409 protein-coding genes, 4 tRNA genes, 1 pseudogene and 1 riboswitch (2 of these 415 running past the window's edge) are annotated in these 459588 nt (G+C 71.1%); of the genes and pseudogenes, 145 read left to right on the top strand and 269 right to left on the bottom strand.

Translation table 11 applies throughout. The annotated features are described in order from the left end of the window. The 4 genes in view from LR269_RS07785 to LR269_RS07770 are tightly spaced (at most 3 nt apart) and all read left to right on the top strand, a layout consistent with a single transcriptional unit that may run on beyond the window. Positions 1-1635, top strand: partial view of an FtsX-like permease family protein gene (locus LR269_RS07785; RefSeq protein WP_231430172.1) — the 3' portion only. It extends 1383 nt beyond the left edge of the window; the window shows 1635 of its 3018 coding nt (coding positions 1384-3018); the start codon falls outside the window, past its left edge; its stop codon occupies positions 1633-1635. Next, the gene (locus tag LR269_RS07780; RefSeq protein WP_231430171.1) at positions 1632-4382 is read left to right on the top strand and encodes an FtsX-like permease family protein; all 2751 of its coding nucleotides are present in this window, start codon (positions 1632-1634) and stop codon (positions 4380-4382) included. Before LR269_RS07785 ends, LR269_RS07780 begins: the two co-directional genes overlap by 4 nt. Before the next feature lie 3 nt (positions 4383-4385). Beyond that, the gene (locus LR269_RS07775) at positions 4386-5477 is read left to right on the top strand and encodes an ABC transporter ATP-binding protein (RefSeq protein ID WP_231430170.1); all 1092 of its coding nucleotides are present in this window, start codon (positions 4386-4388) and stop codon (positions 5475-5477) included. Continuing rightward, a complete protein-coding gene (locus tag LR269_RS07770; protein WP_231430169.1) occupies positions 5474-6169 on the top strand; it encodes an ABC transporter ATP-binding protein in 696 nt (231 codons plus the stop codon). The genes LR269_RS07775 and LR269_RS07770 overlap by 4 nt, the downstream gene beginning before the upstream one ends. 31 nt (positions 6170-6200) lie before the next feature. Here LR269_RS07770 and ddaH read toward each other — a convergent pair whose 3' ends face one another. The 7 genes from ddaH to LR269_RS07735 all read right to left on the bottom strand — a co-directional run bounded on the left by ddaH (position 6201) and on the right by LR269_RS07735 (position 14582). Continuing rightward, a complete protein-coding gene (ddaH, locus tag LR269_RS18910; protein ID WP_304504447.1) occupies positions 6201-7469 on the bottom strand; it encodes a dimethylargininase in 1269 nt (422 codons plus the stop codon). Between the two features lie 173 nt (positions 7470-7642). After that, positions 7643-8734: a Glu/Leu/Phe/Val dehydrogenase family protein gene (locus LR269_RS07760; protein ID WP_231430168.1), complete on the bottom strand. Its 1092-nt coding sequence runs from the start codon at positions 8732-8734 to the stop codon at positions 7643-7645. A 147-nt stretch (positions 8735-8881) separates the two neighbouring features. Further along, on the bottom strand, positions 8882-10492 hold the full coding sequence (purH, locus tag LR269_RS07755) for a bifunctional phosphoribosylaminoimidazolecarboxamide formyltransferase/IMP cyclohydrolase (protein ID WP_231430167.1): 1611 nt from the start codon (positions 10490-10492) through the stop codon (positions 8882-8884). Further along, positions 10489-11082 carry a phosphoribosylglycinamide formyltransferase gene (gene purN / locus LR269_RS07750; RefSeq protein ID WP_231430166.1) on the bottom strand — a complete coding sequence of 198 codons (594 nt, stop codon included), beginning with the start codon at positions 11080-11082 and terminating at the stop codon, positions 10489-10491. The genes purH and purN overlap by 4 nt, the downstream gene beginning before the upstream one ends. 9 nt (positions 11083-11091) lie before the next feature. Further along, positions 11092-12354, bottom strand: a complete 1263-nt coding sequence (locus LR269_RS07745; protein ID WP_231430165.1) for a DUF6350 family protein — start codon at positions 12352-12354, stop codon at positions 11092-11094. 123 nt (positions 12355-12477) lie between these two features. Continuing rightward, on the bottom strand, positions 12478-13989 hold the full coding sequence (locus LR269_RS07740) for a hypothetical protein (RefSeq protein ID WP_231430164.1): 1512 nt from the start codon (positions 13987-13989) through the stop codon (positions 12478-12480). Between the two features lie 50 nt (positions 13990-14039). Further along, positions 14040-14582, bottom strand: a complete 543-nt coding sequence (locus LR269_RS07735; RefSeq protein WP_231430163.1) for a hypothetical protein — start codon at positions 14580-14582, stop codon at positions 14040-14042. Between the two features lie 287 nt (positions 14583-14869). Here LR269_RS07735 and LR269_RS07730 point away from each other — a divergent pair, with 287 nt between their 5' ends. After that, positions 14870-16882 carry a collagen binding domain-containing protein gene (locus LR269_RS07730; RefSeq protein ID WP_231430162.1) on the top strand — a complete coding sequence of 671 codons (2013 nt, stop codon included), beginning with the start codon at positions 14870-14872 and terminating at the stop codon, positions 16880-16882. A gap of 137 nt (positions 16883-17019) precedes the next feature. On the opposite strand, the gene sucD is transcribed toward LR269_RS07730, so the two are convergent. Together sucD and sucC are read right to left on the bottom strand one after the other, a co-directional pair. Then, positions 17020-17928 (bottom strand): succinate--CoA ligase subunit alpha, encoded by a 909-nt coding sequence (gene sucD, locus LR269_RS07725; protein ID WP_231430161.1) that lies wholly within the window; start codon positions 17926-17928, stop codon positions 17020-17022. Positions 17929-17943: 15 nt separating this feature from the next. Next, positions 17944-19107, bottom strand: a complete 1164-nt coding sequence (gene sucC, locus LR269_RS07720; protein ID WP_231430160.1) for an ADP-forming succinate--CoA ligase subunit beta — start codon at positions 19105-19107, stop codon at positions 17944-17946. A gap of 219 nt (positions 19108-19326) precedes the next feature. Between sucC and LR269_RS07715 the strand changes: the two genes are divergently transcribed. Both LR269_RS07715 and LR269_RS07710 read left to right on the top strand, forming a co-directional pair. Further along, entirely contained in the window at positions 19327-20190 is an 864-nt protein-coding gene (locus tag LR269_RS07715; RefSeq protein WP_231430159.1) for a DUF72 domain-containing protein, read from the top strand. 52 nt (positions 20191-20242) lie between these two features. Continuing rightward, positions 20243-20965, top strand: coding sequence for a VIT family protein (locus LR269_RS07710; protein ID WP_231430158.1), 723 nt, complete (start codon positions 20243-20245; stop codon positions 20963-20965). Between the two features lie 87 nt (positions 20966-21052). On the opposite strand, the gene LR269_RS07705 is transcribed toward LR269_RS07710, so the two are convergent. From LR269_RS07705 to LR269_RS07675, 7 genes are all read right to left on the bottom strand, one after another. Next, positions 21053-21856, bottom strand: a complete 804-nt coding sequence (locus tag LR269_RS07705) for an FAD:protein FMN transferase (protein WP_231430157.1) — start codon at positions 21854-21856, stop codon at positions 21053-21055. 5 nt (positions 21857-21861) lie between these two features. Next, on the bottom strand, positions 21862-22416 hold the full coding sequence (locus LR269_RS07700; RefSeq protein WP_231430156.1) for an FMN-binding protein: 555 nt from the start codon (positions 22414-22416) through the stop codon (positions 21862-21864). Next, on the bottom strand, positions 22413-23828 hold the full coding sequence (locus LR269_RS07695; protein ID WP_231430155.1) for a ferric reductase-like transmembrane domain-containing protein: 1416 nt from the start codon (positions 23826-23828) through the stop codon (positions 22413-22415). Before LR269_RS07695 ends, LR269_RS07700 begins: the two co-directional genes overlap by 4 nt. Before the next feature lie 82 nt (positions 23829-23910). Beyond that, entirely contained in the window at positions 23911-25017 is a 1107-nt protein-coding gene (locus LR269_RS07690) for an FUSC family protein (protein ID WP_231430154.1), read from the bottom strand. After that, the gene (locus tag LR269_RS07685) at positions 25014-25583 is read right to left on the bottom strand and encodes an NUDIX domain-containing protein (RefSeq protein WP_231430153.1); all 570 of its coding nucleotides are present in this window, start codon (positions 25581-25583) and stop codon (positions 25014-25016) included. The genes LR269_RS07690 and LR269_RS07685 overlap by 4 nt, the downstream gene beginning before the upstream one ends. An 11-nt stretch (positions 25584-25594) precedes the next feature. Next, positions 25595-28099 (bottom strand): ATP-dependent helicase, encoded by a 2505-nt coding sequence (locus LR269_RS07680; RefSeq protein ID WP_231430152.1) that lies wholly within the window; start codon positions 28097-28099, stop codon positions 25595-25597. Between the two features lie 152 nt (positions 28100-28251). After that, positions 28252-29307 carry a glycerophosphodiester phosphodiesterase family protein gene (locus tag LR269_RS07675; protein ID WP_231430151.1) on the bottom strand — a complete coding sequence of 352 codons (1056 nt, stop codon included), beginning with the start codon at positions 29305-29307 and terminating at the stop codon, positions 28252-28254. Between the two features lie 157 nt (positions 29308-29464). Between LR269_RS07675 and LR269_RS07670 the strand changes: the two genes are divergently transcribed. From LR269_RS07670 to LR269_RS07660, 3 genes are all read left to right on the top strand, one after another. Then, complete coding sequence (locus LR269_RS07670; protein WP_231430150.1) at positions 29465-30268, top strand: Bax inhibitor-1/YccA family protein; 804 nt, start codon at positions 29465-29467, stop codon at positions 30266-30268. 206 nt (positions 30269-30474) lie between these two features. After that, complete coding sequence (locus LR269_RS07665; protein WP_231430149.1) at positions 30475-31230, top strand: alpha/beta hydrolase; 756 nt, start codon at positions 30475-30477, stop codon at positions 31228-31230. Further along, on the top strand, positions 31223-32260 hold the full coding sequence (locus LR269_RS07660) for an IS481 family transposase (RefSeq protein ID WP_231430148.1): 1038 nt from the start codon (positions 31223-31225) through the stop codon (positions 32258-32260). Before LR269_RS07665 ends, LR269_RS07660 begins: the two co-directional genes overlap by 8 nt. Before the next feature lie 84 nt (positions 32261-32344). Here the strand turns inward: LR269_RS07660 and LR269_RS07655 are convergent, their stop codons facing one another. From LR269_RS07655 to LR269_RS07640, 4 genes are all read right to left on the bottom strand, one after another. Further along, positions 32345-33292 (bottom strand): L-lactate dehydrogenase, encoded by a 948-nt coding sequence (locus tag LR269_RS07655; RefSeq protein WP_231430147.1) that lies wholly within the window; start codon positions 33290-33292, stop codon positions 32345-32347. Positions 33293-33392: 100 nt separating this feature from the next. Then, positions 33393-34976, bottom strand: coding sequence for a glutamine-hydrolyzing GMP synthase (guaA, locus tag LR269_RS07650; protein WP_231430146.1), 1584 nt, complete (start codon positions 34974-34976; stop codon positions 33393-33395). Next, a complete protein-coding gene (locus LR269_RS07645) occupies positions 34973-35497 on the bottom strand; it encodes a DUF3817 domain-containing protein (protein ID WP_231430145.1) in 525 nt (174 codons plus the stop codon). The genes guaA and LR269_RS07645 overlap by 4 nt, the downstream gene beginning before the upstream one ends. 9 nt (positions 35498-35506) lie before the next feature. Next, positions 35507-36103, bottom strand: a complete 597-nt coding sequence (locus tag LR269_RS07640) for a TetR/AcrR family transcriptional regulator (protein ID WP_231430144.1) — start codon at positions 36101-36103, stop codon at positions 35507-35509. 90 nt (positions 36104-36193) lie between these two features. Here LR269_RS07640 and LR269_RS07635 point away from each other — a divergent pair, with 90 nt between their 5' ends. Continuing rightward, positions 36194-36598 carry a VOC family protein gene (locus LR269_RS07635; protein WP_231430143.1) on the top strand — a complete coding sequence of 135 codons (405 nt, stop codon included), beginning with the start codon at positions 36194-36196 and terminating at the stop codon, positions 36596-36598. A 24-nt stretch (positions 36599-36622) separates the two neighbouring features. Here LR269_RS07635 and LR269_RS07630 read toward each other — a convergent pair whose 3' ends face one another. The 5 genes from LR269_RS07630 to LR269_RS07610 all read right to left on the bottom strand — a co-directional run bounded on the left by LR269_RS07630 (position 36623) and on the right by LR269_RS07610 (position 42030). Next, positions 36623-37462, bottom strand: coding sequence for an SURF1 family cytochrome oxidase biogenesis protein (locus tag LR269_RS07630; RefSeq protein ID WP_231430142.1), 840 nt, complete (start codon positions 37460-37462; stop codon positions 36623-36625). A gap of 97 nt (positions 37463-37559) precedes the next feature. Then, complete coding sequence (locus tag LR269_RS07625; protein ID WP_231430141.1) at positions 37560-39290, bottom strand: glycerol-3-phosphate dehydrogenase/oxidase; 1731 nt, start codon at positions 39288-39290, stop codon at positions 37560-37562. A gap of 295 nt (positions 39291-39585) precedes the next feature. Then, positions 39586-40710: a GuaB3 family IMP dehydrogenase-related protein gene (locus LR269_RS07620; protein ID WP_231430140.1), complete on the bottom strand. Its 1125-nt coding sequence runs from the start codon at positions 40708-40710 to the stop codon at positions 39586-39588. Positions 40711-40780: 70 nt separating this feature from the next. Next, positions 40781-41299: a hypothetical protein gene (locus LR269_RS07615; protein ID WP_231430139.1), complete on the bottom strand. Its 519-nt coding sequence runs from the start codon at positions 41297-41299 to the stop codon at positions 40781-40783. Positions 41300-41460: 161 nt separating this feature from the next. After that, on the bottom strand, positions 41461-42030 hold the full coding sequence (locus tag LR269_RS07610; RefSeq protein WP_231430138.1) for a TetR/AcrR family transcriptional regulator: 570 nt from the start codon (positions 42028-42030) through the stop codon (positions 41461-41463). 92 nt (positions 42031-42122) lie between these two features. Here LR269_RS07610 and LR269_RS07605 point away from each other — a divergent pair, with 92 nt between their 5' ends. Further along, positions 42123-42671 carry a DoxX family protein gene (locus LR269_RS07605; RefSeq protein ID WP_231430137.1) on the top strand — a complete coding sequence of 183 codons (549 nt, stop codon included), beginning with the start codon at positions 42123-42125 and terminating at the stop codon, positions 42669-42671. A gap of 22 nt (positions 42672-42693) precedes the next feature. Here the strand turns inward: LR269_RS07605 and LR269_RS07600 are convergent, their stop codons facing one another. Then, positions 42694-44394, bottom strand: coding sequence for an ABC-F family ATP-binding cassette domain-containing protein (locus LR269_RS07600; RefSeq protein ID WP_231430136.1), 1701 nt, complete (start codon positions 44392-44394; stop codon positions 42694-42696). A gap of 145 nt (positions 44395-44539) precedes the next feature. On the opposite strand from LR269_RS07600, the gene LR269_RS07595 reads away from it, so the two are divergent. Next, complete coding sequence (locus LR269_RS07595) at positions 44540-45706, top strand: MalY/PatB family protein (RefSeq protein ID WP_231430135.1); 1167 nt, start codon at positions 44540-44542, stop codon at positions 45704-45706. Further along, positions 45703-46224: a GNAT family N-acetyltransferase gene (locus tag LR269_RS07590; protein WP_231430134.1), complete on the top strand. Its 522-nt coding sequence runs from the start codon at positions 45703-45705 to the stop codon at positions 46222-46224. The genes LR269_RS07595 and LR269_RS07590 overlap by 4 nt, the downstream gene beginning before the upstream one ends. Here LR269_RS07590 and guaB read toward each other — a convergent pair. Next, positions 46212-47714 (bottom strand): IMP dehydrogenase, encoded by a 1503-nt coding sequence (guaB, locus tag LR269_RS07585; RefSeq protein WP_231430133.1) that lies wholly within the window; start codon positions 47712-47714, stop codon positions 46212-46214. The two genes, LR269_RS07590 and guaB, sit on opposite strands and share 13 nt — an antisense overlap. 236 nt (positions 47715-47950) lie before the next feature. Here guaB and LR269_RS07580 point away from each other — a divergent pair, with 236 nt between their 5' ends. The 4 genes from LR269_RS07580 to LR269_RS07565 are packed head-to-tail and all read left to right on the top strand — an operon-like array spanning position 47951 to position 51928. After that, on the top strand, positions 47951-49270 hold the full coding sequence (locus LR269_RS07580; protein ID WP_374201099.1) for a branched-chain amino acid ABC transporter permease: 1320 nt from the start codon (positions 47951-47953) through the stop codon (positions 49268-49270). A 13-nt stretch (positions 49271-49283) separates the two neighbouring features. After that, a complete protein-coding gene (locus LR269_RS07575) occupies positions 49284-50264 on the top strand; it encodes a branched-chain amino acid ABC transporter permease (protein ID WP_231432278.1) in 981 nt (326 codons plus the stop codon). 4 nt (positions 50265-50268) lie between these two features. Next, on the top strand, positions 50269-51168 hold the full coding sequence (locus LR269_RS07570; protein ID WP_231432277.1) for an ABC transporter ATP-binding protein: 900 nt from the start codon (positions 50269-50271) through the stop codon (positions 51166-51168). Next, on the top strand, positions 51155-51928 hold the full coding sequence (locus tag LR269_RS07565) for an ABC transporter ATP-binding protein (RefSeq protein ID WP_231430131.1): 774 nt from the start codon (positions 51155-51157) through the stop codon (positions 51926-51928). The genes LR269_RS07570 and LR269_RS07565 overlap by 14 nt, the downstream gene beginning before the upstream one ends. A 390-nt stretch (positions 51929-52318) precedes the next feature. Here the strand turns inward: LR269_RS07565 and LR269_RS07560 are convergent, their stop codons facing one another. The 3 genes from LR269_RS07560 to groES form a co-directional block, all read right to left on the bottom strand. Then, on the bottom strand, positions 52319-53617 hold the full coding sequence (locus LR269_RS07560) for an ABC transporter substrate-binding protein (protein ID WP_231430130.1): 1299 nt from the start codon (positions 53615-53617) through the stop codon (positions 52319-52321). A gap of 245 nt (positions 53618-53862) precedes the next feature. Next, entirely contained in the window at positions 53863-54801 is a 939-nt protein-coding gene (gene rarD / locus LR269_RS07555) for an EamA family transporter RarD (protein ID WP_231430129.1), read from the bottom strand. A 118-nt stretch (positions 54802-54919) separates the two neighbouring features. Continuing rightward, positions 54920-55216 carry a co-chaperone GroES gene (groES, locus tag LR269_RS07550; RefSeq protein ID WP_022889766.1) on the bottom strand — a complete coding sequence of 99 codons (297 nt, stop codon included), beginning with the start codon at positions 55214-55216 and terminating at the stop codon, positions 54920-54922. A 192-nt stretch (positions 55217-55408) separates the two neighbouring features. On the opposite strand from groES, the gene LR269_RS07545 reads away from it, so the two are divergent. Further along, positions 55409-56608 (top strand): SAM-dependent methyltransferase, encoded by a 1200-nt coding sequence (locus LR269_RS07545; RefSeq protein WP_231430128.1) that lies wholly within the window; start codon positions 55409-55411, stop codon positions 56606-56608. A gap of 46 nt (positions 56609-56654) precedes the next feature. Here LR269_RS07545 and LR269_RS07540 read toward each other — a convergent pair whose 3' ends face one another. The 10 genes from LR269_RS07540 to glmS all read right to left on the bottom strand — a co-directional run bounded on the left by LR269_RS07540 (position 56655) and on the right by glmS (position 64954). Further along, on the bottom strand, positions 56655-57431 hold the full coding sequence (locus LR269_RS07540; RefSeq protein ID WP_231430127.1) for a DUF4190 domain-containing protein: 777 nt from the start codon (positions 57429-57431) through the stop codon (positions 56655-56657). An 8-nt stretch (positions 57432-57439) separates the two neighbouring features. Further along, the gene (locus tag LR269_RS07535; RefSeq protein WP_231430126.1) at positions 57440-58147 is read right to left on the bottom strand and encodes a DUF4190 domain-containing protein; all 708 of its coding nucleotides are present in this window, start codon (positions 58145-58147) and stop codon (positions 57440-57442) included. Between the two features lie 34 nt (positions 58148-58181). Continuing rightward, positions 58182-58598 (bottom strand): DUF4190 domain-containing protein, encoded by a 417-nt coding sequence (locus tag LR269_RS18905; protein WP_231430125.1) that lies wholly within the window; start codon positions 58596-58598, stop codon positions 58182-58184. Between the two features lie 137 nt (positions 58599-58735). Then, positions 58736-59791 carry a tRNA (adenosine(37)-N6)-threonylcarbamoyltransferase complex transferase subunit TsaD gene (gene tsaD, locus LR269_RS07525; protein WP_231430124.1) on the bottom strand — a complete coding sequence of 352 codons (1056 nt, stop codon included), beginning with the start codon at positions 59789-59791 and terminating at the stop codon, positions 58736-58738. Beyond that, positions 59788-60375 carry a GNAT family N-acetyltransferase gene (locus LR269_RS07520; RefSeq protein WP_231430123.1) on the bottom strand — a complete coding sequence of 196 codons (588 nt, stop codon included), beginning with the start codon at positions 60373-60375 and terminating at the stop codon, positions 59788-59790. The genes tsaD and LR269_RS07520 overlap by 4 nt, the downstream gene beginning before the upstream one ends. Before the next feature lie 8 nt (positions 60376-60383). Continuing rightward, positions 60384-61019 carry a tRNA (adenosine(37)-N6)-threonylcarbamoyltransferase complex dimerization subunit type 1 TsaB gene (gene tsaB / locus LR269_RS07515; RefSeq protein ID WP_231430122.1) on the bottom strand — a complete coding sequence of 212 codons (636 nt, stop codon included), beginning with the start codon at positions 61017-61019 and terminating at the stop codon, positions 60384-60386. Between the two features lie 9 nt (positions 61020-61028). Continuing rightward, complete coding sequence (gene tsaE / locus LR269_RS07510) at positions 61029-61484, bottom strand: tRNA (adenosine(37)-N6)-threonylcarbamoyltransferase complex ATPase subunit type 1 TsaE (protein ID WP_231432276.1); 456 nt, start codon at positions 61482-61484, stop codon at positions 61029-61031. A gap of 32 nt (positions 61485-61516) precedes the next feature. Then, positions 61517-62725, bottom strand: a complete 1209-nt coding sequence (gene alr, locus LR269_RS07505) for an alanine racemase (protein ID WP_231430121.1) — start codon at positions 62723-62725, stop codon at positions 61517-61519. Next, positions 62722-63084: a holo-ACP synthase gene (locus tag LR269_RS07500; RefSeq protein ID WP_231430120.1), complete on the bottom strand. Its 363-nt coding sequence runs from the start codon at positions 63082-63084 to the stop codon at positions 62722-62724. Before LR269_RS07500 ends, alr begins: the two co-directional genes overlap by 4 nt. A 19-nt stretch (positions 63085-63103) precedes the next feature. Then, positions 63104-64954, bottom strand: coding sequence for a glutamine--fructose-6-phosphate transaminase (isomerizing) (glmS, locus tag LR269_RS07495; RefSeq protein WP_231430119.1), 1851 nt, complete (start codon positions 64952-64954; stop codon positions 63104-63106). Positions 64955-65041: 87 nt separating this feature from the next. Between glmS and coaA the strand changes: the two genes are divergently transcribed. Continuing rightward, entirely contained in the window at positions 65042-65998 is a 957-nt protein-coding gene (gene coaA / locus LR269_RS07490) for a type I pantothenate kinase (protein ID WP_231430118.1), read from the top strand. 63 nt (positions 65999-66061) lie between these two features. Here the strand turns inward: coaA and glmM are convergent, their stop codons facing one another. From glmM to rpsJ, 35 genes are all read right to left on the bottom strand, one after another. Further along, on the bottom strand, positions 66062-67423 hold the full coding sequence (glmM, locus tag LR269_RS07485; RefSeq protein WP_231430117.1) for a phosphoglucosamine mutase: 1362 nt from the start codon (positions 67421-67423) through the stop codon (positions 66062-66064). A 21-nt stretch (positions 67424-67444) separates the two neighbouring features. Continuing rightward, positions 67445-67930: a 30S ribosomal protein S9 gene (gene rpsI, locus LR269_RS07480; RefSeq protein WP_231430116.1), complete on the bottom strand. Its 486-nt coding sequence runs from the start codon at positions 67928-67930 to the stop codon at positions 67445-67447. A gap of 44 nt (positions 67931-67974) precedes the next feature. Beyond that, the gene (gene rplM / locus LR269_RS07475) at positions 67975-68421 is read right to left on the bottom strand and encodes a 50S ribosomal protein L13 (protein ID WP_231430115.1); all 447 of its coding nucleotides are present in this window, start codon (positions 68419-68421) and stop codon (positions 67975-67977) included. A 171-nt stretch (positions 68422-68592) separates the two neighbouring features. After that, positions 68593-69489: a tRNA pseudouridine(38-40) synthase TruA gene (truA, locus tag LR269_RS07470; RefSeq protein WP_231432275.1), complete on the bottom strand. Its 897-nt coding sequence runs from the start codon at positions 69487-69489 to the stop codon at positions 68593-68595. Between the two features lie 147 nt (positions 69490-69636). Beyond that, positions 69637-70935, bottom strand: coding sequence for an acyltransferase (locus LR269_RS07465; protein ID WP_231430114.1), 1299 nt, complete (start codon positions 70933-70935; stop codon positions 69637-69639). 149 nt (positions 70936-71084) lie between these two features. Continuing rightward, positions 71085-71639 (bottom strand): 50S ribosomal protein L17, encoded by a 555-nt coding sequence (gene rplQ / locus LR269_RS07460; RefSeq protein ID WP_231430113.1) that lies wholly within the window; start codon positions 71637-71639, stop codon positions 71085-71087. Between the two features lie 46 nt (positions 71640-71685). Continuing rightward, positions 71686-72672, bottom strand: a complete 987-nt coding sequence (locus tag LR269_RS07455; protein WP_204395444.1) for a DNA-directed RNA polymerase subunit alpha — start codon at positions 72670-72672, stop codon at positions 71686-71688. 129 nt (positions 72673-72801) lie between these two features. Then, the gene (gene rpsK, locus LR269_RS07450; RefSeq protein ID WP_022889749.1) at positions 72802-73200 is read right to left on the bottom strand and encodes a 30S ribosomal protein S11; all 399 of its coding nucleotides are present in this window, start codon (positions 73198-73200) and stop codon (positions 72802-72804) included. 32 nt (positions 73201-73232) lie between these two features. Beyond that, entirely contained in the window at positions 73233-73613 is a 381-nt protein-coding gene (rpsM, locus tag LR269_RS07445; RefSeq protein WP_231430112.1) for a 30S ribosomal protein S13, read from the bottom strand. A gap of 163 nt (positions 73614-73776) precedes the next feature. After that, positions 73777-73890, bottom strand: a complete 114-nt coding sequence (gene rpmJ / locus LR269_RS07440; RefSeq protein ID WP_056734976.1) for a 50S ribosomal protein L36 — start codon at positions 73888-73890, stop codon at positions 73777-73779. A gap of 68 nt (positions 73891-73958) precedes the next feature. Further along, the gene (gene infA / locus LR269_RS07435) at positions 73959-74180 is read right to left on the bottom strand and encodes a translation initiation factor IF-1 (RefSeq protein WP_011186713.1); all 222 of its coding nucleotides are present in this window, start codon (positions 74178-74180) and stop codon (positions 73959-73961) included. Between the two features lie 225 nt (positions 74181-74405). After that, positions 74406-76067, bottom strand: coding sequence for a phosphoenolpyruvate--protein phosphotransferase (gene ptsP, locus LR269_RS07430; protein ID WP_231430111.1), 1662 nt, complete (start codon positions 76065-76067; stop codon positions 74406-74408). 89 nt (positions 76068-76156) lie between these two features. Continuing rightward, positions 76157-76984, bottom strand: coding sequence for a type I methionyl aminopeptidase (gene map / locus LR269_RS07425; RefSeq protein WP_308191628.1), 828 nt, complete (start codon positions 76982-76984; stop codon positions 76157-76159). A gap of 5 nt (positions 76985-76989) precedes the next feature. Next, complete coding sequence (locus LR269_RS07420; protein ID WP_231430110.1) at positions 76990-77628, bottom strand: adenylate kinase; 639 nt, start codon at positions 77626-77628, stop codon at positions 76990-76992. Continuing rightward, a complete protein-coding gene (gene secY, locus LR269_RS07415) occupies positions 77625-78950 on the bottom strand; it encodes a preprotein translocase subunit SecY (RefSeq protein WP_231430109.1) in 1326 nt (441 codons plus the stop codon). Before secY ends, LR269_RS07420 begins: the two co-directional genes overlap by 4 nt. Before the next feature lie 132 nt (positions 78951-79082). Further along, the gene (gene rplO / locus LR269_RS07410; protein WP_231430108.1) at positions 79083-79748 is read right to left on the bottom strand and encodes a 50S ribosomal protein L15; all 666 of its coding nucleotides are present in this window, start codon (positions 79746-79748) and stop codon (positions 79083-79085) included. Beyond that, a complete protein-coding gene (gene rpmD / locus LR269_RS07405; protein WP_022889741.1) occupies positions 79748-79933 on the bottom strand; it encodes a 50S ribosomal protein L30 in 186 nt (61 codons plus the stop codon). Before rpmD ends, rplO begins: the two co-directional genes overlap by 1 nt. Beyond that, positions 79933-80616 carry a 30S ribosomal protein S5 gene (gene rpsE / locus LR269_RS07400; RefSeq protein WP_374201161.1) on the bottom strand — a complete coding sequence of 228 codons (684 nt, stop codon included), beginning with the start codon at positions 80614-80616 and terminating at the stop codon, positions 79933-79935. Before rpsE ends, rpmD begins: the two co-directional genes overlap by 1 nt. A gap of 14 nt (positions 80617-80630) precedes the next feature. Beyond that, positions 80631-80990, bottom strand: a complete 360-nt coding sequence (gene rplR / locus LR269_RS07395) for a 50S ribosomal protein L18 (RefSeq protein WP_231430107.1) — start codon at positions 80988-80990, stop codon at positions 80631-80633. 2 nt (positions 80991-80992) lie between these two features. Further along, positions 80993-81529 (bottom strand): 50S ribosomal protein L6, encoded by a 537-nt coding sequence (rplF, locus tag LR269_RS07390; protein WP_231430106.1) that lies wholly within the window; start codon positions 81527-81529, stop codon positions 80993-80995. Between the two features lie 6 nt (positions 81530-81535). Next, entirely contained in the window at positions 81536-81934 is a 399-nt protein-coding gene (rpsH, locus tag LR269_RS07385) for a 30S ribosomal protein S8 (RefSeq protein WP_231430105.1), read from the bottom strand. A 171-nt stretch (positions 81935-82105) separates the two neighbouring features. Beyond that, a complete protein-coding gene (gene rplE / locus LR269_RS07380; protein ID WP_231430104.1) occupies positions 82106-82690 on the bottom strand; it encodes a 50S ribosomal protein L5 in 585 nt (194 codons plus the stop codon). Beyond that, the gene (gene rplX / locus LR269_RS07375; protein ID WP_231430103.1) at positions 82690-83049 is read right to left on the bottom strand and encodes a 50S ribosomal protein L24; all 360 of its coding nucleotides are present in this window, start codon (positions 83047-83049) and stop codon (positions 82690-82692) included. The genes rplE and rplX overlap by 1 nt, the downstream gene beginning before the upstream one ends. Positions 83050-83052: 3 nt before the next feature. Further along, positions 83053-83421, bottom strand: coding sequence for a 50S ribosomal protein L14 (rplN, locus tag LR269_RS07370; protein WP_156999952.1), 369 nt, complete (start codon positions 83419-83421; stop codon positions 83053-83055). Between the two features lie 33 nt (positions 83422-83454). Then, entirely contained in the window at positions 83455-83769 is a 315-nt protein-coding gene (rpsQ, locus tag LR269_RS07365; protein WP_231430102.1) for a 30S ribosomal protein S17, read from the bottom strand. A gap of 1 nt (position 83770) precedes the next feature. After that, entirely contained in the window at positions 83771-84097 is a 327-nt protein-coding gene (gene rpmC, locus LR269_RS07360; protein WP_231430101.1) for a 50S ribosomal protein L29, read from the bottom strand. After that, positions 84097-84516, bottom strand: a complete 420-nt coding sequence (rplP, locus tag LR269_RS07355; RefSeq protein WP_022889731.1) for a 50S ribosomal protein L16 — start codon at positions 84514-84516, stop codon at positions 84097-84099. Before rplP ends, rpmC begins: the two co-directional genes overlap by 1 nt. A 2-nt stretch (positions 84517-84518) precedes the next feature. After that, positions 84519-85271 (bottom strand): 30S ribosomal protein S3, encoded by a 753-nt coding sequence (gene rpsC / locus LR269_RS07350; protein ID WP_231430100.1) that lies wholly within the window; start codon positions 85269-85271, stop codon positions 84519-84521. Then, the gene (gene rplV / locus LR269_RS07345; RefSeq protein WP_092668524.1) at positions 85271-85636 is read right to left on the bottom strand and encodes a 50S ribosomal protein L22; all 366 of its coding nucleotides are present in this window, start codon (positions 85634-85636) and stop codon (positions 85271-85273) included. The genes rpsC and rplV overlap by 1 nt, the downstream gene beginning before the upstream one ends. A 25-nt stretch (positions 85637-85661) precedes the next feature. Beyond that, positions 85662-85943, bottom strand: coding sequence for a 30S ribosomal protein S19 (rpsS, locus tag LR269_RS07340; RefSeq protein ID WP_231430099.1), 282 nt, complete (start codon positions 85941-85943; stop codon positions 85662-85664). A 12-nt stretch (positions 85944-85955) separates the two neighbouring features. Next, positions 85956-86795, bottom strand: a complete 840-nt coding sequence (rplB, locus tag LR269_RS07335) for a 50S ribosomal protein L2 (RefSeq protein ID WP_231430098.1) — start codon at positions 86793-86795, stop codon at positions 85956-85958. 17 nt (positions 86796-86812) lie between these two features. Then, positions 86813-87115, bottom strand: coding sequence for a 50S ribosomal protein L23 (gene rplW, locus LR269_RS07330; RefSeq protein ID WP_231430097.1), 303 nt, complete (start codon positions 87113-87115; stop codon positions 86813-86815). Next, positions 87112-87771 (bottom strand): 50S ribosomal protein L4, encoded by a 660-nt coding sequence (rplD, locus tag LR269_RS07325; RefSeq protein ID WP_231430096.1) that lies wholly within the window; start codon positions 87769-87771, stop codon positions 87112-87114. The genes rplW and rplD overlap by 4 nt, the downstream gene beginning before the upstream one ends. A 3-nt stretch (positions 87772-87774) precedes the next feature. Further along, a complete protein-coding gene (gene rplC, locus LR269_RS07320; protein ID WP_231430095.1) occupies positions 87775-88434 on the bottom strand; it encodes a 50S ribosomal protein L3 in 660 nt (219 codons plus the stop codon). Positions 88435-88442: 8 nt separating this feature from the next. Next, positions 88443-88751 carry a 30S ribosomal protein S10 gene (gene rpsJ / locus LR269_RS07315; RefSeq protein WP_017201594.1) on the bottom strand — a complete coding sequence of 103 codons (309 nt, stop codon included), beginning with the start codon at positions 88749-88751 and terminating at the stop codon, positions 88443-88445. Positions 88752-89273: 522 nt separating this feature from the next. Here rpsJ and LR269_RS07310 point away from each other — a divergent pair. Then, positions 89274-89732 (top strand): OsmC family protein, encoded by a 459-nt coding sequence (locus LR269_RS07310; RefSeq protein WP_231430094.1) that lies wholly within the window; start codon positions 89274-89276, stop codon positions 89730-89732. A 9-nt stretch (positions 89733-89741) separates the two neighbouring features. Here the strand turns inward: LR269_RS07310 and LR269_RS07305 are convergent, their stop codons facing one another. The 8 genes from LR269_RS07305 to LR269_RS07270 form a co-directional block, all read right to left on the bottom strand. After that, entirely contained in the window at positions 89742-90947 is a 1206-nt protein-coding gene (locus LR269_RS07305; RefSeq protein WP_231430093.1) for an acyltransferase, read from the bottom strand. A gap of 135 nt (positions 90948-91082) precedes the next feature. After that, positions 91083-92276: an elongation factor Tu gene (gene tuf, locus LR269_RS07300; RefSeq protein WP_231430092.1), complete on the bottom strand. Its 1194-nt coding sequence runs from the start codon at positions 92274-92276 to the stop codon at positions 91083-91085. A 136-nt stretch (positions 92277-92412) separates the two neighbouring features. Further along, the gene (fusA, locus tag LR269_RS07295) at positions 92413-94527 is read right to left on the bottom strand and encodes an elongation factor G (RefSeq protein ID WP_275505458.1); all 2115 of its coding nucleotides are present in this window, start codon (positions 94525-94527) and stop codon (positions 92413-92415) included. 84 nt (positions 94528-94611) lie between these two features. Then, on the bottom strand, positions 94612-95082 hold the full coding sequence (gene rpsG, locus LR269_RS07290; protein WP_136708465.1) for a 30S ribosomal protein S7: 471 nt from the start codon (positions 95080-95082) through the stop codon (positions 94612-94614). Continuing rightward, positions 95082-95456 carry a 30S ribosomal protein S12 gene (gene rpsL, locus LR269_RS07285; protein ID WP_022893888.1) on the bottom strand — a complete coding sequence of 125 codons (375 nt, stop codon included), beginning with the start codon at positions 95454-95456 and terminating at the stop codon, positions 95082-95084. The genes rpsG and rpsL overlap by 1 nt, the downstream gene beginning before the upstream one ends. 256 nt (positions 95457-95712) lie before the next feature. Further along, a complete protein-coding gene (locus tag LR269_RS07280; protein ID WP_231430091.1) occupies positions 95713-96360 on the bottom strand; it encodes a spermidine/putrescine ABC transporter substrate-binding protein in 648 nt (215 codons plus the stop codon). A gap of 74 nt (positions 96361-96434) precedes the next feature. Then, the gene (locus LR269_RS07275; protein ID WP_231430090.1) at positions 96435-96923 is read right to left on the bottom strand and encodes a DUF6121 family protein; all 489 of its coding nucleotides are present in this window, start codon (positions 96921-96923) and stop codon (positions 96435-96437) included. Positions 96924-96982: 59 nt separating this feature from the next. Next, positions 96983-97540 (bottom strand): hypothetical protein, encoded by a 558-nt coding sequence (locus LR269_RS07270; RefSeq protein ID WP_231430089.1) that lies wholly within the window; start codon positions 97538-97540, stop codon positions 96983-96985. 140 nt (positions 97541-97680) lie between these two features. On the opposite strand from LR269_RS07270, the gene LR269_RS07265 reads away from it, so the two are divergent. Then, positions 97681-98322 (top strand): TNT domain-containing protein, encoded by a 642-nt coding sequence (locus LR269_RS07265; protein ID WP_231430088.1) that lies wholly within the window; start codon positions 97681-97683, stop codon positions 98320-98322. Between the two features lie 238 nt (positions 98323-98560). On the opposite strand, the gene LR269_RS07260 is transcribed toward LR269_RS07265, so the two are convergent. From LR269_RS07260 to LR269_RS07220, 8 genes are all read right to left on the bottom strand, one after another. After that, positions 98561-99070, bottom strand: a complete 510-nt coding sequence (locus LR269_RS07260; protein WP_231430087.1) for an Imm61 family immunity protein — start codon at positions 99068-99070, stop codon at positions 98561-98563. 9 nt (positions 99071-99079) lie between these two features. Next, positions 99080-99646, bottom strand: a complete 567-nt coding sequence (locus LR269_RS07255) for a T6SS immunity protein Tdi1 domain-containing protein (protein ID WP_231430086.1) — start codon at positions 99644-99646, stop codon at positions 99080-99082. Positions 99647-99791: 145 nt separating this feature from the next. Continuing rightward, a complete protein-coding gene (locus tag LR269_RS07250) occupies positions 99792-100148 on the bottom strand; it encodes a hypothetical protein (RefSeq protein WP_231430085.1) in 357 nt (118 codons plus the stop codon). Between the two features lie 104 nt (positions 100149-100252). Next, complete coding sequence (locus LR269_RS07245; RefSeq protein WP_231430084.1) at positions 100253-100531, bottom strand: hypothetical protein; 279 nt, start codon at positions 100529-100531, stop codon at positions 100253-100255. Beyond that, positions 100528-106584, bottom strand: a complete 6057-nt coding sequence (locus tag LR269_RS18900; RefSeq protein ID WP_304504446.1) for a glycohydrolase toxin TNT-related protein — start codon at positions 106582-106584, stop codon at positions 100528-100530. Before LR269_RS18900 ends, LR269_RS07245 begins: the two co-directional genes overlap by 4 nt. 96 nt (positions 106585-106680) lie before the next feature. Further along, the gene (locus tag LR269_RS07230) at positions 106681-106989 is read right to left on the bottom strand and encodes a hypothetical protein (protein ID WP_231430083.1); all 309 of its coding nucleotides are present in this window, start codon (positions 106987-106989) and stop codon (positions 106681-106683) included. Next, positions 106982-107641 (bottom strand): WXG100 family type VII secretion target, encoded by a 660-nt coding sequence (locus tag LR269_RS07225; RefSeq protein ID WP_231430082.1) that lies wholly within the window; start codon positions 107639-107641, stop codon positions 106982-106984. Before LR269_RS07225 ends, LR269_RS07230 begins: the two co-directional genes overlap by 8 nt. 64 nt (positions 107642-107705) lie before the next feature. Then, positions 107706-107999, bottom strand: a complete 294-nt coding sequence (locus LR269_RS07220) for a WXG100 family type VII secretion target (RefSeq protein ID WP_231430081.1) — start codon at positions 107997-107999, stop codon at positions 107706-107708. A gap of 225 nt (positions 108000-108224) precedes the next feature. Between LR269_RS07220 and LR269_RS07215 the strand changes: the two genes are divergently transcribed. Both LR269_RS07215 and LR269_RS07210 read left to right on the top strand, forming a co-directional pair. Then, positions 108225-108956, top strand: coding sequence for a hypothetical protein (locus LR269_RS07215; RefSeq protein WP_231430080.1), 732 nt, complete (start codon positions 108225-108227; stop codon positions 108954-108956). Beyond that, positions 108953-109588, top strand: coding sequence for a hypothetical protein (locus LR269_RS07210; protein ID WP_231430079.1), 636 nt, complete (start codon positions 108953-108955; stop codon positions 109586-109588). The genes LR269_RS07215 and LR269_RS07210 overlap by 4 nt, the downstream gene beginning before the upstream one ends. A 123-nt stretch (positions 109589-109711) precedes the next feature. On the opposite strand, the gene LR269_RS19005 is transcribed toward LR269_RS07210, so the two are convergent. The 3 genes from LR269_RS19005 to LR269_RS07195 all read right to left on the bottom strand — a co-directional run bounded on the left by LR269_RS19005 (position 109712) and on the right by LR269_RS07195 (position 115894). Continuing rightward, positions 109712-110317, bottom strand: a complete 606-nt coding sequence (locus LR269_RS19005; RefSeq protein WP_231430078.1) for an FHA domain-containing protein — start codon at positions 110315-110317, stop codon at positions 109712-109714. Positions 110318-110433: 116 nt separating this feature from the next. Continuing rightward, entirely contained in the window at positions 110434-114762 is a 4329-nt protein-coding gene (locus LR269_RS07200; protein WP_231430077.1) for an FtsK/SpoIIIE domain-containing protein, read from the bottom strand. A 16-nt stretch (positions 114763-114778) separates the two neighbouring features. After that, complete coding sequence (locus LR269_RS07195; RefSeq protein ID WP_231430076.1) at positions 114779-115894, bottom strand: hypothetical protein; 1116 nt, start codon at positions 115892-115894, stop codon at positions 114779-114781. Positions 115895-115999: 105 nt separating this feature from the next. Here LR269_RS07195 and LR269_RS07190 point away from each other — a divergent pair, with 105 nt between their 5' ends. Then, the gene (locus LR269_RS07190) at positions 116000-116647 is read left to right on the top strand and encodes a hypothetical protein (RefSeq protein ID WP_231430075.1); all 648 of its coding nucleotides are present in this window, start codon (positions 116000-116002) and stop codon (positions 116645-116647) included. Beyond that, entirely contained in the window at positions 116647-117411 is a 765-nt protein-coding gene (locus LR269_RS07185; RefSeq protein WP_231430074.1) for a hypothetical protein, read from the top strand. The genes LR269_RS07190 and LR269_RS07185 overlap by 1 nt, the downstream gene beginning before the upstream one ends. Positions 117412-117426: 15 nt before the next feature. On the opposite strand, the gene LR269_RS07180 is transcribed toward LR269_RS07185, so the two are convergent. The 8 genes from LR269_RS07180 to LR269_RS07145 all read right to left on the bottom strand — a co-directional run bounded on the left by LR269_RS07180 (position 117427) and on the right by LR269_RS07145 (position 131507). After that, on the bottom strand, positions 117427-117765 hold the full coding sequence (locus LR269_RS07180) for a hypothetical protein (protein WP_231430073.1): 339 nt from the start codon (positions 117763-117765) through the stop codon (positions 117427-117429). Continuing rightward, positions 117765-118625: a T6SS immunity protein Tdi1 domain-containing protein gene (locus LR269_RS07175; protein ID WP_231430072.1), complete on the bottom strand. Its 861-nt coding sequence runs from the start codon at positions 118623-118625 to the stop codon at positions 117765-117767. Before LR269_RS07175 ends, LR269_RS07180 begins: the two co-directional genes overlap by 1 nt. A 212-nt stretch (positions 118626-118837) precedes the next feature. Beyond that, positions 118838-119986 (bottom strand): hypothetical protein, encoded by a 1149-nt coding sequence (locus tag LR269_RS07170; RefSeq protein WP_231430071.1) that lies wholly within the window; start codon positions 119984-119986, stop codon positions 118838-118840. A 201-nt stretch (positions 119987-120187) separates the two neighbouring features. Continuing rightward, entirely contained in the window at positions 120188-124084 is a 3897-nt protein-coding gene (rpoC, locus tag LR269_RS07165; RefSeq protein ID WP_231430070.1) for a DNA-directed RNA polymerase subunit beta', read from the bottom strand. Between the two features lie 41 nt (positions 124085-124125). Then, the gene (gene rpoB, locus LR269_RS07160; protein WP_231430069.1) at positions 124126-127617 is read right to left on the bottom strand and encodes a DNA-directed RNA polymerase subunit beta; all 3492 of its coding nucleotides are present in this window, start codon (positions 127615-127617) and stop codon (positions 124126-124128) included. 298 nt (positions 127618-127915) lie between these two features. Continuing rightward, positions 127916-130588: an Ig-like domain-containing protein gene (locus tag LR269_RS07155; RefSeq protein ID WP_231430068.1), complete on the bottom strand. Its 2673-nt coding sequence runs from the start codon at positions 130586-130588 to the stop codon at positions 127916-127918. 135 nt (positions 130589-130723) lie between these two features. Then, positions 130724-131128 carry a hypothetical protein gene (locus LR269_RS07150; protein WP_231430067.1) on the bottom strand — a complete coding sequence of 135 codons (405 nt, stop codon included), beginning with the start codon at positions 131126-131128 and terminating at the stop codon, positions 130724-130726. 1 nt (position 131129) lies between these two features. Then, entirely contained in the window at positions 131130-131507 is a 378-nt protein-coding gene (locus LR269_RS07145) for a hypothetical protein (protein ID WP_231430066.1), read from the bottom strand. Between the two features lie 230 nt (positions 131508-131737). On the opposite strand from LR269_RS07145, the gene LR269_RS07140 reads away from it, so the two are divergent. Continuing rightward, complete coding sequence (locus tag LR269_RS07140) at positions 131738-134410, top strand: LuxR family transcriptional regulator (protein ID WP_231430065.1); 2673 nt, start codon at positions 131738-131740, stop codon at positions 134408-134410. A 38-nt stretch (positions 134411-134448) separates the two neighbouring features. Here the strand turns inward: LR269_RS07140 and LR269_RS07135 are convergent, their stop codons facing one another. Next, positions 134449-134805 (bottom strand): group 1 truncated hemoglobin, encoded by a 357-nt coding sequence (locus LR269_RS07135; protein WP_231430064.1) that lies wholly within the window; start codon positions 134803-134805, stop codon positions 134449-134451. A gap of 102 nt (positions 134806-134907) precedes the next feature. Between LR269_RS07135 and LR269_RS07130 the strand changes: the two genes are divergently transcribed. Beyond that, entirely contained in the window at positions 134908-135675 is a 768-nt protein-coding gene (locus LR269_RS07130) for a spermidine synthase (protein ID WP_231430063.1), read from the top strand. 46 nt (positions 135676-135721) lie between these two features. Next, positions 135722-136591, top strand: a complete 870-nt coding sequence (locus LR269_RS07125) for a spermidine synthase (protein WP_231430062.1) — start codon at positions 135722-135724, stop codon at positions 136589-136591. Between the two features lie 14 nt (positions 136592-136605). On the opposite strand, the gene LR269_RS07120 is transcribed toward LR269_RS07125, so the two are convergent. The 4 genes from LR269_RS07120 to LR269_RS07105 form a co-directional block, all read right to left on the bottom strand. Then, positions 136606-138252, bottom strand: coding sequence for a glycoside hydrolase family 10 protein (locus tag LR269_RS07120; RefSeq protein ID WP_231430061.1), 1647 nt, complete (start codon positions 138250-138252; stop codon positions 136606-136608). 80 nt (positions 138253-138332) lie between these two features. After that, positions 138333-139196 (bottom strand): biotin-dependent carboxyltransferase family protein, encoded by an 864-nt coding sequence (locus tag LR269_RS07115; protein ID WP_231430060.1) that lies wholly within the window; start codon positions 139194-139196, stop codon positions 138333-138335. After that, complete coding sequence (locus tag LR269_RS07110) at positions 139196-139831, bottom strand: allophanate hydrolase subunit 1 (RefSeq protein ID WP_231430059.1); 636 nt, start codon at positions 139829-139831, stop codon at positions 139196-139198. Before LR269_RS07110 ends, LR269_RS07115 begins: the two co-directional genes overlap by 1 nt. Then, on the bottom strand, positions 139828-140589 hold the full coding sequence (locus LR269_RS07105; RefSeq protein WP_231430058.1) for a LamB/YcsF family protein: 762 nt from the start codon (positions 140587-140589) through the stop codon (positions 139828-139830). Before LR269_RS07105 ends, LR269_RS07110 begins: the two co-directional genes overlap by 4 nt. Positions 140590-140640: 51 nt before the next feature. Between LR269_RS07105 and LR269_RS07100 the strand changes: the two genes are divergently transcribed. The 3 genes from LR269_RS07100 (at position 140641) to LR269_RS19000 (ending at position 143143) form a co-directional block, all read left to right on the top strand. Next, positions 140641-141819, top strand: a complete 1179-nt coding sequence (locus LR269_RS07100; protein WP_231430057.1) for a sorbosone dehydrogenase family protein — start codon at positions 140641-140643, stop codon at positions 141817-141819. 84 nt (positions 141820-141903) lie between these two features. After that, positions 141904-142401, top strand: coding sequence for a SprT-like domain-containing protein (locus LR269_RS07095; protein WP_231430056.1), 498 nt, complete (start codon positions 141904-141906; stop codon positions 142399-142401). Positions 142402-142450: 49 nt separating this feature from the next. Then, positions 142451-143143: an ABATE domain-containing protein gene (locus tag LR269_RS19000; protein ID WP_231430055.1), complete on the top strand. Its 693-nt coding sequence runs from the start codon at positions 142451-142453 to the stop codon at positions 143141-143143. Between the two features lie 129 nt (positions 143144-143272). Here the strand turns inward: LR269_RS19000 and LR269_RS07085 are convergent, their stop codons facing one another. From LR269_RS07085 to LR269_RS07075, 3 genes are read right to left on the bottom strand one after another with little or no spacing between them, the layout of a single operon-like run. Next, entirely contained in the window at positions 143273-146314 is a 3042-nt protein-coding gene (locus LR269_RS07085; RefSeq protein WP_231430054.1) for a hypothetical protein, read from the bottom strand. A 9-nt stretch (positions 146315-146323) separates the two neighbouring features. Then, entirely contained in the window at positions 146324-147094 is a 771-nt protein-coding gene (locus LR269_RS07080) for a 2-phosphosulfolactate phosphatase (RefSeq protein WP_231430053.1), read from the bottom strand. A 9-nt stretch (positions 147095-147103) separates the two neighbouring features. Further along, on the bottom strand, positions 147104-148354 hold the full coding sequence (locus tag LR269_RS07075; protein WP_231430052.1) for a hypothetical protein: 1251 nt from the start codon (positions 148352-148354) through the stop codon (positions 147104-147106). Between the two features lie 105 nt (positions 148355-148459). Here LR269_RS07075 and LR269_RS07070 point away from each other — a divergent pair, with 105 nt between their 5' ends. The 4 genes from LR269_RS07070 (at position 148460) to LR269_RS07055 (ending at position 152468) form a co-directional block, all read left to right on the top strand. Further along, positions 148460-149008, top strand: coding sequence for a hypothetical protein (locus LR269_RS07070; protein ID WP_231430051.1), 549 nt, complete (start codon positions 148460-148462; stop codon positions 149006-149008). Further along, positions 149005-149634, top strand: coding sequence for a DUF1684 domain-containing protein (locus tag LR269_RS07065; RefSeq protein WP_231430050.1), 630 nt, complete (start codon positions 149005-149007; stop codon positions 149632-149634). The genes LR269_RS07070 and LR269_RS07065 overlap by 4 nt, the downstream gene beginning before the upstream one ends. Before the next feature lie 260 nt (positions 149635-149894). Then, positions 149895-151445 (top strand): DEAD/DEAH box helicase, encoded by a 1551-nt coding sequence (locus LR269_RS07060; protein WP_231430049.1) that lies wholly within the window; start codon positions 149895-149897, stop codon positions 151443-151445. 432 nt (positions 151446-151877) lie between these two features. After that, a complete protein-coding gene (locus tag LR269_RS07055; RefSeq protein ID WP_231430048.1) occupies positions 151878-152468 on the top strand; it encodes a hypothetical protein in 591 nt (196 codons plus the stop codon). Between the two features lie 6 nt (positions 152469-152474). On the opposite strand, the gene LR269_RS07050 is transcribed toward LR269_RS07055, so the two are convergent. Together LR269_RS07050 and LR269_RS07045 are read right to left on the bottom strand one after the other, a co-directional pair. Continuing rightward, positions 152475-152975, bottom strand: coding sequence for a hypothetical protein (locus LR269_RS07050; protein WP_231430047.1), 501 nt, complete (start codon positions 152973-152975; stop codon positions 152475-152477). Continuing rightward, positions 152972-153613 carry an RNA polymerase sigma factor gene (locus LR269_RS07045; RefSeq protein WP_231430046.1) on the bottom strand — a complete coding sequence of 214 codons (642 nt, stop codon included), beginning with the start codon at positions 153611-153613 and terminating at the stop codon, positions 152972-152974. Before LR269_RS07045 ends, LR269_RS07050 begins: the two co-directional genes overlap by 4 nt. Positions 153614-153779: 166 nt before the next feature. Here LR269_RS07045 and LR269_RS07040 point away from each other — a divergent pair, with 166 nt between their 5' ends. Next, entirely contained in the window at positions 153780-154283 is a 504-nt protein-coding gene (locus tag LR269_RS07040) for a GNAT family N-acetyltransferase (RefSeq protein WP_231430045.1), read from the top strand. A 63-nt stretch (positions 154284-154346) separates the two neighbouring features. Next, positions 154347-155312, top strand: a complete 966-nt coding sequence (locus LR269_RS07035; RefSeq protein WP_231430044.1) for a nucleoside hydrolase — start codon at positions 154347-154349, stop codon at positions 155310-155312. 27 nt (positions 155313-155339) lie between these two features. Here LR269_RS07035 and LR269_RS07030 read toward each other — a convergent pair whose 3' ends face one another. The 3 genes from LR269_RS07030 to LR269_RS07020 all read right to left on the bottom strand — a co-directional run bounded on the left by LR269_RS07030 (position 155340) and on the right by LR269_RS07020 (position 158000). After that, entirely contained in the window at positions 155340-155921 is a 582-nt protein-coding gene (locus LR269_RS07030) for an NUDIX hydrolase family protein (protein WP_231430043.1), read from the bottom strand. Between the two features lie 65 nt (positions 155922-155986). Then, the gene (locus LR269_RS07025; protein ID WP_231430042.1) at positions 155987-156547 is read right to left on the bottom strand and encodes a gluconokinase; all 561 of its coding nucleotides are present in this window, start codon (positions 156545-156547) and stop codon (positions 155987-155989) included. A gap of 16 nt (positions 156548-156563) precedes the next feature. Next, positions 156564-158000, bottom strand: a complete 1437-nt coding sequence (locus LR269_RS07020; RefSeq protein ID WP_231430041.1) for a GntP family permease — start codon at positions 157998-158000, stop codon at positions 156564-156566. A gap of 126 nt (positions 158001-158126) precedes the next feature. On the opposite strand from LR269_RS07020, the gene LR269_RS07015 reads away from it, so the two are divergent. Together LR269_RS07015 and LR269_RS07010 are read left to right on the top strand one after the other, a co-directional pair. Next, complete coding sequence (locus tag LR269_RS07015) at positions 158127-158885, top strand: FadR/GntR family transcriptional regulator (protein ID WP_231430040.1); 759 nt, start codon at positions 158127-158129, stop codon at positions 158883-158885. After that, a complete protein-coding gene (locus LR269_RS07010; RefSeq protein WP_231430039.1) occupies positions 158882-159529 on the top strand; it encodes an alpha/beta hydrolase in 648 nt (215 codons plus the stop codon). Before LR269_RS07015 ends, LR269_RS07010 begins: the two co-directional genes overlap by 4 nt. 1 nt (position 159530) lies before the next feature. Here LR269_RS07010 and LR269_RS07005 read toward each other — a convergent pair whose 3' ends face one another. Then, positions 159531-159899 (bottom strand): DUF5997 family protein, encoded by a 369-nt coding sequence (locus LR269_RS07005; protein ID WP_231432269.1) that lies wholly within the window; start codon positions 159897-159899, stop codon positions 159531-159533. Between the two features lie 152 nt (positions 159900-160051). Between LR269_RS07005 and LR269_RS07000 the strand changes: the two genes are divergently transcribed. Continuing rightward, the gene (locus tag LR269_RS07000) at positions 160052-160762 is read left to right on the top strand and encodes a LysR family substrate-binding domain-containing protein (protein WP_231430038.1); all 711 of its coding nucleotides are present in this window, start codon (positions 160052-160054) and stop codon (positions 160760-160762) included. Continuing rightward, on the top strand, positions 160759-161502 hold the full coding sequence (locus tag LR269_RS06995) for a glutamine amidotransferase (RefSeq protein ID WP_231430037.1): 744 nt from the start codon (positions 160759-160761) through the stop codon (positions 161500-161502). The genes LR269_RS07000 and LR269_RS06995 overlap by 4 nt, the downstream gene beginning before the upstream one ends. A gap of 88 nt (positions 161503-161590) precedes the next feature. On the opposite strand, the gene LR269_RS06990 is transcribed toward LR269_RS06995, so the two are convergent. From LR269_RS06990 to LR269_RS06980, 3 genes are all read right to left on the bottom strand, one after another. Next, positions 161591-161863 carry a GlsB/YeaQ/YmgE family stress response membrane protein gene (locus tag LR269_RS06990; RefSeq protein WP_231430036.1) on the bottom strand — a complete coding sequence of 91 codons (273 nt, stop codon included), beginning with the start codon at positions 161861-161863 and terminating at the stop codon, positions 161591-161593. Between the two features lie 95 nt (positions 161864-161958). After that, the gene (locus LR269_RS06985) at positions 161959-162741 is read right to left on the bottom strand and encodes a membrane protein insertase YidC (protein ID WP_231430035.1); all 783 of its coding nucleotides are present in this window, start codon (positions 162739-162741) and stop codon (positions 161959-161961) included. A gap of 194 nt (positions 162742-162935) precedes the next feature. Further along, complete coding sequence (locus LR269_RS06980) at positions 162936-163229, bottom strand: DUF6412 domain-containing protein (RefSeq protein ID WP_231430034.1); 294 nt, start codon at positions 163227-163229, stop codon at positions 162936-162938. A gap of 120 nt (positions 163230-163349) precedes the next feature. Here LR269_RS06980 and LR269_RS06975 point away from each other — a divergent pair, with 120 nt between their 5' ends. Then, positions 163350-164408, top strand: a complete 1059-nt coding sequence (locus LR269_RS06975; RefSeq protein ID WP_231432268.1) for a DNA polymerase IV — start codon at positions 163350-163352, stop codon at positions 164406-164408. 21 nt (positions 164409-164429) lie between these two features. Here the strand turns inward: LR269_RS06975 and LR269_RS06970 are convergent, their stop codons facing one another. The 3 genes from LR269_RS06970 to LR269_RS06960 form a co-directional block, all read right to left on the bottom strand. After that, positions 164430-164978 carry a GNAT family N-acetyltransferase gene (locus tag LR269_RS06970; protein WP_231430033.1) on the bottom strand — a complete coding sequence of 183 codons (549 nt, stop codon included), beginning with the start codon at positions 164976-164978 and terminating at the stop codon, positions 164430-164432. A gap of 69 nt (positions 164979-165047) precedes the next feature. Continuing rightward, positions 165048-165138 (bottom strand) — tRNA-Ser (locus LR269_RS06965). Between the two features lie 48 nt (positions 165139-165186). Continuing rightward, a complete protein-coding gene (locus LR269_RS06960) occupies positions 165187-166410 on the bottom strand; it encodes an NAD(P)-binding domain-containing protein (RefSeq protein ID WP_231430032.1) in 1224 nt (407 codons plus the stop codon). Positions 166411-166585: 175 nt separating this feature from the next. Here LR269_RS06960 and radA point away from each other — a divergent pair, with 175 nt between their 5' ends. After that, positions 166586-167950, top strand: a complete 1365-nt coding sequence (gene radA, locus LR269_RS06955) for a DNA repair protein RadA (RefSeq protein WP_231430031.1) — start codon at positions 166586-166588, stop codon at positions 167948-167950. Between the two features lie 319 nt (positions 167951-168269). Here the strand turns inward: radA and LR269_RS06950 are convergent, their stop codons facing one another. From LR269_RS06950 to LR269_RS06935, 4 genes are all read right to left on the bottom strand, one after another. Next, positions 168270-168677, bottom strand: a complete 408-nt coding sequence (locus tag LR269_RS06950; protein WP_231430030.1) for a dehydrogenase — start codon at positions 168675-168677, stop codon at positions 168270-168272. Between the two features lie 238 nt (positions 168678-168915). Next, a complete protein-coding gene (locus tag LR269_RS06945) occupies positions 168916-169560 on the bottom strand; it encodes a hypothetical protein (RefSeq protein WP_231430029.1) in 645 nt (214 codons plus the stop codon). 77 nt (positions 169561-169637) lie between these two features. After that, on the bottom strand, positions 169638-170144 hold the full coding sequence (locus tag LR269_RS06940) for an amino-acid N-acetyltransferase (protein ID WP_231430028.1): 507 nt from the start codon (positions 170142-170144) through the stop codon (positions 169638-169640). Between the two features lie 97 nt (positions 170145-170241). Continuing rightward, on the bottom strand, positions 170242-172770 hold the full coding sequence (locus tag LR269_RS06935) for an ATP-dependent Clp protease ATP-binding subunit (protein WP_231430027.1): 2529 nt from the start codon (positions 172768-172770) through the stop codon (positions 170242-170244). A 180-nt stretch (positions 172771-172950) separates the two neighbouring features. Between LR269_RS06935 and LR269_RS06930 the strand changes: the two genes are divergently transcribed. Together LR269_RS06930 and LR269_RS06925 are read left to right on the top strand one after the other, a co-directional pair. Next, a complete protein-coding gene (locus tag LR269_RS06930; RefSeq protein WP_231430026.1) occupies positions 172951-173565 on the top strand; it encodes a hypothetical protein in 615 nt (204 codons plus the stop codon). After that, on the top strand, positions 173565-173798 hold the full coding sequence (locus LR269_RS06925) for a helix-turn-helix transcriptional regulator (RefSeq protein WP_231430025.1): 234 nt from the start codon (positions 173565-173567) through the stop codon (positions 173796-173798). Before LR269_RS06930 ends, LR269_RS06925 begins: the two co-directional genes overlap by 1 nt. 67 nt (positions 173799-173865) lie before the next feature. Here the strand turns inward: LR269_RS06925 and LR269_RS06920 are convergent, their stop codons facing one another. Next, complete coding sequence (locus tag LR269_RS06920) at positions 173866-177237, bottom strand: LPXTG cell wall anchor domain-containing protein (RefSeq protein WP_231430024.1); 3372 nt, start codon at positions 177235-177237, stop codon at positions 173866-173868. A gap of 174 nt (positions 177238-177411) precedes the next feature. After that, positions 177412-177864: a hypothetical protein gene (locus tag LR269_RS06915; protein WP_231430023.1), complete on the bottom strand. Its 453-nt coding sequence runs from the start codon at positions 177862-177864 to the stop codon at positions 177412-177414. A gap of 76 nt (positions 177865-177940) precedes the next feature. Here LR269_RS06915 and LR269_RS06910 point away from each other — a divergent pair, with 76 nt between their 5' ends. After that, positions 177941-178990 (top strand): pirin family protein, encoded by a 1050-nt coding sequence (locus LR269_RS06910; RefSeq protein WP_231430022.1) that lies wholly within the window; start codon positions 177941-177943, stop codon positions 178988-178990. A 60-nt stretch (positions 178991-179050) separates the two neighbouring features. Here LR269_RS06910 and cls (LR269_RS06905) read toward each other — a convergent pair whose 3' ends face one another. The 3 genes from cls (LR269_RS06905) to LR269_RS06895 form a co-directional block, all read right to left on the bottom strand. Further along, entirely contained in the window at positions 179051-180523 is a 1473-nt protein-coding gene (gene cls / locus LR269_RS06905; RefSeq protein ID WP_231430021.1) for a cardiolipin synthase, read from the bottom strand. A gap of 4 nt (positions 180524-180527) precedes the next feature. Beyond that, entirely contained in the window at positions 180528-180704 is a 177-nt protein-coding gene (locus tag LR269_RS06900) for a hypothetical protein (RefSeq protein WP_231430020.1), read from the bottom strand. A gap of 61 nt (positions 180705-180765) precedes the next feature. After that, positions 180766-181464, bottom strand: a complete 699-nt coding sequence (locus tag LR269_RS06895; protein ID WP_231430019.1) for a DUF1684 domain-containing protein — start codon at positions 181462-181464, stop codon at positions 180766-180768. 91 nt (positions 181465-181555) lie between these two features. Between LR269_RS06895 and LR269_RS06890 the strand changes: the two genes are divergently transcribed. The 5 genes from LR269_RS06890 to LR269_RS06870 are packed head-to-tail and all read left to right on the top strand — an operon-like array spanning position 181556 to position 188742. After that, positions 181556-184207, top strand: a complete 2652-nt coding sequence (locus LR269_RS06890) for an ABC transporter substrate-binding protein (RefSeq protein WP_231430018.1) — start codon at positions 181556-181558, stop codon at positions 184205-184207. Then, positions 184204-185196, top strand: coding sequence for an ABC transporter permease (locus LR269_RS06885; RefSeq protein WP_231430017.1), 993 nt, complete (start codon positions 184204-184206; stop codon positions 185194-185196). The genes LR269_RS06890 and LR269_RS06885 overlap by 4 nt, the downstream gene beginning before the upstream one ends. Then, entirely contained in the window at positions 185193-186050 is an 858-nt protein-coding gene (locus LR269_RS06880; protein ID WP_231430016.1) for an ABC transporter permease, read from the top strand. Before LR269_RS06885 ends, LR269_RS06880 begins: the two co-directional genes overlap by 4 nt. Next, positions 186047-187639 (top strand): ABC transporter ATP-binding protein, encoded by a 1593-nt coding sequence (locus LR269_RS06875; protein ID WP_231430015.1) that lies wholly within the window; start codon positions 186047-186049, stop codon positions 187637-187639. Before LR269_RS06880 ends, LR269_RS06875 begins: the two co-directional genes overlap by 4 nt. After that, positions 187636-188742: a peptidase C39 family protein gene (locus LR269_RS06870; protein ID WP_231430014.1), complete on the top strand. Its 1107-nt coding sequence runs from the start codon at positions 187636-187638 to the stop codon at positions 188740-188742. Before LR269_RS06875 ends, LR269_RS06870 begins: the two co-directional genes overlap by 4 nt. A 57-nt stretch (positions 188743-188799) precedes the next feature. Here LR269_RS06870 and LR269_RS06865 read toward each other — a convergent pair whose 3' ends face one another. The 16 genes from LR269_RS06865 to tilS form a co-directional block, all read right to left on the bottom strand. After that, positions 188800-188949 carry a hypothetical protein gene (locus tag LR269_RS06865; RefSeq protein WP_231430013.1) on the bottom strand — a complete coding sequence of 50 codons (150 nt, stop codon included), beginning with the start codon at positions 188947-188949 and terminating at the stop codon, positions 188800-188802. A gap of 35 nt (positions 188950-188984) precedes the next feature. Continuing rightward, positions 188985-190502, bottom strand: a complete 1518-nt coding sequence (gene lysS / locus LR269_RS06860) for a lysine--tRNA ligase (RefSeq protein WP_231430012.1) — start codon at positions 190500-190502, stop codon at positions 188985-188987. An 86-nt stretch (positions 190503-190588) separates the two neighbouring features. Continuing rightward, positions 190589-191464, bottom strand: coding sequence for a pantoate--beta-alanine ligase (gene panC, locus LR269_RS06855; RefSeq protein ID WP_308191625.1), 876 nt, complete (start codon positions 191462-191464; stop codon positions 190589-190591). Then, a complete protein-coding gene (locus tag LR269_RS06850; RefSeq protein ID WP_231430011.1) occupies positions 191461-192213 on the bottom strand; it encodes a Rossmann-like and DUF2520 domain-containing protein in 753 nt (250 codons plus the stop codon). The genes panC and LR269_RS06850 overlap by 4 nt, the downstream gene beginning before the upstream one ends. Continuing rightward, positions 192203-193990 carry a PH domain-containing protein gene (locus LR269_RS06845; RefSeq protein WP_231430010.1) on the bottom strand — a complete coding sequence of 596 codons (1788 nt, stop codon included), beginning with the start codon at positions 193988-193990 and terminating at the stop codon, positions 192203-192205. The genes LR269_RS06850 and LR269_RS06845 overlap by 11 nt, the downstream gene beginning before the upstream one ends. Further along, positions 193987-194478, bottom strand: a complete 492-nt coding sequence (locus LR269_RS06840; protein WP_231430009.1) for a PH domain-containing protein — start codon at positions 194476-194478, stop codon at positions 193987-193989. Before LR269_RS06840 ends, LR269_RS06845 begins: the two co-directional genes overlap by 4 nt. Continuing rightward, complete coding sequence (locus LR269_RS06835) at positions 194471-194944, bottom strand: DUF3180 domain-containing protein (protein ID WP_231430008.1); 474 nt, start codon at positions 194942-194944, stop codon at positions 194471-194473. Before LR269_RS06835 ends, LR269_RS06840 begins: the two co-directional genes overlap by 8 nt. After that, positions 194941-195426 (bottom strand): 2-amino-4-hydroxy-6-hydroxymethyldihydropteridine diphosphokinase, encoded by a 486-nt coding sequence (gene folK, locus LR269_RS06830; protein ID WP_231430007.1) that lies wholly within the window; start codon positions 195424-195426, stop codon positions 194941-194943. The genes LR269_RS06835 and folK overlap by 4 nt, the downstream gene beginning before the upstream one ends. After that, a complete protein-coding gene (folB, locus tag LR269_RS06825) occupies positions 195423-195803 on the bottom strand; it encodes a dihydroneopterin aldolase (RefSeq protein ID WP_231430006.1) in 381 nt (126 codons plus the stop codon). Before folB ends, folK begins: the two co-directional genes overlap by 4 nt. Then, complete coding sequence (gene folP, locus LR269_RS06820) at positions 195796-196644, bottom strand: dihydropteroate synthase (RefSeq protein WP_231430005.1); 849 nt, start codon at positions 196642-196644, stop codon at positions 195796-195798. Before folP ends, folB begins: the two co-directional genes overlap by 8 nt. Further along, on the bottom strand, positions 196637-197230 hold the full coding sequence (gene folE / locus LR269_RS06815; protein WP_231430004.1) for a GTP cyclohydrolase I: 594 nt from the start codon (positions 197228-197230) through the stop codon (positions 196637-196639). Before folE ends, folP begins: the two co-directional genes overlap by 8 nt. A gap of 21 nt (positions 197231-197251) precedes the next feature. Then, a complete protein-coding gene (ftsH, locus tag LR269_RS06810; RefSeq protein WP_231430003.1) occupies positions 197252-199270 on the bottom strand; it encodes an ATP-dependent zinc metalloprotease FtsH in 2019 nt (672 codons plus the stop codon). A 65-nt stretch (positions 199271-199335) separates the two neighbouring features. Further along, complete coding sequence (locus LR269_RS06805) at positions 199336-200052, bottom strand: DUF2652 domain-containing protein (RefSeq protein WP_231430002.1); 717 nt, start codon at positions 200050-200052, stop codon at positions 199336-199338. 31 nt (positions 200053-200083) lie between these two features. Further along, complete coding sequence (locus LR269_RS06800; RefSeq protein WP_231430001.1) at positions 200084-201787, bottom strand: MFS transporter; 1704 nt, start codon at positions 201785-201787, stop codon at positions 200084-200086. A 41-nt stretch (positions 201788-201828) separates the two neighbouring features. Continuing rightward, positions 201829-202380 carry a hypoxanthine phosphoribosyltransferase gene (gene hpt, locus LR269_RS06795; RefSeq protein WP_231430000.1) on the bottom strand — a complete coding sequence of 184 codons (552 nt, stop codon included), beginning with the start codon at positions 202378-202380 and terminating at the stop codon, positions 201829-201831. 23 nt (positions 202381-202403) lie between these two features. Then, entirely contained in the window at positions 202404-203483 is a 1080-nt protein-coding gene (gene tilS / locus LR269_RS06790) for a tRNA lysidine(34) synthetase TilS (protein WP_231429999.1), read from the bottom strand. 82 nt (positions 203484-203565) lie between these two features. Between tilS and ppa the strand changes: the two genes are divergently transcribed. After that, the gene (gene ppa, locus LR269_RS06785; RefSeq protein ID WP_231429998.1) at positions 203566-204051 is read left to right on the top strand and encodes an inorganic diphosphatase; all 486 of its coding nucleotides are present in this window, start codon (positions 203566-203568) and stop codon (positions 204049-204051) included. A 110-nt stretch (positions 204052-204161) separates the two neighbouring features. Here the strand turns inward: ppa and LR269_RS06780 are convergent, their stop codons facing one another. Further along, positions 204162-205487 carry an NlpC/P60 family protein gene (locus LR269_RS06780; protein ID WP_231429997.1) on the bottom strand — a complete coding sequence of 442 codons (1326 nt, stop codon included), beginning with the start codon at positions 205485-205487 and terminating at the stop codon, positions 204162-204164. Then, a complete protein-coding gene (locus tag LR269_RS06775) occupies positions 205480-206727 on the bottom strand; it encodes a M23 family metallopeptidase (protein ID WP_231429996.1) in 1248 nt (415 codons plus the stop codon). Before LR269_RS06775 ends, LR269_RS06780 begins: the two co-directional genes overlap by 8 nt. A gap of 299 nt (positions 206728-207026) precedes the next feature. Between LR269_RS06775 and LR269_RS06770 the strand changes: the two genes are divergently transcribed. The 3 genes from LR269_RS06770 (at position 207027) to LR269_RS06760 (ending at position 207371) form a co-directional block, all read left to right on the top strand. Continuing rightward, positions 207027-207099, top strand: a tRNA-Glu gene (locus LR269_RS06770). 52 nt (positions 207100-207151) lie between these two features. Then, positions 207152-207225: transfer RNA gene (locus LR269_RS06765), tRNA-Asp, on the top strand. A gap of 70 nt (positions 207226-207295) precedes the next feature. Beyond that, positions 207296-207371: transfer RNA gene (locus LR269_RS06760), tRNA-Phe, on the top strand. A gap of 34 nt (positions 207372-207405) precedes the next feature. Here LR269_RS06760 and LR269_RS06755 read toward each other — a convergent pair. Both LR269_RS06755 and LR269_RS06750 read right to left on the bottom strand, forming a co-directional pair. Beyond that, complete coding sequence (locus LR269_RS06755) at positions 207406-208635, bottom strand: site-specific integrase (RefSeq protein WP_231429995.1); 1230 nt, start codon at positions 208633-208635, stop codon at positions 207406-207408. Next, complete coding sequence (locus tag LR269_RS06750; RefSeq protein WP_231429994.1) at positions 208635-208832, bottom strand: hypothetical protein; 198 nt, start codon at positions 208830-208832, stop codon at positions 208635-208637. The genes LR269_RS06755 and LR269_RS06750 overlap by 1 nt, the downstream gene beginning before the upstream one ends. A gap of 140 nt (positions 208833-208972) precedes the next feature. On the opposite strand from LR269_RS06750, the gene LR269_RS06745 reads away from it, so the two are divergent. Beyond that, the gene (locus LR269_RS06745; RefSeq protein ID WP_231429993.1) at positions 208973-209662 is read left to right on the top strand and encodes a hypothetical protein; all 690 of its coding nucleotides are present in this window, start codon (positions 208973-208975) and stop codon (positions 209660-209662) included. Positions 209663-209945: 283 nt separating this feature from the next. Here the strand turns inward: LR269_RS06745 and LR269_RS18995 are convergent, their stop codons facing one another. Together LR269_RS18995 and LR269_RS06735 are read right to left on the bottom strand one after the other, a co-directional pair. Next, positions 209946-211739: an AIPR family protein gene (locus tag LR269_RS18995; protein WP_231429992.1), complete on the bottom strand. Its 1794-nt coding sequence runs from the start codon at positions 211737-211739 to the stop codon at positions 209946-209948. Positions 211740-211997: 258 nt separating this feature from the next. Continuing rightward, positions 211998-214022, bottom strand: coding sequence for a reverse transcriptase domain-containing protein (locus LR269_RS06735; protein ID WP_231429991.1), 2025 nt, complete (start codon positions 214020-214022; stop codon positions 211998-212000). A 319-nt stretch (positions 214023-214341) separates the two neighbouring features. Here LR269_RS06735 and LR269_RS06730 point away from each other — a divergent pair, with 319 nt between their 5' ends. Together LR269_RS06730 and mobF are read left to right on the top strand one after the other, a co-directional pair. Continuing rightward, the gene (locus LR269_RS06730; RefSeq protein ID WP_231429990.1) at positions 214342-215370 is read left to right on the top strand and encodes a hypothetical protein; all 1029 of its coding nucleotides are present in this window, start codon (positions 214342-214344) and stop codon (positions 215368-215370) included. 234 nt (positions 215371-215604) lie between these two features. Continuing rightward, positions 215605-218304, top strand: a complete 2700-nt coding sequence (gene mobF, locus LR269_RS06725) for a MobF family relaxase (protein ID WP_231429989.1) — start codon at positions 215605-215607, stop codon at positions 218302-218304. An 87-nt stretch (positions 218305-218391) separates the two neighbouring features. On the opposite strand, the gene LR269_RS06720 is transcribed toward mobF, so the two are convergent. From LR269_RS06720 to LR269_RS06705, 4 genes are all read right to left on the bottom strand, one after another. Further along, complete coding sequence (locus LR269_RS06720; RefSeq protein ID WP_231432265.1) at positions 218392-221733, bottom strand: type I restriction endonuclease subunit R; 3342 nt, start codon at positions 221731-221733, stop codon at positions 218392-218394. Beyond that, entirely contained in the window at positions 221733-222980 is a 1248-nt protein-coding gene (locus tag LR269_RS06715) for a restriction endonuclease subunit S (RefSeq protein WP_231429988.1), read from the bottom strand. The genes LR269_RS06720 and LR269_RS06715 overlap by 1 nt, the downstream gene beginning before the upstream one ends. Further along, a complete protein-coding gene (locus LR269_RS06710; protein ID WP_231429987.1) occupies positions 222977-224527 on the bottom strand; it encodes a class I SAM-dependent DNA methyltransferase in 1551 nt (516 codons plus the stop codon). Before LR269_RS06710 ends, LR269_RS06715 begins: the two co-directional genes overlap by 4 nt. 332 nt (positions 224528-224859) lie before the next feature. Beyond that, positions 224860-225234 (bottom strand): nuclear transport factor 2 family protein, encoded by a 375-nt coding sequence (locus tag LR269_RS06705; RefSeq protein ID WP_231429986.1) that lies wholly within the window; start codon positions 225232-225234, stop codon positions 224860-224862. Positions 225235-225310: 76 nt separating this feature from the next. Here LR269_RS06705 and LR269_RS06700 point away from each other — a divergent pair, with 76 nt between their 5' ends. Then, positions 225311-225556 (top strand): hypothetical protein, encoded by a 246-nt coding sequence (locus tag LR269_RS06700; protein WP_231429985.1) that lies wholly within the window; start codon positions 225311-225313, stop codon positions 225554-225556. Between the two features lie 41 nt (positions 225557-225597). On the opposite strand, the gene cls (LR269_RS06695) is transcribed toward LR269_RS06700, so the two are convergent. The 5 genes from cls (LR269_RS06695) to LR269_RS06675 form a co-directional block, all read right to left on the bottom strand. Further along, entirely contained in the window at positions 225598-227070 is a 1473-nt protein-coding gene (gene cls / locus LR269_RS06695) for a cardiolipin synthase (protein WP_374201095.1), read from the bottom strand. 104 nt (positions 227071-227174) lie between these two features. Next, the gene (locus LR269_RS06690) at positions 227175-227936 is read right to left on the bottom strand and encodes a phosphotransferase (protein WP_231429984.1); all 762 of its coding nucleotides are present in this window, start codon (positions 227934-227936) and stop codon (positions 227175-227177) included. Positions 227937-227956: 20 nt separating this feature from the next. After that, entirely contained in the window at positions 227957-228835 is an 879-nt protein-coding gene (locus LR269_RS06685; protein ID WP_231429983.1) for a hypothetical protein, read from the bottom strand. Next, the gene (locus LR269_RS06680) at positions 228835-229608 is read right to left on the bottom strand and encodes a hypothetical protein (protein WP_231429982.1); all 774 of its coding nucleotides are present in this window, start codon (positions 229606-229608) and stop codon (positions 228835-228837) included. The genes LR269_RS06685 and LR269_RS06680 overlap by 1 nt, the downstream gene beginning before the upstream one ends. 32 nt (positions 229609-229640) lie before the next feature. Then, positions 229641-230657 (bottom strand): PHP domain-containing protein, encoded by a 1017-nt coding sequence (locus LR269_RS06675; protein WP_231429981.1) that lies wholly within the window; start codon positions 230655-230657, stop codon positions 229641-229643. Between the two features lie 107 nt (positions 230658-230764). Here LR269_RS06675 and LR269_RS06670 point away from each other — a divergent pair, with 107 nt between their 5' ends. Next, on the top strand, positions 230765-232210 hold the full coding sequence (locus LR269_RS06670; protein WP_231429980.1) for an MFS transporter: 1446 nt from the start codon (positions 230765-230767) through the stop codon (positions 232208-232210). Between the two features lie 61 nt (positions 232211-232271). On the opposite strand, the gene LR269_RS06665 is transcribed toward LR269_RS06670, so the two are convergent. From LR269_RS06665 to LR269_RS06655, 3 genes are all read right to left on the bottom strand, one after another. Further along, entirely contained in the window at positions 232272-232472 is a 201-nt protein-coding gene (locus LR269_RS06665) for a hypothetical protein (RefSeq protein WP_231429979.1), read from the bottom strand. 78 nt (positions 232473-232550) lie between these two features. Continuing rightward, on the bottom strand, positions 232551-233276 hold the full coding sequence (locus LR269_RS06660; protein WP_231429978.1) for a DUF2510 domain-containing protein: 726 nt from the start codon (positions 233274-233276) through the stop codon (positions 232551-232553). A 54-nt stretch (positions 233277-233330) separates the two neighbouring features. Beyond that, the gene (locus tag LR269_RS06655; protein ID WP_231429977.1) at positions 233331-234374 is read right to left on the bottom strand and encodes a zinc-dependent alcohol dehydrogenase family protein; all 1044 of its coding nucleotides are present in this window, start codon (positions 234372-234374) and stop codon (positions 233331-233333) included. A 169-nt stretch (positions 234375-234543) separates the two neighbouring features. Here LR269_RS06655 and LR269_RS06650 point away from each other — a divergent pair, with 169 nt between their 5' ends. Next, a complete protein-coding gene (locus tag LR269_RS06650) occupies positions 234544-235536 on the top strand; it encodes an EamA family transporter (protein WP_231429976.1) in 993 nt (330 codons plus the stop codon). A 189-nt stretch (positions 235537-235725) separates the two neighbouring features. Here the strand turns inward: LR269_RS06650 and LR269_RS06640 are convergent, their stop codons facing one another. The 3 genes from LR269_RS06640 to pip form a co-directional block, all read right to left on the bottom strand. Further along, positions 235726-235950 (bottom strand): hypothetical protein, encoded by a 225-nt coding sequence (locus LR269_RS06640; RefSeq protein ID WP_231429975.1) that lies wholly within the window; start codon positions 235948-235950, stop codon positions 235726-235728. Between the two features lie 91 nt (positions 235951-236041). Then, entirely contained in the window at positions 236042-236929 is an 888-nt protein-coding gene (locus LR269_RS06635; protein WP_231429974.1) for a neutral zinc metallopeptidase, read from the bottom strand. Between the two features lie 9 nt (positions 236930-236938). Further along, entirely contained in the window at positions 236939-237961 is a 1023-nt protein-coding gene (gene pip / locus LR269_RS06630) for a prolyl aminopeptidase (protein ID WP_231429973.1), read from the bottom strand. 116 nt (positions 237962-238077) lie between these two features. On the opposite strand from pip, the gene LR269_RS06625 reads away from it, so the two are divergent. From LR269_RS06625 to LR269_RS06615, 3 genes are all read left to right on the top strand, one after another. Continuing rightward, positions 238078-239088: a malate dehydrogenase gene (locus LR269_RS06625; protein ID WP_231429972.1), complete on the top strand. Its 1011-nt coding sequence runs from the start codon at positions 238078-238080 to the stop codon at positions 239086-239088. Between the two features lie 73 nt (positions 239089-239161). Beyond that, complete coding sequence (locus tag LR269_RS06620) at positions 239162-239500, top strand: SHOCT domain-containing protein (RefSeq protein WP_231429971.1); 339 nt, start codon at positions 239162-239164, stop codon at positions 239498-239500. Between the two features lie 87 nt (positions 239501-239587). Beyond that, positions 239588-239770 carry an HPP family protein gene (locus tag LR269_RS06615; protein ID WP_231429970.1) on the top strand — a complete coding sequence of 61 codons (183 nt, stop codon included), beginning with the start codon at positions 239588-239590 and terminating at the stop codon, positions 239768-239770. A 46-nt stretch (positions 239771-239816) separates the two neighbouring features. On the opposite strand, the gene LR269_RS06610 is transcribed toward LR269_RS06615, so the two are convergent. The 6 genes from LR269_RS06610 to LR269_RS06585 form a co-directional block, all read right to left on the bottom strand. Further along, positions 239817-240581 (bottom strand): TetR/AcrR family transcriptional regulator, encoded by a 765-nt coding sequence (locus LR269_RS06610; protein ID WP_231429969.1) that lies wholly within the window; start codon positions 240579-240581, stop codon positions 239817-239819. 78 nt (positions 240582-240659) lie between these two features. Next, a complete protein-coding gene (locus tag LR269_RS06605) occupies positions 240660-241451 on the bottom strand; it encodes an alpha/beta hydrolase (RefSeq protein ID WP_231429968.1) in 792 nt (263 codons plus the stop codon). 97 nt (positions 241452-241548) lie between these two features. Next, positions 241549-243657, bottom strand: a complete 2109-nt coding sequence (locus LR269_RS06600; RefSeq protein ID WP_231429967.1) for an acyl-CoA dehydrogenase — start codon at positions 243655-243657, stop codon at positions 241549-241551. A 262-nt stretch (positions 243658-243919) separates the two neighbouring features. Then, on the bottom strand, positions 243920-244318 hold the full coding sequence (locus LR269_RS06595) for a hypothetical protein (protein WP_231429966.1): 399 nt from the start codon (positions 244316-244318) through the stop codon (positions 243920-243922). A 150-nt stretch (positions 244319-244468) separates the two neighbouring features. Then, positions 244469-246370 (bottom strand): glycoside hydrolase family 3 N-terminal domain-containing protein, encoded by a 1902-nt coding sequence (locus LR269_RS06590; protein WP_231429965.1) that lies wholly within the window; start codon positions 246368-246370, stop codon positions 244469-244471. Between the two features lie 135 nt (positions 246371-246505). Further along, positions 246506-247354: a histidine phosphatase family protein gene (locus LR269_RS06585; RefSeq protein ID WP_231429964.1), complete on the bottom strand. Its 849-nt coding sequence runs from the start codon at positions 247352-247354 to the stop codon at positions 246506-246508. Positions 247355-247475: 121 nt separating this feature from the next. Here LR269_RS06585 and LR269_RS18990 point away from each other — a divergent pair, with 121 nt between their 5' ends. Next, positions 247476-248894, top strand: coding sequence for a TetR/AcrR family transcriptional regulator (locus tag LR269_RS18990; protein WP_231429963.1), 1419 nt, complete (start codon positions 247476-247478; stop codon positions 248892-248894). A 58-nt stretch (positions 248895-248952) separates the two neighbouring features. Here LR269_RS18990 and recQ read toward each other — a convergent pair whose 3' ends face one another. Then, positions 248953-251028 carry a DNA helicase RecQ gene (gene recQ / locus LR269_RS06575; protein WP_231429962.1) on the bottom strand — a complete coding sequence of 692 codons (2076 nt, stop codon included), beginning with the start codon at positions 251026-251028 and terminating at the stop codon, positions 248953-248955. 166 nt (positions 251029-251194) lie between these two features. Beyond that, entirely contained in the window at positions 251195-255466 is a 4272-nt protein-coding gene (locus LR269_RS06570; protein ID WP_231432263.1) for an ExeM/NucH family extracellular endonuclease, read from the bottom strand. 267 nt (positions 255467-255733) lie between these two features. Between LR269_RS06570 and LR269_RS06565 the strand changes: the two genes are divergently transcribed. Continuing rightward, positions 255734-256627, top strand: coding sequence for a DMT family transporter (locus LR269_RS06565; protein ID WP_231429961.1), 894 nt, complete (start codon positions 255734-255736; stop codon positions 256625-256627). Between the two features lie 147 nt (positions 256628-256774). On the opposite strand, the gene LR269_RS06560 is transcribed toward LR269_RS06565, so the two are convergent. Then, complete coding sequence (locus tag LR269_RS06560; protein WP_231429960.1) at positions 256775-259393, bottom strand: RNA helicase; 2619 nt, start codon at positions 259391-259393, stop codon at positions 256775-256777. Between the two features lie 196 nt (positions 259394-259589). On the opposite strand from LR269_RS06560, the gene LR269_RS06555 reads away from it, so the two are divergent. After that, positions 259590-263108: an OmpL47-type beta-barrel domain-containing protein gene (locus tag LR269_RS06555; RefSeq protein WP_231429959.1), complete on the top strand. Its 3519-nt coding sequence runs from the start codon at positions 259590-259592 to the stop codon at positions 263106-263108. 196 nt (positions 263109-263304) lie between these two features. Here LR269_RS06555 and LR269_RS06550 read toward each other — a convergent pair whose 3' ends face one another. Next, positions 263305-263913 (bottom strand): TetR/AcrR family transcriptional regulator, encoded by a 609-nt coding sequence (locus tag LR269_RS06550; protein WP_231429958.1) that lies wholly within the window; start codon positions 263911-263913, stop codon positions 263305-263307. 96 nt (positions 263914-264009) lie between these two features. On the opposite strand from LR269_RS06550, the gene LR269_RS06545 reads away from it, so the two are divergent. After that, a complete protein-coding gene (locus LR269_RS06545) occupies positions 264010-264315 on the top strand; it encodes a hypothetical protein (protein ID WP_231429957.1) in 306 nt (101 codons plus the stop codon). Between the two features lies 1 nt (position 264316). Here the strand turns inward: LR269_RS06545 and LR269_RS06540 are convergent, their stop codons facing one another. Beyond that, positions 264317-265051 carry a DUF1353 domain-containing protein gene (locus tag LR269_RS06540; RefSeq protein WP_231429956.1) on the bottom strand — a complete coding sequence of 245 codons (735 nt, stop codon included), beginning with the start codon at positions 265049-265051 and terminating at the stop codon, positions 264317-264319. A 43-nt stretch (positions 265052-265094) separates the two neighbouring features. Beyond that, entirely contained in the window at positions 265095-266021 is a 927-nt protein-coding gene (locus LR269_RS06535) for an AEC family transporter (RefSeq protein WP_231429955.1), read from the bottom strand. 141 nt (positions 266022-266162) lie between these two features. On the opposite strand from LR269_RS06535, the gene LR269_RS06530 reads away from it, so the two are divergent. From LR269_RS06530 to LR269_RS06520, 3 genes are all read left to right on the top strand, one after another. Continuing rightward, complete coding sequence (locus LR269_RS06530; RefSeq protein WP_231429954.1) at positions 266163-268571, top strand: phosphoketolase; 2409 nt, start codon at positions 266163-266165, stop codon at positions 268569-268571. A 68-nt stretch (positions 268572-268639) separates the two neighbouring features. Next, positions 268640-269899: a sugar MFS transporter gene (locus LR269_RS06525; RefSeq protein WP_231429953.1), complete on the top strand. Its 1260-nt coding sequence runs from the start codon at positions 268640-268642 to the stop codon at positions 269897-269899. Positions 269900-269996: 97 nt separating this feature from the next. Next, a complete protein-coding gene (locus LR269_RS06520) occupies positions 269997-270614 on the top strand; it encodes a GyrI-like domain-containing protein (RefSeq protein WP_231429952.1) in 618 nt (205 codons plus the stop codon). Positions 270615-270736: 122 nt separating this feature from the next. Here LR269_RS06520 and LR269_RS06515 read toward each other — a convergent pair whose 3' ends face one another. From LR269_RS06515 to LR269_RS06505, 3 genes are read right to left on the bottom strand one after another with little or no spacing between them, the layout of a single operon-like run. Then, on the bottom strand, positions 270737-271177 hold the full coding sequence (locus tag LR269_RS06515) for a VOC family protein (protein ID WP_231429951.1): 441 nt from the start codon (positions 271175-271177) through the stop codon (positions 270737-270739). 43 nt (positions 271178-271220) lie between these two features. Further along, entirely contained in the window at positions 271221-271691 is a 471-nt protein-coding gene (locus tag LR269_RS06510) for an SRPBCC family protein (RefSeq protein WP_231429950.1), read from the bottom strand. Beyond that, positions 271688-272116 (bottom strand): helix-turn-helix transcriptional regulator, encoded by a 429-nt coding sequence (locus tag LR269_RS06505; RefSeq protein ID WP_231429949.1) that lies wholly within the window; start codon positions 272114-272116, stop codon positions 271688-271690. The genes LR269_RS06510 and LR269_RS06505 overlap by 4 nt, the downstream gene beginning before the upstream one ends. Before the next feature lie 213 nt (positions 272117-272329). On the opposite strand from LR269_RS06505, the gene LR269_RS06500 reads away from it, so the two are divergent. Beyond that, positions 272330-272755 (top strand): VOC family protein, encoded by a 426-nt coding sequence (locus tag LR269_RS06500; protein WP_231429948.1) that lies wholly within the window; start codon positions 272330-272332, stop codon positions 272753-272755. Positions 272756-272843: 88 nt separating this feature from the next. Here the strand turns inward: LR269_RS06500 and LR269_RS06495 are convergent, their stop codons facing one another. After that, entirely contained in the window at positions 272844-273296 is a 453-nt protein-coding gene (locus LR269_RS06495) for a MarR family winged helix-turn-helix transcriptional regulator (RefSeq protein ID WP_231429947.1), read from the bottom strand. A 120-nt stretch (positions 273297-273416) separates the two neighbouring features. Here LR269_RS06495 and LR269_RS06490 point away from each other — a divergent pair, with 120 nt between their 5' ends. Both LR269_RS06490 and LR269_RS06485 read left to right on the top strand, forming a co-directional pair. Then, a complete protein-coding gene (locus LR269_RS06490) occupies positions 273417-274652 on the top strand; it encodes an MFS transporter (protein ID WP_231429946.1) in 1236 nt (411 codons plus the stop codon). A 35-nt stretch (positions 274653-274687) separates the two neighbouring features. Next, a complete protein-coding gene (locus tag LR269_RS06485) occupies positions 274688-275521 on the top strand; it encodes an aldo/keto reductase (protein ID WP_231429945.1) in 834 nt (277 codons plus the stop codon). A gap of 75 nt (positions 275522-275596) precedes the next feature. Here the strand turns inward: LR269_RS06485 and LR269_RS06480 are convergent, their stop codons facing one another. From LR269_RS06480 to LR269_RS06465, 4 genes are all read right to left on the bottom strand, one after another. Next, complete coding sequence (locus tag LR269_RS06480) at positions 275597-275923, bottom strand: zf-TFIIB domain-containing protein (protein WP_231429944.1); 327 nt, start codon at positions 275921-275923, stop codon at positions 275597-275599. A 209-nt stretch (positions 275924-276132) separates the two neighbouring features. Further along, positions 276133-276339 (bottom strand): cold-shock protein, encoded by a 207-nt coding sequence (locus LR269_RS06475; protein ID WP_159602901.1) that lies wholly within the window; start codon positions 276337-276339, stop codon positions 276133-276135. 107 nt (positions 276340-276446) lie between these two features. Beyond that, on the bottom strand, positions 276447-277541 hold the full coding sequence (locus tag LR269_RS06470; protein WP_374201160.1) for a fatty acid desaturase: 1095 nt from the start codon (positions 277539-277541) through the stop codon (positions 276447-276449). Positions 277542-277753: 212 nt separating this feature from the next. After that, positions 277754-277957: a cold-shock protein gene (locus LR269_RS06465; RefSeq protein ID WP_231429943.1), complete on the bottom strand. Its 204-nt coding sequence runs from the start codon at positions 277955-277957 to the stop codon at positions 277754-277756. 373 nt (positions 277958-278330) lie between these two features. On the opposite strand from LR269_RS06465, the gene LR269_RS06460 reads away from it, so the two are divergent. The 3 genes from LR269_RS06460 (at position 278331) to LR269_RS06450 (ending at position 280756) form a co-directional block, all read left to right on the top strand. Beyond that, entirely contained in the window at positions 278331-278903 is a 573-nt protein-coding gene (locus LR269_RS06460; protein ID WP_231429942.1) for a VanZ family protein, read from the top strand. Positions 278904-279010: 107 nt separating this feature from the next. Next, the gene (locus LR269_RS06455) at positions 279011-279562 is read left to right on the top strand and encodes a DUF2510 domain-containing protein (protein WP_231429941.1); all 552 of its coding nucleotides are present in this window, start codon (positions 279011-279013) and stop codon (positions 279560-279562) included. Between the two features lie 75 nt (positions 279563-279637). After that, on the top strand, positions 279638-280756 hold the full coding sequence (locus LR269_RS06450) for a YbdK family carboxylate-amine ligase (protein WP_231429940.1): 1119 nt from the start codon (positions 279638-279640) through the stop codon (positions 280754-280756). 138 nt (positions 280757-280894) lie between these two features. On the opposite strand, the gene LR269_RS06445 is transcribed toward LR269_RS06450, so the two are convergent. From LR269_RS06445 to LR269_RS06415, 7 genes are all read right to left on the bottom strand, one after another. After that, positions 280895-281779: a MurR/RpiR family transcriptional regulator gene (locus tag LR269_RS06445; protein ID WP_231429939.1), complete on the bottom strand. Its 885-nt coding sequence runs from the start codon at positions 281777-281779 to the stop codon at positions 280895-280897. Positions 281780-281855: 76 nt separating this feature from the next. Further along, on the bottom strand, positions 281856-282812 hold the full coding sequence (gene murQ, locus LR269_RS06440; protein WP_231429938.1) for an N-acetylmuramic acid 6-phosphate etherase: 957 nt from the start codon (positions 282810-282812) through the stop codon (positions 281856-281858). Then, positions 282809-284188 carry an anhydro-N-acetylmuramic acid kinase gene (locus tag LR269_RS06435; protein ID WP_231429937.1) on the bottom strand — a complete coding sequence of 460 codons (1380 nt, stop codon included), beginning with the start codon at positions 284186-284188 and terminating at the stop codon, positions 282809-282811. The genes murQ and LR269_RS06435 overlap by 4 nt, the downstream gene beginning before the upstream one ends. Beyond that, the gene (locus LR269_RS06430; RefSeq protein WP_231429936.1) at positions 284185-285666 is read right to left on the bottom strand and encodes a glycoside hydrolase family 3 N-terminal domain-containing protein; all 1482 of its coding nucleotides are present in this window, start codon (positions 285664-285666) and stop codon (positions 284185-284187) included. Before LR269_RS06430 ends, LR269_RS06435 begins: the two co-directional genes overlap by 4 nt. A gap of 41 nt (positions 285667-285707) precedes the next feature. Next, positions 285708-286499, bottom strand: coding sequence for a carbohydrate ABC transporter permease (locus tag LR269_RS06425; protein ID WP_231432261.1), 792 nt, complete (start codon positions 286497-286499; stop codon positions 285708-285710). A 128-nt stretch (positions 286500-286627) separates the two neighbouring features. Continuing rightward, complete coding sequence (locus tag LR269_RS06420) at positions 286628-287596, bottom strand: carbohydrate ABC transporter permease (protein ID WP_231429935.1); 969 nt, start codon at positions 287594-287596, stop codon at positions 286628-286630. 5 nt (positions 287597-287601) lie between these two features. Further along, complete coding sequence (locus LR269_RS06415; protein ID WP_231429934.1) at positions 287602-288900, bottom strand: sugar ABC transporter substrate-binding protein; 1299 nt, start codon at positions 288898-288900, stop codon at positions 287602-287604. Positions 288901-289084: 184 nt separating this feature from the next. Here LR269_RS06415 and LR269_RS06410 point away from each other — a divergent pair, with 184 nt between their 5' ends. Further along, positions 289085-290086, top strand: a complete 1002-nt coding sequence (locus tag LR269_RS06410) for a BadF/BadG/BcrA/BcrD ATPase family protein (protein ID WP_231432260.1) — start codon at positions 289085-289087, stop codon at positions 290084-290086. Positions 290087-290405: 319 nt separating this feature from the next. Here the strand turns inward: LR269_RS06410 and LR269_RS06405 are convergent, their stop codons facing one another. Next, positions 290406-290843: a PKD domain-containing protein gene (locus tag LR269_RS06405; protein ID WP_231429933.1), complete on the bottom strand. Its 438-nt coding sequence runs from the start codon at positions 290841-290843 to the stop codon at positions 290406-290408. Between the two features lie 434 nt (positions 290844-291277). Then, positions 291278-291850 carry a hypothetical protein gene (locus LR269_RS06400; RefSeq protein WP_231429932.1) on the bottom strand — a complete coding sequence of 191 codons (573 nt, stop codon included), beginning with the start codon at positions 291848-291850 and terminating at the stop codon, positions 291278-291280. Between the two features lie 172 nt (positions 291851-292022). On the opposite strand from LR269_RS06400, the gene LR269_RS06395 reads away from it, so the two are divergent. Beyond that, positions 292023-292601 (top strand): dihydrofolate reductase family protein, encoded by a 579-nt coding sequence (locus LR269_RS06395; protein ID WP_231429931.1) that lies wholly within the window; start codon positions 292023-292025, stop codon positions 292599-292601. Positions 292602-292686: 85 nt separating this feature from the next. Here the strand turns inward: LR269_RS06395 and LR269_RS06390 are convergent, their stop codons facing one another. Next, a complete protein-coding gene (locus LR269_RS06390) occupies positions 292687-294420 on the bottom strand; it encodes an acyl-CoA dehydrogenase family protein (protein ID WP_231429930.1) in 1734 nt (577 codons plus the stop codon). A 288-nt stretch (positions 294421-294708) separates the two neighbouring features. Here LR269_RS06390 and LR269_RS06385 point away from each other — a divergent pair, with 288 nt between their 5' ends. The 4 genes from LR269_RS06385 (at position 294709) to LR269_RS06370 (ending at position 303290) form a co-directional block, all read left to right on the top strand. Continuing rightward, positions 294709-296442, top strand: a complete 1734-nt coding sequence (locus LR269_RS06385) for an ABC transporter ATP-binding protein (protein ID WP_231429929.1) — start codon at positions 294709-294711, stop codon at positions 296440-296442. Beyond that, positions 296439-298526, top strand: a complete 2088-nt coding sequence (locus tag LR269_RS06380) for an ABC transporter ATP-binding protein (protein ID WP_231429928.1) — start codon at positions 296439-296441, stop codon at positions 298524-298526. The genes LR269_RS06385 and LR269_RS06380 overlap by 4 nt, the downstream gene beginning before the upstream one ends. A gap of 91 nt (positions 298527-298617) precedes the next feature. After that, positions 298618-299961: a nitrate/nitrite transporter gene (locus LR269_RS06375; RefSeq protein ID WP_231429927.1), complete on the top strand. Its 1344-nt coding sequence runs from the start codon at positions 298618-298620 to the stop codon at positions 299959-299961. A 221-nt stretch (positions 299962-300182) separates the two neighbouring features. Beyond that, a complete protein-coding gene (locus tag LR269_RS06370; protein WP_231429926.1) occupies positions 300183-303290 on the top strand; it encodes a M14 family metallopeptidase in 3108 nt (1035 codons plus the stop codon). Between the two features lie 135 nt (positions 303291-303425). Here the strand turns inward: LR269_RS06370 and LR269_RS06365 are convergent, their stop codons facing one another. The 3 genes from LR269_RS06365 to LR269_RS06355 all read right to left on the bottom strand — a co-directional run bounded on the left by LR269_RS06365 (position 303426) and on the right by LR269_RS06355 (position 305482). Further along, complete coding sequence (locus LR269_RS06365; protein WP_231429925.1) at positions 303426-304286, bottom strand: 3-hydroxyacyl-CoA dehydrogenase; 861 nt, start codon at positions 304284-304286, stop codon at positions 303426-303428. 45 nt (positions 304287-304331) lie between these two features. Continuing rightward, positions 304332-304805, bottom strand: coding sequence for a MarR family winged helix-turn-helix transcriptional regulator (locus tag LR269_RS06360; protein ID WP_231429924.1), 474 nt, complete (start codon positions 304803-304805; stop codon positions 304332-304334). 164 nt (positions 304806-304969) lie between these two features. Beyond that, the gene (locus LR269_RS06355; protein WP_231429923.1) at positions 304970-305482 is read right to left on the bottom strand and encodes a methylated-DNA--[protein]-cysteine S-methyltransferase; all 513 of its coding nucleotides are present in this window, start codon (positions 305480-305482) and stop codon (positions 304970-304972) included. Positions 305483-305617: 135 nt separating this feature from the next. Between LR269_RS06355 and LR269_RS06350 the strand changes: the two genes are divergently transcribed. Further along, on the top strand, positions 305618-305932 hold the full coding sequence (locus tag LR269_RS06350; protein ID WP_231429922.1) for a DUF1905 domain-containing protein: 315 nt from the start codon (positions 305618-305620) through the stop codon (positions 305930-305932). Positions 305933-305948: 16 nt separating this feature from the next. Here LR269_RS06350 and LR269_RS06345 read toward each other — a convergent pair whose 3' ends face one another. Continuing rightward, entirely contained in the window at positions 305949-306866 is a 918-nt protein-coding gene (locus LR269_RS06345) for an LLM class F420-dependent oxidoreductase (protein ID WP_231429921.1), read from the bottom strand. A 186-nt stretch (positions 306867-307052) separates the two neighbouring features. Here LR269_RS06345 and LR269_RS06340 point away from each other — a divergent pair, with 186 nt between their 5' ends. Beyond that, on the top strand, positions 307053-308024 hold the full coding sequence (locus LR269_RS06340; protein ID WP_231429920.1) for a patatin-like phospholipase family protein: 972 nt from the start codon (positions 307053-307055) through the stop codon (positions 308022-308024). Positions 308025-308118: 94 nt separating this feature from the next. Here the strand turns inward: LR269_RS06340 and LR269_RS06335 are convergent, their stop codons facing one another. The 9 genes from LR269_RS06335 to LR269_RS06295 all read right to left on the bottom strand — a co-directional run bounded on the left by LR269_RS06335 (position 308119) and on the right by LR269_RS06295 (position 319237). Continuing rightward, positions 308119-311439, bottom strand: coding sequence for a glycoside hydrolase family 38 C-terminal domain-containing protein (locus LR269_RS06335; RefSeq protein ID WP_231429919.1), 3321 nt, complete (start codon positions 311437-311439; stop codon positions 308119-308121). A 12-nt stretch (positions 311440-311451) separates the two neighbouring features. Next, on the bottom strand, positions 311452-312288 hold the full coding sequence (locus tag LR269_RS06330; protein ID WP_231429918.1) for a carbohydrate ABC transporter permease: 837 nt from the start codon (positions 312286-312288) through the stop codon (positions 311452-311454). Continuing rightward, positions 312285-313244: a carbohydrate ABC transporter permease gene (locus LR269_RS06325; protein ID WP_374201091.1), complete on the bottom strand. Its 960-nt coding sequence runs from the start codon at positions 313242-313244 to the stop codon at positions 312285-312287. The genes LR269_RS06330 and LR269_RS06325 overlap by 4 nt, the downstream gene beginning before the upstream one ends. A 4-nt stretch (positions 313245-313248) precedes the next feature. Continuing rightward, complete coding sequence (locus tag LR269_RS06320; RefSeq protein ID WP_231429917.1) at positions 313249-314601, bottom strand: extracellular solute-binding protein; 1353 nt, start codon at positions 314599-314601, stop codon at positions 313249-313251. Between the two features lie 328 nt (positions 314602-314929). Then, on the bottom strand, positions 314930-316129 hold the full coding sequence (locus LR269_RS06315) for an ROK family protein (RefSeq protein ID WP_231429916.1): 1200 nt from the start codon (positions 316127-316129) through the stop codon (positions 314930-314932). A 301-nt stretch (positions 316130-316430) separates the two neighbouring features. After that, entirely contained in the window at positions 316431-316796 is a 366-nt protein-coding gene (locus LR269_RS06310) for a hypothetical protein (RefSeq protein WP_231429915.1), read from the bottom strand. A 3-nt stretch (positions 316797-316799) separates the two neighbouring features. Beyond that, a complete protein-coding gene (locus LR269_RS06305; protein WP_231432256.1) occupies positions 316800-317474 on the bottom strand; it encodes a DUF5684 domain-containing protein in 675 nt (224 codons plus the stop codon). A 5-nt stretch (positions 317475-317479) separates the two neighbouring features. Next, entirely contained in the window at positions 317480-318277 is a 798-nt protein-coding gene (locus tag LR269_RS06300) for a hypothetical protein (RefSeq protein ID WP_231429914.1), read from the bottom strand. A 198-nt stretch (positions 318278-318475) separates the two neighbouring features. Next, positions 318476-319237: an NADPH-dependent F420 reductase gene (locus tag LR269_RS06295; RefSeq protein WP_231429913.1), complete on the bottom strand. Its 762-nt coding sequence runs from the start codon at positions 319235-319237 to the stop codon at positions 318476-318478. On the opposite strand from LR269_RS06295, the gene glsA reads away from it, so the two are divergent. Further along, positions 319236-320477, top strand: coding sequence for a glutaminase A (gene glsA, locus LR269_RS06290; protein WP_231429912.1), 1242 nt, complete (start codon positions 319236-319238; stop codon positions 320475-320477). The two genes, LR269_RS06295 and glsA, sit on opposite strands and share 2 nt — an antisense overlap. 316 nt (positions 320478-320793) lie before the next feature. On the opposite strand, the gene LR269_RS06285 is transcribed toward glsA, so the two are convergent. Next, complete coding sequence (locus tag LR269_RS06285; RefSeq protein ID WP_231429911.1) at positions 320794-321561, bottom strand: G5 domain-containing protein; 768 nt, start codon at positions 321559-321561, stop codon at positions 320794-320796. Between the two features lie 369 nt (positions 321562-321930). Between LR269_RS06285 and LR269_RS06280 the strand changes: the two genes are divergently transcribed. Continuing rightward, positions 321931-322374: a nitroreductase family deazaflavin-dependent oxidoreductase gene (locus tag LR269_RS06280; protein WP_231429910.1), complete on the top strand. Its 444-nt coding sequence runs from the start codon at positions 321931-321933 to the stop codon at positions 322372-322374. A gap of 49 nt (positions 322375-322423) precedes the next feature. On the opposite strand, the gene LR269_RS06275 is transcribed toward LR269_RS06280, so the two are convergent. Next, complete coding sequence (locus LR269_RS06275) at positions 322424-322609, bottom strand: hypothetical protein (RefSeq protein ID WP_231429909.1); 186 nt, start codon at positions 322607-322609, stop codon at positions 322424-322426. Between the two features lie 256 nt (positions 322610-322865). On the opposite strand from LR269_RS06275, the gene LR269_RS06270 reads away from it, so the two are divergent. The 3 genes from LR269_RS06270 to LR269_RS06260 all read left to right on the top strand — a co-directional run bounded on the left by LR269_RS06270 (position 322866) and on the right by LR269_RS06260 (position 324888). Beyond that, on the top strand, positions 322866-323135 hold the full coding sequence (locus LR269_RS06270) for a DUF1876 domain-containing protein (RefSeq protein WP_231429908.1): 270 nt from the start codon (positions 322866-322868) through the stop codon (positions 323133-323135). Positions 323136-323191: 56 nt separating this feature from the next. Next, entirely contained in the window at positions 323192-323995 is an 804-nt protein-coding gene (locus LR269_RS06265) for a hypothetical protein (RefSeq protein ID WP_231429907.1), read from the top strand. Positions 323996-324123: 128 nt separating this feature from the next. Further along, complete coding sequence (locus LR269_RS06260; RefSeq protein ID WP_231429906.1) at positions 324124-324888, top strand: DUF4328 domain-containing protein; 765 nt, start codon at positions 324124-324126, stop codon at positions 324886-324888. 47 nt (positions 324889-324935) lie between these two features. Here LR269_RS06260 and LR269_RS06255 read toward each other — a convergent pair whose 3' ends face one another. The 3 genes from LR269_RS06255 to LR269_RS06245 are packed head-to-tail and all read right to left on the bottom strand — an operon-like array spanning position 324936 to position 327605. After that, entirely contained in the window at positions 324936-325640 is a 705-nt protein-coding gene (locus LR269_RS06255) for a discoidin domain-containing protein (RefSeq protein WP_231429905.1), read from the bottom strand. Positions 325641-325695: 55 nt separating this feature from the next. Then, positions 325696-326286, bottom strand: a complete 591-nt coding sequence (locus LR269_RS06250; protein WP_231432254.1) for a DNA-binding response regulator — start codon at positions 326284-326286, stop codon at positions 325696-325698. Between the two features lie 53 nt (positions 326287-326339). After that, entirely contained in the window at positions 326340-327605 is a 1266-nt protein-coding gene (locus LR269_RS06245) for a sensor histidine kinase (RefSeq protein WP_231429904.1), read from the bottom strand. Between the two features lie 249 nt (positions 327606-327854). Here LR269_RS06245 and LR269_RS06240 point away from each other — a divergent pair, with 249 nt between their 5' ends. Continuing rightward, positions 327855-328313, top strand: a complete 459-nt coding sequence (locus tag LR269_RS06240) for a hypothetical protein (RefSeq protein WP_308191622.1) — start codon at positions 327855-327857, stop codon at positions 328311-328313. Between the two features lie 75 nt (positions 328314-328388). Further along, a complete protein-coding gene (locus LR269_RS18985) occupies positions 328389-329261 on the top strand; it encodes a restriction endonuclease (RefSeq protein WP_231429902.1) in 873 nt (290 codons plus the stop codon). 144 nt (positions 329262-329405) lie between these two features. Here the strand turns inward: LR269_RS18985 and LR269_RS06230 are convergent, their stop codons facing one another. The 5 genes from LR269_RS06230 to LR269_RS06210 all read right to left on the bottom strand — a co-directional run bounded on the left by LR269_RS06230 (position 329406) and on the right by LR269_RS06210 (position 336214). Then, positions 329406-332315: a DUF3427 domain-containing protein gene (locus tag LR269_RS06230; RefSeq protein ID WP_231429901.1), complete on the bottom strand. Its 2910-nt coding sequence runs from the start codon at positions 332313-332315 to the stop codon at positions 329406-329408. A gap of 6 nt (positions 332316-332321) precedes the next feature. Continuing rightward, positions 332322-332720 (bottom strand): (deoxy)nucleoside triphosphate pyrophosphohydrolase, encoded by a 399-nt coding sequence (locus tag LR269_RS06225; protein ID WP_231429900.1) that lies wholly within the window; start codon positions 332718-332720, stop codon positions 332322-332324. 87 nt (positions 332721-332807) lie between these two features. Next, complete coding sequence (locus LR269_RS06220) at positions 332808-334436, bottom strand: DNA/RNA helicase domain-containing protein (RefSeq protein ID WP_308191621.1); 1629 nt, start codon at positions 334434-334436, stop codon at positions 332808-332810. A gap of 79 nt (positions 334437-334515) precedes the next feature. Next, positions 334516-334818 (bottom strand): nucleotide pyrophosphohydrolase, encoded by a 303-nt coding sequence (locus LR269_RS06215; protein ID WP_231432252.1) that lies wholly within the window; start codon positions 334816-334818, stop codon positions 334516-334518. Between the two features lie 97 nt (positions 334819-334915). After that, positions 334916-336214 (bottom strand): FAD-binding oxidoreductase, encoded by a 1299-nt coding sequence (locus LR269_RS06210; RefSeq protein ID WP_231429899.1) that lies wholly within the window; start codon positions 336212-336214, stop codon positions 334916-334918. A gap of 127 nt (positions 336215-336341) precedes the next feature. Between LR269_RS06210 and LR269_RS06205 the strand changes: the two genes are divergently transcribed. Then, on the top strand, positions 336342-337082 hold the full coding sequence (locus LR269_RS06205) for a hypothetical protein (protein ID WP_231429898.1): 741 nt from the start codon (positions 336342-336344) through the stop codon (positions 337080-337082). Here the strand turns inward: LR269_RS06205 and LR269_RS06200 are convergent. After that, complete coding sequence (locus LR269_RS06200; protein WP_231429897.1) at positions 337079-338014, bottom strand: DMT family transporter; 936 nt, start codon at positions 338012-338014, stop codon at positions 337079-337081. The two genes, LR269_RS06205 and LR269_RS06200, sit on opposite strands and share 4 nt — an antisense overlap. Before the next feature lie 205 nt (positions 338015-338219). Between LR269_RS06200 and LR269_RS06195 the strand changes: the two genes are divergently transcribed. Beyond that, positions 338220-339035 (top strand): nuclease-related domain-containing protein, encoded by an 816-nt coding sequence (locus tag LR269_RS06195; protein ID WP_231429896.1) that lies wholly within the window; start codon positions 338220-338222, stop codon positions 339033-339035. A gap of 57 nt (positions 339036-339092) precedes the next feature. Here the strand turns inward: LR269_RS06195 and LR269_RS06190 are convergent, their stop codons facing one another. From LR269_RS06190 to trxA, 3 genes are all read right to left on the bottom strand, one after another. Beyond that, complete coding sequence (locus LR269_RS06190) at positions 339093-340442, bottom strand: hypothetical protein (protein ID WP_231429895.1); 1350 nt, start codon at positions 340440-340442, stop codon at positions 339093-339095. A 105-nt stretch (positions 340443-340547) separates the two neighbouring features. Further along, positions 340548-340823 (bottom strand): DUF2892 domain-containing protein, encoded by a 276-nt coding sequence (locus LR269_RS18750; protein ID WP_255679849.1) that lies wholly within the window; start codon positions 340821-340823, stop codon positions 340548-340550. Continuing rightward, the gene (trxA, locus tag LR269_RS06180; protein ID WP_231429893.1) at positions 340820-341188 is read right to left on the bottom strand and encodes a thioredoxin; all 369 of its coding nucleotides are present in this window, start codon (positions 341186-341188) and stop codon (positions 340820-340822) included. Before trxA ends, LR269_RS18750 begins: the two co-directional genes overlap by 4 nt. 44 nt (positions 341189-341232) lie before the next feature. Here trxA and LR269_RS06175 point away from each other — a divergent pair, with 44 nt between their 5' ends. The 4 genes from LR269_RS06175 to LR269_RS06160 all read left to right on the top strand — a co-directional run bounded on the left by LR269_RS06175 (position 341233) and on the right by LR269_RS06160 (position 344130). After that, a complete protein-coding gene (locus LR269_RS06175) occupies positions 341233-341592 on the top strand; it encodes a rhodanese-like domain-containing protein (protein WP_231429892.1) in 360 nt (119 codons plus the stop codon). A 106-nt stretch (positions 341593-341698) separates the two neighbouring features. Beyond that, positions 341699-341989 carry a metal-sensitive transcriptional regulator gene (locus LR269_RS06170; RefSeq protein WP_231429891.1) on the top strand — a complete coding sequence of 97 codons (291 nt, stop codon included), beginning with the start codon at positions 341699-341701 and terminating at the stop codon, positions 341987-341989. Between the two features lie 88 nt (positions 341990-342077). Further along, entirely contained in the window at positions 342078-343736 is a 1659-nt protein-coding gene (locus tag LR269_RS06165) for an FAD-dependent oxidoreductase (protein ID WP_231429890.1), read from the top strand. A gap of 232 nt (positions 343737-343968) precedes the next feature. Beyond that, on the top strand, positions 343969-344130 hold the full coding sequence (locus tag LR269_RS06160) for a hypothetical protein (RefSeq protein ID WP_231429889.1): 162 nt from the start codon (positions 343969-343971) through the stop codon (positions 344128-344130). 24 nt (positions 344131-344154) lie between these two features. On the opposite strand, the gene LR269_RS06155 is transcribed toward LR269_RS06160, so the two are convergent. Then, complete coding sequence (locus LR269_RS06155; RefSeq protein WP_231429888.1) at positions 344155-345339, bottom strand: hypothetical protein; 1185 nt, start codon at positions 345337-345339, stop codon at positions 344155-344157. Positions 345340-345590: 251 nt separating this feature from the next. On the opposite strand from LR269_RS06155, the gene LR269_RS06150 reads away from it, so the two are divergent. Beyond that, positions 345591-345938, top strand: coding sequence for a hypothetical protein (locus LR269_RS06150; protein WP_231429887.1), 348 nt, complete (start codon positions 345591-345593; stop codon positions 345936-345938). A gap of 29 nt (positions 345939-345967) precedes the next feature. Here LR269_RS06150 and LR269_RS06145 read toward each other — a convergent pair whose 3' ends face one another. From LR269_RS06145 to LR269_RS06120, 6 genes are all read right to left on the bottom strand, one after another. After that, positions 345968-346435 (bottom strand): pyridoxamine 5'-phosphate oxidase family protein, encoded by a 468-nt coding sequence (locus LR269_RS06145; RefSeq protein WP_231429886.1) that lies wholly within the window; start codon positions 346433-346435, stop codon positions 345968-345970. A gap of 141 nt (positions 346436-346576) precedes the next feature. Continuing rightward, complete coding sequence (locus LR269_RS06140) at positions 346577-347887, bottom strand: MFS transporter (protein ID WP_231429885.1); 1311 nt, start codon at positions 347885-347887, stop codon at positions 346577-346579. A 221-nt stretch (positions 347888-348108) separates the two neighbouring features. Continuing rightward, positions 348109-355989 (bottom strand): SdrD B-like domain-containing protein, encoded by a 7881-nt coding sequence (locus LR269_RS06135; protein WP_231429884.1) that lies wholly within the window; start codon positions 355987-355989, stop codon positions 348109-348111. 331 nt (positions 355990-356320) lie between these two features. Continuing rightward, positions 356321-357487 (bottom strand): RtcB family protein, encoded by a 1167-nt coding sequence (locus LR269_RS06130; protein WP_231429883.1) that lies wholly within the window; start codon positions 357485-357487, stop codon positions 356321-356323. 369 nt (positions 357488-357856) lie between these two features. After that, entirely contained in the window at positions 357857-358639 is a 783-nt protein-coding gene (locus LR269_RS06125; protein ID WP_231429882.1) for an HAD-IIB family hydrolase, read from the bottom strand. A gap of 11 nt (positions 358640-358650) precedes the next feature. Beyond that, positions 358651-359763: a LacI family DNA-binding transcriptional regulator gene (locus LR269_RS06120; RefSeq protein WP_231429881.1), complete on the bottom strand. Its 1113-nt coding sequence runs from the start codon at positions 359761-359763 to the stop codon at positions 358651-358653. Positions 359764-359975: 212 nt separating this feature from the next. Between LR269_RS06120 and LR269_RS06115 the strand changes: the two genes are divergently transcribed. The 3 genes from LR269_RS06115 to LR269_RS06105 all read left to right on the top strand — a co-directional run bounded on the left by LR269_RS06115 (position 359976) and on the right by LR269_RS06105 (position 362905). After that, the gene (locus LR269_RS06115; protein ID WP_231429880.1) at positions 359976-360917 is read left to right on the top strand and encodes a carbohydrate ABC transporter permease; all 942 of its coding nucleotides are present in this window, start codon (positions 359976-359978) and stop codon (positions 360915-360917) included. Then, positions 360914-361786: a carbohydrate ABC transporter permease gene (locus LR269_RS06110; protein WP_231429879.1), complete on the top strand. Its 873-nt coding sequence runs from the start codon at positions 360914-360916 to the stop codon at positions 361784-361786. The genes LR269_RS06115 and LR269_RS06110 overlap by 4 nt, the downstream gene beginning before the upstream one ends. Before the next feature lie 102 nt (positions 361787-361888). Next, a complete protein-coding gene (locus LR269_RS06105) occupies positions 361889-362905 on the top strand; it encodes a glycosidase (protein ID WP_231429878.1) in 1017 nt (338 codons plus the stop codon). A 181-nt stretch (positions 362906-363086) separates the two neighbouring features. Here the strand turns inward: LR269_RS06105 and LR269_RS06100 are convergent, their stop codons facing one another. Next, on the bottom strand, positions 363087-366902 hold the full coding sequence (locus LR269_RS06100) for a polysaccharide lyase family 8 super-sandwich domain-containing protein (RefSeq protein ID WP_231429877.1): 3816 nt from the start codon (positions 366900-366902) through the stop codon (positions 363087-363089). A gap of 126 nt (positions 366903-367028) precedes the next feature. Further along, positions 367029-368324 carry a sugar ABC transporter substrate-binding protein gene (locus tag LR269_RS06095; protein WP_231429876.1) on the bottom strand — a complete coding sequence of 432 codons (1296 nt, stop codon included), beginning with the start codon at positions 368322-368324 and terminating at the stop codon, positions 367029-367031. A gap of 430 nt (positions 368325-368754) precedes the next feature. Here LR269_RS06095 and LR269_RS06090 point away from each other — a divergent pair, with 430 nt between their 5' ends. Both LR269_RS06090 and LR269_RS06085 read left to right on the top strand, forming a co-directional pair. Further along, positions 368755-371211 (top strand): glycoside hydrolase family 5 protein, encoded by a 2457-nt coding sequence (locus LR269_RS06090; RefSeq protein WP_231429875.1) that lies wholly within the window; start codon positions 368755-368757, stop codon positions 371209-371211. Positions 371212-371228: 17 nt separating this feature from the next. Then, a complete protein-coding gene (locus LR269_RS06085) occupies positions 371229-371714 on the top strand; it encodes a GNAT family N-acetyltransferase (protein WP_231429874.1) in 486 nt (161 codons plus the stop codon). Positions 371715-371779: 65 nt separating this feature from the next. On the opposite strand, the gene LR269_RS06080 is transcribed toward LR269_RS06085, so the two are convergent. The 5 genes from LR269_RS06080 to LR269_RS06060 all read right to left on the bottom strand — a co-directional run bounded on the left by LR269_RS06080 (position 371780) and on the right by LR269_RS06060 (position 377720). Continuing rightward, the gene (locus LR269_RS06080; protein WP_231429873.1) at positions 371780-373633 is read right to left on the bottom strand and encodes a hypothetical protein; all 1854 of its coding nucleotides are present in this window, start codon (positions 373631-373633) and stop codon (positions 371780-371782) included. A 165-nt stretch (positions 373634-373798) separates the two neighbouring features. Next, the gene (locus LR269_RS06075) at positions 373799-374218 is read right to left on the bottom strand and encodes a VOC family protein (RefSeq protein ID WP_231429872.1); all 420 of its coding nucleotides are present in this window, start codon (positions 374216-374218) and stop codon (positions 373799-373801) included. 435 nt (positions 374219-374653) lie between these two features. Beyond that, a complete protein-coding gene (locus tag LR269_RS06070; protein ID WP_231429871.1) occupies positions 374654-375754 on the bottom strand; it encodes a LacI family DNA-binding transcriptional regulator in 1101 nt (366 codons plus the stop codon). A 28-nt stretch (positions 375755-375782) separates the two neighbouring features. After that, positions 375783-376667, bottom strand: a complete 885-nt coding sequence (locus tag LR269_RS06065) for a PfkB family carbohydrate kinase (protein ID WP_231429870.1) — start codon at positions 376665-376667, stop codon at positions 375783-375785. 51 nt (positions 376668-376718) lie between these two features. Continuing rightward, entirely contained in the window at positions 376719-377720 is a 1002-nt protein-coding gene (locus tag LR269_RS06060; protein WP_231429869.1) for an SIS domain-containing protein, read from the bottom strand. Between the two features lie 287 nt (positions 377721-378007). Between LR269_RS06060 and LR269_RS06055 the strand changes: the two genes are divergently transcribed. The 4 genes from LR269_RS06055 to LR269_RS06040 are packed head-to-tail and all read left to right on the top strand — an operon-like array spanning position 378008 to position 382104. Next, the gene (locus LR269_RS06055; RefSeq protein ID WP_231429868.1) at positions 378008-379327 is read left to right on the top strand and encodes an ABC transporter substrate-binding protein; all 1320 of its coding nucleotides are present in this window, start codon (positions 378008-378010) and stop codon (positions 379325-379327) included. Further along, positions 379296-380300, top strand: coding sequence for a carbohydrate ABC transporter permease (locus tag LR269_RS06050; RefSeq protein WP_231429867.1), 1005 nt, complete (start codon positions 379296-379298; stop codon positions 380298-380300). The genes LR269_RS06055 and LR269_RS06050 overlap by 32 nt, the downstream gene beginning before the upstream one ends. Next, positions 380300-381133 carry a carbohydrate ABC transporter permease gene (locus LR269_RS06045; RefSeq protein WP_231429866.1) on the top strand — a complete coding sequence of 278 codons (834 nt, stop codon included), beginning with the start codon at positions 380300-380302 and terminating at the stop codon, positions 381131-381133. Before LR269_RS06050 ends, LR269_RS06045 begins: the two co-directional genes overlap by 1 nt. Further along, positions 381130-382104, top strand: coding sequence for a TIM barrel protein (locus LR269_RS06040; RefSeq protein WP_231429865.1), 975 nt, complete (start codon positions 381130-381132; stop codon positions 382102-382104). The genes LR269_RS06045 and LR269_RS06040 overlap by 4 nt, the downstream gene beginning before the upstream one ends. A gap of 510 nt (positions 382105-382614) precedes the next feature. Here LR269_RS06040 and LR269_RS06035 read toward each other — a convergent pair. The 5 genes and pseudogenes from LR269_RS06035 to LR269_RS06015 form a co-directional block, all read right to left on the bottom strand. After that, positions 382615-383790, bottom strand: coding sequence for an FAD-binding oxidoreductase (locus LR269_RS06035; protein ID WP_231429864.1), 1176 nt, complete (start codon positions 383788-383790; stop codon positions 382615-382617). Between the two features lie 84 nt (positions 383791-383874). Beyond that, positions 383875-384951: a Gfo/Idh/MocA family oxidoreductase gene (locus tag LR269_RS06030; RefSeq protein WP_231429863.1), complete on the bottom strand. Its 1077-nt coding sequence runs from the start codon at positions 384949-384951 to the stop codon at positions 383875-383877. Continuing rightward, positions 384951-385721, bottom strand: a complete 771-nt coding sequence (locus tag LR269_RS06025; RefSeq protein ID WP_231429862.1) for an amino acid ABC transporter ATP-binding protein — start codon at positions 385719-385721, stop codon at positions 384951-384953. The genes LR269_RS06030 and LR269_RS06025 overlap by 1 nt, the downstream gene beginning before the upstream one ends. After that, positions 385718-386506: an amino acid ABC transporter permease gene (locus LR269_RS06020; RefSeq protein ID WP_231429861.1), complete on the bottom strand. Its 789-nt coding sequence runs from the start codon at positions 386504-386506 to the stop codon at positions 385718-385720. The genes LR269_RS06025 and LR269_RS06020 overlap by 4 nt, the downstream gene beginning before the upstream one ends. 84 nt (positions 386507-386590) lie before the next feature. After that, positions 386591-387450 (bottom strand): annotated as a pseudogene (locus tag LR269_RS06015) (ABC transporter substrate-binding protein). Between the two features lie 228 nt (positions 387451-387678). Here LR269_RS06015 and LR269_RS06010 point away from each other — a divergent pair. Both LR269_RS06010 and LR269_RS06005 read left to right on the top strand, forming a co-directional pair. Next, positions 387679-388746, top strand: a complete 1068-nt coding sequence (locus LR269_RS06010) for a LacI family DNA-binding transcriptional regulator (protein ID WP_231429860.1) — start codon at positions 387679-387681, stop codon at positions 388744-388746. 152 nt (positions 388747-388898) lie between these two features. After that, positions 388899-389579 carry a DUF305 domain-containing protein gene (locus LR269_RS06005; protein ID WP_231429859.1) on the top strand — a complete coding sequence of 227 codons (681 nt, stop codon included), beginning with the start codon at positions 388899-388901 and terminating at the stop codon, positions 389577-389579. A 90-nt stretch (positions 389580-389669) separates the two neighbouring features. Here the strand turns inward: LR269_RS06005 and LR269_RS06000 are convergent, their stop codons facing one another. Continuing rightward, a complete protein-coding gene (locus LR269_RS06000; protein ID WP_231429858.1) occupies positions 389670-391472 on the bottom strand; it encodes an LVIVD repeat-containing protein in 1803 nt (600 codons plus the stop codon). Positions 391473-391682: 210 nt separating this feature from the next. Here LR269_RS06000 and LR269_RS05995 point away from each other — a divergent pair, with 210 nt between their 5' ends. The 4 genes from LR269_RS05995 to LR269_RS05985 all read left to right on the top strand — a co-directional run bounded on the left by LR269_RS05995 (position 391683) and on the right by LR269_RS05985 (position 396146). Further along, on the top strand, positions 391683-392795 hold the full coding sequence (locus LR269_RS05995) for an epoxide hydrolase family protein (RefSeq protein ID WP_231429857.1): 1113 nt from the start codon (positions 391683-391685) through the stop codon (positions 392793-392795). Positions 392796-392953: 158 nt separating this feature from the next. Continuing rightward, positions 392954-393070: riboswitch (TPP riboswitch) on the top strand. Further along, positions 393062-393985, top strand: a complete 924-nt coding sequence (gene thiM / locus LR269_RS05990; RefSeq protein ID WP_231429856.1) for a hydroxyethylthiazole kinase — start codon at positions 393062-393064, stop codon at positions 393983-393985. (Overlaps the previous riboswitch by 9 nt.) Then, positions 393982-394644, top strand: a complete 663-nt coding sequence (thiE, locus tag LR269_RS18980) for a thiamine phosphate synthase (RefSeq protein WP_308191617.1) — start codon at positions 393982-393984, stop codon at positions 394642-394644. Before thiM ends, thiE begins: the two co-directional genes overlap by 4 nt. Beyond that, the gene (locus LR269_RS05985; protein ID WP_308191616.1) at positions 394641-396146 is read left to right on the top strand and encodes a bifunctional hydroxymethylpyrimidine kinase/phosphomethylpyrimidine kinase; all 1506 of its coding nucleotides are present in this window, start codon (positions 394641-394643) and stop codon (positions 396144-396146) included. Before thiE ends, LR269_RS05985 begins: the two co-directional genes overlap by 4 nt. Before the next feature lie 78 nt (positions 396147-396224). Here LR269_RS05985 and LR269_RS05980 read toward each other — a convergent pair whose 3' ends face one another. Beyond that, positions 396225-396593: a helix-turn-helix domain-containing protein gene (locus LR269_RS05980; protein ID WP_231429855.1), complete on the bottom strand. Its 369-nt coding sequence runs from the start codon at positions 396591-396593 to the stop codon at positions 396225-396227. A gap of 98 nt (positions 396594-396691) precedes the next feature. Here LR269_RS05980 and LR269_RS05975 point away from each other — a divergent pair, with 98 nt between their 5' ends. Continuing rightward, positions 396692-397552: an SDR family oxidoreductase gene (locus LR269_RS05975; RefSeq protein ID WP_231429854.1), complete on the top strand. Its 861-nt coding sequence runs from the start codon at positions 396692-396694 to the stop codon at positions 397550-397552. A 3-nt stretch (positions 397553-397555) separates the two neighbouring features. Here the strand turns inward: LR269_RS05975 and LR269_RS05970 are convergent, their stop codons facing one another. Further along, complete coding sequence (locus LR269_RS05970; protein ID WP_231429853.1) at positions 397556-398128, bottom strand: dihydrofolate reductase family protein; 573 nt, start codon at positions 398126-398128, stop codon at positions 397556-397558. A 148-nt stretch (positions 398129-398276) separates the two neighbouring features. Between LR269_RS05970 and LR269_RS05965 the strand changes: the two genes are divergently transcribed. From LR269_RS05965 to LR269_RS05955, 3 genes are all read left to right on the top strand, one after another. After that, positions 398277-398837 (top strand): hypothetical protein, encoded by a 561-nt coding sequence (locus tag LR269_RS05965; RefSeq protein ID WP_231429852.1) that lies wholly within the window; start codon positions 398277-398279, stop codon positions 398835-398837. Between the two features lie 101 nt (positions 398838-398938). Further along, complete coding sequence (locus LR269_RS05960; RefSeq protein ID WP_231429851.1) at positions 398939-400954, top strand: ATP-binding cassette domain-containing protein; 2016 nt, start codon at positions 398939-398941, stop codon at positions 400952-400954. Then, a complete protein-coding gene (locus LR269_RS05955) occupies positions 400951-401745 on the top strand; it encodes an ECF transporter S component (RefSeq protein ID WP_231429850.1) in 795 nt (264 codons plus the stop codon). The genes LR269_RS05960 and LR269_RS05955 overlap by 4 nt, the downstream gene beginning before the upstream one ends. Positions 401746-402022: 277 nt before the next feature. Here LR269_RS05955 and metH read toward each other — a convergent pair whose 3' ends face one another. Together metH and LR269_RS05945 are read right to left on the bottom strand one after the other, a co-directional pair. Next, positions 402023-405694, bottom strand: coding sequence for a methionine synthase (gene metH, locus LR269_RS05950; RefSeq protein WP_231429849.1), 3672 nt, complete (start codon positions 405692-405694; stop codon positions 402023-402025). Between the two features lie 290 nt (positions 405695-405984). Further along, on the bottom strand, positions 405985-407460 hold the full coding sequence (locus tag LR269_RS05945; protein ID WP_231429848.1) for a cellulase family glycosylhydrolase: 1476 nt from the start codon (positions 407458-407460) through the stop codon (positions 405985-405987). 274 nt (positions 407461-407734) lie between these two features. On the opposite strand from LR269_RS05945, the gene LR269_RS05940 reads away from it, so the two are divergent. After that, positions 407735-410023 (top strand): immune inhibitor A domain-containing protein, encoded by a 2289-nt coding sequence (locus tag LR269_RS05940; protein WP_231429847.1) that lies wholly within the window; start codon positions 407735-407737, stop codon positions 410021-410023. Between the two features lie 166 nt (positions 410024-410189). Then, positions 410190-411230 carry a DUF389 domain-containing protein gene (locus tag LR269_RS05935; RefSeq protein WP_231429846.1) on the top strand — a complete coding sequence of 347 codons (1041 nt, stop codon included), beginning with the start codon at positions 410190-410192 and terminating at the stop codon, positions 411228-411230. 68 nt (positions 411231-411298) lie between these two features. Here LR269_RS05935 and LR269_RS05930 read toward each other — a convergent pair whose 3' ends face one another. The 3 genes from LR269_RS05930 to gap form a co-directional block, all read right to left on the bottom strand. After that, positions 411299-412129, bottom strand: a complete 831-nt coding sequence (locus LR269_RS05930) for an alpha/beta fold hydrolase (RefSeq protein WP_231429845.1) — start codon at positions 412127-412129, stop codon at positions 411299-411301. Between the two features lie 44 nt (positions 412130-412173). Next, positions 412174-412377: a hypothetical protein gene (locus LR269_RS05925; RefSeq protein ID WP_231429844.1), complete on the bottom strand. Its 204-nt coding sequence runs from the start codon at positions 412375-412377 to the stop codon at positions 412174-412176. 186 nt (positions 412378-412563) lie between these two features. Beyond that, entirely contained in the window at positions 412564-413565 is a 1002-nt protein-coding gene (gap, locus tag LR269_RS05920) for a type I glyceraldehyde-3-phosphate dehydrogenase (RefSeq protein ID WP_231429843.1), read from the bottom strand. 133 nt (positions 413566-413698) lie between these two features. Here gap and LR269_RS05915 point away from each other — a divergent pair, with 133 nt between their 5' ends. Next, positions 413699-414235, top strand: coding sequence for a GNAT family N-acetyltransferase (locus tag LR269_RS05915; RefSeq protein WP_231429842.1), 537 nt, complete (start codon positions 413699-413701; stop codon positions 414233-414235). Positions 414236-414244: 9 nt separating this feature from the next. Here the strand turns inward: LR269_RS05915 and LR269_RS05910 are convergent, their stop codons facing one another. Beyond that, positions 414245-415198, bottom strand: coding sequence for a GlxA family transcriptional regulator (locus tag LR269_RS05910; protein WP_231429841.1), 954 nt, complete (start codon positions 415196-415198; stop codon positions 414245-414247). 140 nt (positions 415199-415338) lie between these two features. Here LR269_RS05910 and LR269_RS05905 point away from each other — a divergent pair, with 140 nt between their 5' ends. Beyond that, complete coding sequence (locus tag LR269_RS05905) at positions 415339-416307, top strand: hypothetical protein (RefSeq protein WP_231429840.1); 969 nt, start codon at positions 415339-415341, stop codon at positions 416305-416307. Positions 416308-416332: 25 nt separating this feature from the next. Here LR269_RS05905 and LR269_RS05900 read toward each other — a convergent pair whose 3' ends face one another. After that, on the bottom strand, positions 416333-417532 hold the full coding sequence (locus LR269_RS05900) for a fumarylacetoacetate hydrolase family protein (RefSeq protein WP_231429839.1): 1200 nt from the start codon (positions 417530-417532) through the stop codon (positions 416333-416335). Positions 417533-417591: 59 nt separating this feature from the next. Between LR269_RS05900 and LR269_RS05895 the strand changes: the two genes are divergently transcribed. Further along, positions 417592-418002, top strand: a complete 411-nt coding sequence (locus tag LR269_RS05895) for a hypothetical protein (protein WP_231429838.1) — start codon at positions 417592-417594, stop codon at positions 418000-418002. A gap of 73 nt (positions 418003-418075) precedes the next feature. Here the strand turns inward: LR269_RS05895 and LR269_RS05890 are convergent, their stop codons facing one another. Further along, on the bottom strand, positions 418076-419014 hold the full coding sequence (locus tag LR269_RS05890; protein ID WP_231429837.1) for a 5'-3' exonuclease: 939 nt from the start codon (positions 419012-419014) through the stop codon (positions 418076-418078). A 78-nt stretch (positions 419015-419092) separates the two neighbouring features. Here LR269_RS05890 and LR269_RS05885 point away from each other — a divergent pair, with 78 nt between their 5' ends. After that, positions 419093-420121, top strand: coding sequence for an aromatic acid exporter family protein (locus LR269_RS05885; RefSeq protein ID WP_231429836.1), 1029 nt, complete (start codon positions 419093-419095; stop codon positions 420119-420121). A gap of 1 nt (position 420122) precedes the next feature. Here LR269_RS05885 and LR269_RS05880 read toward each other — a convergent pair whose 3' ends face one another. After that, positions 420123-420458, bottom strand: a complete 336-nt coding sequence (locus LR269_RS05880) for a multidrug efflux SMR transporter (RefSeq protein WP_231429835.1) — start codon at positions 420456-420458, stop codon at positions 420123-420125. 69 nt (positions 420459-420527) lie between these two features. Between LR269_RS05880 and LR269_RS05875 the strand changes: the two genes are divergently transcribed. The 3 genes from LR269_RS05875 to LR269_RS05865 all read left to right on the top strand — a co-directional run bounded on the left by LR269_RS05875 (position 420528) and on the right by LR269_RS05865 (position 426696). Continuing rightward, the gene (locus LR269_RS05875) at positions 420528-423194 is read left to right on the top strand and encodes a LuxR family transcriptional regulator (RefSeq protein WP_231429834.1); all 2667 of its coding nucleotides are present in this window, start codon (positions 420528-420530) and stop codon (positions 423192-423194) included. Positions 423195-423362: 168 nt separating this feature from the next. Further along, a complete protein-coding gene (locus tag LR269_RS05870; RefSeq protein WP_231429833.1) occupies positions 423363-423641 on the top strand; it encodes a helix-turn-helix transcriptional regulator in 279 nt (92 codons plus the stop codon). Positions 423642-423768: 127 nt separating this feature from the next. Then, complete coding sequence (locus LR269_RS05865) at positions 423769-426696, top strand: aminotransferase class III-fold pyridoxal phosphate-dependent enzyme (RefSeq protein ID WP_231429832.1); 2928 nt, start codon at positions 423769-423771, stop codon at positions 426694-426696. Positions 426697-426769: 73 nt separating this feature from the next. Here the strand turns inward: LR269_RS05865 and LR269_RS05860 are convergent, their stop codons facing one another. Beyond that, a complete protein-coding gene (locus tag LR269_RS05860) occupies positions 426770-426988 on the bottom strand; it encodes a hypothetical protein (RefSeq protein ID WP_231429831.1) in 219 nt (72 codons plus the stop codon). Positions 426989-427089: 101 nt separating this feature from the next. Between LR269_RS05860 and LR269_RS05855 the strand changes: the two genes are divergently transcribed. From LR269_RS05855 to LR269_RS05840, 4 genes are all read left to right on the top strand, one after another. Then, the gene (locus LR269_RS05855) at positions 427090-428226 is read left to right on the top strand and encodes a DUF2207 domain-containing protein (protein WP_231429830.1); all 1137 of its coding nucleotides are present in this window, start codon (positions 427090-427092) and stop codon (positions 428224-428226) included. Beyond that, positions 428223-428930 carry an alpha/beta family hydrolase gene (locus LR269_RS05850; protein WP_231429829.1) on the top strand — a complete coding sequence of 236 codons (708 nt, stop codon included), beginning with the start codon at positions 428223-428225 and terminating at the stop codon, positions 428928-428930. The genes LR269_RS05855 and LR269_RS05850 overlap by 4 nt, the downstream gene beginning before the upstream one ends. A 115-nt stretch (positions 428931-429045) precedes the next feature. Then, a complete protein-coding gene (locus tag LR269_RS05845; RefSeq protein ID WP_231429828.1) occupies positions 429046-430776 on the top strand; it encodes a molybdopterin-dependent oxidoreductase in 1731 nt (576 codons plus the stop codon). A 407-nt stretch (positions 430777-431183) separates the two neighbouring features. Further along, complete coding sequence (locus LR269_RS05840) at positions 431184-431744, top strand: hypothetical protein (protein ID WP_231429827.1); 561 nt, start codon at positions 431184-431186, stop codon at positions 431742-431744. Here the strand turns inward: LR269_RS05840 and LR269_RS05835 are convergent. Next, the gene (locus LR269_RS05835; protein WP_231429826.1) at positions 431741-433468 is read right to left on the bottom strand and encodes an amidase; all 1728 of its coding nucleotides are present in this window, start codon (positions 433466-433468) and stop codon (positions 431741-431743) included. The two genes, LR269_RS05840 and LR269_RS05835, sit on opposite strands and share 4 nt — an antisense overlap. Then, entirely contained in the window at positions 433465-434499 is a 1035-nt protein-coding gene (locus tag LR269_RS05830) for an agmatine/peptidylarginine deiminase (protein ID WP_231429825.1), read from the bottom strand. Before LR269_RS05830 ends, LR269_RS05835 begins: the two co-directional genes overlap by 4 nt. Positions 434500-434621: 122 nt before the next feature. On the opposite strand from LR269_RS05830, the gene LR269_RS05825 reads away from it, so the two are divergent. After that, entirely contained in the window at positions 434622-435263 is a 642-nt protein-coding gene (locus tag LR269_RS05825) for a TetR/AcrR family transcriptional regulator (RefSeq protein WP_231429824.1), read from the top strand. A gap of 73 nt (positions 435264-435336) precedes the next feature. Here LR269_RS05825 and LR269_RS05820 read toward each other — a convergent pair whose 3' ends face one another. Then, positions 435337-435732 carry an MmcQ/YjbR family DNA-binding protein gene (locus LR269_RS05820; protein ID WP_231429823.1) on the bottom strand — a complete coding sequence of 132 codons (396 nt, stop codon included), beginning with the start codon at positions 435730-435732 and terminating at the stop codon, positions 435337-435339. 124 nt (positions 435733-435856) lie between these two features. Here LR269_RS05820 and LR269_RS05815 point away from each other — a divergent pair, with 124 nt between their 5' ends. Beyond that, positions 435857-439537: a bifunctional RecB family nuclease/DEAD/DEAH box helicase gene (locus LR269_RS05815; protein WP_231429822.1), complete on the top strand. Its 3681-nt coding sequence runs from the start codon at positions 435857-435859 to the stop codon at positions 439535-439537. A gap of 33 nt (positions 439538-439570) precedes the next feature. Here the strand turns inward: LR269_RS05815 and LR269_RS05810 are convergent, their stop codons facing one another. After that, a complete protein-coding gene (locus tag LR269_RS05810) occupies positions 439571-440029 on the bottom strand; it encodes a PPOX class F420-dependent oxidoreductase (RefSeq protein WP_231429821.1) in 459 nt (152 codons plus the stop codon). Positions 440030-440192: 163 nt separating this feature from the next. Here LR269_RS05810 and LR269_RS05805 point away from each other — a divergent pair, with 163 nt between their 5' ends. Both LR269_RS05805 and LR269_RS05800 read left to right on the top strand, forming a co-directional pair. Beyond that, complete coding sequence (locus tag LR269_RS05805; protein ID WP_255680185.1) at positions 440193-440426, top strand: glutaredoxin domain-containing protein; 234 nt, start codon at positions 440193-440195, stop codon at positions 440424-440426. A 147-nt stretch (positions 440427-440573) separates the two neighbouring features. Beyond that, the gene (locus LR269_RS05800; protein ID WP_231429819.1) at positions 440574-441104 is read left to right on the top strand and encodes a hypothetical protein; all 531 of its coding nucleotides are present in this window, start codon (positions 440574-440576) and stop codon (positions 441102-441104) included. A gap of 93 nt (positions 441105-441197) precedes the next feature. Here LR269_RS05800 and LR269_RS05795 read toward each other — a convergent pair whose 3' ends face one another. After that, entirely contained in the window at positions 441198-442202 is a 1005-nt protein-coding gene (locus LR269_RS05795; RefSeq protein ID WP_231429818.1) for an LLM class F420-dependent oxidoreductase, read from the bottom strand. Positions 442203-442296: 94 nt separating this feature from the next. Here LR269_RS05795 and LR269_RS05790 point away from each other — a divergent pair, with 94 nt between their 5' ends. Beyond that, positions 442297-442641 (top strand): hypothetical protein, encoded by a 345-nt coding sequence (locus LR269_RS05790; RefSeq protein ID WP_231429817.1) that lies wholly within the window; start codon positions 442297-442299, stop codon positions 442639-442641. A 78-nt stretch (positions 442642-442719) separates the two neighbouring features. Here LR269_RS05790 and LR269_RS05785 read toward each other — a convergent pair whose 3' ends face one another. Both LR269_RS05785 and LR269_RS05780 read right to left on the bottom strand, forming a co-directional pair. Then, positions 442720-443922, bottom strand: coding sequence for a hypothetical protein (locus tag LR269_RS05785; RefSeq protein ID WP_231429816.1), 1203 nt, complete (start codon positions 443920-443922; stop codon positions 442720-442722). A 119-nt stretch (positions 443923-444041) separates the two neighbouring features. Next, positions 444042-445511 carry an FAD-binding oxidoreductase gene (locus LR269_RS05780; protein ID WP_231429815.1) on the bottom strand — a complete coding sequence of 490 codons (1470 nt, stop codon included), beginning with the start codon at positions 445509-445511 and terminating at the stop codon, positions 444042-444044. Positions 445512-445765: 254 nt separating this feature from the next. On the opposite strand from LR269_RS05780, the gene LR269_RS05775 reads away from it, so the two are divergent. Next, the gene (locus tag LR269_RS05775; protein ID WP_231429814.1) at positions 445766-446818 is read left to right on the top strand and encodes an LLM class flavin-dependent oxidoreductase; all 1053 of its coding nucleotides are present in this window, start codon (positions 445766-445768) and stop codon (positions 446816-446818) included. A gap of 23 nt (positions 446819-446841) precedes the next feature. Here the strand turns inward: LR269_RS05775 and LR269_RS05770 are convergent, their stop codons facing one another. Next, positions 446842-447258, bottom strand: a complete 417-nt coding sequence (locus LR269_RS05770) for a transferase (RefSeq protein ID WP_231429813.1) — start codon at positions 447256-447258, stop codon at positions 446842-446844. Between the two features lie 132 nt (positions 447259-447390). Between LR269_RS05770 and LR269_RS05765 the strand changes: the two genes are divergently transcribed. Then, positions 447391-449160, top strand: coding sequence for an ABC transporter ATP-binding protein (locus LR269_RS05765; RefSeq protein ID WP_231429812.1), 1770 nt, complete (start codon positions 447391-447393; stop codon positions 449158-449160). Then, positions 449157-450011 (top strand): energy-coupling factor transporter transmembrane component T, encoded by an 855-nt coding sequence (locus LR269_RS05760; protein WP_231429811.1) that lies wholly within the window; start codon positions 449157-449159, stop codon positions 450009-450011. The genes LR269_RS05765 and LR269_RS05760 overlap by 4 nt, the downstream gene beginning before the upstream one ends. Positions 450012-450192: 181 nt before the next feature. Here LR269_RS05760 and LR269_RS05755 read toward each other — a convergent pair whose 3' ends face one another. Continuing rightward, positions 450193-451164 carry an FKBP-type peptidyl-prolyl cis-trans isomerase gene (locus LR269_RS05755; protein ID WP_231429810.1) on the bottom strand — a complete coding sequence of 324 codons (972 nt, stop codon included), beginning with the start codon at positions 451162-451164 and terminating at the stop codon, positions 450193-450195. 117 nt (positions 451165-451281) lie between these two features. Here LR269_RS05755 and LR269_RS05750 point away from each other — a divergent pair, with 117 nt between their 5' ends. Next, positions 451282-452094: a class I SAM-dependent methyltransferase gene (locus LR269_RS05750; protein WP_231429809.1), complete on the top strand. Its 813-nt coding sequence runs from the start codon at positions 451282-451284 to the stop codon at positions 452092-452094. Between the two features lie 34 nt (positions 452095-452128). Here LR269_RS05750 and LR269_RS05745 read toward each other — a convergent pair whose 3' ends face one another. Together LR269_RS05745 and LR269_RS05740 are read right to left on the bottom strand one after the other, a co-directional pair. Further along, complete coding sequence (locus LR269_RS05745) at positions 452129-452998, bottom strand: sulfurtransferase (RefSeq protein WP_231429808.1); 870 nt, start codon at positions 452996-452998, stop codon at positions 452129-452131. Between the two features lie 89 nt (positions 452999-453087). Beyond that, the gene (locus LR269_RS05740; protein WP_231429807.1) at positions 453088-454065 is read right to left on the bottom strand and encodes an SMP-30/gluconolactonase/LRE family protein; all 978 of its coding nucleotides are present in this window, start codon (positions 454063-454065) and stop codon (positions 453088-453090) included. 162 nt (positions 454066-454227) lie between these two features. On the opposite strand from LR269_RS05740, the gene LR269_RS05735 reads away from it, so the two are divergent. Continuing rightward, positions 454228-455448: a sensor histidine kinase gene (locus tag LR269_RS05735; protein WP_231429806.1), complete on the top strand. Its 1221-nt coding sequence runs from the start codon at positions 454228-454230 to the stop codon at positions 455446-455448. Further along, entirely contained in the window at positions 455445-456107 is a 663-nt protein-coding gene (locus tag LR269_RS05730; RefSeq protein WP_275505276.1) for a response regulator transcription factor, read from the top strand. The genes LR269_RS05735 and LR269_RS05730 overlap by 4 nt, the downstream gene beginning before the upstream one ends. A 145-nt stretch (positions 456108-456252) precedes the next feature. Here LR269_RS05730 and LR269_RS05725 read toward each other — a convergent pair whose 3' ends face one another. Further along, a complete protein-coding gene (locus tag LR269_RS05725; RefSeq protein ID WP_231429805.1) occupies positions 456253-456954 on the bottom strand; it encodes an alpha/beta fold hydrolase in 702 nt (233 codons plus the stop codon). On the opposite strand from LR269_RS05725, the gene LR269_RS05720 reads away from it, so the two are divergent. Together LR269_RS05720 and LR269_RS05715 are read left to right on the top strand one after the other, a co-directional pair. After that, positions 456913-457764 (top strand): GntR family transcriptional regulator, encoded by an 852-nt coding sequence (locus tag LR269_RS05720; protein WP_231429804.1) that lies wholly within the window; start codon positions 456913-456915, stop codon positions 457762-457764. The two genes, LR269_RS05725 and LR269_RS05720, sit on opposite strands and share 42 nt — an antisense overlap. Before the next feature lie 100 nt (positions 457765-457864). Continuing rightward, positions 457865-459588 carry the 5' portion of a Na+/H+ antiporter subunit A gene (locus tag LR269_RS05715; RefSeq protein WP_231429803.1) on the top strand. The gene runs 1237 nt beyond the window's last position, so 1724 of the gene's 2961 nt are visible here — the first part of the coding sequence; it begins with the start codon at positions 457865-457867; its stop codon lies beyond the right edge, outside the window.

The following is a 459588-nucleotide window of genomic DNA, read 5'->3' as shown; positions in this document are numbered from 1 at the left end:
CTCGCGCTCGTCGCACTCGGTCTCTCCCGCCCGATCGGCACCGTCCTCGAGCGCGTCGCCGCGGCAGCGCCCGCCCTCGTGCCCGCCCTGCCGATGCGACAGCTCGCGCGGCGCAGCTCGCTGTTCGCGTCGGCGTCGCTCGTCGCGATGCTCGCGATCGGGGGGCTCACGCTCGCGGCCGCCTTCGCCGGGGCCTGGCAGTCGGTCGACGCGAAGGCCGCGGCGCTCGCGAACGGCGCCGAGGTGCGGGTCGCGCTTCCCGGCCGCGACACGGTGCAGGCGCCCGACCCGCTCGCCTTCGCCGATCCCTTCGGCGAGCTGCCCGGCGTCACCGTCGACGCACCCGTGTTCCGCGGCGAGGTGCGCCTCGGGTCCGATCCGGCGACGCTCGTGGCAGCACCGGCCACCGGCCTCGACGGCGCCGCCCCGGGGACCGGGCTCGCCGCCGCATCGGCAGCGCTCGCCGAATCGGCGGCCGGTGCAGGCGTCCCCCTTCCCGAGGGTGCGGCGACGCTCGAGGTCGAGGTCGGCGTCCGCGCCCCGGCCGGAACGCCCGGCGAGGTCGCGGTGAACGTCTGGCTTCTCTCCGAGGGAGGAGCCGCCTCGCCCGTCCAAGCCGGCGAGGTCGCCATCACCGACGGCGGCGGCACGGTCGAGATCGAACTGCCGGATGCCGCGGGCATCCGCCTGCTCGGCCTGCAGGCCGCGCTCGTCGACGCCCCCGGCGCGCGCGAGGTGCGGGTCTCGTTCGATGGCCTCGGCCTCGACGGCGAGGCGCCCTCGACCGCGCTCGCGGGCGCCTTCGACGCCGTCGAGCTGTCGGCGACGACGCCCACCGCTCGGGCCGCACTGCCGGGCGATCGCGGGCGGCTGCCCGTCGTCATCGGCGCGGCGCTCGCCGCTCGCGTGAACGCCGAGGTCGGCGACCCGTTCGACTTCCGCACGATCGCGGGCGGGGTCGAGGTCGAGGCGGTCGTCGCGGGCGTCGTGCCCGCCGTGCCGACCGCGGGATCGACCTCGTTGCTCGCCGACCTCGGCGCCCTCGAACGCGTCGCCTTCGACGCAGGCAGCGGAGTTCCGCAGTTCGGGGAGCGCTGGCTCGCGGCATCCGACCCCGGCCGGACGGCCGAGCAGATCGGACGCGACCAGAGCGTCGCGAGCGTCGCCACGACCCGCGGCGACGTCTCGTCGGCGGCCCTCATCGGCCCCGCGGTCGCCGCGCTCTGGACGGGGGCCGCCGGCGCCCTGCTCTTCGCCCTCATCGCGCTCGTCGCCCTCACGAGCGCCCTGTCGACCAGTCGGTTCGGTGAGGTCGTCGTGCTGCGCGTGCTCGGCGTCGCGCCGCGCGTGCAGGCGCGAGCCAGGTTCTCGGAGCTCGCCGCGACCGTCGGCGGCGCGATCGTCGTCGGCGCGGTCGTCGGTGCCGTGACCGCCTGGTTCACGGCACGCGAGCTCGCGAGGGCGACGATCGCCGATGCACCGTCGTCGTTGCATGCGCCGTTCGCCCTCGACTGGTGGCCCTGGCTCGCCGGCACGGTCGGATTCATGCTGCTCGCGGCGCTCGCCGCCGGCCTCGCCGCGCGCGGAGTCCGGCGGACGGCGTCGCAGCCCGGGCTTCGCGAGGAGGAGCGATGAGCGCGCGCCATCATTCGCGACTGACGCCGGCCGGGCTGCTGCGCCGGCAGTTCTTCGCGGCACCGGTCGCCTCGATCATGCTCGTGCTGCTCGTCGCCGGCGGCGCGTTCCTCGCGACGGCCGTGCCCCGTGCCGTCGCGGCGCAGCACACGGCGGCGCTCGACGAGCACCTGGCCGAGTTCCCGGCGCGCGAGCTCGACGTGTCGTCGCCGAACCGGGCGACGCTGCCCGACCTCGGCCCGTCGTCTGGCGGCACCACGCTGCCCGACGACATCGACGCGGTGTGGGGCGGGCAGGAGGAGGCGCTGCTCGGCATCCGCGAGCAGATGCCCGCGGAGCTGCACCGCGTGACCGACGACCCGCTCGCGACCGTCGTCGCCGGGCCGAACCGCGCCCTGCCCGACGGCGCCGGGCCGGGGTCGACCGACTACGAGCTGTACCTCGGCTTCGACCCGCGGATCGCCGAGCACGTCGAGCTCACGAGCGGCGAGTGGCCGACGGTGCTCGGGCCTTCCGCCACCGCGGAACCGCTCGAGTTCGTGGCCACCGAGTCGTTCGCACATGAGATGGACTGGGCGATCGGCGAGGTGCGCTCGATCCCGGTCGGCACCGACGAGCAGCCGGTCGAGCTCGTCGGCACGTTCGACGCGATCGACCCCGACGACGGATTCTGGACCCACCTGCCCGTGCCGCTCGAGCCCTCGGTCGCCTTCACCCCCGACGGCACCCTCCGCATCACGGGCCTCGGCCTCACGCACCCGAACTCGTGGCAGGCGCTCGAGCAGGCCCAGTTGCCGTCGACGCTCGAGCTCTGGTACCCGGTCGCGACCGACCGCATCCGCGCCGACCGATCGGCGGAACTCCGCACCGACCTCGACGAGTTCATGAGCGTCGCCTACCCGGTCGGGCCGGGCGACTTCCAGTACTACTTCTCGACCGTCGGCGTCGTCGGATTCTCGAGCGGCCTCGGCGACGCCCTCGCCGACGCGGCGATCGCCGCCGGCGCGAGCGACGCGGTGCTCGCGACCGTCGCCTCGGGGCCGATCGGCGTCATGGTCGCGGTGCTCGTGCTCGGCGCGCGGGTCGTGTTCGAGCGTCGACGCACCGGCCTCGAGCTCGCCGCCGCGCGCGGCGCGTCGAACGGGCAGCTCCAGGGCATCCTCGCCATCGAGGGCGTCATGATCGGCGTGCCGGCCGCCGTGGCGGGCGCCGTCGCGGGCACCCTCGCCGTCCCGGCCGAGGGCGGGACGTTCGGATGGTTCGTCGCCGCGCTGTTCGCCGTGACCCCGACGGCGCTGCTCATCGCGTCGGCTCCCTCCCTGAGCCCGCTGCGACGCGCCCGTGCCGACTTCGCTCCGCGCGGCGGCGGGCGGCTCCGCTGGATCCTCGAGGCCCTCGTCGCCGTCATCGCCGTAGCGGCGGTCGTCCTGCTCCTGCGCCGGGGCCTCGCAACGCAGTCCGCCGAGATCGGCGTCGACCCCCTGCTCGCCGCCGTGCCGCTGCTGCTCGCCGTGCTCGCGTGCCTCATCGTGCTGCGCCTCTACCCCTATCCGCTCGCTGCGATCGTGCGGGCGGCCGCGAAAGCCCGGGGTCTCGTCGCGTTCCTCGGCTCGGCGCGCGCGCTCCGCGACCCGTCGGCGGGCGTCGTACCCGTGCTGACCGTCGTGGTCGGCGTCTCGATCGCGATGTTCTCGGCCGTCCTCCTCGGCACGGTGCAGACCGGGGTCGACCGCGCCGCGGACGCGAGGGTCGGTGCCGACGCGGCGATCGTGGGCGGTCCGTTCACGCTCGAGCAGCAGGCGGCGTTCGCAGAGGTGCCGGGCGTCGAGGCCACTGCACCCGTCTATTCGACCTCGTCGATCCAGGTCGGCATCGACGGGCGGCTCCGGTCGACGACGCTCATCGTCGTCGACTCCGATGAGATGCGCGAGGTGCAGGCCGGCCGCACGGGTGCGACCCCGCTGCCCGAGAGGCTGGCGAAGACCGGCGGCGAGGCCGTTCCCGTCGTCGTCTCGCAGGTCATCGCCGATTCGATCGAGGGCGCCGACGACGTCGAGCTCGACCGCAAGCCGTGGGAGGTGCTCGAGGTCGTCGACGGACGCACCGCCTACTGGCCGCGGACGAGCTGGGTGCTCATGGACAAGGCGAACGCCGACGGCTTCGCGAGCACGTTCGTCCCCGAGCGCGTGCTCGTTCGCTTCGAACCCGGCGCCGACACCGCGGAGGTGACGGCCGGGCTCGCCGAGATCGCGGGCGCCGATTCGACCGTCACGACGCCCGGCATGGTGCGTTCGGAGCTCGGTGCCACGGCCACGACGCAGGGACTCGTCGTGTCGCTGGTCGGTGCGATCGTGCTCTCGTCGCTGCTCACCGCCCTCGCGATCGTGCTCACCCTCGTCGTCGGACGGCCCGCGCGGGAGCGACTGCTGCCGCTCGTCGCGACGCTGGGCCTGCGTCGCCGCGGGGAGCGGGCGCTCGTGGCCTGGGAGATCGGGCCGGTCGTCACCGCGGCACTCGTCGCGGGCGCCGCCCTGGGAGCGGCGCTGCCGTTCATCGTGCTCCAGGGCATCGACCTCAGACCGTTCACGGGCGAAGACCAGCAGCCCGTCGTCGTGTTCGACCCGTGGCTGGTCAGCGCCGTGCTCGTGGGCGCGGTGATCGTCACGGGCGTCGCCGTGCTGCTCGCCGCTCGCATGGGCGGCGAGCAGAGCGCGGCCCGCGCGATGCGCAAGGAAGAGGAGGGCTGAACCATGGCCGAGACATCCGGCGTCGAGAGCGGGGTCGCCGATCGCGCCCCGGCCGGCGCGACGACCCCGCGCGCCGCGTCACCGGGCGAGCCGCACATCCTGTGCGCCGACCTCGTGCGCATCTTCACCGCGGACGGCGTCGAGGTGCAGGCCCTGCAGGGGCTCAACCTGCGGGTCGACGCCGGCGAGATGGTCGCCGTCGTCGGCGCCTCGGGATCAGGCAAGTCGACCCTGCTGACGATCCTCTCCGGCCTCGACACCGCCACGGCCGGTGTCGCCCGGGTCGCGGGGCACGACCTGCTCACGATGGGCTCGCGCGAGCGCGTCGCGTACCGCCGCCGCACCGTCGGCTTCGTCTGGCAGCAGACCTCGCGCAACCTCCTCCCCTACCTCACCGCGGCCGAGAACGTCGCACTCGCGATGAACGTCGCCCGCACGCGCCGAGGTGCCGCGCGGGCGCGCCGCGTCGACGAGCTGCTCGAGCTGCTCGAGGTCGGCGCCGAGCGCGACCGGCGGCCCGGCGAACTCTCCGGCGGACAGCAGCAGCGCGTCGCGATCGCCGTGGCCCTCGCGAACGACCCGCTCGTGCTCCTGGCCGATGAACCGACCGGCGAACTCGACGAGGGCATGTCGTCGGCCGTGCTCGAGGCCATGCGCGGGGTCAACGACGAGCTCGGCGTCACGACGCTCATCGTCACCCACGACCCCGCCGTGTCAGGCCACGTCCGCCGCACCGTGCAGATCCGCGACGGCCGCACCTCGACCGAGGTGCTGCGTTCGACCCGCGTCGACGAGCACGGCGAGGAGCAGCACGTGGCCGAGGAGTTCGCGGTGCTCGACCGCGTCGGCCGCCTGCAGCTGCCGCACGACTTCATGCAGAGCCTCGAACTGCGCGACCGCGTCAGGCTCGCCCTCGAGAGCGATCACGTGGGCGTCTGGCCGGGGCACGAGCGACCGGCGGATGCCGCGGCGCCGAGCCCGAACGATGCGGATCCGCCCGCGACGGGGGGCGAGGAGACGACGGCTCCGCCACGCCACGGGCGGCACACCGCCGACGACGGCGCGAGCGCCGAGACATCCGAGGAGGAACGATGACCACCCTGCGCGCCGAATCGGTCAGCCGCATCTTCGAAGGCCGGGGCGGTGGCGTGCACGCCGTCGACGGCGTCTCGCTCGAGGTCGCGCCGGGCGAACTCGTGGTCGTCACGGGCCGTTCGGGCGCCGGCAAGACGACGCTGCTCAACCTGCTCGGCGGGCTCGACCGGCCGACCTCGGGCCGCGTGCTGCTCGGCGACGACGACCTGTCGAAGCTCGGCGAAGACGGGCTCGCCGCGGTGCGCCGCGATCGCGTCGGCTACGTGTTCCAGTCGTTCGGGCTCATCCCCGTGCTGTCGGCGGCCGAGAACGTCGAGGTGCCGTTGCGCCTGCAGCGCACCGATCCCGCCGACCGCGCCCGCCGCGTCGCCGAGGCCCTCGACCTCGTCGGGCTCGGAGCGCACGCCGCGCAGCGTCCGTACGAGCTCTCGGGCGGGCAGCAGCAGCGCGTCGGCATCGCCCGCGCGCTCGCCGCGCGCCCGCAGGTGCTCCTCGCCGACGAGCCGACGGGCCAGCTCGACAGCGGCACGGCGGCGACCGTGATGGACCTGATCGGCGAGCTCGTGCACGCACGGGGCGTCGCCGCCGTCGTCACCACCCACGACGCGGCGCTCGTGCGCCGGGCCGATCGAGTGATCGAACTGCACGACGGGCGGACGCGCGAGCCCGAGACGGCGACCGCAGCCGGATGACCCCGCGCCCGACGCCGCAGCGGTGGCGGAGTCAGCGCACCCGCACCGACAGGCAGGTGACGCATCCCTCGAGCTTCTCGAACTCCGAGATGTCGACCGTGACCACCCGGTAACCGAGGCCGGCGAGCATCGCCGCGGTGCGCGGTGCCGAAGCGGACATGAGCAGCGACGTCTCCGACAGCTCGACCACGGCGACGCCCTGCGGCTCGGGCACGGGCAGGAACCGGTCGAACACCGTGGCGGCGTCGAGCAGGGCGGGGTCGCCGATGACCGTGCCGTCGGGCAGTGCGGTCGCGGCGCTCTTCAGATGGAGGGCCTTCGTCATCGGCACGCCGACGACGCGATATCCGTGCGGGGCGAGCAGTTCGCGCAGCTGCCGGACGCCCTCTCCGTTCGTGCGGGCCGACGCCCCGACGTACACCACGTCGCCGACCTTCAGCACGTCGCCGCCGTCGAGGGTGCCCGGCTCCTCGATGCGGCGGACGGTCACCCCCGCGATCGAGCGCACCGCCCGTTCGACGCCGTCGATCTCGCCCCGTCGCGACTCGGCGCCGGGCCGGGTGAGCACCGCGAGGTCGCCGAACATGACGACGGCGTCCTCGACGAAGACGGAGTCGGCCATCTCGGGCGCGGCGTCGACCTCGACCGTCTCCCACCCCTCGGCGACGAGCGCGGCGCAGTAGTTGTCCCACTGCTCGTCGGCGCGCGCCTGGTCGACGGGGCGGCGTTCGAGGTGGGTGAGCTCGGCCTCGTCGAGGTTCGAGGCGGGGATGCGCACGAGCGCGAGGCGCCGGGGCGCCCGCTCGCGGCGGTGGTCGATGATGCCCCGCATGATGCGCGGCGCGAGGAACACCTCGCCGAGCACGACCGCGATCACGAAGATCAGGTTGAGGCTCACGAGCGAGCCGATCACGAAGAGCACCGCGGGACCGTACAGCGGTCGCGCCGCGACCACGATCATGACGCTCGTCGCGATGAGCGCGGCGAGGCAGGCCGACGTGAACCCGGTGATGAGCGCGAGGAACCAGGCTCGGGTGGCGCCGAGGCCGTTCGCGATCGAGAGCAGCGCCCACGCGAAGAACGCGGCGAGGGCGAAGTGCCCGAACACCTGCTGGAAGACGGCGGGCGACTGGCCGTTGCCGATGAAGAAGGCCAGCGCCGCGACGCTCATCGCGACGACGGCCACGACCGCCGCCGACACGAGCACCGCCGCCACCCGACGCCCCCGGCCCGCCGCGGGCGCGTACCTCGCCGACGGTCGTGCGGGCGCGGTCGAAGACGGTGAGGCGGGGGACGTCATGGAGACGAGCCTACTGGCCGGTCGGACGGCCCGGTGCCCGGCGGCGCGCTCGGCACGGCGCCGTCAGGTGCATCGGATGCCCCGGCGCGTCGGTCGATGCTCGGCCACCCCGAACGGCTCCGGCCGGAGGGCGCTCGTGCGCCCTCCGGCCGGATCGGTTCGGTCGGTGCGGCTCAGCGCCCGGCGTCGAGGCGTGCGCGGGCGAGGCGCTCGGCGGCGTCGAGCGTCGTCGTACCGGTCGCGACGGCGTCCTGCAGCACGGCGGCGACCACGTCGCCGATGCCCGCGATGCGCGCGTCGAGCGCGGCCTGGTCGGCACCGGGCTGGCCGGCCACGTCGAGGTAGATCACGCCGCCGGCGTTGACGACGAAGTCGGGCGCCCAGACGATGCCGCGGGCACGCAGGAGCTCGGCCACGTCGCGCGAGGCGAGCTGGTTGTTCGCGGCGCCGACGACGGCCGCGACCCGCAGCTCGTCGACGACCTCGGGCGTGAGCACGCCGCCGAGCCCGCACGGCACGAAGACGTCGGCCTCGACCCGGTGGGCGTCGGCCGGCTCCACCCAGGTCGCGCCGAGCTCGTCGGCGAGCGCGCGCTTCGACTCCGCGACATCCGTCACGGTCAGCCGTGCGCCCGCGGCGGCGAGGCTGCGCGCGAGGCGACCGCCGACCTGGCCGAGACCCGAGATCACGAAGTGGCGACCTGCGGCGTCGGTCGAGCCGAACACGTGGCCGAGCGTCGCGAGGATCGAGGCGTGCACGCCCGCGGCGGTCGCGTCGGCGGGCTCGCCCACGCCGCCCTGCTCGGGCGGGAGTCCGCAGACATGCTCGGTGCGCTCGTGCACGACGGCCATGAGCTCGGCGCTCGTGCCGACGTCTTCGGCGGTCATGTACGCGCCGCCGAGCGACTCGACCGCGTCGCCGAGGTCGAGCATCGCGTCACGCCGCTGCGCCTCGTCGAGCACGACGCCCGACGGGACGACGACGACCGACTTGCCGCCGCCGCGCATGAGGCCGGCGGCCGCGTTCTTCATGGTCATGGCCTGCGAGAGTCGCAGCGCGTCGGCGAGGCCGTCGGTCCAGTGCCCGTAGTTCCAGACGCGGGCTCCGCCGAGCGCCTGGCCGAGCCGGGTCGAATGCACGGCGACGATGACGGTGAGACCGGAGCGGGGACCGCGGGTGATGAGCACCCGCTCGTGGTCGGGAGCGTCGCTCGGCAGGGTGGCGCTGACCTCGGCGGCTCGCGCGGGGGCGTGGGTGATCGACATCGATCGTTCTCCTCGAATCATCCGCTTCGTGGGCGGAACCTGGCCCGCGCGTGGTCTGCGCAGGGTCGATTCAAGGGTACCTCCGGGCAGATGCCGCAGGGCGCATGGTCGCGGGCGACGACGACCGGCCGTCGCGCGCGGCCGCGCTCAGTGGAAGAAGTGCCGCTCCCCCGTGAAGTACATCGTGACGCCCGCCGCCTTCGCCGCCGCGACGACCTCGTCGTCTCGCACCGAGCCGCCGGGCTGCACGACCGCCTTCACGCCGCCGTCGATGAGGATCTGCAGGCCGTCGGCGAACGGGAAGAACGCGTCGGATGCCGCGACCGAACCGGCCGCACGGTCGCCGGCCCGCTCGACGGCGAGCTTGCACGAGTCGACCCGGTTGACCTGCCCCATGCCGACGCCGACCGAGGCGCCGCCGGAGGCGAGCAGGATCGCGTTCGACTTCACCGCGCGGCACGCGCGCCACGCGAACTCGAGGTCGGCGAGGGTCGCCTCGTCGGCGGCCTCGCCCGCGGCGAGCGTCCACTCCGACGCAGGTGCGAAGTGACGGTCGGCCTGCTGCAGCAGCATGCCGCCCGAGACCTGCTTGAGCTCGACCGCCGTCGGCACGAATCCCTCGGGCAGGGTCAGCAGGCGGATGTTCTTCTTCTGCGTGAGCAGCTCGACCGCCTCGGCCTCGAAGGCGGGGGCGACGAGCACCTCGGTGAAGATGCCCGAGACGGTCTCGGCCATCTCGCGCGTGACGGTGCGGTTCGCCGCGATCACCCCGCCGAACGCCGACACGGGGTCGCACTCGTGGGCGCGGCGGTGCGCGTCGGCGATGGCGTCGACGGCGCCGGGCAGGGCGACCGCGATGCCGCACGGGTTGGCGTGCTTGATGATCGCGACCGCGGGCTCGTCGAAGTCGAACGCGGCCCGCACCGCGGCATCCGCGTCGACGTAGTTGTTGTAGCTCATCTCCTTGCCGTGCAGCTGCACGGCCTGGGCGATGCCGGGGCGGCCGCCCTGCGAGGCGTAGATCGCCGCCTTCTGGTGCGAGTTCTCGCCGTAGCGGAGGTCGGCGTCCTTCGTCCAGGTGCCGCCGACCCAGGCGGGGAACGGCGACTCCTCCGCCGGCTGGTCGGGTGCGACGACGCTGCCGATCCAGCTCGCGACCGCGACGTCGTACGAGGCCGTGTGCCGGAACGCCTCACGGGCGAGCTCGCGGCGCTGCGCGAGCGTCGTGCCGCCCGCGGCGACCGCGGCGGCGAGCTCGTCGTAGCGGTCGGGCGAGACGACGACGGCGACGTTCGCGTGGTTCTTCGCCGAGGCGCGCACCATCGCGGGCCCGCCGATGTCGATCTGCTCGACGACGGCGTCGGGCTCGGCGCCCGAGGCGACGGTCTCGACGAACGGGTAGAGGTTCACGACGACGAGCTCGAACGGCGCGATGCCGAGGCCGGCGAGCTCCCGCTCGTGGTGCTCGAGGCGCAGATCGGCCAGGAGACCCGAGTGCACGGCCGGGTGCAGGGTGCGCACACGCCCGTCGAGGTGCTCGGGGTAGCCCGTGACCTCGGCGATCTGCGTGACCGGAAGTCCGGCGTCGGCGATCGCCTTCGAGGTGCCGCCGGTCGAGACGATCTCGACGCCCGCACCGACGAGCGCGGTCGCGAGCTCGACGAGCCCGCGCTTGTCGCTCACGGCGACGAGCGCCCGGCGCACGGGCACGAGGTCGCGTTCGCGGTAGAGGCTGGGGTCGATGGCGTGGCCGCTCATGATCGTGCGAGGTCCTTCAGGTCGAGGTGCGAATTGGCGATGTCGAGCACGGCCTGGATGAGCAGGCGGCGCTCGACGGGCTTGATGCGGTCGTGGAGGCTCGACTCGGTGTCGCCCGGCAGCACCGGGATGCGCTCCTGCGCGATGATCGGGCCGCCGTCGACGGAGTTGTCGACGACGATGAGGCTCGCCCCGGTCTGCGAGACGCCCGCGGCGAGTGCGTCGCGCACGCCGTGCGCGCCCGGGAACTCGGGCAGGTACGCGGGATGGGTGTTGATGAGCTGCGGCGAGAACGCGTCGACGACCGCGGGCGGCACGAGTCGCATGAGGCCCGAGAGCACGACGAGATCGGGCTCCCAGCGCCGCACCTCTTCGATGAGCGCGTCGCCCCAGGCGTCGCGGTCGGGGTAGGCCGTGAAGGGCACCGTGAAGGTCGGTACGCCGAAGTCCTCGCCGAGCACGAGACCGGATGCCTCGCGGTCGGCGCCGATCGCGACGACGCGCGCCGGGAACTCGGCGTCTTCGGCGGCTTCGAGCAGGGCCTTGAGGTTCGACCCTCCACCTGAGATCAGGACGACGAGCTTGAGCACTCCTCGAGCCTACCGGCCGAGATCGGGGCGTGACGTCTCGGCGGCGGCGGCGAGGCCCGTGCGCTGCTGCACGCGAGCGGCGACGCCGCCCACGATCGCCCCGGTGCCGACGGTCGCCGCGGTGACGAGCGCGACGGCCCACGCATCGGGGCCGACGACCGCGAGCCGACCGGGCCCGATCGCGCCGCCCGACCACCAGGCGAGCAGCCCGAGCACGATCGCGGCGACGAAAGCGGCGCCGGCTCCGACGGCCGCGGGGCGCCACCACGGGTCGTGCTCGTCGACGGGCGACCCGGCGCGCAGCACGAACCACGCTCCGACGAACCCGAGCACGACGGGCACGAGAAGCCACAGCACGCCCGACGCGGGCGCATCGCCCGGCAGCGCGCCGAGCAGCGGGATGCCGGGGATCTGCCCGAGCACCGTGCCCCCGGGGGCGACCGTCGTGCCCGTCCCGATCGCGAAGCCGGGCCCCAGCAGCCACGACGCGACCCAGATCACGAAGTTCGGCAGGAATGCCAACTCGGTGACCAGGAGCAGGAGTCCGCCGTCGACGCCGGCGCCGAGCGCCTGGGCGAGCCCTGCGATCGTCGCGTAGTCGGCCGCGATGAGCACCGCAACCACGACCCCGGCGACGGCGAGCACGCCGAACGCGGCACCCGCGCCGATGCGGGTCGCCTGACGCACCGAGGCGACGAGGGCGGGCGAGAGGTCGTCGAGGCGGGCGCGCACCCAGCCGCCGGCGAGGTCGCCGGCACCGGCCTCGCGCAGCGTCTCGAGGCCGGCCCCGAGCACCACGCCGATCGCCATCACGAACGCCGGCAGCAGGAGCGCCTGCCAGAACGGCACCGCTGCCGAACCCGTGCTCGCGGAGAGGCCGAGCACGCCGCCGGCGGCCGCGTAGACGACGACCGCGGCGACCGAGCCCGTGATCGAGTGCCCGCCTGCGGCGGAGCGGCGACCGATTCGGCGGCCCGCGACGACGGTCAGCAGAGCGAACCCGAGCAGCGCGATCGTGATGGGGAACGGGTCGCCCGCACCCGGCAGCGCGATGCGCGCGGCCGTGAGTTCATCGAGCTGCACGACCACGTCGACGCCGTGACCGAGCAGCCAGCCGTCGGCGGCGGCGCGGAAGAAGGACGAGACGTCGACCGCCAGCCCGAAATGCACGGCCCACACGACGAGCAGCGGCACGAGCGCGACGCCGAGCCCGATGAGCGCGGCAACGGCGGCTTCGAGGGCGGCGAGCAGGGCGATCGTCGTGCGTCTCATGACGCCGTCGAGCCTACAGGCGTGCGGATGGTTCGACCGACGGCGCCGCGGCGAGGTTTATCACCCGCGCGGGGACGTCGATCGCCCGCGCAGGGACGTCGATCGCCCGCGCGGGGACGTCGATCACCCGCGCAGGGACGTGTCGAGCGGTTCCGTCTCCTGCCGGTCGACGTCGAGCACCGCGGTGTCGGCATCGCCGTCGACGTCGCCCGACGGTTCGCCGCCGCCGGTGCTGCTGCCGGTGCTCGCCGTCGCCGCCAGGGCGTCCGCCTCGATCTCGTCGGCCGGCCGCCGCAGGAGCTCGACGAGCAGCACGGCGATGAGCGCGACGACGATCGTGCCCCAGACCGACCCGGTCGTGACCGGACGGTTGAACATGAGCACGGCGGCCGCGATGAGCGCGATCGCACCGTAGGCGAAGCCGCGCCCGCGGTCGAGCGCGATGCCGAAGGCACCCGTCGTGATGCCGTGCGCGGCCGCCGTGCGCCGGAGTGCGGAGAAGCCCGAACCCGCGAGCGAGCGAGCGGCGCGCGCCGGCCGCCATGGGCCGGCGAACCACGCGATGATCATGACGAGGATGCCGAGGACCAGGGCAGCCGCAGCCGTCGACGACATCGCCTCGGTCACGTAGCCGTAGATCGCGGTCGCGGCGCCGGCCGGGATCAGGCTCGGACTCACGAGCCCGAGGAAGACGATCTGGCCGACCGCGAAGCCCGCGGCGAGCAGTCCCATGGCGAGTGCGAACCCACCTGCCGTCCAGAAGAGGGCGGCCGAGCGCCGCTTGGCGACGAAGACACCGGCGACGATGAAGCCGAACGCGACCCAGGGCAGCCACGTGCCGACGGCGACGGCGAGCGAGTAGACCGTGCGCACGAAGACGAAGGCGTCGGCCTGTGCGATCGCGATGCTCTTGTCGATGACCGGGATCTGCTCGGCGAAGCCGACCCCGTTCTCGACGAGCCGGTCCTTCACGGCCTCGATGATCGGCCCCAGCTGCACCGACAGGGTGCCGTCGCCGCCGATCTCGAGCGCGGCGTTCGGATCGCCCTGCATGGCGGCCACGAACTGCTTGTGGGAGACGCGCAGTGCGTTCGCCCAGATGTCGGCGAACGCGTCGCTCGTCACGACCCGGTCGACGACGCCGGAGACGAGCGACTGGAGGCCCTGCGTGGCCGGCCCTTCGAGCAGGCCGAGCGCCTGCTGGGCCTTCGGGGGCAGGTCGAGCGAGCGGATGCCGTCGAACACGTCGGAGGTGAGCTGCGGGATGTCGACCTGCTGTTCGATCGCCGCCGTCACCTCGTCGGCGACGAAGCTCTGCACGGCAGGGTCGTCGGCCAGCGGAGCGAAGGTCGCGACGAACTGGTCGGTGTCGACGAGCTCGGCCCTTGCCCAGCCGGTCACCACCGCGACCGGCGCGAGCAACAGGCCGATGACGACGAGCACGATCGCCCCGGCCGTACGGCCGCGGCCGCGCTTCGCACGCGGAACGGCGGCCGGCTCGAGCGCCGTGCCCGCCCCCTCCGACTCGGCTGCGGCCGCCGCCTCGGCGGCCTCGGCCGCGTCGCGAAGCCGTGCGTTCTCGCCCTCGAGTTCTGCGATCCGAGCCTGCAGCTCGGCGTTCGTCATCTTCGGCATCGTGCCCCCTTTGGCACGACGATATCGGTTCGCGGGCCGCGAACACACCGTCAGTGGACGACGGCCTTCAAGAAGATCATGACGAGCCCGAACGCCGCGGTGCCGAACGCGCCGAGCAGCTGCAGGTGCAGGGGCGCGCCCCGACGACGGTAGGCGACGAATCCGAGCACTGCGAGCACGACGACGCCCGCCCACAGGGCGATCCAGATGGTCAGGGCGTCGGGCACGACCTCCAGCGCCCCGAGCAGCAGGATGGCCGAGGGGATGAGCGCCGAGAACAGCAGGCCGAGCGAGCGTCGGAACGCCTCGGAGAACGCCTGCCTGAGGCCCATCACCCCCTCGACTGCGAGGCCGTGGCGGGCCACGGTGCCGGCGTAGACGTGCGCGGCCCAGAAGACGATCACCGTGACGATCACCGTCCAGAACACCTGCCACGAGCTCGACCCGTGCGAGCCCGCGACGACGATCATGCCCGAGACCAGCAGCACTCCGTAGACGGACTCCTCGGTCACGAACGCGGTGCGCACGAGGCTCTCCCGTGGTTGTCCCGCCTGCGACGCCCCGGCCGAGGCATCCCGGTTCTCCATGCTCATTCCGCCACTCTCTCACAGGGTGCGCGGTACCCCCTGTTCTGGGTTCATGAGTAATGCTCGATTACTCTGTCATATCGCCACGGGCCGGTGTACCGTCTCAGATGAGCCCTGAGACTCCCCCTCGGGTCCGATGATTCCCGCCGTCGATTACCCGCGACGACGGGCCCGACGACTCTCACCCGCACGCCCTGCCACGCCCGCGCACAGCCGCCTCGCAACCCATCGCCCCGCGGAGGACCGTCCGGTCCGCCCGGACCGGACGACGCTGCGCGAACCCGGAGGCGACGATGCCACTGCGCAACCAACCCGAGATCTGTCCCACCCCACCCGTGCGCCGGCGACGTCGGCGCTCCCCGCTGATCGCCGTGGCCGCCGTCGGCGGGCTCGTGCTCGCCGGCCTCGCGATTTCGCCGGCCTATGCGAGCCACGTCCCGTTCGGCACGAGCTCCTTCGAGATCGACACCAACGCGAACCTGGTCGTCGACCACGCCGGCAACCTCGACTGGGCGACCGTCACCGAGGTCCGCAAGCCCGACAAGGCGAGCGGCTCGGGCGACGACTCGTTCGGCCAGGGGTCGAAGGAGGACACCCCGGTGCCCACGGTCGTGAGCGGCAGCATTCCGCCGAACAAGAGCGATCTCAAGAACTTCGGCCTCTACCTCGAGACGAAGGGCGACGGGCACCAGTACCTGCACCTCTTCTGGCACCGCGTCCAGGATCCGACCGGCACGACGAACATGGACTTCGAGTTCAACAAGTCGAAGGTCCTCTCTGCCAACGGGGTGACGCCCGTGCGCACCTCCGGAGACCTGCTGATCCAGTACGACCTCTCGAACGGCGGCACGAACCCGCAGCTGTCCGTCTCGTCGTGGGTCACCACCGGAGCCGGCTCGCAGTGCGAGGCGAGCAATTCGGTGCCCTGCTGGGGGAAGCGGACCAACTTCACCGCGCTCGGACTCGCGACCGGCTCGATCAACACGACCGCCATCACCGCCGGCAACGCCGACGGTCTCGGCGCGATCTCGGCTCGGACGTTCGGCGAGGCGACGGTGGACTTCACCGCGCTCGCGAGCACGCTCGACCAGTGCGAGACGTTCGGCAGCGCGTACCTGAAGAGCCGGTCCTCCGACTCGTTCTCGGCCGCGATGAAGGACTTCATCGCCCCGATCGAGACCGGGTTCCCGACCTGCGGCGGCGTCATCATCCGCAAGGTCACCGATCCGAGTCCCTCGACCGAGGACTTCAGCTACACGAAGGACTTCTCGAGCGATCCGGCGGGGACCACGTTCACGCTCAGCGACGGAGAGTCGGCGTCCTTCTCGAAGGTGCCCATCAACACGACCGGGCATGTGAGCGAGTCCGCCCTGCCTCCGGGCTGGGACTTCGACAAGATCGACTGCACGGCGAGTTCCGACGGCTCGAACGTCTCCACCAACGGGACGACGATCACCTTCAGCCTCGATACCGCGGCGGACACGGTCGACTGCACGTACTACAACAAGGCGCGCGGATCGATCACGGTCGAGAAGGTCACCGACAGCGGCCAGGGGGCGTTCGAGTTCACATCGGGCACGCTCACTTCGCCGTTCACGCTGACGACGACCGGCGCCGGTGATGCGGGCAAGGACTCGGAGCAGTTCACGAACCTCGTTCCCGGACCGTACGACGTGGCTGAGACGGTTCCCGCCAACTGGCACCTGGTCAGCGCGAGCTGCACCGGTGACGATGACGGAACCGACCCGGCGACGATCGTGCTCGACCCCGGCGAGGACGTGGTCTGCACCTTCCACAACGACCGCAACGTCGGCGCGATCCTGATCGAGAAGACGCACAAGCACGCGGCCGACGGCCCCGGCGATCACCCCGAGTCGGGCGTCGAGTTCACGGTCACGGGCGGCGGGCTCGTCGACCCGATCGTGGTCGAGACGGGCAGCGACGGCACCGTGTGCGTACCCGGCCTGCTCGTGAGCGCCTTCGCCGGCACCTACACCGTCACCGAGACGGTGCCCGCGGGCGAGAAGGTCACGAGTGACAACCCGCAGTACGCCGCGGTCGCGACGAGCGAGGACGACTGCTCCGATGTCGGTGCGGCTGCCACGGTCTCGTTCACGAACATGCCGCTGACGAACATCACGGTGAGCGTCGACTCGCAGGTCGACGGCGGTACGGCCTCGACGATCGAGTGCGGCGCGAGTGCCGACGACCCGGATGCGTCGACCGGCGCGAACGGCGACGGCTCGTTCAGCATGAACGACCTCGAGCCGGGCACCTACGTGTGCACGGTCGTCGTCGACCCGTGATCGGAGGCAATGTAACCGAAATGAGGTAACCGACCCGGCGGGTGCGTCCCCCCGATTCGCCCCGCCGAACGCAGAACCCCGCAGACCATCGGTCTGCGGGGTTCTGTCGATCCGGCCGGGATGCCTCGGCGTCGGCCCTACGCGCCCAGCGCGGCGTAGACCTCGCGGAGGAGCTGCGCCGTCTCGCTCGGGGTCTTGCCGACCTTGACGCCGGCGGCCTCGAGGGCCTCCTTCTTCGCCTGCGCGGTGCCCGCCGAGCCCGAGACGATCGCGCCGGCGTGGCCCATCGTCTTGCCCTCGGGCGCGGTGAAGCCCGCGACGTAGCCGACGACCGGCTTCGTGACGTTCGCCTTGATGAAGTCGGCCGCGCGCTCTTCGGCGTCGCCGCCGATCTCGCCGATCATGACGATCGCCTTGGTCTCGGGGTCGGCCTCGAACGCGGCGAGCGCGTCGATGTGCGTCGTGCCGATGATGGGGTCGCCACCGATGCCGATCGCGGTCGAGAAGCCGAGGTCGCGCAGCTCGTACATCATCTGGTACGTGAGCGTGCCCGACTTCGACACGAGGCCGATCGGGCCCTTGCCGGTGATGTTCGCCGGGGTGATGCCGACGAGCGACTCACCGGGGCTGATGATGCCGGGGCAGTTCGGCCCGATGATGCGGGTCGTGCCGCCCTTCTCCTTGGCGTAGGCCCAGAACTCGGCCGAGTCCTGCACGGGCACGCCCTCGGTGATGATGACGAGCAGGGGGATCTCGGCGTCGATCGCCTCGACGACGGCGTCCTTCGTGAAGGCCGGAGGCACGAACGCGATCGAGACGTCGGCGCCGGTGGAGGCCATGGCCTCGGCCACGGTGGCGAAGACGGGGAGCTCGACGGCGTTGCCGGAGGCATCCGTGTGCAGCACCGTGGTGCCGGCCTTGCGAGCGTTCACGCCGCCGACCACCTGGGTGCCGGCCGCGAGCATGCGCGCGGTGTGCTTCGAGCCCTCGCCGCCGGTGATGCCCTGGACGATGACCTTGGAGTCCTTGTTGAGGAAGATCGTCATTTCTCTGTGAGTCCCTTACGCGTTCGCCAGCTCGGCGGCCTTGTCGGCGCCCTGGTCCATGTTCTCGGCGAGCGTCACCAGCGGGTGCGCGGCCTCTTCGAGGATGCGGCGGCCCTCGACGACGTTGTTGCCGTCGAGGCGCACGACGAGCGGCTTGTTCGCGGCCGAGCCGAGCTCGGCGAGCGCGCCGACGATGCCCTTGGCGACCTGGTCGCACGCGGTGATGCCGCCGAAGACGTTGACGAACACGCTCTTGACCTGCGGGTCGCCGAGGATGATGCCGAGGCCGTTGGCCATGACCTCGGCCGAGGCGCCGCCGCCGATGTCGAGGAAGTTCGCGGGCTTGACGTTGCCGTGGTTCTCACCGGCGTAGGCGACGACGTCGAGCGTCGACATGACGAGGCCCGCGCCGTTGCCGATGATGCCGACCTCGCCGTCGAGCTTGACGTAGTTGAGGTCGAGGGCCTTCGCGGCGGCCTCGAGCGGGTCGGCCGCGGCCTTGTCCTCGAGGAGGGCGTGGTTCGCGTGACGGAACTCGGCGTTCTCGTCGAGCGAGACCTTGCCGTCGAGGGCGATGACGTTGCCGTCTTCGTCGAGGATGAGCGGGTTGACCTCGACGAGCGTCGCATCCTCGCCCGTGTAGACCTCGTAGAGCTTCACGAAGACGTCGGCGACCTTGTCGACGAGCTCGGCCGGGAAGTTCGCGGCGACCGCGATCTCCTTCGCCTTCTCGAGCGTCACGCCCGCGATCGGGTCGACCTCGATGCGCGCGAGCGCCTCGGGCTTCTCGACGGCGAGCTGCTCGATCTCCATGCCGCCCTCGACGCTCGTGAGCGAGAGGTAGGAGCGGTTGGCGCGGTCGAGCAGCACCGAGAAGTAGAACTCCTGCGCGATGCGGGCGCCGCCGGCGACCATGACGCGCTTGACGACGTGGCCCTTGATGTCGAGGCCGAGGATGGCCTTGGCCGCCTCGTACGCCTCGTCGGGGTTCTTCGCGACCTTGACGCCGCCGGCCTTGCCGCGGCCGCCCGTCTTCACCTGGGCCTTGACCACGACGACGCCGCCGAGCTTCTCGGCCGCCGCACGCACCTCGTCGGGGGTGTCGGCGACGATGCCCGGGAGCACCGGGACCCCGTACTGCTCGAACAGGTCTCTGGCCTGGTACTCGTAAAGATCCACGCTCTACTTCCAATCGGTCCGCACGCGCGATCGCGCACAGGGGCTGGTGGGTTTCGGCCCGGAGGGCGACGAAAAACATCTCGACGTCAAGACAAGTGGGCCGACTACCATGCTACTCCCCGCCTCGGCGGGCCGAGAATCGGGCGGGATGCCTCGGTGTCTCGGTGTCCGGACGGCAACCCCCTTGGCGGCGCGGGCGCGCTTCGCGAGACTGGCGGGGTGGCGCGCGGCGGCGGTGGAACGCGGCATCCGGAGGTGCGGATCGGCATCTCGGGATGGGTGTACCCGCGCTGGCGCCGGGAGTTCTACCCGGCCGGACTCCGGCAGGCCGACGAGCTCGCGTATGCCGCCGACCGCATGTCGGCGATCGAGCTCAACGGCTCGTTCTACGCGCTGCAGCGGCCGCCGAGCTGGGCGCGCTGGCGCGACACCGTTCCCGACGGTTTCGTGTTCGCCGTCAAGGGGCCGCGGTTCATCACGCACATCAAGCGACTGCACGAGTCGGACGCACCGCTCGCGAACTTCTTCGCCTCGGGTGTGCTCGACCTCGGCGCGAAGCTCGGTCCGATCCTCTGGCAACTGCCGCCGACCCTTCCCTACGACCGCGGACTGCTCGAGCGGTTCCTCGGCTCGCTGCCTGCGACGCGGTCGGCGGCGTCGCGCCTCGCCGCCCGGCAGGACGACCGGATGCGCGGCCGGGCCTCCTACCGCGCCGGCGAGGAGGCGCCGCTCCGGCACGCGGTCGAGGTGCGCCATCCGTCGTTCGAAGCGGCCGGCGACGAATGGGCCGACCTGCTCGCCGCGCACCGCGTGGCGAGCGTCGTCGCGGACACGGCCGGCCGGTACCCGCGGATCGATCGCGTCACTGCCGACTTCGCGTACGCCCGGCTGCACGGCGAGGAGGAGCTCTACGCCTCCGGCTACGACGACGAGGCGCTCGACCGCTGGGCCGACTGGGCGCGCACGCAGCTCGACGCCGGCCGCGACGCGTACCTCTTCTTCGACAACGACGTGAAGGTCCGCGCCCCCTTCGACGCGATGGCGCTCATCGCGCGGCTTCCCCGACCCGGCGCACCGGGGTGAGGCGAGCCTCGCCACGCTGGCGGCGCCGGGCGACCGCTGCAAGACTGCCGACATGACGGATGCCTCGATCGAACCCGCGCACGGCGACGACCCGCACGACCCGAAGGTGCACGAGAAGCTCAACTGGCTGCGCGCGGGCGTGCTCGGCGCGAACGACGGCATCATCTCGGTCGCCGCGCTCGTCGTCGGCGTCGCAGCCGCAACGACCGACCTCGGCGCGATCCTCGTCGCAGGCATCGCGTCGGTCGTCGCGGGAGCCATCTCGATGGGCCTCGGCGAGTACGTCTCGGTGTCGACCCAGCGCGACACCGAGCACGCGCTCATCGCGAAGGAGACCCGCGAGCTCGCCGAGATGCCCGAGCAGGAGCTCGCCGAACTCGTCGGCATCTATCGCGCCAAGGGCCTTTCGGAGGAGACCGCCGACCGGGTGGCCCGCGAGCTCACCGCGCACGATGCGCTCGCGGCCCATCTCGAGGCGGAGCTGCACATCTCGGCCGACGACGTCGTGAACCCGTGGCACGCCGCCGGGGCGTCGGCCCTGTCGTTCCTCGTGGGCGCGGTGCTGCCGATGCTCGCGATCCTGCTGCCGCCGCCCGAGTGGCGCATCGCGACGACGTTCGTCGCGGTCGTGGTGGCGCTCGCGATCACCGGCTGGCTCTCGGCCTGGATCGGCGGTGCCCCGCGCGGCAAGGCGGTGCTGCGGGTCGTCATCGGCGGGGCGCTCGCGCTCGTGGTGACGTGGGTCATCGGCGGGCTGCTCGGCGGCGTGGTCTGACGCCCGGCTCGCCCAGTGAAGCCCGACGAACCGCTCTCACGGGAGCTGCGGCCGGCGCTGCCCTGATACCCGGGCCTTCCGGCCCGTTCAGTCGGCCCGCGCCTCGCCGGCCCGCGGCCATCCTGGCGTCGCACGCAGTTCGCGCCCATGCCCCACGACGAGCACGTCGACGTCGAATCGCTCGGCGAGCTCGTCGAGGGCGGCGTACCCGCCCGCGACGATCGCGGTGGCGAGCACGTCGGCGGTCACGAGGTCGGCTGCGGCGACGCTCACCTGCACGAACGGGGTGTGCTCGAGCCCCGCGGTCGTCCAGATGTGATCGCCGCGCTCGGCGCTGCCCGAGGTCGCGAGCGCGCGGCGTCGCGCCCCGTCGAGGTCGAATCCGGCGAGCAGGCGGCTGCGGTCGTGCGGGTCGGCGACGCCGACCCGCACCGTCGACCCCTCGGCGATGAGGATGTCGCCACCCGCGTCGAGCGCCCAGCCCGTGCGGCCCGCGGCGTCGAGGGCGTCGCCCGCGTCTTCGACGGCGAGCGCCTTCACGATGCCGTCGAGGTCGATGACGCCGTCGGCCCGGTGAGGCGTGAAGCACCCGTCGGTGCGGGCGCGCCACGCGAGCGCCCGCGCGTACACCGCACGGAGTTCTGCGCTCGCCTCGGGCAGCGCGAGCTCGCCGCGCGCGACCCGGCTCAGCTCGGAGCCCGCCTCGTAGCGGCTGAACCGGCGCTCCCAGCGGGCGAAGATGTCGGCGACCAGGCCGAGCGCCCCCTGGTCGTCGAGCGGCGGTGACGCAGACGCATCGCGGTCGCCGACGGCTGAGGTTCCCGGCCGCACGCTGACGACCGTGCCCATCGCGGCGAACGCCCCCGGCGGCAGCTTCATCGTGGGCGGCACGGTCGTCATCCTGGGAAACCCGCCGCGTCGAGCGCCGACTGCAACGACTGCAGGTAGGCGGCACTCGTGTAGGTCGCACCGCTCACGAGCGAGACCGATGCCGATTGCGCCTGCAGCACCTCGGAGCGCAGCACCGGCTCGGCGCGATTGCTGATCTGCACGCTGCGGCCGTCGTGGTCGGTGAGCTGCAGCGCCGTCACGTCGGAGATCGCCCCGCCCGCGATCGTGACCTGCACCTGCACTTCGCCGAAGCGGGTCGAGACGGTCGGGCCCTCAAAGGTGCCGTCGACGGTGGTCGCGACTGCGCCGGTGCCGCCCGCATCCGTGCCGCCGGTCCCGGAGGTCGTGCCCTTCGGCGTCAGGGCGTTGAAGTCGACGGAACCCGATCCCGAGCCCGAGCTTCCACCGGTTCCGTCGTCGGCCGAGCCCGCGGACGCGTTCGTCACCGTCGGCGTGCCGGTCGCGGTCAGACCGTCGGTCGCCACCTCGCCGAGCTGCCAGCCACCGAGGATCGCGGCGGCCGACGCCGCCGAGGCCAGGAGGACCGCGCGTCGTCTCACCAGTCGAACCTCTCGTGATGGATCTGCTCGGGTGCGAGGCCCACCGCACGTGCCTCGGCGATCAGCTGCTCGGCCCAGCCGCGCGGGCCGCAGACGTAGAGGTCACTGTCGGCGACCGCCGGAACGAGCGCGGCGAGGCCGAGCCCCTCGCGCTCGGCAGCATCCGGCAGCCAGCCGCGGCCGCGCGGCCCGGGAACGGTGAGGAGCGTGGCGCCGCGCGACCGGCAGAGGTCGGCGACCTCGTCGAGCAGCCAGCCGTCGCCGGGTGCGGTGGTACGAAGCACGACCGTCGCCTCCCCCGGCCGGAACGTCGCCTGCTCGAGGAGCGAACGGATGGGCGTGACCCCGATGCCCGCCCCGACGAGGGCGATGCGGTCACGGGTGCGCGCGGCCTCGCTGAAGATGCCGTACGGCCCCTCGAGGGCGACAAGGGTGCCGGGCGCGATGCGGGCGAGCGACGACGAGCCGTCCCCGAGCGCCCTGACGGTGATCCTCAGCCGGTCGCTGTGCGGCACGGCCGAGAGCGAGTACGGGTGCGCCTGCCACCACTGGCCCCCGGCGAGGAAGCGCCAGATGAAGAACTGCCCGCCCGAGGCCGCGAGCGTCTCGAGCCGACGCCCCCGCATCGTGATCGAGAACACCCCGTCGATCGGGCGGCCGACGGGCACGACCGACTCGACGACGAGCCGGTGCCGCATCGACGTCGCGATCGGCACCACGACCCGGAACACGACGATCGCGGCGAAGCTGCCCACGGCGAAGACGAGCCAGTACCAGCGCTGCCAACCGCCCTCGACGAAGAGTCCACCGACGCTGAACTGGTGCGGCAGCGCAGCCAGCACGGCGGCGTACGACAGCAGGTGCACGAGCTGCCAGACCTCGTAGCGCAGGCGCCGGCGCACTGTGACGAGCGAAGTGACGACGACCACGACGAACAGCGCGAAACCGAGCATCGCGAGCGGGAGGTCGGGCAGGTTCCAGATCGTCACGACCTCCGCGACGACGTCGATGCCGTCGGCGGCGGTGTATCCCGCGACGAGCAGCATGCCGTGGGCGACCAGCAGGTACAGCACGGGCTTGCCGAGCCGGCCGTGCAGCGCCATCGCGGCGTCGTGCCCGACCGCGCGCTCGATGAGCGGTACCCGCGCCGCGAGCAGCAGCATCACGAGCACGAGGTCGGTCGCGACGAGCCCGGCGATGATGCCGAGCGAGGTGAGCGCCGCACCCGGATCAGCGAAGCGGGTCGCCCCGCCGTCGGCGAGGAACAGTGCGATCGCGACGGCGACCGACGCCACCGCGAGCGCCTGCAGCACGTCGACGCGCCACAGTCGCCTCGTGCCCCGCGCGGCGCGGTCCACGAGTCGGCGCGAGGGCCGCTCGAGGTGCCGGGCGTCATGCACGAGGAATGCCATGGCCATATCGTGCGCCGCCGAGCTATCGCGGGGCGGTGAGTTCGCTATGCGCGGGCTGGGAGGTCGAGCACGCGGATCCCGGTCATCCGCTCGGCGGACCGTGCGGGCCGACGCTCGGCGTCGCGGTCGTCGGCGGCGGCATCGGCACCGCCTCGACGAACCGGCGGGCCGCGAGCACCGCGATGACGCCGACGGCGGCGCCGAGCAGCGTCTCGACGACGCGATCGCCGATGAGGGTCGCGACCGGCACGGGCGAAGCGAGGTGGGCGACCGTCAGCGCCATCGGGGTGACGAACACGAGCGCGGTGCCGTAGTGGCGGGTGACGAGCACCTCCGCCCCGAACTGGCACACCGCCACGACGGCGACCAGCACCCAGACCGACGGCTCCGGCCACAGCACGAGCGCCGTCACCGCGACGCCCGCGATCGTGCCGAGCACGCGGTGCACCGCGCGGGAGATCGTGTGCGCGGCCCGGGCGGGCGGGATGACCGCGATCGCGCTCACCACGGCCCAGTACGGGTGGCCGAGTCCGAGCGCGGCGGCGATGCCGCCCGCGGCGAGCGCGGCGAGCGCGTTCTGCGCGACGTTGAGCCACAGCCTGGGGTCGGCGTATCCGCGCAGGCGGGTCGGCGTGCGACGTGGCAGAGGTTTGAAGGCGCGGCGGGCACGATCGCCGGCGAGCCGGCGCAGCAGCCAGCCCGACATCGCGAGCAGCCACGCGAAACCGGCCGCGGCCCATGCCACGCCCCATCGCTGCCAGCCCGTTCCGTCGTCGACGGGCTGGGCCGCGCACACGAGCAGGCCGAACACCGCGAAGAGCGGCGTCGAGGGCGTCACACCGAGCAGGTTGAAGCCGACGATCACCGTGCCGACGACGAGCACGAGGGCACCGGCCTGTGCGGCGGGCTGCGCACCCGAGGCCGCGAGCAGGATGCCGAGCCCGGTCGCGATGAGCTGCGCGGCTGCCGCCGCGGTCACCGTGCGCAACCGGATGCCGTACGGTTCGCTTCGGCCGAAGATGGCGACCATGCCGCCGAACGCCGCGTACGACGCCCAGTCGATGCGGCCGACCGCGACGAGGATGGCGAGCGGCACCGCCGCGGCGACGGCGGCGCGCAATGCCACTTCGAGGTCGAGCGCGCGTGCCGAACGCCACCACCTTGAGAGGGTCGCGAGCACTCGACTCACGCCAGGCGGCCGAGCTCGAGCGCCGCGAAGCCCAGCGCGGCGATGGTCTCGCCGTCGGCGATCTCGCCCTCGCGCACCATGCGCATGACCTCGGGCCACGGCACCGCCCGCACGCCGGTGATGCCCTCCTCGAGCCGCGTCGCGTGCGAGGCCTGGGGGACGCTGCCGTCGTCGGAAGCGCGGGAGCGGCGCAGCCCCGTGGCGAGGAACACGTGCTCGACGGCGCGGGCGATGCCGTTGAGCGCGGTCATGCGACCGATCTCACGCCACTCGACTGCCTCGTACCCGGTCTCCTCCGCGAGTTCTCGTCGCGCAGCGACGAGCGGGTCTTCGCCGTCGGTGCCGCCGGCCGGCACCTCGACGCTCGTGCCGACGGTGTGGCGGTCGACCGTGACGAGCAGCACCTCGTCGGCGTCGGTGACGGCGACGACGAACGCCGCCGGGTGCGCCAGCTCGACGACGCCGTAGATGCCGGCCTCGCCGTCGGGCCGGACGACCTCGTCTTCGACCACCCGGATCCACCGGTTCTCGTAGACGGTGCGCGACGAACGGGTCGGCCAGGACATGCGGGCGGGCCTCAGAGCTTCTCGATCGGCGCGATCTTGATGAGCAGCTTCTTCTGACCCGCGCGGTCGAACGAGACGTGCGCGATCTTCTTCGTGCCCTCGCCCGTGACCTGGGTCACCTTGCCCTCGCCGAAGTCGGCGTGGCGGATGCGGTCGCCCGCCTCGAGGGTCAGGTCGCCGTTGTCGCGAACCGTGCCGGTGACCTTGTTCGCCCACTCGGCCTTCGGCTTGGCCGAGCGTGTGACGCTGAACCGCTCGAGATCGCGATCACGAGTGCCCCAGGCGCCGCCGTCGCGACGTGCGTTGAGTGCGCGCGGCTGGGTTCCGCCCCGGCTCGTGGCCATGCCCGGCGACTGCCGCCAGTCGATGAGCCCCTCGGGGATCTCCTGCAGGTAGCGGCTCGGCATCGCCACGGCGACCTCGCCGAACTGCGCCCGGCTCATCGCGAGCGAGAGGTAGAGGCGCTTGCGCGCCCGCGTGATGCCGACGTAGAACAGGCGTCGCTCTTCGGCAGGACCGCCCGGCTCGGAGGCCGACATCTGGTGCGGCAGCAGTCCCTCTTCGATGCCGGTGAGGAACACCGCGTGGTACTCGAGCCCCTTCGCAGTGTGCAGCGTCATGAGCGAGACCGTGCCCGAGGCGTCGTCGAGCTCGTCGGCCGCGGCGACGAGCGACACCTGCGTGAGGAAGTCGACGAGCGTCGCCCCCGGGTTCTCGCGGTCGAAGTCACGGGTCTGCGCCACGAGCTCTTCGACGTTCTCGGCGCGCGTCTCGTCTTGCGGGTCGCGGCTGTTGCGGAGGGCCTCGAGCAGGCCGGACCGCTCCATGAGGAAGACGAGCACGTCGGAGACCTTGGTGCCGGAGACGCCCGTCGCGGCCCCGGCCGAGGCGCCCGCGGTCGGGTCGCCCTCGGCGTCGGTCGACCCGCCGGGCGCGGCGAGCATGGCCGCCGCCTCGTCGAGCACGTCGGCGAGCGCGAGGATCGCGCCCGTCACCTTCGGCCCGAGCCCGAGGCCGCCGGCCGCGCGCATCGCCTCGCGGAAGCTCACCTCGTTCTGCTCGGCGAAGGTCGCGATCGCGGTCTCGGTGGCCGGGCCGATGCCCCGCTTCGGCGTGTTGAGGATGCGCCGCAGCGCGAGCTCGTCGAGCGGGTTGGCGACCGAGATGAGGTAGGCCATCGCGTCTTTGATCTCGGCGCGCTCGTAGAACTTGGTGCCGCCGACGACCCGGTACGGCAGCGCCGACCGCACGAAGATCTCCTCCAGCGCACGCGTCTGCGCGTTGGTGCGGTAGAACACGGCGATGTCGCGGTAGGCGATGCCGTCACGGTGCAGCGCCTCGATCTCGTCGGCGACGAACTGCGCCTCGTCGTGCGCGGTGTAGCCCGTGTACCCGACGATCTGGTCGCCGTCTCCGTCGGCCGTCCAGAGTTTCTTGTCTTTGCGGTCGAAGTTGTTCGAGATGACCGCGTTCGCCGCCGACAGGATGTTCTGCGTCGACCGGTAGTTCTGCTCGAGCAGCACGACCCGAGCGCCCGGGAAGTCGCGCTCGAACTCGACGATGTTGCGGATGTCGGCGCCGCGGAACGCGTAGATCGACTGGTCGGAGTCGCCGACGACGGTCAGGCTCGCGCCCGGGATCGACCCCGAGGCATCCACGAGGCCCCGCACCAGGATGCCGTGCTCGTCGAGCTCGCGCACGACGGCCGGCTCGATCGGCCGCGTCAGCTCGCGGATCAGTGCGTACTGCGCGTGGTTCGTGTCTTGGTACTCGTCGACGAGGATGTGCCGGAACCGGCGCTGGTACAGCGCGGCCACCTTCGGGAAGGCACGGAAGAGATACACGGTCTCGGCGATCAGGTCGTCGAAATCGAGGGCGGATGCCTCGCGCAGGCGCCGCGTGTACTGACGGAAGATCTCGAGGAACATGGCCTCTTGCGGGTCGTTCATGTTCGCGTTCCGCGCGTGCGTCTCGACGTCGGCGAGCTCGTTCTTGAGCTTCGAGATCTTCGCCTGCGCGCTCGCGGGCGTGAAGCCCATCGTGTCGGCGTCGAGCTGCTTGATGATGCGCTTGAGGATCGTGCGCTGGTCGGCCGAGTCGTAGATCGTGAACGTCGACGAGAGGCCGAGCGACTGGGCCTCGCGGCGCAGGATGCGCACGCACGCCGAGTGGAACGTCGAGATCCACATGCCCGATGCGCTGTCGCCGAGCAGCGCCTGCACGCGCTCGCGCATCTCGGCTGCGGCCTTGTTCGTGAAGGTGATCGCGAGGATCTGACTCGGCCACGCCTCGCGCGTCTCGATGAGGTGCGCGATGCGGTGGGTGAGCACGCGGGTCTTGCCCGACCCCGCTCCGGCGACGATGAGCAGGGCCGGTCCGCGGTACTCGACGGCCTCTTTCTGCTGCGGGTTGAGCCCGTCGGTGAGGCGGGAACCGGGGCCGGATGCGTCGGCGGAACGTGCGGGCGGCGCCTCGCGCCAGCCGGCCGGGTCGTCGGGGTCGAGGATCAGCGTCATGTCGCCTTCAAGTCTAGGCGCGGCCCCCGACATGAGGTTCGCCGTCGGGAAGCGGCGCCCGTCTCGAAACCACGCCGCCCGTCGGTCGGGCAGGCGCGAAGCGCCGTATCGAGACCATGCCGCGGACGTGGTCTCGGTACGCTCCTTCGTCGCTACTCGACCGGCCTCACGAAGTTCGCGCGCGCCTCGACGCCCAGATCTGGGTGGTCGACGAAGATGCCGTCGACCCCGGTCGCGAGCACGTCGGCGAACTCGGTCGCCCAGTCGCCGTAACCGGCTCGAGTGGAACCCTTCCGGTTCGCCGGTACGAGGAATCGGTTCTCGGGTCGCAGCGTCCACGTGTAGACCTCGAGCCCCGCCGCATGGGCCGCGACGACGAGCGCCGCCCCGCGCAGGGGCGGCGCCGAGGCATCCTTCGCGCGCTTCGGCGGCGCGCCCACCAGGCGGCCCTTGCCGACGCTCACGCCGTCGAACCGGCCGGCGAGCCCGCGCAGGCCGTCGGCGGTGAGGAACGCGTCGTAGCGTGGGGCATGCCGGCCCTGTGCGAGCACGAGGTCCCATGGGCTGCCGGTGTTCTCGATGAGCGCGACCCGCTTGCCCCGGACGCCTCGGGCCGCGAGCCGCTCGAGCAGGGTCGGCTCGAACGCCTCCATGATGAGCCGTTCGTCGCCCCTCCCCCAGCCCGCGGCCTCGAGCTCGGCCGCGAAGAGCTCGTCGAGCGGCAACCCGAGCGCGGCGAAGTGGGCGGCGTGCTTGAACTCGGCGACCATGCGGATGAGACGGCGCTGCTCGTCGGCGGCGGTGTCGATCAGGCCGAACAGGTCGCGCAGCCTGATGACCGGGTACCGCCCGTCGAAGCTCGCGCTCGCGGGACGCAGCGAGCCGAGCCGTTCGCGGGCGCGCAGCGTGGCGAGCTCGGCCCACGTGAAGTCCTCCGTGAACCAGCCGGTGAGCGGGGCGCCGTCGACCTCGCGCGTCGTGCGCCGGCCCGCGAACTCGGGCCTCGACGCGACATCCGTGGTGCCCGAGATCTCGTTCTCGTGGCGCAGCACGAGCACGCCGTCGCGGGTCGACACGATGTCGGGCTCGACCGCGTCGGCGCCGAGCGCGAATGCGAGCTCGTAGGCCGAACGGGTGTGCTCCGGCCGGTAGCCCGGCGCACCGCGGTGCCCGATGACGAGGGGGCGCCCGGCCAGGTCGTGCTGCATCTGCCCAGCGTAGCCAGCGGCCGTGCGCGCGGCCCGGAATTCCGCGGGAACTCTCGGCGTTGTCTCGAACAACTCGGGTAGGTTTGTTAACCGGCGCGGATGCCGCATCCGGTCGCCGATCCCCCGCATCCGACGACAGCCGAAAGCAGAGGAACCCATGGCTCTCGACAACCCCGCATTCTCGCGGAACTCCGCCTTCTCGCAGCAGGGAGCCGTGGCCGCATCGCAGGACATCTCGGCCCAGCAGCTGCAGGAGATGTACAACCAGCCCGCGACGCCGCCCGCCGGCGAGACGATGACGGTCGAGTCGACGCTCGCGAAGTCGGTCGCCGGCTTCGGCCTGCTGCTCGTCGGTGCAGCGATCGGCTGGCTCACCGTCGAGAGTGTGCCGTTCCTCTGGATCGGCGCCGGCATCGTCGGCTTCGTGCTCGCGATGGTCAACGTCTTCAAGCGCGAGCCGTCGGCCGCGCTGATTCTCGCGTACGCGGGCGTTCAGGGCGTCTTCGTCGGCGGCATCTCGGCCTGGTACGAGATGATGTACGGCGGCGGCATCGTGGCTCAGGCCGTCATCGCAACGCTCGTCGTGTTCGGCGTGACGCTCGCGCTGTTCGCCTCCGGCAAGATCCGGGCGTCGAAGCGTGCGACGAAGGTGTTCCTCATCGCGATGGTGGGCTACCTCGTGTTCTCGCTCGTCACCTGGGGCCTCCAGCTCTTCGGCGTGGTGGGCGACGTGCGCTCCATGCCGAGCCCCATCTTCGGTATCGAGTGGGGCCTCATCATCGGCGTGCTCGTCGTGATCATGGCGGCCTACTCGCTCGTGCTCGACTTCGACTTCATCCAGCAGGGCGTGCGCAACCGCGCTCCGAAGAAGTACGAGTGGACCGGCGTCTTCGGCATCATGGTCACCGTCATCTGGCTCTACCTCGAGATCCTGCGCATGCTCGCGATCGCGCGCGACTAGGTGTTGTTGGCCATGAGGTTGTTGACGTCTGACCTATGCGCTCTCGCGAGCTCAGCTGGACGCTGATACGCTGTGGCTTCCGTGCAGGATTTGAGGAGGTGGTACCCGTGAACGAATTGACGTTGGTGCTCCTCTGGGGAGTCACGGTCGGGCGATAGGTCGTCTGGGAGCGCCGCATATTTGCTGCATTCCCGAAAGGCACGACCATGCACTTCACTTCTCAACAAATTCTCAACGAGGGCATCACCGAGCGTGAGTTCACTCTCGGTGATTTTTCCGGCATTTTGTGGACGCCGGCAGTCGCTTCCTCGTCCACGCCTGTTCCACTCATCCTGATGGGCCAGCCTGGCGGGTTTGGAATCCGACGGATGTATCCCCGTCTGGTTACACGGGCACTCAGCGCCGCTGCGCAAGGCTTCGCTGCGGTCTCCATAGAGATGCCTGGGGCGGGCAAACGCACCCCGCTACCCGGCGTGGAGCAGGCTCGAGCGGACCTTATCCGTGCAATCTCCGCTGGCGACCGGCCCGGAGCGGACGTTATCGACCGGCTGATCCTTCCGCTCGTCGATCAGGCGGTGCCAGAGTGGCAGATCACTCTCGACGAGGTCCTCGACCGCCCTGAGATCGGCGAGAAGGTCGGATTCTCGGGCGGAGTCATAGCGATGGGCACACGCCTCGCCGCCATCGACTCACGAATCGCGGCAGCCGGACTTTTCGCTGGTAGTTACGTGCCAGGCGTAACGATGGAAGAGGCGCGCCAGGTCACCATTCCGCTGCACGTTCTCCTCCAGTGGGATGACGAGGGGAATGACCGGGGAATGGCTCTCGATCTCTTCGACGCCTTCGCATCTACCGAGAAGACGCTCTACGCCAACATGGGCGGCCACACAGGCGTCCCGCAATTCGCGGGCGAGGATGCCGCCCGCTTCTTCGCCCGGCATCTCGGCTCAGCCGTTGACTGAGAGAGCGCCGGTTCCGCGGAGCCGCAAGTCGAGCACCCACGCGAACGCTCCACTGACAGTTGAGGGACGCCATCGGCTTGTCGAACGCTGCCGATGTCGCCCGATCGCTCACGTTGCCCGCGAGATGGGGATCTCGCGGGCAACCGCGTCCAAGTGGGTTAATCGATACCGGCAGTTCGGCGCGGTCGGACTTCTCGACCGGTCATCCGCTCCCGACCGGAAGCCCACTGCGACTAGAGGCGACGTGGTGACTCGGATCGAAAGAATGCGCCGTGAAGACAAGTGGTCGGCATCTCGAATCGCTTTCGAACTCCAACGAGAACAGATCCACATCAGCCGGCGCACCGTGACGCGCCTCCTCGGGCAACTCGGACTGAATCGTCGACGCTTTATTGACCCGAGCGGAGAGAGCAACCGTGAACCGCAGAAGATCGTGGCACGACATCCCGGTCACATGGTCCATATCGACGTGAAGAAGGTCGGCCGAATCCCCGACGGCGGAGGCTGGCGCGCTCACGGACGAGGTAGCCCGGAAGCGAAGGCGGTCGATCGTGCCAAGAAGGGTGCACGCACTGGCTATACCTACCTGCACTCCGCGATCGACGGGCACACCCGCCTGGCCTACACCGAAGCACTCCCTGACGAGAGGGCCACAACTGCTGTCGCGTTCCTGAACCGAGCCCGCGCCTGGTTCGCTGCGCACGGCATCGTGAAGATCGAACGAATCGTCACTGACAACGGAGCTTGCTATAGGTCTCACGCGTTCGCCGAAGCCATGCGGGAAAGTCAACACCGGCGAACCAAGCCCTATACCCCCAAGCACAATGGCAAGGTCGAGCGCTACAACCGCATCCTCGGTGAGGAATTGCTTTATGCCCAGGCGTGGCGCTCAGAGCAAGAACGATTCAACGCCGTCATGGCGTGGAACGCCCACTACAACTACCACCGCCCCCACGGTGCGCACAACGGGCTACCGCCAGCATCCGCGACACACCTGCGCGTCAACAACGTCCTGGCCTCCTACAACTAGGCTCCTCGCCGGTCGAGTGGGCGCGCAGCGCCGTATCGAGACCCGAACGGCCGCCCTCGGGCGGCCGTTCGGCGTTTCCGGCGCTCAGTACCCGAAGGCCGACGCGGCAGCTCGGATCGCCTCGGCGGATGCCGCGAGCTGCGCCCGCTCGCGATCGGAGAACGGGGTGCCGACGATCGGGCGCGCGCCCTCCCCGTCGACGACGCTCGGCAGCGACAACGCGACCCCCTCGAGCTCGGGGATCTCCGGACCGTGCACCGTGCTCACCGGCAGCACGGCGTGCTCGTCGCGCAGCACGGCCTCGACGATGCGGGCACCGGTCAGCCCGATGGCGTAGTTCGTCGCCCCCTTGCCGCGGATCACCGTGTAGGCGGCATCGCGCACCTCCCGCGCGATGCCGTCGAGCTCCTCGGCGGTGAACCGTCGAACGCCCTCCCAGTCGAGGATCGGGACCGGACCGATGCGCGCCTCCGACCACAGCGGGAACTCGGTGTCGCCGTGCTCGCCGACGATGTTGGCGTGCACGCTCGACGTCGACACGCCCGCCCGCTCGGCGAGCCGCCAGCGCAGTCGCGAGGTGTCGAGCACCGTGCCCGATCCGAACACGCGCTCGACAGGGAGCCCGGTGATGCGCTGCGCCGCGACCGTGAGCACGTCGACCGGGTTCGTCACGAGCACGACGACGGCGTCCGGCGCCCGCTCGAGGAGGGCGGGCAGCAGCCGCTCGAGAATGCCGACGTTCGTCGCGGCGAGATCCATGCGGCTCTGGCCCGGAGCCTGTTTCGCCCCGGCGGTGACGACGATGACGTGCGATCCCTCGACGACGGACACGTCGGCACCGCCCGTGACCCGTGCCCGGGTGAACTGGGTACCGTGCGCGAGGTCGAGCACCTCGGCCTCGACCTTCTCGGCGGCGATGTCGTAGAGCACGATTTCGGCTGCCGAATCCCTGATGAGCGCGGCGTAGGCGAGGCTCGATCCGACCGCCCCCGCGCCGACGACGGTGAGCTTGCTGTTCTCGACGACTCCCATGCGGCCAGTCTGCCGCACTCCCCGTGAACGCCGAAGGGCGCCGGCCACACGGCCGGCGCCCTTCGCGCACCCCGTCGCAGCACGACGGGGACGGGAGCGATCACTCCCACTCGATGGTCCCCGGCGGCTTCGAGGTGACGTCGAGCACGACGCGGTTGACCTCGCGCACCTCGTTGGTGATGCGGTTCGAGATGCGAGCGAGCACGTCGTAGGGCAGTCGGGTCCAGTCGGCGGTCATCGCATCCTCCGACGAGACCGGGCGCAGCACGATCGGGTGGCCGTAGGTGCGGCCGTCGCCCTGCACGCCGACCGAGCGGACGTCGGCGAGCAGCACGACCGGGCACTGCCAGATCTCGCCGTCGAGACCGGCCTTCGTGAGCTCTTCGCGGGCGATCGCGTCGGCGTCGCGCAGCAGCTCGAGCCGGTCGCGGGTGACCTCGCCGACGATGCGGATGCCGAGGCCGGGGCCGGGGAACGGCTGGCGGCCGACGATCGCCTCGGGAAGCCCGAGTTCGCGGCCGATCGCGCGCACCTCGTCTTTGAAGAGGGTGCGCAGCGGTTCGACGAGCTCGAACTGCAGGTCTTCGGGGAGGCCGCCGACGTTGTGGTGGCTCTTGATGTTCGCGGTGCCCGAGCCGCCGCCCGACTCGACGACGTCTGGATACAGCGTGCCCTGCACGAGGAACTTGATCGGCTTGCCGTCGGCGGCGGCCTCGGCGATGAGGTCGCGCTCGGCGGCCTCGAACGCGCGGATGAACTCGCGACCGATGATCTTGCGCTTCTCCTCGGGGTCGGTGACCCCGGCGAGCGCGTCGAGGAAGGTCGCTTCGGCGTCGATCGTGACGAGGCGCACGCCCGTGGCGGCGACGTAGTCGTTCTGCACCTGCTCGCGCTCGCCCTTGCGCAGCAGCCCGTGGTCGACGAAGACCGCGGTCAGCTGGTCGCCGACGGCGCGCTGCACGAGTGCGGTCGACACGGCCGAGTCGACGCCGCCCGAGAGCGCCGAGATGACGCGGGCGTCGCCGACCTGCTCGCGGATGCGGGCGACCTGCTCGGCGATGACGTTGCCCGAGTTCCACTCGGCGGGGATGCCGGCGGCGCGGTGCAGGAAGTTCTCGATGATGCCCTGGCCGAACGGCGAGTGCTTCACCTCGGGGTGCCACTGCACGCCGTAGAGCTTGCGCTCGTCGTTCGCGAATGCGGCGACCGGGGTCGACTCGGTCGAGGCGAGCACTTCGAAGCCCTCGGGCGCGCGGGCGACCGAGTCGCCGTGGCTCATCCACACGGTCTGCGCGGCCGGCTGGTCGACGAGGAGCGCGTTGCCCGAGGCATCCGTCACCGTCGCGGCGGTCGCGCCGTACTCGCGGGCGCCGGTCTCGGCGACCTCGCCGCCGAAGTGCCGCGCCATCACCTGGAAGCCGTAGCAGATGCCGAGGGTGGGCACGCCGAGCTCGAGGATCGTCTCGTCGAGCTGAGGGGCGCCCTGCTCGTACACCGAGCTGGGTCCGCCCGAGAGCACGATGCCGATCGGGTTCTTGGCGCGCACCTCGTCGGCCGAGATCGTGTGCGGCACGATCTCGGAATAGACGGATGCCTCGCGCACGCGCCGCGCGATCAGCTGCGCGTACTGCGCGCCGAAGTCGACGACGAGAACGGGCCGCTGCTCGGTCTGCTGGTCGGTCACTGCTGGGCCTCCACGGAGTCGGGGGTGGGGTCGGATGCCTCGGGGCTGGTGCCGCCCGCCGCGCCGGCGTCGTCGCCGGCCGCGGCGTCGGCTTCGCGCCGGTCGAGGTACGCACGCACCTCGCGCCCGATACGCGCCTCGAGGAAGAACGAGAGGAACGGGATGACGCCGCCGAGGGCGATGACGATGAACCGCGTGAACGGCCAGCGCATCAGGCTCCACAGCCTGAAGTCGCTGAACAGGTAGACGACGTAGAACCAGCCGTGCGCGATGAGGATGCCGGTCGAGAGGTTCACGCCCTGCCCGGTCGACTCGAGCCCCGAGGCCGTCTCGAGCACGGGCTCGAGCGAGAGCACGCCGTTCGGGCCGAACGCGAAGAGCTCGTAGTGCCAGACGTACTTCACGAGCATCTCGGCGCAGAGCAGCAGCAGCATGACGCCCGTGATGACCGAGGCCACCTGGTAGAACTTCAGCGCCCCGCGAATGCGCGGCAGATCGGCGAGTTTGGGCTCGAGGGGCATGAACATAGTCTACGTGGCGTCGGCTGGGCGCAGGCTCAGCACGAACCGGCGCAGCATGGCGACCGCGTCGTCGATGCCGCGGGCCGGGTCGGGCGCGGCCGCGTTCGCGATCGCGACCTCGTTGAGCGCCCCCGAGAGCATCGTCGCGACCGTGTCGAGCGACAGGTCGTCGATGACGCCCGCCTCGGCGAGTTCGGCGACGCCCTCGTCGAGCAGGCGCACGCTCGACTCGAGGTCGCCCTCGCGCCATTCGCCCCAGCCGAGCACGGCCGGCCCCTCGATGAGCAGGATGCGCCGCACCTCGGGCGCGAGGCTCGCCTCGAGGAATGCGCGGCAGCCGGCGAGGAAGTCGTCGAGCACGTCGTCGTGACCGGTGGCCGCCTGCTCGACGGCCCGGGCGACGCCGAGTTGCGCATGCTCGACCACCGCCTGGAAGAGGCCGCGCTTGCTGCCGAAGTGGTGGTAGAGCGCCCCGCGAGTGAGGCCCGCCTCGGCCATCAGGTCTTCGAGGGCCACCCCCGCGTAGCCGTCGACGGCGAATCGGGCGGTCGCGAGGCGCACGATCTCGCTGCGCGTGCGGTCGCGCTGCTCGGCCTTCGTCGCCACGTCGCCTCCCGGTTGACATGCACACTGTACGTCACCCATCATTACACATACATACAGTCTGTATGCATCTTTCGATCGTCAGGGGAACCCATGCTGCACAGCTCCTATCCCGTGCTCTGCTCCGCGGATGTCGCGGCGAGCGCCCGCTTCTACCGCGATCACTTCGGCTTCGAGAACGCCTTCGAGTCAGGCTGGTACGTGAGCCTCCGACACCCCGGCTCAGGACACGAGCTCGCGCTGCTCGACCCCGCGCACGAGTCGGTCCCCGCCGGCTACGGCGTGACGGCCCGCGGCGTGCTCGTCAACCTCGAGGTCGACGACGTCGACGCGGTCGCGGCCCGGCTCGAGGCATCCGGCGTGCCGATCGTGCAGGAGCTGCGCAGCGAGCCGTTCGGCCAGCGGCACGTGATCGTGCGCGACCCCGGCGGCGTGCTCGTCGACGTCATCACCGAGATCGAGCCGTCGCCCGAGTTCGCGGCGGCGTTCGGGGCGTGAGCGGCCGCGCTTCCCGACGGACGATCAGTCGTCGCCGGGCGCCCCCGCGGCCGACGCAGGTGCCGAGGTCGCGTCCGCGGCGGCCTCCGCCTCGTCGCGCTCGCGCTCGACGGCGTCGCGCACGAGCCGGTACCAGAGGTAGATCGCAAAGCCCGCGAACACGACCCACTCGACCGCGTAGAACACGTTGAGCCAGTTGAGCTCGGTGGTCTGCTCGGGCGGAGGCGACGAGATCGCGTCGAGTCCCGCGACGGGGTCGGAGGCCGTGACGTAGCCGAAGTAGACGGGCCGGTCGTCGTAGTCGGCCCACAGGTTGATGAGCTGCGCGACCGCGACGGTGTTCATCGCGAACGGGTCGTCGTCGGTGTCGGGCGGCACCGGCGCCTCGGTCGGCAGGAACCGGCCGACGACGCTCACCCGCGTGCTGCCGTCGAGCCCGGCCTCGAACTCGTCGAGCGCGGCTCGCACGGTCGGCTCGTCGGCCGCCCAGCCCAGCGCGATGGGGAGGCCTCCGGCCGGCGCCTCCGCGACCTCGAGGTGGGCGACCGCCCAGTACCCCAGGACGCCGTCGTTCAGGCGCCCCTCGACGATCACCGTGTCGCCCGGCACGTAGGTGCCGGTGACCTCGACGCGCTGCGCGGTGACCGCCTGCCGCGTCGGCGAGTCGGGCTCGGCGATGCCGTCGAAGGGCATCACCTGCTCGGTCGGCCGTTCGATGACGACCGCCTGCTCGACGGCCCGCTCGATCTGCCACTGGCCGAGCAGGGCGAACCCTGCGGCGACGGCGAGCGCGGCGACGAGCGCGGCGATCCAGCGCGGGCGCAGCATCATGCGCACGACGGCGCGGCGTGAGTCGGCGGACACGATGGACAAGCCTACCGGCGCGCGGCTGGGAGGTCGTTCGGCCAGCGGCCGGTCGAGTCGGCGCGCAGCGCCGTGTCGAGACCACCGGCCTCCCTGTTCAGTCCACCTTCACGATGTCGGGCGCCTCGAGCCGCACCCGGTCGGCGGACTCGTCGTCGGGCTGCTCCTGCGACGCGCGCTCTGCGGCGACCCGCTGCAGGTAGCGCTCGACCTCGAGCGTCTCGCGCGCCTCGTCCCAGCCGAGCACCCGGCCCATGAGCCTCGCCGCGACCGGCGCTGCCGACACTCCGCGGTCCCACGACTCGATCGAGATGCGGGTACGACGTGCGAGCACGTCGTCGAGGTGCAGCGCCCCCTCGTGCGAGGCGGCGTAGACCACCTCGGCGGCGAGGTAGTCGTCGGCACCGGGCAGTGCCTCACCGAGCTCGGGGTCGGCGCGGATGAGGTCGAGGAGCTCGTCGGTCAGGGTGCCGTAGCGGTTCAGCAGGTGCTCGATGCGCACCTTGTGCACGCCGAACGCCCGCGCGATCTTGCCGCGCTTGTTCCACGCCGCCTGGTAGCCCTCGGCGCCGAGCAGCGGGATGTCCTGCGTGGTCGACGCCGGGACCTTGCCGTCGAGCGCGTCGACGGCGGCGTCGATCGCATCCTTCGCCATGACTCGGTAGGTGGTCCACTTTCCGCCCGCGATCACGACGAGCCCGGGCACGGTGTGCGCCACGAGGTGCTCGCGCGACAGCTTCGACGTCTGCTCGCTCTCACCGGCGAGCAGCGGCCGCAGCCCGGCGTAGACGCCCTCGACGTCTTCGCGGGTGAGCGGGATCGCGAGCACGCGGTTGACGTGCTCGAGCAGGTAGTCGATGTCGGCGGCGGTCGCCGCGGGGTGCGCCTTGTCGAGGTTCCAGTCGGTGTCGGTGGTGCCGATGAGCCAGTGCCGACCCCACGGGATCACGAAGAGCACGCTCTTCTCGGTGCGGAAGATCATGCCCATCGCCGACTGGATGCGGTCACGGGGCACGACGAGGTGGATGCCCTTGGACGCGCGCACCTTGAAGGTGCCGCGCTCGCCCACCATGCGCTGGGTGTCGTCGGTCCACACGCCCGTCGCGTTCACGACCTGCTTCGCGCGCACCTCGAAGTGCTCGTCGGTCTGCAGGTCGTGCGCCTTCACGCCGACGACCCGCTCGCCGACCTTGATGAAGCCCTCGACCTTGACCCGGCTCGCGACGTGCGCGCCGTAGAAGCTCGCCGTCCGGGCGAGCGATGCGACGTAGCGGGCGTCGTCGACCTGAGCGTCGTAGTAGGTCAGGCCGCCGACGAGTGCGTCCTTCGAGAGCGACGGGATGGCGCGCATCACCTGCCGTTTCGACAGGTGCCGGTGATGGGGCACCCCGGGCGGGCGCCCTCCGGTGTAGCTGAAGATGTCGTAGAGCATCATGCCGGCGCCGACGTAGAACCGCTCGAACACGCGCTTCTGGAGCGGATAGAGGAAGCGCACGGGCTTGACGAGGTGCGGCGCGATGCGCTGCAGCAGCAGCCCTCGCTCGATGAGCGCCTCGCGCACGAGGCGGAAGTCGAGCTGTTCGAGGTAGCGGATGCCGCCGTGCACGAGCTTCGACGACCGGCTCGAGGTGCCCGAGGCCCAGTCGCGGGCCTCGAGGAGGCCGGTCGAGAGCCCGCGCGTGACGGCGTCGAGCGCCGCGCCGGTGCCGACGATGCCGCCGCCGACGACGAGCACGTCGAGCTCTTTCTCCTTGAGTCGCGCGATCGCGGCGTCGCGTTCCTCCGGTCCGAGCTTCTGCGAACGCGTCACCGACTTGAGCTGCGCCATCGTGCCACCCCATCCCCGCGGCCTCGTGGCTCGGCCGCGTGATCCGTTTCCACGCTACCCGAGCGACCGCGGATGGGTAAGCCTCTTGCGGCGGGTCACGATGGCTGCTTCGAGCCCGGCCGTGCGAGGACGACGGCCCGCGTCACGGCTCGACGACGGCCCGTTCGAACTCAGCCCCGCTGGAACTACGACCCGAGATACGGCTCGACGACGGCACGTTCGAACTCAGCCCCGCTGGAACTACGACCCGAGATACGGCTCGACGACGACCCGTTCGAACTCAGCCCCGCTGGAACTACGACCCGAGATACGGCTCGACGACGACCTCGACGCGCTGGAACTCCTTCAGGTCGGAGTAACCGGTCGTCGCCATCGACTTCTTGAGCGCACCGACGAGGTTCGCGGTGCCGTCGGCGGCCGGCGCGGGCCCGTAGAGCACCTCTTCGAGCGGGGCGACCTGGCCGACCTGCACGCGACGGCCGCGCGGGAGCTTCGCGTGGTGCGCCTCCGCACCCCAGTGGTAGCCGCCGCCGGGCGCGTCGGTGGCGCGCGCGAGCGCCGCGCCGAGCATGACCGCGTCGGCGCCGCAGGCGACGGCCTTCACGATGTCGCCGGCGGTGCCGACGCCGCCGTCGGCGATGACGTGCACGTAGCGGCCGCCCGACTCGTCGAGGTAGTCGCGGCGAGCGCCCGCGACATCCGCGACGGCCGTGGCCATGGGCGCGTGGATGCCGAGCGTCGTGCGCGTCGTCGAGGCGGCGCCGCCGCCGAAGCCGACGAGCACGCCGGCGGCACCCGTGCGCATGAGGTGGAGCGCCGCGGTGTACGTCGCCGCACCGCCGACGATGACGGGCACGTCGAGCTCGTAGATGAACTTCTTGAGGTTCAGCGGCTCCTGGTTCTTCGACACGTGCTCGGCCGAGACGGTCGTGCCGCGGATGACGAACAGGTCGACGCCGGCGGCGACGACGGTCTCGTAGAGCTCCTGCGTGCGCTGCGGCGAGAGGGCGCCGGCGACGGTCACCCCTGCCGCGCGGATCTCGGCGAGGCGCTCGGTCACGAGTTCGGGCTTGATCGGCTCGGCGTAGAGCTGCTGCATTCGCTCGGTGGCGCGGTCGGCCGGGAGGTTGCGGATCTCGGCGAGGACCGGTGCGGGATCGTCGTAGCGGGTCCACAGGCCTTCGAGGTCGAGCACGCCGAGGCCGCCGAGCTGGCCCATCATGATCGCGGTCTGCGGCGAGACCACCGAGTCCATCGGCGCGGCGAGGAACGGGATGTCGAACTGGTAGGCGTCGATCGACCATGCGACCGATACGTCTTCGGGGTCGCGCGTGCGCCGGCTCGGCACGATCGCGATGTCGTCGAACGCATACACTCGCCGGCCCCGCTTGGAGCGGCCGATCTCGATCTCCTGGGTCACCACTCAACCCTACCCGGGCGATACTCCGCCGGCTGAGAGGAACAGCGTGCGCACCGGACCGCGCCCCGATCTAGAACGGTGGCATGACGCCCACGGCGACCAGCAGCATCGGCGCGAGCACCAGGATGCCGGCGAGCAGGACCGGCGCGCCGAGGAGGCCGGCCACGATCGGGACCGGTCGCCAGCGCGTGCGCCGCGCGTGCGAGATCGCGACGACCCCGAAGCTGGTTGCGAAGAACACCGCGCCCAGCAGGTAGACGACGCCGGCCGCATCGATCTCGTCGGGACTTCCGGTGATCCCGGTCGCGAGCGCGGCGGCTTCGCCGATCGTGCCGAGTGCATAGATGGCGAAGGCTCCGAAGGCTCCCCACAGCAGCAGCGTCATCGTGTTCGATGCACGCGCGGCCGTCCGCGGGAGCACCGAGAGCACCAGGACGACCGCCCCGAACAGCTTGAGACCCACGACCAGCCAGTTCATGAAGGCCAGACCGGAGGCGTAGGCCGCCAGTGGTCCGCCGGCGAAGTGGTCCGTCGCCTCGAACGCGATGTTCACCGCAGCGAACACGACGAGCCCGAGCGCGCCGAGCATCGCCGCCCCCAGTGCGATCGTCGAGACGGACGCCGGTCCGGCGAGCGCCTTCGGACTGTCGATGCTCCGGTTGGTCATGCCGATGAGTCTGGGTGTCGGCACCCCTTCCCGCCTCACCCGATCGGGTGAGGCGATACCCGGCCCACGACTCGCCGCTCACGTCACGGCGCGTCGGTTCCCCGGAGGAAGAGCCGCGACGCGACCGCGCGGGCGAGTTCGTCGGGTGCCGCGCCGGCGGGCGCGTCGATCGCACCGGCGTTCCAGAGCGTGGCGAAGCCGTGCACGAGCGACCATGCCGCGAGCGCGTTCGCCCGGGTGTCACCGGCTGCGGCGCCCGCGCCGGCGCCGGCGCCGGCGCCGGCGCGCAGGAGGTCGCCGGCGCGGTCCCGGGCCGCGGCGAGCGCCGGGTCGTCCTCGCGCAGCAGCTCGGGCCGGAACATCACGGCGAAGCGACCCGGTTCGGCGGTCGCGAACCTCACGTAGGCGACCCCGGCCGCCACGAAGTCGCCGCCGGATGCCACGAGCTCGCGCACCAGCCGGTCGAACCCGTCGGCGGCGATGGCGGTGAACAGGCCCGTGCGATCGCCGAAGTGGTGGGCGGGCGCCGCGTGCGAGACGCCGACACGTCGCGCGAGGTCGCGGAGGCTCAGCCGGTCGACGCCGTCGGACTCGATCGCGTCGACGGCGGCGTCGATGAGCGCTGCACGCAGGTCCCCGTGGTGGTACGGCATGCGTCGACCCTACGCGACCAATCTAGGCATTGACAAGTTTCCTTGCGCCCTGCAATCTAGTCACTGACAAGTTCTGTTGGAAGGAGCCGCGCATGACCACCTCATCCGATTCCGCGACCACGGCCGCGACCGACGCCGCCTCGCGCCGGCCGACCGGCCGCAACCCCTGGGTTCAGACCTTCGTGTCGCCCGTGCCGATCGCCTTCGCCGTCGGCACCCTCGGCACCGCGCTCACGGGGTCAGTGCTCGCCGCGCTCGGTGCCACCGACGCCGCCGCGGCCTGGCAGGCATGGCTGACCGGAGGGCTCGTCGCGATGTTCCTCATCGCGGCGTCCGGCCGGCTCCACCCGAAGCTCCGCGCCGGACTCGCCGCGATGGTGCCGCCGGCGCTGCCGCGCCCGGACCTCATCGTGGCGGCGACCGGCGTGCTCGAGGCCGCCGGCGCGATCGGTCTCCTCGTGCCCGCGACCCACGACCTCGCGGCGCTCTGCCTCGCGCTGCTGCTCGTGGCCGTGTTCCCCGCGAACGTGCGCGCGGCGCGCCTCGGCGAGCGCGTCGGCAGCCTGAGCTCGCCGCTCCTGTCGCGCACGATCGAGCAGATCGTGTGGATCGCGGCCTGCCTCGTCGTCGCATTCGGCTGAGCGCCACCGCATCCTCCAGCGGTCAGCGCGCTCGGGCGACCCGCCCCTCGTCCCAGACGGGCGCATCGGTCTCCACGACCTCGCCCGCCTCGGTGAACACCACGAAGCGATCGAAGCTGCGGGTGAACCACCGGTCGTGCGTGACCGCGACGACCGTGCCGTCGAATCGCCCGAGGGCGTCCTCGAGCGCCTCGGCCGAGACGAGGTCGAGGTTGTCGGTCGGCTCGTCGAGCAGCAGGAGGGTCGCACCCGACAGCTCGAGCAGCAGGATCTGCAGGCGCGCCTGCTGCCCGCCCGAGAGCGACTCGAAGGTCTGCAGCGCCGCGCCGGCGAGCCCGTATCGATCGAGCGCCGAGCTCGCGGCCTCGCGCGCCATCCCCTCCCGGTTCGCGTCGCCGCGGTGCAGGATGTCGAGGAGGGTGCGCCCCCGGAACTCGGGATGCTCGTGGTTCTGCGCGAACCAGCCGGGAACGACGCGCGCGCCGAGCACCGCCCGCCCCTCGTGCGGCACGCGGGCGAGCTGCTCTCCCACGCTCGTGACGTGTCCGAGGGTGCGATCGGGTTCGGTGCCGCCACCCGCGAGCAGCCGCAGGAAGTGCGACTTGCCCGAGCCGTTCGAGCCGAGCACGGCGACCCGGTCGCCGTACCAGACCTCGAGGTCGAACGGGCGCATGAGCCCCGTGAGCCCCAGCCCCTCGCACACGATCGAGCGCTTGCCGGTGCGCGAGCCGCGCAACCGCATCGAGACCGCCTGCGCGGGTGGGCGCTCCTCGGGAGGACCGGCCTCCTCGAACTTGCGCAGCCGGGTCACCGCGGCCTGGTACCGCGAGGCCATGCCGTCGTTGTACGTCGCCTTCACCTTCATCGTCTGCACGAGCGTCTTGAGCGCCGCGTGCTGCTCGTCCCATCGCCGGCGCAGCTCGTCGAGGCGGGCGAACCGCGCATCGCGCGCCTCGTGGTACCCCTCGAAGCTCCCGCCGTGCACCCAGGCGGTGTTGCCGGCGGCGCCGAGCTCGAGCGTCACGATGCGGTCGGCGGCCCGCGCGAGCAGTTCGCGGTCGTGCGAGACGAGCAGCACCGTCTTCGGCGTCTCGCGCAGTCGATCCTCGAGCCAGCGCTTGCCGGGCACGTCGAGCGAGTTGTCGGGCTCGTCGAGCAGCAGCACCTGCTCCGGCCCGCGCAGCAGCGCCTCGAGGGCGAGGCGCTTCTGCTCGCCGCCGGAGAGGGTCGAGAGCTCGCGCCACTTCGCCCGTTCGTAGGGGACGCCGAGCGCCGCGAGCGTGCAGTGGTCCCACACGACCTCCTGCTCGTAGCCGCCGGCTTCGGCGTACTCGGCGAGCGCGGTCGCGTAGCGCATCTGCGCGTCGGTGTCGTCGCGTTCGATGAGGGCGTTCTCGGATGCCTCGAGCTCGAGCGCGGCCTCCCTGATGCGGCTCGGCGCGACCGAGACGAGCAGCCCTCCCACCGAGGCATCCGTGCCGTCGACCGTACGCCCCGTGCCGACGAACTGGTCCATCACGCCGAGCCCGCCGTCGACCTGCACGCTGCCCTCGTCGGGCCTGAGCTCTCCGCGGACGATGCGAAGCAGGGTCGACTTGCCCGCGCCGTTGGCGCCGATGAGCGCCGTCGTCGCGCCCTCGGAGACGCGGAAGGCGAGATGCGCGAGCAGCGGTCGCCCGTCGGGAAGCGAATAGGAGACGCCGTTGACGTCGATGAAGCCCATGGGTCAGTGATCCGATCGGTCTGCGACCGGAATCGGGACGCCCGCGGTCGCGCCGCCAGATGACGCGCAGAGCTGGGCAGCCGACCAGAATACAGCGCTCGGGTGCCCCCTGCCAGTCCCGTCCGATCTGCGGCAAGCTGGAGGCATGCATCGCATCGCCGCTGAGCCTCTCGACGTCCTCCGCACCCGCACGAGCGAGAAGTGGCGCCACTACGACGCCGACGTGCTGCCGCTGCCGGTCGCCGAGATGGACTACCCGCTCGCCGAGCCGATCGCCACCGCCCTGCACGCGGCGATCGATCGCTCCGACACCGGGTACGCCGCCGGCAGCCGCCCCGTGGCGGAGGCGTTCGCCCCGTTCGCCGCCGAACGATTCGGCTGGGAGGTCGACCCCGCTCGCATCACCTGCACGGGCGACGTGGCGATGGGGCTCGTCGAGGTGCTGCGGCAGGTGACGGAGCCGGGCGACCCGGTCATCGTCACCCCGCCGATCTATCCCCCGTTCTTCGACATCGTCACCGAGGCATCCGCACGGGTCGTCGAGGTGCCGATGCGCGGCGGCATCGACGAGGGCTGGTCGCTCGACCTCGACGACATCGACGCCGCGTTCGCCGCCGGTGCGAAGGCCATGCTGCTCTGCAACCCGCACAACCCGATCGGTCGCGTGCCCGAGCGCGACGAGCTCGCGGCCCTCGCCGAGATCGCGGCGCGCCACGGCGTGACGGTCGTCTCCGACGAGGTGCACGGGCCGCTCTCGCAGCCGGGCACGGTCTACACCCCGTTCCTCACGGTGTCGGACGCCGCGCGCGAGCACGGCGTCACGGTCACCGCAGCCTCGAAGGCGTTCAACCTCGCGGGGCTCAAGGCGGCCATGGTCGTCACGGCCTCCGACCGCGGCGACGCCGTGCGGCGCGCCTTCCCGTACGAGGTCGAGTGGCGCATGAGCCAGTTCGGCTCGATCGCCTCGGTCGCCGCCTTCCGCGACGGCGGGCACTGGCTCGACGGCGTACTCGCGAGCCTCGACGACAACCGGCGCCTGCTCGCCGAGCTGCTCGCCGACGAACTGCCCGGCGTGCGCTACCGCATCCCCGACGCCACCTACCTCGCGTGGCTCGACCTCTCCGTGCTCGGCTGGGGCGACGACCCCGCCGCGGTCGCACTCGAGCGCGCACGGGTGGCGCTCGGCATCGGCACGATGTTCGGCAAGGACGTGGGCCGGGGCCACGTCAGGCTCAACTTCGCCTGCACGCCCGAGGTGCTCGGCGAGGCGATCGCGCGCCTCGCCGACGCCGCCGAGAGCACACGACGATGACCGATGAGACTCGGGCCCGAGGCATCCGCCTCGCCGACCCCTCCGACGCCGCGACCGCGGCGCGGCTGCAGGTCGAGTTCGCGCTCGAGTTCGACTCGCCGACGCCGAGCCGCGACGTGCTCGAGCCGCGCTTCCGTCGGCTGATCGCCGACCCCGACGGGTTCGTGCTGTTCGCCGGCGACCCCGACCCGACCGGCTACGCCGTGGTGACGCTGCGGCCGACGGTCTACTGCGAGGGCCCGCTCGCGGTGCTCGACGAGTTGTACGTCGTGCCGGGACTCCGCGGCGCCGGCATCGGCACGGCACTGCTCGAACGCGCCGTCGACGAGGTGCTCCGGCGCGGCGGCGGCGAGATGCACATCAACGTCGACGAGGTCGACACCGACGCCCGCCGGTTCTACGAACGCCACGGGTTCGTGAACATCGAGCCGGGCACCGACTACCGCATGCTCTGCTACATCCGAGAGCTGGAGTCGGGCCCGGCCCGTCGCGCGTCAGCGGGTGATCAGCGGGTGTAGTTCGGCGCCTCGACGACGATCTGCACGTCGTGCGGGTGCGACTCCTTGAGCCCGGCGGGCGTGATGCGCACGAACCGGCCCTTCGTCTTCAGCTCGGCGATGGTGCGCGCGCCCACGTAGAACATCGACTGGCGGAGTCCGCCGATGAGCTGGTACGCGACGGCCGACAGCGGCCCGCGGTACGGCACCTGCCCCTCGATGCCCTCGGGGATCAGCTTGTCGTCGCTCGGCACGTCGGCCTGGAAGTAGCGGTCCTTCGAGTACGACGTCTTCTTGCCGCGGGTCTGCAGCGCGCCGAGCGAGCCCATGCCGCGGTACGCCTTGAACTGCTTGCCGTTCTGGAAGACGAGCTCGCCCGGGCTCTCGGCCGTTCCGGCGAGGAGCGACCCGAGCATGACGGTGTCGGCGCCGGCCACGAGTGCCTTCGCGATGTCGCCCGAGTACTGCAGGCCGCCGTCGGCGATGAGCGGCACGCCGGCCGGCTTCGTCGCCTTGGATGCCTCGTACACGGCCGTGATCTGGGGCACGCCCACGCCCGCCACGACGCGCGTCGTGCAGATCGAGCCGGGCCCGACGCCCACCTTGACGGCGTCGGCGCCGGCCTCGACGAGCGCCTTCGCGCCCTCGTAGGTCGCGACGTTGCCGCCGATGACGTCGATGTGGGCGAACGTCGGGTCGGCCTTCAGCCGGCGGATGATGTCGAGCACGCCGGCCGACTCGCCGTTGGCCGTGTCGACGACGAGCACGTCGACGCCGGCGTCGCGCAGCGCCTCTGCGCGCTCCCACGCGTCGCCGAAGAAGCCCATCGCCGCGCCGACGCGGAGGCGCCCCTCGTCGTCCTTCGTCGCGTTCGGGTACTGCTCGCTCTTGTCGAAGTCCTTCACCGTGATGAGACCCGTGAGCCGGCCCTCGTCGTCGACGAGCGGGAGCTTCTCGACCTTGTGCTTCGCGAAGATCGCGAGCGCCTCGTCGGGGTTCATGCCGACCCGGCCCGTGATCAGCGGCATCTTGGTCATGACCTCGCTGACCTTCGTCGACGCCTTCTCGAAGTCGGCGACGAAGCGCATGTCGCGGTTCGAGATGATGCCGACGAGCTTGCCGTCGTCGTCGACGACGGGCAGCCCGCTCACGCGGTACATGGCGCACAGCGCGTCGACATCGGCGACGGAGGCATCCGGCGTCGTCGTCACCGGGTTCGAGACCATGCCCGACTCGCTGCGCTTGACGCGGTCGACCATGTCGGCCTGGTCCTCGATCGACAGGTTGCGGTGCAGGATGCCGATGCCGCCCTGGCGCGCCATCGCGATCGCCATGCGCGCCTCGGTGACCGTGTCCATCGCGGCCGACAGCAGCGGCGTCGCGACGGTGATGCGGCGGGTGAGTCGCGAGGCCGTGTCGGCCTCGGACGGGATCACGTCGGTGTGACCCGGAAGGAGGAGGACATCGTCGTACGTGAGTCCCGTGAATCCGAACGGATCTGCCTGATCCATGACTTCCCTTCGTGTCGGAACACCCGATCGCTGCGCATCGTGGGTGGGGGTGGCGGTGCATCAATGTTAAGCGAGTTTGCACCGCGGGCATTCCCCGGATAACAATCGAGGGCCTGATGTGGGTCCGTGCGATGCGCATGGGCCATAATCGGCAGGTACCGTCGACGACGCCGTCGGCGGAAAGGACCGGTCCCGGAGGTCCACACCATGCCCTCCGGTGGCCCCTTGGAGGTGCAGTGGAACCCACGAGATCTGTCCAGACTCGCTCTCGCGGGAGGTGGCTCCTACTCCTCGGAATACTCCTGTCCGCACTCACTCTGTCCGGCATCGCAGCGTCCCCTGCGGTGGCGGAGGATGGGAGTGCGGCCTCGGCTTCCGACGAGTACGAGTACCACTTCTCGGGCAATGTGCAGTACAACGACGAACCACTCGAAGGCGTGAAGATCACGGTCGAGGGCGGCGGATTCTCCGCCGACACCGAGACCGACGCCGACGGCAAGTGGACGATCGGCGTGCCCGAGAAGACCGAGTACACCGTCGAGCTCGACGAGGACACGCTGCCCGACGGCGTCGTGGTGGCGAAGGGCGAGAACCCCCGCACCGCGGAGTTCGGGCTCACGAACAACAAGTCCGTGAACTTCTTCCTCGGCGAGGGCACCCGGGTGACCGTGTCGTTCTTCGACCAGTTGATCAACCGCGTCGTGAACGGCTTGAACTTCGGCCTGCTGCTCGCCCTCGCGGCGATCGGGCTCTCGCTCATCTACGGCACCACCGGGCTCAGCAACTTCGCGCACTCCGAGATGATCACCTTCGGCGCGCTCATGACGCTGACCTTCTCGTCGGACGTGGGCCTGCCGATCGGCATCGCGATCCTCATCGCGATCCTGCTGAGCGCGGGCCTCGGCTGGGGGCTCGACGCCGCACTCTGGAAACCGCTGCGGAAGCGGGGGGTCGGCGTCATCCAGCTCATGATCGTGAGCATCGGCCTCGCGCTCGCGATGCGCTACACGTTCCAGTTCTTCTACGGCGGCCAGACCCGGCAGCTGCCGGGTGCGTCGCCCGCCGAGTTCCACCTCGGCCCGCTGTCGCTGTCGTGGGTGGATGTCGCGAGCATGGGCATCAGCATCATCGTGCTGCTCGGCGTCGCCTGGTTCCTCCTGCGCACCCGCATCGGCAAGGCGACGCGCGCCGTCTCCGACAACCCGAGCCTCGCCTCCGCGAGCGGTATCGACGTCGACGGCACCATCCGCATCGTGTGGGTGCTGGGCGCAGCGCTCGCGGGCCTCAGCGGCATCCTCTGGGCCTACTACCGTCCGGGCGTGAGCTGGGACATGGGCTTCCAGATCCTGCTGCTCGTGTTCGCCGCCGTCACCCTCGGCGGGCTCGGCACGGCGTTCGGCGCACTCGTCGGCTCGCTCATCGTCGGACTGTTCGTCGAGCTCTCGACGCTCTGGCTTCCGGCAGACATGAAGTTCGTCGCGGCACTGGTGATCCTCATCCTCGTGCTGCTGTTGCGTCCGCAGGGCATCCTCGGTCGCCGAGAGCGGATCGGCTAGGAGGCCCGAAATGATCGACTGGGGAGCAATCTTCTCGAACGCGGCCGTCGAGGTGCTGAGCCCGACCACCGCCGCCTACGCCCTCGCGGCCCTCGGCCTCGCCGTGCACTTCGGCTACACGGGCCTGCTGAACTTCGGCCAGGCCGGCTTCATGGCGCTCGGCGCATACGGCTACGCCATCTCGGTGCTCACCTTCGGCTTCCCCGTCTGGGCCGCCGTGCTGGTCGCCGTCGGCGCATCCGTCGTGTTCGCGCTCATCCTCGGCATCCCGACCCTGCGGTTGCGAGCCGACTACCTCGCGATCGTCACGATCGCGGCGGCCGAGATCCTGCGACTGCTGTTCACCACGAACACCTTCCGCGACGTCACCGGCTCGGCGAACGGCCTCAGCGAGTACAAGGCCGGCTTCCGGGCGCTCAACCCGTTCAGCTTCTCGGGCAAGGCGGGCTTCGGGCCCTGGATGTTCAGCGCGAACGACTGGTGGAACATCGTGGTCGCGTGGACGATCGTCGCCCTCGCGTGCGTGCTCGTCTGGGTGCTCATGCGGAGCCCGTGGGGCCGCGTGCTCAAGGGCATCCGCGAAGACGAGGACGCGGTGCGCTCGCTCGGCAAGAACGTCTACTCGTACAAGATGCAGAGCCTCATCCTCGGTGGTGTCTTCGGCACATTCGCCGGCATGATCTTCATCCTGCCGCGAGCCGTCGTGCCCTCGAACTACGCGACGTCGCTCACGTTCTTCACCTGGGCGATCCTGCTGCTCGGCGGCGCTGCGACCGTGCTCGGCCCGGTGCTCGGCTCGATCGTGTTCTGGGTCGCGCTGTCGTTCTTCTCCGGATTCGTCGCCCGTGCGGTCGAGGCCGGCTGGCTGCCGATCTCCGAGGTGCAGTCGGGCCAGCTCCGCTTCATCCTGGTCGGCGTGGCGATCATGCTCATGGTCGTGTTCAGACCACAGGGCATGCTCGGGAACAAGAAGGAGATGTCCTTTGTCAAGTGACGCCATCCCCACGAAGAAGCCGGTCAAGAGCGTCGGCCTGCACGTCGGCGACGCCGTGCCGGGCTGCAAGAAGACCGATCCGATCCTCATCGCCGACGGGGTCAAGCGCACCTTCGGCGGCCTCACCGCGGTCGACGTCGCGCACGTCGAGGTCCCGCGCGGCGCCATCACGGCCCTCATCGGGCCGAACGGTGCCGGCAAGACGACCTTCTTCAACCTGCTGACCGGGTTCGACAAGCCCGACCACGGCACGTGGAGCTTCGACGGCAAGTCGCTCGCGCACGTGCCGGCCTTCAAGGTCGCGCGGCTCGGGCTGATCCGCACGTTCCAGCTCACCAAGGCGCTCGGGCTCCTGACCGTCATGGACAACATGAAGCTCGGGGCGACCGGCCAGCGGGGCGAGAACCTCTTCCGCGCCATGCTGCCGTTCCTCTGGCGCAAGCAGGACGACGAGATCGAGGCGAAGGCGCTCGAGCTGCTGGGCCGGTTCAAGCTCGATGCCAAGAAGGACGACTACGCGGCGAGCCTCTCCGGCGGCCAGCGCAAGCTCCTCGAGATGGCGCGGGCGCTCATGAGCGATCCGACGCTCGTCATGCTCGACGAGCCGATGGCCGGTGTGAACCCGGCGCTGACGCAGTCGCTGCTCGACCACATCCTCGACCTGAAGACCCAGGGCATGTCGGTGCTCTTCGTCGAGCACGACATGCACATGGTGCGCCACATCGCCGACTGGGTGATCGTGATGGCCGAGGGCAAGGTCGTCGCCGAGGGCGACCCGTACACGGTCATGCAGGATCAGGCGGTGATCGACGCGTACCTCGGCCAGCACCACGACCAGGATCTCGGCGCGACCGACACCGGCCACGTCGAAGCGCTGAAGGAGCTCATCGATGACGAACAATAGCCCCGCCCCCGCCGTCGAGCAGCCGCCCGCGGGCGACCTCGTCGTCGACGTGCGCAGCATCACGGCCGGGTACCTCCCGGGCGTGAACATCCTCAACGGGTGCTCGCTGACCGCGGCGCCCGGCGAGCTGATCGGCATCATCGGCCCCAACGGGGCCGGCAAGTCGACGCTGCTCAAGTCGATCTTCGGCCTCGTGAAGGTGCGCGAGGGCGGCATCTTCCTGAACGGCGAGGAGATCACGAACCTCAAGGCGAACAAGCTCGTCGCAAAGGGCGTCGGCTTCGTGCCGCAGACGAACAACGTGTTCCCGTCGCTCACCATCCGCGAGAACCTCGAGATGGGCATCTACCTGCGCCCGAAGGGGCTCGGCGAGCGACTCGAGTTCGTCACGGCGATCTTCCCCGAGCTCGGAAAGCGACTCAGCCAGCGGGCCGGTTCGCTCTCGGGCGGCGAGCGCCAGATGGTGGCGATGTCGCGGGCGCTCATGATGGGCCCGCACGTGATGCTGCTCGACGAGCCGAGCGCCGGCCTCTCGCCGGTCAGGCAGGACGAGGCCTTCCTCCGCGTCAAGGAGATCAACAAGGCGGGCGTGACGACCATCATGGTCGAGCAGAACGCCCGGCGATGCCTGCAGATCTGCGATCGCGGCTACGTGCTCGACCAGGGTCGCGACGCCTACACCGGCACCGGTCGTGAGCTGCTCAACGACCCGAAGGTCATCGGCCTCTACCTGGGCACGCTCGGTCAGGACGAGGAGTGACCAGCTCCTGAACCACGACGAACGGGCGGATGCTGCGGCATCCGCCCGTTCCCATGTCCGCGGGGCCGGGTCGCCGCCTCCGCGGCCGCGACGTCCGCGAGGTGGTGTCGCGCGTTTCGGCCGGCACCGGGGCGTTCCCCGCCGTTCGTGCGACTCGCATCGCGGAGTCGCGCAGACTGCCCGCGGCATCCCCGCGGTGCGACCGTTCACGCGATCCCACATCGTGGAGTCGCGCGCACTGCCCGCAACATCCCCGCCGTGCGACCGTCTGCGCGACCTCAGGTCGGCGGCAGGCTGCGCGAGACGGTGCCGTTGGCGCCGCTCACGGCCGGCGCACGAGAAACGGCCCCGGCGCGATGCGCCGGGGCCGTTCCGAATGTCGCTGAACGCTTAGTTGATGCGCTCGGAGACGTTCTGGTCGTTGTACTCGTAGATGCCGATCGTGGCGCCCGTGGGGTCGCCGTTCTCGTCGAACGTGATCGGGCCCGACAGACCGTCGTAGTCGATCTGCTCGCCCTCGGCGAGGAGCTTGGCCGCCGACTCGAAGTCGGTGACCTTCTCGCCGCCGCCGGTCGTGCCGGAGATCTGCGTCAGGTAGTCGGCGATCGACTGGCCGCTCGTGTCGTTGGCCGCGTAGGCCGCGAGCGCGAACAGCACGATGTTGTCGTACGACTCCGCCGCGTAGGTGAAGTCGGTCAGGCTCGGGTCGATCTCCTTCAGGCGCTCGGTGAAGTCGCCGAGCGAAGCGAGGTCGAGACCGGGCGTGGTCGCCTTCGAGCCGGCGATGAGGCCGGGAGCGAAGTCCGCGCTGTAGTCGAGACGGTTGCCGTCGGTGAGGTAGATCTTGTCACCGGGGAAGCCGCCGCCGACGAGGTCGGGGATGATGACCTTCGCCTCGTTGAACGAGATGATCACGATCGCGTCGGGGTTCTGCGCCGTCACGTCGCCGATCTGGGTCGAGAAGTTCGTGTCGCCCGTGTTGAACGACGACTCCGCCACGACCTCGCCGCCGGCACCCTCGAACGCGTTCTTCGTCGCCTCGGCGAAGCCCGTGCCGTAGGCATCGTTCTGGTAGATGATGCCGAGCGTCGAGTTGCCGTCTTCGGCGGCCAGGTTGCCGAGCACCTCGCCCTGCAGCAGGTCGGAGGGAGCGGTGCGCCAGTAGAGCCCGTTGTCGTCGATGGTCGACAGGTCGAGACCCGTGTTCGACGGCGACATGAGCACGACGCCCGCGCTCGTGACCTGCTCGTAGATGTTGCGGGTCGTCGCCGACGCCGCAGCGCCCGAGATGGCCGAGACGCCGCCCGAGAGCAGGTCGGTGACCGAACCCGTCGCGACGTCGACCGTGCTGTCGCCCTCGTCGCGGAGGGTCAACTCGATGTTGATGCCGAGGTCGGCGGCGTTGATGTCGTTGACCGCGAGCTGGGCAGCCGCGATCTGGGGCGGGCCGAGCACCGCGAGCGTGCCGCTCTGCGGTGCGAGCTGGCCGACCTTCAGGGTCAGGTCGCGCTCGCCGGCCTCGATCGGCTGGGCATCGCCGGTGTCGGCGGGCTTCTCGCTCTCGGTCGACGACGGTGACCCGCCTGAGGTGCACGCGGTGAGCAGGAGGGTGCTGACGCCGACGATGGCGAGACCCGTCCAGGCTGCGCGCGCAGAACGCTTGGCCGAAGCCTTCGCGAAGACGCTCATGTTGCTCCTTGGGACTGAAGGAATTCGTTACACAATCAAGCGTCAGTCCTGACGCCGTTGATTGACAGTATTGCGGGCCCACCGCGGAAACAAGTCACCGCGGTCACAACCCGGTAACACCGGCCGGATCGTTACCGGGTCGACACCTGCGCGGCCTCCGACGCACGGAATCCGCGTCATGCGGTGTCATCTGCTGCGGATTCCGCCGTTCGGGACTCCGGCCGCCGAAGGTCCGCCGAAGTCCGTCAGACGGGCTCGGCGACGATCCGTCGCGCCGCACGGCCGCGACGCACGAGGTCGACGGTGAGCACGGCGAGCGCGACCCAGACGAGGGCGAACCCGATCCACCGCTCGGGCGGCATCGGCTCGCCGAGCACCGCGACGCCGACGATGAACTGGATGAACGGCGCGAAGTACTGGATGAACCCCATGTAGATGAGCGGCAGCCGCCGCGATGCCGCGGCGAACAGCAGCAGCGGCACCGCCGTGACGACGCCGGCGAGCGAGAGCAGCACCGCGTGCCAGGCCCCCTCGGCGCCCATCGTGAGACCTTCGGTCGCGGCGATCCACCACAGCTGCGCGGCAGCGACGGGCGCGAGCCAGAGCGTCTCGAGCGTGAGGCCCGACACGGCGTCGACCCTGGGGCCGACGCGCTTCTTGATGAGCCCGTAGAACCCGAACGAGAACGCGAGCAGCAGCGCGATCCAGGGGAACTGCCCGTGCCCGACCGCGAGCACGACGACCGCGACGATCGAGATGCCGACGGCCACCCACTGCGTCGGGTTGAGGCGCTCGCGCAGCACGAGCACGCCGAGGAAGATCGTCACGATCGGGTTGATGAAGTACCCGAGGGATGCCTCGACGACCTGCTCGTTCACCGCCGCGTAGACGTACGTCTCCCAGTTGACGAAGATCAGGGCGCCCGCCGCGGCCATCGTGAAGAGCACCCGGCGGTTGCGCAGGAGCGCGACGAACTTCGACCATCCGCGGGTGACGGTGATCAGCAGGGCGCAGAAGACGAGCGAGAGCAGGATGCGCCACGCGACGATCTCGACCGACCCGGTGGGTGCGAGCGCGATGAAGTAGATGGGGAGCACGCCCCAGAGCAGGTACGCGGAGATCGCGTAGCCGAGACCCGCTCGGCTGATCGCGCCGTGATCGGCGTGGGCTGAGCGGGAATTCACCGATCCAGCCTACGCCCGGCGGGCGACACCGCCGTTTCGGGGCACCCTTCGGGCCCCAGGAACGCCGAACGGCCCGGATACCGAGGCATCCGGGCCGATCGTGAAGGTTTCGGGTCGCTCAGCGAACGACGACCGCGAGCACGTCGCGGGCCGAGAGCACGAGGAAGTCCTCGCCACCGAACTTGACCTCGGTGCCGCCGTACTTCGAGTAGATGACCTTGTCGCCGACCGCGACGTCGAGCGGAACGCGGTTGCCGTTGTCGTCGATGCGACCGGGACCGACGGCGACGACCTCGCCCTCCTGCGGCTTCTCCTTCGCAGTGTCGGGGATGACGAGACCCGACGCGGTGGTCTGCTCGGCCTCGACCTGCTTGATGACGATGCGATCCTCGAGCGGCTTGATGGAAACCGACACGGTTACCCCTTTTCTAGACGAATGCCGTCTTTTGACGAAAGACTGGTTAGCAGCCTCGGAGCGAGAGTGCTAAGCCGAGTCTAGGCGCGTTCTGGCACTCGTGCAACGTGAGTGCCAGCGCCGTTCACGCGCGGCGAACACGAGCGACCGACGCGGCCGTGCGGGCCGCTCGTCCGGTGCTAGCGTTGCCGGGTGGAACGCTCCGACCTCGTCGAACTCCTCTCCCCCGAAGGCCTGCGCCTGCTCGACGAGCTGCCCGAGTGGGACTCGAAGGCCGACATCGTGAAGACCGTGGCCGAGCTGCGCCGGAGGGGCTACGCCGCCGGCCTCGTCGCGGCCGTGCTCAGCCAGTCGAAGCTGCGCGCGAAGGCTGCCGCGAAGTTCGGCCCGTTCGCCGCGCGCATGCTGTTCACCGAGCCCGGCCTCGAGCAGGCCACCCGGCTCCAGGTCGCCGCCCTCCACGCTGGTCGCTTCTCGCGCGCGGGCGTCCGCCACGTCGCCGACCTCGGCTGCGGCATCGGCGGCGACGCTTTGGCCATGGCCGCGATCGACCTCGAGGTCACCGCGGCCGAGGCCGACGAGGTCACCGCGGCGATCGCCGCCTACAACCTCACCCCGTTCCCCCAGGCGCGCGTCCTCCACGCTCGTGCCGAGGACGTCGCGCTGGGCGGCATCGACGGCGCCTGGCTCGATCCGGCGCGGCGCACCACGGCGGGCGGCACCACGACCCGCATCGCGGATGCCTCGGCGTACTCGCCGAGCCTGGATTTCGCCTTCGGGCTCGCCGAGCGGATGCCCGTCGGCGTGAAGCTGGGCCCGGGCACCGATCGCGACGTGATCCCCGCCGGTGCCGAGGCGCAGTGGGTCTCGGTCGACGGCGACGTCGTCGAGCTCGCCGTCTGGCTCGGCGTGCTCGCCCGACCGGGCGTCGGGCGATCTGCGCTCGTCATCCGCGGCGATGCCGCACACGAACTCGCCGCCGCGGCCGACAGCGAGGACGCCCCCGACGGCCCGCTCGGCGACTATCTCTACGAACCCGACGGTGCGGTCATCCGCGCACGGCTCATCGGCGATCTCGCGCGCGAGCACGGCGCCTGGATGCTGAGCCCGGGCATCGCGTACCTCACGGCCGACACGGCGTTCGACTCCCCGTTCGCCAGGGGCTTCCGCGTGATCGAACGGCTGCCGGCCGACGAGCGGGGCCTGCGCCAGGCGCTGCAGTCGCGCGGCGTCGGCACCGTCGAGATCAAGAAGCGCGGTGTCGACGTCGATCCGGCGACGCTGCGCACGCGGTTGAAGCTGCGCGGAACGGAACGGGCGACGATCGTGCTCACCCGCGAGCAGGGCCGGCACGTCGCGCTGCTCGTCGAACGGCTCGAACCCGCCGTCTGAGGCGCGCCCCGCGCAGGAGGACGGGTCTCGACACCCGTCGCGACGCTCAGACCGGCAGGGCGCCGAAGACGATCGCGTAGTAGCCGATCCAGACCGCGGAGAAGACGAGCCCGGCGAGCCCGGTGCCGATGCCCACGAAGGCGAGCGCGCGCCCGTGCTCCTCACGGCGCAGGCCCAGCACGCCGAAGACGATCGCGGCGATCGAGAGCGGCAGCATCCAGCCCACGAAGAGCGACGCCGCCGCGCCGATCACACCCGTGACGGCGGCCACCCAGCTGTAGGCCCGGCGCTGCTGCTCCTCTTCGATCTCGATGGACTCGGCGGTGTCGTAGCCGGCCCGATGCACGATGAGCAGCTGGCCGGTCGAGATGCGGCGCAGCTGGCCGGTGTCGACGGGAACCTCGAACTCGCGGGCGTCCGCCTCCCGGATCACGGGGTCGGCCCGGAATGTCGGTTCCGCGGGGCGGTACGGAGCGAGCGGGTCGACCGGGTCGGCCCGGTCGACGGCGAGCGCCGGCTCGGCCCGCTCGTTCGAGGGCGCCGCCTCAGTCTGCGCGAGCGATGCGGCCGCGACAATCGGCTCGGCCCCGGCGGCCGGGACGACCGGCCGGGCGTCGGTTTCCGCGACGACCGGCTCGGCGCCGGCGGCCGGAACGACCGGTTCGACGCCGGCCGCCGCCGGCTCCGCCGGCTCCGCCGGCTGCGCCGGCTCCGCCGGCTGCGCCGGCTGCGCATCGGCGGCCGGCTCCGCCCGCGGCACGGGCGGAGCCGGAAAGCGGTCGGGGGCCTCGCCGTTCGGCGAAGCCCCCTCGCGTTCGGTCATCTCGTCGCTCAGTAGTCGTAGTCGTAGTCGTACGACGGGACCGTCGAGAAGAACACACCCCAGAGCACGAACGACAGCAGCGCGATCGCGATGCCGACGAAGCCGAGGATGATGCCGGTGAGCCACATGCCCTTGGCCTGCGGCTCCTTGCTCTTGCCGAGGAAACCGAGCACCACGGCGGCGCCCGGGATGAACAGCTGGAGCACGCCGCCGATGAAGGGCAGGAACACGACGGCGAAGCCGACGAGTCCCACGATGCCGGCGATCAGCGAGATGAGGCTGAGCACAGGGGTCTTCTTGGCGGGCGCGGCGCCGTACGCGGGCGCCGCATACGCGGGCGCACCGCCTGCGGGCCCGCCGTAGCCGGGCTGCGGTGCCGGGGCACCGTACGCGTTCGGCGGAGGCGGAGGCGTCGTCGCACCGTAGGCGGGCGGCGCCGTCGTCTCGCCTGCACCGTACACGGGCGGTGCCGGGGGTGCCGGCGGCTCGGGAGCCGCCGGCGGTTCGGGCGCCGCGGGGGGCTCGGGTGCGCTCGGCACCTCGGGCCCGGCCGCGGCGGCGTCGACCGGCACGACCGGCTCGGGCTCGCCGGGGATACCTGGCTCCGCCGGGGCGGGCAGGTCGGGCTCGGGAACGTTCGGCACCTCGGGCTCCACCGGCGCGCCGGGGACCTCGGGGGTCTCTGGCACCTCGTCGGGATTCTTCGGGTCGGTCATTTCTTCCCCCATTCGGTGAGCCGAGTCAGTCGGCTCAGTAGCTGTCGATGGTCGAGCTGACGGTCGCGAGGTACGCGTACGCGATGATCGCGAGGATGATCGCGATGATGAAGAGCGCGATGCCGACGAAACCGAGGATGATGCCGGTCAGCCACATGCCCTTCGACTGCGGCTCCTTCTTCTTGGCGATGAAGCCGAGGACGATCGCAGCGACCGAGAGCAGGATGCCGAAGTAGAACCAGGCGCCGATCACGCCGACGATGCCGGCGACGAGCGAGAGGATGCTGAGCACCTTCGACGGCGCAGCGGGCGCCGCGTACGCGGGCGCCGCCGGCGCGGCGGGCGCGCCGTAGGCCGGCGCGGCCGGTGCTGCGGGAGCTGCCGGAGCGGGCGGAACAGGCTGGGCGGCGGGCTGGCCTGCGGGCTGCTCGGGAAGGTTCGGGTCGGTCACTGTGGTTTCCCCTCGATGCTGTGTGTGATGCGCTCATGCCGGTTCGGCAGGCGCTCCGGGCGCGACGGATGTCGACGACCCGGGTCGTTTCGCCCCCACACTATCGCGCAAGCCCCCTCGCGCACAGGATTCTTGCGTCAGTCGACCTGGATCTCGGTCACGGGCAGCGTCGAGTCGGCTCCGAAGCCGAGTCCCGACGGCGCATGGCCGGCCATCACGAGCTGCGCGCCGAGCGCCGCGATCATCGCGCCGTTGTCGGTGCAGAGCGACAGCGGCGGGATGCGCAGCGCGATGCCCGAGGCATCCGCCCGCTCGCTCGCGACCTCGCGGAGCCTCGCGTTCGCGATGACGCCGCCGCCGAGCAGCAGCCGCGGCACGCCGAGCTCGGTGCAGGCGTCGATCGCCTTCGAGACGAGCACGTCGACGACCGCTTCGCGGAAGCTCGCCGCGACGTCGGCCATCGGCACGGCCTCGCCGGCGGCCTCGCGCTGCTCGACCCAGCGGGCGACCGCGGTCTTCAGACCGGAGAAGCTGAAGTCCCAGCGATGCGCGACGAGGTCCTTCGGTCGCGTCAGCCCGCGCGGGAAGCGAATCGCGTCGGGGTCGCCGCCCATGGCCGCCCGGTCGATCTCGGGGCCGCCCGGGTAGGGCAGTCCGAGCACGCGGGCGACCTTGTCGAACGCCTCCCCCGCGGCGTCGTCGATGGTCTCGCCGAGCAGCTCCACATCGGAGACGAGGTCGCGTACGAGGAGCAGCGACGTGTGTCCTCCGGAGACGAGGAGCGCCACCGTCGGCGTCTCGAGCGGATCTGCGGAATCGAGCAGGTCGGCGCCGACGTGCCCCACGAGGTGGTTGACGGCGTAGATCGGCAGGCCCTTCGAGATGGCGAGGGCCTTCGCCGCGCCGACCCCGACCATGAGCGCGCCGGCGAGGCCGGGACCGCTCGTCACGGCCACGGCGTCGAGGTCGTCGAGGTCGACGGATGCCTCGGCGAGCGCCGCCCTGATGGTGGGGCCGAGCGCCTCGAGGTGGGCGCGTGCGGCGACCTCCGGCACGACGCCGCCGTAGCGGGCGTGCTCCTCCATCGATGAGGCGATGACGTTCGCGAGCAGGGCGTCGCCCCGAACGATGCCGACCCCGGTCTCGTCGCACGACGTCTCGATGCCGAGGACGAGCGGTTCGCGGGTGTTCATCGGGCGCCTCCGGCAGGTCTGGCGGGTCGAGCACCTTCGGGGGCGTCGCTCGCGGGGCGCGTCACCGCCGGCGGCACGTCGAGCCGCATGAGCACGGCGTCGACGCCGTTGCGGTAGTACCGCGGGCGGACGCCGATCTGCACGAAGCCGAGCGAGTCGTAGAGGGCGCGCGCGACGGGGTTGTCGGCACGGACCTCGAGGAAGAGCTGCGCGATGCCGCGTCGGCGCGACTCCGTGATGAGCGCGTGCATGAGCCCGCGGCCGAGGCCCACGCCCCGCGCGGCCGGGTCGACCGCGATCGTCTGGATGTCGCCCTGATCGCCGCCCCGCGGTGCGAGCAGGCCGGCGTAGCCGAGCAGCGGCGGCCACGAGGCATCCACGTCGTCGTCGGAGTGGTCGTCGCCGGAGCGCTCGCCGTCGCCTGCGGCACGGTTCGCGACCTCGTCGTCGACCGCGACGAGGTAGTACCCGTGCGGGCTCTCGATCTCGCGCAGCATGGCCTCCTCGGGCCAGGCGTCGTCGGTGAACGTCGCCCGTTCGAGCTGCATGATCGCCTCGAGGTCGGTGGTCCGTGCCCGTCGCATGAAGACGCTCACCTCAGCACCCGCTTTCCGGCGGAGGGGGTCACGTCGGGGGCGCGCAGGTAGAGCGGGGCGTCGCCGGTGAGCGGCAGCCGTCGTGCCGCGAACGCGAGTTCGGCGAGCGCGCCGACGGCGGCGGCCGACACGACCGCCGCCTCGAACCGGAGGCCCCGCGGCTCGGGCAGCGCGTCGCGGGGCACGAGCCCCGGCCCGCTGCGGCGCACGGGCAGCCCGTCGGCGTCGAGGCCGTCGTATTCGGAGATCGCGTATTCGCGCCGCCTCGCGTCGGTGACGACCTGGAGCGGGCCCTCGTCGCCGGCGGTGTAGCGGCTCCAGGCGATCGCGTCGTGGCTCGGCACGGGCACGAACGGCCGGTCGATGCCGAGCGCGAAGGCGTGCGCCGCGGCGATGCCGACGCGCAGGCCCGTGAACGGTCCCGGCCCCATGCCGCCGGCGACGCCCGAGAGCCGTGCGGGTTCGACCCCCGCCTCGGCGAGCGCGTCGCGGATGAAGCCCCCGATCACCTCGGCGTGGCGCATGGTGTCGTCGGTGCCGACCTCCGCCAGCGTTCGCAGCTCGTGGGTCGCACGGTCTCGATCGACCACCGCGACACTCGTGCCGGTCGACGTGTCGATCGCAAGCAGCATGCCTCAAGCCTAATTCGGGAGACGGGCGAGGAGGGGCCCGGTGAGGGTGACGGTGCGCGGCTCGTCGCCGTCGAGGTCGGATGCCTCGGGCTCGGCGTCGCCCGGCGACTTCGCGCCGGTCGGGCGCTCGATCACGACCTCGAGCCACGCGTCGCCGGCTTCCTCGACGAGTCCGGCGCCCCACTCGACGACCACGACCGATCGGTCGAAGTCGAGGTCGAGGTCCTCGACGAGCTCGGCGCTGCCGAGGCGGTAGGCGTCGACGTGCACGAGCGGCGGGCCGTCGACGAGGCTCGGGTGAGTGCGGGCGAGCACGAAGGTCGGGCTCTGCACCGGGCCGCGTACGCCGAGGCCCTCGCCGATGCCGCGCGTGAGGGTGGTCTTGCCCGCGCCGAGCGGCCCCGTGAGCACGACGAGGTCGCCGGCGCGCAGCGCGGCGCCGAGGCGACGGCCGAGCTCCTCCATGGCGTCCGCGTCGGCGATCTCGATCGTGCGGCTCACAGGTCTTCGGCCTCGGGCCAGGGCACCGTGCGCGGGCCGCCCGTGTAGCGGCGCGGCACGCGCGGGCCGATGCGGGTGACGATCTCGTAGCCGATGGTGCCGGCCGCGGCGCCCCACTCGTCCGCGGTCGGCGCGCCGGTCGCCGGGTCGCCGAAGACGACGACCTCGTCGCCCACCGCGACGGGTGCGTCGCCGGCGTCGACGATGAACTGGTCCATCGCGATGCGGCCGACCACGGGGCGGCGACGGCCGCCGATGAGCACCTCGGCGCCCTGCCCCGACGCCTGCCGGGGAATGCCGTCGGCGTAGCCGAGCGGCACGAGCGCGAGGGTGGTCTCGGCGTCGGCGTGCCAGATGTGGGCGTAGGAGGCCCCCGTGCCGGCGGCGACGCGGCGCACGGCCGCGACCTTCGCACGGAGGGTCATCGCCGGGGTGAGCCCGAGGTCGGCCGACGTCGTGCCGTCGCCGAAGGGGGTGAGCCCGTAGAGGCCGATGCCGATCCGCACGGCGTCGTAGCGGGAGGCCGGGTCGCGCAGCGCCTGCTCGCTCGACGCGATATGGCGCAGCCGGCCGGTGAGTCCCGCGGCCTCGGCCACGGCGAGCGCGCGCCCGAAGGCCGCGAGCTGGTCGGCGTCCACCTCGCGCGACGTGTTCGCGAAGTGGCTGAAGACGCCGGCCACACCGAGGCGCCCGGCCTGTTCGAGTTCGGCCGCACGGGCGACGACGACGGGCCACTCCGCCTCGGGCACCCCGTTGCGGCTGAGGCCGGTGTCGATCTTGAGGTGCACGTGCGCCGCAGCCTCGGGGGCGGCGGCGGCCACCCGCTCGAGCTGGGCGAGACTCGAGACGCCGATCTCGATGTCGGCCCGGATCGCCGAGGCGAAGTCGGCGTCGGGGTCGTGCAGCCATGCGACGATCGGCGCGTCGATGCCGGCGTCGCGGAGTTCGAAGGCCTCCTCGAGGTCGGCGACGCCCAGCCGCGTCGCTCCGCCCGCGAGCGCGGCGCGGGCCGCCTCGACGGCGCCGTGCCCGTACGCGTCGGCCTTCACGACGGCCACGATCTCGGCGGGTGCGACGCGTTCGGCGATCACGCGGACGTTGGCCGTGATCGCGTCGAGGTCGACCCGGGCCTCGCGGAACGGGTGCGACGCGCGAGACGCGTGCGCCCCGCCGGCGGCACGGGCCGAGGCATCCTGCTCGCTCATCGGCCGCTCACCGCCTCGAGCACGACGAACGCGCTCGCGATGCCGGCATCGTGGCTCATCGACAGGTGCACGCGGTCGATGCCGAGTGCGGCGACGTGCGCGGCGAGCGCGCCCGAGAGCTCGAAGTCGGGGTTGCCCTCGACGTCCTGGACGATGCGCATGTCGTGCCAGCGGATGACCGCGTGACCGCCGAGTGCCTTGATGAGCGCCTCCTTCGCGGCGAAGCGGGCCGCGAGCGATCGCGGCGGCCGACTGCGTTCGCTCTCGGCGAACAGGCGCTCGACGAGCGCGGGGGTCCGGGCGATCGAGCGCTCGAAGCGCTCGATGTCGACCACGTCGATGCCGATGCCGGCGATCACTCGGCCCCCGCGCCCTGCGTCACTCGACCGTCACCGACTTGGCGAGGTTGCGCGGCTGGTCGACGTCGAGGCCCTTCGCCTGCGAGAGCTCCATGGCGAAGATCTGCAGCGGGACGACGGCGAGGAGCGGCTCGAAGAGCGGCGCGGCCAGCGGGATGCGCAGCACCTCGTCGGCGAACGGCAGCACCGCGGCGTCGCCGGCCTCGGCGATCGCGATGACGCGGGCGCCGCGGGCGCGGATCTCCTGGATGTTCGAGACGACCTTCGGGTGCAGGTTCGCGGAGCCGCGCGGGCTCGGCACGACCACGAAGACGGGCTGGCCGGGCTCGATGAGCGCGATCGGGCCGTGCTTGAGCTCGCCCGCGGCGAAGCCCTCTGCGTGGATGTACGCGAGCTCCTTGAGCTTCAGCGCGCCCTCGAGGGCGATCGGGTAGCCGACGTGGCGCCCGAGGAAGAGCACCGAACGGGTGTCGGCCATCCAGTGCGCGAGCTGCGTGACCTTCTCGGCCTCGCCGAGCACCTGCTCGAGCTTCTCGGGCACCGCCGAGAGCTCGGCGAGCTGCTCCGCGATGGCCTCGGCGTCGAGCGTTCCGCGCACGCGGGCGAGGTGGAGGCCGAACAGGTAGAGCGCCGCGATCTGGGCGACGAAGGCCTTCGTCGACGCGACCGCGACCTCGGGTCCGGCGTGCGTGTAGACGACCGCGTCGGACTCGCGCGGGATCGTCGCGCCCTGCGTGTTGCAGATCGAGATCGTGCGGGCGCCCTGCTCACGGGCGTACTTGACCGCCATGAGCGTGTCCATGGTCTCGCCCGACTGGCTGATCGAGACCACGAGCGTGTCGGCGTCGAGCACCGGCTCGCGATAGCGGAACTCGTGGCTCAACTCGATCTCGACGGGAATGCGCGCCCACTGCTCGATCGCGTACTTCGCGACCATGCCGGCGTACGACGCGGTGCCGCACGCGATGACGGTGATGCGACGGATGCCGCGGAGCTCGTCGTCGTCGAACGACTCGAGCTCGGGGATCACGACGGCACCGTCGACGATGCGGCCGCGGAGGGTGTTGGCGACCGCCTCGGGCTGCTCCGACACCTCCTTGCGCATGAACGACGACCAGCCGCCCTTCTCGGCCGCCGAGGCGTCCCAGGCGACCTCGAAGGCCTCGACCTCGACCGGCTCCCCGTCGAAGTCGGTCACGACGACCTCGTCGGCGGTGATCGCGACGATCTGGTCCTGGCCGATCGCGACGGCGCGCTTCGTGAACTCGACGAACGCGGCGACGTCGGAGCCGAGGAAGTTCTCGCCCTCGCCGAGACCGATCACGAGCGGCGAGTTGCGGCGGGCGCCCACGACGACGCCGGGCTCGGCGCGGTGCACGGCGAGCAGCGTGAACGCGCCCTCGAGACGCGAGACCGTGTTGCGGAACGCCGTGCGCAGGTCGCCGGCCGCGCGGTACTCGCGGCCGAGGAGCACGGCCGCGACCTCGGTGTCGGTCTCGGACTCGAACGCGTAGCCCTCGGCGAGCAGTTCGTCCTTGAGGTCGGCGAAGTTCTCGATGATGCCGTTGTGGATGAGCGCGAGCCGCCCTTCATCGCCGAGGTGCGGGTGCGCGTTGCGGTCGGTCGGTCCGCCGTGCGTCGCCCAGCGCGTGTGCCCGATGCCCGTGCCGCCGTGGTGCAGCGGGTTGCGCTCGAGCTCGTCGGCGAGGACCTTGAGCTTGCCGGCCCGCTTCGCGGTCTCGATGGCACCGTCGTCGTCGACGACCGCCACCCCCGCCGAGTCGTAGCCACGGTATTCGAGGCGGCGCAGGCCACCCATGAGGACGTCGAGGCTGTTGCGCTCTCCGACGTATCCGACGATTCCACACATGGGGGCGATTCTACTGGCGCGCGGCTGCATGAATTCCCGGAGGGGTGGGCGGGGAGTCCTCGCTCGGGCGCGCATTACACTGGCACGGTGCCGGATCCGCAGAGTTCGTCGTCGCATGCTGCGCAGATCTCGCCGTTCATCGAGCTCGATCGGTCCGACTGGGCGGCGCTCGCACCGTCGATGCCGTCGCCTCTGCACGAGACCGAGCTCGTGAAGCTCAGGGGCCTCGGCGAGCCGCTCGACCCGACCGAGGTGGCCGAGGTCTACCTGCCGCTCAGCCGGCTGCTGAACCTCTACGTCGGCGGCACGAAGTCGCTGCACAAGGTCACGAGCGAGTTCCTGCGCGAACGCGCCGAGCCGACGCCGTTCGTGATCGGCGTCGCCGGATCGGTCGCCGTCGGGAAGTCGACGATCGCGCGCCTCCTGCGCGAGCTCCTCGCGCGCTGGGAGCACACGCCCCGCGTCGAGCTCGTCACGACCGACGGGTTCCTCTTCCCCAACGCCGAACTCGAACGACGCGGGCTCATGGCCCGGAAGGGCTTCCCCGAGTCGTACGACCGGCGCGCGCTGCTGCGCTTCGTGAGCGAGGTGAAGGCCGGCGCCGCCGAGGTGCGGGCGCCCTTCTACTCCCACCTGGCCTACGACATCGTGCCCGACGCGCAGGTCACCGTGCGCCGCCCCGACGTGCTCATCGTCGAGGGGCTGAACGTGCTTCAGCCGCCCGGCCCCGGGCACCGGCTCGCGGTCAGCGACCTGTTCGACTTCACGATCTACGTCGATGCGCGCACGAGCGACATCGCGCGCTGGTACGAGGAGCGCTTCCTGAAGCTCCAGCGCGGGGCGTTCGCGAACCCGCGCTCGTACTTCCACCGCTTCGCGTCGCTGACCGAGGAGGAGGCGCGCCACCGAGCGCGCGAGATCTGGCATTCGATCAACGAGCCGAACCTGCTGCAGAACATCAGGCCGACGCGCTCGCGCGCCTCGCTCGTGCTGCGCAAGAGCGCCGACCACACCGTGTCGAGCGTGCTCCTGCGCAAGCTCTGAGGGCGCAGACGCGAATCGCCCGCTCCCGTGCGGGACGCGGGCGATTCTGCGGTGCGTACGGCGCTACAGCGCGAGCTCCGACTTCACGACCTCGGCCAGGGCGGCCGCGTGCCGCTCGGCGATCGACTGCTCGGACGCCTCGACCATGACCCGCACCATCGGCTCGGTGCCCGACGGGCGCAGCAGCACGCGACCCGAGTCGCCGAGCTCGGCCTCTGCGGCCTCGACCGCCGCGGCGACGCCGTCGTTCGCGCCGAGCGCGTGGTGGTCGACCCCGCGCACGTTCACGAGCACCTGCGGGTAGACCGTCATCACCGACGCGAGCTCGGCGAGCGACTTGCCCGTGCGCGCCATCTCGGCCACCAGGTGGAGGCCGGTCAGCACGCCGTCGCCGGTCGTCGCGTACTCGCTCATGATGACGTGGCCCGACTGCTCGCCGCCGAGGGAGAGCCCGTGCGCCGCGAGCGCCTCGAGCACGTACCGGTCACCGACCTTCGTCTCGACGATGCGGATGCCGTGCTCGGCCATCGCACGCTTGAGCCCGAGGTTCGACATGACCGTGACGACGAGCGTGTCGTCGGTGAGCTTGCCGCGCTCCTTCATCGAGAGCGCGAGGATCGCCATGATGCGGTCGCCGTCGACGATCTCACCTGCGGCGTCGACGGCCAGGCAGCGGTCGGCGTCGCCGTCGTGCGCGATGCCGACGTCGGCGCCGTGCGCGAGCACGGCGGCCTGCAGCTTGTCGAGATGGGTCGAACCGACGCCGTCGTTGATGTTGATGCCGTCGGGGTCGGCGCCGATGACGATGACTTCGGCGCCGGCGTCCTTGAACGTCTCGGGAGAGACGCCCGCCGCTGCGCCGTGGGCGCAGTCGAGCACGACCTTGATGCCGTCCAGCCGGTTCGGCAGCGTGCCGAGCAGGTGCACGACGTAGCGGTCCTCTGCGTCGGCGAAGCGGCGGATGCGACCGACGCCGTCACCGACCGGCGCGAGCTTCTGCTTGCCGAGGTACGACTCGATGCGGTCCTCGACCTCGTCGGGCAGCTTCGTGCCGCCGTAGGAGAAGAACTTGATGCCGTTGTCGGGCGCCGGGTTGTGCGACGCCGAGATCATGACGCCGAAGTCGGCCTTGATCGAGTCGATGAGGAAGGCCGTCGCCGGCGTCGGGATGACCCCGGCGTCGAGCACGTCGACGCCGGAGCTCGCGAGGCCGGCCGCGACCGCTGCGGTGAGGAACTCACCGGAGACGCGGGGATCGCGCGCGACGACGGCGACGGGACGCCTGCCCGCCGCACGGTTCTCGTCGGCGTGGCGCCCCTGCGTGAGGACGGCGGCAGCCGCCTGGGAGAGGCCCAGGGCCAGGTCAGCCGTGAGTTCACGGTTGGCCAGGCCCCGGACCCCGTCGGTTCCGAAAAGCCGAGGCATGCGGAAAGGCTCGCCGAAGACTTAGCGCTTCGAGAACTGGGGAGCCTTGCGGGCCTTCTTGAGACCGGCCTTCTTGCGCTCGATGACGCGGGCGTCACGCGTGAGGAAGCCGGCCTTCTTGAGGGTCGGACGGTTGTTCTCGCGGTCGATCTCGTTGAGCGCACGCGCGATCGCGAGGCGCAGCGCGCCGGCCTGGCCCGAGGGGCCGCCGCCGGTGATGCGGGCGATCACGTCGTACGAGCCCGCGAGCTCGAGCACGGTGAACGGGTCGGTGATGAGCTGCTGGTGGAGCTTGTTCGGGAAGTAGTCCGCGAACTCGCGGCCGTTCACCGTGATGGTGCCGGCGCCCGGGACGACGCGCACGCGGGCGATGGCCTGCTTGCGGCGGCCGACGGCCGCGCCCGAGACGTTGAGGACGGGGCGGGGGGCCGCCGGAGCAGCCGCCGGGGCGCTCTCGGTCGTGTAGCTCTCAGGAGCCTGGTCGATCTGGTCTGCGATCTTCGCCATGGTGGTTGTGAATCCTTAGTTCGAGAAGGTCGAGTGCGCCGGGCTTACTGGGCGACCTGGGTGAGGGTGTACGGCTTCGGCTGCTGAGCCGCGTGCGGGTGCTCCGGGCCGGCGTAGACCTTCAGCTTCTTGAGCTGCTGGCGGCCGAGCGAGTTCTTCGGGAGCATGCCGCGGATCGCCTTCTCGACGGCGCGGACGGGGTTCTTCTCGAGGAGCTCGGCGTAGCCGACGGCCTTGAGGCCGCCCGGGTAGCCCGAGTGGCGGTACGCCTTCTTCTGCTCGAGCTTCTGGCCCGTGAGGGCCACCTTCTCGGCGTTGACGATGATGACGAAGTCACCGGTGTCGACGTGGTTGGCGAAGATCGGCTTGTGCTTGCCGCGCAGCAGGGCTGCGGAGTGGCTCGCGAGACGACCGAGCACGATGTCGGTCGCGTCGATGACGACCCAGTCGCGCTGGATCTCGTTCGACTTCGGGGTGTAGGTGCGCGTCACGGAAGTGCTGCTTTCTGATCGAGTGAGGGGTTCGTGAATCCCACTCCGTGGGGTGTTCGGGCGCGATGCGCGCGAACGCCTCGGTGGAGGGCTCAACATCGGGTACCGCCGCAGAGTGCGGCACCAAAGGGAGAGCTTACCAGCTTCGGCCCGCGTTGCAGAATCCGCGCCTCATTCGACGAGGTCCGGGATGCCGCTCACGTGCAGTTCCCGGCGCGCCCGCGTCTGCGCGGCCCGGGCCTCGAGTTCGTGGTCGCCGGGGTAGCCGACCTCGGTGAGCACCAACCCCTTCGCCGGCATCACCTTGAAGGCGCTCGTGCGCTCGGCCGCGGCGAGCAGCCGCTCGGGGTCGTCGTCGGCGAGCTTGCCCTCCCCCACCGCGACGCACGCGCCGACGAGCGCCCGCACCATCGAATGGCAGAACGCGTCGGCCTGCAGCGTGGCGACGAGCACGCCGCCTTCCCCACGGCTCCAGCCGTAGGCCTGCAGCGTGCGGATCGTCGTCGCCTCCTCGCGCGGCTTGCAGAACGCGGCGAAGTCGTGGAGACCGAGCAGTCGCGTCGCCGCCCGGTCCATCGCGTCGACGTCGAGCGTGCGCGGAAACCAGACGGTGCGGTTGCGCGTCAGCGGGTCGCGCAGCGTCGCGCCGTCGGCGATGCGGTACTCGTAGCGTCGCCAGACGGCCGAGAAGCGCGCGTCGAACCCGGCAGGCGCGGTCTCGGCATGCGTGATGACGACGTCGGCGTCGGCGGAGCCGAGGATGCCGGTCAGCCGGCGGAGCAGCACCGCCGCCGGGTCGTCGGCGACGCCGCTCGACGCCTCCCCTCGCCGGGGCCGCGTGACGGCGGAGAGCGCCCCCGCGGGCACATCGAGGTGCGCGACCTGGCCGAGCGCATGCACGCCCGCGTCGGTGCGCCCCGCGACCGTCAGCCGGGGCAGCACCCGCTCGCGGCGGAAGAGCGTCGCGAGCGCGGCCTCGAGCGTGCCCTGCACCGTGCGCAGCCGGGGTTGCGCCGCCCAGCCCTTGAAGTCGGTGCCGTCGTACGCGATGCCGAGCCGGATGCGCACCGTCTCGTCCGCGCTGCCGGTCACGGCGATCGGGGATGCCTCGGCCGAGCCGCCGGCCGGCGTCCGGCCGGCCTCGGACAGCACTCCGTTCGCCGGGGCGGGCGCCGTGCCCGCGGCATCCGCCTCGCTCGTGACCATACCGCCAGCCTAGGCGCGCGCCGCGGCGGCGACCGCGTCGACCTCGTCGGCGCGGGGGCGCGGCGCGCGCGGCCCGGGCCCTCCGACGATGAGGGCGATCACCGCGAGCGTCACCAGCGACCAGCCCAGCAGGCCGTGCACCAGCGGCACGTAGCCCATCGTCAGGAACACGCCCACGCCGGCGACCGCGCAGAGCGCCCAGGTCACCACCATCACGAGGGGCGTCCGTCGTTCGACCGGCGCCGGCCAGTGCGCCTCGAGCTTCGGCACGACGAGGCAGCATCCGGCGATCACGATGGCGATCGCGAGGATCCACAACGGCCGCGTCGCCCACCACGTCGGCGACAGCACGGGCGGGAAGGGCAGGCCGATCGTGAGCTGGGCGGCCGTGACGACGGCCATCGCGAAGGTGTGCCAGAGATAGATGACCATGCCGTACACGCCGAACACGAAGACGAGCCCGAGCACGGCCCGGTGTCCGACGAACCGCCTGATCGCCGGCTGGAGCAGGGCGAACAGGCAGACCTGGCCGAGCGCGAGGGCGAGGATCGCGACGCTCGGCGGGTTGAGGTTGTCGAGCATGTCGTGCGAGTAGCCGAACCCGGCGACGAGTACGCCGATGAACCCGTAGGCACCGATCGCGAGGCCCGCGAGCAGCCACGGCGACCGACGGGCGAACCAGCCGTCGCGCAGCCCGAAGCCGAGCTGCTGCGCGAACAGCCAGACGAAGACCCAGTTGAGTGCGCCGAGCGGCAGGCCCGCGCCGCGGGTCGACGCATCGACGACCGCCGCGGCACCGGCGAGGCCGAGGTACGTCGGCCATGGCGCGTGCCGGTGCAGCCACGACATCACCGGCACCAGCGCGGTGCAGATGAGGTAGACGGGGATGAACCAGAGCGGCTCGGCGAGCCGCAGGGCGAAGCCCTGCACGAACCCGGGGTCGGCGCCGGATGCGAGCATGAGCGCGAGCACGAGGCCGACGGCCGCGGTCACCGAGACGACGGGCTGCGCGAGGCGCACCGCCCGCACCCTGATGTAGTGCGCGACGGTCTCGCCGTGCCCTCGCAGGCGACGCCACTGCGTGATCGACGCGAACCCGCCGCAGATGAAGAACACCGGCATGATCATGAGCGGCCAGGTCGCCCAGGCGAGCGGCTCGAAGCCGTCGAGCGCGTTGAACGCGCGAAGCGGGTCACCGCCGATGCCCATCTGCATGGCGTGCAGGACGACGACGACGGGGAGGCACATCGCACGGGCGAAGTCGATCGAGAGGTCGCGGTCCTCGGGGATCCGCACCGGTGCGCGCACGCCGTTCCTTCCGTCTCGACGGCGGCCGCGCGTTCGGCGGCCCGGCCCTCGGCGAGCCGGTCCATCCGCTCGCGACGACGATTGTGGCACAGATGCGAACGGGCCCCTGTGCGCAATGCAAAGGGGCCCGTCGTCGGTGCTGGGCGAGGCTACTTGGCCTCGGCCGCCTCGGTCTCCTCGGCGGGAGCCTCGGCCGACTCCTCCGACGCCTCGGCGCCGGCGGCCTCGTCGACCGCGGCCTCGGCCTCGGTCACGACCTCGTCGGCAGCGGTCTCGTCAGCGGCGGGCGCCTCGTCGACGACCGGCGCGGCGGCGGCCGGCTTGGCGGCGCGCTGCTTCTTCACGACCGGCTCGAGCACGAGCTCGATGACCGCCATGGGCGCGTTGTCGCCCTTGCGGTTGCCGATCTTCGTGATGCGGGTGTAGCCGCCCTCACGGTCGGCGACCTGCGGCGCGATGACCGCGAACAGCTCGTGCACGACGGCCTTGTCGCCGATCACGGCGAGCACGCGACGGCGGGCGTGCAGGTCGCCGCGCTTCGCGAAGGTGACGAGGCGCTCGGCGAGCGGGCGGAGCCGCTTGGCCTTGGTCTCGGTGGTGGTGATGCTCTTGTGCGTGAAGAGCGCAGCCGCGAGGTTCGCGAGCATCAGTCGCTCGTGCGCGGGTCCGCCTCCGAGGCGGGGGCCCTTGGTGGGCTTCGGCATGGTTCGTTATCTCCAGGTAGTGAGGGGGTCGGGCAGGCGCTGCGGCCTAGTTCTCGTCGTCGAAGCCCGTGTAGAAGTGGGCGCCGTCGAAGCCGGGAACCGAGTCCTTCAGCGACAGGCCCATCTCGGTGAGCTTGTCCTTGACCTCGTCGACCGACTTCTGACCGAAGTTGCGGATGTTCATGAGCTGCGACTCGCTGAGGGCGACGAGCTCCGACACCGTGTTGATGCCCTCGCGCTTCAGGCAGTTGTAGCTGCGCACCGACAGGTCGAGGTCCTCGATCGGGATCGAGAGCTCGCTCGAGAGCACGGCGTCGACCGGCGCGGGGCCGATCTCGATGCCCTCGGCCGCGGTGTTCAGCTCGCGCGCGAGGCCGAACAGCTCGGTGAGGGTGCGACCGGCCGAGGCGATGGCGTCGCGCGGCGAGATCGCCGGCTTCGTCTCGACGTCGACCACGAGGCGGTCGAAGTCGGTGCGCTCGCCGGCACGGGTGGCCTCGACGCGGTAGGTGACCTTGAGCACCGGCGAGTAGATCGAGTCGACCGGGATCTGGCCGGCCTCCGAGTACTCGTTGCGGTTCTGCGAAGCCGAGACGTAGCCGCGGCCGCGCTCGATCGTGAGCTCGAGCTCGAACTTCGCCGAGTCGTTGAGCGTCGCGATGACGAGCTCGGGGTTGTGCACCTCGACGCCGGCCGGAGCCGAGATGTCGGCGGCGGTGACCTCACCGGCACCCTGCTTGCGCAGGTACGCGGTGATGGGCTCGTCGTGCTCGCTGGAGACGACCAGGTTCTTGATGTTGAGGATGATCTCGGTGACGTCCTCCTTCACCCCGGGCACCGTCGAGAACTCGTGCAGCACGCCGTCGATGCGGATGCTCGTCACGGCCGCGCCGGGGATCGAGGAGAGGAGGGTACGGCGAAGCGAGTTGCCGAGGGTGTAACCGAAGCCCGGCTCGAGGGGCTCGATCACGAAACGCGAACGGAACTCCGAGATGTTCTCTTCGGTGAGCGTCGGGCGCTGTGCGATCAGCACTGTTGATTCCTTTCGGCAGGGTGTCCGCTATATGACACCTGCGAGGTCGAGGATCTTGAGTTGTGAGAGAACGGATGCCGCGTGGTCGGCCGGAACGCGCGTTCCGGCCGACCTCGCGGCGTGGAGGAGTTAGACGCGGCGGCGCTTCGGCGGGCGGCAGCCGTTGTGCGCCTGCGGCGTCACGTCGTTGATGCTGCCGACCTCGAGGCCCGCGGCCTGGAGCGAGCGGATCGCGGTCTCACGGCCCGAGCCGGGGCCCTTGACGAACACGTCGACCTTCTTCATGCCGTGCTCCTGCGCCTGGCGCGCGGCCGACTCGGCGGCGAGCTGCGCGGCGAACGGGGTCGACTTGCGCGAGCCCTTGAAGCCGACGCCGCCGGAGGAGGCCCAGCTGATCACGGCACCGTTGGTGTCGGTGATCGAGACGATCGTGTTGTTGAACGTCGACTTGATGTGGGCCTGGCCCACGGCGATGTTCTTCTTTTCCTTCTTGCGCGGCTTGCGAGTAGCCGCCTTGGGTGCTGCCATGTGTGAAATCTCCTAGATCTGGCGACGAGCGGTTACTTGCGGCCGGGCTTCTTCTTGCCGGCGACGGTGCGCTTCGGGCCCTTGCGGGTGCGAGCGTTGGTCTTGGTGCGCTGACCGCGGACCGGGAGGCCCCGGCGGTGGCGCAGACCCTCGTACGAGCCGATCTCGACCTTGCGGCGGATGTCGGCGGCCACCTCGCGGCGGAGGTCGCCCTCGACCTTGAAGTTGCCCTCGATGTAGTCGCGGAGGGCGACGAGCTGGTCGTCGGTGAGGTCCTTCACGCGGATGTTGCCGTCGATGCCGGTCTCCGCGAGGGTCGTCAGCGCGCGAGTGCGGCCGACGCCGTAGATGTACGTCAGTGCGATCTCCACGCGCTTCTCGCGCGGGATGTCGACTCCTGCCAGACGTGCCATGTTGTGGCTTCTCCTGTTTTCGAAGTGGAGGTGTGGAGCACTGCCGGTGCCCGGGCCTCCGTCCCGAGGTGTCCCCCGCACGGAGCGGGTTCTGGCAGTGCCGATTCGGTGTTCAGTTGTGTGCTCCGGGGCGCGCACGCGGGCACGCCCCGGCGTCTCGCGACTAGCCCTGGCGCTGCTTGTGGCGCGGGTTCTCGCAGATGACCATCACGCGGCCGTGGCGGCGGATGACCTTGCACTTGTCGCAGATGCGCTTGACGCTGGGGTTGACCTTCACAGTGGTTCCTCTTGGATCGCTGTCCTCGTACCCGCGGGGTGCCGCGGGCCGTTACTTTCCGGCAGCCCTTACTTGTAGCGGTAGACGATGCGGCCGCGCGTCAGGTCGTACGGGCTCAGCTCCACGATCACGCGGTCCTCGGGGAGGATGCGGATGTAGTGCTGGCGCATCTTTCCTGAGATGTGCGCGAGGACCTTGTGCCCGTTGGTCAGTTCCACCCGGAACATCGCGTTCGGGAGTGCCTCGATGACCGAGCCTTCGATCTCGATGACGCCGTCTTTCTTGGCCATAGCCTCACTATCGCTTGGAGTTGGGGATGCTGGTCGTGCGATGATGCTGCACACGAGGCCCCGGGCGACCGCGTTCCGGCCGCAGGGCCGGTCGTCGGGCACGCCGAGGCAGGCGGGCAGAACACCAAGGGTCAACTTTAGGACATTTCCGCCGGTTTCGCCAGTCGAGGCGCACCCGACGGGCCGGGACCCGGCCAGAACGACCTCGGATGCCGCGGCAGCGGCTCAATCGCGCGTGTACGCCGCCTCGTCGGCGGCTGCGGCCCGGGCGGCCCGGGCGTCCTCCGCGACGAGTGCGGCGCGCGCGATACGCCGCGCGTCGGAGGCGGTCACCCGCGCGAGGCCCGCCCGTACGCCGGCGAGCGCCGAGGCCGACATCGACAGGCTCGTGGCCCCGAGGCCGACGAGCACGACGGCGAGGAGCGGATCTGCGGCGGCCTCGCCGCACACGCCGATCGGTCGGCCGAGCGCGGCACCGGCCTCGCCGACCTCGCCGATGAGCCGGAGCACCGCCGGGTGCCACGGGTCCTGCAGTTCGGCGGCACCCGCGAGCTCGCGGTCGGCGGCCATCGTGTACTGGGTCAGGTCGTTGGTGCCGATCGAGGCGAAGTCGACGGCGGCGAGCACGTGCCGCGCGGCGAGCGCCGCCGCCGGCACCTCGATCATCACACCCGCCGACGGCAGCCCGGCCTCGCGGACGAGGTCTGCGAAGTACCTCGCCTCCTCGGCCGTCGCGACCATCGGCGCCATCACCCTGAGGTCGACCGTGTGCCCGGCGGCCGCTGCGCCGAGGGCCGCGAGCTGGTCGCGCAGCACGGGCTCCGCCTGTCGCAGCGCGCGGATTCCGCGCACCCCGAGCGCCGGATTGGCCTCGTGCCGGATGCCGAGGAAGGCCAACGGCTTGTCGGCGCCGGCGTCGAGCACCCGCACGACGACGCGTTGCCCCTCGAACGCGGCGAAGAGCGCCTCGTACGCCGCCTGCTGCGCGACTCGCGACGGCGCACGCTCGGCGTCGAGGAAGAGGAACTCGGTACGGAAGAGGCCCACCCCCTCCGCTCCCAGCCGGAGGGCCTCCGCCGCGCCCGACGGGTCGCCGAGGTTCGCCTGCAGCAGCACGGCCGTGCCGTCGGCGAGGCGCCCGGGGCCGACGGGGGCGTCGGCCTCTTCGGCGAGCCGCGCGCGCCGTTCGGAGGCCGCCTCGAGCGCGACCGCGTCGGGCTCGCGCGTGACCCGTCCGGCATCGGCGTCGACGACGACCGTCTCGCCGTCGACGAGCCCGGCGGCGCCGGCGGCACCCACCACGGCGACGAGCCCCTTCTCCCGCGCGAGGATCGCCGTGTGCGAGGTCGGGCCGCCCTCGACGGTCACGATGGCGAGCACCCGGTCGAGATCGAGCGTGGCGGTGTCGGCGGGCGCGAGATCATGGGCGACGAGCACGAACGGATGCCCGGGGTCGGGTACGCCGGGCGCCGGAACATCGTGCAGCTCCGCGATCACGCGCTGCGCGAGGTCTTCGAGGTCGTTCGCCCGTTCCGCGAGATAGCCCCCCATGCCCGCGAGCAGGTCGCGATAGCCCGCGAACGCGTCGAAGACGGCGCGTTCGGCCGTGATCCCGGCGGCGAGGCGCTCGGTGACGCTCGCGTGCACGGCCGGGTCCTCCAGGATGAGCGCCTGCGCCTCGAGCACGTCGTGGGCGGCGCCGGTCGTATCCGCTGAGCGACGACGGAGCTCGGCGGCGACCGCCGCTGCGGCGGCCTCGGCCCGAGCGAGCTCGTCGTCCGCGCCGATCGCGCTCGGCGCCGACGACGGTTCGGGCTGCGGCGGCGCCATCCGGGCGACCGGGCCGACTGCGACCCCTCGACCGATGCCCGTCCCGATGATCTCCATCTGCAGAACCCCCGGTTCGAGTCGTCGGGGGCCGCGCGAAGCGCTCCCCCGTTCACCCTATCCCGCAGTGCGCGCGGAGGCTCCGGCGATCAGGCGATCGGCGCCGGAACGATGCCGAACGGGCCCAGGCCCGCTGCGCCGCCGTCCTCCGCGGTGAGCACCCAGATCCCGCCCGCGTGCACCGCGACGCTGTGCTCCCAGTGGGCGGCATCGGCGCCGTCGGCGGTCGTCACCGTCCAGTCGTCGTCGCGCACGAACGTGTCGACGGCGCCCGCGACGAGCATCGGCTCGATCGCGACGACGAGGCCGGGCTTCACCGCGGGCCCCTTGCGATCGACCCGGTAGTTGAACACCGGCGGCTCCTCGTGCATCTGACGACCGATGCCGTGGCCGACGTAATCGGTGAGGATGCCGTAGTCGCCCTCGCCCGTGACGTACTCCTCGATCGCGGCGCCCACCTCGTTGAGGTGCGATGCCCGGGCGAGCGCCGCGATGCCGTGCCACAGCGCGGCCTCGGTCACCCGCGAGAGCTCCTCGCGCGCCGCCACGATCTCGGGCCGGGCGGGATCGGGGATGACCAGGCTGAACGCCGAGTCGCCGTTCCAGCCGCCCACGTCGGCTCCGCCGTCGACCGACACCAGGTCGCCGGCGCGGAACGGGCGATCACCCGGGATGCCGTGCACGATGTCGTCGTTCACCGAGACGCACAGCGTGTGCCGGTACCCCGGCACGAGCTTGAAGTTCGATCTGCCGCCGGCCGCGACGATCGCCCGCTCGGCGGCGGCGTCGAGTTCGAGCCCCGTCGCCCCCGGCACGATGCGGCGTCGGGCCTCGGCGAGGGCGTCGGCCGTCGCCCGGCCGGCCGCGACCATCGCGCGGAGATCGGTCGGCGACTTGTAGATCGAGCGGCGGAACACCGCGCTCAGGCCGCGGCGCCCGGGTGGCGCGGAGCGAGCCCCCGTGCCGCGAGCGCCTCGAAGATGCGCGCCGTGACGTCGGCGAGGGCGCCGACGCCGTCGATGCGGAGGACGAGCCCCCGTGCACGGTACACGTCGAGGATCGGCGCGGTCTCGCGCTCGTAGATCGCGAGACGGTTGGCGATCACCTCTTCGGTGTCGTCCGTGCGGCCCTGCTCGACGGCGCGCTGGTGGATGCGCTTGATCGACTCGTCGCGCGGCACCTCGAGTTCGATGACGGCGTCGAGCGATTCGCCGCGCGAGGCGAGGAACTCGTCGAGGTCGTCGACCTGGCCCCGATTGCGCGGGTAGCCGTCGAGGAGGAACCCGGCCGAGGCATCGGGCTGCTGGAGCCGGTCGCGCACGAGCTCGCTCGTGAGCGCGTCTGGCACCAGGTCGCCCGCCTCGATGATCGCCTGGACCCGCTTGCCGAGCTCGGTGCCGCCCGCGACGTTCGCGCGGAAGATGTCGCCCGTGGCGACCTGGGGCACGCCGAAGGCGGCGGCGACGAGCACGCCCTGCGTGCCCTTGCCGGAGCCCTGCGGTCCGACGATCAGGAAACGGGCCGAGGTCGCGGCGGCCCCGCTCGCGGAGGTCGGCGTCATCGGAGAAGTCCTTCGTAGTGTCGCTGCTGGAGCTGGGCGTCGATCTGCTTCACCGTCTCGAGCCCGACGCCGACGATGATCAGGATGGACGCGCCGCCGAACGGGAAGTTCTGGTTCGCGCCGACCATCGAGAACGCGATGAGCGGGATGAGGGCGATGAGGCCGAGGTAGATCGAACCCGGCGCGGTGATGCGCGTGAGCACGTAGTCGAGGTATTCGGCGGTCGGACGGCCGGCACGGATGCCCGGGATGAACCCGCCGTACTTCTTCATGTTCTCCGACACCTCGTCGGGGTTGAAGGTGATCGCGACGTAGAAGTAGGTGAACCCGACGATGAGCAGGAAGTAGAGCAGCATGTAGAGCGGGTGGTCGCCCTTGGTCAGGTAGTTCGTGATCCACACGACCCAGGCCTGGGGGTCCTCGCCCTGCTTCGCCTGGTTGAACTGCGCGATGAGCGCCGGCAGGTACAGCAGCGACGAGGCGAAGATGACGGGCACGACGCCGGCCATGTTGACCTTGATCGGGATGTAGGTGTTGTTGCCGCCGTAGGTGCGGCGGCCGACCATGCGCTTCGCGTACTGCACCGGGATGCGCCGTTGCGATTGCTCGACGAAGACGACCGCGACGACGATCGCGAGTCCGACGAGGATGACGATCGCGAAGACGTCCCAACCGCGGGCGATGCCGATGGCCCAGAGCGAGCCGGGGAACTGGGCGGCGATCGACGTGAAGATGAGGAGCGACATGCCGTTGCCGATGCCGCGCTCGGTGATGAGCTCACCCATCCACATGATGAGGCCCGTACCGGCGGTCATCGTGATCACCATCAGGAGGATCGCGTACCAGGCGTCGTTCGTGATGAGGGCGGAGCACGCCGGGTCGGCCGTCGGGAAGAGCGCGCCGGAGCGGGCGACCGTGATGAGCGTCGTCGACTGCAGGACGCCGAGGGCGATCGTGAGGTAGCGGGTGTACTGCGTGAGCTTGCCCTGGCCCGCCTGGCCCTCCTTGTAGAGGGTCTCGAAGTGGGGGATCACGACGCGGAGCAGCTGCACGATGATCGACGCGGTGATGTACGGCATGATGCCGAGCGCGAAGACCGAGAGCTGCAGCAGCGCACCGCCCGAGAACAGGTTCACGAGGTCGTAGAGGCCCGTCGCGCCTGCGGCGGCATTGGCCGCGAGGCACTGCTGCACGTTGCCGAAGTCGACGAACGGCGCGGGGATGAAGGATCCGAGCCGGAACAGGGCCACGATGCCCAGCGTGAACCCGAGCTTGCGGCGAAGATCCGGCGTGCGGAAGATCCGCCCGATGGCGTTGAACACTCGTCCTCCTGTTGCTCCGCGCTAGGCGCCGGTGCGGCACGCGGAGTTCGTTCGTATACGACTCGAGCCAGTCGAGACCCCGCTAATCCTACGCGAGGTCCCGACTGGCTCGAACCAATCGTGAGTCCGGTCTTACTTGACCGAGCCGCCGGCGGCGACGATCTTCTGCTCGGCCGAGCCGGAGACCTTGTCGACGGCCACGTTGAGCTTCACCTGCAGGTCGCCGTTGCCGAGCACCTTGACGCGCTCGTTCTTGCGGACCGCACCCTTCTCGACGAGGTCGGCGACGGTGACGTCTCCGCCCTTCGGGTAGAGCTCGGCGAGCTTGTCCAGGTTGACGACCTGGTACTCGACGCGGAAGGGGTTCTTGAAGCCGCGGAGCTTCGGCGCACGCATGTGGTACGGAAGCTGGCCGCCCTCGAAGCCGGGGCGCACCGTGTTGCGGGCCTTCGTGCCCTTGGTGCCGCGACCGGCGGTCTTGCCCTTCGAACCCTCACCGCGACCGACGCGGGTCTTGTCCTTCTTGGCGCCGGGCGCCGGGCGCAGGTGGTGCACCTTCAGGACCTGCTCGCGCTTCTCCGCGACGTCGGCCTTGGGGGCCGCCTTCTTCGCGGGAGCCTTCTTCGCAGGGGCCTTCTCGGCCGCAGCGCTGTCGGACTTCGCGGCAGCGGCCTTCGCCGGAGCCTTCTTCGCAGGAGCCTTCTCGGCCGGGGCCTTCTCAGCAGCCGCCTTGGCGGGCGCCTTCTTGGCCGGAGCCTTCTTCGGGGTCTCCTCGGCGACGTTCTTCTCGTCAGCCATTAGTCAATCTCCTCAACCTTCACGAGGTGAGCGACGGTGTTGACGTACCCGCGGTTCTGCGGGGTGTCCTCACGCACGACCGACTGGCCGATTCGCTTGAGCCCGAGGCTGCGCAGCGTGTCACGCTGGTACTGCTTCTCGCTCACCTTGGACTTGATCTGGGTCACCTTGAGCTGCTTGGCCATCAGGCACCTGCCTTCGCTGCTGCAGCGGCCTCGGCCGCCTGTGCCTCGGCACGGATGAGGCGCGCCGGGGCGACCTCGTCGTAGTCGAGACCACGACGGGCGGCGACGGCACGCGGCTCCTCGAGCTGCTTGAGCGACTCGACCGTGGCGTGCACGATGTTGATCGTGTTCGACGAGCCGAGCGACTTCGACAGCACGTCGTGGATGCCGGCGCACTCGAGCACGGCGCGCACCGGACCACCGGCGATGACACCGGTACCGGGCGAAGCCGGACGCAGGAGCACGACGCCGGCAGCGGCCTCGCCCTGCACGGGGTGCGGGATGGTGGTGCCGACGCGCGGGACGCGGAAGAAGTTCTTCTTCGCCTCCTCGACGCCCTTCGAGATCGCCGTCGGGACCTCGCGCGCCTTGCCGTAGCCGACGCCGACGAGACCGTTGCCGTCACCCACGACGACGAGCGCCGTGAAGCTGAAGCGACGGCCGCCCTTGACGACCTTCGACACGCGGTTGATGGTGACGACGCGCTCGAGGAACTGGCTCTTCTCGGCGTCGCGGCCGCCGCGGTCGCGGCCGCCCTGGTTGCGGTCGCGGCCACCACGGCGCGAGTCGCGCTCGTTGCGGGCCGGCTCCGAAGCCGCAGCCGTCTCGACGGGTGCCTCTGCAGTCACCTCGGGCTCCTTCACATTGCTGTTCTCGCTCACAGGCTCAGCCCTGCCTCTCGCGCTCCATCGGCGATCGCGGCGACGCGACCGGCGTACTTGTTGCCGCCGCGGTCGAACACGACCGCCTCGACGCCGGCCTGCTTGGCGCGCTCGGCGACCAGCTCGCCGACCTTCTTGGCCTTGGCGGTCTTGTCACCGTCGAACGCGCGGAGGTCGGCCTCCATGGTCGACGCCGACGCGAGGGTGTGGCCCTTGGCGTCGTCGACGACCTGCACGAAGACGTGGCGGGCCGAACGGGTGACGACGAGACGGGGGCGGACCTCCGTGCCGACGATCTTCTTGCGAAGGCGGGTGTGGCGACGCGAACGCGAAGCCGTCTTGCTCTTCACGGCCATGATTACTTACCAGCCTTTCCGGCCTTGCGACGCACGACCTCGCCGGCGTAGCGGATGCCCTTGCCCTTGTACGGCTCGGGCTTCTTGATCTTGCGGATGTTGGCGGCGGTCTCGCCGACGGCCTGCTTCGAGATACCCGCGACCGTGAGCTTGTTGTTGCCCTCGACGGTCAGGGTGATCCCGGCGGGCGCCTCGACGGTCACCGGGTGCGAGAAGCCGAGCGCGAACTCGACGGCGCTGCCCTTCTGCGCGACGCGGTAACCGGTGCCGACGATCTCGAGGCCCTTGGCGTAGCCCTGGGTCACGCCGATGATGTCGTTGGCGATGAGCGTGCGGGTCAGGCCGTGCAGCGAGCGCGACGCGCGCTCGTCGTCGGGACGGGTCACGACGACCTGGTTGTCCTCGACCTTGGCCACGATGGGAGCGGCGACGGTGAGCGCGAGCTCACCCTTCGGGCCCTTGACGGTCACATCCTGGCCGTCGATCGTCACGGTGACGCCGGCGGGGATGTCGATGGGAAGTCGTCCAATACGCGACATAGCTGATTACCACACGTAGGCGAGGACTTCCCCACCTACGCCCTTCTTCTCGGCCTGGCGGTCGGTGAGCAGACCGCTGGAAGTGGACAGGATCGCGACGCCGAGGCCGCCGAGCACCTTGGGCAGCTCGGTCGACTTCGCGTAGACGCGGAGGCCGGGCTTCGAGACGCGCTTGATACCGGCGATCGAGCGCTCGCGGTTCGGGCCGAACTTGAGCTTCAGCGTGAGGGTCTTGCCCACGCGAGCGTCGGCGACCTCGAAGTCGGCGATGTAGCCCTCGGTCTTGAGGATCTCGGCGATGTGGCCCTTGAGCTTCGAGTGGGGCATCGACACGGAGTCGTGGTGTGCGGAGTTCGCGTTCCGCAGACGGGTCAGCATGTCAGCGACCGGGTCGGTCATCGTCATGACGATTCGTTCCTAACGTTCACCAGGTTTCAGGACCCGTTACACGGGGACTGACCTGTGGTGGTGGCCTCAGCGGTTGCGTGAGGCCGGATGTCTCGGGCCGGCCGGCCCCCGATGCGTCGGGAGCCGGCGGCTCGAGCACAAACTCGTAGAGTCTACTACACGCAGGCTTTACGCGTTCTCGACCTGCTTGAACGGGAAGCCGAGCGCCTTGAGCAGCGCACGACCCTCGTCGTCGTTCGAGGCGGTGGTCACCACGGTGATGTCCATGCCGCGGACGCGGTCGATCTTGTCCTGGTCGATCTCGTGGAACACGCTCTGCTCCGTGAGACCGAAGGTGTAGTTGCCGTGGCCGTCGAACTGCTGGTCGCTGAGGCCGCGGAAGTCGCGGATGCGGGGCAGTGCGAGCGAGAGCAGGCGGTCGAGGAACTCCCACATGCGGTCGCCGCGGAGCGTCACGTGCGCACCGATCGGCTGCCCCTCGCGCAGCTTGAACTGTGCGATGGACTTGCGGGCCTTCGTCACCTGCGGCTTCTGGCCGGTGATCTTCGTGAGGTCGGCGATCGCGCCGTCGATGACCTTGCCATCGCGGGCGGCTTCGCCGACACCCATGTTCACGACGATCTTCACGAGGCCGGGCACCTGGTGCGGGTTCGCGTAGTCGAACTGCTCGGTGAGGGCCTTGGCGATGTCGCCGCGGTACTTGGTCTTCAGTCGCGGCTGGATTTTGCCAGCCTGCGTTGCCGTGTCGGTCATTACAGGTCCTTACCTGACTTCTTGGCGTAGCGGACGCGGACGGTCTTCGTGACGCCGTCCTTCGTCACCTGCTCGGTGCGGAAGCCGACGCGGGTCGGCTTCTTCGACTCGGGGTCGACGATCGCGACGTTCGAGACGTGGATCGGCGCCTCCTGGGTCTCGATGCCACCGGTCTTCGTGCCGCGCTGGGTCTGGCCGACGCGCACGTGCTTCGTGACGTAGTTGACGCCCTCGACGATGACGCGGTTCTCGGCGACGAGCACCTCGAGGACCTTGCCCTGCTTGCCGCGGTCGCCGCCGCGAGCCTGGCTGCGGCCCGAGATGACCTGGACGAGGTCGCCCTTCTTGATGTTGGCCATGACTTAGATAACCTCCGGTGCCAGCGAGATGATCTTCATGAACTTCTTGTCGCGAAGCTCGCGACCGACCGGGCCGAAGATACGGGTGCCGCGGGGGTCACCGTCGTTCTTCAGGATGACCGCGGCGTTCTCGTCGAACTTGATGTAGGAGCCGTCGGGACGACGGGTCTCCTTGACGGTGCGGACGATGACGGCCTTGACCACATCGCCCTTCTTGACGTTGCCGCCGGGGATCGCGTCCTTGACGGTCGCGACGATGACGTCACCGAGGCCGGCGTAGCGACGCTTCGAGCCGCCGAGCACGCGAATGGTGAGCAGCTCCTTGGCGCCGGTGTTGTCGGCGACCTTGACTCGTGATTCCTGCTGAAGCACTTCGAACTCCTTCTCTGAGCAAGCCGGCGAGGCTTACTTGGCCTTCTCGACGATCTCGACGAGACGCCAGCGCTTCGTGGCGGAAAGGGGACGGGTCTCGCTGATCACGACGAGGTCGCCGATGCCGGCGGTGTTCTGCTCGTCGTGCGCCTTGACCTTCGACGTCCGGCGCATGACCTTGCCGTAGAGGGGGTGCTTCACGCGGTCCTCGACCTCGACGACGATGGTCTTGTCCATCTTGTCGCTGACGACGTAGCCGCGGCGCACCTTGCGGTACGGACGGTGCTCTGCGGTCTCAACGAGCTCAGCCTCGGCGACCTCGGCCGCAGCCTTCTTGGTCTCAGCCATGTCAGGCCTCCTTCGTCTCAGCGGCCTCGGCCGGGGCTTCTGCCTCGGCCTTGGCCTTCTTCGTCTTCTTCTCGGTCTTGGCGGGGGCCGCCTCGACCGGCGCGGGAGTGGCACGGATGCCGAGCTCGCGCTCACGGATGACCGTGTAGATGCGGGCGATGTCGCGCTTGACGGCCTTCAGTCGGCCGTGGCTCTCGAGCTGGCCGGTGGCCGACTGGAAGCGCAGGTTGAACAGCTCCTCCTTGGCCTTCTTCAGCTCGTCGACGAGTCGCTCGTCTTCAAAGGTGTCGAGCTCTGCGGGGCTGAGCTCCTTGGTGCCGACGGCCATTATGCGTCGCCCTCCTCGCGCTTGATGATGCGTGCCTTGAGGGGCAGCTTGTGGATGGCACGGGTCATCGCCTCGCGAGCGAGTTCCTCGGAGACGCCCGAGACCTCGAAGAGGACGCGACCCGGCTTGACGTTGGCGACCCACCACTCGGGCGAACCCTTACCGGAACCCATGCGGGTCTCGGCCGGCTTCTTGGTGAGCGGACGGTCGGGGTAGATGTTGATCCACACCTTGCCGCCGCGCTTGATGTGACGGGTCATCGCGATACGAGCGGACTCGATCTGACGGTTGGTCACGTAAGCGGGCGTGAGCGCCTGGATGCCGTACTCGCCGAACGACACCTTGGTGCCGCCGGTGGCCTGGCCCGAGCGGCCGGGGTGGTGCTGCTTGCGGTACTTGACTCGACGGGGAATCAACATGGTTATGCCTCAACTCCTGCGGTCGCCGGCTCGGCCTTGGGGGCGCGGTCGCGGCGGGGACGGTCGTTGCGGTCGCGGGACGGCTTCTGGGCCGCCTGCTCGCGCGCGAGTTCCTTGTTGGTGATGTCGCCCTTGTAGATCCAGACCTTCACGCCGATGCGGCCGAAGGTGGTCTTGGCCTCGTAGAAGCCGTAGTCGATGTTCGCGCGGAGCGTGTGCAGGGGCACGCGGCCCTCGCGGTAGAACTCCGAGCGGCTCATCTCGGCGCCGCCGAGACGGCCCGACACCTGGATGCGGACACCCTTGGCGCCGGCGCGCTGCGCGCCCTGCAGGCCCTTGCGCATCGCGCGGCGGAACGCCACACGAGCCGAGAGCTGCTCGGCGATGCCCTGCGCGACGAGCTGGGCGTCGGCCTCGGGGTTCTTCACCTCGAGGATGTTGAGCTGGATCTGCTTGCCGGTGAGCTTCTCGAGGTCGGCGCGGATGCGCTCGGCCTCGGCGCCGCGGCGGCCGATCACGATGCCGGGACGCGCCGTGTGGATGTCCACGCGGACGCGGTCGCGGGTGCGCTCGATCTCGATGCGCGAGACACCGGCGCGGTCGAGCGACGTCTGGAGCAGGCGACGGATCTTGACATCCTCGGCGAGGTAGTCGGAGTAGCGCTGACCGGGCTTCGTCGAATCGGAGAACCACCGCGACACGTGGTCGGTGGTGATGCCGAGACGGAAGCCGTACGGGTTGACCTTCTGACCCATTACTTCGTACCCTCCTCGGGCGTGCCGAGCACGATGGTGATGTGGCTCGTGCGCTTGTTGATGCGGAAGGCACGGCCCTGCGCGCGCGGCTGGAATCGCTTGAGGGTGGTGCCCTCATCGACGAACGCCGTCTTCACGTAGAGGTCCTGCTCGTCCAGGTAGGTGTTCGTGGCATCGGCCTTGACGCGAGCGTTCGCGATGGCCGAGGCGACGAGCTTGTACACGGGCTCGCTCGCACCCTGCGGGGCGAACTTCAGGATGGCCAGGGCCTCCTGAGCCTGCTTGCCGCGGATCAGGTTGACGACGCGGCGGGCCTTCATGGGGGTCACGCGGATGTGTCGCACGCGTGCGATCGACTCCACCATTTCTTTCCTCCTTCACACCACCGCGTCAGCGGCGGCGGCCCTTCTTGTCGTCCTTCACGTGTCCACGGAAGGTGCGGGTGGGGGCGAACTCGCCGAGCTTGTGGCCCACCATGGTCTCGGTGACGAACACCGGGATGTGCTTGCGGCCGTCGTGCACGGCGATCGTGTGACCCAGCATGGCGGGGACGATCATCGAGCGACGCGACCACGTCTTGATGACGTTCTTCGAACCGGCTTCGTTCTGCACGGCGACCTTGCGAAGCAGGTGCTCGTCGACGAAGGGGCCCTTCTTGAGACTGCGCGGCATCTTCTTCTACTCCTACTTGCGCTTCTTGCCGACGGTGCGACGACGGACGATGAGCTTGTCGCTCTCCTTGTTGGGGCGACGGGTGCGACCCTCGGGCTGACCCCACGGGCTGACCGGGTGACGACCACCGGAGGTCTTGCCCTCACCACCACCGTGCGGGTGGTCGATCGGGTTCATCGCGACACCGCGGACGGTCGGGCGGACGCCCTTCCAGCGCTTGCGGCCGGCCTTGCCCCAGTTGATGTTCGACTGCTCGGCGTTGCCGACCTCGCCGACGGTCGCGCGGCAGCGCGCGTCGACGTTGCGGATCTCGCCCGACGGCAGGCGGAGCTGCGCGTAGGGGCCGTCCTTGGCGACGAGACGCACCGAGGCGCCGGCCGAGCGGGCCAGCTTCGCGCCGCCGCCGGGGCGGAGCTCGATGGCGTGCACGACGGTACCGGTCGGGATGTTCTTGAGCGGCAGGTTGTTGCCCGGCTTGATGTCGGCGTTCACGCCGGCCTCGATCGGGTCGCCCTGCTTGAGCTTGTTCGGCGCGAGGATGTAGCGCTTCGTGCCGTCGATGTAGTGGATCAGCGCGATGCGGGCGGTGCGGTTGGGGTCGTACTCGATGTGAGCGACCTTGGCGGGCACGCCGTCCTTGTCGTTGCGACGGAAGTCGATCACGCGGTACTGGCGCTTGTGGCCACCACCGATGTGACGGGTCGTGATGCGGCCCTGGTTGTTGCGACCACCGGTCTTCGACAGCGGGCGGAGCAGCGACTTCTCGGGCGTCGAGCGCGTGATCTCCGCGAAGTCGGCGACCGACGAACCGCGACGACCCGGGGTCGTGGGCTTGTACTTACGAATAGCCATAGTTCTTCCTCTGCTCCTTAGCCGACAGCCGTGAAGATGTCGATCGAGCCGGACTTGAGGGTGACGATCGCGCGCTTGGTGTCCTTGCGCTTGCCCATGCCGAACCGGGTGCGGCGGGTCTTGCCCTGGCGGTTCAGGGTGTTGATCGACGCCACCTGGACGTTGAAGATCTTCTCGATGGCGAGCTTGATCTCGGTCTTGTTCGAGCGGGGGTCCACGATGAACGTGTACTTGCCCTCGTCGATCAGGCCGTAGCTCTTCTCCGAGACGACCGGCGCGATGATGATGTCGCGCGGGTCCTTGTTCTGTGCGGCGCTCATGCGGAGACCTCTTCCTTCTTCGCCGACTTCGCGGCCACGAAGGCCTCGAGCGCGGCGGTGCTGAAGACGATGTCGTCCGAGACGACCACGTCGTAGGCGTTCAGCTGGTCGACCGGCAGCACGTGCACGGTCTCGATGTTGCGGACCGCGCGCTCGCTGAGCTCCTCGCCACGGGCGAGGACCACGAGGAAGCGGTTGGCCGGCGCGATCTTGCCGAGGAGCGCGACCGCGTCCTTCGTCTTCGCGACGTCACCGGCGACGAATCCCTCGACCGCGTGGATGCGCGAGCCGCGGGCACGGTCGCTGAGCACACCGAGGAGCGCAGCGGCGATCATCTTCTTGGGCGTGCGCTGCGAGTAGTCGCGCGGCTGCGGGCCGTGGACCGTGCCACCGCCCTTGTGCTCGGGAGCGCGGACCGAACCCTGGCGCGAACGGCCGGTGCCCTTCTGCTTGAAGGGCTTGCGGCCCGAACCCGAGACCTCGCCGCGGGTCTTGGTCTTGTGCGTGCCCTGGCGCGCAGCGGCGAGCTGGGCGACGACGACCTGGTGGATGAGCGGGACGTTCGTCTGAACGTCGAAGAGCTCGGCGGGCAGCTCGACCGTGCCGGACTTCTTGCCGGTCGCGTCGAGCACGTCGATGGTGTTGGCGGTAGCCATGGACTACGCCCCCTTCACTGCGTTGCGGACGAAAACGAGGCGGCCGCGAGCACCGGGAACCGCGCCCTTGACGAGCATGAGGCCCTTCTCGGCGTCGACGGCGTGCACGCGGAGGTTCAGCACGGTCACGCGCTCGCCACCCATGCGACCGGCCATGCGCATGCCCTTGAAGACACGGCTGGGGGTCGACGAAGCACCGATCGAGCCGGGCTTGCGGTGGTTGCGGTGGGAACCGTGCGAAGCGGAGACGCCCTTGAAGTTGTGGCGCTTCATGACACCGGCGAAGCCCTTGCCCTTCGACGTGCCGACGACGTCGACCAGCTGGCCGGCCTCGAAGGTCGCGTCGACGGTGAGCTCCTGGCCCGTCGCGTAGCTCGACGCGTCGGCGGTGCGGATCTCGGTCACGTGGCGACGGGGCGTGGTGCCGGCCGTCTTCTCGAAGTGGCCCTTGAGCGGCTGCGAGACCTTGCGCGGGTCGATGGCGCCGGCGGCGATCTGGACGGCCTCGTAGCCGTCCTTCTCAGCGGTGCGGATCTGCGTGACCACGTTGGGAGCGATCTCGATGACCGTCACCGGGACGAGCTTGTTGTTCTCGTCCCACACCTGGGTCATGCCGAGCTTGGTGCCGAGCAGACCCTTCACGTTCTTGGTAGCGGAAGACATCTGTTACCTCAGAGCTTGATCTCGATGTTGACGTCGGCCGGGAGGTCGAGACGCATGAGCGAGTCGACGGCCTTGGGCGTCGGGTCCACGATGTCGATGAGGCGCTTGTGGGTGCGCATCTCGAAGTGCTCGCGGCTGTCCTTGTACTTGTGGGGCGAACGGATGACGCACACCACGTTCTTCTCGGTCGGAAGCGGCACGGGGCCGACGACCGTGGCACCCGCGCGGGTCACCGTGTCGACGATCTTGCGCGCCGAGGTGTCGATGACCTCGTGGTCGTACGACTTCAGTCGAATGCGGATCTTCTGTCCCGCCATTGCTGACTCTCTCTCTGTCAAGGCGTCTTACCCCTTCCGAGGGCATCGGACGCCGCGTAGTCACTCCGTGTGAAGCACCACTGTTCTTCTGTCAAAGGCCGGTGATCGAGCCTGTCGAAACCACCCGCCCGGTCACCCGGGGCGGTGCTCTCGACACGCTCGACCTTCGAGCCCCAACCGGCGCGCACGCGCACGGGTCGCCCCGGGCGTGTGGTGGTCGGTTGTGTGTTCTGCTGCCTGCGGCCTAGCCTGACCCCGACTGCGCTCCGTGGGAACGGCGGGTGGCTATGCACTGCCTGACAGTGATTCGAACGCGCGCACAGGGGCCCGCGTTCGAAATGTTGAACTCAACGAGTTTGCCACATTCGGAGGGTGCGTGCAACCCGGGCGTGTCGCGCACGCTCGACTCCCAGCGAGCCCGCAGATTCGCCGGCGATCGCGCCGGTTCTCCGCCGATCGGGATGCTTCGCCGCCGGGCTCCGACATGATGGAGGGACACGCGCGAACCGAGGAGGAGCCCACATGTCGGAGACCAGGCCGCAGCCGAGTTCGAAGGAGGCGCCGGGCAGCGTCTCGGCGACCCGCGTCGGCACGCGCCGCTACGTCGGTCGCAATGCCCGCGGGGCGACGGTCGCGATCGGCGGCCTCGACGTCGAGGGCGTGCACTTCTCCCCCGGCGAGCTCTTGAAGCTCGCCCTCGCCGGCTGCGTCGGCCTCTCGGTCGACCGGCCGATGTCGCGCCGCCTCGGCGACGACGCCGAGCTCACGGTGTGGGCGCACGGGCAGTCGGAGGAGGCATCCAACAAGTACGAGCGCATCGGCGAGGAACTGCTGCTCGACCTGTCGGGCCTGGAGCCGGCCGAGCGCGACAAGCTCCTCGACATCATGGTGCGGTCGATCGAACGGGCGTGCACGGTGGGCCGCAGCGTCGAGGGAGCGATCGACGTGCACACGGTCATCGACGGCACCGAGATGCGCTGAGCCCGCGCGTCACTCCCGCTCGCAGGCGACCGCCCGCTCTGCCGCGATGCCCGGCGCGACGATGCCCGCACCGACGATGACGACGATCAGCCCGGCGAGCCCCGACAGCAGGAAGACGGGCCGGAGGCGCCGTCCTCGCCGCCCGTGCCGGAACGGATCCTCGATGAAGCGCTTCGAGAGACCCGCGACCGCGAACGACAGTGCGACGAGCAGCACCATCAGCCAGGGCGGGCTCGGCATTCCGGTCAGGTAGGGCACGAACATGAAGATCGGCCAGTGCCAGAGGTAGAGCGAGTACGAGACGTCGCCCATCCACTGCACTGGCCGGAGGCCGGCGAGCCCAGCCGGCGACCACGCCACCTCCGGCATGCCCGCCCAGATGACGGCGAGGGTGCCGGCGACGGGCACGAGCACGACGGCTCCGGGGAAGACCTCGGGTGCACGGAGGGTCAGGATCGGCACCGCGATGAGCACGAGTCCTGCCCATGAGACCGCGGCGCGGAGTCCCGCCCGACCCGTGAGGGGCGACCGGCTCGCGATCGCGAGGATGCCGCCGATGCCGAATTCCCACGTCCGCGCGAAGGTCGAGAAGTAGGCGAGGTTCGCATCCTGCGCGGTGAGCGCGATCGAGTGCGCGAACGACGCGATCGTGACCGCGCCGAGCAGGGTCAGCACCACGGTCACCGAGCCGGCCCTGTGCCGGGCGGCGAGCCACAGCGCCGCGATGAGCAGGAGCGGCCAGAACAGGTAGAACTGCTCCTCGACCGAGAGCGACCAGAAGTGCTGGACCGGGGTCGACTCGAGATCGGCGCGCCGCGGGATCTGCGAGTCGGCGGCGAGCTGCCAGTTCTCGTAGTAGAGCGCCGACGCGACGATCTCGCGGAACCACTGCCGCCACTCCCGTTGCGGGACGAGGAGCAGCGTCAGCGCCGACACGGCCAGGAGCGTGGCCATCGCCGCGGGGAGGATGCGTCGTGCACGGCGCAGGTAGAAGTCGCGCAGGGAGATGCGCCCGACGCGCTCGGCCTCGCGCATGAGGAGGCCGGTGATGAGGAAGCCGGAGACGACGAAGAAGACGTCGACGCCCATGTACCCGGCCGGCGCGACGGCCGGCCAGCCGTGATGGAGCACGACTGCGCCCACGGCCACGGCCCGGAGAGCCTGGATCTCGGGACGCACCGCGGATCGAGCGAGGAGGGTGGGGGAACCGCCCATCGTCACCCAGCGTACGACGAAGGGGGCCGTGCCTCCAGTCCGGAGAATCCGACGCCGTCCCGACCCTCGCCGCGTACGACGAAGGGGCCGGGCCTCCGGTGGAAGCCCGACCCCCTCAGGTCGCAGTCGCGAAGATTACTTGATGATCTTCGTGACGGTACCGGCGCCGACGGTGCGGCCACCCTCGCGGATGGCGAAGCCGAGGCCCTCCTCCATGGCGATCGGCTGGATGAGCTCGACCGTCATGTCGGTGGTGTCGCCGGGCATGACCATCTCGGTGCCCTCGGGCAGCGTGATGACGCCGGTGACGTCGGTGGTGCGGAAGTAGAACTGCGGACGGTAGTTCGCGTAGAACGGGTTGTGACGGCCGCCCTCGTCCTTCGAGAGGATGTAGGCAGTGCCCTCGAAGTTGGTGTGGGGGGTGACCGAACCCGGCGCCACGACGACCTGGCCGCGCTCGACGTCCTCGCGCTTGGTGCCGCGGAGCAGGAGACCGCAGTTCTCGCCGGCCCAGGCCTCGTCGAGCTGCTTGTGGAACATCTCGATACCCGTGACCGTGGTCTTCTGCGTCGGGCGGATGCCGACGATCTCGACCTCGGAGTTGATCTTCAGCGTGCCGCGCTCGGCGCGACCCGTGACGACCGTGCCACGGCCGGTGATGGTGAAGACGTCCTCGACGGGCATGAGGAACGGCTTGTCCTTGTCGCGCACCGGGTCGGGGATCGACTCGTCGACGGCCTCCATGAGGTCGAGGACCGACTGGACCCACTTCTCGTCGCCCTCGAGCGCCTTCAGGCCCGAGACGCGGACGACCGGAGCGTCGTCGCCGGGGAAGCCCTGCGACGAGAGCAGCTCGCGGACCTCGAGCTCGACGAGCTCCAGGATCTCCTCGTCGTCGACCATGTCGCTCTTGTTGAGGGCGACGAGCAGGTACGGCACGCCGACCTGCTTGGCGAGCAGGACGTGCTCGCGGGTCTGGGCCATCGGGCCGTCGGTCGCCGCGACCACGAGGATCGCGCCGTCCATCTGAGCCGCACCGGTGATCATGTTCTTGATGTAGTCGGCGTGACCCGGGGCGTCGACGTGCGCGTAGTGGCGCTTCGGCGTCTCGTACTCGACGTGCGAGATGTTGATCGTGATGCCGCGCTGACGCTCTTCGGGAGCCGAGTCGATCGACGCGAAGTCGCGCTGCACGTTGGTGGCCGACGGGTACTTGTCGGCGAGCACCTTCGAGATCGCGGCGGTGAGCGTCGTCTTGCCGTGGTCGACGTGACCGATCGTACCGATGTTGACGTGCGGCTTGGTCCGCTCGAACTTGGCCTTAGCCACTGTGGGTCCTCCTCAGGACTCGTGTAGGAACTCCGGGCGCTGGATTGCGACCGGCGTGCTACGGGGGTTGTGTTGTTATGTTACGCGAACCGGAAGGTTCGTGCGGGCGAAGGGCCGGAGCCCCCGCTAGGGAGACTCAGTCGCCCTTGTTCTTCTGGACGATCTCGTCGGCGACAGCCTTCGGGACCTCCGCGTAGCTCTCGAACTCCATCGAGTACACGGCGCGGCCCGAGGTCTTCGACCGCAGGTCGCCGATGTAACCGAACATCTCCGAGAGCGGGACGTGCGCACGCACGACCTTCACACCGGCGGCGTCCTCCATGGACTGGATCTGGCCGCGGCGCGAGTTCAGGTCGCCGATGACGTCGCCCATGTACTCCTCGGGAGTACGGACCTCGACGCTCATCAGCGGTTCGAGCAGAACGGGGTTCGCCTTCCGAGCGGCTTCCTTGAAGCCCATCGAGCCGGCGATCTTGAACGCCATCTCCGAGGAGTCGACGTCGTGGGCGGCACCGTCGATGAGGCGCGCCTTGACGCCCACCATCGGGAAGCCGGCGAGGATGCCGTACTGCATGGCGTCCTGGAAGCCCGCGTCGACCGAGGGGATGTACTCGCGGGGGATGCGACCGCCCGTGACCTCGTTCGAGAACTCGTAGATCTTGTCGCCCTCGACCTCGAGCGGCTCCAGCGCGAACTGGATCTTCGCGAACTGGCCCGAGCCACCCGTCTGCTTCTTGTGGGTGTAGTCGTGGCGCTCGACCGCGCGCTTGATGGTCTCGCGGTACGCGACCTGCGGCTTGCCGACGTTCGCCTCGACCTTGAACTCGCGCTTCATGCGGTCGACGAGGATGTCGAGGTGCAGCTCGCCCATGCCCTTGATGACGGTCTGGCCGGTCTCGGGGTTGAGCTCGGTGCGGAACGTCGGGTCCTCTTCGGCGAGCTTCTGGATCGCGGTGCCGAGCTTCTCCTGGTCGGCCTTGGTCTTCGGCTCGATGGCGACCTCGATGACGGGCTCGGGGAAGGTCATCGACTCGAGCACGACCTGGTTGTCGGGGTCGCACAGGGTGTCGCCCGTGGTCGTGTCCTTGAGGCCGATGACCGCGTAGATGTTGCCCGCGGTGACCGAGTCGACCGGGTTCTCCTTGTTGGCGTGCATCTGGAAGATCTTGCCGATGCGCTCCTTCTTGCCCTTGGTCGAGTTGACGACCTGGGCACCCGAGTCGAGGTGACCCGAGTAGACGCGCACGTAGGTGAGGCGGCCGAAGAACGGGTGCACCGCGACCTTGAACGCCAGCGCGGCGAACGGGTCGTTCGCGTCGGGGTGACGCTCGATGATCTCTTCCTCGTTGCGCGGGTTGCGGCCCTCGATGGCGGGCACGTCGAGCGGCGACGGCAGGAAGTCGATGACCGCGTCGAGCATCGGCTGCACGCCGCGGTTCTTGAACGCCGAGCCGCAGAGCACCGGGTAGATCTCGGAGTTGACGACCATCTTGCGGATGGCGCCCTTGATCTCGGCGACCGTGAGGTCCTCGCCGCCGAAGAACTTCTCGAGCAGCGCGTCGTCGGTCTCGGCGACGGTCTCGAGCAGGACCTGACGGTACTCGTCGGCCTTGTCCTTGAGGTCGGCGGGGATCTCCTGGACCTCGTACTTGGCACCCATGGTCACGTCGCCCTTGGCGTCGCCGGGCCACACGAGGGCGCGCATCTCGATCAGGTCGACGACACCGATGAAGTCGTTCTCGGCACCGATCGGGAGCTGGAGCACGAGCGGCTTGGCGCCCAGGCGGTTGACGATCGTGTCGACGGTGAAGTAGAAGTCGGCACCGAGCTTGTCCATCTTGTTGACGAAGCAGATGCGCGGCACGTTGTACTTGTCGGCCTGACGCCACACCGTCTCGGACTGGGGCTCGACGCCCTCCTTGCCGTCGAAGACGGCGACCGCGCCGTCGAGCACGCGGAGCGAGCGCTCGACCTCGACCGTGAAGTCGACGTGGCCGGGGGTGTCGATGATGTTGATCTGGTTCTTGTTCCAGAAGCAGGTCACGGCGGCAGACGTGATCGTGATGCCGCGCTCCTTCTCCTGCTCCATCCAGTCGGTCGTCGAGGCGCCGTCGTGGGTCTCGCCGAGCTTGTGGTTGACGCCCGTGTAGAACAGGATGCGCTCGGTGGTGGTGGTCTTGCCGGCATCGATGTGGGCCATGATGCCGATGTTGCGGACCTTGCTCAGGTCGGTGAGCACGTCTTGTGCCACGGGGGTTCCTCCGGGAGGTTCAGGAACGGAAGTGAGAGGGAGAGCGGATGCCACGGCGAGCGCCGAGGCATCCGCTCGGCCCGACTACCAGCGGTAGTGGGCGAACGCGCGGTTCGACTCGGCCATCTTGTGCGTGTCTTCGCGGCGCTTGACCGCGGCACCGAGGCCGTTCGAGGCGTCGAGGATCTCGTTGGTGAGACGCTCGGTCATGGTCTTCTCGCGGCGGGCCTTGGCGTAGCTGGTGAGCCAGCGGAGCGCCAGGGTGTTCGCGCGGTGGGGCTTGACCTCGACGGGGACCTGGTAGGTCGAACCGCCGACGCGGCGCGAGCGCACCTCGAGGGTCGGGCGCACGTTGTCGAGCGCCTTCTTGAGGGTGGCGACCGCGTCCTGGCCCGACTTGGCGGCGACGTTCTCGAGCGCCTCGTAGACGATGCGCTGCGCGAGGTCCTTCTTGCCGTCGATCAGGATCTTGTTGACGAGCTGGCTGACGACCGGCGAGCCGTACACCGGGTCGGCGACGACGGGGCGCTTCGGAGCGGGTCCCTTACGAGGCATTACTTCTTCTCCATCTTCGCGCCGTACTTGCTGCGGCCCTGCTTGCGGTTCTTCACGGCCTGCGTGTCGAGCGCGCCACGGACGATCTTGTAGCGCACACCGGGGAGGTCCTTCACACGACCGCCGCGGATGAGCACCATCGAGTGCTCCTGCAGGTTGTGGCCCTCACCGGGGATGTAGGCCGTGACCTCGGTGCCGTTCGAGAGCTTCACACGGGCGACCTTGCGGAGCGCCGAGTTCGGCTTCTTCGGGGTGGTCGTGTACACACGCGTGCACACGCCGCGCTGCTGGGGGTTGGCCTTCAGGGCGGGAGCCTTGGTCTTGGTGACCTTCGGCGAGCGACCCTTGCGGACCAACTGCTGAATGGTTGGCACTGCTTCTCCTTGTTGTGCTGCACGGTGACAGCTGATGATGGATTTCACATCAGACCCGCCGGCGCCGCAGAACTGCGGGACCTTGGATGGTGGGTATGCCGTGGGGGTGAGCCGCAGAAGTCCGCGGGCACCCGAATGCGCGCGCGTGAACGCGCACACCCGATCAATGGTAATGCCCCGTAACGTTGCGGTCAAACGGCGCCGGCTTCGCGGACGGGGAGAACGCGGAATGAGGCCCCTGCGACGCCGGCGACGGTCACCCGGCCCAGCCCGGCGCGTCGAGTTCGCGGTCGAGGTCGGCGAGCATGTCGGCGACCTGCGGCTCGACGAGACGTTCGACGGCGTTGCCGATGCGATAGCGGTGCTGGGCGAGTTCGACGCAGATGCGTCGACCGAGCTGCTTGGCGAACTCGTCGGCGAGCCGCACCTCCTCGCGCAGCGCCTCCTTCTCCTCCGGGGTGAAGGGGCGCGGTGCGGGTTCGTTCGCCTCGGCCGCCGCCGTCGCCTCGAGACCGCCGAGCGTGAACAGGAACGGCTGGTCGGGCACCGGCTCGGGGTCGAGCTCGAGTCCGAGGTACTCGGGGTCGAGCCCCTCCCCCGCCCGATACGGTCGCCTGGCCTTGCGCTCCTCCGCGAGGCGGATCTCGCGGTGCAGCATCGGCAGGTTGCGCGCCGTGTAGTCGTCGACGGCGTCGTCGATGATGCCCTTCATGCGCATCGAGAAGGCGTGCTGCACGGGGTGCGGCACGTCGACGTCGAGACCCGCCGCCGCGATGATCGGCGACCCGAAGCAGCGCTGGCAGAGCCGGACCCGGGCACGGTGCGTTCCCGGCCGCCACCGCGGCAGCCATTGCAGCCAGCGGTCGACCTCGTGGCTCACGCGCGCCTCGACCGAACCCTCCATCGGGTTCACGATACTGCGCGCGGCGCCGCGGCGGGCCGAGGCGGCGAACGACTGGCGCGCCGCGCAAGGCATCCCTATTGCTCGTCGTCGCGCTCCCAGGGCCAGCGCGGGTGCTCCATGCCGCCCTGCCGACCGCGCGCGACGAGCACCGCGAACGCGGCCGTGACGAACGCGCACGCCGGCACGATGAGGCCGAACCAGCCGAGCCCGAACACGAGACCGAACCGCACGCTCTCGGCAGGGGGGTCCGACGAGCCGAGCAGCCGGCCGATCGTCGCGACCGCGACGAACGCGAGCCACGAGGCGAGCGTGGCCACGAGCACGGTCACGACCGCGCGCTCGGGATGCCGCAGCAGAGCGCCCAGGCTCACGAACACCGCCACGACGGATGCCGCGACCGCCGCGGGGGCGACGAAGATGCCGACCGCCGGATCGCCGACCACTTCGAGGTCGAAGAGGAGGCTCACGAAGCCGAAGCCGCAGACGACGAGCGCGAGGTCGAGCGCCGCCGCGAAGCTCGCGACCACCCACGCGTTGCGCGTCCGGAGCTCGTCGTCGGCCATCTCTCGAGGCTACGCCCGATCGCCGGCCGCGTCGCCGGGACGGCCGGTGCGGCCTCGCGTCAGTCGACGACGCGGAGCGAACGGACGATCGAGTCGAGCGACGCCGCCGCGTGCGCGACGAGCTCCTCGGGTGCGGGGCTCACCATGACGCGAACGGTCGCGCGATCGCCCTGCAGGAGGTAGGCCAGGCCGGCAGCCGGACGCAGGCCGGGCTGGGGCGCGAACCGGCAGCGCACCGCGATGCCCGTGCCGAGGCCGGCGACCTCGATCGGGTCGACGGCGGGGCGCCCCTCGAGCTCGGCATCGCCGAGCAGCGCGCGCACGAGCGAGCCCGCGATCTGCTGCGGCTCGGTGACGCCGATGCTCACGACGAGCGCCGCCGCACCGGGGCCGGGCAGGTACAGCAGTCCGACGGCCGCGCCCGGCAGGATGCGCGACGGCGCTCCCGCGGCGAGTGCGCGCACGGCGTCGAGCCGTTCGGCCGTCGTATCGGGATGGCGACCGAGGAAGCCCGCGACCACGTCATCGGCCCACACCGCGGCCTCGTCGCCGTCGGTCGCCGCCTCGGCCGGAACGCGCAGCCATGCGGTGTTCGGCGCATCGAGTTCGAGTCTCATGCCAACCAGCATCCCATGCAGGCCCGGTGGCCGGGGACGACGCGGGCTCCGCCGGTGCATGGCGGGCCTCGCCGTGCATGGGGAGTTCTCCCCATGCCCGGCCCGGGCGCGAACCCTCGCCAGCGGCTATCGTTGACCGCATGTTCGAGGATCTGAGACGAGCGTTGGCCGAGCGCGGCCTCGGCCCGCGCGACCTGCTGCTGCCCGGCGAGACGGACGAGCCGCTGCAGGGCGGGCTCGTGCTCAGACCGGCCGCATCCGGGTTCGAACTCGTGACCGTCGACTACGGCCAGGCCGTCGTGCTGCGACGCTGGCCCACCGCCGAGGAGGCGTCGGCGGGTGCGCTCGAGTACCTCGCCCGGCCGCTGCCCGCGCCCGAGCGAGCGAACGAGACGGCCCTCGCATCGGTCGCCGCGAGCGCCACTGGGCACTACGACGAGCTCCGCGCGCGACTGGCCGACGGTACATCGTTGCTCATCGAGCTGCCGGCGGGCCTCGTGCTCGACCGCATCGGTGCCCTCGACGGCGTGCAGCTCTTCCCGAGCGGCACGTCGGTCGAGGCGCGTGCCCTGCCGCCGACCGCGCTGGTCGACGGCGCCGCGCTGCACCGCTTCATCACCGCCGGCGACGTGCTCGTGCGGGCCGCGCTCGTGCAGCCGTGGTTCGGGCAGCCGGGTGGCGGCCTGCGTTTCACGCTCGCCGACGACTACGTCGGCATCCGCGACCTCGTGGTCGCCGACCGGCTCCGCCGCGTCGAACTGATCCCCGCGCCCGCGGTCTGAACGCCGGCAGTCCTACGCCGGCGCCGGAGCGTCCGGTCCGGCCGCCGCGCCTCTGATCGCATGCTCGCAGCGGACTGCGGACCGCGATGACGCTGCCCTCGATGGCGGTCTCACCGACGTTCACCTCGGGCACGTCGCGCCTTCAGACACGAAATCGCCAGCGCGCGAGCCGGCACGGAACCGACGCCATCCGAAGAGTACGACTCCGCCCATGCGAGCTCTCCGCCTCGGATCGCGGTCAGCGTATGAGGAACAGCGGGCGCCCGCCCGGGTGCTCGAGCGACGCGATGATCTCCTCCTCGGTGCGGCGCGCGACCGAGGTGAACTTCGCCGCCTCGGATGCGGCAGTCGATCCGGGCGGGAAGATCGCCGCGTGCGGTTCGCCGTCGGACACCCAGCGGAGCGTCTGCTCGGCCTCGCCCGTCTCGAGATCGAATCCTGCCGGAAGCGATTCAGGGGAACCCGGGAAGCGGATGGGCCGCTGCCGGAGGTGCGAGCGCACGTGCACGCTCAGCAGCATGAGCAGGTACTTCCGGACGAGACCCATCTCGCTGCTCGACACGAGCAGCCGTGGGACCTCGTTCCGCGCCTGACGCGTCAGTTCGAAGCCGCCCTCGCGTGCGCGGATCTCGTACAGGATCTCCATGTCACCGATCGAGAGCACCGCGTCGGCCGACGGAAACGTGACGACGCGCCCGTCGGCGGCGTAGTCGACGATCGGATCGGACCTTTCAGCCGAGGCATCCATCGCCGAAGACTAGGCCGTCTGCAGGTGTGCGCGCACCTGCGGCTGACCGGCGAGTTGCGCGATGACCGCAAGGTGCTCGTAGAGGCCCGACAGCTGCAGGTTTCCCGCGTCGGGCCGGCCACCGAGCGCGAGCAACGGAACGAAACCGTAGCACTGCTCGAACCCGGGCGCGCCATCGCGGTCGCGGGCGGCCGGGTACGGCTGCCACTCCCAGGCGACGTCGCGCTGAGCCGGGTCCTCGACGAGGGCGACCAGCTCGTCGAAGCTCGCGCCCTCGACGAGGTCGATCACCCCCCAGCGCGGCTTGTACACGAGGTAGAGCCCGTTGACGTGCACCACCAGGTCGCCCAGCGCCGTCGTGAAGAGCACGGTGGATGCCTCGGGCAGACCGATGACCCCCTCGAGCATCTGCGCGGCGCGGCCCGGATCGACGAGGCGGAAGTAGCCGTCTCCGACGAGGCCGGCGCCGTCCGTGCGCCAGAGCTCGGTGACCTCGGCGGGCACCTGTCCTTCGTAGGCCCGGATCGTTTCGTCGGAAATGGGAGCGACCGGCTCGAAACTCCGGAACCTCGTCATGCGTACGCCTTCCTCAGTTGGGTCTGATCAGCTCGTCGTGTCCGATCCGGGCGAGCCGGATGCCTCCGCGGCGGTCAGCACTCGGCCACCCGGGAAGTCTACCCAGCGGGGTGCGGGAGGGAATGGGGAGCACTCCCCATGGGCTTCAGGCGTCGTGTTCCGGAAGACCGACGCGCCCGGCGAACGGTTCGACGAGCACGGCGAACTGCTCGACCGTCAGCTTCCGCCGCTTCAAGATCGCACGGGCCGTCGTCGAGATCGCCGCCCGCGCATCGGAGTGGAGTCCCACCAGATGGGCATCCAGCTCATCGGCCCGAGGGAGCAGCCCCGCACGGATGCGGTGATCGAGCTCCGAGTTCTCGCTCGCCGACGGAACCGCCGCGCGGCTCGCCTCCTTGCCGCCCTCTGAGCGCAGGTCGACCAGCCGGTCGAACGCCGCCTCGAGCTCCTCGGCAGGCAACCCAACGGCCTCATCGACGAAGCGCATCGTCTCGGCATCCAACACTGGGCCTCCAGTTCGCTCGGGCGGTGACTCGGAAAAGCCTCAGTCTATGAGAACTTCGCGACACCGCGCGGGCATGGCGGGGTGGGCGGAACGACGTCCGCTCACTCGTGCACGGATTCGACCCGGTACCCGAGCGCTCGAACCGAGTCGAGGAACGAATCGAGATCGGCGGCGCCCCGGAGCAGACTGCCGAGCTCACCCTCGTTCACCGACATGTAGAAGGTCGCCGTCGCGAACGGATGGGTCACCGGCGGTGCGCCGGGCGGCGGCGGTGGCGTCGACGTGCTCACGAGGATCCCGCCTTCGCCCCGCAGCTCGAGGGCGAGACGATCACCGGCGAACACCCGATACCGGGGCGGGTCTTCCTGGATCCGGTTCACTGCGCTCCCTTCGCTCCGTAGAGCCCATCGATCAGAGCGAACATCTTCGGATCGTTCACTCGCAGCCACTCCCGCGTGTACTTCGCGGTCACCGCCGCGTTCGGACTGTACGCGTGACCATGGTAGGCGGCCACGGAGTTCGCGAAGTACTCCTCCTTGTTCGCCGCCGAGTACCAGTCGGGATCCAGCCAGTCCTTGTGGCCGGATCCCCCGGCGGTGCCGCTGTTCACGACCGGCCGAGCGGCGACGCGGTCGGCGTGGAGCTGCGCGAGGGTGTTCACCTGATCGGGCGTCAGTGCGGAACGCTGCAGCCCGTGACCGCCCTCGTGTGCGGCGACGAAGCCGGGCCCGTAGCCCTGCGGAACGGCTGCGAGCGCCTCCTCACCGATGGCGACCCTGACCCGCCCGTTCACGACATCCTGGATTCCCCGGACGTCGGCCCACTGGCGACCGTCGAAGGTCTGCAGGCCCGCCAGGTGCGCATATTCCGCAAGCTCGGTGAGCTTCTTCCCCGCGGGGATGATGTCGATGGCCACCGGATTCGCCGCGAGCAGTGCACGGTTCTCGGGCGCGAGACCACCGAAGAGTTCCTCGGCCTGCACCCGCGCCTGGTCGATCGAAGCCTGCGAAGCGCCGTTTCCGTTCACCTCGCAGAGGTCCGCGAGGGACGGCTGGGATGCGGCATCCGCGTCGGCGTCCTCAGCGGGCGAGGCTTCAGCCGTCTCCGAACCGGTCTGCGCCGCAGTGGTCTCAGCATCGGCGGTCTCCGCCTCGGTGGTCTCAGCCACGGTGGTCTGGGGGTCGCCCGCTTCAGGGTCGGGCGTCCCGTCATCGGTTGAAGACGAGTCGGGCGTGCCCGCGTCGGTCGACGTCGACTCGGGCGTGCCCGCGTCGGTCGACGTCGACTCGGGCGTGCCCGCGTCGACCGTCGCCGCCGGTCCGGTCGCACCGGTCGGCGGGGTCGCCGACCCGTTTCGCGACAGTTCTGGCGCGGCCGGAACGTCGGACGAATCCGCCGGAGTCGGGTGCGGGGTCGGGATCGGCCGCCCCGCGGCATCCTCCGGCGACATCGGCGACCGCGGGTCCGAGTACGTTCCCGAAGCGCCGTCGACATCCGTCCGCACGAGGGTGCCGTCGGAGATCATCTGGTCGACCGTGAGCGCATTGCCGTCCGAGTCGAGGATCCGTACCTGCAGTCCGCCGCCGTCGCGCCCGAACGCCGGCGCGATCTCGGAGACCTCGATACGGGTGCCCGCCGGAAGTGAGTCGCCGAACCGGTAGATCGAGTACGGGTCGCTCAAGTTGCTCGGCGGCAGCGACCGCGCCTCGAACGGGGTGCCGGGGAAGGAGAGGAAGTCTCCGTACGGGCCACCCATCCGGTCGAGCTCGTCGCCGTAGTCGCGGACGAACGCGTCGAGCGCGTCGGGGCCCGAGTATTCGACGAACGTGTCGGGGTTCGCGCCGTGGTTGCCCGGGTAGACCGGACGACCCTGCGCGTTGGTGTAGCGGCTCTCCCACTCGTCACGCGTGTACGGCGTGCCGTCGTCCCCACGGCCGTACGGCGCCTCCGGGTCGGTGATGAGATGCGAGATCTCCGAGGGGACCGTTCCCGGGTGGGCGAACGGGTCGGCCAGGTGGCCGCTCTCGCCCGGGTTGCGCACGTCGCCGTAGTTCGGGTCGACGGGACTCGTCGACGCATGGTCGGGGACGCGCTCCCAGCTGGGGCCGTGATCGGCGCCGGACAGCACCGGGTCGCCCATCTCGGGGGTCCACGGTGTGCCGGTCGACGCCGACGGGCTGCCTGCACCATCGGCAGAACCGACCGCGGCCGCCCGCGTCGCACCCGCGTCCGCACCGCTCGTGGTGCCGCCGGCACCGGCACGCGACACCGAGGTCGCGTTCGCGCCGCCCGTTGCGCCCGTCGACGCACCCGGAGTCGCAGCGGTCGACGTGCTCGCAGCCGGCGCGGTCGCCGCGGCGGCGGGCGCCGGAGCCGGGCTCGCGGCGGACGAGCCCGGCGCTGCCGGGGCCGAGCCGGCCTGCGCCCCCGAACCTGCGGCTCCCGGCGCCGGAGCCGGCCCCGACGTCACCGGCTTCGCGGAGGTCAGGGTCGCCTGCGTGGCCGAGACACCGGTCTCGAGATTGTGCGCACCGAGCTGGACGTTCAGCTTGATGTGCGCGCGCAGCGCCGGATCGATCTTCCGCACAGCACCCGCGACATCCGCACGCAGGTCGTCGAGACGACGGCCCGGCCACCCGGCACCGAGCGCGCTGTTGATCGGTGAGTGACCCGCGCCATCGAAACGGTCGGCCCGGCCGCCCGCGATCTGATCGGGGCCGTGCAGCACCGCGGGCGTCGGGTAGGTCACACGTACGCCGTTGGCGGTCAACGTCTTCAACGCCGACTTCTGCAGGTCCTGCGCGACCCGGTTCTCGCGGTCGTAGAAGTTGATGTTGTGCTGCCACTCCGACACCGTGAGGTCGTTCAGCCCCTGCTGCTGCAGACCGACCTGGCGCTGGAACTCGGCCCAGTCATGGTTCGGGTTCTTCGGAAGATTCGGGTCCTTCCGGTTGAACGCGTCGACCGTGATCGCGTTCTTCAGCGAGAACGAGCCATCGTCGTTCGCGACGATCGGCGAGTTCGGCTGCGCCGCGAGGGCGGTCAGCTGGCTCCGGATCTCGGGCGTCAGATCGGGGATGTTGTAGCCGTTGTACGTCGTGCCCGGCCCCGCCGAGCCATCCGACGGGTGCGTCGGCGACACGGTCGCCTGACTCGTGAACCCGGAACCGCTCCGGTCACCGCCGTCGCCATCCGTCCCGGAGGACGTACCCTCCGAGCCTGCGGGGGTGGTGGACGCCGTGGCCTCCGGGGTCGTCGCGACCGGCGATGCCGGTGCCGGTGCTCCCGAGTGGGGCGCGGTCGCGGCCGGCGTGCTCGGGGCGGGCGGCGCCGTCGGTGCAGCAGGCGCACTCGGCGTCGTCGCGCTCGGCGCACTCGGCGTCGTCGCGTCCGGCGCACTGGGCGTCGACGCGTCGGGCTTCGCGTTCGGCTTCGACCCGTCGGGGTTGGTGACGTGCTCGGGCTGGATCGACGCGTCCCAGGTCGTCGCGCTCGGCTCGTTCGGCGGCCACGGCGAGCGGCTGCCGGTCTGCGCGTCGAGCGACCACACCGTGGTGCCGTCGAAGTACGCATTGAACCAGTGACCGTCGCCGGTGGAGCGGTCGATGCCGACCACGCAGTGCGACCCGGGACCCATGTCGCGCAGCGTGGCGTCGATCTGGGCCGGCGTCATCGGCGTCTGCGGGTTGCCGGTGCGCGCCTCCATCTGCGAGATGTCGAGCGTGCCGGTCGTGGCTTCCGCCGACGACGTCCCGTTGAGGAAGTCGTTGAGGTTCGACGAGGTGTTGCCGCAGTTCGTGGCGTACCCGTTGGCCGGGTCGGACGGGTCGTAGTGCGGGTTGATCTGCGCGAGGGCCTGATCGATCTCCGCGAGCGTACGGTCGGAGTGGTTGCCCGACGGCTGGTTCGAGTCGGCGCTCGAGCCGTCACCGGTGCCGTTGGCCGGCTGCTGCGGCGCCGAGCCGTCGCCCGCCGCGGTGCCGCCAGGAGTGCCCGGCTGGGCGCCGGCGGGTGCCGCAGGAGTGGCCGGCGTCGCACCGCCCGCTCCGGCACCGGCGGCCGACGACGTCGTGGGCGTTGCGGTGCCCGAGCCGCCGAACAGGTTCGTCGGCAGGATCGAGGGCTTGCTGAGCAGGGCGGCGGCCCCCGCCGCTGCGGCGCCCGCGCCCGCCACCGGAGCCACGTCTTCCAGCGTGAGCTCATTCGACTCGGGGGATGCCTCGGCGTCGCCGTCCTTCGACGACCCGACCTCGGCCGCGACCGAGTCGCCGTCGAGCTGCGTGGGCACATCGGTCAACTCGATGTCGACATCGACGTCGGCCGGGGCCGTCGCACCCGACGTCGGCGCCGAGGTCGACGTTCCGGATGCGGCCGCCGCAGGGGTGCCGGCTTCAGGAGCCTCCGGCGACGCGCTCTCGGGCGAAGCCGGCTCAGCGGCCTCGGGAGCCGTCGGCGCAGCGGCCTCGGGAGCCGTGGGTGAACCAGCCTCAGGAGCCGTCGGTGAACCAGCCTCAGGAGCCGTCGGTGAACCAGCCTCAGGAGCCGTCGGCGAACCAGCCTCAGGAGCCGTCGGCGAACCAGCCTCAGGAGCCGTCGGCGAACCAGCCTCAGGAGCCGTCGGCGAACCAGCCTCAGGAGCCGTCGGCGAACCAGCCTCAGGAGCCGTCGGCGAACCAGCCTCAGGAGCCGTCGGCGAACCAGCCTCAGGAGCCGTCGGCGAACCAGCCTCAGGAGCCGTCGGCGAACCAGCCTCAGGAGCCGTCGGCGAACCAGCCTCAGGAGCCGTCGGCGAACCAGCCGCAGGAGCCGTCGGCGAACCACCCTCGGGAGCCGTCGGCGAACCACCCTCGGGAGCCGTCGGCACCTCGACCGAGCTGCCGTCACCCGCACCCGAACCACCCGCGTCGCCCGAACCCGGGGTCGGCGCGTCGTTCGAGACCTCGACCGGGCTGCCGTCACCGGCACCCGAACCACCCGCGTCGCCCGAACCCGGGGTCGGCGCATCGTTCGAGACCTCGACCGGGCTGCCGTCACCGGCACCCGAACCACCCGCGTCGCCCGAACCGGGCGTCGGGGAATCGTTCGACACGTCGACCGGGCCGGATCCAGCCGGTTGGTTCGACGAGCCGGAGCCGCCACCCGGTGTCGGCTGCGAGTCGGAGCCGACGTCGATGCCGGGCGTCTCGGTCGCCGACGGCCCGTGACCCGACCCGCCCGGGCGAAGCGCGTTGATGCCACGACCGCCTGCGGTCAGCGAGCCGCCGAGCAGCGCGCCGAGCACCATGTCGGAGATCGGGTTGAACTCCTCGCCGGTCACCGCCGACTCGACCGCAGAGCTCGCGAGGCCGTCGACGGCACCTGCCCCCGTCTCACCGGCGACCTCTCGGAGACCGTTGCGGAGGCCGGGACCACCCGACCCGCCGAGCACCCGCGACAGCGGCGACGCCACGGCGCCGCCCGCGAACGCGGAGAGGAACGCCGTGCCGACGTCCTGCGAGGTGTAGTCCTTGTCGCCCGAGCGCATGGCGTTCACGCTCGCCGTCGAGATCGCCGACGCGAGGCCGGCCTGCAGGCCCTCCTTGGCCGCGCGCAGCCCGCCGCGCACCAGCACGCCCTGCACGCCGCGGATGCCGCGGAGGAAGTCGCGCAGTCGTTCGATGAGCTTCGCGATCTTCACGCACCAGCGGATGATCGTCGTCGACACCTTCGCCGCGGTGGCCAGGGCACCGATGCCCGCCGTCACGATCGACAGGAGACCGCCGATCGCCAGTTCCGCGGCGATCTCGATCGCCATCTGCTTGAGGAACCATCCCAGCTCCTCGCGCATGTCGCGCAACTGGGTGCGGAAGTCGCTGATCCAGGTCTGCATGCCCTCGGCGCTCGTGACCATGTCGCCGAGGCCCGACGCGATGCCCTGGCGGCACGAGAGCATCGACTGCTGTTGCGGCACGGTCATCGCGGAGATGCTCGACATGCTGCCAGAGACCTTGGACTTCGCCGAGCGCACGCTCGAGGCGAAGGTCCCCCACGCTTCGGCGGCGTTGGCGAGCTTGTCCTCGTCGCCGGTCGGGATGACCACCCCGACCTGCGCCAGACCCCACTCGATGAGCTCCTGGAACTCCCCCAGCGGCCCGGGCCACCCGGCGCCCAGCGCGTCCGGCGGATTCGACTTCGACTCGTCGATGAAGGGGGTCGCCGTCGCCGGCTGCGCCGTCGCCGGGTCGAGCCCGGCACCCGGCTTCTGGGCCCCGTCGTACGCGCGCCCCGAGTTGGACAGGCCCGCGTCGAGGATTCGCAGCCCGTTCGCGAACGAGCGCACCCCGTCGATCGTCGGGCCGGCGAGGGCGTCGTACCCGTCGCTGCCCTGGCAGAACTCCTCCGCCGCGTTGTCGTCGCCCGCCATTCCGCCGGCACCGGACAGCGACGACGTCAACGCCGAGATCGCTCCGTCCAACGACTGGGCGATGCCATACAGCTCTTCACCGTCTTGGACCAGCCGAGCCGAGTCCAACCGCACCTGTACCACGAACTACCCCAAACTCGACTCGAGATCCGCCCACGACGAATCGAGTCCCTCGATCGTCGCCGTGTACGCATCGAACGTGACCTGCGCCTGCGCCAGCAATCCGTCGGCCGTCTGCTCGAGCGCGGTGGCTCCGACGGCCCATGCGCTGAACGCACCCAGGAACGACTGCATCGCGGGACCCTGCCACTCCGCCGGGAGCATGTAGGCGAACCCGCTCGCACCCTGCTTCAGTGCGGAGCAGTACGCGACCAGCTCGCCCATCGTCTGCACCAACGCCTGCAACTCCGCAGTATCGGCCTGCTGCTCAGCCACGACCGTCACCTCCACCTTCACCGCGCACGATCGCTTCGCCGTCGGAAGCCTCGGCACCGGATGCGGTCAACGTCGGCCCCGCCTCGGGCACGTACGGCTCGCCGTCGGCGTCGAGGCGGAACACCCCGGTGCCGATCGAGTCGTCGTCGCCGTCTCCGTCGGAGTCGCCCGAGCCGCCACCCGTGGCCTGCCCGCCGCGACGAGCGCCGAGGGCCCCGCCGCCGAACTGCTCGACCTCATCGTCGCCCGCGTAGTCGCGGCCGAAGAACTCGGCCATGTCCTCGGCCTTCTCCTCGCCCGAGGCGACGCGCTTGCCGAGCCCGCCCGATGCGTTGCGCACCGCGACGAGCCCCTGCCGGCCCTGGCGGAAGCTGCCGCCGACGCCCGACTCGGTCTGCGTGTACGAGCCGTCGGCCGCCATGAGCCCGTGCTGCAGGCCGGTCAACGACAACCGCACCTGTCCGGCGAGGGTCAGGAACGTGCCCCAGTTCTCGGCGAACTTCTCCGCGTCTTCGCCGACCCACGTCGTCCCGGCCATCCGCGTCACGACGCGATCGACCGATGCGAGATTCGCATCGAACGTCGTGACGACCGAGCCGATCAACGCGGCGACTTCGCTCAGCGAATCCGCGCGTACCTTGAAGTAGACCATCCCAGACCCCTCGCTCGTGGCAAGGTGCCGGCACCTTCATGCACCGGCACCCGATAGACCGGTGTCAGCCGTTGAACGTACCGGCGATGGCGTTCTCGCTGTCTTCGTACGACAGCGAAGCCTGGTTCAGCAGGTCGCTGATGCCCTGCAGGGACTCCTTCAGCTGCAGGCCGGCCTGGTCCCACTGCGAGTAGAGCTCGTTGAAGCTCTGCGAGGCCGTACCCGACCAGTCGCCCGAGATGAGGCCCTCGACGAGCGACTTCAGGTTCGACAGCTGCGACTCGATCGACTGCGACCCGCTCGAAAGCTGGCCGGCGACGCCGGCGAGGGACTCAGAAGTGACGCGGATCTCCGCCATGATTTCCTCCGTTGAATCAGCACAGAATTGCTTGACACGACGTGGAGCCGACAGTTCAACCCCGACGTCTGCACCACGCTACCTGCTCCGCCCCAGATCACCGATGGGGACAACTCCCCATCCCCTTCGCGCCCGACGCTGCGCCGATGCCGGCGCGGTTCGGGCCGGGCGCACAGGGTAGGCTGACGTGCCGCAGGGCACTCGAAATCTGACGGAGGTGACGTCGTGCCGGAGATCGTCTACGAGGCACACGTCGACCACGCGAAGGTCGACCGCACGGGGCGGTGGAACTCGGGCATGCTGCTCACCAGCGCCGCGATCGGGGTGCTCCTCGCCGTCGGCCTCGCCGTCGCCGTCATCGCCGGCCTCGGCTGGTTCACCATCACGATCGCGAGCCTCGGCGTCGCGGCCTGCGCGGTCTCGGTGCTCCTCGCCTCGCGGCGCCGCCGCGCGCTCGGCCTGCTCGTGACCGACGACGACGTCGCCGTCGCCGTCGAGACCGAGGGGATCCGGCTCGCGGGGGCACCCCTCATCCCGTGGACGGAGATCGTGTTCGTCGGGGTGCTCGACGACCGAGCGCGCAGCGCCCGCGTCCAGGACCTGCCGTTCTCCGGCCCGCTCGCGCGTGCGACCGTCAGGTCGGGCAGTGCGACGCTCCTCTGCGAGATCGGCGTCCGCGACGGCGAAGCACTCCGACGCGCGTTCGCCGGCGCGCGGGGCGCCGACCGCGTCACGCTGTTCGACCGGTTCGACGGCACTCGGCGCGGCCTGATTCCGCTGATGCTCGACGCCGTCATCGACGACGCCACGGCGCTCCAGGCCGCGCAGGTGCTCATCCGGGAGGCAGAGCGCCGAGGCATCCCGGCTCGTTCGTTCACCAAGGTGTTCGCATACTTCGAGTGGAAGGGGCCGATGATCGATCTGAAGTGGCCCGTCGAGAAGAAGGGGATCGCGTGAGCGAACCGCAGGAACTGCCGATGCACGCCGCGAGCACGGAGGTGCGTCGTGTGCGCTCCCGAGGCCAGATCATCGCGGCGCTCGTCATGGTCGCCGCCGGCGCGATCTGCCTCGTGCTCTCGTTCGTCATGTACGACGCGCTCGTCGAGGTCTCGTCCGACATGCAGGGACGTCGATCCGGCCTGCGCACGTTCGTGGCTCCCGGCGCGGTACTGCTCAGTGCAGCGGCGCTCGTGTGCGGCCTCATCTGGCTGTTCGCGTGGTCGTACCGCTGGGAACGCGTCGCGACCGGCACGAAGCTGAAGCAGCGGGTGAACACGTACCTGGCCGTCGCCCCGCAGGACGCCGGCGCGCTGCTCGAGCGCGTCCGCACGGGCGACCCGCGCGTCTACCTCCCGCTCCCCGTCGCCAAGCACGGCAACGTCGTGCTCGCGACCTGGCTCGCGCCCGCCGACTCGGTCGCGTACGTGGCGGTGACCGCAAAGGTCGGTCGCGAGTGGCAGCCGCTGCCCCTCGTGACGCTCTCGGGCAATGCCTACAACGCGATCAGCCTGGTGACGGCCGACCAGTACGGGTCGCGCGCGAGCCAGACGATCGTCAACGGATTCCTCGACCCGTTCCTGCGCGACTGAGTCGCTGTCGGCCGCGCCTCCGGGGGCGCGGATACGGTCGCGGACGCGGACCCTCGGGTTCCGCAGTCGAGCGGCACGGCCGCCCACCGAGCGACGCCGGTTCGCGCGACGGCAGCGCGCCGCTCAGGCGGCGGCGCGCATCTCGAAGCTGATGTCGCCGACCCATACGCGGTCGCCGGGGACGACCTCGACGACATCACCCGAGCCCGCCAGCGGAATCTCCTGACCGGCGCGCTCGACGTGCGAGCCGTTGCTCGATCCGGCGTCGGCGACGGTGATGCGCCCCTCGATGAGCTCGAAGTACAGGTGCACGCGCGACACCGAACGGGTGTCGTCGAGCACCTCGATCGCCTGCACCCCCGTCGCCGCGGCGGTCTGCGCAGGCTTGCGGCCGATGACGGCCCGGCCGCTGACCATCACGTGCTGCCCGGTCGAGAACAGGAGCTCGACCTTCTGCAGCACCGGCGGGGCGGATGCCACGACCGGCTGCTCGTTCGCCCTCGCCTGCTGCCACGGCAGCAGCGAGGGCAGCGGCACCGGGTCGATCGGCTGCCGCGGCGCCGCCGACGCCGCCGCGGCGCCGGGCGCGGGCGTCGGCCGTGCCGCACCGGGCAGTGACGCCGGCGCCGGCGGCCGGCTCAGTTGCGGCACGAGCTGGCCGCACTCGGCGCAGAACATGCTGTTGGGTTGCAGCGTGGCGTCGCAATACGCGCACCGTGCAGAGGCCACAGTCCGTCACCTTTCCGTTCCGGGTCGACCGACCCCGTCGAGTCTATGTTCTCCGGCCGACGCGACGATCCACCTGTGGATGCCTCGCGCACGTGCCGCGTGCGCACCGTTCCCGATCACTGCCGGGGGTCGGGAACCCTCGCCGGCATCCAGCCTCCGGCCGACAGGAACACCCCGCCGCCGGGGGTCGAGTGCCCGAGCATGAACTTCGGGATCGGCGCGCCGACGGCCTGCGTGCCGATCATGGCCTGGTTCGGGCGGAGCACGAACGCCCGCCGAGCCTTCTTCGCCTCGACGAACGGCCCGCCGAACAGCGTCGAGAGCGAGTCGGAGTCGGCGGCGACGATGAAGGTCGCCCGGTGCTTGATGCCCGTGAGCGCGTGCTCGATCGGCGCGTTCTTGAACTGCTCCGCATCGTCGACGACGACCGTGAGCCTGGCCCCGTCGAGCGGCGCGAGGACTTCGTCGAGCTGCGGCGGCTGCACGTCGCCGGTGCGGATGACCGGGATGCCTGCGGCATCGGCGAGTTCGGTGAGCACCGACGCTCGCGGTGCCACGACGAGCAGCGGCTCCTTGCGCCAGGCGAGCTGGTGCACGAGCGCGGCGAGCGCCGACGACCGCCCCGACCGCCGGTCCCCCGCGACGATGAACCCGCCCTCGCCGGGCCAGTCGAGCGTGTACTTCGACAACCGGTCGCCGCCGATCGCGACGACGATGCCGTGCTCGGGGCCGCCGTCGCCGAGCGGCAGTTCGTAGGCCGTCGTCAGGGCCATGTACCCGGGCAGCGGATCGACGCGGAACGGCTGCGGCAGCTCCTGCAACTGCGGGAACTGGTCGAAGTGGTCGCGGACGTGCTCGATGATGCGACGCAGCGCCGTGGTCTGCGCCTCGCCGCTCGTGTCGCGGACGAGCACCGCCAGCTGCGCTTCGGAGCCCTGGGCGCCCCACAGCGCCCGGCCCGGCGGCAGGTCGAGCGGAATGTCCTTGGCCATGATGCCCGCGGTGCGGTAGTCGTTCAGGTCGCGCATCGGCAGGGCGTACTGCTCGTCGATGAACGACGAGACCTTGTCGCCCGAGATGCCGCGGTCGCCGGTCATGAGCACGCGCACGCCGACCGCCGGGCCCTCGCGGAGGATCCGCATGAACTGGTCGCGGAAGGTGACGAGCTGGTCGGGGTTCATCGTCGACAGCATGCGCTCCCAGCCGTCGACCGCGAAGATCGCGTACGGCAGGGCGGTCGCGGGGTCGGCGTGGGCGCGCTGCTCGTTGATGTGGCCGACGCCCGCGTTCGAGAGCACGGTCTGGCGGGTCGCGAGCTCCTCGAGCATGCGCTGCATGAGTCGCGGGAGCCGGTCGCCGTCGAGCTGCGTGACGACGGCGCCGCACTGCGGGGCGTCGGCGAACGGCAGCAGCGCGCCGTTGCCGAAGTCGCTGATGTAGAGGTGCAGGTCGCCAGGCGTGAACCGCTGGACCGCCTGGGCGAGGAGGGTGCGCAGAGCCGTCGTCCGGCCCGACATCGATCCGCCGAGGAAGAGGATGTGCGAGCCCGTCGCGACATCCCAGGTGAGGCTGCGCTGCGACTGCTCCCCCGGAACGTCCTCGAGGCCGAGCAGCAGTTCGGCTGGAGCGAGGGGAGCGTCGGCGAGGCGCTCGAGCGGGAGCACCGCCGGCAGGGGCAGGAGCCACGGCGACGGGTTCTTCTGGATGCCGAGCCGGTTCGTCGCCTCGGTGATGACGTCGACGAGCGCACGGAGGTCGGTGTCGTCGTGATCCCGGTTCTCCTCGACCGCTGCCGGCTGCTTCGGGAACCGCACCGGGAACCCGAGGGTCTCCCACTCGAGCTTGGCGGCGGGCGGCAGGACTTTCACCGAGCGCTGGGCACCCGGGCGGATGCCCGCCACGCGCGCGGTCTGGAAGCCGCTCGGCGCGGCGCTCGGTCCGAGCCGGACGAAGCCGCGACCGGGCGTGGAGGCGCTGATGAGCGCGGCCTCTCCCGAGCCGAGCACGTCGGACGAGTCCGAGCGGTCGGTGACGCGAAGCGCGACGCGGAGGTTGATGTTCGACTGCATCTCGGCGGTGATCACACCCGCCGGGCGCTGGGTCGCGAGCACGAGGTTGACCCCGAGCGAACGGCCGACGCGGGCGATGCGCACGAGGCCGTCGATGAACTCGGGCAGCTCGGTCTTGAGCTCGGCGAACTCGTCGATCACGATCATGAGCCGGGCGAGGCCCCGCCGGGCCGCGGTGTCGGCGTCCTTCGCCCATGCCGCGTCGACGTCCTTCGCCGCCATGTCGCGCAGCACGACCTCACGACGCTTGAGCTCGGCGTCGAGCGACGCGAGCGCGCGCTCGGTCTCGCGCGCGTCGAGGTTCGTCACCATGCCGACCGTGTGCGGCAGCCGCTCGCAGTCGGCGAAGGCCGAGCCGCCCTTGTAGTCGACGAGCACGAAGTTGAGCGCGTCGGGCCGGTTCGCCATGGCGAGGCTCACGACGAGCGCCTGGAGGAACTCGGACTTGCCGGATCCGGTCGTGCCGGCCACGAGCGCGTGCGGGCCGTCGCGCGAGATGTCGAGCGCGAACTCGCCGTCGGCGTTCGCGCCGACGACCACGAAGGTGTTGCGCGGCTGCTTGGCCCAGCGCTGCATGATCGGCGACGGGTCCTCGAGGTCGATATTGAGGAGGTCGACCATGCGCACGCTCGTGGGCAGCATCGCGTCGTCGCCGACGCCCGAGACGTGCTGGATCGAGCAGAGGCTGCGCGCGATGCGCTGCGATGCCGGGATCGAGACGCCGTCGAGCAGCACGGTCGGGTAGTACTCCTTGCCCGTCTCGAAGCGGCCGAGCGCGGGGTCGGACGGGTCGATGAGGATGACGCTCGCCGCCTCTTCGGGAAGGCGCGCCCGCTCCGAGTCGAGTGCGAGCACGTGGATGCCGTGCGCCGGGCCGTGCTCGAGGATCGGCACCATGCCCGGCAGCATCCGGTAATCGCGTGCGCCGTCGACGACGAGAAGGACGTCGGAGGCCGCGGGGGCACCGCGCTGGCCCGCGCTGCGCATCCGGTTCTCGAGCATGACCGCGACCTCGCGCAGCCGCTCGCGGCGCGTGTCGTCGGTGTTGCCGAGCATGGCCGCGACGGTGCTCGTGGCCTGGGTGTGCGGCAGCCACTGGGTCCACCCCCACTCGGCGTCGTCAGCCGCGTCGCACACCACCACGAGTTCGGCGTCTCGGGGCGAACGCAGGGTCGCGTACGAGGTCACCATTGCGCGCGCGACGTTGCGCACGGCATCGGGCGGCCCGGCGATGCCGACGACGCCAGACCTGAAGTCGGCGGCCACCGGCTGCGGGGTGACGCCGACGGAGGGCTCGGCGGAGCGGTCGCGGCCGCCGCCCTCGAATCGCACGTCGAGCTGCACCTCGGTGACGCCCACGCGCAGCTGCATCGCGTCGTCGTCGACTCGGCGACGCTCCCAGAGCCGCGCGAGCGGGCGGGTGGCGATGTCCGCGATGACGACCGGGTCGGGCATGCGGTACCAGCCGTCGAGGCGCTGCGCCTTGGCGAGCTCGGCGATGCGCCGGCCCGCCGCCTTCACCTCGTCGATCCACTGCTGCTCGGTCTTCATGCCCTTCTTCTTGGCGAGCTTGCGATTCGTGAGGAACGAACCGATCACCATGATCGGGCTGGCTGCGGCCATCATGAGCATGATCGGGCGCTGGAAGAGCACCGCCATGGTGACGCCGAGCACGACCGGGATGATCGCCGACAGCCACGGCAACGGCGACTGGTCGGGGTCGTCGGGCTTGTCGCCCGGCAGCTGGACGACGGGCTGGCTCTTGGACGGGTGGATGCGCGACGGCCGGTTGAAGGCGCGTGCGCCCAGCGCGTCGCGGGTGAGGTCGGCGTCGGAGCCGGGCGCGACGCCGATGCGGAACATGCTGTTGCCGAGCTGGAACAGGTCGGCCGGCACGAGCTCGGCTTCGCCGTCCACGGCGTCGCCGTTGACCCACATCTGCGCACCGCCGACCGGGGTGAGCATCGCCTTCAGCGGTGCGGGCCGGCCGTCGGCAGTGTCGGTGCGGACGAGCGCGAGCGTCGCGTGCTCGGGCGCGAGCGCGGGGTCCGCGATCGCGAGCGATGCCGCCCGGCCGCTGCCGATCGAGATCGTGCCGCCCGGCATGAGCGGGACGGTGTCACCGGCGAACGGGCCGCCGACGACCTCGAGGCGGAGGGCGCCCGGCGCCAGCTCGACCGAGTTCGACGGCGGAACCGTCGCACCGGAGAGGAGCATCGACTCGCCCAGCGGAGTCGCGGTCGTGGCGCTCGGGTCGAGCGACTCGTGCGGCACGCCGAGCGACTCGGCGACCTCGCCGATCGTCGTGGCCTCGTCGACCTTGAGCAGGTACGACGCCGCTCCCGCGGGGTCGGCGATCGTGAGTCGGACGGTCATGCTGCCAACCTCTCTGTCATTGCACGCCTGCACGGTCGAGCGTTCGGATGAGCGGGGCGAAGACGCCGACTCGCTCCGTCGAGTCGGACTCCACGGGAACCCGCGGCACGATGGCCGAGACGACGCCCGCGTCGTCACCGTCATCGTCGTCGGCGTCGATCGTCGTCGCCGGCACCGGACCGGATACGGGAAGCTCTGCGCCGTCACCCACGACGGTGATCGAGCCGCTGGCCTGCTCGCCCTCGCTCGAGGCGACGTGGAAGTCGAACTGGTCGACGGCGGCGCCCCGCGAACGGAACTCGGCGATGCCGTCGGGACGGCAGACGACCGATCCGTGGATCGGCGCCCCGCACCCGAGCAGGCTGATCTCGGCACCGCCGACATCGAACGCGAGCTCGTTCAGGTCGATCGTCTGGGACTCCCCGTCGGCCGCGACGAACACGTTCATGGCGACGAGCACCCCCTCTGGCCGGTAGACCGGGATCTCGACCGTCGCCTCGGGCGACCACGTGCCGAAGTCGTCGGCGAAGCGCAGCCCGACGCCGGCGAGCCCCGCGTACGAGGCGCTCGGCCGGAACACGAGGTGGGTCGAAGTCGCACCTGCGGTGCCGGCGCCGGCTGGTTCGACGCCGACGACGTCGAGCCGGCCGCCCTCCTTGCACACCGCGCACTCGATGTCGAGCGCGCTGATCGGGATCATGACCGTCGAGCCCGCGGCGACGGGGTACCCGAAACGGATGTCGCGGGCGACCGGGGTCTCGGGCGGGGCGAGCCGCACGACGTAGCGGAACACCATCGACGTGCCGCCATTGGTCTGCGGCACGGGGAGCAGGATCGCACCGGCCTCGGGGTCGTACGCCTCGGCGGTCAGCACGATGTGCTCGGCATCGCACGCCGTCACGAGCGGCGAGGCCTGCTCGGGCGGGCCGCAGTCGCTGATGCGCCAGCCCGCGGCCGGCTCGATCGTCGTGCTGCCGAGGTAGGGCACCTCGACCTCGGTCGGCGAGGCGGCCGGCGGCACCACCTCGTCGGCGACCGCCTGCGAGGCGCCGAACGACAGGCCGAACGTCGCGAGGAAGGCGACGGCACCGACGACGGCCATGATCGCACGACGGCCGATCGATCTGGTCACCGGTCTCCCCGTCGTCGCGCTGGAACGCCCGGCTCGGCGTTCGGGTTACCATGGTACGCGCTCAGCCGCGACGTCCGTCGCGCCCACCGTGCACGAAGGGTCACGATGTCCGCCTCGTCTCGACGCCGCGATTTCCGATCCACCCTGCAATCGCACGACCAGGTCTCGGCGCCGGCGGCGCCCCCGACGCGGCATCCCGGTCAGCCGGCCGTGCCCGGCGCCGCGGCCGCTCAGCAGGCCGTCCTCGGCGCCGCCCAGGGCCAGACCGCGCTCCAGTCGGCCGGCGGGGCGCGACCGCTCAGCAGCGCCGGTTCGGTGCTCCCGGTGCTCGCCGAGGCCCCCAAGCAGGCTCGCCGCTGGTGGCGCCACCCGGCCTTCCTCGTGTCGGTCGGCCTCACCTTCGTCGCCGTCGCCGCCACGGCCACGCTCCTCATCGTGTCCGCCGTGACCGACGACTCGGTCACGGTGAGCGGGCTCTCGGCCGAGGTCGCCGAGGGCAACCTGCATCTCGACTGGAGCGGCCCCGACGCCGAGTACAGCCTCTACGCGGTCGACGGGGACGGCACGGCGACCGACCTCACCCAGTTCGTGCGCGGCACCGAGGCCTGGCTGTACTCCGCTGCGGCGGTCTACGACGACAGCACCTGCTTCGTCGTGCGCCCCGGCGGCAGCGACGCCGCCGTCGCCCTCGACGCGGCGACCCTCGACGCACAGCGCGCCCAGAGCGTGTGCACCGCCGACGCGGTCTCGTGATGTCGTTCTCCGCCCGTGCGGCCGGCCTCGCCGGGGCCGCGGCGTGCGCGATCGTGCTGGCGGGTTGCACCGGTGCACCTGCCGCACCGCCGCCGACGCCGACGCACCTGCTCGCGCCGCCCGACGGCGAGCGGATCGCCGGCAACGGCCTCTGGCTGCTCGCGGGCCCCGACGCGACCCACGAGATCGCCGAGGCGATCAGCGGGGCGGGTGCGGTGCAGTACCACGGCTCCTACACCGAACTCACCTCGCCGAGCGACGGGTCCGAGCCGCGCGCGGGTCGCGGCCTCGCCGTCGACTACCGCGGCCGGGCCGGCGAGTACGCGGCGAAGATCACGGCGGGCGACGAACGGGTCGAGGTCGTCGCCGTCGACGGACGCACGTACGTTCGTGGCAATGAGGCGTATGCGAGCGCCCATGGGATCCCCGACGCGGCGGACGGGTTCGTCTGCGCCACCGGCGACGACTCGCTCGTCGCAGAATGGGCGCCCCTGCTCGAACCCGGTGACCTGGTCGAGTCGCTCCTCGCGTCGAGCGAATCGGTCTCGGTCGAGCCGCCGCTCGGCGATGCCGACCTCATCGACGTGATCGTCGGCCAGACCGGCGCCCCCGTCGGCGTGCTCACGGTCGCCCGCTCCGGCGCTCCGCTGCCGCGGGAGTTCCGTGCCGCCGACGGCACCGGCGACGGCACCTTCGCGTTCGAGGGCTGGGGCGAGCCGATCGAGATCGAGCCGCCGGCCGAGCTGTCGGTCGCCTGCGGCTGAGCCGCAGCGTGAGGCTCAGGCCGGATCCCATCCCGGGAAGCCGGCGCAGCCGATCGTGAGTCGGATGAACCCGTCGGTCTTGTCAGTCAGGATCGCGTACGACGCGGCGGCGTCACCGGCGTCGACGGCCTCCTGCATGCGATCGAGATTGCGCAGGGCGGTGGGGATCCACTCGACGAAGGCCCCCGCCGGCAGGCCGGACGGGTCTTCGGCGAGGATGCCGCGCACGTCGCGGATCGCCCGGCCCAGCTCTGGCAGGTCCTGCGGCCGGTACGCGGCCGAGATGCTGACGGCGACGAGCTCGGTGACCGGTCCGCGCAGCTGGTCGCAGCGCTGCTCGAGCGTGTCGGCCATCAGGCGCCCGCCCCGGTCCGGTCGATGTCGAACTTCTCGAGCGGCGTGCGCACGCCGTCGCGGAAGGCTCCGAGCCCCGACTCGAAGTCGACGGCCGAGCCGACGAACAGCACCGACTCGTCGGGCGCGACGTAGATCTTGCCGCCGCCCCTCGCGGCGTGCACGAGGCACACTCCGAGACCGTCGGGCAGTTCGAGCACGTTGAGGACGGGGTCGGTCGTCAGCTTCGCGAACAGCGCCGTGCCGACCTCGACCAGACGAGTCGAGCCCGCCTCGGCGTCGGGACGCGATGCTGCGGGAACCTGCAGCCGATGCCGCACCTTCGGCGTACCCGCCTGGCGGACCGCGAGCGAGAGATACTCGGCGAGCCCGACCACCTGCAGCCCGTCGGGCTCGGCAGGGCCGCCGACCGACGGCGCGACGTGGCCGAAGCACTGCTCGAAGCCCGGCACCCCGGCTCGCTCGCGCGCTACGGGGTACGGCTGCCACTCCCATGCGGCCTCCCGCTGGGCGGGATCTTCCACGAACGCGACGAGGTCGTCGAAGCTCGCCCCCTCGATCACGTCGATGGCACCGAACCTGGCCTTGACGACGAAGTACCGACCGTCGTTGTGCATGACGAAGTCGCCCAGCGCGGTGGTGAACAGCACCGTCGCGCCCTCGGGCAGTGCCATGGCTCCGGCAACCGTCTCGGCCGCGCGCGCCGGGTCGACGAATCGGAAGTATCCGTCGTCGCCGACCATGCCGGCCCCGATCGAGCGCCAGAGCCGTGCGACCTCGGCGGGCACGCGGGGCTCGAAGTCCGCGATCGTGGCGTCGGAGATCGGTGCGACCGGGTCGAAGCTGCGGAACCTCGTCATGGATGCCTTTCTCGTGGCGGAGACGCGCGGCCTCGCCGTCGCGCGTCCGCCCGCGGATCGTGCGCCCGGTCGTTGCCGAGCGCCTCGTGCAGTCTACCGGCGGCCGTCCGGCACGGAATGGGGAGCGGTCCCCATGCGGGCGCGCGCGGACCGCGGCTCACCATGGCGCGCACGGCGGCGCGCCGTGCGGACCGGCCCCTCGTGCGCTCGGTTCAGCCCTCCCGCGCCTGCGGCCCGGCCGCGAGCTCGCGGTCGTACGCCTCCAACGCCTCGCGGTTGCGCTCGGTGACGGTACGGCCTCGGGCGGCGATCCAGCCGCCGAGCCAGATCGGGACCTCGCGGGCGATGACCGCTGCGACGATCGCGAACGGGTCGAGCCAGCGCTGCCCGACGAACGCGGCGGCCTCGTCGAAGGTGAGCGTCCACGCCTCGACCGTCAGCAGCGCGCCGCCGATGTACGCGAAGTAGACGAGCGCGCCGACGAGGACGCCGAAGACGACGTACGCCCACCACCGGCCGCGGTTCACGATCGCGGCGAGGATCGCGAACCCGATGAAGAACGCCGCGATCGGCACCCAGTACACGGGCTTGGCGAGGAATCGCTCGAGGTACACGTCGTTGACCGCGTCGACGTTCGCCTGCGTCATCAGCAGCAGGTACGCGACGCCCGCATAGAGCAGCGCGAAGAGCGCGGTGCCGATGAGCGCGACGAGCACGCCGAAGGCTCGGTTGCCCTTCGCCTTCGGTGGCTCGGGCGCCTGCACGTAGACGGTCTGCGCGGACGGCGCGAACGCCTCGGTCGGCTCCGGCGCGAGGGTCGCCGCGCCGGCGGCGCCGACCGTCGCGGCGGTCGACGGCGGCACGTAGGTCTCGCGGCGTACGGCACCGGCCGGAACGGGCGACGGCACGGCGTCGGTGTCGTCGACGCCGTCGTGTTCGGCCGCTGCGGCGGCCGCGACGTCGTCGTCGGATGCCTCGTGGCCGGCGTTCGCCCGTTGCACGGCCGCGTCGAGCGCGCTGGTGTCGGCCGGGGCGGTCGGCTCGGGCTCCTCGAGGGCTGCCGCGGGCGAGGCATCCCCCGGGCTCGCGACGGCGGCGTCGTGCGCATCACCCTCGGTCGACGCGACCGAGGCGACGACCTCGTCATCGCCCGGCGCTGCGGCGGCGGGCTCGCCGTCGGCGCGACCGGGATCGGCAGGGGCGTCGTCGTGCGCGGGGGCATCGTCGGCGGCGGCACCGTCGGCCGGAGCGGGCTCGTCGACGGCCGCGGTCTCGTCGGGCGCGCGCGCGGCGTCCGGGCTCTCGGGCTCGGGCACGGCGTCGCCGTCGAGCGGCTCTGATCCGGGCGTCGTGCTGCTCATGATCGCGCTCCTTCCGGGCACCCTCGTACCCCGCGGTGGGCCCACTGTAACAATGGGCGACCACGGCGCCGGTACGCCGCGCGGCGATGCCGGCAGCGGGTCGACGCCGCGGAGAAGCCGAACGGCCCCCGATCCGGTCGGATCGGGGGCCGTTCGTGGATCTCGACTCGGCGCTGCGCGCCTCGTCGATCACCGGGTGGTTCAGCTGTAGTTGCCGGGCGTGAAGTCGTCGCTCGAGAACGCGTCGAAGTCGACGAAGCTGAGGTCACCCTCGCTGAAGGCCGCGTCGTCGGTGAAGATGCGGTTCGGGTAGCGCTCCGCCTTCGCCTCCTCGGTGGCCTCGACCGCGACGTTCCGGTACTTGCCGAGGCCAGTACCCGCCGGGATCAGCTTTCCGATGATCACGTTCTCCTTGAGGCCGACCAGCGGGTCGCTCTTGCCCTCCATGGCGGCCTGCGTGAGCACGCGGGTCGTCTCCTGGAAGGACGCGGCCGACAGCCACGACTCGGTCGCCAGCGAGGCCTTGGTGATACCCATGACCTCCTGACGGGCCGACGCCGTCTTCTTGCCCTCGGTCAGCGACGCGCGGTTGATCTCGTTGTACTTCATGCGGTCGACGAGCTCACCGGGCAGCAGGTCGGTGTCGCCGTGGTCGACGACGGTGACCTTGCGCAGCATCTGGCGCACGATGACCTCGATGTGCTTGTCGTGGATCGGCACGCCCTGCGAGCGGTACACGTCCTGCACGCCGTTGACGAGGTGCTTCTGCACCTCTCGGACGCCCTTGACCCGGAGGACCTCCTTCGGGTCGACGGTGCCGACGATGAGCTGCTGGCCGAGCTCGACGTGCTGGCCGTCTTCCACGAGCAGCGTCGAACGCTTGAGCACGTTGTACGTGATCGGCTCGTCGCCGTTGTCGGGCGTGAGGATGACCTTGCGCTGCTTGTCGGTCTCGTCGATCGTGATGCGACCCGGGGCCTCGACGATGGGCGACGCACCCTTGGGGGTGCGGGCCTCGAAGAGCTCCTGCACGCGGGGAAGACCCTGCGTGATGTCGTCGGCCGAAGCCGAACCACCGGTGTGGAAGGTACGCATCGTGAGCTGCGTGCCGGGCTCACCGATCGACTGGGCCGCGATGATGCCGACGGCCTCGCCGATGTCGACGAGCTTGCCGGTCGCGAGCGAACGGCCGTAGCACCTCGCGCAGACGCCGACGCCGGACTCGCAGGTGAGCACCGAGCGGACCCGGATCGACTCGACGCCCGCGGCGATGAGCTCGTTGATGAGCACGTCGCCGACATCGCTGCCGGCCTCGGCCACGACCTCGCCCTTGGCGTTCACGGCGTCGGCCGCGAGCGACCGCGCGAACACCGAGTTCTCGACGTTGGGGTCGCGGACGAGCTCGCCCGAGGCATCCACCGTCGCGATGGGCAGTTCGAGGCCCTTGGTCGTGCCGCAGTCGTCCTCGCGGATGATGACATCCTGCGAGACGTCCACGAGTCGACGCGTGAGGTAACCCGAGTCGGCCGTACGGAGGGCCGTGTCGGCCAGACCCTTGCGGGCACCGTGCGTCGCGATGAAGTACTCGGCCACCGAGAGGCCCTCGCGGTAGCTCGAGATGATCGGGCGAGGGATGATCTCACCCTTCGGGTTGTTCACGAGGCCTCGCATGCCGGCGATGTTGCGCACCTGCAGCCAGTTACCACGAGCGCCCGACGTGACCATGCGGTTGATGGTGTTGTCGGTCGGGAAGTTCTCCTGCATGGCCTTGGCGACCTCGTCGGTGGCCTTCGTCCAGATCTGGATGAGCTCCTGACGACGCTCGAGGTCGGTCGTGAGACCCTTCTCGAACTGCGACTGCACCTTGGCCGCCTGCTTCTCGTACTTCGCGACGATCTCGCCCTTCGAGGGGGGCGTGATGATGTCGGAGAGCGCGACGGTGACGCCCGAACGGGTCGCCCAGCGGAAGCCGGCGTCCTTGATGCGGTCGAGGGTCGCGGCCACCTCGGTCTTGGGGTAGCGCTCGGCGAGGTCGTTGACGATCTCCGAGATCTGGCCCTTGCCGGCCTGGCGGTTGAAGTACGGGTAGTCCACGGGGAGCGCCTCGTTGAAGAGGGCGCGACCGAGGGTCGTCTCCATGAGGAACGGCTTGCCCGACACGAAGCCCTCGGGCTCGTCGCCCTCGGCGAAGTGGAGGCCGTCGAGACGGATCTTCACCTTCGCGCCGAGGTCGAGCTCGTGCTGGCCCGGACGGTTCTGGTCGAACGCGAGGATGGCCTCGGCGATCGACGAGAACGCGCGGCCCTCGCCGGCGCCGCCGGGCTTCTCGGTCGTCAGGTGGTGCAGGCCGATGATCATGTCCTGCGAGGGCAGGGTCACCGGACGGCCGTCCGACGGCTTCAGGATGTTGTTCGAGGCGAGCATCAGGATGCGGGCCTCGGCCTGGGCCTCGACCGACAGCGGCAGGTGCACGGCCATCTGGTCGCCGTCGAAGTCCGCGTTGAAGGCGGCGCAGACGAGCGGGTGGAGCTGGATGGCCTTGCCCTCGACGAGCTGCGGCTCGAACGCCTGGATGCCGAGACGGTGCAGCGTGGGCGCACGGTTCAGCAGCACGGGGCGCTCGCGGATGATCTCTTCGAGGACGTCCCACACGTGCGGGTTCGAGCGCTCGACCATGCGCTTGGCCGCCTTGATGTTCTGGGCGTGGCTCAGGTCGATGAGGCGCTTGATCACGAACGGCTTGAAGAGCTCGAGCGCCATCTGCTTGGGCAGACCGCACTGGTGCAGCTTCAGCTGCGGGCCGACGACGATGACCGAACGGCCCGAGTAGTCGACGCGCTTGCCGAGCAGGTTCTGGCGGAAGCGACCCTGCTTGCCCTTGAGCATGTCGCTCAGGGACTTGAGGGCGCGGTTGCCGGTACCCGTGACGGGGCGACCGCGGCGGCCGTTGTCGAACAGCGCGTCGACGGCCTCCTGGAGCATGCGCTTCTCGTTGTTCACGATGATCTCGGGGGCACCGAGGTCGAGGAGGCGGCGCAGACGGTTGTTGCGGTTGATCACACGACGGTAGAGGTCGTTGAGGTCGCTGGTCGCGAAGCGGCCGCCGTCGAGCTGGACCATCGGACGCAGCTCCGGCGGGATCACCGGCACGACGTCGAGCACCATCGCCGCGGGCGAGGTGCTCGTCGCGAGGAACGAGTTGACGACGCGCAGGCGCTTGATGGCGCGGATCTTCTTCTGGCCCTTGCCCTCGGCGATCTGCAGGTGCAGGTCTTCCGCCTCGGCGGCCAGGTCGAAGCTCTCGAGGCGCTTCTTGATGGCCTCGGCGCCCATGTAGGCGTCGAAGTACATGCCGAAGCGGTCCTGGAGCTCGTGGAAGTCCGAGTCCTCGGGCTTGAGGTCGCCGACCTTGAGGGTGCGGAAGGCCTCCCACACGCGCTCGAGGTGCGCGATCTGCTCGTCGCCCGACTTGCGGACCTGGGCCATCTCCTTGTCGGCGGCGGCCTCGGCGCGCTTGCGCTGGTCGCTCTTGGCGCCCTCGGCCTCGAGTGCCGCGAGCTCCTCCTCCTTGCGGGCCATGAGCGTCGCGATGCGCGCGTCGCGCTGGTCGCCGATGGTCTTGATCTCGAGCCGGAGCTCGTTCTCGAGGCCGGGCATGTCGGCGTGACGACCCTCGTCGTCGACGTCGATCACCATGTAGGCGGCGAAGTAGATGACCTTCTCGAGGTCCTTCGGCGCCATGTCGAGCAGGTACCCGAGGCGCGAGGGCACGCCCTTGAAGTACCAGATGTGCGTCACCGGGGCGGCGAGCTCGATGTGGCCCATCCGCTCACGGCGGACGGAGGACTTGGTGACCTCCACGCCGCATCGCTCGCAGACGATGCCCTTGAAGCGCACGCGCTTGTACTTGCCGCAGGCGCACTCCCAGTCACGGCTGGGTCCGAAGATCTGCTCGCCGAAGAGCCCGTCCTTCTCGGGCTTCAGCGTGCGGTAGTTGATGGTCTCGGGCTTCTTGACCTCGCCGTAGGACCACTTGCGGATGTCCTCTGCGGTGGCCAGGCCGATACGAAGCTCATCGAACGTCGTTGCGTCGAGCAATTTCTCTCCTAGATTCCTGAAGTCGTTTCGTACCTGGCGGTTCAGATCTCGTCGATGTTCGACGACTCGAAGCGCGCGGAGATGTTGATGCCGAGCTCCTCCGCAGCGCGGAAGGCCTCGTCATCGGTGTCGCGGAGCGAGACCGCGGTGCCGTCGGCCGAGAGGACCTCGACGTTCAGGCAGAGCGACTGCATCTCCTTCATGAGCACCTTGAACGACTCGGGGATGCCGGGCTCCTGGATGTTCTCGCCCTTGACGATCGCCTCGTAGACCTTGACGCGGCCGAGGATGTCGTCGGACTTGATCGTGAGGAGCTCCTGCAGCGCGTACGCGGCGCCGTAGGCCTGGAGCGCCCAGACCTCCATCTCACCGAATCGCTGGCCACCGAACTGCGCCTTACCACCGAGCGGCTGCTGGGTGATCATCGAGTACGGGCCCGTCGAACGCGCGTGGATCTTGTCGTCGACCAGGTGGTGCAGCTTCAGGATGTACATGTAGCCGACCGACACGGGGTACGGGAACGGCTCGCCCGAGCGGCCGTCGAAGAGCTGCGTCTTGCCGCTCGAGTCGATGAGCCGCTCGCCGTCGCGGTTGGGGAGCGTCGAGTCGAGCAGACCCGCGATCTCCTCCTCGAAGGCGCCGTCGAACACCGGGGTCGCGACCTTGGTGCCGGGCGCGGCCTCGTGGGCGGCCTCGGGCAGGCGCTTGGCCCACGCCGGCTTGCCCTCGACCTTCCAGCCCTGCTTCGCGACCCAGCCGAGGTGGGTCTCGAGCACCTGGCCGAAGTTCATTCGACCCGGGATGCCGAGCGGGTTCAGGATGACGTCGACCGGAGTGCCGTCGGCGAGGAACGGCATGTCCTCGACCGGCAGGATCTTCGAGATGACGCCCTTGTTGCCGTGGCGGCCGGCGAGCTTGTCGCCCTCGGTGATCTTGCGCTTCTGGGCGATGTAGACGACCACGCGCTGGTTGACGCCCGAGCCGAGCTCGTCGTCGCCGTCCTGTGCGTCGAACACCTTGACGGCGATGATCGTGCCCTGCTCGCCGTGGGGCACCTTGAGGGAGGTGTCGCGGACCTCGCGGCTCTTCTCGTTGAAGATCGCGCGGAGCAGACGCTCTTCGGCCGACAGCTCGGTCTCGCCCTTCGGCGTGACCTTGCCGACGAGGATGTCGCCGGGGCGGACCTCGGCGCCGATGCGGATGATGCCGCGCTCGTCGAGGTCGGCGAGCAGGTCGGGGCTCACGTTGGGGAGGTCACGGGTGATCTCCTCCTTGCCGAGCTTCGTGTCGCGCGCGTCGACCTCGTACTCCTCGATGTGGATCGACGAGAGCACGTCGTCCTTCACGAGGTTCTGGCTGAGGATGATCGCGTCCTCGAAGTTGTGGCCCTCCCACGGCATGAACGCGACGAGCAGGTTCTTGCCGAGCGCGAGCTCGCCGTTGTCGGTGGCGGGGCCGTCGGCGATGACCTCGCCGGCCTCGACGCGCTCACCGGCGTTGACGATCACGCGGTTGTTGTACGAGGTGCCCTGGTTCGAGCGGTCGAACTTGCGCAGGAAGTAGGTCTGCGTGCCGCCCTCGTCGAGCTGCACGGTGACCGAGTCGGCCGAGACCTCGGCGACCACACCGGCCTTGTCGGCGGTGATGACGTCACCGGCGTCGATCGCGGCGTAGCCCTCCATACCGGTGCCCACGAACGGCGAGTCGCTGCGGAGCAGCGGCACGGCCTGGCGCTGCATGTTCGCACCCATGAGGGCGCGGTTCGCGTCGTCGTGCTCGAGGAACGGGATGAGCGACGTGCCGACCGACACCATCTGGCGCGGCGAGACATCCATGTAGCCGATCTCGTCGGCCGGGAACAGGTCGACCTCGCCGCCCTTCTTGCGGGCGAGCACGCGCTCCTCCACGAAGTGGCCGTCGGCCTTCAGCGGCGCGTTGGCCTGGGCGACGATGTAGTCCTCTTCCTCCATCGCCGTGAGGTAGTCGATCTTGTCGGTGACCTTGCCGGCCTCGACCTTGCGGTACGGGGTCTCGATGAAGCCGAACGAGTTGATGCGGGCGAACGACGCGAGCGAGCCGATGAGGCCGATGTTCGGGCCTTCAGGGGTCTCGATCGGGCACATGCGGCCGTAGTGCGACGGGTGGACGTCACGGACCTCGACGCCCGCGCGGTCGCGCGAGAGACCGCCGGGGCCGAGCGCCGAGAGGCGGCGCTTGTGGGTCAGGCCCGCGAGCGGGTTGTTCTGGTCCATGAACTGCGACAGCTGCGAGGTGCCGAAGAACTCCTTGATCGCGGCGACGACGGGTCGCACGTTGATCAGGGTCTGCGGGGTGATCGCCTCGATGTCCTGCGTCGTCATGCGCTCGCGGACGACGCGCTCCATGCGGCTGAGGCCGGTGCGCACCTGGTTCTGGATGAGCTCGCCGACCGCGCGGATGCGACGGTTGCCGAAGTTGTCGATGTCGTCGACGTCGAGGCGCAGCTCGACCGCCTTGCCGCCGCGGCGGCCGGGCAGCGTGTCGCGCTCGTCGTGCAGGGCGACGAGGTACTTGATCGTGGCCACGATGTCCTGCACCGTGAGCACCGAGTCGGTGAGGGGGGCCTCGAGACCGAGCTTGTTGTTGATCTTGTACCGGCCGACCTTCGCGAGGTCGTAGCGCTTCGGGTTGAAGTAGAAGTTGTCGAGGAGCGCGCGCGCGGCCTCGGCGGCGACCTGCTCGCCCGGACGGAGCTTGCGGTAGATGTCCTTGAGCGCCTCTTCCTTCGTGAGGATGTTGTCCTTCTCGAGGGTGAGCGCGATCGACTCGTAGCCGGCGAACTCCTCGAGGATCTCCTCGCTCGTGAGGCCGAGGGCCTTCAGGAAGACGGTGACCGACTGCTTGCGCTTGCGGTCGATGCGGACGCCGACCTGGTCGCGCTTGTCGATCTCGAACTCGAGCCACGCACCGCGGCTCGGGATGACGCGGGCCGAGTAGATGTCCTTGTCCGAGGTCTTCTCGGGGGTGCGCTCGAAGTAGACGCCGGGCGAACGGACGAGCTGCGAGACGACGACGCGCTCGGTGCCGTTGATGACGAACGTGCCCTTGGGGGTCATGAGCGGGAAGTCGCCCATGAAGACCGTCTGGGTCTTGATCTCACCCGTGAGGTGGTTCATGAACTCCGCGTTCACGTAGAGCGGAGCGGAGTAGGTCTTCGACTTCTCCTTGCACTCGTCGATCGTGTACTTCGGCGGCTCGAGCTCGGGGTTCGTGAACGAGAGCTGCATGGTCTCGCCGAGGTCCTCGATGGGCGAGATCTCCTCGAAGATCTCCTCGAGGCCCGTGGTCTCGGGCAGGTCCTGCCGGCCCGCCGACTTCGCCTCGGCGACGCGTGCCTTCCACGCGTCGTTGCCGACGAGCCAGTCGAAGCTCTCGGTCTGGAGTGCGAGCAGGTCGGGTACCGTGAGGGTGTCGGTGACCTTGGCGAACGAGAGACGGCTTGCACCGCGTCCGTTCTTGGGAGTGGGCGTGGTCGCGTTGCGCGCAGCAGCCAAGTGAATAACCTCCATGGCCCCGTCGGGCCGGTTCACTGTCGGTAGCGGAGAGTTCAGTACCCCTCAGACACGAGCGAGTGACCGGGACCGGAAGGTCTCGACTCGCCCGGAAGCCGACCGCAATATGAAGGCATGGTGGGTCTGGGAGCGCAAACGTCAACTATATGCGATTCGACGCGCCAAGTCCAGCGAGATTCTTGATTTGTTCGCGGATGTCCGGTATAACCGCGCGTCGGCCCCGATTCGAGGATGCCGCGAGGGGCCGATTCCCGCGAGAATCGGCCCCTCGCGCCCGGTTTCAGCGGATGCCGTCGCGCCGGCGCAGGCGTGCGGCGACGAGCGCCACGAGTCCCAGCATCACGGCGAGGGCGGATGCCTCGGCCGCGCCCCGCGCGTCGGCCCCGGTCTCGGCGAGGGCCGAGACGTCGGCGTCGTCGGCGGCGGGTGCCGCGACCGGTGCGGCATCCTCGGGGCGGGGCGGAGTGGCGGCCGGCTCGCCGGCGCCTCCCGGTTCGGCCGGGCCGGCCGGGTCATCGCCGTCGGGCGTGCCGCCGGCCGCGCCGTCGTCGGGTGCACCCGGATCGGCGGGCTCGGCCGGGGTGCCCGGCTCGGTCGGGTCCCCTTCGCCCGACGAGGCATCGAGCACCTCGATCCTCACCGTCGGGTAGTTGTACTCGCCGTCCGCGAACAGCACGTAGCGGAAGGTGTCGCTGCCGGTGAAATCCGGCTCCGGCGAGTAGACGAACGAACCGTCCGCGTTCCAGTCGATCGACCCGTGCGCCGGCTCGGTGAGCAGGTAGGCGACGGACTTCTCGACCCCCGCGGGGGCGTGGTCGTTCGCGAGCAGACCGGGTGCGGCGACCTCGAGTGCCGCGCCCCTCGTCGTCGTGTAGGCGTCGTCGGCGCCCATCACCGGCTCCTCGCCCTCGGCGAAGATGACGACCTCGGCGGACGGCGAGTTCACCTTGCTGCGGCCGTCGGTGATCGAGAACTCGAGCCAGGCCGTGCCGGTGAACCCGGCGTCGGCCGTGAAGGTGAAGGAGCCGTCCTCGGCCATCTCGACCTCGCCGTGACCGAGCGCGGGGTACGCGACGAGCACCGCGAGCGGGTCGCCGTCGGCGTCGGTGTCGTTCGCGAGCACGCCGCCGGCGGCCGGAACAGTGATCGACTCGCCCGACTGCACGAAGTAGCGATCCGCCGTCGGCACGGGCGGCGTGTTGGTCGAGCCGTCGGACTCGACCACGTCGATCGTGATCTCGGCCTCGTTCCAGCTGACGAGCCCGTGCTCGTCGCGCACCGAGTACGTGAGCCGGTCGGTGCCGACGAACCCGGCCGGCGGGGTGTACGTCGACCAGCCGTCGCTGTACGTCTTCCACGTGCCCGCCGGGAGATCTCCCGTGCCGGCCCACTCGAGCGCGTCGCCGTCGGCATCGGTGTCGTTCGCGACCTGGCTCGGTGCGGGCAGGTAGAGCGACTCCCCCGCGACCACCGAGTAGTGGTCGTCGACCGCGACCGGGCGGTGGTTCACGCTGCCGTCGCCGACCTGCAGTTCGACCGCGACCGACGCGCTGAGGTATCCGTGGGAGTCCTTCGCGCGATAGTGGAAGGTGTCGACGCCGGTGTAACCGGGCAACGGGGTGTAGACGAAGCCGCCGTTCGCCGCCCAGGCGAGGTCGCCCGAGAGCCCGTCGGCATCGACGACGACCTCGAGGGTGTCGCCGGGTTCGGGGTCGGTGTCGTTGAACAGCAGGCCGGGGGTCTTGATCGAGAGCATCGTGTCCTGCACGACGCCGAACACGTCGGGTTCCGCGGTCGGCGTGCCGGGAATCTCATCGGGGCCGGACGGCTCGGAGCCGGGTGCGGCCGGATACAGCCACAGATACCCGTCGTCGCAGCCGACGGCCGTGCACACACGGTACTCGAGCGTGGCGGTCAGACCCGGTGCGTCGCCCGGGTCGATGTAGAACGAGCCGTCGGTGCCGAGCATCTGGACGTCCCCGTTGCCGACGTGCGCGCCGTACGGGAAGGTGAGCGAGGTGACCGGCAGGCCGTCGAGCTGGTCGTTCACGAGCAGCCCCTGGTGCCCGCCGATGTAGAGCGGGGTCTCGGGCGCGTAGATGTACGTGTCGTCGACGGCGACGGGCTGCGCGTCGACGTCGCTTCCGGTCGGCAGCACGTCGATCGTGACGGTCGCCCAGTTGCTGTCGAGGTCGTCGGCGCCGTGGTCGTCGCGAACGTGGTAGTCGAAGGTCACCGTGCCGGTGAATCCCGGCACCGGCGTGTACCTGAACGACGGTCCGCCGTTGAAGACCACGAGTTCGCCGCTCGCGGGGAAGGTGTTCTCGTTGATGCGGAACCAGTCGCCGTCGGCGTCGTAGTCGTTCGCCTGCATGGCCGGGTCCTGCACGGTGAGCGTCGTGTCCTGCACCATCTGCCAGTGGTCGTCGACCGCCACGGGCGCCGTGTTCGCGTCGCCCGCGCCCTGCGGCTCGGGCGCGAACGACGGTGCCGCGGGCTGCTTCGCCTGGGATGCCTCGGCGTCAGCGTCGTCGAGCGGCGCTTCGCCGCCCGACGGATCGCCGACGGGCAGTTGCTCGGCGACGTCGGCGGCCGGCACGTCGGCCGACGCCTCGTCGGCCGGCGCCTCGTCGGCCGGCGCCTCGTCGGCCGGCGCCTCGTCGTCGGCCGGCACGTCCTCAGCCGGCACCTCCTCGGCCGGCACCTCCCCGGCGGGCGCGTCCTCGGCGGGCGCGTCCTCGGTCGACGCGTCGGCGGAGGGGCCCTCGGGGGTTGCCGCGGCGACGGGCGCCGACGCGGCGACCGTGCCCTCCGTCGGAACGACCTCCGCGGCGCTCGCGGCGAGCGGCGCGCCCGCGGTGACGACGGCGACGGCCATCGCAAGGCCGGCGATGCGGGCGGCCGCGCGGCGCGGCATCCCCTCGTCGGCTGACTGGTGGTCTCGGAATCGCATCGGTGTCTGCTTTCGTGTCGTGATCGTGATGGTGGATCGTGCTCGAGGAAGGTGGGGGCGAGCCCCCGCCGGGTGCCGGCGGGGGCTCCGGTGGGCGACGGAGGCTCGGGTCGTCCGTCGTCCGGCGGGGCGGGCTCAGCCGCCCCACTCGACGCGCACCGTGTCGGGGCGTCCCGGCACGAGGCTCACGTCGAGGGTCGCGCCGGGCAGGGCGCGAGCGAGGTGCAGCGGCGCGAGCTGCTCCGTTCGGGTGACCGGCAGCGGCACGCCGCCCGGCATGAGCACGTGCAGGTCGAGCTCGACGAGCGAGTTCATGCCGATCATCATCGGCAGCTGGCGCGCGTCGAGGATCGTCGCCGTCGTGCGCAGGCGCTGCCCTTCGAGAGCCGGCTCGGCCTGGGCTGGCATCGAGGCGGCCATCATGCGGCTCGCCTGCTCCATCTGCGCCTTGGCCTGCGCCATGCTCGCGCCGACGTCCAGGCGCTGCTGCGCCTCGTAGCCCTGGCGGGTCAGCGTCGCGAGGTCGCGGAGGAAGCCCATCTCACACCGCCTGGTAGATCTCGTTGAAGCGGCGACCGACACCGCGGTCGGCCTGGATGCGGGCGGCCCAGCCGGCGGCCGCCGACGCCCACGACGCCTCGTCGACGCCGAACATCGCGGCGACGGCCGGAAGCTTCGTCGCGTCGTAGCCGTAGGCCGCGATGCCCTTCGAGATGCGGGCGTAGCGGTCGAGGTCGACACCCGCGATCGGGTCGAGGTTGCCGGGCTGCGGGTCGGCGGTCATCGCCTGCACCGCCTGGATGTCCATCTGCTGCCGGTACTGCTCGGACTGCGCCTGCAGCTGGTTCGCCTGGTCGATGAGGCCGGGAGCGGCCTTCACCATCTCGGCCATGTCGCCGAACTGCTTGAAGAGGTTCATGCTCGTTTCCTTCCGGGTGGTGTTCCCGGATCGTCCGGGGTGATGCCATGAGGTTCCCGCGACGGGCCGTGCCGCCGGATGGGCAGTGGCTGCTCATTCGCGACGCCCGGCATTACTCAGGGGCGTCACGCGATTGCTCACCGGCCGACTGCGACACCCCCTGTGCGGGGTACTGCGCGGCGAGGCATCCCGGCCGTACAGTGAATCGTCCCGATCACCGAAAGGCGCCGATGGCCTCGAACGATCCCGATGCGGCAGCCGGACCCGAGCCCGACCTCGACGGCGCGTGGCCGCTCGTCGGCCGTGACGGCCAGGTCGCGCGCGCCGTCGGCGCCCTGCAGGGCGGGCAGGCGCGCTCGGTGTTCCTCTACGGGCCGTCCGGCATCGGCAAGAGCCGCATCCAGTCGGCCGTCGGCGACCTGCTCGACGAGGCCGGGTGGCTCGTGCTGACCGCGAGCGGCAACCCGGCACTGTCGGCCGTGCCGTTCGCGACCGTCGCCCCGGCCCTGGCCCGGGGCATCGACGATCCGGTGCTGCCCAAGGTGAGCGACCCACTCGCGCTCTTCACGTCGACGAGCGCGACCATCGCCGACCTCGCCGGCGGACGGCGCACGGTGATCGCGGTCGACGACCTCTCCTCCGCCGACAGCGTCTCGGTGGGACTCATCGCCCAGCTCGTCGCGGCGGGCTCGCTCTCGCTCATCGCGACGCTCCCCGAGGGCGAACCGGTGCCCGACGGGGTGCTGCCGATCGCGTCGTCTGCCGACTCGGTGCGCATCGACGTGCCGGCGCTCGACCTCGACGAGATCACCGAGCTGATCGCGCAGGTGCTCGGCGCGCCGATCGCCCACCGCGACGCGGTCGAGCTCCACCGCGCCTCGCACGGCAACCCGCTCTTCCTGCGCGAGCTCGTGATCGGCGCCGTCGCGACCGGCGCCCTCGTGCGCGCGGGCGAGCACTGGCAGCTCGAGGGCGACCCGGTCGGCACGCCCGCGCTGCGCGACCTCATCCGCGCGCGACTGCGGGGCCTCGGCACGGAGGAGCGCGACGCGATCGAGCGGCTCGCGCTCTGCGAACCGCTCGGCATCGACGAGTTCGTGCGCCCCGGCGCGCCCGAGGCGCTCGCCGAGCTCGAGCTGCGCGGCATGATCCGCGTCGACGAGTCGGGCCACGGCATCGCCATCACCCTCGCGCACCCGCAGTACGCCGGCGCCGTGCGCGAGTCGCTGCCGCGCATCAGGGCGATCTCGCTGCTCATCGAGCAGGCCGATGTCGTCGAGCGGGGGCCGATGACCGTCGTCGACGAACTGCGCATCGCGATGTGGCGGCTCGACGCCGGCCGGCCCTCCGACCCCGAGCTGCTGATCCGCTCGGCCGACCTCGCACAGCGCGCCCACGACCATCGCACCGCCGAGCGGCTCGCGGCGGCCGCGATCGGCGCCGGCGCGACGGATGCCTCCGCGCACATGCTGCACGCCGACCTGCTGTGGTCGCTCGGCCGGGGCGCCGAGGCGCTCGACGCCCTCGCCAACGCCGAGTCCGCGGCGCGCGCGACCGATCACCCCGAGGCGACCCTCGCGGCGATCGCCGCCAAGCGGGCCGAGATCTACGGCGGCGACCCGCTCGGCAGCGAGCGCGGCATCCGGCTGCTCGAGGAGATCGGCCGCGCCCTGCCCGAGCAGCTGCCGATGCTGCTCATCAGCAAGGCGACCCTCGTGCTGCACCTGCTGCGCGCGAACGAGGCGCTCGCCCTCGTCGACGAGGCCGCCGGCTACCTCGGCGACAGCGCCGTCGAACGCGCGCTCGTCTCGCTCGGGCGCGCGATGCCGCTCTCGCAGATGCAGCGCTCGGCCGAGGCGATCGCCGAGGCCGAGGCCGCCGTCGCGTACGCCTCGACCGAGGGTGCGCACATCCCGAAGCGTCGCGCGCAGGTGCCGTACGCGTACGCGCTCATCGAGTGCGACCGTTACGACGACGCGCGCCGGGTCACGATCGAGATGCTGCACGACGCGATCCGCAACGACGACGAGCTCACCGCCCGGCACGCCGAGTTCCTCATGGGGCGCCAGTTCTGGGCGGCGGGCCGGCTCGACACCGCCGCGCGCTGGTTCCGCGACAGCCTGAGCGGCGCCGAACTGCGCGGGCCGGCGTCGCTGCGCGGCCCCTCGCTCGGCTTCCTCACCGTGATCGCCTGCATGCAGGGCGACCTCGACCGCGCCCGCGAGCTGCGCGGCCGGTTCGAGGCCGGGTACGACCGGGAGGACACGCTCACCGCGCTCGCAGACGCGTGGCTCGCACGCACCGAGGGCGACACCGACGGCGCGGCGAAGATCCTGCTCGCCCGCGTCGAGCAGGTGCTGCCGCGCGGCGCCGTCAACGTGAGCTCGGTCTTCCTGCACAACCTCGCACGCCTCGGCTCCCGCGCCCACGCGAAGGACGCGGCCGACCGCCTCTCGAGACTCGAGCGACAGACCGGCGCCCCCGAGATCGCACGGCGCGCCCGTCACGCCCGGGCCGAGGCGGCGGCCGACGCCGCCGGGCTGCGCGCCGCCGGCGAGGAGTGGGAGCGCCTCGGCGGCCTGCTGTTCGCGGCCGAGGCGTTCGCCTCCGCGGGGCAGTCGGCCCGCGCCGACGGGCGGGGGCGCGAGTCATCCGCCGACCTGCAGCGCGCCGCGGCGCTCGCCGCCGCGTGCGAGGGGGCGCGCACGCCGCTGCTCACCTTCACCGACGGCTCGGAGCCGCTCACGCCCCGCGAGCGCGAGATCGCGTCGCTCGCGGCCCAGGGGCTGAGCTCGAACGAGATCGCACAGCGCCTCTTCCTGTCGCCGCGCACGGTGAACAACCACCTGCAGTCGACGTACACGAAGCTCGGCATCCGCGGGCGGCGCGAGCTGCAGTTGTAGTTCGCGCCCTGCAGCCGCGACCGTGCCGTGGACGGCGCCTACGCCGTGACGATGTCGGCGCGCATGCCCTCGAGCCGCTCGCCGACGGCGCCCACGGCCTCCTTCGCGACGCCGAGGTCGGCGAGCGCGGTCATGAGCGAGGCGACGACCCGGTCGAACGCGGCATCGGTGATCGCCATGTCGTGATGGGCCTCCCCGACCGACCGGCCGCTGAAGACCTGCGGACCGCCGAACGCCGCGGCGAGGAACGCGCGCTGGTGCGCCTGCAGCCGGTCGACGTCGACGCCCTCGAACCACGGCGCGAGCTCGGGATCGGCGACGATGCGGTGGTACATGACCGCCACCGCCGTGCGCACTCCGTCGCTGCCGCCGAGCTCGTCGTAGATCGCGTGCATCCGTCCTCCTCATCGGTCGTGGGTCCAGCATGGCGGATGCCTCGGGCGGACGCCTGAGCAATCGTTGCTCATTCCGCCCCCGATCCGTGGGACGATGCCTCCGTGCCCGCGAGCCCCCGCCGCATCGAGTTCGAGACCGACGTGTTCTCGTCGACCGGGTTCACGCTGCTCGTCGACGACGTCGCCCAGTCGCACGTCGACCGGGCCGATCCGACGCGGCTCTTCTTCGAGTACGTGCGCCGCATCGGCCACGTCGTCGACGCGATGGGCCTGCCGGGCGAGCCGCTGCGCGTGCTGCACCTCGGCGGCGGCGCGATGACCCTGCCGCGCTACGTCGAGGCGACCCGTCCCGACTCGCAGCAGCTCGTCGTCGAGATCGACGGCGTGCTCGCCCGCCTCGTGCAGGATCGCCTGCCGCTGCCGACCGGCGCCGACATCGCCGTCCGGGTCGACGATGCGGCATCCGTCGTCGTGGAACTCCCGGGCGGGGCGTCGTTCGACCTCGTGATCGTCGACCTCTACGACCGGCTCGACGCGCCGGCGTTCGTCGAGACGGGCGTGTTCATGGGCGGATGCCTCGGGCTGCTCGCCGATCGCGGGCTGCTCGTCGTGAACGTGGCCGACGCGGCGGGCCTCGCCCGGCTCCGTGCACAGGCCCGTGCGATCGCACGTGCCGATCCGGGCACCGATCTGCTCGTCGCGGGCGACGCGAGCGTCGTCTCGGGGGCGGAAGAGGGCAACGTCGTGCTCGTGGCGGCGCCCCGCGGGCTCCCGCCCGGGCTCGCCGGACGGCTCGCCGCGCTCGGCCCCCATCCGGCTGCGGTGCTCGAGGGCGACCGGCTCGACTTCGCACTCTGGGGCGCCTGCTGATGCTCGCGCCCGGGCGCCTGCGCTCGACGGCGGGTAGCGTGGTGACGTGACCGCCGACCCCTCGCTCGAACGCCGCCTCACCGCGAGCGGGCACGTCGCCCGACTCGAGGAGTCGCGACAGGCGCCCGGATCGTGGACGCTCTACGTCGACGGCACCCCGCAGTCGCACGTCGAGCTCGAGCGGCCCGAGTGGCTCGGCTTCGAGTACGTGCGCCGCATCGGCCACGCCGTCGACCTCGTGCGCGACGCGGGCGAGCCGATCACCGCCGTGCATCTCGGCGGCGGCGCGCTCACCCTGCCGCGCTACGTCATCGCGACCCGGCCGGGCTCGCGGCAGCAGGTGATCGAGCTCGAGTCCGAGCTCGTCGACCTCGTGCGCGAGCACCTGCCGCTGCCGCGCGGCGCGCAACTCCGTATCCGTCACGGCGATGCCCGCGAGGTGCTCGCGAAGCTGCCGGGCGGGCTCGACGGGGCCGTCGACCTCGTGGTCGTCGACATCTTCTCGGGCGCGCGCACCCCCGCGCACGTCACGAGCGCCGAGTTCTACGGGCTCGTCGTGCCCCGCCTCGCGCCCGGCGGCATCGTCGCCGTGAACGTCGCCGACGGGGCGGGCCTCGCCTTCGCGCGTTCGCAGGCGGCGACGCTCTCGCACGTGTTCCCGCACGTCGCGATCGCGGCCGACACCGGCATGCTCAAGGGCCGGCGGTTCGGCAACATCGTCATGTACGCGTCGGACGCCCCGCTGCCGTTCGACGCGATGCCCCGACGCCTCGCGAGCGACCCCGCGCCGGCGAAGCTCGTCGAGGGCGACGAGCTCCGCCGCTTCATCGCGGGCGCCCCGGTCGTGACCGACGCCACCGCGGTGCCGTCGCCGCCGCCGGCGCGCTCGATCTTCCTGACGAAGCCCGGCGGTTGACGCCTGACGCCGGGTCAGCCGATCGCAGCGGCGCGGCTCGGCGTGCTCTCGTTCCAGACCCGGTCGAGCGCGGTCACGGCGTACGTGTACGGGCGATCGGCCTCGGCCGAGCCATCCACCCAGCGCTGCACGACCCCTGAGCCGGCGCGCACGGTCTCGACGAGGTTGGCCGCGTCCTCCACGTCGATCGCGCCGGCCGCGCCGTCGACGCGGTAGATCGCGAACGAGGTCGCCCGCCGCGAGGGCGGCACGGCGTCCGACCACTGCAGGGCGACGCCGCCGTCGCCGCGCTCGGGGTCGGCGAGCACGGGCGCCCGGACCGCGGTCGCGGGCAGCCACTCCATCGCTGGCACGATCGCGGGGCGCGAGTAGTGGTCGACGAGCACGCGCGACATCGAGCCCTGCGGGTCGGCGGGCACGTGCTTGGCCGAGAAGTACACGTTGCCGTGCACGGGCGTGCCCTGCTCGGTCACGCCGCGGTCGAACGCCAGGTGGTTCGAGAGCTCGGCCGGGTCGGTGAACACCCCCGACGTCACCTTGTAGAGCGCCTCGCCGATGTAGAGGTGCGTGCCGCTCGTCGCGGCGACGTCGGCCCACCACGGCACGAGCTTCGCGTAGTCGGCGACGGCGAGCCCGATCTGCCAGTACACCTGCGGGTTGATGTAGTCGAGCCAGCCCTCGAGCACCCACTTGCGCGTGTCGGCGAACTGCAGGTCGTACGACTGCGAGCCGCCGGTCTCCGAGCCGAGCGGGTCGGTGGCGCGGTTGCGCCAGATGCCGAACGGGCTGATGCCGAACTTGACCCATGGCTTCAGTGCCTTGATGCGCTCGGAGATCGAGCTCACGAACGTGTCGACGTTGTGCCGGCGCCAGTCGGCGACGTCGTCGAAGCCGGCGCCGTGCGCGGCGTAGGTCGCGGCATCCGGAATCGTCTGCCCGGCCACCGGATAGGGGTAGAAGTAGTCGTCGAAGTGCACGCCGTCGAGGTCGTAGTGCTCGACCGAGTGCAGGATCGCCTGCTGGATGTGCTCCTGCGCCTCGGGGAGTCCCGGGTCGAAGTAGAGCTTGCCGCCGTACGCCCACACCCAGTCGGGGTGCACGCGGGCGGGGTGCTCTGGCACGAGCTTCGCGGGGTCGGCCTGCATCGAGACGCGGTAGGGGTTGTACCAGGCGTGCAGTTCGAGGTTGCGGGCGTGCGCCTCGTCGACGATGAAGGCGAGCGGGTCGTAGCCCGGGTCCTTCCCCTGCACGCCCGTGAGGTACTGCGACCACGGCTCGAGCGGGCTCGGCCAGAACGCGTCGGCGGTGGGGCGCACCTGCACGAACACGGCGTTGAGGCGGAACTGCTCGGCGACGTCGAGCCAGTGCAGGAACTCGGCGCGCTGCTCGTCGGCCGTGAGGCCGGTGCGGCTCGGCCAGTCGATGTTCACGACCGATGAGATCCACATGGCGCGGAGCTCCCGCTTGCGGGGACCCGTCGCCGCGGCGGGGGCGGTGGCGCCCGCCTCGGTCGCGTGCGCAGGCGTCGGTGCGAGCGACCCGACGGTCACGGTGAACGCCGATGCGGCGACGCCCGCGACGGCGAGGGTCAGGAATCCGCGGCGGCCGAGGCCGGCGGCCTCGGCATCGGCGGGGTGGTCGTGCGGCTGTGCGAGGGGCATCTTCGGTCCTCCGAGTCGGTCTGACTCGGAAAATACTTCCACACGCAGTCGATCTTGTGAAGAGTTTCTTCCAGAGCGGCTCACGCGTGCCGGAAGCGCAACTCCTGCCCGGGCCGCAGCTGCGCCACCGCGTCGAGCGAGGCCGCGGCGACGATCGCGATCACGGGATAGCCGCCCGTGACCGGCCGGTCGGCGAGCAGGATCGTCGGCTGCCCGTCGCCCGACACCTGGATCGAGCCCGGCACCGTCGCCTCGCTCGCGAGCTCGCCGACGGCGCGACGCCCGAGCTCCGGCCCGACGAGTCGCACGCCGACGCGGTCGGCGCGCTCGGAGACGCGCCACGGCGTCTCGAACAGGGCGGCGCGCGCCGCGTCGGTGAACCAGTCGGCGCGCGGCCCCGGGCGCAGCGCGAGGGTCACGGTCTCGTCGGGCGGCGCGAACGCGGCCTCCTGGTCGAGCGCCGGCACGGATGCCTCGGGCTCGTCGCCGATCACGAGCTCGCGCCCCGGCCTCACCGGCTCGGGACCGAGGCCGGCCAGCGTGTCGCGCGAGCGAGACCCGAGCACCGGGGGCTCGTCGATGCCGCCGCGCACGGCAAGCGCGTAGCGCAGCCCGCGCTCGGCGGTGCCGAGCTCGAGCACCGCGCCGTCGGGCGCGCGCGCAGCCGTGTACGGCGCCACCGGGCGACCGTCGAGCGTGATCGGCCCCCAAGCGCCCGCGACCGCGAACCACGTGCCGCCGCCGACCACCCGAGCGCGGAGCCCGCCGACGAGGACCTCGAGGATCGCGGCGCCGTCGGGGTTTCCGACGAGCCGGTTCGCGAGCCGTGCGGCGCCCCGGTCGAGCGCCCCGGAACCGGCGACCCCGAGGTGAGCGAGGCCCGGGCGGCCGAGGTCCTCCACGAGGGCGAGCGGTCCGACCGCCTCGATGATCAGGCGGCGCATCACCGCACCGCCTCGAATCGGACACGACGCCCCGGTGCGAGGAGCGCGGGATCGGCGCGATCGGGATTCCACAAGTCGGCGTCGGTGCGACCGATCAGGCGCCAGCCGCCCGGGCTCTCCCTGGGGTACACGCCCGAGAACGCCCCCGCGAGCGCGACCGCGCCGGCCGGGACCCGGGTCCGCGGCGCGTCGAGCCGCGGCACCTCGAACGGCCAGTCGTCGCTCACGAGGTAGCCGAATCCCGGCGCGAACCCGCCGAACGCGACCCTCCAGCGCGCCGCAGAATGGCGCGCCACGAGCGACTCGGCCGACCAGCCGAGCCGCGCGGCGGTCTCGTCGAGGTCGTCGCCGTCGTACATGACGCGCACGATCGCCTCGTCATCGACCGGGCCGCGCCGATCGGCGCCGGCCGACGTCGTCGCACCCTGGACCCGGCGCACCCAGGTCTCGGCCGACTCGAGCGGCAGCCGCTCGGGGTCGACCGCCACGAGGATCGTGCGCGCGGCCGGAACGAGCTCGACGAGGCCGGGCCGCGGGTCGGCGGCGAGGGCGTCGTGCAGGGCGAGCACCTCGTCGAGCGAGTCGCACTCGACGAGCAGCGCCGCCTCGCCGCTCGGCAGCAGTCGCCCGGTCACGCGAACGCCTCGATGCGGCACCCGGCGGACTCGAGCACGGCGCGCACGGCTCGCGCGATCGCGACGGCGCCCGGGGTGTCGCCGTGCAGGCACAGCGAGTCGGGGGCGAGCTCGACCCGGCTGCCGTCGTCGGCCGCGATCCCGCCCGTCTCGGCGAGCTCGAGCGCACGGTCGGCTGCTGCGGCGGGGTCGTCGATGACCGATCCCGGCTCGCCGCGCGGGGCGAGCGAGCCGTCGGCGGCGTAGCCGCGATCGACGAACGCCTCGCGCGCGTAGGCGAGCCCCGAGGCATCCGCCGCCTGCTCGAGCGCGCTCGCGGGCGGGCCGAGCACGACGAGCGAGGGGTCGTAGGCGGCGACGGCCTCGGCGAAGGCGTGCGCGGCCGAGGCGTCGGCGGCGAGGCGATGGTAGAGCGCCCCGTGCGCCTTCACGTAGCGCACGCGGGTGCCGGCGACGCGGGCGGCGCCGTCGAGCCCGCCGAGCTGCACCACGAGCTCGGCCGCGACCTCGGCCGGGGTCGCGTCGAGCGCTCGTCGTCCGAATCCGGCGAGATCGCGATAGCCGGGGTGGGCGCCGAGCACGACCCCGTGCTCGGCGGCGCGGCGGGCGCTCGCGAGCATCGTGATCGGGTCGCCCGCGTGGAAGCCGCAGGCGACGTTCGCGCTCGAGACGAGGCCGAACATGGCCGCGTCGTCGCCGACGCGCCACGCGCCGAACGACTCGCCGAGGTCGCTGTTGAGGTCGATCGCGGGCCGCATGCTCCCATTCTGCCGCCGTGCCGGGCAGACTGGGGTCGGGGAGGCGCAACCATGCGAACCGGGTCTCGGCAGTCCACCCGCCACGCGCGCGTCGCCGCGGCGACCGGCATCGTCGCCGTCGCGCTGCCGCTCGTCGCCTGCACGACGCACGAACCGGCACCCGGCCCGACGGGCTGGACGCCGAGCCCGTCCGTCACGACGACCGCGACGCCATCGGCCGAGCCGGCGCCGGTGCCGGTCGTGCCCGCCGGCGACGTCGGGGTGGTCGCCGAGGGGCTCGACGCACCGTGGTCGATCGCGCTCGTGCCCGGCGGCGGAGTGCTCGTCTCCGAGCGCGACCGGGGCGACGTCGTCGAGGTGCTCGCCGGGGGCTCGCTGCGCGTCGCGGGCACCGTGCCGGGCGTGGCGGCCGCCGGCGAGGGGGGCCTGCTCGGCATCGCGGTGCGGCCGGCCGACGACGACCGCGGCACCGAGCTCTACGCGTACCTCACCTCGTCGGACGACAACCGCATCGTCAGGATGCCGCTCACGGGCACGGCCGGCTCCCTCGCCCTCGGCACGGCAGAACCGGTGCTGACCGGTATCCCGAAGGCCGGCAACCACGACGGCGGACGGATCGCCTTCGGCCCCGACGGGATGCTCTACGCCACCACGGGCGACGCGGGCGTGGGCGAGGCGGCGCAGGACCCCGACTCGCTGTCGGGCAAGATCCTTCGGATGACGCCCGACGGCGCCCCCGCGCCCGGCAACCCGTTCGGCACGCTCGTCTACACGCTCGGCCACCGCAATCCGCAGGGCATCGCCTGGGATGCCTCGGGCGGGATGTGGGCCGCCGAGTTCGGCCAGAACACCTGGGACGAGCTCAACCGCATCGAGCCGGGTTCGAACTACGGCTGGCCCGTCGTCGAGGGCGCCGCCGGCGACCCGCGCTACGTCGACCCCGTGGTGCAGTGGTCGACGAGCGAGGCGAGCCCGAGCGCGCTCGCCGTGATCGGCGACACGCTCTTCCTCGCGGCGCTGCGCGGGCAGCGCATCTGGACGGTGGCGCCGGCGAGCGCGGCCGAGCCCACGACGACCCCGTGGTTCGCGGGCGAGTTCGGCCGTATCCGCGAGGTGGTGGAGTCGCCCGACGGGGCGCTCTGGTTCCTCACCAACAACACCGACGGGCGCGGCTCGCCGCGCGAGGGCGACGACCGGCTGCTGTCGGTCGACCTCGCACCCGGCGGCTGAGGCCGGCGTCCGTCGCGGGAATCGGCCCCGTTCGGGGGTGATCCGACCCTCCGGAAGGTCGGCGGCCGGCGCTATTCTCATCCCATGGCGGATCTCGAGCGGGTCAGGCGGTGGGCCGAGGCGCTCATCGTGCTGCACCTCGATCCCGAGGTCTGGAGCTTCGGGTTCGACAACGCCAAGAAGCGCGCCGGGCTCTGCAACTACACCGCGAAGCGCATCTCGGTGTCGCGGTACCTGGCCGCCCGGTACGACGACGACGAGGTGCACCAGATCCTGCTCCACGAGGTCGCCCACGCGATCGCGGGCCCGCGGGCCGGCCACGGCCCGAAGTGGGCGTCGATCGCCGCAGGCCTCGGCTTCGTGGGGCGGCGTACGCACGACGGCGAGGTCGCCCACGAGCTCGCCCCGTGGGTCGGCCGGTGCCCCGCCGGGCACGAGCACTACCGTTACCGCGAGCCCACGCGGCCGCTGAGCTGCGGGCTGTGCCGGCGCGGGTTCGACAGCGCGAACCTCATCGTCTGGCGGCATCGCGAGATCACCACGGCCGTGCGCCGGCGGGCGGCGAGCGCGGCGGCCGGCTGACCGTCCGCGGGGCGCGATCCGAGGCATCCGCAAGCGCTACGCTGATCGAGTGCCCGTCTCCACCGTGTCGATCCCGATCGGGCAATGGCTCGTTCCCGCAGAAGGCGTCACCTGGTGGTTCGACTCGGGATCGGTCGCCCTCGACTTCGCGACGACGGGTGCCATCGGCGGCGCGGCGGCCTCGGCCGGCGTCGAGCGCTTCCACTCCCCCGACGATCTCACCGAATGGCTGCGCGAGCGCTTTCCCGTCGCGGTCGGCCAGGCGCGTTCGCGCGACCTGTTCGACGCGGTCGCGCTGCGCGACGCGATCGCGCGGATGGCGGTCGCCGCGAGCCGCCACGAGCCGGCGCGATCGGGCGACATCGACCTCGTGAACCTCTACGCGGCGACACCCGATGTACCGCCGACGCTCGGCGGCGGATCGCGGCAGGCGGGCCGCTCGGTGCACACCGTGCCGCAGGCGCTGTCCACGATCGCGCGCGACGCCGTCGACCTGTTCTCGCCGGCGAACCTCGAGCGCATCCGCGAGTGCTCCGGCGACGACTGCGAGATCGTCTACCTCGACACGTCGCGCGCGGCGACCCGGCGCTGGTGCTCGATGCAGCGATGCGGCAACCGGGCGAAGGTCCGCGCCCACCGCGCCCGCAAGAGCGGCCGGACGCCGGCGGCGACCGGCGGCGCCCTGCAAACCACGCTCCCCGAGCCTGCGCCCGAGCCCGTCGAGCCCGACCGCGCGGCCTGACGCGCCGCCCCCGCCGGCGGATCGCCCGCCGCGTCCGCGCCGGCGGGCCCTCGTCGACCTCCGCACCGGTCCCAGCCGAGCGTGCACGCGTCGCCCCGTGGCGGGGCGACGCGTGCACGCTCGAAGAGCTCAGGAAGCCGGGCGGCGCTTCGGCAGCGCGAGCAGCACGCCGGCGACGAGGAGCACCGCGCCGAAGGCTGCGGCGAACCACGCCGTCTCGCCCGGGATGTCGAGGTAGGTCGTGATGCCGAGGATGCGTGCGAGGCCCCACGGGAGCAGACCCATCTCGTCGTTCCAGAGCGTCAGCACCCGCTCGAGGCCGATCGCGCCGACGACGACCGACGGCACCACGAGACCGGCGCCGACGGCGGCGAGCACGAAGCCGGTGGCCCGCCGCCCGCCGACCTGGGCCGTGAGCGCCCACCCCGCCGCGACGAACACCCAGACGAAGAGCGCGAAGGCGAGCGCGATGTACGCGGTGCGCAGCACGGGGTCCGTCCAGAACGCGAACCAGTACCCGCCCGGGCCCGTGAACGAGAGGGCGAAGAGCGTCACGATGCAGCGCAGCACCACGACGCCGCCGACCGCCGCGATCACCGGCCACGGCGAACGCCGTCGCACGAGCAGCCGCAGCACGAGGGCGAACACCGTCCAAGCGCCGATGACGACCGCGACGTGCGTCCACGACAGGAACGCCGTCTGCACCGCTCGCGTCGCCACGAGCAGGGCCACGGGCACGAGGAAGAGCAGCCAGCGGTCGAGGTCGAACATGCCGAGCGTCGACTCCCGTGCGCGCCAGGGGCGGGTCGACGCGATCCACGTGGCGCGCGCGGCCGCTGCGCCCGGCTTCGCGACGAGCCGCGTGCGCGCCGCGAGCATGCCGATCACGACCCACGCGAGCGCGAGCACGAGCAGCCCGCGGGCGAGCCACGCCATCACGAGGTCGCGCTCGGCCCGTTCGACGCCGAGCTGGGCGGCCGTGAGATTGAACGCCGGGTGATCGAGGTCGCCCTCGTACTGCTCGAGGTGCTCGGCCGCCCGCCGCTCGAAGGCGGCGCGATCGGCCGCCCATGCGTCGTGCGCGGCAGGTGAGAGCGTGTCGTGCCACAGCCCCTCGTGCAGGATCATCGCCCGGTAGGCCTCGAGGAGGCGCAGGGTGTCGAGCTCGTAGTCCAGGGTCGAGACGAACGCGTCGCGCAGCTCCGGCGAGCGCCAGCTCGAGGCATCCGTCGCCGTTACGACCTCGCGCATCGCCTCGACGGCGTCGACCGCCTCGGCTCCGCTCGCGATCGCCGCATCGACCCCCTCCGCGTCGCCGCCGGCTGCGCCTGCGGAGTCGCGCACGATCGAGTACATGACGTCGAGCACGGCCGAGTCCCCGGTGAGGATGTCCCACTCGAAGATCCACATCATCGGCGGCGGTTCGAGCCCGATCGCGAACACGCGCTGCTCGGCGAACTGCTCGACGTACATGCCCTGCTCGATCGCCGAGCGCGAGCGCGTCATCGCGGCGACGATCGCCTCGACCGTCTCGGGGTCGTCGGAGAACCACTCGCGTGCCCAGTCCGCGGTGATGTCGGCCACGTCGGCGTCGGGGTCGATCGCGAGCTCGGCGGCGAGCTGCGTGTTCAGCTCGTAGAGCTGCCAGAATCCGGCCTTCAGGTAGAGGCTCATGGGTCCGGCCCGCCACGGACCGCCGTCCTGGGTCCACACCCACACGCCCTCGATGCGGTCGTTCGCCGCGAGCAGTTGCTGCAGCGCCCACTGGTACTGCGTGCCGAGGTCATTGGGGAACGCCCCGAAGTTCTCGAACTCACGGCGACTCTGGAACTCGACGATGCGCCGCTGCTCGCCCTGCTCGAGCGTGTGGTTGAGCGGCAGCCAGCTGTAGAAGTCGCCGAGCGTGTACTTCGTCGAGACGATGAGCGCCGGCGAGTCGATGCCGTCGAGCACGGCCTCGTACGAGGCGTCGTTCGTGTGCATGTCGCCGACGGCGCCGACGCCGACGCTCCAGGTGCGGAAGACGACCTCCCGATCGGCCTCCTCGGCCTGACCCGAGAACGCCTCGAGCATCGTGCGCACGGCGTCGACCGTCGTCACCTCGAGCGCCGAGTAGTAGTCCCAGCCGCCGACGTCGTAGATCGCGCCGGCCTCGCCGATGCGGATGAGCACGCCGTCGAGCGCCGGCACCGCGTCGTAGAGCTCGTCGAGGCCCGCCGTGTAGACGTCCCAGAATTCGGGGTCCTCGGTGTCGAGCGTGCCGAACCGGTCGGTGAGGTGGTGCTCGAGCGGGCCCGTGAGCGCAAGCATGTCGGTGCGCAGGAAGACCTTCACGCCGAGTTCGTCGGCGCGCTCCCAGAACGGGGCGAACGCCTCGCGCAGCGCGAGCGCCTTGTCGCGGTGGTCGTCGCCGTCGGCGTAGACCGGCCCGCCGGGAGCGCCGTCGAAGGTCACGAACTCGACGAAGCCCGGGAACGCGACGGCGTTGAACCCGTTCGCGAGCGAGTGCCGCAGGAACCCGTCGAAGTCGTCGTACGCCTCGGCGAGCGCCGCGTCGTCGATGTACGGCGCCTCGGGCTGCACGACCGCCGCGAAGGCCTTCGACGCGTGCGAGTAGTCGTCGCCGAACTCCCACTCGGCCGGGTCGGGCGCGACGCCGACCGCGCCGAGGTCGGTCATCCGCAGCGGGAGCCGCGACCGTTCGTGCGCGCCGACGAGGTCGGTGAGCGGCGCGGCCGCCCGCACCTGCGCGGCGAGGTCGTAGATCGCCCGCACGGTGCCGGCCTCGCTGCGCGCGACGATGCGCAGTGCCGATGCGTCGCCGCGCAGCTCGTAGCCGTCGTCGTCCGACGCATCGCGCAGCGTCTGCGCCTGGTCGACGGCGATCGACGCCGCGCCCTCCCGGGCCGGGGCGTCGGCGACCGCGTCGAGGAGCTCGTCGACCGCGACGCCGACCCGCTCGCTCTCGGGCACGTCGAGGGTCGTGAGCTCGGGCGGCGGCACGGGCGCCGCGACCTCGGACACGACGGCGGCGGCCGGCCGCATCTGCTCGCTCGGCTCGGTGCGGATGCCGAGCGCGTCACCGACGGCGAACGCGACGCCGAGGCCGAGGGCGACCAGCACGAGGGCGGTGACGACGGCGAGGATGCCCCGCCGCGTCGCCGTCGTCATGGGGAGATCCTATTCGGCGATGAACACGCCGTCGTGCAGTACCGGCACGACGTCCGCGACGTCGCGCTCGGCCGCGAGCCGTGCGTCGCCCGCGTAGCCGAGCTCGCGCAACCGGACCCCGCTGCCCGACGCGCTGACGAGGTGCCCCGTCGCCCGCGAGAGGCCCTCGAACGCGGCGCACGCGACGGCGGCCTCGGGCGACGTGTGGTCGATGCCGCGGGCGACGAGCGCGTCGACGACGGCACCCGCGACGAGCAGATCCTCGAGCCCGAACCGCAGGTCGGCGCCGGCGGCCTCGCGTTCGCCGGCGGCGACGATCGAGATCATGAGCCGTTCGCCGCGTTCCGCCTGGAGCGCGAGCAGGCGCTCGGCGACGGCGCTGCGGTTGCGCATCGCCGCGGCGATCACGACGACGTCGCGTGCGCCGAGTGCGTGCGCGAGCGCGCCGCCGTTCGGCGAGGGCAGAACGACCGGGGATGCCGCGACACCGACCCAGCTCGCGGGTGAGAGCGTCGGGCCGGGTGCGCCGCGCCGGCCGGCGACGAGGCCGCCGCGCTCGGCCGCGAACGCGTCGGCACCTGCACGCGCCTCGGTTCCCGCCGGCCACGGCGCGACGGCGACCCCGTGCTCGGCCGCGACGACCACGCTGGTCGTGAACGAGAGCGCGTCGACGACGACGACCGCGTGCGCGCCGGGCAGGATGCGGTCGGCGCCCGCGAGGCCCCAGTCGAACCGGACCTGGTACTTGGCCTGCCCGAAGGGCGACGTCGAATCGGTCATCGCGACAGGCTACCGGCCGAGGCCGTCGTACCTGGCGAGGTCCTCGGCGTCGGTGGCGCGTGCGGTGGCGCGTCGGGCGGCGTCGAGGGCGACGACCGGGTCGGCTTCCTGCCGGGCGTTCCGCAGTTGCCGCTCGGCCTCTGCGAGCCGGGTGCGCGCGGCCGCGCCGACCGCGCCGCCTCCGCGTTCGATCGCGGCGCGCGCGACCGCGACCTGGCCCTCGGCGATCGAGATCGCACCGTCGAGCGCACCGCGCGCCCCGTCGAGGCGTGCCTGGGCGGTACGGGCGGCCGCACGGGCGGACTCGAGCCGGTCGCGCGCAGCGCGCAGGCGATCGCGGTCGAGCATCGGGTCGCGGGCGAACGCCGCGCGGGCGACGAGCGCCGCAGCACCGTCGCCGATCGCGTCGCCCAGTCGCGTCGCCGCGTCCGCGTCGTCGAGCGCGTCCCGTTCGCTGCGGGCGGCGGCGAGGTCGTGATCGAGCTCGACGGCGGCCCGCTCGGCGTCGCCACCGGCCGCGGCGAGGGCCGCCTCGGCGCCCTCGAGCTCGCCGAGGTCGCGACGGGCCCGATCCAGTGCGTCGGCAGCCCCGGCGAGCAGCTCGGCAGCGGGCTGACCGCGCTCGACGAGGCGACCGGCCTCGGCGAGCGCCGACTCCGCTTCGGCGTGGGCCGCCCGAGCGCGTTCGGCGGCGGTGCGAGCGGTGCCGAGCGCCGATCCGTCGTACCGCGAGGCCAGGCGCGCGAGCACGCCGTCCGACGCGTCGACGCGGCGACGCAGCTCGGCCTCCTCGTCGCGCAGCGCGGGCAGCTCGGCCCCGGCGCCCCGCTCGCGCCGGCGGCGCACGGCGAGCGCACCGTCGGCCTCGGCGAGCTCGACGAGCGCCGATCGGCAGAGGTCGTCGATGCGGGCGGCCCAGCCACGGCGGTCGACCGCGGAATCGGGTTCGGCGTCGTCGAGCCGCTGCTGCAGCAGGAACGCCTCGCGCAGTCGCGCCCTGGCGCGCTCGACCGCGACCCTCGTGTCCCGGGCGGTCGCGGCTCCGAACTGCGCCTCGGCGTAGGCGATCTCGCGGTCGGCGTCACGGACCGCGTCGTCGACCCGCACGATCAGCTGCTTCGCCCGCACCTCGGCCTCATCGGCCGCCGCGACGTCGCGACGGGCGCGTCGCGAGGCGGCCCGGCGCAGGGCGACGACCGCGACGACGGCCAGCACGGCCGCGGCGCCGAACACGACGAGCGAGGGCAACCACGTGGGCATGCCCGGAGTCTAGATGAGCGACCTGACGGCGATTCCCGCGACCTCGACGCCCGCCACCACGACGAGGCACTTGGCACCGGCACCCGGCCGACCTACGCTCGGCTCATGCGGGTGCTCCTCAAACTCACGCTCGACTGCACGCCCGACGCGGCGTGGCGAGCGCTGCGCAGCCCGGCGGTGCTGCGCGAGGTCGTCGCACCCTGGCTCGACCTCGCCTCGCTCGAGCCGGGCGGGCTGCCGACGGTCTGGCCCGAGGGCGGGCATCATGTGCGAGCACTCGCGTTCCGCCGCTTCCCAGCGGGCGAAGAACTCGTGGAGATCAGCTTCCCCGGCGGCCTGCCGACCGGGGTCAGGATGCTGCGCGACAGCGGGGGCGCGCTCACCGGACCGCTCGCACGCTTCGGCCGCTGGGACCACCGGATGGCGATCTCGGCACTGCCCGACGGCCGCACCCTCTATCGCGATCGCCTGCTCGCGAGCGCAGGCGCCTGGGATCCGGTCGCGTGGTATCCGACGTGGGCGTTCTGGCAGTGGCGCGGGCACCGGCTGCGCCGGCTCGCGCCCGGCTGGTCGTTCGACCCGCCCGGGACCGCCGACGCGGCCTCCGGCGAGCCCGCCGGCGGCGACGCGGCCGCATCGGGGGTTCGGGCATGACCGACTCCATCGGCGCGCTGCAGCTGGCCGACTGGCGCCGGCGCGTGTTCGGACTGTACGCCGGGGTCCGGCACCTGAGCGTGCACGATCCCGCGGCGGGCCACGAACTGTGGAGATCGGGGCGCGACGAGCTCTTCGCGGGACATCCTCGATCGCCGCTGCTGCCCGACGACCGGGCGCGGTTCACCGGCCTCGACATCGCCCGCTACGACCCCGACTGGCGCTTCGAGCTCGAGGTGCGCCGGCCCGAGGAGCCCGTGCGGCTGACGGTCGACGGCGGACCCGACGGCCCGATCCCGTTCACCCTCGTCGGCTCGGTGCGGCTGCCGTACCTCGGCTCGCTCGACGTCTGGCGGCTCGCCGGGTACGGCGGCGGCCTCTTCCTGCCCGTCAAGGACGCGCTCGCGGGCACCGCCGGCGGCACCTTCGGCGGCGGCCGGTACCTGATCGACACCGTGAAGGGCGCCGACCTGGGGCCGGGCGCCGACGGCGACTCGCTCGTCGTCGACTTCAACTTCGCGTACAACCCGTCGTGCGCGTACGACCCGTCGTGGTCGTGCCCGCTCGCGCCGGAGGGCAACGTGCTCAGGGCCGAGGTGCCGGTGGGCGAGCGGATGCCGCGGTGAACGGCGACGACCTCACAGCATCCGCCACGAGGCATCCGCTATGCTGGCCCACGGTGCGCGCGACGATCGCGCCGCCTGCGTCGTAGAAACGCTTCCGGGCCGGGTTCGAACTCGAGCCGCCCGATGACTCTCATACGGCGAACGGATGCGCCGACCGGCGCCTTCGCCACCTCCCCACCGCCGGGCCCACACAGCACCGCACCCCGAGTCGAACGACGGATGCGATGCGCCCGGCCGTGCCATGCCCCCGAAAGGCACCAGTGACCGACATCACCTTCGCAAGCCTCGGCGTCCCCGCGCCGCTCGTCGCGGCCCTCGCCGCCGACGGAAAGACCGTCCCCACCCCGATCCAGGCCGACTCGCTGCCCGACAGCCTCGCGGGCCGCGACGTGCTCGGCCGCGGCAAGACCGGCTCGGGCAAGACCATCGCCTTCGCGCTCCCGCTCGTCGCCCGGCTCGGCACGACGCTGGCCGGCGGCGGCCGCCGCGCCGGCCGCCCGCTCGGCCTCGTGCTCGCCCCGACCCGTGAGCTCGTCACCCAGATCGCCCGCACCATCGAGCCGTTCGCCGAGGCGTACGACCTCAAGGTGACGACGATCTTCGGCGGCATCAACCAGAAGCGCCAGGTCGAGGCGCTCCGCGCGGGCGTCGACATCGTCGTGGCCGCTCCCGGCCGCCTCGAGGACCTCATGCAGCAGGGCTACGTGCACCTCGACGCCGTCGAGATCACCGTGCTCGACGAGGCCGACCACATGGCCGACCTCGGCTTCCTCCCGGTCGTCACCCGCATCCTCGACAAGACGCCGCGCGGCGGCCAGCGCCTGCTGTTCTCGGCGACCCTCGACAACGGGGTCGACAAGCTCGTGAAGCGCTACCTCCAGAACGAGGTCCTGCACTCCGTCGACGAGGCGAACTCGCCCGTCGCCGCGATGACCCATCACGTGTTCCTCACCGACGACGCCGACACGAAGTTCGAGCTCGTGAAGACCCTCGCGAGCGGCATGGGCCGCCGCATCCTCTTCATGCGCACGAAGCACCACGCCAAGAAGCTCGCGAAGAAGCTCACCGAGCAGGGCATCCCCGCGGTCGACCTGCACGGCAACCTGTCGCAGCCGCAGCGCGACCGCAACCTCGCGGCCTTCTCCGACGGCTCGGCGAAGGTCATGGTCGCGACCGACGTCGCGGCCCGCGGCGTGCACGTCGACGACATCGAGCTCGTCGTCCACGTCGACCCGCCCATGGAGCACAAGGCGTACCTGCACCGCTCGGGCCGCACGGCCCGCGCCGGCAGCGAGGGCGACGTCGTGACGATCGCGATGCCGAGCCAGCTGCACGACCTCAAGCAGCTGCTGCGCAAGGCGGCCATCACGGTGACCCCGGCGCCTGCGACCCCCACCTCGCCCGAGGTCGTGAAGCTCGTCGGCGACGTCGCCCCGTACGTGAAGCCCGCGCCCCGCACGGCTGCGCCGCAGCAGGGCGGCGGCGGTCGCTCGCAGGGTGCCAACGCCCAGCGCAAGCGCGCAGCGCGCGACGCCCGCGGGCAGGGCGGTCGCCAGGGCGAGGGTGCCGGCCGCCGCGGCGACGCGGCCAAGCACGGGGATGCCGCGGGCAAGCCCCGCCGCGACCGTTCGGGTCGTCCGGCCGAGGCGAAGGCGCACGCTCCGAAGCAGGGTTCCGGCCACAGCCGCGGCGCCCAGACGACGGGCGCGCAGCGTCAGGCATCCGGCCGGGGCGCCAAGCAGCCGCTCCGCGTCGGCAGCCTCGTCACGCCCGATCGCAACGCGCGCACGAACCGCCGCGCGCAGGGCTGAGCCGCGGGCGCACCCCACGCACCGCGCAAAAGACGAACCGAGGCCCGTGGAGTCACCGCTCCACGGGCCTCGGCCGTGCGGGTCGGCGTCCCCCGACCACCGACCCGCCGTCCCGTCCCCCGACGGGATCGGACCGCGTCCCCCCAAGGAGCGGTCCAGCTTCGAAGTTCACACGCCGAGCACCGTCCGGCCGATCTCGCTGCCGACGATCAACGCGACACCGACGGCCGCGGCTCCGGCCACCGCGAGCGCCACCAACGCGGTGGTCATGTTCTTCGTGCGACGCATCGTTCCTCCTGCCCTCATCACTGATATGTCCGGATGCGGACGAAAGGTTCCCGATTCGGGGAACTTTTTCCCGCCGTCCGGACATACCTGTATGGCGGGCCGCCCACCCGCCGCCTTTCCACCCGAAGGAAACGGAGCATCCGCATGCAATTCCGAGTCGCCGCCCGCACCGCCGCGGGCCTCGCGCTGGCGTTCGCCACCGCGCTCATCCCCGTCGTCCCGGCCGGCGCAGAGACGCTGATCGACCCGGCGCCCCCCGCAGCCAAGGAGCCCGCCGCGATCGAGGAGCACTGCGCGATCGGGCTCGACGCGGTCGCGGCCGCCGACCGCGCCGGCGCCGAAGCCCCCGAGCCGGTCTGCTTCTCGTCGCTGGATGAGGTCGACCGCTACCTCGCCGAGCAGACCACCGACGACGGCAGCCGGCTCACGGCGGCCGCCGCCGCATCGGTGGCCGTCGGCCGGGTCTACAAGGACGCCAGCAAGGGCGGGTCGAGCCTCACCTTCTGGGGATCGAACGGCTGCGCCGGCGTGACGTTCGGGTTCCCGTCGCTCTCGTCGGGGTGGAACACCTCGATCAGCTCGCTGACCGGGCTCAACGGGTGCTGGGCGACCGCCTACGCCGCCACGAGCTACAGCGGCACCCGCGCCAACTGCACGCCGTACTGCGCGACGCTCGGCTCGCTCAACGACCGCGTGAAGTCGCTCGTCTTCCGCCCGACCGGTTCACTGGGCTGACGCCGGTCAGTCGACCGGGGCGGCGAGCCCGAGCGCGGCGCAGATCGAGGGGTTCGACGAGGGGACGACGGCGGCGGCGCCGTCGTCCATGACGCACAGCTGCAGGTGCTCGGGCACGCGACCGGGCGACGGGCTCACGGCCATCGGGTCGTAGTCGTCCTCGAAGAGCCCCTGCTCCCACATCAGCGTGCACAGTTCGATGGGATCGGTGGGCAGGCCGTTCGCGCCGTCCGCGACGGCCGCGCCCGAGCCCGGGTAGGTGCCGTCGGGGTTGCGCTCCGCCGCGCTCATGCAGTGCACGTACCCCGGTTCGGTCACCGGTTCGGGACTGAGCAGCACAGCCCCGGCCGTCGCCGCCACGCCCACGACGAGCGCGCCGAGGCCGCCCCAGCCGATGATGCGGTTGCGGCGGCGGCGCGCCTGCGCGGCCGGCTCCGCGCGCACGTGCTCGAGGAGCATCGCGCGGATCGCCGCGTCGCGCTCGGGTCGCATCTCGGGTCCGGTCATCCGAGCACCTCCATGTCGCCGGCCGACGCGGTCGCGCTGCGGGGCGTCTCGGGCGGCCCGGCGACGCCCGACTCCGGCCACGGCGACTCGCCGAGCGCCTCTTTCAGCTTCTTGCGGGCGCGCGAGAGCCGCGACTTCACCGACCCGATCGGCACGTCGAGCGCGGCGGCCGCGTCGGAGAGCGGGTACCCCTCGACGAGGCAGAGGTCGACGACCCGCCGCTCGGGAAGGGTGAGCCGTTCCAGGGCCGAGCGCAGCCGTCCCGAGATCCGTTCGCCGTCGATGCGCTCCTCGACCTCACGGCTCGGGTCGACGGCGTGGGGGCCGCGGGGCACCGCCGCGAGCAGCCGGTCGTACCGGCGGGCCGATCGACGCATGTTGAGCGAGACGTTCGTGGTCACGATGAGCAACCACGGCAGGAGCGAACCGTCGACGAAGCGCACGCTCCGGCGACGGCGCCACGCCTCGAGGAAGACCATCGCCACGATGTCCTCGGCGTCGGCGGTGTTGAGCACCTGCGCGTAAGCGCGGCGGAAGATGCGCGCCCGGTACCGGTCGTAGACCACGCCGAACGCCGCCTCCGTGCCCGAAGTCGCTTCGAGCCAGAGCGCCGAGTCGCTACGCCGATCCTGCTCCATGCCCGGCCAAGCCTAACCGGGCGCACGACGGTTCGAGCATTCGCGGGTCGCACCGCATGCTGCGAGAGTGCCATGCACTGATATGTCCGGATGCCGCGCAAAGGTTCCCGATCGGCCGGCCGGCCCTCGATTTCGCGGCTGGCCCGGCCTGGCTTAGTCTCGGGGCATGAGCACCGAAGTCGTTGCCGAAGTCGTCGTCCGCCCCATCCGCGATTCCGATGTCGAGGCGCTCGGCCGTGTCCACGCGACGTGCTGGCACGAGACGTACGACCACCTGATCAGCGCCGCCGCGTTCGAGAAGCTCTCGCCCCGGCGCATGGCCGACCTCTGGACCCACATGGCCGCGCGCGGCGAGGAGTACGCGCAGTTCGCCGCGCTCGTCGACGGCGAGATCGTCGGGTTCGTCGGGTCGGGCCCCGCTCGCGACGAGAACCCGCCCCGCGAGCGCGAGCTCTACTTCATCTACGTGCTCGACGCGTATCACGGCACGGGCATCGGCAAGAAGCTCTTCGATGCGGCCGTCGGCGACGACGCCGTCTACCTCTGGGTCGCCTCCGACAACCCGCGTGCGCACCGCTTCTACGAACGCAACGGCTTCACCGCCGACGGTGCCGACCAGCACGTGCCGTTCCTCGGCGAGGAGATCCACGAGGTGCGGCTGGTCCGCTGAGCGGCCGGTCGAGCATGCACCCGCTCGTGGTCGAGTAGCGACGTCGGAGCGTATCGAGACATCATGCCCACTCCCGTCATCCTCGACGTCGACACCGGTGTCGACGACGCCCTCGCGATCCTGTTCGCCGTCGCCCACCCCGATCTCGACGTGCTCGGCATCACGTGCGTCGCCGGCAACGCGTCGCTCGAGCAGGTCGTCGACAACACGCTGCGCGTGCTCGATGCCGCGGCAGCGGGAGACATCCCGGTCGCCGCAGGAGCCCACCGGCCGCTCATCGCACCGGCGCGCTCGGCCTCGCACGTGCACGGCGCCGACGGACTCGGGGGCCTCGTCCTCCCGGCGACCCGCCGCACGGCGCGCCCCGAGCACGCGGTCGAGCTGCTCCGCCGCCTGATCATGGACCGCGCCGAGCCGGTGACGCTCGTCGCCCTGGCGCCGCAGACGAACCTCGCGCTTCTGCTGCGCACCCACCCCGAGGTCGCCGGGCGCATCGAGCGCATCGTCGTCATGGGCGGGTCGGCGAGCGTCGGCAACGCCACGGCGGTCGCGGAGTTCAACGTCTGGCACGACCCCGAGGCCGCCGCGATCGTGTTCGATGCAGGGGTGCCCGTCTACATGTACGGGCTCGACGTGTTCAACCGCGTCTCGGTCGCCGCCGACCGGGCGCATGCGCTCGAGCGCGGCGACCACTCAGTCGGCCGCATCGTCGGCGAGCTGCTCGGCTCGCGCATCGCCTTGAGCGAGGACGAGCACGCCGAGTACACGGGCCTCATCGGCGACGCCGGCGCGGTGTGCTCGATCGTCGAACCGGCCGCGCTGCGCACCGAGCGCCGGCCCGTCCGGGTCGAGCTCGCCGGCCTCGGCCGCGGTCAGACCCTCGTCGACCGGCGCGAGTTCGCCGGAGAGGACGTGGTGCACGGACTCGTCGACCCATGGCCCGTGGTCGAGGTCGCCCTCGACGTCGATGCCGACCGCGTGGCCCGGCTGTTCCTCGACACCGTGCTCGCGCTGCCGTCCGGAGCCTGATCCGGCGCCGGCCGCACCCGTTGCCGCCTAGTGCAGGGCGCCGACCGAGGCGAGCGCCTGCGCGACGAGCACTCCGCGTCCGCCCTCCATCTCGTCGGCGACCGGCTTCGCGACGGCCTCCTGCGGCGTCATCCAGGTCACCTCGAGCGCATCCTGCCGTGGCTCGCACGTGCCCGTGACCGGCACGACGTACACGAGCGAGACCGCGTGCTGGCGCTCGTCGGTGAACGGCGAGATGCCGGGCAGCGGGAAGTACTCGGCCACGGCCGCGGGCACCGGGCTCGCCGGCAGCAGCGGAAAGGCCATCGGTCCGAGGTCCTTCTCGAGGTGGCGGAAGAGCGCGTCGCGGATCGTCTCGCCGTACATGACCCGCCCCGAGACGAGCGTGCGCGTCATCTCGCCGAGCGCGTTCGCCCGCAGGAGCATGCCGACCTCGCCGACCTGGCCGAGCCCGTCGACCCGCACCGGCACGGCCTCGACGTAGAGCAGGGGCAGCCGGCCGCGCACCTCGGCGAGCTCGAGATCGCTCAGCCAACCCGGATTCGCCGGCGGCCGGACGGCGGGTTCGTCGTCGGGATTCCAGTCGGGATCGGGGGTGCGCACGCTCATGCCTCCGATTCTGCCCCACGATGTGCGCAGCCGTCGGGGATTCCGGCACGGTCGGCGCGAATGCCTCAGCCCGCGTCGCGCCCGAGCCCGAGGCGCGCGAGCGTCTGGGCGACCTCATCTTCTGGGGAGCCCTGCGCGTCGACGACGATGCCGCGCTCGCCCGGCCCCAGCGGTTCGAGCGTCTCGAACTGCGAGCCGAGCAGCGACGCCGGCATGTAGTGGCCGGTGCGATGCTCGAGCCTTCCCGCGATGAGCTCCCGGGCGCCCTCGAGGTGCACGAAGACGACGTTCGGCCGCGCCAGCCGGTCGCGGTAGGCCCGCTTGAGCGCCGAGCACGTGATCACGGCGGGCTCGCCGGCGGCCAGGTGCCCGTCGATCCAGGCTGCGATGCGATCGAGCCAGGGCCACCGGTCGTCGTCGGTGAGGGGGGTGCCGCTCGCCATCTTGGCGACGTTGGCCTCGGGGTGCAGGGCGTCGCCCTCCTGGAGATCCCAGCCGAGGCGCTCGGCGATGAGCTCGGCGAAGGTCGTCTTGCCGCTGCCCGACACTCCCATGACGACGAGCACTGGCGGGTGCTCGACCTCGATCGGGGATGCCTCGGGGGCGGCCTCGCGCGCGTCGTTCATGATCGTCCTCCCCCGCTCACGCGACGAACGGGCTCAGCGCGAGCACGCCCGCGAGGCCGACGAGGGAGATGAGGCACTCGAGCACGGTCCACGACTTCAGGGTCTGGCCGATCGTGAGGCCGAAGTACTCCTTGATGAGCCAGAACCCGGCGTCGTTCACGTGCGAGAGGAAGACCGAGCCCGATCCGATCGCGAGCACGAGCAGCGACGTCGCACCGGCCGAGAGGTCGAGGTCGGCGACGAGCGGCTGCAGGATGCCGGCGGCCGTGATCGTGGCGACGGTCGCCGAGCCGGTGGCGACGCGGATGAGCACGGCGACGAGCCAGGCGAGGGCGAGCACGACGGCGAGGGAGCCGCCGATGCCCGAGATCGCGTCGGCGATGACCTGCCCGATCGTCGAGTCGACGAGCACCTGCTTGAAGCCGCCGCCGGCGCCGACGATGAGGAGGATGCCCGCGATCGGAGGCAGCGACGAGCCGACCGAGGCGGCGATCTCGTCGCGCCCCATGCGGCCGCCGCGGCCGAGCACGACCATGCCGACGAGCACGGCGAGGAGCAGCGCGATGACCGGCTTGCCGAGGAAGTCGACGACGAGCTTCCACGCGTCGCCCGAGGTCGGAGCGACGATGTTCGCGAGCGACGAGGCGAGCATGAGCACGACCGGCAGCAGGATGCAGAAGAGTGCAGCCCCGAACGAGGGGCGCGGCTTCGACGACACGTCCTCGCCGCGGTCCTCCGCGGTGACGAAGAGGTCGGGCACCGGGACCTTCACCCAGCGGGCGGCGAGCTTCGAGAACAGCGGGCCGGCGATGATGACGGCCGGGATCGCGACGATCACGCCGAAGAGGAGGGTCTGGCCGAGGTCGGCGCCGACGAGGTCGATCGCGGCGAGGGGCCCGGGGTGCGGCGGCACGAGGCCGTGCATCGCCGAGAGGCCCGCGAGCGTGGGGATCGCGATGCGCATGAGCGGCAGCCCCGAACGGCGCGCGACGAGGATGATGACGGGCACGAGCAGCACGAGGCCGACCTCGAAGAACATCGGGAGGCCGATGAGGGCGCCGACGCCGCCCATGACCCAGGGCAGCGCCTGCACGCTCGAGCGCGCGATGAGGGTGTCGACGATGCGGTCGGCGCCGCCGGAGTCGGCGAGCAGCTTGCCGAAGATCGCGCCGAGCGCGATCAGCACGCCCACCCCGCCCATGGTCGCGCCGAAGCCGTTGGTGAAGCTCAGGATCGTCTGCACCGCGGTCATGCCGGCCACGAGGCCGGTCACGATGGCGCCGATCATGAGCGAGATGAAGGGATGCAGCTTCACCCAGGTGATGAGCACGACGATGACGGCGATGCCGACGAGTGCGGCGGTGATGAGCTGCCATTCGGGCGCCGTGGTGGTCGGGACGACGGGATCGGCGGCGGAGACGAGCGCTGCAGCGGTGGAGAGCACGGTGGACATTGGCCTGAACTTCCTCGGTCTGGCGGACTGGGTGAGGTGACTCTACATATATGTAGGGCATATTTCAAGGCACGCCTCATAACGCCGGGCATTTCACTCGAGCGACGCCTCGGCGATAATCAGTGGATGGATGCTTCGCCGAACGGTTCGTCCGCCCTGCACGAGCGGGTGATCGAGTCGCTGGGCGCGGACATCGTCTCCGGCCGGCTCGCCCCCGGCGCGCGCATCCTGACGACCGACATCGCCGAGCGCTTCGGCGCCTCCCGCTCGGCGCTGCGCGAGGTGGTGCGCGTGCTCGAGTCGATGGGCCTCGTGGAGGTGCGCCGGCGCGCCGGCGTCGAGATCCTGCCGCCCGAGCGCTGGAACCCGTACTCCACCCGGCTCATCAGGTGGCGGCTCGCGGGCCCCGACCGGATCGAGACCCTGCATGCGCTCAGCCAGCTGCGCAGCGCGGTCGAACCGCTCGCGGCGCGACTCGCCGCCGAGCACGCCGCGCCCGCGCAGCGCACCGCGCTCATCGCCGCCGTCACGGGCATGACCGAGCGGGCGCGCGAGGCCGACGAGGCGCCCTACCTCGAGCACGACGTCGCGTTCCACGCCGCGGTGCTGGATGCCTCGGGCAACCCGTTCCTCGCCGCCCTCGGTCCGGTCGTGGGCGAGGTGCTGCGCGGGCGCACGCAGCACGCGCTGATGCCGCACGAGGCGAACCCGACGGCGCTCCGGCTCCACCAGGAGGTCGCGTTCGCCATCACCGAGGGCCGGCCCGACGAGGCCGAACGCGCCCTCGCCGCGATCGTCTCCGAGGCCGACCAGGCGGTGCAGGCGGTCGCGGACGTGACGCCGGGCGACGCCGACGCGACCGATTCCCCGGAGGAGGGGCGATGATCATCGACGACGAGGCCGTGCTCTGGTCGGCCGCCGGCGAGGACCGCGCCGATCGGCCGCTGCTGGTGCTGCTCCATGGCTACAACTCGAACGAGGGCGACCTGTTCGGCCTCGCGCCCTACCTGCCGCTGCAGCCGGTCATCGCCTCGCTGCGCGCGCCGCTCGACGCAGGGTACGGCTACGCATGGTTCGAGGTCTTCGACGAGCGCGGCCGCATCGACGACGACTCCCCCGCGAAGCAGGCCGAGTCGCAGGCAGCCGCCGAAGCGGTGCTCGCGTGGGTCGATCGCGCCGCGCCCGGCACGCCGGTCGGTCTCGTCGGCTTCTCGCAGGGTGGCGCGCTGTGCCTCGAGCTCCTGCGCCTCGCACCCGAGCGCTTCGAGTTCGCGGCCATCCTGGCCGGCTTCGCGATGCCCGGCGAGCGCGACGGCGACGCCCGGCTCGCGACGGTGCGGCCGCCGGTCTTCTGGGGTCGCGGCACCCTCGACGAGGTCATCCCCGCGGCGTCCGTCGCCCGGACGCAGGACTGGCTGCCCGGGCACGCGACCGTCGACGCGCGCATCTACGAGGGCCTCGGTCACTCCGTCTCCGAGGCGGAGCTCGCGGACCTCACCGGCTTCCTGCGCGACCGCTACGCCGCGTGAACTACTCCGCCGAACGCGCCGCCCGCTCGCGGTCGCGCTCGGCGACGCGCTGCTTCTCGGCGCGCACGGCGGCCTGGGTCGCGCGCTCCTCGACGAGCCATTGCGGCGGTGCCGCGAGGAGGGCCTTGATCTCGGCCGTCGTGAGCGCGTCGCTGACGCCCGCGCGTGCGAGGCCGGAGTTCGAGACGCCGAGCTTCGCGGCGACGACCTGACGCGGGTGCGGTCCCTCTCGGCGCAGCGTCGCGAGCCACTCGGGCGGGTCGGCCTGCAACGCGTCGACCTCGTCGCGGGTGATCGCGTGGTCGCGGAACTCCTCGGGCGCGGCGGAGAGCAGGATGCCGAGCTTCTTCGCCGCGGTCTCGGCCTTCATGGTCTGCGACTTCTTGGCCCGGGGCTGCTTCTCGCGCGGCTCGGCGGCCGGCGACTCGTTCTCGCTCACCCTGCAACCGTAGCCGACGGTAGCCTGAGAGGCACCGGCACGCGGGACGACGCGTGCCGGCACGACCGCGAACAGGGGGCGACATGGCGTTGCGACTCGACTACGTCGCGGGCGTCTCCCCGTCGAAGTGGCTGCGAGCCTGGGGCGAGCGACGTGCCGACCTGCCCCTCGAGGCCGCCAGGGTCGACGAGTCCGTGCAGCTCGACCGGCTGCGCTCGGGCGAGGTCGACCTCGCATTCGTCCGGCTGCCGGTCGACGCCGACGGCTTGCACCTCATCCCGCTCTGGGAGGAGCTCGCGGTCGTGGTGCTCCCGAAGGACCACGCCTTCGCCGAGGAGGCCGAGCTCTCGCTCGCCGACCTCGGCGGCGAGCCGGTCGCCCCGGTGCAGACCGACCCCGCCATGACCCTCGAACTCGTCGCCGCCGGTACCGGCTATGCGATCGTGCCGCACTCGATCGCGAGGCTCCACCACCGGCGCGACGTCGTGGCGATCCCGCTCTCCGACGGCACCTCCACCCGCATCGCCCTCGTCTGGCGGGTCGAACGCGACGACGACGACATCCAGGAGTTCGTCGGCGTCGTGCGCGGACGCGGCGTGCGCAGCTCGCGGGGCGACGAGGCGCCGACGATGAAGCCGGCGAAGGCGGCCAAGCTCGCGGCCGCCGAGCGGCGCGCCGCCGACGGCAGGGGCGGAAAGGCCGGCGGAGCGAAGGGCGGCAAGGCCGCGTCCGGGCGGGCCGCCCCGCGCACCGGTCAGGGGGCCAAGCAGCGGCATCGGCGGCGTGGCCGATGACCGCGCCGAAGCCGTTCCTCTTCCTCTCCGCCCGCCCCGAGGTCGAGGCCGTCGGGCCCGAGTACGAGTCGGTGCGCCGTGCGATGCGCCTCGATGCCGGCCGGCTCGAGCACCACCGCCTCGACGTCGAACCGCTCGGCGAGGTGCGCCTCGACGCGTTCGCGGGCATCGTCGTCGGCGGCAGCCCGTACAACGTGACGACCCCCGAGGATCATAAGCATCCCGTCCAGCAGCGGGTCGAGGCGGAGCTCGCCGCCCTGGCGGAGCGCGCCCTCGACATCGGGTTCCCCGTGATGTTCACCTGCTACGGCATCGGCGTGCTGACCCGCGTGCTCGGCGGACGCGTCGGCACCCGGTACGGCGAGAACGCCGCCGCCGTCGAGATCGCGCTCACCGCCGACGGCGTGGCCGACCCGCTCGTCGGTACGCTGCCCGGCCGCTTCGACGCGCTCGTCGGCCACAAGGAGTCGACCGAGCTCCTGCCGGCCGACGCGGTCCTCCTCGCGTCGTCGGCGGGCTGCCCGGTGCAGATCTACCGGGTGGGCCCGAGCGTGTACGCGACCCAGTTCCACCCCGAGGTCACGACCGACGACTTCATCGCGCGGGCGCAGGTGTACCGGCACCACGGCTACTTCCCGGCGAGCGAACTGCGCGAGGTCTCGCGGCGCCTCGCCGAGGCATCCGTGACCGAACCGCAGCGCCTGCTGGCGCGCTTCGTCGAGCTCGCCGACGCGCGCTGACCGACCGGGCCGACGAGACGCATGCCGCTGGGGGCATCCACCTCGTCGACCCGGTGACCGGGCCGGTCGGCGACCGGCCCGCGCCTGGTCAGGCGGTGCTCTTGCTGTTGCCCCGGGTGATGAGGCCCCAGATCAGCAGCACGACGATCGACCCGGCGATGGCGAGCAGCCACGTGCCGAGATCCCAGAACTCCGTCAGGGGGCGGTTGAGGATGAGGCTGCCCAGCCAGCCTCCCAGCAGGGCGCCGACTACGCCGAGCAGCAGCGTGACGAACCAGCCGCCGCCCTGCTTGCCGGGCAGGATCAGCTTGGCGATGGCGCCGGCGATGAGGCCGAGCACCAGGAAAGCGAGGAAACTCATGGCAGCTCCTTCGATTCGGATGCCTCAACCGAACCACCGCGGGCGACGCGCGGCAAGGGCTTGTGCGGCGCGGCGCCGACACGGTATCGGTGCGGTCACGCCGGCTCGGGCAGCGGATACGCGCGCCGGAGCACCATGCGCTGCCCGAGCGTCCACGCGACGGTGACGAGCAGGTAGAGCGCGGCCGCGAGCGGAACGAACATCGCGACCACGGCGGTCGCGTACTGCAAGAGGCCGAGCATCCGCACGGCGGCGGGGTTCGCGAGCGGTGACGCGGATGCCTCGCCGGGGACGCGCCCGGCCGGCGGCGCCGTCGACACCGGTGCGCGGAACACCCGCCGTGTCGTCTCGCCGACGAGAGCGATCGAGACGACGACGATCGCGAACACGGCGAGCGCCGACGGGGTGAGCGTGCCGACCGTGAGCATCCCCGCGAGGCTCGAGCCGAGGGGCACGCCCGCCAGCGTGTGCTGCAGCAGCGCGTTCGGGTGACCGGCGATCGCCTGCAGCACGAACAGGGCGTAGATCACGCCCACGACGGGTGCCTGCGCCAGCATGGGCAGGCAGCCCGCGAGGGGCGACGTGCCCTCGTCGCGGTAGAGCGCCATCATCTCGCGCTGGAGTCGCTCGGGCTGCTTCGCGAACCGGCGCTGCAGGGCGGCGAGCTTCGGCGCGAGCCGGGCCCGGCCCTGCTCGGCCTTCGCCTGCGAGACGCCGACGGGGATGAGCGCCGCACGCACGAGCAGCGTGACGAGGACGATCGCCGCCGCCGCGCTCGCGACGCCGATCAGCGGCTCGAGCAGGTCGGCCAGGCCGATGAGGAGGTCGTGCGCTCCGTCGAGGAGCGCGGCGATGGGAGGAAAGCTGTAGAGGTCCAAGGTGTGATCCGTTCGCGGTCGAGGAAACTGGGTTCCGTCTGGCCGCGCGGACGCTGCGACGTCGTGCCACCGGTCGACGAGTCATCCGTCCGGTCGTCCGCCCACGGCGGGTCGCCGCCGGTGGGGTCGCCGACCGTCGGCGGGTCGCCGTCGGCAGGTCCGCCCGCGGTCGGCGGGCGTTCGATCGTCGCGCGCTACGCGGCCGCGAGGCCGCGGCCCGGTGCCCTCGGCCGTGCTCGTCCTGGGGCGTCGGGGTCGCTCTGCGAGAGCAGCGCACCCGGATCGGCGGTCTGCCGCAGGCGTCGAGCGGCGCCCGAGGCGTCCGCCGCGACGAGCGCGGGCAGCGCCCGGACCGCGAGCACGACCACCGCGAGCGCGGCGGCGCCGACGACGCCCACGAGCAGCACCGCGAGCGTCGCGTTCGACGCGAGCGCGAGCTCGAGCGAGGCCTGGAGGTAGCGGAAGAGCTCGGCGATCAGCTCGATCACGGCGGCGCTCCCCTCATCGGTCGTGCCCGCCCTCCGACGTGGGCGGGACGCGATCAACGCTAACACCCGGCGGCTGCGAGGCGGCAGACTGGCGGGGTGACCCGGCCCGTGCGCCCGTGGGTGCTGCACGTCGACCTCGACCAGTTCATCGCAGCGGTCGAGGTCCTGCGCCGCCCCGAACTCGCCGGGCGGCCGGTGATCGTGGGCGGGCGCGGCGACCCGACCGAGCGCGCGGTGGTGTCGACCGCCTCGTACGAGGCGCGCGAGTACGGCGTCGGGTCGGGGATGCCGCTGCGCATCGCCGCGCGCAAGGTTCCGGATGCCGTCATCCTGCCGGTCGACGCCGAGGCGTACCTCGCCGCCTCCGACGAGGTGATGTCGACGCTCCGGTCGCAGCCGGGCGCGACCGTGCAGGTGCTCGGCTGGGACGAGGCGTTCGTCGGCGTCGAGCTCGACGACCCCGAGGCCTACGCACGCCGCCTGCAGCAGGCGGTGCTCGACCGCACGGCCCTGCACTGCAGCGTCGGCATCGGCGACACGCTCGTGCGGGCGAAGGTCGCGACCGGGTTCGGCAAGCCGCGCGGGGTGTTCCGGCTGACGGCCGACAACTGGCTCGAGGTCATGGGGCAGCGCCCCACGCGGGACCTCTGGGGCGTGGGCGCCAAGATCTCGCGTCGGCTCGCCGGGCACGGCATCACGACCGTGGCCGAGCTCGCCGCTGCCGACCCCGAGGTGCTCGCCGCCGAGTTCGGCCCGCGGATGGGGCCCTGGTACGGCGAGCTCGGGCGCGGGGAGGGCTCCCGCGTCGTCGACGACACGCCATGGGTGGCCCGCGGGCACAGTCGCGAGACGACCTACCAGCGCGACCTCACCGACCCGGCCGAGGTCGACGCGGCCCTGCACGCGCTCTTCGAGCAGGTGTGGGCCGACATCGTCGCCGAGGGACGACCCGTCGTCGGCGTCACCCTGAAGGTGCGGTACGCCCCGTTCATCACGACGACGCACCAACGCAGGATCGCGACGACCGGCGATCGCGACGTCGCCCTCGCGAGCGTCGAGGCGCTCGCCGGCGACCGCATCGAGCCCGGACGGCCCGTTCGCCTGCTCGGCCTGCGCCTCGAGATGCCGATGCCGGAGGAGGCCCGGGAGGGGCACACGCCGACGCGCAGCGGGTGGTGAGCGCGCTCGGCCGTCGCCTGCTCAGTCCTCGAGCAGCCGCTCGAACAGCACGTGGTCCTGCCACTCGCCCGCGATGCGGAGGTAGCGCCGGGCGAGCCCGAACCGCTCGAAGCCGTTGCGCTCGAGCACCCGCTGCGAGGCGAGGTTGTGCACGAGGGTGCCGGCCTGCACCCGGTGCAGGCCGGCCGCGCGAGCGTGGTGCAGCGCGATGCCGACTGCGGTCGTCGCAAGGCCCTGTCCGGTGAACCGGCCGTCGACCCAGTACCCGAGGTGGGCGTTCTGGAAGACGCCGCGCACGAGGTCGGAGAGGTTCACGCGGCCGACGATCTCTGCGCCCTCGTCGCCTGCGGCGAGGACGAGGGGAATGAGGGCGCCCGCCTCGAGCCGGAGCATCGCGCCCGCGACATCCCGTTCATGCCATGACGTCGTGAAGAACTCGGGGGTGCGCAGGGGCTCCCACGGTGCGAGGTGCTCACGATTGCGCTCGTAGGCCGCGGCGAGCGCGGGGCCGTCGCCGGGTGCGAGCAGGCGCATCACGACCCCGCCGTCGAGTTCGACCGGTTCGAGCATCCGCGCCTCCCGCGTTCACGACTCACGCTGAAACGACGAACCCCGCGACCTTGCGATCGCGGGGTTCGGTGGCGGTGACGGTGGGATTTGAACCCACGGTAGGGGGTTACCCTACACAACTTTTCGAGAGTTGCACCTTCGGCCGCTCGGACACGTCACCGGGATCGATAGTAGACGACGACGGGCCCAGTACCAAAACGAGGGCGCCTCACGCCGCGGCGATCGCGCGGGCGATCGCGGTCGCGTCCGCACCGACGCCCATGAGCAGCGGCGACCGGCGGGTCGTCATCCATGGCACGCCGATGAACCACAGCCGGGACGAGCGAGGGCTGCGCCCGCCCTCCTGCACCGGGAACCCGTGTTCGTCGGTGACGCCGTCGAGCTCGATCCAGCCGTAGTCGGGTCGGTAGCCGCACGCGACGATCACTGCGGCGACCCTGGCCAGCCGTGGCGGCGCGACCGCCACGGGAGCAGGCGGATCGGCGGGCAGCTCCTCCGGGCCGGGCAGGCCCCACGCGGCCGAGATCGCAGTGGCCGCCTGCCAGACCTGGCGATAGGCCTCGTCGCCCTTCGCGACGGAGGCGGCGAGGTCGTCGGCCACGACGAGCCGATCGCCGTCGATGCCGAGCACGCGGCCGCAGAGGTGCACGCCCTCGTCGGCGAGCGTGCGCAGGTTGAGGTCCTGACCGCCGTGGTTGCCGGTCACGAGCGGATTCGCAGCGACCCGCACGGCGACCGAGGGCTGGTCGGCGAGCGTCTGCTCGAAGAAGCCGGCCGCCTCGAGCCAGTCGATGCCGTCGCGGCCGGCGACCCTCCGCGGGATCGCCGGGGCGGATCCCGCCGCCATCACGACCTCCCGGCCGGCGGCGAAGAGCTCGTCGGCCAGCTGCGCCGCGCTCTGCCCGCCGCCGACGACGAGCACGACGCCGTCGGGCAGGTCGTCGGGCACGTCGTTGGGCGACCGGTAGTCCGTCGAGCCGAGCACGGGCATCCGATGCGCGAGCTCCTGCGCCCACGCCGGGCGCCGCTCGTGCTGGTAGGCGCCGGTCGCGACGACGACACGGCGGGCGCGGATGCCTCCGGCCGGGGTGTCGGCGACCAAGGCGTCGTCGCCGTCGAGGCGGAGCGCGGTCACCGGGCGATGCTCCTCGACGGGCGCGCCGAACGAGGCGGCGTACCGCTGCAGGTGCGCGATGACCTCGTCGCGCGACAGGTAGCCCGAGCCGTACGGCCCGTGGTACTCGCCGCCCGGCAGCCGGATGAAGTGGTTCGGGGTCACGAGGTGGAACGAGTCCCACCGATCGGCCCACGTGCTGCCGACCGTCTCGCTGTCGAGCACGACGTGCTCCACGCCCTCGGCGGTGAGTTCGTGGCTCATCGCGAGGCCCGCCTGGCCCGCACCGATCACGAGCACGTCGACGTCGGCTCGCATGTCTCGACGGTACGCCCGCGTGCGACGAGCCGCGACTCCCCCGATCGGGAGGTGCGCGGCCCGCCGCGGCGGCGATCCGCGGCGGGCGGCCTGCTGCGTCGGCCTGCTGCGTCGGCCCTTCGCTGCGGCGGCCGTTCGCACGGGTGGTGTCGGCGGCCACGGGTAGTCTCTGGGCATGGCCCGCCCCACCTCCTCCTTCCGCTGCACCGAGTGCGGGTGGACCACCGTCAAGTGGGTCGGCCGCTGCGTCGAGTGCCAGCAGTGGGGCACCGTCGTCGACGCGGCCGAACAGACCGGCATCGTGCGCGGGCTGCAGGCCGTGAAGGTCGGCGAGGCGCGCTCGGCCCGGCCCATCGTCGAGGTCGAGACCACCGACGCGGCGCACCGGCCGAGCGGCATCGGCGAGTTCGACCGCGTGCTCGGCGGTGGCATCGTCGCAGGGGCGGCCATCCTGCTCTCGGGCGAGCCCGGCGTCGGCAAGTCGACCCTGTTGCTCGAGGTCGCCGCCCGGGTCGCGGCCACCGGCCGCCGGGTGCTCTACGTGACCGCCGAAGAGTCGACGGCCCAGGTCCGCCTGCGGGCGGGTCGCACCGGTGCGCTGCACGGCGAGCTCTACCTCGCCGCCGAGACCGACCTGGCGACGATCCTCGGCCAGATCGATGCGACCTCGCCCGAGCTCCTCATCGTCGACTCGGTGCAGACCGTCTCGTCGTCGCTCTCCGACGGCCTGCCGGGGCAGCCGAGCCAGGTCCGCGAGGTCGCCTCCACGCTCATCCGGGTCGCGAAAGAGCGGCAACTGCCGCTGCTGCTCGTCGGCCATGTCACGAAAGACGGCTCGATCGCGGGGCCGCGCTTGCTCGAGCACCTCGTCGACGTCGTCTGCCAGTTCGAAGGCGACCGGCAGACGGCGCTGCGCTTCGTGCGCGCGCTCAAGAACCGGTTCGGTCCCACCGATGAGGTCGGCTGCTTCGAGATGACGGGCGAGGGCATCGCCGAGGTGCCCGACCCGTCGGGGCTGTTCCGCTCGACCGGGCGACGCGAGGTGAGCGGCACGTGCGTGACGGTCGCGCTCGAGGGCCGCCGCGCGCTGCCCGTCGAGGTGCAGGCGCTCGTCGTCGCGACGAAGGCCCCGCAGCCGCGTCGCGTCGTCAACGGCGTCGACCCGTCACGCGTGGCGATGATCATCGCGGTGCTCGAGCGGCGCGCCGGGCTCAAGGCACTCGGCGAGCACGACGTGTACGTGTCGACGGTCGGCGGCGTGCGGCTCGCCGAGCCGGGTGCCGACCTCGCGATCGCCGTCGCCATCGCCTCGGCCATGCGCGACGCCGCGGTGCCGCACGAGCTGGCCGCCTTCGGCGAGATCAGCCTCGCCGGCGAGGTGCGGCCGGTGACCGCCGCGAAGCAGCGCACCGCCGAAGCTCGCCGTCTGGGCTACACGACGATCCTCGACGTCGAGGCCGGCAGCGTTCGCGCCGCCGTCGCCCGGGCGATGCTCGCGTCGACCGACTCCCGCCAGCGCGAGCTCGACGCGGCGTTCTGACGCGTCGTCGGCACCGGGAGTTCGCCGGGTCTCACCCGACTCGGCCGGCGCGCGGTCGGTCGGTCGGCACCATCCCGGATGCGGGGTGCTCCTGCTCGGAGTTGCAGGACTATTCGGCGGGCACCCGTGCAGACGGGGCCGCCGGCCCGCTCATCCTGCAACTTCGAGCCACTCGGATCTCCGGGGCACGCAGCGTGCCGGAGGCGCACGCAGCGTGCCGGAGGCCGGGGCTCCCCGCAAGGAGTTGCAGGACTATTCGGCGGGCACCCGTGCATACGGGGCCACCGACCCGCTCATCCTGCAACTTCGAGAAGCCGCGTCAGACCTCGAGTGCGCGCAGCAGCTCGGCGGGCGATGCCTGCATGGGATGCGGCCCGGCGATGTCGAGGAACACCGTCGTGATCGTCGACTCGTGGCGCTTGAGGAACCCGCGCAGCCAGGCGGGGCTGTGCAGGCCGACCGCGGGCGGCAGGTTCGCCGGCTTGTTCACCGCGTCGCTGAAGAGCAGCAGCGCGACCTCACCGGTGTTCGGGTCGCGGTACGTCCACACCTCGCCGCCGTCGAGCGGCCTGTCGCGCGGACCCGGCTTGATGAGCGGCACGACCGTGTTGCCGTTGCGCAGTGCGAGGGCGACGGCCGCCATGTCCTGCCGTTCGAGCGCCTCGGCGAGCGCCTGCGAGCGGAACTCGACCGGCGGCTTCGCCTTCTTCTTCGCCTTGCCTGCCATGCCTTCCAGCGTAGCCGGGCCGCCGTGCCGGGGAGTCGGCCGGGAACGGGGCCGCACTCGCGGGCGACGGTCGGGTATCCGTCGGATCGAACCACGAGTGCGACCCCCGGGTGATCTCGCCCTGCCAGGCCCTCGACCATCCCTGCACCCGAGTGTCCCCCGGTTCGCTCCGTTCGGGGTACGCCCAGTTCGAGGGTCAGTGCCGGCCCGGCGGGAGCGGCGACCTCGAGCGACACCGTCAGTAGAGCAGGAACTGCTTCTTCTCGGCCGAGTCGAAGCCGTCGATCGACACCGCCAGGTAGTACGAGGCGCCGCCGGCCGGGACCGACTCACGGGGCCCCTCGCAGGTGTCCTTGCTCGAACGCGTGCGGTCCCAGGCGATCGGCGAGCTCGACGAGATCGGCTTGCCCGGCTGCAGCGACACCTCGGCGTCGATCGCGTCGACCTGGCAGTCGGTCGACGTCCAGTAGACGTCGTCGCCGCTCGTGATCGTGAAGACCTGGGCCTTCGTGCCGGCGTTCAGCACGCACACGTTCTTGCCGGTGTTCTCGATCGTCACCGAGAGCTGCGGCTGCTGGCCGGCCTCGTACGACGACTTGTCGGTGATCGGCTCGACCACGATCTGCTCGGGTGCGCAGGGGTCGCCGTCGGCCGCGGTGGGCTCGGTCGGAATCGTCGTCGACTCGGGGTCGCTCGTCTTCGTGGCGTCCGTCGCGGCCGGCTTGCCGTCGCCGGTCGAGGGCTCTTCGCCCTGGCTCGCGCCCGGCCGCACGATGATGAGCACGATCGCGGCGACGACCGCGAGCAGCACCAGCAGCACGACGACCCGACGGCGCCGGTACACCTGAGGTGACGGGCGTCCGGCCGGAGGGTTCGTCGACATGGTCACAGGGTACGACCGAGCGGCGCCCACCCCGACGCAGCCGGTCGGCGGGTTTCGACAAGCTCCCGGAGGACGGTTCAGAGCCGTTTCAGCATGCGGGTGTTGCCGAGCGTGTTCTGCTTGACGCGGGCGAGGTCGAGGAACTCGGCGACGCCCTCGTCGTGCGAGCGCACGAGCTCGGCGTAGACCTCGGGGTCGACGGTCTCGGCGCCCATGTCCATGAAGCCGTGCCGCCCGAAGAACTCGACCTCGAACGTGAGGCAGAACAGCCGTGAGAGGCCGAGCTCGCGGGCGTCGGCCTCGAGCGCGTCGAGCAGTGCGTGGCCGACCCCCCGGCCGAGCCAGTCCTCGCCCACCGCGAGCGTGCGCACCTCGCCGAGGTCCTCCCACATGACGTGCAGCGCCCCGGCCCCGATGATCCGCCCGTCGGCCGTCTCCGCGACGCGGAACTCCTGGATGGCGCCGTAGAGGTCGACCCGCTCCTTGCCGAGCAGGATGCGTCGGGTGACGAACGGCTCCACGACGTCGATGATCTTCGGCACATCGCTCGTGCGCGCACGGCGCACGTGGAACTCGGTCGTCATCCGCCCATCGTATTGCCGCGTGGGTGACGATGACGACGGCGGGCGGACACGACGAGGGGGCGGATGCCGCAGCATCCGCCCCCTCGTATCGTGTGCGCTACTCGCCCGATGCGGCCGCGAGGTCGGGCGTGGCCGTGCCGGTGCCGAGGGCGGCGTTCGCGTTCACGCCGACGTTCGCCGGCAGCGCCCGCTGCGACGTCGTGAAGACGAACTCGCCGTTCTGGAAGTCGACGTGCACGTGGTCGCCCGCGTTGAGCTCGCCGTGCAGGATCTTCTCGCTCAGCCGGTCTTCGACCTCGCGCTGCACGGCACGGCGCAGCGGGCGGGCGCCGAGCGCCGGGTCGAACCCGACCTCGATGAGCCGCTCCTTCGCCGCCTGCGTGAGCTCGATCGTCATGTCGCGGTCGAGCAGGCGCTCGCTGAGGCGCTTGAGGAAGAGGTCGACGATCTGCAGCAGCTCGGGCTTCGAGAGCTGCGGGAACACGATGATCTCATCGACGCGGTTGAGGAACTCGGGCTTGAAGTGCTTCTTGAGCTCTTCGTTGACCTTGCCGCGCATGAGGTCGTACCCGGTGCGGGTGTCGCCCTCGAGCTGGAAGCCGACCGGCCCGCCCGAGATGTCCTTCGTGCCGAGGTTCGTCGTCATGATGATGACGGTGTTCTTGAAGTCGACGACGCGACCCTGACCGTCGGTCAGACGACCCTCCTCGAGGATCTGCAGGAGCGAGTTGAAGATGTCGGGGTGCGCCTTCTCGATCTCGTCGAAGAGCACGACGCTGAACGGCTTGCGGCGGACCTTCTCGGTGAGCTGGCCGCCCTCTTCGAAGCCGACGAACCCGGGAGGGGCGCCGAAGAGCCGCGAGACGGTGTGCTTCTCGCCGTACTCCGACATGTCGAGCGAGATCATCGCGGCCTCGTCGTCGAAGAGGAACTCGGCGAGCGCCTTCGCGAGCTCGGTCTTGCCGACGCCCGTGGGGCCGGCGAAGATGAACGAGCCCGAGGGGCGCTTCGGGTCCTTCAGGCCCGCACGGGTGCGCCGGATCGTCTTCGAGAGGGCGGAGATCGCCTCCTCCTGGCCGATGACGCGCTCGTGCAGCGCCTTCTCCATGAAGACGAGCCGGCTCGACTCCTCTTCGGTGAGCTTGAAGACGGGGATGCCGGTGGCCTGGGCGAGCACCTCGGCGATCAGGCCCTCGTCGACGACCGCGGTGGTCTTGACGTCGCCCGACTTCCACTGCTTCTCGAGGCGCAGACGCTCGCCGAGCAGGTTCTTCTCCTCGTCGCGCAGCGACGCGGCCTTCTCGAAGTCCTGCTCCTCGATCGCCGTCTCCTTCGCGGCGCGGACCACGGCGATCTTCTCGTCGAACTCGCGCAGCTCGGGCGGCGACGACAGGATCGACAGGCGCAGGCGCGCGCCGGCCTCGTCGATCAGGTCGATCGCCTTGTCGGGCAGGAAGCGGTCGCTGATGTAGCGGTCGGCGAGGTTCGCCGCGGCGACGATGGCGCCGTCGGTGATCGACACCTTGTGGTGCGCCTCGTAGCGGTCGCGCAGGCCCTTGAGGATGTTGATCGCGTGGGGCAGGCTCGGCTCGGCGACCTGGATCGGCTGGAACCGGCGCTCGAGCGCGGCGTCCTTCTCGAAGTGCTTGCGGTACTCGTCGAGCGTGGTCGCACCGATCGTCTGCAGCTCGCCGCGGGCGAGCAGCGGCTTCAGGATCGACGCGGCGTCGATCGCGCCCTCGGCGGCGCCGGCACCCACGAGGGTGTGGATCTCGTCGATGAAGACGATGATGTCGCCGCGAGTGCGGATCTCTTTGGTGACCTTCTTCAGGCGCTCTTCGAAGTCGCCGCGGTAGCGGGAACCGGCGATGAGCGAGCCGAGGTCGAGCGAGTAGAGCTGCTTGTCCTTCAGCGTCTCGGGCACCTCGCCCTTGACGATCGCCTGCGCGAGGCCCTCGACGACGGCGGTCTTGCCGACGCCGGGCTCGCCGATGAGCACGGGGTTGTTCTTGGAGCGGCGCGAGAGGATCTGCATGACCCGCTCGATCTCCTTCTCACGGCCGATCACCGGGTCGAGCTTCGACTCGCGAGCGGCCTGCGTGAGGTTGCGGCCGAACTGGTCGAGGATCTGCGAGCCGCCCTGCGGGGTCTGCTGCTCGTTCGCGCCGACCTGCACCTGTTCCTTGCCCTGGTAGCCCGAGAGCAGCTGGATGACCTGCTGGCGCACGCGGTTGAGGTCGGCGCCGAGCTTGACGAGCACCTGGGCGGCGACGCCCTCGCCCTCGCGGATCAGGCCGAGGAGGATGTGCTCGGTGCCGATGTAGTTGTGGCCCAGCTGCAGCGCCTCGCGGAGCGAGAGCTCGAGCACCTTCTTGGCGCGCGGCGTGAACGGGATGTGCCCCGTCGGCTGCTGCTGGCCCTGGCCGATGATGTCCTGCACCTGCTCGCGCACCGCGTCGAGCGAGATGCCGAGCGATTCGAGCGCCTTGGCGGCGACGCCTTCACCCTCATGGATGAGCCCGAGCAGGATGTGCTCGGTGCCGATGTAGTTGTGGTTGAGCATCTTGGCCTCTTCTTGGGCCAGGACGACGACACGACGGGCTCGGTCGGTGAATCTCTCGAACATGCTCTACTCCTCACGGCCCCACTGGGCAGGGGACGTCGTTACATCGAGCGTAAACACTCGGGATGCCTCGTGGGCCGGTGTTCGCCGTGGGCGCATCGCGATGCAGTGGTTGACGCGAGACCGCGGATGGGTCATTGTTATCGATATTCGATGTTAATGATTTTCGATATGGAGCTGCGAATGTCCCTCATCGCCGACACCCGACTCAGCCGGAGCGACCAGGCCGGCATGTTCCTGACCATCGCCATCGCGGCGGTGGCGATCGTCACCACCGTGTGGCAGGCGGTCGCGCGCCTCGTCGAAGTGGTGCCCGGCCGCGACGTCCCCGTCCTCGTCCCGTTCATCGGCGAGGCGGCGACACTGCCCATCGGCCCCGACGGCGCCCCGATCGAGGTCGACGTCGAACAGGCGGTCGTGACGGTGCCGCAACCGGCCGCCGCGACGCAGTTCGCCCTCGTCGCCGAGCCGATCGTCGTCGCGCTCGCGGTCACCGCCGGGGTCGTGCTGCTCGCCCTGCTCTGCTGGAACCTCGCCAGGGGGCGGGCGTTCACGCGCGCGAACACGCGCATCATCTGGTGGGGCTCGGCCGCGATCACGGCCGGATGGGTGCTCGGGTCGCTCTTCCAGACCATGTCGGTGAACGGGGCCCTCTCGGCCGTCAGCGAGTACACCTACGACGGCATCACCTTCTCGATCAGCTGGGTGCCGTTCTTCGCGGTGCTCGTGCTCGCCGTCGTCGGGGCCGCATTCCAGGTCGGCGAGCGGCTGCAGCGCGACGCCGAGGGCCTCGTCTGATGGCCCCCGCCGAACCCGACGAGGCCTCCGACGTGCACTGCCGGCTCGATGAGCTGCTCGAGGCGAGGGGCATGACGCTGACGAGGCTCAGCGAGCTCGTCGGGGTCTCGATCGTGAACCTCAGCGTGCTGAAGAACGATCGCGCCAGAGCCATCCGGTTCTCGACGCTGCAGGCGATCTGCGAAGCGCTCGAGTGCGAGGTCGGCGACCTGCTGGTCGTGCGCCCGCGCTGAACGACGACGGGCCGCCGGGCCAGGAAATCAGATCCTGCCCGACGGCCCGTCGATCGGTCGCCCGGCGTTACGCCTTCACCGTACGGCGGCGGCGCATGAAGAGCAGCAGGCCACCCGCGGCGATCACCGCGAGGCCGACCCAGCCGGCCGTCAGGCTCGCGCCCGTCGACGGCAGCGGCGGCTGCTCGGGCGTGACCGGCGCGCAGTCCTCGCTCGACGCCGAACCGTTCCAGAACTCGATCGTCGCCGAGTTCAGCGTGCCGCTGCCCTCGTCGCTCGAGCCGACCGCGCAGTCGGCCTGGTCGGAGGTCACATCCGACGCGACGTCGGCGGTCACCTCGACGGCGTAGACGTGCTCACCGCCGGCCGGCAGCACCGCGGTCGTGACCGCGATGTCGTCGATGCCATCCCAGTCCGGGTTGATCTCGATGCCCTCGGGGCCCGTGATCTCGGCCGAGATCGGCGTGATGCCGTCGCCGAACTTCAGCTCGTCGGTGAGGTCGTACGACTCGTCCGTCGCCGACAGGCTCGTCACGGTGATCGTGTACGAGACATCCCACGTGCCGTCGCCGTTGTCGACGGCCGGGCCGTCGACGGTCTTGGCGATGTCGAGCGGGCCGCGTGCGACGTTCTCGATGTCGCAGGCGATCAGGTCGCCCGGCTGCACCGTGAAGTCGCTCGCGTCGATCGGCGACGGGCCGGCCTCGCCGACCGGGTCGACCGTGCACACGAGGTCGCCCGCGACCCAGCCCTCGCCCGGGTCGGCCTCGGCGAGCGAGAAGCGGCCGCCGGGCAGGACGCCCTCGAACACCGCGGTGCCCTCGCCGCCCTCGGTCGTGACGCTCTCGACGACGGGGTCGCCGGCAGGCGCGCCCTCGGCGTCGAGCGGGGTCAGCTCGAAGTCGAAGGTGCCGTCGCCGCCGACGGCGGACTTCGTGACCTCGATCTGGCCGGGCACGGCCTCGTTCGTCAGCGCGCATTCGATCTCGGTGTCGATCTCAGCGGTGAACTGGAAGCCGGGTGCGTCGCCGTTGCCGTCCTCGAGCGCGCCCTCGGCACCGGTGCAGGTGATGGCGCCCATGTTCCAGCCGTCGACCGAGGTCTCGAAGACCGTGTAGTCGTCGCCGGGCACGAGATCGGTCCACGTGACGCTGTCGGAGCCGTTTCCGGCGCCGCTCACCGTCTGGGTGCCGGGCTGCTCGCCGGGGACCGGCGAGATCGTGAGGTCGAACGCCCACTCGAAGCCGTCGGCGACGCCCTCGACGCTCTTGGTCACGGTGACCGAGCCCGGGAGCGCCTCGTTCGTGAACACGCAGGTCACGACGGCGCCGGGCTCGAGGACGACGGCCGTCGACGTGCCCTCGGGCGTGCCGCAGCTGATCGAGTCGAGCTCCCAGCCGTCAGGCAGCGTCTCGGCGACCGTGTAGTCGCCGGGCACGATGAGTCCCGAGCTCCACGGGTTCGCCTCGTCGTCGGTGGCGTCGTTGAGCGTGAACTGCTCGTCGGTGCCTTCACCGGTCAGCGAGAAGTCGAAGTCCTGGTCCCACTCACCGGGGATGGTCTCCTTGTCGACGCGGATCTCGCCGCGCTGCGTGTTCGTGTAGGTGCACTCGACGCGCTCACCCGGGTCGACATCGAGCACCGCCGAGAAGTCGGCGAGGTCGACGATCGTGCCCTGGTCGGGGTCGACGCAGACGAGGTTCGTCGTGTCGTAGCCCTCGAGCGCGGTCTCGGCGAGGTCGTAGCTGCCGGGCTCGACCGAGTAGAGCTCGCTGTCGCCCGATCCGTCGGTCGCGTCGATCGTGAACGTCGACGGGTCCTCCAGCCAGCTGCCGGTGTACTCGAAGACGGCGCCCTCGGTGCCGTCGACGACCTTGTGCACCTGGATCTCGCCGTTCTGCGTGTTCGTGAAGACGCAGTGGGTGCCCTCGCCCGCGACGGTGGTCACGGTCTCGCCGTCGGCGATATCCGTTCCCTCCGGCGAGCAGGTGACGTCGGTGAGGTTCCAGCCCTCGGGCACGGTCTCGGTCACGGGCACCTCGCTGCCGGGCGCGAAGTAGACCGGCGCGCTCGTCTGGCCGTCGGTCAGCTGCACGGCAGTGCCGTCGACGTCGAAGTCGAACGTCTGGGCCGAGGCGTCGGGCAGCGTCTGCTTCTCGACGGTGACCCACGAGGTCGTGTTCACGATCGTGCAGGCGGTCACGTTGCCCTCTTCGACCGGGAACACGTCGTCGGGTGAGGTGAGCTCGATGATGCGGTCGTCGATCTGGCAGCTCATCGACAGCAGCTCCCACGGCACGCCGTCGGGGATGACCTCGCCGAGCGTGTAGTCCTCGCCCGCGAAGACGTCGGGCCACACGTCGGTCTCGCCGATGCGCAGCGTCTCGTCGATCGCCGTCTGGTCGGGGTAGATGTCGCCCCCGCCCGCGCGCTCCACCGTGTAGGCGAAGTCGACGGTCGAGGTGATGCCCTGCGGGTCGGAGAGCTTCGTGACGCTCAGGGCACCGCAGTTCGTGATCACGAGCGGGTTCTGCGGCTGGAAGAAGTCGATGATCTCGGCGGTCGCCGAGTTGCCGGTGCGCGTGAACCCGATGCCGGTCGCGAAGCCCTCGCACGACTCCTCGTCGAAGAGGCCGACGCTCGAGAGGTCCACGGCGATCTCGCCGAACGTTCCCGCCTCGCCGGGCAGCGGCCCGGGGCCCTCCATGCGCGCTCCGACCGCCGCCTCGAACACGAGGGTCTGCTGGATCGGCACCCAGAGGCCCGGTCCGTCGGGGTCGGTGCAGTCGCCGTCGGCCGCGACCCAGCGCAGCGCTCCGGCGGTGGTCGTGTTGTTCGCCGAGTCGTAGTTGAACTCCACCGCGAAGTCGTCGCAGCGGCCGGCCTCTGGGCCCTCGAACGTCTGGAAGGTGCTCATGTCGCCCGAGCCGTCCAGGCGCGTCCAGTACATGTAGAGCACGACGTGCTCGTCGCCCTGGTCATCGGTGACGAACTCGTACGCCGCACCGCCGGTGCAGGCGTCGTCCTTGGCGTTGACGTTGGCCGGGGCCGGGGCCCACGGGTTGTCGTTCTGCTTCTGCGACCCGGGCGAGCCCGTCTGGTCGACGCCGGTACACGCGATGTCGGAGGCGCCGTTGTCCCATCCGCGCGTCGCGTAGACGATACCGGTCGACGAGAATCCCTGGTCGGTCGTGTACGGGGCCGACCCGAGGAAGTCCGACGTCCCCTCCGCGGGGAGCGGCGCCAGAATGCTGTCCCAGTCGGTGTCTCCGGGATCCGAGCCCTCCAGCGTCATGTTGCCGTCGATCTCGAACCCGGTCTGGAGACCACCGGGTTCGAGCGTGGCCGCCGACGCCGGTGCGGCGAGCAAGGCGGGAGTCAGGAGTGCGCCGAACAATGCGGCGATGGCGGCAGCAGCCGTCAGTTTGCTTCTGGGCACGAAGAACGTCCTCACGTGTCGGGTTGCCGTCCCGGGTGAACGGCGCACGTGATCGCAACGCTAGTGCGGCAGGACCCCTCACTTCAGGGTTCGATGCCGAACGTCTTACCCCAGTTCAGGGGTGATTTCCGATTCGGGGTACGAGGGTTCCGCGAACCGGGGTGCAGTACGCGGCTACTTGATCGGAACCGTGATCTCGGTGTCCTGCACCTCGACGACGAGCGGCTTCGTCGTCGTCACGTCCATCGGGGTCCAGAAGACGGTCGTGTGCGGCACGAGGTCCATGGTGCACATCTGGTTCTCGGGGTACTGCTTCATCTCGATCGCGACCCGGTTGCCCGTGGCGGCCGGTTCGACGACGCTGATGCGCTCGCCCACCGGCGGGCACGTCGAACTGCCCCACAGCGTGACCGAGAGCTGGCCGCCCTCGCCGACCCAGCCGGCCTGCGGCTCACCCGTGCCGTCGCCGCCCTCTTCACCGCTCGCCTCGCCCTCGTGATCGGACACGGGGGCACCCGAGTAGTTCTCGGCGGGCGTCTTCGGCGGCGCGCACGCCGCGAGCAGGAACACGGAAGCCAGGGCCGCGGCAGCGAGGCCGGCACGACGAAGACGCACGGAGGTAGCCATGCGGCAATGCTATCCGGTCGACCGCCGCTGATTCAGCCCGCCCGGCCGCGTCGTCGGCGCGGATTAGGCTGGCGCCATGAGCAATCTCGAGAAGGATCCGCTCGAACTGCTCTGCCCGCCCGAGGGGCGGCAGGGCCCGGCCGTGCAGGTCCTCGAACCCCGCGACGTGCCGCTCGGCGGCCCGCGGGCCATGAACGTGCGGCGCACGCTGCCGCAGCGCGGCCGCACGACGATCGGCGCCTGGTGCTTCGCCGACCACTACGGCCCCGACGACGTCGCCGTCTCCGGCGGCATGGTCGTGCCCCCGCACCCGCACACCGGGCTGCAGACCGTGAGCTGGCTGTTCGAGGGCGAGATCGAGCACCGCGACTCAACCGGCAGCCGAGAGCTCGTGCGGCCCGGGCAGGTGAACCTCATGACCGCCGGCCGCGGCATCTCGCACTCCGAGGTCTCGACGGCGACGACCGCACGACTTCACGGCGTGCAGCTCTGGGTCGCCCTGCCCGACGCCTCCCGTCACACGGCGCCGTTCTTCGAGCACGCCGAGGTCGAGGCGCACGAGGTCGACGACGCCGTCGTCCGGGTGTTCGCCGGCTCCCTCCCCTCGATCGGCGACGATGCCGGCGTGACGCTGTTCAGCCCGATCGTCGGCGCCCAGATCGACATCGCGGCCGGCGGCGAGGCGTGGATCGAGCTCGACCCGGCGTTCGAGCACGGCGTGCTCGTCGACGTCGGCCCCGTGCACGTCACGATCGCGCCGACCGACGACGAGGTCGACGAGACGCGCGCCGACGCCGACGGGCTCGCCGTCGCGGGCCACTCGGCGGTGCTCGACCGGAGCGAGCTCGGCTACCTGCCCGTCGGGCACGAGGGGGTTCGCCTCCGCGCCGACCACGGCCCGGTGCGGGTCGTGCTGCTCGGGGGCGTGCCGTTCGGCGAGGAGCTCGTGATGTGGTGGAACTTCATCGGCCGCGACCACGACGAGATCGTCGAGTACCGCCGCCAGTGGCAGGCCGAGGTGATCGGCCGCGACAACCCCGACGGGCGCTTCGGCCACGTCGACTACGAGGGAGCCCCGCTGCCGGCACCCGACCTGCCGACGGTCAGGCTGAAGCCGCGGTCCTGAACCTCCCGATCGTGGATGCCTCGCCGTGGGCGTCCCTCCGAGGCATCCGACCGCTGCCGGCTATTGCAGGGCGGAGGTCAGCCTGGCGAGGTTGTCGAGCACCGTCGAACGCAGCGGTTGCTGCAGCCATTCGTCGAGCGTGAGCTCGCGGCTGTCGTGCCGATAGCCGTCTTCGACCGCGCGCATCTCGCGCACGAACGAGGCGCCCCGCACGAGCAGCGACACCTCCATGTTGAGCTCGAACGACCGGATGTCCATGTTGCTCGACCCGATGACCGCGACGTCGTCGTCGATCGTGAAGTGCTTCGCGTGCAGGATGTACGGCGCCTTGTACATGTAGATCTTGACGCCGGCGCGCAGCAGCGCCTCGTAGTACGAGCGCTGCGCGTGGTACACGAGCGCCTGGTCGCCGATCTCGGAGACGAAGAGCTCGACGTGCACGCCCCGCTGCGTGGCGCCGCTGATGGCGTAGAGCATCGACTCGTCCGGCACGAAGTACGGGCTCGTGATGATGAGCTTCTCCTTCGCCGCGTAGAGCAGCGCGAGGAAGAGCTTGAGGTTGTTCTCGCTGCGGAAGCCGGGGCCGCTCGGCACGACCTGGCAGTCGAGGTCCTGCGCCTCGCCCGGCTGCTCGAGCGCGTCGGTGAGGTCGCGAGCGGGCTCCTCCCCCGTCTCGAGGTACCAGTCGGTCGCGAAGATCGCGTCGAGGCCCGCGACGATGGGGCCCTCGACCCGGGTGACGAGCTCCTTCCACTTGAGCCCGCGGCGCCGGTTGCTGCGCTTGTTGTAGCTGCGGTCGATGATGTTCTGCGATCCCATGAAGCCGACGTCGCCGTCGACGACCAGGATCTTGCGGTGATTGCGCAGGTCGGGCCGCTGGTACTTGCCCTTGAACGGCTGCACCGGCAGCATGAGCTGCCAGCGCACGCCCATGCGGTCGAGGCGCTTCAACGTCCTGCGGTAGCCGGCGACCCTGGCCGAGGCGACGTGGTCGAGCAGGACCTTGACGTCGACGCCGCGGGCGACCGCGTCGCCGAGCGCGTCGAAGAACGGCGCCGTCGTCGCGTCGAGCGCGAAGATGTAGAACTCGACGTGCACGAACCGCCTCGCGCTCCGGATCGCCGCCGTCATCGCGTCGAGCGAGCCCTGGTAGTCGCCGATGAGGCTCGCGCTGTTCTGCCCGATGAGCGGCATCGAGCCGAGGTTGCGGTTGAGCCGCACGACCCCTTCGAACCAGCTCGGCCAGGCACGCGAGTCGCTCACCCGCTCGACGCCGTGCGTCGACTCGCGGATGTACCGGTCGACCTCCGCCTGCTTCTCACGACGATGCTTGGGCAGCTTCGGGTTGCCGATGAGCACGAAGAACAGCACCCCGAGGAACGGGATGAAGAAGATCGCGAGCAGCCACGCCATGCCCGCCGTCGGGCGGCGGTTTCGCGGCACCACGATGACCGCGATCACGCGCACGACCAGGTCGACGATGAGCAGGACCACCGTGATGACGAGGGTCGTCTGCTCGACGCCGGAGCCCATGCCGTCAGGCGGCCGGGTGCTCGCGGGCGATCTTGGCGCGCTCCTCGGCTTCGATCCGCGCGTACGCCTTGCGCTCGTTGCGATCGGCGCGGATGACCGCGCGCATCACGAACCAGAAGATGAGGCCGATGAGCACGGTCGGCGCGAGCGACCAGATCGCGTTCGCCCAGAAGTCGTTCATAGTGCGTACAGGATATCCGGCTTCCCTGCGAGTTCCACCGTCGCGGCCGGCACTCGGGTGCTCATCGGACGGTCCGCTCGCCGGCGCGGATCGGCACGGGCCAGCGATTGCCGGGCGCGGGCATCACGCAGACGTAGTGGTCGGAGAACGCGCACGGCGGCAGGGTGGCGCGATTGAAGTCCACGACGACCGTTCCGCCGGCCGACGCGGGGAAGCGGATGAATCGGAACGGGTGGCTCTCGCGCCCGGCCGTCGCGTCGGCGAAGGCGGCGGAGAACCAGCCGTCGTCCTCCTGCACCGTCAGCGAGAACGCCTCGCCCGCCCATTCGAGGTCGACGACCGCGTCGAACGCCGACGCGGCGGCGTGGCCGTCGACCGAGATCGTCTCGGTCGTGGTCGCCGTCGGCCGCACGCGTCCCGTCAGCCGCGCCGCCTCCGTGAACGCGAACCGCTCGATCGACGAGATCCCCCTGGCGGCCGGCGCGCCGGGATCGAGGACCCTCAGTGCCGACGCCCCGTCGCGCTCGAAGGCTCGCAGAAGGAGGCCAGCGACCTCCGCCTCCTGCCCGGGGGCGAGGCGCAGTCCGTCGTCGCCGAGCACGTCGCCGCCGCTCGCATGCCAGCGGCCGGGCAGTCCGTCGAGTTCGGCCGGCTCGGCCGTGAGCCAGTGCGTCGCGGCGAGCGTCGCGATGCCCCACTCGCCCCACACTCGGGCCTCTCGCTCCTCGATCCACTCCTCGTGCGCTGCGCGCAGGTCCATGAGGCTCCCGTTCTCGATGTCGACGACGTCGCATGACGTTCGTATGCATATTGTTACGCCATCGAAACCCAGAGATCTATAGTCTCTGCCTATGGAGGATGCAGGACTCATCGAGATCGACGCCCTGACGCGGGTGCTCGACGTCCATTCGCTGCGGATCCTGGTCGCGATCGACCGGACCGGCTCGATCAGCGCGGCCGCGCGCTCGCTCGGATTCAGCCAGCCGACCATCACCCAGCACGTGCAGCGCCTCGAATCACGGCTCGGCACGCCGCTCGTCGCCCGCACCGCCCGCTCGGCGAGCCTCACCGCGATCGGCCAGCTGCTCGCGGCCCACGCGCCGCGCATCGACGCGAGCCTGACCGCGGCCGCCACCGAACTCGCGCGGGCGCTCGGGCACCGGGTGGGCACCGTGCGCATCGCCGCCCCCGCCGAGGCCGTCGTCGGCACCATCGCCCCCGCGCTCGCCCGCATCGCCGCCGACATCCCGGGGGTCGAGGTGCGCTTCGTCGAGGCCGAGGCCGATGAGGCGCTCGAACTCGTGCGATCGGGGCGCGTCGACGTCGCCGTGATCACCGGCGCCTCCGGCGAGCGCGGGCAGCGCCTCCGCCGCGACGGCCTGCGATCGACGTTCCTCTACGCCGAGGAGCTCATCGCCGCCCTCCCGTTCGACGAGCGTCCCGGTCACGGCACCCGCGTCGAGGCATCCGCGCTCACCCAGCTGCCGTGGATCTTCGGCGAGGGAACGCGTTCGGGCGTCGTGGCTGCGGCCGTGGGCCGCGCGACCGGACCCGGCGACCTCGAGGTCAGCCGCCCCGATGCCGCGCTCGCACTCGTCGCGGGGGGCTTCGGGGCGACGTTCCTGCCCGAGAGCGCGTTCGCGTCGGCCCCGCCGCCGGGTGTGCGGGCACTCGGCCTGAGCCCGGCGCTCAGTCTCCGCACCGTCGCCGTCACGCTCGCCGAGGCGAGCGAGATCCCCGCCGTCGCGGCGAGCCTGCGCATGCTCGCCGCACGTCGTCCGAGCGGCTACGAGGTCGAGGCGCTCGCCGAAGCCCGGCGCCGCTCGAACGGACATCGTGCGCGCTTCGCACGCCCCATCGCCCTCGCACCACTCCCGAGATCGCAAGAGGAGGACTCCCCCATGTCCGCATCATCCCGTTCCCGCATCGCGCGGGCAGGCGCCGCAGCAGCCGGTGTGCTGCTGCTGGCCGCCTGCACGAGCGGCGCAGCCGAATCGAGTACCGGCACCGACACCGGCGAGGAGATCGAGCACATCAGCGTCGCGCTGCCGGGCTCGCTCTCGAACCTGTACGTCGGCCAGGAGGCCGGCATCCTGAACTACTACATCGCGTCGATCGCGCAGGAGGGCCTCGTCTCGGTCGATGCCCAGGGACGGGTGCAGCCGGGGCTCGCCGAGTCGTGGGAGCAGACCGACGACGTCACCTACGTCTACGAGCTCCGCGACGATGCGGAGTTCCAGGACGGTACGCCGGTCACCGCCGACGACGTCGTGTTCAGCCTCGAGCAGGCCCGCGACGAGACGACCTCGCCGGGCCTCGCGTACTACCTCGCCGGCGTCGACACGATCGAGAAGACCGACGAGCACGAGGTGACGATCACGCTCACCGCGCCCGACGCCGCCTTCGCCGCGAACATGAGCTCGGGCGGAGCCGCCTTCATCACCTCGCAGGCATTCTGGGAGGAGCACGGCGGCAAGGTCGGAACGGCCGACGCGCTGCTGCTCGGCACCGGACCGTACCAGGTGACCGAGTTCGTGCCCGACTCGCACGTGCAGTTCGAACGGGTCGACACCTGGTGGGGCGAGCTCCCCAAGGTGAAGTCCATCACCGTCGAGTTCATCCCCGACGAGTCGACGCGCCTGCTCGCGGCGCAGTCCGGCGACGTCGACGTCGCCTTCAACGTGCCGCTCGCGCAGGCGACGCAGTGGGAGCAGCTGCAGACCATGCGGGTCGAGTACGTCAACGACCTCTCGTACGTCGGGCTCTACTTCAACACCTCGCTCGCGCCGTTCGACGACCCCAAGGTGCGCGAGGCCTTCGCGCACGCGGTCGACCGCGACGCCGTCGTCGACAAGCTGCTGCGCGGCCACGGCGAGGCCGCGACCGCGATCATGACGCCCGAGTCGCTCGGCAAGGCGTACGACGGCGACGAGGCTCGCGAGGTGCTCGCCGGCATCCCCCAGTACGACTTCGACCTCGACGCCGCGAAGGCGGCGCTCGCCGCCTCCGACCACCCCGACGGCTTCGAGGCGGAACTCCTCACGCCGTCGACCGGCCCGCAGCTCGGCACCGCCGCGCAGTCGCTCGCGGAGAACCTCTCGGCGATCGGCATCACGCTGAACGTCCGCGAGGTGCCCATCGAGGAATGGCTCGCGAGCCTCGACGCCTCGTCGAGCTACGGCGTCGGCATGATGTGGTACTTCTCGACCCTCGGCGACCCGGCCGAGGTGCCGAGCTACCTGCTCGGCGCCGGCAACCCCTCGGCGTACTCGAACCCCGAGATCGACGAGCTGCTCGCACAGGCTGGAGCGGAGTCCGACCCCGCCGCGCGCGTCGACCTGCTCGTGCAGGCCGAGACGCTGCAGGCGGAGGACATCGTGAACGTGCCGCTCTGGTGGGGCCAGTCGGCCACCGCGTTCGCGAACGACCTCGGCTTCGACGACTACAGCTCGTTCGCCTTCATCTCGTCGTGGCCGACCCAGCTCTACCGCACCGCGCCGTGACCGAGTCCGCTCCCATCGCACGCGCGCCGCGACTCCGGCCCCTCGGCCGGATGCTCGCGGTGCGCGTGCTGGGCACGGCGGCGATCCTGTTCATCCTGTCGATCGTCGTGTTCTCGATGCTGCACCTGGCGCCCGGAGACCTCGTCAAGACGCTGCTCGGCACGCGCCCGGCCTCGCCCGAGGCCGTCGCAGCGATCCGAGAGCAGTACCACCTCGACGACCCGCTGCCCGTCCAGTACCTGCGCTGGCTCGGCGGCGTGCTGAGCGGCGACCTCGGGCAGTCGATCCGCCTGCAGACCTCGGTCGCCGACGCGATCGGTTCGCGACTCGGGCTCACGCTCGCCCTGTGCGGGCTGGCCTTCGCGATGGCCCTCGTCGTCGGCATCCCGCTCGGCGTGCAGAGCGCCGTGCGCGCGGGCGGCGTGATCGACCGCACGGGGACCGCGCTCGGGGTCATCGGCCTCAGCGCACCCACCTTCGCCGTCGGGCTCCTGCTGCTCTACGTCTTCGCGTACTACCTGCCGATCTTCCCGGTGTACGGCGGAGGACGAGGGCCCCTCGACACGCTCTACCACCTCGTGCTGCCGGCGGTCACCCTCGCGGCAGGCCTCGGTGCGATCGTGCTGAAGCTCACCCGCACGGCGATGCTGCGCGAACTCGATGCCGACTACGTCACGTCCGCGCGTGCGCGCGGCATCCCCGAGTCGCGCACCCGCCGACTCGCCCTGCGCAACGCAGCCATCCCGATCGTCACCGGCGCGAGCCTGCTGCTCACGTTCCTCGTCGGCGGAACCGTGCTCGCCGAGACGACGTACGCGCTCCCCGGCCTCGGCACGCTGCTGCAGGATTCGGTGCTCTTCAAGGACCTCGCCGTCGTGCAGGCGCTCACGCTGCTCGTCGCGCTCGTGATCGCCGTGATCGCGCTGCTCGCCGACGTCGCCTACCTCGTGCTCGATCCGCGCGTCCGCGCGCAGGGAGGTGCCGCATGACCGCCTCGCTCGGCGCCGTCGGCGTCGGATTCCGCTCCGGCAGGCGCATGCCCGCGTCGATCGTCGTCTGCCTCGTGCTGCTCGCCGTCGTGCTGCTCGCCGTGCTGTTCGGCCCGCTGCTGTTCCCCGACGCGACCAAGCAGGACATCCTCTCGAGCCTCATGCCCGCCGGCTCGCCCGGGCACCCCCTCGGGACCGACGAGCTCGGCCGCGACATCCTCGCCCTCACCGTCGCGGGCGCGGCGTCGGCGCTCGTCGGCCCCGTGTGCGTCGCGGTCGGCTCGATGCTCCTCGGCATCCTGCTCGGCACCCTCGCCGGGTACGAGCGGGGCCCGCTCGACTTCGCGATCAGCCGGTGGACCGACCTGCTCCTCGCCCTGCCGGTGCTGCTCGCCGCGATCGTCGTCTCGGGCGTCTTCGGCGGCGGCTACTGGACGACCGTCGCGCTGCTCGTGCTGCTCTTCTCGCCGTCCGACATCCGGATCGTCCGGGCGGGCGTCCTCGAGCAGTCGGCGCGCCCGTACATCGAGGCGGCGCAGATGCTCTCGCTCTCTCGCTGGCGCGTGATGTTCCGGCACATCCTGCCGAACGTCTCCTCGCTCGTCATCACGAACGCGATGCTCAACGTCGCGTTCGCCCTCGTCGCCTTCTCGTCGCTGTCGTTCCTCGGCGTGGGCGTGCCGCCCGGCACTGCCGACTGGGGCCGCCAGCTCACCGACAGCCGGGCGATCATGTTCGACAACCCCGCGGCGGTGATCGTGCCGGCGCTCCTCATCATCGTCGTCGCGTGCGCGGTCAACCTCGTCGGCGACTGGCTCGGCCAGCGCATGACCCGCTCGGGAGGCCTCGCATGACCGGCATCGAGGTGGCGATCGACGGCATCGCCGGGCCCGCGGGGCCGATGGTCGAGGCGCTCGCCTTCGCCATCGAACCGGGAGCCTCGCTCGCGCTCATCGGCGAGTCGGGGTCGGGCAAGACGCTCACGGCGAAGAGCCTCGTCGGCCTCCTCCCGCCCGGATTCGGCGCCCGGGGCGTCTTGCGGGTCGACGGACGCGAGCACCCGCTCGTGTCGACGGATGCCTCGTGGCGACGGGTGCGCGGCCGCGAGGTCTCCCTCCTGCTGCAGGACCCGTTCACGAGTCTCTCCCCCGTGCACCGCTGCGGGCCGCAGATCGCGTGGACCCTCGAGGCGAAGGCCGGCCGGCGGCTGTCGAAGCGCGAGCTCGACGAGGCCGTGGCGACGCGCCTCGCCGAGGTCAACCTGCCGGCCCGGGTGGCACGCGCCTACCCGCACGAGCTGTCGGGCGGCATGCGGCAGCGCGTCGCGATCGCCGCCGCGATCGCGAGCGACCCGCGCCTGCTCATCGCCGACGAGCCGACGACGGCGCTCGACGCCTCGAACCAGGCCGAGATCCTCGACCTGCTCCGCGAACTGCAGCACGAGCGCGGCATGGCGATGCTCCTCATCTCGCACGACCTCGGGCTGGTCCGCGGCCGCACCGACGAGGTGCTCGTCATGCGGCACGGCGAGGTGGTCGAGCGCGGCTCCACCGCGACGGTGCTCTCGGCGCCCGAGCACGCGTACACCCGCGCGCTCATCGCCGCCGACCCGGCGCTCGCCCTCGAGGCCGACCACACGGGCGACACCGCGCGCGGCCTCGGGCACGACGACGGCGCCGACGCGGGCGGGCGTGCACCGCTCGTCGCCGCCTCGGGCGTGGTCAAGCGCTTCGGGCTGCGCACGGTGCTCGACGGCGTCGACCTCTCGATCGCCCCCGGCCAGATCGCCGGTGTCGTCGGCGAGTCCGGATCGGGGAAGTCGACCCTCGCCCGATGCATCGCCGGCCTCGAACGCGAGGACGACGGCACGATCGCCTTCGACGGCCGCCCGCTCGCACCCGGCCGCCGGTCGCGCACGCCCGAGCAGATGCAGATCGTGTTCCAGGATCCCTACTCGTCGCTCAACCCGATGATGTCGATCGGGGCGATCCTCCGCGAGGCGCTCGCCGTCGGCGGGCGCCGTCCAGACGAGGTTCGGGCGCTGCTCGAGCTCGTCGGCCTGCCGGTCGACGCGGCGGTGAAACGGCCGGCGCAGCTCTCGGGCGGCCAGCGCCAGCGGGTGGCGATCGCCCGCGCTCTGGCGCCGCGGCCGCGCCTGCTCATCTGCGACGAGTCGGTCTCGGCGCTCGACGTGCAGGTGCAGGCGCAGATCCTCGACCTGCTCGGGCGCCTGCGCGACGAGCTCGACATCGCGATCCTCTTCATCTCCCACGACCTCGCCGTCGTGCGCCGCATCGCCGACACCGTCACGGTCGTCTGGCAAGGGCGGGTCGTCGAACACGGTACCTGCGCACAGGTGCTCGACGATCCCGCCGAGGACTACACCAGGCTCTTGGTCGCGGCGGCGCACCGCGACAGCACAGGAAGGACCCCCGTCGGATGACGACCACCGCCGATCCCCTGCTCGACGACGACCTGCGATCGGCGCTCGGCGCCGAGCGCGCGGCCCGCTGGGCGTCGCCGCGGGCGCCGTACGCGCCGCGCGTCGACCTCGTGCACCGCGACGGGCGGCCGGTCGCGGCGGCGCTCACCTCGCGCCGGGGAGCGACCGCCGCGGTCAAGATCGTCGACGTCTGGTGGCGCACCGAGGCGGATGCCGCGACGGCGGCGGCCCTCGTCGACGACATCGTCGCCCGGGCGGAGGCCGCCGGCGACGCCGCAGTGAAGTGGGAGGTGCCGCTCGGACAGGACCTCCCGGCGTTCGCCGCGGAGCGCGGCTTCGCGCCCCTCGCCTCGCCGCACCCCTCGGCCCCGGGCACGCTCGGGGCGCGCGGCTACGTGCGCTGGCTCGTCGAGCTGCCGCACGCCGAGGCGCCCTACTACGCGCAGACGACGCTCTACACCTGCGGCGCGGTGAGCGGGCTGCTCGCGGCGGAGGCGGCGGGGGCCGCCGGCTTCGGCGGTGCTCGTGATGCCTCGCCGGACGACCCGCAGGGCTCGGCGCAGCTGCCCTCGGTCGCCGACCGCGACCTCGAGCTCGCATTCTGGCGACGGGCGAGCAACTTCCCGGCGATCGAGCCCGTCGGGCTCGGCGTCGTCATGCGGGAGCACCTGCCTGCCGACCGCCCGGTCGAGGTGTTCCTCGACCATGACGGGCCGGTGCTCATCGAGGCCTACGCGGGATTCGAACGCGACTTCAGGGCGGAACTGCAGGCCGAGTCGCTGCGCCAGGGCGAGGCGGTCGGGCTCTCGGTGCACCGTACGCGGATCGGCATCGAAGAGATCGCACGGCGCGTCGCCGGCGGCGACCTCGCCCTGCTGCTCATCGATGAAGCGCCGATGCACGGGGAGACCGGACCGCACTGGGTGCTCGCGCATGCCGCGGGCCACGGCGTGGTCGTGATCGAGGATCCCTGGATCAGCTCGGACGAGGGCGAGACGTGGGTCGACTCGCACGAACTGCCGATCGCGCACGCCGACCTCGACCGCATGGTGGCCTGGGGCGCAGCGGGCTACCGCGGCGTCGTCTTCGTCGGGCGCACCTGATGGCGGCCGTGGGCGGCGCCGTGACCGACGTCGCGGCGCCGCCCCGCGCCGACCCGATCAACCCGGGGTGAGCAGTCCCCACACGCCCGAACCCACGAGGTAGAGCCCGACCGCGGCGACGACGACCCAGATCACGACGCGCGCCCTCGAGGGCGGCTCGCGATCGGGCTTCTCGCCGTTCGGCCGGTCGTCGGGTCGGTCGTTCATGCGAGGCATCCGTTCAGAGGGGGCGGGGGTACGTGCTACTTGACGAGCGGGAAGAGGATCGTCTCGCGGATGCCGAGGCCGGTGACGGCCATGAGCAGCCGGTCGATGCCCATGCCCATGCCGCCCGACGGCGGCATGCCGAACTCGAGCGCCCGCAGGAACTCCTCGTCGAGGCGCATCGCCTCGGGGTCGCCGCCGGCGGCGAGCTTGGCCTGGGCCACGAAGCGGTCGCGCTGGATGACCGGGTCGACGAGCTCGGAGTACCCCGTCGCGAGCTCGAAGCCGCGGATGTAGAGGTCCCACTTCTCGACGACGCCCGCGATGTCGCGGTGGCCGCGCACGAGCGGCGACGTGTCCTCGGGGAAGTCCATGACGAAGGTCGGCCGCTCGAGGCCGCCCTTGATGTGGTGCTCCCAGAGCTCTTCGACGTACTTGCCGGGGATCGGGTGGTCGATCTCGATGCCGGCCTCGTCGGCGAGCTCCTTCAGGCGCGACATCGGCGTCTCGGGCGTGATCTCCTCGCCGACCGCCTGCGAGAGCGAGCCGTACATCGAGATGCGGTCCCAGTCGCCGCCGAGGTCGTACTCGGTGCCGTCGGCCCAGGTCACGACGTGCGAGCCCGACACCGCGGCTGCGGCGTCCTGGATCAGCTTCTGGGTGAGGTCGGCGATCGTGTTGTAGTCGCCGTACGCCTCGTAGGCCTCGAGCATCGCGAACTCGGGCGAGTGCGTCGAGTCGGCGCCCTCGTTGCGGAAGTTGCGGTTGATCTCGTACACCCGCTCGATGCCGCCGACGACGGCGCGCTTGAGGTACAGCTCGGGCGCGATGCGCAGGTACAGCTCGGTGTCGAACGCGTTCGAGTGCGTGACGAACGGACGGGCGGAGGCGCCGCCGTGCATGACCTGCAGCATCGGGGTCTCGACCTCGATGAAGCCGAGGCTCGTGAAGGTCTGCCGCAGGCTCGCGTTCACCTTCGCGCGGTCGATCACGTTGCGGCGGGCCTGCTCGCGGGCGATGAGGTCGAGGTAGCGCGAGCGCACCCGCGTCTCTTCGTTGAGCTCGTTGTGCAGGTTCGGCAGCGGCAGGATCGCCTTCGCCGCGATGCGCCACTCCTTCACCATGATCGAGAGCTCGCCGCGGCGGCTCGTGATGACCTCGCCCGAGACGAACACGTGGTCGCCGAGGTCGACGAGCTCCTTCCACGCGGCGAGCGACTCCTCGCCGACCTCGCCGAGCGAGACCATCGCCTGGATGCGGCTGCCGTCGCCCGACTGCAGGGCGGCGAAGCAGAGCTTGCCGGTGTTGCGCAGGTGCACGACGCGACCTGCGAGCCCGACCGTCTCACCCGACGCCTCGTCGACGCCGAGGCCGACGAAGCGGTCGCGCACCTCGGGGATGGTCGCCGTGATCGGCAGGCGCACCGGGTAGGCCCCGCCGCCGAGACCGGATGCCTCGGCGATGAGCCGCTCGCGCTTGGCGAGCCGCACGGCCTTCTGCTCACTGATCTCGTCGGCAGTGGGTTCGGCGGTCTGGTTCGGCGTCTCGTCGGCCATCGTTCTCTCTCGTCGCGCGGGCAGTGCCTGCCGCAGCAGGATCCGGGTGCGTGCTCAAGCCTACTTGCCGCCCGCAGGCGGCCCGATCAGCCGAGTTCGATCAGCCGGTTGTCGATCAGGCGGGTCGCGCCGACCCTCGCCGCGACGAGCGCGAGCGCCGGCCCCGAGGCATCCGTCGCCACCGGCAGGAACGTCGCAGGGTCGACGATCACGAAGTAGTCGAGCTCGGCGCCGTCGTGGTCGCCGAACGCGGCCACCGCCTCGGCGAGCGCCTCGTCGACCCCGTCGGCCGCCGAGTCGGCGGCCGCGGCGAGCGCCTCGGAGAGCACGAGCGCGGTGCGCCGCTCGTCTTCGTCGAGGAAGCGGTTGCGACTCGAGAGCGCGAGACCGTCGCCTTCGCGGACCGTCGGCACGACCTCGATCGCGACGGGCAGGTCGAGGTCGCGCACCATCCGGCGCACGAGGAACACCTGCTGCGCGTCCTTCTGGCCGAACACCGCGACGTCGGGGGCGACGATGTGGAAGAGCTTCTGCACGACCGTGAGCATGCCGTCGAAGTGCCCCGGGCGCGAAGCGCCCTCGTACAGCGCCCCGACCTCGCCCGCGACGACTCGCGTCGAGCTCGGCCCGTCGGGATACATCTCGGCCGCCGTCGGCGCGAACACGACCTCGACCTCGAGGCCGGAGAGGGCCGCGACGTCGGCGTCGAGCGTGCGCGGGTAGCGGTCGAGGTCCTCGCCCGGCCCGAACTGCAGCGGGTTGACGAAGATCGAGACGACGACGACGTCGGCGAGCTCGCGCGCGCGGGCGACGAGTGCCAGGTGGCCGTCGTGCAGCGCGCCCATCGTCGGCACGAAGGCGATGGTCGCCCCGCCCCGCCGCTCGTCGGCGATGAGGGCGCGCAGTTCGGCGATCGTCGGGACCACGCGCGTGCCCTCGGGTCGGGCGTCGATCGCGCTCACGCGCCACCTCCCAGCGGCCGGTCGAATCCGGCCCCGTCGATCGTACCGTCGGGCAACGGCCCGCGGTCGTGGCGGGCGAGGGCGTTCTCGACGGCGCTCCGCGCGAGCGCGGCGAGGACGGCGCCGGGACGCGGCACCCCGATCGCGTCGAGCTGCGTGCTCGCCTGGTCGACGATCGCGCTCGAGAACGACACGACGGTGTCGACCGCGTCGCCGTATGCGGCCCGATCGGCCTCGGCGACGATGAACGGCTCACCGCCCATCTCGACGACGAGGGCCTGCCCGATCGGCAGCACGGGCGACGGCGCGGTGACGGCGAACCACGTGCCGGGCAGCCGGGCGAGGTCGATGCTCGTGCCCGTGAACGTCATCGCCGGGTGCACCGCGAGCGGGATCGCCCCGGCGCGGCGGGCCGGCTCGAGCACACTCGTGCCGAACCCCGCCGAGGTGTGCAGCACGAGCTGCCCGGGCTGCCAGACGCCCGCGTCGGCGAGCCCCGCCACGAGACCCTCGAGCTCGTCGTCGGGCAGCGCGAGCAGGACGAGCTCGCTGCGCTCGACGATGACCGGCACCTCGAGCACCGGCACGCCGGGCAGCATCACGGCGGCACGCTCGCGGCTCTCGTCCGAGACGGCGGCGACGCCGGTCAGGGCGTGCCCGGCGCCGCCGAGCGCGGCGGCGAGCACGGCGCCGACGCGGCCGGCGCCGATCGTGCCGACCCCGAGTCGTCCTGCACGTTCAGCCGGCATCGGGAGCTCCTCCGGGCAGGGCACCCCAGTGGTGCGTCGTATCGCTCGCGGCGCGGGCGACGGCCTCGTCGGCGAGCCGTTCGAAGAGCACGCTCGCCTCGTCGCGGTCGACGACCGGCAGCACGGCGCTGACGGGGCCGGTGACCGTGTGCAGGCGCAGGGCCGACAACCGCAGCGTGCGATCGATCGGCCCCGCCGACACCGCGACCGACTGCATGCGGGCGAGCGGCACGAGCGTGAGGCTGCGCACGAGCGCGCCCCGGCGGATGAGCGCGACCCCGTCGGCCGCGGCCCAGCCGATGCGGCGCCACGAGAACGGCCGCAACCACACGGCGCGCCGCGGGGTCGACGAGAAGCCCGCGCCCGCCCCGCGCCCGGTGAGGCCGGCGCCGACGAGCGGGTCGACCTCGGCCGCGGCATCCGGCAGCAGCAGGGCGAGCACGCGGTGCACGTCGGCGACGGTGCCGACCGGCAGCACCGTCGTGCGCTGCGCCGCCTCGTTCGAGTTCGCGACGGAGTGACCGGCCACGTTGATGCGGATCGACCACCAGCCGAACGGACGCCAGAACACCCACTGCGTCGCCTCGATCGCGTGGATGCGGCCGGGCGGGATCGTCTGGTTGCCGGTCGACAGCAGGCCGTGGCCGATGCGGACGCCGTCGGGGGTGCCGGCGATCGAGTAGCGCAGCGACTTCGTGATGCGCGACCACATGTAGCTCACGAGACCGATCGCCGCGGGCACGAAGCTGAACAGCACCCACGTCTGCCCGGTCGAGACCCCGACGGCGATGATCGCGATGAGGATCGCCGCCCAGATCGTCGAGCCGCCGAGCACGGTCGAACCGATCACGCGCGGGATCGGCAGGTGCACGACCGACTCGGGCGGGGCGAGGTCGGGGTCGAGCTCGGGCGCGAGGAACTCGTCGACCCGCTGGTTGACGAGGGCCCCGGCGCGGGCGCCGACGGCCTGGCGGGCAGGGCCGGCGGGCGCCGCGCCCGGTTCGACGGTGCCGGGGGCTGCGGGTGCGCCGTCGCCCGTGCCGTCGGGTCGGGCGCCGGTTCCGGCCGGCGCGACGACCGCGTCGATCGTGGCGGCTGCCGCGGCGGTCGCGGCGGCCGCCGGTGCCGCCTGGCTCGGCGCGGTCGCTTCGCGGGCGGCGGCGTCGGCCGCCGCACGCTCGGCCCGCACGCCCGACGCGAGCCGGAGGATGTCGGCGCGCAGTCCGTCGGCGAGCGAGGAGCCGAGGTACGAGAGCTCGACGTTGCCCGACTGGCCCGCGACCGAGACCTCGAGCTTCGCGGTGCCGAAGAGCCGGGCGAACAGGGGCCGGCTGACGTTGATGCCCTGGATGCGGTCGAGCCGCGCGCTGCGGTGCGACCTGAAGAGGATGCCGCGGCGCACCTCGACCGCCTCGCGGGTCACCCGGAACGTGTGCATCCGCCACGACATCCAGAAGCCGATGATCACGGCGACGATGACGACCGCCAAAGCGAGCAGCGCCCACCCCACGAGTCCGTGCGACACGACCCCGCCGATCGGGTCGTTCACCCAGTCGCTCTGCCACTCGTCGTAGCGCGGCCCCAGTTCTTCGTCGGCCTCGGGCGCGAAGACCGGCAGCAGCAGGTCGACCGCGCGCTCGCGCAGGTTCGCGATCACGAAGCCGAGCACGGCGATGAACACGAGGCCGCCGCGCAGCAGCGGGCTCGCGGGATGGAGCCGGTGCCATTCGCCGTCGGCGAGGTTCGTCACCGGCGCCGGGCGCGCGGGTGCGCTCACAGCCCCGCCCGGCGGGTCTCGGCGAGCGCGACGAGCTCGTCGCGGAGCCGGTCGGCCTCCTCCATCGGAATGCCGGGCACCGTCACCGCGGTGGCCGCCGCGGCCGTGACGAACTTGAGCTCGGCGAGGCCGAGCGCACGGGCCACGGGGCCGCGCGTGATGTCGATGAGCTGCATGCGCCCGTACGGCACCGCCACCTGACGCTGGAACATGATGCCGCGACGGAAGAGCAGGTCGTCGTCACGAAGGCGGTACCGGATCGAGCGCACGCGCCGCGGTTCGAGCGCGATGCCGACGATCGAGACGAGCGCGACCGCCCCCGCCGCCCAGAGCGCCCACCACGGCTGCCAGAGCAGGTGCACGACGACGAGGCCGCCGACGAACACGACCATGCCGATGAGGGAGCCGACGACCTCGACCACGATGTACTTCGGCGACACCCGCCGCCAGGCGTCGTCGGGCACGTGCGCGCCTTCGGGCTCAGGCATGCGCGTGCTCCTCTTTCTCGTCGGGGTCTTCGGGCGGCGGCAGCGTGCAGCACCATTCGGCGATGAGCCCGCCGGCCAGCAGCAGGGCCGCGCCGATCGCGGTCGCGACGGCCTGCCACACCACGCCGGCCGGCGGCATCACGGTGCGCGTCAGCAGGAAGAGCGCGATGCCGAGCCCCGCGCCGAGCACGAGCGCGCCGGCCAGGCTGCAGGCCTTCGCGAGCACGGCGATGCGCATCGCGCTGAACGGATCGATCCGCCGCGTCGTCTTGCCCGTGACCGCCCGGCGGATCGGCCACGCGAGCGCGACGACGATCGCGGCGACGCCGACGAGCGTGATGGCGAGCGAGATCGGCGGCACGAGCGCCTTCGCCCCGGCGCTCACGATCGCGAGGTCGCCGAGGTACCCGATGACGAGGCCGCCGAGCACGAACGCGAGCACGGTGGAGAAGTGGGTGCGCTTCATCGCCGCACCACCTGGTCGGATGCCTCGGCGCGGAGCGCCGCCACGCTGCCCCGGCCGGCGAGCACGGCGTCGGGATCGACGTCGAGCCACGGCTGCAGCACGAAGGCCCGCTGCCAGGCGCGCGGATGCGGGAGCTCGAGCCGCTCGTCGGCGAGCTCGAGCCCGTCGACGTCGATGAGGTCGAGGTCGAGGGTGCGGTCGCCCCAGCGCTCGGCGCGCACCCGACCCTGTTCGTGCTCGATGCCCTGCAGCACGTCGAGCAGCGCGTGCGGTTCGAGCACCGTCTCGACGACGAGCACGCCGTTGAGGTAGCCGGGTGCGTCGTGGTCGACCCCGGTCGTCTTGAGCGCGGGCGTCTCGTAGATCGGCGACACCGCGACGAGCTCGACCCCCTCGGCGTCGGCGAGCGCCCTGGCCGCGGCGTCGATGGTCGCCTCGCGGTCGCCGAGGTTCGCCCCGAACGCGATGACGGCGCGGCTCATGCCCGTCGCCTCACGATCGTGACCGAGACATCCCCGAACGGAACGGCGATGGGCGCCTGCGGCTTGTGCACCGTGACCTCGACCTCGTCGACGGCCGTGAACCCGAGCGCGACGCCCGCGACCCGTTCGGCGACCGTCTCGATGAGGTCGACCGGGTCGCGTTCGACGGCGGCGACCACCTGCTCGGCGAGCTCGCCGTAGTGCACGGTGCTCGCGAGGTCGTCGCCGCGTGCTGCGGCCGCGAGGTCGACGGCGACGGTCACGTCGATCACGAACTCCTGCCCCTCGGCGCGCTCGAACTCGAAGACGCCGTGGTGGGCGCGCACACGCAGCCCGGTCAGGGTGATGCGGTCGCGTCGATCGCGCTGTTCAGCCACGTCGTCCACTCTGCCACGCCCCGAGGACGTCGAGCGCGCGGCGGGTGCCGACGACGTCGTGCACGCGCACGCCCCACGCTCCCGACTGCGCCGACAGCACGCTGACGACCGCGGTCGGCAGGTCGCGTTCGACCACGGATGCCTCGGCCGGGAGCATCGCCCCGAGGAAGCGCTTGCGCGAGGCGCCGACGAGGATCGGCAGCCCGAGGCCGGCGAGCACGTCGAGCCGTCCGAGCAGCTGCCAGTTCTGCTCGCCGCGCTTCGCGAAGCCGAGCCCGGGGTCGAGGATGATCCGATCGGCGTCGACGCCCACGGCCACGAGGGCGTCGACGCGCGCCGAGAGCTCGTCGCGCACCTCGGCGGCGACGTCGTCGTACTCGGCGAGCGAGTCCATGCGGTCGGAGTGCCCTCGCCAGTGCATCGCCACGTAGCGGGCCCCGGTCTCGGCGGCCACGCGCGCCATGCCCTCGTCGGCGAGGCCGGCGGACACGTCGTTGATGATCTCGGCGCCGGCCTCGACCGCAGCGAGGGCGGTCGCGGCGCGCATCGTGTCGACGCTCACCCGGATGCCTCGTTCCGTGAGCCCGCGGATGACGGGCACCACGCGGCGGAGCTCCTCATCGGGCTCGACCCGTGACGCGCCGGGCCTCGTCGACTCGCCGCCGACGTCGACGAGGTCGGCGCCCTGCGCCACGAGCTCGATGCCGTGGGCGATCGCCGATTCGGCGTCGAACCACCGCCCCCCGTCGCTGAACGAGTCGGGCGTGACGTTGACGACGCCCATCACCTGCACGGCCGCCGCCGGTCGAGTGGCCCGGAGGCCGGGTCGCTGCTCACCCATCGTGCGCCCCGATGAGTGCGATGATCTCGGCGCGCGCCGCCGGCTCGGCGAGTGCGCCGCGGCTCGCGATCGTGACGGTCGAGCTGCGCTCCTGGCGCGACCCCCGGGTCGTCACGCAGCGGTGCTGCGCGTCGAGCACGACGAGCACGCCCTTCGGGTCGAGGCCGGCGACGAGCGTGTCGGCGATCTCCTCGGTCAGGCGCTCCTGCAGCTGCGGCCGGCGGGCGAGCGTGTCGACGACGGCGGGGATGCGGCCGAGGCCGACGACCCGTTCGCCGGGCAGGTAGGCCACGTGGGCGGTGCCGACGAACGGCAGGAGGTGGTGTTCGCACACCGAGCGGAACGCCAGGTCGCGGAGCACGACGGCGTCGCTCGTCGCGGGCACGCCGGCCTCGGTGGCGCCGAGCGGCACGCTGTCGGCGAGGTGCGTCAGCGGGTCGACGTCGAGGCCGCCGAAGAAGTCGGCGTACGCCTCGGCGACGCGCTGCGGGGTGCGCTCGAGCCCGGGACGCGCCGGATCCTCCCCGATCGCGAGGAGGATCTCGAGCACGGCCCGCTCGATGCGTTCGTTGTCGACTCCGGCCATCGGCCGCCCTTCGGTCTCGGCCTACGCGGTGGCGGGCCGGGGGTTCGAGCGCGGCGCGCGCGCGGCGGCCGGCTCCTCGCTCGGGGCCCCGCCCGAGTCGACGCCGCCGTCGACGGCACCCGAGTCGATCGGCAGCTTCTCGGTCGGGAAGCTGATCGGCGGGAGGTCGCTCACCGGGCGGTTGTCGCTCGAGAGCCAGAGCGGGCGCTCGGGCAGCTTCTTGACATCCTTGAAGATCTCGGCGATCTGGTTGTGGTCGAGCGTCTCGTGCTCGAGCAGCTCGGCGGCCAGCTTGTCGAGGATGTCGCGGTTGTCGTTGAGCACCTGCCACGCCTCGTCGTGCGCCTGCTCGATGAGGGTGCGCACCTCGGCGTCGACCTTCTCGGCGATGCCCTCGGAGTAGTCGCGCTGGTGCCCCATGTCGCGGCCGAGGAACATCTCGCCCGACGACTGGCCGAGCTTCACGGCGCCGACGTTGGCCGACATGCCGTACTCGGTGACCATCTTGCGTGCGGTCGCGGTCGCCTTCTCGATGTCGTTCGAGGCGCCGGTCGAGGGGTCGTGGAAGACGATCTCCTCCGCGACGCGACCGCCCATGGCGTACGTCAGCTGGTCGAGCAGCTCGTTGCGGGTCACCGAGTACTTGTCTTCGAGCGGCATGACCATCGTGTAGCCGAGGGCCCGGCCGCGCGGCAGGATCGTGATCTTCGTGACCGGGTCGGTGTAGTTCATCGCCGCCGCGGCGAGGGCGTGGCCGCCCTCGTGGTACGCGGTGATGAGCTTCTCCTTGTCTTTCATGACCCGGGTACGACGCTGCGGGCCGGCGATGACGCGGTCGACCGCCTCGTCGAGGGCCCGGTTGTCGATGAGCTGCGCGTTGGAGCGGGCGGTGAGCAGGGCGGCCTCGTTGAGCACGTTCGCGAGGTCGGCGCCGGTGAAGCCCGGGGTCTTGCGCGCGAGCACCTCGAGGTCGACGCCCTTCGCGAGCGGCTTGCCCATCGAGTGCACCTCGAGGATGCGCTGGCGGCCCTTCATGTCGGGCGCGTCGACGCCGATCTGGCGGTCGAAGCGGCCGGGGCGCAGCAGCGCCGGGTCGAGGATGTCGGGGCGGTTCGTCGCCGCGATCATGATGACGTTCGTCTTGGGGTCGAAGCCGTCCATCTCGACGAGCAGCTGGTTGAGCGTCTGCTCGCGCTCGTCGTGCCCGCCGCCCATGCCGGCGCCTCGGTGGCGGCCGACCGCGTCGATCTCGTCGACGAAGATGATGGCGGGGGCATTCTGCTTCGCCTGGTCGAACAGGTCGCGCACGCGGCTCGCGCCGACGCCGACGAACATCTCGACGAAGTCGGAACCCGAGATCGAGTAGAACGGCACGCCCGCCTCGCCCGCGACGGCGCGCGCGAGCAGCGTCTTGCCGGTGCCGGGAGGGCCGTAGAGCAGCACGCCCTTCGGGATGCGCGCCCCGACGGCCTGGAACTTCGCCGGCTCCTTCAGGAAGTCCTTGATCTCCTGCAGCTCCTCGATGGCCTCGTCGGCGCCCGCGACGTCGGCGAACGTGACCTTCGGGCTCTCCTTCGAGACGAGCTTCGCCTTCGACTTGCCGAACTGCATGACGCGGTTGCCGCCGCCCTGCATGCCCGACAGCATGATCCAGAAGAAGACGCCGATCAGGAGGAGCGGCAGCAGGATGCCGAGCATCGACATGAACCAGTTCGGCTGCGGCACCTCGTCGTTGTAGCCGTCCTTCGGGTTCGCATCGTCGACCGCATTGACGATGTCGGTGCCGCGCGGCGTCACGTAGTAGAACTGCACCTGCTTGCCGAGCTTCTCGTCTTCTTTGGCGAGGGTGAGGTCGACCCGGTTCTCGCCGTCGACGATCTTCACGGCGGCGACCTTGCCGTCGCTCAGCAGCTCGAGGCCCTTCTGCGTGGACACCTCTTTGAACCCGGACGCCGTGATCAGGCTCGAACCGATCCACACGGCGACGATCGCGAGCAGGATGTAGATGATCGGCCCGCGGAAGACCTTCTTCATGTTCATGATCTTGCAAGGCTACCTCGGCCCCACTGGGCGGCGGCTGCCTGTTCGCTGAAAGCGCGCAGCGCTCAGCCTGCGGCGGTCGCGCGCCGGCTCCGGCGCAGGCCCAGCAGGTACGGCATGCCGAGACCGGCGGCCGCGAAGGTGCGCCCGAGGCGCCCTCGGACGGATGGCCCCGGCAGCGGCGGGAGCTCGCCGTCGAGGTCGCCGACGTCGACGAAGTACGCGCGCACCGTGCCGATGCCCTCGAGCTCCTGCGAGATCTCGTGCACCGCCGCGGGCAGGGCGCTCCCGCCGCCGCGGTGGAGCTCGTCGGAGAGCAGCACGTACTCCGAGATGGCGACGGGGTTCTTGAGCATGCGATGCACGTGGATGACGTCGATGCCGACGAGCTTGACCCGGTCGCGGATGGTCTGGGTCGCGACATCCCCGACGTGCGCGACGAACTTGAGCTTGAGCTCGGCGGCCTCCTTGCAGCCCGCGCACGGGCAGAGGTTCGCCGCGACGTTCTGGCGCTCGAGGTGGAAGGCCCGGTGCATGGCGACCGCGACCTGCAGGACCCCGGCGACCTCGGATTCGGGGTCGCGGCCGCCTGCGGGGCGCGAGAGGAACGCGGCGTCGCCCTCGATCTCGATGAGGTCGTAGCCGGGTGCGGCGTCGATCATCTTGTCGAGCATGCGCGCGGTGTTCACCTCGGCGTGCGCGAGGCTGAACCGATGTGAGCTCATGTAGTCGGTGTAGCCCCCGATGTCGGCGATCAGCAGTACCGCCCGGCCGGACTCCATGTCGACAGGCTGTCATCGATCCGGGGCGGCATCAACCCCGCGAATCGGGGGTCGCGGGCGGATCGTCGAACGGCTCGCGCGGCTCGAACCGCTCGAGCAGGTCGTCGGCGTCGGCCGCAGCCCGGCGGGCGCTGGGCGTGTAGCCGAGCACGACGGGGAGGAATCGATCCGAGGTGAGCGCGCGAAGCCGGAGCGCGCCGACCGCCACGACGGTGGCGGTGCGTCGGCTGCGCCGGAGGAGCGCGATCTCGCCGAACCCCTCGCCGGGGCCGAGCGACGCCACCACCCGGCCGTCGCCGACGACGTCGGCCGCACCGTCTTCGATCAGGTAGTACCGGTCGCCCGGATCGCCCTGGCGGAAGACCGGGTCGCCGTCGGCGACGGCGACCGGCTCGAGCCCGCGGGCGAGCTGCTCCACGGCCGGCAGGGGCAGCGTGCGGAACATCGGCACGCGGCGCAGCAGCGCGACATCGCCGTCGAGCACGTCGACGGTGCGGTCGAGCCCGCGGAGGCGCCGCCAGGCGGCGAGGGCGAGCAGCGGGCAGACGAGCCCGATCGAGATGAGCGTCGCCTGCACGCCCGTCAGGTCGATGAGCGTCGAGGCGACGACGGCGCCGATGCCGATGAAGACGGCGACGAGGCTCTCGAGCACGCCGAACACGCGGGCGAGCACCTCGTCGGGCGCGAGCCTGCCGATGAGCGTGAAGCCGGCGACGTCGATCAGGGCGTTGCCGACGCCGATGAAGGCGAGCAGGCCGAGCGCCGCCGACTGCTGCGGCACGAGTCCGACGAGCGCCAGCGGCAGCCCCCAGAGCGCGACCCCGACCGCGAACCACGCGCCGAGGCGCCGCGAGCCGACGAGCAGCGAGGCGCCGAGCGAACCGAGCACCGCGCCGACCCCGACGGCCGTCATCAGGGCGCCGACGCCCGGCTCGCCCGTGCCGAGCAGTTCGATCGCGACCACGACCGAGAGCACGGTGAGCGCGCCCCGGGTGAGCGCCTGCGCCGAGGCGAGCCCGAGGATGAGCAGCAGGTCGCGGTTCGAGGTCGCGGCCCGAACGCCCTCGACCACCTCGGCGGCGAGGCTGCGCCGCTTCGGCGCCGCCGGTCGCGGCGGTGCCTCGTAGCGGAGCCCGACGAGCAGGCCGGCCGCCGCGAACGAGGCGGCGGCCGCGACCGCGAAGACGACGTCGACCCCGGTGAACTGCAGGAGAACCGCGGCCACCAGCGGGCCGACGAGCGTCGCCGCCGAGTCGAGCAGCCCGCGCACCATGTTCGCGCTCGCGAGTTCGTACCCGGTGCTGCAGAGCGAGGGAAGGAGGGCCGAGTGCGCGGGCCGGTAGAGCGTGGCGGCGACGGTCGACACGACGGCGAGCGCGTAGACGACCGCCGTCGGGCCCGCGACGGCGACGACGACCGCGGCGGCGGCCGTCGCGGCGCCGCGCACGGTCGAGACGAGGATGAGGACGCGTTCGCGCCGCCCTCGGTCGGCGATCGGCGACAGGAGCGGGGCGAAGATCGCCGACGGCACCATCCGCAGCAGCCCGACGAGTCCGAGGGCCGCCGCGCCGCCGTCGCGGTACGCGACGATGCCGAGGGCGACGGTGAACGCCCATTCGGCGGTCCATGCACCGAGGAAGCTCAGCTGGGCACGCCGGAGATTCGGGTTGCGCGCGTTCGACGCGAAGGCGGCGGCGGCGTCGCGCAGTCGGCTTCGGCGCACTTGCTCGCCCATGGCACGACCCTAGGGCCTGGCCGACCGGCGGTCGAGTGCCGTCAGCTGTAGACGTGCGGGGCGAGGATCGCGACGTCGCGCAGGTTGCGGTAGCGCTCTGCGTAGTCGAGCCCGTAGCCGACGACGAACTGGTTCGGGATGTCGAAGCCGAGGTACCTGACGTCGACCTCGACCTTGGCCGCGTCGGGCTTGCGCAGCAGGGCGCAGATCTCGACCGAGGCCGCGCCGCGCGAGCGCAGGTTCTCGAGCAGCCAGCTGAGCGTGAGCCCCGAGTCGATGATGTCCTCGACGATGAGCACGTGCCGGCCGGTGAGGTCGGTGTCGAGGTCCTTCAGGATGCGCACGACGCCCGACGACTGGGTGCCGGCGCCGTACGACGAGACGGCCATCCAGTCCATGCTGAGGTGCGGCCGCAGCTCGCGCGCGAGGTCGGCCATGACCATGACGGCGCCCTTCAGCACGCCGACGAGCAGCAGGTCCTTGCCGTCGTAGTCGGCCTCGATGCGGCGGGCGAGTTCGGCGAGTTTCGCGTGGATCTCGGCTTCGGTGACGAGGGTCTCGGTGAGGTCGGCCTGAATCTCGCGCGCATCCATGCGTCGATCCTAGCGATCGCGGTTCAGTGATCGTGCGGAATGATCTCGGTCGACCCCGTCGTGGAGATGACCACATGGCCGCCGGCCCGGGTGGCGAGCGCTCCCCCGGGCAGGTCGATCGGTCCCTGGCCGTGCCAGTCGGTGACGAGCCGCGCGACCTCGAGCGTCTGCGCCCGGCTGAGCGACACCCCGAACTCGCTCGCGACCACGTGCCGGATGATGCGCTGCCGCAGCGCCGCCGGGTTCGCGCCGAGCGCGGCCGCCGAGACGGCGATGCCCGCCTCGGCGGGTTCGCAGATCTCCTCGATGAACTCCTCGATCTGCTCGGCGAACGCCGCCTCGTCCTCGCGCAGCTGCTCGGCCGTGCGCGCGAGGGCCTCGGCGATGCCGGGGCCGAGTTCTCGCTCGAGCACGGGCAGCACCTGCTCGCGCACCCGCACCCGGGCGTACGCGGGGTCGAGGTTGTGCGGATCGTCCCACGGTTCGAGCCCGGCGTCGAGGCAGGCCTGACGCGTCGTCGCCCGGCGGATGCCGAGCAGCGGCCGCGCGTACCGCCCCGTCACGGGCGCCATGCCCGACAGGCTCGCCGCCCCCGACCCGCGGGCGAGGCCGAGCAGCACGGTCTCGGCCTGGTCGTCGAGCGTGTGGCCGAGCAGCACGAGCGCCGCACCCGTCTCGCGGGCGACCTCGTCGAGCGCGGCGTAGCGCGCGTCACGGGCGGATGCCTCGGGGCCGGCGCCCGCTGTGACGTCGACCCGGCGCACGACGACCGGGTCGAGCCCGAGCTCGCGAGCGGCGCGAGCGGCGCGCTCCGCGACATCCCCGGAGCCCGGCTGGAGGCCGTGGTCGACGATCACGGCGCCCGCCCGCCGGCCCGCGCGGGGTGCCTCGAACGCGGTGGCCGCGGCGAGCGCGAGCGAGTCGGCGCCCCCGGAGAGCGCGACGAGCACGTGCGACTGCCCGGTCGTGGTCTCGGGGCGCGGCGCCTGCGGCGGCGCGCCTCCACCCAGAACGGCGCGCACCGCGCGCCGCACGTCGGCGATCGGCGGGGTCAGTCGCGGGCGACGTGGGCCGGAGGCATCCATGTGCTGGTCTGAAGGCATCGGGGTAACCTTATTCCGCCGCGCGCCGAGCGCCCGGCCATGCTGTCGCAACAGCGCAGACTTCCATCGCAAGGAGAGCCATATGGGCGAGTACAACGCCGTCATCGAGATCCCCAAGGGGAGCCGCAACAAGTACGAGGTCGACCACGAGACCGGCCGGGTCTTCCTCGACCGCGTGCTCTACACCGGGTTCGTCTACCCGACCGACTACGGCTTCTTCGAGAACACCCTCGGCGACGACGGCGACCCGCTCGACGTGCTCGTGCTGCTCGAGTACCCGCTCTTCCCGGGCGTCGGCGTCAAGGTGCGCCCGGTCGGCGTCTTCCACATGACCGACGACGGCGGCGGCGACGCGAAGGTCATCGCGGTGCCCGCGGGCGACCCGCGCTGGAACCACATCCAGGACGTCGACTCGATCCCCGAGTTCACGCGCAAGGAGATCGAGCACTTCTTCGAGCACTACAAGGACCTCGAGCCCGGCAAGTGGGTCAAGACCGAGGGCTGGGCGAACGCGGCCGAGGCCGAGGCGCTCATCCAGAAGGCGATCGAGGCGTTCCCCGGTCACTGACACTTCGGGATGCCTCGCGGCATCCGGGCGGCGAAAGGGGGCGAGCCGTACGGCTCGCCCCCTTTCGCATGCCCACCGGGTCGAGGAGGAGCGCAGCGACCCTCGAAGCCTCAGCCCGCCGGGCGGGCGGCCGCCGAGGGGCTCCCCCAGATGAAGTACTCGCGCACGGGCACGCCCTCGCGTGGCGCCTCGAGGATGCGACCGCCGCCGAGGTAGATCGCCACGTGGTAGTAGTCGCCGCCCGAGCCCCAGAAGAGCAGGTCACCGCGCTCGATGCTGCCGAGCGGCACCGCCTTGCCGCGCGCGGCGAGCGTGTAGTACTGGTTCGTCGCCGAGTGCGTGCCGATGCCGATGCCCGCGTACGCGTAGGCGCCCTTGGTGAGGCCCGAGCAGTCCCACACGTCGGGGCCGGCGCCGCCGAGCACGTAGCGTTCGCCGAGCTGCTGGCTCGCGAACCAGATCGCCGACTCGACGGCGCTGCGATTCGGCGGTGCCGGAGCCGGCGGCGGGGCGGGCCTGGGCGGCGGGGCCGGAGCCGGGGCGCTGCCGCCACCGGTGCCGCCGTTCCCCGCTGCGGCGTCGTCGCGAGCGTCCTGCTCGCGCTCCTCGCGCTCACGCTCCTCGCGTTCCCGGCGCTCCTGCTCCTCGAGCGCGGCCTGGGCCGCCTCCCGGGCCTGCCCCTCGACGCGCTCACGCTCGAGCTCGGCGGTCGTGTCCTTGAGCGACGCGAGCTGGGCGTAGAGCTGGACCGACCGCTGCTCCGCCTCGGCCACGGCGGCGGTCGCCGCGTCGGCGGCCGCACGGGCCTCATCGGCGCGCGTCTCGGCGACCTCCGCGAGCCGCTCGCGCTCGTCGGCGGCCTGCTCGGCCTGCTCGCGCAGCGACGCGGCCGAGTTGCGGTCGGCTCGCGCCTGCTCGTAGAGCCCCTGTGCCTGCTCGCCGAGCTTCGCGGCCGTGCCGAGCTGGTGCAGCAGGTCGTCGGCGCGGTCGGGGGCGAACATGAGCTCGCTCGTGAGATCGCCGCCGCCCGAACGGGCGAGGTGCGCGGCGATGAGCCCGGCGCGCATCTTCGAGATCTCGGCGACCGCCTCGGCCTCGTCGGCCTGGCGGCCGAGCGACTGCTCGCGTGCGAGGGCGGTGTCGCGCGCGTCGATCGCCTGGCGGTAGGCCTCGTCGGCCTTCATCGAGACCTCGACCGCGGCATCCGCCGTCTGCTGCAGCCCGGCGATGAGCCCGCCGAGCCGGTCGATCTCGGCGAGCTTCGCCGACTCGTTCTGCTTAGCTGCTTCGATCTCGCCCCAGGTCGGGTAGTCGGGCTCGGCCGCCGCCGGCGACCCGACCAGTCCGACCGACGCCGTCACCGCGCCGACGGCGACCGCCGCCGAGAAGGCCGCCGCCGAACCCCGCGAGATGGGACCAGTACGCTGCTCAGCCAAGGTAGACGCCCCTCGCGGCCATGAACGGCACGGGATCGATGCGGTTCCATCCGTCGTACACCTCGAAGTGGAGGTGGCAGCCCGTGGACGCGCCGGTCGTGCCGGTCCAGGCGATCTGCTGCCCCGCCGACACCCACTGGCCGTAGCCGACGAGCAGGCCGCCGTCGACGATGTGCGCGTACCCGGTCGAGATGCCGCCCCCGTGGTCGATCTTCACGAAGTTGCCGTAGCTGCCCGACCAGCCGGCGTACGTCACGACGCCGCTGTTGGCCGCGTAGATCGGCGACCAGCACCCGGTGGCGAGATCGGTCGCGTAGTGGAAGGAGTTCGAGCAGTACCCGTTCTCGCAGATGACCTCGCGGGGACCGTAGCCGCCCGAGATCCAACCCGAGGCCGGGAGCGCCCAGCCCGACGTTGCGACCCCGCCGGCGCTGCCGTTCTCGATCGCCTCGCGACGGCGGCGCTCCTCCTCCTTGCGGCGGCGCTCCTCTTCTTCCTTGCGCTTGCGCTCGCCCTCTTCGTACGCGGCGGTCGTCTTCGCCTCGGCGTCCTTCAGGAACTTGAGCTGCGCCTCGAGCTCGGTCTTCTTCGCCTGCGACTCGGCGAGCGCGGCCTCGGCCTGCGCCTGCGCCTCCTGCGCGGCGCGCAGCGCCTCCTCTGCAGCGATGCGCAGCTTCTCGCGTTCCGCCTTGGCGACCTCGGCCTGGTCGCCGAGCGCCGCCGCCGCGTTCTGCTTCTCCTGCGCGAGGCTGTACACCTCGCTGGAGCGCTCGACCATCTGGTTCATGCTGCCGAGCTTCGAGAGCAGCGCGTCGGTCGACTTCGCGTCGCCGGCCTCGAGGAACAGGTTGACGCTGAGGTCGCCCGCGCCGCTGCGATACAGCTGCGCGGCGACCTGACCGGCGTTGCGCTCGGCGTCGGCGGCCTCCTTCGCCGAGGCGTCGGCCTCGGCCTGGATGCGCGCGGCCTTCGTCACCGCGTCGTCGTACTTCTGCTGCGCGACCATGAGGTCGTCGGTGCGGCGTTCGGCCTCGGCCCTCGTCTCGGCCACGTTCACCTCGAGCTGCCCGATGAGGCCCTCGATCTCTTCGACCGCCGCGGCGCCGGCGGCGGTGTCGGCCTTCGCCTGCTCGACCTCGTCCCACGTGGGATAGTCGGCGGCGAAGGCGGCCTGCGGTGACGCCACCGCTCCGACGACGGCGACCGAGACGAGCAGGGCGCCGGCCAGTAGTCGTCGCACGGCGCTCGTACGTGGTGTGGTGCGGTCCATGGTTCCCCGTCCACGCGGGCCTCGGGTTCCCCGCGCTCCTCGCTCTCGAATGCAGGCAGTGGCAGCCTTCACGATAGGCACGGGCGAAGCCGAATCCGGGGATTTCAGGGGCATGTCCACGGATGCCTCGGCGCTCCCCGAACTCGTCGACCGACACCCGTGAACCCGGCGAACCAGGCCGCCGCGAGGCATCCCGCCGCTCGTTTTGCACTCTCGCGAATCAGCACGTATGCTTGCTTGTCGGCGGTCATGCCCCAGGCAAGACCTCCGGCCCCATCGTTTAGTGGCCTAGGACACCGCCCTTTCACGGCGGCAGCACGGGTTCGAATCCCGTTGGGGTCACTGAAAAATGGCAAGTACAATTGAACAGTCTCGGTGAGATTTCTCACTACGAGGCCCTGTGGCGCAGTTGGTTAGCGTGCCGCCCTGTCACGGCGGAGGTCGCGGGTTCAAGTCCCGTCAGGGTCGCTCAGGCGACAAGCCCTTTCCCTTACGAGAGAAGGGGCTTTCTCCTTATCGAGATGCTTTCGCACCTCGAGGCTCTGTAGCTCAGTTGGTAGAGCGTTCGACTGAAAATCGAAAGGTCACCGGATCGATGCCGGTCGGAGCCACCATCAAAACCCCCGGGTAACCGGGGGTTTTCTTGTTTCAACGGGCGATTCCGCCGGGGCGCTCGCGAGGCTGTGCCATTAATGTGCCATTAAGGTCGGCCGGGGCCCGCCGTATGGTTCGGTTCGGTGGTTCGCCGGTTGCACTCTTGAGCGCATCGTTCAGTGCCGCGCCGGCACGAAGTGCGACGCCTTCGCGGGCACGAGAGTAGCGCTCGGTGACCTGCAGGCTCGAATGGCCCAGGGTCGCCTGCACGTCGGGTGCGCTGGCGCCGGCGTCGAAGAGGATGGTCGCGAAGGTGTGGCGGAGGTCGTGGATGCGCAGGTCGGGTCGGCCGATCGCCTCGCGAAGCGTCTCCCAGTCGGCACCGCGGCGCGCGTTGTGATTGGTGAGCCTCCCGCCATCGGGTCCTGCGAAAAGCAGGTCGCTCGCCCGCTTGCCTTTCGCTGCCGTCTCGGCGTACGGACGAAGCGCGTCGATCAGTGGAACGTCGCGGGATTTGTGGCTCTTCGGCGACTGCTCGATCAGCTCGCCGCGCTGCCCAGGGCTCAGCGACCGGCTGACTCGGATGATGCCGCGCTCGAAGTCGACGTCGCCAACCCGGAGCGCGGTCGCCTCCCCCGCTCGCATGCCGGTGTAGACGAGTGCTGCCAGGTAGCCGCGGTAGGCGCCCTCGGGGACGAGGTCGAGCAGCGTCTGGATCTGGTCGAGCGTGAGCGCCCGCGAGACCGGCGAGATCGACTCGCGCATGCTCGGCCGCTTGACCTCGCGGGCCGGGTTGTAGTCGATGAACCGAGACCGCCGCGCGCCGTCGAGCAGACGTGAGAGCACCGCGAGCGCGTCATTCTTGGCGGATGCTCCGCCCGTCCACGCGACCATCGCCGACTCGATCATCGGCGAGGTGATGTCTTCGAGCCGGTGCCGGCCGAGGCTCGGCTTCACCCGCAACCGCCAGGCGACGCCGTAACTGCGCCCGGTCGCCGGGCGGACGGATGACGCGATCGCCGGCCAGTACTTCTCGTGCCACTGCTCGAGGGTCATCGACCCGTTCGGGTTACGGCCGGCGACCGCCTTCGCGAGCTCGCGCTTGGCCTCGGCGAGTGTCAGGAACGTGCGGGATCGCTCGGCGGCTCCCCCATCGACGCTCGGGCCGACGACGCGGATCTGGTAGCGCTGCCGATCGGCGCGCCATCGGATGCCCTCCGGGAGCGGACGACCCGTGCGCGGATCGACGCGGCTCGGCGTATCGCGGTTCGGCCGTCCGGCCATCAGTGCTCCGTGCCGCCCCGGGCAAGCAGCTCGTCGATCGTGTCGGCGCTCCAGAGCAGGTGTTTGCCCATACGGGCGTCGGGCTCGGGGATCAGCCCGTCGTGGCGCAGTTTGTCGAAGCTCGAGACCGGGATGCGGCATCGCTCGGCCGCTTCGACTCGGCTCAGATACTCGACCCTCAGCGCGACGTCGACCATGATGCACCCCTTCGGCTGTTGCACCGCTGTGCTGGCATCTCGTGCATGCCAGCGCAAGCGCGGCTATTTGCAAGTACCTGAGAATAGCACCGATGCGCATATTTCGGCAAGTACCTGAGTTGAGTGGTTAGACTCGACACATGTCCGCCTCGACGCCCCGCCCCGGTGACCAGTCGCACGACGGCATGCTCGCCGCCGACGACCTACCCGAAGGCTGGTACCTGCCCAGCCGCTTCCCCGGCGAGCGCGACGTCGACGCGAGCGAGCAAATCGATGCGGTGCTCGGATACGACGACCAGGGCGCGCCGGCGGACTCTGACCAGAACGAGACCTCCGGCGGACGCTGGCGCTACCTCGAGCACGAGGCCACCCACACCCGCGTGATGATCCGGCTGCAGCGACAGCTGCTCGCCGTGCCCGAGGAGATCCGCATCACGGGCGTGATCTACCTCCCGTGGCGCCCTGGCGATCCGATCACGAGCCAGCTCCTCCGCGAACTGCCGACAGCTCGCATCGAGGCGGCGATCAACAAGCGCCTCTTCGCGATGAAGCGCACGGAGACGATCACCGGCGGCAAGATCGTGCTCCCGTCGGGGCGAAAGGTCAGCGAGCGCGATCTGCTCAAGCCTCTCGGCGACCCGAAGAAGGTGCCGGACTTCTACGAGATGGTCGCGCTGCAGCACGGCCGGCTCACGCAGCAGGGCGACGCGAACCCGAGCTCGACGATGGCACAGGTCAACGGCGTCGCACTCTCGACTGCTCAAGGTTGGATCACAAAGGCCCGCGACCGCGGACTGCTGCCGCCCGGGCGGCGAGGGCGAGCGGGATAACTCTTCAACGGAGTCTGACGCCCGCACATTCCGCAGCAGCTCCGAAACAAGGGGACGCGGATCGGTGACTGGAGATCCACCTGATCACCTCTACCGGACGGTACCCGCTGGTTGGCGGTCCTTGGGGCCAACTTCACCGCGCGAGGTAAACAAAGGACGGTTCGATACCGAGGTGGGTGGTCGAATTCGACCCACCGGCGTCTACTCGCCATCGAATGCGACCACCCGGCCTAATTTCAGCCGCCTCCTTCAGCTGACCCAACAACCTGCCGGGACATCACAGCTAACCAGCGGCGACCTTTGCCTTAGGTGGGCCCGGCAAGACTCCGGAAGCGAACGCATCGAACGGTGCACTGTTGGCTGCACGGGTCGCTTCGACCATCGCGCCAAAATCTTCGATCGCCTTCGACACGCGATCCTGTGACTTCAAGCCCTGATCAGTTGCCGGCGCCAGCTGCTTGGAGAACGACAGAAGCGTGTCAACAACCGGCTGCCACGCATCCGTCGCATCGCTAGGGGACATGTTCTTCTTGAACATCAGCTGAGCTCTGTCGGTAATGGCTCGACCGAGAACGGTTTCGATGCACGCCCCAATCGCCGCGACGAGCAGCAAGTTCGATCCTCGTGCGCGAAAGAACTCTGCGTGACGCTTCTGAGCCTCGGTTCTCAAGTCCTCGGCAATGGCCATAATCGATTGCTTAGCGCGGTCGACCGCCCGCAGGAGACTGAACGTGAGCACGATGTGGCGAGCGGTTACACCTTCCCGGAACACGCTCGCGTAGATGGCGTCGAGGTCCCAGATCGTTCTCGTCTCGTTGTATGCAAGGTTAGGGCGGCCATGGAAAGCTGCGAGAGATTGGGCCACCGAAGAATCGGGCAGCAGCCATCGCCGCCGCACGATCGCATCGCTTGCGCCGCCTCTGCGCCCACCGCGGTACTCGGCGTCGGGCACCTTGTCGAACTCGGCGCGCAAGCGCTCTTGAATCGGATCCTTGCTGCGAAAATCGGTCGCTTCGACCTTATTCTGAGTGTTGTTGAACCGGACGATGTCTTGGAGCACGGAGGGATCGGTGCACTTCACGAAGCGCGCCATGACGCGGGCTTCGCCGAGTCTGGTTGACTCCTCGCTCGATAGTTCCCCGATCGCGCCAGTCGTCTGCCCGCCGTTGACGATTCCCACTCCGCTAACGGACAGAGTGCGCGCGTCGGCATCGTATTCGAAGTCGTTGACGAGGATCGTGATTCCGTTGTTGAAGATCGCGAAGTTCTCCGGCTCTGATTTCGCGGTTTCTTTGATTCCGAAGTTGATATTTCCGGCTGACCGCACCATTCCGAGGTAGTCGCGAATATTTGGGGACATCAGCTGCGTCGTGTGCGCGGCCCAGATCTCGCGAAGGGTTTCTGCGTTAATCGCTGTCGAGAACGCGCTCCATCCTTCCGCGGTGAGTTCGAAGCCACCGGGGACGGTGAACTCGAACGTGTCTGAAACCAGGATGGGCGCCTGTGTCCGGGAGTACTCCACTTCCAGTGCGGACAGACCAAACTCAATCGCGGTGACATCAACGTCGGCGGAGGGAAACTCCCGCCTAATAACTGCGTCCGCCGTGACGGCCGCTTGAGCGAGTTCCTGGCCAACGTTCTGCGATTCTGGAAGGTTGTGGCAATACCAGATCTCGAACTCGGTTACGGTGCCCGCGGTGAGAGCAGCGCGTACTTCCTCGGCCGCGCCCCGCAAGACTTCGGGTACGGTCTCTAGGCCTCCTGCCAACAACCAACTCACTGCAGTGTTCGCATCGGACGCCTTGTTGGCTGGTGCAGCAGATTTAGCCGTTTTCGCTAGATAGCCCTGCGCAACGATAACCTTGGTCCCGTCATTCACAACAGCTACGAGATCGCACTTCTTGTCATTGCTGTGATCAGTAAGGGCGTTGGCGGCGAATGCATCGATGTCATCGATCCCCAGACGCATCTGCGCGAGAAACAAGAGCAGTGCGTTGTCGCCGTAGTCGACAAGGTCGTCTCTTGCCTGGAACGCGATGAAGCCCGGCTTTGCCTGCTCTACACCGGTTGCCGTCACATTGCCCTCCATCGAATCGCCGCACGGCAAATTCTGCCGTATGAATCGTGAGTCAGCACAACCGGGAATTAAAGCTCCGACGACTTGCCTCAACGCCCCACACCCTGGGGAGGGTCGCGCACCGGTTAGACCCTGTCACCGGGAGACGCGTATCGGCGCTCGTCCGGCTGCCCAAAGCGGGCTCCGCACGGTCAGACGTTCGATGCTGAGCGCACACCCGAGAGGGCCATCTAGCCCGATCAGCAGAGTCCGACGGTGTTACCCGCTCAAACCGCGAGCTAACCACCAGTCCCAGTCGTCTTGATCGTCGTACTCGTCGTCGGGACCTGAATCCCCATCGTCGACTAGGTAGTCACCCTCGTCGGGGTCGTACTGGTCCTCCTCCGGGCCATAGAGGTCTTCTGGGCCGTACGCGTCCTCCTCGGGGCTGCTCGCGGCTCGGGGCCATTCTCGGTCCGAGTCGTGTGCGCGCTCTCCCGGACCGGGCTCCTCCGCGCGTTTCACCGCACCGAAGTCGCCTTCTGAGCCTTCGGGGGTGGAGTCGCCTTCTGTGGACTTGTCGTCGACGCCGTCAAGTTCAGGGGCGACTCTTGGGTCCTCTCGCCAGGGCGCCCCATCCCCTTCGTCTGGAGCAGTCACCTCTCGCGACCGTGGGACCTCCGTAGCGTCAGGCACGGCTGTTCCTTCAGTGTGGCGATCGCCGCCGGAACCGACGATCTGCTCTGAATGTCGCACTGCAGCAGTGTCTTCCGACCCCGGTGTCTCTTGAGACGTCTCCGTTTCGCCGCTTCCCAGTGGCTCGTCGAGCACCGGCCGTCTCGGATCGCGAAGCAGTTGCACGCCCCCTGCAAACATCTCCTCAAACCCCGGTTCCTGGGCCTCTTCGCGGCCCTCGCGGAACGCGGCATATCTCACGGGCCATGCCTCGTCGCGTGTGTAATCATCCTCGCTACCAGATGCCACGGCCGACAGCAGGGCATCCCGTTGAGACGCGCGCGACGGGGCCGGCTGTGAGAGTAGATAGGCGAGAGGGAGGGGATCCCCTCCTGCGACGATCGCCTCCCAGCTCTTCTCGTCGATGGTGTATTCGCGCGTCCATGCCAGATGTAGCAGCCAACAGACCGCGCTCGTCTGTGCGTCGGCGGTGTGCTTCTGAATCAGCTGGTTGAGGTCGTGCTCGGGTAGATCGACACCGTTGTCGAGCACTATCTCGACCAACGCTGACGTCGTGTAGGGGTGGGTGAAGGAGAGTTCGGCGAGGCGCTGAGTCAACAGCCGGATCTGTGGTCGCGTAGAACCTGCGACCTGCCTTCGCAAACGTGTAAGTGCCCATCGGATGGAGCTTGCCTGAGGGTCAGCGTGTGCCAAGTCGATTGCGCGATCTAGAAGGTCTCCAGGGCGCGTGTCGGGGGCTCGCCGTAACTCGCGAATCCAAGCGGGCAAGTCCGGGAGGGGCAAAGCCTCAATCACTGTCTTGCGTCCATTGAGCTTCAGCCCGTACGAGCGGAGCTGCGAATCCAACACACGCACGAACTCTTCGGCTTCGCTCTCTGTACGAGTGAAGGCGACGTAGTCGTCAAGGAAACGTTCAAAGCGGAAGTCGCCAAGCGCTTCGTCCACTCGACACAGCAAGACCTCAGCGACGATCAACGAGGTGCCGGGCCCAATCGAGATGCCGGTCGTCTCACCGCGACGAGCGAACATCAGCGCAGCGTCGATGTCGTTGGCTGGGATATCAGTGTTCCTTGCTGATTTTGCGACGCTCTTGCCGAGGATCGCCCACGGCACCGCATGCGTATAGATCGAGTCGTAGAACGACGCAATGTCGGTCGTGACTCGAAAGCGACTCCCAACTCCTGGGCGCAATGGACGCCTGCGTTGCTCCATCGACGCGATCCGCCCGTCCTCATGCTGACGAATGGTGAACTGTGAGGCGGGGGAGTTCACGAGCGGGGCAAGAACATCGGTCCAATGCTTCGCTATCGTCTCGACCAAGTTTGAGTAGGCAACCGGGTGAGGGATCTCGACGCGTCGCGGGCTAAGGCGGAAGTGAGCGACTCTTGCCTCCGGCAGTGAGAAGCCCGGGACCGTCCGCGCTGCCGTCTCTTTGCGGAACCGATGGCGGCTGGTGAATCGCTCCACAATGGAGGCCGAAACTGCATTCATCCCCAGTGTGCTGAGGCTTGGGGGCAAGTCATCACCGCGTCTCGAGGCGCGAGGCATGTAATTCTGATCCAGGAGCGCGCGGCGCACCTGCTCCGCGGTCAGGTCAATTGATGCCATCTCGCGATGCTATCGGGGGCTCCGCTCTTCAACTCACGAACCGGGTGACACTGACCTCATCATGAATACGGAGTTGCTCCAAGACGATGCCAGGCCAAGTCTGCTGGTGCATGCAAGACCCGTCGGATGCCCTCAGGAGGTACCTGCGCCATGCGGGCCCTTTGGCGGATCGCGGCAATCTCTGGCCCGCGGCTGACCCGGGTTGCGCTATTCGACCATCTGACCTGCATTATGGACCACGGAACGTGTTGCCGTCTTCGCCACTTGCCCGGCCGTGCGGCGGTACCGTTCGTGTCGCCTAGCAGGAGGAACGCTACGAGTGTTCGGTACCCGTCGAACCACAGACCGCGCCTTAAGGGCGATCGCTTCCGACCTTCGCGATCTACGAACTTCGCTCGATCGCCGGGACGCCGCCGAGCTGCATGGCGTGCGCGAGTCGATCGATGCGTTAACCAGCGATCGAGCCTCTGAGGCGGCGCTCGCGCACAAGCGCCATCTCGCGATCGCGTGGGTCGGAGGCATCCTGGCATGCGTCTTTACAATCACGAGCATCGTGCTGGTCATGGTGTCGTTGCCCGCATCGCCCACTTCGGCCACATCCGGTCGAATTGGTGTCGTCATGCCCGAAGCACCGGATGGGGCGGTCCAGGTATATGCGTCATTCAGCGGCGCGGTCGATTCGGGTGCACAGTTCGAGCTAGTCGTCAGCGTCCTTCCCACCGCGGACTCAGCTGACCACACTTCCGTCGGGATCTTCTTCTGCGGCCCGATTCGCGACGGGCTGGAGCTGACCCAGGCCAACACCAACGACATTCCCACGCCGGTCCCTGTCGAGCCAGGCACTACGGAGTCCGACTCGAGACTCGGCTATCGCAGCGAGTGTGATTTCGTAACTGTCTCCAGTGACAACTGGCAGGTCATTCTGTACGGCAAGTCGAATCACGCACTGGCCACGACGGCGGGGAAGAAGGTTCTCTATTCGCTGCCCGGGGTGACGACAACGTTCCGCGACGAGAGCGTGAATGGAGCGCTGATGCACCCATTGCCGCAGTACAGCACCGTGGATGTCGCGATGGCCCAGGTCCCGTCCGACCTCACCATAAGTACTGCTGCCCCGCAGATCCCGGCAGCGGGCGATCTTGCGTGGACGTCCACCGACGTCCTACGAGTAAACGCGCCAAGCGAATACCGACTCTCCGGTGTCCTTGGCGATCGCGAGAGTAACTCACAGGCGTTGCTGTTCACGGCTGGTGCGCTCGTCGGCCTCGCGGGAGCCGCGCTGCTCTGGGCATTCGAAGGAATCGTTGATATCGCACTCAGCCGCCGCCTGAGGCGTACGGCAACGTAGGGGACTGCAACCCATTCAAGGCGCAGGATGCGCCCGGGCTACGTGATTAGGAGAACACGCGGCGTTATACCGGCCCAGGGCACTCGCCCGCTAACTGCCGCTCCTGTGCTGTTCCTAGGCGAGCTCCTCCGCGGTCACTCCATCGTCGCGCCCCTGCGTCGTTCCATTTCCGAATGAATGGACGTATGCTACCGTAGGTAGTTGCAAGAACCTGAGCTAGCTCGGAGGAAAGCAATGAAGGGCGGAGTGATCCTGTACCGGGGTTCCGGGGCCGACGCGCGCCGGTACCTCGAGTCCGATCGCTCACGCGCCGACGACTACTACCTCGAGGGCGGCACGGCACTGGCCGAGTTCTCCGTCGTCGACGGCAACGGCGATCTGATCGGCGAGGGCGCGCTCACCCCCGACCAGTACGCCCAGTGGGTCAACTGGATCAACCCGCTCACCGGCGAGTCGATGGGCACGCCCCGCCACGCCGGCGACGCACGCCATGGGTCCCCGCGGTTCGCCGAGATGGTCGTGAACGCGCCGAAGTCGCTGTCGATCGCCGCGGCGCTGCACCCCGAGGTATCCGATGCCCTCGACGCGGCGCAGCGCGACGCGGTCGCCGAGATCCGCGTCTGGCTCGGACAGCACTCGGTCACGCGCGTCGGCCCGCGCGGCGCGCAACGGGTGGTGCCGGTCGAGCAACTCGAGACGGTCGCGGTCTCGCACAAGACCTCGCGGGCCGGCGACCCGCACCGGCACATCCACTTCCAGATCGGCACGCGAGTGTGGGCGGATGCCGCGTGGCGAGGCCTCGACACCGCGGCACTGTTCCGGCAGCAAGGCGCGATCCGTGCGCTCGGCACGGCCGTGATCGCGGCGCACCCGCACCTTGCGGCCGCGCTCGACGCGCATGGACTCACGCTCGATCCGGTGACGGCCGAGGTCACCGAACTGCAGCCGTTCAACGCGGCGATGAGCAAGCGTGCCGAGCAGGTTGCGCGCAACCTGGCGCGCTTCGAGAAGGACTGGCACGCGGCGCATCCGGATCAGGAACTCGGACCCGCCGCGATGTCGCGACTGACCGCGATGGCGTGGGATCACGAGCGGCCTCACAAGAAGCCGAACCAACTCGGCAGTGAGGATGCGTGGCGACGCGAGCTCGAGGCATCCGGCTATCAACCTGATCTCGAACGCGTGCGGGCGCAACGGGCCGTCGCGCTCGATGAGCTGAGCGTGCAGGATGTCGCGTCCCGCGCGCTCGATCGATGCGCGGCCGCCGCGTCGACGTGGACGGTGCACGACATCCAGGCGCACGTGTCGCATCTCGTGACCGAGGCCGGCGTCCGTGCCGAACCTTCGCCGCTGCACGAGTTCGTCATGCTCGCCACAGAGCTCGCCGAGGAGAACTGCCTGTCGGTCCTGCCGCCCGATGGGCCGCATCCCGAGCACGTCGCGCACCTCACGAGCGTGCACGTCATCGCCGTCGAGACTCGGCTGCGCGACCTGCTCACGGCTCGTGCCGAGCGGCCGCAGCAACGCACACCGGACCTCTCGCGCATTGCACAGCGACTCCGACTCGACCCGGCACAAACGCGCGCGGCTGCAGCCGTAGCATCCGCTCAATCGCTCGTCGTCGTGGAGGGCGCAGCCGGAGCTGGCAAGACGACCATGCTCGCTGCCGCGATCAAGGCGGCGGCAATGCAAGGTCGCAAGACCCGCGTGGTCACGCCGACGAAGAAGGCGGCCGAAGTCGCGCACCAGGAGCTCGGGGTTGCGGCCGACAGCGTCGCCAAGCTCGTGCACGAGCACGGGTGGCGGTGGAATCGCGACGGCGTGTGGACGCGGCTCGCCATCGGCGACCACGACCCCGATACGGATGCCGCGTACGCCGGCCCCGCTGCATCCGCTCGACTGCGCCGCGGCGAGCGAATCGTCGTCGACGAGGCGGGCATGCTCGACCAGGACTCCGCGGTCGCGATGCTGACCGTCGCCGACGAGGCCAGCGCCACGGTCGCCCTGGTCGGCGACCCTGCGCAGCTCTCGGCAGTCGGCCGCGGTGGTGTGCTCGACATGGCCGCGCAGCTACTCCCCCGCGTGCACCGCATGACGGCCGTGCACCGATTCGTCGACCCTGAGTACGCCGCGCTCACCGTGCAGATGCGGCGCGGCGATCATCCGGAGGCGGTCTTCTATCGGTTGTGCGCGCTCGGTCTCGTTGTGATTCATGAGAGCCCGGATGCGCAACTCGAGGCGCTCGCGCACGAGTGGCGCGACGGTTGCGCGATGACCGTTGCGACGAACGACGAGGCGCGCGAGCTGAATGCGCGGATTCGCGAGGAGCGGGTGCGGGCCGGCGAGGTCGACGACAGCTGCACGGTGTTCGGGAGCGATGGACTGAGCATCGGGCGCGGCGATGTGGTTCAAACTCGGCGCAACGACTCGGGCGTGCGCGTGGCGAATCGGCAGGTGTGGGTTGTGCGGAGCGTGGGCGAGGACGGCGCGGTGTGGGCCGTGGCGAATGCGGGGGGACGAAGGCAGCAGACGGTGCGACTGCCGGCCGATTACATCGCCGAGCATACGCATCTCGCGTACGCGGCGACTGCCTACGGGGTGCAGGGCATGACGGTCGAGGAATCGCACACGGTGGTCGGCGATGCGATGGGTGCGGCACGCGTCTATGTGGGAATGACCCGTGGGCGAGGCTTCAACCGTCTGCATCTGGTGGCAGCGGACGTGGAGGATGCGCGGGAACAGTTCGTTCTAGTTATGGAACGCGACCGCGCCGATCGCGGCCTCGCGAATGCGACGGCGGCGGCACGCGATTCGGTGCGTGGGCTCACTACCGGCGCGGACAAGCGACGCTATGGGACGAACTCCATGGAGGGCACCGGCTTCAGCCGCGTCACCGCATCTAACAGAACGCCGCGACCCGGTCTAAGCCGATAGGGCGTCAGTCCCGACCGGACTCGGGACCTTGAAGATGCCCGATGGAGGCAGATCTCGACCGCCCTTCGGTGGAGGGCCTTCGGCAGTTCAGCGGGAGGATCGCTCGCCGTCGGAGGGGGATTTCACGGTGGGTTGGAGCTGTTGCGCTACACGCGCGGCGAATGCTGAGTCAGTGAGGATCCGCCGGACGACATCATCAGCGATTCGGTGGACGTCGATAGCGCCGCCGTATTCGACCGATGTGTTCTGCGGGTAGCTGAAGTCGACCCGTGCCGTGTACGCACTCTCGCCGTCGTCGCCGTACGCCGAGAGCACGTGATCGTAAACGAGCTGCACCTTGGTCTGGAAAATGTCGACAGTGTAGGGCGCTGGGAGCCCGGCGTCGAGCACAGCGCGGATCGTGCTGTTGACGTCGCTCGTCACGTCGATCTTGCGTCGCCAGTCTTGCACGAGCTTGTCGTGGATGTGCTCCAGCAGGGCCTTCGCGCTGGCCTTGACCTTCTCGCGCTCCTCGGCGGTGAGGACGGGGTCCGGCTGGGTGAGCAGGTCGAAGATCGCAAGTTCCTCTTCGGTCATGCCCTCGCGGACGGCGCGCTCTTCCTCGTCGGTGAGGTTCTGCGACATCTCGATGAGGCGTTTGAGATACTCGTCGCTGTTGACGCTACCCGCGTTGTAGTCGGCGATGAGCTGCTCGATGCGCTCGACCAGCTCGTACCGAGTGGGGTTCCGCGTCGCCGCGCCCACCGCGCGTGACAGCAGCAACTGCGCGAGTCGGTCGGTCTCGGCGCGCTTGCGCCCGGCGAGCTTTCGCGCCAGGCCCTCGAAGTCGATCTGGGAGAGGTCGAGCAGCGGGTCGGGCTGCACCCCTTCGGCGGCGGCACGGATGACGTACTCCTCGGCCCCGACCGAGCGGTCGAGTAGCGCATCGACGGCGTCGAGCACGCCGCCGATGTCGGGCTGCGGCGGCCTGGTCACCTCGGTGATCCGCTCGGCGAGCACCCTGACGGCGGCGACAGTGCGCTGTTGCGCGGCGGCCTTCGGGTTCGGCAGCAGCGCCTTGAACAGCCGCTTGATGAGGCGTGCCCGTACAATGAAGTCGTTCCAGCGCGCCTCGTCCACGAGCAGCGACTCGACCGCGGCATCGCGGCGGGCGATGTGGTCGAAGCCGGTCGCGTCGCGCATCCCGATCAGATCGACCTCGGCCCCGGCGCAGAACGTGATGAGGTCGGCAACAGCGGTGTCGAGTTCACCCGCGAGTGCGTCGATGATCTCGATTGGGGTCTCGCCCGCGGATGCGGCGCCGTAGATGGCGAGTGCCTTCTCCAGATTCCGGAACACGCCGACGTAGTCGACGATGAGGCCGTTGTCCTTCTCGGGGAACACCCGGTTGGCGCGGGCGATCGTCTGCATGAGGGTGTGGTTGCGCATCGGCCGGTCGAGGTACACGGTCGACACCGAGGGCGCGTCGAACCCGGTCATCCACATCGCACAGACGAACACGATCCGCAGCGGGTCCCCCGCGTCCTTGAACTTCTCGGCGAGGTCCTCGCTGTTCATCCGCTCGCGGTGGGGACGGATGTCCAGGCCCTGCTCGTCGAGCATCTTCAGCTCGTTCTGGCTCTGGGAGACGACCACGGCCATGTCGGTCGACTCCATCAGCTCTATCCGCGATGCCAGCCAGGGGCGTTCCAGCTCGGGCAACGCATCGTGCTGCGCCTTCAGCTCGGCCAGGTGCGCGGCCCATGCCTCCTGCACGAGGTCGTGCATGCGCACAGCGGCGGCCTTGTCGAGTCCGACGTACATTGCCTTGCCAGTGAATCCGCGACCGACGAAGTGCCGCACTAGGTCCGCGGCGATTGTCTTGAGGCGTTCGGGACGGGTCAGGAGCATGTACTGGTTGCCCAATTCCTTGACGAGCGCGCCTTCGGCCTCGTCGTCGACCTCGGCGTCGTTGAGAATCTGCTCCAGCTCGTCGGAAAAGTTCTCGTTGATCAGTTGCAGCTCGGGGATGCGGTTCTCGTAGTACAGCGGCACGGTCGCGCCGTCTTCGATCGCGTCGCGGAAGTTGTAGATCGACACGTACTCGCCGAACTGAGACCGCGTCGCCTGCTCTTCGCCGGCGATCAGCGGGGTGCCGGTGAAGCCCATCATCGACGCCGCAGGCAGCGCCCGGCGCATGTTCAGCGCGAGCGTGTCGTACTGGGTGCGGTGCGCTTCGTCGGTGATGACAATGATGTCCGACCGGGTCGATAGCACAGGCATCTCCCGCTCGTCCTTGGCGGGCTGGAATTTCTGGATCAGTGTGAACACGTACCGGTGATCGGCCGTGAGCAGTTCCCGCAGGCTCGCGATCGACTCGGCGTGCACCTGCGCCGCGGCTGGGATCGCCCCGGCGTCGGCGAACTCGCCGTGCAACTGCGCATCGAGTTCCTTCCGGTCGGTGACCATCACGAACGTCCACTTGCCCGGCACCTGGCGTAGCACTTTTTGGGTGAACCACAGCATCGAAAGGCTCTTGCCTGAGCCCTGCGTGTGCCAGAACACCCCGAGGCGCTTTTCCTGCGCCTGGCGTGCCCGGTGCAGGTTCTCTATCGCGGCGTTCACCCCGAAGTACTGGTGCGAGCGCGCCGTCACCTTGATCAGACCGCCCGGACGCTCCAAGTACGCGACGAAGTTCTCGAACAGGTCCAGCAGGATGCCCGGGTCACACGTGCCCCTGAGCGCAGTCTCAAGCGCAATCTTCCCGCGCGTGCCCATCGCGTCGGTGACCTTCCAGTCACCGAAGAACTCCCACGGCGAGTACGTCGACCCAACCTTCGCCTGGCTGCCGTTGGAGACCAGCACGAACAGATTCGGCACGAACAACTGCGGAATCGTATCGCGGTAGTCGGTGATGTTGTCGTCGAAGCCCTTCTTCACGTCCTCGTTCGGCTCCTTGAACTCCATCACCACCAGCGGGATGCCGTTCACGAACAACGCCAAATCGAGCCGCCGGCTATGCAGGCTGCCCTTCACCCAAATCTGCTGCACCGCCAGCAGATCGTTCGACGCCGGGTTGGTCAGGTCGAGGTAGCGCAGCAGCTCGATGCGCTTGTCGCCGACCTCATCGACCCACTCAGCCCGGTACCCGTCGCGGAGCAGGTCGTACAGCTCGCGGTTGGCCCGCACCCGATCCATCACCGACCGGTCCTTCGTAACCGCCTCGACCGCCTCCGCGATCACCGTGTCCGGCACATCGGCATAGTTCAGGCGGCGGACGGCTGCGCGCAGGCGATGGGTGAGGATGACGTCGTGCTGCGAGTCACGGCCGAGAGTGCCGTTCGCGCCGAGCGTCTCGTGGAACGCATCGACCGCAGTCCACCCGAGCTGTGAGAGCAACTCGAGGCTCGGCTTCTCGACATACACGTACTCCCCACCCACGGGAACCATCACGCCACCGCCTCCTCCAGCAAGCCATCAAGGTTCAGTGCCGACACGTTGGTCTGACCAGTCACCAGCTTCGGAAGCACCAGATCGCGAGTGGCGGCGAGCTCGCCAGACTGTCGGGACAGAGAACGGGAATGGAGCAGCATGGGCTGCGCAATCTTGGAGAACGCCTTGGCGAGGCTCACCGGAGGGATGGCGACCTTGCGCTCACTGAGCACGCCATCCCACTTCGCGTACGGGATTGTGCTGCCGGAGGAATGGTTGGATGCGTACGCGACGGTCTCGTCATCATCGAGGTACAGCAGGGGAAGTACTCCCCAATCAGCTCGGGGTCGAAGGACGAAGCATGTCGACCGAGTTACTCCCTCGAAAGGAGCCAGGCAGACCTTGTGGAAGTAGGCGCGCATGGCACCGAAAAGAACGTCCCCCTCCCTGAAGACCCGGAGACTGCTCGCGGCGTCCTCACCGGGTCGGCTCCTATGGAGCGTGAGCGATCGGGCGTCGATCTCGTCAATCGGCACATAGGGAACGGATCGCGTGAAGTCGCCAGGCTTGGCCGATTCGCGAATCTCGTCAGCGAGATCTCCGAGGCGTCCCGCCGACCACCCCGCGGGGATGGGACCGAGAGGGGAGGCGACGAGGGAGGCGGCCTCGTGGCCGGGGTAGCGGAACTTCACGAACCACTCCCGGTAGATGGCCCGCGCGATCTCCTCCAGCAGCTGCACCCGTCGCCGGTTGTTTTCGATCAGCCCGTCAATGGCATCGAGCACACCGAGGATCGCACGCTGGTCGTCGATCGGAGGAAGCAATAGAGGCCACGAGGGCATCTCGCCGACAGGGATACGGTTCACGGTCGCGCCGTGGAGAGTCTTCTCGCGGATGACGTCCTGGAACTGCGGACCCAAGTACGCATACGCCAAGTAACGAGGCTCGACCTTGCCCGGCTTGGGGCGCAGGAGCCCCATTCGCCTGCCAAGAGCGGCGGGAACATCGTGTCCCCAGTACGCAGCCTCGCCAAGACGGGTCTCGTACGAGAAGAGCGTGTCGCCCGGGCGAGGCGCAACACGCCTCGTCCATCGCGGAAGGTCGGCGTCCGAGAGGTGTGCAGACTGCGCGAAGTCGAACCTTCCATTACTCAGCGACGAGATGCTGAGGTACCACGGCCCTTCTTCGGTCTTCGCTGGGGTGGCGTGCGGGCCATCGAACACGTCCGCGACGTCGCGGACGGCGACCGTTTCCCATCCAATCATGCGTCGAGAATCCCCTGCACGGCGACATCAACCTTGGCCCGTAGGTCGATGGCTTCGTCGCTGAGGCGGGTGAACTCCTCGAAGAGTTCCTCCAGCTTGATCGCGAAGTCCTCCTCTCCGCCGTCCACGGCGGCGGTACCGGTGTAGCGGCCGGGGTTGAGGCTCCAGCCCTGGGCCTCGATGTCGGCACGCGTCGCGACCTTGCACAGGCCCGCGACATCAGTGTATTTCCCGTCGGGGAAGGTTGCGGCGAGCAGTGCGGCGCTGCCTGCTTCGGTCTCCACGTCCTCGCCGCGGTGAAGGCGCACGACGTTGGCGAGGAACTCGACCTGCTCGGGAAGGAAGTCGCGGTGGGCGCGGTCGATCTGGTGGAAGATGTGGCGGGCGTCGATGAAGAGCACCGTGTCCTCGCGGGGCGTGCCCTTCTTCGCCTTGTCGAGGAACCAGAGCGTGACCGGCAGGGTGACGGTGTAGAAGAAGTTCGAGCTGATCGCCACCATGACGTCGACCGCACCCGTCTCGATGAGCTGCTTACGAATCTCCTTCTCCGAATGGCCCGCGTCGCCGGCGGAGTTGGCCATAACGAACCCGGCCCGGCCGGTGTCCGTGAGGGCTGCGTAGAACTGCTGGATCCACAGGTAGTTCGCGTTGTCGGCCTTGGGCATCCCGAACGGGAACCGCTTGTCGCCGGCGAGCTGGCCTTTCTTGACCTTGTCGACGTTGAACGGCGGGTTGGCCATCACGTAGTCGAACCCGCCCACCGCACTGTGCGGATCTTCGTAATAGCTGTTGGCCTGACGAATCTCACCGGACAGCCCGTGCAGGGCGAGGTTCATCTTCGCCAGCGGGACGGTGTCGTCCGTCTTCTCCGCGCCGTAGATCGACAGCTTGCGGCTGGCGGACTCGTGGTGGCGTTCGACGAACTTGGCGCACTGGACGAACATGCCACCCGACCCGCACGCCGGGTCGAACACGCGACCCTGGAACGGTTCCAGGATCTCGACGATGAGACGGACGATCGAGTACGGGGTGAAGTACTCGCCACCGCCCTTGCCCTCCTGAGCCGCGAAGTTCGAGAGAAAGTCTTCGTAGATGAACCCGAACGCGTCACCCGATAGTTGGGTGGGCAGAGGGGCAAACAGACGCAGCAACTCGATGAGGGTCGCACGCTCCAACTTCTGGTAGCCGCGCGGCAGGATGTCCTTCAGCTCGGGGTTCGCCGCCTCGATCGCCTTGATCGCATCATCGACCGCCTTACCGATGTCGTCGCCCTCGGGCAGATCGACGATGTGCGAGAGCCGAGCCTCGTCAGGGACGTAGAGGACGGACTTCGCTTTGTAATCGGCGGGCTGGGCGGGGTTGCGCGGGCTGCGGTTCGCCTCGACCTCGCCCCGAACCTCCTCAAAGCGGTTCTCCGCATAGGCGAGGAACACGAGCCCAAGCACGGGATCTCGGTACTGCACCGGCGTCAGCTTCGAGTTCGCACGTAGTTCATCGGCGGCGGCCCAGAGGGTGGCTCGCACCGTCCCCAAGTCGGTAGTCTTCACCCCCGAAGGCTATCGAGCATCGGCATCGTCAGCGGTGCTCATCGTGCCGGCGAGCGGGCCATGCCGATATCCAACGACTTGCGGACGACGCTACGCGGGCCAGATCTTGTGCCATTAATGTGCCATTAAATGCGCGAAAAGCAACTAAAACTAACTGTGACCGTTTCAAAGAATCCCTGATCAGCGCGATATCGAACCCATAAGAATTGAGCGAAAACCGCCCAGGCTCACTGAAAATCGAAAGGTCACCCGATCGATGCCGGTCGGAGCCCCCGATGCAGAAGACCCCCGGGTTCGCCCGGGGTCTTCTATGTTGTCGGCCGCCGCCGGCTTCAGTGCGTGATCGTCGTCTGCTGATACAGCGCGAGCCGCGGTCGGCCGTCGATGCGACGGTAGACGCTCGACATGAGCGCCTCGAACGGCTCGCCGCCGTCATCGCGCGACGAGACGGCGCGGTAGACGAGCGCCCTCGCGTCGTCGCCGACGTCGATCACGCGTGCATCGCTCAGTTCGTACCGCGACCAGGGCGGTGCGTCGTCGAGCGAGCTCGCGATGGCCTCGCGGTCGAGCACCATGCCGTTCACGAGCACCATCACCGCGTCATCCGTCATCAGGTCGCCGTAGAAGCCACCGCCGGTGCCCGAGCACAGCGACGTCCATCCCTCGTGTTCGAGGGCGAGCAGTTCGTCGAGGGTGAGATCGGTCATGCGGGCGATCCGAGCACATTCATGGCGCGTTGTGAAGGGGGTTGGCGCCCCGTCGTCGAGCTGCGACCATCGCCCGATGGATACGTATGACGAGCGGAACGACGACCTGCAGACCGAGCCCGTCGAGGCGGGCCACGACGATGCGACGCGTGCGGAGCAGCTCGAGGGCGTGATCGAGCAGGTGCGCGGCGACCTGCTGCTCGGTCACGTCGACGACGCGCGCGGAATGGTCCGCGACCGCCTCGCGGACGCAGGGCTCGGCGCCTCCGAGAGCGACGTCGACGCCGTGCTGAGCGCCGTCGAGGGCGGCGCGCCGGCCTGAGGCCTGGGCACGCCGCCTTCGGGATGTGGATGCCTCGGCGCCTACTCGAGCGCCGACGTGAGCCGCGCCACCCCGTCGAGGAACTTCGCCTTCGCGGGCTCGCGCAGCCAGTCGTCGAGCGTGAGCTCGCGGCTGACGGCGCGGTAGCCCTCCTCGACCTCGCGCATGTCGCGCACGAACGACTCGCCCCGCACGAGCATCGAGATCTCGAAGTTGAGCAGGAACGAGCGGATGTCCATGTTGCTCGACCCGATGAAGGCGATGTCGTCGTCGATCGACATGTGCTTCGAGTGCAGGATGAACGGCCCCGGGTACAGGAAGATGCGCACGCCGGCCCGCAGCAGCGGCTCGTAGTACGAGCGCTGCGCGTGCCACACCATGCCCTGGTCGCCGATCTCGGAGACGAACAGCTGCACGTCGAGGCCGCGGAACTTCGCCGACGTGATCGCGTACATCATCGCCTCGTCGGGCACGAAGTACGGGCTCGTGATGATGACCTTCTCCTGCGCGGCGTTCACGAGGCCGAGGAACATGCGCAGGTTGTTCTCCTCGTCGAACGAGGGGCCGCTCGGCACGATCTGGCAGACGAGCGCGTCGGGCGACGGGTCGACGTCGACCTCGGCGACCGGCACGTGGGCGGTCTCGTGCAGGTTCTCACCGGTCTCGGCGTACCAGTCGGAGAGGAAGACGGTGTTGATCGCCGCGACGGTCGGACCGGTGACCCGGGTCACGAGCTCCTGCCACTTGAGCCCGCGCTTCTGGTTCTTCGGCGAGTCGTAGTCGCGCGAGATGAGGTTCTGCGAACCGGTGTACGCGACCTGCCCGTCGACGACGACGAGCTTGCGGTGGTTGCGCAGGTCGGGACGCTGGAACTGGCCCTTGAACGGCTTCACGGGCAGCAGGTAGTGCCACTCGACGCCGATGCGGTCGAGCTCGGCGATCGACTCCTTGTGGATCGGCACCTTGGCCGACGCGATGTAGTCCATCAGCAGGCGCACCTTCACGCCGCGCTGCACCGCGCGCTCCATCGCGGCGAAGAACCCGCGCGTCGTGTCGTCCCACGCGACGATGAAGAACTCGACGTTCACGAACCGTTCGGCGGTGTCGATCTCGGCGGCCATGCGGTCGATCGACTGCTGGTAGTCGCCGATGAGCTCGGCCCGGTTGCCGCCGGAGGCGGGCAGGGCGCCGAGGATTCGGTTCTGGCGCACGATCGAGGTGAACCACGCGGGCCAGGCCGACCGGTCGACGGTGTAGTCGTGCGCGTGCACGTTCGCCGCGATCAGCCCGTCGATCTCCTTCTGGCGCTCGCGCCGCTTCTTCGGCAGCTTCGCGTTGCCGATGAGCAGGTACATCAGCACGCCGATGAACGGGATCAGGAAGATGGCGAGCAGCCACGCCATCGCGGCCGTGGGCTTGCGGTCCTTCGGCACGATGAACAGCGCGACGATGCGGATGGTCCAGTCGGCGATGACGAGCAGTACCGTCGTCAGGACGGCCGGATCGATGTTCACGAGAGCTGTCCGTCGTGGTCGCGGCTGCAGCGGTTCATCGGCTCCTCCTCGGGCCCGGCGGCGTGCCTCGTCGCCGCGGGTGAGTCAACGATAGCGGTCGGGGGTCAGCTCATCGCGCGCAGGCGCGCGGCATCCCGCCGGTACATGCCGGCGTGCGCGACGAAGTCGTCGCGTCCCGTCGCCTCGGCTCGATCGTCGGTGAACCGCGCGAGCTCGTCGAGGCGATCGGCCGCGGCCCGCAGCACCTCGTCGACGGTGTACTCGCCGCCGTACGCGCGCACGAGCCGCCGCACCCGGTCGACGGGCTCCTCGCCGTCGGAGGTGACCGCAGGGGCGTAGCCCTCGGCGTCCTCGGCGAACGGGGCGATGCGGTACGCGAGGTAGGCGAGGTCGCGCAGCCGCGGTCCGGGCGAGGCGAGGTCGAAGTCGATGAGCCCCACGACGCGTCCGCCCGTGACCACGAGGTTGTACGGGGCCACGTCGTTGTGGCAGACGACCTCGACCGGCTCGTGCGCCGGCATCCGCCAGGTGCGCCCGCGGTCGTTCGCGAGCGGCAGGGATGCCTCGTGCACGCGCCGCAGCAACCGGCCGGCCTGCTCGAGCACGGCCGTCGACCACTGCACCTCGGCGGGAGTGTCGACGAGCATGACGCCCTCGAGGTAGCTCAGCACCTCGCGGCCGGACTCGTCGATGCCGAGGGGCACGGGCACCTCCTCGATGCCGGCGGCGCGCGCGGCGGCGAGCAGGGCGTGCACGGCGGGAGTCCAGTCGCCCGCGACCCGTCGCACCGTGTCGCCGACGCGCACGACGGGGTCCATGTTGCCGCCGGTCAGCGGGATCTCCGCCGCACCCTGCTCGTCGTCCACCCGCCAATGATGCCAGCCGTTCAGCGGGCGGGGGCGAACAGCAGCGGGACGAGCTGGATGCCGAGGCCGCTCGCGACGAAGCGCAGTCGGCGGTCGTCGCGCAACCGCGCCACCCAGTCGAACCGTCCGAGGTCCGCGATCTCGACGAAGTCGCCGGCCGGATCGTGCGCGCCGAAGCCGACCCTGAGCCCGTCGTAGTAGTTCGACTCGAGCGACTCGCCGGTCGTCTCGACGTGCGGCATCCGCGCCGCGAGGTGGTCGCGTATCCGCTCACCGAGCGCCGACGCATCGGGTGCCGTCCTGATGACGGCACGCCGGCCTGGAAAGGCGAGTCCGAGCTCGGCGGCGCAGGCGTCGAAGAAGCGGTCGAACACCCCGAGCTGCCGGCCGACCGCGTCGACCTCGAAGCCGTCGTCGGGCAGCGCCCGTCCGGCGGCGGCGAGCGCGAACAGGCGGAAGTGCCGCGAATGCGACGGCGTGCCGCCGGTGAGCGACTGCGCCCGCATCGTCTGGTGCACGGTTGCGAGGTGGACGGGCGCGTGGGAACCCCCGAGGCGCGTCGCGCACTCGAGCGCGAGCACGTTCGTCGGATCGGAGACGACCTCGGTGGTGCGGATCGTCGAGACCGTGCGGTCCTGCGAGGACGGCGCGACGACCGAGTTGGTGCCGAGCGGCGCAACGGGCGAGAGCAGCAGCGCCTCGGCGAACGGAGCCGAGTCGAGGGCCAGCCGGTCGAGGGCGGTGACGAGGCGCTGGTCGATCGGGCCCGGCGCCACGAACCCGTCGTCGCGGTACTGCCGCAGGAGGTCGCCCGGCCGTCGGCGGGCCGCCTGCCCGCGCAGGAGACGCAGCAGTTCGCCGCGCGTCTCGCTCGGCGACGCCGCCCGCTCGAAGCGCATCAGCCGTCCGCCCCTGCCGCCGGCGCGACGATCTCGTGCGCAGGCACCACCGACGCGTCGAGGAGCACTCGATCGCCGAGCTCGCGCTCGAGGGCGACTGTGAACGGTGTCGGGGGGTTGCTCTGGCAGGTGTACGCGCCATCGCCGTTCGGCACGACGCCGACCACGAGTTCGACGGCGGTGTCGGTCTCGACGACGTCGATCACCTCGATGCGCCCCGTCGCCGGTCGGCCCGAGTTGCACGACCGCTCGGTCGCGAGCAGGGCGATCTCACGATCGCCCGGGTCGGGCAGGGCATCGGGGTCGAGCGCGAGCATCGCCTCGCCGCGTCCGCCGAGGTCGATGCGCGGCGTGCAGCTCGTCGACACGTCCACACCCCAGACGTCGTCGATCGGCATCGCGCCGGGCGACGCCGATGCCGAGAGCAGGTCGAAGTCGCGCACATCTCCCCCGCCGAGGTCGACGGGCGGTTCGAGTTCGCGCATGAGCACGACGTGGTCGTCGCTCGACACCGCGACGAACCAGTCGTCGAGGTCGTCGATCGGAACGACGGGCGAGTCCTCGAGGAGCGCCGCGAGCTCGGACGGCAGCGACGATGCGGGCGTCCGTTCGTCGAGGGCGCCGGCCGTCACCTCGACGCCCTGGCACGTCAGGATCGTCTCGGGATCGCGCCCGCCCTCACCGCTCGGCGACGGCGAAGGAGACGGCGAGGAAGACGGCGCGACGGCGCCGCTCGCGCAGCCGGACAGCAGGACGAGCACGAGCGAGGCCACCGCGGCAGCGTGTTCGGGCCGGATCCGCGCCATCAGCGGCCCGCCCACTCGAGCAGCCGTTCGGCGGGCCACGTCGTGATGATGCGCTCGGCCGGGACGCCGTTCGACTCGGCGCGCGCGGCGCCGAGCTCGAGGAACGACAGGTGGCCGGGCGCGTGCGCGTCGCTGTCGATCGAGAACAGGCAGCCCGCGTCGAGGGCGATCGCGATCAGGTCGTCGGGGGGATCCTGCCGTTCGGGGCGGGAGTTGATCTCGACGGCCACGTCGTGCTCGGCGCACGCCGCGAACACGGCCTCGGCGTCGAACTCCGACTGCGGCCGGGTGCCCCGCGAGCCCTCGACGAGGCGTCCGGTGCAGTGGCCGAGCACGTTCAGGTGCGGGTCGGCGATGGCGCGAAGCATCCGCGCCGTCATCTCGGCACGTTCCATGCGCAGCTTCGAGTGCACGCTGCCGACCACGACGTCGAGTCGGTCGAGCATCTCGGGGGTCTGGTCGAGCGCGCCGTCGAGCAGGATGTCGACCTCGATGCCCGCGAGCAGGCGCAGCCTCGGCATGCCGGCCTGCACCACCTCGATGAGCTCCTGCTGTTCGGCGAGCCGCTCGGCGCTCAGGCCGTTCGCGACCCGGAGGCTCGGCGAGTGATCGGTGATCGCGAGGTACTCGAGGCCCTGCGCCTCGGCGGCCTTCGCCATCACGGCGAGGCTCGTGGTGCCGTCGGACCATTCGCTGTGCGCGTGCAGGTCGCCGCGCAGCTCGGCTCGAAGGCCCGTGGCGGCGGCGCCGGCGGGTGACAGGCCGGCTTTCGCGCGCAGGTCGGCGAGTCGCTCCGGCACCTCGCCGGCGAGCGCCTGCGCGATGACCGCGAAGGTCGAGTCGCCGACCCCCGCCGTCCGCCGCAGCCGGCCGTCGGCCGCGCGGTCGGCGAGCTCCCCGGGCTCGAGGTCGCGGATCGCGTCGGCGGCCTTGCGGAACGCCTTCGACTTGTACGCCGAGGCGCGGTCGCGCTCGAGCAGGAACGCGATCTCCTCGAGCGCCGCGACGGGGTCCATACATCGATTGTGTCGCGAGTCGGCCCGATCGCGCTTGACTCGGTCCGGATTCCTCGGTATATCTATACCCCCTAGGGGTATTCATCCGAGAGAAGGAGCAGCACATCATGTCCACCTCCACGGCCGCCGCACCACGTCGGTGGCTCGGCCTCGCGCTCATCGCCGCGGCCCAGTTCGTCGTCATCATGGACACGTCGATCATCGGCGTCGCCCTGCCCGACATCCAGGCCGAGCTCGGCTTCACGCCCGAGTCGCTGTCGTGGGTCTTCAACGCCTACGTCATCGCGTTCGGCGGCCTGCTGCTGCTCGGCGGCCGGCTCTCCGACCTGCTCGGCGCCCGCCGGGTGTTCATCGCCGGATGGATCACGCTCGCCGTCGGCTCGGTGCTCGCGGGAGCCGCCTCGAACGTCGGCCTCGAGATCGCCGGGCGCGCCGTGCAGGGCGCCGGCGCCGCGCTCATCGCGCCCGCCGCGCTCACCCTCCTCATGGTGCTCTTCGGCGGCACGCCCGAGCTCCCCCGCGCGTTCGCCGTCTACGGCGCCGCCGCACCCATCGGCGGCACCGCGGGCGTCTTCCTCGGAGGCGTGCTCACCGAGTACGCGAGTTGGCCGTGGGTGTTCTACGTGACCGTGCCGATCGCCGTGCTCGTCATCGTGCTGACACCGCTCGCCCTGCCGGCCGTGCCGCGCGGACGCGGGTCGGTCGACATCGCGGGCGCCGTCACCGCGACCGCCGGTCTCGCCGCCGTCGTCTACGGCGTCGTGCGCGCCCCCGAGGTCGGCTGGACGTCGGTCGAGACGATCGTCGCCCTCGTCGCGGGTGCGGCACTGCTCGTCGCCTTCTTCGTGATCCAGGCGCGCCGCCGCGAGCCGCTGCTGCGACTCGGCATCTTCCGCGCACCGCGCCTCGGCGCCGCGAACCTCGCCCAGCTGCTGCTCGGCGGCGCGTGGGTGCCGATGTGGTTCTTCCTGAACCTCTACCTCCAGCAGGTGCTCGGCGCCGGCGCGTTCGCCTCGGGCGCCGCCCTGCTGCCGATGACCGCGCTCATCGTGATCGGCATGGTCGGGCTGGCGCCGCGACTGCAGGCGAGGTTCGGCGCGAAGCCGCTCATCGTCGCCGGGTTCGCGCTGCTCGCTGTCGGCCTCGGCTGGCTCGCGTTCGCCCGGCCCGACGGCGACTACGTCACCGACGTGCTGCCCGCGTCGCTCGTGGCTGCGCTCGGCATGGCCCTCGCGTTCGTGCCGTCGCTCGGCACCGCGATCGGGGCGGCCGCTCCCGAGGAGACCGGCGTCGCCTCGGGTCTCGTGAACACGAGCTACCAGATCGGCTCGGCCGTCGGGCTCGCGGTGCTCACCGCGGTCGGCGCGGCGGTCACGGCCGGCGGCACGGATGCCTCGGCGCTGACGAGCGGCTTCTCGGCGGCGTTCCTCGGGGCGGGCATCGTGGCCGTCGTCGGACTCGTGGCGACCGCCGTGCTGCTGCGCGGCACCCGTTCGGCCGCCGCAGGGTCGGATGCGCCCACCGAGCCCGAGTCGGTCGCCGTCGACGCCTGAGACGCCGCGCGGCGCTCGCCCCGACGAGTCGGTGCGAGCGCCGCGAGGTCGCGTCAGTCGGTCAGATCGCACCGCCGCCGTCGCGCACCGCATCGGCGACGTACGCACCGGCCATCGCGTCGGCCCGCGATCGGTCACCATGGTGCGCCAAATGCGGGTCGCCCGGCAGGGAGCGGGTGCGCCGCTCGCGGACCGCGAGCCAGATCGCCGCGGCGACGATGACGACCACGACGCCGATGATCGCGATGATGCCGAGATCCATGAGCCGACCCCTTCGTCCGTTGAACGTCAGGCTAGCCGTACCGGGGCGGCGCAGAACAGCCCCGGCGCGAAACGCGATTCAGTACACCGGCACCGATTCGAACGCGATCCTGAAGGCTTCCGCCATCATGACGCCAATCCAGACGAACACGGCCACGATGCTGACGGCGTACACCGCGATGCCGACCCACATCGGGCCGCTGCCCCGGCCGGCCTGGCGCTTGACGACGACCGAGCGACCGATCACGTAGACGATCGACATCAGGAACGCCCACGCCCAGTGGAACTGCCTCGCGAAGCCCCGCCGCTTGAGTGCTGCGCGGTCGAGGTAGGCGAACCACACGGAGAGTCCGTAGAGGACGTACCCGGCGACGCTCAGCACGACGTACCAGGGGTCGGTGTACGGGCCGAGCGCCTGCTCCATCGGCGACAACGGCGAGGTGATCGACATCGACTGCTCGATGTACGTCCGCCAGTCCCAGAAGAAGAGCGGCAGCACGCCCAGCACGGGCACGACGACGATGAGCCACACCCAGACCGTGTCGGTCGGCGTGTCACTCGAGACGGTCGAGGGTGCGGTGCCGTAGGGCGCAGGCCCGGTGCCGTAGGGCGCAGGCCCCGTGCCGTCGGGCGCCGCGTAGGCGCCGTACTGCGGTTGCTGGACCGGCGCCACGACCTGCGGGGCGGGCGGCGCCGCGAGCGGGGTCGCGTACTCCGTCCAGCGCGTCCCGTCCCACCAGCGTTGCCCCTCGGCGCCGCTCGGTTCGGGGTACCAGCCGGGCGGTGGCAGTCGCGGATCGCTCATCGTTCCTCCATCGGGTCGAGGCCCATCGTAGGACGTGCACCGCCGCCGGTGCCGCTACAACTCGACGACGGTCATGCCGGAGCCCGACGCGCCCGCGGTGCCCATCGCGGCGAGCGCCGCCGGAACCTCGTCGAGCGAGATGCGCCGCCCGACGAGCTCGATCGGCCTGAAGTCGCCCGAGGCGACCGCACCGAGCATCGACGGATACTCGTGAGCCGCCATGCCGTGGCTGCCGAGCAGCTCGAGCTCGCCCGCGATGACCGCGTCCATCGGCATCGCCGCGAGTGCGGAGTCGCCGACCATGAGGCCGATCTGCACGTGACGTCCGCGCTTCTTGAGGCTCTGCACGGAGGCGAACGAGGTCTCGCTCGAACCGAACGCGTCGACCGAGACGTCAACGCCGCCGCCGGAGGCCTCGACGATGCGCGCGGCGGCGCCCTCGCCGCCCTGGATCGGCACGGCACCGAGCGACTCCGCCGCCGAGAGGGCCGCGTCCGAGACATCCACGCCGTAGACCTTGACCCCGGCCGCGACGGCGATCATGATCGCCGAGAGGCCGACCCCGCCGCAACCGTGCACCGCGATCTGCTCGCCGGGCGCGAGGCGGCTGCGCGAGACGATCGCGCGGTAGGCCGTCGCGAAGCGGCAGCCGAGTGACGCGGCCTCGACGAAGCCGAGCGACTCGGGCAGCCGGATGAGGTTGAGCTCGGCCTCGTCGATGGCGACCAGCTCGGCGAACGAGCCCCAGTGCGTGAAGCCCGGCTGCGACTGGTGGTCGCACACCTGCTCGTTGCCCGAGCGGCACTCGTCGCAGCGCCCGCACGCGCAGATGAACGGCGCGGTGACGCGATCGCCGACCCGCCAGCCGCTGTCGTCGGGGACCTCGGAGCCGAGTGCCGCGATCTCGCCGGCGAACTCGTGCCCCGGCACGTGCGGCAGGGTCACGGTGTCGTCATGGCCCATCCAGGCGTGCCAGTCGCTGCGGCAGACCCCGGTCGCGCGCACGCGGACGACGGCGCCGCGGGGCGGGCAGACGGGTTCGGGCACCTCGGTGAGGCGGGGCGGGGCTCCGAATTCGTCGAAGAGCACGGCGCGCACGGGGGGTCCTCTCGGTTCTGCTGGCCCGTCGGGTCGGGTCGCGGGGATGCCGCACGACCGGCGGCCCCCTCCCGCGCCGCTCTCGCGACATCCGTGAGCCTACCGGCCCGCGACGGGGTCGCCGGCCATCACGGATGCCGCTACCGAAGAATTGTGTAACAATTTCTCGATGCGCTTCGTGTTCGCCGTCCTCCTCGCGGCCGTCTGCTTCGGCACGACGGGCACGGCGCAGGCGCTCGGGCCCGACGCGAGCGCGGGTTCGCTCGGCGCGGCCCGGCTCGTCATCGGCGGTGGCGTGCTCGGGCTGCTCGCCCTCTGGACCCGGCGGCGGCGCGGGGCGGACGGGACTCCCGCCGCGCCGCCGACCGGCTCGGCCGGGCCGTCGGGCACGAAGCATCCGCTGCCGACGTGGTTGCTCGTACTGGTCGGCGCGGCCGGCGTGCTCGCCTACCAGCCCGCGTTCTTCGCCGGCACCGCCGCGAACGGCGTCGCCGTCGGCACGGTCGTCGCGCTCGGCTCGGCACCGGTGCTGACCGGCGCGCTCGACTGGCTGCTGCGCCGCCGCTACCCCGGCCATCGCTGGGCCGTCGCGACGGTGATCGCGACGACGGGCGTCGCCATCCTCGCCGCGAGCACGGCCGGCGGGGCGGGCGCCGGCGGCGGGGCCGGCGGCTCGGCGGGGCCGCTCGGCCTCCTGGCGTCGGTCGGGGCCGGGGCCTCTTACGCCGTCTACACGCTCGCGGCGAAGGCCCTGCTCGACCGCGGGTGGGCCGCGACCGGCAGCATGGGCGCCCTGTTCGGCACGGCTGCGGTCGTCGCGGTGCCGCTGCTCATCGCCTCGGATGCCTCGTGGCTCGCGACTCCCGCCGGGCTCGCCACGGCGGCGTGGCTGGGGCTCGTCACGACGACGCTCGCCTACCTGCTCTTCGGCTACGGGCTCACCGGCCTCGCCCCCGCGACGGTGTCGACGCTCACGCTCGCCGAGCCGCTCACGGCCGGCGTGCTCGGCGTCGTGCTGCTGGGCGAGCAGCTGACGCCCGGGGCGGCGGTCGGCCTCGTCGTGCTCGCCGCGGGCATCGTCGTGCTCGCCGCCGGCGGCGCGGGTCGCCCGGGCAGCCGCTCGCGCGCCGCATCGCCGGCCGGTGCCGGCGGCGCCGGATAGCGTCGCGACATCGACGTCATCCTCCTCGCGAAGATCGAACGGGTCGACGACATCGACCTGCCGACGGGGCATCGGCCGCAGTTCACGAAGCCCGTTCGGCTGGGTCAGGCGATCGTGGCGGCGCTGTCGAGCCGACCGCGGTGGATCACCCGCTCCAACATCGAACGCGAGCGGTCACCCGCCCGCGACTCACCGCCGTTCGGCCGGCGCCCCGTCGACCGTCTCCGCCGCGCCTTCGCCGACCGCCGGCGCCTCGGCGGTGTCGGCCGCATCGGTCGAGCCGGTGATCGTCTGCGGCTCCGCGTACCAGTGGTCGACTCCGCGCGGACAGGTGCACGCGAGTGCCACCGTCTCGTCGATCGTCACCGCGCGGAAGAACTCGCGGTGCGGCACCTGAACCCTGCGTCGTCGCATGTGCTCCGCCCCTCGCCGTCGGAGTGCTCCGTCGGCACCCGTCATGGAAGAGACGCGGACGGCCCCGGATCATGACGCACGCGGAGACGACTCAGAGTTGCCCGGCTGAGACCGAGAACGTGTCGCACGCGCCGGCGCCCTGCTCGAACCCGGTGCGGAACCAGTCGACCCGCTGCTCGCTCGTGCCGTGCGTGAACGTGTGCGGGTTCACCTGGCCCTGCGCCGCCTGCTGGATCCGGTCGTCGCCGACCGCCGCCGCCGCGCTCAGCGCATCGCGGTACTGCGCTTCAGAGATCGGCCGGAGGAACGGCACGCCGTTCACGTCGGGCACCGTCGCGGCGCTCGCCGCCCACGCCCCGGCGAAGCAGTCGGCCTGCAGCTCGACGCGCACCGCGTTCGACGCGGGGCCGGTCTGGCCGTCCTGCGCCTGCTCGAGGATGCCGAGCACGTTCTGCACGTGGTGCCCCCACTCGTGCGCGACGACGTACATCTCGGCGAGGGGTCCACCGCTCGAGCCGAACCGCTGGCGCAGCTCGTCGTAGAAGGTCACGTCGAGGTAGATCGTCTGGTCGGGCGGGCAGTAGAAGGGACCGGTCGCCGCCGATGCGCTGCCGCATCCCGTCGACGTGGCGGTGTCGAACATGACGAGGTCCTGCGGCGCGACGTAGTCGAACCGCAGCTCCTGCGCCTCGCGCTCCCAGTACTCCTCGAGCGAGGCCGCGGCGCCCTTCATGCGGCACTCGACGTTCTCGTTCGCGTCCTCCCCGGTGAGGCACTGCTCGAGCGAGGTGTCCTCCGACGACGCCCCGCCGCCGGTGTCGAGGCCGCCGCCGAGCAGCCCGGTCACGTCGACGCCGAGCAACTGGGAGATCACGACGAGCGCGAGCACGCCGAGCCCGCCACCGACCGCGATGCCGGTGTTGCGCCCTCGCTTCGAGGCCCGCCCCCGCGAGATGTCCGCGTTCGGATCGAACGTCATGACCCGACGCTACTCCGAGTCGGGCTCGGCCGAGGCATCCGCGTCGCCTTCGTCGGCCGGCGCGTCGCCGAACGGCTGCTCCGCGAAGCGGTCGGTCGCCGTGATGAGCGCGTCGAGGATCCCCGGCTCGTCGAACGCGTGCCCCGCGTCATCCACGATCGTGAACTCGGCTTCGGGCCAGGCCCGGTGCAGGTCCCAGGCGGTCATCACGGGGGTGCACACGTCGTAGCGCCCCTGCACGATGACGGCGGGGATGTCTCGGAGCCGCTCCGCGTCGCGGATGAGCTGCCCCTCCTCCCACCAGCCGCCGTGCCGGAAGTAGTGGTTCTCGATGCGGGCGAACGCGGCGGCGTACTCGGGTGCGGTGAAGCGGGCGATCGTCTCGGCCTGCGGCAGGAGGGTGATCGTCGACGACTCCCAGCGCGACCATGCGATCGCGGCGGGCTCGTAGACCTCGGGCCGCGAGTCGGCGAGCAGCCGGCCGTAACCCTCGATCATGTGGGCTCGCTCGTCGACGGGCACCGGCGCGACGAACTCCTCCCACAGGTCGGGGAACAGCGCGGAGGCGCCGCCCTCGTAGAACCAGTCGAGCTCCGAACGGCGCAGCGTGAAGATGCCGCGCAGCACGAGTTCGGTGACCCGCTCGGGGTGGGTCTGCGCGTAGGCGAGTGCGAGCGCGCTCCCCCACGAGCCGCCGAAGACCTGCCACCGGTCGATGCCGAGGTGGGCGCGCAGCCGCTCCATGTCCGCGACGAGATGCCAGGTCGTGTTCGCCGAGAGGTCGGCGTCGGGCTCGGAGGCGTGCGGAATCGACAGCCCGCAGCCGCGCTGGTCGAACAGCACGATGCGGTAGCGCTCGGGATCGAACAGTCGGCGGTGCGAGGGCGAGGTGCCGCCGCCGGGGCCGCCGTGCAGGAACACCACGGGCTTGCCGTTGCGGTTGCCCGACACCTCCCAGTAGATGTGCTGCCCGTCCCCCACGTCGAGCATGCCGGTCTCCAGCGGCTCGATCTCCGGATACATCTCTCGCATGCGGCAACGGTAGCGAGCGCAGGATGCCGCGCCCCGGTGCCGCGCCGCAGCGGGGTCGGGGTTGACAACCGCCCGTCGGCGCAGCAGACGACCCGGCGCGTGGTTAGGCTCTCGGTATGGCTTCGACGAAGCCGATCACCGTCACGCTCACGGGCGCGGGCGGCCAGATCGGGTACGCACTCCTGTTCCGCATCGCGTCCGGGGCGATGCTCGGCCCCGACATCCCGGTGCGGCTCAACCTGCTCGAGATCCCCCAGGGGGTTCGCGCCGCCGAGGGCGCAGCGCTCGAGCTGCAGGACTCGGCGTTCCCGCTGCTCTCGCACGTCGAGGTCTACGACGACCCGAAGGCGGCGTTCTCGGGGGCAAACGTCGCACTGCTCGTCGGCGCGCGTCCGCGCACGGCCGGCATGGAGCGCGGCGACCTGCTCGCCGCGAACGGCGGCATCTTCGGCCCGCAGGGCGCCGCGATCAACGCGGGCGCCGCCGACGACATCCGGGTCGTCGTGGTCGGCAACCCGGCCAACACGAACGCGCTCATCGCCGCGTCGAACGCCCCGGATGTCCCGGCCGAGCGCTTCACCGCGCTCACGAGACTCGACCACAACCGGGCCCTGGGCCAGCTCGCGGTGACCGTCGACACCCCGGTCGCCGACCTGCGCGGCGTGACCATCTGGGGCAACCACTCGGCGACGCAGTTCCCCGACCTCGCGCACGCGACCGCGGCGGGCGACTCGGTGCCCGCGCTGCTCACGGCGCGGTTCGGCACCGACGGCTACCGCGAGTGGCTCGTCGACGAGTTCATCCCCCGGGTCGCCAAGCGCGGCGCCGAGATCATCGAGGTGCGCGGCTCGTCTTCGGTGGCCTCGGCCGCCGCCGCGACGATCGACCACGTGCGCGACTGGGTGCACGGCACCCCGAACGGCTGGACCAGTGCGGCCGTCGTCTCCGACGGCTCGTACGGCGTGCCCGAGGGGCTCATCTCGTCGTTCCCGGTCGAGTCGGTCGACGGTGCCTGGCGCATCGTGCCGGGGCTCGGGCTCGACGCGTTCGCGCGGCATCGCGTCGAGGCATCCGTCGCCGAGCTCGTGGACGAGCGCGAGGCCGTACGCGCGCTCGGACTCATCTGATCGGACCCCTTCCAGTGACGTCGCCGTCGGCTCTATGCTGGGCCGACTCGACACACCGACGTCTGGAGCACCCGTGGACGACCCGTTCAATCCCCCGGTCGAAATCGACCCGTTCGCCGGGGCGCCCGCCGGCTTCCAGGTGATGTTCGTGCTCGTCGCCCTCGTCGGCGCCGCCGTGTTCCTCATCACGATCATCACGGTCGCGCGCAGCTACATGAAGGTCCGCGAGGCCGGGCACGATCCGCTCACCATCCAGGCCGAGCTCGCGACGCGCACGCTCGACAGCGAGCTGCTCGCGCCGAAGCAGTCGATCGAGCAGCGCCTCGCCGAGCTCGACGGCCTCGCCGCGCGCGGCCTGATCTCCGACGCCGAGCGCGCGGCGGCGCGAGCCGACATCCTCGCGGGTCGCTGAGCGCCTGCGCGCGGCGGCGCCGCGATCGCGGCTGAGCGGCGGGTGCCCTGTTCCGGCCGCCGACCCTCCGCCGCCTAGGCTTGGACCATGGCCGAATCCCCCAGCCCGTCGCCCGCCGCCCGTCGCAAACAGCTCATCGTGGGGCTCGTCGTGGGGCTCATCATCGGCGTCGTCGTGAGCCTGTGGACGACGTTCTGGCTGTGGCTGCCCGCCGGCCTCGTCGTCGGCGCCGTGGCCGGACTCATCATGAAGCCGCCGGCCGACAGCTGAGCTCAGCCGGGTTCCGATCCGCGTCGCCGCTGCGCGTCGGCGCTCGTCAACCCGCGGTGGTGGACGCGAGGTAGGCCTCGATGCCGTCGATGAGACGGGCGAGTGCGAAGTCGAAGGCGTCGGTCGGGCCGACGTCGACGGCGCCGGCCGCCTGGCCCACCCGACCAGAGACCGGGTAGCGCTCGGGCTCCATGATGCGGTCGAGCAGGGGCGCGTTGCGCGCCCACCAGGCGTCGTCGGACTCGGCCGACGACTGGCGCAACCGCTCGGCGTCGAGGTGCGCCCGCGCCGGCCCGGCCACGAAGCCGAGCAGCATCGTGAGCACCCGGTCGAGGTCGACGTCGTCGAAGCCGAACCCGTCGATCGCGCGCAGGCACCACTCCCAATGGTCGGAGATGTGCGGGCCGAGCGGCGGCCGGCTGGTGTCGACCGAGAGCAGCCACGGGTGGCGCAGGTACTCGTTCCACTGCAGGCGAGCGATGAGCGCGAGCCGGTCGCGCAGCGAACCGGATGCCGCGGGCAGCGGCACCTCGCCGGCGACGTGGTCGACCATGAGGTCGATGAGCTCGGCACGACCGGGCACGTAGGTGTAGACCGACATCGGCTTCATGCCGAGCCGGTCGGCGATGCGGCGCATCGACAGCGCCTCGAGCCCCTCGTCGTCGGCGAGCTGCACGGCCGCCCCGACGACCTCGTCGACGCTCGACCGCTGCTTCGGGCCGCGGGTGCCGACCGGGCGGCCGAGCCGCTCGCGCCACAGCAGTCTCAGCGTGAGGTCGGGCTCGCCGAGCCCCGTGGAATCAGCGGCCATGCCGGTTAGCCTACATTCTGCGTACACCTCACGGTGTTCACGTGCGATGCGCGTCGGGACGGCGCGCCGCGCGCCTGCTCACCCGACGAATCCGGCCACGATCGCACCGATCCCGTCGCGAACGTCGGCGTCGTCGCGCGTCGACTCCCCGTCGCCCGGCTGCGCACCGTAGTCGCCGAAGTCGGCGTGGTTCACGCCCTCGAGCTCGTCGAACCGAGCGCCGGCGGGCAGCAGCGGGGCCGCGGCGGCGATCTTCGCGGGCGTCGACAGGCGGTCGTTCGCACCCGAGATGCTCAGGACCTCGAGGCCCGACTCGCTGAGGTCGTTCGCGCAGTACGAGCCGAACAGCATGAGGCCGACCGGTCGGGGTTCGCCCCGGACCCCCTCGCCGGGCTCGGGACCGCTCGGCCCCCCGATGGGTTGGGAGGCTTCCGCCGCCCCATCGGCGAGCTGGCAGGCCCGCACCCCGCCGAGCGAGTGCCCGCCGACGTACCAGTCGTCGACCTCCGGCGCGAGCGACGTGAAGGTCGACAGCGGCCGCTGGTCGAAGAACGCGAGGTTGAGCGTCGGCTTCGTGATGACGACGGTGAGCCCGGACGCCTCGGCGACGCCCGACAGCTTGTAGAGGTACGCGTACGGGTCGACCTTCGCCCCCGGGATGAAGACGAGTCCCGCACCGGTCGCCCCCTCGACGGGCTCGATCACGATGCCGGCGTCGTGGCTCGTGATCTCGACGGACTCGTCCCGCCAGGCGGCGAGCGCCGCAGGACGCTCGCCCTGCATCACCGTGTGCGCGTACACGAGGAAGACGACGACGAGCAGCGCGAGCACCGCCACCACGGCGGCGAAGATGCGGACGAGTCGGGCCATGCCCACAGTCTGCCGCGCCCGCACCGCGGGTTGCGAACGGGCGAGGGCCGAGGCATCCACGATGGGGATGCCTCGGCCCTCGAGCCGCACGCGGCGACTACCGCTTCTTCTTGGCCTTCGCCTTCTCGGGCACCGGCAGGGTGCCCGCGCGGCGCTCGGCGTCGAAGTACGCGCGCGCCTCGTCCTGGCGCTCCTGCTCGATGCCGGTCGCGATCGTCGCTCGCAGGTGCTCGGGCTTGAAGCCGAACGCGTCGACGAGGTCCTGCGCGTGCGGGCGCAGGCGCTCGAGGAGCCGGTCGATGTACGCCGTCACGGCCTGCGCGCGCTGCGGCGAGAGGCGGCCGTTCACGAGGTACCAGGCGAGGTGCTTCTCGAGGAGGCCAAGGCCGAACAGGTCGCGCACCCAGGTCAGCACCTGCTTCGTGCCCTCGTCCTCGACGCGGGCGAGGCCGCGGGTGAACGCCTCCCACTGGAGGAGCTCGCCGTGGGCGCGCGCGGCCTCGATCAGTTCGTTCTGGTTGCGGTTGAACGCGGCCGCGGCGTCGGCCTTCGGCAGCTTGCGCGCGTCGCGCAGGCGGCCGGCGATCTCGGCGATCATCGCCTCGACGCGATCGGTCAGCAGCTCGCGCTGAGTCTCCTCGTCGCGCAGCTCGCTCACCGAGCGGGCGGTCGAGCCGAAGTCGGCGATCGTCTGGCCGAGGCGACGGAGGCCCGTGCCGTGGTACGCGCGCTCCGCGGTCTGCGCGACGACGTAGCGGGCCATCGCGCCGGCGTCGGCGTTCTTGAACTGCTTCGAGAAGTCGGTCAGCAGGCGCTTCGCGACGAGCTGCAGCAGCACGTTGTTGTCGCCCTCGAAGGTCACGTAGATGTCGAGGTCCTGGCGGAGGCCGACGATGCGGTTCTCGGCGATGAAGCCGGCGCCGCCGCAGGCCTCGCGCGCCTCCTGCAGCGTGTCGAGCGCGTGCCACGTCGAGAGCGGCTTGAGCGCGGCGGCGATCGTCTCGAGGTCCTGGCGGTCGTCGTCGGTGTCGGCCTTGCCGCTGAACACCGCGTCGAACTTCACGAGGAACTCGTCGTGCGCGAAGTACTGCGCGTACGTCGTCGCGAGGCGGGGCAGCAGCCGGCGCTGGTGGCGCTGGTAGTCGAGCAGCACCTCTTCGTCGGTGTCGCTCGACGCGGTGAACTGCCGGCGCTGGTTGCCGTAGGTGATCGCGATCGCGAGCCCCATCGCGCTCGCGACGGTCGAGGCGCCGTCGAGCGAGACGCGGCCCTGCACGAGGGTGCCGAGCATCGTGAAGAACCGGCGGCCGGGGCTCTCGATCGGCGACGAGTAGGTGCCGTCGGGGGCGACGTCGCCGTAGCGGTTCAGCAGGTTCTCACGCGGGATGCGAACGTTCGTGAAGTGCAGGCGGCCGTTGTCGATGCCGTTGAGGCCGCCCTTCAGGCCGTCGTCCTCGCCGCCGACGCCGGGCAGGAACTCGCCCTCGTCGTCGCGGATCGGCACGTAGAAGCAGTGCACCCCGTGGTTCACGCCCTTGGTGATGAGCTGCGCGAAGACCGTCGCGTGCTTGCCGTGGAGCCCGGCGTTGCCGAGGAACTCCTTCCACGCCGCGCGGAACGGCGTGTGGATCACGAACTCCTCGGTCGCCTCGTCGTAGGTCGCCGTCGTCGCGATCGAGGCGACGTCGGAGCCGTGCCCGATCTCGGTCATCGCGAAGGCGCCGGGCACCTCGAGCGACATGATCGCGGGCAGCCACTTCTCGTGGTGCGGCTTCGTGCCGAGGTGCAGCACCGCGGCGCCGAAGAGGCCCCACTGCACGCCCGACTTGATCTGCAGGCTCGGGTCGGCCGTGACGAGCTCCTCGAACGCGGCGATGTTGCCGCCGTGGTCCTCCTGGCCGCCGAGCGACTTCGGGAACGCCCGGTGCACGGCGCCCTGGTCGACGAGGAGCTTCAGCTGCCCGAGCACGCGCTCGCGGTGCTCGGACATCGGCAGCCCCTCGATGCGCTGCAGCTCGGGCATCGCGGCGCGCTCGCGCGCGGCGATGCGGATGTCGGCCCAGGTGCCGAGGAGCTGACGGCCGAGGGCCGCCACGTCGATGCGGGGCTGCGCGGATGCCTCGGGGCGGGCGTCGTTCGGCCGCGCTCCGCCGACGCGGGCGGGCGCGGACGTGTCGTGCGAGGTGCGTGGTGCGGTGTCAACCATCGTCGGTCTCGTCCTTCGTGTGGAGTCGTGTGCGTCACATGGCGGCGCGCGGCTGGCGGCGTCGCTGAACCTCTCTCCACGGTAGGACGGCGCCCGGCGAGCCCGAAACGGTGCGTCCGCGCCCTACAAACGAGGGTCGAGCAGCTTCGTCAGGGCCTGTGCTCGCCCTACAAACGAGCCGCCCCTCGGCGTAGTGGCATCCACAACGCAGGGCGCTCGACAGGTGGCACCGGGCCTCGTCGCACGGCCCGTGGCAGAGCGATCAGCCGCGGAAGAAGGCGTCGGCCCGACGCGTCCAGAGGATCGCGATCACGACGACGGCGATCGCCGCGCTGAAGTACTCGCCGATGGCGCCCGCGGGGTACGCGATCGCGAGGAAGATCGACGCGACGATCGAGAGCGCCTCGACGATCGTCACCACGAGGCGTGCCCCCGCGCTGCCGCGCAGCAGGCCCGCGGCCACGATGATGACGATGATGCCGATGAGGATCGACACGATCGCCGATGCGATGAGCTGGCTCGCACCGCCGAAGGCCTCGACCGTCGCGGCGACGCTCGTCTGGAAGAGCAGGAGCGTGCCGCCGATGATGTCGAGCAGACCCGAGATCCAGGTCAGCACGGCCACGAACGTCACGCCTCCGGGTCGTTTCACGGCTCCCATGGCTCGATGCTAGCGACGAAGGCCGAGCGGGTGAGGAGCGACGCGCGCAGCGCCGGTCGGGCGGCGAGGAGCGAAGCGTATCGAGACCACCGGCCGCAGTGGTCTCGATACGGCGCTGCGCGCATACTCGACCTGCTCGACCTGCTCGACCTACTCGACCTGCTCGACCTGCTCGACCTGCTCGACCGACGAGTCGGAGTAGCGCAGGCCGTGGCCGTGGCGGAAGAGCGGGTCGGCCGTGTCGAAGGGCACGTCGGGCCGGCTCGCCTCGACGGCGGCCATGCTGCGCGGCAGGTCGAAGGGCAGGCGGCCCTGCGGCTCGGCCGCGCCGGTCACGACGTCGAGCAGCGCCCGCGCGCTCGCGCCCCAGTTCGCGGTGATCGCCGCGACGTCGTCGACGATCGGCGTGAGGATCGCCGGCCGGTCGAGGAACACGTCGACGACGGTCGGCACGGCGGCCGCGACCGCACGCACGTACGCGACCACCTCGTCGGGGAAGTCGAGCGAGCCCGAGTGGAAGAAGTTCTCGAAGAACGTGGGGCGCTGCTCGAACGGCGCCACGAGGCGCAGGATCGCGACGTCGGCCTCCGCGGGCGTCGCGACGACCTCGCCGTACTCGGCGGCGATCTCGGGCTCGACGCCCTCGACGTACAGCTTCAGCCCGCGCGCGATGGGCAGGGTGGGCGAGGATGCCTCGGCCGAGGCATCCGCTCGCCCGGTGTTCACCAGCAGCGTGATCGCCGCGCGCTGCGCCGCCTCGCCAGCCGCGACGAACTCGGCGGAGCCGACCACGCGCCTGGCGCGCTCGACGTCGACGAAGCGGTGGTCGAAGAGGCCGAGCACGAACTTCTCGCGGAGCAGGCGCCGCGCCGAGGCATCCAGCCGCTCTTCGGTGATCTCGCCGTCGCGCACGAGCTCGACGAGCAGCTCGGGGCACGCCTCGCCGCCGAACTGGTCGCAGCCGGCGTCGATGACCTTCTTGACGCGCTCGCGCGGGCTCAGGTGCTCGACGCCCCACGCGCGTGCCGGGAACGGCTCGCCCATGATCTCGTCGTCGTTGATGAGTCCCCAGTCGGTGCACACGATGCCGTCGAAGCCGTAGCGCTCGCGCAGGAGGCCCGTGATGACCGACTTGTTGAAGCCGAAACCGACCTCTTCGAGCCCGGTGCCGACGGGCATGCCGTAGTACGGCATGATCTGGCTGGTGCCCGCCTCGAACGCGGCCTCGAACGGCTTCAGGTGCAGCTCGAACTCGCCGCCCGGGTAGACCTGCTCGCGGCCGTGCGCGAAGTGGGGGTCCTCGCCGTCCTGCTGGGGGCCGCCGCCCGGGAAGTGCTTCGTCATCGTCGCGACCGAGTCGGGGCCGAGCTCGGCGCCCTGGAATCCGCGGATGTACGCGGCGCCGAGCCGGCTCGCGAGCTCGACGTCCTCGCCGAACGTCTGGAGGGCACGCGACCAGCGCGGCTCGGTCGCGAGGTCGATCTGCGGGTGGAGCGCGACGCGGATGCCGACGGCCGTGTACTCCTGGCGGGCGATGTCGGCGAAACGCTCGACCGTCGCCTCGTCGCCGATCGCGGCGAGGCCCATCGGCTCGGGCCACACCGAGAACGCGCCGGCGAACAGGGCGGCGAGCGGGTTGTCGCTGTACGAGTTGCGGGGGTCGCTCGAGATCGTCACCGGGATGCCGAGGCGCGTCGAGGCGGCGAGCTCCTGCAGGCGGTTGTGCCACTCGGCGAACGCACCGGGGTCGTCGGGCGCCTGGTGGATGTTGAAGTGGTTCATCTTGAGGTCGTTGACGAACTCGTCGGTGGAGCCGCCGCCGGTCTCGTCGGCCTCCTCGGCGAGCGCGCCGTCGGGGCCGATGCCGATGACCGTCTGGAAGAAGAGGCCCGCCTTCTCCTCGAGCGTCATCTGCGCGAGCAGGATCTCGACGCGCTCGGCGACCGGCAGGCTCGCATCGCGGTACCGCGTGTCGAGGCCGGGTTCGGCGCCCGCCGGCTCGGCAGTCGAGGGGGCGGATGCCTCGGTGCCGACGTTCTGCAGATCGGTCATGCCTGCACTCCTTCATGCTTCGGGCTCTGGTGCGGCGCCGTGGCGGTGCCGCGGCCGCCCTTCGATCATAAACCGAGCGCCGTTCGGGATTGAACGCCGCTCGGTCGATGACCTGGATTCGACGGTGGGCCGGGGTCAGTCGGAGCCGGCCTCGACGTAGCTCAGGTCGTTGACCGTACGCACGGTCCACTCACCGCCTCGGTACTGCAGCTCGGAGACGGCGCCGTTCTCGATGCCCTCGACGACCTCACTCAGGTCGGCGCCGAGCGCGTCGAGCGTCGCGATGATCGTGATGCCGCTCGAGACCACGAGCACGTCGCCACCCCGCTTCGACTGCTTCGCCGCGATCTCGTCGAGCGCGGCGAGCGCCCGCTCTGCGACCTCGCCCGGCGTCTCGGCCGTGAACCCGCTGCCCTCGTTGAGACGCGCCATCGCCTCGAGTGCCGCGCCCATGTCGAACTCGGGGTCCGAGAACAGCTCGCCGGCATCGGCGTAGCCGAGTTCGACGGCGACGTCGTTCCACATCTCCATGCCGTCGCCGCCCTCGTACTTGCCGAAGGCGATCTCGCGCAACCGCGCGTCGCGCACGATGTCACCCCGGAAGCCGAGCTCGCCGAGCGCGAGCGAGGCCGTCTCGTAGTGGCGGACCATGTCCGCCGAGTACGCCGCCTCGAAATCGACCCCGGCCTCGGCGAGCCCCGCGCCGAGGTGCTCGGCGACGGCGCGCCCGTCTTCGGTCAGCGGCGAGTCCGACCAGCCCTGCACGCGGCCGAGCGCGTTGAGCATCGTCTCGCCGTGGCGGGTGAGGTAGATCGTGACGGTCTTGCCCTTGGGCTTCTGGTCGACGGCGGGCTTCTTGTCGACGGGCTGCGTGGCGGAAGCGTCGAGCACCATCTGCGGCGCGGCGAAGCCGGCGAGCGAGGTCACCGCGGCGGCGACGGCGATGCCGGCGAGGGCGATACGGGCGATGCGACGAGACGGCATTGTCGTGGTCCTTTCGGGTTCGGGGCACCCTGATCGGGCGTCGGCCACCGAGCCTAGCCCGTTTTCGACCGATTGGTAACAAAAAGACGGATGGAACGCCACGGACCGATAGCGTCGTGTCGTGGGCAAGCACGACGAAGCGACCGGCGGCGGTGCGCGTTCGCTCGACGGCGCCGTCGCACCGACCCGGCAGGCGAGGTCGGCGCTCACTCGTGCGCGCATCCTCGACGCGGCGCAGGCGGCCTTCGTCGAACAGGGCATCGCCGCGGTGTCGCTGCGCGACGTCGCCGAGCGGGCCGGCCTCTCCCATCCCGGCGTCCTGCGCCACTACGCGTCGCTCGACGCACTGCTCGGCGCCGTCGTCGAGCGACTCGACGACGCCAACGCCGACTGGATCGAACACGAGCCCGTGCCGGTCGGCACGCTCGGTGCCGCCGCGCTCGCCCGCCGCAACGCGGCCGCACCGGGCTATCTCGAACTGTTCACCGCGCTCTCGGGGGAGGCGACGAGCAGGTCGCACCCCGCCCACGACATGATGCGGGCCCGCTACGCCCGGGTTCGCGCGTCGATCGCGGATGAGCTCGTGGCGAGGGCGGCCGTCGCGGCATCGGATGCCTCCTGGTCGGCGACCCTGCTCATCGCCGGGTGGGACGGGCTGCAGGTGCAGCAGCGCTACGCCCCCGATTCGATCGACCTCGTCGGCGAACTCGAGGCGCGCGAACGGCGGCTCATGGGAGCGCCGGCCCGAACGCCCTCGTCGGACACGGCCCGGCCGGGCGGGCCGTGCGGGCCGACCGGGCCGGGCGCCGGCGCCGCACCGGAGGGCGCGGGCGGCATGCTCGCGCCGACGGTGCTGCTCGAGCAGCCGGAGCCGCCCGGGGCAGGCGGCGGCACCGCGACCGGTGCCGGTGCGCCGCACATCCGTGCAGCCAGCGCGCGCGGCGCCAGGCGTCACGAGGCGATCGTCGAGGCGGCGACCGAGCTGTTCGCCCGCGACGGTTTCACGGGCACGAGCCTCGCCGCGATCGCCGGCCGCACCGGCATCTCCAAAGCCACCCTGTTGCATCACGTCGGCTCGAAGGCCGAACTCCTCACCGAGGTGCTCCGGCACCGCGACCGGCTCACGATCACCGGCGGCGCCCCAGCGCGCGGCGGAGCCACCGATCGCCTGCGATCGCTCCCGGCGACGGCCGAGCGCACGGCCGCAGCGCACCCGGGACTCGTCGAGCTCTACGCCGTGCTGTCGTGCGAGGGCGCGACGCCGGGACATCCGGCCCACGAGTACTTCGCGCACCGCTTCCGCGAGACGCGCCGCTACTTCGCGAGCCTGTTGCGGGGCGCGCGCGACGAGGGCTCGCTCGCACCGGATCGTGACCCCGGCAGCGAGGCCGCTTGGCTCCTCGCCGTGTGGGACGGCCTGCAGATCCAGTCGCTCTACGACCCGGCCGTCGAGGTCGCCCGACTGCTTCGGCGGCACCTCGACGACGTGCTCGGGCCGGCCGAGGGGCGCGCGCCCCGAGACATCCCGTCGGCGGTCTGAGGCCGCACGACCGACGCCCCACGACCGAAGCGACGCGACACGACCGGCGCCGACGGCCTCAGGCGGCGCTCTCGCCGACCACGGAGATGAGCGCCTCGCCGTAGGCCTCGCGCTTCTTGGCGCCGATGCCCGTGATGCCGTCGAGCTCGGCGAGGCTCGCCGGCTTCGCGACCGCGACCGCACGCAGCGTCGCGTCGCCGAAGACGATGTATGCGGGAACCCCCTGCTCGCGAGCCTCTCCGGCGCGCCAGGCGCGGAGCCGTTCGAACAGCTCGGCCTGGGCGGGCTCGAGGTCGGCGGCCGCGGGGGCCGCCTTCGCACGCGAGCGGGGCGCACGCTCGACCTCGGTGCGGAGCATGACGCTGCGCCGCCCCGACAGCACCTCGGCCGCCGCGTCGGTGATGGTGAGGGTGCCGTACTCGCCCTGGGTGGCGAGCAGCCCCTGCGCGAGCAGCTGGCGCACGACCCCGCGCCACTGCTGGTCGCTGAGGTCTTGCCCGAGCCCCCACGTCGAGAGGTCGTCGTGGCCGTACTGGCGCACGCGGGGCGTCTCTTTCGCGCGGAGGATGTCGATGAGGTGCCCTGCGCCGAACTGCTGGCGCCGCTCGCGCTTGAGCCGCACGATCGTCGACATGAGCTTCTGGGCGGGCACCGTGCCGTCCCACGAGGCGGGTGGCTCGAGGCACGTGTCGCAGTTGCCGCACGGCTCGGACGGCTCGCCGAAGTAGGCGAGCAGGTTCTGACGGCGGCACTGCACGGTCTCGCAGAGCGCGAGCATCGCGTCGAGGTGGGCCGACATGCGACGCCGGTGCGCGAGGTCGCCCGGGCTCTCGTCGATCATGCGCCGCTGCTGCACGACGTCTTGCAGCCCGTACGCCAGCCACGCCGTCGCCGGCGCCCCGTCTCGGCCGGCTCGCCCGGTCTCTTGGTAGTAGCCCTCGACCGACTTGGGCAGGTCGACGTGGGCGACGAAGCGCACGTCGGGCTTGTCGATGCCCATGCCGAACGCGATCGTCGCGACGACGACGATGCCGTCCTCGCGGAGGAAGCGGTCTTGCGTCGTGCGCCGCAGCTCGGCGTCGAGGCCCGCGTGGTACGGCAGCGCGTTCACGCCGTTCGCCGCGAGGAACGCCGCGATCTTCTCGGTGCTCGCACGGCTCAGCGCGTAGACGATGCCCGGCACCGGGTTGCCCGAGGCGTCGACCCCCTCGCTGCGCACGAAGTCGAGCAGCTGACGGCGCACCTCGAGCTTCGGCGCGATGCGGTACTGGATGTTCGGGCGGTCGAAGCTCGACACGAAGTGCTTCGCCCCGCCGAGCGAGAGTCGCTCGGTGATCTCGCGGTGCGTCGCCTCGGTGGCCGTCGCGGTGAGCGCGATGCGGGGCACCTCGGGCCAGCGGTCGGCGAGCTCGGAGAGCGCGAGGTAGTCGGGCCGGAAGTCGTGGCCCCACTGCGCGACGCAGTGCGCCTCGTCGATCGCGAAGAGCGCGACCGTGCCGCGGGCGAGCAGCTGCTTGGCCGACTCGGTGCCCAGCCGCTCGGGCGCGATGTAGAGCAGGTCGAGCTCGCCGGCGAGGTAGGCCCGCTCGACGGCGGCGCGCTCGGCCGGCTGCTGGCTCGAGTTGAGGTAGGCCGCGCGCACGCCGTTGCGCACGAGCGCGTCGACCTGGTCGTGCATGAGGGCGATGAGCGGCGACACGACGACGCCCGTGCCCTCGCGCAGGAGCGCCGGGATCTGGTAGCAGAGGCTCTTGCCGCCGCCGGTCGGCATGAGCACGACGGCGTCGCCGCCCGAGGCGACCTGCTCGATGATCGCCGCCTGCTCGCCGCGGAACGCGTCGTAGCCGAAGACGGTGTGCAGCGCTTCGAGCGCGCTCTCGAACCTGGCGGGTGAGGCGACGGCGGGCCGCTGCAGACCGGATGCCTCGTGCCCGGCCGGACGGCTCACCGCGGGCCGGCCGCGGGCCGCCGGGGGCGTCGCCGGGCCCGCCTGCGCCGTCGCCCACTCGACGGCACCGCCGCGGTACTCGTCGGGAGGCGGGGGCGGAGCCCACTCGTCGTCGGGCGGTGGAGCGAGCTCGTCGAGGTCGAACGGGACCTCGTCGGCCCAGTCGGGTTCGGCGCTGCTGCTCACCCGACGAGTCTACTGAGCGCCCCGACGTACCGGCTGGCCTCGGGCGGGCCTGCCTCGGCCTGGAGCATCCGGGCGGCTGTGGAGGACGGGAGGCACCCCGGCGGCCACGGCCATGCGAAGAGGGCCGGGTGCGCATGCACCCGGCCCCCTCCACGTCGGATTCGGGTCAGCCGACGTTCAGCGTGAACGAGCTCACCGTGCCGGTCGTGGGCACCGTGATGTCGAACCGCGTCTGGCCGCTCGCGCCCGCGGGGACCGCGAACGTGACGGTGGCCTTGCCGATCTCGTCGACCGTCGGGGTGTAGGCCCGCACGACCGGAGCCGTGGCGAGCTGCGCTCCACCCTGCGAGATCACGACGGTGCCGGCCGCCGTCTCGCTGCGGCTGAAGTCGAGCGACGACAGCAGCACCGTGACGGTCTCGCCCGGCGCGTAGGTGCCGTCGCCCTGGACGTCGACGCCGACCGCGCGCTGGGCGGTGTCGGGCTTGACCGTCTGGTTCGGCGCGGCCGCGAGATAGTCGACCATCGACTCGAGGTCGATCTTGCCGGAGTCGGCCTTGTTCGTGCCCTTGCCGAGGGTGAAGAAGTTGTCACCACCGGCAGCGAGGAACGAGTTCGCCCCCACGAGGTACGTCGCGGACAGGTCGATCAGCTCACCGTTCAGGCGCATCTCCGTGATGTGCGGCGATCCGGGCGGGACGGTGGGGTCGTAGGTGTACGTGAACTCCTTGTTGACACCGAGCTTCAGGAACGGACGCGACGATCCGGTGGGCTGCCACTGCTCCTCGAGGACCTGCTTGATCTGCGCTCCGGTGAGGTTCAGCGTCACGAGGGTGTTCGCGAACGGCTGCACGTTGGCCGCCTGCCGGTACGTGACCGTGCCCGAAGCCAGGTCGGCGCGGAGGCCGCCCGGGTTCATGAAGGCGACGTCGACCTTGTCCTGGCGATCCTCGTTCAGCGACCAGAGCTGCGCATCGGCGACCAGGTTGCCGAGCGTGGACTCACCGCCGCGGTTCTCGGGGAACGACGAGGCACCGGCCGGGTCGGAGGCGACGGCTCGACCGAACGCCCCGTCGGCCGTGCCGAGCGGCACGCTGCCGAGCTCGTCGGCGACCTTCACCGCGTCGTCGACGATGGGCTTCACGGCCGGGTCGTCGGCGAAGAGCGGCGTGGTGCCGTCCATGAGGCTGAAGATCTCGTTCTTCATCGTGAACGTCTTGGTCTTGCGGTCCCACTGGATGTCCATCTTGCTGAACCGCTCGCCGTACTGTCCGCTCGAGATCACCGGCATGGGCGCGTGCTTGAACGCCGGCGAGTCCGCGGTCGTGATGACGTGGTTGTAGGCGAGGTGCGTGTGGCCCGAGACGACCGCGTCGACGTTCGCATCGACACCGAGCACGATCTTGCCGAAGCGCGAAGCGCCGTCGACCGCCGACGACTTCTCGACCGTCGCAGCACCCTCGTGCACGAGGGCCACCACGATGTCGGCCTCGCCGTTCTCGTCGTTGCCGTCGCTCAGCTGGTCGGCCACCCGGTTGATCGCCTCGGTCGGGTCCTCGACCGTGATGTCGGCGATGCCGGCCGGGCTCACGAGCGACTCGAGCTCGTCGGTGACCGCACCGACGAAGCCGATGGTCACACCGTCGAACGTCTGCGTGAAGTACTCGGGCAGGGCGGCGTCGCCCGTCGCCTTGTCACGGATGTTGGCACCGAGGTACTCCCAGTCGGCCATCGGCATCACGCGCTCGGTCAGGTCTGCGAAGCCCTGGTCGAACTCGTGGTTGCCGACCGAGCTGACGTCGAGACCGGCGGCGTTGAGCGCCTTGATGGTCGGCTCGTCCTTCTGGATGAACGACGTGAAGGTGGAGGCGCCGATCATGTCGCCGGCGGCCGCGAACACGGTGTTCGGGTTGCCGGCGCGGATCTGCTTCACCGCGCTCGAGAGCGCCGCGATGCCGCCCGACGGGGCCGACTGCTCGATGCGACCGTGGAAGTCGTTGACCGTGACGAGGTCGATGTCGACCTTGCCGGGCACGGCCTCCGAGCCGACGCCGACGAGGATCGGGTCGTGGTCGCTCGAGCGGAACGGCGTCGCCTCGGCCACCGTCTCTGCGGCGGGGCCCCAGTACTCGCGACCGGCCCACTCGGGCGAGTTGATCGACCAGACCGCGGCCTTCTGCACCCGGCTCGCCGCGGCGGGCGAGGCGATCACGTGGTCGAGCGAGCCGAGCTCGCCGTCGAACGAGTAGGTGTACTGACCGCGCGCCCTGCTGAACACGAGGTCGGTCCAGCCCGCGTCGGTGAAGACCTTGATCGGGTCCTCCTTGGCGTACGAGTTGAAGTCGCCCACGAGGTAGATCGCGTTCTTGCGGTCCTCGGAGAGCGAGTTCGCGAACGCGAGCAGCGACTCGGCCTGCTTCACGCGCTCGTCGTTGAAGGCGTCCTGCCCGGGCTCGGGCGACGGGTCGGTGCCGCTCTTCGACTTGAAGTGGTTCGCGATGACGGTCACGAACTGCTTGCCGTACTTGAACGTCTGGGCGATCGGCTCGCGCGCGATGTCCCACACGGTCTCGTCGATGATCGTCTGCGCCTCGCCGCTCGGCTTCACCGTGGCGGGCTTGTAGATGATGGCGTTCGTGATGACGTCGGTGATCGCGGCGTCGTGCAGCGCCTCAGGCGTCGTCACGTACTTCCACGTGCCGGCACCCGCCGCGCTGTTGAGCCCCGCGACGAGGTTCGCGAGCGCCTCGTCGGGCGTCTCGCCGAGCGCCGCCGAGTTCTCGATCTCCTGGAGCGCCACGACGTCGGCGTCGAGGCCGTTGATCGCCTTGACGATCTTGGCCTTCTGCACCGCGAACTCCTCTGCGGTGTCCGCGCCGCGCGCCTCCGAGTTCTCGGACGTGAGCGTCGTGAAGTAGTTGAGCACGTTGAACGACGCGACCGTGATGTCGCCGCCGACCGCGGGAGCGGTGGTGGGACGCGGGTTGCCGATGACCTTGCCCGCGGCGTCGACGCTCGCGAACGTCGGCTTCACCGAAGCCGGGCTCGCGTCGTTGATCGGGGTCCGCGGCTGCAGGCGCCACTCGTTGAAGCCCCAGCCGAGCACGTAGCCCGACGCAGGGAAGCTCGCGACGTCGCCGTTGCGCACGACGGTGCCCTTCGTGAAGTAGGGCTGGTCGCCCGGGTGAGCCGGGTTGTCGGTGCCGTTCGAGTTGCGCACGGCGATGCTGTAGCCGTCGTCGAGCAGGATGCGGCTCGCCTTGTTCGCCGCGGCGATGTCGCTCGCCGCCTTGGTGCCCGGGCGCTGCGTCTCGGTCGACTTGACCGGCATGGCGGTGCCCGCGTTCAGCCAGAGCTCGCCGAACCGATTGAGGTTGTGGCTCGAGATGACCTTGTAGGTGCCGTCGGGCACGACGAGCATTCCCTCGAAGACCTCGCGCGCCGCGTTGCCGACTGCCGTCGCGGGGAGCTTGGTGGGCGCGGGAAGCCCTGCATCCGCCTGCACGAGCTCGACGTCGGCCGCCGTGGCGGGCCGGAGCTGGGTCTGGCCGTTGAACTCCTCGACGGTGCCCGTGACGCGCACCTTGTCGCCGATCTCGACGCCGGGGTTCTCGCCGTGGAGATAGACGAAGACGCCGTCGGAGGCCTTGGGCGTGGTGTCGGGGCCGGGAGTCTGGATGAAGATGCCGTCGTAGCCGCCGACGCGGTGGTCGGCCGTGACGACGCCCTCGGTCACGACGGCCTGGCCGACGAGCGGGCTCGCGGCGACGTCGGTGCCCTGGATCTGGGCGATCGTCTTGGCGACCGGCAGCACCGGGCCGCCCGGGCTGCCCGAGTTCTGCGGCGTCGGGGTCGCCGTGAAGGAGAAGTCCTTCGAGTTGTCGTCGGTGTCCTTGAAGTTCGTGCGGACGATGCTGCCGGGGTCGGAGTTGGAGCCCGGGTAGGCCGCGGCGGCCGTCTCGAAGTTCAGCGAGCCGCCGTAGCCGACGTAGTCGGCGACCTGCGGGTTGTTCACGACCGAGCCGTTGCCCGGGTTGATCGCCGAAGCGGTCTTCGCGAGGAAGAGCGAACCCGTCGTGCCGCTCGGCGCCACCGAGAACGAGGCGTCGGGGGTGGGCAGCGCCGCACCGGTGCCGCCGTTGCTGTTCAGGCCGATGAGGTAGTACCCGCCCGACTCGATGGTGCCGGTCAGTGCGCCGACCCCGCTCGAGGCGCCGGTGCTCGTCGCCGAGCGGTACTGGATCGACCACCCCGAGAGCGAGACGTCGGCATTCGTCGGGTTGTAGAGCTCGACGAACTTGTTCTGAAACGGCTGGTTCGCGCTGCCGCCGCGCGCGTAGACCTCGTTGATCACGACACCCGAGCCGTCGACCGCGGCGAACGCGGGCGCGGCGCCGAGCACCCCGGCGACGAGCGAGCCCGCAGCGGCCAGGGCCACCGCGGACAAGCAGTTGATTGTGCGACGTTGCATGACTCTCCTCATAGGACGATCACACCTCCACCTCGGATACGGCACCGAGTCGAGCGCGCCGGCGGCGGGGCGATGTCCCGTAGCCTATGACCGGCCTCAGGCCCTGCCAAGGGGATTCAGGCCCCGTTCGCCGCGATTTCATAACGGAATCCGTGACCGCTGCTCAGATGAGCAGAGCCCCCGATGAACCCCGCGCGAATGAGCAACGACGGCGCCCGATACGCTGGATCGACCATGCTGACCGCCGTCCTGTCGCTCACCGGAGCCTTCGTCTTCGGCTCGGCCGACTTCCTCGGCGGACTCGCGGCGAAACGCCTCGGCGCGGTGCTCGCGACGGCGGTCTCCGGGCTCGCGGGCCTCGTCGCCCTCGCCATCGCGGCGCCGCTGATCGGGGGCGTGCGCGCCCCGGCCGACCTCTGGTGGGGCGCGGCGGCCGGCGTCGCCGGCGCGGTCGCGATCGGCCTGCTCTACGCGTGCCTCGCGATCGGGCCGATGTCGATCCTCTCGCCGCTCACCGCGCTCGTCTCGGCCGTCGTGCCCATGGCCTGGGGGCTCGCGACGGGCGGCTCGCTCGGCCCCCTCGCGTACTGGGCGCTCGGCATCGCGCTCGTCGCAGTCGTGCTCGTGGGCTTCGTGCCCGAGCGCGGCGCGGTCAGGCCGAGCATCACCGGCATCGTGATGGGCATCGGGTCGGGCGCCGCGATCGGGGCGTTCTTCATCATCATCGACCAGACCGCCGACGAGAGCGGGCTGTGGCCGCTGCTCGTCAACAGCGCGGTGACCGCGGCGATCATGTTCGCGGTCGCCGGGGCGCTCGCACTGCCGGCGCGGTCGCGGGCGGCAAGGATGCCTCGGCGCGACGACGCCCAGCTCGATGCCGTCGCCGCGGACCGCCGGACCGGCCTGCGCATCGCGATCGCCTGCGGGCTCGTCAACGCCGCCGCCAACACGCTCCTGCTGCTCGGCATCCGCGCCGGTGAGCTGGCGATCGCGGCAGTGCTCGGCGCCATGTACCCGGCCGGCACCATCCTGCTCGCAGCGCTCGTACTGAAGGAGCGCATCGCGCCCGTGCAATGGGCCGGCCTCGTGCTCGCGCTCGTGGCGGCGGGCATGCTCGCGGTCGCGTGAGGGCGCGACCCGACCACCTCCACCGGTCGGGCAGCGCCCGACGACATCGGACGCGTATCGAAACCACTGACCCGGTCTCGGCGAGGGCTCACCGGGTCGAGGCGCGTCGCGGCTCCGCGCAGGAGCTCCTCAACCAGCCGCCGAACGTCAGAGCCTGACGACCTCGGTGACCCGCACGACGGCGACGCCCTCCTCGGCCGACGCGTCGAGGTCGACGTCGGCTCGGATGCGCCAGTCGTGGTCGCCGGCCGGGTCGTCGATGGTCTGCTCGACCCGCCACATGCCGCTCGAGGCATCCGTCTCGTCGATGGCGACCATGCGCGGCGACCTGGCCGCCGGCCCCGTGCCGATCTCGTCGTGCTCGGCGTAGTACCGGTCGAGCGCGCCGGGCCAGTCCGCCTCGGGGTCGAGCTCGGCGAGCTCGTCGTCGCGCTCGAGGGCCGCGAGCTGCACCCGGCGGAACAGCTCGTTGCGCACGAGGACCGTGAACGCGCGCCGGTTCGTGACGACCGACGGGGGCGCCGGCGGGACGACGGCCCGCTCGTCCTCGGGCAGGTGGGCGGCCGGATCGATGAGCTCGGCCCACTCGTCGACGAGGCTCGAGTCGACCTGGCGCACGAGTTCGCCGAGCCATTCGATGAGGTCGTAGAGCTCCTCGTCCTTCGCGTCGTCGGGCACCGTCTGGCGCACGGCGCGGAACGCGTCGGAGAGGTAGCGCAGCACCAGGCCCTCGCTGCGGGCGAGCTGGTAGTACGAGACGTATTCTCCGAACGACATGCTGCGCTCGAACATGTCGCGCACGACCGACTTCGGCGAGAGCTCGAAGTCGCGCACCCACGGCTGGCTCGACGCGAAGGTCTCGAACGCCTGGTGCAGCAGTTCGTCGAGCGGCTTCGGCCAGGTCACCTCCTCGAGCGCCTCCATGCGCTGCTCGTACTCGATGCCGTCCTGCTTCATGGCGGCGACCGCCTCGCCACGCGCCTTGAACTGCTGCTGCGAGAGGATCGGCCGCGGGTCGTCGAGCGTCGACTCGATGATCGAGACGACGTCGAGGGCGTAGTGCCCGGTTCCGACGCCGTCGTTCGCCGTGCCGGTCGACGCGGGGTCGAGCAGCTCGATCGCCGCGAGCGCGAACGGCGACAGCGGCTGGTTGAGTGCGAAGTTCGGCTGCAGCTCGACGGTGAGGTGCAGCTCGACGCCGAGCCCGCCGCCCGCCGAGTGATTCCGTTCCGACCGGGTGTGGCCGTCGGCACGGGCACCGTCGGCGGAAACGGACACGCTCGACGAAGCGACCGGCGCGATCACCACGACGCCCGCGTCGCGCAGCGTGCGCAGGATCTCGAGCGCACGGCGCGCGAGCTCGAAGCGGCGGGCGCGCGTCTCGTGGTTGTCGAACACGAGGGCGCGGATGTCGCCGACGACGTCGCCGCCGCGCGCGATCACGTTGATGAGCATGGCCGCCGTGAGCTGCAGGTGCGGCGTGAGCGCCTCGGGCACGGCGGTGATGAGCCGGTCGAACGAGACCTCGCTCCAGGTCACGAAGCCCGCCGGGGCCTTCTTGCGCACGACCTTCTTGAGCTTCTTCGGGTCGTCGCCGGCCTTGCGCAGTGCGACCTCGTTCTCGATCTCGTGGTCGGGCGCGAGCACGACGACGGTGCCCGCGGTGTCGTACCCGGCGCGGCCGGCCCGCCCCGCGATCTGGTGGAACTCGCGCGCGCTGAGCTGGCGCATCCGCTGGCCGTCGAACTTCGAGAGCGCGGTGATGAGCACCGAGCGGATGGGCACGTTGATGCCGACGCCGAGCGTGTCGGTGCCGCAGATGACCCGCAGCAGGCCGCGCTGGGCGAGGGTCTCGACGAGCCGGCGGTAGCGAGGGAGCATCCCCGCGTGGTGCACGCCGATTCCCGCCCGGACGAGCCTCGAGAGCGTCTTGCCGAAGGCCGTCGTGAAGCGGAACCCGCCGATCGCCTCGGCGATCTCGTCGCGCTGCTCGCGCGTGACGACGCGGATCGACGACAGCGCCTGCGCCCGCTCCATCGCGGCCGCCTGCGAGAAGTGCACGATGTAGACGGGAGCCTGTCGGGTCGCGAGCAGGTCTTCGACGGTCTCCTGCACCGGCGTCTTCGCGTACGAGAAGTGGAGCGGGACGGGGCGTTCGACACCCGTGACCTGCGCGGTGGGCCGGCCGGTGCGCCGCGAGAGGTCGTCGGCGATCGCCTCGACGTCGCCGAGGGTCGCCGACATGAGCACGAACTGCGCCCGCGGCAGCGTGATCAGCGGCACCTGCCATGCCCAGCCGCGGTCGGGGTCGCCGTAGAAGTGGAACTCGTCCATGACCACCTGGTCGACGTCGGCGTCGGCGCCGTGGCGCAGCGCGAGGTTCGCGAGGATCTCGGCGGTGCAGCAGATGATCGGGGCGTCGGCGTTCACCGAGCTGTCGCCCGTGACCATGCCGACGTTCGCCGCCCCGAAGACCTCGACGAGCTGGAAGAACTTCTCGCTCACGAGCGCCTTGATCGGCGCCGTGTAGTACGAGCGGCCACCGCGGGCGACGCACGTCGCGTGGGCGGCGACGGCGACGAGCGACTTGCCGGTGCCGGTGGGCGTCGAGAGGATGACGTTCGCGCCCGACACGATCTCGATGGCCGCCTCGTCCTGCGCCGGGTACAGGGCGAAGCCGCGGTCGTCGGCCCACTCGACGAAGGCGTCGTACATCGCGTCGGCATCGTACGGGCGCGGCACGCGGTCGAGCAGGGGCTGGGTCATCCGTCGAGTCTGTCACGGCACGCCGCCTCGCCCGCTCGCTGGACTCCCCGACCGGCCCTGACATCGGAGGTATCGCCACTGGCATTCACCGTATTCATTGACGCCTGCGAAGAATGCCCCTAGCGTAAGCCGCGATAGATCCGATGTTTATGCCGGTTCTCGGCTCGCCACGCACGACGGACAAGGGAGTTCCCCAGTGTCAGAACAGATCGCCGCACCATCGCGCCCGCCCCGACGGGCGCGCCGCCTCCTGCAGACGATCGCCGGCGCAGGACTCGCCGCGCTCGCCCTGTCGACCCTCACCGCCATGCCGGCGCACGCCGCCGAGGCCGTCACGGTCTACGTCGCCCCGGACGGAGACGACGCCGCGACCGGCGACTCGGCCGAGGCATCCGTGAAGTCGCTCGCGCGGGCGCAGGAGCTCGTGCGCGACGCTCTCCCCGGCGGTGCGCCGGTCACGGTGCAGCTCGCCGAGGGCGAGTACTACCTCGACGAGACGCTCGCGCTCACGAACGCCGACTCGGGCAGCGAGGCGGCTCCCGTCCGCTGGGTCGGCGCAGGCGACGGCGCGACGCTGAACGGCGGGCGCAAGCTCACCGGCACGTGGACGCCGACCGCATCCGACCCGGGCATCATGGTCACCGACGTGCCGGCCGGCATCGACTTCGACGAGCTCTTCGTCGACGACGCCCGCCAGGTCATGGCGCGCTACCCCAACTGGGACGCAACGGCCAAGCGCCTCGAGGGCACGACCACGATGGCGACGCTCAACACCCGCTCGGCCGGCTGGGCGGAGCCGACCACCGGCTACGTCAGGGCGATGCACTGCCACGACTGGGGCAGCGTGTCGTTCACGATCGAGGGACGCAGCGCCGATGCCCTGCAGCTCGACTTCGTCGGCGACAACAACCGCCCGCAGGACTGCGGCTCGGGCCTGCCGATGAACAGCGGCGCCGTGATGGTCGAGAACATCCGCGAGGAGCTCGACGCCGCGAACGAGTGGTATCTCGACCGCGAGGCGAACAAGCTCTACCTGAAGCCCGCCGCGGGCGTCGACCTCGGCGCCGCGACCGTCGAGGTCGGCGAGCTCCACGAGCTCGTGACGCTCACGGGCGACTCGCCCGCCGACCCGATCCACGACATCGCCTTCGAGAACCTCGCGTTCGAACGCACCCACCGCACGCTCTTCGACAGCACCTTCGAGAGCCTCGCGCGGGGCGACTGGTCGGTCGTCCGCAAGGGCGCGGCCACCGTGAAGAACAGCCGGGACGTCACGTTCGCCGACTCGTCCTTCACCGACCTCGGCGGCAACGGCGTCTTCCTCGACGGGTACAACAGCGGTACGAAGATCACCGCGAGCCGGTTCGAGGACAACGGCGCCACCGACGTGCACGTCGTCGGATCCCCCGCCGCCGTGCGCGACTACGCGGGCAACTACTTCACGACCCCGCGCATCACCGATCTCGAAGCCGGACCGAAGACCGAGGACTACCCGCGCGACGTGCTCATCGAGGGCAACATCATGCGCAACAACGGGCGGTACGAGAAGCAGACGTCCTCCGTCAACATCTCGATGGCCCTCGGCGTCACGGTGCGCGGCAACTCGCTGTCCGACAGCCCGCGCGCCTGCCTGAACTTCTCCGACACCACGTGGGGCGGGCACCTCGTGCAGGACAACGACATCTTCGACTGCGTGCGCGAGACGGGCGACAACGGCTCGATCAACGCGTGGGGCCGCACCCGGTTCTGGAAGACGGGCGCCGCGAACAACGCGTTCGCGAGCCTCGCCGACGGCGTCGAGTTCATGGGCAACACGGGCGGCGCCCTCACCGCCGAGCAGGCGCGGGAGATGATGAAGCTCGACACGATCGAGCCGATCACGATCGACCACAACCGCTTCTGGCACGACGGCGACTGGGCGATCGACCTCGACGACGGCTCCTCGAACTTCGTCATGACGAACAACGTGCTGCTGAAGGGCGGCGTGAAGCTGCGCGACGGCTTCGACCGCACGCTCCGCAACAACCTCATCCTCGACGGATCGACCTACGAGCAGGTGAGCTACATGCCCGGCGGCGACGAGATCGACCACAACATCACGCTCGGACGCATCCCCTACGACAACGTGCTCAACGACCCGGCCCGCGCCCAGTACGCCATCGGCAAGAACCTGTTCTGGAACGCGGGGGCGGCGATCGACATCCGGCCTCGCGGCGGCGTCACCGAGAAGCTCTCGGTCGACGGCAGCTCGCTCAACACTGCGACGAGCTGGTACGCGGCGGGCCTCGACCGCGATTCCAAGGTCGGCGACCCCGCATTCACGAGCACCGACCCCACGGGCGACTACGACTTCACCGTCGGGGATGCCTCGCCCGCGGTCGCCCTCGGCTACGAGAACATCCCGATGACGGGCTTCGGCGCACCGGGAGGCGCGCTGCCGCCCGAGGCGGTGCTCCCGACCGGCACCACGGCGCCCGACCCGATCGAGCTCGCGAGGCGCAAGTACGTCGAGCGGCTCTGGGGCGGCAGCATCGCGAACATCACCACGACCGCCGAGCAGTCGTCGTACGCGATCAGCGACTTCAAGGGCGTGAAGTTCGTCGCCGTTCCCGGCGGCAGCGTCGCGGAGGCCGCGGGCCTCAAGGCCGACGACCTCGTGCGCACGATCAACGGCACCGCCGTCACCGAGCAGCGGAACTCCTTCTGGCAGGCGTACAACGCCCTGCCCGCCGGCGAGCCGATCACGCTCGGCGTGCGACGCGCCTCGACCGACGTCACGATCACGCTCACCAAGCCGACCGAGCCCGAGCTGCTCAACAACACCTCGGGCGTCGTCTACCGCACGGCCGCATCGCCGACACGCGAGACCTGGCTCTGGCGCGACGCCGCGCGCGGCGGCGGCGGGGCCTGGCTCGACGACATCGACGCGACGCAGAACCTCGGCGACTCGTGGGAGTTGACGTTCCACGGCACCGGCATCGACGTGGTGTCGCAGATCAACAGCGACCTCGGCAACGTCGACATCAGCATCGACGGCGAGTTCCTGAAGACGCAGTCGTTCGCGAACCCGACCCGACTGCACCAGCAGACGGTGCTCTCGATCGACGACCTCGAGCCGGGCGTGCACACGATCACCGGCACGATGAAGTCGGGCAGCTACATGATCGTCGACGCCTTCCGCACGCACCCCGTCGTGCCCGACGGTGCTGCGCCGACGGTCGCGCTCGCCACCTCGCCCGACGTGCCCGAGAGCGGCTGGTTCACGGGCGGGGTCACCGTCACCGCGACCGCGACCGACGAGGTCGACGCGGCGCCCTCGATCGAGATCTCGACCGGGTCCGGCTGGCAGCCCTACACGGGGGCGATCGCGATCACCGCCGAGGGTGCGACCACCGTCACGGCCCGCGCGACCGATGCATCGGGCAACGTCTCCGACGAGGCCACGCTCACCGTCCGGCGCGACACGGTCGACCCCGTCACGACGGCGAAGGTCGACACGAAGAAGCGCATCGTGACGTTGGCCGCCACGGACGCGACGTCGGGCGTCGACCGCATCGAGTACCGCACCGGCGACGGCGGGTTCCAGCCGTACTCGGGCCCGATCCAGGTCGGCAAGTCGGTGACGACGATCGAGTACCGCGCGGTCGACGCGGCGGGCAATGCCGAGACGTCGCGCACGCTCGAACTCGAGCGCAAGGCGGGGCCGAAGGGCTGATCGCGGGAGAACGGGGAAGCCGGCCCGCACCTCGTTTCGGGTCCGAGGTGCCGGCCGGCCGCGATCGCCGTCGTCCGCGGTGACAGTTCCCCCTGCAATGCCGCGGCGACGATCTGAGGTCAACGCTACGCAGCGGCCGCCCGTCGAGGATCAGGGTTGTCCCTGAACCTCGGCGGGCGGCTCGCGTGCGGCCGGGTCACGCTCCCGCGAGCGCCGACCTGGCTGCCGCCGTCGCCATGTCGACGATCGCGGCGCGCCGCCGCCCGACCCGCGCGGCGCGACCGGCGGCGCGTCCGCCGGCACCCGGCACGAGCAGCTCGTCGAGCTGCGCGAGCACCGGCCAGCCGTTGACGAGCGTGACGATCGTGAGCAGCAGCTCGCCGGCGGTGTCGCGGTCGACCCCGGGCAGCATGCCGGCGAAGCGCTCGGCCTTCTCCTCGTGGTAGCGGCGGCGCTCCGCACCCGCTGCGGGCGCGGTGCCGAGTTCGAGCCCCTCCCAGGCGACGAGCCTCGGGATGACTCCGTCGGCGATGTGGTGGTCGAAGAGCCTGCCGGCGTAGTCGCCGACGGCCTCGGGGCCCTCGCCCGTCATCGGCACGTCGTCCATCGTGGCCCGGAGCCTCGTCGCGAGGACCGTCTCGAACAGTTCGTCCTTCTTGCCGAAGTACTGGTAGATGCGCTCCTTGTTGACCCCGGCCGAAGCCGCGATGCGATCGATGCGCGCCCCAGCGAGGCCGTGCGCGCTGAACTCCTCGGTCGCCGCGTCGAGCAGGAGGCGTTTCGTGCGCTCGGTGTCCCAGGCCATGCGGCCATCCTAGCAATTTCCAACTGAACAGTTGCGATTCAATGCTCGTCGTGCTTCAATTACAACCATTCAGTTGGAAATTGAGGAGCAGCACCCATGGACACCACCGTCCCGACGCATCCCGTCGCCGCCCAGGCCCCCGCACCCACAGGCGCACCCACAGTCGCACCCGCACCCGCCGCGCCGCCCTCCGTCCATGTCCGGGCGATCATCACGTGGCTGGCGATCTTCCCCCTCGTCGCCGTCGGCATGCTCGCGCTCGCACCGGTCGCCGAGTCGTGGCACCCCGTGCTGCGCGCGCTCGTGCTCACGCTCGTCGTGGTGCCGACGGCGGTCTACGTCGTCGTCCCGCAGCTCATGCGCGGCTACGGCTCGCTCCGCCGCCGCGCCGCCCGACGCTGACTCAGGGCCGGAGCGTCGGCCGCCAGACCCCGCGCGGGTCGCCGCCCGTCACCAGCTCGACGAGCGCCTCGAGCAGCCGGAAGGGCAGCAGCGCCGCGAGCTGCACGAGCACGAGCGGCCCCAGCAGGGCGATCGAGAAGGTCAGCGTCGCGACGAGTCCCGCCAGCCGGCCGTGCACGAGCACGGCGAGCGCGACCACCGGCCAGGCGAGCAGCCAGGCCGGGTACCAGAACGCGGCGACCGAGGCCGCGACGAGCACGAGCGCACCGACGACGGCCTGCACCACGAGGGCCCACCCCCGGGCTCCGCCGAACCAGCGCTCGCGATCGGCCGAGACCCACGCCCACATGAGCCGGGCCCGCAGGCGCGGCACGCCCTGCTCGCGCAGCGCCGTGCGGAACACCCGGTCGTCCTCCCGCCGCTGCTCGAGCGCCGCCCGTCGGTCGCCGAGCGCGTCGGCCTCGCGCGAGCGCGCGTCGTGCAGCACGGCCGGCGCCGACTGGCGCCCGTAGCTCGCGATCATGCCCCAGAGCGGCGTCGGCACCGAGGCGAGGTCGGTCGAGAAGCCGGCGAGCGGCGGGGATGCCTCGCCGCGGGCGGGCACCCGATACCGGCGACCCGTCTCGGGGTCGAGGTAGGCGAACGCCTCGGTCAGCTCGAACCGCGAGGCATCCGCCGGTCGTTGCGCGAGCCCCAGCTCGGCGAGCGGTGCACCGTCGTCGGCGAGGAACGGCATGGGCGACCTCCTTGGCTCTCCCCCATCATCGCGCCCGGCGCCGTCATCCCAGGGAGTGCGCGAGCGCGAGCCCGAGCAGCACGGGCAGGCAGCCGAGCGTCGTGATGAAGACCGTGTCGCGCGCGACGATCTCGGCGGTGTCGTAGCGCTGCGCGTAGTTGAACACGTTCTGCGCCGTCGGCAGCGCCGCGAGCACGGTGACCGCGTACAGGGCGGTGGCATCCAGGCCGAAGACGAATCGGCCGAGCAGCCACGCGACGACCGGCATCGCCACGAGCTTCAGCGTCGTCGCGAGCAGCACGTCGCGCCGGCCGGTGCCGGCCGCGAGCAGGCGCTGGCCGTTGAGCGACATGCCGAACGAGATGAGCATGAGCGGCACGGCCGCGTGCCCGATGAGTTCGACCGGCTCGAGCACGATCGGCGGCAGTTCGATGCCGGCCACGGCGACCGCGACGCCGAGCAGCGAGCCGACGATGATCGGGTTGGTGAACGTCGACCGCACGATCTGCCACGCCGAGGTCCTGCCCTGCACGCGGGCGCCGAGGATGGCGAGCGCGACCGGGGCGAAGAGCAGCAGCTGCAGCAGCACGATGGGCGCCGAGTACGCGGCGTCGCCGAGCATGTACACCGCGATCGGGATGCCGAAGTTGTTGCCGTTGACGTAACCGGAGGCGAGCGAGCCGATCACCGTGCGCTCGAGGCTGCGTCGCCAGGCGAGCATCGACACGAGGCCGAAGACGACCATCATCGTCACCGCGGCGAGCGCGGAGACCGGCAGCAGGGCCGAGAACAGGGCCCCGACGTCGGCCGTCGCGAGCACCGAGAACAAGAGGAACGGCGCGAGCACGCTGAAGTTCAATCGGGCGAGGATCGGCCGGGCCTCGGGGCCGACGACGCCCGTGCGGGCCGCGAGCCAGCCGACGAACACGGCGAGCGCGATCACCGCGAAGCCCGTGAACACCGATCCCATCGGTTCGAGCCTATCCGGGAGGCCTCCGGCGCGCGTCGGGACGGTCGCCGCGCCCGCCTCGACCCGCCGGGGCACTGGCCCCGGGCCCACGGTGCGACCTAGGCTCGGTAGCGGCAGGCGGAGTCGAACGGGGTGGAGACGATGGCCGGAGCTCACGGGGCGGTTCCCCTCGAACTCGTCGACCGGTGGTGGCGCGCCGCCAACTACCTGAGCGTCGGGCAGATCTACCTGATGCGGAACCCCCTGCTCGACGAGCCGCTCGTGCCGGCTGACATCAAGCCGCGCCTGCTCGGCCACTGGGGCACCTCCCCCGGGCTCAACCTCGTCTACGCCCACCTCAATCGCGCCGTCGTCGAGCGGGGCACCCCGACCCTCTACGTCTGCGGGCCGGGTCACGGCGGCCCGGCGATGGTCGCGAACGCGTGGCTCGACGGCACCTACTCCGAGCTGTTCCCGGACGTGACGGGCGACCGGGCGGGCATGGCGAGGCTGTTCCGGCAGTTCTCGTTCCCCGGCGGCATCCCCTCGCATGCGGCGCCCGAGACGCCCGGCTCGATCAACGAGGGGGGCGAGCTCGGCTACGCCCTCATGCACGCCTACGGGGCGGCGCTCGACAACCCCGGGCTCGTCGTCGCGTGCGTGATCGGCGACGGCGAGGCCGAGACCGGGCCGCTCGCCGCGAGCTGGCGCGGCCACGCCTTCCTCGACCCGACGACCGACGGCGCGGTGCTGCCGATCCTGCACCTCAACGGCTACAAGATCGCGAACCCGACGCTGCTCGCACGCATCCCCGAGGCCGAGCTCGTCGACTTCTTCCGCGGCAACGGCTACGAGCCGCTGCTCGTCACGGGCGGCTTCGACGGCGAGGACCCGATGTCGGTGCACGCGCGCCTGGCCGACGCGATCGACGTCGCGTACGACCGCATCGCCTCGATCCGGGCGGATGCCTCGGCCGGGGCCTTCGCGTCGGCGGCGGCGCGGTGGCCGGCGATCGTGCTGCGCACGCCGAAGGGCTGGACCGGTCCCGGCGTGGTCGACGGCGTGCAGGTCGAGGGCACGTTCCACGCGCACCAGGTGCCGCTCGCGGAGGTGCGCGAGAACGCCGAGCACCTCGCGATGCTCGAGGGCTGGCTGCGTTCGTACCGCCCCGAGGAGCTGTTCGACGAGGCGGGCCGGCCCGTCGCCGAGCTCGACGCGATGCGGCCGCGCGGCGAGCTTCGCATGAGCGCGAGCCCGCACGCGAACGGCGGCATCGTGCGCCCGATCGACCTGCCGCCGACCCGGCCGCGGGCCGTCGAGGTGGCGCCGGGCGAGCGCGGCGTCACGGGCGAGGCGACCCGGGTCTTCGGCACCTGGCTCGCCGATGTGCTGCGCGAGAACCCCGGCACGTTCCGGCTGTTCGGCCCCGACGAGGTGCTGTCGAATCGGCTCGGTGCGGTCTTCGAAGTCACCGACCGCGTGTGGGCCGAGGCGCTGCTCCCGCTCGACGAGCACCTCGCCCGGCGCGGCCGGGTCATCGAGGCGCTCAGCGAGCACCTCATGCAGGGCATGCTCGAGGGCTACCTGCTCACCGGCCGGCACGGGCTCATCACGAGCTACGAGGCGTTCATCCACATCGTCGACTCGATGTTCAACCAGCACGCGAAGTGGCTCGAGTCGGCACGCGAGGTGCCGTGGCGGGCCGACGTCGCAAGCCTCACCTACCTGCTCTCGTCGCACGTCTGGCGCCAGGACCACAACGGCTTCTCGCACCAGGACCCCGGGTTCCTGAACGTCGTCGTCAACAAGCAGGCCGAGATCGTGCGGGTCTCGCTGCCGCCCGACGCGAACACGCTGCTCGCGACCATGCGCCATGCGTTCGGCACCCGCAACCGGGTGAACGTCGTGGTCGCCGGCAAGCAGCCGCAGCAGCAGTGGCTCTCGCCCGACGAGGCCGACGCGCACGTGGCGGCCGGGCTCGGGGTGTGGTCGTGGGCGGGCAACGAGCCCGGGTTCGATCCGGCCGACCCCGAGGCGTCCGAACCCGACGTGGTGCTCGCGTGCGCGGGCGACGTGCCGACCGTGGAGGCGATCGCCGCGGCGCAGCTGCTGCGCGAGCGCCTGCCCGAGCTGCGGGTGCGGCTCGTCAACGTGGTCGACCTGATGCGGCTGCAGGACCTGTCGCGGCATCCGCACGGCCTGACCGACGACGAGTTCGACGCGATCTTCACGCGGTCGGCGCCGGTGGTCTTCGCGTTCCACGGCTACCCGTCGCTCATCCACCAGCTCGCGTATCGCCGCACGAACCACGCGAACCTGCACGTGCGCGGCTTCGCCGAGCGCGGCACCACGACGACGCCGTTCGACATGCTGCACCTCAACGACCTCGACCGCTACCGGCTCGCCCTCGACGTCGTGCGCCGAGTGCCCGGGCTCGCGTCCCGGCCCGGCGTCGCGGAGGTCGCCGAGGAGTGGCATGCCGCCCGCGTCGCCGCGCGCGAGTACGCGTACGAGCACGGCGAAGACCCGGGCTGGATCACGGAGTGGCGCTTCGAAGCACGGCCCGACTGACCGGAATGCGCGGCTCGATGTCTGGAACCCGCGGTCGAGTAAGGGATCCTGACTGATAGCCTCGGCGCGTGCCCACCGTCTCCCGCGCCCGCTGGTCGCTCATGGCCCAGTTCGCCCTGTTCGGCTTCATCCAGGTCTCGTGGATGAGCCGCATGCCGTCGATCCGCACGGCGCTCGACATCAGCGCACTGCAGCTCGGCTCGCTGCTCATCATCGGCGGCATCGGCTCGCTCATCGGCGCGCTCACGATCGGGGCGATCGTCGCCCGCTTCGGCAGCCGCAACGTGCTCGTCGCGGGCACCGTCGGCAACGTGGTCGGGTTCGGGCTGGATGCCGCGGGCCTGACCGGCTGGGGGCTCGGATTCTTCGTCGCCGGCATGTTCGTGAACGGGCTCTGCGGCGCCTTCGTCAACGTGCCGATCAACATCAACGCGGCCGCGGTCGAGCAGCGGCTCGGCCGGGCGGTACTGCCCCAGTTCCACGCCGCCTTCTCGATCGGGGCGGCCGGCGGGGCGCTCATCGCCGGGGCCTTCGCGTTCGCCGAGGTGCACGTCGCGACGCAGGTCGTCGTCGTGACGGCGGCGGTGACCGTGCTTCGGGCGCTGCTCATCACGCCGTCGACGGCGTACACCGCTCGCCAGCCCGTCTCGACCGCGACCGGTTCGGTCGACGCCGCGGCCACGGGCGCGCGCAACCGGCAGGCGGTGCGCTCGGCGCTCGGCGCCTGGCTCGAGCCGCGCACGCTGCTGCTCGGCGTCGTGCTGCTCGCCGCGTCGCTCGCGGAGGGCGCCGCGACGACGTGGCTCACGCTCGCGGTCGTCGACGGGTTCGCGTCGACCGAGGCGATCGGCGCCGTCGCGTACGGCACGTTCGTCGGGGCGATGACGGTGTTCCGCTTCGTCGGTACCGGGCTCATCGACCGGTTCGGCCGGGTCGCCGTGCTGCGCGCGTCGGGCGTCTCGTCGCTCGTCGGTCTCGCCCTCTTCGTCTTCGGGCCGAACCTCGCGATCGCATGGGTCGGCATCGTGCTGTGGGGCTGCGGCACCGCGCTCGGCAACCCGATCGCGATCTCGGCGGCGTCCGACGACCCGTCGAGGGCGGGGCAACGGGTCTCGGTCGTGACGTCGTTCTCGACGATCTCGTCGCTCGCCGCGCCGCCGCTGCTCGGGCTCCTCGCCGACGAGGTCGGCGCCCGCTACGCGCTGCTCGCCGTCGGTGCGGTGATGATCCTGAGCCTCTCGGTCGCGGGGCAGGTGCGGCGCCGGCCGGCCGAGGTCACGACTGCCGCGACCACGAGCACCGGCTCGACCGCCGCGGTCGACGCCTGAGCCGCGGCTCGCGCACCGGCCCGTCGCGCCCGCACCGGGCGCACTCGGTGCCCGCTCGATCAGGGCGGTGTCGGCCGGCCGCGGCATGATGGGCGGCATGGCGACGACGAAGTTCGACCCCAAGCGCGAGATCGCGAGCTACACCGCGCGGCGCGGCCGATTCGACCTCGTCGAGGTGCCGCCGCTCCGGTACGCGATGGTCGACGGCCGCGGCGACCCGAATACCGCACCCGAGTACGCCGCGGCGGTCGAGGCGCTCTACGCCGTCTCGTACGCGGCGAAGTTCGCCCTGAAGCGCGAACTCGATCGAGACCACGTCGTGGGTCCGCTCGAGGGCCTGTGGGGCGCCGACGACCCGGCGACGTTCGTCAGCCGCGAGAAGTCCGCCTGGTCGTGGACGATGATGATCTGGCAGCCCGACTGGCTCGAGCTCGAGCGGTTCGAGGCCGCGGTCGCCGAGGCCGCCGCGAAGGCGCCCGCCGCCTCGCGGGTGCGGCTCGAGACCCTCGACGAGGGCCTCAGCGTGCAGACCCTGCACATCGGCTCCTACGACGACGAGGGGCCGACGCTCGCGCGACTGCACGACGAGTTCATGCCGGGGCACGGCCTGCGCTTCAACGGGCTGCACCACGAGGTCTACCTCGGAGACCCGCGCCGCACGGCCCCCGAGAAGCTGCGCACGATCCTGCGGCAGCCCGTAGCCCGCGCGACCTGACCACCCGCCCGGGTCGCAGCGCGCGCCACGATCTCGGAGATCCGCAGCCCTTCGGATCCATCCGACGGATGCGTCCGAGGCCGTGACGATCTCCGAGATCGTGGCGCCGCATGGCGGCCCGCTCAGCCCTCCTGCTCGGCACCGAAGCGCTGCCGCGCCTCGACGGGGATGAGCGGGCGCTCGGCACGGGCATTGATCTGCTGCACCGCCCACGAGTTGCCGTCGGGGTCGGCGAAGCCGAAGAAGGTGCCGCCGTCGCGCTCGTCGAACACCACGATCTCGCTGCACTCGACGCCGCGCCCGACGAGCTCGGCCCGGGCCGCCTCGGCGTCGGCGACGACGAGCTGCAGGCCCTTGAGCGAACCGGGGGCCATCTCGCGCTGGGTCGGCAGGTCGCCGACGACGATCGAGCATCCGGATCCGCGCGGAGTCAGCTGCGCGACATCCATGTGCTCGTTGACGGTGTGGTGATCGAGCTCGAAGCCGACGCGGTCGCGGTAGAACTCGATCGCGCGATCGATGTCGGCCACCGGAACGATGACCACCTCGAGGGTCCAGTCCATGATGTGCTCCGTTTCGTCGTGTGTCGCCGGTTCGCCGAGCAGGTCAGGCGACGAGCGACTCGAGGCGGGCGTATCCCTCGGTGACGCCGCGCTCCATGCCGCTCGCGACCATGCCGTCGCGGCTCTCGACGGTCGGGTAGACCGAGTGGATGCGGAGCTTCGAGCGCCCGCCGCCGAGGTCCTCGAACGTGAGCGACTCGATCGCGACGACGTCGGGGTACCCCTCGAACTCGAAGGTCTGGATCGCGAGCTCGTTGTCGCGCACCGAGTGGAACGTGCCGTTGAACGCCCAGTCGGCGCCGTCGGTGTCGGTGTGCACGTAGCGGTACCCGCCCTGGGAGACGAAGTCCCAGCGCTCGATGCTCATCTCGTAGCCGTTCGGCCCGAGCCACTGCTTCACGAGCGCCGGGTCGCGGTGCGCTTCGAACACCGCCTCGACGGGGGCGTCGAACTCGCGCTCGATCTCGATGAAGGGCAGCCCCTCGGGGGCGGTGATGGTGACGGGGTTCGTCATTGTCCTGTCTCTTTCGTGTGCGGCGCGGCCGGTCGGCCGCGCTCGGAGATGTCGCCGACCTGGTCGGCTTCGGATGCCGCGACGTCGGTGCCGCGGTCTTCGGCGAGCAGCGCATCCAGTGAACGGAACTGCTGCTCGTGGATCAGCCGGTAGCGGTCGATCCACGCGGTGAGGGCTTCGAGGGCCGCCGGGTCGAGGTGCACGGGGCGACGCTGCGCGTCGCGAGTGCGTGTGACGAGACCCGCGTGCTCGAGCACCTGGATGTGCTTCGAGACGGCCTGCTTGGTGATCTCGAACGGGTCGGCGAGCTCGTTGACGGTCGCCGGCCCGCGGCTCAGCCGGGCGATGATGCGCCGGCGCACCGGGTCGGCGAGAGCCATGAACGCGCGATCGAGCCGGTCGTCCGCGCTCGGGTCCACGATCATCGCTCCTCCTCAACCTGTTCTTTGATCAACTGTTTGGTTGATTAAGAGTACGACGGTCGCACGTCGGCGTCAAGACCTCGTTCGAGATTCGTCCGGTCACGAGGCATCCCGGCCTGCGACGCCCCGGCGGCGCGGTGCGAACCGGGGCTTGCGGCGTGCGCGACGAGCGAGAATCATCGGCCCTGACCGCACACGTCGACGAAGGGACGCACCATGGCTCGGCTCAACCCGTACCTCAACTTCCAGGACGACGCCCGCGCAGCGCTCGAGTTCTACCACTCGGTGTTCGGCGGCGAGCTCACGATGAGCACGTTCGCCGAGTTCGGGCAGGCCGACGATCCGGGCGACGCCGACAAGATCATGCACGGCCAGCTCGAGGGCGACGGGGGTCTCGTGCTCATGGCCGCCGACACGCCGAGTCACATGCCGCCGGCCGCGACCAAGAGCAACATCTCGGTCTCGCTCTCCGGCGGGCCCGAGGACGACGCGACACTGCGCGGCTACTGGGAGAAGCTCTTGGCGTCGGGGTCCGAGATCGTGCCGCTCGAGGTCGCCCCGTGGGGCGACGCCTTCGGCATGTGCGTCGACGGCTACGGCGTCACCTGGCTCGTGAACATCGGGGGCGAAGCCCAGGGCTGAGACGCCGACCCACGACGACGAGGCGTCCGGGCGCTCCGCCCGGGCGCCCTCGTGTTCGGGCGGCCTCGGCGGGCGACGCCGCCCGCGGTCAGCCCGCGACGGGCGCGGCCGTGTGCAGGGCGTCGACGACGGGCGCGAGTTCGGGCTGCGCGGACGCCTCGGCGAGCACTCGCTCGAGCGTCTCGTCGTGGATCGGGCGCGCGCGCTCGTAGAGCGCGCGCCCGGCCGGGGTCAGCTCGGTGTAGATGCCGCGCCGATCGTCGGCGCAGAGGATGCGGGTGAGCAGGGCGCGGTCCTCGAGCCGGTTGACGAGGCGGGTGGTCGCGCTCGGGCTCAGCGCCGTGGCACGGGCGAGCTGCTGCATGCGCATGTGCCAGCCGTCCTGCCGGTTCAGCGCGTCGAGCACCGTGTACTCGACGACCGACAGGTCGACGGCCGAGCCGAGCGCCCGCTCGAGCTCCGATTCGATGAGCCCGTGCAGGGCCGCGAGCGTGCGCCATCCCTGCGCACGCACCTCGACGGCGTCGTCGGCGATGCCCATGGTGCCTCCTTCGAAAAATAGTTGCTTGCGCTTTCTATTTGCGTGTGCAAGTATTTAGGTCGCTCACGCAATAGAACGCGTCTGCAACTAATTGTCTTCCACTGTATCAGGAGGCGGCGCATGCCACTCGGACTCATCGCACTCGCCATCGGCGGTTTCGGCATCGGGCTCACCGAGTTCGTCATCATGGGCCTGCTGCCGGAGGTGGCCGCCGACTTCGGCGTGAGCGAGGCCGCGGCCGGCTGGCTCATCTCCGGGTACGCGCTCGCGGTCGTCGTCGGCGCGCTCGGCCTCACCGCGGCCACCGTCCGCCTCCCGAGGAAACCCGTGCTCATGGGCCTGCTCGTGCTCTTCATCGCAGGCAACGCGATCTCGGCGATGGCCCCGAGCTACGAGCTCATGATGACCGGCCGCATCGTCGCCGCCCTCTGCCACGGCGCGTTCTTCGGCATCGGCTCGGTCGTCGCCGCGAGCCTCGTCGCCCCAGAGAGGGCGGCCGGCGCGATCGCCGTCATGTTCACCGGCCTCACCGCCGCCAACGTGCTCGGCGTGCCGTTCGGCACCTTCATCGGCCAGCAGTTCGGCTGGCGCGCGACCTTCTGGGCCATCTCGGCCATCGGGGTCATCGCCCTCGTCGGCGTCGCGGCCCTCGTACCCGTCGCGCGGGCCACCGGCACGACGACCTCGGCCCCGAGCCTGCGTCGCGAACTCGGCGCCTTCCGATCCGGCCAGGTCTGGCTCTCGCTCACCGTCACCGTGCTCGGCTTCGGCGGCATGTTCGGCGCCTTCACCTACATCGCCTACACGCTCACCGAGGTCAGCGGCTTCGCCGCGGGCACCGTGCCCTGGCTGCTCGTGCTCTTCGGCGCCGGCCTCGTCGTCGGCAACTGGGCCGGCGGCCGGCTCGCCGATCGCTCGATCGACGGCACCCTGCTCGCCTTCATCGCCGCCCTCGTCGTCGTGCTCGCCCTGTTCGCCTGGCTCGCGTTCAGCCCTGCCGCGACGATCGTGCTGCTGGTGCTCATGGGCGCGTTCGGCTTCGGCACCGTGCCCGGGCTGCAGAGCCGCATCATGCGATACGCCGCCGGGGCGCCGACGCTGGCCTCGGGCGCGAACATCGCGGCCTTCAACCTCGGCAACGCGCTCGGCGCATGGGCGGGCGGCGCCACGATCGCGGCCGGCCTCGGCTACACGTCGCCGATCGCGACGGGCGCCGTGATCACCCTCGCGGCGCTCGCCGTGATGACCGTCGCGGCGGTGACCGCGCGACGCGCCGGCGCCGCGTCGGCCTCGAGGCGGGATGCCTCGGCGCCGGCCGGCCCCGCGACCTCTCCGACCCCCGCTGCGGCTCACTGAGCCCCGCCCGACCACCCACCACGGAAAGCGAAACCATGAACCCCACCGTGCCCACGGCCACCCTCAACAACGGCGTGCAGATGCCGCAGCTCGGATTCGGCGTCTACCAGGTGCCCGACGCCGACACGACCGCCGCGGTCGCCGCCGCACTCGAGGCGGGCTACCGCAGCATCGACACCGCGGCGATCTACGGCAACGAGACCGGCGTCGGCCGAGCCCTCGCCGAGTCGGGCCTCGCCCGCGACGAGCTGTTCGTGACGACCAAGGTCTGGAACTCCGACCAGGGCTTCGACCAGACCCTGCGCGCCTTCGACGAGAGCCTCCGCAAGCTCGGGCTCGACCGACTCGACCTCTACCTCGTGCACTGGCCGACGCCCGAACGCGACCGCTACGTCGACACCTGGCGGGCGCTCGAGCGGCTCTACGCCGAGGGTCGCGTGCGTGCGATCGGCGTCTCGAACTTCGAGCCCGCGCATCTCGAGCGACTGATCGCCGAGACTGATGTCGTGCCCGCCGTCAACCAGGTCGAGCTGCACCCCGCCATGCAGAACCGCGCCACCGTCGCGGCGAACACGCGCCACGGCGTCCTCACCGAGGCGTGGAGCCCGCTCGCGCAGGGCGCCGTGCTCGGTGAGGACGCGGTCACCGGCATCGCCGCCCGCCACGACGTCACCCCGGCGCAGGTCGTGCTGCGCTGGCACCTGCAGCAGGGGCGCATCGTGATCCCGAAGTCGGTCACGCCGTCGCGCATCGCGGCGAACCTCGACGTGTTCGGGTTCGACCTCACCGCCGCCGAGCTCGACGCGCTCGACGCGCTCGAGCGCGACGGTCGCACCGGCCCTCACCCGGCGGAGTTCCACGCGGCCTGACCGCCTCCAGAACGACGGATGCCGCGGCGCCGCCCCGCGAGAGGGTCGACGCCGCGGCATCCGAGCGCGGAAGACTCAGTCGAAGAGCTCGGAGAGCCAGCTCTCCTTCTTCTTCTTGCGGTAGTAGCCCTGGTCGCCGTACCCGCGGTCGTCGTAGCCGCGGTTGTCGTAGCCGCGGTTGTCGTAGGGCTGCTGGCCGTAGGCCGGCTGCTGGGGCGGCCGCGGAGCGGCAGGCGCCTGCGGAGCGGCCTGGCCGCCGCCGAACTCGCGGCTAGCGCGCTCGACGATCTTGTCGAGCTCGCCACGGTCGAGCCAGACGCCTCGACACGTCGGGCAGTAGTCGATCTCGATGCCGCTGCGCTCGCTCATCACGAGCACGGTTCCGTCACTGGGGCACTGCATCGGGGCTCCTCCTCGGGGTCGTGCTCCCGAGCGTAGGGATCGAAGCTGGGCATCCGCTCACCGGGCCGTCGGCGGACCGTGGGGCACCCGGAACGCACACGAGCGGATGCCCGGCGCCAGCCTCGCGAGGAGGCGGCTGCCGAGTCATCCGCTCGGTGTCGCGGGCCCGGTTGTCGATGCGACCGGCCGGGCCCGCTGGGAGGCGAGAATCAGCCGATGACGGTGATGTTCTCAGCCTGCAGACCCTTGGGGCCGCGGGCGGTCTCGAACTCGACCTTCTGGTTCTCCTCGAGCGAGCGGTAGCCGCCCGACGCGATCGCGCTGAAGTGCGCGAAGACGTCGGCGCTGCCGTCGTCGGGAGCGATGAAGCCGAAGCCCTTGTCGGCGTTGAACCACTTGACGGTTCCGGTAGCCATATTCTTTTCCTTCTGTAAAGCCGAGCCGCCGGGGCGGCTGCGACGTGCACGACGCGAGGTCGTGCGGGGTTCCGACGGCGACGTCCGCCGCCGGAAGCGTGTGGAGTTCAGACCCGACGGAACTGGTTCACCATCGGGCAGTCGAACGGGTCGCGTGCGGAGAGTCCGACGCGATTGAGGTAGCGGATGACGATGCCGTACGAACGCAGCAGCGTCGTCTCCGTGTAGGGCACGCCGAGCGTGCGGCAGTGCTCGCGGACGATCTCGCGCGCCTTGGCGAGATGCGGTCGGGGCATGTTCGGGAACAGGTGGTGCTCCACCTGGTAGTTGAGTCCTCCGAGCAGGGCGCTGGCCCACAGGCCGCCCGACACGTTGCGCGAGGTGAGCACCTGCTTCGAGAGGAAATCGAGCTTCGCGTCGGCGGGGATGATCGGCATGCCCTTGTGGTTCGGCGCGAACGATGCGCCCATGTAGACGCCGAACACGGCGAGCTGCACGCCGATGAAGGCGAACGCCATGCCGAGCGGCAGCACCCAGAAGATCGCACCGAGGTACACGGCGAAGCGCGCCGCGATGAGGCTGAGCTCGATCCAGCGGCCCTTGACGGGGCCGCGGTCGAAGAGCGTGCGGATCGAGCGGAAGTGGAGGTTGAGCCCCTCGAGGGTGAGCAGCGGGAAGAACAGGTAGCCCTGCTTGCGCGTGATGAGCGCCATGAGCCCGCGCTGCTTCTCGGCATCGGCTTCGACGAACGAGATCGTGTCGAAGTCGATGTCGGGGTCCTTGCCGAGCTTGTTCGGGTTCGCGTGGTGACGGGTGTGCTTCGTCATCCACCACGTGTAGCTGATGCCGACGACCCCGGCCGCGAGGATGCGGCCGACGCGGTCGTTGGCCGGGCCGGACTCGAGCACCTGACGGTGCGACGCCTCGTGCGCGAGGAAGGCGAACTGCGTGAAGATCAGGCCGAGCGCGCCGGCCATGAGCAGCTGGAACCAGGAGTCGCCGAGCAGGATGAAACCGGTGATCGCCCCGCCGAGGGCGAGGGTCAGGGTGATGACGAGAGCGAGGTAGAACCACCGCGTGCGGTTCAGGAGGCCGGACTCGCGAACGACCCGGGAGAGGGCGGTGTAACTGCGTGTGATGTCGGCAGTACCGGTGCGGGGCTTCGTCGCCCGGATCGCACCGAGGGATTCGGTGTGAGAGATGGTGTTCCCAGCTTTTCGTCGACTTCCCAGCCGGGGTTCGCGAGTGACTACTCGCTGCAGATGCTTCGACTCTACGGGAAACGCATGGGAACGTGCTGGGAGATTTCCGCGGTGCGGGCCGGGACTGCACCCGGCCGGTGAGTCGGGTCCTGCGGCGGAGACAGCGAACGCCGCCGCAGCCCGAGGCTGCGACGGCGTTCTGGAGCCGGCGCCTAGACGGCGCGGATGTTCTCCGCCTGCAGGCCCTTGGGGCCCTGTGCGACCTCGAACTCGACCCGCTGGCCGTCTTCGAGCGAGCGGTAGCCCGAGCCCGTGATCGCGCTGAAGTGCGCGAAGACGTCGGCCGAGCCGTCGTCGGGGGCGATGAAGCCGAAGCCCTTTTCGGCGTTGAACCACTTGACGGTTCCGGTTGCCATACTGCTGTCCTTCTGTCGTGCGGGCCGCACCTGCGACCCGATGCGATCGACTCTCGATCGCTGCTCGGGCGACGGGTGCCGCCCGGGCGAGGGGCGAGTGGCGGGGTTGCACTCGGGCATCCGCCGGCTCGTATCGGGTCATGCCACGCGGATCGATCCGCCTCCGGGCAATCAGATGGAGGCGCGGGCGTGTGCCCGCATGATGGAGGAATCAGTGATCGCCACCCTATATGCTCGCGCGCGCCCGCACACCCGGTCGCGACCGGATCGTGACATTCGGCGTGATGTCGCGCATCGCCGGCCGATTCGCGTTCTCAGGACACTCTGTGCGGATTCCAGCCCGCTCGCAGGCGATCCGGGGCAGAATCGAGGAATGGATCGCCGCCCCCTCGGTCTCGTCGCCGCCGCGTACGCGGCCGTGGTGCTGTGGGTGACGATCGGTCCGGCGCCGTGGCGCACCGCGAGCCACCAGGTCGACGGCGGCATCCTGAACCCCGACGCGTGGACGGCCTCCGTCACGTGGACGACCGGCTATCTCGCCGAGATCGCCTTCAACGTCGCCCTGTTCATCCCCGTCGGCGCCCTCGCCGCGCTGCTCATCGCGCGACGGCTCTGGCCGCTCGCGATGCTCGCGGGGCTCGGCTTCGCCACGGTCATCGAGCTCATCCAGCTGCCCGAGCCCGACCGCATCTCCGATCCGCGCGACCTCGTGATGAACACCGCCGGCACCGTCGTGGGCGTCGTGCTCGTGCAGACGGCCCGCATGGTGCGTCGCGCGGGTGCCGTCGCGGCGACCGAGGTGCGCTCCCCCGTCGAGGCGATCGACGCCGCGACCGCCGACCTGCCGGCGTTCGCGTACCCGTCGGCGACCGCCCCCGATCCGGCCCGGGCGAACCACGAACCGGCACTCGCCGCCATGGGGAGTTCTGCCGATCGCGCGGCCTAGCGCGCCCACGTACACTCGGCTGGTGACTTCCTCCGCCGTACCCGCGATCGTCGCGATCCGGCGCTCGCTGCGCACCGTGCGGGCGCCTCGCGTGCGGGCGGTCGCGCATGGCTGAGCGGCGCGCGCCGGGCTGGTACGACGACGAGGCGGATGCCTCGGCGCTGCGCTACTGGGACGGGCGGGGCTGGACTCCGCACACCGTGCCGAAGCCGATCGAGTCGGCGCCAGTCGAGTCGGCGCCAGTCGAGTCGGCGCCAGTCGAGTCGGCGCCAGTCGAGGAGCCCGCCGCGCCGCCCGCGCCGCCCCCGCCGCCCGCGGCCATCGCACCGGATACGGCCGGCGCACCGGGCGCGGCCACCGCCCCGGAGCACGAGCACGGCGCCGGAGGCGCAGACCCCGTGCTCGCCGCGCTCGTCGCCGCCTCGGAGGACGACGACGCCCACGTCACGCGCACGATCCGGTTCGTCCCCGAGCACACGACCGTGCCGACGCCGACCGATCGGCCCGCGGCATCCGTGTCGGTCTACGGGCTCGCGCCGGCGCACCCGCGCGACGATCTCTCGGTCGGCCAGGTGGCCCTGCTCGTGCTCGCCTCCCTCGCCGCGGGAACCCTCACCATCGCGATCGCCTCGGCGATCGCGATGATGCTGCTCGGCTGACCGCCGCGGCGCGCGTCGACCCCTTGACAACGGGGCACGCGCTCGCGAGAGTTCGAGCATCGAAGAGGAGGGTCGATGGCCACCTTCGGCATCGAGGAGGAGTTCGTCTTCCTCGACCCGCGCACGCTCCGTCCGGTCGACGTTGCCGACGAGGCCTTCGCGCACCTCGCCGCCGAGCCGGCATGGCGCGCCGTCGCGAAGCGCGAGTTCCTCGCCGCGCAGGTGGAGCACGCCTCGGCGGTGTTCGACACGACCGGGCAGGCGACCGCCGCACTCATGGGGTTCCGGCGCGAGCTCGAGGCGGAGGCCCGGCGGTTCGGGGTCGTCGTCGCGAGCGTCGGCACCCCGCCCGACGCGCTGCCGTTCCCGACGATCACCGACACCCCGCGGTACCGGCGGATCGTCGACGACATGCAGGGCGTCATCGCCGACCACCAGATCCAGGGCCTGCACGTGCACGTCGGCGTCACCGACCGCGACCTCGCGGTGCGCGCGCTCAACGCGACGCGTCACTGGCTGCCACTCCTCGCTTCGCTCACCGGGAACTCGCCGATCTGGCGCGGCCACGACACCGGGTACGAGAGCTGGCGCAACGTCGGGATCCGGCGTTGGACGACGACGGGCACCCCGCCCGAGTTCATCGACGCGGTCGACTACGACCGCCGGCTCGAGCGGCTGATCGGCGTCGGCGGCACCGAGGACCGCGCGGTCGTCATGTGGACCGCCCGGCTGTCGTCGCACGTGCCGACCGTCGAGGTGCGGGTCGCCGACGCCCAGCTCGAGGTCGGCGAGTCGGTGCTCGTCGCCGCGCTCTGCCGCGCCCTCGTCGAGAGCATCACCGACCCGGTCGGCGGGCCCGGCGCGGCGAGCGCCGTGCTGCCCGATGAGTCCGCAGCGGCCGGGCCCGAGCTCCTGAGCGCGGCGCTCCTGCACGCGGCGCACCGCGGCCTGTCGAGCACCGTGTTCGACCCCGTGCTCGCCGAGCTGCGGCCGGCCACCGAGGTCGTCGGGCACGCGCTCGAACTGCTGGCGCCCGCGCTCGAGCGGAGCGGCGACGCGGAGTTCGTCCGACTCGGGCTCGGTCGGCTGCTCGACCACGGGACGGGGGCCGCCCGGCAGCGGGCTGCGTTCGCCGCGTCGGGGATGGCCGGACTGCGCGAGCTCTACCAGGCGACGTTCACCGCAGAGGGTTGACGGGCCGCGCTCCGGCACGAGGCATCCGCGGGTTCGACAAGGCCGGCCGACCGACGGTGGCGTGCGGGCCTGTCTGCCCGCTCGTCCTGTCGGAGGGTGCGCAAGGGCCGGCGATCGCGAACCGGCCGCAGCCGCCGGTCAGGCCGGCCGACGCCGCGGCGGCACCCGGTGCCGGGCGGTGACCTCGAAGGTGCGCTGGAGGGGCTCGGCGACCGCGTCGCCCCGACGCTGGGCGACCCGCACGAACAGGAAGTCGACGACCGCGAGCTGCGCGATCCGGCTCGACATCGCGCCCATGCGGTAGCTCGACTCGCGCGCGTGCGTCGTGAGCACGAAGTCGGCCGCCTCGGCGACGGGCGACTCGGGCGAGTTCGTGATGGCGACCGTCGTGGCGCCGGCCTCGCGGGCGACCTCGAGCGCGTGGTTCGTCTCGGCCGTGAGGCCCGAGTGCGAGATGCCGATCGCGACGTCACCGGGGCGGCGCAGCGCCGCCGAGACGAGTGCGAGGTGCACGTCGACCGAGCAGAACGCCGACATGCCGATGCGGGCGAGCTTCTGCTGCAGGTCCTGCGCGGTGAGGCCGCTCGAGCCGAAGCCGTAGAGGTCGACGTGCGCGCCTGCGACGATCGCGTCGACGACCGCGTCGAGCACGGTCGTGTCGAGCCCCTCGACGGTCTGCTCGATCGCGAGCACCTCGTGGAACGCGATCTTCGCGACGACGTCGGCGGCCGAGTCATCGGGGTCGATGTCGACGTTCGCGAGGCCGAAGCGGTCGCGCTCGGCCGCCTCGCGGCTGACCGCGCTGGCGACCTCCATGCGGAACTCGCGGTACCCCGAGTATCCGAGCGTCTGGCAGAACCTCGCGACGGTCGACAGCGACGTGCCGCACACGCCCGCGAGCTCGGTGATCGTGAGGTCGACGACGAGGGTCGGGTCGGCGATGATCGCCTCGGCGACGCGCGCCTCGGAGGAGCTCAGGCGCGGCAGCGCCTCGCGTACGGAGGAGAGCACGTTCGCCGACATCGCCGTTCCGGTTCCTTACGTTCTGCGGTGCACCGCTGTGCACCGTCGTGACCACTCTGCCCTGCTGCCGCGCGCTTCACTCCGGCGACGCGCGCACGCTCGACAGCGCATCGCGCAGCACTCCATCTTCGGCGGCGAGCCGCGCGAGCGCGACCTCCGGGGCGGCCCCAGTCATGGTGACGAGGATCGCCGCCTTGACGTGGCCGTCGACGGAGGCGAGCGCCGCGGCCGCGCGGGCGGCGTCGACGCCCGTCGCCTGCATCACGATGCGCTCCGCGCGGGCGCGGAGCTTCGCGTTCGTCGCCTGCACGTCGACCATGAGGTTGCCGTGCACCTTGCCGAGCCGCACCATCGCGATCGTCGAGATCGCGTTGAGCACGAGCTTCTGCGCGGTGCCGCCCTTGAGTCGGGTCGATCCGGCGACGATCTCGGGCCCGACGACCGTCTCGATCGCGAGGTCGGCGGCCGCACCGATCACCGACCCGCGGTTGCACGCGAAGCCGACCGTGAGGGCGCCGACGCGCTTCGCGTACTCGATGCCGCCGACCACGTACGGCGTGCGGCCCGAGGCCGAGATGCCGACGAGCGCGTCGTCGGGCCCGAGGCCGATCGCCTCGAGGTCGGCGGCGCCGCGGGCGGCCTCGTCCTCCGCGTCCTCGACCGCCGACCGCAGCGCCACGTCGCCGCCCGCGATGAGGCCGACGACGAGAGCAGGATCGGTGCCGAACGTCGGCGGGATCTCGCTCGCGTCGAGCACGCCCATGCGCCCGGCCGTGCCGGCGCCCGCGTAGACGAGCCGGCCGCCGCCGCGGAGGCGCGCCACGATCGCGTCGATCGCCGCCGCGATCTGCGGGGTCGCCTCGGCCACGGCGGCGACGGCCTGGGCGCTCTCGTCGTGCATGGCCGCGAGCTGCGACTCGGTCGAGAGCAGGTCGAACCCGGCGTGGGCCTCGTTCACCTGCTCGGTCGAGAGTTCGCCGAGCAGCTCGCGCAACGCGCGATGCTCGGCCGACTGCGGTGCCTGACCGCTCATTGCGTGACTCCCCCGGTGATGCGGTGTTCGGTGGTTCGGTGTTCGGTGGTGCGGTGTTCGGTGATACGGGTCTCGGTCGCCCGGGTTCCGACGGCCGGCGCTTCGACGGTCACGGATGCCGCGGCGGCGAGCCGCTCGGGCAGGGCGAATGCCGCGCGGCCGGGCGAGAGGCGGCCGAGCACGCGGGCTCGCTCGGGGCCGGTCGACAGCTCGATCGGCACCCCGTGCAGGCTGCAGAAGCCGAGGAGCGCGAACATGAGCGACTCCTTGAACGCGGGATCGACGCCGCGCGCAGCGCTCGACTCGACGGCGATGCCGCGTTCGTTGGCGAGCGCGGCGATGCGCGCGAGCAGCACGGGGTTGAGTGCGCCGCCGCCCGAGCAGATGAGCGTCGCCGGCGGGTCCGGCGCACCGGCGGGCGCGATCGCGTCGACGACGGTGCGAGCGGTGAGCTCGGTGAGCGTGGCGACGAGGTCGTCGACGGCGGGGTCGCCGGCGCCGCCGACGGCCTCGACCGCAGCGTCGACCACGGCGAGGTCGAAGGTCTCGCGCCCGGTGGACTTGGGCGCGGGCGCCGCGAAGTACGGGTGCCGCAGCAGTTCGGCGAGCAGCGGCTCGTGCACGCGACCCACGGCCGCGCGAGCTCCGTCGACGTCGTAGCCCTCGGCACCACCGGTCTCGCGGTCGACGACGGCGTCGATGAGGCCGTTGCCCGGTCCGCTGTCGAACGCGATCACGCGGCCGTCGGCGCCGACGAGCTGCACGTTCGCGATGCCGCCCAGGTTGACCGTCGCGATCGTCCGGCCTGTGGTGCGCGCCTCGGCGCCGAGCCACAGCCGGTCGAAGAACGCCATGAGCGGCGCCCCCTCGCCGCCCGCCGCGATGTCGGCCATGCGCACGTCGGAGAGCACGGGCACGCCCGTGAGCTCGGCGATCCACGAGGGTTCGCCGAGCTGCAGGGTGCCACGGGCGTGCCCGTGCTCGACCTGGTGATGCACGGTCTGGCCGTGCGAGACGATGAGGTCGGGCGTCGCGCCCGACTCGCGGATGCCTCGGGCCGCCGCCGCCGCGAAGGCCCGGCCGAGTTCGTTCGTGAGCCGGGTCCAGGCGCCCGCATCCCGCGCTGCGCCGGCGGTGACGGCGAGGATCTCGGTGCGGAGCGCCGGCTCCCACGCGACGGTCTCGGCGTGGAGCGGGGTCATCGCGAGGCCGGGCGGTCGAGGAAGGAACGCAGCGGCCCGTTCAGGCCCGAGCACGTCGGAACCGTGGTCTCGAGAAGCTCCTTCGTCGCTCGACCCACCGGCAACCGCGATGTCGACGACGGCCACGTCGATGCCGTCGGCCGAGGTGCCCGACTGCAGCGAGAGCACGATCACGCGCGGACCCCCGACTCGAGCAGCTCGCTCGCGACCTCCGCCGCGAGCAGGCTGGCGGCCCGCGTGTGCAGGGTCGGCAGCGGCAACGGCTCGCCGGGCAGGCCGACGTCGACCACGACCGCGTCGGGACGCATGGCGGCGACGGCCGACACCCGGTCGCGCTGCGCCCCGTCGGCGCCGATTCGGTCGACGAGCACCACGAGCGCCCCCCGCTCGGGCACCGGCGCGTCGGCGCGAAGCACCTCGCCGCCCGCGGCGAGCGTGCGCTCGACGTAGTCGCGGTCGCTCGCGACGGCGAGGGTCGATCGCCCGCGCAGGTCGAGCACGGTGCGGGCACCGGGCAGCGCCGGCACGGCACCGTCGATCGTGATCGCCTCCCGCGCGACGCGGCGCGCGCCCCGAGGCATCCACCCGTCGTCGGCGGCGACCGAGGCGGCGGCGACCGCCGCGCGCTCGGCGACCGCATCGGCGAGCCGGCGCACCCGCCGGGCCGCACGCTCGACCGTCGCGAACGGCAGGGTGCCGTCGTCGATCGCGGCGAAGATCGCGTGCTGCACCTCGCGGAAGTCGTGTTCGTCCTGGTCGGGCGCGGCGGCCGCGCCGAGGTTCGCGGGGTTCGAGATGCACAGCAGGTCGGCCCCCGCGACCAGTGCGTGCACGGCGCCAGGGCCGGCACCGACAGACTCGCGGACCGCGGCCATGTCGAGCGCGTCGGTGACGATGACGCCGTCGAAGCCGAGCTCGCGCAGGCGGCCGAGCGCGACGGGGTTGAGCGTCGACGGCCGGTCGCCCCACTCGGGCACGACGATGTGCGCCGTCATGACGGCCTCGACGCCCGCGCCGATCGCCGCACGGAACGGCGGCAGATGCCTGCGCTCGAGCTCGTCGAGTCCGATCGTGAGCTCGGGCATCGCGTGGTGCGAGTCGAGGTGGGTGTCGCCGTGCCCGGGGAAGTGCTTCACGCAAGCGGCGGCTCCGGCCGAGCGGATGCCCCGGAGCGACGCCACCACGTGACGCGAGACGCGCTCGGGGTCGGCGCCGAAGGAGCGCACCCCGATCACCGGGTTGCGCGGGTCGGTGTTGACGTCGGCGACGGGGCCGAGCACGACGTTCGCACCGACCGCGAGCGACCGACGGGCGAGCTCGCGGCCGACCGCCTCGGTCGCGTCGAGGTCGTCGACGAAGCCGAGCTGCGCGGCGCCCGGCAGGTTCGACCCGGTGTGCGCCTCCGCCCGCGTGACGTTGCCGCCCTCCTCGTCGATGCCGATGAGGAGGGGGCGGGCCCCCGCATCGGTGGTCGAGCGGCGCAGCACATCGAGATCGTCGGCGGAGGTGTCGATGCGCTCGCCGGCACTCGCTGCTCGCCCACCTGCGGGAGCGAGGTTCTGCGCGAACAGCACGACGCCGGCGAGGCCCGCGTCGAGTTCGCGGCGAAGCCAATCCGGAGTGCTCCGGCCGAGGAAGCCGGGCCAGAGCACTCCGCCCACCGTAGCCCTGATGGTGGGATCGTCCGCGGCGGTCACCCCTTCACCGCGCCGGCCACGAGGCCGCTCGACAAGCGACGCTGGACGATGACGAAGAAGACCATCACCGGGATCGTGATGATCGTGGAGGCGGCCATGATGTAGCCCCACTCGTTCGAGTGCTCTCCGAAGAACTGCTTGAGCCCGATCGCGACCGTGTAGTTCTCGGTCGCCCCTCCGAGCAGGGTCATGGCGAAGATGAACTCGTTCCACGCCGTGATGAACGAGAACACGCTCGTCGCGACGAGGCCGGGCATGACGAGCGGCAGCAGCACCGAGCGGAACATGCGGCCCCAGCTCGCGCCGTCGATGTACGCGGCCTCCTCGAGCTCGACGGGCACGGCCGCGACGAAGCCGCGGAGCATCCAGATGCCGAACGGCAGCGAGAGCGCGACGTACACGACCATGAGGCCGAGCAGCGTGTTGAGCAGCTGCAGGTCGCGCACCTGCACGAACAGCGGGATCACGAGCGCCTCGAGCGGCACCATCTGCACGATGAGGATCATGAGCAGCATCGTCGTGCGGAACGTGAACCGGAACCGGGCCACCGCGACCGAGGCGAGCAACGCCAGCAGCGCGCTCGCGAGCACGGTGACGAGCGCGACGATCGCCGAGTTGCGCAGGAACACGTCGAACCCGCCCTCGGTGAGCACGTATTCGAAGTTCGACAGCGACCACTCGCGCGGCAGCAGCTGCTGCCCGCCGGCGCCGGCCTTCGCGTCGAAGGCGCTCGAGAGCATCCAGAACGCGGGGAAGAGGGTGAAGGCGAGCAGCACGACGACGAGCACGGCCTTGCCGGCGGCGACGCGCGTCTTGCGGGCGGTGCGGCGGCTGCGCCGCAGACCCGCCACGGTCGGCCCGGATGCCTCGGTGCTGCGCCGGCTCGAGGCATCCACCCGGTTCGTGGTGTCGGTGCTCACAGCTCCTCCTCCTTGAGCATGGTGCGCACGTACACGACCGTGATCGCGAGCAGTACGAGGGTGAGCAGCACGGCGATCGCCGAGCCGAAGCCGTAGCGGTTCTGGCCGAACGACTCGACGTACGACCAGACGCCGAGGTTGAGCGCCTCGCGGTTCGAGCCCGAACCGCCTGGCATGAGGTAGACCTGCGCGAAGACCTTGAAGTCCCAGATCGTCGACAGGATGATGACGACCGCGAACACCTGCTTGAGGTTCGGCACGATGATGCGCCAGAAGCGGCGCCAGGCGCCCGCGCCGTCCATCTCGGCGGCCTCGAGCATCTCCTTCGGCACGCCGAGGAGGCCCGCGAGGATCGTGATCGCCACGAACGGGAAGCCGTGGTGGATGACGTTCAGCAGCACGATGGCGTAGAACGTGTAGCGGTTCGTGAACCAGTTGACCGGCTCGTCGATCAGGCCGAGCGCCTCGAGCGTCTCGTTGAAGATGCCCCGGTCGGCGTCGAAGATCCAGATCCAGACGTAGGTGCCGGTGACCGCGGGCATCGCCCAGGCGATCATGATGGCGCTGCCGACGACGGTGCGCCAGAAGAGGCCGAGGCTCGCCATGAGCACGGCGACCGCGGTGCCGAGGGCGACCGTGCCGGCGACGGCGAGCACCGCGAAGCCGACCGTGTTCGGCAGCACGACGGTGTAGAGCTCGGGGCTCGTGAAGATCTCGCCGTAGTTGGCGATGCCGATCCAGTTCGGCTCGCCGGAGACGATCTCGCGCAGGCCGTAGTCCTGCAGCGAGAAGAGGAACACCCGCACGAGCGGCCACAGCATGAGCACGGCGAGCACCGCGAGGGCGGGCGCGAGCAGCAGCCAGGGGCGGCTCCGGGTCAGGAGGCTCTTGCGGGCGGGCCCGCCGGCCGCGCGGGGAGCCGGAGCTCCCTGCACGGCCGACGGGACCTGGAGGGTGTTCGACACGTGCGTCAGTTGCCGTTCATGATCTCGTCCATCTCCGCGGCGGCGTCGGTGAGCGCCTGCTCGACCGTCTTCTGCCCGGAGAGGATCGCCTGCATGGCGGTGTTGGTGGTCTTCTTCGCCTGGACGGCGCCGAAGGTCGGGGTCACGGGAACCGTGCCGCCGCCCTCGACCATCTGCTGCGCGAACGGCTGCACGAGCGGGTCGTCGGAGGCGATCGCGTCGTCGAGGAGCGAGGTCTGGCCGGGGAAGTAGCCCGACTGCTCGCCCCACTTCTCGGCGAACTCACCCGTGGTCATGAGCTCGATGAAGGCCCACGCGAGGTCCTTGTTCTCGGCCGTCTCGAACATCGAGAGGTGCGAGCCGCCGAGCACCGACGGGGCGATGCCGCCGTCCTTGCCGGGGATCGGGGTGGCGGCGAACTTGCCCTCCATCTCGGCGTTCTTCTCGACGATCGCGGCGGGCGTCCACGAGCCCATGAGGGCCATGGCGATGTTGCCCTGCGCGAAGTTGTCGAGCACGTCGGTCTCCTTCCACGTGGTCGCACCGGCCGACGAGAAGCCGTGCTCGGTCGCGAGGCCCGTGTAGAAGCCGATGCCCTCCTGCGACTCGGGGCTGGCCATGCCGGAGACCCACTCGTCGCCCTCGAGCGTCGAGACCTCGCCGCCCGCGCCCCAGACCCAGGGGTAGACGCCGAACTCGGCGTCGCCGGGAACGGCGAAGGGCATCATGTCGGGGTGCGCGGCCTTGATCTTGTCACCGGCGGCGACGATCTCGTCCCACGTGGTCGGCGCCTCGATGCCGAGCTCCTCGAAGATGTCGGCACGGTAGACGAGCGAGCGGACGCCCGCGTACCAGGGCATGCCGTAGAGCTCGTCGTCGTAGGTGCCCGCCGTGACGAGACCCTCGACGAGGTCGTCGCCGAGGCCCGCCTCGTCGACGTAGTCGCCGATCGGGGCGAGGGCGCCGGCGTCGGCGAACTCGGCCGTCCAGGTCGTGCCGGTCTCGGCGACGTCGGGCGTCGTGCCACCGGCGATCGACGTGACGAAGCGGTCGTGGGCGTCGGCCCACTGCACGAACTCGACGTCGAGCTTCGCCCCGGTCTTCTCGGTGAAGGCGTCGCCGACCTCGTCGAAGTAGGCCTCCGAGTCGGGGTTGGTGCCCTCCATGATCCAGACGGTGAGGGTCTGGCCCTCGGCATTCGTGGCACCGTCGCCGGAGCCGTCGCCCGAGCCGCTGGAACACGCGGTCAGGCCGAGCGCGGCGGCGAGGCCGAGCGCGGCGATCGGGAGGAAGCGCTTGTTCATCGGTTGGTCTCCTCGTTGAAACTGGTCGTGGGCACGCGTGATGCCCTGCTGGTGGTGGGCCCGAGGGCCCGGATGTGATGCTGTGGACGTAGGGTGATCCGGCATCCGCAACAGTCGATGACTCTGGAAGTAGTATTCGGGAATGGCGCCAGTTTTGCAAGAAACTTCCGAACGCTTGGAAGTCGTGCTGGGTATCGACATCGGCGGCACGGGCAGTCGGGCCGCGGTCGAGCCGCTCGACGGCGCCTTCGGCGAGGGCCGCGTGCTGATCGAGGGGCCGCCCGTCTCGGTGTCGGGCGACGGGAGTTCGGCGCTCTCGGTCGCGCGTGAACTCATCGAGCGGGCGCGGGGGGCGGCGGCGGGTCATGCTGCGGGTACGGGTACGGGTGCGGGTTCGGGTGCGGGCGACGCGCCGGGCGCAGTCGCACCACGGATCGCGGCCGTCGCGATCGGCGCGACCGGGCTCGCCTCGCTCGTCGCGAACCCGGTGACCTCGATCGCGGCGCTGTCGGATGCCGCCGGCGGCGCGCCGGTCGCGCTCGCGATCGACGCGCTCACCGCCCACCTCGGCGCCCTCGGCGGCGCCCCGGGCGCGGTCGTCGCCGTCGGCACGGGCGCGATCGCGCTCGGCACCGACCTGCGCGAGATCTGGCGACGCGTCGGCGGATGGGGGCACCTCTACGACGACCGCGGCTCGGCCGCCTGGATCGGCATCGAGGGCCTCAAGGCGGCGATCATGGCGCACGACGGTCTCGACCGGGGTGCCTCCGCGCTGCTGTCGGCCGCGGAGTCCCGTTTCGGCCCCGCCCCGACCTGGCCGGGTCAGCTCTACACGCGCGACGATCGCGGTGCGGTGCTCGCGGGCTTCGCGGCGGACGTCTCAGGGCTCGCCGAACTCGGCGACGCGGTATCCGTTCGCATCATGTCGACGGCCGGAACCCTCGTGGCCGAAACCCTCGTCGCGGCGCTCGACCCGGCGCTGCCGCGCCGAGCCGCCGGGGTCGGCGGGGTCTTCGCGTCGGGCAAGGCGTTCACCGAGGCGTTCCGCGCGGCGTTCGCGCGGCTCGCTCCCGACGCGTCGCTCGTCACCCCGGCTGGGGCACCGCTCGACGGATCCGTGCGGCTCGCGCGGCTCGTGGCGATCGGCGGGGTGCGCGAGGGGCATCCGCCGTTCCTCTGGCGGTGACGGCGCCCGGTAGGGGGTGGCCCCGAGGCGCCGGGTGCGACCATGGTGATACCGAGTTCCCTGCATGTTGCAGGACTATTCGGCGAGCAGTCGCGCATGCGACCCTGCCGGCCGGCTCATCCTGTACGTCGGTCTCTCCCGGCCAGTTCGTGGGGCCGAGCCGACCAGACGAACCACAGAATGCGCCCGGAGCAAAGGAGAATCGGACGTTCTCCCGCGGATACGGCCTTCGCTGTCGAAGGTTCCTGCCCGAGCGTGCCTCCCCCGCCGGGCGGCGGGCCCGCGGTGACCGCGGTGACCGCGACGCGCGGTTATGGGGTCAGCAGCCGGGGCCCGACGGGTTGGCCCGGCAGTCCCCGTTGGTGAGCACCGTGTCGACCTCGCCGACGAGCACCGGTACGGGATCTCCGGCGACCGCGAGCACTCCCGCGATCGGCTGCCAGCCCGACCCGCCGAACCGGTACTCGGCCGACAGCACCACTTCGAGTGTCACGGTGTACTCTCCGCGCTCGGCGTAGACGTGGCTCGTGCCGGTCGGGGTGAACTCGGCGACGCCGAGGTCGGTCCAGCGTGCTCCGGGAGAGGCGCTCTCGACCACGGCACCGTCGCTGTGCGACCAGCGGTATCCGACCGGCGTGAAACGCACCTCGGCCGTGCGCCCGAGCAGGATGCCCGAGACGACCTCGGACGAGGCCTCAGCGACGAAGTTCGCCGGGACGCCGACGACCGCCCAGCCGTTCGGCTCCATCACGCTCACCGGCGGAGTCGGACGGAACGACGCGATGTCTCGCAGTGTCACCACCACCGGGCCGCCGGGCCTTGGCGGAGTCGGCGGCGGTGCGGGCTCGTTCGGGCGCGAGCAGTCGCCTTCGAAGTTCGCTCCGCACAGCTGCTGCCAATTGTCGCCCAACCATACGTCGCCTTGCCCCGGAGGGCCGAGGTCGACGATGGGCTCACCTGAGCCGCCACCTTCGTTGTCTGGTCCACCACCTGTATCCGATTCAGCTTGGGCCGATCGGCTTGAATCCTCGCCGATCATCTCGACCTGACCAGAACCCACTTCCGCGTCAACGCTTGGACAGCCACCCGTAGCCACTGACAGGTCTCCGCACGGCTTCGCGTCTGCGTATGCGACCGACGGGATGCAACCCAGTAGCGCAATCGCCGTCAGGGCAAGGATCACCCGGCCGATCAGAGGCAAAAGTTCTCGCCCTCCCAGAGCACGCGCTGTGAAATCGAAAGCTCATCGGACGAATCACCCGCCGCGACGACCTCGTACGGGACGTCTTCGACGCGGTCATCCAACACCACCGACTCGCCCTTCGCGTCCAGAACGTCAAAGGACCGCAGATCCTCGCACGCGTAGATTGTCACGGTAACCTCAGCGCCAGACACCTTCACGCTCTGCAGATCGGTCTTGCCGAGGCTGCGGTATCCGTTGCTGTGAAAGCCCTCGTCTTGATACTCCACAATGGAGGCGTCTAGGTCGTCCAGTGCCGTGCCGACGGCAACCCTCTCAAGGGCATCACGTGTTGCGCCCTTCGCGCTTGTCGCCTCCGACGCCACGCGCAGGTACGCCTCATACGCCTTCACCGCGGCGGCGAGCGCCTCCTCGTCCGACGCGAAGATCGGCTCGGCGCTCGCGCTCGGCGTGGGCGACGGCTTCGGTGCGGGCTCGGGCGAGCACGCGCTCAGCCCGAAGACCAGCACGCCCGCAAGCCCGGCCGCGGCGAGCGCGGTGGCAATCGGGCGTGAGATCGACATGGCGACCACCATAGGCGAGGAGCTTCGGAGGTGAGCCGGTTATCCACAGGCGGCACGGTGCTCGACCGACCGACTTTCGGCGCTCCTCGACCCACCGGCTTCCGCCGCTACTCGACCGATGAGCGCGAAGCAACCGGTGGCGGCCGCCCGCCGGCGGGCGCAAGATGAGCGCATGCGCAGGATCACCGTCACGAACCACGTCTCACTCGACGGCGTGATGCAGGCACCGGCGAGCCCCGACGAAGACCGGCGCGGTCACTTCCCCTACGGCGGATGGGCCGTGCCCGACAGCGACGACACGCTCGCCTCCGAGATGTCGGCCGGGATGGGCGAAGGCGGCGCGATGCTCTTCGGCCACCGCACGTACGACAACATGGCCGCGTTCTGGCCGTACCAGACCGACGGCAACCCGTTCACGACGTTCCTCAACGCCGCCGACAAGTACGTCGTCTCGCGCGACCCGCACACGCGGCTCTCGTGGCAGAACTCCCGGCTGCTCGTCGGCAACGCCGCCGACACCGTCGCCGAACTCAAGCAGACCGACGGCGACGACCTCGGCATCCTCGGCAGCGGTGAACTGGTGCGCTCACTCGCAGCGGCGGGGCTCATCGACGAGTACGTGCTGATCATCCATCCGCTCGTGCTCGGCACCGGCGAGCGCATGTTCGGCGACACGCACCAACGACTCGAGCTCACCCGGAGCGTCACGACGCCGAAGGGGGTCATCGTCGCGTACTACCGCCCGGTGTGAGGGGGATGCCTCGGGTTTCGAGGCGGTCGCGGCAAGGTTTCGGCACGCGTCGTCGCTCCGCGCCGGCGCCACTCGACCGACGGGATCACGCGCGGGCGACGAGCGCCACGAGGTCGATGTCGGCGGGCAGCACGCCGTACTGCCATCCGCCCTCGCCGCCGAGCCGCGTGCGCACGAACGCGTCGGCGACTGGCTCGGGCGCGAAGCGCACGAGCAGCGAGGCCTGCAGCACGAGCGCGAGCCGCTCGGTCAGCTCCCGGGCGCGAAGCGCCGCCGAGCCCGCACCGGCGGCATCGCTCGCGAGCGTCGCGCCGAGCGAGTGCACGAGCGCCTGCGCCTCGGCGAGCGCGACGTCGAACGTCCCCGACGAGCCGGCCGCCAGCCCGACCTCGGCGAAGAACGCCTCGAACGCCTCGGGCTCGCGGGCGAGCACGCGCAGCACGTCGAGCGCGATGACGTTGCCCGACCCCTCCCAGATCGCGAGCAGCGGCTGCTCGCGATAGCGCCGCGCGAGGGGGAACGCCTCGGTGTACCCGTTGCCGCCGAGGCACTCGAGGGCCTCTGCCGCGTGGCCGGCCCCGCGCTTGCACACCCAGTACTTCGCCACGGCCGTCGCCAGGCGCCGGAAGGCCGGCTCCGAGCCGCCCGCCCCGGTGGGCGCCGTCGGCTCGCTGTCGTCGTAGGCGCGTGCCAACCGCATCGCCGTCCACGTCGCCGCCTCCGACTCGAGGGCGAGGTCGGCGATCACCGCCGTCATCGCCGGCTGGTCGACGAGCCGCGCCCCGAACGCCGCGCGGTGCCTCACGTGCCACGCCGCCTCGGCGACCGCCTGCCGCATGCCCGCCGCCGTGCCGATGACGCAGTCGAGCCGCGTGCGCGTCACCATCTGCACGATCGTCGCGACGCCGCGACCCTCGTCGCCGACGAGCCACGCGGTCGTGCCGTCGAGCTCGATCTCGCTCGACGCGTTCGAGCGGTTGCCGAGCTTGTCCTTCAGCCGCTGGATGCGGAACACGTTGCGCGTTCCGTCGGGCAGCACGCGCGGCACGAAGAAGCAGCTCAGTCCGTGCGGCGCCTGCGCGAGCACGAAGAACGCGTCGCTCATCGGTGCGCTGCAGAACCACTTGTGGCCGGTCAGCGAGTACTCGGCGCCCCACTCGGGTGCGAGCCCCGCGCCCGTGCGCCGCTCGGCCCGGGTCGTGTTGGCGCGCACGTCCGAGCCGCCCTGCTTCTCGGTCATCGCCATGCCCATGAGCGCCGACGCCTTCGACGTGCCGCCGAGGGCCGGGTCGTACGCGCGGCTCAGCAGGCGAGGCATCCAGTGACCCGAGAGACCGGATGCCGCGAGCCGGAGCGTCGGCACCGCGGCATGCGTCATCGACACGGGGCAGGCGTGGCCGGGCTCGACCTGCGCGAAGAGGAGGAAGGCCGCGGCCCGATCGACGTTCGCGCCGGGGCCGGGCTCGGCGACCGCCTCGGTGTGCGCGCCCGCGCCGACGGCCGCCGCGATCACCCGGTGGTACGCGTCGTCGTACTCGACCTCGTCGATGCGGCGGCCCCACCGGTCGTGGGTGTGCAGCACGGGCGGGTGCGTGTTCGCGCGCTCGGCGTCGCGCCGGAAGGCGGCGGAGCCGACGTGCCGGCCGATCTCGGAGAGGTCGGTGCCGCCACCGCGCTCGCGCATCGACCCGCCCGCGGCTCCCGCGGAGGCATCCCGCCCCCATCTCGCGACCGCCTCGACGAGCGCGAGGTTCGTCGCGTACTCGTCGACCGCCTCGCGCGGCGGAACCTGGTTCTGCACCTCGTGCGTCCGTGTCATCGTCGACCTCCACCGTCATTCTGGTCGCTCGGGCGCGGTTTCGAGACGTCGCTTCGCTCCTGCTCAACCCGCTGGTCGCGTCGGATTTCGCCCTCGGTGAACGAAGTGGGTCGGATGCCCCGGTCCGCTTGCGTCCCGGGTGAGCGCGTGTTTTGCTGTAACGCTGCAATGTCGGACGGGGGTGCGACGATGCAGCCGGGCACACGGGTCATCAGCCCTGCCCGCGGTCGTGCGCGCACGAACCCGCCGTGACCGAGGCCAACGCCGTTCGCGATTCCTGGAGATCACATGCTCGGAAGACTCCTGTTCAGATACCTGAGGCCGTACTGGCCTCTCCTACTCGGCGTGCTGGCCTTCCAGATCGTCGCCGCCTACGCCAACTTCCAACTTCCGACGCTCAACGCGCAGATCATCGACGACGGCGTCGCCAAGGGCGACACCGACGTGATCTGGCAGTCGGGCGCCGTCATGCTCGGCATGTCGCTCCTGCAGATCGTCACCCAGCTCGTCGCGACGTGGTTCGCCGCGATGGCCGCGATGAAGCTCGGCCGCGACATCCGCGACGACGTCTTCGAGCGCGTGTCGGGCTTCTCCGAGCGCGAGGTGTCGACCTTCGGCCCCGGCTCGCTCATCACCCGCAACACGAACGACGTGCAGCAGGTGCAGATGCTCGCCATGATGGGCGCGACGTTCCTCGTCGCCGCCCCGATCATGGCGTTCTACGGCATCTACAAGGCGCTGTCGGTCGACGTCGGGCTGAGCTGGATCATCGCGGTCGCAGTGCCCACGCTCCTCATCGTCGCGGGCCTCATCATCTGGCGCATGGTGCCGCTGTTCCGTTCGTACCAGGTGAAGCTCGACGGCGTGAACCGCATCATGCGCGAGCAGCTCACGGGCATCCGCGTCGTGCGCGCCTTCGTGCGCGAAGACATCGAGGAGGCGCGCTTCCGCGAGGCGAACACCGACATCATGGTCGTCGGCCGGAAGGTCGGCTCGCTCTTCGTGCTGATGTTCCCGCTCGTCATGCTCGTGCTCAACGTCACGCTCGTCGGCGTGATCTGGTTCGGCGCGATCGAGGTCGACGAGGGCAACACCGAGATCGGCGTCCTGTTCGCCTTCATGCAGTACGTCATGCTCATCCTGATGGGCGTCATGATGGCGAGCTTCATCACGATCATGATCCCGCGCGCCGCGGTGTCGGCCGAGCGGATCGGCGCCGTGCTCGACGTCAAGTCGACGCTCGCACGGCCCGCGAACCCGGTGACCGTGTTCCCGACGCCTGGCACCGTCGAGTTCCGCGGCACGGGCTTCACGTACCCGGGCGCCGAGCACCCCGTGCTCAGCGGCATCACCGTGAAGGCCGAGCCCGGCGAGACGCTCGCGATCGTCGGCTCGACGGGTGCGGGCAAGACGACGCTCGTGTCGTTGCTGCCGCGCCTGTTCGACACGACCGAGGGCAGCGTGCTCGTGAACGGCGTCGACGTGCGCGACGCCGACCTCGACCTCGTGTGGAAGAGCATCGGCCTCGTGCCGCAGCGGCCGTTCCTCTTCACCGGCACGGTCGCATCGAACCTGCGGTTCGGCCGCGAAGACGCCACCGACGAAGAACTGTGGCACGCGCTCGAGATCGCGCAGGGCCGCGACTTCGTCGAGGAGATGGAGGGCCAGCTCGACGCGAAGATCGCGCAGGGCGGCACCAACGTCTCGGGGGGCCAGCGCCAGCGGCTCGCGATCGCGCGGGCGATCGTGCACCAGCCCGACATCCTCGTCTTCGACGACTCGTTCTCGGCGCTCGACCTGACGACCGACGCGAGACTCAGGCAGGCGCTCTGGCGCGAACTGCCCGGCGTGACCAAGGTCGTCGTGGCGCAGCGCGTCTCGACGATCACCGACGCCGACCGCATCGTCGTGCTCGACGACGGCGTCGCCGTGGGCGTCGGCACCCACGAGCAGCTGCTCGAGACTTGCCAGACGTACCGCGAGATCGTCGAATCCCAGCTCGGAGTGGAGGCCGCACGATGACCAGCCCGACCCCGCTGTCAGAAGAAGACCAGCTCGAACTCGAGATGGCCGAACAGGCCCGCATCAGCGCCGACGACTGGAGCGGCGGTGTCGCGCCCGGCAAGGCCGCGAACTTCCGCCAGTCGTTCGGCCGACTGCTCGGCCTGCTGAAGCCGCACGCCTTCGGGTTCACGGTCGCCTCGGTGCTCGGCGCCATCGGCGTCGTGATGACGGTCTGGGCGCCGAAGGTGCTCGCCGAGGCGACGAACCTCATCTTCGAGGGCTTCATCTCGGCGCAGATGCCGCCCGGCGTCACGAAGGAGCAGGTCGTCGACCAGCTCGAGGCCGCCGGCCAGACCGACCAGGCGAACATGGTGCAGGCGATGAACCTCGTGCCCGGCGAGGGCATCGACTTCGTCGCGCTCAGCCAGGTCGTCATCCTCGTGCTGTTCCTCTACATCGCGTCGTCGATCCTCATGTGGATCCAGGGCTACGTCGTGAACGTGATCATGGTGCGCGCGATGTGGAAGCTGCGCGAAGACGTCGAGGCGAAGGTCAACCGGCTGCCGCTCAGCTACTTCGACAAGGTGCAGCGCGGCGAGCTGATCTCGCGAGTCACGAACGACATCGACAACATCACGCAGACGATGCAGCAGTCGCTGTCGAGCGCGCTCACCAACGTGCTCACCGTCATCGGCGTGCTCGTCATGATGTTCTCGATCTCGTGGCAGCTCTCGCTCGTGGCGCTCGTCTCGCTGCCGCTCATGGGCGTGATCTTCGGCGTCATCGGTCCGAAGTCGCAGAAGGCCTTCGGCACCCAGTGGCGCAAGGTCGGCCGGCTCAACGCCCGGGTCGAGGAGTCGTTCTCCGGCCACGCACTCGTCAAGGTCTACGGTCGCGAGGCGGCGAGCCGCGAGGCGTTCAAGGCCGAGAACCAGGAGCTGTACGAGGCCTCGTTCAAGGCGCAGTTCCTGTCGAACATCATGATGCCCGCGATGACCTTCATCGGAAACCTGCAGTACGTCGGCATCGCCGTGCTCGGCGGCATCATGGTCGCGAGCGGCTCGCTGCGACTCGGCGACGTGCAGGCGTTCATCCAGTACTCGCAGCAGTTCTCGCAGCCCCTGTCGCAGCTCGGCGGCATGGCCGCGGTGGTGCAGTCGGGCACGGCCTCGGCCGAGCGCGTCTTCGAGCTGCTCGACGCCGACGAGCAGGAGGCCGACGCGGCGAACGCCCCGGCTCCGGTCGACGGTGACGGCACGATCGTGTTCGACCACGTCGCGTTCTCGTACCACCCCGACCGCCCGCTCATCAAGGACCTGTCGTTCCGGGTCGAGCCCGGGCAGACGGTCGCGATCGTCGGCCCGACGGGCGCCGGCAAGACGACGCTCGTGAACCTCATCATGCGGTTCTACGAGCTGAACTCTGGGCGCATCCTGCTCAACGGGCAGGACATCGCCGAACTCACCCGGCACGACGTCCGGGCGAAGACCGGCATGGTGCTGCAGGACCCGTGGCTGTTCGCCGGATCGATCCGCGAGAACATCCGCTACGGACGCGCCGACGCCACCGACGGCGAGATCACCGCCGCCGCGCGGGCGACGTACGTCGACCGGTTCGTGCACTCGCTGCCCGACGGGTACGACACCGTGCTCGACGAGGACGCCTCGAACGTGTCGGCGGGTGAGAAGCAGCTCATCACGATCGCGCGCGCGTTCGTGGCGCAGCCGAGCGTGCTCATCCTCGACGAGGCGACGAGCTCGGTCGACACTCGCACCGAGCTGCTGCTGCAGCATGCGATGGCGGCGCTCCGCGAGGGTCGTACCTCGTTCGTGATCGCGCACCGTCTCTCGACGATCCGCGACGCCGACCTCATCCTCGTGATGGAGCACGGCGACATCGTCGAGCAGGGCGACCACGAGCAGCTCATCGCCGCGAAGGGCGCGTACTACCGCCTCTACAACTCGCAGTTCGAGCAGGCCGCATCCGACATCGACGCCGAAGAGGCGCTCGGTGACGGCACGGTCGTGACCTCGGCCGACGCCGAACCCGAGTCCCGCCTGCTGAAGGGCATGGAGGAGGAGATCGTCGAGGCGAGCGAGTAGTCGCACGGTTCGTGACGCGTGAGCGGGTGCCCTGCGGGGCATCCGCTCATCGCGTTTTCGGCCCCGGAGCCGCCGGGGGGAGAATGGATCGGTGACGATCCTCCCCCAGCCCGTGCGCCCGTGGCGGCTCTGGCTGGTCTGGGGGGTCGGCGTCGCCGCCTACGTCGTCTCGGTGACGAACCGCACCTCGCTCGGCGCCGTCGGCTCCGATGCGGCCCTGAGGTTCGACGCGGATGCCTCGACGCTGTCGATGTTCGCGGTCATCCAGCTCTTCGTCTACGGCGGCATGCAGATTCCCGTCGGGCTGCTGCTCGACCGGTTCGGCGCCCGTCCGATCGTCACCGCCGGCATGGTGCTCATGGCGGTCGGCCAGCTCGTCATGGCGGTCTCGACCGACGTCGGCACGGCGATCCTCGCCCGCGTGCTGCTCGGCGCGGGCGATGCGGCCGTCTTCCCGAGCGTGCTGCGCGTCGTGGCGACCTGGTTCCCGCAGCAGCGTGCGCCGTTCGTCGTGCAGATGACGGGCATCGTCGGCCAGACCGGCCAGCTGCTCGCCCTGCTGCCGATGGCGGCGCTGCTGCACGCCACGAGCTGGACGGTCGCATTCGGCAGCCTCGCCGGCCTCGGGGCCCTGTTCGCGGTGCTGACGTTCGCGATCATCCGCAACCACCCGCCGACGAGCGACGCCGACGTCTCGGTCAACACCGAGACCGGGGCGATCGCCGTCGTGCGCTCGTCGGCCGACCTCCGGCAGGGCTTCCGCGAGTCGTGGGGGCACCCCGGAACGAGGCTCGCCTTCTGGTCGCACTTCACGACCCCGTTCGCGGGCACGGCGTTCGTGATGCTGTGGGGGTTCCCGTTCCTGACCGCGGGCGAAGGGCTCTCGCCCGCGACGGCATCGCTCGTGGTGAGCGCGTTCGTCGTGTTCGGCATGCTCGTCGGGCCCGTCATGGGGGCGCTCTCGAGCCGGCACCCGCTGCGCCGATCGCGCATGCTCGTGCTGCCGACGATCGCGATCCAGGCGGTGGCGTGGCTCATCGTGATCGTGTGGCCCGGACCGGCGCCGGTCTGGCTGCTGTTCCTGCTCGCGCTCGCGCTCGCGACCGGCGGCCCGGCATCGATGATCGCGTTCGACCACGCTCGCACGCACAATCCGAGCCACCGGCTCAGCACGGCGACGGGCATCGTCAACGGCGGCGGGTTCATCGCGGGCCTCATCGCGATCTTCCTGATCGGCCTCGCGATGGACCTGCAGGGCGCCGGAACGCCCGAGACGTACACGCTCGAGGCGTTCCGCATCGCGTTCCTCACGCAGATGCCGCTCTGGATCCTCGGCTCGGTGTTCATCATCGTCGAGCGCCGGCGCACCCGCGTGCGGATGGGACTCGACGAGCCGCGACCACGGCGGCGCGATCGCGATCGCGATCGCGGCTGAGCTTCGCGATCGCGGCTGAGCTTCGCGCTCGCGGCCGAGCTCGCGACATCCGCTCGACTCATCGCGAGCAATCCTCAGAACCGGGTTGACACGCGCCCGTGGTCACGGGAGGCTATCCCGTAGGGTCCGCAGCGAGCGCCAGAGGCGTGACGTACATGGGGTCGCACGACGATGTCGTCACCATCCGCCCTGGGCCGGAGACGGGCCGAAGGAGTCCGCTCATGGCTGGAAATCGCTCCATACGCAATCGCGCCGTCTTCATCGCCGCCGCACTCGCGCTGACGTTCACGATGCTGAGTCCCGTCGGCGCGGGCGCCGCCGAGAACGACGGCGCCCTCGACATGTACACGGCGGAGGTCACCGGCGATCAAGCCGCCGACATCGCCGCGGCCGGCTTCGACGTCGCCAACAGCACGGTGACCGAGTCGGGGGTCAGCATCGACCTGGTGCTCACGCCCGGCGAGGCGAAGGCCCTCAAGGCCCGCGGCCTCGACGTCGCCGTCAAGAAGAACAAGGACGGCAAGTCGGCCCGTCAGCTCGCCGAAGAGCAGGCCGCCGCGGGCTACGACGTGTTCCGGTCGTGGGACGAACCGGGAGGCATCCGCGACGAGCTGTACTCACTCGCGAAGAAGAACCCGAACGTGGTGAAGCTCGAGGTGCTCGGGCACACCTACGAGGGTCGCGAGCTCATCGCCATGAAGGTCACCCAGGCGGCGAAGGCGACGCCCGACGGCGCGCGGCCGGCGGTGCTCTACAGCTCGACCCAGCACGCCCGCGAGTGGATCTCGACCGAGGTCAACCGCCGCCTGCTGCACCACTTCGTCGACGGGTGGAGGAGCGGCGACCAGGAGATCAAGAACCTGCTCAGGCAGAACGAGTTCTGGTTCCTCGTCGTGGCCAACCCCGACGGCTACCAGTACACGTTCGACCACGAGCGGCTGTGGCGCAAGAACCTGCGCGACAACGACGGCGACGGCCAGATCACGCGCGCCGACGGCGTCGACCCCAACCGCAACTACCCCGAGCACTTCGGGTACGACGAGGAGGGGTCGTCGTCGCAGATCTCGAGCGACACGTACCGCGGCCCGTCGGCGGGGTCCGAGCCCGAGACGCAGGCGATGATGGCCCTGCTCGATCGCGCCGACTTCTCGTTCCAGGTCAACTACCACTCCTACGGGCAGTGGCTGCTGTACGCGGAGGGCTGGCAGACCGGCACCCCGACCGCCGACGACCCGATCTATTACGCGCTCTCGGGCAACCTCGACGACCCGGCGATCCCCGACTTCGAGCCGGGACTGTCGTCGGACGTGCTCTACGTGACCAACGGCGAGACGACCGACTTCGCGCACGCCCAGCGGGGCACCCTCGCGTGGACGCCCGAACTCGGCGAGGGCCTCCCGACCGGTGGCGGGTTCGTGTTCCCCGACGACGAGGCGCAGGTCCAGGCCGAGTTCGAGCGCGCGCTGCCGTTCGCGCTCGATGTCGCGAAGTCCGCGGCCGACCCCGACGACCCGGTGTCGCACCTGGGCATCGAGACGAAGCCCTTCTACCTGGAGAGCGACGACACCTACAAGGCGGGCCTGCCGCTTGCGGACTTCACCTTCGAGTACTCGTACGGCGACCCGCAGGAGGTTCGCGTCATCGCCAAGCGGGACCTGGGCGACATCACGCTCAAGTACTCGATCAACGGCGGCGATCCGGTGAGCGCGACGACCGAGGAGTGGACCGGCGGTGATCGCTACGGCGGCAAGACGGCCGTGCATTACCGCATCATGAGCGGCTTCGTCACCGGCACCGAGCCGGGCGACGAGGTCGACGTCTGGTTCGAGGGCGGCGGCGAGACGAGCGACTCGTTCACCTACCGGGCGGTCGAGGAATCGACCGACGACGTGCTGGTCCTCGCGGCCGAGGACTACACGGGCGCCTCGCCCGTGCAGGCGGGCGGACCGAACTACCTCGACTTCTACGAGGAGGCGCTCGAGGCCAACGGCACGGGGTACGACGTCTACGACGTCGATGCGCGCGGCCGCACGGCGCCCGATGCCCTCGGAGTGCTCTCGCACTACGACGCCGTCATCTGGTACACGGGCGACGACGTCATCACCCGAGAACCGGGGTGGCCCGGCGGCACCGCCTCGCGGCTGGCGCTCGACAACACGCTCGAAGTGCGCGACTTCCTCAACGAGGGCGGTCAGGTGCTCTACACCGGCAAGTACGCCGGCACGCAGTACGCGGGCACCGATCAGCTGTACGACCCGACCGCGGCGAACGCGCAGTGCCGGACCGCCGACGGCATCCTTCCCCGGTGCCGGCCGCTCGGCGGGTCGGGCGACGCCACGAACGACACGCTGCAGTACTGGCTCGGCGCCTACCTCGTGGTCGACGACGCCGGCACGACGGACGAGGGCGAACTCCTCGACGTGCTCGGCGTGGACACGCCGTTCACCGGCCTCGACTGGGGCTTCAGCGGCACCGACAGCGCGCCGAACCAGGATCACAGCAACTCGTTCATCACGACGAGCGGCATCCTCGACCCGCAGCAGTACCCGCAGTTCGAGAGCTGGGTCGCGGGCCGCTGGGACCGCACGGGCGGGCCGTTCGAGCCGCACACCGGTGACGCCTACGCGTACTCGCAGATCGCCGACGTGTCGTACAAGCGGCTGACGCGCACGATCGACGTGCCCACCGACGGCGCCGACCTCTCGTTCTGGACGTCGTACGACACCGAGGCCGACTGGGACCACGTCGCCGTCGAGGCGCACACTCCCGGCGAGGACGACTGGACGACGCTGCCCGAGCTGGGCGGAAGCACGTCGGACAGCGTCGGTGAGAGCTGCCCGGCCGGATGGCGCGAGCTGCACCCGCACCTCGACCACTACCAGACCTACGACGAGGCGGCGAGCACCTGCGAACCGACCGGCACGTCGGGCGTCTGGCAGGCCGCTTCCGGCAACTCCGGCGGCTGGCAGCAGTGGTCGGTCGACCTGGATGCCTTCGCGGGCGGTCAGGTCGAGGTGTCGATCGCGTACATCAGCGACTGGTCGACGCAGGGGCTGGGCGTCTTCGTCGACGACATCGAGGTGTCGACCGGTGAGGGCACGACGTCGTTCGAGGGCGGCGACACCGGCGGCTGGGAGGTCACCGGGCCGCCCGAGGGGAGCGCACCGAACCCGAACGACTTCATCGTCACGACGGCGGCCGGGTTCCCCGAGGCCGCGGTGGTGGCGACGCCGGGGTCGCTCATGACCGGGTTCGGGTTCGAGGGCATCGACGATGCCGGCATCCGGGCCGAGTGGATGGGCCGGGCGCTGGAGCACCTGCTCGACTGACGCCGCCCGGTGGTCGATGGGCGACCGGTATCGAGACCTCGCGACCACCGGTGGCCGAACAGCGGAGCGTACCGAGACCTCGCGAGAGGCCTCGATACGTCGCTGCGCTCCGACCCGACCCCGCCGTGACCCGGCTCAGGCGCCGTAGCGGTAGAAGCCCTCGCCGGTGGCGACGCCGAGCTTGCCCTGGTCGATGTAGCGCTCCTTGATGAGCGCGGCGAACTCCTGCTGCTTCGGCCCGCCCATCATCGAGATGTTGTAGGCCGTCGTGAGCCCGACGATGTCGTAGATCTGGAACGGACCCATCGGTGCGCCGGTGCCGATGCGCCAGGTCGCGTCGATCGCCTCGGGCTCGGCGACGCCGTCGACGAGCAGCTGGCCGGCCGCAGAGAGGAACGGCACGAGCAGCGAGTTGAGCACGTAGCCCGGCTGCTCCTTCTTGATCTCGATCGGCACCATGCCGATGGCCTCGGCGAACTCGACGACCGTGCGGTACACGGCGGGGTCGGTCGCCGGGGTTCCCATGATCTCGGCGGTGTTGTGCGCCCAGATGCGGTTCGCGAAGTGCAGCGCGAGGAACCGGTCGGGGCGGCCGGTCGCGTCGGCGATGGCGCTCGGCAGCAGCGTCGACGAGTTCGTCGCGAAGATCGTGCGCTCGGGGGCGACGGCGGCGAGCTTCTCGTAGGTCGAGCGCTTGATGTCGATGCTCTCGGGCACGGCCTCGATGACGAGGTCGGCGTTCGCGACCGCCTCGCCGAGGTCGGCCGAGAGGGTGATGCGAGAGAGCGCGGCCTGCGCCCTCCCGTCGGCGGCGCCGTCGACGCCCTCCTCGACGTACGTCGCGGCGAGCTTCTCGAAGCGCTGCTTCGCCGCGGCGAGCGCGGCGTCGTCGAGGTCGTAGGCGACGACCTCGAGGCCGCTGTACGCGGTCTGGTACGCGATCTGCGAGCCGAGCACTCCGGTTCCGAGCACGGTCACGTGCTGCACTGCGGTCATGATGATTCCTTCTTCCTGTCGTGCCCTCGTGGGGCCTCGCGCGCCTCAGCCGGCGCGTTCGTCTCGGGGATGCCTCGGCCGGTCGCCGTCGGTCGCGGCGTCGTTGAACCGCGTGAGGTCGGTCGCGAAGCGGGCGACCTCGGCGTCGTTCCAGTCACCGAGGTGACGGTCGACGACACCCTGCAGGAGCGCGATCGCCTCGCGGTACGCGGACCAGCCGGCGTCGGTGAGTTCGAGCGGGCGGCCTCGGCCCGAGGCATCCGCGATCTCGCGCACGACGCCGAGGCGGGTGAGGCCCGCGAGCTGGCGCGACACGGTCGAGCGGTTGAGGCGGAACGCCTCGGCGATGTCGGTCGAGCGGCACTGGGGGTGGTCGACGATGTAGCCGAGGATCGACTGGTCTGTCATGCTCAGGCTGAACTGCGCGGTGCGGGCGTCGGCGACGCCGCGCCGGGTGATGACGATGAGCTCGCGCAGGATCGCTGCGGCGTGCTCGTCGCGGGGTGTGCGCTTCACCATGCCCGGCTCCTTCTGTTGTCATATGCAACGCTACGCTCGTGCGTTGCATTCCGCAACAGAAAAAGCCGGATGGATGTCGGAGTGCCGAGTCAGCGGGTCGCCGGGGCGCCGGGTCGCCTGCATCCACCGACACCCGTCGGCGGTCGTCCGCTCCCGCGCTCAGCTCAGAAGAGGCGCGCCTGCGCGACGACGGGCGCGCCCTCGAGCTCGAGCAGGAACCTCTTGCGCTCGAGGCCGCCGGCGTAGCCCGTGAGCGATCCGTCGGCGCCGACCACCCGGTGGCACGGCACGATGATGCTGAGCGGATTGCGCCCGACGGCGCCCCCGACCCGCCGGGCGAGGTTGCGATCGCCGAGGCGCTCGGCGAGCTCGCCGTAGGTCACCGTCGTGCCGAGCGGGATGCCGCGGAGCATGCCCCAGACGGCGTGCTGGAACTCGTCGCCGTCGGGCGCCGTCGGCAGGTCGAACTCGGTGCGGGCGCCGGTGAGGTACTCGTCGAGCTCGACGCCGAGCCGTGCGATGAGCGCGTCGTCGCGCGCGGACACCTCGACGCCGATCGTGCCCGCGGTCGGCGGATGCCAGTGCCCCGGGAAGTAGATGCCCGCGAGCGCGTCGCCGTCGGCGACGACGAGCAGCTCGCCGAGCGCCGTCGTCAGCGTGGCGTGGCGTCGGGTCATGTCTCCATCCTCACCCCGTTCGAGGTCGGCGGTGCTCGATCCGGCGGCGGGAATCGGACTTCGTCCCGGCCGGCGCAGGGCTTCGCGCCGACGAGCCGAGCCCACGGTGTCGGCCGGTCGCCGTACGATGACCGCATGCGCGACCCTCGCCCCGCGACCGGAATGCGCGTCGCCTTCACCGCCGAGATCTACGAGTGGGCGTCGCGTCGCAACTGGTTCTTCGTCGACGTTCCGCCCGAGCCGAGCTCCGACATCTCCGACCGGCCGCGGATGCCTCGGGGGTTCAACTCCGCTCGCGTGACGGCGACGGTCGGCGGCACGACGTGGAGCACGTCGATCTTCCCCTCGGGCGACACGTACGCCCTGCCGCTGAAGCGCGCGGTGCTCGAGGCCGAGCAGATCGGCGAGGGCGATGTGATCGAGGTGCGCCTGACCGTGCACGACGGTTGAGGCCCGCGGTCGTCCTTCAACCGGCTGCGCCGACGGTGCGCGCGTTCACCTCGTCGCGCCACGCGACGAGCTCGCGGATGGGCCCGAGATCCCAACCGGTCTCGGCTTCGAGGCCGACCGTGAAGAGTCGCGTTCCGACCACGTGGAGCGCCTCGGCATGGCCGGCGTAGTCGTCGAGGTCCTCGGCGTAGCGACCGGGCTTCGGCGAGACGCCGGCGCTGCGCTCGATGTCGGCCGGGTCACGGCCGATCCGGCGGCACCAGTCGTCGAGCACCGCGTGCTTGTGCGCGATCGTCTCGGCGTCGCCGAATCCGTGCCAGATGTCGGCGTGCTCCGCGACGATGCGCAGCGTTACCTGCTCGCCCCCGCCGCCGATGAGCACGGGGATCGCTCGAGTGGGCGGCGGGTTGAGCTTCGACCACCGCTCGCGGATGAGCGGCAGGTCGGCCCGCAGCCTGCGCAGCCGATCGGGCGCGGTGCCGAACTCGTACCCGTACTCCTCGTAGTCGCGCTCGAACCAGCCCGCTCCGATGCCGAGGACGACCCGACCCGGACCGCCGTCGCGTGCGCTGATGTGATCGACCGTACGGGCCATGTCGGCGAGCAGCTGCGGGTTTCGGTAGCCGGTGGACGAGACGAGCACGCCGAGTTCGACGCGCTCGGTCACCTCGGCGAAGGCCGCGAGCAGCGACCACGCCTCGAGGTGCGCGCCGTCGGGGTCGCCGCTGAGCGGGAAGAAGTGGTCCCACCCGAGCACGACGTCGGCACCGGCCTCCTCGGCGGCCACGACCGCGGCCCGGAGCTCGGCGTAGCTCGCGTGCTGCGGCTTCACCTGCACGGCGATGCGGGCGGGGCGGTCGGGGCGGGGCACGTGCAGCGCGACGGGCACGTCGCGCGTGCCCGTCGGCGCGATGCCGGCTTCGGCTTCAGTCATGCTCGCGAGCCTACGACGATTGCCGCGGCATCCCCATCGTGATACCGTCCCCGGTGATCGTGATCGAGACAGGAGGTGAGACCCATGAACGCAGTATCAGTGGGCGCTCCCCTGCAGTCCACGATCCGCGACTGAGGTAGTCGCCGCCGGGAGCGCCGAACAGGCAATCCGCGAAAGGCGACTCCCATGCACACCACACCTTCTTCTCTCTCCCGACAGCTCGTCGACGCCACCGGGCGCGTGCCCGCCTCGGGCGCCCGAGCCCTCGTCCTCGGCGGCGGCGGTTCGACCGGCAACGCCTGGCTCATCGGCGTCGTCGCGGGCCTCGCCGACGCCGGCGTCGACGTGACCGCACCCGACGTGACCATCGGCACGTCCGCCGGATCCACCGCGGCGGCCCAGCTGGCCGGCGCGAGCCCGGCCGACCTGTACGCCGCGATCGTCGAGGCGGCACCGCCGCAGCCCGCTCCGACCGCAGGCCAGGCCTGGGCGGGTACGACGCACGGGTCCGGTCCCGGGCTCCGGCCGGCCGGCCGACCGGTCGACCACCTCGCACGGACCGGCGCGATCATCGCCGCCGCCACCGACGCCGACGACATGCGCCGGAAGATGGGCGTCTCCGCCCTCGAACTGGACGCCTCGTCGGACGACGCCCAGCAGGCGCGCTGGCGGGCCACCGTCGCCTCGCGCTTTCCGAGCTCGGACTGGCCGCTGCGAACGGTGCTCCTCACCGCGGTCGACGCCGAGACCGGCGAACCGGTCGTCTTCGATCGCGACAGCGGGGTCGACCTGGTCGACGCCGTCGCCGCGAGCTGCGCGGGCGGGTTCGCCTACCGGATCGACGGTCACCCGTACATCGACGGCGGCTACCGCACGAACGCCGAGAACGCCGACCTCGCGACCGGGTACGAGCGGGTGCTCGTGCTGTCGCCGTTCGGCGGCAGGACCAGGCTGCCGCTCGAGTGGCGGCTCCAGCTCGCCGACCAGGTCGATGCGCTCCGCGCCGGCGGCAGCCACGTCGAGACGATCTTCCCGACGAGCGAGGATGCGCACCTGTTCGACAACGCGATGAACGTCGCCCTGCGGCCGGCCGCCGCGCGGGCCGGATTCGAGCGGGGCGGCGCGGTCGCCGCGCGCATCGCGGAGTTCTGGGACTGACCCCTCGGCGGTCGGCCCCGCACCGGGGCCGGCCGCCGCGTAGTCTCGATACAGCGCTGCGCGCCTACTCGACCGACCGGGCGGCGCTCGGCGCCTACTCGACCGACGCCTCCGCCACCGGTGTGCGCCGCAGGCGCAGCGTCACGACCTGGAACGGTCGCAGGTCGAACTCCCACGCACGCGAGCCGGCCTCGGCGAGCGCGACGCCGACCCCGGCTCCCGTGCCCCCGGTGCCCGCGAGCGGGCGTTCGAGCAGGTCGGTCGACTCGGCTCGGGCGTCGAAGGATGCCTCGAGCCGCGCCCGAGCGCGGGCCCCGTGCGCCTCGTAGGCGCGCACGACGACGTCGCCCGAGCCGTCTTCGGCGAGCTTCACCGCCTCGACCACGGCGCCCGTCACGCGCACGAGCGGGTCGATCGCCGAGGCATCCACACCGGTGAAGGTGCGCAGCGGCAGGTTGAGGCGGTAGCCCTCGACGATCGCCTCGGGAATGCCCGCACCGGGCGCGATCGAGACGCGCATGCGGTGCGCGCCCTGGTCGGCCTCGGGGTCGGGGAACTGCGGGGCGCGCAGCAGCGAGAGCCGCGCGGTCGTGACGGTCGCACCGGGGCGCGAGACGTCGGCGGCGCGCTGGGTGTCGTGGCCGTACGTCGCGTCGTTCGCGATCGCGACGCCGTAGCCCGGCTCGCCGACGTGCACCCAGCGGTGGGCGACGGTCTCGAAGCGGGCCGAGTCCCACGAGGTGTTCGCGTGGGTCGGCCGATGGATGTGCCCGAACTGGATCTCGCTCGTCGCCCGGTCGGCGTGCACGTCGAGCGGGAACGCGAGCTTCAGAAGCTTCTGCCGCTCGTGCCAGTCGACCTCGAACTCGACCTCGAGCGCGCGGTCGTCGGCGCCGAGCGACACCGTCTCGACGAGGCTCGATGCCCCGAACCGGCGCACGATGCGCACCGAGACCCGCTCGTCGCCGGGTGCTCGAGGAGGCGCGTCGCCGCCGTCTCGAGACCCGAACACCTCGACCGACTCCGCCTCGCGCAGCTCGACGACGTTGCGGGCGTAGTGGGCGTCGATGTCCCACGCGTCCCACTGGTTGGGGGTGTCGCGGAAGAGCTGCAGCAGCTTCGCCGAACGACCGGGCGCGATCGCCTCGCGACCGAGGCGGCCGTCGGGTTCGCGGTGGCGGAGGGAGACGAGCAGTCCGTCGGCGTCGAGCACCGCCTCGAGATGGGCGTTCGCGAGGGTGATGCGCCCGTCGCCGGTCGAGTCGGCGCGCAGCGCCAGGTCGAGGGCCGCTCCGCCGGCGGCGTGGTCTCGGTGCGCTCCTTCGTCGCTCGATCGACGCGTCCCACCCAGCGCCGGCACGCCCGACACGTCGTAGGGTCCGGCGTTCAGGCGAAGCGTCCCGTCGCCCGACCCGGCGAGCGCGCGCACCGAGCGCTCGATGATCGCCTCGAGCACCTCGGCGACCTCCGCGTAGCGGCGCTCGGCCTCGCGGTGCACCCACGCGATCGACGACCCGGGAAGGATGTCGTGGAACTGCTGCAGCAGCACCGTGTGCCAGGCGTCGTCGAGCTCGTCGACCGGATAGGGCGCAGCGCCGCGCACGGCCGCCGTCGCCGCCCACAGCTCGGCCTCGCGCAGCAGGTGCTCGCTGCGGCGGTTGCCGCGCTTCGTGCGCGCCTGCGACGTGTACGTGCCCCGGTGGAACTCGAGGTACAGCTCGCCCGACCACACCGGCGGGTGCGGGTACTCCGATTCGGCCGTCTCGAAGAACCGCCGCGGCGACGAGAGCGTCACGCGGGGCGAGCCCTCGAGATCGGCTGTGCGGTAGGCCGCGGCGATCATCTCGCGGGTCGGCCCGCCGCCGCCGTCGCCCCACCCGAACGGCACGAGCGAGGTGTTCGCCGTGCCCTTCTCGGCGTACTGGCGTTCGGCCCGGGCGAGCTCCTCGCCCGACAGCTCTGAGTTGTACGTGTCGACCGGCGGGAAGTGCGTGAACACCTCGGTGCCGTCGATGCCCTGCCACCGGAACGTGTGATGCGGGAAGCGGTTCGTCTCGTTCCACGAGATCTTCTGCGTGAGGAACCACCGCGACCCCGCCGCACGCACGAGCTGCGGCAGCGCCGCCGAATAGCCGAACGAGTCGGGCAGCCACACCTCGAGCGGCTCGACGCCGAACTCCTCGATGAAGAAGCGCTTGCCCGCGACGAACTGGCGCGCGAGCGCCTCGCCGCCCGGCAGGTTCGTGTCGGACTCGACCCACATGCCGCCGACCGGCACGAACGACCCCTCGGCGATGCGGGCCCGCACCCGCTCGAACACCTGCGGGTACTGCTGCTTCAGCCACGCGTACTGCTGCGCCGACGACGCCGCGAACACGAGGCCCGGGTGCTCCTCGATGAGCGCGTCGACGTTCGAGAAGGTGCGCGCGACCTTGCGCACCGTCTCACGGGTCGGCCAGAACCACGCGCTGTCGATGTGCGCGTGCCCGACGGCGTGCAGGCGGTGCGAGCTCGCCCAGGCGGGCGCCGCCAGCACGGGCGCGAGGATGCTCCGCCCGAGCGCCGCGGTGCCGGCGATGTCGTCGGGGTCCATCTCGTCGATCATGCGCTCGAGCGCGCGCACGATCTGGGCGCGGCGCGGCGACGCCTCGGGCAGTTGCGCCTCGAGGCCGCGGAGGGTCCGGACGTCCTGCACGAGCTCCCAGACGGTGACGTCGCGGAGCGCGAGGTCGACGTCGCCGAGCACGTAGATCGGGTCGTCGCCCGCCGTCTCCCACTCGCCGCGGGGCGTCGGGGCGAACGACCAGTTCTGGCTGATGTCGGGGTTCGACGCCGCCTCGAGGTACACGGTGGTCGCCGGTCGAGGAGCGCCCGGCGAAGCGGTACGCGTATCGAGCCCCCCGGGCCCCGTGGTCTCGATGCGGCGCTGCGCGCCGACTCGACCGGCAGAACCGGCGATCAGCTCGAGCGACACCGCCCGGTTGCGCGGCTCGACCGCCTTCACGATCGTGCCGTCGGTGCGCCACACGAGCGCCTCGGCCTGGAACCCGGGCGCGACCCCGATGAACCCGAGGTCGACCACGAGCTCCCAGTGAGCCTCCGATGTTCGAGCGGGGAACGCAGCGACCGTTTCGGGGCCCTGCGAGGGGGTCTCGATTCGCTCCGCTCCTCGAGCACCGGGTACCTCCGGCAGCGTGACCCTGAACCACGTCGTGCCCCACGCGCGCCCCCACGCGTCGCCGGGGGCGACGGGAGCGAACTGCTGTGCGACGGCCTCGGCGAACGGCACCGGTTCGCCCGGCGCCTCCCAGCGCTCGAGTCGCGCGGGCACCCGCTCGCGGTAGATCGCGGGTTCGAGGCGCTCGCGCACGAAGCGGGCGATGCGGGTCTCGACCAGGGCGGAATCGTCGTGCATGCGGGCTCTCCCCTATCCCTTGACCGCGCCCTGCAGCGCGAACGAACCGCCGATGCCGCGCGACACGAGCACGTACAGCGCGATGACCGGCAACGAGTACAGCAGCGAGAAGGCGGCGAGCTCGCCGTAGGCGACCGTGCCGTACTGGCCGAAGAAGCTGTAGATGCTCACGGCGGCAGGTTGCTTCGCCGGGCTCAATAGCAGGATGAACGGCACGAAGAAGTTTCCCCACGCCTGGATGAACACGAAGATGAACACCACCGCGATGCCCGGCCGCATGAGCGGCACGACGATGCGGCGCAGCGTGCCCATCGCCGAGGCGCCGTCGACCCACGCCGCCTCCTCGAGCGAGACGGGCACGGAGTCCATGAAGTTCTTCATCATCCAGATCGCCATCGGCAGGCTCGTCGCCGCCATGAAGAACGTGACCGCGGCGAGGTTGTCGAGGTAGCCGAGCCGCACGAAGAGGCTGTACACCGGCACCATGATCGCCGTGATCGGCAGGCACGTGCCGAACAGGATCGCGTAGAGGTACGGCTTGTTGAACCGCGACTGGTACCGCGAGAGCGGGTACGCCGCGAGCACCGCGACGAGCACCGTCACGATCGCGGTGCCCGTCGAGAGCAGGGTGGAGTTCCAGAGCGGCAGCAGGGTGCCGTCGAACGTGAGCACGGCCTGGTAGTTCGCGAGGGTGAACCCCTCGGGCACCTCGGTGCGCTGGCTCGGCGACGTGTCGATCGAGGCGAGCACGAGCCACGCGAGCGGCACGACGAAGCAGAGGCCGATGAGCACGAGTGCCAGGTTGCGGGCGAGGGATGCCGCGGCACGGCGCGGCGACGCGAGGTTCACGTGTCACGCTCCGGACGCAGCATCCTGATGTAGCCCACCGAGAAGATCGCGCCGACGACGATCATGACGACCGCGATGGCCGAGCCGTAGCCGATCTGCTGGAACTTGAACGCCTCTTGATAGGCGAAGACCGGCAGGGTCGAGCTGGCCATGCCCGGGCCGCCCTTCGTCATCACCCAGATGAGCGTGAACACGGCGAGCGTCTGCAGCGTGATGAGCATGAGGTTCGTCGCGATCGACGAGCGGATCATCGGCAGCGTCACCCACCAGAGCCGCTTCGCACCGCCCGCGCCGTCGACGATCGCCGCTTCGGTGATCTCGGGCGGCACGTCGTTGAGGGCGGCCTCGTACACGAGCATCGAGAAGGCGGTGCCGCGCCACACGTTCGCGAGGATCACGGCGAGCATCGGGAAGTCGAACAGCCAGTTGGGGCCGGCGATGCCGATCGCGGCGAGCAGCTGGTTGAGGGTGCCGTCGTCGGCGAAGTACGCGTACGCGGCGAACGCCGCGACGATCTCGGGCAGCACCCACGCCGCGACCAGGGCCGTGCCGACGACGGCGCGCACGACGCGGTTCGCCCGCGTCATGAGGATCGCGAGCCCGAGGCCGATGAGGTTCTGGCCGATCACGGCCGAGCCGAGCACGAAGACGAACGTGAGCAGCAGCGACAGCGGGAACGCGCGGTCGGTGAAGAGGTCGACGTAGTTGTCGAGTCCGACCCACTGGGGGGCGCGCGCCGCGCGACCGGTCAGCGCGGTGTTCGTGAACGAGACGTAGAACGCCCAGACGACCGGGCCCACCATGAAGAGGGCGAGCAGCACGATCGACGGGGCGACCGGCAGCAGGCGCACGAGCGCCCGCCGGCCGTGCCGAGGCGGTTGCCGGCCGACGCGGAAGTTCGGGTCATCCCGCGTCGGCCGGCCGCCATCGATCGGCGGCGATGAGACCGCGACCATGCTCCTAGCCGGTCACGTTGTCTTCGCCGACGATTCCGACCACCGCCTCGTCGTAGGCGGCGGCCGCCTCTTCCGGCGTCATCTGCCCCGTCATGACGGCCTCGGTGGCCGCCTGGATCTCAGCCGAGATCTGGGGATAGTCGGCAGTCGCCGGCCGGAAGTGCGTGGAGGTCACCAGGTCGGTGAAGAACCCGATGAAGGGGTTCGCCTCGAGGTACGCCGGGTCTTCGGCGACGTCGGTGCGCACCGCGATCTGCGAGTTCGCGATGTTGTAGTCGAGCGCGTTCTCCTTGTCGAGCGCCATCGCGAGGAAGTCGAACGCCGCGTCGGGGTTGCCGCTGTTCGCGCCGACCGCGAGGGTCCAGCCGCCGGAGAGGCTGACCGCGCCGTCGCCCTGGCCGTTCTGCGTCGGGAAGGCCGCGACGCCGATGTCGTCGACGTACTCGGGCCAGGCGTACTGGCCGCCCTCCATCCAGAACGACGGCGACCAGGAGCCCTCGATCGTGCCGCCGATCTGGCCGTTCGGGAACCACTCGCCGAACAGCTTCTGCCACATCGAGCCGTCGAGCGCGACGTCGGGAGCGGGCGCGAGGCCCTCGGAGTACAGCGTCTCGATGAAGGCCAGCGAGTCGACGAAGCCCTGCGAGCCCGTGACCCACTTCTTCTCGTCGGCGTCGTAGAGCTCGTCGTCGGTGCCGTACATCAGCATGCCGAAGCCCTGCATGACCGAGCCCTCGCCGGCGGGCTTGCCCGAGTAGACGTTGAACGCGACCTTGTCGGGCGAGGCGGCGTGCACCTTGCGGGCGGTGTCGAGGATCTCCTCCCACGACTTCGGCTCCCACGGCAGGGAGACGCCGGCCTCTTCGAGCACCGACTTCGAGTACCAGATGCCGCGCGTGTCGGTGCCGAGCGGCACCGCGTAGACGCTGCCGTCGTCGGCGCGGCCCGCCTCTTTCGCGCCCTCGTTGAACTGCGACCAGTCGCTCCAGTCGGCGAGGTACTCGTCGAGGTTCAGGAGGTAGCCGGCGTCGACGTCGCTGCGCACCTTGAACGTGTCCTCGTAGAAGACGTCGGGTGCCGTGTCGGGGCTCTGCTGCATGAGCGCGAGCTTCGTGCCGTAGTCGGCCTCGTCGGCGACGATCGGCTCGAGCGAGACCGTGATGCCCGGGTTCGCCTTCTCGAACTCGGGCTTCACCTTCTTGAAGAGGTCGTCGAGCGCGACGAACGCGTCGGTCTTCTGGTAGACGATGCGGATCGTGTCGTCGTCACCGCCGCCCGAGTCGGCACTGCAGCCGACGAGGGCGACGGTCGCGGCGGTGACGACCGCGAAGGCGAGGGTGGCGCGGGTGCGGTGCATGGTCTCGTGCTCCTTTGCTCGAGTGCTTGCAGGCGGTTCGGGCGTTGTCGGGTGGTGCGCGTGATGGTGCTGACCCGCTGGGGCATCGGGACTCATGTGGGCGTGCGGAAGCGACACGCCCCGTGGAGACCGTCGGCTCCCCCGAACCGCGCTCCGCGGGGCGTTCGCGTTCCCCACCTGCACATAGTAAATCGAATGGAGTTAGTCGGCAAGGGGCAATTTGTCCGGTGACGTTGGTTCCGAGACGCGTCGCCGCGCCGCGGCGGCGCTCCTCAACCAGCTGGTGGATGCCGCCCCTCCGTCGGGGCGCCCCTCACCCCACTCGCGTCTACCCGAGCAGCAGCCGGGTCGCCGAGGGCGTGAAGCTGCGCTCGAGCACGAGGCTCGCCGCGCCGATCGCCGCGACGTCGTCGCCCACTCCGGTGCCCGCGACCTCGATCCTTCGCAGCGCCGCCGTCGCGCTGTACTCGTCGAGGCGCGGCGGAATGCGCTCGAGGTACCGCGCCTCCAGGCGCGCCCAGAACGGCCCGCCGAAGACGACGCGGTCGACGTCGAGCAGGTTGGTGAGCACGGCGACGGTGCGGGCCGTGCGGTCGGCTGCGCGGTCGAGGATGGCTGCCGCCGAGGCGTCCCCAGCGGCCGCGGCTTCGCAGAGCAGGTCGAACTGGGCGTCGATCTCGCGGGGCGTCTCGTGCGGGGCGGGCGCGAGCACGCCCGCGTCTTCGGCCTCGTCGACCATCGCCTGCGGCGTGATGGTGACCGCGATGCAGCCGCGCTGGCCGCAGAAGCACGGCGGCCCGTCGGGATCGGCGACGATGTGGCCGATCTCGCCCGCGTTGCCCGAGACGCCGCGCATGAGCTCGTCGTCGAGCACGAGACCCGCTCCGATGCCGGTGCCGATGTAGAAGAAGACGAACGATCCGGTGCCGCTCTCGCCACCGACCCACGTCTCGGCGACGGCGGCCGCCGTCACGTCCTTGTCGACGAGTACAGGCAGGCCGGTCGACCGCTCGAGCGCGTCGCGCAGGGGCACGCGGTGCCAGCCGTGCAGGTTCGGCGGGTCGACGATCGTGCCGCGCTCCTGGTCGATGGGGCCGGGGGCGGCGAGCCCGAGGCCGACGATCTTCTCGCGGGCGATTCCGGAGTCGGCGACGAGCTGTTCGAACCGGTCGTCGATGCGGGCCATCACGTGATCGGGGTCGGCGGCCTTCGGCGTCTTCAGCCGGCTGTGCGCGACGACCCGGCCGGTGAGGTCGAGCAGCACGAAGGTCATGACTGCGGGGTCGATGTGCACGCCGGCGGCGTAGAGCCCGTCGGGGTTCAGCCGCAGGATCGTGCGCGGCTTGCCGAGCCCCGCCGCGCTCGTCTTGCCCGCCTCGACGATGAGCGCGTCGTCGAGCAGGCGACGGGCGATGTTGCTGACGGTCTGCGTCGAGAGGCCGGTCATCTCGACGAGTTCGACGCGGCTGCGACCCTCGGGCGCGCGGCGGATCGCATCGAAGATGACCGAGCGGTTGAAGTCGCCCATGCGCGGCAGGTTGGTACCGCGGCGGGCGGCTGGGGCGGATGCCTGCGGCTGCGCCGGCGAAGCCGGGTCGGATAGCGTGGGTGTCGGAGCCTGTGCCATCTCGTGCCCCCTCCCCACGGGTTCGCTGCATCGCGAACCGCCTCCTCCGAGTTTGTCACATCGATGGAGAAATTGGGAGGGAGCGCTCTCACTATCTCGCCCGGTCGGTCGAGCAGGCGCGCAGCGCCGTATCGAGACCACCCGGTCGTGGTCTCGATACGCTCCTTCGTCGCTCCTCGACCGACAGAGCGCGCAGCGCCGCCTACTGCTCGCCGAGCAGCATGCCGCGTTCGGTCGTCTGCCGACGCAGCGCGTCGAGGTACTCGGCGTACGCCTTCTTCGTCTTCGAGTAGCCGATCGCGCCGCCCTTGACCGCGCCGAGCCCGGTCCCCTCGTCGAAGCGCAGCCAGGTGTTGCCGTACTGGTCCACCCCGATGTCGAACGTGAACGAGATGTGGAAGTTCTTGCCCGCCATCGCGCCGAGCAGCATCGTCTTCGAGAAGTCGCCGCGCTCGAGCTTGATGCTGCCCGGGGTCGGCTGCGTCGCCTCGTAGCCGAGGCCGCGCGAGATCTCGATGACGACGGGAACGGTCTGCTGGTCGTTGCCGGAGAGGATCAGCTGGGTCATGGTTCAGGCTCCCTGGTTCGGGTCGGTCGGCGGGACGGGCGGAGCGGGCGGAGCGGGCGGCACCGGAGGGGCAGGCGGCTCCGGCGCGGCCGGCGCGGCCGGTGCGGCCACTGCAGGCGGCGCGGCCGGCGGGTACGCGGCCGGCTGCGGCGGATACGGCTGCGCCTGCGCCGGGGGCGCACCGGGGTAGGGCTGCGCCTGCGCCGCGCCGGGATACGGCTGTGCCTGCGGCGGGTAGGCGTAGTACCCGGCCTCGGGCAGCCACGCGGCCGGCCCGCGCCAGGGCTCGGTGCGTCCGTAGCCCATGAGCGCACCCCAGATGAGCGGCAGGAAGACGTACAGCACCGTCCAGCCGGCCGATCGGCCGAAGCCCTTGTTGATGCGGTTGACGGCCATGATCAGGAACACGAGCGCGACGATGTTGCCGAACGGCACGAACGAGAGCAGCGCGATCCAGCCCTGGAATCCGGCGATCTCGAGCACGCGCCACGAGCTGTACACCGGCACCCAGGCCGGCCATCCCTCGTTGCCGGTCTTGACGAAGACCTTCGAGAGGAAGATCGCCATGAGCACGTAGGTCGCGATCGCGAAGACGAAGAGCAGGCCGTAGAAGAGCATGAGCGGCACGAAGACGGCGAACACGTCACCGGGGTTCGCCTGCGATTCGGTCAGGAACATCTCGGTCACTCCACGGATTCGGCCGGCACGACGCCGACGGTCAAGAGGTCGGTCGCGGCGGCGACGGTCTCGGGCAGCTGCTCGGCCGCGTCGCACTCGGCCGAGATGATCACGGCCTCGCCGACATCGGTGATGCTGCGCGCGATCACGGTGTAGTACCGGTCGCCCTCGAGGTCGATCGCGACGGCATCGGCGACGCCGGTCTCGACACCGTCGCCCGAGACGAGCGCGACGTCGTACGCGTTCGCCCGGTCGACCGTCGTGCCGAAGGTGGAGTCGATGAGCGTGAGGCTCGCCGACCGGTCGTCTTCGCCGGTGAGGTCGGAGCCGTCGCTGCCGTTCGTGTACCAGACCGAGCAGCCGGTGGCGGCGTTGTCGTACGTCATCGACGTGCCGTCGCTCTCGCCCGCGGTCCACGCGTCGTCGCCGGGGAAGCTCGAGGCGAGCGCCAGGTAGGCGTCGCCGTCGAGGTCGACGTCCCACGGCAGGTCGATCGGCAGGTCGCCCGCGGCGAGCGGGTCCTCCACGAGCGGGTCGCTGCTCGACCACTCGTCGCCGGAGCCGCCGGTGGTCCAGGGCAGCTGCGCGAGCGCGACGATCATCCAGATCGCGAGCAGCGGGATCATCACGATCGGCAGCGCCGACACGATGATCGCCGCGGTGAGCGCCCCCGCGAGTCCCTTCGGACGCTCAGCACCGGGAGCCGGCTGACCGGGCTCGCCCGGCACGGGCGGCTGCGCGGCGGGCGGTTGCACCGGCGGCTGGGGTACCGGGGGCACCGGCGCGGACGGGTCGAACGTCACGAGTCCTCCAACGGATTCCGTGCCGGACAGGGCACTGGGATCAGATGCTACTGTCCACCGCCCACTTGCACGATGGGGACCCCTGCCCTTCTCGAACCTCGTCGGTTGAGCAGCGCCGCCGCAGGCGACGCGTATCGAGACCCCCGGTGCGATCAGGGCTTGGTTTCGATACGCGTCGTCGCTCCGCGCCGGCGCTGCTCAACCGGCGGAGGTGATGCGCTTCGCCTTCGCGAGGTTGGCGGCGAGCTCGTCGCGGGTCTGCGCGCCGGACTCGTAGGCGGGCTGGTCGCGCTCGACCCGCCAGCTCTCGTCGAGCGGCCCGACGTTCACGGTGTCGAAGCCGAACTCGTCGTAGAGCGAGGTGACGAAGGCCGCGGCATCCTCGTGGTCGCTCGCCGTCGCGAGCGCGCGGCGGGCCGGGTCGCCGGCCGGGCGACCGTCGGTCGTGATGTCGGCGGCCGTGATGTGGTTGAAGCCCTTCGCGACGTGGCTCGTCGCGAGGTGCTTCTGCAGCATGCCGGTGACGGTGTCGCGGCCCTCGTCGAGGGCGGGCACGTGGCCGTCGCGCTCCCAGTAGTAGTTGTCGGTGTCGATGACGATCTTGCCCGCGAGCGGCTCGACCGGAATCGACCCGTACGCCTTGAACGGCACCGTGACGACGGCGATGTCGGCGGCGGTCGCGGCTTCGGCTGCGGTGGCGGCGCGGGCGTGCGGGCCGAGCTCGGCGATGAGCCCCTCGAGCGTCTCGGGTCCGCGGGAGTTCGCGATCACCACCTCGTATCCGCTCTTGACGGCCGCGCGGGCGACCTGGCTGCCGATGTGTCCTGCACCGATGATTCCGAGGGTGGTCATGGTGAGTGCAACGCCCACGCGCGCGGGTTGTTCCCGTGGCTTCGATACCGGGCGTCGCTCCGTATCGCCCCTACTCAACCGACGGCTGCGGTCGTAGGCTGACCGCATGGCTGCCGCTCTGGGGGATCCGGTTCGTCACGCACTCGAGTCGGTGCTCGACGCCGTGCGAGATCGCGCCGACGGGGCGGTTGCGTCGTACATTCCCGAGCTCGCGAAGGTCGAGCCCGACCAGCTCGGTGCGGCGCTCGCGAGCACGCACGGGGTGGTGCACGAGGCGGGCGACGTCGAGGCGGAGTTCACGATCCAGTCGGTGTCGAAGCCGTTCGTGTTCGCGCTCGCGGTCGACGCGCGGGGGCTCGACGAGGTGCGCACGCACGTCGACCTCGAACCGAGCGGCGAACCGTTCAACGCGATCAGCCTCGACGAGGCATCCGGCCGCCCTCGCAACCCGATGATCAACGCGGGCGCCATCGTCATGACCTCGCTCATGGCGGGCGACACCGCCGACGAGAAGTTCGCCGCCGTGCTCGCGGGCATCGAGCGGTTCGCGGGCCGCGACCTGCGGGTCGATGAGGACGTGTACTCGTCGGAGGCCACGACCGGCGACCGCAATCGCGCGCTCGCCTACCTGACCCGCTCGGCAGGCACCCTCGGGTCGGCGGTCGACGTGGCGACGCTCGCGTACTTCCGCCAGTGCTCGATCTCGGTCAACGCCCGCGACCTCGCGATCATGGCGGCGACGCTCGCGACCGGCGGCGTGAACCCCGTGACGGGCGAGCGCGTCATCAGCGAGGATGCCGCGCGCTGGACCACCGCGGTCATGACGAGCTGCGGCATGTACGACGAGTCGGGCGACTGGATGGTGCGGGTCGGCCTGCCCGCGAAGAGCGGCGTCGGCGGCGGCATCGCGGCCGTGCAGCCCGGGCAGTTCGGCATCGGCACGTTCAGCCCGCGCCTCGACGCGCGCGGCAACAGCGTGCGCGGCGTCGCGACGCTCGAGCTGCTGTCGCAGCGGCACGGCCTGCACATGCTGCAGCACCACGGGGCGCCGCTGTCGCCGATCGCGTCGCTCTCGCGCGACGGATCGGACGGCTCGGGCGACACGGTCGCGATGCTGCGCGGCGAGATCCTCTTCTCGGAGGCCGAGGAGATCGTGAGCCGCCTCGCTCCCCTGGTGGGCGATCATGGATGCCTCGTGCTCGACTTCACCGCGGTGACGAGGGTGGCCGCGGGCTCGCGCAAGATCTTCAGCGCCCTGCCCGAGACGATGGGCCGACTCGACGACGGCCGCCCGCGCGTCGAGGTGCGCGACCCCGACGGGGTGCTCGCCGGCCCCGCCGCCGGTTGACGAGCGCCCGACGAAGTCGGACGGCTCCGCTGGTTGAGTAGCGCCCGACGGAGTCGGACGCGTGTCGAAACCACGCCCCGCGCACACGTCTGTGGAGCAGCGCGGTCGGCCCGCAGGGGATCCCGTTCGCGAAGGCATGTGGACTTGTGGACTTGTGGCTCACCGACGTGTGGATTTGTGGACTTGTGGCCGCCCTCCCTGTGGTCATGTGGTCGAGTGGCCGGCCCTCCCTGTTGGTCATGTGGTCGAGTGGTCGCCTTCCCGAACCGCATCCCGCCCGCTGTTGCTCGGGAGCTCGGCACGTCTCAGCGGCACGTCAGGTGTCGCAGGCGATGCCATCTCCATCGCGGTCAAGATCGTAGACGTCGCTGCCAACAATCCACACGGGGCCGTCGACATACTCGGGGCCGTTGCCGCTTCCGCCTGAACAATCCACATCTGAGGCGATCGGCACGCACGCACCGTCGTAGTTCGAGTCGCAACCGCCGTCTGCAGGTGCAGGCGCGGGCGGCGGTGCTGGCTGGCGCGAACCGATCGCGATGACCTCGTCGATGGGCGTTACCGCCATGATCTCTCCGATCACCTCGCGAGCGGTCTCCACACCGTCGACGGTCGTAACGCGGATCCGAGTGACCTTCTCCCCGTTCACGCCGGCCGTCACGACAGCAGTGGTTCCGACATCCAGGTTCGGGTCGTCGACATTCGAGGAACCGTACGCGATCGGACTGCGCTCCTCGACGATGGTCTCCTTGACAACGGGCGTTGGCGTAGGGGGCTGCGTCTCAGGCGGGGTCGGTGTCCCCTGGCGTCTGCCGTCTGAGCTTGTCGCCGCAAATGGCACGGCCTTGTTCGTTGTGGGTTGATTCGCGGCCACCGCCGCGCCACCAATTGCTGATGCGAACAATCCGGCAAGTAGAACACCAGTCGCGACGCGGCGAGTGCGGATCTTCAGGCGGTCGGCCGACCCGTTGATCAGGGCATATATCCCGACAGCTGCTACCGATAGACCGGCTGCGACCAGCACCGCTGCCGGGCCGCGGCTCACCAGGATGACACCACCGATGATCACGGCGGTGATGATCACGGGTTTGCGCTTGAGGCGCGACCTCGCGGCAGGCTCCGCAGTCTCCGGACCGACTGCACTTGGCGTCAGAGACGACGTACGGTCGACAACCTCGCCCGACTCGCCGTCGAAGTAGTACGAGGTCCAGCGGGAGCCATCCCACCACCGGAGCTCGCCCGACCCGTCATCGAACCAACCTGCGCTTCCCCCGGCCATTGCGGATGCTCCTCTTCGAGTTGTCCGCGAGAGGCTACCGCCAGACGTCGTTGCCTCGCGCCTCCCAGTACTGGGGGCGTGAGCGGGCCAACGTGGGAGATATGAACGTCCCGATGACCCGATCAGGCACCGCCGGGGGTTCACAGCGCCGCGCGACCTCACGAGAATCGGACCATGGCGATGGGCTGGTTCAAGCGGGGGTGGCTGACGTTCATCCAGCACACGCTCAACCGGCTCACGCTGTGGATGGCGCGGCGCGGCGCGGGTCCGTTCGCGCTCATCCGGACCACGGGGCGCAAGAGCGGCCGTGCCTACGAGACGCCGCTCGTGCTCGCCCGCGTGCCCGAGGGGTTCGTCGCTGAGCTCACCTACGGGCCCGAGGTGAACTGGTACCGCAACGTCGTCGCCGCGAACCGGGCGACGGTCGTGTGGAAGGGGCGCGAATTCGAGGTCGTCGGCATCGAGCCGATCGAGACGTCGGCGGGCCTGCGCGCCTTCGGCCCGGCGAGGTCGTGGTTGCTGAAGCTGCTGCGGCGGCACGAGTTCCGGCTGCTGCGCGAGTCGAGGTCCGAGCCTGGTTCGCGGACTGGTGGCGGCGAGGCATCCGCGTCGTCGTGAAACGCCGCGCCGCGGCATCCGGTTCGTGGTCGTGAACCGGATGCCGCGGTCAGTGCGCCGCGTGCAGGTGCAGGCGGTGGGCGAGGCTGTGCAGGCGCCCGCCGCGCGACCCGCGCTCGGCGCGCTCGACGGCGTGGCGCTCGCCCTCGGTGCGGCGGCGCTCGTTCGCGGCGGCCGCGACCTCGGCGTCGTTGCGGTTGATGGTGGTGGCGATGAAGCCGGCTGCGAGGTCCATGGTTCCGATCCCTTTCGGATGCTTCGCGGCCGTCGTTCCGGCCGCCTGAGACCAGATTCGTCGCTGAGGTACCGGGGTCGTATCGGGCGTGTGCCGTATCTTCACCGAGACGCCGCCCGAGGTCTGCGTCTGAGGTACCTCAGGCCTCGCTGAGGTACCTCAGATCGGGCCGAGAACGGGCGCGACATCCCCTCGCCGCACGCGTGGCAGGTCGGTACCCTGAAAGGTGGAACCGGACCGGAAGGTGGTGAGTTCCATGGATGCGACGAAGCAGTGGAGCGTCACCGTCGACATCGACGAAGAAGAGAACACCACGATGGCCGCGGCCACGGTGCGCACACCCGCGGGGCGGGAGGTGACCGGCACCGGCAAGGCCGATCGCAATCCACTCGATCCGAACGTGCCCGCGATCGGCGACGAGCTCGCGGTCGCCCGCGCGCTGCGCGATCTCGCCGAGCGGCTGCTGCACACGACCGAGAAGGACATCTCGAGCATCACCGGGCAGCCGTCGCACGTGCATCGATAGCGCACGTCGGCAGCGACCACTGGCCGCGCTCCCCCGCACGCGCTAGCCTCACGCGCATGACCTGGATGCACGGCACCACCTCCGCCGGCGTGCCCTACACGGCCCGTTCAGCGACGCACCCCGAGGCGCCGATCGTCGTCGGCTGGCACCTGCTCGACCCGCCGTCGACGCCCGCCGCGCTGGCCGCCGCGCTGCCGCTCGACGGCCTCGACGCGCACGTGATCTATCTCGGCCTGCCGCTCAGCGGCGAGCGCGCGCCGTACGCCGACTTCGAGGAGTTCCTCACGAGCGGCATCGACATGGTGACCGAGTACTTCGGGCCGATGCACGAGCAGGCGCTCGAGGAGTTTCCGGCGGCGCTCGCCGAACTTCGCGGGGTGCTCGGTGCGTCGGATGCCTCGGCGCTGGCCGTGCTCGGCGGGTCAGCCGGCGCGTCGGTGACCGCCGAGGTGTTCGCGACGCATGCGGCTTCGCACGGCATCGCCGCGTGCGTGCTCATGAACCCGCTGCTGCGGCTGCGCCCGATGATCGACGCGATGGCCGAGTTCCTGCCGGAGCCCTACGCGTGGACGCCGGAATCGGATGCCGTCGCCGCTCGCATGGACTTCGTCGCGCGCGCCGGCGAGCTCGCGGCTGCCGGCGGGTCGCTGCTCATCATCGAGGGCGCCGACGACGAGCCGCCGTTCATCGACACGACGCGCGAGTTCGAGCGCCTCGGCATCGGCGAGGTGCGCTACGTCGACGGCGTCGCGCACGCGCTCGCCGCCTGGCCCGAGGATGCCGCTGCCGAACGCACCGACGGGGCGAAGGCGTACGACGTGATCGCAGTCGAGTGGCTCGCCGCGATCCTCGCGGACTAGTGCCACCGCACGGTGTCGAAATCGTGATCTTGGAGCTTCGCAGGATCCCTTAGAGTTGCACGCGATCCGGCGGAGAGAACCGTCCGGATCGCACGCCGTGTCGACGAAGATCCGCGAGGAAGCCAACGATGACCAACAACGCCCCTACCGCTACCCCACCCGGCTGGTACCCGGCGCCTGACGGATCGCCGGTGAACTGGTGGTGGGACGGCGCACGGTGGACACAGCCGCAGCCGCAGCAGGCCCGCCTGCAGCCCGACCAGGGACCGGGTGCGGTGAAGACCATCTCGAAGCTCGCGCTGGTCACCCAGGTGCTCCTGATCGTCTGCGTCGTGCTATCGGTCGCCACCATCGGCGTCGAGGCATTCGGCATCCTCGCGGTCGCCGACTTCCTCAGCGGCGACGACACGACCCTCGACCGGTTCGACCTGTACGACCAGGGCACGTTCGTGGTCAGCATCCTGTCGTCGGTCTTCCTCATCACCACCGGCGTGATCTGGGTGATCTGGCAGTACCGCGTCGCCAAGCAGGTCATCGGCCAGACGCGCCGCGCACCGGGCTGGCACGCCGGAGCCTGGTTCGTGCCCATCATCAGCCTCTGGTTCCCGTACCAGAACATCTCGGACCTCTGGCGAGCCGTCGGGCGAACCCGACCCTCGTGGCAGATCGCCTGGTGGTTGCTCTGGGTCGTCAGCAACTACGTCATCCAGGCTTCGACCCGCCTCTACCTGGCCGCCGAGGATCTCGAAACGTTGCGTGTCGCGATGTGGCTGAGCCTCGCAGGCGAGGTGCTCCTCGTGGCGGCCGCACCGATGGCGTGGCTCGTCGTCCGCGGAATCACCCGTGGCATCGTGCAGCGCGCCGCCGAGCCTGTGCACTCGCTCGCGGCCTGACGACCGCACCGCAACGAATTCGGGAGGCGGGGTGAGCGGCGACGCGCTCACCCCGCCCGCCAGAACTCCAGCTCGCTGATCGACGTGTCGTAGGCGCCTTCGTCGCCGGCACCCGACCACGTGGTCCTGATGGTGAGGGTGACGTGATCGGTCGAGCCCGGCACGACGCCCAAGCGGCGGAACCGCTGGAACGACCCCGCACCGGCATCGCCCAGCACCGACACCCGCGTGCCCTGCGCGGTCGCGACCTCGAGCTGCCGCGCCCGCGAGTTCTCGCGGTACAGGGCAAAGGTCTTCGCATACCCGTTCACGATGCAGATCATGCGCAGGTCGGTGCCCGGCTCGAGCGTGACCTCGATCCACTCCCCTCGACCGGTGCCGTCGGCGCCCTCCGCCCACGCGGTGCCCGCATCGCCGTCGATCGCATCGCCGGCCGGATGCCCGTGCTCAGCGTCGACCGCCATCGGGTCGCTCTGCATGTGGCCCGACGCCTCGACGGCGATCGGCGTCGCGATCACCAGATTGTCCGGATCGTCGCAGCTCGGCTCTGACAGCCACGTCTCGCGCACCACGGGGGTCAGCCACAGCAGCAGACTCGTGACGACCCCGGCGACGACACCCGCGACGACGCCGACGAGCGTCTGCGTGCCGAGCCCTGCCCACCGGTCACGGCGCGCGGCGGGTTCGGCGACCCCCTCGCTGGTGCTGTTGCGCTCGCCCGCCATGCCGACTCCCCCGTCGACTTCAGACATTAGGGATGTCGCGGACCCGCCGAAACCCCCATGTGCGGTGCGTTGGGCGCGAGCCTCAGATCCACCCCTGCTGCCACGCCTTCTCGGCGGCCTCGTGGCGCGATGCGGCGTCGAGCTTCGTCATCGCCGACGAGAGGTAGTTGCGCACGGTGCCCTGCGCGAGGTGCAGGCGGTCGGCGATCTGCTGCACGCTCATCGTCGAGCGGCTGAAGCGCAGCGCGTCGAGCTCGCGGTCGGTGAGCGGGCAGCGTTCGGCGGTGAGGGCGGCGGCGGCGATCTCGGGGTCGATGTAGCGGCGGCCGGCGGCGACGTCGCGGATGACGTGTGCGAGCTCCTCGGCCGGCGTCGACTTCGGCACGAAGCCGGAGACCTTCGTCGCGAGCGCCCGCCGCAGCACCCCCGGGCGGGCGTGCCGGGTCACGATGACGACCCGCGTCGAGACCTGCGCGAGGATGCGCGCGGCCGCCTCGATGCCGTCGGCGCCCGGCATCTCGAGGTCGAGCAGGCACACGTCGGGCCGCGCGGCGATCGCCTGTTCGACAGCTGCGGGACCGTTGTCGGCGGTCGCGACGACCTCGATGTCGGGCTCGAGATTCAAGAGCGCGACGAGGGCGCCGCGAATGAGGTGCTCGTCATCGGCGATCATGAGGCGGATGCCACGTGCCGCATCGTGCTCGACCGCGCCGGCCGGCGCGCCGCTCACGCCGCGACCCCCGCTCGCACGGGCACGGTGGCTCGGAGCTCGAACGTGCCGGCCGAGGCATCCTCGTCGTGCTCGAGCGTGCCGCCGACGGCGGCGAGCCGCTCGCGCAGGCCCGCGAGTCCCGACCCGGGCGCGCGCGACCCGGCGGCGCGAGGGGTGGCCGGCGCCGAGGCATCCTGGTTCGAAATGCCGTCGTTGACGATGCGCAGCTCGCAGCGCCCGCCCTCGGTGGTGAGCGCGATGGTGACCGTCGCGGCCTCGCTGTGACGCAGGATGTTCGTCGTCGCCTCGCGCACGACCGAGGCGAGCGCGCTCTGCGCGGCGGCATCCGCGGGCAGTGGACTGAGGCGCAGCTCGCACGCGGCGCCCGAGGCGGTGAGCACCTCGCGGGCGTTCTCGAGCTCGTCGTCGAAGGCGACCTGGCGGTAGCCGGCGACGAGCGAGCGGGTCTCTTCGAGGGCCTCCTTCGCGATCATGCGCGTCTCGTGCACGAGCTCGCGCGCGGCGACCGGGTCGATCTCGAGCAGGCGCTCGGCAAGCTCGGACTTCAGCGAGATGACCTGCAGGTGGTGCCCTTGGATGTCGTGCAGGTCGCTGGCGAAGCGCAGCCGCTCTTGCGTGACGGCGAGCTCGGCGGCCGTGCGCCGGTTGCGGTCGAGCTGCACGACGACCTCCCACCACCAGAGGCTCGTGAGCAGCATGAACGGGAGGATCACGGCGAACAGGCCGATCATGAAGGTGTTCGAGCCCTGCGGACCTTCGGGTGCCGGCGTGCCGTGCAGCGTCGTGAAGATCGCGACGTGCGCGGCCGTGAGGATGGCGCCGATCAGGAGGGTGAGCCGCCGCTGCGGCTTCGGCAGCAGGGCGGCGATGAGGGATGCCGCGGCCCACAGCGGCACGGCGGCGACGAGTGCGTCGCCCGGGGCGGCGAGGCCGACGAGCCAGACGAGTGCGGCGGGTGCGATGAGCGCCGCCGTCCAGCCGGGGTGTGGCAGCCCGCCCCCGCGTCCGACCCGCAGGAACCAGCAGTACCTGATTTGGGTGGCAGTCGCGATGATCTGCAGCGCGAGCACTGCGATCGCCAGAAGTCGGTCGGTCGAGTAGGCGCGCAGCGCCGTATCGAGACCACCGCCCACATTCACAACCGTCTCGAGCATGCTCAGCCCAACGATCAAATCGAAGAACCCGAAGAAGAACACGATCGACGCGAGCGTGTACAACCACGTCGTGTGCACGCTGCGAGCAGCAGGTTCGGCAGGCATGCGCCCGAGCCTATGCCAGTGACATTTGTCACGCCGGGCGCGTGCACTTTCGCACGGGAACGGGTGACGCGACGGCACTGACGCGGATCGCGCGGTTCTCGGAGGCTTGATGCATCACCGTGGTTCGTTCCCTGCCCGCAATGGGAACGACCGCACACCTACATCTCACCTAGTGAAAGGCAGATCATGCTCGACGCCCTCCAGGACTTCGCCTCCTCGCTCCCCGACTTCCTCCAGTGGTTCGGGGTGATGCTCATCTCGGCCGTTCCGTTCATCGACTCGTACTTCGGCTCGGTCGTCGGCGTGCTGATCGGGCTGCCGCCCGCGGTCGCGATCGGCGTCGCCGTGATCGGCAACGTGCTGTCGATGCTCGGCTTCGTGTTCGCCGCGAGCGGGGTGCGGTCGAAGGTGGTCGCGGGGAAGGCTGCGGCTGCCGGCGCCGGCTCAGCCTCGTCTGCTGATGCTTCGGCGACTGACGGCGTCCCTTCGCCGCGCCGCGAGAAAGTGCGCCGCGCCTTCGACAAGTACGGCGTCGCCGGCGTGAGCCTGCTCGGCCCGTTCGTGCTCCCCAGCCAGTTCACCTCCGCGGCGATGGTCTCGTTCGGCGCGAACCGGAATGCGGTGATCGCCTGGCAGATGGTGTCGATCGTGATCTGGGGTGTCGTGGCCGGGGTGGCGGTGTCTCTGGGGGTGGCCTTGGTGAAATAGCACCCAATGCGCTGACGGGCCGCGATTGCGACCCAAGGGACTCGAAGCAGCGCAGCCTGCTGGCAGAATGCGACGGTGAGATCTCTCAATTCGGCGCACGATGCGGGTGCAAAGATCGGGCGAAGCTATCCCGACGTGTGGGTTCCGGATGAAGTGTTGATGCAGGTGATTCGCGCGCAGATCCGACCGCAAATCAAGCTCCACAGGAGTGATGATGATCGTCACGCCGAAGAGCTCGGCAAGGTCGCTGGCGCCGTGTCTGTACTCGCCGTCATGGCGGTCATGTTCGCGGTCGTCCTGTACCTACCGGTGTCCCTCCCCGCGGTGTTCGAGCCAATCGTTGACGCAAGGGCGTTCATCAGTATCGGAGCCCTCGTGCTCGTGACGATAAGCGTGTTCGCAATCATCGCCCATCGCCGTGCCGAGCGTGTCGCGAAAGCTCGCTACTCGAAGACGGTGAAGGCGCTGCTTGCTTCGGCCTTCCAGGGAGCGCAAGCCGCTCTCGAGAAGCGCCGCCGGAAAGAAGGAATGCCGCTTGATCACGGTGTTCAGAGGGATTCACATCGCCCCGACCCGATGAGGTTGGGTGTGACACCACGCGGTGCGGAGCATCTTGTCGCTCAGTGGATGCGATATCTCGGCGAGAAGGGCGCTGAAGTTACCTCGTTTGGAGGCGACGGCGGTGTCGATGTGATCAGCGCCCGGTACATCGCTCAAGTGAAGCATTTCGGCGCGAATGTCGGCGTTGCCCCGATCCGCGAACTGGCGGGCGTTGCAGCGACGGATGGGCGAATCCCTCTGTTCTTTACGAGCACGGGATATGCGTCGGGGGCGGCGGAATTCGCTGAACGCGCCGGAGTGGCGCTCTTCGTGTACAGCGCCGAACGCGGTGAACTGTTCGGCATGAATGGCCGTGCGAAGACGATCATGACGCATGGACTCGGCTAGCGCGCGCCCTCTGCATTCGACGTCCGGCCGTCGCCACTAGCTACGCGCGTCGGCGACGCCCCACATCCATGGGACGAGTCCAGACGAGCCATCTGGGGCCGCCTGCTCGAGCGGATTTGAGGTCGCGACAGGTCCTCGGTCGCGCTATGGCCGGGGTCCTTCGTACTCGACCACGATGTCGGCTGCGCTCGAGAGGAAATAGTCGTAGAGGTGGGTTTCGATCGGGGACTCGATGTCGAGCGTCATTGTGACCACGTTGAGCAGGGAACCATTGTCACTGGGCATTGTTGTTTGCTTGGGATCTGACGCACGCACACGGCCGAGATAGTAGAAGTCCCGCCCTTCGGCATCGTCCTTCTTTGCGAAGAGGTGCAACGCAACTTGATGTTCGATGATTGAGCGCACCTCGGGACTCGCAAGGGTCCGCCTCGTCCGCGTAAACCAGTGCATCGCCGACTCGTTGAGAAACTCGTCGCCATAGGCGGTACTCGCGGAAACGGTCTCGTGCTTGTGGTACGTAACAAAAATTGGGCAGGTCTCCGACTCGCGGTCGACCTTGTATCCGTTGATGGTTCCTTCCTCGTTCTTGGACCAGTTCAGCAAACGGCAGACATCCTTGCGCGAGTATCGCCCGCCGATCTCTAGTCCGCTCACCCAGCCATGACGATGTCGCGCGAGGAACAGCCCAGTTTCGACAACGTCGCGCACGTGTGATTTGAAGAGCGAATCCGTGAGCAAACTCTGCATGTGGGCCGTCAATGCCAGACCATTCCCGCGTGCCTCAACCAACGGCACCCCATACTGCGCACGTTGGGGATCCGTGAAGAAGCCCAGGGTAAGGATGCGACTAAGCGACTCGAGGGTCGCAGCGTCAGCTGTGCAGTCACTCGCGGACAGCACATCAACTATCTGATGGCTTTCGAGCGAACTGTCCGCATCGAGCAAGGCGGATAGTACGACAAGCTCATGCGGGCGCTTTCCGTTCAACAGCTCTCTCGAGAGGTACTTCAGCGCCTTGTTCTGCTCGTCCGTGGCCAGGCGGTCTTCCTGCCGAACGGTGCTCAGCAGATGCCAGTAATTGTCTTTCGCGTTCGCGATCACCACCGGATCGGCGGTATCGAACCGTGCAAAATCAATCAGACGCGGCGGCTGACCCAAACGGCTCGCTAGCTCAGCAATAGATCGCTTCAGCGCCTGCATGCTGTCGAGCTTCGTGCTCGCAAGCGATGCGAAGATGCGCTCCTTCGAGACCTGGTCGAAATTCACACTTGAGAGTCCCGAGATCGATCCAGACTCCTGCGACTCAATGATGCTTCGGCGGATCGAATCCTTGTTCAGCGAGGTATTCCCGAACAAGGCGATCGGGATCAGATAGTTATTCGTGTAGTTGCCGATGAAGTCGATCACGACAAGGTGGTCCTTGCCCGAAGCCTTCCGGAGCCCTCGACCGAGTTGCTGAGTGAAGATGATGCTCGACTGGGTCTGGCGAAGCATCACCACCTGATTGACTGTCGGGATATCGATGCCTTCGTTGAAAACGTCAACGGTGAGGATGTAATCAAGTTCGCCACGCTCAAGTTGCTCGACGACAGCTTCACGAGCAGCGATCGAGTCGTCTCCCGTCAAGGTTCTTGTACGTAGCGGTCGCCCGTGAACCTGCCGCGCGTTGAGGAGATTCGATAGCTCTTCCGCTTCGTCCTTGCGGCTGCAGAACATTAGCCCACACACCGCAGTCCCAGCATGGCCGTACGTCGCGAGCGCGTCCACAATGTGATCGGCTCGCTCTGGCGCGACGAGCAGCCTCAGTTGGCTTGTGTCGTCGATGACCTCCCCTTCGAGCTCGAAGTCAGTGACTCCGAAATAGTGAAACGGCGCCAACATGTCCTCTTCAAGTGCGCGCTGGAGTCGAATCTCGTAGGGAACGTTGAAATCGAACAGTTCGAAGACGTTGAAGCTGTCTGTCCGCTCGGGTGTAGCCGTCACCCCTAAGAGGAACCTGGGCTTGAAGTGATTGATGAGCCGTAGATGTGACTCTGATCCCGCTCGGTGAACTTCATCGACCAGGATGTAATCGAACCATTCAGGGTCAATGCCGCTCAGAGTTTCCGCCCTAGCCAAGGACTGGATCGTTGCAAACACATAGCGGCGATCGAGTTCACGGCGCCCGCCGACGAACTTTCCAAAATCTGAGAGCGGCGCGTTCAGAACACGCTGGAATTCTTCGATTGCGCGATCAAGGATCTGCTCGCGATGAACAACGAAAAGCATCCGCTCTGGATTGCAGGTCTGAACGTCCAGCGCCGCCAAGATCGTCTTGCCCGTGCCCGTTGCTGAAACTACGACCGCTCGCGTCTCTCCCGCCTCGCGCACCTTGCGGATCTCAGCCAACGCTTCTGCCTGCATGGAGTTGGGAGCGATCAGGCCCGACCCCACGATCCGGCCGCTGGCACTCACCGCCTGCGCGCGCGGCGGAGGTACATACGAGCGTTCATAATCGTCGATCCACTCATCTGTGAGTGGTACAGCGCTCGCCATCTGTGCTTCGACCGCACGATCGAGCTGCTCAACGATGTCGCCGTCTGGCAGCGCCGAAAATCTCAGATTCCACTCTTGATTCTTGATCAGCGCAGACGAAGTCAGGTTCGAGCTGCCGATGATCGCGGTGGTGCTCCCCCGTTGCTTGAACAGGTAGCCCTTCGCGTGAAAGCCGCCTTGTGGAGGCTCAAGTACGTAAACGTCGGTGTTCGGCAGGTTGAGCAGTTCACGAAACGAGGCCGGTGAATTAAATCCCAGATAGGTGGAGGTGATGACGCGACCTCGACCGTGGAAGTCGAGCAGCGCCTGTTTCAGGAGTGACAGCGCACTTGACTCCACGAACGCAACTGAAAATGTGAACGAGTCGCTACGTCGAAGTTCCGCAGTAATCGCCTTGACCATCGTGTTGCCGTCGGCGTTTGAGACCAGCAACGGATGAAAGAGCTGCTCCGTCGTCTGAGAACGATCAAGAAATCCGAACGCGTTGTCGAGCCTGATACGCGACGAGAGCGAGTCCACGACCACCTACGCCGCGTGGTCCCGCATGATGCGCTCGACAGCAGGAACATCAGCCGGGGCCCAGGCCACACTGAGTAGCTCGGCGGCTGGGATCCATCGGATGTCGGAGTGCTCGGTGAGTTGTGGTTCACCGCTGACAAGTCTCGCGTAGAAAGTCGTGAGCGTGACAATTCCGAAATCGTATTCATGAGTTGTCGTCTCCACGTGGTCGCCAATCTCAACCACGCACAGCAATTCTTCCCCCATTTCGCGAACCAGTGCCTGCTGAGGAGTCTCGCCGGCCTCGATCTTGCCGCCGGGGAATTCCCACATTCCTGCGAGCGACATTTGGGGACTGCGCTGGGCGGACAGCACGGTACCTTCGCGCATCACAACTGCACCAACCACGTTGATCTGCTTCTTCACACTCGGCTCCCGTTCTTGCCCACCTCTGGTGCAGCCTACCGGCGGCCTCCGACCGATCAGCCCTCAACAAGCACGTGTTCTGCACGCTCACTCTGAAGGCAGCAACCCGCGCACGTAACCCCTGAGCGCCGGATCACACACGTACACATAGGTGCCCTTCATTCCCCGCGTGAGCAGCACCGCGTAGATGTTGACGATGAACTGCAGTACGTCGTCGGCGTCATACGTGAGCCCGAGCTTGGGGTTCGCCTCCTTGCCCTTCTTGTCGAAGTAGGAGTCGAGATCGGCGAAGACTCGGCCGCGAAGCGGGTCAAGGCGCAGGTCGGGGCCGATGATCACGCCGGCGTAGTTCAGGTCGTAGCCCTGCAAGGTGTGGATCGACCCGACCTCTTCGAGTGCGCCCGGCGAGTTGACCCAGTCGGTCTGGGTGCTGTTCCACCGGAGCTCGACGCCATCGGTCGAGATATCGAAGGCCGTGGCATCCTTCTTGCTCTTCCATTCCCAGGCGAAGCCAGCCGCCAGGCGCGCGAGGCCGTGCTCCGCGTCCCGCGCACGGATCGCCGCGTGCATCTCGCCGAGGTCGTCGAACATGCGCAAGTCGTAACCGGTGAACTCGCGTGGTTCGGTGACCTCGGCGCGGAGCATCCGCCGGACGAAATCGATGTAATCGGCGCCACCAGCCACGCGCATCTGCGAGGCGAGCGGGTAGAAGCGGCCCTGTTCCTTCGCCTGCGACACGAGCGGGCCGACGATGCCACTGGGCAGGTCGGCCGGGCGTACGCTCTGCGCCTGATCGAGCAGCAACACCTGATGGCGGCTCTTCGCGCGAATCCAGTCGAGCTGCGTCTTTGTCAGGTCGTCGGCGCCGAACAGCTTCTCATTGATCTCGCGGAACTTCTTGTTGAGCCTACCCGATGGCTGGTTCGCGCGATGGTTAAGCCGATGCGCCTCGTCGACGACGAGAAGATCGAACTGCTCATCGCTCTCACCGACCTGAAACGGCGTCAGCACCATGCCCTTCTCGAGCTGCGGCGTCTTCGCGAAGACCTTCTGCACCGACTTGCGCAGCGACTGCTGCGGGATGACGATGCCGATCTTGAAGTCCTTCAGCTTCTCGACGTAGCCGGCGGTGAAGAAGTCGGAGAAGAGCGAGTCGTTCTCGGTGCGGTCGGCGAGATCGGCGTGCTGGATGTCGCGGAGCAGCTTCATGAGGAAGATGCCCACGATGGTCTTACCCGTGCCAGGGTCGCCCTGCACGACGATCGTGCCCTCGCGCCCCGCTTCAAGGTCGTCGAAGAGCCCTTCAAGAATGCCCTCCATCGCGACCGCCTGCTCCTGATTCAGCGCTTTGAACGGCGACAGCTTGAACAGGTCGTTGTTCTCGATATCGGGGATATCGCGAGTGAACATTCCCGCGGCACGAAGCTTCTCGAAGATCTCGTCAAACGTTGCTCGATAGCGAACCCGGTCGTAGTAGTCGGCATCGGTGATGCCCTCGTTGCGGTTGACGACCGTGTACTTGCCGTCCCCCGCGAAGAGCCGGATCAGGTACGACTCGAGGTCGAGGCACACCGACTTGTTGAAGGTCTCGTCGATGACGATGCGCGCGGCCTCCAGGTGCTGCTTCGCGTCGGAATCGAGGTGCTGGCGAAGCCGACCGATGGCGTTCAGGGTCTCGCCGACGTAGATCTCGCGGTTGCTGCTGAGCGTGTACACGACCGGCCAGTTCGCGTGCCTGCCGTCGGGCTCGGCCCACGATTTGATCGCGGGCCGAGTGAACGGGAAGTGCTCGATCCTAAAGCTGGTCATACTTCGTGCTCCGCCCACGGGACCGTTCGGCCGGGTACTTGCGCCGCGTCTGCTCGAGCTTGTCGAGCACGATCTGGTCGGCATCGACGCCGAGCTTGTCGGCAAGCAACAGGCAGTATGTCAGCACGTCGGCGAGTTCTTCGGTGACACGCTCGCTCGGGGGATCCGGCGCCCATTGGAAGCATTCGAGGAGCTCGGCAGCCTCGATGCTGACGCTCTTGGCGAGGTTCTCGGGCGAGTGAAACTGTGCCCAATCTCGCTCGTCCACGAACGCCCTCAACTCGCGCATCACCCGTTGATCAGCCACGGTCGGAGCGTACACCGAGACCTAGTCACCAGCTCGGACCGCCCGCTGCTGTCTCGGAGCGAGTGCCCACGGCGCCACTTCATATCGAGGGCATGATGTTCTGATTCAGGTGGAACGCGTTCGCCGGATCGTAGCGATCCTTCACGGCTGTCAACCGCGCGAGGTGCTCGGGCGCGTACGCACGTCGCACGCCCGCTGAACCCTCGTCGCTGAGTGCGTTGACATACGCGCCACTCGCGAACGACTCCATCGCAGCGGCGTACTTGCGCGCGCCTGCAACCCGCGCCTCGTCATCCTCCGGGTCAACCCACTTCGACGCGCACACGAACTCGAACGCCGTGTCCCGCCGCGAGAACGCCGTCTCCCCCGGAGCCACATCGGCAATCGCTCCGCCGTACGCCTGCAGGCTCACATTCGGCAGATCGTCGCCATCACGGGCGAGCACCGCGTCGATCACCTCGTCGCTCAGCTCGCTGAAGTAGTGGCCCTTCCAGTACCGGCGCCACTCGTGGGCCTCGACGTCGTCTTCGCGGGTCTGGAGCTCGAGGTAGGTCATCGGCACGATCACCCGCTCGAAGCCGGCGTCGACCCCGGCGAGACTCGTCGCGAGCGCGGCTGCCGCGGCCTCGCCGTCGACCGGGTCGCCGACCCAGACGAATCCGAGCGACAGCGTTCCGTCGGAGATGGTCGCGTTGTAGGTCGCGCGCCGGTCGGCTCGGGTACTCTCGTCGCGCCAGCGGCGCATCGCCGCGGCGCCGGATGCCACGGGGTAGAGGTACTCGACCGAGAGCGCGTCGCCTGGCTCGGGGTGCAGCACCAGCTCGAACTCGGTCACGACGCCGAAGTTGCCGCCGCCACCGCGCAGCGCCCAGAACAGCTCGGGGTGGTGGTCTCGGTCGACGCGCAGGATCTCGCCCTCGGCGGTCACGACCTCGAACGAGACGACGTTGTCGCACGTGAGTCCGTGTTGTCGGGCGAGCCAGCCCATGCCGCCGCCGAGCGCGAGCCCGCCGATGCCGGTGTGCGAGACGTTGCCCGCCGTCGTCGCGAGGCTGTGCGCCTGGGCCGCACGGTCGAGTGCACCGAGCAGCGCGCCACCTTGCACGCGGGCTCGTCGCGCCGCGGCATCCACCTCGACCGACCCCATCGGCCGCAGGTCGATCATCAGCCCGCCGTCGGGCACGGCGTGCCCGACGATGCTGTGCCCGCCGCAGCGCACGCCGATCTCGAGGTCGTTCGCGCGCGCGAAGCGGATCGCCTCGGCGACGTCCTCGGCGCTCGAGCAGGCGACGATGTACCGGGGTCTGCGGTCGATCATCGCGTTCCATACGCGCCGCGCGTCGTCGTAGCCGTCGTCACCTGGTTCGAGCGTCTTCATGCGATCTCCCCCGTTCGCTCCGCGCCCGAGGATGCCGCGGACGGGCGCCGGCGTCAAGAGCGAGCCCCACGACGAAGGGCTGGTCGGGCCGCCGATCGCGGGCTACGGTGGGCCGCAGGGAGGCAACATGTCATTCGATGAGCACGTCGATCAGGCGAGCGAGGATGGCTCGGTGCGGCTGCTCGCTCTCCCCGACAGCGTGGACACCAGGCTGTTCATCGAACTCAACCATTTCGCCGGCGCCGATCTGGCGCCTGCATCGCGGGCAATCGGGCTCGCACTCGAGCATCTCGACGCTGACGATGAGGAGGGGATCGCAGGCTTCCTGGTCGACACCGCAGTGATGTCGTATTGCCGAGCGTTCTTCCCGTCGAACGTTCGTGCGTCCCTCAATTCGTATCTTGACGTTCCCGCTGAGTTCGCTTCCACCCACGAGCGCATCTGCGAGTACCGGAACATGGTGATCGCGCATTCGCAGAGCGCACTCATCACGACGTACCCGCACGTCGTGGAACTCTCCGACGGCACGCGAATCGCGCACGCCACCACGATCTCGCAACCGCTCCCCCCGCCCGTGCTCGCGCAGTTCGCAGCACTCGTCGACGCAATAGTGGATCGAGTCGATGAGTTGATCGCGGAAGTCACCTCCAGGCTCGGCGAACAACTCGCCGATGCGCAACCGTTGGATACGACATTCGTCGCGAACCATGAACTCGTCGATGCGTTCACCGCCCGATCGCGGCGGTCGCCGTACCCGACCTCGCACACTCTGTATTGGAGCCCGGCCAACGCGAACGGCCAGACTTTCAAGCCGAGCGACCCGCCGGCTGATCGACTTCGTCCGCGTACTCGTTCCCGCGACAGCTAGGCGCGACGCTCCGATGCGGAGTCGATCGACGCCTCTGAACGCTCGTCAGCGGCCACAACCGCGTTCAACGCCGGCCGGTGCTTCTTCGTCACGAGATACGACCCGGCGAGCACGAGCACGAACCCCACGACCGTCCACACGGTGACCCGCTCCCCCAGCACGACGACGCCGGCGATGATCGCGACGGCCGGGTTCACGTACGTGATGGTGGTCGCCTTGACCGGGCCGATCTCGGCGATGAGGCCGACCATGAGCAAGAAGGCGAGCGCGCTGCAGATCACGGCGAGCACGATCACCGAGACGATGACGGGCGGCGACGGCCAGGCCGTCGGCACGCCGCCGGTGAGCAGTACGAACGGCACGTACGCGATGGCGGCGCCCGCGAGCGAGACGGCCACGATGCCGATGCCGGGCAGGTCGGGCATCCAGCGCGCGAGGATCGCCGGGCCGAGCGCGTAGCCGACGACGACCACGGCCATCTGAGCGACGGCGAACAGGTCCGACCCCGCGACATCCAGGCCGACCAGCGCGGCGACGCCGAGCATGCCGAGCGCGATGCCGATCCAGTTCGTGCCCGAGAGGCGCGCCGGCCGCCCCATGAGGAAGGCGATGGCGACGCCCGCGAGCGGCACCGCGGCGAGCAGCAGCCCGGCGGTCGAGCTCGGCAGCGTCTGCTCGGCCGAGCTCAAGAAGTACCACGGCAGCACGATCTCGACGAGCGTGTACGCGAGCATCGGCTTCCACCGGCGCAGCACCGGCCCGACCTCATGCCGGAACAGCGCGAGCGGCAGCAGAAGGATCGCCGCGAGCCCCGAGCGGGCGAGCACCACCATGCCCGGGTCGAGCTCCGACACGGCGACCTTGATGAACAGATATGGGATGCCCCACGCGACTCCGAGCGCGATGAAGAGGAGCAGTCCGCGACGAGTCACTTGAACATTCTGCCCGTGACGTCCGACATCGGGGCTGTGCTCGACGGCCGAAGTGGCGCGAGATCGCGCCAACTTGCCCGATCGAATTCACACGTGAACGGGGGTCACGCCACGAAGCCGCCGACCAATAGCGTCGGAGTCCAAGCGGCCGTCAGACCGGTCGGCCGCATCGGGGCGACGACGACGGCAAGGAGGCGGACGCACCGTGACCACGACCCGGCCCGACACATTCACGCTCGCCGCGCGTCAGCCCGCGGCATCCGTGATCGCCGAATGCCTGCGCACGCAGGCGACCGCACCGCCGCGCTCGCCAGTCGCACGGCTGTTCGGGCGCACACCGCTGAGCGCCGAGTCGGAGTCCTGGTACCTCGGTGCGCTCGGCGAACTCGAGGTCGCGCGCCGGCTCGACTCGCTCGGGCCCGACTGGCGGGTGTTCCACTCGGTGCCCGTCGGCCGTGGATCGAGCGACATCGACCACGTCGTCGTCGGCCCGCCCGGCGTCTTCACCATCAACACGAAGCACCACGAGGGCCACGACATCTGGCTCGGCTCGAAGCGCCTGCTCGTCAGTGGGCAGCCCACGGACCACCTGCGCAACGCCAGCTTCGAGGCGAAGCGCGCATCGCAGCTGCTCTCGGCGGCGGCGCACGCCCTCATCGAGGTCACGCCGGTGATCGTGATCGTGGGAGCCCGGCGCATCACCGTGCGCGAACGGCCGGCGACCGTGATCGTGCTGCGCGAACGCAGCCTGATCAAGTGGCTGGGTTCGCGGCCGGCGGCCGTGCCGCCCGACGCCGTCGATCGAGTTGCGGATGCCGCGGCGCAGCCTTCGACCTGGCACGAAGCGCCCTCGCTCGAACCTGCCGATGTCGCGGCGTTCGATCAGCTGCGCCGCAACGTCGACGGTGCGCGAACCCGTCGTCGCGGGTGGGCGATCGCCGGTCTGCTTGCGATCCTCGCTGCGCTGCCGCTCGGGGCGGTCTCAGCGTGGACGTCGGTGATGTCGGCGCTGATGCCCTGAGGCGCAGCGCGCGTGGTCTCGATACGCTCCTTCGTCGCTACTCGACCGACGATCGGGTCAGTCGAAGATCCCGTCGAGCACGCTGCCGATGACGAGGCCGCCGAGGATGCCGCCCATGAGGTCGGAGCCTCCGCCGCGGCGTCCGCCGCCCCAGCCCGGGTCGCCCCACTGGCCGGGGCCGCCCTGCGGGCGCGAGGCGTCGATGTCGCGCTGGGCGAGCTGCAGTGCAGCGGCGGCGAGTTGGGCGACGCGGCGGGCCATGAGCATCGCCTGCTCGCGGTGATCCTCGTCGATGACGGTGACGGCCGCGGCGGGCGCGCCGAGGAAGTGATCGAGGTCGAGGCGGATGCGCTCGGACTCGGCCAGTCGGGTGCGGGCGTCGGCGCCGATCCAGCCGCGGTGGCCGGCGATGACGTCGCGCGCGATCGCGAGCTGCCGGTCGGCGTCGTCGATGGCGTGGTGCACGTGCTCGAGCGGCGGAATCGGGCGCGACGCACGCTCGCGGGCGGCGGCGATCGCGGCGTCCAAGCCGGCGTTGGCCTCGCGCAGGCGACTCAGCTGGGTGAACGGGTCGGTGTTGACGCCGGCCGCGGGCATCGCGGCGAGTGCCGCCTGCAGTGTCGCGATCGCCGACGTGACGCCGGGCGTCGCCGGCTCTTTCAGGGCGACGACGAGGTCGGCGCGCGAGTCTTCGACGATAGCCGCGAGCGTGGCCTCGGCGCGCAGCGCCTCGACCTCGAACGTCTCGACCGCATCGAGCAGCGCCGCCGCGCGGCGCACCGACTCGGTCGACGCCTCGAGCGCGAGGTTCGCCTGTTCGCGCTGCCCTGCTTCGCGCCGGCGCTCGGCGACGCCGGCGCTGTGCTCGGCGAATCCGAGCAACTGTTCGGCCTCGGCCGGATTGACCTCGACCTGGGCGAGTGCCTCGTGCGAGTAGCGCGCGGCGAGCCGCTCGATGGTGTCGCGGGTGTGCGGAATGCGCGAGCGCAGCCGCGAGGCATCCGCTCGCACCCCGGCGATGATCTCGGGAGCCCGACGCGCCCGTGCGATCTTGTCGGCGAGGGCGGCGGTGCGCTCGTCGAGCACGTCTTCGGCCCAGTCGCACAGCTGCACGATGCGGGCGTTGCGCATGCGCAGCTCTTCGACGGTGTCGGGGATCTCGTCGTAGTTCAGCTGATTCAGCCGGAACGCCTCGCCCAGGTGCTCGCGCACCGCGGCGAGCGCCTGGCTCAGCTCGGCGGTCGCCTCGTGCCCGAGCTCGGCCTCGGCGAACGCGAGCTCGTCGGCGGTGACGCGCACGCGCTCGTCGGCTTCGACGAGGGCGCTGCCGGCGCGCTTCGCCAAGTCGGCGTCTTGAGCTTGGAGCTCCTGCTCGTCGCGCTTTCGCTTGCCCCAGAATCCGGCCATGCCCTCGATCCTACGGGCGGTGCTTGAAGGCGACTGTGGGCTTCGCAGACGGATGCCTCGGGGCTCGAGTCGGTCGGATGGCGGGGTTCGCCAGCGCCCGAACCATCACGGCATGAGCTGCTGAGGGGCTTCGGGGTAGCCGAGGTCGTTGGGTTCGACTCCGCCGGAGGTGCGCGCGAGCAGATCGGTGGGGCACCAGCCGGTGATCGCTCCGACCATGAGGAATCCCGCGCACGCGGCAGCTGGGATCGCGCACCACAGGGTGTCGAGACTGCTCACCGCGAACGCCGCGAGTACGAGGGCGATGACGCCCCGCACGACACGCTCACCGCGGTTGACTGTGCAGGCCCGCGACCCGACCCGTCGAGACGGGAGGGTCATGCCACGTCGGACTGCTGCGCGAGCTGACGGCGCACGTCATCCATGTCGAGCGCCTTCGCCCCCTCGACGACCTGCTCGAGTTGCGCCGCGTTCAGCGCGCCGGGCTGGGCGAAGACGATGATGCCCTGCCGGAACACCATGAGCGTGGGGATCGAGGTGATGCGGAACCCGGCTGCCAGCGCCTGTTCGGCCTCGGTGTCGACCTTGCCGAAGACGACGTCGGGATGCTGCTCGGAGGCGCGCTCGAAGATGGGGCCGAACACACGGCAGGGGCCGCACCACTCGGCCCAGAAGTCGAGCAGCACGAGATCGTTGTTGCGCACGGTGGACTCGATGGTGTCGTGGGTGATGTTCACGGAAGCCATGACTCGAGGATACCAGAAAATACCCATGGGGTATTGTTGAGGCCATGCACGGACTGCGAACCGCTCTTCTCGCCGCCACCGGTGCGGCCGCCCTCGCCCTCACGGGATGCGCCACGGCCGATCCCGTCGAGCTGACAGCCGATACGGTCGTCATCGACGTACGCACCGCCGACGAGTACGCCGCCGGACACCTGAAAGGTGCCGTCAATCTCGACCTGACGTCCGGCGAGCTCGCCGATCAGCTCCCCCAGCTCGACGACGACTCCGACTACGTCGTCTACTGCCAGTCGGGCAATCGCTCGAGCCAGGCGGCACAACTCCTCGAAGACACGGGCCTCGTCGTCACCGACGCCGGATCGATGCAGCAGGCCGCCTCCGCCACCGGTCTCCCGGTCGTCCCATGAGCACCGGGCGACCGACCCCCTCGGCGACGAGGCCATCCACCGCCCCCGCAGGGCTGGGTCCGACCCCGCGGGATCACACGTCGGACCGAGACACCGGAGGCACACCATGACCAACGCGTCGCTCGACCCCCAGCGCCGTATCGCGAACCGCCTGAAGCGCGCTCGCGGCCAGCTGAATGCCGTGATCGAAGCCGTGGAATCGGGCGCGGACTGCCGAACGGTCGTGACTCAGCTCTCGGCCGTCTCGTCCGCGCTCGATCGCGCAGGCTTCGCCATCATCTCCAGCGCGATGAAGGACTGCGTCGCCGAGCAGGAATCGACCGAGCCCTCCGGCGACGCGCCCGATCAGCCGCTCACGCTCGACGAGCTGGAGAAGCTGTTCCTCTCCCTCGCCTGACGCCTCCCGGCGCCCCGTCGCCATCGGTCGGATTCAATACCCCGGGTGTATTTTGACAATACCCCTGGGGTATTGTTACGGTGGCGGAATGATCTCCAAGCAGTACGTCATCATCGGCGGCGTCGCCGGCGGAATGTCCGCCGCGACCCGGCTGCGCAGGCTCGATGAGCACGCGCAGATCACCGTCCTCGAGCGCGGCGGCCACGTCTCGTTCGCCAACTGCGGCCTTCCGTACTACCTGGGCGGAGTCATCGAGGAGCGCTCGAGTCTCCTGCTCCAAACGCCCCGTTCGCTCGCCGACCGGTTCGGGCTCGACGTGCGCGTCAGGACCGAAGCGGTCGCGATCGATCGCGCGACGCGAACCGTGACGGCACGCGACCTCACGAGCGGGCAGGAGCAGGTGCTGCGCTATGACGCGCTCGTGCTCTCGCCCGGATCGACGCCGGTTCGGCCGCCGATGGAGGGCGGTGAGCGCATGCTCACCCTGTGGAACATCGACGACGTCGACGCCGCGATGAGCGCGCTCGAGGTGAAGCCCCGCACCGCACTCGTCATCGGTGCCGGTTTCATCGGCCTCGAGATGGTCGAGAACCTCATTCACCACGGACTCGACGTCACGCTCGTCGAACTCGCCGACCAGGTGCTGCCGACGATCGACCCGGAGATGGCGGGTCCCGTCGCCCAGCACCTCATCGACGCGGGCGTCGATGTGCGCCTCGGCACGAAGGTCGTCGAACTCGGCGACGACACCGCCGTGCTCGACGACGGTTCCGTGATCCCGGCCGAGTTCGTGCTCGGCTCGGTCGGGGTGCGGCCGGAGACCTCGCTCGCCGTGGCGGCTGGACTGGAGCTCGGCGCTCGAGGCGGCATCCGCGTCGACGAGCGCCTGCAGACGAGCGACCCGAACATCTGGGCCATCGGCGACGCCGTCGAGAAGACCGACGCGATCACCGGCGAGCCCCGGATCGTCGCCCTCGCCGGCCTCGCGAACCGCCACGGGCGACTCGCGGCCGACGCCATCGCGGGCCGGGAGGTCCGCGTTCGCGACGCGCTCGGCACGGCCGTGGTCGGGGTCATGGGCCTCACCGTGGCCACGACCGGGTGGAACGAGAAGCTCCTGCGGGCGCGCGGGCGGGACCTCCGGGTCATCCACACGCACCCGGCGTCGCACACCGGCTACTACCCCGGCGCCGAGCCGATGTCGCTGAAGCTGATCGTCGACGCGGAGACGGACGCGATCCTCGGCGCCCAGGGCGTCGGCGGCGATGGCGTCGACAAGCGCATCGACGTCATCGCGACCGCCATGGCCGCCGGATTGACCGCCGCCGACCTCGCCGACCTCGAGCTCGCCTACGCGCCCCAGTACTCGTCGGCGAAGGACCCGGTGAACATGCTCGGCTACGTCGCCCTGAACGCGGCCGATGGGCTCACTCCGTCGATCCAGTGGCACGAGGTCGATGCGGCCGTGGCCGCCGGGGCGATCGTGCTCGACGTCCGCACCCCGGGCGAGGTCGCCGACGGCGCCATCCCCGGCTCGGTGCGCATCCCGCTCGACGAGTTGCGCGACCGCCTCGACGAGCTTCCCGGCGGCCGGCTCATCGTGCACTGCAAGGTGGGCCAGCGCGGCCACACCGCCGTGCGCCTGCTCGCCCAGCACGGCCGCGACGCCGTCAACCTCGACGGCGGCTACCTCACCTGGAAGGCCGGCAATGACGCGTCCGGTCTCGTTCTGGAGGCCGCCGCCTGACCGGCGGACCCGATCTCCGTCATTCCACCGATCACCGACAACCACCCCTGAGGAGGACCACCCATGTGCAGCCCTGCGACCTGCGACACCTGCGGCAAGACGACCTGGGCCGGCTGCGGCCAGCACGTCGCCGATGTGAAGGCCCACGTGCCTGTCGAGCGATGGTGCGACGGCGACCACCGTCGCTGAAACCCGTCCGTTCATACGACCCGAGAACCCCGAGGAATTCACCATGTGCCGAACCGTCACCTGCCGCAAGTGCGGAAAGACGACCTGGGCCGGCTGCGGCCAGCACGTCGATCAAGTCATGCGCGGCGTCCCGCGCGCGCAGCGCTGCGCCGGGCACGAGCACGAGCCGTCGCAGGGCTTCTTCGCCCGTCTCTTCGGCCGCTGACGCTCTTCGACGTCGAACCGAGGGTCACGAAGGCCGCTGCCCGGCGTCCTGCAATCGGCCCGCTCGGATGTCGCGCCGCGCCAGGTGCAGGGCTTCGCTCGCGAGGTAGGCGACATGCTGCGCCATCGCGATCACGTGCGCTCGGTGGTCTTCGTCCGTCAGGATGATCGGCGCGGTCGAACTGCCGAGGTAGTGGCCGAGATCGATCCGAACGCGTTCGGACTGGGCCAGCTGCGCCAACGCCTCGGGGCCGACCCAGCCCGGGTGACCGGCGACGGTGTCACGCACCAGGTCGAGCTGCTTGTCGGCGTCGTAGATGACGTGGCGTACGTGCTCGGGCGGGGGGACCGGGTGCGTCGCACGCTCGCGAACGGCCGCAATCGCGGCATCCAATGCCTCGTTCGCCGCGCGCAGCCGGTCGAGGCGGGCGATCGGGTCGGTGTTCACGCCGACCTCCGGAAGGTCGGCGAGGGCGGCCCGGAGCTCGGCGATCGCGTTGGCGACGCCGCGCGACTGCGGCTCCTTCAGCGCGGCGGCGAGGCCACGGCGGGACTCGTCGACGAGCGCTGCCAGCTTGGACTCCGCGTGCAACGCCTCGACCTCGTAGGTCTCGACCGCATCGAGCACGGCCGCGGCCCGGCGCACCGCCTCGGTGGATGCCTCGAGCGCGAGATTCGCCTGCTCCCGCTGCCCGGCCGCACGCCGCCGCTCCGCCACGCGCGCAGTGTGCTCGGCGAAGTCGAGCAGCTGTTCCGCCTCGGCGGGATTGGCCGCCACTTCGGCGAGCGCCTCGCCCGAGTAGCGGGCGGCCAACTGCTCGAGGATGTCGCGGGCCTGCGGGATCCGCGAGCGGATGCGTGCAGCATCGGCTCGGACGCCGGCGATGACCTCGGGTGCCCGCCGCGCCAGCGCGAGCCGACGCGCGAGCGTGGAGGACTGCTCGTCGAGCGCGCTCACTGCTGACGTGCACAGTTCGATGATGCGAGCGTCGCGGGCACGCACCTCGTCGGGGGTGCCGCGCACCACGTCGCGATTGGCCCGGTTCAGTCGGAACGCCTCGCTCAGGAGTCCTCGACCCGAAGCGATCGCCTGGCTCAATCCATCGGTCGAGTCGGATCCCAGTTCGGCCTCCGCGAACGCGAGTTCGTCGATGGCGACCCGGATGCGCTCATCGCAGGCGAACAGGGCCGATCCAGCCCGCTTCGCCAAGTCTGCGTCGTGGACCTCGAGTTCGTGCGCATCGCGTCTGCGCCTGACCCCGAACCAGGCCATGCTCCATCATAAGATCGCGACTCAGGGCCCGCCATCGTGCGTCGCGAGCCGCCTGCGCGGCGGGGCGGCGGCGCCGACCCCGGCAGGATCGTAGCGGTGCACTCCGCTCGGGAGGAGAATGGAACGAGTCGGCCGCGCCCGCGTGTCTCGCCGCCGCCCGCGGCCATGCCCCGATCACGGAGGCCGTGATGTCGACCACACCGCCTGAGCACGACGTACCCGCGCCGCACCTCGAACAGACCGAGCAGTCCGCCCCGCCGCAGGCTGCCCTGCCGCAGCCCGCCCCGCCTCCTGCGCGGCCGAACATCCATGTCTCGGCACTCATCGTGTGGCTCACGATATTTCCGCTCGTCGCCATCGTCGGCATGCTGTCGGAACCGTTCACGAGGGGCTGGCATCCCGTGCTGCGGGCCTTCGTACTCACGCTCATCGTCGTGCCGATCGCGGCCTACTGGGTCATGCCGATGATGTTCAAGGGGTATGCCGCGCTCGAACGGCGGCGCGCGGCGCGGCATGCGGCGAAGCGCGTGCCCTAGGCGCGCGGCGCCGCCCGCGTCGGTGCCGCTTACAGGAGAGGAACCCGCCGCTCGAGCTCGTCGAGCACGTAGACCTGCGTCGCCGTCGCCCGGTAGAGACGGAAGGGTGCCGTGCCGGTGACGTCGTCACGAGTCCAGCTGCGGAGGCCCTGCGCCACCGACCGGGTGTCGAACACGGCGAGCGCGGCATCGAGCTCGTCGTCGGGCAGCTCGCCGGCGAGGCCCTCGACGTAGACGGCGATCGCACTGCCGACGGCGACCGTCGAGTCGAAGATCGCGAGTGCGACCTCGGGACGAGCGGCGATGTTCTGGGAATGTCGCGTCGCGAAGCGGGAGACCCAGACGAACTCGCGCAGCTCGTGCTCGGCGAACCAGACGGGCGTCGCCCACGGGTTGCCCGAAGCATCGGCGGTCGCGAGGGTCATGTACGTGTTGGCGTCGACGACGCGGCGGGCGGCTTCAGCAGGTGATGCGTTCACGTCTGAGGGCATGTTCATGGGTATCAGCTCTTGGGTGATGCCGTAAGAGGGAGTGCGCGGGTCCGTGGTCTCGATACGCTCCTTCGTCGCTACTCGACCGACGAGAGGCCGACGGGGTGGTCTCGATACGGCGCTGCGCGGCTACTCGACCGACGAGCGTCACGCGAACGCCGGCTCCGGCGAGGCATCCACCGTGTCGAGGTCGGCCGGCTCTGCGGCATCCAGGGGGTTCGCGAGCTCGTCGCGGCGCATGCGGGCCGCGACGATCGCGACGACGCCGATCACGAGCGGGGCGATGCCGGCGATGAGGAACACGACGGGCAGTCCGACGAGCTCGCCCGCGGGCCCGGCGATCGCCATCGACACCGGCATGAACGCGAGCGAGACGAAGAAGTCGAGGCTCGAGACGCGTCCGAGCATCTCGGGCGGAACCCGGCGCTGCAGCAGCGTTCCCCAGATGACGACGCCGCCGTTGAACGCGGCGCCGACGGCGAACGCGGCGAGTGCCATCACCCACGGCTGGTCGGTCAGGCCGAACACGAGCAGCGGCAGGCAGCCGAGCCCCCACAAGAGGTTCATGACGGTCAGGTACCGGCGCGGCAGCCGCAGGGATGCCACGACCATCGACCCGACCGCGCCGCCGATGCCGAACGCGGCCAGCACGAGCGCGTGGCCCTCGGGGCCGGCGCCCGCGACATCCTTGATGACGAACGGCACGAGCACCTCGAACGGCCCCATGATGATGAGGATGAGCAGCGACGCGAACGCCAGGGTGCCGAGCAGCCACGGCGTGCGCACCATGTAGGCGAATCCGTCGCGCACGTCGACGAGCAGGGCGACGGCCGGATGCCTCGTTCCGCTCGCTCGCTCGCCACGCAGCGGCTGGTCGGGAACCCGCTTGAGGCACACTGCCGCGACCACGCCCGTGAGCGCGGCGACCGCGAGCGCCGCACCCGGCGACGAGACCGCGATGAGCGCGCTCGCGAGCGCCGGGCCGCCGGCCTGCATGAGCACCGGGCGCGCCATGCCCTCGAAGCCGTTGGCGGCGAGCAGTTCGTCTTCGGGCACGACGCTCGGCAGCAGCGCCGAGTACGCCGGGTAGTAGAGGCCCGCCATCACACCGCCGACGAAGGCGACGGCGACGAGGTGCCAGACGTCGAGGGCTCCGGCGAGCGCGAGCAGGGCGACCGCCCCGACGCTCGCGGCGCGCACGACCTCGACCGTGATGAGGATGCGCCGCTGCGGAATGCGATCGGCGAGCGCGCCGCCGAGGAGCGTGGTCAGCAGCATCCCGACCGCAGATGCACCGGCGACGAACGACAGCTCGGCCGCCCCGCCGCCGATGGCGACGATCTGCCAGACGAGGGCGACCATCCAGATGCCCGCACCGATCATCGATGCGACGAGCGCGGCGGCGAGCCACCGGTAGGCGGGGTTCCGCAGGGGGCGGAGGGCCCGAGGTGCAGTCATGATCGTGCTCCTTGCCGAGAGTTCGGATGCTTCGTGAAGCAGGCGCTTCTACTCATGCGTCGAACGGGCAGGGTCGAGATCGACATCCGTCGGTCGAGGGGGCGCGCAGCGCCGTATCGAGACCACGCCGACCTGCTCAGGGCGGGCCTCGATACGCTCCTTCGTCGCTCCTCGACCGGCGCGGTCGCGCGTTTCCGGACGGCGCTCCGCGCGTCCTCAACTCATCGAGATGACGACCTGCGGCGCCGCGCGATCAGGACGAACAGGAGGCCACCGCCGAGGAGCACGGCTCCGAGGGCGATCGGCACGCCGATCGCGAAGCCCGTGCTGGCGAGCGGGTCGTCGTCGCTCGTGGCCGGCGGCGGGTTCTCGCCCGACGGCGGGTTCCCAGTCGGGGGGTCGCCGGGCCGGGGAGTCGACGTGACCGTGCCGAGGTAGTGCGACCAGTCCTCATCGGTCACGACCGCACCGGCCACCGGGCCGCCGTCGACGTCAGTGGTCTCCGGGCCGGTGCCGACCACGGTGCCGAGGTTCGCGTACTGGCCGATGACGGCGGTGCCGGTGGCGACGCACGTGAACGACGCACCCGGCTCGAGCGGCCCGGCGACGACGTTGCTCCCGGTGCCGTCGCAGTCGATGCCCGAGGCATCCACCCGGTCATCGGTCACCGCCACGTCGGTGAGCGGCACGTTGCCGGTGTTCGTGACGACGTAGGTCCACCGCACCCCGCCCCCGACGGTCACGTTCGGGCCGGTCGGCTCGTCCGCGTCCTCGCCGTTGGTGGCCTTCTCGATGTCGACGGCCGGGGCGACGCCGAAGTAGTGCGACGGGTCCTCGTCGGTCACCTCCTCACCGGCGACGGTCTCACCGTCGACATCGGTCGTCTCCGGGCCGATGCCCGTCACGGTGCCGAGGTTCTCGTACTGCCCCGGGGTCGCCTCACCCGTCGCGACGCACGTGAACGACGCGCCCGGAGCCAACGGCCCGGCAACGACGTTGCCACCCGTGCCGTCGCAGTCGATGTCCGCGGCGTCCACCTGGTCGTCGGTCACGGTGACGTCGGTGAGGTCGCTCGTGCCGGTGTTGGTGACCACGTACGTCCAGCGCACGTCGCCGCCCGCGGCGACGAGCGGGCCGGGTGACTCGTCGGCATCCTGGCCGTTCGTCGCCTTCTCGATGTCGACCGCGGGCTCGACGCCGAAGTAGTGCGACGGGTCGTCGTCGGTCACGGTCTCGCCCGCGACGGGCTCGCCGTCGACATCCGTGGTCGCCGGACCGATCCCGGTCACCGAGCCCAGGTTCGCGTACTGTCCGACGATCGCCGTGCCGGTCGCCGTGCACTCGACGGACTCGCCCGGCTCGAGCTCGGCGACGACGTTGCCGTCGCCGCCCTCGCAGGTGATGTCGTCGGCGTCGACCAGGTCGTCGGTCACCGTCACGTCGGTCAGCACGACGTTGCCCGTGTTGGTGACGACGTAGGTCCAGCGCACCTCGCCGAACCGGTTCACGATGGGACCGGTGGGCTCGTCGGCGTCCTGGCCGTTCGTCGCCTTCTCGATGTCGATGGCGGGCTCGACGCCGAAGTAGTGCGACGGGTCGTCGTCGGTCACGGTCTCGCCCGCGACGGGCTCGCCGTCGACGTCGGTGGTCTCGGGGCCGATACCGGTCACGCTGCCGAGGTTCTCGTACTGCCCCGCGGTCGCCGTGCCGTTCGCGACGCACGTGAACGTGTCACCGGGCGCCACCGGACCGGCGACGACGTTGCTCCCGGTGCCGTCGCAGTCGATGCCCGAGGCATCCACCCGGTCATCGGTCACCGCCACGTCGGTGAGCGGCACGTTGCCGGTATTGGTGACGACGTACGTCCACTCCACATCGCCGCCGACGGTGATGCTCGGGCCGGTCGGCTCGTCCGCGTCCTCGCCGTTGGTGGCCTTCTCGATGTCGACGGCCGGGGCGACGCCGAAGTAGTGCGACGGGTCCTCGTCGGTCACCTCCTCACCGGCGACGGTCTCACCGTCGACATCGGTCGTCTCCGGGCCGATACCCGTCACGGTGCCGAGGTTCTCGTACTGCCCCGGCGTCGCCTCACCCGTCGCGACGCACGTGAACGACGCGCCCGGAGCCAACGGCCCGTCGACGACGTTGCCACCCGTGCCGTCGCAGTCGATGTCGGCGGCGTCCACCTGGTCATCGACGACCGTGACGTCCGTCAGCGGCACGTTGCCGGTGTTGGTGACCACGTACGTCCAGCGCACCTCGCCGCCCGCGGCCACGACCGGGCCGGTGACCTCGTCCGCGTCCTGGCCGTTCGTCGCCTTCTCGATGTCGACCGCGGGCTCGATGCCGAAGTAGTGCGACGGGTCCTCATCGGTGACGGTCGGCCCGGCCACCGCGTTGCCGTCGACATCGGTCGTCTCCGGGCCGGTGCCCGTCACCGTGCCGAGGTTCGCGTACTGCCCGAGGCTCGCCTCACCCGACGCGACACAGGTGAACGTCTCGTCAGGCCCCAGCGGACCGGGCACGACGTTCGAACCGGTGCCGTCGCAGTCGATGTCGGCCGCGTCGACCTGGTCGTCGACGACCGTGACGTCCGTCAACGGCACGTTGCCCGTGTTCGTGACCACGTACGTCCAGCGCACCTCGCCGCCGACCGTCACGAGCGGCCCCGTCGGCTCGTCGGCGTCCTCACCATTGGTCGACTTCTCGATGTCGACCGCCGGCGTCGCACCGAAGTAGTGCGACGGGTCATCGTCGGCGACCGGGGTACTGGTGGGGTCCAAGGCCGTGACGGACCCCAGGTTCTCGTACTGCCCCTCGGTCGCGGTGCCCTCAGCGACGCACGTGAACGACCCACCGGGCGCAAGCGGCCCGACCACGATGTTCGAGCCGGTGCCGCCGCAGTCGATCGCCGCGGCATCCACCCGGTCATCGGTGACGGTCACGTCCGCAAGGTCCACCCCGCCCGTGTTCGTCACCACATAGGTCCACCGCACCACACCGCCCACCGCCACGTTCGGGCCCGTCGGCTGATCGGCATCCTGCCCGTTCGTCGACTTCTCGATATCGACCTCGGGCTCGGGCATCACAGCCAGATCGATCGTGAAGTTGCTGAACTCGTCGGGGATGAGGGGGTTGGTGAGACCCGCGACGTCGTCGCCGAGCGCCCCGTTCGCACCGGTCAGGAACCCGCGGGTGTCACGCACGTACGAGAGCGTGACCGGCGAGCTGCTGAGGCCCGTGGCTGCGGGATCGGCAGCGGCGGTGTTGTTGTTGTCGCCGCGCTCGTTCACGGCGTTGGCGGCGCTCGACCCGGCCGTGCGCACGACGGTGCCGGCGAGTGGGCCGCCCGGAGCGAACATAGAAGCCGGGATGTGCACCGTGTACGTGCCGGCCGGGACGGCCTCGGAGACCCAGCGGCCCGTCGCGTCGGTGACCTCGGTCGAGACGATCTCGCCGTCGGCGTCGAGGACCTGCACCGTCACGCCGGGAATGCCCGGCTCGCCGTCGTCGAAGCGCCCGTCGCCGTTCTCGTCGAGCCACACGAGGTCACCGACCGTGAATCCGGGCATGACGACGTACGGCTCGTTCGACAGCAGCGGCTGGTTCGGGAACGTGCCCGAGTAGATCTCGGCGCGGTTCACGTAGACGTTGTCGAGCTCGTTGCTCGTCGACACCATGGGAATCAACGCGCGTACGCGCGTGCCGGTGCCGAGTGCGGTGCTCGAGACGAAACGCACCGCGGTCACGTCGCCGATGTCGGCGATCTCGGCCGCGGTCTGCCACAGGCCGCCCGGTGCCGCGGGGTCGGCGTTCGCGGGGTTGCGCGGGTCGTGGTTGATGGTCGACGGGTTGGCGGTCGAGTAGTACCAGGTGCCGGGCACGTTGCCCGTGCCGCCGCGGACGTAGGTCGGCGCGGCGAGCGGGTCCGTCAGCTGCGAGAGGCCCTGGTAGTCGGACGCGTACTGGCCGCGCGCCGAGCCGGCGGCCGGATCGGCGTCGCCGTTCCAGGGCAGCACGTCGATGAGATCGGTCGGCAGGAAGGAGATGACCGTCGAGGTGTTCGCCCAGTCCAGCGACCAGGTGTAGGTCTCGCCGTTCGCCACGAGCGCCTTGTCGACGTTCTTCACGAGCCCCAGCTGGCCCGACCCGGTCGCCGTGGTGGTCGCGGTCGCCGTCGGGGAGTTCTCGGAGTTGTCCGCCAGCGCCCGCACCTGGTTCACATAGGTGTCGCCGGGCTGCGCCACCGTCTCGAGCGTGGCGCACAGCTGCAGCGCGGTCGCCCCCGTGCGGATCCAGTAGTTGGCGGCCGTGGCCGTGACATCGCCGAGGATGAACGTGACCTCGCGGGTCGCCGCGTTGTAGCTCACGGTGACCCCCGCCGGAAGCCGGGATCGGGTGCACGTCGAGTTGTACGTGAGCCCCAGCGGAACGGTGTCGACGAGACGGATGTTCTCCATCACCGCGCCGACCTCGGCGTTGTTGAGACCCACGCTGAGGTTCCAGATCGCGTCCTGCCCGGGCAGGTAGGTCGCCTGGCCGACCGACTTCGCGACGATGAGCTGCATGCCCTGGTAGCGGACCTCCTTCTGCATCGTGGCCCACTGGTCACCGCGGGGACCCGCCGACCAGCCGCCGACGTTCGAGAGCCGGACGCCGGTGAGCAGCGGCTTGCCGGCATCGGGCCCGCCGTTGTACACGCCGCGCGCCTTGAGCATGGTGCGCAGCGTGAGGGCGAACGCGGCGTGCTGGACGTAGTCGGTGTCGATGGGGCGCATGCGCACCATGTTCACCTTGTTGCGCCAGTCGGACCCGAACTGCGCCGGGTCGGTCACCCAGGGGCCGTCGTACTCGCGACAGTCCGTCGCGTCAGCCACGAGCGACGTCCGGTCGACCGGGTACAGCCCGCCCGATGCGGGGCCGGCCTGCGTGTCGACCGCGTTCGACCCGACGGCGTACTCGATCACATAGTCGCTCTGGGTGATGCCCGACGAGGTCGACCACCCGAGGCGATCGAGCTGGAACACCGACACGTCGAACGCGTCGCACACCGTGGGATTGTCGACCGGGAATCCGAGGGTGTCGGGCGCACCCGGCGCCTGCACGCCGTTGGGCGGACCGGTCGTGGCGCCGAGGAGGACGCGGTCGGCGCCGAGTTCGACGATCGACTGCACCTTCGTTCCCGCGGCGACCGTCGCGTTGTCGGCCCACTGGTTGCCCGCCTCGGTCGCGTACGACTTGCGACCGCTGAGCGGCAGGTTCGCGGTGAGCTGCCGCGAGACGTCACGCCACGCGAGTGACCCGTTCGCCTCGATCTGCGGCCATGCACCCGTGTTGTTCAGCAGCACCCCCTGCGGGATGTCCTCGCCCGCGTTGGGCCCGCCGTTGTACTGCCAGCGCGACTGCAGCGGCAGGTACAGCCCGAGGGTGAAGGGGCCGACCTCGACGTGGCCGGCGTTCACCGGCCTGGCCCGCACCATGTTGACCTCGTCACGCCAGTCGGCTCCGAAGGTGGCGGCGGGGTCGGTGGTCCAGGGGCCCGGGTAGTCACGACAGGCCCGGGCATCGGTCACGTTCGCCGTGTTGTCGAGCCCGTTGCCGACCCCGGTCTGCGTATCGACGTCATTGGTGCCGACCGCGTACTCGATGACGTAGTCGTTGCGATCGAAGTTCGGGTTGGTCGGGTTCGCCTGCAGGTGCGGGTTCGGGTCGGCGCCGGTGACCGGGGTGAGCGGGTTGCCCGAGACGCGCCACACCGAGACGTCGAACACGTCGCACACCGTCGGGTCGGTCAGCGAGATGCGGTTGGTGCTCGCCGTCGTCCAGACGTGCGAGTTCACGACGTCGCCGAGCGAGAACTGGTTCCAAGCGGTCAACCCGCCGGCGAGCGATTCGTACTGCTTGTCGCCGCGCAGGGTGCCGCAGTCGCTGACGGTGCTGCGCACGTTGAACGTGCGGGTGACGACGTTGTTGCCGGTCGCGGTCGTGCCGTCCCACCCGGGTTCGAGTCCGGTGTTGTTGATGAGCCAGCCGCCGGCGGTCCAGCCGTCGGTGTCGGTCGCCTCGTTGCGCACCGAGATGGTGTCGTTCACGTTCGCACGGCACGGATCGGGGATGGTCGGGGTCGGGACGAAGAAGAACGCCTGCCACGTATTGGTCTTGGTGTTGTTGCCGTTCGCGTTCGGCGTGAAGCTCATGTCCCAGCCGTCTGCGGGCTGCACCCCGGTCTCGCATGTCGGCGTGCCCGTGTTGAAGTTTCCGGAGTGGCCCAGGCAGCCCGTGAGCACGGCACCCGGGTACTGCGGCATCACGTCCTTGAACGCGATGCGGTCGATGTTGCTGCTGAGGATGTTGCCGTTGGACTCGCTGACCGTGAACTGGTACGCCACGTTGAAGCCGGGCACCGCGGGGGTGGCGGGGTTGTTGTCGAGGTCACGTTCCTGGAACGACGGATTCCCCGTGTTGGTCTTCGACAGGTCCCACCGGGGCTCGGTGATGTTGAACTGGCGCGCCACGACGTTGTCGCCGCTCGCGGTCGTGCCGTCCCAGCCGGGCTCGTACCCCGGCCCGACACTGCCCGGAGGATCGTTGAGCTGTCCGCCGATCATGTGCCAGCCGTTGGTGTCCCGGATCTGGTTCTCCCACGAGACCGTTCCCGCCGGCGGCGTGTCGCCCGGCTGCCAGTCGGGGTCGACAGACCGGTATGCGTCGGCGGTGGGTACGAACACGCCGACGAGGATGCGGGTGTTCTCCTGCCGCGAGGTCGACGGCTTCGACGCCGTCATGTTCCATCCGGTCGTCCCGGCCGCCTGGTTGAGCGGGCAGGTGACGCTCCAGTCGGATACCGCGACGTCGTTGCCCGGAATCCTCGGCGAGCAGCTGAAGAGCACGGCGTTCGGGAACTTCGTCATCCGGTCGGTGAACGAGATCGGCCACTGCAGGTCGGATCCACCGATCGCACCCATGACGTTGATGAGATCGATCCAGTAGTAGTGGTCGAACCCGGGGGTGGCGACGCCGTTGACGGTGCGCGTGGCCCGGATCGGCCCGTTCTGCAGGAACTTCTTCGCCTCCCACTGCGCCGTGCCGGTCACCTGGACGACGGGGCCCGAGACGGTGTTCGACGGCGCCGCGTCGTCCTGCCCCGCGTAGGCGGACGCCGTGACCGACGCGAAGCCCGGGATCGGCGTGTCGTCGGCGAAGCGGTACGCGAGCTGCACCGTGCCGACGTTCGACGACATCGACCCCAGGTTGCAGACCACGGTGATCGAGCCGTTCGCGTTCGTCGTCGCCGACGACGGCGGGTTGGCCCCGTTCGCCGCCGCGAGGCATCCCGCAGGCAGCCCGTTGGTGCCGGGGCCGGCCAGCTGGAGCCGGGAGTCGGCGACATCGCTCGGGTCGTCGGGGTTCGAGACCGGGTTGATCGTCATCTCGATGACGACGTTCGGCACGCTGACCCCGGTGGGGAGGCCCGTCAGCGACACCGAGTAGTTCTGCAGCACCGTGTCGCCGACGCGCACGATGCAGTTGCCGGGCCCCGTGTCCAGTCCGGGGCCGTCCGTGGCGTCCCACGGGGGCGTGCCGGTCGTCGCGTACGTCTCGCAGGAGTTCGGAATCTGCAGCCGTTCGGTCTGCAGGGTCGCCAGCGGCTGCAGCCCCGCGTCCAGATTGGTCGCCTGCGTCGCGCCGGCGATCGTGATCGGACCGGTGATGCCGCGCTCGGGACTGCCCACCGCCGGCACGCCCGCACGGGTGAACACGTTCTGCCCCTGCGCGGTGGCGGGAAAGACGAACGGCCCCGGCGCGGTCGCCCGCACGTAGTAGCTCCCGTCGGCGACGTTCGCGAAACTGTACCTGCCGTTCGCGCCGGTGGTCGTCGTGCTGACCACGGGGCCGGTCGGCGACGACAGCAGCTCGACGGCGACCCCCGGTTTCACGGCCTCGTCGGGGGTTCGCACGCCGTCGCGATTCACGTCCGCCCACGCCAGCCCGCCCACGAGGCTGCCCGGGCCCGCGAACGCCGGCTGCGGTGCGACCAGCACCATCGCGAGCAGGCTGACGGACGTGATGAGCACCACCACCGGGCGAGGCCAGGAAGCCACCCACCGCTTCGTGCGCCGCGTGTCGACCGATGACATTCGGAACCCCCTCCGAGATGACGTTCGGATCCCCCTCCGAACTTTCGCACGGGCTTCGCGGGAAGCACCGGGCGCTCGTTCGCCGATCCTGCCGGTGGACGCCGCTCGCGACATCACGCGGTCTAGGTGAAAGACCGGCACGACCCCCGGCGAGGGGCCCTGGACGGGAGCCACTCCCCGCCGTGGGCGAGCCCCACCGCGGCCCGCGCACGTTCCCCCTGTGCGCGGGCCGCGGCCGAGGCATCCGTCGCGGGTATCGAGGCGGCGCGTCGCGCCCCCTCAACCCGCTGAACCCTCAGTCGCCCTTGACGTTCACGATCTGCCGCAGCGTGTGCCGCACCTTCACGAGCGGGGCCGCGTCGGCCATCACCCGGTCGATCGGCTTGTACGCCTGCGGGATCTCGTCGATGAACGCGTCGGTGTCGCGGAACTCGATGCCCACCATCGCCTCACGCAGCTGCTCGTGCGTGAACGTCTTGCGGGCCTTCGACCGCGAGTACTCCCGGCCGGCGCCGTGCGGCGACGAGTTCAGCGACATCGTGTCGCCGAGCCCCTCGACGACGTACGAGGCGGTGCCCATCGAGCCCGGGATGAGCCCCGGCCGACCGACGTCGGCTTGGATGGCGCCCTTCCGCGACACCCACACCCGCTTGCCGAAGTGCTCCTCGCTCTCGGTGAAGTTGTGGTGGCAGTTGATGCGCTGCCGCTCCTCCACCGGGGTGCCCACCCACTCGGAGACCTGCCGGATGACCCGGTCCATCATCTCCTCACGGTTGAGCAGCGCGAAGTGCTGCGCCCACCTGAGCTCGGCGATGTACCGCGTGAACTCGGGCGAGCCCTCGACGAGGTAGGCCAGGTCGGGGTTCGGCAGCTCGATCCACCACTGCTTCGCGAGCCGCTGCGCGACCTTGATGTGGTGCTGCGCGATCTTGTTGCCCACGCCCCGGCTGCCCGAGTGCAGGAACAGCCACACCCGGTCGGCCTCGTCGAGCGACACCTCGATGAAGTGGTTGCCGCTGCCGAGCGTGCCGAGCTGCTCGCGCCAGTTGCCCGCGTACCGGGCCGGGTCGAAGCCCTTCGCCTCGGCGAGGGCCTCGAGCTCGGCGACGCGCGGCTCGGCGGTCGCGACGATCTTGCGGTTGTACTTGCCGGCCGAGAGCGGGATCGCGCGCTCGATCTGCTCCCGCACTTCCCTGCGGCCCTCGGGCAGGTCGGATGCCTCGAACTGCGTCTGCACCGCGATCATGCCGCAGCCGATGTCGACGCCGACGGCCGCGGGGATGATCGCACCGAGCGTCGGGATGACCGAGCCCACCGTGGCCCCGAGGCCGAGGTGCGCGTCGGGCATGAGCGCGAGGTGCGGGTAGATGAACGGCATCGTCGATGAGACGCGGGCCTGCTCGACGGTCAGCTCGTCGAGCAGGCTCGCCCACGAGACGAGCCGATCGGAGATCTTCTCCATGGTCCTTTCCTGTCTGGTTGAATCGCGTCGGCTCCGCGTTGCGGGGCCGACTTCGAGTTCCTCGGGCCCGAGGGTCTCGTCGCGCGCAGACAGAGAAACACCCCGGGCCTCGAGCGGCACGGGGTGACGGATTCGCGAGTGGTCGCGGGCGTCAGGGTGCCTGGTCGAGAAGCTGGTCGAGTTCACGGGTGAACCCGCGCTGGGCGGGCTGGTTCGCGGGCTCGACGAAGGCCGGCTTGTTCGTGCGCTGCAGATGCACGCTCATGGCCGCCTCCATTCCAGATTCCGGGGATGCCGCGCGGTCGGCGCGGCCTTGGCACACTAGCGGGGTTTCGGGGCAGGGGTCAACACCGGGTCGACGCCATGGCATCACCGCGCGACGGCGACGGTGCGCATCGGCAGCGTCGGAACGAGCACCTCGAGGTAGGCGACCGTGTCCTCCCAGCCGTTCACCGCATGACATTCGACCCCCATGGCGAGCACCGGGTAGTCATTGCCCTGCTCGTCGAGCCGGTCGCCGACGAAGAGCATGTCGCCGAGCGGGATTCCGGTCTGCTCGGCGAGCCGGGTCATGCCGTAGGCCTTGTCGATGCCGCGGTCGGTGATGTCGACGGAGGTCGACCCTCCCGAACGCACCTCGAGGTCGGGCAGCAGGGCTGCGGCGGCGCTGCGCAGGGCGTCCTTCTTCTCACCGGTCGGGTCCCACGCCGACTTCGCAGCGACGGGGGCCTGCTGCCCGAGCGCGGAGAACGTGATCTGCGAACCCCGGTCCTCAAGGATGTCGCCCCAGGTGCGTGTCTCCCACAACCCGAGCCGGCGCGCTTCGGCCTCGACGACGGCGAGCGCACGCGACTTCTGGTCGTCGGTGAGGGGATGCAGGTAGACCTCGGCGACCCCCTCGATGCCGACGCGGTAGTACTGGGTGCCGCAGGCGGGCAGGAGGTGGAAGTGCGAGAGCCGCTCAGCCCCGGCGTCGGGGAGCCGGTCGATCACCTGCGACCTGAACTGGCCGAGTTGCCCGCCGGAGATGATCGCGACCTCGACGCGGTCGGCGAGCTCGAGCAGGAGCTCGCCGATCGCGGGCTCGATCGCCGTCTTCGAGGGCGCGAGCGTGTCGTCCAGGTCGAAGGCGACGAGGCGCGGGGTCGGCATCGGGCGTCTCCTCAATCGTCGACGCCGGGCGTCTGGTCGGCGCGGTTCCGCGGCGGAGCCGTGCTCCCGCGGACCACGAACTCCACGGGCGGCAGTTCGACCGGCGCCGGCGCCTCACCCTCGACGATCGCGACCAGCGTCCGAGCGCAGGCACTGCCCCATTGGAACACGTCCTGACGCACCGTCGTCAGCGGTGGGATGACGTACGGCGCGAGCGGGATGTCGTCGAACCCGACGATGGACAGGTCACGGGGCACCCGCACACCGCGATCGATCGCGGCGGAGACGCCGGCGATCGCCATGATGTCGTTGGCGTAGATGATCGCCGTCGGCGACTGCGGATGGTCGAGGAGCTCGTGGGTCGCGCGCGCGCCCGACGCTCCGGTGAAGTCGCCGACGACGACCGGTCCGGGCTCGAGCCCCAGGAGCGTCATCTCGTCGGCCCACGCCTGACGGCGCACGCGCGAATGCACGTAGCGGTCGGACCCCGCGACGTGCGCGATCCGCTGGTGACCCAGGGCGTGGAGGTGACGCACTGCGCGTCGGACCCCGGCGGCGTCGTCGAGTCCGATCAGCGAGGGGTCGTCCTCGGCCGAGCCGAGCTGCACGCACGGCATGCCCAGCGCCTCGAGCGCGGCGGGGCGCCCGTCCTCGATGCGGAGATCGGTGAGGAACACGCCGTCGACGCGCGCCTCGTGGGCGAACCTCGAGTAGGCGTCGCGCTCCGCCTGCTCGCTCTCCACCACTTGCAGCACGAGGGCGTAGCCCACGGTCGAGAGCGTGCTCTCGACGCCGGCGACGAACTGCGGGAAGAACGGGTCGGTGCTCAGCAGCTCGGGTTCGCGCCGGATGACGAGGCCGAGCGCCTGAGCGCGGCTCCTGGAGAGCGCACGCGCCCTGGCGTCCGGCCGCCAGTCCAACTCCCTCGCCGCCTCCAGGATCCGCTCCCTCGCGGTGTCTCCCACCCCCGGGCGCCCGTTGAACACGAAGGAGACCGCACTCTTCGACACGCCCGCCCGCGCGGCCACGTCGCCGATCGTGACCTTGCGATCCCGCTGCCCGTTCCTGATGCCGGAAGCGGCCGAGCCGCTCGGGCTCCCCTCGTCGGTGGGTGTGACGTCCATGCTCCGAAGCATAGCGGGTGTTTAGCGCGTTTTAGCTCACCCTGGATCACAGAATCGCCCAGAATACCGGCGAAGCGCAGAGATCCGAACCGCGCGGCCCGGGAGAGTTGACCGATCTCACCAAAACCGGTTTACTAGGGACTCGTCACCGATGGCCGGACTCCTCGCAGAGGTCGCCGACCATCGGTCGTACCGAAGTGAGGAGCATCGCGATGGGCAGTGCCGCGCCAGCGCATCATCCGGGCAGCGCCCACCCTCGCCGCAGCGGCGGTGCCCTCCGCCGCTGGCTCGGCGAGAATCCCCTCGGCATCCTGCTGAGCGCGCCGTACGCGATCTTCGTGATCGTGGTCTTCCTGATCCCGTTCGGGTTCGGGGTCTGGATGTCGTTCCACGACTTCTACTTCACGGCTCCCGGCGTCGAAGTCCCGCATCCGTTCGTCGGGTTCGACAACTTCGCGACGGTCATCAACGATCCCGCGGTGCAGCAGGCGTTCGGCAACCTGCTGATCTTCCTCGTCATCAACGTGCCGCTCACCGTGGTCCTCGGCCTGCTGCTCGCCTCAGGCCTGGATGCCGCGGTGCACTGGCGCGGGTTCTTCCGCATCTCGTACTACGTCCCGTACATCACGGCATCGGTCGCGACGCTCGCCGTCTGGATCTTCCTGTTCAACAGCAACGGCGTCGTGAACTCGCTGCTCGGCCCGCTCGCTCCCGAACCCTCGTGGCTCGCGAATCCGACGCTGATCATGCCGCTCATCGCGCTGTACGTCACCTGGAAGAACCTCGGCTTCTACATCCTCCTCTACCTCGCCGCGCTCCAGAACGTGCCGAGCGAGCTGCACGAGGCGGCGCAGCTCGACGGCGCCGGACGATGGCAGCGCTTCCGCTCGGTGACGCTGCCTGCGGTTCGCCCCGTGACCTCGCTCGTCGTGCTGCTGTCGATCATCACCACCGCGCAGATCTTCACCGAGCCCTACCTCCTCACGGGCGGCGGTCCCAACGGCGCATCCATGACGCCCGCGCTGCTCATGTACCAGCTGGGCATCCAGCAGGGGAAGCCCGACATCGCCGCCGCGATCGGGATGATCCTCGTCATCGCCGTGCTGATCGTCTCGCTCATCTCACGACGCATCACGGAGGGCAAGGACCGATGACCGCATCGACCCCGAGAGCCGAGCGCCCCGCCCACCGAGGCCGCGTGGTCGGAGTGCTCCGCTTCGCGCTGCTGCTCGTCGGCGCGCTCCTCGCCCTCGTGCCGTTCTACTACATGGTGATCGGCGCGCTGCAGCGCGAGCGCGACACGAGCCCGCTGGGCCTGCTGCCCCTGCCCGGCAACCTCACGCTGAACAACTTCATCGAGATCAACGAGTCGGTCGATCTCGTCGGGTCGCTCATGAACTCGCTCATCTTCACGATCGGGGTCGTCGGCTGCACCCTCGTGTTCGGGCTGCTCGTCGGATACGCCCTCGCGGTGCTCTCGTTCCGCGGTCGAGGGGTCGTGTTCGCGCTCGTGCTCCTCGTGCAGACGATCCCGTTCCAGCTCCTCATGATCCCGCTGTACGTCATGGTCGTGCGGTACTTCGGCCTCGCCGACAGCTTCATCGGCATGATCCTGCCGTTCGCGATCAACTCCGTCGCGGTGCTGATCTTCCGGCAGTACTTCCTGCAGATCCCCCGCGACGTCTTCGACGCGGCGCGGATCGACGGCGCGAGCGAGCTGCGCATCCTGGTCTCCATCGCGGTGCCGCTCGTGCGTCCGGCCGTGCTCACGGCGATGCTCGTGACCTTCATCGGCCCCTGGAACGAGTTCCTCTGGCCGTTCCTGGTGACCAAGGATGCCTCGAAGCAGACCCTCGCCGTCAGCCTGGCGAACTTCTCACAGACCAACGGAGCGTTCCTCGACAACCCCATGGGCGCCGTGCTCGCCGGTGCCTGCGTGCTCGCGGTGCCGGTCGTCGTGCTCTTCCTCCTGTTCCAGCGGAACTTCACCTCTGCGAACCTCGGCTCCGCCATCAAGGGCTGAGCCGACGACTCCGACACCCTCCAAGGCAAGGTAATGACCCGACTCCACGACCAGACACGAACGACCGCAGTCCCCTACGCACTCCGTCGCCTCGGAACGATCATGTCCGCGGACCCGGGCGACCCGCTCGAGGCAGAGGGCGTACTCAACCCGGGCACGGCCTGGGGCGCCGACGGCGAGCTCTACCTCTACCCGCGCGTCGTCGCCGCCGGCAACGTCTCGCGCATCGCCCGAGCCCGGGTCACGATCGTCGACGGGCTCCCCGTCGGCGTCGAGCGGCTCGGCATCGTGCTCTCACCGGATGAGCGGTGGGAGCACGGCCGGCGGAACGCCGGGGTCGAGGACCCGAGGATCACGTTCCTGGAGCCCATCGGCCTGCACGTGATGACGTACATCGCCTATGGTCCGCTCGGGCCGAAGCCCGCGCTGGCGATCTCCAGCGACACGATCGAGTGGCGACGGCTCGGGCCGATCCACTTCGAGTACCAGCCCGAGCTCGAGACGGATCTCAATCTCTTCCCGAACAAGGACATCGTGTTCTTCCCCGAGCTCGTCACGGCGCCCGACGGACGTCAGAGCCTCGCACTGCTGCACCGACCGATGTGGGACCTCGACTGGCTTCGTCCGGGTGAGGGTGCACGCACGCCCGCGGGCATCGACGACGACCGCCCCTCGATCTGGATCGGCTACGTCGACCTCGAAGCCGTGCAGCGCGACCCCGCGGCGCTCACCCGGGTGCTCGGCTCGTCGATGATCGCCGCTCCCGAGATGGCGTACGAGACCGCGAAGATCGGTGCCGGCCCTTCTCCGCTGCGCGTACCCGAGGGCTGGCTGCTGCTGCACCACGGGGTGTCGGGGGCGACGCCAAAGGGCTTCGAGCTCGCCCATGGATCGCGGTACTCGGCCGGCGCCATGCTGCTCGACGCTGCGGACCCACGGTGCGTCATCGCCCGTTCCGCCGAACCGCTGCTCGAACCGGAGACCTCTGAGGAGCTGCACGGCACGCTCGGCAACGTCGTCTTCCCCACCGCGATCGAGCAGATCGGCGACCGCCGCTTCGTCTTCTACGGAATGGCGGACTCGTCGATCGGCGTCGCGGAGCTGACCCGCCTGGAGTGAGCGGCGAAACCCGCAGGATGCAGCGCCCGGGACTCGAGTCCCGGGCGCTGATCGTTCGGCGGGCCCGTCGCTCCCGAGCCCTCGTGCCGCGGTCATACGGGATCCGGCACGACGAGACCCCGATCCAGCACCTGGATCGGGGTCCGTCGTTCACGGGGCGGTCGGGGGCCGCGTCACCGCCTCATCGCCCGTCGAGGCCGCCGACTGCGGCTTCGAGGTCGGCCGTGGCGCGGTCGACCTGCGCCTGCGTCGAGGAGGTCGCGGCGAGGATCGCCTTCGCCGCTTCGAGTGCTCGCACCATCGTCGCCCAGGTCGGCGCGGTGTACTCGCGGCTGTCGAGCGCGTCGGCGGCGTCGACCTGCTCGACGAGGGCCGCCCGGTCGGCCGTGACGGTCACGTCGCACCACGCCAGCTCGTCGCCACCCGAGTGACGAAGCAGTACCCGGGTGGCGCCCGGCTCGTGCGTCTCGATGCCGACCTCGACCCGGCCGTCATCGCCGAGGCGCGGCGTCTCGGAGATCGTCACGACCGAGGCATCCATCGGTTCGGCAGTGAAGGCGTCCTGCTGATCGACCGGCGACACCACACCGGCGAGCACGGCCGTGCCGTCGCGTTCGGCGACGAGCGCCTCGGCGCAGTCGAACGTGTAGCCGCCGTAGAGTTCGAGCTCCCAGATGTTGAGCCCGTACTGCGTGGCCGGCAGCCCGGCCACGCGGACGTAGCGGACATCGGCGGGACCGAAGTCGTGGACGTGCTTCAGCGAGGCCTGCACCGACGTCACCCGCGCGAGCTCGGCCCACTCGACGCCATCGGCCGAACCCTCGACGCGGTAGTCGTTCGAGGTGCCCGCCTCCCAGTTGACGACCGCCCGGGTCACGGACCGGGAGCTGCCGAGATCGACCTGCAGCCAGTGCTCGGCGCGCTGCCGAGCCGACGACCACTTCGTCCCGAGCGATCCGTCGGTCGCCTTGGAGGCGACGATCGTCGGGTTGTCGTTGTAGACGCTGTCGGCGGTGGCGGGTCGGTTCAGGGCGAGGTTCTCAGGGCCGCCCGGCACGCTCGGGGCGTCGACGACGGCTCGATCGGCGAAGATCTCGAACTCCCAGAGCGACGGCCCGTAGTTGAGGGCCCGCTTCACGGTCTGCATCCGGACGTAGCGCGCGGTCTCGCCGTCGAGCGCGATCACGTCGACGCCGCCGTCACTGCCCGCGCCGGGCGTCGTGTACGCGTCGCGCCACGTGGCGCCGTCGTCGGACAGCTGGATCCTGTACGACTTCGCGTAGGCGGCCTCCCACCTGAGCCGGACCGCGCCGACGGCCTGAGAACTGCCGAGGTCGACCTGCGCCCATGCGGTGTCGGAGTTGTTGCCCCTCCAGCGCGTGGTCGGATCGCCGTCGGCCAGCGTGTGCACGAGGTTGTAGCCCGAGTAGCCCGATGCCCGCGTCGCACGGTCGATGGCGAGGTTGACGCCGCGGTCGACCTGCAGGTCACGGATCGCGAACGTTCCGCCCTCGCCGTCGAGCATCAGCACGCGAACGTGCGTCGCCGGCGTCGGTTCGACGGCCACGTCGGTGACGCCGCCCGTGCCGTCGGTGACATGCGTGCGATCGGTCCACGAGACGCCGTCCTGCGACGTCTGGATCAGGAAGTCGCTCGCGAACGCGTCGGCCCAGTCGATCGTGACCCCGGTGACCCAGGAGCCGCGCTCGAGCCGGCTGTCGACCCAGGTCAGGTCCTCCCTGCGCGAGGCCCAGACCGTGCTCGGGTCGTCGTCGCCGAGTGAGGCGACGCGACGGCCGGGTGCGGTGCTGCTGGCCGTGAAATCGGAGGTGGGGCTCAGCCGGCCCTTGTCGAGTGCCGCGGTCACCGTCTTGCCCGTGTTCTCGCCGGAGCCGAGGCCGAAGACACCGCTCCAGTCCTTGCCCTTCCCGGTGATGGTGAGTGCGACCGTGAGTCCGGGGCGGTCGGGGTTGGCGATGCTCACCACGGGCGTCTTGCCGCGTTCGTCGAGCATGACGACGCTCGGCTGGTCGACGGTCAGGGTGCGGCCGTCTCCGAGCTCGACGGAGCCGGCGCGGTAGAAGGCGGCCATCGTCAGGCGCAGCTCGTCGTGCCGCACCGCCTGCACCTCGGTGTCGTTGCGCAGCGTCCGCACGGCGGGCCGCTCGGCGTACGCCTCGACCTCGCCCGGCTCGGCGGCGGGCAGCACCGTGTAGTCGTAGGTCGCGGCGGTCGGCTTGGTGCCGTGGTCGACGAACAGCGTGAACGCGTCGCGACTGACCGGGTCCTCGCCCTCCCAGCTCCCGCTCTGCGTCGTGTTCGACACCTTCACGTCCTGGTCGGCGGCGAAGACGTACCCGACCTCGTCGTTGTACGCCCACTTCGCACCCGAGACGCTCACGGCCTCGGTGCCCGGGTCGACCGCCTTCCCGCCGACCGTGGCGTTCGCCTTGGCGACCGCCTGGTTCAGGGTCGTGTGCACCGGCGCGGCACTCGTCGAACGGATGCCGGCGCCCAGGGCGACCAGCTCGTCGTCGAAGGTGAAGTAGCTCTTCTGCGCGTTCGTTCCGGCGGTGTCGAGCGTGAGCACGCTCGCGCCGAACTCACCGTTCGAGACGCCGCCCGTGAAGCTCGCCCCGTCGCCGTTGCGTCCACGGTTCTCGAAGCCGCGCTCGGTGCGCTTCTCGTCGGGTGCGGTCACTCCCGGGTAGTGCCACCAGTCGAACGTCGGACCGAGGTCGAGGTACTCCCGGTTGTTCACCTGGATCGCGGTCGAGCCCATGGCGTTCCAGTACACGGGGTTCCCGAGTTCATCGCGATAGCCGGTCCGCAGCTCGGCACCGAAGGTGCGCGACGAGTTCAGGCGGGTGAAGATGCCGTAGTCCGCCCTGAGGTGCGAGCTGAACTCCGAACGCCAGAAGTACTTGTCGCCGGTGACACCGTTGGTGCGGGTCTCGCCGGTGATGCCGTCGAGCAGGGCCGCGTACTCGGTCGAGTAGAGGGCATCGGTGCGCGCCATCCGCTGCAGCGGCTCGATGAACTCGGACGCGTGGCTGGTGACGCCTTGGATCGTCTTCGGCGGCCGGTAGTCGAGGTACAGCATCCCGATCTCGCCGCGGATGAGCCAGCGGGTGCCGTTGATGATGTAGAACGCGATCGAGTCCAGCTGGTCACGGGAGAAGGCGAGCGAGGTCCCGCGCGCCACGTCGGCCCAGAGCGCCGCGTAGGTGAAGAGCACCATGCCGTAGCCCTCGCTGTACAGCTGCGCGCCGTGCGCCCAGAAGCTCCCGTCGGGCTGGACCGCCTCCTTCACCGTGCCCGAGTGGTCGACGGCGATCGTCGCCACGATGGTCGAGAAACCTTCTGCGACCTTCTCGAGGTCATGGGTGGCGAGCGCCTCGAAGAGATAGTTCGAGGTGCGCCAGGCGCCGTTTGCCCCGACGGGATCGAGCTTGCCCGTGTTGTGCTCGAGGCTCACGTCGAAGGCCGCGTCGTCGAGCTCGTCGCCGAGGAACATCGAGATCCGGCCCATCGCGATCGACTCGCCGATCTCGGTCTCCCACCAGTTCTGGTTGCCGGGGTCGACGCGATCCCACTGCAGCAGCGCGCGCCCGACGGCGTCGACGAGCCGCCGGTCTCCATGGCCCTCGGCCTGCGGATCGCGGTACGCCTGCGTCATCGCGAGCATGCGGTAGAGCGCGATGTACGGGGACCAGACCGAACCGTTGGCCGAGCTCGTCCGGTCGGCGTAGTCGACATCCGACCACGACCCGTCCTCGTTCTGGGACGCGACGTAGTCCATCGCCTCGGAGGTGCGCGCCAGGTAGATGCCGTTGGCGATGATGATCTCGTCGCCCTGTTCGAGGTAGTACTCCTCGAGGCGCGACACGACCGTCGCGACGTCGTCGTCGGCCGCGGCGGCCGGCGCCGCGACGAGTCCGGTGGCGCCGATCACGGCGGCGACGGTGATGGCGATCGATGTGGTGAAGCGTCGCATGGCGGGGCTCCTTTGCCGTTCTGCCGGATGCTGATGAGCGCGCGGACGCAGCCGGCCGGCGCTCGATCGTGGGGTGGTACGGGTCCCGGGGTGCGGAGCGCGCAGCCGCGCACCCCGGGGAGGGCGTCAGCCCTGCGAGATCAACGTGTCGACTTCGTCGGCCGCGGTCTTGAAGGTCTCCTCGAGGTCGCCGTCGCCCGCCTGCACCGCCTGCCCCCAGGCGTCGCGGAAGGTCTGCCAGATCTCCGTGGCGTTCGCGATGTTCGGCACGTCGACCGTGAGCGGCACGGACTCTGCGAACGTCGAGAGCACCGGGCTCGTCGCGAGGAACTCGCCGGCGATCTCATCGACGTCGCCGCGGATCGGGAACTGCCCGGTGGTCTCGAGCAGTGCCAGGTCGTTGTCGGCATCCATCGAGAACTTCGCGAAGTCCCAAGCGGTCTGCTTGTTCTCGCAGGAGGTGTACAGGCCGACGTTCTTCGAGTCGCCGAAGGTGTAGGTGTCGGCCGCCGGCGTGCCGTCGGCGGTCGGCAGCGGCACGATGCCGTAGTCCACCTTGCCGTCGAACGCTCCGGCACCCCACGGGCCGGCGATGCCGAGAGCTGCGACGCCGTCCGCAAACGGACCGGCCCACGCGTCCCCGCTGTACGGCTCCGCCGAGGAGTAGCCCTCGGCGTAGAGGGTCTTCCAGAACTCGAGCGTCTCGAGCCCCTCCTCGCTCGCGAAGGATGCCTTGCCATCGGTGACCAGCTGGGTGCCGCCCGAGTTGGCGAGGAAGAACGGATAGAAGTCGAACAGCGCGTTCGTGTAGTCGCTGGAGGCCGGCGGATACAGGACGAAGTCGGCCGCGCCGCTCTTCTTGATCGCCTCCGCGGCGGCCAGGACGTCGTCGTAGGTCGCGAGATCGGGGTTCTCGGGGTCGAGTCCGGCCGCCTCGAAGACGTCCTTGTTGTAGTAGAGCATGAACGGGTTCGCCTTCCACGGCACCTGGTAGAGGTCGCCGTCGGGAGAGCGGAATCCGTCGGCAGCCTCGCCCGACCGCTCGGTGATGAAGGACTCGCCGTCCTCGAACGTCTGAGAGATGTTCACCAGGCCGCCCTGCTTCTGGAAGGCGGGCACGGCGGCGGGCGCCGTGTTGTAGACCAGGCAGGGCGTGTTGCCGGCGGTGATCGCGGCTCCGATGGCGTCCTCCGAGGACTTGCCGGAGGGAATGGCCTCGGCCGTCACCTGCTCGTCGGGGTGATCGGCGTTCCATGCGTCGACCACCGCCTCCGCCCACGCGATCTCCTGTTCGTTCGTCGAGTACCAGATGCTGATCGGGCCGGATGTCAGTTCGGTGCTGTCGGGCGCGCCCGACGACGCGCATGCCGCGAGCGGCACGGCGAGGGCCGCCAGGGCAACGGTGGCTGCTAAACGCTTCATTGCGAGGAACTCCTTCGTCTGGAAGGCGCTCGCGCGCTCTTCCTGCTGTGCTGGGGCCCTTCCCCTGCCACTCGCCCACACGTGCGCGAGGTGCTCGCATCCTCCGGGTAAGGGATTGAACACGGATAGTAAACCGGTTTTGGTCGGCAAAGTCAACCGGTCTCATTTCCTGGATCATCTCGCCGCCAAGTCGTGCGAATTCATGGCGGATAACGGTGACTTTGGGCGCTACCACTCCAGCTAAACTCACCTAAACTCTCGTTCTGAGGCCGAACGAGGCGCCTCGCTGCCGCCCATCGTCGAGGCATTCGACCGGTCACGGCCTCCACCGGAAGATCACAACTGGGTCACTTGTCCCACTCGGCTATTGACCCGCTCGTGTCGAGCACCGAGGATGGCTGCACCCGAACCCCCGACACGATGGAGTGCCATGCGCGCGTTGCGCCGTCCGATCGTCGCCGTCGCCGCGACATCCCTGCTGCTGGTCGTTCAGGCCGTGATCGACCCGACCGGCCTGCTCGCCCTCGTCGGCTGGCCCGGCGGCACGCCGCGGTTCGACCTGTGGTGGCCCGTCGCCCGCTACGTCGTGTTCGTGCCGGTCATGCTCGCCGTCGTCTGGTGGGCGGCGGTGCGCGCGGGCGACCGCTTCTGGACGCTGACCGCGGGCGTCGTGCTCGCGGCACTGCTCGCGCAGTTCGCGGCGTGCCTGGCGATGACCGGGGATGTCGCGCTGTCGGCGTGGGCCGGCGGCTTCGTGACCGCGAAGGCGGTGCCCACGGCGCTGATCGTGGCGGGGGTCGTGCGCGTCGTCGAGCGAGTGGTGGCGCGGCGCCGTGGCCTCGATACGGCGCTTCGCGCCCCATCGGCCGACGCGTTGACGGTCTGGCCTGCGGCGATCGCGGCCGGCGCCGTGGCGCCGCTGCTCGCGGGCTCCTGGTGGACGGGGGCGACGTACGCGCCCGGCATCCCGACGCCGAGGCCCGACGACGGCCCGATCGCGATGGTCGTCGCCGTGCTGCTGCTCATCGGTGCGGCGTGGCTCGGCATCCGGTGGATGCGCCGACGCGTGCCCGGGTTCCTCGGCACCTGGCTCGGCGTGCTCGTCGCGGGCGGCGTCTTCGGCCTCGCGCAGTCGATCGTCGGCCTCGTCGTCGACGACGGGTTCCGCGGCGACCTCTGGCCGCTCATGGCGGCCTACATCCACGTCGCCGACGGGCTCGCCTTCGCCGCCTGCACCGGCTGGATCGCGGCCGTCGTCGCACTCGTCGCCGACCGCGTCATGGCGCGGCGAGCGGCACGCAGCGCGGCAGACCCGACGGCGGGCGAACTGAACGAGCGACGAGATGCCTCGCCGGCACGCATCGCCGCGGGCGTCGGCATCGGCGTGGCCGTCGTCGCCGTGACCGCGGTCACCGCCTCGCTGCTCGCCCCGGCGGCGCCCGCGGTCGCGACCGTCGCGAACGAGGCATCCGTGCCCGCCGGGTTCCTGCGCGTCGAAGACGGGCGCTTCACCGACGGCGAAGGCCACCAGGTGCTGTTGCGCGGCGTCAACGTCAACCAGCTCGTCGACTTCTACCAGGCGCGCCCCGAGGTGCCCGCGACCCGCGAGCTCACCGAGCAGGACTTCGCCGACATGGCGACGTACGGGTTCAACGTCGTGCGGCTCGGCCTCTCGTGGTCGGCACTCGAGCCGACGCGCGGCGAGCTCGACCCCGACTACCTCGCGACCGTGAAGCAGGCGGTCGCGTGGGGCGAGAAGCACGGCATCCGCACCGTGCTCGACATGCACCAGGACGGCTGGTCGAACCTGCCGACCGCCGAGGGCACCGTGTGCCGGCCCGGCGCCGACCCGATGTGGGGCTACGACGGCGCACCCGAGTGGGCGACCCACTGGGACGGCGCCCCGCGCTGCTCGTTCACGGGCCGTGACATCTCGCCCGCGGGCGACCGGGCGTTCGAGCACTTCTGGTTCGACACCGACGGGATCCAGACGGCGCTCGCCCGCACGTGGGGCGAGCTCGCCGGCGAGTTCGCCGACGAGAAGGCCGTCGCGGGCTTCGACCTGCTCAACGAGCCCGGCTTCGGCGAGACCGCGCCCGTCACGACCTCGAAGAAGAACGGCGAATACTCGGCGAAGGCGATCGCGGCGATCCGGGAGGCGGGCGCGCCGCAGATCGTCTTCGTCGAGCCCAGCATCCTGTGGTCGGGGCTCGGCTTCGACTCGGGTCCCGCGCGCGGCTTCACCGACGACCTCAACGTCGCGTTCTCGCCGCACCTCTACGCCGAGTCGATCACCATGGATGCCTCGCTCGGACTCCCCACGATCGTCAGCACCGAGCGCCAGTTCGAGCTCGGCCAGCGCGTGGCCGACGAGCTCGGCATGCCGATGTGGTCGGGCGAGTACGGGTACTGGGGCGACGACGAGTCGACCGCGGCGCACCTCTCGCGATACGCCGCCGAAGAGGACGCGCGCATGCTCGGCAGCGCCTACTGGGTGTGGAAGCAGGCGTGCGGCGACCCCCAGAACGGCATCCAGGAGCTCGGCAACGGGCTGCTCTCCGAGGTCTGCGCGACGGGCGAGGAGGCGCCGCGCAAGGAGCACCTGCTGGGCATCCTGTCGCGGGCCTACCCGCAGCAGGCGCCTGGCGTGCTCATGAGCCTTCGCGCCGGAGTCACGGGCACGCCGGATGCCGCGGCGACGATGTCGCTCACCGGCGAGGCCCCCTCGGCGACGTGCGGGCTGCGGGTCTGGATCCCCGGGTCGGCTGAGCCGGCCGTCGAGTCGAGCGGCCTCGGCGACGTCGCCGTCGACGAGGTGCCCGGCGGCTGGCTGCTCACCGGTTGCGCCGAGGGCGCGTACGCGCTCGACGTGAAGCCGGCCGAGTAGCGACGTAGGGTAGTGCGGTGCCCGAGATCGCCCACGTCGACCCGCTGAGCCCCGCGGCCGTCGCGATCCTGCGCCGCTACTACGACGACATCATCACGCGCTATTACGGCCGGGCCGCGACCGCCGCCGAGATCGACGAGCAGCTCGCCGGCGATCCCGACGACGACCTGCGCGGCGACCTCGGTGCGTTCTTCATCGCAACGGGCGACGAGGGATGCCTCGGCTGCGCCGGTGTGCGCTGGGTCGACGCCGACACGGCCGAACTGACCCGGGTGTTCGTCGCCCCCGCGGCGCGCGGCCTGGGGCTGGCCGCGACGCTCGTCGGCGCTGTCGAGACCGAGGCCCGTCGCACCGGGCGGCGCACCGTGCGGCTCGACACGCGTTCCGACCTCGTCGAAGCCCGTGCCCTCTACGCGAAGCTCGGCTACGCCGAGGTCGAGCCCTTCAACGACAGCCCGTACGCCGACCACTGGTTCGCGAAGGACCTCCGGGTCGCGCGATGACTCCGTCGAGCTGACGCCTGCGGCCACCGTCCGCATTCGTCAGAGACATCCGCTGCCGAAGGGTTCTACGCCCCGAGCATCTCCCGCGCGTGGCGGTACTTCTCGGCGAGGCGCTGCTGCGTCTCGAAGTCGAGCTTGCGCACTCGCCAGGCGGCCGAGTTGTCGTCGACGTCGGCGATCTTCACGCTGCGTGCGATCGCGTGACGGCGGATGCGCCCGTAGTACTCGGCCTCGGGCACCTCGGGGGTGCGGGTCAGCAGCACGACGACCTCGACGACCTCGGGCAGCACGCCCGCCTCGAGCAGCTCACGCGCCGTCAGGCCGGTGTCTTCGAGCACGTCGTGCAGCCAGGCGGCCGAGGTCGCGACGGGCTCGGCGATCGGATCGAAACGCTCGGCGACCCGACCGGGGTGGTCGATGTACGCCGCCCCGACCTTGTCGGTCTGACCTCGGTGCGCCACGAACGCGATGCCCTTCGCGAGCGCCACCTGCGCAGCCGCGGCGACGACCGCGTCGGCGTCGGGCAGCGGCTCCACGGCCCAGATGGGCGTTACGGGTGCTCCGGCGCCGGCCGGCTCGAAAGCGTTCGTCGTTCCCGTCACCATTCGGTCGGTCTCCTCGTTCACATCGGTTCGTTCGGTCTGGTCGGTCTGAGCGGGCCACGCGCCGGCAGGCTGCGGCATCGGGTCGGCGGCCGGCGGCGCGACCTCGGCAGGCTGCGGCATCGGGTCGGTGGCCTGCGGCGCGACCTCGGCAGGCTGCGGCATCGGGTCGGCGGCCGGCGGCGCGACGTCGGCGGGTCGCTCGATGGGCGCGGCCGCCGCGGGCGCCGGTGCGAGCCACCAGGGCGTGCCGGCGACCGGAGCCGCGGCGGGCTCCGGGTCGGGTTCGGCGTCGAACGGCCACTCGACCTCGGGCGCGACGCGCAGCGGTTCGGGCTCTGCCGGGGCGGATGCCTCGCGCATCTCATGGTCGTCGAGCTCCGCGTCGACCGGAGCGACGGGCAGGAGGCTCGCGAGCAGCGGCTCGGGTTCGAGGAGCGGTTCAGGGGCAGGTTCGGCGACCGGTTCCTCGATCGTCGGAGCCGGTCGGGCCTCGACCGCCGGCGCGGGATCGAACAGGGAGTCGAAGCCGAACTCGAACTCGGGCTCGAGCTCGAGCTCGGGCTCGGACACCGCGGGCGCCGGTGCAGCGGGCTCCGGTTGCAGCGCGAGCTCCACCTGCGACTCGGAGGCCGCGGGCTGGATCTCCTCGATCACGGCGACCGGCTCGGGGCCGGCGATCGGCGCCGCGCCCGAGGCATCCGGCTCTGCGTTCTCGACGGCGGGCGCCTCGAGCTCGACCTCGGCGAGCGGGTCGCGGCCGCGCACGGTGCGCACGAAGCCGAGTTCGGCCTCGAGCTCGGCCATCTCGCGGGCGTCGAGCTCGAGCAGCGAACGAGCGTCACCGAGGCTGCGATGCACGAAGTAGTCCTCGTCGACCTCCACGAGCCGGGCGCCGTCGCTCGTCGTGAAGTAGCGCCGCCGGGCGCCGTCGGTCACCGCGACGATCACCTCGACGAAATCGCCGCTCGGCACCTCGCAGCAGAGGTAGTAGCGCTGCTGCTCGGGTGAGGCGGCGGTGGCCGCACCCGTCGTGACGATCGGCACGGCGCGCGCCGAGGAGGGGAAGGCCGGCGCCGGGGCAGCCGCGGGCGAGGTCGGCGCCGTCGGGGTCGACTCGGCAGGCTGCGGCGTCGGCGGCGTCTGGCGGGGTTGCGCCGGCGCGGGCGGAGCCCATCCGCTCGCCGCGGGCGTCGGCAGGCGACGGGGGCGCAGCGTTCCACCGAGCTCGGCACTGCGTCGTGCCGCGCGCGAGGTGAGATCGTTCGCCGACGCACCGTCGCCCGGTGCAGACGGCTCGTCGGCGTGGATCGTCATCGTGGCTCCTGGGGGTGGGCGCCGGGGCGGTGGGGCTGCGGCCGTGGGGAGCGGCACGCCTCTCCGATGGTAGGCGCTTCCCGCCCCGGATTCGAGAAACTTCGCGAGCGGGTCGGTTCTTCGTCGCGCTCGATCGCCACGAGTTCGGGATATGCCGGTTACGCGTCAGTCCTCCGGCTCCTGGAAGATCGTCACCTGCAGGCCCGCGGGCGCGTCGAGCCTCGAGTTGATCGAGCGCCAGGGAGTCTCGCGCGGGGTCGCGAGCAGGCCGGCGCCAGCGTCGACGAGCTCGTCGGTCACGGCGGCCGTGTCGGCGACCTCGAATGCGACCCGCAGGTGCGGACTGCGCACCCCGTCGGTCTCGACCCTGTCGATGTACTCGACCTGCGCGGGATTCGAGAGCTCGAGCGTCGCGCGGCCGGCGTCGAGGATCATCACGCGGGCCCCGCCCTCGGCCTCGTACGCCTCCTCCTCGGGCAGTCCGAGCACGTCGCGGTAGAACGCGACGGCGGCCTCCCAGTCGTCGGCCTCGACCACGAGGCGCAACTGGCGCACACGGCGCGGGGTCTCTTCAGCATCGGTCATGCGGGCAGCCTACGGCGGGGTTCACTGGTCGACGACCACACACGGGGCGGCCGCACGACCACACCGCCGTGCGGAGCATCGCGCGGCGAACGGTCTTCAGCTCCGAACGATCGTCGAACGAGTCGTGTCGACGGTCGCTCCAGCGGCCGCCGACGCTCGACTGACGTTCCCGGGGCCAGGGTCCCCGGAGACCGAGTCCACGAGTCCACAAATCCACACGAAACCAGGCCACAGATCCACAAATCCACACCAACCCAGGCCACAAGTCCACAAATCCACAGGCGTCCGGAATGGACTCAGCTCAGCAGCCCGCCCCACGACGCCGACGTGCAGTCCGCTGGCGTTCGCTCAGCCGCGGCACGAGTGCGACACGTCCGCGAACGATGCGCGATCATCGGGGCGGTGGAGGTCGGGTGGCGCGCGTCCGCGGCGTCGCTATTCGACCCGGGCCGGCTGAGCCGGCGGCGCGACCGACGCCCGTGCGATGTACCGGGTCTCGAGCGTGTGCAGCTCGGTGCGCTCGCGCTCGCCGTCGATCGTCGCGAAGAGCAGCTCGGCGGCACGCGTGCCGAGCGCCAGCATCGGCTGCTCGATCATGGTCAGCGGCGGCTCGATCACGGCCGCCCACGAACTGTCGTCGAAGCCGATCAGCGACACGTCGCGGGCCACGCGCAGTCCTGCTGTGCGCAGCGCGCGCAGCGACCCGGTCATCGCGTCGGTCTCTGTGCAGAACAGGGCGGTCGGCGGCTCGGGCAGCGCGAGCATGCGCCCGACCTCGAGCTCGGCGCGCTGCTCGGTCTTCGGCCCGACCATCACGAGCTCGGCGTCGAACGCCAGGCCCTCGTCGTCGAGCGCGTCGAGGTACCCCTGCAGGCGCTCGCCGTCGGTCCAGAGATCGCGTGCGGCGGCGTCGACGAGGTCGCGCCGCCGACGCGGTCGTTCGTCGACGGGCGGGCCCCAGACGAACCCGATGCGACGGTGCCCCTCGCCGATGAGGCGGGCGACGGCCTCGCGCGTCGCCTCGCGGTTGTCGATGACCACGGCGTCGAGGTCGAGCCCCGGCACAGCGCGGTCGACGAGCACGACGGGGATGCCGTGGCCACGCGCCCGCTCGAGGTGCGCCGCCGACGCCGCATCGAGCGCCGCCGAGGCGACCACGAGACCGTCGACGCGCTTGTCGATCAGCAGGTCGGTCGCGGCGACCTCTTCGTCGAGGGCTTCGTGCGTGCTCACGACGAGGGTGTCGAACCCGCGGGCCCGCGCGGCGTCGGAGATGCCGCGGACGACCCCGCCGAAGAACGGGTTGGCGATGTCGGCAACGATCACGCCGATCGTGTGGCTCACGCCCGTCGACATGCTGCGGGCGAGCGCGTTGGCGCGGTAGCCGATGCGCTCGGCCGCGGCGAGCACGCGCTCGCGCAGCTCGGGGCTCACGTAGCCGTAGCCGCCGAGGGTGCGTGCCGCGGTCGACCTGCCGACACCGGCCTCCGCGGCGACCTCGGAGATCGTCGGCGGCGCGGCGCGCTCTGAAGTCATCGCCCTCGCCCCTCTCCGCGTCACCGGTTCACCACATGCTAGCGGCGGCGCTCGTCGGCCGGCTGCGCCCGAAGGCGCCCTCGACGAAGCATTGGTCGTGGGCCGCGTCGGCGCCCGCCTCCAGTGCCGGCTGCAGGGCGGATGCCTCGAGCTCGCGCCCGCGCCGCCAGCCCGAGCCGTGCAGGGCGACCAGGAAACCGGCGACGAAGGCGTCGCCGCATCCCATCGTGTCGATCATGCGGGCGTCACCGGCGATCGACCGTGCCGGAGCGGTGCACCACGCGCGGCCGTCGGTCGCGATCGCGCCCTCGGTGCCGCGCGTGCCGAGCGCGATGCCGGCGCCGCGGCGCACCGCGTCGTCGAGCAGCGCGAGCGACGAGGCGTCGTCGAGCTCGGAGCACGACAGCAGCACGAGGTCGGCGAACGGCGCGACCCGGTCGAGGTACGCGGGCGTTCGGAACTCGGGCTCGCTCGACAGGTCGAAGCTCACGAGCACGTCGTGCCCGCGCAACCGCGGCAGCTGCGACTCGGTGCCCGAGTACACGCTCGAGTGCACCACGTCGAAGCTCGCGGCGTAGGCCTCGCGGCCGCCGTCGAGGTCGATCGGCTCGCGCACCGTCACCCCGCCGCCGTTCCAGCCGAGGAACACGCGGTCGCCGTCGACGACCCGCAGGGAGGAGACCCCCGACTCCCCCCTGCGGACGACGCTGCGTGCGGTGCCGACCCCCGCGTCCTCGATCGATGCGCGCAGGAACCCGCCCAGCTCATCGTCGCCGAACACGCCGAGGTACTCGGCGTGCGCGCCGAGGCGCTCCGCGTAGACGGCCACGTTGACGGCATTGCCGCCGGGGTAGTCGAGCCCGCGGTCGAGGAAGCGGTCGACGATGTTGTCGCCGAAGCCGAGCACACGCATCAGTTCGTCACCTGCGATCGATCAGGGGGAGCATGGGTCTACCGCCCCGGATCAGTAGTCCATGACCCGGTAGTAGCGGCGCAGGTCGAGCGAGTGCTCACGCACCCGCTCGAGGTGCTTCGACACCCGGCCCATGACGGTGTCGAGCACGATCGGCGCGATGAGCGCACGGTTCTCGGGACTGAAGCCCTCGAGCGCGTAGTCGCGCGTGTCGAACACGGTGACATCGTTCGTGATGCGCTTGGTGAACGCCTCGGCACGGTCGGTGAGCGGGCGCGTCGCGTCCTCCCCCTGGAACAGGATGACCGCCGTGTCCTCCTCGAGCAGCTCGAGCGAGCCGTGGAAGAACTCGGCGCTGTGCACGCGGGTGGTGCGCAGCCACTGCATCTCCTCGAGGATGCACATCGAGTACAGGTAGGTGAACGCCCAGATCGGGCCGCCGCCGATGAGGAAGTAGTAGTCGGTGTCGCGATGCGCCTCGGCGAACGCCGACGCGACCGGCTCGGCCTGCTCGGCGACCGCGACGAGGGCGTCGGGCAGGTTCACGAGCTCGTCGGCGAGCGAGGCGTAGCCGTCAAACTCGCCGCGGCGATCGAGCAGCCGGCCCACGAAGAGCAGCAGCTGCATGTCGAAGGGCCAGGTCTTCGGCTCGCTGATGAGGGCGTGGTCGACTCCCTGCGCGATCGGCGAGTCGGCGTAGCCGGTGAACGCGATCGTCGTCGCCCCGGTGGCGCGCACGACATCGATCGCCGCGACGACGTCTTCCGTGGTGCCCGAGACCGAGGTGAAGACGACGGCCGACGTCTCGCCGAGCAGCGCGTCGCCGGTGAGCACGAGCTCGGCGGCGATCGCGGCGCGCACCGACAGGGTCGAACGCTCACGGGCGAGCAGCTCGTACGGCCACATCTGGGCGTACGTGCCACCCGAGCCGACGAGCAGCACGTTGTCGACGCCCTTCGCGAGGAGCTCGTCGACGAGCGCCTCGATACGCGGGCGGAGGGCGACGGCGCTGGCCGTCTGGCTGCGGAATGCGGATTCGTCGAAGCCGAGCATGTGGGTGGGTCCTTTCGCACGGATCCCGAGGCGGCTGCGCTCGCCTCGAGGCTGGTTGTGGTACCGGTGTCAGATCGCCATCATGCTGACACAGGTCAGCCCATCCGTCAAACATCCGCATGAACTCGGCCATCTCGACAAATTCGAGAAATTCTTGTGCTCAGAACTGGTACCGGTATCAGATTCTCGCTACACTCGCCAGCCAAGGCATTCACCGAAGATCCAACGGCGGATCGGTGGCCGCGATCCCAGCGGCAGTCGCTCCGTCGCCCCGAGAGAGGCAGACCATGCGCAGGACACGCACCCTCACGCTCGCCGCGGCAGCGGCCGGCGCCCTCGTACTCTCCGGCTGCGCCGGCGGCGCCCCCGCCGGGCCGGCGGCCGACGTCACGGCCGAGCCGGCCTATGAGGGCACGCTCAGCATCCTGACGAAGTTCGCGGGCGAACCGCTCGAGCCGTACTTCGAGGACCTCGCCGCCGCGTACGAGGCCGAGCACCCCGACGTCGACGTCGAGCTCATCCAGGAGACCGACCAATCGATCAAGGACAAGACCAAGACGCTCACCGCGTCGCAGGCGCTGCCCGACATCTACTTCACCTGGACCGGCGACTGGGCCGAGAACTTCGTCACGGGCGGCCTCGCCGCCGACCTCAGCGAGGTCATCGCGCCCGGCACCGAGTGGGGCGACACGTTCGGCGAGGCATCCCTCTCGGCCTTCCAGTACGACGGCAAGTACTACGGCATCCCGCTCTACAACAACGGCAAGTTCATGGGCTACAACACCCAGGCGTTCGCCGAGGCCGGCGTCGACGTTCCGCAGACCTTCGAAGAACTCGTCGACGCGTGCGGCCCGCTGCGCGACGCCGGCTACGAGCCCATCGCGTTCGGCAACAAGGACGGTTGGCCCGCATTGCACTACCTGCAGCAGCTCTTCGCCTACAACGTGCCGAGCGACGTGCTGCACGCCGACTTCGACCCCGAGACGGCGAAATGGGACGACCCCGGCTACGTGAGCTCGCTCGAGCAGTTCAAGACCCTCGTCGACGAGTGCACCGACACGGGCAGCGGCACCAACGGCGTGCTCTACACGACCGCGCAGGAGGCGCTCGCGGGCGGCAACGCCGCCATGTACTACCAGGAGGTCCTCGAGTTCGACTCGATCACCGCCGAGGGCTCGTCGCTGTCGCCCGACGACTTCGGCATCTTCCAACTGCCGGCGCCCGACGGGGCCGCCGGCGACCCGGCGGCCATCGAGGGCGCCCCCGAGGGGTACCTCATCAACGCCAAGTCGGCGCAGGCGCCACTCGCCGTCGATTTCATGAAGTTCGTCACCGAGCTCGAGAACGCGAAGACCCTTTCAGCCCCGCCGTACGGCCAGCCGAGCGCGGTCGTCGGCGCCGTGACCGAGGAGACCTCGAGCCGCGCGGTCTACGAGGGCATCACGAAGGTCAACGAGGCCTCGCAGCTCGTCGGCTGGCTCGACACGGTGACCGTCCCCGAAGTGGCCGATGCGTGGCTCGCCGGCGGCGAGGCGATCATCAGCGGCAGCGCGACTCCCAAAGAGGTGCTCGAGAGTGTCCAGGCAGCAAACGCCGACGCGCAGTGATGCGCGGTCGGGGGCCGGTTTCGACCGGCCCCCGACCCTCACGAAGGCGATGTCGAACGCGCCCGGCGGGCCGGTCGACCGCAACGCGCGCGGCTGGTACCCGAAGGTCGCCGGGCTCGTCTGGGTGCTGCCCGCCCTCGTCGTGCTCGCCGTCTTCGTCTACCTGCCGCTCGTGCAGAACCTCGGCTTCTCGACCCAGGAGTGGGACATCTACTCGGGTGCGACCGAGTTCGTCGGCCTCGAGAACTACGAGAAGCTCGTCGGCGACCCCGTCTTCTGGACGGCGCTCGGCAACAACGTGCTCTACGCGGTGCTCTCGATCGTGTTCCAGGTCTTCGCGGCGCTCGTGCTCGCCGCGCTCATCGAGAGCCTCCGCAGCCTGCGCTGGCGCAAGGCGCTGCGCGCGATCTACTTCGTGCCCGCTGCGATCTCGCTGACGGTCGCGGGCCTCCTCTTCTACTTCATCTACGAGCCGAACCTCGGCCTGCTCAACCATCTGCTCGAGGCGATCGGCCTCGGCCAGCTCGCCCAGCCGTGGCTCGGGCAGGAGTCGACCGCCATGCTCGCGATCATCGCGATGAGCCAGTGGCAGGGTTTCGGCTACTCGACACTGCTGTTCGCGGTCGCGATCCAGCGCATCCCGTCGGAGCTGTACGAGGCGGCCGCGCTCGACGGCATCGGCCACGTGCGCCGCTTCTTCCACATCACGCTGCCGCTCGTGCGCGAGATGACGGGCCTGATGATCATCGTCACGATCTCGGGCGCCTTCCAGGTGTTCAACGAGGTCATGGTCATGACGAGCGGCGGCCCGAACAATTCGACCCAGGTGCTCGCCACCTGGCTGTACCGCAGCGGATTCGTCCGCAACGACTTCGGCTATGCGGCGGCGATCGCGACGGTCATCTTCGTGGTGACGCTGCTGATCGCGCTCGCGCAGCTCTGGTACACGCGACGCCGAAGGGTGGAGTTCTGATGAGTCGTCTCGGTTTCCTGGGGGCGATCGGCCGGGTCTTCGTCTGGTCGTTCCTGCTCGCGCTCGTCGTGGTGGTCGTCTACCCGCTGCTGTGGATGGTCATGAACGGCTTCAAGACGAACGCCGAGCTCTTCGGCGACCCGTTCGCCCTGCCGCTGCAGCTCGACTGGGAGAACTACGTCGACGCCTGGAATCGCGGCGTCAGCGACTACCTCACGGCGAGCGTGCTCGTGACCGTCACCTCGACGATCACGACGGTGCTGATCAGCGCATGGGCGGCGTACGGCCTCACCCGGGTGCGCATGCCGTTCGGCAAGGTCGTCTCGGGCGTCATCCTGGGCGGGCTCATGCTCGCGCCGGCGGTCGCACTGGTGCCGCTCGTGCGCATGTTCCAGGCGATGGGGCTGTACAACACGTTCTGGGCCCTGCTCATCCTCTACACGGCCTTCCGCATCCCGTTCACGACCTTCCTCATCAGGGCGTACATGATCGACCTGCCGCGCGAGGTCGACGAGGCGGCCGAGGTCGACGGTGCCAGCCGCTGGACGACGTTCTGGCGCATCACCCTGCCGATGTGCAAGCCGATCCTCATCTCGACGGTGCTGCTGCACATCCTGTTCGCGTGGAACGAATACCTCTTCGCCATGGTGTTCACGAGCGGCACGTCGATCCAGACGCTCCCGGTCGGCCTCACGAGCCTCATGAGCAAGCACGGCACCGACTATCCCGTCGTCTTCGCGGGCATGGTGATCGCAGCGCTGCCGGTGATCGTGCTGTTCTTCGCGACCCAGCGGTACTTCATCAAGGGCCTCTCGGAAGGCATCGGCAAGTGACGGGGGCGGATGCCTCGGGCACGGCGTTGCTCGACCGGGTCACGGGGTCGAACTTCGCCTACCAGCACCTGCCGCTCGCCCGCTGCCTCGACGACCTCGCCGAGCTCGGACGCACCCGGATGGAGCTCTGGGGCATCGCACCGCACGCGCACGCGCCGTGGTTGACCGATGCCGAGGCCCGGGGCATCCGCGATGCCGCCGCCGCTCGCGGCCTCGAGATCGTGTGCTTCACTCCAGAGCAGGTGATGTACCCGGTGAACGTGGCGTCGCCCGACGCCCGCCTGCGTGCGGAGAGCGTCAGGATGTTCCGGCGCGCGGCCGAGCTCGCCGTCGAGTTCGGGGCGGGGTTGCTGTTCCTCACCGCGGGTCGTGGGGGCGAGGACGAGCCGCGGTCGGCCGGCTGGGCGCGCTCGGTGGACGCGCTCGGCGAGATCGCCGACTACGCCCGTTCGCTCGGGCTCGACTGCGTGCTCGAGCCGCTGCAGCGCGTGGAGTCGAATCTCGTGAACTCCGCCGCCGACGCCGCACGCATGCTCGACGACATCGCGGCGCCGAACCTCGGCGTGGCCCTCGACACCGTCGCCGCCGTCGTCGCGGGAGACTCGGTCGACGACTACTTCGCCGTGCTCGGAAATCGGGTGCAGCACGTGCACCTCATCGACGGCACGCCTGCGGGGCATCTCGCCTGGGGCGACGGACGGCTGCCGCTGCGCGAGATCGTCGCCGCGCTCGATCGCAACGGCTACGCCGGCCTCGCCACCGTCGAGCTCTTCGGCGACGGCACCTACGCCCTCGACCCGAAGCCGGCCCTCGCCCGCTCGCTCGCCGCGATCGCCGCGGCAGGCGCACCCCCGGCGGCCGGCCCCACCCCGGCGGTCGACGGTGCTTCCGCAGCCGGCGCCTACCCGGCAGCCGGTACCAACCCCGCAGCCCGAGGTCGACCGGGGCAAAGCGACCCCACGACCACTTGACCACACCCCGGGCCACCACACGACCACATGAGGGTCGCCCGCGCAATGGTCTCAGCTCCGAGGCGAATGGTCCCTGCTCCGAAACGTCGCCGATACAGACGTGGCGAGACCCGCTCCAGGGCCGCCGACCGTCCGGGGATCGGTGTCCGCGCGGGGACCCAAGCCACAAATCCACAAATCCACACGAACCCAGGCCACAAATCCACAAATCCACACGAGTTCAGAATGGACTCCGCTCCGCGGCGCCACCACGCCCGGCTGCTCTTGCGGAACTGCTGTACGAGTACACGCTGCAGTGCGCCGCGACACGTCCGCGAACGAAGCGCGACCGCCGCGGTGGTCGTCGAGTAGCGAGCGGTGGTCGAGTCGGAGAAGCGAGCGTCCGGTGGGGCGAGGAGCGAAGCGTTTCGAGACCCACTCGAGGTCTCGATACGTTCCTTCGTCGCTACTCGTCCAGCGGCCGTCGCGCTCGTCCACCGGGGCCGTCGCGCTCGACCACCGGAATGACGCTCAGCGCTGCGGCACGGGAGCCCAGGCGCCGATGCCCACCTCGCCGAGGTCGGCCCCGTCGGTGAAGCGGTCGAGGCCGAACGCTCGCAGAACGGGCGACGGCGCACCGGTGAGCACCTCCTCGGCGACGAGCTCGCCGAGGATAAGGCCGAGCGTCGCGCCGGAGTGCGTGAACACGACGTGCAGGCGGTCGATGGTCGGCACGGCGCCGACGACCGGGTCGCCGTCGCCGGGAATCGGCTTGAGGCCCGCGCCGACGCGGTGCGCGGTCAGCTTCGGGTTGCCGGCGAGCACCTTCGAGGCCTCGTCGAGGAGTCCCTGCACCGACTCCTCGGGCACGGTGATCGCGCCGTCGTCACCGACGACGACCGACTTCTCGGCCCAGTCGGCATCGAGCACGAGGCGCCCGTCGGGCGTCGGGCGGATCGCGACGCGCGGAGTGTTGAGCACCGTCTTCACCTCGACGTCGACCGGGCCGGTGAAGAGCACGAAGGCCGACGGCGTGGCATCCGGTACCGAGACGCCGAGCGCCCCGAGCTGGGCCGGGACGTCACCGCCCGTCGCGAGCACGACGTGGTCGGCTGGTAGGACGGTTCCGTCGCCGAGCACCACGCCCGTCGCGACGCCGTCGGTCACGTCGACCCGCGCGTGCCCGGCCTTCTCCACGATGCGGGTTCCCGCGGCCACCGCCTCGGCGGCGAGCGCCGCGATGAGGTCGGGCAGGTTCACCCAGCCCTCACCCGGGTTGAAGATCGCCCCCTCGGCGGCGACGGCGTCGGCGTTCACGTCGGGCGCGAGCTCGGCGACCCCCGCCCGGTCGAGCCAGATCGCGTCGTACCCACCCGCGCGCTCGTAATCGAAGGTCTGGCGGAGGCTCTCGTCGGGCGCCGCCCACTTCAGGGCGCCGTCGAACCGCAGGTAGTGGCGGCTCTCGGGGTGGCGCGCGAGCCGGGTGCGGTAGCGGTCGAGGCCGAGCAGGCGCAGGTAGTGGTACGGGGCCGAACGGTCGCCCGACGAGTTCAGCCACGCGATCGAGCGACCGGAGGCGCCGTCGGCGAGCGCGCCGGCGGTGACGAGGGTCACCTGTGCGCCGCCGCGCGCGAGGTGGGCGGCGGTCGACACTCCGAGGATGCCTCCGCCGATGACGGCGACGTGGGTGGCCTGCTGGTTGGTCATGGGATGTTCCTTCGTGTTGCGTCGTTCAGGGAAGTCGGTCGCGCTCGACGGGCTCGGCGAGCGGGAGCCCGGTGCCGCGAGCGCTCAGGCAAGCGGCGTCTCGGCATGGATGCGCTCGATCAGGTCGAGCACGCCGACCGCGTCGACCGGGTCGACGGGCACCGGCCCGCCGGAGCTGATCGCGACGGCGAGGTCGCGGTAGAACGCGCCGTAGTCGCCACGTTCGGTCGGCAGCGGCTCGAGCCCGCCTTCGATGCCGAAGGCGCCCCAGCGATCGGGCGGCGTCGCGCCGAACCCGGGGTCGGCGGGCGACACGCCTGCGGCGAGCGCCGCCTCCTGACCGTCGAGCCCGTGGGTCGTGTAGCCCGCCCGCGAACCGAGCACATGGAACCGCGGCCCGAACTGTGGAGCCATCGAGTTCATCCAGAGATGCGAGATCGTGCCCGACTCGTGCCGCAGCGCGACGAACGCGTCGTCGTCGGCGAGGCCGCCGTGCCTCCGCACTGCGAGCTCGGCGCGCACGTCGTCGACCGGTCCGAACAGGGTGATCGCCTGGTCGATGAGGTGGGTGCCGAGGTCGTAGAGGATGCCGCCGCCGTCGGCGACGGTCGCCTCCGTCTTCCACGACGCGCGGGGCTCCGGCTTCCACCACTCGAAGCGCGACTCGAACCGTCGCACCTCCCCCAGCGCGGCCTGCGCGACGAGGCGCCGCACGGTGAGGAAGTCGCCGTCCCAGCGCCGGTTCTGGAACACGGTCAACCGGCGGCCGAGGCGGGCCGCCTGCGCGATCAGCTCGCGACCCTCGGCCGCCGTCACCGTGAACGGCTTGTCGACCACGACATCGAGTCCCGCGTCGAACGCTCGCGTGGCGAGCGCCGCATGCGTACCGGGCGGCGAGCCGAGCACGACGAGGTCGAGTTCGCCCGCGCGCGCGAACAGCTCGTCGACGCTGGCGAGCACGGATGCCCCGGGGTGCAACGCAGCCGCCTCGGCGGTCCGAGCTGGGTCGCCCGTGACGATCGCGTCGAGCGAGTATGCGGGGTCGGCGGCGAGGAACGGCGCGTGGAACACGCGGCCCGATACCCCGAAGCCGACGACGGCGGCGCGGATCGGCGCGGACGCCGAGGCATCCCCCTCGACGCGCTCGGGGACCGATGCCATCACAGCACCTCCGAGAGGAAGCGCTGGAGCCGGGCACTCTGCGGGCGGTCGAAGAGGTCGGCGGGCTTTCCCGACTCGACGACGCGGCCCTCGTCCATGAACACGACCTGGTCGGCGACCTTGCGGGCGAAGCCCATCTCGTGGGTGACGACGAGCATCGTCATGCCGCGCTGCGCGAGGCTCGCCATCAGGTTCAGCACGCCCTTCACGAGCTCGGGATCGAGCGCGCTCGTCGCCTCGTCGAAGAGCATGACCTCGGGTTCCATCGCGAGCGCGCGGGCGATCGCGACGCGCTGCTGCTGTCCGCCCGAGAGGTCGCGCGGACGGTGGTCGGCACGCTCGGCGAGCCCGACCTCGGTGAGGCGCTCGCGGGCGACGCGTCGCGACTCGGCCTTCGAGAAGCCCTTCACGTTGCGCAGTGCGAGTGCGACGTTCTCGAGCGCGGTGTGGTCGGGGAAGAGGTTGAAGTGCTGGAACACGAGCCCGATGCGCCGACGCACCGAGTCGGGCTTCTGGGTGAGCACGCTCTCGCCGGCGAGCAGCACCTCGCCCGACTTCGGCTCGTGCAACCGGTTCACCCCGCGCAGCAGGGTCGACTTGCCCGAACCCGAGGGGCCGATGATGCAAGTCGTGGTCCCGGGCGGCACGCTGATCGAGACGTCCTTGAGCACCTCGATGTCGCCGTAGGCCATGCTGAGGCCCTGAAGCTCGAGACTCGAGCCTTCGTAGAAGTGGCCGTCGGCGACGGGCACGGGTGACGTGTAGGTCATGAGTTCTCCCCGTAGGTGAGGGTCGGCGTGGGGTTCTGCTCCTCGACCTCGTCGAGGCCCGACTTCGGCGGCGCCGCCTTGCGGCGACCGGTGCGGAACCGGTTGTCGAAGTAGTTCACGAGGTGCGTCAGCGGCACGGTGATGATGAGGTAGAACAACCCCGCCATGACGAGCGGCGAGAGATTGCCGGTGAGCACCGCGGCGTCCTGCCCGACGCGGAACAGCTCGCGCTCGGAGACGAGGAGGCCGAGGAAGTACACGAGGCTCGAGTCCTTCACGATCGCGATGAACTGGTTGACGAGCGCGGGCAGCACCCGTCGCACGCCCTGCGGCACGACCACGAGGCGCATCGCCTTGCCGTAGCTCATGCCGAGCGCGCGGCACGCCTCGAGCTGGCCGCGGTCGACCGATTGGATGCCGGCGCGGAAGATCTCGCCGATGTACGCCGAGGCGATGAGGCTCAGCGCGAGGATGCCGAGCGGGTACGGCGAGGGGCCGAAGACCTGCTGGCTGAAGCGGGCGAAGCCCTGGCCGATCAGGAGGATGGTGAGGATCGCGGGAAGGCCGCGGAAGATGTCGGTGTAGATGCGCGCCGGCACTCGCAGCCAGCGCGACGGCGAGATGCCCATGATCGCGATGACCATGCCGAGCACGACGCCGATGACGGTCGCCCAGATCGAGATCACGAGGGTGTTCACGAGGCCGATGCCCAGCAACTGTGGCATGACCTGCCACATTGCATCGAAGTCGAGGAAGGTCTTGATGAGGTTGTCGAGCCAGTCCATGAGGTGCTCTCTCTGTCGAAGGGGCGTACGGGTCGGATGCCGCGGGGTCGATGCCGACGCGACATCCGACCCGCACGCTGCGGCCTACTCGGCCGGTGCCTCGGTCTGCTCGGCCGACGGCAGGTACTGGTCGGGCATCGGCGAGCCCGGGAACCACTTCTCGTAGAGCTCCTTCCAGGTGCCGTCCTCCATCGCGGCGTGCAGGGCCTCGTTGAGCGCGGCCTGGAACTCGGGCTTGCCCTTCGCGATGGCGAAGCCGGCCGGTGCGTCGAACGACGGGATGTCGATCGCGTTCACGAGGCCGTACTGCTCGGCGTACTCCTTGGCCGCCTCGTAGTCGAGGAAGTGGGCGTCGATCGAGCCGCTGTTCACGGCCGAGATCGCCGCGTTGTTGTCGGGGAAGCGCACGAGCTCGGTGTCGGTGAAGTGCTTCACGGCGTACGCCTCCTGCAGGGTGCCCTGCACGACGCCGAGTCGCTTGCCGGCGAGGCTGTCTTCATCGGTGATGCCCGAATCGGAGTCATCACGGTCAGGTACCCGGCGAGGTACCCGTCGGAGAAGTCGACGGTCTGCTTGCGCTCGTCGGTGATGCCGATCGCGGCGACGCCGACGTCGAACTGGCCGTTCGCGACGGCGGCGAGCAGGCCCGAGAAATCCTGGCCGGTGAACACGACGTCGTCGATGCCGATGCGGTCCGCGACGTCCGTGAAGAGCTCGACGTCGAAGCCGGTGAACTCGCCCGACTCGTCGGTGAAGGTGTACGGCTTCGCGTCGCCGAGGCTCGCGACGCGGATCTGGCCCGGGGTGATGAGGCCGTAGGGGTTGTCGTCGGCGTCTTCGGTCGACGTGCTGCCGCCGCCGGAGGAGCAGGCGGCGAGGGCGACGGCCGCGGTGAGGGCCGCGGCGGTGAGCGCTGCGCGACGGATGGTGGAGCGGATGCTCATGGGGGTGGTTCCTCTCTGAACTGCGGTGGTGCGTGGGGTGATGGGTGCGTGGGATTCGTATGGTGCGTGTGGGCGTCTCACGGGCCGAGGTGTCGGCCGGAACTTGTTGAGACCGGTCTCAGTCTCGTAGAGTGAGACCGGTCTCAATTCGTTTCCTCGGAGAGTACCCGCGCATCTGCCGCACGTCAACCAGTAGTTTCAGGAGACGCCCATTCCAACGGAGGTGACATGAGCGAGCCGGGCAACGGTCGCCGCGAGGTGACGGTCAGCGACGTGGCCGCCGCCGCGAAGGTCTCGAAGGCGACCGCCGCGCGCGCGCTCGGCGACTACGGGGCCGTGAGCGACGCGGTCCGCGATCGCGTGCAACGCGCCGCCGAAGAGCTCGGCTACCGGCCGAACGCCCTCGCCCGCACCATGAGCACGGGTCGGTCGCACACGCTCGGCATCGTCGTCGGCGACATCGAGAACCCGTTCTTCGCGCAGGCCACCCGCGGCGCCGCCGACGTCGCCGTCGCGGCCGGGTTCGACCTCATCCTCTCGAACTCCGACGAGGAGGCCGCCGCCGAGGCGAAGGCCATCGGCGTGCAGCTGGCAAAGCGCGTCGACGGCCTGCTCGTCGCACCGGCATCGTCGATCGATCCGACCAACCTCCGCCCCGTCGTCGAGTCGGGCCGGCCGCTCGTGCTCTTCGACCGCGCCGTGCCGGAACTCGAGGTCGACACGGTGATCGCCGCCAACCGCACCGGCGCCCGCCGGCTGACGCGCCTGCTGCTCGACGCGGGACACCGCCGCATCGCGTTCATCTCCACGATCGCGCACGACGGCGACTATCGGCTGGGCGACACCCTCGCGTCGACCTCGGTCGCCGAACGCGTCGACGGTTTCACGGCGACGCTCGCCGAGGCGGGCGTACCGAACGCCGATCGGTACGTGCACCTCAACGCCCGCCGCGACGGCGTCGAGGTGCTCGTGCAGCGCATCCTCGGCTCGGCAGAACCCGCGACCGCGATCATCGCCTCCGACAGCCTCGTCGCGCTCGCGGCGTTCCGGGCCGCACGACGCCTCGGCGTGTCGATCCCCGACGAGCTCTCGCTCGTGGCGTTCGATGATGCCGACTGGACCGAGCTCACGACCCCGGGCGTGACGGTCATGGCGCAGCCCATCCACGAGATCGGCGCGGAGGCCGCGCGGCTGCTCATCCGCCGCATCGGCGGCGACGGCGCGCCGCCCGTGACGAAGGTGCTCGACCAGCACCTCGTCGAACGCGGCTCGATCGCACCTCCCGGCCGGCCGTAGGCGCACGGAGCGCTTCGCCCGCGTGCCCGCCACCCGCATCGACCGCTCGGTTCCCGCGTCGACACGACTCGGGGTTAGATGGAGACATCGTGCGCACTGCCGCGGGACGATCCTGCGAGTGCACTGCCCATCGACGAAGACGAGGTATGCGGATGACGACACGGCGCCCCTACAGCGCACGCACAGCCCTCCTGGCGGCCTCGCCGCTCCTGCTCGCGGTCGCGCTCACCGCCTGCACGCCGACCGGGCCCGACTCCCCCGAGCCGACCAGCCCGGTCGTGCAGCTCGGTGCGCCCGGCGAATCGAACCGCACGCTCTCCCCCGACGAGGCGGCGAACCTCGGGTCGCCCGAGTTCTCCGAGGTCGACTCGGCGTTCATGCTCGCGATGATCCGCCACCACCAGCAGGCGATCGAGATGACCGATCTCGTCGACGATCGCACCGACGACCGCGACATCCGCCTGCTCGCCGAACGCATGTCGGTGAGTCAGCAGGACGAGAAGACCCAGATCACGACGTGGCTGCAGGAGCGATCGGTGCCCGTCAACGGCGACGGCAGCGGCCACGAGGCGCACGACGCCGAGTCGATGCCCGGCATGCTGAGCGACGACCAGTTCGCCGAGCTCGAGGCGGCGACGGGCGAGGAGTTCGACCTGCTGTTCCTCGAGTACATGATCCAGCACCACGAGGGCGCAGTGCAGATGGTCGACGACCTCTACGCCGACGGCGGCGGCCAGGAGTCGGCGACCGACCAGTTCGCCCGTCACGTCGAATCGGACCAGGGCATCGAGATCGCCCGCATGCAGCAGATGCTCGCCGAGCGCACCGGCTGAGGCACGGGCGGCACCGACGAGACGGGGCCCGGCGGTCGTCGACCGCCGGGCCCCGTCGTGGGTGGGGAGGCGCGGCCTCCCCACACCGACTCATCGGAATGTCGCCGTCAGTGCCGTGAGCGCCTGCACCACGTCGGAGTCGGCCGCGAGGCCGGACTTGCGCGCGGCGTTGACGAGCTGCGCGACGACCGCGCGGTCGGCCGCCGAGCCGTCGGCGAGCTGCTCCGCCTCGGCGAGGTGCTCACGCACCTCGGCGAGCGCCTCGCCGCTCAGGCTGCCGTCGCGCTCGGCCTGATCGACGTACGCGCCGGCGACGGCGAAGCTCGGCGCGTGCACGGCGCCCGTCTGCAGCTGCGCGTTGAACTCGTCGAAGCGCACCTCGCCGGCGGCCTCGATCTCGTTCGCCGACAGGTCGTCGCTCGCGGTGAGCGCCATCGTGTCGAACCCGCGCGCGATCTCGCTGCCGAGCACGTTGCCGTTGTACCAGTACGTCGACCAGTAGCCGCCGAGGTTCAGGCCGGTCGTGCTCGGCGTGTTGATCGGACCGCGGTCGAGGAAGGCGATCTCCTTCGGGTTCGCGGTGTCGGTGAAGTCGATCACCGACAGGCCGCCCTGGTACCACGCCTGCACCATGATGTCGCGCCCCGGCACCGGGATGAGCGAACCGTTGTGCGCGACGCAGTTCTCCTGCGTGGTCTGCGGCACCGGCAGCTTGTAGTAGCTCGCGAACTGCAGCTTGCCGTCGACGATGTCGAAGAGCGCGTCGGCGCCCCACTCGGGCTGGTCGGTCGACCGGCACCGTGCCGCCGTGCCGCCGCCCCACTCATCGGTGAAGATGACCTTCGTGCCGTCGTTGTTGAACGTCGCCGAGTGCCAGTACGAGAAGTTCGGGTCGGCGACCGCATCGATCCGCACCGGGTCGGCCGGGTCGGAGATGTCGAGCAGGATGCCGTTGCCCTGGCACGCGCCGGCCGCGAGCCCGATCTCGGGGTAGGCGGTGATGTCGTGGCACGTGTTCGTGTTGGGGTTCGGCGAGTACCGGGTGCCCGACGGGTGCAGCGGCTGCGTCGGTCCGTTCTGCAGTCCGTTGAACGCGCCCGTCTCGGGGTCGGCGAAGATGCGCGGCTGGTTCACGATCGCCGCCGTCTCAGGCGCGGCGAGCGGCACCTTGATGACGTCGATGCGCCACTGCGTCGGGTTGCCCGTCGTGACCGGCTCGGTCGAAGCCGGCGCGTTCTCGCAGCCCGCGAGCTCGAGCGGCGAACGCACGCCCGAGGTGCCCGAGTTGTAGATGTAGACGTTCTCGGCGTCGTTCGGGTCGCTGACGAGCGTGTGCGTGTGCGAACCGCGGCAGGTCTGCACGCCGGGCAGCTGCACCGGGTTGTCGATGTCGCTGATGTCGAAGATGCGCACGCCGCGGAACCGCTCGGGGTTCACCGAGCCCGGCGCCCCCTGGGTGCCGCAGTCGATGCGGCCGCGCGTCTCCTCGACCGACATGAACAGCAGGTCGCCGTACACCGAGACGTCGCCCTGGCCGCCCGGGCAGACGAACGACGAGCGCAGCGTCGGCTCGGCCGGGTCGGACACGTCGTAGACCTGGAAGCCGTTGAAGTTGCCCACGATGGCGTTGTCGCCCGAGAAGGCGAGGTCGGAGTTGACGAACCCGAAGTCGCCGGGCGGGGCGTTGAACGGGTCGACCCGTGGCGTGCTCGACAAAAGGTCGATGTTGCTCGTCGCGACCTCGGCGTCGAGGTAGCCGGCGGGCAGGTCGACCCTGGGGTCGTCTTCGGCGACCGCCGCGGTGGCGGTCATCAGTGAGGCGCCGAGCAGCAGGGCGCCGGCGGCGGCGAGTGCGCGGCGCCGCGCATTCGGGGGTCGTTGTTCGGATCTCATCGTCGTGCCCTCTTCTCTCGTTACGACAGAACCTGCGTTTCGACACAGCGATCGAGCCCTCCGATGGGCGGTCGCCCACAACCCCGTGGGCGCCCGCGGCCCCGGAAGGCCGACCATGCCCCCCAAACTAGCGACAAGCGCAGGGTCGGCGCAGCCGGTATTTCGGGGGACACGGGCGACTCCGTCGGTGGGTCGCCGTACCGTCGGCCCATGGGCCAGGTGCAACCGTTCGAGATCCACGTCGACGATGAAGTGCTCGGCGACCTGCGGGCACGCCTCGCCCGCACCCGGCTCCGGGGCGACTCGCCGCGACGGCCGCCGGCGGGCATGAACCACGACTACCTGCGGCAGCTCATCGACACCTGGGCGGCATGGGACTGGCGAGCGCGCGAGGCGTGGCTCAACCGGCATCCGCAGTTCGTCGCCCGGGTCGGCGACGCCGACGTGCACTTCGTGCACCGGCGATCCGAGCGCACCGACGCACCCGTGCTGCTCGTGATGCACGGCTGGCCGCACACCTTCGCGCTGCAGCTCGACTTCGCCGACCTGCTGCCCGACTTCCACGTCGTCGTGCCGAGCCTGCCGGGGTTCGCCTTCTCATCGCCGTACGCCGACGGCCCGATGACCGAGCGGCGCCTCGCCGAGACGATGCACTCGCTCATGACCGACGTGCTCGGCTACGAGCGCTACGTCACCTACGGCGAGGACGTCACGGCCAACGTGAGCGACCTCATCGCCGCGAGCCATCCCGAGCACGTCGTCGCGATCGTCGCGACGCACGCGCACTTCCCGACCGGTGACGAACGGGAGGCGCTCACCGAACCGGCCGAGCGCGCGTTCTTCGCGGCGCTCGCCGAGCGCCACGGCACCGACGGCGCCTACGGGCACGTGCAGGCGACGCGTCCCGACACCCTCGCGGTCGCCCTCGACGACTCCCCCGCCGGCCTGCTCGCCTGGATCGCCGAGAAGCTCGTCGAGTGGAGCGACACCCCGCCCGGCGACCCCAGCGCCGTCGAGCGCCGCATCTCGCGCGACCGCATCCTCACCGAGGCGATGATCTACTGGGTCACCCGCTCGATCGCGTCGTCGTTCCGTCCGTACTACGAGGGCGCCGATCAGCCCGACCCGATTCCGCCGACCGGGGTGCCGGCGGCCGTCTTCATCCAGCGGCACGAGGCCGACTACCCCGAGACGCTCGCGCGACGGCACTACCTCGACCTGCGCGTCTTCGACCGGCTGCCAGAGGGCGGGCACTTCACCGTCGCCGAGGTGCCCGAGGCGATGGCGGCGCGGGTGCGGGAGTTCGTGGGGTCGCTGGGCTGAGGCGCGGCCCGCGCTTCCGGCGCATGGCGGCCCCGAACGTGAACGGAGCCCGATCAGAATGCGAGCCCCAGGTCGTCACGCGGAGTACCGCAGGTCGGGCGACGGGCTCCCCGGAACTGCGATGCCGACTCGCACTCGACCGCTGCGCTAGGCTCGCTCGCAGTGACACGGGGTGCCGCCCCGCCCGCGCCGAGGCGCGAGCACGAGCGGCTGAGATCACACCCGTCGAACCTGATCTAGTTCGGACTAGCGAAGGGATGTCGCCGATGAGCGCACGCCTGAACGACCCTGCCCAGCACGACGCGGATGCCTCGGAGGAGGTGGCGCTCGCCGCGGCGGCGCTGCTCGACCGGCTCCGCGAGACCGCCCCGCTCACGCACTGCATCACGAACAGCGTCGTGACGAACTTCACCGCCAACGCGCTGCTCGCGCTCGGCGCCGCCCCCGCGATGGTCGACATCACGGGCGAGGCCGGCATGTTCGCGAGCATCGCAGGCGGCCTGCTCGTGAACCTCGGCACTCCGACGCCCGAGCAGCGCGATGCCGCCCGCGAGGCCGTCGCCGCCGCCCGCGACGCGGGCACGCCGTGGGTGCTCGACCCGGTCGCGATCGGCGCCCTGCCCGTGCGCACGGCGCTCGCGCACGAGCTCACGGAGTTCCGGCCGACGGCGATCCGCGGCAACGCGAGCGAGATCCTCGCCCTTGCGGGTGACGGCGCGGGCGGGCGCGGCGTCGACGCCGCCGATACGACGGATGCCGCGACCGACGCCGCCGCGCGACTCGCAGGCCGGTTCGGCTCGGTCGTCGCGGTGTCGGGCCCGGTCGACCTGATCACCGACGACCGGCGCACCGTGCGACTCGCGAACGGCGACGCCCTGCTCACGCGCATCACGGGCGGCGGCTGCGCCCTCGGCGCGGTGACCGCCGCCTTCCTCGCCGTCGGCGACGACGCCTTCGAGGCCACCGTCGCAGCGAACCTCGTCTACACGGTGGCGGCCGAGCTCGCCGCTGACGGCGCCGCCGGGCCGGGGTCGTTCGGACCCCGCTTCCTCGACGCGCTCGCGGCGGTCGATGCGGCCGAGCTGGGGGCGCGGGCGCGGGTCGTTCTCGATGCGGGGCGGGGCGCCGGCCTCGACGTCGACGTCGACGTCGACGAATCGCTCGCCGAGATCGCCGAGGTCGGGGCGTGAGCGCCCGCACGGCACTCGACCTCTCGCTCTACCTCGTCACCGATCCGGCGCTCTGCGGCGCGCGCGGCATCGTCGAGGTGGTCTCCGAGGCCGTGGCCGGCGGCGTGCGGGTCGTGCAACTGCGAGACAAGGGCGCCGAGGCGTCCTCGCTGCTCGCCCAGCTCGAGGCGCTCGCCGCCGCGATCGACGGGCGCGCCGCCCTGCTCGTCAACGACCGGCTCGACGTCGCACTGGCCGCACGCGCGAGCGGCCTGCCGGTCGACGGCGTGCATCTCGGGCAGGGCGACGCGACGGTCGTGGTCGCCCGCGAACGGCTCGGCGCCGAGGCGATCGTGGGGCTCACCGCGAACGGCGCCGCCCACCTCGACGCGGTCGACCGGCTGCCGCGCGGCACCGTCGACTACCTCGGGGTCGGGGTGATCCGGCCGACGTCGACGAAGCCCGACCATCCGCCGGCGCTCGGCGTCGACGGCTTCGCCCGGGTCGCCGCGGCGACCGAACTGCCGTGCGTGGCGATCGGCGGCGTCGGCCTCGCCGACGTCGTGCCGCTTCGCGAGGCGGGCGCGGCCGGTGTCGCCGTCGTCTCGGCGCTGTGCGCGGCCGACGACCCGCGGGCCGCGGCGCGCGAATTCGTGCTCGGATGGGCGTCGGCGCGATGACCGCACGCGTGCTCAGCATCGCCGGAAGCGATCCCTCGGGCGGTGCCGGCATCCAGGCCGATCTCAAGTCGATCGCCGCCGTCGGCGGCTACGGCATGGCCGCGATCACCGCCCTCACCGCGCAGAACACGCGCGGCGTCCGCGGGGTGCACGTGCCGCCCGCGAGCTTCCTCGCCGCGCAGCTCGACGCGATCGCCGACGACATCGTCATCGACGCGGTGAAGCTCGGCATGCTCGCGAACGCCGAGGTCATCCGCACGGTCGTCGCCTGGCTCGGGCGCACCCGCCCGCCGGTCGTCGTGCTCGACCCGGTGATGGTCGCGACGAGCGGCGACCGGCTGCTCGACGCCGACGCCGAGGCCGCGATGCGCGAGCTGCTGCCCCTCGCCGACCTCGTCACCCCGAACCTCGACGAGCTCGCCGTGCTCGCCCGGCGCGAAGTCGCGACGACCTGGGCCGCGGCGATCGCCCAGGCAGAGGGCGTCTCGGCCGAGTACGGGATCCGCGTGCTCGCGAAGGGCGGACACCTCGCGGGCGACCTCGCCCCCGACGCGCTCGTCGACGCCGCCTCCGCGACGATCGTCGAGTTCGGCGGCGAGCGCATCGCCACGAGTTCGACGCACGGCACCGGATGCTCGCTCTCGTCGGCGATCGCCGCACTCGCCGCCGAGCTCGGCGATTGGCCCTCCGCGATCGCCGAGGCCCGGCGCTGGCTGCGCGAGTCGCTGCGGCACGGCGACGCACTCGAGGTCGGCGACGGCCACGGGCCGATCAGCCACTTCGCGGGGCTCTGGTCGCGCGGCGGCACGCGCACCGCACCGACGCCGACCGAGGTCGAGGCCGAATGGTGGGAGGGCATCTCCGACGTGCGTCGTGCGATCGACGAGCTGCCGTTCATCCGCGGGCTCGCCGACGGCACGCTGCCGGTCGAGCCGTTCCGCGAGTACCTCGCGCAGGACGCGCTCTACCTGCGCGACTACGCACGCGCACTCGCGACGGCGGCGGCCCTCGCCCCGGATGCCGCTGCGCAAGCCTTCTGGGCGACGTCGTCGCACGGCTCGATCGTCGGGGAGCTCGAACTGCACGAGCGCTGGCTGGGCACCGGCGCCGCGACCGACGCGACCCGCCCCGGGCCCGCCACGACCGCGTACCTCGACCACCTGCTCGCGACGGCGGCGCGCGGCGACTACGCCGTGCTCGTCGCGGCCCTGCTTCCCTGCTTCTGGCTCTACACCGACCTCGGCGCCCGGCTCGCGGCCGGCGAGTTCGGGGAGCAGGCGCTCGCCCCGGAGCATCCGTATGCCTCATGGCTCGCGACGTACGGCGACCCCGCGTTCGCCGAGGCGACCCGCGAGGCGGTCGCGATCGTGACCGCCTCGGCGTCGCGCGAGACACCCGGGGTGCGCGAGCGCATGCTGCGGGCGTTCCGGGCTTCGGCCGTGCACGAGCTCGCGTTCTTCGCGGCGCCGCTCGGGGCGGAGGTCGCTCCGCTGGCGGGCTGAGGTGCGGCGGGCGCAGCTCGGGTCCTCGGCCGTCCGGGGTTCGAGGCGGGTCCTCTTCGTCGGCGCTCCTCGACCGACTCAGGCCGTTCGACCCACGATGCCGTCGGCCTCGCGAGCGACCCACCCCACGAGGGGCAGCATGTGCTCCATGAGGTCGTCGCCGAGCGGCGTCAGCGAGTACTCGACGCGAGGCGGCACCTCGGGATACGAGGTGCGGGCGACGAGCCCGTCGGCCTCGAGGGTGCGCAGCGTCGAGGCGAGCATCTTCTCGCTGATGCCTTCGACCTCGCGACGCAGCTCGCCCCAGCGATGCGTGCCGTCGGTCAGCGCGAGCAGCACGAGCACTCCCCACTTGCTCATGATGTGGTCGAGCACGACCCGTGTCGGGCAGCCGTCGGTGAAGACTTCGCCGGACTGCTCCCGGATCTCCGCAAGACTTACCGTCATGTGGGTACCTTACTTCAAAGTGGGTACAGATTCGGGGGAAGGTTCAGCCGAGGCATCCGGTTGCAGCCGGTGACGCTTCTCGAAAGGAACCGACCCTCATGACCATCCTCGTCACCGCCGCCTCGGGCCAGCTCGGCCGCCTCGTCGTCGACGCGCTGCTCGACCGCGGCGTCGCCCCCGCCGACATCGTCGCGACCGCCCGCGACACGGCGAAGCTCGCCGACCTCGCCGAGCGCGGCGTGCACACCGCTCGCCTCGACTACTCGGAGCCCGCCTCGATCGCGGCGGCGCTCGACGGCGTCGACCGGGTGCTGCTCGTCTCCGGTTCGGAGTTCGGCGAGCGCGCCGCCCAGCACCAGAACGTGATCGACGCGGCCAAGGCCGCGGGCGTCGCGAAGCTCGTCTACACGAGCGCACCGCAGGCCGCGACCGCCGACTTCGTGCTCGCGCCCGAGCACCGCGCCACCGAGGAGGCGATCGCCGCCTCGGGCATCCCCGCGGTCATCGCCCGCGACAACTGGTACACCGAGAACTACGCGGCGGATGTCTCGCGCGCGGCCGACACGAGTGTCATCGCCGCTTCCGTGGCCGACGGGAAGGTCGCGAGCGCGACCCGCGCCGACCTCGCCGAGGGCCTCGCCGTGCTGCTGACGAGCGACGACCACGTCGGCCAGGTGCTCGAGCTCGCCGGCGAGACGGCGTGGAGCTACGACGAGCTCGCCGCCGCGGCGTCCGAGGTGCTCGGTCGCGAGGTGCGGTACCAGCAGCTCACGACCGAGGAGCACGTGGCCGCGCTCGAGTCGGCCGGACTCGACGCGGGCACCGCGGGGTTCGTCGCGGGCATCGACGACGGAATCCGCCGCGGCGTGCTCGACGTGCCGAACGACGCGCTCGCCCGCCTCATCGGCCGGCCGACGACCTCGCTCGTCGACGGGCTGCGCGCGGCGCTTGCCGCGTAGCGATCAGCGCACGACGTCGTAGACGGCCTTGACGATGCCGTTCGAGTAGGCCGCGTGCTCGGTGAGCTCGAGCTTCGTCGTGAGGCCCGGGTCGTCGCCGAACAGGCGCTTGCCGCTGCCGAGCAGCACCGGGAACACCAGCAGGTGGTACCGGTCGACCAGCCCGGCGGCGGCGAGCCCCTGCGCGAGGGTCGCCGAGCCGTGCACGATGATCGGCGCGCCATCGCCCTCCTTCAGGCGGGCGACGTCGTCGAGCGAGCGCAGCAGGTTCGTCTCGTGCCACTCGGGTACGAGGTCGGCCTCGTCGAGCGTCGTCGACACGACGTACTTCGGCATCGCGTTGTACTCGGCGAAGTCGTCCTCCATCGACGGCCACACGGGCGCGAACTCCTGGTAGCTCACCCGGCCGAGCAGCAGGGCTCCGGCTTCGAGTTGCTCGGTGCCCTTGAGCTCGTACGCCTCCTCGACGAACGGCACCTCCTTGAAGGTCCAGCCGGCGCGAGGGTGGTCGCCGCCGCCGGGCGAGTCGACGACGCCGTCGAGGCTGATGAACTCGGTCACGATGATGGGGCGCATTGGCCTGTCCTTCCGATTCAGGTGGCGGCGAAGCATCCGCCTTCATTCTGGACGTCGAACGGGCCGCGCCGATATCGACAGATCACGGAAGAAGCCCACCGCAGGTCACGCGGCGTCACAGCACGACTGCGCCGAATACGCTCGAAGGATGACTCGACTTCGGCCCGTGCTCGCGGCCCTGCCCCTGCTCGTGCTCGCCCTGGCCGCCTGTTCCTCGCCGTCCGGCTCCACCGGCGAGGGCGCCGAGCCCACCGCTGCCGCCACGGCGGAAGCCACCGCCGACGCCGCGACCGTGCTCGAGGAGTGCACGGGCGTCGCCGTCATCGTCGACTCGGCCGACCTCGAGCTGAGCGAACCGATCGACGTCGCCGCGTGCGTCGACACCGACGAGCCGATTCTCGCCGCCGACGCGCTCGACGAGGCCGGCGTCGCGACCGAGGGCACCGTCGAATGGGGCGACCAGGTCGTCTGCCGCGTGAACGGCGAGCCCGCGGAGGACACGCTCATCACGGCCGCCGACGGCACCGAGTATCACGAGACCTGCGCCTCGATGCCCGCGGCGTTCGCGTACTGGTCGCTCTGGCAGCGCAGCGGCGGCGGCGAATGGGGTTACGCGCAGGAGGGCCTGCCGACGCTCGAGCTGGCGCCGGGCGACGCGGTCGAGCTGCTCTTCACGCTCAACGACCAGCCGGCCTCGCCCGCCGAGTAGGCGGCCCGTGCCTCCGCTGGCCGGGCGGCGCCGACGCGTATCGAGACCACGATGCCAGCCAGCCCTTGACCGCGCACCAGCGACCTGATGCACTGACCCCGATGTTCCGGTTCCGACCAGCTCCGCTCCGCCTTGCGCTCGTGCTCGCGGCGGTGTTCGCCGCGACCCGGGTCGTGTACCGCGTGCTGTTCGCGGGCGCCGGCGGGCCCGGCGTCGTGCTGGTCGACCTGCCGGTCGTGCGGCTCGCTCCCCCGTTCGAGCATGTCGCGATGTTCGGACCGATCACGACGGGCGGGCTGTGGGCCGCGTTCGTGAGTGCCCTGCCGATCGCGCTCGTGATTCTCGCGTTCGGCGTCGTCAACGGGTGCGTCGACGTCTCGCGGGTGTTCGCGCGGGCAGCTCGCGGAGGTCCCCTCGCCGGATCGGCTCGCGCGCTCGTCATCGCGTGGTCGACGTTCCCCGCGCTCGCCGACGCCGTGCGCCGGGTTCGGCTCGCCCGACGGCTCCGCGGCGAACGCGGCGCCGGCGCGCTCATCGTGCCCGTTCTCGAGCACACGATCGAACGCTCGATCGCGATCGCCGCCGCGATGGAGGTGCGCGGCTTCGCCGCGACCCATCGCGTCGAGGGCGACTGCGCCCGCCCCGTCGAGGTGACCGGCGCCGTGCTCGGCCACGGCGAGGGCGACGACCGCGAGCGCGCGGACCACTGGTCGCTCGCCGTGCCCGAACTGCGGCTCGAGCCCGGCACCCTCGCCGTGCTCGCCGGCCCGACCGGTTCGGGCAAGTCGACCCTGCTCGACACCCTGAGCGGCGTGCACACGCACGTCGACGGCGGTCGGGCGTCGGGCGTGCTCCGCGTCGGCGGCGTCGACCGCCTCGCCGTGCCGGCCCGCGACACGGCCGGGTTCGTCGGGGTGGTCGCACAGGACCCGCGGCTCGGATTCACGAGCGAGACCGTCGACGACGAGGTCGGCTTCGCGCTGACCGTGCGCGGCGTCGCACCCGTCATCGTCGCGTCCCGCGTCGCCGAGGTATTGACGCGCATCGGCGCCGAGCATCTCGCGGGACGCGAGCTGCGCAGCCTCTCGGCGGGCGAGGCGACGCTCGTCGCGATCGGCGCCGCGATCGTCGAGCAACCCCTGCTGCTGCTCGTCGACGAACCGCTCGCCGACCTCGACCCCGAGGCCCGCGCCCGCATCACCGGACTGCTCGGACGCATCGCGCACGAGGCGGGCGTCTGCGTGCTCGTCGCCGAGCATCGGGCGGCCGAGTTCGAGGCGGTCGCCGATCGGTGGTTCGAGATCTCGGAGGGCGCGGTCGTCGAGGCATCGAGCGCTCCCGACGCGACCGAGGGCCAGCGGGCCGCCTCGTCTGGAGACGCCCGTGCGTCGCTTCCCGGCCGACGGGCCGGCGTTGGACTGCGCGTCGCCGGCATCACCGTGCGACACGGCGATCAGGTCGCGGTCGACGACGTCTCATTCGACGCGGCGCCCGGCGAGATCGTGGCGCTCGGCGGACCGAACGGGGCCGGCAAGTCGAGCCTCTTCACCGCGATCGCGCTCGGCACCGAACCGGGCACGGTGCGCACGGGCGACGAGGATGCCTCGGGCCAGGATGCCGCGGGCCACCGCCCCTCCCGGTCGTCACGGCGTCGCATCGCCCTCGTGCCCGACCGCTCCGACGACCTGCTCTTCACCGACACCGTCGAGGCCGAGTGCCGCCGCGCCGACCGCACCGGACGCCGACCGCGCGGCACGACGTGGGCACTGTTCACCGAGCTGCTCGGGCACCCGACCCATCGGGATGAGCTCGCGGCGCGGCATCCGCGCGACCTCTCGGCCGGCCAACGGCGGCTGCTCGTGATCGCCGTGCAGGCGGCGGGCGAGGCATCCGCGCTGCTCGTCGACGAGCCGACCCGCGGACTCGACCCGTCGGCGCAGACCGCGCTCGCGCGGGCCCTTCGGCTCGTCGCCGATCGGGGGCGAACCGTCGTCATCGCGACCCATGACCGCGGCTTCGCCGCGCGCGTCGCCGACCGCGCGCTCACGATGCGCGAGGGGCGCCTCGAGGAGCGGCGAACTCCTGCCGCGCCCGCACCCGCGGGAGGTGCGGCATGAGTACGCTCGCCGCTCCCCCGGCGCCGGTCGTCGCACGGCGGCGACGGCTTCCGTCGTGGTCGTCGATGCTCCTCGTCGGCGGCAGCGTCGTCGCAGCGGCCGCGTTCGCCTGGCCCCTCATCGCCCCCGCGCTGCCGACCGACGCCCAGTCGGCGGCGCCCTGGGCGGCGCTCGCACTCGCGCCACTCGTCGCGATCGTCGCGGTGCTCGCGATCGACGGCGGATTCCGCTCGGCGAAGACGCTCGCGCTGCTCGGCACGCTCACCGCGGTCGCCGCCGCCGTGCGCGTCGCCGGCACGGGGGTCGGCGGAGTCGAGGCGGTGTTCGTGCTGCTGATCCTCGCCGGGCGGGTGTTCGGGGCGCGGTTCGGGTTCCTCCTCGGGGTGCTCGCGATCGCCCTGTCGTCGACGATGACGGGCGGATTCGGGCCGTGGACCCCCTTCCAGATGTTCGCGTGCGCGTGGGTCGGGGCGGGAGCAGGGCTGCTGCCGCGGGCGCGCGGGCGGCTCGGCGAGATCGTGCTGCTGTCGGTGTACGGGGTGCTCGCCTCGTACGCGTTCGGGCTCGTCATGAACCTGTGGTTCTGGCCGTTCGCGATCGGCGGCGGCACCGGCATCTCGTACGAATCGGGCGCCCCGCTCGCACAGAACCTCGCGTCGTTCTGGCTGTACTCGCTGACGACCTCGACGCTCACGTGGGACACGCTGCGCGCCGTCACGACCGTCGTCGGGCTCGCCGTGTTCGGCCCGGCCGCGCTCGCGGCGCTGCGTCGGGTGCGGCTGTCGCGCTGAGCGGAGTGATCGGTCGCCTCCGGGGCGCGCGGCCTGCAGCGCAGGGAGCGAGCATCACCGGAGGGGATGGTGTGGATTTGTGGACTTGTCGACAACCCACATGTGGATCTGTGGACTTGTCGACACCCCACGTGTGGAATTGTGGACTTGTCGACAACCCCGCCGGAAGGACCCACTCCCCGAGGTATCCGCCACCCCGAGCCGGCGCACCACACCCCCGACGGGTGGCCGGAATTCGAGACGGTCGCTGCGCCTCCTCCTCGACCCGCTCGACGCGTCAGACGGAGAAGTACTTCGCCTCGGGGTGGTGGAACACGAAGGCGTCGGTCGACTGCTCGGGGTGCAGCTGCAGCTCCTCGCTGAGCTCCACGCCCATCCGCTCGGGGCGCAGCAGCTCGACGAGCTTGCGGCGGTCCTCCATATCGGGGCAGGCGGGGTAGCCGAGCGAGAACCGCGCGCCGCGGTACTCGAGCTTGAAGAGCCCGGCCGTGTCGGTCGGGTCCTCACCCGCGAAGCCGAGCTCCGACCTGATTCGCGCGTGCCAGAACTCGGCGAGCGCCTCGGTGAGCTGCATGACGAGGCCGTTCACCTCGTAGTAGTCGCGGTACTTGTTCTCGGCGAACAGCTTCGCGGTGAACTCGTCGATCTTCGCGCCCGCGGTCACGAGCTGCACGGGCAGCACGTCGACCTGCCCCGACTCGCGCGAGCGCACGAAGTCGGCGAGGCACAGGTGCCGGTCGCGACGCTGCCGCGGGAAGTGGAAACGGAGGCGGTCGGTGCCGAGCGCCTCATCTGAACCGCCGTCGGGGGCGAGCAGCCCGGGCACGCCGAGCACGCCCGTGGGGTCGTCGGCGTGGTGCAGCACGACGACGTCGTCGCCCTCCGACACCACCGGGAAGAAGCCGTACGCCACCGAGGCATCCAGGAGCCCCTCGGAGAGGATGCGGTCGAGCCAGTACCGCAGGCGCGGCCGGCCCTCGCGCTCGACGAGTTCCTCGTAGGACGCGCCGTCGGCACCCCGACCCGGCTTCAGCCCCCACTGGCCCATGAACGTCGCCCGCTCGTCGAGGAACGCCGCGTAGTCGGCGAGCGCGATGCCGCGCACGATGCGGGTTCCCCAGAACGGCGGGGCCGGAACGGGGTTGTCGGTCGCGACATCCGACCGCGCCGGCATCTCGTCGGGTTCGGTGAGCGTCAGGCGAGACCCCGACGCGTGGATGCGCTTCTTGAGGGGCGGCAGGCCCACTTCGTCGGGCGAGGCCCCGCGGGCGATCCTCACGAGCGGCTCCATGAGCGCGAGCCCCTCGAACGCGTCGCGCGCGTAGCGCACCTGCCCGTCGAAGATCCCGGCGAGGTCGTCCTCGACGTAGGTGCGCGTGAGCGCGGCGCCGCCGAGGATGACGGGCCAGCGCTTCGCGAGGCCGCGGTGGTTCAGCTCCTCGAGGTTCTCCTTCATGACGACCGTCGACTTCACGAGCAGGCCCGACATGCCGATGACGTCGGCGTCGTGCTCTTCTGCGGCCCTGATGATGTCGGCGATCGGCTGCTTGATGCCGAGGTTGATCACGTCGTAGCCGTTGTTCGTCAGGATGATGTCGACGAGGTTCTTGCCGATGTCGTGCACGTCGCCGCGCACCGTCGCGAGCACGATGCGGCCCTTGCCGGAGGCATCCGACTTCTCCATGTGCGGTTCGAGCAGGGCGACCGCGTTCTTCATGACCTCGGCCGACTGCAGCACGAACGGCAGCTGCATCTCGCCCGCACCGAACCGCTCGCCGACGATCTTCATGCCCTCGAGCAGGTGGTCGTTGATGATGCCGAGCGCGGTCATGCCCGAGTCGAGCGCGAGCGACAGGTCGGCGTCGAGTCCCTTGCCCTCGCCGTCGATGATGCGCCGCTCGAGGCGCTCGCCGACGGGCAGCGCCGCGAGCTCGGCGGCGCGCTGGTCGCGCAGCGCCGCGGTGTCGACCCCGGCGAACAGGTCGAGCATACGGGCGAGCGGGTCGTAGGTGGCGTTGCCGTCGGCGTCGAACTCCCGGCGGTCCCAGACGAGGTCGAGGGCGACCTCGCGCTGCTCGTCGGAGAGCGATGCGAGCGGCACGATCTTGGCCGCGTCGATGATGCCCGAGCTGAGCCCCGCCTCGACGGCCTCGTGCAGGAACACCGAGTTGAGCACGCTGCGTGCCGCCGGGTTGAGCCCGAACGACACGTTCGAGACGCCGAGCGTCGTGTTGATGCCGGGGTACTTCGCGTTGATGCGACGGATCGCCTCGATCGTCTCGATCGCGTCGCGCCGGGTCTCCTCCTGGCCGGTCGCGATCGGGAACGTGAGCGCGTCGACGATGATGTCCTCGACGCGCATGCCCCACGTGCCGGTGAGCTCGTCGACGAGGCGCGAGGCGATCGCGACCTTGCCGTCGGCGGTGCGGGCCTGGCCCTCCTCGTCGATCGTGAGCGCGACGACCGCCGTGCCGTGCTCCTTCACGAGCGGCATGATGCGGCCGAAGCGACTCGTCGCGGCATCCCCGTCTTCGTAGTTGACCGAGTTGACGACGGGGCGCCCGCCGATGAGCTCGAGACCGGCGCGGATCACCTCGGGCTCGGTCGAGTCGACGACGAGCGGCAGCGTCGACGCGCTCGCGAAGCGCGAGACCACCTCGCGGATGTCGGCGACGCCGTCGCGCCCCACGTAGTCGACGCACACGTCGAGCAGGTGGGCGCCGACGCGGGTCTGCGACTTGGCGATCTCGACGCAGTCGTCCCAGCGACCCTCGAGCATCGCCTCGCGGAACGCCTTCGACCCGTTCGCGTTCGTGCGCTCGCCGATCGCGAGGTACGACGCGTCCTGCTGGAACGGCACGTGCTGGTAGAGGGAGGCCACGCCGGGCTCCGCCTGGACGGCCGGTCGAGTGGCGCCCGATGCTGGCGCACGCGTATCGAGACCCGACGCCGCCCCGACGGGCCGCAGCCGCTCGACGACCGCCGCGAGGTGGTCGGGCGTCGTGCCGCAGCAGCCGCCGACGAGGGCGAGCCCGAACTCCTCGACGAACTGCGCGTGCGCGGTCGCGAGCTCGGCGGGCGTGAGCGGGTAGTGCGCGCCGTTCGCGCCAAGCACGGGCAGGCCCGCGTTCGGCATGCACGCGACCGGCACCCGCGACTGCTTCGACAGATGCCGCAGGTGCTCGCTCATCTCGTCGGGTCCGGTGGCGCAGTTGAGGCCGATCGCGTCGACGCCGAGCGGCTCGAGCGCCGTGAGGGCGGCGCCGATCTCGGAGCCCATGAGCATGGTCCCCGTGGTCTCGACGGTCACCTCGACGAAGATCGGCAACCGGATGCCGCGGCGGACGATCGCCAGCTTGCAGGCGTTGACCGCGGCTTTCGTCTGCAGCAGGTCCTGGCTCGTCTCGATGAGGAACGCGTCGGCCCCGCCCGCGATGAGCCCCTCGGCCTGCAGCGCGAACGTCTGCTTGAGGTGGTCGTAGGTCGTGTGGCCGAGGCTCGGCAGCTTCGTGCCGGGCCCCATTGAGCCCAGCACCCAGCGCATGCGGCCGTCGTCTGCCTCGGACGCCTCGACCCGCGCCCGCGCGATGCGGGCACCGGCCTCGGCGAGCTCGAAGATGCGCTCGTCGATGCCGTAGTCCGAGAGGTTCGACCAGTTCGCCCCGAAGGTGTTCGTCTCGACCGCGTCGATGCCGACCGCGAGGTACGCGTCGTGGATGCCGCCGATCACGTCGGGGCGGGTGACGTTGAGCACCTCGTTGCAGCCCTCGTGCCCCTCGAAGTCGACCTCGATCGACAGGTCGTGCTGCTGCAGCATCGTGCCCATCGCGCCGTCGGCGATGACGACGCGGGTCGCGAGCGCCTCGAGCAGGGCCTCGGCGCGGGCGGTCCTCGGCACCGGGTCGATGTCGAGGTCGAATCTGGGCGCGCCGGAGGTGCTGGGGGTCACATCGCGAGTGTAGTCACGCGGGTCCCGTGCCGCCCGGCCCGTTACGCGGGAGGACGCGCGGAGCTGCCCGCGCCCGTCGGCGCCGGGCGGCGCGGCGGGGCGGGGCGGCGCGGGGTGGCGCGGCGGGGCGGGGTGGCGCGCGGCTCGGCTGGAGCCGCCGAGCGTTCCCGTTCGCGCCGGGCGTTCCCGTCCGAACGGCAACGATCGACGGGAACGGCAACGCTCGTCGCGCCGACCACAGCGGGTGCGGGTCCCGAATGACCCGCGCCCGCCGTGCGTGGGCGACCGCGTCAGCGCGAGAGCGTCAGCTCGACCGTCGCGCCCGGCTTCGCCGTGATGCGCAGGGTCTGCTTCTTGCGGTCGTAGTGCGCCGTGCCGCCGCTGATCTCGACGTCGGGACGCTGCGCGTATGCGGCGCTCGGCACCCACACCTCGCTCGGACCGGCGCCCGCCGTGTAGCTCAGCGAGTAGTCGCCGGTCGCGGCGTCGAAGTGCTCGGCGCCGGGAACGCCGGCGATCGCCCGGGCGTACGGTCCGAACGCGGGCTCGTTGCCGGGCGCGGCCCCGCCCGCGGCATCCATCGCGCAGTACCCGCCGTGGTCGCTCCGGCAGAAGTACCACATCGACCATCCGGTCGCGAACCGTTCCATCGACGCCACCTGCGCGGCCACGAGGGCGGCGTTGCCGGGCGTGCGCGAGTTCGGCACGCCCCACTCGCCCACGATCAGCGGCATGCCGTTGGCGGCCGGGTAGGCCGAGATCGCCGCCTCGTAGTTCACCACGAAGTCGTCGCCGACCCAGTCGCCGCCCTCTTCGACCCCGGTGTTGTAGAAGTGCGGGGCGTAGCCGATGCGCGGGGCACCGTCGCGCGGGTCGTCGAACGAGCGCAGCTGGGTGGGCACGCCGTAACCGACCAGCACGGTCGGCTCGACGAAGATCCACGAGTCGTCGTCGACACTGCGGATCGCGGGGATCAGCCGGTCGTACATGTCGCTGATCTTCGTCGACTCGATGCGGGCCGATGCGGTGACCCAGTCTTCGTCTTCGTAGAACTCGCCGAACGGCTCGTTGAAGAGGTCGTATCCGAGCAGGCTCTCGTGGTCGCCGAAACGGCCGGCCACCTCGACCCACAACTGCTGCTGAGCCGCTCGCAGATCGGCGTCGTCGTAGAGATGCGTGAAGGCGCGCATGACCGCGGGCTGGAAGTAGTTGTTGAACCAGTTGTCGGGGTCGTCCACGAACGGCAGCCCGTCGGTGCGGGTCGTCCACTCGGGAGCACCCGAGGCCCCGAACGTGGGCCCGTAGACGTCCTGGTGCATGTCGATCATGACGTGCACGCCCTCGCGGTCGGCCGCGTCGAGCACCGCGTCGACGTAGTCGAAGTACGAGTCGTCGTACTGGCCCTGTTCGGGTTCGAAGTACTGCCACTGCACGACGAGCCGCAGGAAGTCGAAGCCCTGGTCGGCCATCGCGGCGACATCCTCGGCAGTCACGCGGTCGCTCGGGTACTTTCCGGCGTTGAAGCCGCGCAGCTGCAGGGCTCGGCCCTGCTCGTCGGCGATGAACGTACGGCCGTCGGGGGTCGTGATCGTGCCGCGATCACGGTCGGCGGTCGCGGCGACCGCGAGGGCGGATCGCGAGGTCGCGCTCATCGGCTGGGCGTTCGCCGATTCGGATGTCGCGGCCGAGGCGGCCGTCGGAACGGCGAGGCTCGCGGTGAGCGCCAGCGCGAGTGCGGCGCCGGCTCGATGCAGGGTCGAAGTCACTTCGGGGGTACTCCTTGCGCGTCGTTGCGGGTCGGGATGCGAGGAGCCTACGGCGAAGTGGGTCAATTGTCCAAGTACTGCGGTCCCGAGCGTGCGGACGGGCCCTGCGAACCGGATCGCGGGGTACGTCGAGCAGGACGTTCGGCGTCATCGGGGGACACCGTCGGCACCGGGCGGTAACAACATCGAAACGACCGTTCCACCCGTCCGGAGTGCGTGTTAGCGTGCTCGCACCGTGCCCGGCGATCCCGGGCATTCCCACGAAGGAGTGCAAGTGAAACGACGCACCATGCTCGCCGTCACCGCGGCGAGCGCGACGATGATGACGGGGCTCGCGTTCGGCCCCGCCGCAATGGCCGCCCCACCGGCCGCCGACCCGGGCACGTCGCCGTCGGCCGCCCAGCGACTCGACAACCGCCCGGGCCCCCTCACGAAGTCCCAGAGCGAGCAGCGCAAGCTCGCGCAGCAGCTCGTGCGCCAGGGCAAGGCCACGCCGAACGACGACGGCGTCGTCGCGCTCGGCGCCGACAAGTTCGCCGAGACCGCCGTGACCGGCACCGGCCGGGTCTTCACGATCCTGTCCGAGTTCGGCGACCAGGGCAGTGGCAAGCTCGGCACGGTGCCGGGTCCGCTGCACAACGAGATCCCCCAGCCCGACCGCAGCGTGAACAACAGCACGCACTGGATGGCGGACTTCAACAAGGCCAGCTACGAAGACCTGTTCTTCGGCGAGGGCGAGTCGTTCGCCGACTTCTACTCGAAGCAGTCGAACGGCAACTACACCGTCGACGGCGAGGTGAGCGACTGGGTGCAGGTGCCCGGCAACGCCTCGACCTACGGCGACAACTCGGTCGAGGACTACGGCGGCGCCTGGCAGTTCATCGAGGACACGGGCAACGCCTGGTACGACGAGCAGGTCGCCGCGGGCAAGACCGAGGCCGAGATCAAGGCCGAGCTCGCCTCGTTCGACGTGTGGGACCGCTACGACGCCGACGGCGACGGCAACTTCGACGAGCCCGACGGCTACCTCGACCACTTCCAGGCCGTGCACGCCGGCGAGGGCGAAGACGCCGGCGGCGGCGCGCAGGGCGAAGACGCCATCTGGTCGCACCGCTGGTACGTGAACTCGACCGACTACGGCACGACCGGCCCCGAGGGCGCCAAGTTCGGCGGCTCGCAGATCGGCGACACCGGCTTCTGGATCGGCGACTACACCGTCGAGGCCGAGAACGGCGGCCTGGGCGTGTTCGCGCACGAATACGCGCACGACCTCGGCCTTCCCGACTTCTACGACACCAACGGCGGCGAGAACTCGACCGCCTTCTGGACCCTCATGTCGAGCGGCTCGTGGCTCAACCACGGCGGCGAGGACATCGGCACCACGCCGAACTACATGGGCCCGTGGGAGAAGATGCAGCTCGGCTGGCTCGACTACGCGGTCGTGAACAAGGGCGAGTTGGGCTCGTACACGCTGAGCCCCGCCGCGCTCCAGACCGACGGCCAGGAGCAGGCGCTCGTCATCGACCTGCCCGACGAGGAGATCGAGCAGACGTACACGACGCCGTACTCCGGCGCGAACGCCTGGTGGACCTCGAGTGCCGACGACCTCAACACGACCCTCACCCGCACGCTCGACCTGAGCAAGGTGAAGTCGGCGACGGTCACGGCGAAGGCCTGGTACGACATCGAGGCCGGCTACGACTACTTCTACGCCGAGTACTCGACCGACGGCGGCGCGAGCTGGCTGCCGGCCGGCAAGTCGCTCAGCGACACCTCGAACGGCAAGTGGACGACGCTGCGGTACTCGGTGCCCGGCGGCTCGGCCGACACGCAGTTCCGGTTCCGCTACCAGTCCGACGGCGGCGTGCACCTCGCCGGCGCGTTCCTCGACGACATCGTCGTGAAGTCGGGCGGCACGACGCTGCTGACCGACGACGTCGAGGGCGGCGCGAACGGCTGGACGGCCGCGGGCGGCTTCACGATCAGCGACGGCACCGCGACCTCGACGGGCGACCGGTACTACCTGGCCGAGAACCGCACCTACGTCGGCTACGACGCGACGCTCCAGAACGGTCCGTACCAGTTCTCGGAGGGCATCACGCGGCCCGACTGGGTCGAGCACTTCGCCTTCCAGGAGGGGCTGCTGATCTGGGCGGTCAACGAGGCCTACACCGACAACAACACGATCGACCACCCGGGCGACGGCCTCGCGCTGCCCGTCGACGCGCGTTCGGCGAAGTTCACCTACCCCGACGGCACCGCGCCGAGCAACCGGCGCCAGCCGTTCGACGCGACCTTCGGCCTGAAGGACTTCACCGACGTGGTGCTCCACAAGCAGGTCGTGGTCGGCAAGGGCAAGAACCAGACGGTCGAGTCCGTCGGGGCCGCGGCCCCGGGCGAGGCCCAGGACGCGACGTTCGACGACTCGGACGTGAACGCGTTCAACGACCCGTCGAACCCGCTCGGCGGCGTCAAGGTCGCCGGCGAGGGCGTCACGGTCACCGTCACCTCGCAGGTCACGGGCGGCACCATGGGGGTCACCGTGAACTACCCCGCGAACTAGCCTCGGCTGCTCGCACGAACGGGCCCGTCTCCGCGAGGAGGCGGGCCCGTTCCCGTTCGCGCACGTTGCGACGCGGATGTCGCCGCCCACGCCGATCGCGTCGGTCCCGCGGATCGCCGCGTCGCGGATCTACGCTCTCCCTGAGCCGACGCGAAGGGAGCCGCCGATGGCCGAGCCCGTGTACCCGCCGCCGCCGTCGGAGTCGATCAACACGATCGAGCAGATGCGCGATGCGGTGTTCTTCGACGAGCCGGGTCGGGTGCGCCGTATCCAGCGCTTCTGGATCCTGCTCGTGCTGTCGTCGGCGATCGCCGCGAGCGGAGTGATCGGCGACTCGACCGCAACCGTCATCGGCGCCATGATCGTCGCGCCGATGATGCTGCCCATCCAGGGCACGATGCTCGCGACCGTGCTCGGCGAGCGGGCGAACTTCGTGCGATCGCTCGTCACGATGATCGCGGGCGCCCTCGCGGCGATCGCGATCGGCTACCTGTGCGGCCTGCTCGTCGTCGTGCCCCAGACCGCGGCGACGAACGCGCAGATCGCCGAGCGGGCGACGCCCGACCTCATGAGCCTGTTCGGCGCGCTCGCGACGGGCGCGGTCGCCTCGATCGCCCTCGTGCGCAAGGACATCTCCGACACGCTGCCCGGCGTGGCCATCGCGATCTCGCTCGTGCCGCCGCTCGTCGTGGTCGGCGTCGCCGCCGAGTCGGGCGACTACGCCGCGTCGATCGGGTCGCTGCTGCTGTTCGTCGCGAATGTCGCGGCCATCCTCGGCACCGGCGTCGTGGTGATGGCGCTCTACCACGTGCAGCGCTGGGGTGCGATGGCGGTCGCCGCCGGGGCCCCGCGCATCGCGACCGGGTCGATGGCGCTCACGCCCCTGAGTCGCCGGCGCTCGCACATCGCGATCGCGGTCATGCTCGTGCTCGTCGCGATTCCGCTCACGCTCTCGACCTATCGCACCGTGACGACGACCACGCAGGCGTCGAACGTCGACGCGGCGGCGAACTCATGGGCCGACGACGAGGACCTCGAGGTCGTCGAGATCGCGACCGAGTCGCCCGGCTACGTGGTACGCGTGACCGGCGGCGACGCGATGCCCGATGTCGCACCGCTGCAGAAGTCGCTCGATGCTGCCGGCGTCGACCCCTCGACCGTCGCGGTCGAATGGGTGCCGACCACGCGGGTCGACCTCGGTGGTTGATGGCCTCGGACGACCGCAGATGACCGGGGCGGGCCGGCGAGCGCGCGCCCGAGTGCGGTCGGGACCGTTCAGCGTTGCCGCAGCCAGTCGCCGAGGAGAGCGCGGAACGCCTCGGGCTGCTCGACCCACGGGTAGTGGCCGCACGCATCGAGGAATCGCAGGTCGGCGCCGATCGCGTCGGCGTAGGCCTCGACGGTGCGCACGCCGACGAGGATGTCCTCGTCGCCCGCGATCACGAGCGCGGGGCGGGACGGTGCGGCGCGAACGAGCTCGGCGGCGTCGGCGGGGATGTCGGCGAAGTACGCGTCGAGCGAGGCGAGCGACCATTCGCCGACGGCGGCATGCCGCTGCTCGCGCTCGGTCCAGCGGGCGTAGCCGGCGGGCCCCTCGAGTTCGCGAGCCCGCTCGAACTCGGCCTGGTCGCGCGGCTCGGGCCCGGTCAGCGAGTCGAGCGCCCGATCGACGAGCGGATCGTGCCGCCGGCGTGCGAGCTCGACGCTGTCGCGCGGCGCATCGGTGAACCACGCCGCGGCCGGGGTGACGAGGGCGAGGCTCCGCACCCGCTCCGGCGTTCGCGCCCAGGCGGCGAGCGCCAGTCGGGTGCCCGCCGAGTGGGCCACGACGTCGACGGCCTCGAGGCCGAGGTGGTCGGCGAGGTCGACGAGATCGTCGGCGTCGGTCCACCAGCCGCGCGACAGCCCGCCGGTCGTCGGGGTTCCGCGCGGGTGCAGCACGGCGAGCGGTCGCCCCGCGAGATCGGCGGCGCCGGCCAGGTCCTCGAGGTAGTCGACCCCGCGGCACGGTCCGCCGGGAACGACGATGGCCGCGGCATCCCCGTTCGTCTGACCGATGACGTGAAAGGCGATGCCGGTGCCGTCGCGCGCGGTGAAGGTCTGCACCCGCCCGACGATACCGGTCCCGCACGAGGTGCGGGCTCGGGGCATCACATGCCGGCACCGCCGATCGGGGGCCCCGGGTCCTCGGCCTCGCGCTCGAGCCTGCGCTCGCGGTTCAGCCGATCGAGCTCGGACCGCTCGACGGACCCGGCGTCAGCGGGCGGGGCACGCCGTACGCGAGCCGCACGCACCACCATGACGATCATCAGGAGCACGGAGACCCCGACGGCCGCCCAGATCAACGCGTCCACGACGAACCTCCGCTCGAGCGGTCGGGTCGAGCCGAACGTACGCCGCGGCGCGTCCCCGCCGCAAGCGCGGCAGGACGACCGGAACGCGAACGGGCCCGCCTCCGGAGAGGCGGGCCCGTTTCTGCGGCGCGGGGCAGGGGTGCGCCGCAGTTCCGCGCACCGTGCGGCGGCGGGGTCTGCGGTGATCTAGCCGGCGAGCAGCGTGAGCGAGTCGATCACGCGGTTCGAGAAGCCCCACTCGTTGTCGTACCAGGCGACGACCTTGATGTGGCGGCCGTCGACGCGGGTGAGCTCGGCGTCGAAGATCGACGAGTGCGGGTTGCCGACGATGTCGCTCGACACGAGCGCCTCGTCGGAGTACTCGAGCACGCCCTTGAGCGGGCCCTCCGAGGCGGCGGCCTTGTAGGCGGCGAGCACCTCGTCGAGGGTGACGTCCTTCGAGACGGTCGTGTTGAGCTCGACGATCGATCCGACCGGCACGGGCACGCGCATCGAGTCGCCGTTGAGCTTGCCGTCGAGCTTCGGCAGCACGAGGCCGATCGCCTTCGCGGCACCGGTCGAGCTCGGCACGATGTTGACGGCGGCGGCGCGAGCGCGGCGGGGGTCGGAGTGCGGGGCGTCCTGCAGGTTCTGGTCCTGCGTGTACGCGTGGATCGTCGTCATGAAGCCGTGCTCGATGCCGGCGAGGTCGTCGAGCACCTTCGCGAGCGGGGCGAGCGCGTTGGTGGTGCACGACGCGTTCGAGACGATGGTGTGCAGTTCGGCGTCGTACGCCTCGGTGTTCACGCCGTAGGCGAGGGTGACGTCGGCGCCCTTCGACGGGGCCGACACGAGCACCTTCTTCGCGCCGGCGTCGAGGTGGGCGCGGGCGGCGGTCGCGTCGGTGAAGCGCCCGGTCGACTCGAGCACGACGTCGACGCCGAGCTCGCCCCACGGCAGCTTCGCGGGGTCGCGCTCTGCGAGCACCTTGACGCGACGGCCGTCGATCACGAGCACATCGCCGTCGACCTCGACGGGGTAGCCGAAGCGGCCCGCCGTGCTGTCGTACTTCAGCAGGCGCGCGAGGGCCGCGGGGTCGGTGAGGTCGTTGACGGCGACGAGCTCGAGGTCGGCGCCGCGCTCGACGAGGGCGCGCACGACGTTGCGGCCGATGCGTCCGAAACCGTTGATGGCGATGCGGGTGGTCATGCGGGGATGGGTCCTTTCAGTCCGCGATACCCCCACTCTGCGGTGCGGATGCCTCGGGCGGGAGTGGCACGCAAGACAGTGCTCGTAAGGATCTCGCCAACCCGGCCGTGCTCTCCCCGATAGCCTGAACCCCATGCCCTACGCCCCGCTCGCCGATGCCCGCGACACCGACCGTCTCAGCCTGCGCCTGTGGGACGAGTGGGACGCCGACGGCTACCGCCTGCTCGTGTGCGAGCGCGAGGAGGCGCGCGCCGAGCGAGAGGGCGACCGGGTCGACGAGGGTCGTCTGCTGAGCCTCGACGAGGCACGCGCCGAGGTCACCGGCGCCCGCGAGAACGCGCCCCGTCGCGGCATCCATTGCCTGACACTGCGGTTGCGCGGCAGCGACGAGTTCCTCGGCTACTGCGGACTGGTCGTCGGCCGCTCGACGATCGACGAGCCCGAGCTCGCCTACGAGCTGCTCCGCAGTGCGCACGGGCACGGCTACGCGACCGAAGCGGCGGCCGCCGTCGTCGACGCGGCCCGCGAGACCGGCCGCGACCGGCTCTGGTCGACGGTGCGCGCGTGGAACACGCCGTCGTTCCGGGTGCTCGACAAGCTCGGGTTCCGGCGCGACCACTCGACGGCCGACGAGCTCGGCGAGATCGTGTGGAGCGTGCTCGACCTGTAGCCGCCCCGGCTACTCGCCGCGTGCGAAGGTCTGCCGGTAGTCGCTCGGCGAGGTACCGAGGATGCGCTTGAAGTGCAGGCGCAGGTTCGCCCCGGTGCCGAGACCGGCACGCGCCGCGATCTGCTCGACGCCGAGGTCGCTGCGCTCGAGCAGTTCGCGCGCCATGTCGACCCGGGCGCGCAGCACCCACTGCATGGGCGTGTAGCCGGTGTCCTCGACGAATCGGCGCGAGAAGGTGCGCGGCGACACGTTCGCATGCCGGGCGAGGTCGCCGAGCGCGAGCGGTTCGTCGAGCCGGCGCAGCGCCCACTCGCGCGTCGCCGCGAACACCGGGCCGAGCTCGGGCGGCAGGCTGCGCGGCACGTACTGCGCCTGGCCGCCCGACCGGTAGGGGGCGGCGACGAGCCGCCGGGCGGCGTGGTTCGCGACGCCGACGCCGTGGTCTCGCCGCACGAGGTGCAGGCACAGGTCGAGTCCGCTCGCGGCACCGGCTGAGGTGAGCACCTGTCCCTCGTCGACGAACAGCACGTTCGCATCGACGTTCACGAGCGGATGCCTCGTGGCGAGCGCCCGCGTGTAGTGCCAGTGCGTCGTCGCGCGGCGGCCGTCGAGCAGCCCGGTCGCGGCGAGCGCGAACGCGCCCGTCGAGATCGCGGCGAGCCGGGCGCCGCGCCCATGGGCGGCGCGCAGCGCATCGACGACCGCGGCCGGCGGGTCGTCGCGATCGGGGTGCCGGTAGCCGGGGATGAAGACGGTCTCGGCCCACTCGAGGGCCTCGAGGCCGTCGGCCACATGGTACGAGAGTCCGTCGCCGCCGGTCACGAGCCCCGGCGCGGCTCCGCACACCCGCACCTCGTACGGCATGCTCGCGCGGGTCGAGAACACCTGGGCGGGGATGCCGACGTCGAGCGGCTTCGCACCCTCGAGCACGAGCACGGCGACGCGGTGAGGACGACGGGTCATGCGGCAAGAATGCCATGCAGCGCAAGCCTCATGCCAACCCGCGACGGGCTGCGCCCGGTCGTCCGCGCCGCGACGATCGGGCCATAGGGTGAACGGACCCTGCACTGCTCCAGCCGATCCGAACGATCACCGAGGTGCCGATGAGCGAGTCACGAACGATCCAGCCCGAGTCCGACGACCTCGAGACGGGTGCCCGGCGGATGCGGCCCTGGCAACTGCTCCTCGTCGGCATGGGAGCGGCCCTGCTCGGACTGCTGCCGTGGCTGCTCACCGGCATGCGACTGCCGCTGCAGAATCTCTGGGCGACCGACACCCTGCCGGATGACATGCCGCTCGTGCTGCTGCCCTTCAGCCAGTACTCCCTGTCGACGATCGCCTCGCTCCTCGTCGTCGGGGCGGCGGCCGGCGGACTCGCCGGGCGCATCCTCCGCGCTCGCACACCCGCACGCGGGTTCGCACTGCTGTTCTTCGGCGTGCTGCTGGTCGACGTCGTCGCGGTCGCGCAGAGCGCCGCGACGGTCGGCCCTGGCCTTCGCGAGGACACCTGGTCGGCCGTCTACCTCGCCGGCGTGCTGACGGTCGCGGTGCTCGCCGTCGGCATCGGCGCATCGGTGCTCTGGCTCATCGGCCGGGCTCCGCAGGCCGGCGCGGTGGTCGGCATCGCGATCGCCGCGGTCCTGCTGCCGGGATGGCTGCACCTGCTCATGGCGCCGCGCGGCCCGGCCTTCGCCGGCGAACCCGAGTGGCTCTGGACGGCGGTGCAGTGGGTGCCGTCCGTGCTCATCGGCCTCGCGATCGCGTGGGCGGGCGTCCGCACCGCCGGGCGGATCATCGCGGCGATCGCCGCCCTCGCCCTGCTGTGGCTCGCGCCGGCCCTGATCACCGCGGCGTCGGCGGCACTCGGCAGCCGGGTGCTCGCGCGCGTACCCGGCGAGATGCTCGACTACGGTGCGGGTGTGTTCCGCCTGGCCGCGACCGACCCGGACCTCGTCGTGAAGCCGATCGTCGTGGCCGTCGTGGTCGCCGCGGTCGGACTCGTCGTCCGCGCACTGCTCGCCCGCCGCACCGCCGCCCGCGCGGGCACCGGCGGCGAGGCGTCCGGGGCCTGATGCCGCATCCCGACCCGCGCGACGGTCAGAGCAGTCCGCGCCGGGCGAGGCCGCGATAGAGCTCGTCGATGCCGAAGGTCCACGGCGCGACCGTCTCGCTGTGGCGCACCCTGTTGATGAGGGCGCCGAGCCTGGGCTCGCGGATCGTCACGACGTCATCGAGCCGGTGCGTGAACCCGTGCCCGGCCTCGTCGCGATCCTGGATCGGCGCGAACAGGGTGCCGAGGTAGAGCACGAACCCGTCGGGGTACCGATGATGGGCGCCGACCGTCTGTGCGACGAGATCGGCGGGATCGCGACTGATGCGCTCGAGCGGGCTCGTCGCCTCGAGCCGGAACCCGTCGGCACCGTCGACCTCGAGGGTCACGACCGCGCGCCGCACGTCGTCGAGGCCGTAGCCGTCGTCGAAGAGCCGGATGAACGGGCCGACCGCGGCCGAGGCGTTGTTGTCCTTCGCCTTGCCGAGGAGCAGCGCCGAGCGGCCCTCGACGTCGCGCAGGTTCACATCGTTGCCGAGCGTCGCCCCGACGATGCGCCCATCGGAGGCGACGACGAGCACGAGCTCGGGCTCGGGGTTGCTCCACGCCGACGTCGACAGCACGCCCACGTCGGCACCCGACCCGACGGTCGAGAGCACCGGTGCCTTCGTGAAGACCTCGGCGTCGGGGCCGATGCCGACCTCCAGGTACTGGCTCCAGAGGCCCTGCTCGATGAGCAGCTCCTTGAGGGCGGCCGCCTCGGGCGAACCGGGCACGAGGTCGTCGAGCGTACCGCCGATGACGGCGAGCACCTCGTCGCGCACGTCGGCCGCCGACTCGGCTGCGCCCAGGGCGCGCTCCTCGATGATGCGCTCGATCATCGACACCGGGAAGGTGACGCCGGCCGCCTTCACGACGTGCAGGTCGATCGGCGAGAGCAGCCACGGCCGGCCGGGGGCGCGCACGTCGTCGGGCGTGTTCGCCACGATCTCGGCGAGCGTGCCGAGCACGGGTCCGTCGGCAGCGGCGAGTGCGGCGGCCGGGTCGGGCAGCTCGGTGAGCGCGCGCATGGTCGCGAAGTGCATGCTGACGTCGACGACGCCCGCCTCGCGGATCGCCACGACGCTCGGCCCGCCGACGGCGGGATCGAAGACGCGGCCGGCGAGCGTGCCGGCCGTGCCGTCGACCGGCAGCATCGCGGCGGCGTCGGCGGTGGGGTTCGGCTCCTGGCTCACGGACTCGAGCATCGCAGGATCGGCGGCCGCGCGCATCAACACCGGCGGCGGCGCGCCCCTACGATCGGAGCATGACCGACCCGAACGGCCCCTGGTGGACCGGCGACGACGATCTCGGCGGCATCGGCCTCGCCCGCTTCTTCGCTTGGACGGGCCTCCTCCTCGGCGCCGGTGCGCTCGTCATCGCGCTGTTCGCCCCGCTCGAGGGCGATGCGCTGCGCACGGTGTGGATCGTGGGGTTCGGGTGCGCCGCGATCTGGGTCGCCGCGATGGCGATGCCGCGCTACCGGCGCGCAGGGGTGCGCACCTCCTGGACGGTGCGCGCGGCCTTCGCGCTCGGCGCACTCGCCGTCGTCGTCGCCTGCTACGCGTTCGTCGTGATCTGGCTCGCCTCGACGGGCATCGAGCTGCCCGCTCCGCCGTACTGGTTCGCGCCCGAGCGGGCGCCGGTCGGGGTGATCGAGGCCTCGTCGGTCGCGTAGGGAGCGGAGCGACCGGTTTCGAGGCCGCACCGTCGGCCAGGGCCGCGGCCGCGTTCTCGATGCGCGCTTGGCGCTACTCGACCGACCCGACGGAGTCGAGCGCCGCGAGCACGCGCGGCACCGAGCCGCCGAGGTTCCACTCGTCGGCGAGGCGCTCGAGCGCTGCACGACGGTCGCCCGCGACCGGCCGCAGGTGCGCGTCGACCTCGGGCAGGTCGAGGTCGCGCACGACCTCGACGACCTTCGGCGCGACGGCGAGGTAGTCGGCGGCCGCGACGAGCTTCGTGCGCACGCCGGCCGACATCTTCGCCGAGGCGTCCCCGGCGGCCTCGATGATGCCGTCGAGGTCGACGAACTGCTGGATGAGCCCCGCCGCGGTCTTCTCGCCCACGCCGGCGACGCCCGGCAGGCCGTCGGAGTTGTCGCCCCGCAGCGTCGCGAAGTCGGCATACTGCTCGGGCAGCACGCCGTACTTGCCGACGACGACCGCGTCGGTGACGATTTCGAGCTTCGACATGCCGCGCGCCGTGTTGATCACGCGAACGGATGCCTCGTCGTCGACGAGCTGGAACAGGTCGCGGTCGCCCGTCACGATGTCGACGGGCCGCCCGGCGCCGGTGGCGAGCGTGCCGATCACGTCGTCGGCCTCGTGCTCGGCTGCGCCGACGATCGGCACGCCGATGAGCCCGAGCACCTCGCGGATGAGCGGGATCTGCTTGACGAGCCCGGGCGGGGTCTCCTCCACGTCGACGCCGCCCGGCACCGCGCGCTCGACCCGGTGCGCCTTGTAGGTCGGGATGAGCGCGACGCGCCAGCCCGGCCGCCAGTCGTCGTCCCAGCAGGCGATGAGCTCGGTCGCCTCGAAGTCGACGGTGAGCCGGGCGATCATGTCGAGGAGCCCCCGCACCGCGTTCACCGGGGTGCCGTCGGCGCGCTTGATCGAGTCGGGCACTCCGTAGAAGGCGCGGAAGTAGAGGGAGGCGGTGTCGAGGAGCATCAGTCGGTCGGCCACACCGCCGATCATGGCACGGACCTCCCCCGCGGGCGACCACGCGGGTCGAGGAGGCGCTCAATGGGGAGAATGGAGCGCATGGGCATCACCGCCACGCTGCGCGCCTCGAAGCGCCCGCCCCTGCTGCAGGTCGCGAAGGCGTCGGTCGCGACGATCGCGGCCTGGCTCGTCGCCGGCTGGCTCATCCCCGGGCAGCTCCCCGTGTTCGCCGCGATCGCGGCGCTGCTCGTCGTGCAGCCGAGCGTGAACCAGTCGTTCGGCAAGGCCGTCGAGCGTTCGGTCGGCGTCATCCTCGGCGTGCTCATCGCGACGGCGATCTCGTTGACCGTCGGGCAGAACAGCTGGATCATCCTCGTCGCGATCGTCGTCGCGATGCTCGTCGCGTGGGCGCTCAAGATGACGCCGGGCACCTCCAACCAGGTCGCGATCAGCGCGATGCTCGTGCTCGCGCTCGGCTCGTCGTCGCCCGAGTACGCGCTCGACCGGGTGATCGAGACGCTCATCGGCGCGGCGATCGGCATCGTCGTGAACGCGGCCGTCGTGCCGCCGGTCGCGGTCGCCCCCGCCCGCCGCGACCTCGCACTGCTCGGGGGCGAGCTCGCGGCATCCCTCGAGCGCCTCGCGCACGCCCTCGAGACGCCGCAGTCCGCACCCCAGCTGCAGCAGCTGATGCTCGAGGCCCGTCTCATGCGACCGATGCGGGATGCCGCGGACGCATCGATCTCGGCGGGCGAGGAATCGCTGACCTTCAACCCGCGGCGCTCGGCGCACCGCACCGACCTCGCCGAGATGCGGGCGCTCATCGAGCGGTTGAGTCCGATCGTCACGCAGGTCATCGGCATGACACGGGCGACGTTCGACCACTACGACCCGTCGCTCGCCGATGAGCCGACGGTGCAGGCGATCGCCGAGCAGCTGCGCCGCGCCGCGCACGACGTACGGCTCGCCGTGCACCTCGCCGACGTCGACCCCGAGCCGATGACGTCGGCGATCCCCGCGCTCACGGCGCCGCTCGTGGTCTCGCCGCCGCGCTCGGGCCACTGGATCCTGATCGGGTCGCTCATGGAGGACCTGCGGCGCATCCGCGGCGAGCTGCTCGAGGAGTAGCTCAGCCGTGCGCGGCCGACTGCCCGGCGAAGACGTTGAGCACGATGACGCCCGCGATGATGAGCCCGATGCCGAGGAGCTTCGGCACGGTGAGGCTCTCGCCGAGGAAGAGCACGCCGATCGCCACGATCGCGGCCGTGCCGACGCCCGACCAGATCGCGAAGACGACGCCGATCTCGAGCTCGCGCACCGCCTGCGCGAGCATGGCGAACGAGACGCCGTAGCCGGCGAGCACGGCGACCGTCCACCAGAGCTTCGTGAACCCCTCGGTCTTGCCGATGAAGCTCGTCGCCGCGACCTCGAAGCCGATCGCGAGCGCCAGGTAGACCCATGCCATGCAGCCATGCTCGCATGCGGCCGGGGCGCGCCCCTATCGCCCGCCCCGGCCGAGGAGCATGATGAACCCGTGGACGGATGGCCGATCGTCGGTCGGGATCACGAGCTCTCGCGGGTGGCGCGCCGGCTCGTCGAATCGCCCGCGTCGGAGCGGCGTCGCGGGGCGCTGCTCGTGGGTGCGCCCGGCATCGGCAAGACCCGGATCGCGCGCGAGCTGTACCGGCTCGTGCGCCGGCACCGGCTCGGGGCGGTCTGGGCGACCGCGAGCCGCACGGCGCAGCACCAGCCGCTCGGAGCGTTCGCCGCGTACACGCGCGAAGGCGACGACACCCTCGCACTGCTCGCCCAGCTCGCCGCCGAGATCAGCCCCGGCGACCGGCCGACCGCCGTCTTCGTCGACGACGTGCACGCGCTCGATCCGATGTCGGCGCTGCTCGTGCAGACCCTCGCCCGTCGCCCGCAGACGAGTCTCGTGCTCACCGCCCGCACGCCCGCGCCGCTGCCCGACGTGATCGTCGACCTCTGGAAGGACGACCTCGTCGAACGGATCGAGGTGCACCCGCTCGACGAGGCCGCGACGGGCCGGCTCGCGTCGGCCATCCTCGAACGGCCGCTCGAGGCCGTCGCCGCGCACCGGCTGTGGGAGCGCAGCCAGGGCAACCCGTTGTACATCACCCACATCACGCAGGACTGGCGCGACGCCCTCGCCGCCGGCGGCGACGACGAGGCTGCCGGCGGGCTCGCCGACGACGCCGACGAACCGGCGACATCACTCCCCTTCGTGCCCGACCCCGCGAGCCCGCTGCCCGCGGAACTCGGCGCGCTCATCGAGCAGACGCTCATCGGGCTCGACGACACCCGGCTCGAGGTGCTCGACGCCGTCTCGCTGCTCGAGCCGTTCCCCCTCGCGGCGATCATCGAGGCCGTGCCGAGCGCCGACGTGCGCCTGCTCGACGAGCTCGAGGCGCGCGGCGTGATCGTCGCGGCGATCGACGACCCGGGGCACCTCATCACGCTGCGCGCCGCGCACCCGCTCTTCGCCGAGGCCCGCCGAGCCGCGATGGGCCCCCTCCGGGCGCGCCGGCTCCGCGGCCGCATCCTCGACGCAGTCGAGCACACGGGCGTCGACCTCGACATCGTCTCCCGCTCGCTGCTGAGTCTCCAGGCCGACGGTTCGAACGGCGGCGACGCCGCGCTCCACCTCGAAGCGGCGGCGACCGCGTTCGCGCGCCTCGACCTCGACCTCACCGCGCGGCTCGCCACGGCGTCGGCCGAGCACGGCGGACCACCCGCGGCGACGACGCTCGCCGCCTACGCCCTGTCGCTGCGCAGCCACGGCGAGGCGGCCGCCGCGATGCTCGCGCCGCTCCTCGATGCCGAGCGGCCGCCCGTCGACGCGCTCATCGTCGATTCCGGCAACCGGTTCTTCGTCCTCGGCGACCCCGAGGGCGCGATCGCGCGCACGGAGGCGGCCCGAGCGGCGGCGACCGACGACGGGGACCGCGCCGAGCTCGCGGCGATGCTCGCATGGGAGCACGCCTTCCAGGCCCATCCGGCGCTCGCGCTCGACCTCGCCGACGCGGCGCTCGCGCATCCCGGGCACAGCGGCCGGGCCATCGCGTTCGCGACGATCGCCCGGGTCACGGCGCTCGCCTGCGCGGGCCGCAGCGACGAGGTCGCGGCGGTCGCCGAGCCGGGATATGCGGCGGCCCGCGGCGGCTACGACGCCGCGGTGCTGCGCACCGTGCTGCTCGACGCGCACCTGCTCGCCCTGCACCTCGCCGGGCGCATGGGCGAGGCCGCCGACCTCGCCGAGCGGGTGCTCGCCGACGATCACGAGGCACCCCCGCCCTTCGACAGCCGGCTGCTCAACCTCACCGGACGCGCCCTCGTGCGCAGCGGCCGCATCGCCGAGGGGCTCGTCGCCCTCACGTCGGCGCAGGCTGCGATCGGCGGCCACGACCACACCGGCTGGTCGCCGCTCAACCTCGTCGACCTCGCCGAGGGCGAGGCCCTCGGCGGCGACCTCCGCCGGGCGCGACGGGCGCTCGAGCGGGCGCGGGCCGAGTGGTCGCCCGCGTTCCGCTACCGGCTGCCGCAGCTCGAGCGCGTCGCGGCGCTGATCGACGCCGCCGCCGGCCGGGCCGCCGAGGCCGCGGCCGGCGCGGTGGCGGCGGCCGACCTCGCGATCGAGCAGGATGCCCCGGCGCTGGCCCTCCGCGCCCTGCACGACGCGGTGCGGTACGGGGCGCGCGGGCTCCGCGACCGGGTCAGCGACCTCGCCGACGGGCTCGACGGACCCCGCGCGCGGCTCGCGCCCCGGCACGCCGACGCGTGGGATCGCGGCGACGCGGCCGAGCTCGACGAGCTCTCGCGGGCGTTCGAGGCCGACGGCGACCTCATCACCGCGACCGACGCGGCCGCCCAGGCCGCCGTGCACTGGGCCGCGGCCGGTCGCGGCGGGCGGGCCGCCGCCTCGCGGCTCCGGGTGCGGGGCATCGAGTCGACGACGGGCCGGCTGCACACGATCGCCGTCGCCCGGGCGAGCCTCGGACCCGATCTCAGCGAACGCGAGGGCGAGATCGCGGCCCTGATCGCCGGCGGGCATTCGGACCGCGAGATCGCCGTGCGCCTCGGGCTCTCGACGCGCACGGTCGAGGCGCACGCGCATCGCATCTACGCGAAGCTCGGCGTCGAGGGGCGCGCCCAACTGCGCGACCTCGCCGACGGCGGCTGACGACGCCGCGAGCGCATCGCCCCGATTTACGTACCCGACTACGTAGGGCGCCGGCACGAGGCATCCGTAATCTTGTCGGCGAGCACCTCGACGAGCCGGCTCCCCGTACGACCGTTGCCCGACGGTCGCGCCTCGCCGAGGGTTGCCGCACCCCGAAGGAGTGCCCCAATGCGGCAGCTACTCGCCCCCGACACCACCAATGCGGAGTTCGACTGGATCGACGCCCGCGTACCCGACCTCGCCTCACTCACCGCCGGCGAGCTGACCGTGCTGCGCGCGCTCGCGTGCGGTGCCTCGAACGCCGCGATCGCGGCCGGCCTCTTCCTCTCGGAGCGCACGGTCGAGTCGCACGTGCGCTCGATCTTCTCGAAGCTCGGACTACTGCGCTGCCCCGACGAGAATCGGCGCGTCATCGCCGCCGTCGTGTGGGCGCGGGCGGCGGTGTGAACGAGGTCTGCGCGTCAACCGCGGCGGGCGTCTAGGGTCGTAAGCGGATGCCACGGGGCCGGTTCGTGCGCCCCGCATCCGCCGCACGACGAGCACGCCGCGAGCGCCGCGCAGGAGAGGGCCGACGATGACCGCTGAACCGACCGGATTCGACTTCTTCTCGGTCGGCGAGCTGCCTGCGCCGGCGCTGCCGGTCGACGAGGTGCGCGGCATCGTCGCCGCCGAGTGGGGGCTCGACGTCGAACTCGAATCCCTCGGCAGCCAGCAGGACCAGAACTTCCTGGCTCGGGATGCCGCGGCCGACGCCGCCGCCGACGGCGGCGCCCCCCTCGGCGTCGTGAAGATCACGAACCCCGCCTTCACGGCGGCCGAGCTCGCCGCGCAGGATGCCGCGGCCGAGCGCATCGCCGACGGGTCGGGCGGTCGAATGGCGGGCGTCCGCGTCGCGACGACCACGAAGGACGCCGACGGGCGGCCGCGCTCCGTCGTCGCCGACACGAGCGCGGGACCACTCGCGGTGCGACTGCTCGAGTTCCTGGGCGGCGGCACGCTCACGGGCGACGCCTATCTCGCCCCCGCAGTCGTCGCCCGCATGGGCGAACTCGCCGCGACGGCGAGCCTCGCGCTCGCCGACCTCGACCACGCCGGGCTCGACCGGGCGCTGCAGTGGGATCCGCGCTTCGCCGACCGCGTCGTCGAACTGCTCGCGCCGCATCACCCCGACCACTACCGGCGCGAGCTCGTGCAGCGCGCCGCCCGCGAGGCCTGGCGCACCGTCGCCGCCCTCGCCGACGAACTGCCGCAGCAGGCGGTGCACCTCGACCTCACCGACGACAACGTGGTCTGCCGCGTCGAGGGCGGCCGGCGGATGCCCGACGGCATGATCGACTTCGGCGACGTCACCCGCAGCTGGGCCGTCGGCGAGCTCGCGATCACGATCTCGTCGGTGCTGCACCATGCCGGCGCCGAACCCGTCTCGGTACTGCCCGCGGTGCGCGCGTTCCACGCGCTGCGCCCGCTCGCACCCGCCGAGGTCGCCGCGCTCTGGCCGCTCGTCGTGCTGCGTGGCGCCGTGCTCGTCGTGAGCGGCGAGCACCAGGTGCAGCTCGACGGCGAGTCGAACGACTACGCGCGGTCGGCTCTCGACCGCGAATGGCGCATCTTCGAGCAGGCGACCTCGGTGCCGGCCGACGTGATGACGGCGGTCATCGCCGATGCGCTCGGGGTTCACGATTCGCCGCAGGTCGATCTCGGCGCACGAACGCACGACGGGCCCGCACGCGAGCACCGGCTCCCGCCGAGATCTTCGAAGGGGACTGCGACCGCCTCGCCGGCGCGGCTCGACGTGTCGGTGTTCGCCGAGGCCGCCGACGGCGGTGCGTGGCTCGACGGCGAGGCGCTCGAGGCGCGACTCGCGCTCGAGGCCCTCGACGCCGGTGCGTCGGCGGCCTGGCTCGACCGCGGCACGCCCCGACTGACCGCGAGCCGCACCCTCTCGCAGGCCTCGCCCGCGACGGTGCCGGTCGGCATCGACGTCTGGTACGCCGAACCGCAACGGCTCGAGGCATCCGAGCACCTCGTCGTCGAGGGTGCGACGCAGGACGCCGACGGCGACTGGATCGTGCCCGCGCGCACGCGCGTCCGGGTGCGGCTCGGCCGCGCCGGCACGCCGCACCTCGTGCGGCCCGAGTACGCCGCGGGATGGCTCGCGGTGACGCTCGATCCGGCGCCGATGCTGGGTCTCGATAGCGAGCCGCGCGCCGACTCGACCGACCGCGAGTCGCTCATCGGGCGGCGCAACGCGGCCTTCGCCGAGGTGCAGGAGCACTACTACGAGGCCCCGCCGCAGATCGAGCGCGGTTGGCGCGAGCACCTCGCCGACACAGACGCGCGCGTCTACCTCGACATGGTCAACAACGTGACGCCGCTCGGTCACGGCCACGTCGGCCTCGCCGACGCGGTGCACCGGCAGCTGCGCCGGCTCAACACGAACTCGCGGTTCAACTACGAGGCGGTCGTCGAGTTCTCCGAGCGGCTCGCCGGACTCCTGCCCGATCCGCTCGACACCGTGTTCCTCGTGAACTCGGGGTCGGAGGCCGCCGACCTCGCGATCCGCGTCGCGCTCGCCGCGACCGGCCGGCGCGACGTCGTGAGCGTGCTCGAGGCCTACCACGGCTGGACCTACGGCTCCGACGCCGTCTCGACCTCGACGGCCGACAACCCGAACGCGCTCGAGACGCGCCCCGACTGGGTGCACGCCGTCGAGGCGCCGAACTCGTTCCGCGGCCGGTACCGCGGGGCGGATGCCGCGCGCTACGCGCCCGAGGCCGCGGCGCGGATCCGCGAGCTCGCGGACTCGGGCCGGCCCCCGGCCGCGTTCATCGCGGAGACGTTCTACGGCAACGCCGGAGGCATCCCCCTGCCCGACGGCTATCTCGCCGAGGTGTACGCCGCCGTGCGGGAGGCGGGCGGGCTCGCGATCGCCGACGAGGTGCAGGCCGGCTACGGGCGCCTCGGCGAGTGGTTCTGGGGCTTCGAGCAGCAGGGCGTGGTGCCCGACGTCGTCGCCGTCGCGAAGGCGATGGGCAACGGGTATCCGCTCGGCGCGGTGATCACGACGCGCGAGATCGCGGCGCGGTTCCGCACGCAGGGGTACTTCTTCTCGTCGACTGGCGGCAGCCCGGCCTCGTCGATCGCCGGGCTCACGGTGCTCGACGCGTACGAGCAGATGGGGCTGCAGCAGAACGCGGCGTCGACCGGCGCCTACCTCAAGCGGATGCTCGAGGAGCTCGCCGAACGGCACCCGCTCATCGGCGCCGTGCACGGGCTCGGCCTGTACCTCGGCGTCGAGTTCGTGCGCGACCGCGAGACGCTCGAACCGGCGACCGACGAGACGCGCGCGATCTGCGATCGGCTGCTCGAGCTCGGGGTCGTCATGCAGCCCACGGGCGACCACCAGAACGTGCTGAAGACGAAGCCGCCGCTGTGCGTCGAACCCGAGTCGGCCGAGTTCTTCGTCGAGATGCTCGACCGGGTGCTCGGCGAAGGCTGGTAGGGGTCGCCGGTCGATCGAGTGGTCTCGATACGCGTGCTCCTTCGTCGCGCGCTACTCGACCGACGGTTGCGGCTCAGGCGAGCAGGTCGCGCACGGCGAGGCCCCACTCGAACCCGCAGTCGCGGCAGTCGAAGATCGGAGCGTCGTCGGTGAGGAACGGGTCGACGGTCTCGGCCTCGACCGCGAGGTCGAGCGGGCCGTAGACGATCGCACGCACGGCGGCCGAACCGCACCGGGGGCACGGCTCGTCGAGCGCCTCGCGCGGGGCTTCGGTCTGCAGCTGGTTCGTCATGGCAGTCAAGCTACGCCGCCCCGCCGACATCCCCGGCAGCCGGCCCGCGCGTCGCCTTCCGACCGCTCGGCCGGGAACTCGATGATCCCTAGACTGGGCGCGTGCTCACCGCCGTCATCCTGCTCGCGATCGTGCCCGCGTGCCTCATCCTGGTGCTCGGGCTCGTCGCACGCGCGTTCGCCGCGCAGCCCGTGACGGCCCGCGTCGTGCAGTACGCGCCCGAGCGCGGCACGACGCTGCTCCGCGATGCGGTGCTCGCCGACGCCGACAAGCGGGCCGCCGCGGCGGCGCTCATCGACCTCGCGGTCAAGCGCAAGGTGCGGCTCATCGCCGGCACGGCGGGCGCGTCGGCTGCGGGCACGGCGGGCGGCGCGTCCGGTTCCCGCTCCCGGGAGCCGATCGGCGTGGAGCTCACCGACGGCGCACGGCTCACCACCGCCGACACCGCCTTGCTCGAGGTGCTGTTCGGCCCCGAGCACACGGGCGCACGCCTGCGCCGCTTCTCGGCCGACCGCAGGGCGCTGGCCGGGCGGCTGAAGACGCTCATGACGTTCACCGAGCTCGCGCTCGCGCGCGAGGGACTCGTCGGCGACCGGCGCGTCACCTGGCCCGGCACGACCCTGACCGTGCTCGCCTACCTCGGCATGCTCGTCGAAGCGCTGCTGCTCGTGTTCACGCTCATCGCGGGCGACTGGACCGCGTTCTTCGCCACGCTCGCGGCCGTGGCCGTGACGATCGCGACGATCTTCGTCACCCCGGCCTCGTGGCGACGGTACCTGCCGCCGTCGCTCCCGCATCGCGAGCACCTCGCCGGACTTCGCCGCTACCTCGAGGTCGCCGAGGCCGACCGGCTCCGCGTGCTGCAGTCGCCGAGCGGAGCGGAGCTCCGCGCCGACGCCCCGGCCGGGTCGATCGGCGGCGGGCCGTCGATCGGCGCCGACCCCGAGGCATCCGCGCAGCTCGAGCGCTTCCACCTGCATGAGCGCCTGCTGCCGTACGCCGTGCTGTTCGGCCTCGAACGGGAGTGGCTCGCGAAGCTCCGCCTCGAGGCCGACACGCTCGCGCACACGAACGTCGACACGCTCGGAGACCTCGTCGACGTCACCGCGGAGGTGGCCGCCGCGATCGACGCCGCGGGCGGCGTGCTCGAGCTGACCGCCGTGGTCGGCGACCTCGTCGACGGCACCGGTTCGGTGATCGAGGGCATCGGCGGCATCTTCGAAGGGCTGGGCTCATGAGCCTCACCGACCTCGAGCAGGCGATCTCGATCGACCTCGACGGCACCGCGGTCTCGGGCGTCTACGCGCGCCCGGCCGGCGGCGATGCCTCGGCCACGATCGTCGTCGCGCACGGCGCGGGCGCAGGCATGGATCATCCGTTCATGTCGGGCTTCACGCGGGCGCTGAACGCCGACGGATTCTCGACCCTGCGCTTCAACTTCGCGTATCGCGAGGCCGGACGCCGCTTCCCCGACCGGCCGCCCGCCGCGATCGCGGCGTGGCGAACGGTCATGGGGGTCGCCGGCGAGCTGGCCGTGCAGGCCGGGCGTGCGGGCGAGCCGGTCTGGGCAGCGGGCAAGTCGTTCGGCGGGCGCATGGCCTCGATGGCCGTCGCCTCGGGCATGGATGCCTCGGGGCTCGTGTTCCTCGGGTACCCGCTGCACGCACCGGGCAAGGCCGACAAGCCGCGCGACGAGCACCTGCCGGGCATCACGATGCCGATGCTGTTCCTGCAGGGGCGCAACGACCCGTTCGCGATTCCGAACGAGCAGCTCGACGCGGTCGCGGAGCGGGTGGGGCCGAACGCCGTCGTCGAGTGGATCGACGGGGCCAACCACTCGTTCGAGGTGAAGGGCGCGAAGCGCCCCGCGGCCGAGATCGGTGCGTCGCTCGCGGAGCGCGCGGCCTCGTTCGTGCGCGCGCACGTCCCGTCGGCCGAGTAGGCGCGCAGCGCGGTATCGAGACCGCAGCTCCGTCCGTCGACTCGGCGCGCAGCACCGTTTCGCGACCACGGCGAAGACTCGGCGCGCACCCTGCCCCGCCGCGTACGCTGGCCTCATGGGCGACGCACGGTCGACCGGATGGCTCCTCCCCGCGGCCGCGGGTGCCGCGGCGGCGGTCTTCGGCGCGGGCCTCGGCGAACTCGTCGCCGCGGTGATCGCACCCGAGTCGGGGCCGGTGGTCGTCATCGGGTCCGCGCTGATCGATCTCGCGCCACCGTGGGCGAAGGACGCCGCGATCGCCCTGTTCGGCACCGCCGACAAGCTCGCCCTCGTCACCGGCATCGTGCTCGTGCTGCTCGTCGCGGCGTGCGGTGCGGGCGTCCTCGAGTCACGCCGGCCGCCGTGGGGAAGCGCGGTCTTCGCGGTGTTCGGCGTCGCCGGGGCGGTCGCCGCCGCGACGCGTGCGAACGCGCCGATGCTCGCGGTCGTGCCGTCGCTCGTCGCGGGCGCGGCCGCCGTGGTGGCGCTGCGGGTGCTCGTGCGACGGCTCGCCGCGGTCGCCGGCGTCGAGACGTCGCGGCGCCCCGCCTCGACCGCCCCAGGGGAGACGCCCGCTTCCGCCACTCCAGCAGCCACAGGCGAGACGCCCGCTTCCGCCACTCCAGCAGCCGCACGCGAGACGCCCGCCCCCACGGCCCCAACCACCGCGCACGAGGCACTCGCCCCCGCCACCCCAGCCACCACTCGCGAGACATCCGTCCCCGCCTCGGGGACCCGCACGACGCGACGGGCGTTCCTCGGCTGGGCGGGTGGCGCCGCGGTGATCGGCGCGCTCGCCGCCATCGGCGGTGCTGCGATCCAGGCCGGCGGGCGGGCGGTGACGGCGGTGCGCGAGGCGATCAGGCTGCCGACGCCGACCTCGAGGGCGTCCGTGCCGCCGGGCGCCGACCTCGGCATCGACGGGCTCGCCCCGGTCATCACCCCGAACGCCGACTTCTACCGCATCGACACGGCCCTCGCGGTGCCCGTGCTCGACCCGGCCGAGTGGAAGCTGCGCGTGCACGGTATGGTCGAGCAGGAGTTCGAACTCACCTGGGACGAGCTGCTCGCCCTCCCCCTCGCCGAGAGCGTCGCGACGCTCGCGTGCGTCTCGAACGAGGTCGGCGGCGATCTCATCGGCAACGCGGTCTGGCTCGGCTACCCGATCCGCGAGTTGCTCGCCCGTGCGCGCCCGCTCCCGGACGCCGACATGGTGCTCTCGCGCAGCTCAGACGGCTTCACGGCCTCGACGCCGATCGAGGTGCTGCAGGACGACCGCGACGCGATCCTGGCCGTCGGCATGAACGGCGAGCCGCTGCCGATCGAGCATGGCTTCCCGGTGCGCATGGTCGTGCCGGGCCTCTACGGCTACGTCTCGGCCACGAAGTGGGTCGTCGACCTCGAGGTCACGCGATTCGACCGGGCGCGCGCGTACTGGACCGACCGCGGCTGGAGCGACCACGGCCCCATCAAGCTCTCGTCGCGCATCGACGTGCCGCGGCGCGGACAGTCGGTCGAGGCGGGCGACGTGGTCGTCGCCGGCGTCGCCTGGCACCAGCACACGGGCATCGAAGGCGTCGAGGTGCAGGTCGACGAGGGCGCGTGGCGCCCGGCCGAACTCGCCACCGCGATCTCGGACGACACCTGGGTGCAGTGGCGCTTCGCATGGCCGGATGCCTCGTCCGGAAGCCACACGCTGCGGGTACGCGCGACCGGCGCCGACGGCGAGCTGCAGACCGCGGAAGAACGCCCGGTCGTGCCCGACGGCGCCACCGGCCTGCACGAGATCACCGTCGACGTGCGCTGACGCGCGGGGTTCGAGACGTCGCTGCGCTCCGGCGCCACTCGCGCCGGCCCTCCGTCGCACCCATCGCCATTCCTCCCCGCCCGCACTCGTCCTCCCCAGCCCCGGACCGGAGCGTCCGGTCGACGATGAGCCGTCGCGTGCGATGCGGCACCCCGCGCGGTGGGAGCATCCTTCCCGAGAGCCTGTTCACAAGTCCACAAATCCACACGCAGGTCGTCCACAAGTCCACACGCAGGTCGTCCACAAGTCCACAAATCCACACGCAGGTCGTCCACAAGTCCACAAATCCACACGCAGGTCGTCCACAAGTCCACAAATCCACACGGTCGGCGAAGCGTTGGTCGCCAGTCGACGCGACGACCGCCACCACCACCTCCACCACCACCACCACCACCGAGGAACTTCAGATGGCGACGCGAACGATCCGGGTCGACGACGGGACCCACCGAGCGATCGGCGATCTCGCCTACCTGCTCGACAGCACGCGAACCTACGTCGTCGCGGATGCGATCGCCGAGTACGCGGCGCGTCGGGGATCGATCGTCAGGATCGACGGGCGGGTCACGTTCGACGAACTGCCGGTCGCCGATCGGCTCGCGCTCCGGCGAGATGAGCTGATCCGCGTGTTCGCGAAGCGCGAGGCGACCGACATCCGGTTGATCCACTTGGGCGACACCGCCGAGCACGGGCCGGCCGAAGCCGAGGGCGCCGAGGACGAGGACGACGACGCTCCGTGGGTGCCGCCACGTCCGCTCGAGCTGCTCGTCACGACCGCGCTGCATCGAGGCAGCGGCGAGGCGTACGCGCTCGAGCGCATCGCGTCGAAGCTGCTCCGCACGCGCGTGCACGTCGAGTCGGCGACGCGACTCGAACTCTTCGACAAGCCGGCGCTCGAGCGCGCCCGAGCAGCATCGACGCCCCTCACCGAGTGGGCGAGGGGCGTCGAGCCCGAGGCATCCTCGACCTAGCCCAGGCGGGGCGTGCGCGGCGGCGCGGTGCGGCGCGATCCGGTCGCCTCGAAGGCGGCGGCGAGCGTGAGCAGCTCCGTGTCGTCGTAGGCACGTCCCGCGAAGGTGAGGCCCACCGGCATGCGGATGTCGGCCATCGTGCCCATCGGCACCGTCACGGTCGGGATGCCGAGGTGGCGCGGCACGAGGTTGCCGTTCGCGACCCAGACGCCGTTGCGCCAGCCGAGGTCGGCCGAGGCCTCGTTCACGTCCATGTCGGCAGGGCCGACATCGGCGACCGCGGGGAACGCGACGGCATCGAGGCCGAGCCCGTCCATCCACTGCTCGAGGTCGATGCGGCGGGTCTCCTCGAGGCCGCGCACGCCCGCCTCGAGCTCGGGGATCTCGGTGAACGACGCATACGGGTGCTCGCGCACCTGCGCCGGATACTCGGCGATGTCGTCGTCGAAGCCCGTGTAGCGGTCGGGCAGCGCGCCCGGCGGCTGCGGGAAGATCGTCGCGCCCTCGACGCCCGTGAGCGTCGAGAGGGCCGGGTCGCCGTTGGCCTGCAGGAAGTCCTCCCACGCCCACGCCGACAGGTCGACGATCTCGTACTTCAGGAACTCCTCGCTGACGAGCCCGCGGGTCTTGACCGTCGGCGCTCCGGGGCGGTCGCCCTCGTAGTTCGTCACGACCGGGAAGTCGACGTCGACGACCTCGGCGCCGGCCGCCTCGAGGTCGCGGCGCGCGGCCTCCCACAGCTCGATGACCGACTCGCGCGTCTCGACCCGCTCGCCGGTCGCACCGCCGATGCCGCCGTCGGGGTTCGTGCCGGCCTCGGGGTCGGCGTTGATGTACATCTTGGGCACGCCGATGCGCTTGCCGGCGAGCGCGGCACGAGCCGCCGACGCGTCGACCGGGGCGAGCGCGGGATACGACGCCGGTCGCACCGCGGACGACGCGGGGATCCGCACCCACGGCTGTGCGCGCCAGAAGTCGCCGCGCGTCTCGGGGTCGTCGGCGACGATGACGTCGAGCAGCTCGAACAGGTCGGCCATCGTGCGGGTGTGCGGCACGACGACGTCCATGGTCGGCACGAGCGGCCAGTTGCCGCGCACCGAGATCACGCCGCGCGACGGCGTGTACGCGCACAGCGCGTTGTTCGACGCCGGCGCGCGCCCGCTCGACCAGGTCTCCTCGCCCAGGCCGAATGCGCCGAACGACGCCGCCGTCGCGGTGCCCGACCCGTTCGACGAGCCCGAGCCGAACGCGCTCGTCAGCCACTCGGCGTTGTACGGGCTCTCGGCCCGGCCGTAGACGCCGCGCTGCATGCCGCCGTTCGCCATCGGCGGCATGTTCGTGAGCCCGATGAGCACGGCGCCGCCGGCGCGCAGCCGCTCGATCGTGAACGCGTCGCGCTGCGCGACGAGGTGCTCGAACGCGGGCGATCCGGCGGCCGCGGTGAGCCCCTTCGCGAGGTAGCTGTCCTTCGCGGTGTACGGGATGCCGTCGAGCGGCCCGAGCACCTCGCCGCGCGAGCGACGCTCGTCGGAAGCACGGGCCTCGGCCGCGGCATCCGGATTCATGACGACCAGCGCGTTGAGCGCGGTCTCTGTGCCCGACGCATCGTAGGCGGCGATGCGCGCGAGATACGCGTCGAGCAGCTCGACAGCGGTGGTCTCGCCCGCCTCGAGCGCGGCGCGCAGGCGCTCGATCGGCGCCTCGACGACGTCGAACCCGCTCATCGGGCCACAACCGGCTGCTGCTGGGTGATGCAGTGGATGCCGCCGCCACGGGCGAAGATGTCGCGCGAGTCGACCGTCACGGCGCGCCGACCGGGATAGGCGGCCTCGAGGATCTCGCGAGCCGCGGCATCCGCCCGCTCCTCACCGAAGCCGCACGCGATGATGCCGTCGTTCACGACCAGGTGGTTGACGTAGCTGTAGTCGACGAAGCCCTCCTCGTCGCGCAGCGTCTCGGGCGCGGGGATGTCGACGATCTCGAAGCGCCGCCCCGCGGCATCCGTCGCCTGCTCGAGCACCGCGCGCAGCTCGCGCGTGACCTCGTAGTCGGGGTGGTCGGGGTTCTGCTGCGCGTGCAGCAGCAGCTTGCCGGGCGAGGTGATGGTCGCCACGATGTCGACGTGGCCGTTGGTGCCGAACTCGTCGTAGTCGCGGGTCAGGCCGCGCGGAAGCCACACGACCTTGGTCGCGCCGATCGTGCGGGCGAGCTCGGCCTCGACGCGGGCCTTGTCGGCGTAGGGGTTGCGGCGCGGGTCGAGCTGCACGGTCTCGGTGACGAGCACGGTGCCCTCGCCGTCGACGTGGATGCCCCCGCCCTCGTTGACGAGCACGCTCGACACCAGTTCGGCGCCGACGAGCGGGGCGACGAAGCGGGCGATCTCGGCCGACTTGCGCCACTCGGCCCACTCGGGGGCGCCCCAGCCGTTGAACGTCCAGTCGACGGCGCCGAGCACGCCCGGGCGCTCGTCGTCGACGACGAAGGTGGGGCCGAAGTCGCGCATCCAGAACTCGTCGAGCGGGGCCTCGACGATCTCGATCTCCGAGCTCAGCATGCGGCGGGCGCGGTCGAGCTCGGTCGGGTCGACGACCATCGTGACGGGCTCGAACTCGGCGACGGCGTGGGCGACGGCCGTCCACGCCGCGTAGCCCTGCTCGCGCTCGGCGAGTTCCTCGCCGAGGGTGAACCCCTCACGGGGGAACGCCATCCAGGTGCGCTCGTGCAGTGCGGTCTCACTCGGCATGCGCCAGGCCATGCGTGGTCTCCCCTTCGAGATGGTGCGGTTCGTTCGTGGTGCGGTCTTCGCGTTCGTTGCGGATGCCGCCTTTATTGACCAAATGATCAATATTGCTGCGAGATTACCTACAATGGGTGATCATGTCAACGCCGACCCGACCCCGCGCCGCCCGCAAGTCGCCCGACGAGCGCACCCGCGACATCGCCCGGGCCGCGCACCGCCTGGCGCTCGAAGAGGGACTCGCGGCCGTCACCCTGCGCGCCGTCGCCGCGCGGGCCGGCGTCGCCCCCGCCCTCGTCGCCCACTACGTGCCGAGCATGGAGTCGCTCATCGCGAGCACCTTCTCGACCGTCGTCGGCGCCGAGATCGCCGAGGTCGAGGGTCTCGTCGCAACGCTCGACGGGCCGCGCGCGCAGCTCAGCGGCATCATCCGCACCGTGCTCGACGGCACCCGCGACGACGTCACGGTGGTCTGGGTCGAGGCCTGGGCCCTCGGCCGGCGCAACGAGAGCCTGGCCCGGGCGGTGCGCGAGCAGATGGACGCCTGGCAGTCGGTGCTGCAAGGCGTCATCGAGGCGGGCGTGCGCTCGGGCGACTTCGAGACGACGGATGCCTCGGGCGTCGCGTGGCAGCTCCTCGGCATGGTCGACGGGCTCAACGCCCAGGCGCTCGTGCGCTGGGGCGACTCGGCGCACCGCGGCGAGCTGACCACGCACGCGGTCGAGGGCATGCTCGGGCTCGCGCGCGGTGCGCTCGGGTCCCACGTTCCGGTCGTCGAGTAGGCGCGACTCGCCGGTCGAGCAGGCGCGCAGCGCCGTATCGAGACCACGGCCCCGCCTGTGCCGGTCCGCTTCGCTACTCGACCGACCGCCCGTCGAGCCGTGCCCGCGCGAGCTTCGGCGGTGCCATCACGAGCCACGCCTCCTCGACGAGTTCGGCGAGCCGCTCGTCGCCGATGCGGTCGAGCCGCGCGAGGATCGCGGGCCACCCGTCGAAGTGGGGAATGGTGAAGAACAGATCGGGATCCTCGTCGATGAGCCCGAGCTTCTCGTGTTCATCCTCGACGCGGGCCCCCATGATCGGGCCGGGCTGCTCGTCGAGGCCGAGGTGCGCGAGGTCGGTCTTGCGCAGCGGCCGCTCCCACACGAACCCCTTGCCGTGCACGCGCCAGTGCGCCGAGCCCCAGCTCACCGCCTCGCTCGTGTCGGGCAGCGCGAGCGCGAGGCGCCGCAGCAGCTCCCAGTCGGCCATGGGCGTCACCCTACGCCGCGGGGTCGGCCGCGGCATCCCCCGGGCCCACTCGAGCCGCCTCGCTCGCCCGACCGATGTCGCACGCTGACGCTACCTTGGGAGCACGCCCGGCGAGAGGAGCACGATGTACCTGCTGAACGGCATCGTCGTGACGAGTGCGAGCGACCTCAAGAAGGCGAGCGACTGCGAGTTCGCCTTCCTGCGCGAGCTCGACGTGAAGCTCGGTCGCGACACGCTGTTCGCCCCGCTCGACGACCCGATGCTGCGCCGTGCCGGCGAGCTCGGCGACGCGCACGAACTGCGGGTGCTCGAGCGGTACCGCGCCGAGTTCGGGCCGGGCGTCGTCGAGATCGATCGACCCGACGTGCGCGACGCCGAGGCGGTGGCCGCGGCGACGAACGCCACGATCGCGGCGTTCGAGGCGGGTGCGCCGGTCGTGTTCCAGGCGACCTTCTCCGACGAGCCCGTGCCGGGGCAGGGGTTCATCGGCTTCGCCGACTTCATCGTGCGCCAGCCCGACGGCCGGTACCGGGTGCAGGACTCGAAGCTCGCCCGGCACGCGCGCGTCACCGCCCTGCTGCAGCTCGCCGCCTACGCCGAGCAGCTCACGCGGCTCGGCGTGCCGCTCGACGACACGGTCGAGCTGCTGCTCGGCGACGGTTCGGTGAGCGCGCACCGGCTCGACGACATCCTGCCCGTCTACCGCGAACGCATCGGGCGCCTGCAGCGCATCGTCGCCGACCGCGTGGCCGACGCCGGCCCGGTCGCCTGGGGCGACCCGCTCTACACGCAAGACGGCCGGTGCCCCACCTGCGAGCTCGAAGTGCAGGCGAACCGCGACGTGCTCATGGTCGGCGGGCTGCGCGTCACCCAGCGCGAGCCCCTCGCCGCGGCCGGCATCACGACGATCGACGCCCTCGCAGCCTCCCACGATCCCGTGCCGCACGTGATGGAGGCGACGCTCGACAACCTCCGCGCCCAGGCCCGCCTGCAACTGCGGGCCGAGGTCGAGGCGACCGAGGCCGTCGCGTCGGGCGCGTGGCGCGAGGGCGACCCGCCGCTGCCGCCGCCCGTCGGCGTGCGCGATGCCCGCGCGATCGCGGCGATCCCCGAGCCGAGCCCGGGCGACCTCTTCTTCGACTTCGAGGGCGACCCGCTCTACACCGAGGGCGACGGCACGAAGTGGAACCTCGACTACCTCTGGGGCATGGTCGACAACTCCGAGACCTATACGGCGTTCTGGGCGCACTCGTTCGCCGAAGAGCGCGTCGCGCTCGAGCGCTTCCTCGAGTTCGTGAAGCTGCGTCGGCAGGTGCATCCCGACCTGCACATCTTCCACTACGCGAGCTACGAGCGCACCCACCTGACGTCGATCGCCGCCCGGCACGGCGTCGGCGAGGCCGAGGTCGACCAGCTGCTGGCCGACGGCGTGCTCGTCGACCTCTACCCGATCGTGAAGCGCGCGGTGCGCGTGGGCAGCCGCTCGTACTCGATCAAGAAGCTCGAGCCGTTGTACATGGGCTCCGAGCTCCGCGAGGCCGACGTGAAGTCCGGCGCCGACTCGATCACCGAGTACGTGCGCGCGGGCGAGCTGCAGGCGCTCGCACTGGCGATCGGCCCGGCGTCACCCGTCGAGGCTGCGGATGCCGCGGCCGAGGCAGCGCGCATCCTCGACGACCTCGCCGACTACAACCGGTACGACTGCGTGTCGACGCTGCGCCTGCGCGACTGGCTGCTCGCGGTCGGTGCGCGCGAGGGCGTCCGGCCGGTCGCGGCGTCGCTCCTGGCCGACCGCGCCGAGGGCAAGATCTACGAGGCCTCGCCGCTGGCGCTGCAGCTCAAGTCGCTCGTACGCGATCGCGAAGAGCGGGCCGAGCGGTCCGCGGCGAGGGCCGGCGGTGTCGCGACCGCGATCGGCACCGCGCGTCGCGACGCCGACACCGAGGCCCTCGCGCTCGCCTCGGCGGCGATCGACTACCACGCCCGCGAGGCGAAGAGCTTCTGGTGGTCGCACTACCTGCGCTGCGACCAGCCCATCGAGAGCTGGGAGGAGCACCGCGACGTGCTCGTCGTCGACCCGGCGCGCTCGCGCGCGATCGGCAACTGGTACGAGGAGCCCCGGTGGAACAGCGCGCGTCGCGAGCTGCTGCTCGACGGGCGGATCGCACCGGGTTCGCGGTTCAGCGTGGGCGGCGACGTCTTCCTGCTCTACGACTGGCCGGCACCGTTCCCGTCGCAGTCGACCCGGCCGGGCCAGCGCGCGTGGTCCAACGCGACCGTGGTCGAGGTGACCGATGCGGGCGTGCGCGTCGAGGAGCGCGGCCATCCCGGCATCACGTGGCGCGACCTGCCCCTCGCGATCGCCCCCGGGGCCCCGCCCCGCGCCGACGCGCTGCGCGACGCGATCGCCGAGTGGGCCGCCCCGATTCCCGGGCGCGCGCCCGAGCTGCCGCTCGACCCCGCGATGGACATCCTGCGGCGGCGTCCGCCGCGCGCGATCGGCGGCCTCGCGCCGCTCGACGCCGCGCACGACTACCAGTCCGCCGTCGTCGAGTCGGTGCGGCGCCTCGAACGCTCGTACCTCGCCGTGCAGGGCCCGCCCGGCACCGGCAAGACCTACCTCGCCGCCCATGTGATCGCCGCGCTCGTGCGCGACCACGGTTGGCGCATCGGCGTCGTCGCGCAGTCCCACTCGGTCGTCGAGAACGTGCTCGACTCGGTCGTGAACACCGCGGGGCTCGACGGCGACCTCGTCGCGAAGCACCTGAAAGACGCCGGCGAGGCCGACCGGCACGGGTTCACGGCACTCGCCCGCAAAGACGACGTGGCGGCCTTCGCCGCCGAGCGCCCAGGCGGGTACGTCATCGGCGGCACGGCATGGGACTTCTGCAACGTCCGACGCATCCCGCGAGCCTCGCTCGACCTCCTCGTCATCGACGAGGCGGGGCAGTTCTCACTCGCCTCGACGATCGCCGTCTCGGTGTCGGCGAAGCGGCTGCTGCTGCTCGGCGATCCGCAGCAGCTGCCGCAGGTGAGCCAGGCGCTGCATCCCGAGCCGGTCAACGCCTCGGCGCTCGGCTGGGTCGCCGACGGCCACGACGTGCTGCCGCCCGAGTACGGCTACTTCCTCGCCGAGAGCCGGCGCATGCACCCCGCCGTCGCGGCGCCGGTGTCACGGCTGTCGTACGAGGGCGAACTGCGCTCCCACCCGGTGGCGGCCGGTCGTGCGCTCGAAGGCGTCGCGCCCGGGGTCACGCCGATCCCCGTCGAGCACGAGGGCAACTCGACCTTCTCACCCGAAGAGGCCGACGCGGTCGTGCACCTCGTGCGCTCGCTCATCGGCCGCGACTGGACCGACGCGACCGACTCGCCGACCGGGCCCGCGATGTCGCCGCCGAGACCGCTCGACCAGCGCGACCTCATCGTCGTGACGCCCTACAACGCCCAGCTCGGCACGGTGCGCGAGGCGCTCGACGCGGCCGGGTTCGCCGACGTCCCCGTCGGCACGGTCGACAAGTTCCAAGGCCAGGAGGCGGTGGTCGCGATCGTCTCGCTCGCGGCATCCTCGGCGGCGAGCGCGCCCCGCGGACTCGAGTTCCTGCTGCTGAAGAACCGGCTGAACGTCGCGATCTCGCGAGCCAAGTGGGCGGCGTATCTCGTGTACTCCCCCGGGCTGCTCGACGGGCTGCCGCACCGGGCCGAGGGCGTCGCGCAGCTCAGCGCCTTCATGCGGCTCGTCGACGCACGCGGTTCCCGCGCGGCGCCCCTCGAGCCGCGGGTGGCCGAGCCGAGCGTCGTGAGCTGAGCAGCGCTCCGCGCGGAACGGTCTCTGCGCCGCTCAGTTCCCGAAGTCGAGGCGGGTGCCGCCCAGGCGCTCGGCTCGCAGCCGGATGACGACCCGGCCCTCCGCGACCGCCTCGTCGAAGAAGTCGCTGGGGTCCGCGGGGCGAGCGGCCTCCGGCACGAGCGCGAGCAGCTCCCGCCCGACCGCGTCACCGGGCTCGACGGTCGGCGCCGACACTTCGGCGAGTCCCTCGACCGCGGCGTACGACCAATGGTCGTCGGCCGAGACGTGCAGCGTCGCCCTCGGGTTGCGCCTGAGATGCGTCGCCTTGAGCCGGGTGCTCGTCGTCGAGAAGCGCGCGACGCCGGCCGAGGCATCCCAGCCGTAGAGCATCGTCGTCAGGTGCGGCTGCCCGTCGCGCTTCAGCGTGGCGAGCACGCCGAAGTTCTGGGCGGCGAGCAGGTCGGAGGCTTCGGCCTCGGTGAGCGGCACGGGTCCGGCGTTCTTCGTCATGTCAGGGCGAACCCGGTTCGACGTCGCGGCATTCCGTCGATGACGGCCGAAGACGCGGAACATCCGTCGAGCGGGCCGCACGCCGCGCTCGGGAATATCGCAGAGGGTTCCTGCGTAGGGTATGCACGTGACTTCCTCTGCAACGCACCCCGACCGCATCACCATGTACGGCGCCGCCTGGTGCGGCGACTGCCGCCGTTCGAAGCGACTGCTCGACGCCCGCGGCGTCGACTACGAGTACGTCGACCTCGAGGTGAACGTCGAGGCCGCCGACATCGCGAAGTCGATCTCGGGCCGCACGAACATCCCCGTGGTCGTCTTCCCCGACGGCACGCACTTCACCGAGCCCACCGACGCCGAGCTCGGCGCGAAGCTCGACGAGGAACTCGCCGCGTAACCCGCTGCGGGGCGACACCCGAGCCGGGATCGCCGTGAGCAACGCGTGAGTTCCCGCGTGCACGCCGTTCGGGTCGCGTAACAATCGCGCACGTCCGGCCGACCCGGCGTACAACGGAGACATGCCTTCGACCTCGCGGTGCCACGCATGACGCTCACGCGCCTGCTGCCGACGCTGCGGCGCTCGATCCCCGATCCGATCGCGCCCGAGCACTGGCCCGCGGGCACCCGCGTCACGACGACCGATGTCATCGTCGGCGGGTTCTCGATGCTCCGCCTCGCCGAACGCGACGGCACCCCGTTCGCGCACCTGGATCCCGCCCCGGCGCGCACCGGAGGCGTCGGCCGCACGCGGCACCTCGGCGTCGTGCTCGCCGCCGTGCGCGCGATCTCGACCGTCGGCGGCCGCCGTGAGGCCGAGCTCGACGCCGGATTCGGACCCCATCGCCCCGACTGGGCGGAGGCCCGCCTCCTCGGTCGCGCGTCGACCGCGCGCGTGGCGCCCGTCTCGGTCCGCTTCGCGGCGGGTGGATGCCTCGCGCTCGCGCCGCTCGAACTGCCCGGCGACCTCGCGGTCGGCGACCTCATCGCCGTGCCGATCGAGGCGCACGGCATCACGATCAGCGTCGCGGGCGCCGACGTCCGGACACGACCGCTGAAGCCCGCACTCAACGCCTGACCGCGGCGCCGCCCGCAGAATTCAGGACGAGCGCGATCTCACGCTCGCGTACGCACCCGTGACCCGGCTCGTCCTGAACTACGCGGGGCCCGCTCAGCGCAGCGCCGGCACGACCTCAGCGGCGAACAGCTCGAGCCCCGAGCGGTCGTACGCCGCCTCGGGCGCGTAGAGGATCGCGTAGTCGAGCCCCACCGCACGGCGCTGCTCGAGCTTCGCGATGATCTCGTCGGGCGTGCCGACGAGCGCGCCGGGCGCGGTGACGTAGTAGCTCTCGACGGCCTTCGCGGCACCGTCGGCGCCCAGGTGCGGAACGAGCCGCTCCTCGATGCGGGCGAGGCGGGCCGCGACATCCGCCGTCGACGAGCCGACCACGGTGTTGAAGTTCATCGAGCGGGTGATCGCCGAGGCATCCCGCCCGATCGCCTCGCAATGGCCGCGCAGCACGTCGTCCTTGTGCGCGAACTCCTCGAGCGAACCCGTGAAGTTCGTGTAGTCGGCGTACGTCGCCGCGATCTTGAGCGTCACCTGCTCGCCGCCGCCGGCCACCCAGATCGGGATGCCGCCGGCCTGCAGCGGCCTCGGCTGCACGATCGCACCGTCGACCTGGTAGTACCGGCCGTCGAGGGTCGCCTGCCCGGTCGTCCACGCCTGGCGCATGATCTCGACGCCCTCGCGCAGGCGCCCGAGCCGCTCGGGCACGGGTGGGAAGCCGTAACCGTATGCGCGCCACTCGTGCTCGTACCAGCCGCCGCCGATGCCCATCTCGACGCGGCCGCCCGAGATCAGGTCGGTCGTCGCCGCGACCTTCGCGAGGTAGGCGGGGTTGCGGTAGCTCATGCACGTGCACATCTGGCCCAGGCGCACGCGGGAGGTCGACGCGGCGAACGCGGCCATGAGGCTCCACGCCTCGTGCGTGGCCTCGGTCGGCGACGGCTCGGGCGTCGTGTGGAAGTGGTCGTAGACCCAGATCGACTCGAACGGCGAGTCGGCGCCGTCGGCGAAGGACGCCACGTCGCTCATCACCGCCCAGTGCTCGGCGGGGTCGATGCCCACGAGGTCGAAGCGCCATCCCTGAGGTACGAACATTCCGAATCGCATTCCGTCAGCCTATGAGCATCCGGGGGCGAGCCCGTTCCGGGATTCAGCGTCAGCACTGAGGCCGCGGTCCGGGTCGAGGCGTACCGTCGGCCCAATGAACGGTCAGCTCCACTGCGATTACTCCGCCTCCGACTTCGATGCCACGGTCGTCGAGACCTGCGACGCGCGCCTCATCCGCGTGACCGGCCACGGGCTCGCCCCGAGCCACGGCTGGCACCTCGAACTCGTCGCCGCCAACCCGGGCGTCGTCGCCCACCCCGAGAGCCTGTGGCTCGAACTCCGCGAGACCGCACCGGGCGAACCGCGCCCGCGAGTGCTCACCGAGGTGCCCGTCGAGGCCATCATCGAGGACCTCCACGCCCAGGAGATCATCATCCGGTTCCGCTGGCGCGAGGGCTTCCGGCTCGCGCTGCGCGAACGCGTTCCCGCGTTCCGCTGAGCCGGCGCCCCTGCGGCGCGCGACCACGACACGACGGATGCCTCGGGGCCGGCCCCGAGGCATCCGTCGTGTCGTGCGTCAGGCGAGCGCGTACCGCAGCTCGGCGACCGCGGGGCCCGACCACACGGTGCCGTCGAGGTCGTCGCTGCGGACCGTGACGACCTTGCCGCCCTTGGCGATGACGAGGAGGGCGAGCTGCGGCAGCAGGTCGCCCGCGTGCGTGCCGTCGGCGAGGGCCTCCCCCGCCCCGTTGCCGCTCGCGAACTCGATCGCACCCGAGTCGCGGTCGAGCGTGCCGTTGACGGAGGTCGTGAAGTCGAACCAGAGCGTCTCGACGGCGCCGTCGGCCGCCTCCCGTCCGATCGCGGCGAGGTCGCGCTCGATGCGGCCCGCCGTGCCCTCGGAGAGCTGGCGCAGCGACTGCTCGGCCTCGCGCACGTTGAGCGCACCGAGCTGCTGTCGAACCGCCTCGTCGACCTCGGCGGCGCCGAGGCGGTCGGGCGATCCGGGCACGGCGATGACACGCCGCGAGTTGCGGGTGTTCGCGAGGAACAGGCTGAGGAGCGGTTCGGCGGCGAACACGAACACGGGCACCCGCTCTTCGGGATCGAGCGCGAGCAGCTCGCGGCGGGCGATCTCGATGACGCGCTTCGAGTACTGGTCGAGCAGCTTCTTGCGGCCCTCGTCGCCGAGCAGCCGGCTCGCGCCGCCGAACTGGCTGGCGGTGCCGTGGCTCGAGCCGCGCGGCCGGTCTTCGTCGGGCTCGCGGTTCGTGGCCTCGTCGAGGTTCGCGGCGCCCGTCTGGTCGACGTCGAGCTTCGACGCGCGGTCGGTCGGCGTGGCGTGCCAGACGGCCCATTCGTGCGCCGACAGGGTGAGGGCGAACGCCTCCTGGTCTTGGCTGGGGGCGCGCAGCAGCTGCCCCAGCGTGAAGTGCGAGCCGACGTGCCAGGCGTCGTCGAGACGGTTCGGCAGCACGAAGACCTCGCTGAAACCCGGGGCGACGAAGATGGCCATCGAGCGGGCGAGGCCGCCCCAGAGGCGCTGGTCGCGCAGGATCGCGTCGCGCTCCTCGCGCAGCGCCGTGAGTTCGGCGGCCGATGCCCCACCCTGCTTGATCCGGTCGATCGCCTCGTCGAAGGCGCTCTTCACGGCGACCTCGGCGCGCTCCCGCTCGCTCACGACGGGCGAGGTCGCCGCGTAGATGGTGACGGCGGGATGATGCGCCCCCGCAAGGGCTGCGAAATCGGCAGTGGTGGGTAGTTCGTAGTGGACGGTCATTCGTTCCTCCCCCGAGTTCGCGCGACGACGATGTCGCTCGCCCCCAGCCTATGAAGGCCGGGGCGCGAGCGACACCCCCATCTGCGGGTCGGAGCCGACGTTCAGCGCGCCGCGAACATTCACCCCACCGGGTGGTTCGAGCGGATCAGGCGCGTCGGGTCGACGGCCCGCTTGATCGCGCGCAGGCGGGCGAGCCGGCCGTCGCGACCGCCGAAGAGGCGCTCGGCGTCGCGGCGGTGCTCGGCGAAGTTGAGGTACTCCTGCGGCGCCCGCCACGGCTCCATCGACGAGAGCAGCCGGCCGAGCGATCGGGCGATCGCCTCGTCGGCGCCGGGCACCGCGATCGCGGCGCTGTAGAGCAGGTAGCCGGCGTCGAAACCCGCGGTCGCACCCGGCGTCGGCAGCCCCAGGTCGGTGGCCCGCAGCACGGCGGCGTCGGGTTCGACCATTCCCCCGAGGTGGCGGATCTCGGTCGTCATGAGGGCCGTGCCCGAGCCGGCGCCGACGGCGCCGACGAACGCGCGCACCGCGGCGGGCGTCAGCTCGCGCAGCGTCATGCCGTCGCCGCGGCCGGGCACGGGGCCGGGCGGGTCCATGTGCAGGGCGAGCAGCTCGGCGGGCGGCTGCGCGTGCACGGTGTCGATCTCGGGTGCGAGCGCGCGCAGCGGTTCGAGCAGGGCGTCCGTGCGTGCCCGGTCCTCGAGCACCACCGCTTCGACCACGACGATCGATCGGCCGGCGAGGAACGGCGGCAGCTCGGGCAGCGGCGGCAGGTGCAGGATGCGCACGACGCTCTGCACCGAGTCGGGCACCCGCTTCGTCCATTCGGCCCACACGGCCGCGACCTCGTCGGCCCGCTCGACGGGCCACAGCAGCATGCCCGCCATGACCTCGGCGATCGGGAAGAGGCGGAACTCCATCGCCGTCACGACGCCGAAGTCGCCGCCGCCGCCGCGCACGGCCCAGAACAGGTCGGCGTCGTGCTCCTCGTCGACCCGGCGGTGCCGGCCGTCGGCGGTGACGAGCTCGACCGCGAGCACCTGGTTCGCGGCGAGGCCGTGCGAGCGGGCGAGCCAACTCACGCCGCCGCCGAGCGTGTAGCCGACCACGCCGACGTCGTGCGACGACCCGGCGAGCGCGGCGAGGCCGTGCGGCGCGGCGGCCGCGACGACGTCGCCCCAGAGGGCGCCGGCCTCGACACGGGCGACGCGGCGCCGGGCGTCGACGTGCACGTCGCGGAGCTCGTGGGTGCGCAGCAGGATCGCGTCGGCGAGGCCGTGGTCGGCGGCGAGCGGGCCGGCGTTGTGGCCGGTGCCCTGCGGGGCGACGGCGAGGCCGTAGCGGCCCGCGAGCTCGACGGTGCGCACGATGTCGGCGGCCGAGCGGGCGATCACGACCGCGGCGGGGCGCTGGTCGACGTCGAGGTTCCACGCGGCGCGGGCGGCGTCCCAGTCGGGATCGCCCGACAGCACGAGACGGCCGTCGAGGCTGGAGTCGAGACGGGCGAAGGCCTCGCGCAGCGGAAGGGCGAGGTCGTCGACGGCGTCCTCGATGAGGAGCTCGCCGGTCGGGGGCACAGGGGTGTTCACGGATGGTTCCTTTCGGTGTACGTTCGCGGGCCGGTTGCCTCGGTTCTCGAACCGGCCCGGCGGCCGCATCGATGGATGCAGCACTCGCGACGAGATCCCATCCAATTCGTCGCGGACGTCCGGGTCACCCGGGGTGTCCCTCCGATCGGGTCAGGGGTTTCCCTGTCCCCCGCGGCAGCCTCGAGACGGCGCTTCGCCTCCACTCACGGACGCGGGCCGGAATACGGGATGCCTCGCGGCGGTTGCCGCTGGGGATGGACATCTCGCCGCGCCTCTCGGTTCTCGACCTCGTTCCCGTACGCACCGACCAGACGAGCGGAGGCGCCGTCTCGGCATCCGTACGCCTGGCGCAACTGGCCGACCGGCTCGGCTTCACCCGCTACTGGTTCGCCGAGCACCACAACATGCCGGCCGTCGCCTCGACGACGCCGCCCGTGCTGATCGCGTCGATCGCGGCGCGCACCGAGCGCATCAGGGTGGGCTCGGGCGGCGTCATGCTGCCGAACCACGCGCCGCTCGTCGTGGCCGAGCAGTTCGCCGCGCTCGAGGCCCTCGCGCCGGGGCGGATCGACCTCGGCATCGGCCGGGCGCCGGGCAGCGACCCGGTGATCACGCAGCTGCTGCGAGTCTCGGGCCCGACCGCCGACGTCGACCGGTTCCCCGACCACGTCGCCGACATCCTCTCGCTGCTCTCCCCCGACGGTGCGACCCTGCGCCTCACGAGCGGGCGCGAGTACCCGATCCAGGCGACCCCCGCGGCGAGCGCCGTGCCGACGTTGTGGCTGCTGGGCTCGAGCGACTACTCGGCGAAGCTCGCCGCCGAGCTGGGCCTGCCGTACGTGTTCGCCAACCACTTCTCGGGCGACGGGCTCGAGCGCGCGCTCGAGCTCTACCGCACGGAGTACCGGCCGAGCGAGTCGCACCGCGAGCCCGAGACGTTCCTCACGGTCAACGCCTCGGTCGCGCCAACGGTCGAAGAGGCCCGCGAGCGCGCGCTGCCGCAGCTGCGCTCGATGGCGCGGCTGCGGCTCAACCGCCCGATGCGACCGCTCGAGACGGTCGACGAGGCGCTCGCGGCGCCCGCCGACTCCGACGCCGAGGGCCTCATCGCGGCGATGGAACGACGCTGGGTGATCGCGGATGCCTCGGGCGCGGCGTCCGAGCTCAGGGCCCTCGCCGATCGCCACGGCATCGACGAGGTCATGGTCGCGCCGATCTCCGGCTCGTACGCGGCCGAGCCTGCCGACGCGACGCCGGGGCGCGAGCAGACGCTCGAGCTGCTCGCGGAGGCGCTCTCAGCCGCCTGACTCGACCGGCGCGTGCGGGTCGCTCAGGCTGCGAGGCCGAGCCGGCGCAGGTCCTTGGTCGAGGCGCGGTACTCGTCGCCGTCGGCGACGACGGTCTCGCGCGGCACCCGGGCGGCGTTGTGCACCTTCGCGCCGGCGCCGAGGGTGACGTACGGCCCGAGCACGGCGCTGCGGCCGACGACCGCGTGACGGCCCACCCGGGCGTTCACGCCGACGACGGCGCGCTCGGCGACGATCGCCTCGCTCTCGATCCAGGCCCGGGGGCCGATCTGGGCTCCCCGCTGCACCTCGGCTCCGGGGTCGACGTAGGCCGTCGGGTCGACGAACGCGGTCGGGTCGACCTTGGCGGTCGTGGCGACGAGGCCCCGGCCGTTCACGTGCTTGCGATAGCGACGCAGGATCCCGGCTTCGTCCTCGAACTCGACATAGCTGATGCCCACGTTCTCCTCCTCCCGGCGTGGAGGCTCCACATGCCGGACATCAGTACAACATCGGGCCTGACCGGGGTATTCCCGCGGTCGAGCCCGGGCGAGCCGCTGCCCGGCAGCGCCGCAAGTTAGGCTGTCCTAAGCATGCCCGGATCCCCTGTTCTCGAGCTCGACCGCGTGAGCATCCGCCACGAGGGCGCCGAGCGGCCGACCCCCGCCGAGGTCTCGTTCGACGTCGCCCCGGGCGAGGTCGTGCTCGTGCTCGGGCCGAGCGGCTGCGGCAAGTCGACCCTCGCGCTCGCGCTCGACGGGCTCGTGCCGCACGCTGTGCCCGCCGAGCTCGCAGGCACCGTGCGCATCGCCGGCCTCGACAGCCGCGACCACCCCGTCGGCGTGCTGAGCGAGCACGTCGCGATGGTCTTCCAGGACCCCGACGCGCAGGTCGTCACCGGCACCGTGCTCGACGAGGTCTGCTTCGCGCCCGAGAACCAGCTCGTCGAGGCATCCGAGGTGCTCGCCCGGGCCGAACGCGCGCTCAAGCTCGTCGGCCTCTGGGACCGTCGCACCGAGAACCCCGACGCACTCTCCGGCGGCGGGCGGCAGCGGCTCGCGATCGCCTGCGCGCTCGCGATGGCGGCGCCCGTGCTCGTGCTCGACGAGCCGACGGCGAACCTCGACCCCGCCGGCATCGACGAGGTCTACGCCGTGCTGCGCGAACTCGCCGACGACGACGAGCACGCGATCGTGCTCGTCGAGCACAACCTCGACGCGGCCGTCGACCTCGTCGACCGGGTGCTCGTGCTCGATGCCGACGGGCGCCTCGTCGTCGACGGACCCGCCCGCGAGACGCTGCGCGAACGGGCCGATGAGCTGGCCGAGCTCGGCGTGTGGCTGCCGGTCTCGACGCTCGCCGCGATGCGACTGCGCGACGCCGGGCTGCCGATCGGCCCGCTGCCCCTCACCCCCGCCGAACTCGGCGCCGCACTCGATGCGATGCCGACTCTGCCGCCGCCCCTCGGCGACTCGTCTCCGGTGCGCTCGACGGCGCTCGCACCGGCGCTGTCGCTCGCACCGTCCGGCAGCGCACCCGCGCAGGCTGCGCCGGCGATCCGTGCGCGCGGCCTGTCGGTGCGGCGAGGAGGCCGGCGGGGGCCGGTCGTCGTCGACGACGTCGACCTCGAGGTCGCGCCGGGCGAGTTCCTCGCGATCGTCGGCACCAACGGCGCCGGCAAGACCTCGTTGCTGCAGGCGCTCGCGGGCGTGATCCCCGCTCCGCGCGGCACGGTCGAGGTGCTCGGCATCGACCCGGCGCGCGCCGATGCGCGCGAGCGGGTGCGCCGCGTCGGCTTCGTCTTCCAGAACCCCGAGCACCAGTTCGTCGCCCCGACGGTGCGCGAGGAGCTCGAGCAGGGCCTGCGGCTGCAAGGTCTCGCCGACGAGGCGGTCACCGAGGCGCGCGACCGGATGCTTCGCCGATTCGGCCTCGAAGCACACGCAGAGCAGCATCCGTTCCTGCTGTCCGGCGGGCAGAAGCGCCGGCTGTCGGTCGGCACGGCGCTCGTGGCCGGCGCCCCGGTGCTCGCCCTCGACGAGCCCACCTTCGGACAGGACCGCGCCCGCGCCGCCGAGCTCCTCGACATGCTGCGCATCCTCAACGACGAGGGCACGACCGTGCTCGTCGTCACCCACGACCTGCAACTCGTCGCGGACTACGCGGGCCGGCTCGCCGTGATGGCCGACGGGCGCCTCATCGGCGTCGGCCCCACCGCCGAGGTGCTCGCGGGGCCGCTCATCGAGCAGTCGGGGCTCCGGCACCCGCCGCTCGCCCGCGCGACCCGCGGCCTCGAGCGGCACCCCGGGTGGCACGGCGTGACCCGCATGTCGCAGCTGCCGATCGCGGCGGGCGCCTCGTGAGTCGGCCCGCGCGGGCGTCCGTCGACGATGAGTCCGCGACCGACCCCGCCACCACCGGCCCCGCGGCGAGCAGGCCCACCCGCCGAGGCCCGCTCGCCGCCCTCAACCCGCTCGCCAAGCTCGCGGCGCCGCTGCCCGCGATGATCGTCGTCGTGTTCAGCCGCGACCTCGTGCTGCCGCTCGCGTTCATCGCGTTCGCACTCGTCGTGCTGCTGGCCGGCGCACGTCTCTCGGCCGGCCTCGTCACCGCGCTCGTCGTCGGCACGCCGGTCGCCGCGCTCGTGCTCGGCGTGAGCTTCGGCATCTGGGTCGACCCGTCGAGCGTGGCCGGCCCCGAGGCATCCGTCGTGCTCTTCGGGGTCGGCGACTGGAGCTTCACGCTCGCCGCCTATCTCGTCGGCCTCGCGACCGCGCTGCGCGTGCTCGCGGTGCTGATGCTCTCGCTCATCGCGGGGCTCACGTCGACCGGCACCGAGTTCGTGCGGGCGGCGGTGCAGAACCTGCGGGTGCCGTACCGCGTCGGCTACACGGCGCTCGCCGCGCTGCGGTTCGTGCCGCGGTTCGGGCACGAGCTCGAGATCATCCGGGCGGCGCATCGGGTGCGCGGCACCGTCGCCGGTCGCGGGCCGATCGCGGCGGTGCGCCGGGCGTTCGGCACGGCGGTGCCGCTGCTGGCGTCGGCGATCCGGCACGCCGAGCGGGTCGCGCTCGCGATGGATGCCCGCGCGTTCGGCGCCCATCGCACCCGCACCGAACGGCACCTGATGCCGTGGCGGGCGCGCGACACGGTCTTCGTGGCTGCGTTCGTCGCGGCGAGCGCGCTCATCGTCTGGGTGACGCGGGCGTTCTAGCGTCGATCCCGCTGCTCCCCGCGCGGCTCGAAGCAGGTTCGCCCGCTGGAAGCAGGTTCGAACGCGGTTCCAGCGGGCGAACCTGGTTCCAGCGCCCGAACGTGGTTCCAGCGCGCCGTCGGCGCCGGGACGACGGAGGGGCCGGGCGATGCCGCCCGACCCCTCCGCTCGCGTCGACCGGCTACTGGCCGGCGGGCGCGGTGTCCTGGATCTCGATGAGGAACACGAGCGTCTGCCCGCCGAGCGGGTTCTGGTCGCTCTCCTCGGCACCGTAGGCGTACTCCGGCGGGATCGTGACGATGAGCTTCGTGCCGACCTTCTGGCCGACGAGCGCCGCGCTGAAGCCCTGGATCACGCCGTCGGTCGTGAACGTCGCCGGCTCGCCGCGGGTGTAGCTCTGGTCGAAGATCTCGCCGGTGTCCCAGCTGATGCCCTGGTAGTGCACCGTGACGCTGTCGCCGTCGCCCACGGTGGCGCCGTCGCCCTCCTCGAGCACCTTGAGCTGGAGGTCGGCCGGCGGGTCGGTCTTCGGCAGGGTCACCGTGGGCGCCTCGCCCTCGGCGCCCCACTTCACCTCGGGCACGTTCTCGGCCCACTCGGCGGGCTTGAGCGGCTGCTGCACCTCGACGACGTCGACGACGATCACGATGGTCTCGCCCGGCTCGATGCCGATCGACTCGTTTCCGGTGTCGCCGTACAGCGACGATGCGGGCGCGACGGTCACGGTGCGCGAGCCGATCGGCACGCAGTCGATGCCGGCGAGGAACGCCTCGTAGAGCGTGTCGTCACCGGCGACGATGGTCGCGGGCTGCGAGAAGAGCTCGTCGCCCGACGTGCCCGAGAAGGTCGTGACCACCGCGTTGATCTTCTGGCCCGACTCGGTGACGTCGCCGTCGCCCTCGATGGCGACGGTGCGCTGCAGCTCGTCGGCCTCGAGCGGCGTCGTGAAGGTGGCGGTCGGCTTCTCGGAGAACTCGCCATCGACCTTCACGCCGTCGCTGAGGTCGCCCGAGGGCACGTCCATGCAGGCGGCGGCGTCGGCGGTGGGGGTTTCGGATGCCTCGGGGCCGGCGCTGCCCGCGCAACCGGCGAGCAGCAGGGCGGCCGAGGTGGCGAGCGCGATGGGCGCGCCGCGGCGCAGGGCACGATTCATGGGAGAGGACTCGTTTCGGTCGGAGAACGTGGTGCTGTGGGCATCCCAGTCTGCCCTGTTCGGCTTTCTCTTTCCTGAATTCCCGGAGATCTGCCCGATCAAGGCCAGAATGGGCGCATGGGGGAGTTGACGGACGAGCCTGACCATGTCGGTGCGTTCGCGGCGGGGGCCGCGAAGTTCGCCGAACTGGACGAGGCGGTGTGGGACCCGATCTCGACCGCGACACTGGTGCGCACCCGGCCGAAGTTCGACGAGCTCGTGCTCGACGCGTGCTCGGGCGACGGTGCGTCGGCGCTGCCCGCGGCCGAGCTCGTCGGCCCTGGCGGGCTCGTCGACGCCGTCGATCTCGCGGAGGAGCTCATCGGGCTCGCGCGCGCCCGCGCGGGCGATCGCCTGCCGCAGCTGCGCCTGCATGTCGCCGACGTCACCTCGTGGGAGCCGACCGGCTACGACCTCGTGCAGTGCGTACTCGGCGTGTTCTTCTTCGCCGACATGGACGCCGGCACCCGGCACCTCATCGAGCGCGCGAAGCCGGGTGGCCGCGTCGGCGTGACGGTGTGGGCGCGCGGCGCACTCGGATCGTTCCTCGAGGCGCTCACGTCGGCACTGCCGGGCGAGCACGACGACGAACACCACTCGCCCGCATTCGAGGGCATCGACACTCCCGGCGGCCTCGCGCGATGGCTCACGGGGCTCGGGCTCCAGCGCGTGCGCGCCGACGAGGCTCGCAGGCACGTCGAGGTCTCCCCCGACCTCGCCTGGTCGCTCGTGGAGGGCACGGCGATCCGCAACGCGATCGCGGGACTCGACGACGAGGAGGTCGCCGGGGTACGCGAACGCTTCACCGCCCGGCTCGAGGAGTCGCCCGAGGCGCGCATGCTCGACCTCACGACCCTCATCGCGGTCGGGTACCGTCCCGACGCCGGTTGAGGGGACGGGTGCGGTTCACCGGCCCCGCCGCACCTCAATCAGCGGAAGGCTCGTCGCCCGTCGCCGCGAGGCGCGTCTCGTCGTTCGACCACTGGCTCCACGAGCCCGGGTAGAGCGCCGCGTCGACACCGGCGATCGCGAGCGCGGCGACGGCGTGGGCGGCCGTGACGCCCGAACCGCAGTAGGCCGCGACGGGCGCGCCGGACTCCGGCACGACGCCGACGGCGGCGAACCGCTCGCGCAGTGCCTCGGCCGCGAGGAACCGGCCCGACGCGTCGAGGCTGCCGCCGCTCGGCGCCGACCTCGCACCCGGGATGTGACCGGCCCGCGGGTCGATCGGCTCGACCTCGCCGCGATACCGCTCGACGGCGCGCGCGTCGAGCAGCACGCCACGCCCCGGCAGGGCGGCGGCCTCGTCGATGCCGATCACGGGCATGCCGCCGAAGTGCGCGGTCGCGTCGCCGGGCTCGGGCGAGGCATCCCCCGTCTCGAGCGGCAGGCCGGCCGCCCGCCAGGCGGCGAGCGCGCCGTCGAGCATGCGCACGTCGGCGACGCCGGCGTGCCGCAGCAGCCACCACGCCCGGGCGGCCGACTGGTTGCCGAGGTCGTCGGTCACCACGACGGTGTCGCCGTCGCGTACGCCCCAGCGCCGCATCGCCCGGGTGAACGCCGCCTCGGTCGGCAGCGGATGCCGCCCCTCGCCGACCGCGTCGTGGTCGGCGAGCTCGCCGTCGAGGTCGACGTAGACGGCGCCGGGGATGTGCCCGGCGCGGTACGCGTCGGTGCCGTCGGGCTGGGCGAGCGACCAGCGCACGTCGAGCACGACCGTGCGGGTGTCGGCGCGGCCCGTGCGTTCGGCGTCGAGGCGGGCGGCGAGCTCGTCGGCGGTGATGAGGATCGGCATGCGTCCATCCTCCCAAGACTCGGCGAACGACGACGACGGATGCCTCGGGCTCGCGCCCGAGGCATCCGTCATGCCGATCGTGAGTCGGGTCAGCCCGCGAACGGGTTCGTGACGACCTCGTAGGGGGCCTCGACCTGGCCGTCGCCGAACTCGCTGTCGACGTAGAGGGTGCGGCCGTGCAGTGACTCGGCGGTCGTGAGGACGCGGCTCGGGTCGGTCGCCACGTCGCTCACGAAGCGCGCGGTCGAGCCGTCGGCCGAGATGCGCAGGGTCGTGATCGCCTTCGAGAAGTTGCGGACGACGGTGAGCCGGTTGCCCTCGCGCACCAGGCCGTCGGCGTTCACGAGGTCGGCACCGGGGGTCGCGATCTCGGTGACGGTGCCGTCGAAGCCGAAGCGGAACAGCTTGCCGACATTGCCCTGGGCGACGACGAACGCGCTCTCGTCAGCGGTCAGCACGATACCGCCGAGGTTGAAGCCGGCCGACCGCGAGACCGTGCCGGTCGCGTCGGCCCACAGTTCGGCGGCCCACTCGCCGTCGGCGTCCTGCGCCACCCGGAAGACCTGCGGGTCGTTCGAGTTCGTGAAGTACGCGGCACCGTCGGCGCCGATCGCGACGTCGTTGAGGAACGCGTCGGCAGTGCCCGGCACACGCAGCGAGGCGAGCAGGTCGCCCTCGGGCGAGTACACCCACAGGTCGGGGCGGCCGGTGCCGATGCCGTTGGGGCCGCCGGCGACGAAGACGTTGCCGGCGCCGTCGACCGTGATGCCGCGGGCCGTGTAGCGGCCGTCGGTGCCGTCGCCCGCGATCCACTGCTCGGTGGTCGACGAGCGCACGTCGCCGCGGTGGATCTCGCCGCCGGTGACCTCGCTCACGTAGAAGGCGCCGCTGCGCCGGTCGGCCCCGATGCCCTCGAAGCGGCTGCCCTCGGCGTCGCCGTTCAGGGTGTACGTGCCCGGGCGGCCGTGGTCGGCCTCCTGGGCGAGGGCCGGCGCGGCCCCGGTCGTGACGATCGTGGTCAGGGTCGCCGCGGCGAGCAGGGCGGCGATGGTGGTCTGGTGCTTCATGGAATCTCCTCCTGGGGACGTCCGGTCCGGTCCTGGTCCGGTGCGAACCGGGTGATTCCACTCCACCGCACGTTCCGCCGCGAGGCGTCGGGCATCCGGCTCGATTCGAATAGCCGATCGGATGACGCCCGCATGGACCGACGGTCCGTAGGCTGTGCGGTCATGGAGCAGGAGATCAACGGCATGCGCGGCATCCTCGCGCCCGTCGCCCGCTTCGACCGCTGGCTGCACGCGGTGCTCCTCGTGCTCCTCGTCGTGTGCGCGGCCCGCTATGTCGAGCGGCACGGTCTCGCACCCGAGACGGCGGCGGTGCTCGCGGGTGCGGCGGCGCTCGCCGTGGTCGCCTCGCTGCGCCCCGTGCTCCCCCGGCGCGGCGCCTGGCCGACGATCTGGGTGGTCGGCGTGGTCGTGCTGTGGATGGCGCTGACCCTCGCCGCCCCGTCGTTCGCGTGGTGCGCGGTGCCGCTCGCGTTCGCGGTGCTGCGAGTGATCCCGTTCGGGCCCGCGGTCGCGGTCGTCGTCGTCATGACGGTCGTCGTGAGCGTCGCGTGGTCGCGCATCGACGACGGCATCGACCCGACCGTCATCGTCGGCCCCGCGGGCATCGCGATCGCGACGGTCATCGCCTACCGCGCCCTCGAACGGGAGTCGGCCGAACGCCAGCGCCTGCTCGACGAGCTGACCGACGCGCAGGACGAGCTGGCCGAGGCGCAGCACCGAGCGGGCGCGCTCGCCGAACGCACCCGGCTCTCGCGCGAGATCCACGACTCGGTCGGCCAGCAGCTCTCGAGCATCAACCTGCTGCTGCAGGCGGCCGAGCAGGACTGGCGGGCCCGCCCCGACTCGGCTCGCGAGCACGTGCGCACGGCGGCCGCGACCGCGCGCGAGGGTCTCGACGAGGTGCGCCGGGTCGTGCGCGACCTCGCACCGGCCGCGCTCGAGGACGGAAGCGCCGACGCGCTGCCCGACGCCATCGATCGCCTGGTGACGGATGCCTCCGCCACGGGCGCCGGGCCCGTGCTCGCGTTCCACCGGCACGGCGCCGCCCGCGCCGTGCCCGCCCCGACCGCCGGCGCACTCCTGCGCAGTGCCAGGGGCGCCGTCGCGAACGCCGTCGAGCACGCGCACGCGAGACGCGTCGTCGTGAGCCTCACCTACCAGCCCGACGAGATCCGCCTCGACGTGCGCGACGACGGCGTCGGGTTCGACGTCGCCTCGAACCGTCGCGGGGCCGCCGACCGGGGGCACGGCCTGCGCGGGCTCCGCGAGCGGGCCGAGGAGCTCGGCGGACGCGCCGAGATCGAGAGCGCGCCGGGCGAGGGCACCACGGTGTCGGTATCGTTCCCCCTGTCGAGCAGCACGGAAGAGCAGGTGACGTCGTGAGCGAGGCATCCCGCGTGTCGCAGGCCGGCGCCGCACCGGTGCGCGTCATCCTCGTCGACGACCACCCGGTGGTGCGCGCGGGGCTCGCCGCCCTCCTCGGCGGAAAGGACGGGCTCGAGGTCGTCGCGGAGGCCGGCGATGCCGACGAGGCCGTCGCGAAGACGCGCGCCTACCGCCCCGACGTCGTGCTCATGGACCTCAACCTCGGCGAGGGCCCCGGAGGAGTCGCGACGACCGCCCGGCTGCGCGCGCTCGACGAACCGCCCGCCGTGCTCGTGCTGACGACGTACGACACCGAGGCCGACATCATCCGCGCGCTCGAGGCCGGTGCAGGCGGCTACCTGTTGAAGGACGCCCCGCCCGACGAGCTGTTCGCCGGCATCCGCGCGGTCGCCCGCGGCGAGACCGTGCTCGCGCCGTCGGTGGCCGCGACCCTCGTGCGCCGCGCCGCCGCGCCGGGCCCGGTGGTCACCGAGCGCGAGGTCGAGGTGCTCGAACTCCTCGCCGACGGTCTCGGCAACAAGGAGCTCGCCCGCGAGCTGCTGGTCTCCGAGGCGACCGTGAAGTCGCACCTCTCCCACATCTACGCGAAGCTCGGCGTCGACACGCGGGCAGGGGCGGTCGCGGCGGCGATCGAGCGCCGCATCATCCGCCGATAGGGCTCCCGCCGTCAACGATCATCGCCGCTCGACCTCGGACCACGTGGAATTCTTCGGATCCGCTCCCGCGAACCGCGGTGGCCGCAGGCGCTCGGGGTCGGCTCGCTGCAGGTGAGCGAACCGACCCCGGAGCTCGGCGACGACGTCAGCGCGTCGCGCTGCGCTCGGCTGCGGTGACGATGACGTCGGCGACCGTCTCGGCCTGGGTGATGAACAGCGCGTGGCTGCCCGGCACGTTGGTGATGTCCGCGCCGATGCGCGTGGCCATGTGCTGCAGCATGGCCTGGTCGAACGCCTTGTCCTCGGTCGCGATGACGGCCCAGCTCGGCTTGTCACGCCAGGCGGCCGCAGTCACCGGGGTTGCGAACACGGCCATGTCGATGGGCACCTGGCTGTCGGCGAGGAAGGCGGCGTCGGCGTCGCTGACGTCGGCGGCGAATCCGGCGTGGAAGGCGTCGCGGTTGAGGTATCCGTAACCGTCGTCGCCGACGTCGATGACGAACTCGGGCGTCGGCGCGAACCCCTCGTACTGCTGAGCGGTGCTCTCCCCCGCGTCGGGCGCCAGCGCCGACACGTACACGAGTCCGGCGACCTTGGGGTGGGCGCCCGCCTCGGTGATGACGGTGCCGCCCCACGAGTGGCCGACGAGGATCGTCGGCCCGTCCTGGAGGTCGAGCACCCGCTTCGTGGCCGCCACGTCGGCCTCGAGCGACGTGAGCGGGTTCTGCACGATCGAGACCCGGTAGCCGCGTGCGGTCAGCTGGTCGTACACGCGGCGCCATCCTGATCCGTCGGCGAACGCCCCGTGCACGAGGACGACGTTGGTGATGCCGTTTTCGATGTTCATGTCTCTTCCTTCCGGAGTGGCCGTTCGGCCGGTGGGTTGCGGTCATGTGATGCAACACCGGCGATACGCAATATATTGCATGTTGCAAGATCCGCACCCGGGCCGAGCATCGACTTGCCTCCCAGGGCTGGAGTATGGGCAATATATTGCATGCCGATTCCCCGCAGCGCCCCCGGTGTCGACCGGTCATTGTTGCGCGACGACGTGTTCCGCCGGCTCCGGGACGCGATCGTCGACGGCACGTTCCTGCCCGGGGAGCAGCTGAAAGACGTGGACCTCGCGGAGTGGCTCGGCGTCAGCCGGACCCCGGTTCGCGAAGCGCTCCTCCGTCTCGGTGCGAGCGGACTCGTGGTCGCGGTGCCCGGACGATCGACGACGGTGAGCGCCATCGACCCGAAGGCCGTGAGGGACGCACGCGACGTGGTCGCCGCGATGCATGTCCTCGTCGCACGGGAGACGGCGGGCAACCTGTCCGATGCCGAGGTGGCGCGGATGCGCGAAGCGAACGGCCGGTTCGCCCGGGCCGTGGGCGCCGGCGACACCGCCGCGGCGCTCGACGCCGATGATGAGCTGCACTCGGTACCGGTGTCCAGCCTCGGGAACCACGCCATCGAGTCGGTACTCGACCAGTTCGGCCCCGTGGTGCGGCGATCGGAACGCGACCGCTTCGCAGCGGACGGGCCGGCGTCGATCGAACGGCATGAACGACTCATCCAGCTCCTGACCGACGGCGACGCCGAGGGGGCAGCGGAGCTCACCTTCGAGATCTGGCACAGCCTGCCGTCGGAGAACGGCACTCCTGCGGGCTGACGATCCGCGGGTCTGCGCCGTCGGATGCGCAGCGCCGGGGCACCCGCGTCGAGCCCCGGTAGGCTGGTGGCCGGACGATTGCGCGGCGTGAGGAGGGTGGATGATCTTCAGCCTCGTCGCCTTCGGCGTGCTCTCGCTGCTCGCCCCGACCCTGACGAGGCTGCTCGGGCGCCGGGTCTTCCTCTTGCTGGCCGTGCTGCCCGCCGCCGTCTTCGGCTGGCTGCTCACCCTCGTCCCCGCGGTGGTCGCCGGCGACGTCCTCGTCGAGTCGGTCGAGTGGATCCCCACGCTCGACATCGCGCTCAGCTTCCGGCTCGACGCCCTCGCACTGCTGCTCGCGCTCATCGTGACGGGCATCGGCGCCCTCGTGCTCGTCTACTGCACCTGGTACTTCAGCGACGACGAACCCGCCCTCGGCCGCTTCGCCGCACTGCTGCTCGCCTTCGCCGGGGTGATGTTCGGCCTCGTCACCGCCGACGACGTGTTCATCCTGTTCACGTTCTGGGAGGCGACGAGCGTGCTCTCGTACCTCCTCATCGGCCACTACACGGGGCGGAAGGAGAGCCGCGGTGCCGCGCTGCAGGCCCTCACCGTGACGACGTTCGGCGGCCTCGCGATGCTCGTCGGCCTCGTGATCCTCTCGGTCGCGGGCGGCACGACGAGCCTCGCCGAGCTCGTCGCGCACCCCGTCACCGACGCGGCCGGCGAGTGGGCCGTCGCACTCGTGCTCGTGGGCGCGATCTCGAAGAGCGCGCTCGTGCCGTTCCACTTCTGGCTGCCCGCCGCGATGGCCGCACCCACCCCGGTGAGCGCCTACCTGCACGCCGCTGCCATGGTGAAGGCCGGCGTCTACCTCGTCGCCCGGCTCGCCCCCGGCTACGCGGACCTCGAGGTGTGGCATCCCATCGTCATCGGGCTCGGCGCGCTCACCATGCTCGTGGGCGGCTGGCGCGCCCTGCGGCAGTACGACCTCAAGCTGCTGCTCGCGTACGGCACGGTCAGCCAGCTCGGATTCCTCGTGATGGTCACGGGGTTCGGCACCCGCGACGCGGCGCTGGCCGGCATGGCCCTGCTGCTCGCGCACGCCCTGTTCAAGGCGACGCTCTTCCTCGTGGTCGGCATCGTCGACCACGCCGCCGGCACCCGCGACTGGCGGAAGCTCTCGGGCCTCGGCCGGCGCATGCCCGTGATCGCGACGATCGCGTTCGTCGCCGCGGGCTCGATGGCGGGCCTGCCGCCGCTGCTCGGCTTCGTCGCGAAGGAGGCGGTCTTCACCGCCGAGCTCGACTCGGCGCTCGCGGGCGACACGTGGGGCTGGATCGCACTCACCGCCGCCTTCGCCGGCTCGGTGCTCACCGTCGCCTACACCGTGCGGTTCGTCTGGGGCGCGTTCTTCACGAAGGCGGATGTCGCGCCCACACCCCTGCACCATGAGAGCCCGGCCATCGGCATCGCCCCGGCGCTGCTCGCGGCGGCATCGTTCGTCTCGGCGTTCACGGTGGCGGCCATCGAGCCGCTGTTCGCGGCCTACGCCGACACCCTGCCGGGCGCCCACGACTACCACCTCGCACTGTGGCACGGGTTCGAGCCGGCCCTCTGGCTGTCGGCGGCCGTCTTCGCGATCGCCGCGCTGCTCGTGTGGGGCCGCCGACGGGTCGCGCGCATGCAGGCGTCGCTGCCGCCGGCGATCGACTCGGCCCGCGGCTACCTCCGCATCGTCTCGGCCGTCGATCGCACGGCCGCGTGGGTGACGACCGCGTTCCAGGTGCGCGGCCTCGCGGGGTACCTCGCGATCATCATGGTCGTGTTCATCGCGGGCCTCGG

This window comes from Agromyces sp. S2-1-8, assembly GCF_021129215.1.
GTDB classification, from domain to species: Bacteria; Actinomycetota; Actinomycetes; order Actinomycetales; family Microbacteriaceae; genus Agromyces; species Agromyces chromiiresistens.
This window is presented reverse-complemented; position numbering and strand designations above follow the sequence as displayed.

Bases quoted from the DNA above. Each gene is read 5' to 3' on its own strand.
- LR269_RS07780 (WP_231430171.1), top strand. From the start codon at position 1,632: ATGAGCGCGCGCCATCATTCGCGACTGACGCCGGCCGGGCTGCTGCGC.
- LR269_RS07775 (WP_231430170.1), top strand. From the start codon at position 4,386: ATGGCCGAGACATCCGGCGTCGAGAGCGGGGTCGCCGATCGCGCCCCG.
- LR269_RS07770 (WP_231430169.1), top strand. From the start codon at position 5,474: ATGACCACCCTGCGCGCCGAATCGGTCAGCCGCATCTTCGAAGGCCGG.
- ddaH (WP_304504447.1), bottom strand. From the start codon at position 7,469: ATGACGTCCCCCGCCTCACCGTCTTCGACCGCGCCCGCACGACCGTCG.
- LR269_RS07760 (WP_231430168.1), bottom strand. From the start codon at position 8,734: ATGTCGATCACCCACGCCCCCGCGCGAGCCGCCGAGGTCAGCGCCACC.
- purH (WP_231430167.1), bottom strand. From the start codon at position 10,492: ATGAGCGGCCACGCCATCGACCCCAGCCTCTACCGCGAACGCGACCTC.
- LR269_RS07745 (WP_231430165.1), bottom strand. From the start codon at position 12,354: ATGAGACGCACGACGATCGCCCTGCTCGCCGCCCTCGAAGCCGCCGTT.
- LR269_RS07740 (WP_231430164.1), bottom strand. From the start codon at position 13,989: ATGCCGAAGATGACGAACGCCGAGCTGCAGGCTCGGATCGCAGAACTC.
- LR269_RS07735 (WP_231430163.1), bottom strand. From the start codon at position 14,582: ATGAGCATGGAGAACCGGGATGCCTCGGCCGGGGCGTCGCAGGCGGGA.
- LR269_RS07730 (WP_231430162.1), top strand. From the start codon at position 14,870: ATGCCACTGCGCAACCAACCCGAGATCTGTCCCACCCCACCCGTGCGC.
- sucD (WP_231430161.1), bottom strand. From the start codon at position 17,928: ATGACGATCTTCCTCAACAAGGACTCCAAGGTCATCGTCCAGGGCATC.
- LR269_RS07710 (WP_231430158.1), top strand. From the start codon at position 20,243: ATGACGGATGCCTCGATCGAACCCGCGCACGGCGACGACCCGCACGAC.
- LR269_RS07695 (WP_231430155.1), bottom strand. From the start codon at position 23,828: ATGGCATTCCTCGTGCATGACGCCCGGCACCTCGAGCGGCCCTCGCGC.
- LR269_RS07685 (WP_231430153.1), bottom strand. From the start codon at position 25,583: ATGTCCTGGCCGACCCGTTCGTCGCGCACCGTCTACGAGAACCGGTGG.
- LR269_RS07680 (WP_231430152.1), bottom strand. From the start codon at position 28,099: ATGACGCTGATCCTCGACCCCGACGACCCGGCCGGCTGGCGCGAGGCG.
- LR269_RS07675 (WP_231430151.1), bottom strand. From the start codon at position 29,307: ATGCAGCACGACCTGGCCGGGCGCCCCCTCGTCATCGGGCACCGCGGT.
- LR269_RS07670 (WP_231430150.1), top strand. From the start codon at position 29,465: ATGGCTCTCGACAACCCCGCATTCTCGCGGAACTCCGCCTTCTCGCAG.
- LR269_RS07665 (WP_231430149.1), top strand. From the start codon at position 30,475: ATGCACTTCACTTCTCAACAAATTCTCAACGAGGGCATCACCGAGCGT.
- LR269_RS07655 (WP_231430147.1), bottom strand. From the start codon at position 33,292: ATGGGAGTCGTCGAGAACAGCAAGCTCACCGTCGTCGGCGCGGGGGCG.
- LR269_RS07645 (WP_231430145.1), bottom strand. From the start codon at position 35,497: ATGCCCCTCGAGCCCAAACTCGCCGATCTGCCGCGCATTCGCGGGGCG.
- LR269_RS07635 (WP_231430143.1), top strand. From the start codon at position 36,194: ATGCTGCACAGCTCCTATCCCGTGCTCTGCTCCGCGGATGTCGCGGCG.
- LR269_RS07625 (WP_231430141.1), bottom strand. From the start codon at position 39,290: ATGGCGCAGCTCAAGTCGGTGACGCGTTCGCAGAAGCTCGGACCGGAG.
- LR269_RS07615 (WP_231430139.1), bottom strand. From the start codon at position 41,299: ATGCTCGGCGCGCTCGGGCTCGTCGTGTTCGCTGCGGTGAACATCGCG.
- LR269_RS07610 (WP_231430138.1), bottom strand. From the start codon at position 42,030: ATGCCGTACCACCACGGGGACCTGCGTGCAGCGCTCATCGACGCCGCC.
- LR269_RS07605 (WP_231430137.1), top strand. From the start codon at position 42,123: ATGACCACCTCATCCGATTCCGCGACCACGGCCGCGACCGACGCCGCC.
- LR269_RS07600 (WP_231430136.1), bottom strand. From the start codon at position 44,394: ATGGGCTTCATCGACGTCAACGGCGTCTCCTATTCGCTTCCCGACGGG.
- LR269_RS07595 (WP_231430135.1), top strand. From the start codon at position 44,540: ATGCATCGCATCGCCGCTGAGCCTCTCGACGTCCTCCGCACCCGCACG.
- LR269_RS07590 (WP_231430134.1), top strand. From the start codon at position 45,703: ATGACCGATGAGACTCGGGCCCGAGGCATCCGCCTCGCCGACCCCTCC.
- guaB (WP_231430133.1), bottom strand. From the start codon at position 47,714: ATGGATCAGGCAGATCCGTTCGGATTCACGGGACTCACGTACGACGAT.
- LR269_RS07565 (WP_231430131.1), top strand. From the start codon at position 51,155: ATGACGAACAATAGCCCCGCCCCCGCCGTCGAGCAGCCGCCCGCGGGC.
- LR269_RS07560 (WP_231430130.1), bottom strand. From the start codon at position 53,617: ATGAGCGTCTTCGCGAAGGCTTCGGCCAAGCGTTCTGCGCGCGCAGCC.
- LR269_RS07540 (WP_231430127.1), bottom strand. From the start codon at position 57,431: ATGACCGAACGCGAGGGGGCTTCGCCGAACGGCGAGGCCCCCGACCGC.
- LR269_RS07535 (WP_231430126.1), bottom strand. From the start codon at position 58,147: ATGACCGACCCGAAGAATCCCGACGAGGTGCCAGAGACCCCCGAGGTC.
- tsaD (WP_231430124.1), bottom strand. From the start codon at position 59,791: ATGAACACCCGCGAACCGCTCGTCCTCGGCATCGAGACGTCGTGCGAC.
- LR269_RS07520 (WP_231430123.1), bottom strand. From the start codon at position 60,375: ATGCGACGGGCACGGACCACCGACCTCGAGGCGATCATGCAGCTCGAA.
- tsaB (WP_231430122.1), bottom strand. From the start codon at position 61,019: ATGCTGCTTGCGATCGACACGTCGACCGGCACGAGTGTCGCGGTGGTC.
- tsaE (WP_231432276.1), bottom strand. From the start codon at position 61,484: ATGGAGGAGCTCGGCCGTCGCCTCGGCGCCGCGCTGCGCGCCGGCGAC.
- alr (WP_231430121.1), bottom strand. From the start codon at position 62,725: ATGAGCGAGCAGGATGCCTCGGCCCGTGCCGCCGGCGGGGCGCACGCG.
- glmS (WP_231430119.1), bottom strand. From the start codon at position 64,954: ATGTGTGGAATCGTCGGATACGTCGGAGAGCGCAACAGCCTCGACGTC.
- glmM (WP_231430117.1), bottom strand. From the start codon at position 67,423: ATGCCTCGGCTTTTCGGAACCGACGGGGTCCGGGGCCTGGCCAACCGT.
- rpsI (WP_231430116.1), bottom strand. From the start codon at position 67,930: ATGGCGAAGATCGCAGACCAGATCGACCAGGCTCCTGAGAGCTACACG.
- rplQ (WP_231430113.1), bottom strand. From the start codon at position 71,639: ATGCCGAAGCCCACCAAGGGCCCCCGCCTCGGAGGCGGACCCGCGCAC.
- rpsK (WP_022889749.1), bottom strand. From the start codon at position 73,200: ATGGCAGCACCCAAGGCGGCTACTCGCAAGCCGCGCAAGAAGGAAAAG.
- rpsM (WP_231430112.1), bottom strand. From the start codon at position 73,613: ATGGCACGTCTGGCAGGAGTCGACATCCCGCGCGAGAAGCGCGTGGAG.
- infA (WP_011186713.1), bottom strand. From the start codon at position 74,180: ATGGCCAAGAAAGACGGCGTCATCGAGATCGAAGGCTCGGTCATCGAG.
- ptsP (WP_231430111.1), bottom strand. From the start codon at position 76,067: ATGGAGATCATCGGGACGGGCATCGGTCGAGGGGTCGCAGTCGGCCCG.
- LR269_RS07420 (WP_231430110.1), bottom strand. From the start codon at position 77,628: ATGACGCCGACCTCCGCGAGCGGGGCCGCCGCGACCTCGGCCCGTTTC.
- rplO (WP_231430108.1), bottom strand. From the start codon at position 79,748: ATGGCTGACGAGAAGAACGTCGCCGAGGAGACCCCGAAGAAGGCTCCG.
- rpmD (WP_022889741.1), bottom strand. From the start codon at position 79,933: ATGGCCAAGCAGCTCAAGGTGACCCAGATCAAGTCCAAGGTGAGCGAG.
- rplR (WP_231430107.1), bottom strand. From the start codon at position 80,990: ATGGCCGTGAAGAGCAAGACGGCTTCGCGTTCGCGTCGCCACACCCGC.
- rplF (WP_231430106.1), bottom strand. From the start codon at position 81,529: ATGTCGCGTATTGGACGACTTCCCATCGACATCCCCGCCGGCGTCACC.
- rpsH (WP_231430105.1), bottom strand. From the start codon at position 81,934: ATGACGATGACCGACCCGGTCGCTGACATGCTGACCCGTCTGCGGAAC.
- rplE (WP_231430104.1), bottom strand. From the start codon at position 82,690: ATGACCGACACGGCAACGCAGGCTGGCAAAATCCAGCCGCGACTGAAG.
- rplX (WP_231430103.1), bottom strand. From the start codon at position 83,049: ATGGCCAACATCAAGAAGGGCGACCTCGTCCAGGTCATCTCGGGCCGC.
- rpsQ (WP_231430102.1), bottom strand. From the start codon at position 83,769: ATGGCTGAGACCAAGAAGGCTGCGGCCGAGGTCGCCGAGGCTGAGCTC.
- rpmC (WP_231430101.1), bottom strand. From the start codon at position 84,097: ATGGCCGTCGGCACCAAGGAGCTCAGCCCCGCAGAGCTCGACACCTTT.
- rplP (WP_022889731.1), bottom strand. From the start codon at position 84,516: ATGTTGATTCCCCGTCGAGTCAAGTACCGCAAGCAGCACCACCCCGGC.
- rpsC (WP_231430100.1), bottom strand. From the start codon at position 85,271: ATGGGTCAGAAGGTCAACCCGTACGGCTTCCGTCTCGGCATCACCACC.
- rplV (WP_092668524.1), bottom strand. From the start codon at position 85,636: ATGGTGGAGTCGATCGCACGCGTGCGACACATCCGCGTGACCCCCATG.
- rpsS (WP_231430099.1), bottom strand. From the start codon at position 85,943: ATGCCGCGCAGTCTCAAGAAGGGCCCCTTCGTCGACGAGCACCTGCTT.
- rplB (WP_231430098.1), bottom strand. From the start codon at position 86,795: ATGGCTATTCGTAAGTACAAGCCCACGACCCCGGGTCGTCGCGGTTCG.
- rplW (WP_231430097.1), bottom strand. From the start codon at position 87,115: ATGAGCGCCGCACAGAACAAGGACCCGCGCGACATCATCATCGCGCCG.
- rplD (WP_231430096.1), bottom strand. From the start codon at position 87,771: ATGGCTACCGCCAACACCATCGACGTGCTCGACGCGACCGGCAAGAAG.
- rplC (WP_231430095.1), bottom strand. From the start codon at position 88,434: ATGTCTTCCGCTACCAAGAACGTGAAGGGTCTGCTCGGCACCAAGCTC.
- rpsJ (WP_017201594.1), bottom strand. From the start codon at position 88,751: ATGGCGGGACAGAAGATCCGCATTCGACTGAAGTCGTACGACCACGAG.
- LR269_RS07310 (WP_231430094.1), top strand. From the start codon at position 89,274: ATGTCGGAGACCAGGCCGCAGCCGAGTTCGAAGGAGGCGCCGGGCAGC.
- LR269_RS07305 (WP_231430093.1), bottom strand. From the start codon at position 90,947: ATGGGCGGTTCCCCCACCCTCCTCGCTCGATCCGCGGTGCGTCCCGAG.
- rpsG (WP_136708465.1), bottom strand. From the start codon at position 95,082: ATGCCTCGTAAGGGACCCGCTCCGAAGCGCCCCGTCGTCGCCGACCCG.
- LR269_RS07280 (WP_231430091.1), bottom strand. From the start codon at position 96,360: ATGGAGGGTTCGGTCGAGGCGCGCGTGAGCCACGAGGTCGACCGCTGG.
- LR269_RS07275 (WP_231430090.1), bottom strand. From the start codon at position 96,923: ATGGCCGACGACGAGCTCCGGACGCGCAACGCGTGGGTGGTCGCGAGC.
- LR269_RS07270 (WP_231430089.1), bottom strand. From the start codon at position 97,540: ATGAGACTCGAACTCGATGCGCCGAACACCGCATGGCTGCGCGTTCCG.
- LR269_RS07265 (WP_231430088.1), top strand. From the start codon at position 97,681: ATGTTCGAGGATCTGAGACGAGCGTTGGCCGAGCGCGGCCTCGGCCCG.
- LR269_RS07260 (WP_231430087.1), bottom strand. From the start codon at position 99,070: ATGGATGCCTCGGCTGAAAGGTCCGATCCGATCGTCGACTACGCCGCC.
- LR269_RS07255 (WP_231430086.1), bottom strand. From the start codon at position 99,646: ATGACGAGGTTCCGGAGTTTCGAGCCGGTCGCTCCCATTTCCGACGAA.
- LR269_RS07225 (WP_231430082.1), bottom strand. From the start codon at position 107,641: ATGGTCTACTTCAAGGTACGCGCGGATTCGCTGAGCGAAGTCGCCGCG.
- LR269_RS07220 (WP_231430081.1), bottom strand. From the start codon at position 107,999: ATGGCGGAGATCCGCGTCACTTCTGAGTCCCTCGCCGGCGTCGCCGGC.
- LR269_RS07200 (WP_231430077.1), bottom strand. From the start codon at position 114,762: ATGACCGTCCGACTCACGATCGCCGACCCCGCGGGAGCGGCGTCGTAC.
- LR269_RS07190 (WP_231430075.1), top strand. From the start codon at position 116,000: ATGTCCGCCTCGTCTCGACGCCGCGATTTCCGATCCACCCTGCAATCG.
- LR269_RS07185 (WP_231430074.1), top strand. From the start codon at position 116,647: ATGTCGTTCTCCGCCCGTGCGGCCGGCCTCGCCGGGGCCGCGGCGTGC.
- LR269_RS07180 (WP_231430073.1), bottom strand. From the start codon at position 117,765: ATGGCCGACACGCTCGAGCAGCGCTGCGACCAGCTGCGCGGACCGGTC.
- LR269_RS07175 (WP_231430072.1), bottom strand. From the start codon at position 118,625: ATGACGAGGTTCCGCAGCTTCGACCCGGTCGCACCGATCTCCGACGCC.
- LR269_RS07170 (WP_231430071.1), bottom strand. From the start codon at position 119,986: ATGAGCAGCACGACGCCCGGATCAGAGCCGCTCGACGGCGACGCCGTG.
- LR269_RS07155 (WP_231430068.1), bottom strand. From the start codon at position 130,588: ATGCGATTCCGAGACCACCAGTCAGCCGACGAGGGGATGCCGCGCCGC.
- LR269_RS07150 (WP_231430067.1), bottom strand. From the start codon at position 131,128: ATGGGCTTCCTCCGCGACCTCGCGACGCTGACCCGCCAGGGCTACGAG.
- LR269_RS07145 (WP_231430066.1), bottom strand. From the start codon at position 131,507: ATGAACCTCTTCAAGCAGTTCGGCGACATGGCCGAGATGGTGAAGGCC.
- LR269_RS07140 (WP_231430065.1), top strand. From the start codon at position 131,738: ATGGCCTCGAACGATCCCGATGCGGCAGCCGGACCCGAGCCCGACCTC.
- LR269_RS07135 (WP_231430064.1), bottom strand. From the start codon at position 134,805: ATGCACGCGATCTACGACGAGCTCGGCGGCAGCGACGGAGTGCGCACG.
- LR269_RS07120 (WP_231430061.1), bottom strand. From the start codon at position 138,252: ATGCCCCTCGCACAGCCGCACGACCACCCCGCCGATGCCGAGGCCGCC.
- LR269_RS07115 (WP_231430060.1), bottom strand. From the start codon at position 139,196: ATGCGCCGCCTGATCATCGAGGCGGTCGGACCGCTCGCCCTCGTGGAG.
- LR269_RS07105 (WP_231430058.1), bottom strand. From the start codon at position 140,589: ATGCGGCCCGCGATCGACCTCAACAGCGACCTCGGCGAGTCGTTCGGC.
- LR269_RS07100 (WP_231430057.1), top strand. From the start codon at position 140,641: ATGCGAACCGGGTCTCGGCAGTCCACCCGCCACGCGCGCGTCGCCGCG.
- LR269_RS07095 (WP_231430056.1), top strand. From the start codon at position 141,904: ATGGCGGATCTCGAGCGGGTCAGGCGGTGGGCCGAGGCGCTCATCGTG.
- LR269_RS07085 (WP_231430054.1), bottom strand. From the start codon at position 146,314: ATGACGACGGCGACGCGGCGGGGCATCCTCGCCGTCGTCACCGCCCTC.
- LR269_RS07080 (WP_231430053.1), bottom strand. From the start codon at position 147,094: ATGACCGATTCGACGTCGCCCTTCGGGCAGGCCAAGTACCAGGTCCGG.
- LR269_RS07075 (WP_231430052.1), bottom strand. From the start codon at position 148,354: ATGCCCACGTGGTTGCCCTCGCTCGTCGTGTTCGGCGCCGCGGCCGTG.
- LR269_RS07070 (WP_231430051.1), top strand. From the start codon at position 148,460: ATGCGGGTGCTCCTCAAACTCACGCTCGACTGCACGCCCGACGCGGCG.
- LR269_RS07065 (WP_231430050.1), top strand. From the start codon at position 149,005: ATGACCGACTCCATCGGCGCGCTGCAGCTGGCCGACTGGCGCCGGCGC.
- LR269_RS07055 (WP_231430048.1), top strand. From the start codon at position 151,878: ATGCAATTCCGAGTCGCCGCCCGCACCGCCGCGGGCCTCGCGCTGGCG.
- LR269_RS07050 (WP_231430047.1), bottom strand. From the start codon at position 152,975: ATGACCGGACCCGAGATGCGACCCGAGCGCGACGCGGCGATCCGCGCG.
- LR269_RS07045 (WP_231430046.1), bottom strand. From the start codon at position 153,613: ATGGAGCAGGATCGGCGTAGCGACTCGGCGCTCTGGCTCGAAGCGACT.
- LR269_RS07040 (WP_231430045.1), top strand. From the start codon at position 153,780: ATGAGCACCGAAGTCGTTGCCGAAGTCGTCGTCCGCCCCATCCGCGAT.
- LR269_RS07035 (WP_231430044.1), top strand. From the start codon at position 154,347: ATGCCCACTCCCGTCATCCTCGACGTCGACACCGGTGTCGACGACGCC.
- LR269_RS07030 (WP_231430043.1), bottom strand. From the start codon at position 155,921: ATGAGCGTGCGCACCCCCGATCCCGACTGGAATCCCGACGACGAACCC.
- LR269_RS07025 (WP_231430042.1), bottom strand. From the start codon at position 156,547: ATGAACGACGCGCGCGAGGCCGCCCCCGAGGCATCCCCGATCGAGGTC.
- LR269_RS07020 (WP_231430041.1), bottom strand. From the start codon at position 158,000: ATGTCCACCGTGCTCTCCACCGCTGCAGCGCTCGTCTCCGCCGCCGAT.
- LR269_RS07015 (WP_231430040.1), top strand. From the start codon at position 158,127: ATGGATGCTTCGCCGAACGGTTCGTCCGCCCTGCACGAGCGGGTGATC.
- LR269_RS07010 (WP_231430039.1), top strand. From the start codon at position 158,882: ATGATCATCGACGACGAGGCCGTGCTCTGGTCGGCCGCCGGCGAGGAC.
- LR269_RS07005 (WP_231432269.1), bottom strand. From the start codon at position 159,899: ATGAAGGCCGAGACCGCGGCGAAGAAGCTCGGCATCCTGCTCTCCGCC.
- LR269_RS07000 (WP_231430038.1), top strand. From the start codon at position 160,052: ATGGCGTTGCGACTCGACTACGTCGCGGGCGTCTCCCCGTCGAAGTGG.
- LR269_RS06995 (WP_231430037.1), top strand. From the start codon at position 160,759: ATGACCGCGCCGAAGCCGTTCCTCTTCCTCTCCGCCCGCCCCGAGGTC.
- LR269_RS06990 (WP_231430036.1), bottom strand. From the start codon at position 161,863: ATGAGTTTCCTCGCTTTCCTGGTGCTCGGCCTCATCGCCGGCGCCATC.
- LR269_RS06970 (WP_231430033.1), bottom strand. From the start codon at position 164,978: ATGCTCGAACCGGTCGAACTCGACGGCGGGGTCGTGATGCGCCTGCTC.
- LR269_RS06960 (WP_231430032.1), bottom strand. From the start codon at position 166,410: ATGCGAGCCGACGTCGACGTGCTCGTGATCGGTGCGGGCCAGGCGGGC.
- radA (WP_231430031.1), top strand. From the start codon at position 166,586: ATGGCCCGCCCCACCTCCTCCTTCCGCTGCACCGAGTGCGGGTGGACC.
- LR269_RS06950 (WP_231430030.1), bottom strand. From the start codon at position 168,677: ATGGCAGGCAAGGCGAAGAAGAAGGCGAAGCCGCCGGTCGAGTTCCGC.
- LR269_RS06945 (WP_231430029.1), bottom strand. From the start codon at position 169,560: ATGTCGACGAACCCTCCGGCCGGACGCCCGTCACCTCAGGTGTACCGG.
- LR269_RS06940 (WP_231430028.1), bottom strand. From the start codon at position 170,144: ATGACGACCGAGTTCCACGTGCGCCGTGCGCGCACGAGCGATGTGCCG.
- LR269_RS06935 (WP_231430027.1), bottom strand. From the start codon at position 172,770: ATGTTCGAGAGATTCACCGACCGAGCCCGTCGTGTCGTCGTCCTGGCC.
- LR269_RS06930 (WP_231430026.1), top strand. From the start codon at position 172,951: ATGTCCCTCATCGCCGACACCCGACTCAGCCGGAGCGACCAGGCCGGC.
- LR269_RS06925 (WP_231430025.1), top strand. From the start codon at position 173,565: ATGGCCCCCGCCGAACCCGACGAGGCCTCCGACGTGCACTGCCGGCTC.
- LR269_RS06915 (WP_231430023.1), bottom strand. From the start codon at position 177,864: ATGGCTACCTCCGTGCGTCTTCGTCGTGCCGGCCTCGCTGCCGCGGCC.
- LR269_RS06910 (WP_231430022.1), top strand. From the start codon at position 177,941: ATGAGCAATCTCGAGAAGGATCCGCTCGAACTGCTCTGCCCGCCCGAG.
- cls (WP_231430021.1), bottom strand. From the start codon at position 180,523: ATGGGCTCCGGCGTCGAGCAGACGACCCTCGTCATCACGGTGGTCCTG.
- LR269_RS06900 (WP_231430020.1), bottom strand. From the start codon at position 180,704: ATGAACGACTTCTGGGCGAACGCGATCTGGTCGCTCGCGCCGACCGTG.
- LR269_RS06895 (WP_231430019.1), bottom strand. From the start codon at position 181,464: ATGGACCTGCGCGCAGCGCACGAGGAGTGGATCGAGGAGCGAGAGGCC.
- LR269_RS06890 (WP_231430018.1), top strand. From the start codon at position 181,556: ATGGAGGATGCAGGACTCATCGAGATCGACGCCCTGACGCGGGTGCTC.
- LR269_RS06880 (WP_231430016.1), top strand. From the start codon at position 185,193: ATGACCGCCTCGCTCGGCGCCGTCGGCGTCGGATTCCGCTCCGGCAGG.
- LR269_RS06875 (WP_231430015.1), top strand. From the start codon at position 186,047: ATGACCGGCATCGAGGTGGCGATCGACGGCATCGCCGGGCCCGCGGGG.
- LR269_RS06870 (WP_231430014.1), top strand. From the start codon at position 187,636: ATGACGACCACCGCCGATCCCCTGCTCGACGACGACCTGCGATCGGCG.
- LR269_RS06865 (WP_231430013.1), bottom strand. From the start codon at position 188,949: ATGAACGACCGACCCGACGACCGGCCGAACGGCGAGAAGCCCGATCGC.
- lysS (WP_231430012.1), bottom strand. From the start codon at position 190,502: ATGGCCGACGAGACGCCGAACCAGACCGCCGAACCCACTGCCGACGAG.
- LR269_RS06850 (WP_231430011.1), bottom strand. From the start codon at position 192,213: ATGCCGGCTGAACGTGCAGGACGACTCGGGGTCGGCACGATCGGCGCC.
- LR269_RS06840 (WP_231430009.1), bottom strand. From the start codon at position 194,478: ATGCCTGAGCCCGAAGGCGCGCACGTGCCCGACGACGCCTGGCGGCGG.
- LR269_RS06835 (WP_231430008.1), bottom strand. From the start codon at position 194,944: ATGAAGCGCACCCACTTCTCCACCGTGCTCGCGTTCGTGCTCGGCGGC.
- folK (WP_231430007.1), bottom strand. From the start codon at position 195,426: ATGAGCCGCGCCGTCATCGCGTTCGGGGCGAACCTCGGCGACCGCGAG.
- folP (WP_231430005.1), bottom strand. From the start codon at position 196,644: ATGGGTGAGCAGCGACCCGGCCTCCGGGCCACTCGACCGGCGGCGGCC.
- folE (WP_231430004.1), bottom strand. From the start codon at position 197,230: ATGGCCGGAGTCGACAACGAACGCATCGAGCGGGCCGTGCTCGAGATC.
- ftsH (WP_231430003.1), bottom strand. From the start codon at position 199,270: ATGAACATGAAGAAGGTCTTCCGCGGGCCGATCATCTACATCCTGCTC.
- LR269_RS06805 (WP_231430002.1), bottom strand. From the start codon at position 200,052: ATGGAGTCCGGCCGGGCGGTACTGCTGATCGCCGACATCGGGGGCTAC.
- LR269_RS06800 (WP_231430001.1), bottom strand. From the start codon at position 201,787: ATGGGCGAGCAAGTGCGCCGAAGCCGACTGCGCGACGCCGCCGCCGCC.
- hpt (WP_231430000.1), bottom strand. From the start codon at position 202,380: ATGGATGCGCGCGAGATTCAGGCCGACCTCACCGAGACCCTCGTCACC.
- tilS (WP_231429999.1), bottom strand. From the start codon at position 203,483: ATGCCTTCAGACCAGCACATGGATGCCTCCGGCCCACGTCGCCCGCGA.
- ppa (WP_231429998.1), top strand. From the start codon at position 203,566: ATGGGCGAGTACAACGCCGTCATCGAGATCCCCAAGGGGAGCCGCAAC.
- LR269_RS06755 (WP_231429995.1), bottom strand. From the start codon at position 208,635: ATGGCCGGACGGCCGAACCGCGATACGCCGAGCCGCGTCGATCCGCGC.
- LR269_RS06750 (WP_231429994.1), bottom strand. From the start codon at position 208,832: ATGGTCGACGTCGCGCTGAGGGTCGAGTATCTGAGCCGAGTCGAAGCG.
- LR269_RS06745 (WP_231429993.1), top strand. From the start codon at position 208,973: ATGTCCGCCTCGACGCCCCGCCCCGGTGACCAGTCGCACGACGGCATG.
- LR269_RS06735 (WP_231429991.1), bottom strand. From the start codon at position 214,022: ATGGCATCAATTGACCTGACCGCGGAGCAGGTGCGCCGCGCGCTCCTG.
- mobF (WP_231429989.1), top strand. From the start codon at position 215,605: ATGAAGGGCGGAGTGATCCTGTACCGGGGTTCCGGGGCCGACGCGCGC.
- LR269_RS06720 (WP_231432265.1), bottom strand. From the start codon at position 221,733: ATGGTTCCCGTGGGTGGGGAGTACGTGTATGTCGAGAAGCCGAGCCTC.
- LR269_RS06715 (WP_231429988.1), bottom strand. From the start codon at position 222,980: ATGATTGGATGGGAAACGGTCGCCGTCCGCGACGTCGCGGACGTGTTC.
- LR269_RS06705 (WP_231429986.1), bottom strand. From the start codon at position 225,234: ATGACCGATCTCACCCTCGACGAACTGCTCGCCCTCGAACACGAGGGA.
- LR269_RS06700 (WP_231429985.1), top strand. From the start codon at position 225,311: ATGGATACGTATGACGAGCGGAACGACGACCTGCAGACCGAGCCCGTC.
- LR269_RS06685 (WP_231429983.1), bottom strand. From the start codon at position 228,835: ATGCGCTTCGAGCGGGCGGCGTCGCCGAGCGAGACGCGCGGCGAACTG.
- LR269_RS06675 (WP_231429981.1), bottom strand. From the start codon at position 230,657: ATGGACCCCGTCGCGGCGCTCGAGGAGATCGCGTTCCTGCTCGAGCGC.
- LR269_RS06670 (WP_231429980.1), top strand. From the start codon at position 230,765: ATGTCCACCTCCACGGCCGCCGCACCACGTCGGTGGCTCGGCCTCGCG.
- LR269_RS06665 (WP_231429979.1), bottom strand. From the start codon at position 232,472: ATGGATCTCGGCATCATCGCGATCATCGGCGTCGTGGTCGTCATCGTC.
- LR269_RS06660 (WP_231429978.1), bottom strand. From the start codon at position 233,276: ATGAGCGATCCGCGACTGCCACCGCCCGGCTGGTACCCCGAACCGAGC.
- LR269_RS06650 (WP_231429976.1), top strand. From the start codon at position 234,544: ATGCGCTTCGTGTTCGCCGTCCTCCTCGCGGCCGTCTGCTTCGGCACG.
- LR269_RS06640 (WP_231429975.1), bottom strand. From the start codon at position 235,950: ATGCGACGACGCAGGGTTCAGGTGCCGCACCGCGAGTTCTTCCGCGCG.
- LR269_RS06635 (WP_231429974.1), bottom strand. From the start codon at position 236,929: ATGACGTTCGATCCGAACGCGGACATCTCGCGGGGGCGGGCCTCGAAG.
- pip (WP_231429973.1), bottom strand. From the start codon at position 237,961: ATGCGAGAGATGTATCCGGAGATCGAGCCGCTGGAGACCGGCATGCTC.
- LR269_RS06625 (WP_231429972.1), top strand. From the start codon at position 238,078: ATGGCTTCGACGAAGCCGATCACCGTCACGCTCACGGGCGCGGGCGGC.
- LR269_RS06615 (WP_231429970.1), top strand. From the start codon at position 239,588: ATGGCCGAATCCCCCAGCCCGTCGCCCGCCGCCCGTCGCAAACAGCTC.
- LR269_RS06610 (WP_231429969.1), bottom strand. From the start codon at position 240,581: ATGGCCGCTGATTCCACGGGGCTCGGCGAGCCCGACCTCACGCTGAGA.
- LR269_RS06605 (WP_231429968.1), bottom strand. From the start codon at position 241,451: ATGGCCCGACTCGTCCGCATCTTCGCCGCCGTGGTGGCGGTGCTCGCG.
- LR269_RS06600 (WP_231429967.1), bottom strand. From the start codon at position 243,657: ATGGTTGACACCGCACCACGCACCTCGCACGACACGTCCGCGCCCGCC.
- LR269_RS06595 (WP_231429966.1), bottom strand. From the start codon at position 244,318: ATGGGAGCCGTGAAACGACCCGGAGGCGTGACGTTCGTGGCCGTGCTG.
- LR269_RS06590 (WP_231429965.1), bottom strand. From the start codon at position 246,370: ATGACCGATCTGCAGAACGTCGGCACCGAGGCATCCGCCCCCTCGACT.
- LR269_RS06585 (WP_231429964.1), bottom strand. From the start codon at position 247,354: ATGCCGTCTCGTCGCATCGCCCGTATCGCCCTCGCCGGCATCGCCGTC.
- LR269_RS06565 (WP_231429961.1), top strand. From the start codon at position 255,734: ATGCTGACCGCCGTCCTGTCGCTCACCGGAGCCTTCGTCTTCGGCTCG.
- LR269_RS06560 (WP_231429960.1), bottom strand. From the start codon at position 259,393: ATGACCCAGCCCCTGCTCGACCGCGTGCCGCGCCCGTACGATGCCGAC.
- LR269_RS06550 (WP_231429958.1), bottom strand. From the start codon at position 263,913: ATGGCCTGGGACACCGAGCGCACGAAACGCCTCCTGCTCGACGCGGCG.
- LR269_RS06545 (WP_231429957.1), top strand. From the start codon at position 264,010: ATGGACACCACCGTCCCGACGCATCCCGTCGCCGCCCAGGCCCCCGCA.
- LR269_RS06540 (WP_231429956.1), bottom strand. From the start codon at position 265,051: ATGCCGTTCCTCGCCGACGACGGTGCACCGCTCGCCGAGCTGGGGCTC.
- LR269_RS06535 (WP_231429955.1), bottom strand. From the start codon at position 266,021: ATGGGATCGGTGTTCACGGGCTTCGCGGTGATCGCGCTCGCCGTGTTC.
- LR269_RS06530 (WP_231429954.1), top strand. From the start codon at position 266,163: ATGGCCGGAGCTCACGGGGCGGTTCCCCTCGAACTCGTCGACCGGTGG.
- LR269_RS06520 (WP_231429952.1), top strand. From the start codon at position 269,997: ATGGCGACGACGAAGTTCGACCCCAAGCGCGAGATCGCGAGCTACACC.
- LR269_RS06515 (WP_231429951.1), bottom strand. From the start codon at position 271,177: ATGGACTGGACCCTCGAGGTGGTCATCGTTCCGGTGGCCGACATCGAT.
- LR269_RS06510 (WP_231429950.1), bottom strand. From the start codon at position 271,691: ATGACGAACCCCGTCACCATCACCGCCCCCGAGGGGCTGCCCTTCATC.
- LR269_RS06505 (WP_231429949.1), bottom strand. From the start codon at position 272,116: ATGATCGTGGACCCGAGCGCGGACGACCGGCTCGATCGCGCGTTCATG.
- LR269_RS06500 (WP_231429948.1), top strand. From the start codon at position 272,330: ATGGCTCGGCTCAACCCGTACCTCAACTTCCAGGACGACGCCCGCGCA.
- LR269_RS06495 (WP_231429947.1), bottom strand. From the start codon at position 273,296: ATGGGCATCGCCGACGACGCCGTCGAGGTGCGTGCGCAGGGATGGCGC.
- LR269_RS06490 (WP_231429946.1), top strand. From the start codon at position 273,417: ATGCCACTCGGACTCATCGCACTCGCCATCGGCGGTTTCGGCATCGGG.
- LR269_RS06485 (WP_231429945.1), top strand. From the start codon at position 274,688: ATGAACCCCACCGTGCCCACGGCCACCCTCAACAACGGCGTGCAGATG.
- LR269_RS06480 (WP_231429944.1), bottom strand. From the start codon at position 275,923: ATGCAGTGCCCCAGTGACGGAACCGTGCTCGTGATGAGCGAGCGCAGC.
- LR269_RS06475 (WP_159602901.1), bottom strand. From the start codon at position 276,339: ATGGCTACCGGAACCGTCAAGTGGTTCAACGCCGACAAGGGCTTCGGC.
- LR269_RS06465 (WP_231429943.1), bottom strand. From the start codon at position 277,957: ATGGCAACCGGAACCGTCAAGTGGTTCAACGCCGAAAAGGGCTTCGGC.
- LR269_RS06460 (WP_231429942.1), top strand. From the start codon at position 278,331: ATGGATCGCCGCCCCCTCGGTCTCGTCGCCGCCGCGTACGCGGCCGTG.
- LR269_RS06455 (WP_231429941.1), top strand. From the start codon at position 279,011: ATGGCTGAGCGGCGCGCGCCGGGCTGGTACGACGACGAGGCGGATGCC.
- LR269_RS06450 (WP_231429940.1), top strand. From the start codon at position 279,638: ATGGCCACCTTCGGCATCGAGGAGGAGTTCGTCTTCCTCGACCCGCGC.
- LR269_RS06445 (WP_231429939.1), bottom strand. From the start codon at position 281,779: ATGTCGGCGAACGTGCTCTCCTCCGTACGCGAGGCGCTGCCGCGCCTG.
- murQ (WP_231429938.1), bottom strand. From the start codon at position 282,812: ATGAGCGGTCAGGCACCGCAGTCGGCCGAGCATCGCGCGTTGCGCGAG.
- LR269_RS06415 (WP_231429934.1), bottom strand. From the start codon at position 288,900: ATGAACAAGCGCTTCCTCCCGATCGCCGCGCTCGGCCTCGCCGCCGCG.
- LR269_RS06400 (WP_231429932.1), bottom strand. From the start codon at position 291,850: ATGTCGATCTCACGCCCGATTGCCACCGCGCTCGCCGCGGCCGGGCTT.
- LR269_RS06395 (WP_231429931.1), top strand. From the start codon at position 292,023: ATGCGCAGGATCACCGTCACGAACCACGTCTCACTCGACGGCGTGATG.
- LR269_RS06390 (WP_231429930.1), bottom strand. From the start codon at position 294,420: ATGACACGGACGCACGAGGTGCAGAACCAGGTTCCGCCGCGCGAGGCG.
- LR269_RS06385 (WP_231429929.1), top strand. From the start codon at position 294,709: ATGCTCGGAAGACTCCTGTTCAGATACCTGAGGCCGTACTGGCCTCTC.
- LR269_RS06380 (WP_231429928.1), top strand. From the start codon at position 296,439: ATGACCAGCCCGACCCCGCTGTCAGAAGAAGACCAGCTCGAACTCGAG.
- LR269_RS06370 (WP_231429926.1), top strand. From the start codon at position 300,183: ATGGCTGGAAATCGCTCCATACGCAATCGCGCCGTCTTCATCGCCGCC.
- LR269_RS06365 (WP_231429925.1), bottom strand. From the start codon at position 304,286: ATGACCGCAGTGCAGCACGTGACCGTGCTCGGAACCGGAGTGCTCGGC.
- LR269_RS06360 (WP_231429924.1), bottom strand. From the start codon at position 304,805: ATGGTGAAGCGCACACCCCGCGACGAGCACGCCGCAGCGATCCTGCGC.
- LR269_RS06355 (WP_231429923.1), bottom strand. From the start codon at position 305,482: ATGACCCGACGCCACGCCACGCTGACGACGGCGCTCGGCGAGCTGCTC.
- LR269_RS06350 (WP_231429922.1), top strand. From the start codon at position 305,618: ATGCGCGACCCTCGCCCCGCGACCGGAATGCGCGTCGCCTTCACCGCC.
- LR269_RS06345 (WP_231429921.1), bottom strand. From the start codon at position 306,866: ATGACTGAAGCCGAAGCCGGCATCGCGCCGACGGGCACGCGCGACGTG.
- LR269_RS06340 (WP_231429920.1), top strand. From the start codon at position 307,053: ATGCACACCACACCTTCTTCTCTCTCCCGACAGCTCGTCGACGCCACC.
- LR269_RS06335 (WP_231429919.1), bottom strand. From the start codon at position 311,439: ATGCACGACGATTCCGCCCTGGTCGAGACCCGCATCGCCCGCTTCGTG.
- LR269_RS06325 (WP_374201091.1), bottom strand. From the start codon at position 313,244: ATGGTCGCGGTCTCATCGCCGCCGATCGATGGCGGCCGGCCGACGCGG.
- LR269_RS06320 (WP_231429917.1), bottom strand. From the start codon at position 314,601: ATGCACCGCACCCGCGCCACCCTCGCCTTCGCGGTCGTCACCGCCGCG.
- LR269_RS06315 (WP_231429916.1), bottom strand. From the start codon at position 316,129: ATGGGCGACTTCAACCGCTCGGTCATCTTCGATGCGATCCGCCGCGCG.
- LR269_RS06310 (WP_231429915.1), bottom strand. From the start codon at position 316,796: ATGACCCAGCTGATCCTCTCCGGCAACGACCAGCAGACCGTTCCCGTC.
- LR269_RS06305 (WP_231432256.1), bottom strand. From the start codon at position 317,474: ATGTTCCTGACCGAATCGCAGGCGAACCCCGGTGACGTGTTCGCCGTC.
- glsA (WP_231429912.1), top strand. From the start codon at position 319,236: ATGGCTGCCGCTCTGGGGGATCCGGTTCGTCACGCACTCGAGTCGGTG.
- LR269_RS06295 (WP_231429913.1), bottom strand. From the start codon at position 319,237: ATGCGGTCAGCCTACGACCGCAGCCGTCGGTTGAGTAGGGGCGATACG.
- LR269_RS06280 (WP_231429910.1), top strand. From the start codon at position 321,931: ATGGCGATGGGCTGGTTCAAGCGGGGGTGGCTGACGTTCATCCAGCAC.
- LR269_RS06275 (WP_231429909.1), bottom strand. From the start codon at position 322,609: ATGGACCTCGCAGCCGGCTTCATCGCCACCACCATCAACCGCAACGAC.
- LR269_RS06270 (WP_231429908.1), top strand. From the start codon at position 322,866: ATGGATGCGACGAAGCAGTGGAGCGTCACCGTCGACATCGACGAAGAA.
- LR269_RS06265 (WP_231429907.1), top strand. From the start codon at position 323,192: ATGACCTGGATGCACGGCACCACCTCCGCCGGCGTGCCCTACACGGCC.
- LR269_RS06260 (WP_231429906.1), top strand. From the start codon at position 324,124: ATGACCAACAACGCCCCTACCGCTACCCCACCCGGCTGGTACCCGGCG.
- LR269_RS06255 (WP_231429905.1), bottom strand. From the start codon at position 325,640: ATGTCTGAAGTCGACGGGGGAGTCGGCATGGCGGGCGAGCGCAACAGC.
- LR269_RS06250 (WP_231432254.1), bottom strand. From the start codon at position 326,286: ATGATCGCCGATGACGAGCACCTCATTCGCGGCGCCCTCGTCGCGCTC.
- LR269_RS06245 (WP_231429904.1), bottom strand. From the start codon at position 327,605: ATGCCTGCCGAACCTGCTGCTCGCAGCGTGCACACGACGTGGTTGTAC.
- LR269_RS06240 (WP_308191622.1), top strand. From the start codon at position 327,855: ATGCTCATCTCGGCCGTTCCGTTCATCGACTCGTACTTCGGCTCGGTC.
- LR269_RS06215 (WP_231432252.1), bottom strand. From the start codon at position 334,818: ATGCGCGAGTTGAGGGCGTTCGTGGACGAGCGAGATTGGGCACAGTTT.
- LR269_RS06210 (WP_231429899.1), bottom strand. From the start codon at position 336,214: ATGAAGACGCTCGAACCAGGTGACGACGGCTACGACGACGCGCGGCGC.
- LR269_RS06205 (WP_231429898.1), top strand. From the start codon at position 336,342: ATGTCATTCGATGAGCACGTCGATCAGGCGAGCGAGGATGGCTCGGTG.
- LR269_RS06190 (WP_231429895.1), bottom strand. From the start codon at position 340,442: ATGGCCGGATTCTGGGGCAAGCGAAAGCGCGACGAGCAGGAGCTCCAA.
- LR269_RS18750 (WP_255679849.1), bottom strand. From the start codon at position 340,823: ATGACCCTCCCGTCTCGACGGGTCGGGTCGCGGGCCTGCACAGTCAAC.
- trxA (WP_231429893.1), bottom strand. From the start codon at position 341,188: ATGGCTTCCGTGAACATCACCCACGACACCATCGAGTCCACCGTGCGC.
- LR269_RS06175 (WP_231429892.1), top strand. From the start codon at position 341,233: ATGCACGGACTGCGAACCGCTCTTCTCGCCGCCACCGGTGCGGCCGCC.
- LR269_RS06170 (WP_231429891.1), top strand. From the start codon at position 341,699: ATGACCAACGCGTCGCTCGACCCCCAGCGCCGTATCGCGAACCGCCTG.
- LR269_RS06165 (WP_231429890.1), top strand. From the start codon at position 342,078: ATGATCTCCAAGCAGTACGTCATCATCGGCGGCGTCGCCGGCGGAATG.
- LR269_RS06160 (WP_231429889.1), top strand. From the start codon at position 343,969: ATGTGCCGAACCGTCACCTGCCGCAAGTGCGGAAAGACGACCTGGGCC.
- LR269_RS06150 (WP_231429887.1), top strand. From the start codon at position 345,591: ATGTCGACCACACCGCCTGAGCACGACGTACCCGCGCCGCACCTCGAA.
- LR269_RS06145 (WP_231429886.1), bottom strand. From the start codon at position 346,435: ATGAACATGCCCTCAGACGTGAACGCATCACCTGCTGAAGCCGCCCGC.
- LR269_RS06140 (WP_231429885.1), bottom strand. From the start codon at position 347,887: ATGACTGCACCTCGGGCCCTCCGCCCCCTGCGGAACCCCGCCTACCGG.
- LR269_RS06130 (WP_231429883.1), bottom strand. From the start codon at position 357,487: ATGGAGAAGATCTCCGATCGGCTCGTCTCGTGGGCGAGCCTGCTCGAC.
- LR269_RS06125 (WP_231429882.1), bottom strand. From the start codon at position 358,639: ATGCCGACCCCGCGCCTCGTCGCCTTCGACCTGGACGACACGCTCGCG.
- LR269_RS06120 (WP_231429881.1), bottom strand. From the start codon at position 359,763: ATGGACGTCACACCCACCGACGAGGGGAGCCCGAGCGGCTCGGCCGCT.
- LR269_RS06115 (WP_231429880.1), top strand. From the start codon at position 359,976: ATGGGCAGTGCCGCGCCAGCGCATCATCCGGGCAGCGCCCACCCTCGC.
- LR269_RS06110 (WP_231429879.1), top strand. From the start codon at position 360,914: ATGACCGCATCGACCCCGAGAGCCGAGCGCCCCGCCCACCGAGGCCGC.
- LR269_RS06105 (WP_231429878.1), top strand. From the start codon at position 361,889: ATGTCCGCGGACCCGGGCGACCCGCTCGAGGCAGAGGGCGTACTCAAC.
- LR269_RS06100 (WP_231429877.1), bottom strand. From the start codon at position 366,902: ATGCGACGCTTCACCACATCGATCGCCATCACCGTCGCCGCCGTGATC.
- LR269_RS06095 (WP_231429876.1), bottom strand. From the start codon at position 368,324: ATGAAGCGTTTAGCAGCCACCGTTGCCCTGGCGGCCCTCGCCGTGCCG.
- LR269_RS06090 (WP_231429875.1), top strand. From the start codon at position 368,755: ATGCGCGCGTTGCGCCGTCCGATCGTCGCCGTCGCCGCGACATCCCTG.
- LR269_RS06080 (WP_231429873.1), bottom strand. From the start codon at position 373,633: ATGACGATCCACGCCGACGAGCCGTCTGCACCGGGCGACGGTGCGTCG.
- LR269_RS06075 (WP_231429872.1), bottom strand. From the start codon at position 374,218: ATGACCGATGCTGAAGAGACCCCGCGCCGTGTGCGCCAGTTGCGCCTC.
- LR269_RS06070 (WP_231429871.1), bottom strand. From the start codon at position 375,754: ATGACTTCAGAGCGCGCCGCGCCGCCGACGATCTCCGAGGTCGCCGCG.
- LR269_RS06065 (WP_231429870.1), bottom strand. From the start codon at position 376,667: ATGCGTGTGCTCGGCTTCGGCGACAACATCGTCGACCGCTTCCTCGAC.
- LR269_RS06060 (WP_231429869.1), bottom strand. From the start codon at position 377,720: ATGCTCGGCTTCGACGAATCCGCATTCCGCAGCCAGACGGCCAGCGCC.
- LR269_RS06055 (WP_231429868.1), top strand. From the start codon at position 378,008: ATGCGCAGGACACGCACCCTCACGCTCGCCGCGGCAGCGGCCGGCGCC.
- LR269_RS06045 (WP_231429866.1), top strand. From the start codon at position 380,300: ATGAGTCGTCTCGGTTTCCTGGGGGCGATCGGCCGGGTCTTCGTCTGG.
- LR269_RS06035 (WP_231429864.1), bottom strand. From the start codon at position 383,790: ATGACCAACCAGCAGGCCACCCACGTCGCCGTCATCGGCGGAGGCATC.
- LR269_RS06030 (WP_231429863.1), bottom strand. From the start codon at position 384,951: ATGGCATCGGTCCCCGAGCGCGTCGAGGGGGATGCCTCGGCGTCCGCG.
- LR269_RS06025 (WP_231429862.1), bottom strand. From the start codon at position 385,721: ATGACCTACACGTCACCCGTGCCCGTCGCCGACGGCCACTTCTACGAA.
- LR269_RS06020 (WP_231429861.1), bottom strand. From the start codon at position 386,506: ATGGACTGGCTCGACAACCTCATCAAGACCTTCCTCGACTTCGATGCA.
- LR269_RS06010 (WP_231429860.1), top strand. From the start codon at position 387,679: ATGAGCGAGCCGGGCAACGGTCGCCGCGAGGTGACGGTCAGCGACGTG.
- LR269_RS06005 (WP_231429859.1), top strand. From the start codon at position 388,899: ATGACGACACGGCGCCCCTACAGCGCACGCACAGCCCTCCTGGCGGCC.
- LR269_RS06000 (WP_231429858.1), bottom strand. From the start codon at position 391,472: ATGAGATCCGAACAACGACCCCCGAATGCGCGGCGCCGCGCACTCGCC.
- LR269_RS05995 (WP_231429857.1), top strand. From the start codon at position 391,683: ATGGGCCAGGTGCAACCGTTCGAGATCCACGTCGACGATGAAGTGCTC.
- thiM (WP_231429856.1), top strand. From the start codon at position 393,062: ATGAGCGCACGCCTGAACGACCCTGCCCAGCACGACGCGGATGCCTCG.
- LR269_RS05985 (WP_308191616.1), top strand. From the start codon at position 394,641: ATGACCGCACGCGTGCTCAGCATCGCCGGAAGCGATCCCTCGGGCGGT.
- LR269_RS05980 (WP_231429855.1), bottom strand. From the start codon at position 396,593: ATGACGGTAAGTCTTGCGGAGATCCGGGAGCAGTCCGGCGAAGTCTTC.
- LR269_RS05975 (WP_231429854.1), top strand. From the start codon at position 396,692: ATGACCATCCTCGTCACCGCCGCCTCGGGCCAGCTCGGCCGCCTCGTC.
- LR269_RS05970 (WP_231429853.1), bottom strand. From the start codon at position 398,128: ATGCGCCCCATCATCGTGACCGAGTTCATCAGCCTCGACGGCGTCGTC.
- LR269_RS05965 (WP_231429852.1), top strand. From the start codon at position 398,277: ATGACTCGACTTCGGCCCGTGCTCGCGGCCCTGCCCCTGCTCGTGCTC.
- LR269_RS05960 (WP_231429851.1), top strand. From the start codon at position 398,939: ATGTTCCGGTTCCGACCAGCTCCGCTCCGCCTTGCGCTCGTGCTCGCG.
- LR269_RS05955 (WP_231429850.1), top strand. From the start codon at position 400,951: ATGAGTACGCTCGCCGCTCCCCCGGCGCCGGTCGTCGCACGGCGGCGA.
- LR269_RS05935 (WP_231429846.1), top strand. From the start codon at position 410,190: ATGGCCGAGCCCGTGTACCCGCCGCCGCCGTCGGAGTCGATCAACACG.
- gap (WP_231429843.1), bottom strand. From the start codon at position 413,565: ATGACCACCCGCATCGCCATCAACGGTTTCGGACGCATCGGCCGCAAC.
- LR269_RS05915 (WP_231429842.1), top strand. From the start codon at position 413,699: ATGCCCTACGCCCCGCTCGCCGATGCCCGCGACACCGACCGTCTCAGC.
- LR269_RS05910 (WP_231429841.1), bottom strand. From the start codon at position 415,198: ATGACCCGTCGTCCTCACCGCGTCGCCGTGCTCGTGCTCGAGGGTGCG.
- LR269_RS05905 (WP_231429840.1), top strand. From the start codon at position 415,339: ATGAGCGAGTCACGAACGATCCAGCCCGAGTCCGACGACCTCGAGACG.
- LR269_RS05900 (WP_231429839.1), bottom strand. From the start codon at position 417,532: ATGCTCGAGTCCGTGAGCCAGGAGCCGAACCCCACCGCCGACGCCGCC.
- LR269_RS05895 (WP_231429838.1), top strand. From the start codon at position 417,592: ATGACCGACCCGAACGGCCCCTGGTGGACCGGCGACGACGATCTCGGC.
- LR269_RS05885 (WP_231429836.1), top strand. From the start codon at position 419,093: ATGGGCATCACCGCCACGCTGCGCGCCTCGAAGCGCCCGCCCCTGCTG.
- LR269_RS05880 (WP_231429835.1), bottom strand. From the start codon at position 420,458: ATGGCATGGGTCTACCTGGCGCTCGCGATCGGCTTCGAGGTCGCGGCG.
- LR269_RS05870 (WP_231429833.1), top strand. From the start codon at position 423,363: ATGCGGCAGCTACTCGCCCCCGACACCACCAATGCGGAGTTCGACTGG.
- LR269_RS05865 (WP_231429832.1), top strand. From the start codon at position 423,769: ATGACCGCTGAACCGACCGGATTCGACTTCTTCTCGGTCGGCGAGCTG.
- LR269_RS05860 (WP_231429831.1), bottom strand. From the start codon at position 426,988: ATGACGAACCAGCTGCAGACCGAAGCCCCGCGCGAGGCGCTCGACGAG.
- LR269_RS05850 (WP_231429829.1), top strand. From the start codon at position 428,223: ATGAGCCTCACCGACCTCGAGCAGGCGATCTCGATCGACCTCGACGGC.
- LR269_RS05845 (WP_231429828.1), top strand. From the start codon at position 429,046: ATGGGCGACGCACGGTCGACCGGATGGCTCCTCCCCGCGGCCGCGGGT.
- LR269_RS05840 (WP_231429827.1), top strand. From the start codon at position 431,184: ATGGCGACGCGAACGATCCGGGTCGACGACGGGACCCACCGAGCGATC.
- LR269_RS05835 (WP_231429826.1), bottom strand. From the start codon at position 433,468: ATGAGCGGGTTCGACGTCGTCGAGGCGCCGATCGAGCGCCTGCGCGCC.
- LR269_RS05830 (WP_231429825.1), bottom strand. From the start codon at position 434,499: ATGGCCTGGCGCATGCCGAGTGAGACCGCACTGCACGAGCGCACCTGG.
- LR269_RS05825 (WP_231429824.1), top strand. From the start codon at position 434,622: ATGTCAACGCCGACCCGACCCCGCGCCGCCCGCAAGTCGCCCGACGAG.
- LR269_RS05820 (WP_231429823.1), bottom strand. From the start codon at position 435,732: ATGGCCGACTGGGAGCTGCTGCGGCGCCTCGCGCTCGCGCTGCCCGAC.
- LR269_RS05815 (WP_231429822.1), top strand. From the start codon at position 435,857: ATGTACCTGCTGAACGGCATCGTCGTGACGAGTGCGAGCGACCTCAAG.
- LR269_RS05810 (WP_231429821.1), bottom strand. From the start codon at position 440,029: ATGACGAAGAACGCCGGACCCGTGCCGCTCACCGAGGCCGAAGCCTCC.
- LR269_RS05805 (WP_255680185.1), top strand. From the start codon at position 440,193: ATGTACGGCGCCGCCTGGTGCGGCGACTGCCGCCGTTCGAAGCGACTG.
- LR269_RS05800 (WP_231429819.1), top strand. From the start codon at position 440,574: ATGACGCTCACGCGCCTGCTGCCGACGCTGCGGCGCTCGATCCCCGAT.
- LR269_RS05795 (WP_231429818.1), bottom strand. From the start codon at position 442,202: ATGCGATTCGGAATGTTCGTACCTCAGGGATGGCGCTTCGACCTCGTG.
- LR269_RS05790 (WP_231429817.1), top strand. From the start codon at position 442,297: ATGAACGGTCAGCTCCACTGCGATTACTCCGCCTCCGACTTCGATGCC.
- LR269_RS05785 (WP_231429816.1), bottom strand. From the start codon at position 443,922: ATGACCGTCCACTACGAACTACCCACCACTGCCGATTTCGCAGCCCTT.
- LR269_RS05775 (WP_231429814.1), top strand. From the start codon at position 445,766: ATGGACATCTCGCCGCGCCTCTCGGTTCTCGACCTCGTTCCCGTACGC.
- LR269_RS05765 (WP_231429812.1), top strand. From the start codon at position 447,391: ATGCCCGGATCCCCTGTTCTCGAGCTCGACCGCGTGAGCATCCGCCAC.
- LR269_RS05755 (WP_231429810.1), bottom strand. From the start codon at position 451,164: ATGAATCGTGCCCTGCGCCGCGGCGCGCCCATCGCGCTCGCCACCTCG.
- LR269_RS05750 (WP_231429809.1), top strand. From the start codon at position 451,282: ATGGGGGAGTTGACGGACGAGCCTGACCATGTCGGTGCGTTCGCGGCG.
- LR269_RS05745 (WP_231429808.1), bottom strand. From the start codon at position 452,998: ATGCCGATCCTCATCACCGCCGACGAGCTCGCCGCCCGCCTCGACGCC.
- LR269_RS05740 (WP_231429807.1), bottom strand. From the start codon at position 454,065: ATGAAGCACCAGACCACCATCGCCGCCCTGCTCGCCGCGGCGACCCTG.
- LR269_RS05735 (WP_231429806.1), top strand. From the start codon at position 454,228: ATGGAGCAGGAGATCAACGGCATGCGCGGCATCCTCGCGCCCGTCGCC.
- LR269_RS05725 (WP_231429805.1), bottom strand. From the start codon at position 456,954: ATGAACATCGAAAACGGCATCACCAACGTCGTCCTCGTGCACGGGGCG.